Source organism: Pseudarthrobacter sp. NBSH8 (assembly GCF_014217545.1).
Taxonomy (GTDB): domain Bacteria; phylum Actinomycetota; class Actinomycetes; order Actinomycetales; family Micrococcaceae; genus Arthrobacter.
The window spans coordinates 3,143,979-3,593,130 of the sequence record NZ_CP043178.1; the positions used below are offsets into that span (position 1 = coordinate 3,143,979).

Annotated in this window: 439 protein-coding genes, 1 tRNA gene, 7 pseudogenes and 1 riboswitch (2 of these 448 only partly in view); of the genes and pseudogenes, 171 read left to right on the plus strand and 276 right to left on the minus strand. The window is 65.4% G+C overall.

Annotated elements, in window-relative coordinates:
* The 3 genes in view from FYJ92_RS14475 to FYJ92_RS14485 are tightly spaced (each overlapping or abutting the next) and all read right to left on the minus strand, a layout consistent with a single transcriptional unit that may run on beyond the window.
* Positions 1–152, minus strand: the 5' end (the start) of a protein-coding gene (locus tag FYJ92_RS14475) for an ABC transporter permease (RefSeq protein WP_185261311.1). Its footprint begins 622 nt before the window's first position; 152 of the gene's 774 nt are visible here — the first part of the coding sequence; the start codon lies at positions 150–152; its stop codon lies beyond the left edge, outside the window.
* Positions 149–991: an ABC transporter permease gene (locus FYJ92_RS14480; RefSeq protein WP_255482127.1), complete on the minus strand. Its 843-nt coding sequence runs from the start codon at positions 989–991 to the stop codon at positions 149–151. The genes FYJ92_RS14475 and FYJ92_RS14480 overlap by 4 nt, the downstream gene beginning before the upstream one ends.
* A complete protein-coding gene (locus FYJ92_RS14485; RefSeq protein WP_185261312.1) occupies positions 988–1,977 on the minus strand; it encodes an ABC transporter substrate-binding protein in 990 nt (329 codons plus the stop codon). The genes FYJ92_RS14480 and FYJ92_RS14485 overlap by 4 nt, the downstream gene beginning before the upstream one ends.
* Before the next feature lie 263 nt (positions 1,978–2,240).
* Here FYJ92_RS14485 and FYJ92_RS14490 point away from each other — a divergent pair, with 263 nt between their 5' ends.
* On the plus strand, positions 2,241–2,876 hold the full coding sequence (locus FYJ92_RS14490; protein ID WP_185261313.1) for a DUF2461 domain-containing protein: 636 nt from the start codon (positions 2,241–2,243) through the stop codon (positions 2,874–2,876).
* Positions 2,877–3,006: 130 nt separating this feature from the next.
* Here the strand turns inward: FYJ92_RS14490 and FYJ92_RS14495 are convergent, their stop codons facing one another.
* From FYJ92_RS14495 to FYJ92_RS14525, 7 genes are all read right to left on the minus strand, one after another.
* Positions 3,007–4,560, minus strand: coding sequence for an amino acid permease (locus FYJ92_RS14495; protein ID WP_185261314.1), 1,554 nt, complete (start codon positions 4,558–4,560; stop codon positions 3,007–3,009).
* A 176-nt stretch (positions 4,561–4,736) separates the two neighbouring features.
* The gene (locus FYJ92_RS14500) at positions 4,737–5,144 is read right to left on the minus strand and encodes a DUF779 domain-containing protein (RefSeq protein WP_185261315.1); all 408 of its coding nucleotides are present in this window, start codon (positions 5,142–5,144) and stop codon (positions 4,737–4,739) included.
* Positions 5,144–6,166, minus strand: a complete 1,023-nt coding sequence (gene adhP, locus FYJ92_RS14505) for an alcohol dehydrogenase AdhP (RefSeq protein ID WP_185261316.1) — start codon at positions 6,164–6,166, stop codon at positions 5,144–5,146. Before adhP ends, FYJ92_RS14500 begins: the two co-directional genes overlap by 1 nt.
* A 105-nt stretch (positions 6,167–6,271) precedes the next feature.
* Positions 6,272–7,795, minus strand: a complete 1,524-nt coding sequence (locus tag FYJ92_RS14510; RefSeq protein ID WP_185261317.1) for an aldehyde dehydrogenase family protein — start codon at positions 7,793–7,795, stop codon at positions 6,272–6,274.
* A 126-nt stretch (positions 7,796–7,921) separates the two neighbouring features.
* Positions 7,922–9,298, minus strand: a complete 1,377-nt coding sequence (locus tag FYJ92_RS14515) for a GAF domain-containing protein (RefSeq protein ID WP_185261318.1) — start codon at positions 9,296–9,298, stop codon at positions 7,922–7,924.
* Positions 9,299–9,414: 116 nt separating this feature from the next.
* Positions 9,415–10,869: an FAD-dependent oxidoreductase gene (locus tag FYJ92_RS14520; RefSeq protein WP_185261319.1), complete on the minus strand. Its 1,455-nt coding sequence runs from the start codon at positions 10,867–10,869 to the stop codon at positions 9,415–9,417.
* A 90-nt stretch (positions 10,870–10,959) separates the two neighbouring features.
* Positions 10,960–11,955, minus strand: a complete 996-nt coding sequence (locus FYJ92_RS14525) for a DNA topoisomerase IB (protein WP_185261320.1) — start codon at positions 11,953–11,955, stop codon at positions 10,960–10,962.
* A 93-nt stretch (positions 11,956–12,048) separates the two neighbouring features.
* On the opposite strand from FYJ92_RS14525, the gene rarD reads away from it, so the two are divergent.
* Positions 12,049–13,035 carry an EamA family transporter RarD gene (gene rarD, locus FYJ92_RS14530; protein ID WP_185261321.1) on the plus strand — a complete coding sequence of 329 codons (987 nt, stop codon included), beginning with the start codon at positions 12,049–12,051 and terminating at the stop codon, positions 13,033–13,035.
* A 92-nt stretch (positions 13,036–13,127) separates the two neighbouring features.
* Here rarD and gabT read toward each other — a convergent pair whose 3' ends face one another.
* Positions 13,128–14,498, minus strand: a complete 1,371-nt coding sequence (gene gabT / locus FYJ92_RS14535; protein ID WP_185261322.1) for a 4-aminobutyrate--2-oxoglutarate transaminase — start codon at positions 14,496–14,498, stop codon at positions 13,128–13,130.
* Between the two features lie 107 nt (positions 14,499–14,605).
* Complete coding sequence (locus FYJ92_RS14540; RefSeq protein ID WP_185261323.1) at positions 14,606–16,036, minus strand: gamma-aminobutyraldehyde dehydrogenase; 1,431 nt, start codon at positions 16,034–16,036, stop codon at positions 14,606–14,608.
* A 158-nt stretch (positions 16,037–16,194) separates the two neighbouring features.
* Here FYJ92_RS14540 and FYJ92_RS14545 point away from each other — a divergent pair, with 158 nt between their 5' ends.
* Positions 16,195–17,628 carry a PucR family transcriptional regulator gene (locus tag FYJ92_RS14545; RefSeq protein WP_185261324.1) on the plus strand — a complete coding sequence of 478 codons (1,434 nt, stop codon included), beginning with the start codon at positions 16,195–16,197 and terminating at the stop codon, positions 17,626–17,628.
* A 51-nt stretch (positions 17,629–17,679) separates the two neighbouring features.
* Here the strand turns inward: FYJ92_RS14545 and FYJ92_RS14550 are convergent, their stop codons facing one another.
* On the minus strand, positions 17,680–19,311 hold the full coding sequence (locus FYJ92_RS14550) for a CYTH and CHAD domain-containing protein (RefSeq protein WP_185261325.1): 1,632 nt from the start codon (positions 19,309–19,311) through the stop codon (positions 17,680–17,682).
* 167 nt (positions 19,312–19,478) lie between these two features.
* On the opposite strand from FYJ92_RS14550, the gene FYJ92_RS14555 reads away from it, so the two are divergent.
* A complete protein-coding gene (locus FYJ92_RS14555) occupies positions 19,479–20,702 on the plus strand; it encodes an MFS transporter (protein WP_185261326.1) in 1,224 nt (407 codons plus the stop codon).
* Positions 20,703–20,708: 6 nt separating this feature from the next.
* Entirely contained in the window at positions 20,709–21,389 is a 681-nt protein-coding gene (locus tag FYJ92_RS14560; RefSeq protein ID WP_185261327.1) for a FadR/GntR family transcriptional regulator, read from the plus strand.
* A gap of 200 nt (positions 21,390–21,589) precedes the next feature.
* Here FYJ92_RS14560 and FYJ92_RS14565 read toward each other — a convergent pair whose 3' ends face one another.
* Positions 21,590–22,126, minus strand: coding sequence for a hypothetical protein (locus FYJ92_RS14565; RefSeq protein ID WP_185261328.1), 537 nt, complete (start codon positions 22,124–22,126; stop codon positions 21,590–21,592).
* 148 nt (positions 22,127–22,274) lie between these two features.
* Between FYJ92_RS14565 and FYJ92_RS14570 the strand changes: the two genes are divergently transcribed.
* Genes FYJ92_RS14570 through FYJ92_RS14580 form a run of 3 tightly spaced genes read left to right on the plus strand, consistent with a single transcriptional unit; the run spans position 22,275 to position 23,854 of the window.
* Complete coding sequence (locus FYJ92_RS14570; RefSeq protein WP_185261329.1) at positions 22,275–22,562, plus strand: hypothetical protein; 288 nt, start codon at positions 22,275–22,277, stop codon at positions 22,560–22,562.
* 2 nt (positions 22,563–22,564) lie between these two features.
* The gene (locus FYJ92_RS14575) at positions 22,565–23,392 is read left to right on the plus strand and encodes a DUF1206 domain-containing protein (protein ID WP_185261330.1); all 828 of its coding nucleotides are present in this window, start codon (positions 22,565–22,567) and stop codon (positions 23,390–23,392) included.
* Positions 23,393–23,413: 21 nt separating this feature from the next.
* Complete coding sequence (locus FYJ92_RS14580; RefSeq protein ID WP_185261331.1) at positions 23,414–23,854, plus strand: SRPBCC family protein; 441 nt, start codon at positions 23,414–23,416, stop codon at positions 23,852–23,854.
* A gap of 130 nt (positions 23,855–23,984) precedes the next feature.
* Here FYJ92_RS14580 and FYJ92_RS14585 read toward each other — a convergent pair whose 3' ends face one another.
* The 3 genes from FYJ92_RS14585 to FYJ92_RS14595 all read right to left on the minus strand — a co-directional run bounded on the left by FYJ92_RS14585 (position 23,985) and on the right by FYJ92_RS14595 (position 27,566).
* Positions 23,985–25,451, minus strand: coding sequence for an FAD-dependent oxidoreductase (locus FYJ92_RS14585; protein WP_185261332.1), 1,467 nt, complete (start codon positions 25,449–25,451; stop codon positions 23,985–23,987).
* Positions 25,452–25,550: 99 nt separating this feature from the next.
* Entirely contained in the window at positions 25,551–26,819 is a 1,269-nt protein-coding gene (gene cobA / locus FYJ92_RS14590; protein WP_185261333.1) for a uroporphyrinogen-III C-methyltransferase, read from the minus strand.
* Between the two features lie 93 nt (positions 26,820–26,912).
* Complete coding sequence (locus FYJ92_RS14595; protein WP_185261334.1) at positions 26,913–27,566, minus strand: TetR/AcrR family transcriptional regulator; 654 nt, start codon at positions 27,564–27,566, stop codon at positions 26,913–26,915.
* Between the two features lie 75 nt (positions 27,567–27,641).
* On the opposite strand from FYJ92_RS14595, the gene FYJ92_RS14600 reads away from it, so the two are divergent.
* Positions 27,642–28,136, plus strand: coding sequence for a cupin domain-containing protein (locus FYJ92_RS14600; protein WP_185261335.1), 495 nt, complete (start codon positions 27,642–27,644; stop codon positions 28,134–28,136).
* A gap of 12 nt (positions 28,137–28,148) precedes the next feature.
* Here FYJ92_RS14600 and FYJ92_RS14605 read toward each other — a convergent pair whose 3' ends face one another.
* From FYJ92_RS14605 to FYJ92_RS14645, 9 genes are all read right to left on the minus strand, one after another.
* Positions 28,149–28,598 carry an SRPBCC family protein gene (locus tag FYJ92_RS14605; RefSeq protein WP_185261336.1) on the minus strand — a complete coding sequence of 150 codons (450 nt, stop codon included), beginning with the start codon at positions 28,596–28,598 and terminating at the stop codon, positions 28,149–28,151.
* Positions 28,599–28,750: 152 nt separating this feature from the next.
* The gene (locus tag FYJ92_RS14610; RefSeq protein WP_185261337.1) at positions 28,751–29,719 is read right to left on the minus strand and encodes an ABC transporter permease; all 969 of its coding nucleotides are present in this window, start codon (positions 29,717–29,719) and stop codon (positions 28,751–28,753) included.
* Positions 29,709–30,434 (minus strand): ABC transporter ATP-binding protein, encoded by a 726-nt coding sequence (locus FYJ92_RS14615; protein ID WP_185261338.1) that lies wholly within the window; start codon positions 30,432–30,434, stop codon positions 29,709–29,711. Before FYJ92_RS14615 ends, FYJ92_RS14610 begins: the two co-directional genes overlap by 11 nt.
* A gap of 37 nt (positions 30,435–30,471) precedes the next feature.
* Positions 30,472–31,608 carry an ABC transporter substrate-binding protein gene (locus FYJ92_RS14620; protein WP_185263821.1) on the minus strand — a complete coding sequence of 379 codons (1,137 nt, stop codon included), beginning with the start codon at positions 31,606–31,608 and terminating at the stop codon, positions 30,472–30,474.
* 232 nt (positions 31,609–31,840) lie between these two features.
* Positions 31,841–33,268: a sulfate adenylyltransferase subunit 1 gene (locus FYJ92_RS14625; protein ID WP_185261339.1), complete on the minus strand. Its 1,428-nt coding sequence runs from the start codon at positions 33,266–33,268 to the stop codon at positions 31,841–31,843.
* A complete protein-coding gene (gene cysD / locus FYJ92_RS14630; RefSeq protein ID WP_185261340.1) occupies positions 33,269–34,216 on the minus strand; it encodes a sulfate adenylyltransferase subunit CysD in 948 nt (315 codons plus the stop codon).
* On the minus strand, positions 34,213–34,947 hold the full coding sequence (locus tag FYJ92_RS14635; RefSeq protein WP_185261341.1) for a phosphoadenylyl-sulfate reductase: 735 nt from the start codon (positions 34,945–34,947) through the stop codon (positions 34,213–34,215). The genes cysD and FYJ92_RS14635 overlap by 4 nt, the downstream gene beginning before the upstream one ends.
* Positions 34,944–36,689: a nitrite/sulfite reductase gene (locus FYJ92_RS14640; RefSeq protein WP_185261342.1), complete on the minus strand. Its 1,746-nt coding sequence runs from the start codon at positions 36,687–36,689 to the stop codon at positions 34,944–34,946. The genes FYJ92_RS14635 and FYJ92_RS14640 overlap by 4 nt, the downstream gene beginning before the upstream one ends.
* 140 nt (positions 36,690–36,829) lie before the next feature.
* Positions 36,830–37,564, minus strand: coding sequence for a sirohydrochlorin chelatase (locus FYJ92_RS14645; protein ID WP_185261343.1), 735 nt, complete (start codon positions 37,562–37,564; stop codon positions 36,830–36,832).
* Between the two features lie 60 nt (positions 37,565–37,624).
* Here FYJ92_RS14645 and FYJ92_RS14650 point away from each other — a divergent pair, with 60 nt between their 5' ends.
* Both FYJ92_RS14650 and FYJ92_RS14655 read left to right on the plus strand, forming a co-directional pair.
* Complete coding sequence (locus tag FYJ92_RS14650; RefSeq protein WP_185261344.1) at positions 37,625–38,347, plus strand: trimeric intracellular cation channel family protein; 723 nt, start codon at positions 37,625–37,627, stop codon at positions 38,345–38,347.
* 13 nt (positions 38,348–38,360) lie between these two features.
* Positions 38,361–38,789: a hypothetical protein gene (locus FYJ92_RS14655; RefSeq protein ID WP_185261345.1), complete on the plus strand. Its 429-nt coding sequence runs from the start codon at positions 38,361–38,363 to the stop codon at positions 38,787–38,789.
* A gap of 158 nt (positions 38,790–38,947) precedes the next feature.
* Here FYJ92_RS14655 and FYJ92_RS14660 read toward each other — a convergent pair whose 3' ends face one another.
* The 4 genes from FYJ92_RS14660 to FYJ92_RS14675 all read right to left on the minus strand — a co-directional run bounded on the left by FYJ92_RS14660 (position 38,948) and on the right by FYJ92_RS14675 (position 43,407).
* Positions 38,948–39,769: a DUF559 domain-containing protein gene (locus tag FYJ92_RS14660; protein WP_185261346.1), complete on the minus strand. Its 822-nt coding sequence runs from the start codon at positions 39,767–39,769 to the stop codon at positions 38,948–38,950.
* Between the two features lie 427 nt (positions 39,770–40,196).
* Positions 40,197–41,297 carry a polyprenyl synthetase family protein gene (locus tag FYJ92_RS14665; protein WP_185261347.1) on the minus strand — a complete coding sequence of 367 codons (1,101 nt, stop codon included), beginning with the start codon at positions 41,295–41,297 and terminating at the stop codon, positions 40,197–40,199.
* Complete coding sequence (locus FYJ92_RS14670) at positions 41,294–42,625, minus strand: geranylgeranyl reductase family protein (protein WP_185261348.1); 1,332 nt, start codon at positions 42,623–42,625, stop codon at positions 41,294–41,296. The genes FYJ92_RS14665 and FYJ92_RS14670 overlap by 4 nt, the downstream gene beginning before the upstream one ends.
* A gap of 5 nt (positions 42,626–42,630) precedes the next feature.
* A complete protein-coding gene (locus tag FYJ92_RS14675) occupies positions 42,631–43,407 on the minus strand; it encodes a demethylmenaquinone methyltransferase (RefSeq protein ID WP_255482424.1) in 777 nt (258 codons plus the stop codon).
* 120 nt (positions 43,408–43,527) lie between these two features.
* Between FYJ92_RS14675 and FYJ92_RS14680 the strand changes: the two genes are divergently transcribed.
* The 4 genes from FYJ92_RS14680 to FYJ92_RS14695 all read left to right on the plus strand — a co-directional run bounded on the left by FYJ92_RS14680 (position 43,528) and on the right by FYJ92_RS14695 (position 47,568).
* Entirely contained in the window at positions 43,528–44,874 is a 1,347-nt protein-coding gene (locus FYJ92_RS14680; protein WP_185261350.1) for an isochorismate synthase MenF, read from the plus strand.
* Between the two features lie 172 nt (positions 44,875–45,046).
* A complete protein-coding gene (locus FYJ92_RS14685) occupies positions 45,047–45,847 on the plus strand; it encodes an ABC transporter substrate-binding protein (protein ID WP_185261351.1) in 801 nt (266 codons plus the stop codon).
* 114 nt (positions 45,848–45,961) lie between these two features.
* Positions 45,962–46,753: an amino acid ABC transporter permease gene (locus FYJ92_RS14690; protein WP_185261352.1), complete on the plus strand. Its 792-nt coding sequence runs from the start codon at positions 45,962–45,964 to the stop codon at positions 46,751–46,753.
* Positions 46,754–46,764: 11 nt separating this feature from the next.
* Positions 46,765–47,568, plus strand: a complete 804-nt coding sequence (locus tag FYJ92_RS14695) for an amino acid ABC transporter ATP-binding protein (protein ID WP_185261353.1) — start codon at positions 46,765–46,767, stop codon at positions 47,566–47,568.
* A 110-nt stretch (positions 47,569–47,678) separates the two neighbouring features.
* On the opposite strand, the gene menD is transcribed toward FYJ92_RS14695, so the two are convergent.
* The 4 genes from menD to FYJ92_RS14715 form a co-directional block, all read right to left on the minus strand.
* Positions 47,679–49,388, minus strand: a complete 1,710-nt coding sequence (menD, locus tag FYJ92_RS14700) for a 2-succinyl-5-enolpyruvyl-6-hydroxy-3-cyclohexene-1-carboxylic-acid synthase (protein ID WP_185261354.1) — start codon at positions 49,386–49,388, stop codon at positions 47,679–47,681.
* A 149-nt stretch (positions 49,389–49,537) separates the two neighbouring features.
* A complete protein-coding gene (locus FYJ92_RS14705) occupies positions 49,538–51,625 on the minus strand; it encodes a PhoX family phosphatase (protein WP_185261355.1) in 2,088 nt (695 codons plus the stop codon).
* A gap of 184 nt (positions 51,626–51,809) precedes the next feature.
* Positions 51,810–52,802, minus strand: coding sequence for an o-succinylbenzoate synthase (locus FYJ92_RS14710; RefSeq protein ID WP_185261356.1), 993 nt, complete (start codon positions 52,800–52,802; stop codon positions 51,810–51,812).
* A 63-nt stretch (positions 52,803–52,865) separates the two neighbouring features.
* A complete protein-coding gene (locus FYJ92_RS14715) occupies positions 52,866–53,267 on the minus strand; it encodes an Hpt domain-containing protein (protein ID WP_185261357.1) in 402 nt (133 codons plus the stop codon).
* A gap of 224 nt (positions 53,268–53,491) precedes the next feature.
* On the opposite strand from FYJ92_RS14715, the gene FYJ92_RS14720 reads away from it, so the two are divergent.
* Positions 53,492–54,688 carry an MFS transporter gene (locus tag FYJ92_RS14720; RefSeq protein ID WP_185261358.1) on the plus strand — a complete coding sequence of 399 codons (1,197 nt, stop codon included), beginning with the start codon at positions 53,492–53,494 and terminating at the stop codon, positions 54,686–54,688.
* Positions 54,689–54,728: 40 nt separating this feature from the next.
* Positions 54,729–55,811 (plus strand): LacI family DNA-binding transcriptional regulator, encoded by a 1,083-nt coding sequence (locus FYJ92_RS14725; RefSeq protein WP_185261359.1) that lies wholly within the window; start codon positions 54,729–54,731, stop codon positions 55,809–55,811.
* A 91-nt stretch (positions 55,812–55,902) separates the two neighbouring features.
* Here FYJ92_RS14725 and FYJ92_RS14730 read toward each other — a convergent pair whose 3' ends face one another.
* Genes FYJ92_RS14730 through FYJ92_RS14745 form a run of 4 tightly spaced genes read right to left on the minus strand, consistent with a single transcriptional unit; the run spans position 55,903 to position 60,700 of the window.
* Complete coding sequence (locus tag FYJ92_RS14730) at positions 55,903–57,399, minus strand: glycoside hydrolase family 32 protein (protein WP_185261360.1); 1,497 nt, start codon at positions 57,397–57,399, stop codon at positions 55,903–55,905.
* A gap of 27 nt (positions 57,400–57,426) precedes the next feature.
* Positions 57,427–58,308 (minus strand): carbohydrate ABC transporter permease, encoded by an 882-nt coding sequence (locus tag FYJ92_RS14735; RefSeq protein ID WP_185261361.1) that lies wholly within the window; start codon positions 58,306–58,308, stop codon positions 57,427–57,429.
* Positions 58,309–58,316: 8 nt separating this feature from the next.
* Positions 58,317–59,282: a carbohydrate ABC transporter permease gene (locus FYJ92_RS14740; protein WP_185261362.1), complete on the minus strand. Its 966-nt coding sequence runs from the start codon at positions 59,280–59,282 to the stop codon at positions 58,317–58,319.
* Positions 59,279–60,700, minus strand: a complete 1,422-nt coding sequence (locus tag FYJ92_RS14745; RefSeq protein ID WP_185261363.1) for an extracellular solute-binding protein — start codon at positions 60,698–60,700, stop codon at positions 59,279–59,281. The genes FYJ92_RS14740 and FYJ92_RS14745 overlap by 4 nt, the downstream gene beginning before the upstream one ends.
* Before the next feature lie 190 nt (positions 60,701–60,890).
* Between FYJ92_RS14745 and FYJ92_RS14750 the strand changes: the two genes are divergently transcribed.
* Positions 60,891–61,799: a phosphatase PAP2 family protein gene (locus FYJ92_RS14750; protein WP_185261364.1), complete on the plus strand. Its 909-nt coding sequence runs from the start codon at positions 60,891–60,893 to the stop codon at positions 61,797–61,799.
* A 47-nt stretch (positions 61,800–61,846) separates the two neighbouring features.
* Here the strand turns inward: FYJ92_RS14750 and FYJ92_RS14755 are convergent, their stop codons facing one another.
* The 5 genes from FYJ92_RS14755 to FYJ92_RS14775 all read right to left on the minus strand — a co-directional run bounded on the left by FYJ92_RS14755 (position 61,847) and on the right by FYJ92_RS14775 (position 65,526).
* Positions 61,847–62,332, minus strand: a complete 486-nt coding sequence (locus tag FYJ92_RS14755; RefSeq protein WP_185261365.1) for a hypothetical protein — start codon at positions 62,330–62,332, stop codon at positions 61,847–61,849.
* Positions 62,329–62,967, minus strand: a complete 639-nt coding sequence (locus FYJ92_RS14760; RefSeq protein WP_370525999.1) for a signal peptidase I — start codon at positions 62,965–62,967, stop codon at positions 62,329–62,331. Before FYJ92_RS14760 ends, FYJ92_RS14755 begins: the two co-directional genes overlap by 4 nt.
* On the minus strand, positions 62,957–63,565 hold the full coding sequence (locus FYJ92_RS14765) for a SipW-dependent-type signal peptide-containing protein (RefSeq protein ID WP_185261366.1): 609 nt from the start codon (positions 63,563–63,565) through the stop codon (positions 62,957–62,959). The genes FYJ92_RS14760 and FYJ92_RS14765 overlap by 11 nt, the downstream gene beginning before the upstream one ends.
* Positions 63,566–63,636: 71 nt before the next feature.
* On the minus strand, positions 63,637–64,176 hold the full coding sequence (locus tag FYJ92_RS14770; RefSeq protein ID WP_185261367.1) for an alternate-type signal peptide domain-containing protein: 540 nt from the start codon (positions 64,174–64,176) through the stop codon (positions 63,637–63,639).
* Between the two features lie 132 nt (positions 64,177–64,308).
* On the minus strand, positions 64,309–65,526 hold the full coding sequence (locus tag FYJ92_RS14775) for an MFS transporter (protein WP_185261368.1): 1,218 nt from the start codon (positions 65,524–65,526) through the stop codon (positions 64,309–64,311).
* Positions 65,527–65,646: 120 nt separating this feature from the next.
* On the opposite strand from FYJ92_RS14775, the gene FYJ92_RS14780 reads away from it, so the two are divergent.
* A complete protein-coding gene (locus tag FYJ92_RS14780; protein WP_185261369.1) occupies positions 65,647–65,988 on the plus strand; it encodes a hypothetical protein in 342 nt (113 codons plus the stop codon).
* 36 nt (positions 65,989–66,024) lie between these two features.
* Here FYJ92_RS14780 and FYJ92_RS14785 read toward each other — a convergent pair whose 3' ends face one another.
* From FYJ92_RS14785 to FYJ92_RS14800, 4 genes are all read right to left on the minus strand, one after another.
* Positions 66,025–66,363, minus strand: a complete 339-nt coding sequence (locus FYJ92_RS14785) for a hypothetical protein (protein WP_309233267.1) — start codon at positions 66,361–66,363, stop codon at positions 66,025–66,027.
* Between the two features lie 632 nt (positions 66,364–66,995).
* Positions 66,996–68,699: a S8 family peptidase gene (locus tag FYJ92_RS14790; RefSeq protein ID WP_185261370.1), complete on the minus strand. Its 1,704-nt coding sequence runs from the start codon at positions 68,697–68,699 to the stop codon at positions 66,996–66,998.
* A 398-nt stretch (positions 68,700–69,097) separates the two neighbouring features.
* Positions 69,098–69,472 carry a hypothetical protein gene (locus FYJ92_RS14795; RefSeq protein WP_185261371.1) on the minus strand — a complete coding sequence of 125 codons (375 nt, stop codon included), beginning with the start codon at positions 69,470–69,472 and terminating at the stop codon, positions 69,098–69,100.
* Entirely contained in the window at positions 69,472–70,209 is a 738-nt protein-coding gene (locus FYJ92_RS14800) for a radical SAM protein (protein WP_255482130.1), read from the minus strand. The genes FYJ92_RS14795 and FYJ92_RS14800 overlap by 1 nt, the downstream gene beginning before the upstream one ends.
* 289 nt (positions 70,210–70,498) lie before the next feature.
* Here FYJ92_RS14800 and FYJ92_RS14805 point away from each other — a divergent pair, with 289 nt between their 5' ends.
* Both FYJ92_RS14805 and FYJ92_RS14810 read left to right on the plus strand, forming a co-directional pair.
* Positions 70,499–70,903, plus strand: coding sequence for a YidH family protein (locus FYJ92_RS14805; protein WP_185261372.1), 405 nt, complete (start codon positions 70,499–70,501; stop codon positions 70,901–70,903).
* A gap of 9 nt (positions 70,904–70,912) precedes the next feature.
* Positions 70,913–71,224 (plus strand): DUF202 domain-containing protein, encoded by a 312-nt coding sequence (locus tag FYJ92_RS14810; protein ID WP_185261373.1) that lies wholly within the window; start codon positions 70,913–70,915, stop codon positions 71,222–71,224.
* 42 nt (positions 71,225–71,266) lie between these two features.
* On the opposite strand, the gene FYJ92_RS14815 is transcribed toward FYJ92_RS14810, so the two are convergent.
* From FYJ92_RS14815 to FYJ92_RS14830, 4 genes are all read right to left on the minus strand, one after another.
* Positions 71,267–72,673, minus strand: coding sequence for a MinD/ParA family protein (locus tag FYJ92_RS14815; protein WP_370526000.1), 1,407 nt, complete (start codon positions 72,671–72,673; stop codon positions 71,267–71,269).
* Positions 72,674–72,888: 215 nt separating this feature from the next.
* Complete coding sequence (locus FYJ92_RS14820) at positions 72,889–73,026, minus strand: hypothetical protein (RefSeq protein WP_185261375.1); 138 nt, start codon at positions 73,024–73,026, stop codon at positions 72,889–72,891.
* 161 nt (positions 73,027–73,187) lie between these two features.
* Positions 73,188–73,838: a CHRD domain-containing protein gene (locus FYJ92_RS14825; RefSeq protein ID WP_185261376.1), complete on the minus strand. Its 651-nt coding sequence runs from the start codon at positions 73,836–73,838 to the stop codon at positions 73,188–73,190.
* Between the two features lie 228 nt (positions 73,839–74,066).
* Positions 74,067–74,462 (minus strand): DUF1508 domain-containing protein, encoded by a 396-nt coding sequence (locus FYJ92_RS14830; RefSeq protein ID WP_370526001.1) that lies wholly within the window; start codon positions 74,460–74,462, stop codon positions 74,067–74,069.
* Between the two features lie 216 nt (positions 74,463–74,678).
* On the opposite strand from FYJ92_RS14830, the gene FYJ92_RS14835 reads away from it, so the two are divergent.
* Complete coding sequence (locus FYJ92_RS14835) at positions 74,679–75,032, plus strand: helix-turn-helix transcriptional regulator (RefSeq protein WP_185261377.1); 354 nt, start codon at positions 74,679–74,681, stop codon at positions 75,030–75,032.
* A gap of 44 nt (positions 75,033–75,076) precedes the next feature.
* On the opposite strand, the gene FYJ92_RS14840 is transcribed toward FYJ92_RS14835, so the two are convergent.
* Positions 75,077–75,892, minus strand: coding sequence for an MBL fold metallo-hydrolase (locus tag FYJ92_RS14840; protein WP_185261378.1), 816 nt, complete (start codon positions 75,890–75,892; stop codon positions 75,077–75,079).
* Between the two features lie 164 nt (positions 75,893–76,056).
* On the opposite strand from FYJ92_RS14840, the gene FYJ92_RS14845 reads away from it, so the two are divergent.
* Together FYJ92_RS14845 and FYJ92_RS14850 are read left to right on the plus strand one after the other, a co-directional pair.
* A complete protein-coding gene (locus tag FYJ92_RS14845) occupies positions 76,057–76,197 on the plus strand; it encodes a hypothetical protein (RefSeq protein WP_185261379.1) in 141 nt (46 codons plus the stop codon).
* Positions 76,198–76,411: 214 nt separating this feature from the next.
* Positions 76,412–78,496, plus strand: coding sequence for a bifunctional diguanylate cyclase/phosphodiesterase (locus FYJ92_RS14850; protein WP_185261380.1), 2,085 nt, complete (start codon positions 76,412–76,414; stop codon positions 78,494–78,496).
* Here the strand turns inward: FYJ92_RS14850 and FYJ92_RS14855 are convergent.
* From FYJ92_RS14855 to FYJ92_RS14870, 4 genes are all read right to left on the minus strand, one after another.
* A complete protein-coding gene (locus FYJ92_RS14855) occupies positions 78,479–79,687 on the minus strand; it encodes an acyltransferase (RefSeq protein ID WP_255482131.1) in 1,209 nt (402 codons plus the stop codon). The two genes, FYJ92_RS14850 and FYJ92_RS14855, sit on opposite strands and share 18 nt — an antisense overlap.
* 94 nt (positions 79,688–79,781) lie before the next feature.
* Complete coding sequence (locus FYJ92_RS14860; protein WP_185261382.1) at positions 79,782–81,272, minus strand: dihydrolipoamide acetyltransferase family protein; 1,491 nt, start codon at positions 81,270–81,272, stop codon at positions 79,782–79,784.
* A 2-nt stretch (positions 81,273–81,274) separates the two neighbouring features.
* Positions 81,275–82,387, minus strand: a complete 1,113-nt coding sequence (locus FYJ92_RS14865) for an alpha-ketoacid dehydrogenase subunit beta (RefSeq protein ID WP_185261383.1) — start codon at positions 82,385–82,387, stop codon at positions 81,275–81,277.
* The gene (locus FYJ92_RS14870; protein ID WP_185261384.1) at positions 82,384–83,601 is read right to left on the minus strand and encodes a thiamine pyrophosphate-dependent dehydrogenase E1 component subunit alpha; all 1,218 of its coding nucleotides are present in this window, start codon (positions 83,599–83,601) and stop codon (positions 82,384–82,386) included. Before FYJ92_RS14870 ends, FYJ92_RS14865 begins: the two co-directional genes overlap by 4 nt.
* A gap of 608 nt (positions 83,602–84,209) precedes the next feature.
* Between FYJ92_RS14870 and FYJ92_RS14875 the strand changes: the two genes are divergently transcribed.
* From FYJ92_RS14875 to FYJ92_RS14890, 4 genes are all read left to right on the plus strand, one after another.
* The gene (locus FYJ92_RS14875; RefSeq protein ID WP_185261385.1) at positions 84,210–84,794 is read left to right on the plus strand and encodes a hypothetical protein; all 585 of its coding nucleotides are present in this window, start codon (positions 84,210–84,212) and stop codon (positions 84,792–84,794) included.
* On the plus strand, positions 84,794–85,423 hold the full coding sequence (locus FYJ92_RS14880) for an RES family NAD+ phosphorylase (protein ID WP_185261386.1): 630 nt from the start codon (positions 84,794–84,796) through the stop codon (positions 85,421–85,423). Before FYJ92_RS14875 ends, FYJ92_RS14880 begins: the two co-directional genes overlap by 1 nt.
* 142 nt (positions 85,424–85,565) lie before the next feature.
* The gene (locus FYJ92_RS14885) at positions 85,566–86,030 is read left to right on the plus strand and encodes an Lrp/AsnC family transcriptional regulator (protein WP_185261387.1); all 465 of its coding nucleotides are present in this window, start codon (positions 85,566–85,568) and stop codon (positions 86,028–86,030) included.
* 68 nt (positions 86,031–86,098) lie between these two features.
* The gene (locus FYJ92_RS14890) at positions 86,099–86,239 is read left to right on the plus strand and encodes a hypothetical protein (protein WP_185261388.1); all 141 of its coding nucleotides are present in this window, start codon (positions 86,099–86,101) and stop codon (positions 86,237–86,239) included.
* A 2-nt stretch (positions 86,240–86,241) separates the two neighbouring features.
* On the opposite strand, the gene FYJ92_RS14895 is transcribed toward FYJ92_RS14890, so the two are convergent.
* On the minus strand, positions 86,242–87,165 hold the full coding sequence (locus FYJ92_RS14895) for an acyltransferase (RefSeq protein WP_255482132.1): 924 nt from the start codon (positions 87,163–87,165) through the stop codon (positions 86,242–86,244).
* 58 nt (positions 87,166–87,223) lie between these two features.
* Between FYJ92_RS14895 and FYJ92_RS19145 the strand changes: the two genes are divergently transcribed.
* Positions 87,224–87,451, plus strand: coding sequence for a hypothetical protein (locus tag FYJ92_RS19145; protein WP_255482133.1), 228 nt, complete (start codon positions 87,224–87,226; stop codon positions 87,449–87,451).
* 512 nt (positions 87,452–87,963) lie between these two features.
* On the opposite strand, the gene FYJ92_RS14900 is transcribed toward FYJ92_RS19145, so the two are convergent.
* Positions 87,964–89,121 (minus strand): acyltransferase, encoded by a 1,158-nt coding sequence (locus FYJ92_RS14900; protein WP_185261389.1) that lies wholly within the window; start codon positions 89,119–89,121, stop codon positions 87,964–87,966.
* A gap of 835 nt (positions 89,122–89,956) precedes the next feature.
* Between FYJ92_RS14900 and FYJ92_RS14905 the strand changes: the two genes are divergently transcribed.
* From FYJ92_RS14905 to FYJ92_RS14915, 3 genes are all read left to right on the plus strand, one after another.
* Positions 89,957–91,510 (plus strand): polysaccharide biosynthesis tyrosine autokinase, encoded by a 1,554-nt coding sequence (locus FYJ92_RS14905; protein WP_185261390.1) that lies wholly within the window; start codon positions 89,957–89,959, stop codon positions 91,508–91,510.
* 304 nt (positions 91,511–91,814) lie between these two features.
* Entirely contained in the window at positions 91,815–92,675 is an 861-nt protein-coding gene (locus FYJ92_RS14910) for a glycosyltransferase (protein WP_185261391.1), read from the plus strand.
* Positions 92,676–93,681: 1,006 nt separating this feature from the next.
* Complete coding sequence (locus FYJ92_RS14915) at positions 93,682–94,599, plus strand: hypothetical protein (protein ID WP_185261392.1); 918 nt, start codon at positions 93,682–93,684, stop codon at positions 94,597–94,599.
* Positions 94,600–94,926: 327 nt separating this feature from the next.
* On the opposite strand, the pseudogene FYJ92_RS14920 reads toward FYJ92_RS14915, so the two are convergent.
* A pseudogene (locus tag FYJ92_RS14920) lies at positions 94,927–95,094 on the minus strand (transposase); the annotation flags it as partial.
* Between the two features lie 147 nt (positions 95,095–95,241).
* Here FYJ92_RS14920 and FYJ92_RS14925 point away from each other — a divergent pair.
* Positions 95,242–95,481, plus strand: a complete 240-nt coding sequence (locus tag FYJ92_RS14925) for a transposase family protein (RefSeq protein ID WP_185261393.1) — start codon at positions 95,242–95,244, stop codon at positions 95,479–95,481.
* Between the two features lie 111 nt (positions 95,482–95,592).
* On the plus strand, positions 95,593–95,925 hold the full coding sequence (locus tag FYJ92_RS14930; RefSeq protein WP_185261394.1) for a transposase family protein: 333 nt from the start codon (positions 95,593–95,595) through the stop codon (positions 95,923–95,925).
* Here the strand turns inward: FYJ92_RS14930 and FYJ92_RS14935 are convergent.
* On the minus strand, positions 95,922–98,159 hold the full coding sequence (locus FYJ92_RS14935; RefSeq protein ID WP_185261395.1) for a helix-turn-helix domain containing protein: 2,238 nt from the start codon (positions 98,157–98,159) through the stop codon (positions 95,922–95,924). The two genes, FYJ92_RS14930 and FYJ92_RS14935, sit on opposite strands and share 4 nt — an antisense overlap.
* A gap of 135 nt (positions 98,160–98,294) precedes the next feature.
* Here FYJ92_RS14935 and FYJ92_RS14940 point away from each other — a divergent pair, with 135 nt between their 5' ends.
* Positions 98,295–98,852, plus strand: coding sequence for a transposase (locus FYJ92_RS14940; protein WP_255482134.1), 558 nt, complete (start codon positions 98,295–98,297; stop codon positions 98,850–98,852).
* A 4-nt stretch (positions 98,853–98,856) separates the two neighbouring features.
* Here FYJ92_RS14940 and FYJ92_RS14945 read toward each other — a convergent pair whose 3' ends face one another.
* Positions 98,857–101,097: a helix-turn-helix domain-containing protein gene (locus tag FYJ92_RS14945; RefSeq protein WP_185261396.1), complete on the minus strand. Its 2,241-nt coding sequence runs from the start codon at positions 101,095–101,097 to the stop codon at positions 98,857–98,859.
* A 334-nt stretch (positions 101,098–101,431) separates the two neighbouring features.
* On the opposite strand from FYJ92_RS14945, the gene FYJ92_RS14950 reads away from it, so the two are divergent.
* Positions 101,432–103,669: a helix-turn-helix domain containing protein gene (locus FYJ92_RS14950; protein ID WP_185261395.1), complete on the plus strand. Its 2,238-nt coding sequence runs from the start codon at positions 101,432–101,434 to the stop codon at positions 103,667–103,669.
* 59 nt (positions 103,670–103,728) lie between these two features.
* Positions 103,729–104,088 (plus strand): transposase, encoded by a 360-nt coding sequence (locus FYJ92_RS14955; protein ID WP_255482426.1) that lies wholly within the window; start codon positions 103,729–103,731, stop codon positions 104,086–104,088.
* Positions 104,089–104,257: 169 nt separating this feature from the next.
* Here FYJ92_RS14955 and FYJ92_RS14960 read toward each other — a convergent pair whose 3' ends face one another.
* The 4 genes from FYJ92_RS14960 to FYJ92_RS14975 all read right to left on the minus strand — a co-directional run bounded on the left by FYJ92_RS14960 (position 104,258) and on the right by FYJ92_RS14975 (position 108,694).
* Complete coding sequence (locus FYJ92_RS14960; RefSeq protein ID WP_185261397.1) at positions 104,258–105,169, minus strand: glycosyltransferase family 2 protein; 912 nt, start codon at positions 105,167–105,169, stop codon at positions 104,258–104,260.
* Positions 105,170–105,171: 2 nt separating this feature from the next.
* Positions 105,172–106,125, minus strand: a complete 954-nt coding sequence (locus tag FYJ92_RS14965; RefSeq protein WP_185261398.1) for a polysaccharide pyruvyl transferase family protein — start codon at positions 106,123–106,125, stop codon at positions 105,172–105,174.
* Between the two features lie 53 nt (positions 106,126–106,178).
* Positions 106,179–107,435: a lipopolysaccharide biosynthesis protein gene (locus FYJ92_RS14970; RefSeq protein WP_185261399.1), complete on the minus strand. Its 1,257-nt coding sequence runs from the start codon at positions 107,433–107,435 to the stop codon at positions 106,179–106,181.
* Positions 107,436–107,515: 80 nt separating this feature from the next.
* A complete protein-coding gene (locus tag FYJ92_RS14975) occupies positions 107,516–108,694 on the minus strand; it encodes a glycosyltransferase (protein ID WP_185261400.1) in 1,179 nt (392 codons plus the stop codon).
* A 507-nt stretch (positions 108,695–109,201) separates the two neighbouring features.
* Between FYJ92_RS14975 and FYJ92_RS14980 the strand changes: the two genes are divergently transcribed.
* The 4 genes from FYJ92_RS14980 (at position 109,202) to FYJ92_RS14995 (ending at position 114,056) form a co-directional block, all read left to right on the plus strand.
* Positions 109,202–110,632 carry a sugar transferase gene (locus FYJ92_RS14980; protein WP_185261401.1) on the plus strand — a complete coding sequence of 477 codons (1,431 nt, stop codon included), beginning with the start codon at positions 109,202–109,204 and terminating at the stop codon, positions 110,630–110,632.
* A 45-nt stretch (positions 110,633–110,677) separates the two neighbouring features.
* The gene (locus tag FYJ92_RS14985; RefSeq protein WP_185261402.1) at positions 110,678–112,552 is read left to right on the plus strand and encodes a DUF4012 domain-containing protein; all 1,875 of its coding nucleotides are present in this window, start codon (positions 110,678–110,680) and stop codon (positions 112,550–112,552) included.
* 178 nt (positions 112,553–112,730) lie between these two features.
* Positions 112,731–113,342 carry an LPXTG cell wall anchor domain-containing protein gene (locus FYJ92_RS14990; RefSeq protein WP_185261403.1) on the plus strand — a complete coding sequence of 204 codons (612 nt, stop codon included), beginning with the start codon at positions 112,731–112,733 and terminating at the stop codon, positions 113,340–113,342.
* A gap of 267 nt (positions 113,343–113,609) precedes the next feature.
* Positions 113,610–114,056, plus strand: coding sequence for a VanZ family protein (locus FYJ92_RS14995; RefSeq protein ID WP_255482135.1), 447 nt, complete (start codon positions 113,610–113,612; stop codon positions 114,054–114,056).
* A gap of 22 nt (positions 114,057–114,078) precedes the next feature.
* On the opposite strand, the gene galU is transcribed toward FYJ92_RS14995, so the two are convergent.
* The 7 genes from galU to paaA all read right to left on the minus strand — a co-directional run bounded on the left by galU (position 114,079) and on the right by paaA (position 120,009).
* Positions 114,079–114,969 carry a UTP--glucose-1-phosphate uridylyltransferase GalU gene (galU, locus tag FYJ92_RS15000; RefSeq protein ID WP_185261404.1) on the minus strand — a complete coding sequence of 297 codons (891 nt, stop codon included), beginning with the start codon at positions 114,967–114,969 and terminating at the stop codon, positions 114,079–114,081.
* A 111-nt stretch (positions 114,970–115,080) separates the two neighbouring features.
* Positions 115,081–115,860, minus strand: a complete 780-nt coding sequence (locus FYJ92_RS15005) for an enoyl-CoA hydratase/isomerase family protein (protein ID WP_185261405.1) — start codon at positions 115,858–115,860, stop codon at positions 115,081–115,083.
* Between the two features lie 99 nt (positions 115,861–115,959).
* On the minus strand, positions 115,960–117,201 hold the full coding sequence (gene paaE, locus FYJ92_RS15010) for a 1,2-phenylacetyl-CoA epoxidase subunit PaaE (RefSeq protein ID WP_185261406.1): 1,242 nt from the start codon (positions 117,199–117,201) through the stop codon (positions 115,960–115,962).
* Positions 117,202–117,210: 9 nt separating this feature from the next.
* Positions 117,211–117,729, minus strand: a complete 519-nt coding sequence (gene paaD, locus FYJ92_RS15015; RefSeq protein WP_185263826.1) for a 1,2-phenylacetyl-CoA epoxidase subunit PaaD — start codon at positions 117,727–117,729, stop codon at positions 117,211–117,213.
* 5 nt (positions 117,730–117,734) lie between these two features.
* Positions 117,735–118,643 (minus strand): 1,2-phenylacetyl-CoA epoxidase subunit PaaC, encoded by a 909-nt coding sequence (paaC, locus tag FYJ92_RS15020; RefSeq protein ID WP_185261407.1) that lies wholly within the window; start codon positions 118,641–118,643, stop codon positions 117,735–117,737.
* Positions 118,640–119,035, minus strand: a complete 396-nt coding sequence (gene paaB, locus FYJ92_RS15025) for a 1,2-phenylacetyl-CoA epoxidase subunit PaaB (protein WP_255482136.1) — start codon at positions 119,033–119,035, stop codon at positions 118,640–118,642. The genes paaC and paaB overlap by 4 nt, the downstream gene beginning before the upstream one ends.
* On the minus strand, positions 119,032–120,009 hold the full coding sequence (gene paaA / locus FYJ92_RS15030; protein ID WP_185261408.1) for a 1,2-phenylacetyl-CoA epoxidase subunit PaaA: 978 nt from the start codon (positions 120,007–120,009) through the stop codon (positions 119,032–119,034). The genes paaB and paaA overlap by 4 nt, the downstream gene beginning before the upstream one ends.
* Before the next feature lie 283 nt (positions 120,010–120,292).
* Between paaA and FYJ92_RS15035 the strand changes: the two genes are divergently transcribed.
* The gene (locus tag FYJ92_RS15035; RefSeq protein WP_185261409.1) at positions 120,293–121,267 is read left to right on the plus strand and encodes a type IV toxin-antitoxin system AbiEi family antitoxin domain-containing protein; all 975 of its coding nucleotides are present in this window, start codon (positions 120,293–120,295) and stop codon (positions 121,265–121,267) included.
* Between the two features lie 92 nt (positions 121,268–121,359).
* Here FYJ92_RS15035 and FYJ92_RS15040 read toward each other — a convergent pair whose 3' ends face one another.
* The gene (locus FYJ92_RS15040; protein ID WP_185261410.1) at positions 121,360–123,885 is read right to left on the minus strand and encodes an AMP-binding protein; all 2,526 of its coding nucleotides are present in this window, start codon (positions 123,883–123,885) and stop codon (positions 121,360–121,362) included.
* A gap of 179 nt (positions 123,886–124,064) precedes the next feature.
* A complete protein-coding gene (locus FYJ92_RS15045; protein ID WP_185261411.1) occupies positions 124,065–124,883 on the minus strand; it encodes a sigma-70 family RNA polymerase sigma factor in 819 nt (272 codons plus the stop codon).
* Between the two features lie 147 nt (positions 124,884–125,030).
* Between FYJ92_RS15045 and FYJ92_RS15050 the strand changes: the two genes are divergently transcribed.
* Positions 125,031–125,558 carry a flagellar protein FlgN gene (locus FYJ92_RS15050; protein ID WP_185261412.1) on the plus strand — a complete coding sequence of 176 codons (528 nt, stop codon included), beginning with the start codon at positions 125,031–125,033 and terminating at the stop codon, positions 125,556–125,558.
* Here the strand turns inward: FYJ92_RS15050 and FYJ92_RS15055 are convergent.
* From FYJ92_RS15055 to sigK, 31 genes are all read right to left on the minus strand, one after another.
* The gene (locus FYJ92_RS15055) at positions 125,555–125,788 is read right to left on the minus strand and encodes a carbon storage regulator (RefSeq protein WP_185261413.1); all 234 of its coding nucleotides are present in this window, start codon (positions 125,786–125,788) and stop codon (positions 125,555–125,557) included. The genes FYJ92_RS15050 and FYJ92_RS15055 overlap by 4 nt on opposite strands.
* A 4-nt stretch (positions 125,789–125,792) precedes the next feature.
* The gene (locus FYJ92_RS15060) at positions 125,793–126,758 is read right to left on the minus strand and encodes a hypothetical protein (RefSeq protein ID WP_185261414.1); all 966 of its coding nucleotides are present in this window, start codon (positions 126,756–126,758) and stop codon (positions 125,793–125,795) included.
* On the minus strand, positions 126,736–128,784 hold the full coding sequence (locus FYJ92_RS15065; protein ID WP_185261415.1) for a flagellar biosynthesis protein FlhA: 2,049 nt from the start codon (positions 128,782–128,784) through the stop codon (positions 126,736–126,738). The genes FYJ92_RS15060 and FYJ92_RS15065 overlap by 23 nt, the downstream gene beginning before the upstream one ends.
* Positions 128,785–128,848: 64 nt before the next feature.
* Positions 128,849–129,928, minus strand: a complete 1,080-nt coding sequence (locus tag FYJ92_RS15070) for a flagellar biosynthesis protein FlhB (RefSeq protein WP_185261416.1) — start codon at positions 129,926–129,928, stop codon at positions 128,849–128,851.
* The gene (locus tag FYJ92_RS15075; protein WP_185261417.1) at positions 129,929–130,687 is read right to left on the minus strand and encodes a flagellar biosynthetic protein FliR; all 759 of its coding nucleotides are present in this window, start codon (positions 130,685–130,687) and stop codon (positions 129,929–129,931) included.
* A gap of 1 nt (position 130,688) precedes the next feature.
* Entirely contained in the window at positions 130,689–130,964 is a 276-nt protein-coding gene (gene fliQ / locus FYJ92_RS15080) for a flagellar biosynthesis protein FliQ (protein WP_185261418.1), read from the minus strand.
* A complete protein-coding gene (fliP, locus tag FYJ92_RS15085) occupies positions 130,964–131,710 on the minus strand; it encodes a flagellar type III secretion system pore protein FliP (protein WP_185263828.1) in 747 nt (248 codons plus the stop codon). The genes fliQ and fliP overlap by 1 nt, the downstream gene beginning before the upstream one ends.
* A 74-nt stretch (positions 131,711–131,784) precedes the next feature.
* Complete coding sequence (gene fliO, locus FYJ92_RS15090) at positions 131,785–132,189, minus strand: flagellar biosynthetic protein FliO (protein WP_185261419.1); 405 nt, start codon at positions 132,187–132,189, stop codon at positions 131,785–131,787.
* Positions 132,190–132,897, minus strand: a complete 708-nt coding sequence (gene fliN / locus FYJ92_RS15095; protein WP_185261420.1) for a flagellar motor switch protein FliN — start codon at positions 132,895–132,897, stop codon at positions 132,190–132,192. It lies immediately after the preceding gene.
* Positions 132,894–133,790: a flagellar motor switch protein FliM gene (locus FYJ92_RS15100; RefSeq protein ID WP_185261421.1), complete on the minus strand. Its 897-nt coding sequence runs from the start codon at positions 133,788–133,790 to the stop codon at positions 132,894–132,896. Before FYJ92_RS15100 ends, fliN begins: the two co-directional genes overlap by 4 nt.
* Before the next feature lie 40 nt (positions 133,791–133,830).
* Positions 133,831–134,634: a flagellar motor protein MotB gene (locus FYJ92_RS15105; RefSeq protein WP_185261422.1), complete on the minus strand. Its 804-nt coding sequence runs from the start codon at positions 134,632–134,634 to the stop codon at positions 133,831–133,833.
* Positions 134,631–135,455 (minus strand): motility protein A, encoded by an 825-nt coding sequence (locus FYJ92_RS15110; RefSeq protein ID WP_185261423.1) that lies wholly within the window; start codon positions 135,453–135,455, stop codon positions 134,631–134,633. Before FYJ92_RS15110 ends, FYJ92_RS15105 begins: the two co-directional genes overlap by 4 nt.
* A 2-nt stretch (positions 135,456–135,457) precedes the next feature.
* The gene (locus tag FYJ92_RS15115; RefSeq protein WP_185261424.1) at positions 135,458–135,730 is read right to left on the minus strand and encodes a flagellar FlbD family protein; all 273 of its coding nucleotides are present in this window, start codon (positions 135,728–135,730) and stop codon (positions 135,458–135,460) included.
* Positions 135,731–135,912: 182 nt separating this feature from the next.
* On the minus strand, positions 135,913–137,088 hold the full coding sequence (locus tag FYJ92_RS15120) for a flagellar hook protein FlgE (RefSeq protein ID WP_185261425.1): 1,176 nt from the start codon (positions 137,086–137,088) through the stop codon (positions 135,913–135,915).
* A gap of 52 nt (positions 137,089–137,140) precedes the next feature.
* Positions 137,141–137,560, minus strand: coding sequence for a flagellar hook assembly protein FlgD (locus tag FYJ92_RS15125; RefSeq protein WP_185261426.1), 420 nt, complete (start codon positions 137,558–137,560; stop codon positions 137,141–137,143).
* 34 nt (positions 137,561–137,594) lie between these two features.
* On the minus strand, positions 137,595–138,614 hold the full coding sequence (locus FYJ92_RS15130; RefSeq protein WP_185261427.1) for a flagellar hook-length control protein FliK: 1,020 nt from the start codon (positions 138,612–138,614) through the stop codon (positions 137,595–137,597).
* A gap of 95 nt (positions 138,615–138,709) precedes the next feature.
* The gene (locus tag FYJ92_RS15135) at positions 138,710–139,315 is read right to left on the minus strand and encodes a C40 family peptidase (protein WP_185261428.1); all 606 of its coding nucleotides are present in this window, start codon (positions 139,313–139,315) and stop codon (positions 138,710–138,712) included.
* A complete protein-coding gene (locus FYJ92_RS15140; RefSeq protein WP_185261429.1) occupies positions 139,312–139,746 on the minus strand; it encodes a flagellar export protein FliJ in 435 nt (144 codons plus the stop codon). Before FYJ92_RS15140 ends, FYJ92_RS15135 begins: the two co-directional genes overlap by 4 nt.
* Positions 139,743–141,080, minus strand: coding sequence for a FliI/YscN family ATPase (locus tag FYJ92_RS15145; protein WP_185261430.1), 1,338 nt, complete (start codon positions 141,078–141,080; stop codon positions 139,743–139,745). Before FYJ92_RS15145 ends, FYJ92_RS15140 begins: the two co-directional genes overlap by 4 nt.
* Positions 141,077–141,754 carry a hypothetical protein gene (locus FYJ92_RS15150; RefSeq protein ID WP_185261431.1) on the minus strand — a complete coding sequence of 226 codons (678 nt, stop codon included), beginning with the start codon at positions 141,752–141,754 and terminating at the stop codon, positions 141,077–141,079. The genes FYJ92_RS15145 and FYJ92_RS15150 overlap by 4 nt, the downstream gene beginning before the upstream one ends.
* Positions 141,744–142,778 (minus strand): flagellar motor switch protein FliG, encoded by a 1,035-nt coding sequence (fliG, locus tag FYJ92_RS15155; RefSeq protein WP_185261432.1) that lies wholly within the window; start codon positions 142,776–142,778, stop codon positions 141,744–141,746. The genes FYJ92_RS15150 and fliG overlap by 11 nt, the downstream gene beginning before the upstream one ends.
* Positions 142,775–144,385: a flagellar basal-body MS-ring/collar protein FliF gene (gene fliF, locus FYJ92_RS15160; RefSeq protein WP_185261433.1), complete on the minus strand. Its 1,611-nt coding sequence runs from the start codon at positions 144,383–144,385 to the stop codon at positions 142,775–142,777. The genes fliG and fliF overlap by 4 nt, the downstream gene beginning before the upstream one ends.
* The gene (gene fliE, locus FYJ92_RS15165) at positions 144,385–144,744 is read right to left on the minus strand and encodes a flagellar hook-basal body complex protein FliE (RefSeq protein WP_185261434.1); all 360 of its coding nucleotides are present in this window, start codon (positions 144,742–144,744) and stop codon (positions 144,385–144,387) included. The genes fliF and fliE overlap by 1 nt, the downstream gene beginning before the upstream one ends.
* A complete protein-coding gene (locus FYJ92_RS15170; RefSeq protein WP_185261435.1) occupies positions 144,744–145,136 on the minus strand; it encodes a flagellar basal body rod protein FlgC in 393 nt (130 codons plus the stop codon). The genes fliE and FYJ92_RS15170 overlap by 1 nt, the downstream gene beginning before the upstream one ends.
* 1 nt (position 145,137) lies before the next feature.
* Positions 145,138–145,479: a flagellar basal body protein gene (locus FYJ92_RS15175; RefSeq protein ID WP_185261436.1), complete on the minus strand. Its 342-nt coding sequence runs from the start codon at positions 145,477–145,479 to the stop codon at positions 145,138–145,140.
* Positions 145,480–145,671: 192 nt separating this feature from the next.
* Positions 145,672–146,001: a cupredoxin domain-containing protein gene (locus FYJ92_RS15180; RefSeq protein ID WP_185261437.1), complete on the minus strand. Its 330-nt coding sequence runs from the start codon at positions 145,999–146,001 to the stop codon at positions 145,672–145,674.
* Positions 146,002–146,166: 165 nt separating this feature from the next.
* Positions 146,167–146,862, minus strand: coding sequence for a sortase domain-bontaining protein (locus tag FYJ92_RS15185; protein ID WP_185261438.1), 696 nt, complete (start codon positions 146,860–146,862; stop codon positions 146,167–146,169).
* A 24-nt stretch (positions 146,863–146,886) separates the two neighbouring features.
* A complete protein-coding gene (locus FYJ92_RS15190; RefSeq protein WP_185261439.1) occupies positions 146,887–147,657 on the minus strand; it encodes a CHRD domain-containing protein in 771 nt (256 codons plus the stop codon).
* A 183-nt stretch (positions 147,658–147,840) separates the two neighbouring features.
* Positions 147,841–148,317 carry a hypothetical protein gene (locus tag FYJ92_RS15195; RefSeq protein WP_185261440.1) on the minus strand — a complete coding sequence of 159 codons (477 nt, stop codon included), beginning with the start codon at positions 148,315–148,317 and terminating at the stop codon, positions 147,841–147,843.
* Positions 148,314–148,697 (minus strand): cupredoxin domain-containing protein, encoded by a 384-nt coding sequence (locus FYJ92_RS15200; RefSeq protein WP_185261441.1) that lies wholly within the window; start codon positions 148,695–148,697, stop codon positions 148,314–148,316. The genes FYJ92_RS15195 and FYJ92_RS15200 overlap by 4 nt, the downstream gene beginning before the upstream one ends.
* 162 nt (positions 148,698–148,859) lie before the next feature.
* The gene (sigK, locus tag FYJ92_RS15205; protein WP_185261442.1) at positions 148,860–149,450 is read right to left on the minus strand and encodes an ECF RNA polymerase sigma factor SigK; all 591 of its coding nucleotides are present in this window, start codon (positions 149,448–149,450) and stop codon (positions 148,860–148,862) included.
* 281 nt (positions 149,451–149,731) lie between these two features.
* Here sigK and FYJ92_RS15210 point away from each other — a divergent pair, with 281 nt between their 5' ends.
* A complete protein-coding gene (locus FYJ92_RS15210; protein WP_185261443.1) occupies positions 149,732–150,352 on the plus strand; it encodes a TetR/AcrR family transcriptional regulator in 621 nt (206 codons plus the stop codon).
* 116 nt (positions 150,353–150,468) lie between these two features.
* Here FYJ92_RS15210 and FYJ92_RS15215 read toward each other — a convergent pair whose 3' ends face one another.
* From FYJ92_RS15215 to FYJ92_RS15230, 4 genes are all read right to left on the minus strand, one after another.
* Positions 150,469–150,840 carry a hypothetical protein gene (locus FYJ92_RS15215; protein ID WP_185261444.1) on the minus strand — a complete coding sequence of 124 codons (372 nt, stop codon included), beginning with the start codon at positions 150,838–150,840 and terminating at the stop codon, positions 150,469–150,471.
* A complete protein-coding gene (gene fliS, locus FYJ92_RS15220; protein WP_185261445.1) occupies positions 150,833–151,264 on the minus strand; it encodes a flagellar export chaperone FliS in 432 nt (143 codons plus the stop codon). Before fliS ends, FYJ92_RS15215 begins: the two co-directional genes overlap by 8 nt.
* On the minus strand, positions 151,261–152,589 hold the full coding sequence (gene fliD / locus FYJ92_RS15225; RefSeq protein ID WP_185261446.1) for a flagellar filament capping protein FliD: 1,329 nt from the start codon (positions 152,587–152,589) through the stop codon (positions 151,261–151,263). Before fliD ends, fliS begins: the two co-directional genes overlap by 4 nt.
* A 144-nt stretch (positions 152,590–152,733) precedes the next feature.
* Complete coding sequence (locus tag FYJ92_RS15230; protein WP_185261447.1) at positions 152,734–153,846, minus strand: flagellin; 1,113 nt, start codon at positions 153,844–153,846, stop codon at positions 152,734–152,736.
* A gap of 265 nt (positions 153,847–154,111) precedes the next feature.
* Between FYJ92_RS15230 and flgN the strand changes: the two genes are divergently transcribed.
* The 6 genes from flgN (at position 154,112) to FYJ92_RS15260 (ending at position 158,237) form a co-directional block, all read left to right on the plus strand.
* Positions 154,112–154,594 carry a flagellar export chaperone FlgN gene (gene flgN / locus FYJ92_RS15235; RefSeq protein WP_185261448.1) on the plus strand — a complete coding sequence of 161 codons (483 nt, stop codon included), beginning with the start codon at positions 154,112–154,114 and terminating at the stop codon, positions 154,592–154,594.
* 29 nt (positions 154,595–154,623) lie between these two features.
* Positions 154,624–156,042 carry a flagellar hook-associated protein FlgK gene (flgK, locus tag FYJ92_RS15240; protein WP_185261449.1) on the plus strand — a complete coding sequence of 473 codons (1,419 nt, stop codon included), beginning with the start codon at positions 154,624–154,626 and terminating at the stop codon, positions 156,040–156,042.
* Positions 156,043–156,045: 3 nt separating this feature from the next.
* A complete protein-coding gene (gene flgL, locus FYJ92_RS15245) occupies positions 156,046–156,930 on the plus strand; it encodes a flagellar hook-associated protein FlgL (RefSeq protein ID WP_185261450.1) in 885 nt (294 codons plus the stop codon).
* Complete coding sequence (locus tag FYJ92_RS15250; protein WP_185261451.1) at positions 156,927–157,298, plus strand: flagellar assembly protein FliW; 372 nt, start codon at positions 156,927–156,929, stop codon at positions 157,296–157,298. The genes flgL and FYJ92_RS15250 overlap by 4 nt, the downstream gene beginning before the upstream one ends.
* An 89-nt stretch (positions 157,299–157,387) precedes the next feature.
* Entirely contained in the window at positions 157,388–157,813 is a 426-nt protein-coding gene (locus FYJ92_RS15255) for a helix-turn-helix domain-containing protein (RefSeq protein WP_185261452.1), read from the plus strand.
* A 22-nt stretch (positions 157,814–157,835) separates the two neighbouring features.
* The gene (locus tag FYJ92_RS15260; RefSeq protein WP_104063759.1) at positions 157,836–158,237 is read left to right on the plus strand and encodes a VOC family protein; all 402 of its coding nucleotides are present in this window, start codon (positions 157,836–157,838) and stop codon (positions 158,235–158,237) included.
* A 299-nt stretch (positions 158,238–158,536) separates the two neighbouring features.
* Here FYJ92_RS15260 and ppsA read toward each other — a convergent pair whose 3' ends face one another.
* The gene (gene ppsA / locus FYJ92_RS15265) at positions 158,537–160,921 is read right to left on the minus strand and encodes a phosphoenolpyruvate synthase (protein ID WP_185261453.1); all 2,385 of its coding nucleotides are present in this window, start codon (positions 160,919–160,921) and stop codon (positions 158,537–158,539) included.
* Between the two features lie 151 nt (positions 160,922–161,072).
* Positions 161,073–161,891: a pyruvate, water dikinase regulatory protein gene (locus tag FYJ92_RS15270; RefSeq protein ID WP_185261454.1), complete on the minus strand. Its 819-nt coding sequence runs from the start codon at positions 161,889–161,891 to the stop codon at positions 161,073–161,075.
* Between the two features lie 111 nt (positions 161,892–162,002).
* On the opposite strand from FYJ92_RS15270, the gene FYJ92_RS15275 reads away from it, so the two are divergent.
* The 3 genes from FYJ92_RS15275 to FYJ92_RS15285 all read left to right on the plus strand — a co-directional run bounded on the left by FYJ92_RS15275 (position 162,003) and on the right by FYJ92_RS15285 (position 163,982).
* Entirely contained in the window at positions 162,003–162,203 is a 201-nt protein-coding gene (locus FYJ92_RS15275) for a hypothetical protein (RefSeq protein WP_185261455.1), read from the plus strand.
* Positions 162,204–162,342: 139 nt separating this feature from the next.
* Entirely contained in the window at positions 162,343–163,077 is a 735-nt protein-coding gene (locus FYJ92_RS15280; protein ID WP_185261456.1) for a GAF and ANTAR domain-containing protein, read from the plus strand.
* A gap of 164 nt (positions 163,078–163,241) precedes the next feature.
* Positions 163,242–163,982 carry an ANTAR domain-containing protein gene (locus FYJ92_RS15285; RefSeq protein WP_185261457.1) on the plus strand — a complete coding sequence of 247 codons (741 nt, stop codon included), beginning with the start codon at positions 163,242–163,244 and terminating at the stop codon, positions 163,980–163,982.
* A gap of 61 nt (positions 163,983–164,043) precedes the next feature.
* Here FYJ92_RS15285 and purU read toward each other — a convergent pair whose 3' ends face one another.
* From purU to FYJ92_RS19350, 13 genes and pseudogenes are all read right to left on the minus strand, one after another.
* Positions 164,044–164,898, minus strand: a complete 855-nt coding sequence (purU, locus tag FYJ92_RS15290; protein ID WP_185261458.1) for a formyltetrahydrofolate deformylase — start codon at positions 164,896–164,898, stop codon at positions 164,044–164,046.
* Positions 164,899–164,952: 54 nt separating this feature from the next.
* Positions 164,953–165,783: a methylenetetrahydrofolate reductase gene (locus FYJ92_RS15295; protein ID WP_185261459.1), complete on the minus strand. Its 831-nt coding sequence runs from the start codon at positions 165,781–165,783 to the stop codon at positions 164,953–164,955.
* A 27-nt stretch (positions 165,784–165,810) separates the two neighbouring features.
* Positions 165,811–166,821, minus strand: coding sequence for a lipoyl synthase (gene lipA / locus FYJ92_RS15300; protein ID WP_185261460.1), 1,011 nt, complete (start codon positions 166,819–166,821; stop codon positions 165,811–165,813).
* Positions 166,822–166,834: 13 nt separating this feature from the next.
* Positions 166,835–168,232: an L-serine ammonia-lyase gene (locus tag FYJ92_RS15305; RefSeq protein WP_185261461.1), complete on the minus strand. Its 1,398-nt coding sequence runs from the start codon at positions 168,230–168,232 to the stop codon at positions 166,835–166,837.
* Positions 168,233–168,336: 104 nt separating this feature from the next.
* Positions 168,337–169,671 (minus strand): serine hydroxymethyltransferase, encoded by a 1,335-nt coding sequence (gene glyA / locus FYJ92_RS15310; protein ID WP_304632635.1) that lies wholly within the window; start codon positions 169,669–169,671, stop codon positions 168,337–168,339.
* Entirely contained in the window at positions 169,668–170,051 is a 384-nt protein-coding gene (gcvH, locus tag FYJ92_RS15315; protein WP_185261462.1) for a glycine cleavage system protein GcvH, read from the minus strand. The genes glyA and gcvH overlap by 4 nt, the downstream gene beginning before the upstream one ends.
* Positions 170,052–170,165: 114 nt before the next feature.
* Positions 170,166–171,278 carry a glycine cleavage system aminomethyltransferase GcvT gene (gcvT, locus tag FYJ92_RS15320; RefSeq protein ID WP_185261463.1) on the minus strand — a complete coding sequence of 371 codons (1,113 nt, stop codon included), beginning with the start codon at positions 171,276–171,278 and terminating at the stop codon, positions 170,166–170,168.
* A 22-nt stretch (positions 171,279–171,300) separates the two neighbouring features.
* A complete protein-coding gene (gene gcvP, locus FYJ92_RS15325) occupies positions 171,301–174,153 on the minus strand; it encodes an aminomethyl-transferring glycine dehydrogenase (RefSeq protein WP_185261464.1) in 2,853 nt (950 codons plus the stop codon).
* Between the two features lie 159 nt (positions 174,154–174,312).
* Positions 174,313–174,410: riboswitch (glycine riboswitch) on the minus strand.
* A gap of 209 nt (positions 174,411–174,619) precedes the next feature.
* Complete coding sequence (locus FYJ92_RS15330) at positions 174,620–175,288, minus strand: thioredoxin domain-containing protein (RefSeq protein ID WP_185261465.1); 669 nt, start codon at positions 175,286–175,288, stop codon at positions 174,620–174,622.
* A 161-nt stretch (positions 175,289–175,449) separates the two neighbouring features.
* Positions 175,450–175,800: a VOC family protein gene (locus FYJ92_RS15335; RefSeq protein WP_255482143.1), complete on the minus strand. Its 351-nt coding sequence runs from the start codon at positions 175,798–175,800 to the stop codon at positions 175,450–175,452.
* A 30-nt stretch (positions 175,801–175,830) separates the two neighbouring features.
* On the minus strand, positions 175,831–176,364 hold the full coding sequence (locus FYJ92_RS15340; RefSeq protein ID WP_255482144.1) for an SRPBCC domain-containing protein: 534 nt from the start codon (positions 176,362–176,364) through the stop codon (positions 175,831–175,833).
* Positions 176,361–176,711 carry a helix-turn-helix transcriptional regulator gene (locus FYJ92_RS15345; RefSeq protein WP_185261466.1) on the minus strand — a complete coding sequence of 117 codons (351 nt, stop codon included), beginning with the start codon at positions 176,709–176,711 and terminating at the stop codon, positions 176,361–176,363. Before FYJ92_RS15345 ends, FYJ92_RS15340 begins: the two co-directional genes overlap by 4 nt.
* A gap of 156 nt (positions 176,712–176,867) precedes the next feature.
* Positions 176,868–178,174 (minus strand): annotated as a pseudogene (locus tag FYJ92_RS19350) (DUF2254 domain-containing protein).
* 252 nt (positions 178,175–178,426) lie between these two features.
* Between FYJ92_RS19350 and FYJ92_RS15355 the strand changes: the two are divergent.
* On the plus strand, positions 178,427–178,954 hold the full coding sequence (locus tag FYJ92_RS15355; RefSeq protein ID WP_185261467.1) for a DUF421 domain-containing protein: 528 nt from the start codon (positions 178,427–178,429) through the stop codon (positions 178,952–178,954).
* A 95-nt stretch (positions 178,955–179,049) separates the two neighbouring features.
* The gene (locus FYJ92_RS15360; protein WP_185261468.1) at positions 179,050–179,637 is read left to right on the plus strand and encodes a hypothetical protein; all 588 of its coding nucleotides are present in this window, start codon (positions 179,050–179,052) and stop codon (positions 179,635–179,637) included.
* 156 nt (positions 179,638–179,793) lie between these two features.
* On the opposite strand, the gene FYJ92_RS15365 is transcribed toward FYJ92_RS15360, so the two are convergent.
* From FYJ92_RS15365 to FYJ92_RS15380, 4 genes and pseudogenes are all read right to left on the minus strand, one after another.
* Positions 179,794–181,143 carry an APC family permease gene (locus FYJ92_RS15365; protein ID WP_185261469.1) on the minus strand — a complete coding sequence of 450 codons (1,350 nt, stop codon included), beginning with the start codon at positions 181,141–181,143 and terminating at the stop codon, positions 179,794–179,796.
* Between the two features lie 149 nt (positions 181,144–181,292).
* Positions 181,293–181,907, minus strand: a complete 615-nt coding sequence (locus FYJ92_RS15370; protein WP_255482147.1) for a DUF305 domain-containing protein — start codon at positions 181,905–181,907, stop codon at positions 181,293–181,295.
* Between the two features lie 134 nt (positions 181,908–182,041).
* Positions 182,042–182,536, minus strand: a complete 495-nt coding sequence (locus FYJ92_RS15375; protein ID WP_185261471.1) for a hypothetical protein — start codon at positions 182,534–182,536, stop codon at positions 182,042–182,044.
* Positions 182,537–182,724: 188 nt separating this feature from the next.
* A pseudogene (locus FYJ92_RS15380) lies at positions 182,725–183,375 on the minus strand (hypothetical protein); the annotation flags it as partial.
* Here FYJ92_RS15380 and FYJ92_RS15385 point away from each other — a divergent pair.
* From FYJ92_RS15385 to FYJ92_RS15395, 3 genes are all read left to right on the plus strand, one after another.
* Complete coding sequence (locus FYJ92_RS15385; protein WP_185261472.1) at positions 183,374–184,603, plus strand: MFS transporter; 1,230 nt, start codon at positions 183,374–183,376, stop codon at positions 184,601–184,603. The pseudogene FYJ92_RS15380 and the gene FYJ92_RS15385 sit on opposite strands and share 2 nt — an antisense overlap.
* 4 nt (positions 184,604–184,607) lie before the next feature.
* Positions 184,608–184,967, plus strand: coding sequence for a metalloregulator ArsR/SmtB family transcription factor (locus FYJ92_RS15390; RefSeq protein ID WP_185261473.1), 360 nt, complete (start codon positions 184,608–184,610; stop codon positions 184,965–184,967).
* Between the two features lie 201 nt (positions 184,968–185,168).
* A complete protein-coding gene (locus tag FYJ92_RS15395) occupies positions 185,169–185,483 on the plus strand; it encodes a heavy-metal-associated domain-containing protein (RefSeq protein WP_185261474.1) in 315 nt (104 codons plus the stop codon).
* Between the two features lie 37 nt (positions 185,484–185,520).
* Here FYJ92_RS15395 and FYJ92_RS19160 read toward each other — a convergent pair whose 3' ends face one another.
* Positions 185,521–185,730, minus strand: a complete 210-nt coding sequence (locus FYJ92_RS19160; protein ID WP_255482148.1) for a hypothetical protein — start codon at positions 185,728–185,730, stop codon at positions 185,521–185,523.
* An 18-nt stretch (positions 185,731–185,748) separates the two neighbouring features.
* Between FYJ92_RS19160 and FYJ92_RS15400 the strand changes: the two genes are divergently transcribed.
* Positions 185,749–187,707, plus strand: coding sequence for a heavy metal translocating P-type ATPase (locus FYJ92_RS15400; RefSeq protein WP_255482149.1), 1,959 nt, complete (start codon positions 185,749–185,751; stop codon positions 187,705–187,707).
* A gap of 217 nt (positions 187,708–187,924) precedes the next feature.
* Here the strand turns inward: FYJ92_RS15400 and FYJ92_RS15405 are convergent, their stop codons facing one another.
* Entirely contained in the window at positions 187,925–188,623 is a 699-nt protein-coding gene (locus FYJ92_RS15405) for a hypothetical protein (protein WP_219729666.1), read from the minus strand.
* A gap of 181 nt (positions 188,624–188,804) precedes the next feature.
* Here FYJ92_RS15405 and FYJ92_RS15410 point away from each other — a divergent pair, with 181 nt between their 5' ends.
* A complete protein-coding gene (locus tag FYJ92_RS15410; protein ID WP_185261476.1) occupies positions 188,805–189,446 on the plus strand; it encodes a low molecular weight phosphatase family protein in 642 nt (213 codons plus the stop codon).
* Positions 189,447–189,555: 109 nt separating this feature from the next.
* Positions 189,556–190,656: an LCP family protein gene (locus FYJ92_RS15415; protein WP_185261477.1), complete on the plus strand. Its 1,101-nt coding sequence runs from the start codon at positions 189,556–189,558 to the stop codon at positions 190,654–190,656.
* A 456-nt stretch (positions 190,657–191,112) separates the two neighbouring features.
* On the opposite strand, the gene FYJ92_RS15420 is transcribed toward FYJ92_RS15415, so the two are convergent.
* A complete protein-coding gene (locus tag FYJ92_RS15420; RefSeq protein WP_185261478.1) occupies positions 191,113–191,529 on the minus strand; it encodes a hypothetical protein in 417 nt (138 codons plus the stop codon).
* A gap of 174 nt (positions 191,530–191,703) precedes the next feature.
* On the opposite strand from FYJ92_RS15420, the gene FYJ92_RS15425 reads away from it, so the two are divergent.
* Complete coding sequence (locus FYJ92_RS15425; protein WP_185261479.1) at positions 191,704–193,368, plus strand: alkaline phosphatase; 1,665 nt, start codon at positions 191,704–191,706, stop codon at positions 193,366–193,368.
* 382 nt (positions 193,369–193,750) lie between these two features.
* A complete protein-coding gene (locus FYJ92_RS15430; RefSeq protein ID WP_185261480.1) occupies positions 193,751–195,991 on the plus strand; it encodes a S9 family peptidase in 2,241 nt (746 codons plus the stop codon).
* Between the two features lie 89 nt (positions 195,992–196,080).
* On the opposite strand, the gene FYJ92_RS15435 is transcribed toward FYJ92_RS15430, so the two are convergent.
* The 3 genes from FYJ92_RS15435 to FYJ92_RS15445 form a co-directional block, all read right to left on the minus strand.
* Positions 196,081–196,548: an SRPBCC family protein gene (locus FYJ92_RS15435; RefSeq protein ID WP_185261481.1), complete on the minus strand. Its 468-nt coding sequence runs from the start codon at positions 196,546–196,548 to the stop codon at positions 196,081–196,083.
* A 202-nt stretch (positions 196,549–196,750) separates the two neighbouring features.
* Complete coding sequence (locus FYJ92_RS15440) at positions 196,751–197,308, minus strand: GNAT family N-acetyltransferase (protein WP_185261482.1); 558 nt, start codon at positions 197,306–197,308, stop codon at positions 196,751–196,753.
* Positions 197,309–197,317: 9 nt separating this feature from the next.
* Positions 197,318–198,484: an acetate kinase gene (locus FYJ92_RS15445; RefSeq protein WP_185261483.1), complete on the minus strand. Its 1,167-nt coding sequence runs from the start codon at positions 198,482–198,484 to the stop codon at positions 197,318–197,320.
* Positions 198,485–198,631: 147 nt separating this feature from the next.
* Between FYJ92_RS15445 and FYJ92_RS15450 the strand changes: the two genes are divergently transcribed.
* The 3 genes from FYJ92_RS15450 to FYJ92_RS15460 all read left to right on the plus strand — a co-directional run bounded on the left by FYJ92_RS15450 (position 198,632) and on the right by FYJ92_RS15460 (position 200,301).
* Positions 198,632–199,747 (plus strand): GTP-binding protein, encoded by a 1,116-nt coding sequence (locus tag FYJ92_RS15450; RefSeq protein ID WP_185261484.1) that lies wholly within the window; start codon positions 198,632–198,634, stop codon positions 199,745–199,747.
* Between the two features lie 74 nt (positions 199,748–199,821).
* On the plus strand, positions 199,822–199,944 hold the full coding sequence (gene ykgO, locus FYJ92_RS15455; RefSeq protein ID WP_058931424.1) for a type B 50S ribosomal protein L36: 123 nt from the start codon (positions 199,822–199,824) through the stop codon (positions 199,942–199,944).
* Between the two features lie 93 nt (positions 199,945–200,037).
* A complete protein-coding gene (locus FYJ92_RS15460) occupies positions 200,038–200,301 on the plus strand; it encodes a hypothetical protein (RefSeq protein ID WP_185261485.1) in 264 nt (87 codons plus the stop codon).
* 6 nt (positions 200,302–200,307) lie between these two features.
* Here the strand turns inward: FYJ92_RS15460 and FYJ92_RS15465 are convergent, their stop codons facing one another.
* Both FYJ92_RS15465 and pta read right to left on the minus strand, forming a co-directional pair.
* Positions 200,308–200,559 carry a hypothetical protein gene (locus FYJ92_RS15465; protein WP_185261486.1) on the minus strand — a complete coding sequence of 84 codons (252 nt, stop codon included), beginning with the start codon at positions 200,557–200,559 and terminating at the stop codon, positions 200,308–200,310.
* Between the two features lie 145 nt (positions 200,560–200,704).
* Positions 200,705–202,789: a phosphate acetyltransferase gene (gene pta, locus FYJ92_RS15470; protein ID WP_185261487.1), complete on the minus strand. Its 2,085-nt coding sequence runs from the start codon at positions 202,787–202,789 to the stop codon at positions 200,705–200,707.
* A gap of 154 nt (positions 202,790–202,943) precedes the next feature.
* Between pta and FYJ92_RS15475 the strand changes: the two genes are divergently transcribed.
* The 3 genes from FYJ92_RS15475 to FYJ92_RS15485 all read left to right on the plus strand — a co-directional run bounded on the left by FYJ92_RS15475 (position 202,944) and on the right by FYJ92_RS15485 (position 205,497).
* Complete coding sequence (locus FYJ92_RS15475; protein ID WP_185261488.1) at positions 202,944–203,417, plus strand: hotdog fold thioesterase; 474 nt, start codon at positions 202,944–202,946, stop codon at positions 203,415–203,417.
* 7 nt (positions 203,418–203,424) lie between these two features.
* Positions 203,425–204,789 carry an AMP-binding protein gene (locus tag FYJ92_RS15480; RefSeq protein ID WP_185261489.1) on the plus strand — a complete coding sequence of 455 codons (1,365 nt, stop codon included), beginning with the start codon at positions 203,425–203,427 and terminating at the stop codon, positions 204,787–204,789.
* A gap of 102 nt (positions 204,790–204,891) precedes the next feature.
* Positions 204,892–205,497, plus strand: a complete 606-nt coding sequence (locus tag FYJ92_RS15485) for a TetR/AcrR family transcriptional regulator (RefSeq protein ID WP_160673990.1) — start codon at positions 204,892–204,894, stop codon at positions 205,495–205,497.
* A 41-nt stretch (positions 205,498–205,538) separates the two neighbouring features.
* On the opposite strand, the gene FYJ92_RS15490 is transcribed toward FYJ92_RS15485, so the two are convergent.
* Both FYJ92_RS15490 and paaZ read right to left on the minus strand, forming a co-directional pair.
* Positions 205,539–205,946: a VOC family protein gene (locus FYJ92_RS15490; protein WP_185261490.1), complete on the minus strand. Its 408-nt coding sequence runs from the start codon at positions 205,944–205,946 to the stop codon at positions 205,539–205,541.
* Positions 205,947–206,104: 158 nt separating this feature from the next.
* Positions 206,105–208,207, minus strand: a complete 2,103-nt coding sequence (gene paaZ / locus FYJ92_RS15495) for a phenylacetic acid degradation bifunctional protein PaaZ (protein ID WP_185261491.1) — start codon at positions 208,205–208,207, stop codon at positions 206,105–206,107.
* Positions 208,208–208,338: 131 nt separating this feature from the next.
* Here paaZ and FYJ92_RS15500 point away from each other — a divergent pair, with 131 nt between their 5' ends.
* Positions 208,339–208,785, plus strand: a complete 447-nt coding sequence (locus tag FYJ92_RS15500) for a PaaI family thioesterase (protein WP_185261492.1) — start codon at positions 208,339–208,341, stop codon at positions 208,783–208,785.
* A 68-nt stretch (positions 208,786–208,853) separates the two neighbouring features.
* On the opposite strand, the gene FYJ92_RS15505 is transcribed toward FYJ92_RS15500, so the two are convergent.
* The 9 genes from FYJ92_RS15505 to FYJ92_RS15545 form a co-directional block, all read right to left on the minus strand.
* Positions 208,854–211,274 (minus strand): S1 family peptidase, encoded by a 2,421-nt coding sequence (locus FYJ92_RS15505; protein ID WP_185261493.1) that lies wholly within the window; start codon positions 211,272–211,274, stop codon positions 208,854–208,856.
* Positions 211,275–211,557: 283 nt separating this feature from the next.
* Positions 211,558–211,806, minus strand: coding sequence for a hypothetical protein (locus tag FYJ92_RS15510; RefSeq protein WP_185261494.1), 249 nt, complete (start codon positions 211,804–211,806; stop codon positions 211,558–211,560).
* Positions 211,794–212,498: a tyrosine-protein phosphatase gene (locus tag FYJ92_RS15515; RefSeq protein ID WP_255482427.1), complete on the minus strand. Its 705-nt coding sequence runs from the start codon at positions 212,496–212,498 to the stop codon at positions 211,794–211,796. Before FYJ92_RS15515 ends, FYJ92_RS15510 begins: the two co-directional genes overlap by 13 nt.
* Positions 212,499–212,588: 90 nt before the next feature.
* Positions 212,589–213,197 carry a GNAT family N-acetyltransferase gene (locus FYJ92_RS15520; protein ID WP_185261496.1) on the minus strand — a complete coding sequence of 203 codons (609 nt, stop codon included), beginning with the start codon at positions 213,195–213,197 and terminating at the stop codon, positions 212,589–212,591.
* A gap of 9 nt (positions 213,198–213,206) precedes the next feature.
* The gene (locus FYJ92_RS15525) at positions 213,207–214,067 is read right to left on the minus strand and encodes a 3-hydroxyacyl-CoA dehydrogenase family protein (RefSeq protein WP_185261497.1); all 861 of its coding nucleotides are present in this window, start codon (positions 214,065–214,067) and stop codon (positions 213,207–213,209) included.
* Positions 214,064–214,900, minus strand: coding sequence for an enoyl-CoA hydratase/isomerase family protein (locus FYJ92_RS15530; RefSeq protein ID WP_255482150.1), 837 nt, complete (start codon positions 214,898–214,900; stop codon positions 214,064–214,066). The genes FYJ92_RS15525 and FYJ92_RS15530 overlap by 4 nt, the downstream gene beginning before the upstream one ends.
* On the minus strand, positions 214,900–216,111 hold the full coding sequence (locus FYJ92_RS15535) for an acetyl-CoA C-acyltransferase (RefSeq protein ID WP_185261498.1): 1,212 nt from the start codon (positions 216,109–216,111) through the stop codon (positions 214,900–214,902). Before FYJ92_RS15535 ends, FYJ92_RS15530 begins: the two co-directional genes overlap by 1 nt.
* Before the next feature lie 90 nt (positions 216,112–216,201).
* Positions 216,202–216,864 carry a pentapeptide repeat-containing protein gene (locus FYJ92_RS15540; RefSeq protein WP_255482151.1) on the minus strand — a complete coding sequence of 221 codons (663 nt, stop codon included), beginning with the start codon at positions 216,862–216,864 and terminating at the stop codon, positions 216,202–216,204.
* Complete coding sequence (locus FYJ92_RS15545) at positions 216,864–217,322, minus strand: SRPBCC family protein (protein ID WP_185261499.1); 459 nt, start codon at positions 217,320–217,322, stop codon at positions 216,864–216,866. The genes FYJ92_RS15540 and FYJ92_RS15545 overlap by 1 nt, the downstream gene beginning before the upstream one ends.
* Positions 217,323–217,455: 133 nt before the next feature.
* Between FYJ92_RS15545 and FYJ92_RS15550 the strand changes: the two genes are divergently transcribed.
* Together FYJ92_RS15550 and FYJ92_RS15555 are read left to right on the plus strand one after the other, a co-directional pair.
* On the plus strand, positions 217,456–217,629 hold the full coding sequence (locus FYJ92_RS15550) for a CsbD family protein (protein ID WP_185261500.1): 174 nt from the start codon (positions 217,456–217,458) through the stop codon (positions 217,627–217,629).
* A gap of 98 nt (positions 217,630–217,727) precedes the next feature.
* The gene (locus FYJ92_RS15555) at positions 217,728–218,486 is read left to right on the plus strand and encodes a dienelactone hydrolase family protein (RefSeq protein WP_185261501.1); all 759 of its coding nucleotides are present in this window, start codon (positions 217,728–217,730) and stop codon (positions 218,484–218,486) included.
* Between the two features lie 63 nt (positions 218,487–218,549).
* Here FYJ92_RS15555 and FYJ92_RS15560 read toward each other — a convergent pair whose 3' ends face one another.
* From FYJ92_RS15560 to FYJ92_RS15595, 8 genes are all read right to left on the minus strand, one after another.
* Entirely contained in the window at positions 218,550–220,010 is a 1,461-nt protein-coding gene (locus FYJ92_RS15560) for an amino acid permease (RefSeq protein ID WP_185261502.1), read from the minus strand.
* Positions 220,011–220,201: 191 nt separating this feature from the next.
* Complete coding sequence (locus FYJ92_RS15565) at positions 220,202–220,585, minus strand: Rieske (2Fe-2S) protein (protein ID WP_185261503.1); 384 nt, start codon at positions 220,583–220,585, stop codon at positions 220,202–220,204.
* Complete coding sequence (gene nirB, locus FYJ92_RS15570) at positions 220,582–223,098, minus strand: nitrite reductase large subunit NirB (RefSeq protein ID WP_185261504.1); 2,517 nt, start codon at positions 223,096–223,098, stop codon at positions 220,582–220,584. The genes FYJ92_RS15565 and nirB overlap by 4 nt, the downstream gene beginning before the upstream one ends.
* Positions 223,098–223,445 (minus strand): molybdopterin oxidoreductase, encoded by a 348-nt coding sequence (locus FYJ92_RS15575; RefSeq protein ID WP_185261505.1) that lies wholly within the window; start codon positions 223,443–223,445, stop codon positions 223,098–223,100. Before FYJ92_RS15575 ends, nirB begins: the two co-directional genes overlap by 1 nt.
* A gap of 126 nt (positions 223,446–223,571) precedes the next feature.
* Positions 223,572–225,299: an ABC-F family ATP-binding cassette domain-containing protein gene (locus FYJ92_RS15580; protein ID WP_185261506.1), complete on the minus strand. Its 1,728-nt coding sequence runs from the start codon at positions 225,297–225,299 to the stop codon at positions 223,572–223,574.
* Between the two features lie 259 nt (positions 225,300–225,558).
* The gene (locus tag FYJ92_RS15585; RefSeq protein WP_185261507.1) at positions 225,559–226,437 is read right to left on the minus strand and encodes a metal ABC transporter permease; all 879 of its coding nucleotides are present in this window, start codon (positions 226,435–226,437) and stop codon (positions 225,559–225,561) included.
* A 3-nt stretch (positions 226,438–226,440) separates the two neighbouring features.
* Positions 226,441–227,235 (minus strand): metal ABC transporter ATP-binding protein, encoded by a 795-nt coding sequence (locus tag FYJ92_RS15590; RefSeq protein ID WP_185261508.1) that lies wholly within the window; start codon positions 227,233–227,235, stop codon positions 226,441–226,443.
* A complete protein-coding gene (locus FYJ92_RS15595; RefSeq protein WP_185261509.1) occupies positions 227,232–228,230 on the minus strand; it encodes a metal ABC transporter substrate-binding protein in 999 nt (332 codons plus the stop codon). The genes FYJ92_RS15590 and FYJ92_RS15595 overlap by 4 nt, the downstream gene beginning before the upstream one ends.
* 161 nt (positions 228,231–228,391) lie before the next feature.
* Between FYJ92_RS15595 and FYJ92_RS15600 the strand changes: the two genes are divergently transcribed.
* The 4 genes from FYJ92_RS15600 to FYJ92_RS15615 all read left to right on the plus strand — a co-directional run bounded on the left by FYJ92_RS15600 (position 228,392) and on the right by FYJ92_RS15615 (position 232,453).
* Positions 228,392–229,153, plus strand: a complete 762-nt coding sequence (locus FYJ92_RS15600; RefSeq protein ID WP_185261510.1) for a CPBP family intramembrane glutamic endopeptidase — start codon at positions 228,392–228,394, stop codon at positions 229,151–229,153.
* 100 nt (positions 229,154–229,253) lie between these two features.
* The gene (locus tag FYJ92_RS15605; protein ID WP_185261511.1) at positions 229,254–230,207 is read left to right on the plus strand and encodes a 1,4-dihydroxy-2-naphthoyl-CoA synthase; all 954 of its coding nucleotides are present in this window, start codon (positions 229,254–229,256) and stop codon (positions 230,205–230,207) included.
* 95 nt (positions 230,208–230,302) lie between these two features.
* Positions 230,303–231,493 (plus strand): AMP-binding protein, encoded by a 1,191-nt coding sequence (locus FYJ92_RS15610; RefSeq protein WP_185261512.1) that lies wholly within the window; start codon positions 230,303–230,305, stop codon positions 231,491–231,493.
* A 78-nt stretch (positions 231,494–231,571) separates the two neighbouring features.
* Positions 231,572–232,453: a 1,4-dihydroxy-2-naphthoate polyprenyltransferase gene (locus FYJ92_RS15615; protein WP_185261513.1), complete on the plus strand. Its 882-nt coding sequence runs from the start codon at positions 231,572–231,574 to the stop codon at positions 232,451–232,453.
* A 17-nt stretch (positions 232,454–232,470) separates the two neighbouring features.
* Here the strand turns inward: FYJ92_RS15615 and FYJ92_RS15620 are convergent, their stop codons facing one another.
* On the minus strand, positions 232,471–232,797 hold the full coding sequence (locus FYJ92_RS15620; protein ID WP_185261514.1) for a DUF4229 domain-containing protein: 327 nt from the start codon (positions 232,795–232,797) through the stop codon (positions 232,471–232,473).
* A 60-nt stretch (positions 232,798–232,857) separates the two neighbouring features.
* On the opposite strand from FYJ92_RS15620, the gene FYJ92_RS15625 reads away from it, so the two are divergent.
* Both FYJ92_RS15625 and FYJ92_RS15630 read left to right on the plus strand, forming a co-directional pair.
* Complete coding sequence (locus FYJ92_RS15625; protein ID WP_185261515.1) at positions 232,858–233,247, plus strand: PLD nuclease N-terminal domain-containing protein; 390 nt, start codon at positions 232,858–232,860, stop codon at positions 233,245–233,247.
* A 7-nt stretch (positions 233,248–233,254) separates the two neighbouring features.
* The gene (locus FYJ92_RS15630) at positions 233,255–233,845 is read left to right on the plus strand and encodes a hypothetical protein (protein ID WP_255482152.1); all 591 of its coding nucleotides are present in this window, start codon (positions 233,255–233,257) and stop codon (positions 233,843–233,845) included.
* 11 nt (positions 233,846–233,856) lie between these two features.
* Here FYJ92_RS15630 and FYJ92_RS15635 read toward each other — a convergent pair whose 3' ends face one another.
* From FYJ92_RS15635 to FYJ92_RS15680, 10 genes are all read right to left on the minus strand, one after another.
* A complete protein-coding gene (locus FYJ92_RS15635; protein WP_185261516.1) occupies positions 233,857–235,344 on the minus strand; it encodes a dynamin family protein in 1,488 nt (495 codons plus the stop codon).
* Positions 235,341–237,260 (minus strand): dynamin family protein, encoded by a 1,920-nt coding sequence (locus FYJ92_RS15640; protein WP_185261517.1) that lies wholly within the window; start codon positions 237,258–237,260, stop codon positions 235,341–235,343. Before FYJ92_RS15640 ends, FYJ92_RS15635 begins: the two co-directional genes overlap by 4 nt.
* 143 nt (positions 237,261–237,403) lie before the next feature.
* Positions 237,404–238,363, minus strand: coding sequence for an IniB N-terminal domain-containing protein (locus FYJ92_RS15645; RefSeq protein WP_185261518.1), 960 nt, complete (start codon positions 238,361–238,363; stop codon positions 237,404–237,406).
* Positions 238,364–238,469: 106 nt separating this feature from the next.
* Entirely contained in the window at positions 238,470–240,590 is a 2,121-nt protein-coding gene (locus FYJ92_RS15650; protein ID WP_185261519.1) for a LuxR C-terminal-related transcriptional regulator, read from the minus strand.
* 3 nt (positions 240,591–240,593) lie between these two features.
* Positions 240,594–242,609 carry an Hsp70 family protein gene (locus FYJ92_RS15655; protein WP_185261520.1) on the minus strand — a complete coding sequence of 672 codons (2,016 nt, stop codon included), beginning with the start codon at positions 242,607–242,609 and terminating at the stop codon, positions 240,594–240,596.
* Between the two features lie 154 nt (positions 242,610–242,763).
* Positions 242,764–243,900: a c-type cytochrome biogenesis protein CcsB gene (gene ccsB, locus FYJ92_RS15660; protein ID WP_185261521.1), complete on the minus strand. Its 1,137-nt coding sequence runs from the start codon at positions 243,898–243,900 to the stop codon at positions 242,764–242,766.
* Complete coding sequence (locus tag FYJ92_RS15665; RefSeq protein WP_185261522.1) at positions 243,900–245,642, minus strand: cytochrome c biogenesis protein ResB; 1,743 nt, start codon at positions 245,640–245,642, stop codon at positions 243,900–243,902. Before FYJ92_RS15665 ends, ccsB begins: the two co-directional genes overlap by 1 nt.
* A complete protein-coding gene (locus tag FYJ92_RS15670) occupies positions 245,642–246,397 on the minus strand; it encodes a cytochrome c biogenesis CcdA family protein (RefSeq protein ID WP_160674089.1) in 756 nt (251 codons plus the stop codon). The genes FYJ92_RS15665 and FYJ92_RS15670 overlap by 1 nt, the downstream gene beginning before the upstream one ends.
* 15 nt (positions 246,398–246,412) lie before the next feature.
* The gene (locus tag FYJ92_RS15675; protein WP_185261523.1) at positions 246,413–247,045 is read right to left on the minus strand and encodes a TlpA disulfide reductase family protein; all 633 of its coding nucleotides are present in this window, start codon (positions 247,043–247,045) and stop codon (positions 246,413–246,415) included.
* Positions 247,046–247,049: 4 nt separating this feature from the next.
* A complete protein-coding gene (locus FYJ92_RS15680) occupies positions 247,050–247,730 on the minus strand; it encodes a histidine phosphatase family protein (protein ID WP_185261524.1) in 681 nt (226 codons plus the stop codon).
* Between the two features lie 202 nt (positions 247,731–247,932).
* Here FYJ92_RS15680 and FYJ92_RS15685 point away from each other — a divergent pair, with 202 nt between their 5' ends.
* From FYJ92_RS15685 to FYJ92_RS15695, 3 genes are all read left to right on the plus strand, one after another.
* Entirely contained in the window at positions 247,933–248,481 is a 549-nt protein-coding gene (locus FYJ92_RS15685; RefSeq protein WP_185261525.1) for a YceI family protein, read from the plus strand.
* 106 nt (positions 248,482–248,587) lie between these two features.
* Complete coding sequence (locus FYJ92_RS19165) at positions 248,588–249,304, plus strand: hypothetical protein (RefSeq protein ID WP_255482153.1); 717 nt, start codon at positions 248,588–248,590, stop codon at positions 249,302–249,304.
* A 246-nt stretch (positions 249,305–249,550) separates the two neighbouring features.
* On the plus strand, positions 249,551–250,393 hold the full coding sequence (locus tag FYJ92_RS15695) for a hypothetical protein (protein WP_185261526.1): 843 nt from the start codon (positions 249,551–249,553) through the stop codon (positions 250,391–250,393).
* Positions 250,394–250,450: 57 nt separating this feature from the next.
* Here FYJ92_RS15695 and FYJ92_RS15700 read toward each other — a convergent pair whose 3' ends face one another.
* Positions 250,451–251,194, minus strand: coding sequence for a redox-sensing transcriptional repressor Rex (locus tag FYJ92_RS15700; RefSeq protein WP_185261527.1), 744 nt, complete (start codon positions 251,192–251,194; stop codon positions 250,451–250,453).
* Between the two features lie 91 nt (positions 251,195–251,285).
* Positions 251,286–251,540: a glutaredoxin family protein gene (locus FYJ92_RS15705; protein ID WP_185261528.1), complete on the minus strand. Its 255-nt coding sequence runs from the start codon at positions 251,538–251,540 to the stop codon at positions 251,286–251,288.
* Between the two features lie 79 nt (positions 251,541–251,619).
* Here FYJ92_RS15705 and FYJ92_RS15710 point away from each other — a divergent pair, with 79 nt between their 5' ends.
* Positions 251,620–252,438 carry an HAD family phosphatase gene (locus tag FYJ92_RS15710; RefSeq protein WP_185261529.1) on the plus strand — a complete coding sequence of 273 codons (819 nt, stop codon included), beginning with the start codon at positions 251,620–251,622 and terminating at the stop codon, positions 252,436–252,438.
* 115 nt (positions 252,439–252,553) lie between these two features.
* Here the strand turns inward: FYJ92_RS15710 and FYJ92_RS15715 are convergent, their stop codons facing one another.
* The 4 genes from FYJ92_RS15715 to FYJ92_RS15730 form a co-directional block, all read right to left on the minus strand.
* The gene (locus FYJ92_RS15715; RefSeq protein ID WP_003792170.1) at positions 252,554–252,652 is read right to left on the minus strand and encodes a 30S ribosomal protein bS22; all 99 of its coding nucleotides are present in this window, start codon (positions 252,650–252,652) and stop codon (positions 252,554–252,556) included.
* 157 nt (positions 252,653–252,809) lie between these two features.
* Positions 252,810–253,022, minus strand: a complete 213-nt coding sequence (locus FYJ92_RS15720; RefSeq protein ID WP_043452394.1) for a helix-turn-helix domain-containing protein — start codon at positions 253,020–253,022, stop codon at positions 252,810–252,812.
* Between the two features lie 143 nt (positions 253,023–253,165).
* Positions 253,166–254,272 carry a 3-deoxy-7-phosphoheptulonate synthase gene (locus FYJ92_RS15725; protein WP_185261530.1) on the minus strand — a complete coding sequence of 369 codons (1,107 nt, stop codon included), beginning with the start codon at positions 254,270–254,272 and terminating at the stop codon, positions 253,166–253,168.
* Positions 254,273–254,566: 294 nt separating this feature from the next.
* On the minus strand, positions 254,567–255,580 hold the full coding sequence (locus FYJ92_RS15730) for an acetylxylan esterase (RefSeq protein ID WP_185261531.1): 1,014 nt from the start codon (positions 255,578–255,580) through the stop codon (positions 254,567–254,569).
* A 399-nt stretch (positions 255,581–255,979) separates the two neighbouring features.
* Between FYJ92_RS15730 and FYJ92_RS15735 the strand changes: the two genes are divergently transcribed.
* The gene (locus FYJ92_RS15735; RefSeq protein WP_185261532.1) at positions 255,980–257,014 is read left to right on the plus strand and encodes a LacI family DNA-binding transcriptional regulator; all 1,035 of its coding nucleotides are present in this window, start codon (positions 255,980–255,982) and stop codon (positions 257,012–257,014) included.
* A gap of 6 nt (positions 257,015–257,020) precedes the next feature.
* Here the strand turns inward: FYJ92_RS15735 and FYJ92_RS15740 are convergent, their stop codons facing one another.
* A complete protein-coding gene (locus FYJ92_RS15740) occupies positions 257,021–257,728 on the minus strand; it encodes a FadR/GntR family transcriptional regulator (protein ID WP_185261533.1) in 708 nt (235 codons plus the stop codon).
* 95 nt (positions 257,729–257,823) lie between these two features.
* Between FYJ92_RS15740 and FYJ92_RS15745 the strand changes: the two genes are divergently transcribed.
* Positions 257,824–259,161 carry an alpha-hydroxy acid oxidase gene (locus FYJ92_RS15745; protein WP_304632647.1) on the plus strand — a complete coding sequence of 446 codons (1,338 nt, stop codon included), beginning with the start codon at positions 257,824–257,826 and terminating at the stop codon, positions 259,159–259,161.
* 92 nt (positions 259,162–259,253) lie between these two features.
* Here FYJ92_RS15745 and FYJ92_RS15750 read toward each other — a convergent pair whose 3' ends face one another.
* A complete protein-coding gene (locus FYJ92_RS15750; RefSeq protein WP_185261534.1) occupies positions 259,254–259,796 on the minus strand; it encodes a helix-turn-helix transcriptional regulator in 543 nt (180 codons plus the stop codon).
* Positions 259,797–259,875: 79 nt separating this feature from the next.
* Positions 259,876–261,087: an acetoin utilization protein AcuC gene (locus FYJ92_RS15755; protein WP_185261535.1), complete on the minus strand. Its 1,212-nt coding sequence runs from the start codon at positions 261,085–261,087 to the stop codon at positions 259,876–259,878.
* 105 nt (positions 261,088–261,192) lie between these two features.
* Here FYJ92_RS15755 and FYJ92_RS15760 point away from each other — a divergent pair, with 105 nt between their 5' ends.
* Positions 261,193–262,626 (plus strand): TrkH family potassium uptake protein, encoded by a 1,434-nt coding sequence (locus tag FYJ92_RS15760; RefSeq protein WP_185261536.1) that lies wholly within the window; start codon positions 261,193–261,195, stop codon positions 262,624–262,626.
* Positions 262,619–263,305, plus strand: a complete 687-nt coding sequence (locus FYJ92_RS15765; protein WP_058931335.1) for a TrkA family potassium uptake protein — start codon at positions 262,619–262,621, stop codon at positions 263,303–263,305. The genes FYJ92_RS15760 and FYJ92_RS15765 overlap by 8 nt, the downstream gene beginning before the upstream one ends.
* A gap of 30 nt (positions 263,306–263,335) precedes the next feature.
* Here the strand turns inward: FYJ92_RS15765 and proC are convergent, their stop codons facing one another.
* The 6 genes and pseudogenes from proC to FYJ92_RS15795 form a co-directional block, all read right to left on the minus strand.
* Positions 263,336–264,169, minus strand: coding sequence for a pyrroline-5-carboxylate reductase (proC, locus tag FYJ92_RS15770; protein WP_185261537.1), 834 nt, complete (start codon positions 264,167–264,169; stop codon positions 263,336–263,338).
* Positions 264,170–264,434: 265 nt separating this feature from the next.
* Positions 264,435–265,439: a Ppx/GppA phosphatase family protein gene (locus tag FYJ92_RS15775; RefSeq protein WP_185261538.1), complete on the minus strand. Its 1,005-nt coding sequence runs from the start codon at positions 265,437–265,439 to the stop codon at positions 264,435–264,437.
* A 52-nt stretch (positions 265,440–265,491) separates the two neighbouring features.
* Positions 265,492–265,944 carry an SseB family protein gene (locus tag FYJ92_RS15780; RefSeq protein WP_185261539.1) on the minus strand — a complete coding sequence of 151 codons (453 nt, stop codon included), beginning with the start codon at positions 265,942–265,944 and terminating at the stop codon, positions 265,492–265,494.
* A 47-nt stretch (positions 265,945–265,991) separates the two neighbouring features.
* Complete coding sequence (gene topA / locus FYJ92_RS15785) at positions 265,992–268,721, minus strand: type I DNA topoisomerase (RefSeq protein ID WP_185261540.1); 2,730 nt, start codon at positions 268,719–268,721, stop codon at positions 265,992–265,994.
* Between the two features lie 156 nt (positions 268,722–268,877).
* On the minus strand, positions 268,878–270,593 hold the full coding sequence (locus FYJ92_RS15790; RefSeq protein ID WP_185261541.1) for a methyltransferase: 1,716 nt from the start codon (positions 270,591–270,593) through the stop codon (positions 268,878–268,880).
* A gap of 142 nt (positions 270,594–270,735) precedes the next feature.
* A pseudogene (locus tag FYJ92_RS15795) lies at positions 270,736–271,020 on the minus strand (MerR family transcriptional regulator); the annotation flags it as partial.
* Between the two features lie 139 nt (positions 271,021–271,159).
* Between FYJ92_RS15795 and FYJ92_RS15800 the strand changes: the two are divergent.
* Complete coding sequence (locus FYJ92_RS15800; protein WP_185261543.1) at positions 271,160–271,597, plus strand: hypothetical protein; 438 nt, start codon at positions 271,160–271,162, stop codon at positions 271,595–271,597.
* A gap of 85 nt (positions 271,598–271,682) precedes the next feature.
* On the plus strand, positions 271,683–272,279 hold the full coding sequence (locus tag FYJ92_RS15805; RefSeq protein WP_255482154.1) for a hypothetical protein: 597 nt from the start codon (positions 271,683–271,685) through the stop codon (positions 272,277–272,279).
* Positions 272,280–272,331: 52 nt separating this feature from the next.
* Here FYJ92_RS15805 and FYJ92_RS15810 read toward each other — a convergent pair whose 3' ends face one another.
* A complete protein-coding gene (locus FYJ92_RS15810) occupies positions 272,332–273,225 on the minus strand; it encodes a rhodanese-related sulfurtransferase (RefSeq protein ID WP_185261544.1) in 894 nt (297 codons plus the stop codon).
* Between the two features lie 51 nt (positions 273,226–273,276).
* A complete protein-coding gene (locus FYJ92_RS19170) occupies positions 273,277–273,408 on the minus strand; it encodes a hypothetical protein (RefSeq protein ID WP_255482155.1) in 132 nt (43 codons plus the stop codon).
* Positions 273,409–273,502: 94 nt separating this feature from the next.
* Between FYJ92_RS19170 and FYJ92_RS15815 the strand changes: the two genes are divergently transcribed.
* A complete protein-coding gene (locus tag FYJ92_RS15815; RefSeq protein ID WP_185261545.1) occupies positions 273,503–274,195 on the plus strand; it encodes a GNAT family N-acetyltransferase in 693 nt (230 codons plus the stop codon).
* 27 nt (positions 274,196–274,222) lie between these two features.
* Positions 274,223–276,652 carry a DEAD/DEAH box helicase gene (locus FYJ92_RS15820; protein ID WP_255482156.1) on the plus strand — a complete coding sequence of 810 codons (2,430 nt, stop codon included), beginning with the start codon at positions 274,223–274,225 and terminating at the stop codon, positions 276,650–276,652.
* On the opposite strand, the gene FYJ92_RS15825 is transcribed toward FYJ92_RS15820, so the two are convergent.
* From FYJ92_RS15825 to FYJ92_RS15860, 8 genes are all read right to left on the minus strand, one after another.
* Positions 276,625–276,984, minus strand: coding sequence for an Rv3654c family TadE-like protein (locus tag FYJ92_RS15825; protein WP_185261546.1), 360 nt, complete (start codon positions 276,982–276,984; stop codon positions 276,625–276,627). The two genes, FYJ92_RS15820 and FYJ92_RS15825, sit on opposite strands and share 28 nt — an antisense overlap.
* Positions 276,981–277,502: a TadE family type IV pilus minor pilin gene (locus FYJ92_RS15830; RefSeq protein WP_255482157.1), complete on the minus strand. Its 522-nt coding sequence runs from the start codon at positions 277,500–277,502 to the stop codon at positions 276,981–276,983. Before FYJ92_RS15830 ends, FYJ92_RS15825 begins: the two co-directional genes overlap by 4 nt.
* Entirely contained in the window at positions 277,499–277,861 is a 363-nt protein-coding gene (locus FYJ92_RS15835) for a DUF4244 domain-containing protein (protein WP_255482158.1), read from the minus strand. Before FYJ92_RS15835 ends, FYJ92_RS15830 begins: the two co-directional genes overlap by 4 nt.
* A 171-nt stretch (positions 277,862–278,032) precedes the next feature.
* Positions 278,033–278,641 carry a type II secretion system F family protein gene (locus tag FYJ92_RS15840; RefSeq protein WP_185261547.1) on the minus strand — a complete coding sequence of 203 codons (609 nt, stop codon included), beginning with the start codon at positions 278,639–278,641 and terminating at the stop codon, positions 278,033–278,035.
* On the minus strand, positions 278,638–279,519 hold the full coding sequence (locus FYJ92_RS15845; RefSeq protein WP_185261548.1) for a type II secretion system F family protein: 882 nt from the start codon (positions 279,517–279,519) through the stop codon (positions 278,638–278,640). Before FYJ92_RS15845 ends, FYJ92_RS15840 begins: the two co-directional genes overlap by 4 nt.
* Positions 279,516–280,769, minus strand: a complete 1,254-nt coding sequence (locus FYJ92_RS15850; RefSeq protein ID WP_185261549.1) for a TadA family conjugal transfer-associated ATPase — start codon at positions 280,767–280,769, stop codon at positions 279,516–279,518. The genes FYJ92_RS15845 and FYJ92_RS15850 overlap by 4 nt, the downstream gene beginning before the upstream one ends.
* The gene (ssd, locus tag FYJ92_RS15855) at positions 280,766–282,004 is read right to left on the minus strand and encodes a septum site-determining protein Ssd (protein ID WP_370526018.1); all 1,239 of its coding nucleotides are present in this window, start codon (positions 282,002–282,004) and stop codon (positions 280,766–280,768) included. Before ssd ends, FYJ92_RS15850 begins: the two co-directional genes overlap by 4 nt.
* A gap of 136 nt (positions 282,005–282,140) precedes the next feature.
* Complete coding sequence (locus FYJ92_RS15860; RefSeq protein WP_185261550.1) at positions 282,141–282,356, minus strand: AsnC family protein; 216 nt, start codon at positions 282,354–282,356, stop codon at positions 282,141–282,143.
* Between the two features lie 169 nt (positions 282,357–282,525).
* On the opposite strand from FYJ92_RS15860, the gene FYJ92_RS15865 reads away from it, so the two are divergent.
* Both FYJ92_RS15865 and FYJ92_RS15870 read left to right on the plus strand, forming a co-directional pair.
* The gene (locus tag FYJ92_RS15865; RefSeq protein WP_185261551.1) at positions 282,526–284,238 is read left to right on the plus strand and encodes a bifunctional 3'-5' exonuclease/DNA polymerase; all 1,713 of its coding nucleotides are present in this window, start codon (positions 282,526–282,528) and stop codon (positions 284,236–284,238) included.
* Positions 284,239–284,383: 145 nt separating this feature from the next.
* On the plus strand, positions 284,384–284,584 hold the full coding sequence (locus FYJ92_RS15870; protein ID WP_185261552.1) for a DUF1508 domain-containing protein: 201 nt from the start codon (positions 284,384–284,386) through the stop codon (positions 284,582–284,584).
* 92 nt (positions 284,585–284,676) lie between these two features.
* Here FYJ92_RS15870 and FYJ92_RS15875 read toward each other — a convergent pair whose 3' ends face one another.
* Genes FYJ92_RS15875 through FYJ92_RS15885 form a run of 3 tightly spaced genes read right to left on the minus strand, consistent with a single transcriptional unit; the run spans position 284,677 to position 287,461 of the window.
* Positions 284,677–285,354 carry a CoA pyrophosphatase gene (locus FYJ92_RS15875; protein ID WP_185261553.1) on the minus strand — a complete coding sequence of 226 codons (678 nt, stop codon included), beginning with the start codon at positions 285,352–285,354 and terminating at the stop codon, positions 284,677–284,679.
* Positions 285,351–286,175 carry an endonuclease III gene (gene nth, locus FYJ92_RS15880; RefSeq protein ID WP_185261554.1) on the minus strand — a complete coding sequence of 275 codons (825 nt, stop codon included), beginning with the start codon at positions 286,173–286,175 and terminating at the stop codon, positions 285,351–285,353. Before nth ends, FYJ92_RS15875 begins: the two co-directional genes overlap by 4 nt.
* Positions 286,176–286,183: 8 nt before the next feature.
* Positions 286,184–287,461, minus strand: a complete 1,278-nt coding sequence (locus tag FYJ92_RS15885) for a hypothetical protein (protein WP_185261555.1) — start codon at positions 287,459–287,461, stop codon at positions 286,184–286,186.
* Between the two features lie 408 nt (positions 287,462–287,869).
* On the opposite strand from FYJ92_RS15885, the gene acs reads away from it, so the two are divergent.
* Together acs and FYJ92_RS15895 are read left to right on the plus strand one after the other, a co-directional pair.
* Positions 287,870–289,879 carry an acetate--CoA ligase gene (acs, locus tag FYJ92_RS15890; RefSeq protein WP_185261556.1) on the plus strand — a complete coding sequence of 670 codons (2,010 nt, stop codon included), beginning with the start codon at positions 287,870–287,872 and terminating at the stop codon, positions 289,877–289,879.
* A 108-nt stretch (positions 289,880–289,987) separates the two neighbouring features.
* Entirely contained in the window at positions 289,988–290,791 is an 804-nt protein-coding gene (locus FYJ92_RS15895; RefSeq protein WP_185261557.1) for a DeoR/GlpR family DNA-binding transcription regulator, read from the plus strand.
* Between the two features lies 1 nt (position 290,792).
* Here the strand turns inward: FYJ92_RS15895 and FYJ92_RS15900 are convergent, their stop codons facing one another.
* Together FYJ92_RS15900 and FYJ92_RS15905 are read right to left on the minus strand one after the other, a co-directional pair.
* Entirely contained in the window at positions 290,793–291,812 is a 1,020-nt protein-coding gene (locus tag FYJ92_RS15900; RefSeq protein ID WP_185261558.1) for a LacI family DNA-binding transcriptional regulator, read from the minus strand.
* Positions 291,813–291,826: 14 nt separating this feature from the next.
* Positions 291,827–293,029 (minus strand): Gfo/Idh/MocA family protein, encoded by a 1,203-nt coding sequence (locus FYJ92_RS15905; protein WP_185261559.1) that lies wholly within the window; start codon positions 293,027–293,029, stop codon positions 291,827–291,829.
* Positions 293,030–293,242: 213 nt separating this feature from the next.
* Between FYJ92_RS15905 and FYJ92_RS15910 the strand changes: the two genes are divergently transcribed.
* The 5 genes from FYJ92_RS15910 (at position 293,243) to aroQ (ending at position 299,361) form a co-directional block, all read left to right on the plus strand.
* Positions 293,243–294,208, plus strand: coding sequence for a carbohydrate ABC transporter permease (locus FYJ92_RS15910; protein WP_185261560.1), 966 nt, complete (start codon positions 293,243–293,245; stop codon positions 294,206–294,208).
* Positions 294,209–294,220: 12 nt separating this feature from the next.
* Complete coding sequence (locus tag FYJ92_RS15915) at positions 294,221–295,123, plus strand: carbohydrate ABC transporter permease (protein ID WP_185261561.1); 903 nt, start codon at positions 294,221–294,223, stop codon at positions 295,121–295,123.
* 73 nt (positions 295,124–295,196) lie between these two features.
* Positions 295,197–296,537 (plus strand): sugar ABC transporter substrate-binding protein, encoded by a 1,341-nt coding sequence (locus FYJ92_RS15920; protein ID WP_185261562.1) that lies wholly within the window; start codon positions 295,197–295,199, stop codon positions 296,535–296,537.
* 96 nt (positions 296,538–296,633) lie between these two features.
* Entirely contained in the window at positions 296,634–298,826 is a 2,193-nt protein-coding gene (locus FYJ92_RS15925) for an alpha-galactosidase (protein WP_185261563.1), read from the plus strand.
* Positions 298,827–298,902: 76 nt separating this feature from the next.
* Positions 298,903–299,361 (plus strand): type II 3-dehydroquinate dehydratase, encoded by a 459-nt coding sequence (aroQ, locus tag FYJ92_RS15930; RefSeq protein WP_185261564.1) that lies wholly within the window; start codon positions 298,903–298,905, stop codon positions 299,359–299,361.
* Positions 299,362–299,391: 30 nt separating this feature from the next.
* Here aroQ and FYJ92_RS15935 read toward each other — a convergent pair whose 3' ends face one another.
* The gene (locus FYJ92_RS15935; RefSeq protein ID WP_185261565.1) at positions 299,392–300,576 is read right to left on the minus strand and encodes a MarP family serine protease; all 1,185 of its coding nucleotides are present in this window, start codon (positions 300,574–300,576) and stop codon (positions 299,392–299,394) included.
* Between the two features lie 264 nt (positions 300,577–300,840).
* Between FYJ92_RS15935 and FYJ92_RS15940 the strand changes: the two genes are divergently transcribed.
* Entirely contained in the window at positions 300,841–301,518 is a 678-nt protein-coding gene (locus FYJ92_RS15940) for a Crp/Fnr family transcriptional regulator (RefSeq protein ID WP_011693220.1), read from the plus strand.
* A 166-nt stretch (positions 301,519–301,684) separates the two neighbouring features.
* Here FYJ92_RS15940 and FYJ92_RS15945 read toward each other — a convergent pair whose 3' ends face one another.
* Genes FYJ92_RS15945 through FYJ92_RS15955 form a run of 3 tightly spaced genes read right to left on the minus strand, consistent with a single transcriptional unit; the run spans position 301,685 to position 303,329 of the window.
* Positions 301,685–302,596: an NUDIX hydrolase gene (locus tag FYJ92_RS15945; RefSeq protein ID WP_185261566.1), complete on the minus strand. Its 912-nt coding sequence runs from the start codon at positions 302,594–302,596 to the stop codon at positions 301,685–301,687.
* 17 nt (positions 302,597–302,613) lie between these two features.
* Entirely contained in the window at positions 302,614–303,171 is a 558-nt protein-coding gene (locus FYJ92_RS15950; RefSeq protein ID WP_185261567.1) for a RidA family protein, read from the minus strand.
* Between the two features lie 2 nt (positions 303,172–303,173).
* On the minus strand, positions 303,174–303,329 hold the full coding sequence (locus FYJ92_RS15955) for a DUF4177 domain-containing protein (RefSeq protein WP_099093395.1): 156 nt from the start codon (positions 303,327–303,329) through the stop codon (positions 303,174–303,176).
* Between the two features lie 37 nt (positions 303,330–303,366).
* On the opposite strand from FYJ92_RS15955, the gene FYJ92_RS15960 reads away from it, so the two are divergent.
* The 5 genes from FYJ92_RS15960 to FYJ92_RS15980 all read left to right on the plus strand — a co-directional run bounded on the left by FYJ92_RS15960 (position 303,367) and on the right by FYJ92_RS15980 (position 310,584).
* Positions 303,367–305,646, plus strand: a complete 2,280-nt coding sequence (locus FYJ92_RS15960; protein WP_185261568.1) for a transglycosylase domain-containing protein — start codon at positions 303,367–303,369, stop codon at positions 305,644–305,646.
* A gap of 6 nt (positions 305,647–305,652) precedes the next feature.
* The gene (locus FYJ92_RS15965) at positions 305,653–306,600 is read left to right on the plus strand and encodes a metallophosphoesterase (RefSeq protein WP_185261569.1); all 948 of its coding nucleotides are present in this window, start codon (positions 305,653–305,655) and stop codon (positions 306,598–306,600) included.
* Positions 306,601–306,681: 81 nt separating this feature from the next.
* The gene (locus tag FYJ92_RS15970; RefSeq protein ID WP_185261570.1) at positions 306,682–308,490 is read left to right on the plus strand and encodes an ABC transporter ATP-binding protein; all 1,809 of its coding nucleotides are present in this window, start codon (positions 306,682–306,684) and stop codon (positions 308,488–308,490) included.
* A complete protein-coding gene (locus FYJ92_RS15975; RefSeq protein WP_185261571.1) occupies positions 308,487–310,403 on the plus strand; it encodes an ABC transporter ATP-binding protein in 1,917 nt (638 codons plus the stop codon). The genes FYJ92_RS15970 and FYJ92_RS15975 overlap by 4 nt, the downstream gene beginning before the upstream one ends.
* Before the next feature lie 104 nt (positions 310,404–310,507).
* Positions 310,508–310,584, plus strand: a tRNA-Pro gene (locus FYJ92_RS15980).
* A gap of 148 nt (positions 310,585–310,732) precedes the next feature.
* Here FYJ92_RS15980 and FYJ92_RS15985 read toward each other — a convergent pair.
* Positions 310,733–310,876 (minus strand): hypothetical protein, encoded by a 144-nt coding sequence (locus FYJ92_RS15985; protein WP_185263882.1) that lies wholly within the window; start codon positions 310,874–310,876, stop codon positions 310,733–310,735.
* A gap of 132 nt (positions 310,877–311,008) precedes the next feature.
* Between FYJ92_RS15985 and FYJ92_RS15990 the strand changes: the two genes are divergently transcribed.
* Positions 311,009–312,283 carry a helix-turn-helix transcriptional regulator gene (locus FYJ92_RS15990; protein ID WP_185261572.1) on the plus strand — a complete coding sequence of 425 codons (1,275 nt, stop codon included), beginning with the start codon at positions 311,009–311,011 and terminating at the stop codon, positions 312,281–312,283.
* Between the two features lie 38 nt (positions 312,284–312,321).
* Here FYJ92_RS15990 and FYJ92_RS15995 read toward each other — a convergent pair whose 3' ends face one another.
* The gene (locus FYJ92_RS15995; protein ID WP_185261573.1) at positions 312,322–313,275 is read right to left on the minus strand and encodes a phosphoribosylaminoimidazolesuccinocarboxamide synthase; all 954 of its coding nucleotides are present in this window, start codon (positions 313,273–313,275) and stop codon (positions 312,322–312,324) included.
* Positions 313,276–313,277: 2 nt separating this feature from the next.
* A complete protein-coding gene (gene purD, locus FYJ92_RS16000) occupies positions 313,278–314,594 on the minus strand; it encodes a phosphoribosylamine--glycine ligase (RefSeq protein ID WP_185261574.1) in 1,317 nt (438 codons plus the stop codon).
* Between the two features lie 104 nt (positions 314,595–314,698).
* Here purD and FYJ92_RS16005 point away from each other — a divergent pair, with 104 nt between their 5' ends.
* The 3 genes from FYJ92_RS16005 to FYJ92_RS16015 are packed head-to-tail and all read left to right on the plus strand — an operon-like array spanning position 314,699 to position 317,708.
* Positions 314,699–316,276, plus strand: coding sequence for a molybdopterin-dependent oxidoreductase (locus FYJ92_RS16005; RefSeq protein WP_185261575.1), 1,578 nt, complete (start codon positions 314,699–314,701; stop codon positions 316,274–316,276).
* Between the two features lie 36 nt (positions 316,277–316,312).
* On the plus strand, positions 316,313–317,329 hold the full coding sequence (locus FYJ92_RS16010; RefSeq protein ID WP_185261576.1) for an asparaginase: 1,017 nt from the start codon (positions 316,313–316,315) through the stop codon (positions 317,327–317,329).
* Between the two features lies 1 nt (position 317,330).
* Positions 317,331–317,708, plus strand: coding sequence for a sterol carrier family protein (locus FYJ92_RS16015; RefSeq protein ID WP_185261577.1), 378 nt, complete (start codon positions 317,331–317,333; stop codon positions 317,706–317,708).
* A 68-nt stretch (positions 317,709–317,776) separates the two neighbouring features.
* Here the strand turns inward: FYJ92_RS16015 and FYJ92_RS19175 are convergent, their stop codons facing one another.
* The 4 genes from FYJ92_RS19175 to FYJ92_RS16035 form a co-directional block, all read right to left on the minus strand.
* On the minus strand, positions 317,777–318,790 hold the full coding sequence (locus FYJ92_RS19175) for a hypothetical protein (protein WP_255482160.1): 1,014 nt from the start codon (positions 318,788–318,790) through the stop codon (positions 317,777–317,779).
* A gap of 141 nt (positions 318,791–318,931) precedes the next feature.
* The gene (locus FYJ92_RS16025; protein ID WP_185261578.1) at positions 318,932–319,642 is read right to left on the minus strand and encodes an HAD family hydrolase; all 711 of its coding nucleotides are present in this window, start codon (positions 319,640–319,642) and stop codon (positions 318,932–318,934) included.
* Positions 319,642–319,932, minus strand: a complete 291-nt coding sequence (locus FYJ92_RS16030) for a hypothetical protein (RefSeq protein ID WP_185263841.1) — start codon at positions 319,930–319,932, stop codon at positions 319,642–319,644. The genes FYJ92_RS16025 and FYJ92_RS16030 overlap by 1 nt, the downstream gene beginning before the upstream one ends.
* A 113-nt stretch (positions 319,933–320,045) precedes the next feature.
* Positions 320,046–321,857, minus strand: a complete 1,812-nt coding sequence (locus tag FYJ92_RS16035; RefSeq protein WP_185261579.1) for a glycoside hydrolase family 15 protein — start codon at positions 321,855–321,857, stop codon at positions 320,046–320,048.
* 146 nt (positions 321,858–322,003) lie between these two features.
* Between FYJ92_RS16035 and FYJ92_RS16040 the strand changes: the two genes are divergently transcribed.
* Both FYJ92_RS16040 and FYJ92_RS16045 read left to right on the plus strand, forming a co-directional pair.
* A complete protein-coding gene (locus FYJ92_RS16040; RefSeq protein WP_185261580.1) occupies positions 322,004–322,735 on the plus strand; it encodes a DUF72 domain-containing protein in 732 nt (243 codons plus the stop codon).
* Between the two features lie 77 nt (positions 322,736–322,812).
* On the plus strand, positions 322,813–323,907 hold the full coding sequence (locus tag FYJ92_RS16045) for an App1 family protein (protein WP_185261581.1): 1,095 nt from the start codon (positions 322,813–322,815) through the stop codon (positions 323,905–323,907).
* A 58-nt stretch (positions 323,908–323,965) separates the two neighbouring features.
* Here FYJ92_RS16045 and FYJ92_RS16050 read toward each other — a convergent pair whose 3' ends face one another.
* Positions 323,966–325,489 carry a glycoside hydrolase family 1 protein gene (locus tag FYJ92_RS16050; RefSeq protein ID WP_185261582.1) on the minus strand — a complete coding sequence of 508 codons (1,524 nt, stop codon included), beginning with the start codon at positions 325,487–325,489 and terminating at the stop codon, positions 323,966–323,968.
* A gap of 172 nt (positions 325,490–325,661) precedes the next feature.
* Between FYJ92_RS16050 and FYJ92_RS16055 the strand changes: the two genes are divergently transcribed.
* Positions 325,662–326,075, plus strand: coding sequence for a hypothetical protein (locus tag FYJ92_RS16055; protein ID WP_185261583.1), 414 nt, complete (start codon positions 325,662–325,664; stop codon positions 326,073–326,075).
* Here the strand turns inward: FYJ92_RS16055 and FYJ92_RS16060 are convergent.
* From FYJ92_RS16060 to FYJ92_RS16070, 3 genes are all read right to left on the minus strand, one after another.
* A complete protein-coding gene (locus FYJ92_RS16060) occupies positions 326,067–326,444 on the minus strand; it encodes a hypothetical protein (RefSeq protein WP_185261584.1) in 378 nt (125 codons plus the stop codon). The genes FYJ92_RS16055 and FYJ92_RS16060 overlap by 9 nt on opposite strands.
* A gap of 43 nt (positions 326,445–326,487) precedes the next feature.
* The gene (locus tag FYJ92_RS16065; RefSeq protein WP_185261585.1) at positions 326,488–326,841 is read right to left on the minus strand and encodes a J domain-containing protein; all 354 of its coding nucleotides are present in this window, start codon (positions 326,839–326,841) and stop codon (positions 326,488–326,490) included.
* A gap of 75 nt (positions 326,842–326,916) precedes the next feature.
* The gene (locus FYJ92_RS16070; protein WP_185263842.1) at positions 326,917–327,342 is read right to left on the minus strand and encodes an Hsp20/alpha crystallin family protein; all 426 of its coding nucleotides are present in this window, start codon (positions 327,340–327,342) and stop codon (positions 326,917–326,919) included.
* Positions 327,343–327,547: 205 nt separating this feature from the next.
* Between FYJ92_RS16070 and FYJ92_RS16075 the strand changes: the two genes are divergently transcribed.
* Positions 327,548–327,802 carry a MerR family transcriptional regulator gene (locus tag FYJ92_RS16075; protein WP_370526022.1) on the plus strand — a complete coding sequence of 85 codons (255 nt, stop codon included), beginning with the start codon at positions 327,548–327,550 and terminating at the stop codon, positions 327,800–327,802.
* Here the strand turns inward: FYJ92_RS16075 and FYJ92_RS16080 are convergent.
* The gene (locus FYJ92_RS16080; RefSeq protein WP_185261587.1) at positions 327,697–328,128 is read right to left on the minus strand and encodes an MmcQ/YjbR family DNA-binding protein; all 432 of its coding nucleotides are present in this window, start codon (positions 328,126–328,128) and stop codon (positions 327,697–327,699) included. The two genes, FYJ92_RS16075 and FYJ92_RS16080, sit on opposite strands and share 106 nt — an antisense overlap.
* A 5-nt stretch (positions 328,129–328,133) precedes the next feature.
* Complete coding sequence (locus FYJ92_RS16085; protein WP_255482161.1) at positions 328,134–328,913, minus strand: phosphatase PAP2 family protein; 780 nt, start codon at positions 328,911–328,913, stop codon at positions 328,134–328,136.
* A gap of 167 nt (positions 328,914–329,080) precedes the next feature.
* Between FYJ92_RS16085 and FYJ92_RS16090 the strand changes: the two genes are divergently transcribed.
* Together FYJ92_RS16090 and FYJ92_RS16095 are read left to right on the plus strand one after the other, a co-directional pair.
* Positions 329,081–330,166: a DNA alkylation repair protein gene (locus FYJ92_RS16090; RefSeq protein WP_255482162.1), complete on the plus strand. Its 1,086-nt coding sequence runs from the start codon at positions 329,081–329,083 to the stop codon at positions 330,164–330,166.
* A gap of 118 nt (positions 330,167–330,284) precedes the next feature.
* On the plus strand, positions 330,285–331,322 hold the full coding sequence (locus tag FYJ92_RS16095; protein ID WP_185261589.1) for an alcohol dehydrogenase catalytic domain-containing protein: 1,038 nt from the start codon (positions 330,285–330,287) through the stop codon (positions 331,320–331,322).
* A gap of 69 nt (positions 331,323–331,391) precedes the next feature.
* On the opposite strand, the gene FYJ92_RS16100 is transcribed toward FYJ92_RS16095, so the two are convergent.
* The 7 genes from FYJ92_RS16100 to FYJ92_RS16130 form a co-directional block, all read right to left on the minus strand.
* Positions 331,392–332,099: a transcriptional regulator gene (locus tag FYJ92_RS16100; RefSeq protein WP_255482163.1), complete on the minus strand. Its 708-nt coding sequence runs from the start codon at positions 332,097–332,099 to the stop codon at positions 331,392–331,394.
* Between the two features lie 10 nt (positions 332,100–332,109).
* Positions 332,110–333,093 (minus strand): sugar kinase, encoded by a 984-nt coding sequence (locus FYJ92_RS16105; protein WP_255482164.1) that lies wholly within the window; start codon positions 333,091–333,093, stop codon positions 332,110–332,112.
* Complete coding sequence (locus FYJ92_RS16110; RefSeq protein ID WP_185261591.1) at positions 333,090–333,791, minus strand: bifunctional 4-hydroxy-2-oxoglutarate aldolase/2-dehydro-3-deoxy-phosphogluconate aldolase; 702 nt, start codon at positions 333,789–333,791, stop codon at positions 333,090–333,092. Before FYJ92_RS16110 ends, FYJ92_RS16105 begins: the two co-directional genes overlap by 4 nt.
* 5 nt (positions 333,792–333,796) lie before the next feature.
* Positions 333,797–334,945, minus strand: a complete 1,149-nt coding sequence (gene dgoD, locus FYJ92_RS16115) for a galactonate dehydratase (protein ID WP_185261592.1) — start codon at positions 334,943–334,945, stop codon at positions 333,797–333,799.
* Positions 334,946–334,952: 7 nt separating this feature from the next.
* On the minus strand, positions 334,953–335,834 hold the full coding sequence (locus tag FYJ92_RS16120) for a carbohydrate ABC transporter permease (RefSeq protein WP_185261593.1): 882 nt from the start codon (positions 335,832–335,834) through the stop codon (positions 334,953–334,955).
* A complete protein-coding gene (locus FYJ92_RS16125; protein ID WP_185261594.1) occupies positions 335,831–336,772 on the minus strand; it encodes a carbohydrate ABC transporter permease in 942 nt (313 codons plus the stop codon). The genes FYJ92_RS16120 and FYJ92_RS16125 overlap by 4 nt, the downstream gene beginning before the upstream one ends.
* Before the next feature lie 131 nt (positions 336,773–336,903).
* Positions 336,904–338,196: an ABC transporter substrate-binding protein gene (locus FYJ92_RS16130; RefSeq protein ID WP_185261595.1), complete on the minus strand. Its 1,293-nt coding sequence runs from the start codon at positions 338,194–338,196 to the stop codon at positions 336,904–336,906.
* 135 nt (positions 338,197–338,331) lie between these two features.
* On the opposite strand from FYJ92_RS16130, the gene FYJ92_RS16135 reads away from it, so the two are divergent.
* Positions 338,332–339,165 carry a FadR/GntR family transcriptional regulator gene (locus FYJ92_RS16135; protein WP_185261596.1) on the plus strand — a complete coding sequence of 278 codons (834 nt, stop codon included), beginning with the start codon at positions 338,332–338,334 and terminating at the stop codon, positions 339,163–339,165.
* Here FYJ92_RS16135 and FYJ92_RS16140 read toward each other — a convergent pair.
* The 7 genes from FYJ92_RS16140 to FYJ92_RS16170 all read right to left on the minus strand — a co-directional run bounded on the left by FYJ92_RS16140 (position 339,162) and on the right by FYJ92_RS16170 (position 345,974).
* Positions 339,162–341,018 carry a S8 family serine peptidase gene (locus tag FYJ92_RS16140; protein ID WP_255482165.1) on the minus strand — a complete coding sequence of 619 codons (1,857 nt, stop codon included), beginning with the start codon at positions 341,016–341,018 and terminating at the stop codon, positions 339,162–339,164. The two genes, FYJ92_RS16135 and FYJ92_RS16140, sit on opposite strands and share 4 nt — an antisense overlap.
* 187 nt (positions 341,019–341,205) lie before the next feature.
* Positions 341,206–342,078: an NAD(P)-dependent oxidoreductase gene (locus FYJ92_RS16145; RefSeq protein WP_185261597.1), complete on the minus strand. Its 873-nt coding sequence runs from the start codon at positions 342,076–342,078 to the stop codon at positions 341,206–341,208.
* Positions 342,075–342,665, minus strand: coding sequence for an adenylate kinase (locus FYJ92_RS16150; RefSeq protein WP_185261598.1), 591 nt, complete (start codon positions 342,663–342,665; stop codon positions 342,075–342,077). The genes FYJ92_RS16145 and FYJ92_RS16150 overlap by 4 nt, the downstream gene beginning before the upstream one ends.
* Positions 342,666–342,812: 147 nt before the next feature.
* Positions 342,813–344,075: a hypothetical protein gene (locus FYJ92_RS16155; protein WP_185261599.1), complete on the minus strand. Its 1,263-nt coding sequence runs from the start codon at positions 344,073–344,075 to the stop codon at positions 342,813–342,815.
* Positions 344,072–344,584 carry a hypothetical protein gene (locus FYJ92_RS16160; RefSeq protein ID WP_185261600.1) on the minus strand — a complete coding sequence of 171 codons (513 nt, stop codon included), beginning with the start codon at positions 344,582–344,584 and terminating at the stop codon, positions 344,072–344,074. Before FYJ92_RS16160 ends, FYJ92_RS16155 begins: the two co-directional genes overlap by 4 nt.
* Before the next feature lies 1 nt (position 344,585).
* The gene (locus FYJ92_RS16165) at positions 344,586–345,425 is read right to left on the minus strand and encodes a hypothetical protein (protein ID WP_255482166.1); all 840 of its coding nucleotides are present in this window, start codon (positions 345,423–345,425) and stop codon (positions 344,586–344,588) included.
* A 90-nt stretch (positions 345,426–345,515) separates the two neighbouring features.
* Positions 345,516–345,974: a hypothetical protein gene (locus FYJ92_RS16170; protein ID WP_185261601.1), complete on the minus strand. Its 459-nt coding sequence runs from the start codon at positions 345,972–345,974 to the stop codon at positions 345,516–345,518.
* Between the two features lie 478 nt (positions 345,975–346,452).
* Here FYJ92_RS16170 and FYJ92_RS16175 point away from each other — a divergent pair, with 478 nt between their 5' ends.
* Together FYJ92_RS16175 and FYJ92_RS16180 are read left to right on the plus strand one after the other, a co-directional pair.
* Positions 346,453–347,196, plus strand: a complete 744-nt coding sequence (locus tag FYJ92_RS16175) for a GAF and ANTAR domain-containing protein (protein ID WP_185263846.1) — start codon at positions 346,453–346,455, stop codon at positions 347,194–347,196.
* A gap of 133 nt (positions 347,197–347,329) precedes the next feature.
* Positions 347,330–347,737 carry a response regulator transcription factor gene (locus tag FYJ92_RS16180; protein ID WP_185261602.1) on the plus strand — a complete coding sequence of 136 codons (408 nt, stop codon included), beginning with the start codon at positions 347,330–347,332 and terminating at the stop codon, positions 347,735–347,737.
* 59 nt (positions 347,738–347,796) lie between these two features.
* On the opposite strand, the gene FYJ92_RS16185 is transcribed toward FYJ92_RS16180, so the two are convergent.
* Complete coding sequence (locus tag FYJ92_RS16185; protein WP_185261603.1) at positions 347,797–347,946, minus strand: hypothetical protein; 150 nt, start codon at positions 347,944–347,946, stop codon at positions 347,797–347,799.
* Between the two features lie 29 nt (positions 347,947–347,975).
* Positions 347,976–348,728, minus strand: coding sequence for a lytic transglycosylase domain-containing protein (locus FYJ92_RS16190; RefSeq protein ID WP_185261604.1), 753 nt, complete (start codon positions 348,726–348,728; stop codon positions 347,976–347,978).
* A gap of 156 nt (positions 348,729–348,884) precedes the next feature.
* Here FYJ92_RS16190 and FYJ92_RS16195 point away from each other — a divergent pair, with 156 nt between their 5' ends.
* The 3 genes from FYJ92_RS16195 to FYJ92_RS16205 all read left to right on the plus strand — a co-directional run bounded on the left by FYJ92_RS16195 (position 348,885) and on the right by FYJ92_RS16205 (position 350,719).
* The gene (locus FYJ92_RS16195; protein WP_370526275.1) at positions 348,885–349,265 is read left to right on the plus strand and encodes a DUF4956 domain-containing protein; all 381 of its coding nucleotides are present in this window, start codon (positions 348,885–348,887) and stop codon (positions 349,263–349,265) included.
* A gap of 304 nt (positions 349,266–349,569) precedes the next feature.
* Complete coding sequence (locus FYJ92_RS16200; RefSeq protein WP_185261605.1) at positions 349,570–349,767, plus strand: hypothetical protein; 198 nt, start codon at positions 349,570–349,572, stop codon at positions 349,765–349,767.
* A 106-nt stretch (positions 349,768–349,873) separates the two neighbouring features.
* Positions 349,874–350,719, plus strand: coding sequence for an alpha/beta fold hydrolase (locus FYJ92_RS16205; RefSeq protein ID WP_185261606.1), 846 nt, complete (start codon positions 349,874–349,876; stop codon positions 350,717–350,719).
* Positions 350,720–350,780: 61 nt separating this feature from the next.
* Here the strand turns inward: FYJ92_RS16205 and FYJ92_RS16210 are convergent, their stop codons facing one another.
* The 6 genes and pseudogenes from FYJ92_RS16210 to FYJ92_RS16235 form a co-directional block, all read right to left on the minus strand.
* Positions 350,781–351,968, minus strand: coding sequence for an acyl-CoA desaturase (locus tag FYJ92_RS16210; protein WP_185261607.1), 1,188 nt, complete (start codon positions 351,966–351,968; stop codon positions 350,781–350,783).
* Positions 351,969–351,981: 13 nt separating this feature from the next.
* Positions 351,982–353,079: a ferredoxin reductase gene (locus FYJ92_RS16215; protein ID WP_185261608.1), complete on the minus strand. Its 1,098-nt coding sequence runs from the start codon at positions 353,077–353,079 to the stop codon at positions 351,982–351,984.
* 208 nt (positions 353,080–353,287) lie between these two features.
* The gene (locus tag FYJ92_RS16220) at positions 353,288–353,491 is read right to left on the minus strand and encodes a hypothetical protein (protein WP_185261609.1); all 204 of its coding nucleotides are present in this window, start codon (positions 353,489–353,491) and stop codon (positions 353,288–353,290) included.
* Between the two features lie 102 nt (positions 353,492–353,593).
* Positions 353,594–353,776, minus strand: a pseudogene (locus FYJ92_RS16225) (LLM class flavin-dependent oxidoreductase); the annotation flags it as partial.
* A 162-nt stretch (positions 353,777–353,938) separates the two neighbouring features.
* Complete coding sequence (locus FYJ92_RS16230; RefSeq protein WP_185261610.1) at positions 353,939–354,337, minus strand: DUF3592 domain-containing protein; 399 nt, start codon at positions 354,335–354,337, stop codon at positions 353,939–353,941.
* 53 nt (positions 354,338–354,390) lie between these two features.
* Complete coding sequence (locus FYJ92_RS16235) at positions 354,391–355,077, minus strand: DUF2848 domain-containing protein (protein ID WP_185261611.1); 687 nt, start codon at positions 355,075–355,077, stop codon at positions 354,391–354,393.
* Between the two features lie 150 nt (positions 355,078–355,227).
* On the opposite strand from FYJ92_RS16235, the gene FYJ92_RS16240 reads away from it, so the two are divergent.
* The gene (locus FYJ92_RS16240) at positions 355,228–356,607 is read left to right on the plus strand and encodes an MFS transporter (RefSeq protein WP_185261612.1); all 1,380 of its coding nucleotides are present in this window, start codon (positions 355,228–355,230) and stop codon (positions 356,605–356,607) included.
* A 101-nt stretch (positions 356,608–356,708) separates the two neighbouring features.
* Here FYJ92_RS16240 and FYJ92_RS16245 read toward each other — a convergent pair whose 3' ends face one another.
* Positions 356,709–357,365, minus strand: coding sequence for a GntR family transcriptional regulator (locus FYJ92_RS16245; protein ID WP_185261613.1), 657 nt, complete (start codon positions 357,363–357,365; stop codon positions 356,709–356,711).
* Positions 357,366–357,397: 32 nt separating this feature from the next.
* On the opposite strand from FYJ92_RS16245, the gene FYJ92_RS16250 reads away from it, so the two are divergent.
* Together FYJ92_RS16250 and FYJ92_RS16255 are read left to right on the plus strand one after the other, a co-directional pair.
* Entirely contained in the window at positions 357,398–358,192 is a 795-nt protein-coding gene (locus FYJ92_RS16250) for a carbon-nitrogen hydrolase family protein (protein ID WP_185261614.1), read from the plus strand.
* A gap of 370 nt (positions 358,193–358,562) precedes the next feature.
* Complete coding sequence (locus FYJ92_RS16255) at positions 358,563–359,876, plus strand: ammonium transporter (RefSeq protein WP_185261615.1); 1,314 nt, start codon at positions 358,563–358,565, stop codon at positions 359,874–359,876.
* A gap of 67 nt (positions 359,877–359,943) precedes the next feature.
* Here FYJ92_RS16255 and FYJ92_RS16260 read toward each other — a convergent pair whose 3' ends face one another.
* Positions 359,944–360,540, minus strand: a complete 597-nt coding sequence (locus FYJ92_RS16260; protein WP_185261616.1) for a PadR family transcriptional regulator — start codon at positions 360,538–360,540, stop codon at positions 359,944–359,946.
* A gap of 212 nt (positions 360,541–360,752) precedes the next feature.
* Between FYJ92_RS16260 and FYJ92_RS16265 the strand changes: the two genes are divergently transcribed.
* Positions 360,753–363,101 (plus strand): transglycosylase domain-containing protein, encoded by a 2,349-nt coding sequence (locus FYJ92_RS16265; RefSeq protein ID WP_185261617.1) that lies wholly within the window; start codon positions 360,753–360,755, stop codon positions 363,099–363,101.
* A gap of 40 nt (positions 363,102–363,141) precedes the next feature.
* On the opposite strand, the gene FYJ92_RS16270 is transcribed toward FYJ92_RS16265, so the two are convergent.
* The gene (locus tag FYJ92_RS16270) at positions 363,142–363,732 is read right to left on the minus strand and encodes a DUF1992 domain-containing protein (protein ID WP_185261618.1); all 591 of its coding nucleotides are present in this window, start codon (positions 363,730–363,732) and stop codon (positions 363,142–363,144) included.
* 102 nt (positions 363,733–363,834) lie between these two features.
* Complete coding sequence (locus tag FYJ92_RS16275) at positions 363,835–364,872, minus strand: Lrp/AsnC family transcriptional regulator (RefSeq protein ID WP_185261619.1); 1,038 nt, start codon at positions 364,870–364,872, stop codon at positions 363,835–363,837.
* A 145-nt stretch (positions 364,873–365,017) separates the two neighbouring features.
* Between FYJ92_RS16275 and FYJ92_RS16280 the strand changes: the two genes are divergently transcribed.
* Entirely contained in the window at positions 365,018–366,238 is a 1,221-nt protein-coding gene (locus FYJ92_RS16280; RefSeq protein ID WP_185261620.1) for a M20 family metallopeptidase, read from the plus strand.
* Positions 366,239–366,265: 27 nt separating this feature from the next.
* Positions 366,266–367,561 (plus strand): MFS transporter, encoded by a 1,296-nt coding sequence (locus FYJ92_RS16285; protein WP_185261621.1) that lies wholly within the window; start codon positions 366,266–366,268, stop codon positions 367,559–367,561.
* A gap of 89 nt (positions 367,562–367,650) precedes the next feature.
* Here FYJ92_RS16285 and FYJ92_RS16290 read toward each other — a convergent pair whose 3' ends face one another.
* Positions 367,651–368,148, minus strand: coding sequence for an SRPBCC domain-containing protein (locus FYJ92_RS16290; RefSeq protein ID WP_185261622.1), 498 nt, complete (start codon positions 368,146–368,148; stop codon positions 367,651–367,653).
* Positions 368,149–368,160: 12 nt separating this feature from the next.
* Positions 368,161–368,493 carry a metalloregulator ArsR/SmtB family transcription factor gene (locus FYJ92_RS16295; protein ID WP_185261623.1) on the minus strand — a complete coding sequence of 111 codons (333 nt, stop codon included), beginning with the start codon at positions 368,491–368,493 and terminating at the stop codon, positions 368,161–368,163.
* A gap of 95 nt (positions 368,494–368,588) precedes the next feature.
* Here FYJ92_RS16295 and FYJ92_RS16300 point away from each other — a divergent pair, with 95 nt between their 5' ends.
* Positions 368,589–369,131, plus strand: coding sequence for a TspO/MBR family protein (locus FYJ92_RS16300; RefSeq protein ID WP_185261624.1), 543 nt, complete (start codon positions 368,589–368,591; stop codon positions 369,129–369,131).
* A gap of 185 nt (positions 369,132–369,316) precedes the next feature.
* Positions 369,317–369,514, plus strand: coding sequence for a hypothetical protein (locus FYJ92_RS16305; protein WP_185261625.1), 198 nt, complete (start codon positions 369,317–369,319; stop codon positions 369,512–369,514).
* Positions 369,515–369,600: 86 nt separating this feature from the next.
* Here FYJ92_RS16305 and FYJ92_RS16310 read toward each other — a convergent pair whose 3' ends face one another.
* From FYJ92_RS16310 to FYJ92_RS16330, 5 genes are all read right to left on the minus strand, one after another.
* Positions 369,601–370,284, minus strand: coding sequence for a DNA alkylation repair protein (locus FYJ92_RS16310; RefSeq protein ID WP_185261626.1), 684 nt, complete (start codon positions 370,282–370,284; stop codon positions 369,601–369,603).
* Positions 370,285–370,387: 103 nt separating this feature from the next.
* Entirely contained in the window at positions 370,388–370,957 is a 570-nt protein-coding gene (locus tag FYJ92_RS16315) for a GNAT family N-acetyltransferase (protein WP_185261627.1), read from the minus strand.
* A 63-nt stretch (positions 370,958–371,020) separates the two neighbouring features.
* The gene (locus tag FYJ92_RS16320; RefSeq protein ID WP_185261628.1) at positions 371,021–371,200 is read right to left on the minus strand and encodes a hypothetical protein; all 180 of its coding nucleotides are present in this window, start codon (positions 371,198–371,200) and stop codon (positions 371,021–371,023) included.
* Between the two features lie 58 nt (positions 371,201–371,258).
* Positions 371,259–372,305 (minus strand): metallophosphoesterase, encoded by a 1,047-nt coding sequence (locus tag FYJ92_RS16325; RefSeq protein WP_185261629.1) that lies wholly within the window; start codon positions 372,303–372,305, stop codon positions 371,259–371,261.
* 196 nt (positions 372,306–372,501) lie between these two features.
* On the minus strand, positions 372,502–373,275 hold the full coding sequence (locus FYJ92_RS16330; RefSeq protein WP_185261630.1) for an oxygenase MpaB family protein: 774 nt from the start codon (positions 373,273–373,275) through the stop codon (positions 372,502–372,504).
* On the opposite strand from FYJ92_RS16330, the gene FYJ92_RS16335 reads away from it, so the two are divergent.
* The 5 genes from FYJ92_RS16335 (at position 373,274) to nboR (ending at position 378,395) form a co-directional block, all read left to right on the plus strand.
* A complete protein-coding gene (locus tag FYJ92_RS16335; protein ID WP_185261631.1) occupies positions 373,274–373,645 on the plus strand; it encodes a hypothetical protein in 372 nt (123 codons plus the stop codon). The genes FYJ92_RS16330 and FYJ92_RS16335 overlap by 2 nt on opposite strands.
* Before the next feature lie 229 nt (positions 373,646–373,874).
* Positions 373,875–374,372, plus strand: coding sequence for a 2-oxo-4-hydroxy-4-carboxy-5-ureidoimidazoline decarboxylase (gene uraD / locus FYJ92_RS16340; protein ID WP_185261632.1), 498 nt, complete (start codon positions 373,875–373,877; stop codon positions 374,370–374,372).
* Positions 374,369–374,710 carry a hydroxyisourate hydrolase gene (uraH, locus tag FYJ92_RS16345; protein WP_058931217.1) on the plus strand — a complete coding sequence of 114 codons (342 nt, stop codon included), beginning with the start codon at positions 374,369–374,371 and terminating at the stop codon, positions 374,708–374,710. Before uraD ends, uraH begins: the two co-directional genes overlap by 4 nt.
* 173 nt (positions 374,711–374,883) lie before the next feature.
* Positions 374,884–377,649, plus strand: coding sequence for a pyruvate dehydrogenase (acetyl-transferring), homodimeric type (gene aceE, locus FYJ92_RS16350; protein WP_185263848.1), 2,766 nt, complete (start codon positions 374,884–374,886; stop codon positions 377,647–377,649).
* Between the two features lie 83 nt (positions 377,650–377,732).
* Entirely contained in the window at positions 377,733–378,395 is a 663-nt protein-coding gene (gene nboR, locus FYJ92_RS16355; RefSeq protein WP_185261633.1) for a nicotine blue oxidoreductase, read from the plus strand.
* Positions 378,396–378,417: 22 nt separating this feature from the next.
* Here nboR and FYJ92_RS16360 read toward each other — a convergent pair whose 3' ends face one another.
* From FYJ92_RS16360 to FYJ92_RS16395, 8 genes are all read right to left on the minus strand, one after another.
* Positions 378,418–379,197 (minus strand): SDR family oxidoreductase, encoded by a 780-nt coding sequence (locus FYJ92_RS16360; protein ID WP_185261634.1) that lies wholly within the window; start codon positions 379,195–379,197, stop codon positions 378,418–378,420.
* A 43-nt stretch (positions 379,198–379,240) separates the two neighbouring features.
* Complete coding sequence (locus FYJ92_RS16365; RefSeq protein WP_185261635.1) at positions 379,241–379,984, minus strand: aspartate/glutamate racemase family protein; 744 nt, start codon at positions 379,982–379,984, stop codon at positions 379,241–379,243.
* Between the two features lie 28 nt (positions 379,985–380,012).
* The gene (locus FYJ92_RS16370) at positions 380,013–381,581 is read right to left on the minus strand and encodes an NCS1 family nucleobase:cation symporter-1 (protein ID WP_185261636.1); all 1,569 of its coding nucleotides are present in this window, start codon (positions 381,579–381,581) and stop codon (positions 380,013–380,015) included.
* A 262-nt stretch (positions 381,582–381,843) separates the two neighbouring features.
* Positions 381,844–384,678, minus strand: coding sequence for a molybdopterin-dependent oxidoreductase (locus tag FYJ92_RS16375; protein ID WP_185261637.1), 2,835 nt, complete (start codon positions 384,676–384,678; stop codon positions 381,844–381,846).
* Positions 384,679–384,680: 2 nt separating this feature from the next.
* Complete coding sequence (locus FYJ92_RS16380) at positions 384,681–385,640, minus strand: FAD binding domain-containing protein (protein ID WP_185261638.1); 960 nt, start codon at positions 385,638–385,640, stop codon at positions 384,681–384,683.
* Positions 385,631–386,887, minus strand: a complete 1,257-nt coding sequence (locus FYJ92_RS16385; protein WP_185261639.1) for an XdhC family protein — start codon at positions 386,885–386,887, stop codon at positions 385,631–385,633. The genes FYJ92_RS16380 and FYJ92_RS16385 overlap by 10 nt, the downstream gene beginning before the upstream one ends.
* Positions 386,888–387,027: 140 nt before the next feature.
* Positions 387,028–388,554 (minus strand): NCS2 family permease, encoded by a 1,527-nt coding sequence (locus FYJ92_RS16390; RefSeq protein WP_185263849.1) that lies wholly within the window; start codon positions 388,552–388,554, stop codon positions 387,028–387,030.
* Between the two features lie 14 nt (positions 388,555–388,568).
* Positions 388,569–389,063: a nucleoside deaminase gene (locus FYJ92_RS16395; RefSeq protein ID WP_185261640.1), complete on the minus strand. Its 495-nt coding sequence runs from the start codon at positions 389,061–389,063 to the stop codon at positions 388,569–388,571.
* Positions 389,064–389,451: 388 nt separating this feature from the next.
* On the opposite strand from FYJ92_RS16395, the gene FYJ92_RS16400 reads away from it, so the two are divergent.
* Positions 389,452–390,822, plus strand: coding sequence for an 8-oxoguanine deaminase (locus FYJ92_RS16400; RefSeq protein ID WP_185261641.1), 1,371 nt, complete (start codon positions 389,452–389,454; stop codon positions 390,820–390,822).
* A gap of 61 nt (positions 390,823–390,883) precedes the next feature.
* On the plus strand, positions 390,884–392,128 hold the full coding sequence (gene ligD / locus FYJ92_RS16405; protein WP_185261642.1) for a non-homologous end-joining DNA ligase: 1,245 nt from the start codon (positions 390,884–390,886) through the stop codon (positions 392,126–392,128).
* Between the two features lie 2 nt (positions 392,129–392,130).
* Here the strand turns inward: ligD and FYJ92_RS16410 are convergent, their stop codons facing one another.
* Complete coding sequence (locus FYJ92_RS16410; protein WP_185261643.1) at positions 392,131–392,319, minus strand: hypothetical protein; 189 nt, start codon at positions 392,317–392,319, stop codon at positions 392,131–392,133.
* Positions 392,320–392,681: 362 nt separating this feature from the next.
* Here FYJ92_RS16410 and pucL point away from each other — a divergent pair, with 362 nt between their 5' ends.
* Together pucL and FYJ92_RS16420 are read left to right on the plus strand one after the other, a co-directional pair.
* A complete protein-coding gene (gene pucL, locus FYJ92_RS16415) occupies positions 392,682–393,590 on the plus strand; it encodes a factor-independent urate hydroxylase (RefSeq protein WP_185261644.1) in 909 nt (302 codons plus the stop codon).
* A 144-nt stretch (positions 393,591–393,734) separates the two neighbouring features.
* Positions 393,735–395,234 (plus strand): nucleobase:cation symporter-2 family protein, encoded by a 1,500-nt coding sequence (locus FYJ92_RS16420; RefSeq protein WP_185261645.1) that lies wholly within the window; start codon positions 393,735–393,737, stop codon positions 395,232–395,234.
* A gap of 132 nt (positions 395,235–395,366) precedes the next feature.
* Here the strand turns inward: FYJ92_RS16420 and FYJ92_RS16425 are convergent, their stop codons facing one another.
* The gene (locus FYJ92_RS16425; protein WP_185261646.1) at positions 395,367–396,122 is read right to left on the minus strand and encodes an IclR family transcriptional regulator; all 756 of its coding nucleotides are present in this window, start codon (positions 396,120–396,122) and stop codon (positions 395,367–395,369) included.
* A gap of 220 nt (positions 396,123–396,342) precedes the next feature.
* On the opposite strand from FYJ92_RS16425, the gene FYJ92_RS16430 reads away from it, so the two are divergent.
* From FYJ92_RS16430 to FYJ92_RS16470, 9 genes are all read left to right on the plus strand, one after another.
* The gene (locus FYJ92_RS16430) at positions 396,343–397,743 is read left to right on the plus strand and encodes an NAD-dependent malic enzyme (protein ID WP_185261647.1); all 1,401 of its coding nucleotides are present in this window, start codon (positions 396,343–396,345) and stop codon (positions 397,741–397,743) included.
* 16 nt (positions 397,744–397,759) lie between these two features.
* The gene (gene aceB / locus FYJ92_RS16435) at positions 397,760–399,358 is read left to right on the plus strand and encodes a malate synthase A (RefSeq protein WP_185261648.1); all 1,599 of its coding nucleotides are present in this window, start codon (positions 397,760–397,762) and stop codon (positions 399,356–399,358) included.
* Positions 399,359–399,361: 3 nt separating this feature from the next.
* Positions 399,362–400,639 carry an aldolase gene (locus tag FYJ92_RS16440; protein ID WP_185261649.1) on the plus strand — a complete coding sequence of 426 codons (1,278 nt, stop codon included), beginning with the start codon at positions 399,362–399,364 and terminating at the stop codon, positions 400,637–400,639.
* Positions 400,640–400,649: 10 nt separating this feature from the next.
* Positions 400,650–401,462: a bifunctional allantoicase/(S)-ureidoglycine aminohydrolase gene (locus tag FYJ92_RS16445; RefSeq protein WP_185261650.1), complete on the plus strand. Its 813-nt coding sequence runs from the start codon at positions 400,650–400,652 to the stop codon at positions 401,460–401,462.
* Between the two features lie 204 nt (positions 401,463–401,666).
* Positions 401,667–402,419, plus strand: coding sequence for an IclR family transcriptional regulator (locus tag FYJ92_RS16450; protein WP_185261651.1), 753 nt, complete (start codon positions 401,667–401,669; stop codon positions 402,417–402,419).
* Positions 402,419–403,384 carry a formimidoylglutamase gene (gene hutG, locus FYJ92_RS16455; RefSeq protein WP_185261652.1) on the plus strand — a complete coding sequence of 322 codons (966 nt, stop codon included), beginning with the start codon at positions 402,419–402,421 and terminating at the stop codon, positions 403,382–403,384. The genes FYJ92_RS16450 and hutG overlap by 1 nt, the downstream gene beginning before the upstream one ends.
* Positions 403,385–403,418: 34 nt before the next feature.
* A complete protein-coding gene (locus FYJ92_RS16460) occupies positions 403,419–404,924 on the plus strand; it encodes an ABC transporter substrate-binding protein/permease (protein WP_185261653.1) in 1,506 nt (501 codons plus the stop codon).
* On the plus strand, positions 404,924–405,655 hold the full coding sequence (locus FYJ92_RS16465) for an amino acid ABC transporter ATP-binding protein (protein WP_185261654.1): 732 nt from the start codon (positions 404,924–404,926) through the stop codon (positions 405,653–405,655). Before FYJ92_RS16460 ends, FYJ92_RS16465 begins: the two co-directional genes overlap by 1 nt.
* A 186-nt stretch (positions 405,656–405,841) precedes the next feature.
* Positions 405,842–406,618, plus strand: a complete 777-nt coding sequence (locus FYJ92_RS16470) for a carbonic anhydrase (RefSeq protein WP_185261655.1) — start codon at positions 405,842–405,844, stop codon at positions 406,616–406,618.
* Between the two features lie 22 nt (positions 406,619–406,640).
* On the opposite strand, the gene FYJ92_RS16475 is transcribed toward FYJ92_RS16470, so the two are convergent.
* A complete protein-coding gene (locus tag FYJ92_RS16475; protein WP_185261656.1) occupies positions 406,641–407,573 on the minus strand; it encodes a threonine/serine dehydratase in 933 nt (310 codons plus the stop codon).
* Positions 407,574–407,760: 187 nt separating this feature from the next.
* Here FYJ92_RS16475 and FYJ92_RS16480 point away from each other — a divergent pair, with 187 nt between their 5' ends.
* The 8 genes from FYJ92_RS16480 (at position 407,761) to bcp (ending at position 415,654) form a co-directional block, all read left to right on the plus strand.
* Positions 407,761–407,937, plus strand: a complete 177-nt coding sequence (locus FYJ92_RS16480; protein ID WP_185261657.1) for a CsbD family protein — start codon at positions 407,761–407,763, stop codon at positions 407,935–407,937.
* Positions 407,938–408,162: 225 nt separating this feature from the next.
* Positions 408,163–408,963 (plus strand): hydroxypyruvate isomerase family protein, encoded by an 801-nt coding sequence (locus FYJ92_RS16485; RefSeq protein ID WP_185261658.1) that lies wholly within the window; start codon positions 408,163–408,165, stop codon positions 408,961–408,963.
* 32 nt (positions 408,964–408,995) lie between these two features.
* Positions 408,996–409,874, plus strand: coding sequence for a 2-hydroxy-3-oxopropionate reductase (locus tag FYJ92_RS16490; protein ID WP_185261659.1), 879 nt, complete (start codon positions 408,996–408,998; stop codon positions 409,872–409,874).
* A 152-nt stretch (positions 409,875–410,026) separates the two neighbouring features.
* A complete protein-coding gene (gene gcl / locus FYJ92_RS16495) occupies positions 410,027–411,817 on the plus strand; it encodes a glyoxylate carboligase (protein ID WP_185261660.1) in 1,791 nt (596 codons plus the stop codon).
* 25 nt (positions 411,818–411,842) lie between these two features.
* Positions 411,843–413,030 (plus strand): glycerate kinase, encoded by a 1,188-nt coding sequence (locus tag FYJ92_RS16500; RefSeq protein ID WP_185261661.1) that lies wholly within the window; start codon positions 411,843–411,845, stop codon positions 413,028–413,030.
* On the plus strand, positions 413,023–414,384 hold the full coding sequence (gene allB, locus FYJ92_RS16505; RefSeq protein ID WP_185261662.1) for an allantoinase AllB: 1,362 nt from the start codon (positions 413,023–413,025) through the stop codon (positions 414,382–414,384). The genes FYJ92_RS16500 and allB overlap by 8 nt, the downstream gene beginning before the upstream one ends.
* Before the next feature lie 11 nt (positions 414,385–414,395).
* Positions 414,396–415,118 (plus strand): winged helix-turn-helix domain-containing protein, encoded by a 723-nt coding sequence (locus tag FYJ92_RS16510; RefSeq protein ID WP_185261663.1) that lies wholly within the window; start codon positions 414,396–414,398, stop codon positions 415,116–415,118.
* A gap of 68 nt (positions 415,119–415,186) precedes the next feature.
* Complete coding sequence (gene bcp, locus FYJ92_RS16515) at positions 415,187–415,654, plus strand: thioredoxin-dependent thiol peroxidase (protein WP_185261664.1); 468 nt, start codon at positions 415,187–415,189, stop codon at positions 415,652–415,654.
* A gap of 86 nt (positions 415,655–415,740) precedes the next feature.
* Here bcp and FYJ92_RS16520 read toward each other — a convergent pair whose 3' ends face one another.
* Positions 415,741–416,841, minus strand: coding sequence for a D-TA family PLP-dependent enzyme (locus FYJ92_RS16520; protein WP_185261665.1), 1,101 nt, complete (start codon positions 416,839–416,841; stop codon positions 415,741–415,743).
* 333 nt (positions 416,842–417,174) lie between these two features.
* Between FYJ92_RS16520 and FYJ92_RS16525 the strand changes: the two genes are divergently transcribed.
* Positions 417,175–417,447 (plus strand): hypothetical protein, encoded by a 273-nt coding sequence (locus FYJ92_RS16525; protein ID WP_255482168.1) that lies wholly within the window; start codon positions 417,175–417,177, stop codon positions 417,445–417,447.
* A 102-nt stretch (positions 417,448–417,549) separates the two neighbouring features.
* Complete coding sequence (locus FYJ92_RS16530; RefSeq protein WP_185261666.1) at positions 417,550–418,122, plus strand: MOSC domain-containing protein; 573 nt, start codon at positions 417,550–417,552, stop codon at positions 418,120–418,122.
* Between the two features lie 39 nt (positions 418,123–418,161).
* Here the strand turns inward: FYJ92_RS16530 and FYJ92_RS16535 are convergent, their stop codons facing one another.
* The 3 genes from FYJ92_RS16535 to FYJ92_RS16545 form a co-directional block, all read right to left on the minus strand.
* The gene (locus tag FYJ92_RS16535) at positions 418,162–418,533 is read right to left on the minus strand and encodes a VOC family protein (RefSeq protein ID WP_185261667.1); all 372 of its coding nucleotides are present in this window, start codon (positions 418,531–418,533) and stop codon (positions 418,162–418,164) included.
* A 112-nt stretch (positions 418,534–418,645) separates the two neighbouring features.
* Entirely contained in the window at positions 418,646–418,885 is a 240-nt protein-coding gene (locus FYJ92_RS16540; protein WP_185261668.1) for a hypothetical protein, read from the minus strand.
* Positions 418,886–419,112: 227 nt separating this feature from the next.
* The gene (locus tag FYJ92_RS16545; protein ID WP_185261669.1) at positions 419,113–420,600 is read right to left on the minus strand and encodes an HNH endonuclease signature motif containing protein; all 1,488 of its coding nucleotides are present in this window, start codon (positions 420,598–420,600) and stop codon (positions 419,113–419,115) included.
* Positions 420,601–420,836: 236 nt separating this feature from the next.
* Here FYJ92_RS16545 and FYJ92_RS16550 point away from each other — a divergent pair, with 236 nt between their 5' ends.
* Together FYJ92_RS16550 and FYJ92_RS16555 are read left to right on the plus strand one after the other, a co-directional pair.
* Entirely contained in the window at positions 420,837–421,307 is a 471-nt protein-coding gene (locus FYJ92_RS16550; protein ID WP_185261670.1) for a hypothetical protein, read from the plus strand.
* Positions 421,308–421,447: 140 nt separating this feature from the next.
* A complete protein-coding gene (locus tag FYJ92_RS16555; protein WP_185261671.1) occupies positions 421,448–422,554 on the plus strand; it encodes a type I restriction endonuclease in 1,107 nt (368 codons plus the stop codon).
* A 110-nt stretch (positions 422,555–422,664) separates the two neighbouring features.
* Here the strand turns inward: FYJ92_RS16555 and FYJ92_RS16560 are convergent, their stop codons facing one another.
* Together FYJ92_RS16560 and FYJ92_RS19180 are read right to left on the minus strand one after the other, a co-directional pair.
* Positions 422,665–423,009: a hypothetical protein gene (locus FYJ92_RS16560; protein ID WP_185261672.1), complete on the minus strand. Its 345-nt coding sequence runs from the start codon at positions 423,007–423,009 to the stop codon at positions 422,665–422,667.
* Positions 423,010–423,122: 113 nt separating this feature from the next.
* Positions 423,123–423,257, minus strand: coding sequence for a hypothetical protein (locus FYJ92_RS19180; protein ID WP_255482169.1), 135 nt, complete (start codon positions 423,255–423,257; stop codon positions 423,123–423,125).
* A gap of 507 nt (positions 423,258–423,764) precedes the next feature.
* On the opposite strand from FYJ92_RS19180, the gene FYJ92_RS16565 reads away from it, so the two are divergent.
* The 3 genes and pseudogenes from FYJ92_RS16565 to FYJ92_RS16575 all read left to right on the plus strand — a co-directional run bounded on the left by FYJ92_RS16565 (position 423,765) and on the right by FYJ92_RS16575 (position 427,337).
* The gene (locus tag FYJ92_RS16565) at positions 423,765–424,151 is read left to right on the plus strand and encodes a hypothetical protein (protein WP_255482170.1); all 387 of its coding nucleotides are present in this window, start codon (positions 423,765–423,767) and stop codon (positions 424,149–424,151) included.
* Entirely contained in the window at positions 424,148–425,383 is a 1,236-nt protein-coding gene (locus FYJ92_RS16570) for an NYN domain-containing protein (protein ID WP_185261673.1), read from the plus strand. The genes FYJ92_RS16565 and FYJ92_RS16570 overlap by 4 nt, the downstream gene beginning before the upstream one ends.
* Before the next feature lie 71 nt (positions 425,384–425,454).
* Positions 425,455–427,337 (plus strand): annotated as a pseudogene (locus FYJ92_RS16575) (Na+/H+ antiporter).
* A 26-nt stretch (positions 427,338–427,363) separates the two neighbouring features.
* Here FYJ92_RS16575 and FYJ92_RS16580 read toward each other — a convergent pair.
* On the minus strand, positions 427,364–427,789 hold the full coding sequence (locus FYJ92_RS16580; protein ID WP_185261674.1) for an ester cyclase: 426 nt from the start codon (positions 427,787–427,789) through the stop codon (positions 427,364–427,366).
* A 233-nt stretch (positions 427,790–428,022) separates the two neighbouring features.
* Positions 428,023–428,661 (minus strand): GPP34 family phosphoprotein, encoded by a 639-nt coding sequence (locus FYJ92_RS16585; protein ID WP_185261675.1) that lies wholly within the window; start codon positions 428,659–428,661, stop codon positions 428,023–428,025.
* A 144-nt stretch (positions 428,662–428,805) separates the two neighbouring features.
* Here FYJ92_RS16585 and FYJ92_RS16590 point away from each other — a divergent pair, with 144 nt between their 5' ends.
* Genes FYJ92_RS16590 through FYJ92_RS16610 form a run of 5 tightly spaced genes read left to right on the plus strand, consistent with a single transcriptional unit; the run spans position 428,806 to position 434,909 of the window.
* Complete coding sequence (locus FYJ92_RS16590) at positions 428,806–429,705, plus strand: MurR/RpiR family transcriptional regulator (protein WP_185261676.1); 900 nt, start codon at positions 428,806–428,808, stop codon at positions 429,703–429,705.
* 51 nt (positions 429,706–429,756) lie between these two features.
* Complete coding sequence (locus FYJ92_RS16595) at positions 429,757–430,668, plus strand: NAD(P)-dependent oxidoreductase (RefSeq protein ID WP_185261677.1); 912 nt, start codon at positions 429,757–429,759, stop codon at positions 430,666–430,668.
* A 55-nt stretch (positions 430,669–430,723) separates the two neighbouring features.
* Entirely contained in the window at positions 430,724–432,271 is a 1,548-nt protein-coding gene (locus tag FYJ92_RS16600; protein ID WP_185261678.1) for an aldehyde dehydrogenase, read from the plus strand.
* Between the two features lie 41 nt (positions 432,272–432,312).
* The gene (locus FYJ92_RS16605; RefSeq protein ID WP_185261679.1) at positions 432,313–433,539 is read left to right on the plus strand and encodes an amidohydrolase; all 1,227 of its coding nucleotides are present in this window, start codon (positions 432,313–432,315) and stop codon (positions 433,537–433,539) included.
* Positions 433,536–434,909 carry a DUF3100 domain-containing protein gene (locus FYJ92_RS16610; RefSeq protein ID WP_185261680.1) on the plus strand — a complete coding sequence of 458 codons (1,374 nt, stop codon included), beginning with the start codon at positions 433,536–433,538 and terminating at the stop codon, positions 434,907–434,909. The genes FYJ92_RS16605 and FYJ92_RS16610 overlap by 4 nt, the downstream gene beginning before the upstream one ends.
* 132 nt (positions 434,910–435,041) lie before the next feature.
* On the opposite strand, the gene FYJ92_RS16615 is transcribed toward FYJ92_RS16610, so the two are convergent.
* The 4 genes from FYJ92_RS16615 to FYJ92_RS16630 form a co-directional block, all read right to left on the minus strand.
* On the minus strand, positions 435,042–435,710 hold the full coding sequence (locus FYJ92_RS16615; protein WP_185261681.1) for a GntR family transcriptional regulator: 669 nt from the start codon (positions 435,708–435,710) through the stop codon (positions 435,042–435,044).
* Between the two features lie 44 nt (positions 435,711–435,754).
* Entirely contained in the window at positions 435,755–436,741 is a 987-nt protein-coding gene (locus FYJ92_RS16620) for an ornithine cyclodeaminase family protein (protein ID WP_185261682.1), read from the minus strand.
* Between the two features lie 104 nt (positions 436,742–436,845).
* A complete protein-coding gene (locus FYJ92_RS16625; protein ID WP_185261683.1) occupies positions 436,846–438,183 on the minus strand; it encodes an amidohydrolase family protein in 1,338 nt (445 codons plus the stop codon).
* A gap of 189 nt (positions 438,184–438,372) precedes the next feature.
* Complete coding sequence (locus FYJ92_RS16630) at positions 438,373–439,860, minus strand: amidohydrolase family protein (RefSeq protein WP_185261684.1); 1,488 nt, start codon at positions 439,858–439,860, stop codon at positions 438,373–438,375.
* A gap of 145 nt (positions 439,861–440,005) precedes the next feature.
* On the opposite strand from FYJ92_RS16630, the gene FYJ92_RS16635 reads away from it, so the two are divergent.
* Both FYJ92_RS16635 and FYJ92_RS16640 read left to right on the plus strand, forming a co-directional pair.
* Positions 440,006–441,463 (plus strand): DUF3100 domain-containing protein, encoded by a 1,458-nt coding sequence (locus tag FYJ92_RS16635; RefSeq protein ID WP_255482173.1) that lies wholly within the window; start codon positions 440,006–440,008, stop codon positions 441,461–441,463.
* A gap of 106 nt (positions 441,464–441,569) precedes the next feature.
* A complete protein-coding gene (locus tag FYJ92_RS16640; protein WP_185261685.1) occupies positions 441,570–442,802 on the plus strand; it encodes an amidohydrolase family protein in 1,233 nt (410 codons plus the stop codon).
* A gap of 42 nt (positions 442,803–442,844) precedes the next feature.
* Here the strand turns inward: FYJ92_RS16640 and FYJ92_RS16645 are convergent, their stop codons facing one another.
* Together FYJ92_RS16645 and FYJ92_RS16650 are read right to left on the minus strand one after the other, a co-directional pair.
* Positions 442,845–443,603, minus strand: a complete 759-nt coding sequence (locus FYJ92_RS16645; protein WP_185261686.1) for a GPP34 family phosphoprotein — start codon at positions 443,601–443,603, stop codon at positions 442,845–442,847.
* Entirely contained in the window at positions 443,570–444,271 is a 702-nt protein-coding gene (locus FYJ92_RS16650) for an SDR family NAD(P)-dependent oxidoreductase (protein ID WP_370526276.1), read from the minus strand. Before FYJ92_RS16650 ends, FYJ92_RS16645 begins: the two co-directional genes overlap by 34 nt.
* Positions 444,272–444,477: 206 nt before the next feature.
* Here FYJ92_RS16650 and FYJ92_RS16655 point away from each other — a divergent pair, with 206 nt between their 5' ends.
* On the plus strand, positions 444,478–444,801 hold the full coding sequence (locus FYJ92_RS16655; RefSeq protein ID WP_185261687.1) for a hypothetical protein: 324 nt from the start codon (positions 444,478–444,480) through the stop codon (positions 444,799–444,801).
* A 73-nt stretch (positions 444,802–444,874) separates the two neighbouring features.
* Here FYJ92_RS16655 and FYJ92_RS16660 read toward each other — a convergent pair whose 3' ends face one another.
* Entirely contained in the window at positions 444,875–445,315 is a 441-nt protein-coding gene (locus FYJ92_RS16660; protein WP_185261688.1) for a hypothetical protein, read from the minus strand.
* Between the two features lie 179 nt (positions 445,316–445,494).
* Here FYJ92_RS16660 and FYJ92_RS16665 point away from each other — a divergent pair, with 179 nt between their 5' ends.
* Entirely contained in the window at positions 445,495–446,418 is a 924-nt protein-coding gene (locus FYJ92_RS16665) for a LysR family transcriptional regulator (protein ID WP_185261689.1), read from the plus strand.
* 43 nt (positions 446,419–446,461) lie between these two features.
* Here FYJ92_RS16665 and FYJ92_RS16670 read toward each other — a convergent pair.
* The 4 genes and pseudogenes from FYJ92_RS16670 to FYJ92_RS16685 all read right to left on the minus strand — a co-directional run.
* A pseudogene (locus FYJ92_RS16670) lies at positions 446,462–446,984 on the minus strand (alpha-L-arabinofuranosidase C-terminal domain-containing protein); the annotation flags it as partial.
* Positions 446,985–447,145: 161 nt separating this feature from the next.
* The gene (locus FYJ92_RS16675) at positions 447,146–448,096 is read right to left on the minus strand and encodes a carbohydrate ABC transporter permease (protein ID WP_185261690.1); all 951 of its coding nucleotides are present in this window, start codon (positions 448,094–448,096) and stop codon (positions 447,146–447,148) included.
* A complete protein-coding gene (locus FYJ92_RS16680) occupies positions 448,093–448,911 on the minus strand; it encodes a carbohydrate ABC transporter permease (RefSeq protein WP_185261691.1) in 819 nt (272 codons plus the stop codon). The genes FYJ92_RS16675 and FYJ92_RS16680 overlap by 4 nt, the downstream gene beginning before the upstream one ends.
* A gap of 94 nt (positions 448,912–449,005) precedes the next feature.
* Positions 449,006–449,152: the end of an ABC transporter substrate-binding protein gene (locus FYJ92_RS16685; protein ID WP_185261692.1), read on the minus strand. It continues 1,017 nt past the right edge of the window; only the last 147 of its 1,164 coding nucleotides appear in the window; the start codon falls outside the window, past its right edge; it ends in the stop codon at positions 449,006–449,008.

Genomic DNA, 449,152 nt, shown 5'->3' on the forward strand with positions numbered 1-449,152 from the left:
CGTGGGCCGAACCAGACCTCGCCGAACTTCCCGACGAGCGTGGCTGGGGTGGGGACAAAGAAATTGACGGCCCCGAGGGTTGAGGCCCACCAGACCAGGACCAGCAGGATGGGCAGCGCCAGCACGTAGCCGAGCGTTGTCAGGGCTTTCATACGATCACCTCGGAACGGACGGATGAATGCCAGGACAGGGTCTTCTTCTCGATGAAGCGCATGAGGCCGTTGATCAGCACGCCGATCAGGCCGGTGGCCAGCACGAGGGCATACATGCCGGAGATGGCGCCCCCGGACTGGGCCAGTGCGATTTCCCGGCCGAGTCCAGGCGAGCCGATCACCAGTTCGGCTGTGATGGCCAGGACGAGTGCGACCGTAGCGGCAAGCCGGACGCCGGTCATCAGGTAGGGCAGGGCGGTGGGGAAAACGACGTAGCGGATCCGCGCCATCCGGCCCAGGCCGTAGGTTTTCGCGGTGTTGTTGGCCACCATGTCGACGTCGGCCACACCGTAGAGGACCTGGATCAGCACTTGCCAGAAGGCAGCATAGGTGATCAGCATGAGGGAAGATTCAATCTTCACGCCGAAGAGCAGCACCGCCAGTGGGATCAGCGCCACCGAGGGAATGGGCCGCAGGAACTCCACCGTGGAGTTGGTCGCCTTCCTCAGGAAGTCGCTGGAGCCTATGACGAAACCCAGCAGCACCGCTAAGGCTATGGCGATGACGAGGCCCAGGAACCAGGCCGTCATGGTCTCGCCGACCGAGATCCAGAATGCGGTCAAGCCGAAGTCCCGCACCAGCGCCACAATGACCTCGGTGGCCGGCGGCAGGTACCGTTCATCGATGATGCCCAGACGGGGAATGAGTTCCCACGTGGCCAGGAATCCCGCGATTCCGGCCAGGCCGAGCAACTGCTTTAACGGCAGCCGGCGGACGGACCGGCGGTCCCGTCCCACACTGGGGACGGGACCGCCGGAAGCCATTGCGTTTGAACTCACGGGAGGAGGTCGCCTGCGTTCGGGGCCTTGGCCAGCGTGCCGTACTTGGCGGCGGCGTCACCGAGGGTCTTGAAGGCATCCTTATTGAATTCCACCCGGTAGCGCGGAAGGATCATCTTGGCGCGGGTGGCTTCGTCGATCTTGGTGTAGGTGCCCACAATGTCGCGGACCTCCTGCGGGTGCTCCTGGGCGTACTCAAGGGACTTGTTCATTGCACGGGTGAACTTCGCTGTCAGCTCGGCCTTGGACTTGATGGTTTCTGCCTTGGTGAAATAGCCCGCGATGTCCAGTTCCGGGCTCATCTCGACGAAGTTCGAGGAAACGATTGTCCCACCCTCGGCCACAGCCTTGGAAAGGAAGGGCTCCAGGATCCATGCAGCGTCCACCTGCTTATTGGCCAGTGCCGCCGGCGCGTCCGGGAAGGCCACCTCAACAAACTTCACGCTGCCGGGATCGCCGCCGTCCTTTTCAACGACCGACTTGATGGTGGTGTCGCCGATGTTGGAGAGGTTGTTCACTGAAACGGTCTTGCCGGCGAGGTCTTTCGCGGACTGGATACTCGACCCGGCCGGGACGACGACGCCGCCGACGTCGTTCCCTTTTTCACCAGTGGTAGACACTCCATTGGCGACAAACTTCAGGTCGAGACCCTTATCCTTGGCAACCATGACCGAAATCAGGTTGGAGAACGCGAAGTCGAAGCTGCCGCTGACCACGCCCGGGACAATTGCTGCACCGCCAGTGGCTGTCTGGATGTCCAACTCCAGGCCCTCATCCTTGAAGAACCCCTGCTTGCTGCCCAGGTAGATCGGTGCACAGTCCACGATCGGGATGACCCCCACGCTGACCTTGGTCAACTGTCCGCTCCCGGCTCCATCGGCAGGGGCGGTTCCATTGCCGGTAGAACTGGGCGAACCGGACCCACAGGCTGACAAGCCCAGAACGGATGCTGCGGCGAGGGCAGCGATAACAGTACGACGTTTCATGTCACTCCTTTGTGCACGGGCAGGGGCAGCAGCACCCCCAGGCCGACGCTGTTCGCAGTTCGAACAGACGTTCAAAATACAGTCTGAGGCAGCGGACGTTGAAGGGTCAACTAGAATCGCCCATTGTTATCCTCATGATACGTAAGCGACCGTATGGCGGACAGGGGTCGCCCTCTCTGCAGTTTTGACGTCCGGCTGAGACGCTTTCCACATATGCAACTGCCACTCTGGCCGCAGCTACCGGCGGCCCCTAGGATCACTGCATGAGTACATTCGACGGCATCCCCGCGGGAGCATTTGAGTTCTACGCCGAACTTGAGCACAACAACAACCGGGAGTGGTGGCTCGAGCACAAGGACAGTTACAACACCTTGGTGCGGGACCCGTTCACAGCGCTGCTGGCCGCAATGGAACCGCGGTTCGGCCCGGGCAAGATATTCCGGCCCAACCGGGACGTCCGGTTCTCCCAGGACAAGTCGCCGTACAAGACTGCCCAAGGAGCGTTCGCATCGGTCCAGGAGGGCGTGGGATATTACCTCCAGGTGAGCGCCGACGGCCTGTTGGTGGGTGGCGGCTACCATTCCCATACGCCGGCCCAGCTGGCCCGTTTCCGAAACTCCGTGGATGCGTCCGGGACGGGCGAATTGCTGCGGCACATAGTGGATGGCGTGGCAGCTGCGGGATTTGCGGTGGAGGGCGAGAAGCTCAAAACCGTGCCGCGCGGTTTCAACAAGGACCACCCCCGGGCGGAGCTGCTCAAGCACAAGTCGTTGTCCGCCGGCATCGACCTGGGCCAGCCGGAGTGGGTGGACTCACCTGCCGCGGCGCACGAAATCATGACGTTGTGGGACCAGTTGCGGCCCTTAGTGGACTGGGTCAGCCGGCACGCCGCGCCCTGACTCCGGACTTTCCTGTAGATTATCGGCCAGATCACAAGGCGGGTTAAACGGCAGAGGCACCCTGCCACCTACGGGGTGGACGGGTGCCTCTGTGGCGTATTGCAGCCTTGGCAGCTGCGCGGGTACGGGCCTACGCGCGGGTGAGGGCTTCGTCCTCGGCAGCGACATCTGCGGCGTCCGCGCTGGCAGTGGCGTCCACGGCGGACTTTGCCTCAGCGAACCTTTCGTTCAGGCGGGAGTGCCGCTGACCATAGGCGAAATAGATCACAACGCCGAGGACCAGCCAGCCGGCGAAGAAGATCCAGGTCTCCACGGCAAGGTTCGTCATCAGGTACAGGCACAGGACGGCGGAAACCACCGGGAGGATCTTGCCGAACGGGACGCGGAAGGACGGCTTCAGGTCCGGGCGCTTCTTGCGCAGCACCAGGATGCCCAGGCTCACCACCACAAACGCGGACAGCGTGCCGATGTTGATCATTTCCTCCAGCAGGTCCACGTTGGTCAGGCCGGCCACAAGTGCCACTGCGGCGCCGCAGATGATCTGGAGGCGGACCGGCGTCGAACGCTTTTCGCTGGTCTTGGACAGTGCGCGCGGCAGCAGCCCGTCGCGGCTCATGGCCAGCACCACGCGGGACAGTCCCATCAGCAGCACCATGATGACGGTGGTGAGGCCGATCAGGGAGCCGAAGGCGATGACCTTGGCCGCGGTCGTGTTGCCGACGGCCTCGAAGGCGGTGGTGAGGGTGGGCGTTTCAGCTGCCGCGAGGTCCGTGTAGGACACCATGCCGGTGAGCGCGAGGGACACCAGGATGTACAGCAGCGTCACCACGGCAAGGCCGCCGAAGATGCCGCGCGGCAGGGTCTTCTGCGGGTTCTTGACTTCCTCCGCGGACGTGGCCACGACGTCAAAGCCGATGAAGGCGAAGAACACCAGGGCGGCGCCGGCGAAGATCCCAAGGGTGCCGTACTGTGCAGGCGCGGCGCCGGTGAGGAAGCCGAAGAATGACTGCTTCAGGACGTCCGCAGCGCCGCCGGCAGTGGGTTCCGCGGCAGGCACAAACGGCGCGTAGTTCTCGAACTTCACGTACGTGAAGCCCACCACGATCACAAACAGCACCACGGCGATCTTAATCAGGGTGAAGACGTTGCCCACACGGGCGGAGAGCTTGGTGCCCAGAACCAGGAGCACAGTGAAGACGGCAACGATCAGGAACGCGCCCCAGTAGAGGTCCACGCCGCCGAGCGACAGCGCCGGCGGCACGTCGGCGCCCATCAGTGCAAACACCTTGCTGAGGTAGATGCCCCAGTACTTGGCGATCACTGCCGCAGCGGTGAACAGTTCCAGGATCAGGTTCCAGCCGATGATCCACGCGAGCAGTTCGCCCATGGTGGCGTACGTAAAGACGTAGGCCGACCCGGCGACCGGGATGGCGGTGGCAAACTCGGCATAGCACATGATGGCCAGGGCACACGTCACGGCGGCAACGGCGAAGGACAGCGTCACGGCGGGGCCGGAGAAGTTGGCCGCGGCCTTGGCGCCCACCGAGAAGATGCCGGCGCCGACAGCGACGGCGACACCCATGATCATCAGGTCCCAGCTGCTGAGCGACCGCTTGAGCTTGCGTCCGGGTTCATCGGCGTCGGCGATGGACTGCTCGATGGACTTGGTCCGAAGAAGGTTCATAAGGAGTTCCACAATCCTGATTTGTGTTGGAAACAGACCCATCAACGCTACTTGTCCACGCACCGGACGTTCATACCCGTCCCGCATGGTGAGACGCAACTAATACCGAAGATAATTGCGAAAAGGCCCTCGAAGCCCTCCTTTTGAGGACCTCAAGGGCCTTTCGATCGAACCGTTTAGACGGGCCAGTCCATCAGCTTTGACCGGATCAGGAACCGTTTGCCTTCCGGCGACTCAACCGAGAATCCGCTCCCCCGGCCCTGGACCACGTCCACGGTCAGATGGGTGTGGCTCCAGTAGTTGAACTGCTCCTTGGACATCCAGAACTCGAGGGGCTGCGGCTCCAGGCCGTCGGCGATGTCAAACAGCCCCAGGAGGACGTCGGCTTCCGCGGTGATGAACTCCCCGGCCGGATAACACATAGGCGAGGACCCGTCGCAGCAGCCGCCGGACTGGTGGAACATGAGGGGTCCGTGCTGGCCCCATAGTTTCCTGAGCAGTTCCAGGGCCTCGGCCGTGAGCGCCACGCGGGAGATGTCCTCCCCTGGCAGCGTCACTGCCGCGTCAAGCCTCGCCACCATCATCAGTACTTGATGACGACGCGGCCGTCGATCTTGGCGTGTTTCATCTCGTCAAGAACGGCGTTGACCTCGGAGAGTTCCCGGGTGGACACCGTGGGATGGATCTTGCCCTCGGCGTAGAACTCGAGTGCTTCCTCCAGGTCCTGCCGTGTCCCCACGATCGAGCCGCGGACGGTCAGGCCCTTGAGCACAATCTCGAAGATCGGTGCCGGGAAGTCGCCCGGCGGCAGGCCGTTGAACACAATCGTCCCGCCCCGACGGGCCATGCCGATCGCCTGGCCAAAAGCAGACGGGTGTACTGCGGTGACCAGGACTCCATGGCAACCTCCGGTTTCGCGTTGGATGACTTCGGCGGGATCTTCGTGCAGCGCGTTGACGGTCAGCTCCGCACCATGCTTCTTGGCCAGTGCGAGTTTGTCGTCTGCGATATCCACGGCTGCTACCCGCAGGCCCATCGCCACGGCGTACTGGACAGCAATGTGTCCGAGGCCGCCGATGCCGGAAATGGTGACCCACTGTCCGGGCCTGGCTTCGGTCATCTTCAGGCCCTTGTAGACCGTGACTCCGGCGCAAAGCACCGGGGCGATTTCAACGGGGTCCGAGCCCGCCGGGATGCGTGCGGCAAAGCGCGTGTCTACGAGCATGTACTCCCCGAAGGAACCGTCCACACTGTAGCCGGCGTTCTTCTGTACTTCGCACAGCGTCTCCCAGCCGGTACGGCAGTACTGGCAGTCGCCGCAGGCGGACCAGAGCCAGGCGTTGCCGACGAGGTCGCCGACAGCCAGGTCGGTGACACCCTCGCCCAAGGCAACCACTTCCCCTACGCCTTCGTGGCCGGGGATGAACGGTGGTGTCGGCTTGACCGGCCAGTCGCCCGCCGCCGCGTGGAGGTCTGTGTGGCAGACGCCGGTGGTGATGACCTTGACCAGCGCCTCACCCCGGCCCGGGGTTGGAACGGGAAGGGTCTGGATCTGAAGATCCTTGCCGAACTCGGTTACTACTGCTGCTTGCATTGTCGTCGTCATTGGCGAAATCCTTGCGTTGATAAAGCGTTGGAGCGGTGGAGGTGGTGCTGCCTTCCTGAGGGGTGGCCAGGTCGGTGCAGGCGGGGACGGGAGCGCCCCAATCCCTTAGAAGAAGCCGAGCTTGTTCTCGTTGTAGCTGACCAGCAGGTTCTTGGTCTGCTGGTAGTGGTCCAGCATCATGGAGTGGTTTTCACGTCCGATGCCGGAGGACTTGTACCCGCCGAACGCGGCGCCAGCCGGGTAGGCGTGGTAGTTGTTGACCCACACGCGGCCGGCCTGGATTTCGCGTCCCGCACGGTATGCGACGTTGCCGTTACGCGACCAGACGCCGGCGCCAAGCCCGTAGAGGGTGTCGTTGGCGATTTCCATTGCGTCGTCGTAGTTGCTGAACCGGGCGACAGACACAACAGGTCCGAAGATCTCCTCCTGGAAGATCCGCATCTTGTTGTGGCCCTCGAAAACGGTGGGCTGAACGTAATATCCGCCGGCCAGGTCGCCGGGCATTTCGGCGCGGGCGCCGCCGGTAAGCACCTTGGCGCCTTCCTGCTTGCCGATGTCAATGTAGGAGAGGATCTTCTCAAGCTGGTCGTTGGAGGCCTGTGCTCCGAGCTGGGTTTCGGTGTCCAGCGGGTTGCCCTGGATGATTTTCTCCACCCGGGCCACGGCGTCGGCCATGAAGGAATCGTAAATGTCTTCCTGGACCAGGGCGCGGGACGGGCAGGTGCAGACCTCGCCCTGGTTGAAGGCGAAGAGCGCGAAGCCCTCCTGTGCCTTGTCATAGAACGCGTCGTCGGACTCGGCAACATCGTTGAAGAAGATGTTCGGGCTCTTGCCGCCGAGCTCCAGGGTGACGGGGATCAGGTTCTGGCTGGCGTACTGGCTGATCAGGCGTCCCGTGGAGGTTTCTCCGGTGAACGCGATCTTGCGGATCCGCGGGCTGGACGCGAGCGGCTTGCCGGCCTCGACGCCGAAGCCGTTGACCACGTTGAGGACACCGGCGGGCAGCAGGTCACCGATGAGTTCCATCAGGACCAGAATGGACGACGGCGTCTGCTCGGCGGGCTTGAGGACCACGGCGTTGCCGGCCGCGAGGGCGGGGGCAAGCTTCCAAACGGCCATCAGGATGGGGAAGTTCCACGGGATGATCTGGCCCACGACGCCGAGCGGCTCGTGATAGTGGTAGGCGGTGGTGTCGTCGTCGAGCTGTGAAAGCCGGCCCTCTTGGGCGCGGACGGCAGAGGCGAAGTAGCGGAAGTGGTCCGCGGCAAGCGGGATGTCCGCGTTCAGGGTTTCGCGGATGGGCTTGCCGTTGTCCCACGACTCGGCGACGGCGAGCATCTCGAGGTTCTCGTCGATGCGGTCGGCGATCTTGTTCAGGACCGCGGCGCGCTCGGCCACGGAAGTCTTGCCCCAGGACGGTGCGATCTTGTGGGCGGCGTCCAGGGCGAGTTCAATGTCTTCCGCGGTGCCGCGGGCCACTTCGCAGAAGACCTTGCCGGTGACGGGTGTGATGTTCTCGAAGTACTGGCCCTTGACGGGGGCAACCCACTCGCCGCCGATCCAGTTCTCATAGCGGTCCTTGAACGTGACCTTCGAACCCTCGGTACCGGGCTGTGCGTAAACAGTCATTGCTAGCTCCTTTGCTGTGCATGAAAGGTGGCGCCTGATGATGGCGTCCGCCGTTGGTTTCAGCGTAGGAGTGTGAAGGTTGCAGTCAGGTTGCGCGGATGTGAGCCAGCTCACGGCCCCCGGTGGTCAGGCCCTGAGTTCAGCTTCCAGCCGCTCAACGTCGGCGACGACGGCGGCCCGCTTCGGCGAGCGCGGCGGCAGCAGCTTCAGGGCGGCAGTCCGGACGTCGACGTCGTCCCTCGCCTCCGGGAGGGCAGCGTATTTGAGCAGCGTCTCGGCACTGCCGTCCGTCAGGACCGCTTCGCGCATGAGCGAGGAGACCCTGTCGCGGAGGTCGATGATGCCCGGCGCTTCGGAGCGCGGCAGCACGGCGCCGCGGTAGATTTCAAGCGCAATCCGGTGGGCGCCGCGCTGCAGACAGTTCAGCACCTGCCCGCTGTCCGGGACCAGGTCCATGGTGAGTTTGTACGGCCGGGACTCCGGGACGGCGGCCGGGTTGAGCTGCTGGAGGATCTTGCGCAGCCGGACCATTTCCGCGCGGAGCGTCATGGTGGGGCCGTCGCCCGGGTAGAGCAGGAAGCTGAGCTCCTCGGCGCTCAGCCCGGCGGGGTGGGTGCTGAGCAGTGCGAGGATTTCACTGTGGCGGGCGGACAGTGCCACCGTTTTTCCTTCGATGCTGAGCAGCGCCTGGTCGCGGCCCAGAAGCTGCAGGCTGTTGCGGTACAGGCTGCCTTCCTTAGCACCGCCGGCTCCCCCGGCCCGCGCCGAATCCGAACTGGCGTTCCGCCGTCGGGCCGGCCGGCTGGCTAGGGTCGCCGCCAGCTGCAGCCGCTCAACTCGGAGCTGCGCCTGCGCGGCAGCGACGGTCGCCTCGACGAGGGACAGCGTGTGGGCCGCCACTGCACTGGCCTTGCCCGTAATGTCCACAACGCCCAGCAGCGCACCGGAATCCGGATCGTGGAACGGGACGGCGGTGCAGCTCCATGCGTGCACGGATCGCTGGTAATGCTCCGCCCCGGAAATCTGGATCCCGCGGCCCAGGGCCAAGGCAGTTCCGGGCGCACTGGTCCCCACCGTGGCCTCTGACCAGTCGGCGCCCGGGACGAACATCATGCCTTCGGCGCGGCGCTGCAGGGCGGGATCCCCTTCCACCCAGAGCAGCCGGCCAACTTCGTCACCGACAGCAACGAGCAGGCCGCTGTCGTGGCTGGGCTGGACCAGGAGCTTGTGGATCACGGGCATGATGCTGGCCAGGGGGTGCTGCCGGCGGTATTCCTCGAGTTCGTCGGTGTCCAGGGCAAGGGGTGCTTCGGGGTTGTCCGGGTTGGCCTGCAGTTTGACGGACCGCTGCCAGGATTCCCGGATCAGCCTGCGCAGGCCGGGGATTTCCGGCGCGTCCGGAAACGCTTGGGCGCCAAGCTGCTCGTGCGCGGCCAAGGCATCACGCTGGGCCAGCGCTGTCGCTTCGCCGCCGGATGCCGGCGGCAGGATCAGGTTCCTCATCGAACTCCCACTTGCGCTCGGCTTGCAGGCGCGGCACATCGCAGCCAGCCTGGGTTTAGCCCAGTCTAACGCCGCCCCGCACCCGCGCCTAGGGCTGGAGTGAGGGAGGGTGGGGGTCAGGCGCGGGAGATGCTGATCATTTCCTCGCGCGGGACTACCTTGATGCGTTCACGCACGACGGCGGCGGTCCCGTCGGTGCCCGTCTCACCTTCGGTCCACACGGAGCCGAGGGCTGCTTCGTGCGCGTCCAGCCTGATCCAGCCCTCCCACGTGGTGAACTCGATGCCGCGCTCTTCCAGGAGGTCGATGATGGCCTGCGGATCCGGGTTCTCAGCCGGGGGAAGCGTGAGCCGGTCCTCCAGCAGGAAGCCGATGGTTTCCAAGGCGTCCCCCTTGGTGTGCCCGATCAGGCCAACGGGCCCGCGCTTGATCCAGCCGGTGGCGTAGATTCCAGGGACGGGGGTGCCGTCGGCGTCGAGCACGCGGCCGCCCTCGTTGGGGATCACGCCGCGTTTGGCGTTGTATTCCAGCTCGTCCAAGGGCGAGCCGTGGTAGCCGATGGCGCGGTACACGGCCTGGACGGGGTAGTCCACAAACTCGCCCGTGCCCTTGACGTTGCCGGTGCCGTCCAGCTCCATGCGCTCAAACTTGATGCCGGCCACCTGGCCGGACCCGCCGTCGTCGGGGTTTTCGTAGACCTCAACCGGGCTGTGCAGGAAGTGCAGGTGCAGGCGGCGTGAGGACGGTTCTGCCGCTTCGGCGTGCTCTTCCACGAGCCAGTTGGTCAGCGTGTTCACCATGGTTTTGATCTGGTTGTTGCTGCGGATGGCGTCGTCGGAGGCCTCGTCGAACTCGAAGTCCTCCGGGTACAGGACAATGTCCACGTCCTTCATGTGGCTCAGCTCGCGCAACTCCAGCGGCGTGAACTTGACCTGCGCCGGGCCACGACGGCCGAAGACGTGCACGTCCGTGACCGGCGAGTTCTTCAGGCACTGGTAGACGTTGTCCGGGATCTCGGTGGTGAGGAGTTCGTCGGCGTGCTTGACCAACATCCGGGCCACATCTAGGGCCACGTTCCCGTTGCCGATCACCGCGATTTCCTTGGCTTCCAACGGCCAGTCGCGGGGCACATCGGGGTGGCCGTCGTACCAGGACACAAAGTCGGCGCCGCCGAATGATCCCGCCAGGTCGATGCCCGGGATAGGCAGATCGGCGTCCTTGATGGCTCCGGTGGAGAAAATCACGGCATCGTAGAAGGCCCGGAAGTCATGGAGGGTGAGGTCGCGGCCGTACGTGACGTTGCCCAGGAAGCGGATGTCGCCCCGGTCCAGGACCTTGTGCAGCGCGTTCACGATCCCCTTGATGCGGGGGTGGTCCGGCGCGACGCCGTAGCGGATCAGGCCGTACGGGGCGGGGTAGGCCTCGAAAAGGTCGATGCTGACCTCAAAATCGCCGTCCTTCACACCGTTGGACTTGGTCAGGATGTCCGCCGCATAAACACCTGCCGGTCCCGCACCCACAATGGCAACGCGGAGTGGACGCTTGGAGGTGGTTTCGCCTGGGTTGGACACCGGGAGCCCTTCTGGAACGAGGAGATTGCGACGGAGGTGCGCAGTGCAGCGCGCAGTGCAGTGCAGTGCAGTTGCGCACAATGTCCCATTCTAAATGTGTTCCAGCGGCACCACGTCGCCTTCCCGGTACAGCAACGCCCGGAGCTCGGCCTCCGCGGAGTCCAGGCGTTTGGGGTCGATGGTCTCCCCCGCGGCAAAGTGGTCCAGCAGCCGGGGATCAACATAACTTTTGCGCGCGATGGACGGCGTGTTCCCCAGTACCGCGGCAGCCTCCAGCATGGCCACGCTGATGGCGCCCTTCCGCGCCGAAACAGGCTTCTGCGGGCCGCTGCGCGCCAGGCTGACGGCTGCCGCCACGGTCCCGCGCAGCGTCCGGAAGTCCTTGGCGGTGAAGTCCAGGCCCGTCCGCTCCTTGACGTAGGCATTGATGTCCGCGCTGGTGACCGGCCGCCAGGTCCGGCCCTCCTTGTACGCCAGCAGCCTGGCATTTCCACCGCGGCGCTTAAGCGTCCGCACCAGGGCGGCGAGGTCGGCGTCGTGGATTTCCGATTCCCAGTCCTTGCCGCTCTTGGCCGGAAACTTCAGCTCCAGGCACTCCTTGCGGACGTGGACGTGCGCACACAGGAGCGTGGCCAGGCCGCGGCTGCCGTTCTCGTTGGTGTACCGCTCGGATCCCACGCGCAGGGACCCGCTGTCCAGCATCCGGAAAGCCGCCGCGAGTACACGTTCTCGGCTTGGACCGTCGCTGCGCAGGTCCAGGGTGACCAGCCGGCGGGCGGTGGGCAGCGACTCGGCCAGTTGCAGGGCGCGGTCAAACTTCACCCGGTCCTTCCGCTCGCGCCAGGCAGGGTGGTAGATGTACTGCCGCCGGCCCATCGCATCGAGGCCGGTCGCCTGGATGTGGCCGTTGTCGAACGGTGCAATCCAGACGTCGGTCCAGGCCGGTGGGATGCCGATGCTCTCCAGCCGGTCCCGGACCGGCCCCGGCGGCAGCGTGGAGCCGTCCAGGTCCCGGTAGCTGAAGCCCGTGCCGGCGGGCACGCGACGGTAGCCGCGGCCGTTCGCGTTGCTGCGGCGGAGCCTCACGGGACGGCCACCTGGAAGTTCATCGGTTCCATGAAGGACAGCGTACTGACTATTGACTGGAATACGAGTCCAACAACTGGTGTTATTGGTTAGGTGCCTACTCCCCCTGAAACGAACTCCTTGCCCAAGACCGTTGTCGCCGCTCCATCCGGTCTTAAGGCTGTTGACAAGGAGACGACGGCGGGAGTCCTGTTCGGGTTCGGCGCGTACGGGTTGTGGGGGCTGCTTCCCCTGTACTTCTTTGCGCTGATGCCCGCCGGAGCGGTGGAGATCGTGGCCAACCGCGTGGTGTGGTCCCTGTTTTTCTGCATCCTCCTGATCACCGTCACCCGGTCCTGGCGTGCGCTGGCCGGAGCCTTCCGGGACCGCTCGGTGTTTGGTTCACTGGCCCTGGCGGCTGCCCTCATTGCCGTGAACTGGCTGACGTACACCTATGGCGTCACCACCGGCCAGGCCGTCGAAGCCGCGCTGGGCTACTTTATCAATCCGCTGGTCTCGGTCCTCCTGGGTGTGTTCGTCCTGAAGGAGAAGCTGCGCCCCCTCCAGTGGGCCGCCGTCGGAATCGGTTTTGTAGCGGTGGGCGTGCTCACGGTGAGCTACGGCAAACTGCCCTGGATCGCCCTGACGCTGGCCTTCAGCTTCGGCCTGTACGGGTTTGTGAAGAAGCGCGTTGGCCCGAAGGTGGACGCGGTGACCAGCCTCAGCTTGGAGACCATCGTGCTGGCCCCGATCGCCGCCGCCACCATGGTGTTCCTGAGTGTCAGCGGCACGGCCACCCTGACCAGCCAGGGCCCCGGGCACTTCTGGCTCCTGGCGGCCTCCGGGGTGATCACCGCGGTGCCGCTGCTGTTCTTCGGCGCGTCGGCCCGCCGGCTGCCCATGACCACCATCGGGCTGCTGCAGTACGTTGCCCCGCTCCTGCAGTTCATCGTGGCGCTGGTGGTGTTTCAGGAAGCCATGACCACCAGCCGCTGGATCGGCTTCGGGGTGGTGTGGCTGGCCCTGCTGGTGCTGACCGTCGACATGCTCCGCACCACCCGAAAGAACTCGTTGGCAAGGAAGCGGGCCCGCACCACGTGAGACGAGCGCGAACTGGCAGCTAACGACCTCAAATCAGGGATCTGACGTCATCTGCTGCCAGTTCGCGCTGTGTTTGCGTGTGGGGCTGGGTCCTAAGCGTTGGCCTTGATGGCCGCAGCCAGGACGTCCAGGCCGTCGTTCAGAAGGTCGTCGGTGATGACCAGCGGGGGCAGCAGGCGGATGACGTTGCCGTAGGTGCCGCAGGTGAGGATGATGACACCCTCCTTGAGGCAGGCGGCGGCCACGGCCTTGGTCAGCTCGGGATTGGGTTCCTTCGAACCGGCCTGGACCAGTTCGACGGCCAGCATCGCGCCGCGGCCGCGGATGTCGCCGATCACGGACGTCCCGGCAGATGCCAGTTCGGCCTGCAGTTCCTGCAGGCGTCCCGTAGCGAGCTGCTCGATGTGGCGCGCACGTCCGGCGAGGTTGTATTCCTCCATGGACCCGATCGCGGCAAGCGCGGCGGCGCACGCAACCGGGTTGCCGCCGTACGTGCCGCCCAGGCCGCCCGGGTGGACGGCGTCGAGCAGGTCAGCACGGCCGGTGATCGCGGACAGCGGCATGCCGCCCGCGATGCCCTTGGCCATGGTGATGATGTCCGGGACAACGTCCTCGTGGTTGACCGCGAACCATTCGCCGGTGCGGCAGAAACCCGACTGGACCTCGTCGGCGATGAACACCACGCCGTTGGCCTTGGCCCAGGCGGCCAGTGCCGGCAGGAAGCCCTCGGCGGGGACAATGAAGCCGCCCTCGCCCTGGATGGGCTCGATGATGATCGCGGCCACCTGGTCGCCGCCGATCTGCTTCTCGATCATGGTGATGGCCCGCTTGGCGGCCTCGGCACCGGTGATCGAGGCGTTCTCCTCGCGGTACGGGTAGCTCATGGGCATGCGGTAGACCTCGGGCGCGAACGGGCCGAAGTTGGTCTTGTACGGCATGGCCTTCGCGGTCAGCGCCATGGTCAGGTTGGTGCGGCCGTGGTAGGCGTGGTCAAAGGCGACGACGGCGTCACGCCCGGTGGCGAGGCGGGCCACCTTGACGGCGTTCTCCACAGCCTCGGCGCCGGAGTTGAACAGCACGGTCCGCTTCTCGTGGCTGCCCGGGGTCAGGCGGTTGAGCTGCTCCGCGAGGGCAACGTAGCTTTCGTACGGGGTGACCATAAAACAGGTGTGGGTGAAGTGCTCCACCGCTTCCTTCACGGCCCCGACGACGGCGGGATCGGACGCGCCGACGCTGGTCACCGCGATGCCCGAGCCGAGGTCAATGAAGGAGTTACCGTCGACGTCGTGGATGATGCCGCCGTCGGCGTCCGCAACGTAGACCGGAACGGCGGAGGCGACACCAGCGGCGACCACTGCCTTGCGGCGCTCGGTCAGGGCGATGGACTTGGGGCCCGGGAAGTCGGCCTGGACACGGCGCTTCTGTTCCAGGCGGAAGGTGATTTCACTTGCTGTGGTGCTCATGGGGTTTCCTTTCAGGGCCCGGTGATCGAGCCTGTCGAGATCCAGGGTTTCGACAGGCTCAACCACCGGAAAAGCTGGTTTAGACAGGCTCGACCACCGGAGAGCTGCTAGGCGTCGAGTGCGCTCATGACGTGCTTGATGCGGGTGTAGTCCTCGACGCCGTACATGGAGAGGTCCTTGCCGTAGCCGGACTGCTTGAAGCCGCCGTGCGGCATTTCGGCGGTGAGGAGGATGTGGGTGTTGATCCAGACCGCCCCGAAGTCCAGGTCGCGGCTCATCCGCATGGCCGTGCCGTGGTCGGACGTCCAGACGCTGGAGGCGAGGGCGTATTCGACGTCGTTCGCCAGTTCGAGAGCTTCCGCCTCGGAGGAGAACTTCTGTACGGTGATGACCGGGCCGAAGGTTTCCTTCTGGACGATGTCGTCGGTCTGCTTGGCGCCGGTGACGATGGTGGGTTCGAAGAAGAAGCCCTTGTCCCCGGCGCGGTGGCCACCGGTTTCGATGCGGCAGTTCTCCGGGAGGTGCTCCACCACGGAGGTGACGGCGTTGAAGTGGTTCACGTTGTTCAGCGGACCGAAGTAGTTGTCTTCATCGTTCTGCGAGCCGGTGTGCAGCGTCCTGGTGTGCTCCACCATGGCCGCCACGACGTCGTCGTGGACTGAATCCTCAACCAGCACCCGGGTGATGGCGGTGCAGTCCTGGCCGGCATTGAAGAACGCGAACTCGGCGATGGCCGCGGCGCTCTTCTTGATGTCCGCGTCCTTGAACACGATGGCCGGGGCCTTGCCGCCGAGCTCCAGGTGGGCGCGCTTGAGGCCCTTCGCGGCCCCGGAGGCCACGGCGATGCCGGCCCGGACGGAACCCGTGATGGAGACCAGGCCGGGGACCCGATGCTCCACCATCATGGCGCCGGTTGCGGCGGTTCCCAGAACGACGTTCAGGACGCCGGCGGGCAGGATGTCGCCGGCCAGGCGGGCCAGCACCAGGGTGGACTCCGGGGTGGTGTCGGAGGGCTTGAGGACCACGGTGTTGCCGGCGGCGAGCGCCGGGCCGATCTTCCAGATGGCCATCAGGAACGGGTAGTTCCAGGGGGCAACCTGGGCCACGACGCCGATGGGCTCGCGGCGTACATAGGAGGTGTGGCCTTCGAAGTACTCGCCCGCGGACTTGCCTTCGAGGATGCGCGCGGCACCGGCGAAGAAGCGGAGCTGGTCCGCGCCGGCGGCCACTTCCTCGGACGCGATCAGCGAGCGCACCTGCCCGGTGTTGCGGTGCTGGGCCTCCACAAGTTCGTCGCTGTAGGCCTCAACGGCGTCCGCGAGCTTGAGGAGCATCAGCTGGCGCTGCCCGGGGGTGGCGTGCTTCCAGGTCTTGAAGGCGTCCTTGGCCGCGGTCATGGCAGCGTCGACGTCGGCCTGGATGGACACAGGTGATTGCGCCACGACTTCGCCGTTGGTGGGGTTAACGATGTCCAGCAGGTCGGTGCCCGCGGGCGTGACGAACTCACCATTGATGAAGTTCTGCAAGGTTTGAACCACGGTGTACAACCTCTTTCATAAGGGAACATCAGCTGCGAAGCGGATGGTTGCGACTGCCTTGAGCCTATGCCAGCAGCTTCACCCCGGGGAATAGCCACCTGCACACCCTTAGCCGCAGTGTTTAGTGCGGTTGACCAGCATCCGTCTATCCTTGGACCATGGCCATCTCCCTCGCCACCCTGCTCGGCGTGCACTCCCTCCACCTATCCAATGCAGGCCTTGCCGAGACCACCTGGCACGAGGACATCAACTGGGTTGCCGTCACGGAACTGGAAGACCCGCAGCGCTTCCTCAGCGGCGGCGAACTGGTGCTCACCACCGGCATGCGCCTGCGGTCCGCGCCCGAGCAGCGTCGCTTCGTCCGGCAGGTCCAGCGCGCCGGAGCCGTGGGCATCGGCTTCGGGACCGGTCTGACGCACGACGCCGTCCCGCCGGCCCTGATTGCCGAGGCCAACCGCTGGGGGCTGCCGATCGTCCAGGTGCCGTACGAGACGCCGTTCATTGCCATCGGCAAACTGGTGGCGGAAGCGCAGGCCGCCGATCATGTCGCGAAGCTGGAGCGCCTGATCGCGGGCCACCAGGTCCTGGCCCGCGCGCTCCTCACCGGCGGCGGCCTCGCCCAGCTCCTGAAGCAGCTGGGCGGGATGCTGCGGACAGAGATTGCCCTCACCCAGTTCACCGCCCACCTGTACAACAGCAGCTCCGAGCCCCCTTCCGCTGACACGTGGTCCTCCTACCCCATCCCCACCGGCCGCCGCGATGCCTGCACACTCTGGGTCCGCCAGCCGTTCGAGGATTCAGGGATTATCGGCTATGCCCAGAACCTGATCAGCGTGGAGCTGAACAACATGGTCAAGCAGCGCCAGGCCCAGCGCGCCCTGTGCGGCCAGGTGCTCGAGGACGTCATCCACGGCGCCCTGGAGACCAGCGAGGCCCAGCGGCGCCTCGCCGGCGTGGGCCTGAACAGCACACGCAAAAACGTGGTGCTGCTGGCGGTGTCCGCCGCCCATCACAAGGCGCTGGTGAGCACCTCGGTGCCGCAGCCGCTGGAGAACGCGGTGGCCGCCGTCGTCGGGAAGGACCTGGTGGTGGTGATTAACGACGACGGCGGTGCGGCACCTGCGCTGGCCAGGCGCCTCAGCGACCACCTGGCTGAGGCAGGGATCCACGCGACGATCGGGATCGGCGGCGGGTACACCAAGCCGAACGGCCTGCGCTGGAGCTACTTCGAGGCGCGCGATGCGGCCAGCCACGGCCTGCCGGTTAACGAGCCGGAACGCCTGAGCCTGACCTCCCTGTTGCTGGCCAGCGAAGACGTTCCGCTGGCTGACATGGCCCACGAGTCGTTGAACCCACTCCGCGCCTTCGACATTGCCCACGGCGCGGAACTGGTGACCACCCTGGAAAGCTACCTGAACAACAACGGTTCCGTGGCCGCCGTCGCCGAAGCCCTGACCCTGCACCGGAACACGGTGCGGTACCGGCTGGCGCAGATCACCGAACTCACCGGCTACGATCCTTCGGTCACGGCGGACCGCGTGCAGCTGTGGCTCTCGCTCGCCGTGTCGCGGCTCGGAGCGCGGCACCCCTGACGACCGCAACGCGGGGTCACATCGCGCCCATGTTACGGCCCCGGATGGGCGCTAAATGACCCCGCGTTGGAGGCGTTTGCGGGACTTCTTGCGTTCTTTCCGGTAGCCGGCTTCGGCGTCGGCCGCGAGCTGTACCTGCCGCGTATGCAGGGTGACGTAGGCCGACGCGACAGTCTCGGGCAGGTCCGGCGCGGCCGCCAGCTTGGCCAGCAGGTCCCGGGCCACCACGCTGTCGTGAAAGTCTCCGAGGACCTGCTGCTGGCGGTGCGCGGCCTTGGCGATCTTCGCGGCGCGCTTACCGTGCACCGGCGCTACGGACTCCGCCACGTGCCGCAGCCGTTTGGCGTCCTTGCGCACGTCGTGAAGGGCTGTCTCGTGGTCCGCTCCCCGGCGTGCACGTTTGGCCGTACTCGCTGCGCGCTGCAGGCGTTTGGCGGCCTTGGCCACCAGCTTCCCTGCCGCCTTACGGGCCGGGGCTGCACCTTCGGGCCGGACCGGCGGGTGGTCACGGAAGGCTTCCAGGTCATCCAGGAGCCGGAAGTACCGTTCGGAAAGCAGTGCCTTCTGGAGTTTCCGGTAGCCCTTGTTCAATCTGTTGCCGAGTTCATCGTCCAGCCGGCCCTTCACTGCCGAGGCCAGCCCGGGCGGCAGTTCGGCCGTGTGCCCGCGGAGGCGAGCCAGCATCACTTCAGCGTCGCGGGGCGACCCCAGCACGCTGCCGAGCCATTTCAGTTCGTCCCTAAGGCGCCGCCCGGCCACGGGACTGTAGAGCCGGCGGTACGCTGCGAGCGCGGAACGGGCCCGGCGGGTGGCCGAACGCAGATCGTGCACAGCCTCCGGTTCCTCCCGGCGGACGCCGGGATCAAGCGCCAGGATTTCGCGGATCTGCGCACCCAGGTAGGCGGTCAGGAGATCCGACACAGGCCCCTTCTTGCCAGGACTTGTTGGCCCGTCAGCGGCGCCCGGCTCCCCGGCAGGCAGCGCCAGGACTTTAGCCAGCTTGGAGCCGTGTTTCGCCGGGCGCGCTCCGGCGGCGGCCAGGATTTCCGCCGCGGCCGGGAACAGGTCAGGGCTCCCGTGCACCAGCTCGAGTTCCCATTCGCGCCACTGCCGTGTGCGGGTATCGCGGTCAGGCTGTGCTTCCCCGTCGGGCTCTGCCGCGCCGAGCAACTCTGCGCTCACGCGGTCATCGGCCAGGTCCGCTAGGTGGACTCCGTCCGCGCCGTACAACGGATAGGTGGTGCGCCGGGTTTCGAGCCGGACCACCGGGGCGGCATCCTCGCCGCGGAGGTATGCCAGCACGTGCGCCAACAGGCTGTCGGGAACGACGCCGGGCTGGCCCAGCGGGGCGTGCAGCTCGCGGCGCCGCCGGGGTTCGGAGCCGGAGACGCCGGACGCGCCACCGGCCCGGTCGCCGGACCGGGCACCGGAGCGGGCGCCGGACCGGGCGCCCTCCGCGGTCAGTTTCAAATGCCAGCCGGCGTCGACTCCGCCGGTGCGGCGGCGAAGGGTAATGTCGCGGGCGGCGAGCGTATGGCCTGCTGTATCGAAGTACACCGCTTCCAGGGTGTCCACGTGTGGCTCCCCCATGCGGGCCACCCCGGGGATGTCCGCGAGCGCCGGCACCTCGGCGTCCGGGCCGACGTCGTACTTCTTTTCGACCTCAACTGCCTGCGAAGCCATGACCGGCCGTCCTTCCACAATGATGGGCGCAAGATCCAGCTGGACAAGTTCTCACGAGCCCGGGACGGAACTCTTGTGGCCCGAGTCTATGCCCGCATCATTAATAGCCGGGAGAGGTTGGCCACAGAACCCTAGACATCAAACGTCTAACGTCTAACGTTAAAGACATGACTGTAGCCCCTTCCGGTACCCCGACGCTGTCCGACGCGCCGCCCAAGCCGCGTACCGCCGTCGTCTTCGGCGTCATTGCGCTGGTGCTTATTGGGCTGAACCTGCGCGCGGGGATTGCGGCGGCGTCGGCCCTCCTCCACGATTTTCAGCAAGTCCTTGGCTACGGGCCGCTGGTGGCAGCGATCATCCCGTCCATCCCCACGCTCTGTTTTGCGGTGGCGGGGGCCGCGACGTCATGGCTGACCGGACGGCTGGGCGTCGAGAAGGCAATCCTGCTGGCGCTCGGATTCCTGGCCGCCGGGCTGCTGCTCCGGGGGATCCCGGCAACCGGCATGCTGGTGGCGGGCACCGTGGTGGGGATGTCCGGGCTGGCGGTCTGCAATGTGGCCATGCCGTCGTTCATCCGCGAGCACTTTGCCAACCGCACTTCAGCGATGACCGCGCTCTACACCGTCACCATGACCACCGGAGCCACAGTCACCGCGGTCGCCGTCGTCCCGCTGGCGTTGGCGCTTGGCTCACCGTCCGCCGCACTCGGCACCATCGGATTCCTTGCCGTGGCCGCCTTCCTGGGCTTCCTGCCCGTTGTTCTGCATGCGCACCGCAACAGCGTCCGGAACACTGCTGCCCGCATCTCCCCGTGGCCACTGCTCCGCACCCGGAAGGGCCAGCTTCTCACCGCCCTCTTCGCACTCCAGGCGCTGCTCGCGTACTCGCTCATCAGCTGGTTCCCGTCGATGTTGATCAACATGGGCATCAGCTCCGCTGACAGCGGCCTGATGTACGGGCTCATGCAGCTGGTGTCCGTACCGGCCGGCATGGTGCTGCTCGCCATCGGCTCGCGGCCCCGGATGCTCCGGCCGGCGCTGTACCTGGTCAGCACCACCATGGTGGCCGGCCTGGCATCGCTGATGTTCCTGCCGGTGAGCCTGGCCGTCATCCCCACCGTCCTGCTTGGCTTCGGCCTGGGAATTTTCCCGCTGGTGATGGTGATGATCAGCCGGAGCGGGACGAGCACCGCCGAGACCACTGCCCTGTCCACGCTGGCGCAGTCCACCGGCTACCTGCTGGCCACGGCCGGCCCCTTCGGTGCAGGCCTGCTGTTCAGCGGTACTGGCGGCTGGACGCTTCCCCTCGCACTGCTGCTGGGCCTCGCAGTGGTCCAAGTGGTGGTTGCACACCTCATCTCCCGCACCCCCTTGTCCGGCCTGAAGAAGTAGGACGCCATGACCCTGAGCACCTCACACCGCCAGCCCCTCGCCGACGAGGTCACCGCCAAACTCCGGCAGATGGTCCACTCCGGCGAATGGACCCTGGACCAGCGCATCCCGTCCGAGCCGGAGCTGATGCAGGGCCTGGGCGTCTCGCGCGGCACTTTGCGCGAAGCCATCAAAGCCCTGGCGCATAGCGGGATGCTGGAGGTCCGCCGCGGCGACGGCACCTACGTCCGCGCCACCAGCGAGATGTCCGGCGCCGCCCGACGGATGTACCAGGACCACACGGACGAACACATCCTCGAGGTCAGGCTCGGCCTGGACACGCAGGCGGCGCGCCTCGCGGCCCGGAATGCAACGGCCGACGACGTCACTGCCCTGCGTGCCGTGCTCGCCACCCGGGAAGTCGCCTGGACCGCTGGTGACTTCGAGGGGTGGGCCCGCGCGGACTGGGACTTCCACGTGCGCGTTGCCAAGGCCTCCGGGAACCCGCTGCTGCATGAGCTCTACGTCAGTTTCGGCGACGTGTTCCACCAGGACCTACTCAAACAGCAGCGCAAGGGCAGGCTGGACGGTCTCACAAAGGAAGGCCATGGTGCCGTGGTGGACGCCATCGAGGCCCACGACGCCGATTCCGCGGTGGCCAGCGTCAACCAGAACCTGAACACCTGCGCGGAGTGGCTGCGGGCGTAGGTCCTCCCGTTCGACTTCGACGCGGCCAGTTTCGACGCGCAAAGCTAATTTCGAGGCGCAAAATGGCTGGCGCACGGGGAATATCGAGAGCGCCAGCCTTTTTGCGCGTCGCCAGCCAATGTGCATAGCGCCCGACGGCGGTCCGGCACCTGGGTGCCGAACCGCCGTCGGGCGTTACCGCGTCTAAGTGCTGCTGCCGGTCAGGGGCGGAGGCCCTGGAACACGTTCTTAGGCCGCTGCATCTCACCATGCTTGGCACCGAGGATAATCACGGCACCGGCGAAAGCAGGAATGGCCCACTGCAGCATTTTGAGCTGCTGCTGCGCCGACTTCAGCTCATCGGAGGCCCCCGCCCTGGGCTCCGTGGCCCCCTCGCCGCCCTGGTCCGCGAGCTGGTCCACCTTCTTACCGAGGATCCCGGCGTAAAGTGTCACGGCGGCGCCGGCCACGGTCACCGCCGTCTTGATTACGGTGTCCCGAGCAACGCCGTCCTGCTTCGCGATGCGGTCCTTGTTCTCAAAGGCAATGGCGAGGTCAGCCAGCAAATGCGAGGCGAAAGCCGCAGTCTGGACCGGCGCCCACTTCATCCAGCCTGCGCTGGAGAGCCGGGTCCGTTCGGCCGGGTCCTTGGCATCCGCGGCCGCACCGTTCAATCCGATGGCGCCCATGAGTGAACCGCCGAACCAAGCCGCGGCCGTCAGGTCGTGGACGGAGCGGGCAACAAGATTTCCTGCCATGATGTGCTTCCTTACGTTGAGCTGGTTCTGAGGTGCCGCCGGTGCGGTTCTCACTGGTCCATGAAGATCATGCTCACGCCATCGTAAGCACACTTACTAATATTACGGAACCCCGTCTTCAACAGCGGATACGCGTAACATCGTGGCCATGGAAACAGCGACCTTGTTCGGGTGGGCATTTGGCGACCCCGCCCGGGAAAATAATGGCGCATACGTGTCGGGCCTCGAGCATGAAGCGTTGCAGAACGCCACCGCGACGGCCAGGGCCAAGGGGGTCACCGTGGTCAACGGTTCTGAGGTCTTCACCGCACTGAGTGCCAATGACAGCCTCGTGGAACTCGATCATTCTCCAGGCAAGCTGGTGGTCCGCTGTACCGTGCACGTAACCGGACCAGGCGCAGGAAAACTGCACGCCGAAGGACCGATGAACGGCTAACGATGGCAGACGGGGAATCCAGCATCAGCGAAGCGGCAGACGCTGTCGAGGAAGCGTCGGATACCAAGGCGCTGGACATTGTGGCTCGCTCCGGATTTGCCGTGATGGCCCTGTTGCACATCATCGTTGGCGCGATTTCCGTCGCCATAGCCTTCGGGCAGCCGGGTCAGGCAGAAGCCACCGGGGCCATCGAGCAGTTGGGGGCCAACCCGTGGGGACCAGCCGTGCTGTGGTCGTGCGTGGTGGGCTGCACCGGGCTGGCGGCGTGGCAGCTGAGCGAAGCCACGCTCCGATCGCGGCATCTGCCCCGGAAGCAGCGGCTGGGAAAGCTTGTCTCCTCCGGATTTTTGGCAGTTGCTTACGGAAGCGTGGGGCTCAGCTTCGCCGGGTTCGCGGTGGGCGTGCGCGGAGATTCCGGAGACACCACACGCGATTTCAGCACCGCAGTCCTTAAAACCCCACTCGGACTGCCTCTGCTGGTGGCGGTGGGCCTGACCGTCATGGGCGTGGGCGTCTACTTTGTGGTGAAGGGGCTGCGGCGCGGATTCAAACCGGAACTCTTCCGCTTCGAGGGCACCCGCCGCGGCAGGCTGATCGACTCCCTCGGCGTCGCCGGGCACGTGGCCAAGGGAATCGCCCTGAACCTGGCCGGTCTGCTGTTCGTGATCGCCGCGGCAAAGCATAGTCCCGAAGAGTCCACCGGCTTGGACGGCAGCCTGAAGGCACTCCGGGACCATATGTTCGGCCCGTACCTGCTCGTCGCGATTGGGGCGGGCTTCATCTGCTACGGCCTGTTCGCGCTGGTCCGGGCCCGGTTCGGCAGGATGTAGCCACCAAGGGAAGGGAAGCTAATGTCAACCGTGAGCCAACTGTTCAACTCCACGGCCGACGACGTCTGGAAAGTGATCGCCGACGGCTGGCTCTACTCGGGCTGGGTGGTGGGCGCCTCCCGCATCCGGGCCGTCGACGCGCAGTGGCCCGGGGCCGGCTCCCGGCTGCACCACTCCGTGGGCGCCTGGCCACTGGTGATCAATGACAGCACCGGTGTGGCCGCCGTTGAACCCGGCCGCTCCCTGGAGCTAGTGGCGCGTGGCTGGCCGCTGGGTGAAGCCAGAGTGGTGATCACACTGGAGGATCTGGGCACGCAATGCCGGGTTTCCATCGCCGAGGACGCCATCCGTGGACCGGGCAAGATTGTCCCCAAAGTGCTGCGCGACGCACTGATCGGCGCCCGGAACCGCGAAACCCTCAGCCGGCTGGAACTCATGGCGGCCGGAGCGGCGGGACGTTAAAGCAACGGGGCCCACGCCCGCAGGGTTCCCTGGCCGAGCTTGCGAGGCTAGGGCGCGGGTGGGGAGGACCACTTCGCGCCCATCCCAGTGGGAATTTATGGGCGCGAAGTGACCCCGCGTTGGTTGTGTCCTAGACGTTGGCGGCTACGCCATCGCGGGAGATGGCAACCATGTCCTCGCGCGGCACCACCTTGATGCGCTCGCGCTTGACCTCAACGCCGTGGGATCCGCCGGCCTCCGTGGCTGCGGCACCAAGCGCGAGCTCGTGCGCGTCAAGCGCCAGCCAGCCTTCCCAGCTGGTGAACTTCACGCCGCGGGCATCGAGGAGTTCGACGACGGCCTCTGCGTCGGGAACAGCGGCGACCGGAAGGTTTTCGCGGTCTTCCAGCAGATGCGTCACGGTCTCGAGGGCGTCGCCCTTGGTGTGGCCGATGAGGCCCACCGGTCCGCGCTTGATCCAGCCCGTGGCGTAGATGCCAGGCACGTGCGTGCCGGCGGCGTCCAGGACGCGGCCGCCGTCGTTGGGTACCACGCCCTTCTTGTGGTCGAACTCGATCTCCGGCAGCGCCGAACCGAAGTAGCCGATCGAGCGGTAGACGGCCTGGACGGGGTAGTCCACGAAGTCGCCGGTGCCGCGCGCGTTGCCCGTGCCGTCCAGCTCGGTGCGCTCGAACTTCATGCCGGTAACCTTGCCCGGCGTCGCGGCGTCGTCGTAAATTTCAACGGGGCTGTGCAGGAAGTGCAGGTGCAGGCGGCGCGAAGCGGTCAGCTCGGAGAGGTCCTCGGGCTGCTCGGCGATCCAGTTGGTGAGCGTACCCACCATGGTCTTGGTCTGGTTGTTGCTCTGGATCTGGCGGTCCGATTCCTCGTCGAACTCGAAATCCTCGGCGTAGAGGATGATGTCCACGTCCTTGGAGTGGCTGAGCTCGCGGAGTTCCAGCGGGGTGAACTTCACCTGGGCCGGGCCGCGGCGGCCGAAGACGTGCACGTCCGTGACGGGCGAGTCCTTCAGCCCGGCATACACGTTGTCCGGGATTTCGGAGACCAGCAGGTCATCGGCGTGCTTGGACAGCATCCGGGCCACGTCCAGGGCCACGTTGCCGTTGCCGATCACCGCGATCTCCGTGGCGTCCAGCGGCCATTCGCGGGAAACGTCGGGGTGGCCGTCGTACCAGGAGACGAAATCTGCGCCGCCGTAGGAGCCATCCAGCTCGATGCCCGGGATGTTCAGGTCCGCGTCCTTGATGGCGCCGGTGGCGAAGATGACGGCGTCGTAGTGCGTGCGGAGATCCTCGATGGAAATGTCCGTGCCATAGTCCACGTTGCCGAAGAAGCGGATGTCGCCGCGGTCCAGGACCTTGTGCAGGGCGTTGACGATGCCCTTGATGCGCGGGTGGTCCGGGGCGACGCCGTAGCGGATCAGGCCGTAGGGTGCCGGGTAGCGGTCAAAGAGGTCGATGCTCACGGTCAGCGCGCCGCTCTTGACGGCTTCGCTCTTGGTGAGGATGTCCGCGGCGTAGACGCCGGCCGGGCCGGAGCCCACGACGGCAACGCGCAGCGGACGTTCGGCAGATCCTACGGAGGTGCTTGATGACACGGCTGTGTTCCTTTTGTTCGTTCCGGCCCAACTAGGTAGCACTATCTGTCGTTTTGCGGGCTCATAACGACAGTTGGTGCTACCTAGTTGGGAGGGTGGCTAGGTGGTGAGGGCTCTTGCGGTGGTGCGGGGGCGGTTCGGGGTGGTGGTGCTGTAGTCCGCTGTCCTGAAGTGCGACGGCGCGAACGGGCTGACGCGGACAACATCGCCGATCACAATCACGGCAGGATTTGCGACGCCGGTGGCTTCCGCCTGGTCGGCGATGGAACCGAGCGTGCCGATCGTTACGCGCTGATTCGGCAGATAGCCGTTCTCAACGATGCCAACTGGAGTGTCCTGAGGCAAACCGGCGCCGGCCAGGGCAGCGGCGGAGTGGCGAAGTGCGGCCACGCCCATCAGCAGGACGATGGTGTGGTCTGCCCGCGCGGGGACCTCGGACAGCTCCTCATGGCCGGTGACAACACTGAAGCCCTTGGCCAGGCCGCGGTGCGTGACGGGGATGCCGGCAGCGGCCGGGACAGAGATCGCGGACGTGACACCGGAAACCACTTCCACCTCGACGCCGTGCTGCCGGCAGTATTCGGCTTCCTCGCCGCCGCGGCCCAGGACGTAAGGGTCGCCGCCCTTGAGCCGGACCACGCGGTGCCCTTTCAGGGCTTCGTCCACAAGGATCCGGTTGATCTCGGCCTGCGGCACGGGATGGTGGCCGGGGGTCTTGCCCACCTCAATGACGCGGACATCGGGGGCCAGTTCGTTGAGCAGTTCGCGCGGGCCGAGGCGGTCTGCCACTACGACGTCGGCCTGGCCGAGGAGCCGGCGGCCGCGGACGGTGATGAGGCCGGTATCGCCGGGCCCGCCACCCACAAGGGCCACGGAGCCCGCAGAGGCACGACGGCGGCGCAGCGGGAGGTCGCCTGTTTCCAGGGCTGTGGCGACGGCGTCCCGCAGGGCCATGGCGCGGCGCGGGTCTCCCCCGGCATTCACGGCGATCTGGACGTCTTCCACCACGGCGACGGCGGGCGTCCACGCGGCTGAGGCTTCGTGGTCGGAGGCGTTCACGCACCAGATGCGCTGCGCCTCGGCGTCGGCCGACACCTGGGTGTCCACGGCGGGATCGCCGGTGGCCGTCTGGACGAACCAGACGCCGTCGACGTCGGACGGCAGGTAAGTGCGCGGCTCCCAGGCAAGGAGGCCGGCGTCGGACAGTTCGCGGAGCGCGGCGGAGACTACGGGAGCCACGACGGTGACCTGTGCACCGGCGTCGAGCAGCCCTTTGGCCCGGCGGGATGCCACGGGGCCGCCACCCACCACCAACACAGGGCGGCCGAGCAGCCGCAGTGCTGTGGGGTATATATCCTGAATTGCCATGAATCAACGGTAGGGCCGCGCAGTTTCACCACCAACGGCAGCGGAAACACCAGTTCACGTAAGGTAACCGGGCGTAACGCAACGCGGGGTCAGTTACGGCCCAAACCGGGGTGGATCATGGGCCGTAAGAGACCCCGCCCTGGGCGGGGGCCCCTGATGCAAAGCCTGCTGGAGCAGGGCGCGGGCGCTCCATCGCTGGGAGGCAACAGCCTCGTCGCGGCTCAGGCCGGCAATGTCCGTCAGCCAGATCAGCGCCTCAATCCCGGTGGCGCTGCGGATGGCCAGGACGAGCCGGTGGATGTCCTGCTCCGTCATCTGCCCCTGGAGCGGCGACAGTGCTTCGGCAATCCACACGATCGCCCGGCCCTGCCTCAGGGGCAGGCTTCGACGCTCGGCGGCGGTCTGCTCCAGCGAGAGCCTCAGCATGGTTCGTTGCTGCGCTTCGGTTTCGACGATCATCCGGGTGAACTCCACAACGACGGCGTCCAGCCGTTCCGCGACGTCGGCCGGCGGATTTTCGGGCAGCAAAGACGTGGCGGCGGTTTCCGGATGGGCTGCAGCCAGCAGCTCCCGCTGCCCAGGGAAGTACCGGTAGGCGGTGCTGCGGGCCACCCCGGCCAACATCGCGGCCTCGTCCACCGTGGGCGCGGCGCCATCCGCAACAAGCTGGCGCGCCGCAGCGACCAGCGCCTCAAGGGTGCGGCGCTTCTGGCCGGTGCGGCCGACGTCTACGTAGGGTCTTGACATGATCTTTATGGTACTCCAGTCTTGTTATGGGACAACAGTCCCATAAGTCTTCCGACCACTATAGAGGCGACCACCATGAAGACGAAGAACTCAGCATCCGCAGTTGTCCTGCAGCCCGGCGAAGGGGCCAGTCGCTGGTTCTTCGGCGGCGGGGTGCAGACCTGGAAGGCCACGGAGGAAGACACTGCCGGGGCGTTCCTGCTCTTCGAGGATGAGATGGCCCTCAACAAGGTCACTCCCCTGCACACACACCCGGACTCCGACGAAACGCTTTACATCCTGGCCGGCGAGATCCTGATCAACATGGACGGCACGGAGCACCGGGTCGCGGCGGGTGGCGTGGTCATCGCGCCGAGGGGAGTCCCGCACGCGTTCAAAGTCCTCCAGGAGGGGACCCGCATGCTGTGCCTGCACACCCCAGGCGGCGCCCAGGCGTTCTATTTTGGCGCGAGTGAACCGCTGGTTGATGGCGAAAGAACAGGCGTTGTGGATTTCGACCGCATCCGTGAATCAGGGCGGTTGAACGGCGGCATCGAAATCCTGGGACCGCCGCCGTTCCCCCAGGCTTAGCCTCGGGACCCCTTAGTCCTCAAGGCCGGCCACGAACCGGCCGCGGTTGATGATGAGCCGCTGCAGGTAGCGGCGCAGGACCAGTTCCTCGACCAGGCGGCCCAGGACCCCAACCGGTGCTGTGAACTCCACCCGGTCCGTCATGATGCTGCCGGTGGCCGTGGCCTCGAACTCGTGGACGTGCCGGAACCCTTTGAATGGGCCCTTGACCTGTTCGTCCGTGAAACTGTTGGGGAAGTCCAGTGCGGTAATGCGGCTGGTCATCCTCAGCGGGACGCCCAAATGCCGGGCCGCCCACGTCACTTCCTGGCCTTCACCAATCAGGCCCGAGGTGACCCCGCCAACAGCCCGTTCCCCAGCACCTTTCTGGGAATCCAGGTGCGCCTCAATGCTGCGTGCGAGATCGAACAGGCGCTCCCGCGGGAGGGCGGACGCGGTGCGGCATACGAAGCTGACAGTCATGGCGCCAGTCTGCCAGACCTTCCCGCGGACTTTCGGCTACGTGTGGCGACCGGAATGCGTAACTTTTGAGCGGCCGACGGTCAGGGTTCCGCGGAATCCCGGGCCCCGTGCGTTGCGGGGCGGCCAATAGTTACGCAATGTGGTTGGCTGGGCTAGCGCGTACTGCCCGCGAGCAGGCCGCGGCTGCGGAGGAGACGCTTCTCGATCGGCGCGAACACCAACAGTTCGATCAGGATGCCGACGGCCAGGATCAGGAGGATCGCTGACATCACGATGGTCATGTCCGACAGGTCGCGGCCTTGATTCAGCATGGAGCCGAGGCCGAAACCGATTGTGCCGCCAACGGCGATGATTTCCGCCGCCATCAGCGACCGCCACGAGAACGCCCAGCCCTGTTTGAGCCCGCTGAGGTAGCCGGGCAGCGCTGCAGGCAGGATGATCTGCACGGCCATCTGGAAGCGGTTGGCGCCCAGAACCGTGCCGACGCGGCGGTACTGCGGTGGAATTTGGTCCACGCCGGAGATCAGCCCGTTGATGATGGACGGGATAGCACCCATAAAGACGACGAAGTAGACGGTGGCGTCCGTGAGGCCGAACCAGATGATGGCAGCGGGTACCCAGGCCACAGACGGCAGTACCTGGAGGCCCGAAATCAGCGGCCCGAAGGCCCGGCGCAACGGCGCGACCTGGGCTAACAGCAACCCCACAGGGGTGGCGATGGCAACGCTGATCAGGAACCCCACCAGCCCGCGCTGCAGCGAAGTCCACACCGCTTCCTGCAGCTTGGCCTCGCCCCAGAGGGTACCGAACTGGCCGAGGACGTCCAGCGGACCGGGAACCAGGTCGCGGCGCTTGAGGCCAAGGGAAACGTAGAACTGCCAGATCAGTACAAGGGCCACAAGGGCCGCGACGGGCAGGAGCACACGGCCCCAGTCGATCCGGTGCTTGCGCGCGGTGTCGGACTGCAGCGAATCCAGCCCGGCCTCGAGCTCGCGCAGGTCCTCGTTCCCGGTGGAAGATCGCGTCAGGGCGGCGTGGACTTTGCGGGTTTCATGCGTAGCCTCAGCCTCAGCCGCGACCAGCGGGGCGCTCTCGGCGAGGGGCGTGGGGTTATTTGGCATGGCGGCGAATCTCCTCCCGCAACCGGGCGGTGATGACCCCGGTCAGCTGTCCGGCCAAGCTGGCGTCGGTTCGGTGTTCCTCGGTGACGGCCCACTCCTGGACCACGCGGCCGGGGCGGGACGACAGCAGCAGCACGCGCTGGCCCAGCCGCACGGCCTCGCGGACATTGTGGGTGACAAAAACGATGGTGCGCCCGGTTTCCTTCCAGATGCGTTCCAGTTCGTCGTGAAGGAGGTCGCGGGTGATCGCGTCCAGGGCGGCAAACGGCTCATCCATGAGCAGCAGCTGCCGGTCCTGTGACAGCGCCCGGGCCAGAGCCACGCGCTGGCGCATACCGCCGGAAAGCTCGTGCGGACGCTTGTCCCCGGCCCCGCCGAGGTGCACCAGCTCGAGCAGTTCGTCGGCCTTGATCCGGCGTTCAGCTTTCCCCACACGTCGCAGCTTCAGGGCCAGTTCGATGTTCTCCCGGGCGGTCAGCCAGGGGTAGAGGGCGGCGTCCTGGAACATAAAAGCTGCGCCGTCGCTGGGCACTTCAAGGGCGCCCGACGTCGGGACGTCGAGTCCTGCCATGATGTTCAGCAGCGTGGACTTGCCGCAGCCGGACGCACCGAGGAGGGCTACAAATTCGCCCGCGCCGATGGTGGCGTTGACGTCGTCGAGCACCGGGGCGCCGTCGCCGAAGCGCTTGCCCAGGTTTTCCAGTACGACTGGCATGGTCCCGTCCTTAGGTAGGTGGTGCGGTAGGTGGCGGTCAGTCCCGGCCGAGGCCGGCGGCGGAGACACGTTCTGCGGTCCCCATGACGTCGTTCAGGGCCCGGAGGTCGAATAGTCCCGTGATGTCCGCCTGCTTGGTGGTGCCGGCCTGCACCCCGTTTTCCAGGAGCTTGGGGTAGGTTCCCGCGAGCGGATCCACCGTGAACACCACGTTCTTCAGGGCCCGGTCAAGGACATCGGCGGGAAGCGCCGCGCCTGCCGATTCCTGCAGGGCCTCGTTGATGACGGCTGTTTTCTGTGCGTCGGGCGTGTCATTCAGCCAAGCCACCGACTCGACGTGGCCCTTCAGCAGTGCCTTCACGGTCTCCGGATGCGCGGCGGCGAACTTCTTGTTGACGATCAGGACGGTGGTGGGAAACTCGCCGGCCTTGCCGGAAAGCGAGCCGTCCCAGAGGTCTTTTTCGTCCACCAGGACCTTGGCTCCGGCCTGGAGCACCAAACGGGAGGCCCAGGGCTCGGGCAGCCACGCGCCGTCGAGCTTTCCGTCCTGGAACAGTTTCAGCGTCTGGGCGTTTTCGGTGGGGTTGATGGCCACGTCACCGCTGCCGCCCACATTGGTCTTGTAACCCTGCGAGCCGAGCCACGCGCGGAGCGCCACATCCTGCGTCCCGCCCAGCTGCGGCGACGCCAGAGTCTTGCCCAACAGGTCCGCCGCCGACGTGATCCCGGGACGCACCACCAGCTGCGCGCCGCCGGCGGCCGCACCGGCGATGACGCTCACGGACTCCCCCTCGCTCTTGACGAACGAGTTGATGGCCGGGTTCGGGCCGATGTATGCCGCATCGATGGCGCCGGCGTTCAGCGCTTCGATCGCGGCGGGTCCGGCGTTGAAAGTTTCGGTGCTGAGCGTGGTGTCGCCCAGGTTCCGGGCGAAGATCCCCTGCTTCAGGCCTACCAGGGCGGGGGCATGGGTCAGGTTTCCAAAGTAGCCCAGCTTCAGTTCCGCGGCCGGACTGGGCGACGGGATGGCTGCCTCAGCCGCCGTATTGCGGGAAATGGTGGACGCCACCACGGCACCGGCAGCGATCAGGAGGACGAGCCCGATCGCCAGCGCCGCCTCGAGGGCACGCTTGCGCTGGGGTACTGCGTTTTCGCCTGCCACGATGCGGGTCATCCCGGGCCTTGAACTGGTCATTGTTTCACCATAGGGAGAGACATAAACCCATTCAATGAAGCAGAAACGGGGGGTCACGCGGGTTCATGCAGCGTCACATTCCCGGCCCGATTCCGTCCCAGCCCAGACACCGCCGCGGACAGATCCTGGGCGGCCCTAAACGGCTCTGCCCCGCATAACCGGTGCTGGGCAGCAACGTCTATGCGGGGCAGGGCAGCTCAAGCTGAGCGGATCAGATCGAGTAGCGCTCGTCCTCGTGGTCGCCGGGGTGGTCCTTGACCAGGCCCGCGGCGAGCGTGTTGCCGTCCAGCGGGTCGATCACCAGGAACGCGCCCGTGCGGCGGTGGTGCAGGTAGTTTTCCAGCGGCAGCGGCGCCGAGAGCCTCAGCTGCGCGTGGCCGATGTCGTTGAGCTCCAGGCTGGACGCGCCTTCGAGCTTGAACGTGGCCAGGTCAAGCTTGCCACTGACGCTGCGGACCAGCGCCTGGACAGTGCGCGTGCCGTGCTTGACCAGCACCTTGGCACCTTCACGCAGCGGTTTGGGCGAGAGCCAGCACAGGGCGGCGTACAGGTCGGCGGTGGCCTCCGGGAAGGTCCCGGCGGCGGCAATTGTGTCACCGCGGGCGACGTCGAATTCCTCCGCCAGGCGGATCGCCACAGACTGCGGGGCGAACGCTTCCTGCAGGGACTCGCCGGCGAAATCAATGCCGGTAACCGTGGTGGTGCGGGGAGACTGGCCGGGCGTGAGGACTGACACCGAATCCCCCACCTTCACGGAACCCTCGGTGATCTGGCCGGCGTACGCACGGTAGTCACGGAAGGCTTCAACGTCCAGGCCACCGGCAACGGCATCGGGAGCCAGCGCACCCTGCGGCCGGATGACCAGCTGCACGGGGAAGCGGAAGCTCTCCAGCTGCGTGTCGATCTCGTCCGCGGCCGGCAGGGTCTCTAGGACCTCCAGCAGGGCCGGGCCGTCGTACCAGGGGGTGCGCTCGGAACGGTCCACCACGTTGTCTCCGTCCAGGGCGGACACCGGGATCACCAGCAGGTCATCGATATGGTCCGCGCTGCCCAGCTCAGCGGAGCCGATGCCCAGTTCGCGGGCCACCTGCTGCACGTCGGCCTGGATCTCGCGGAACACGGACTCGCTGAAGTCCACCAGGTCGATCTTGTTCACGGCCACAATCACGTGCGCCACGCGCAGCAGCTGCAGCACGGATAGGTGGCGGCGCGTCTGCTCCAGGACACCCTTGCGGGCGTCAATGAGTACGACGACGGCATCCGCCGTGGACGCGCCGGTCACCGTGTTTTTGGTGTACTGGACGTGCCCGGGGCAGTCGGCAAGGATGAAGCTGCGCTGGTCCGTGGCGAAGTAGCGGTAGGCCACGTCGATGGTGATGCCCTGCTCCCGCTCGGCGCGCAGGCCGTCCGTCAGGAGGGCCAGGTCGATCCCGCCCTTCTCGCCGCCAAAGCCGCGGTCGGAGGAGGTGCGGGCCACGGCGTCGAGCGTGTCAGCGAGAATCGCCTTGGAGTCGTGCAGGAGGCGGCCCACCAGAGTGGACTTCCCGTCGTCGACCGATCCGGCGGTGGCGAAGCGGAACAGAGTGGTGGGCAGGGCTGTTTCCAGCTCGGCGGCCAGAAGTGACGTGTCGGTGCTCATTTAGAAGTAACCATCCTTCTTGCGGTCTTCCATGGCGGCCTCGGAGATGCGGTCATCTGCACGGGTGGCGCCACGTTCGGTGATGGTGGAGGCGGCAACTTCGATCACAACGTCGCTCACGGTGGCTGCGTCCGACTCAACGGCACCGGTGCAGGACATGTCGCCCACGGTGCGGTAGCGGACGGTTTTGACGATGACTTGCTCGTGCGGCAGCGGCTGGGAAACCTCGCCCACCGCACGCCACATGCCGTCGCGGGCAAACACTTCGCGGTCATGGGCGTAGTACAGGCCCGGCAGCTCGATGTTCTCGCGTTCGATGTAGCGCCAGATGTCCAGCTCGGTCCAGTTGCTGATGGGGAACGCACGGACGTGCTGACCCACGGTGTGACGGCCGTTGTAGAGGTTCCACAGCTCGGGGCGCTGGTTGCGCGGGTCCCACTGGCCGAACTCGTCACGGAGGCTCAGGATGCGCTCCTTGGCGCGCGCCTTATCCTCGTCACGGCGTCCGCCGCCGAAGACGGCGTCGAACTTGTTCTGCGAGATGGCGTCCAGCAGCGGCACGGTCTGAAGCGGGTTGCGGGTGCCGTCGGCACGCTCGGCGAGTTCGCCGCGGTCGATGAACTCCTGGACACTCCCGACGACGAGCTTGAGTCCCAGCCGCTCCACCGTCCGGTCGCGGAAGTCGATGACCTCGGGGAAGTTGTGACCGGTGTCCACGTGCAGCACGGGGAACGGGACTTTGCCCGGCCAGAACGCCTTGGTGGCCAGGTGCAGCATCACCACGGAGTCCTTGCCGCCGGAGAACAGCAGCGCCGGCTTCTCGAACTCGGCCACAACTTCGCGGATGATGTGGATCGCTTCGGACTCGAGGGTGTCCAGGCTGGAGAGGCGCGTAGATACGGCGGCTTCAGTCACCTGGGTGGTCTCCTCAGTTAGGAAAGTGCTCATACGTGTAGTCCGCATTCTGTCTTGTCGGTGCCTGCCCAGCGGCCGGCGCGGGGGTCGTCTCCGGGCGCCACCTTGCGGGTGCAGGGCTGGCAGCCAATGGAGGGGTAACCCTGGGAAAGCAGCGGGTTGACGGGTAGGAGGTTGTCGTCGGAGTACTGGACCAGCTGGTCGAACGTCCAGGCTGCCACCGGGTTGACCTTGACCAGGCCGTTGACCTCGTCCCAGGTCACCAGCGGGGTGTTGGTCCGGGTGGGGGCCTCATCGCGGCGGACGCCGGTGAACCAGAGTTCGTAGCCGGCCAGGGTGCGGCGCAGCGGGGCCACCTTGCGGAGGGCGCAGCACTGGGCGGCGTCGCGGGCAAAGAGGTCCTTGCCCAGGAGCCGGTCCTGCTGTTCCACGGTGTTCTCAGGCAACACGTCCACAACGTTGACGCGGAGGTTCGCGGCCACCTCGTCACGCGTGGCGTAGGTTTCCGGGAAGTGGTAGCCGGTCTCCAGGAACAGGACGTCGACGCCGGGCAGCTGGTCCGCGACCAGGGCCGGCAGGACGGCGTCGGCCATGGAGCACGCGACCGCAACAGAGGAGAGGTCGAAGTTGCGCTCCACCCAGGCGATGACGTCGCGGGCGGGGGCGTCCCAGCCGAGCTCGGCGGCGCCGGACTCTGCGATGACCTTGAGCTCGTCATGGGTGCGGAGCTTGGCAGGCGATGCCGCCGGCTGAGTGTCGGTCACTGGAGGGCCTCCTCGTCAGCTGCGTGGGCCCACTCGGCGAAGGTCTGGCCTTCGGCGCGCTTGGCCACGAAGGTGCGCACCACGCGTTCCACGTAGTCCGGCAGGTCCTCGACGTACACCTTCAGGCCGCGGACGGTGCGTCCCAAACCTGCCTCTTCGCGGCTGTTGGAAGCCAGCCCGCCGCCCAGGTGGACCTGGAAACCCGGGGAGGGGTCGCCGTCGGGCGTTGGCAGCATCATGCCCTTAAGGCCGATGTCCGCGGTCTGGATGCGGGCGCAGGAGTTGGGGCAGCCGTTGATGTGCAGGGACAGCGCGTGCGGCAGTTCGCCGGACTCCGCGAGGTCGGCCAAGCGGCGTTCCAGGTCAGCGACGGCGGTGGCGGCGGTGACCTTGGTTTCCACGATGGCCAGCTTGCAGTATTCGATGCCGGTGCAGGCGATGGTGCCTCGGCGGAACACGGACGGACGGGCGGAGAGGCCCAGGGCATCCAGCTCGGCAACCAGCGGTTCCACGTGGTCCTTGGCAACGTCCAGCACTACGAGCTTCTGGTGCGGGGTGGTGCGCAGACGGTAGGAGCCGCGGGCCTCAAGGGTGTCCGCGAGCTTGACCAGCTGCGAGCCGGACAGGCGGCCGGCCAGCGGGGTGGCGCCGATGAAGAACTTGCCGTCCTTCTGCTCGTGCACACCGATGTGGTCGCCCGGGGTGGTGGGCTTGGGCGCGGCGGGACCGTCGGCCAGCTTGTAGCCGAGGTATTCGTCCTCGAGGATCTGGCGGAACTTCGCCGGTCCCCAGTCGGCCATCAGGAACTTCAGGCGGGCCTTGGTGCGCATGCGGCGGTAGCCGTAGTCGCGGAAGATGCTCGTGACGCCGAGCCAGACTTCGGCAGCCTCCTCGGGCTTCACGAAGGCGCCCAGGCGCTTGCCGAGCATCGGGTTGGTGGACAGCGCGCCGCCGGCCCAGAGATCGTAGCCGACGCCCAGTTCGGGGTGGCGGACACCCACCAGGGCGAAGTCGTTGATCTCGTGGACCACGTCCTGGCTGGGGTGGCCGGTGATGGCGGTTTTGTACTTACGCGGCAGGTTGGACAGCAGCGGGTTGCCGATGAAACGCTCGCCCAGCTCCGCGATGAGCGGCGTGGGGTCGATGATTTCGTCCTTAGCGATGCCGGCCACCGGCGAGCCCAGGATGACACGGGGCACGTCGCCGCAGGCCTCGGTGGTGGACAGGCCAACGCCCTCAAGCCGCTTCCAGATCTCAGGGATGTCCTCCACCCGGATCCAGTGCAGCTGGATGTTCTGGCGGTCCGTGAGGTCGGCGGAATCCCGGCCGAAATCAACGGAAATCTGGCCGATGACGCGCAGCTGCTCGGTGGTGAGTGCGCCGCCGTCGATCCTGACCCGGAGCATGAAGTACTTGTCTTCGAGCTCGTGCGGCTCGAGCGTGGCGGTCTTGCCGCCGTCGATCCCGGGCTTGCGCTGGGTGTACAGGCCCCACCAGCGGAAGCGGCCGTGCAGGTCCTGGCTGGGGATGGCGTCGAAGCCGTCCTTGGAATAGATGGTCTCGATACGCTCGCGCACGTTGAGGCCGTCGTCTTCCTGTTTCCAGGTTTCGTTGGCGTTCAGCGGGGTTTTGCCGTCCACTTTCCACTGCCCGTGCGGCTTTGCAGCGGGGCGGGAGGCGCGCGCGGGGCGCTTGGCGGCGGCGGGGTCCACGGACGCTCCGGCTAGAGCTGTATCAGTCATGCATCGACTGTAGGTGCCCGTCTGAGCGCGTCACAAAGGTCCGGAAACGGGAGGTCACCTAGGGAAACAATTCGTCACGAACCGCCAGAGAGCCTTGAAGAAGCCCGCCCGCTGTGCTTCGTTGCGGTTCCCGGGGGCGCCTATTGACCGTGTACGACGGCGGCGTCGAACCGTTCCAGCGCAATCTCGGCGAGCACCGGCGAGGGCAGCAGTGGTTCAGTCACGAGGTCAGCACCGGCTTTGGCCAGCTGGTCGTGGAAGAACCCCGGCGCGAGGAGGTAGGAGGCAATCACCACGCGGCCGCCGTCGTCCACGGCCCCCGCGGACTCCCCCGCCCCGGCACCTCCGGCCAGTTCCTGGCGCAGAATGGCGACGGCGTCGCGCACCGACGGCTGGGCAGAGGCACCGTAGGCGGGCAGAATCCGGTTGCGCCGCAGCGCCCTGAGCTGGTCGGCGAGCTCTTCCACGCTGACAGCGGCGTTGGGGTTCGACGAGCCGGCGGCGGCGAGGACGATGGCGTCGCGGTCCGTGACGCCGGCCTCGCGGAGGCGCTGGTCCAGCAGGGCCGCGAGCCGCGGGTCCGGGCCGAGCGGCGCTGCCGCCAGGCTGCCCGGACGGCTTTTAACAGCGCGGGCGATGTCCACCTTGACGTGGTAGCCCACGCTCAGGAGCAGCGGCACAACGACGGCCTGTTGTTCTTCGGGGAGGCCCGCCACCACGTCCACGAGGTCCGGCTCCTGGACGTCCACGTAGGCTTCGCGAACGTCCAGGCCCGGGCGCAGGGCGGCGATGCCTGCGCGCAGCGCGTTGACCTCCGCGGCGCCCTGTGGGCTGGACGTCCCGTGGGCACAGGCGATCATGATCGGGTTGTTCATAAGGGCTAGCGTAACGTTGGAGCCGCCCTGTCCGCCCACCTTAAACCGCCGGGACGCCACATGACATTGCCGTTCGACACATTGCCGTTCGACACATTGCCGTTCGACATCGACCTGGTATGGCTTGACCTGGCCGGCGTCTTCTTCTTCGCCGTCTCCGGGTCCCTGTTGGCGGCACGGAAGCAGTTCGACCTGGTGGGGTCGCTGCTGCTGGCGTCCCTGGTTTCCCTCGGCGGCGGCGTCATCCGGGACATCATCCTCAACACCACGCCGGCAGCCTTCTCCAACCCCGCGTATCTGGTTCCCCCGGTCCTGGCCACCGTCCTGGTGTATTTCCTGTACTCCAGCGTGCAGCGGTATACCTCGCTGCTGGTGCTGTTCGACGCCGGCGGGTTGGCCCTCTTCTGCATCACCGGAACGCTGAAGGCCCTGGCGCTGGGGATGAATCCGGTGGCTGCCGTGCTGCTCGGCGTGACCACGGCGGTGGGCGGCGGCCTGCTGCGGGACATCACCGCCAACGAGGTGCCGCAGCTGTTCAACCCCCGGGACCTTTACGCGCTGCCAGCCTTCAGCGGGTCGGCCTTGACCGCGCTGCTCTGGGTCACCGGCGCCTTCAATGTGCTGACGGCGTGCGCGGTGGCGGCCGTGGTGTTCGCGTTCCGCGTGGCTGCCTGGCGCCGGTCCTGGTATGTCCCGCTCGCTGTACGTGGCTTGCACCGGCGGGGCTCCGGCGGAGGCGGGGCTGATGGGGCTGGCAGCGGCTCGGGAGCAGGCCGCAGTTAGCTAGGATATGAGCATGACTGAAATGTTCCTCGAGAAGTTCCGCGCGCTTGTTCCGACCCATCTCGAGGACGAATGGCAGGAAGAAGACGGCCTGCCTGCCGACGAACTGGACGCGGCCCTCGCCGAACACCAGTTCCAGGTTCCCCTGGTCCTCCGCGAGTTCTACCTGGCGGTGGGCGGCTGCGAGGACATCATGGAGGCGTACCACTACTTCTGGGATCCCGAAGAGCTGGAAGTGGATGACGAAGGCTTCCTGATGTTCCTCGAGGATGAGGAAGAACAGTTCACCTGGGGCTTCCGCGTAGGCGACCTCGGCATCCCGGACCCCATCGTGTACCGCCGCAACAACGCCCGCGGCCAGTGGAAGAGCGAAGAAGGCACGTTCTCCGAATTCGTCTTCGACATGTTCGAGTGGGCCTTCAACGACGAGGAAGAAAACTAGGGTCCTCCTGCCCTGCCCCCTCCTGCCCCGCCCCCTCCTGCCCTGCCCCCTTCGGCGTCCGGCCGCCGCTGGAATTCCCCAGGTTTGGCTGGTCCGCCCGGCGAGCCTCCTCGATCTGCCGGAGTGTCGGCGGGTTCTCGAAGCGAAGCAGGGGAATCTCAGCGCACTACGCGGCCGCGTAGGACCTGCCACACTTCGTCCACGACCTTCTGCGGGTTGTAGACCACCTGCGCGTAGCCGTATCTGAGCACAGCGTAGCCATCCAGGGTGCTCGCATTGTTCCGTAGCCGGTCCTTCTTGACCTGTCTGGGCTGGAGATGCGTTTCGCCGTCGAGCTCCACGATGAGGAATTCCTCCAGCAGGAAGTCCACGATTCCGATCCCGGGAAGATCAACCTGGGTCTGGACGAACATGCCCTCACTCCGGAAGAGGAGCCGGGCCACCACCTCGATGGGTGAACCGGCGGTGCCATCCACCAGGTCCAAGACCCTGCGGGCGGCTCCGTTTCGGTTTCCCGGCAGGTGTCCGCGCAGGTAATCCAGCGTGGTCCTGCCTTGCAGCAACGCGCTCTCCACCATGACGGCGGCCTCGACTTCCGGTAAACACCGCAGGCCATGAAGCAGCACATCGGTCAAGCCGGCAACTGGCCAGGGCACATCCTGGGGCACCACACTCTCACGATGGACCACAACATCCCCGGCAGCCCCGTGCCGGCAGAGCAGGTGAAGGGCCGCAGGTTGGTGCAGCCGCCACAGCCGGTGGTGTGTGCTGGCCGAGCCGCAACTGAGCAGACCGTTGGCCAGGACCGCACCCACGAGCTCGGGAGCGGCTCCGGGCAGTGCCACCACTCCGTGCCGGAGCCGCCGCATCTGGCCTGCCTCAATGGCCACCCGGATGTTACGATCTGAGAATCCGGCCTGACGCAATGTTGCTGTCCTGGCAACGGAGCCTGCGTACTTGAGGTAAGAAGTGACGTCCATGCTCCCAGCAGAGCCGACCATTGCTCCCGCCGGCAGTGTCCAAATCAGCTATGTGCAAAACCGGGCCGCTGGGTCTCCCCTGGTTTGGGCGCCCGTGCCGGCGTGGCGGCAGAACTCACCGGGCTGCCAGCGGCATCTCCAGGCAAACGTGGGGAAATACAGCAGGGCCGCAAGCCCAGAAGCCTGTGACACGCGCAGTAACAGCAGGCTTGCATCCTGTGACAAACCTGTCATACACTGTTCACGGATCCGCTAAACGCCTCCGGCGGGTCTGATGCGAACGGAGATATAGCCCCGGTTCGACGCAACGTGTGATTCGTTTCGTCGCTGAGAACCGGGGCTATTGCATTTAACGAAGTCCGCCAAGCAAACAGCGAGGGCCCCGGCCAGGTTCACCCCGTCGAGGCCCCGCTGGACAACAAGAGAATCAGCTCGCGCGGTCCACCACAGCCAGGGCAAAGTGGGCCAGCGACGACTTGACAACACCCTCGGGAAGCGGTGCCAGCGCGGCGATTGCTTCGTCGGCCCAGCGGCGGGCAATCACCCAGGACTCGGCTGTCACGGGGTGCTCGCGCAGCCCGGCCACGGCGGCAGCCAGGGCAGCGTCGGAGGTCAGGTCCCCATCAATGAGCTTCAAAAGGTCGACGGCGGACTGGTCACCGGCTGCGGCATCGCGCCGCAGGAACAGGACAGGCAGGGTGGGCACACCTTCGCGGAGGTCCGTGCCCGGTGCCTTGCCGGATTTCACCTTGACGCCGGTGACATCAATGACGTCGTCGGCGAGCTGGAAGGCCACGCCCACCTTTTCGCCGTACTCCACCAGGAGCTCCTCGTAGGCCTCGTCGGCACCGGCGAAGATGGCACCGAGCTGGCCGGACGCGGCCACCAGGGAACCGGTCTTGTCCGCGATGACGGACAGGTAGTGCTCCACCGGGTCCTCGTCCGGGCGCGGACCTACCGTTTCGTGCAGCTGGCCCAGGCACAGGCGCTCGAACGTCCGGGCCTGGATTCCCAGCGCGCGTGAGCCCAGCTCGGACACCAGGATGGACGCGCGGGCGAAGATGAGGTCGCCGGTGAGTACAGCCACGGAGTTTCCCCAGACCTCGTGGGCTGTGGGAGCGCCGCGGCGGAACGGGGCCGAGTCCATAACGTCGTCGTGGTACAGCGTTGCCAGGTGGGTCAGCTCCACCACCACTGCAGCCTGCACAACGGCAGGCAGCGAGGCGTCGCCAAGGTGGGCGCACAGCAGCGTCAGCAGCGGCCGGATACGCTTGCCACCGGCTTCCACGAGGTGACGCGACGTTGCATCAGCCAGCGGGTCTGAGTTGGCAATGGCCTCGCGGAGCTTCTTCTCCACGCGGGCCAGGTTGTTGGTGATGGCGGGGCCCAGTTCGGCATCCTCCGCGATGGCCGCAAAGCCGGCGGGCAGCTGCAGTCCCGTGGCAATGGCGGTGGTATTGAGGCTGGGTTCGGAGTCCGGCAGGCCGTGCCCGGCGTGCGTCCAGCTGTGGTCTGCGGAGTTAGTCACTGGTTAACCCTAACTTTTTGTTGCCGATACCGCTGATTCGAGGCCGACGGTGTATTGGATGTGGCCGGAACCAGCGACTCCAGGACGCGGATGGCCCGGTCCTCGAAGCCTTTCGCGGCCGGGTCGGTCAGGTTTGCGAGCAGCCGCACCACAAAGCGCATCAGCACTGGAATGGGCATCCCTGTCCGCAGCGCGAGCTTCATAACGGCGGGTTTTCCGATCAGCGCGGCAAATGCCCGGCCCAGCGTGAAGTGCGATCCCCACTGGCCCCGCACATAGTCCGCGTACCCCGCCAGGTGCGCGTCGGCGTCGTACGTTGCCCCGGCAGCAGAGGAACGAGCGGACGCGTCAATGATGAACTCCGCCGCGAACCGTGCCGATTCCATCGCGTAGGAGATGCCCTCGCCGTTGAATGGCGAGACCATGCCCCCGGCGTCGCCCAGGAGCAGGAGGCCGGGCGAGTAGTGCGGGGTGCGGTTGAAGCCCATGGGCAGCGCGGCGCCGCGGATTTCGCCCACCTGGTTGTCCGGGGTGAATCCCCACTCGGCGGGCATGGCGGCAGTCCATTCGCGCAGGACCTGCTTGTAGTCGAGCTTGCCGAACTCTCTGGACGAATTCAGGATGCCGAGGCCCACGTTGGAGGTTCCGTCGCCCACGCCAAACACCCAGCCGTAGCCGGGGAGCAGTTTTCCGTCGCGTCCGGGGAGCTCCAACCAGCCTTCCATCCAGTCGTCATCGTGCCGGGGCGACGTGAAGTAGGTGCGGACGGCGACGCCGAGGGGGCGGTCGTCGCGCTTGTGGATGCCCAGCGACACGGCGGTTCGGGTGGAGTTGCCGTCTGCGGCGAGTACGACGTCGGCGCTGAAGTGGCGCGTCTCCCCCGTCTTGCGTCCGGACTCGTCCAGGAGCGCTGCGCGAACACCGGTCACGCGGCCGTCTTCAGACCGCAAAGCTTCGGTGACGCTGTGCCGCTCGAGGATTTGGGCGCCGGCGGACTGGGCATGGCGGGCCAGTTCCTCGTCAAAGCCCAGTCGCGTGCGGATCAGGCCGTACTGCGGGAAGTCGGAGACCTCGGGCCAGGGCAGTTCAATGGTGCGGCCGCCGGCAATGAGGCGGAGGCCCTTGTTCCGGCGCCAGCCGTCCGCTTCAGGGTGCGGCAAGCCGAGCTTCTGGATTTCGCGGACCGCCCGCGGGGTGAGGCCGTCGCCGCAGACCTTTTCGCGCGGGAAGCTGGTTTTTTCCAGGACGGTCACGTTGATGCCGGCCTTGGCAAGGTAGTGCGCGGCGGTGGAACCGGCTGGCCCCGCGCCGACAATCAGAACATTCATGCCGTTCAGCGGACGATGTTGCGGCGAAGCTTGGCCACAGGGCCCTTGTGCGCGGCGATGGCTTCCGCGGCGCCCTCGGGCGTGGATTCCGGGGGTTTGGTGGCCCGGTGCACGGCCACGATCCCGCCGGTCAGGTTGCGATACGTGACCTTTTCCCAGCCGGATTCCTGCAGCCAGGCGGCCAGGTGGTCCTGGTCCGGCCAGGCGCGGATGGATTCGGCGAGGTACACGTAGGCGTCCGGGTTGGAGGCCACCTTGACGGCTATGGCCGGCAGGGCACGCATGAGGTATTCGGTGTACATGGTGCGCCACAGCGGAACCACCGGCGCCGAGAACTCGGCGATGACCAGCTTGCCGCCGGGCTTGGTGACGCGGAGCATCTCGGCCAGCGCCTTCTTGGGCTCGTTGACGTTGCGCAGCCCGAACGAGATGGTGCAGGCGTCGAAGCTGTTGTCCGCGAACGGCAGGTTGGTGGCGTCGCCGGCAATGAAGTTGATGTCCGGGCGGCGGCGCTTGCCGACTTTGAGCATGCCGAGGGAGAAATCACAGGCGATGACGTCTATGCCGGCATCGGCATATGGCTCGCTGGAGGTGCCGGTTCCCGCGGCCAGGTCCAAGACCCGCTGGCCGCTCTTCATGTCCATGGCGTCCACCACGATCCTGCGCCAACGGCGCGTCTGCCCCATAGAGAGGACATCGTTGACGACGTCGTACTTAGGTGCGACGTCGTCAAACATCGTGGCTACTTCGTCCGGACGCTTTTCCAAGGATGCTCGGTTCACCATGCAATTGTCTCAGACAAACTCGCGAAGGACTTTCGACGAGCCCGTCCGGGGCCCAAAGCAAGGCACGGGCACGGCCCACGCGGCCGCATGTATGCGCGGGAGTAATGTTGTCTCATCATGACGAGCACGTTCCGCACCCTCACAGTCCCCCTGGATGGCAACGCATCTGCCGGCGGACTGCCGCAGTTTCTGGTCCGGGACGACGTCCTCTGCTGGACCCGCCGCGAAGCCGGCCTGGTGGGCTTCGGCGAAATTGCCCGCTTCATTGCCACCGGCCCTGAGCGGTTCCTCGAGGCCGACATCTGGTGGCGCCACCAGGTCCTCGAGGCCAACATCTGCGACTCCGTGGAGCTGCCCGGCACTGGCCCCGTGGCTTTCGGCTCCTTCGCATTTTCCAAGAAGTCCACCCATGTGTCGCGGCTGATCGTGCCGGAAATCGTGGTGGGCGTCCGGGACGGCCAGTACTGGCTCACCCAGCTGACGTTCGACGACGGCGAACTCACCGAGGAGGGTGCACTCGCCGCCCTGGCGGGCTGGTTAAGTGGCGGCGGCGTTGGTGAGGCCGGCGGCGTTGGTGAGGCCGGCGGCGTCGTGCGTCCTTTACCCTCCGCCGACGGAGCCACCCTGCACACCGGCTCGCTCAGCGAGGAAGACTGGATGGCCGCCGTTGCCGCTGGCGTGGCGGAGATTCGGACCGGTGCGCTGCAGAAACTGGTGCTGGCGCGTGACATCGTGGCCACCGTGCCGTCGGGTGTCAACGCCGCCGAGGTGTTGCGACAGCTGGCCGAGCGATACCGCGAATGCTGGACTTACGGCGTGGACGGGCTGGTAGGCGCTACCCCGGAGATGCTGATCCAGGTGGAGGGCCGCACGGCCCAGGCGCGCGTGCTGGCCGGAACCCTGGACCGTCGCGATGCGCACGGCGAAGCCGGTATTCCCATGGACTATGCCGAGCGGATGCTGGCCGGGTCCGAGAAGCAGCGGCATGAGCACGAGATCGCGATCCAGTCGCTGACGTCGCAGCTTGCGCCGTTTTCCGAGGCCATGAACGCGCACGACGAACCTTTCATTTTGGAGCTCCCGAACGTGTGGCACCTGGCATCGGACGTCAAGGCGGAGCTTGCCGAGGTGGAGGGCCACGTGCCCACGTGCCTGGCGCTGATCAACGCGCTGCACCCCACCGCTGCGGTTTGCGGCACGCCCACACTGGTGGCCGGCGCCCTGATCCGGAAGCTGGAACATCTGGACCGGGGCCCGTATGCGGGTCCTGTGGGCTGGCTCGACGCCGCCGGCAATGGCGAATGGGGCATCGCGCTGCGTGGCGCAGTGATTGAGGATCCCCATACCGTTCGGTTATATGCCGGCTGCGGCATAGTGGATGGCTCTCAGCCTGAGGCCGAGTTGGCGGAGACGTGGGCAAAGTTCCGCCCGATGCTGGAATCGCTGGGCTTCGGCGCCACCTGATTAGGCAGCGTATCCGGAATCCCAGACAGGGGTCCCGTCCCGGGGCTTGATTTTGGTTGTGATTTAGTTATCCAATAGTAAAACTAAGTTTCATGTGATGCACATCTCTCCTTCGGCGATACACTATGAACCGATTTAGTACCGCATACCCCTGCAACAAAAGGTAAAAAATATGCAGCTCAAGTCCCTGGCCCAGGCCAAGATCGCCGCCAAGGCAGCAGCAATCCTGGCCGTCGGCGCCCTCACCCTCACTGCGTGCGGCGGCAGCACCACCCCGGCCGCGTCCGAGGGTGGCATCCAGCTGATTAACGCCGGGAAGCTCACCGTTTGCTCCGACGTCCCCTACGAGCCTTTCGAATTCCAGAAGGACGGCAAGATCGTTGGCTTCGACATCGACATCGCCAATGAAGTAGCCAAGGACCTCGGCGCGGAACTCAGCATCGTGGACAGCTCCTTCGAGGCCATCGAAACCGGAACCGCCCTCACCGGCTGCGACCTCTCCATCTCCTCGGTTTCCATCACTGACGTCCGCAAGTCCGTAATGGACTTCTCCAACCCGTACATGGATGACGACCTCACCCTCGTGGCCACCACCGCATCCGGGATCAAGGACATCAACAGCGCCAAGGGCAAAAAGGTCGGCGTCCAGCAGGCCACAACGGGCGCAAAGTACGCGGCGGAAAACGGCATCGACGCCCAGCAGTTCGAGGACAGCGGCCTCCTGGTCCAGGCCCTCCAGGCCGGCACCATCGACGCCGCCCTGGGCAACCAGTCAATCCTGGCCTACGCCATCAAGGATGACCCCAGGTACAAGCGCGTGGATGACTACGCCACCGGCGAGAAGCTTGGCATCTCCATCAAGAAGGGCAACACCGCCATGGCCGAGAAGGTCAACGGAACCCTGAAGCGCCTGACCGACGACGGCACCCTGAAGAAGTTCCAAACCACATGGTTCGGCGAGACCGCCAAGTAGCCGGCGTTTCGGACTGACCTTTCACAGCCCAGAGAATGACGCCGCTGGGGCCCCGGACAAGCTGCGACGCAGCCCGTCCGGGGCCCCAGCCACGCAAATGAATGTGAGCACCCCATGGCAATGACAGCACGTCAACGGGCCAGAGTGAGCCTGTATGTCCAGATCGGCATCTTCGTTGTGGCCATGGCCGCACTGGTTCTGGCCACCGATTGGAAGACCGTCGGCAACAGCGTCTTCAACTTCGGCAAGATTGGCCCGATGTTCCCGGACATCTTCCTGGTGGGCCTCAAGAACACCCTGATCTACACGTTCCTCGGCTTCGTCGTGGGCCTTTCCGGCGGCCTGCTGCTGGCCCTGATGAAGCTCTCCAGCTTTCCGCTGTACCGCTGGATCGCCACGGGCTACATCGAATTCTTCCGCGGTGTGCCGGCGCTGCTGGTGTTCATCGCCTTCGGCTACGGTGTCCCGCTCGCGTTTGGCGTCCAGTGGAACGTCACCGTGATCGTCATGATCTCGCTTGGCATGGTGGCCTCGGCTTATATTGCCGAAACCCTCCGCGCCGGCCTGCAGGCTGTGCCTAAGGGACAGCTCGAAGCCGCACGTTCGCTGGGCATGCCGCAGTGGCGGGCCATGGTGTCCATCGTCATTCCACAGGCGTTCAAAATTGTGCTCCCACCACTGACCAACGAGGTCATCCTGCTCACCAAGGACTCCTCGCTGATCTACGTCCTGGGCCTCACTGCCTCACAATACGAGCTCACCAAGTTCGGCCGCGACGGCATCTCCAGCCTGGGCGCAGGCCTGACGCCGCTCCTCGTAGCCGGCGCCTTCTACCTGGTCATCACCATCCCGCTGAGCCTCCTGGCCCGGAAGTTCGAAAGCCGCTCCGCGCGGACCAAGCGATAGGCAGGGAAGCCATGAACGACGTCGTAAATTCCTCCGCCGGCAACACCGGCACCATCAATGCGGCCGGGGTCTCCATCAAGGACCTCCGCAAGTCCTACGGGTCCAACGAGGTCCTCAAGGGCATCAGCCTGGACGTGGCGCCCGGCGAAGTGGTGTGCCTGATCGGTCCGTCCGGCTCCGGCAAGTCCACCCTCCTGCGCTGCGTCAATCTCCTCGAGCAGCCCAACGAGGGCGCCATCCACGTGGGCGGCTTCGAAGCTACCCACCCTGACGTGGACATCGATAAGATGCGCCGCAAAGTGGGCATGGTGTTCCAGCAGTTCAACCTGTTCCCGCACCTTGACGCCAAGGGGAACTGCACCATCGCGCAGACGAAGGTCCTGAAGCGTTCCCAGGAAGAAGCCGACAAAGTGGCCCAGCACAACCTTGAGCGCGTCGGTTTGGGGCATCTGTCCGACCGTTTCCCGGACCAGCTTTCCGGCGGCCAGCAGCAGCGCGTGGCCATTGCCCGGGCACTGAGCATGGACCCCGAACTGATGCTCTTTGACGAGCCAACCTCCGCGCTGGACCCCGAGACCGTAGGCGATGTCCTCTCCGTCATGAGAAACCTGGCCAAGGAGGGCATGACCATGCTGGTGGTGACCCACGAAATGGGCTTCGCCCGCGAGGTGGCGGACCGCGTGGTGTTCATGGACGGCGGCGTGGTGGTGGAGGAAGGCGTGGCCGAGCAGGTCATTTCCGCACCCACCCAGGACCGTACCAAGGAGTTCCTGCGCCGCGTCCTGGATCCGACGCACATCGACATCGAAGAGTAGGCCGCCCGCGCGTCCGCTTTTCGACGCGGCTGTTACCTGGCGACTCGCATATGCCCTGCCGCTACCGGAATACCGGCCGCGTAAGTGACTATGCGAGTCGCCAAGTGACTTCAGTACCGGGCGGCTGCTCCTCCGACGGCGGCGGCCACGGCGGTCTTGATGCGGGCATGCAAGTCACGGAGGCCAACACGGTGCGTGCGGACTTCGATGATGCTGCGGCCCTTCAGCGGTGCGGCCAGCGCCTCGGCAAGTCCCGCCGTCGTACTCACCGAGCAATGCCCGACGCCGTACGCTGCGGCGAGTGCCGCGATGTCCACGGTGTGGGGGGTGCCGAACAGCCGTTCGACGGCGTCCGTGTAGCGCCCGGATTCACGCACGGCCCCGTGCTCCAGCAGATCGAAAATGGCACCGCCGGCGTCGTTCAGCACCACGATCCGGAGCCCGGGTTCGGGTTCGCCGGAGCCCAGGAGCAGGCCGCCGGCGTCGTGCAGGAACGTGACGTCACCCAGCAGCAGCGTGGTGTCCTGGCGGCCGCCGAGGGCAATGCCGGTGGCGGTGGAGATGGTGCCGTCGATCCCGGCGAGGCCGCGGTTGGCGTAGACCGTCGCGCCGGGCCCGGCGGCGGGCAGCCCGGCCAGGTCAACGTCGCGGATGCCGTTGGAGGATCCCAGCATCAACTGGCCGCGAGCGTGCCGCCACACCAGGGCGCCCACCGACGGCCCGGTAGCAGCAGGCTCGGCGGCCAGGACGCCGTCGAGCGCATGCTGCGCTGCGGCCCCCGCCAGCAGCCAGGTATCCAGCCAGTCGGACGGGCCACGGCCGGCGAAATCGGCGAGGTCGGCCAGGTTCTCCAGCGGAAGTTCGGTGCGCCGGCCCGTCTGATACCAGGCCACAGGGACCGGCTGGTACAGCGCGGACGGCACGTCGGCACGCTCCAGAAGTGCGGCAACCGGGCGGGACAGTGTGGGCCGGCCGAACATCACCACCCGTTCGATGGGCTGGGCCGCCGTTGGTCCGAAGTGTTCCAGCAGCAGCCGGTACGGGCCCACGGCGTTGGGACCGAACCGTGCATTTGAGGACGGCTCCGCGAGCAGCGGCAGGCCGTGGGAGCGGGCAAACGCCTCGGCGACGGGCCCGGCGTCGTGCCCTGCAAGAACCACGGTGCGCCGCTCCTCCAGCCCCAAGAGGGCGGGCGGCAGGTTCATGGTGAGCGGGTCTGTGCCGATCCGGAACCGGGAGTGCCCGGCCGCCGTCGGAAGTTCCTCGTCCGGTGCGGGAACCAGCGGATCGCGGAACGCCAGGTTCAGCTGGACGGGCCCGGGCGCGAGGTCGGAAAACGCGCCGCTGGCCGCGGCCAGTGCCGTTTCCACCGCGCGCAACGGGCTGCTGCCGGCCGGGACGTCGGCGGCGAACCGCACGTGCTCGCCGAACAGGTCCAGTTGGAGGGTGGTCTGGTTGGCGCCGGTCCCCTGCAGCTCCTCTGGCCGGTCCGCGGAGAGCACCACCAGCGGGACGGCCGCGTGGTTGGCCTCCATCACAGCGGGCATAAGATTCCCGACGGCGGTGCCTGAGGTGGTGAGGACAGCCGCCGGGGAGCCGGTGGACAGGGCCAGGCCAAGGGCCGTGAAGCCGGCGGAACGTTCGTCGATGCGGACCAGGAGGTCCACGCGCCCGGCCGCTTCGGCCTCGGCGAGGGCGTAGGCCATGGGGGCGGAGCGTGATCCGGGCGAGACCACCACATACTGGACGCCGCCGTCGATCAGGGCGTCGACGGCGATCCGCGCGGCGGCGAGGGAGTTCAGGGAAGTCTCAGAAGGCACTGGTCCAGTCTGCCACCCCTGGACGCTCTCTCACTTAACGCGCTCAAATGCCAAACGCTCTCTCACTCCCTGCCGCAGCAGGGCAGGAAGTGATAGAGCGTTGGCGAAAAACCCACCAAAAGTGAGAGAGCGTCCGGGCTGGGAGGGAACTAGCCGCGGAACACCTGGACTACCGCCGGACGGGGCGCACGCACCTGGCCACGGGCCGGCGTCGTGCCTTCTGCAACGTAGTCCGGGAAGAAGGAGTGCTGGTCCGCGAACGAGCCGTCTTCACCCGGGTGCTGCACGGACACGAACACGTTCCGCTCCTCGTCGTGGACGATCGGTCCGCAGGTTTCCGCTTCCTTCGGCACCGCCAGGAACTGCTCCACCTTGCCGCGCTCGGCGCCTTCGAGGGTGACCTTGAAGAGGCCGTCGGCCTTGCCGATGCCGGCGGGGGCGCCGTCCGTGGAGATCCACAGGTTGCCAACGGAGTCGAACGCAAGGTTGTCCGGGCAGGAGATCGGCGAGACTTTGTCCACCGGGAAGCCGGAGAAGTAGGTCACGTCACCGGTGGCGGGGTCGCCGCAGACCATCAGCAGGTTCCAGGTGAACGCGGTGCCGATCTGCCCGGGAGCCTCGGTGATTTCCACGATGTGGCCGTCGCGGTTGGCGTTGCGCGGGTTGATCTCCGTGGCGCCTTCCTTGCCAACCTTGCCGCGGTCCGAGTTGTTGGTGCAGGCCACGTAGACCTTGCCCGTGAGGAGACTCGGTTCCACATCCTCGCAGCGGTCCATCTTGGTGGGGCCCACTTTGTCGGCGGCGAGGCGGGTGTAGACCAGGACCTCTTCCAGGGTCATGCCGGGCACGGCGGAGGCGCCGTCCACCACCAGGGGCAGCCATTCGCCGGTGCCGTCGAAGGAACCGTCGGCGGGCACGTTGCCGGCTCCGGTGATCTCCTCCAACGGTGAGTTGCCCGTGAACCTGGCGACGTAGAGGTTGCCCGCGGAGAGCAGCGTCATGTTGTGCGCTCGGTCGGCAGCCGAAGTACCGGGGCGGTACTTCCCGGCCGAAACGAACTTGTACAGGTAGTCGAAGCGCTCGTCGTCGCCCATGTAGGCCACCACATGCCCTGAATCGGCCACAATCACGTTGGCGCCCTCGTGCTTGAAACGGCCCAGCGAGGAGTGCTTCTTCGGGGTGGACGTGGGATCGAACGGGTCAACTTCCACGATCCAGCCGAAGCGGTTGGTTTCGTTTTCGTAACCGGCGTTGCGGGTGTCGAAGCGGGGATCGTCCAGTTCCCACTTGCGCGCAGTGGCCGACGACGACAGGCCGTAGCGCTTGTCGCTGGCGGACGTTCCCGGGGAGACGAAGTAGCCGTTGAAGTTTTCCTCGCCGGAGAGGATTGTGCCCCACGGGGTGGTGCCGCCGGAGCAGTTGCCCAGGGTGCCCTTGATCTTGCGGCCGCTCGGGTCCTCGACGGTCTTGACCAGCGCGGAACCCGCGGCGGGGCCAGTCAGTTCGTAGACGGTGTTGTTCAGGTAGCGGCGGTTCAGCGGCGCGCCCTTGACGTAGGTCCACGGCTTGGTGGTGTTCTTGCGCTCGAGTTCGACGACGCTCAGCCCGTGCGCAGCGGCCCCCACCGCGCGGACGTCGGCCGCCGGCATGGTGGCCGGGAACATGATGTTCTCGTTCGTGTATTCGTGGTTGGCGAACAGCAGGGCACGTCGGCCCTTGCTGTTCGGGATCTCCAGGATGTCCGTGTAGTCGTTGTTGTAGCCGAACTGCTTCTCCTGCGCGGCGGCCGTCTGGTTGTTCAGATCGAAGTCCGGCGTGCCGTTGAAGATCGGGTCGCCCCAGCGGATCACGGGCTGCCAGGTGAAGCCTTCCGGCACCGTGAAAGCGTCGACGGCGGCGTCCACCGGAGCGATCGGCGTGAACGTCAGCTTCGACTTCGCGAAGCCTTCCTTCGCGGCGGGGGCCAGGCCGGGTCCGCCAGCAACTGCCGGTTCCGCGGCAGTAATGGCGCTGCCGAGTACGACGGCGAGCGCACCGGCGGCGCCGAAGCCCAGGGCGGCGCGGCGGGACATGGTGGCGGCCGCGATGTCCCGGAAGTAGCTGTTGGAGCTGGTATTGCAGACATCGCCGGCGCAGGCGTTATCGCATTTCAAAGCGCACGTGACGGCGCTGCGCTTGCCCTTGGTATGGCCGAGCATGGGCAGCAGGGTGAACTTGCGGGCTGTCGTTTCAGACAAGGGGTGCCTCCAAATTTACGATCGGGTCCCGCCCACCCTCCCAGCCGGTCCCGACCCCAAGCCGTCAGCCAGGTGAAGTTCCGGTGAACCTGCGGTGACCTGCAGGGATGTGAGAGAGCGTTGCCGGAAAAGCCGCAGGATGTGAGAGAGCGTCCGTAAGAAACGTGCAGGATGTGAGAGAGCGTCAGGGAGCCAGGAGGGCGTGGACGCGCCCGAGCCGGGCCAGCCACCAGTCGCGGCGTTCGGCGGAAGCCGCAAACTGCTCCAGCAGCCCGGCGTCGGCGGTGACGTCGCGTAGGCGGATGGCGCCGTCGTCGGCCACTAACGGATCCAGCGTGATATCCGAGGCGAACAGCGACACCGTCCCCAGCCCGCACGCGTACGGCAACCCGGGCAGGGCAGCCGCCAAGGCCAGCCCGGCGCGGATCCCCACGGAGGTGTCCAGCGCAGAACTGACGACGGCGGGGAGCCCGGCCTGCGCCACGATGTCCAGCGCGCGCCGCACTCCCCCTAGCGGCGCGACCTTAACAACCAGCAGATCTGCCGCGCCGGCCCGCGCCACCTTAAGCGGATCGGATTCCTTGCGCACGCTTTCGTCGGCCGCGATCAGCACCGGCGTCCCGGCGGCGCGCAGCTGGCGGCGCACCTCGGCGAGCCCCTCGATGGTGGGCACCGGCTGCTCGGCGTATTCAAGTCCGACGGCGGCGAGCAGGGTGAGTGCCGCCACGGCGGTAGGCACGTCCCAGCCGCCGTTGGCGTCGACGCGGATGGCGGCGTCGGGCAGGGCGGCACGGACAGCGGCGACCCGGGCGGCGTCGTCATCAAGCGTCTGCCCGCGTTCGGCCACCTTGATCTTGACGGCATCCACCCGGCCGAAGCGGGCCAAGACGTCGGCCACGCGGTCCGCGGAAACGGCGGGCACGGTGGCGTTGACGGGGATCACCGAACGGACGGGCGACGGGAAGCCATCCCAGCCGGCCTCGATGCTGGCGGCGAGCCAGCGGGAGGCCTCGGCGTCGGCGTATTCGGGGAACGGGCAAAACTCGCCCCAGCCGTGCGGGCCGCGCAGCAGCAGCGTTTCGCGCTCCATGATGCCGCGGAACTTCACCCGCATGGGCAGGCTCACCACATGGGCAGTGGCGAGCAGCTCGTCCAGGGCGGGGAAGGTGGCAGGCATGGATTCACTGTACAAGCGCGGAAAGGTCCGCGTTGGACTCTGCAGCGTTGGCTGCACACGGCCTCACTCGGAGTGCAGGAATCTCTGCAAGAGATAGGTGGTCTGCCGGGCGCAGCGAATGATCTGCCGAAGGCGGTCTGCTGCCAGCCGGGGCAGGACCCGGTCAGGCTCAGCATCGACGCTCTCTTGGCGAAGGGACCGTTCAAGGTCCATGGCAAGTCCGGCCAGGCGTTCCGCGCCCACCATCTGGCCGGAAGTCTTGAGGCTCAGGACCGCATCCATCGCGCCGGTCAGGTCACCGGTGGTGAGGGTCAGCCGCACCTTTTCAGTCCGGTGGGGCAGGTTCTCGATGAAGTTCTGCACGAACACCTTCCACACGCCGTCATCGTCATCGAGCTCGATGCGGAGCCTGTCCAGCACTGCCTGATCCAGGAGGGGCAGGTCGTTGACGTCTTCCGGCGCCATAACTGTCCTTCCTGCCCCGAGAAGCGGTGTACCCATGGACGTGCCGTAAGTTCCCCCCGTTCGACCGTATGTGGCCGGGATGCCGAAAGCATCAGTAGTCAGTACTCGACTTTCATCTCAGGGGCACTGGGTGCAGACGAGCTGTTGGCGCTAACCAGGTCGGCGATTGTTACGCTTTGCGGTGTGACTTCAATGAAACAGGCGCCCTGTCTCGAAGTACACACGTGAGCGCTCCGGCACCAGTGGTCAACGCCCGGGCGTCAACCACCCCCCTGTACGCGGCCGGGTTCGTTACCGCGTTCGGCGCCCACAGCATCGCAGCAGGCATGGGTGCCCAGAGCGAGAACATCGGCCTGACACTGCTCAACCTGGGCATACTGCTCGCCCTCTATGACATTTCCGAGGTCTTCCTCAAGCCCGTCTTCGGCGCCCTGAGCGACCGGATCGGAACCAAACCCGTCATCGTCGGCGGCCTCCTGGCCTTCGCGGTGCTGTCACTGATCGGCCTCTGGGCGGTGGATCCGCTGATGCTTGGACTCGCGCGGCTGGGGCAGGGCGCTGCGGCTTCGGCCTTCTCGCCGGCATCGTCCGCGATGGTTGCGCGGCTGGCGGCGGGTAAGAAGGCCGGGACCTACTTCGGCCGGTACGGTTCCTGGAAGAGCCTGGGCTACGTCATCGGCCCCCTGCTGGGCGCCGGACTGATCCTCGCGGGCGGGTTTGCCCTGCTGTTCGGGGCCCTGTCGGTACTGGCGGCGGGCACCGCCGTGTGGGTGCTGGTGTCCGTTCCCCACCTGCCGCCGCTCCCCCGGCAGCGCTACACCGTGCTGGACCTTGCCCGCCAGGTCACGGAGCGGCGCTTCCTCGTGCCGACGCTCGTGCTGGCGGCCTCGACGGGAGCGCTCGGCGCGGCGATCGGATTCATCCCCGCGCTCGCCACCCGGCACGGCCTTGGCCCGGTTGCCGGGACAGCCGCGGTCAGTGTCCTGGCCATCACCTCGGTGCTCACCCAGCCCTGGATCGGCAGGATGCGCGACGCGCACCGCGTCAGCGACAACAAAGGTACGACGACGGGGCTCCTCCTTACCGCCGCGGGCGTCGCCCTCATCGCCCTCACCCCGGGTCCGGTCACACTGTTCATTGCCGCGGCGGCCATTGGCGCGGGAGTCGGCCTGGCCACGCCGCTCGGGTTCGCGCATCTGGCCGACACCACGCCGCCGGAGCGCATGGGCCGGACCATGGGTTCGGCGGAGCTCGGCCGTGAACTCGGCGATGCCGGCGGGCCGCTGCTGGTGGGCGGCATCGCCACCCTCACCGCCCTGCCGTTCGGTCTCGGGGCCCTGGCATTGCTGGTCGCGACGGCCAGCATCCCGCGCCTCCCGAAAGCAGCTACCCCGGGTCCGGGCGCACCTCACACGCGTTAGGTAGACTGCAGGAAATACCGCACGCGGGAGGAAACCCAGCATGAACCGCAAAGCCACAGCACTCGACGTCGCCAAGCTCGCCGGAGTGTCCCGCAGCGCGGTGTCGCTGGTCCTGAACGGGCGCGGCGACGGAAATGTGGCCAAGGAAAGCCAGCTCCGGATCCGTGAAGCGGCCGCCACGCTGAACTACACGCCCAACACCATCGCCGTGAGCCTGCGGAACCGCCGGTCGCGGATCATCGGGATCGTCTCGGACCAGGTGGTCACCAGCCCGTTCGACGGCAACATCATCGCCGGCGCGGACGCCGTGGCCAGGTCCCAGGGTTTTGTCACCGTGGTGATGGATACGGAGCTGGACGAGGCCCGCGACGAAAGTGCGGTGGCCACGCTGCTGGACCGCCAGGTGGACGGGCTGATGTACGTCACCGTGGGCCTGCGCCCCCTGCACGTCCCGTTCAACATGCTGCGCGTGCCGTCGGTGCTGGCCAACTGCTTCGATGACCGTCCCGAGGCGGGCGTTCCCGCCGTCATTCCGGATGAGGTCCGCGGCGGCCGGGAGGCTGCAACGCACCTTCTGGGGCTTGGCCACCGGGACATCGCGGTCCTCGCCGGTGACGGCCTCAGGCCCGCCGCGCCGCGCCGAATCCAGGGCCACCGGGACGCCTTTGAGGCCGCCGGGCTGCCGGTGCGGCCGGGCCGGATCCTCGAGGCTGGCTGGGACATCGATGCCGGCTTCCACGGTGCCATGAAACTCCTGGACGGCGTGGCTGCGCCGGACCGCCCCACCGCGATCGTGTGCGCGAACGACCGCCTGGCCATCGGCGTGGTGCTCGCGGCCAATCGCCTGGGCCTGGCTGTGCCTCAAGATGTCTCCGTCATGGGATACGACGACGAATTCCGCATCGCCTCCACCATGGTCCCTGCGCTCACCACCATGGCCCTCCCGCTGCGGGAGATGGGCGCCACGGCCATGACCGGGCTCCTCCAGGAGCTGTCCGAGGAGCCGGAGGATCACGACGGCGGCGGCGCATCCGCCGGACACAGCCGCCCCGGCCAGACGCTGGTTCCGTGCCGGCTCGTGGTGCGCGAGTCAACCGGGCCGGTCCCCCCTAGCCGGGCCTGAGCCGGGTCCCCCAAAAAGCAACGACAACGCGGGGTCACTAAACGCCCGTCCGAGGCCTCCGGATGGGCTTTATGTGACCCCGCGTTGTACGTTATTCGGGCTGTTCCAGCTGCCAGATGTCTGCAGCCGCGCCGTCGGGAAGCCGCAGCACCCACCGCTCGCCGGGCGCCGGATAGGCGCGCAGCGTGGTGGCAACCGAACCGCTCCGGTACACCTCCACCAGCGACGCGTCCACAAACACCCGCAGCTCCTCCCCCGCCGCCAGAGGTCCGCTGAACACCACTTGCCCGGCGTCGGCCGGGGATCCAGCGTCCGTTGATCCACCGCCCACCAGGGAAAGTTCGACGACGGCGTCCGCGGGCAGCGCCGCCGGCCCACCGCCCACAACGGGCCCGCCGCCCACAACGGCCTCGGCATACGGCGGCAGCTCAACGCTCCCGGCAACCTGCAACGCCAGTTGCGTGCCACGGTAGGCATCCACCTCCGGAGCGGGGGCCACGGCCAGGGAACCGTCCACCACGGACAGAAGTCGCGGATGCGTGAGAACGCCGGCCCAGCCCGCGGCGTCGATCTGTTCCTGGCTGCGGCCCCGGCGGCCGTCCCGCCCGGGTCCTTCATTGGCCCAGCCCCACAGCAGTGCTTTCGGCTCCGCGAGGGCAGCACGAGCGGAGGAAGAAGCCGGAACACCGGGAGCACCGCTACCGTCCTGCAGCTGCATGATCTGGGGCGCGTAGAAGTCCCGGCCCAGGTCAGACTTTCCGCCGGTCTCCGGGGAGAACACCGGCAGCCCGGTGGCGGGGTCCTCGGCCAGGGAGCCGATGAGGTGGCCCACGCCGTTGGCGTGCTCGTGGTCATCCCCGGAGAGCCAGAGGGAGAACATCATGACCCACGCGTCGCCGTCGTCCCCGGACGGTACCCGGACCAGCTGCGGGCATTCCCAGATCTCGGCCGGTGTCCAGGCAGCGGCGACCGGGTTCTCGGACGTGAGCCAGATGCCCTGGTACGTCCAGTCGGACAGGTCCTCCACCGTGTACAGCAGGAGCGCGGCGTGGCCGGAGGCCAGCCCGGCGCCCTGCATGGCGTAGCGCTTGCCGTTGAAGCGGAAGATGAACGGATCGCGGACCGCCGTGACCAGGGGGTCGGCCGGCATGGACGCAGCCACGTGGCCGTCCTGCGTCCAGGAAACGAGGTCCGCGGAACCGCGCGAGATGACCACTTGGGAGTGGCCGCCGTCGCCGCGGACGCCGGAGTACGCGGCGGTGGGGACGCCGCCGTCGTCCGTCACCACACCGGTCCAGCAGCCGTACGCGTCCGGCCCGCCGCCCTGCGGCCTCAACGCCACGGGGTGCTCTTCCCAGCGGACCAGGTCCGCGGAGCTGACGTGGCCCCAGGCGATCCTGTGGTGTCTGGCGGACTCGGGGTTGTACTGGAAGAAGACGTGGTAGCGGCCGTTGAGGTGGCTGATGCCGTTGGGATCGTTGATCCAGCCTTGCGCGGGGCGGGGGTGGAAGTGCGGGAACGCGGCGTCGGGGTGGGCGGCGGCAATGCGGGCGAAGTCGGCGGCGGCGGCGGGGTCCGGGGATGACATGGAAGTTAGCCTCTCAGTAGTTGGGGTTTATTTGCCGCTGCCGGCGGTGAGGCCGTCCTGCAGCGCGCGCTGGCCGAAGATGAAGACCACCAGGGCGGGGATCATGGACAGGACTACGCCGGCCAGCACCACGGAGATGCTGCCGGTGCCCAGGTTGCCCTGGAGGGAGACGAGGCCCAGCGGCAGGGTGAAGTTCTGTTCCGAGATGGTCATGATGAGCGGACGGAAGAACTCGTTCCAGTGGAAATTGAAGGCAAGGATGCCCACGATCGCCATCCCCGGGACAGCCAGCGGGGCGTAGACCGAGCGGAAGGTCCGCCAGGGTGAGGCGCCGTCGATCGCCGCCGCTTCCGCGAGGTCGGTGGGCAGTCCCAAGAAGTACTGCCGCATAAGGAAGGTGCCGAACGCCGTCGGGATGGCGGGCAGGATCAGTGCCAGCAGGGTGTCCGAAAGCCCCATGCCGCGGATCAGCATAAACACCGGCACGATGGTCACCTGCACGGGCACCATCATGGTGGCCAGGACGATGGAGAACAGGGCCCCGCGGCCGCGGAACTTCAGGTTGGCGAAAGCGTAGCCGGCCATCGCGGCGGTCACCATCTGGCCCACGGCGATGAGCCCGGTGACCAGCGCACTGTTCAGCACCAGGAGGACGATGTCCAGCTGCCGGAAGACCTGCCCGTAGGACGTGAAGTCCGGATTCCAGGGGAAGAACGACGGCGGCAGCTTGAACGATTCCGACGGCGACCGGAGCGAAGTGGACAGGGTCCACATCACCGGGCCCAGGGTCAGGACCGCCGCGATCATCAGCAGGACAATTCGGAGGACCAGGTTCCAGTTCGGCTTCCGCCGGGACCGGGCAGGCACGGCAGGGGTGCGGGTGGAGACACGCTCTGTAGTGGTAGTCATGGCTGGCCTTACTGGTAGAAGACGAATCGTTTGCTGAGCCGGAACTGCGCGGCGGTGATGGCCATGATGATCAGGGTCAGGATCACGCCAATGGCCGAGGCCTCACCGAACTCGAGGCGCTGGAACGCGGATTCGAAGATCACCATCACGGCGGTGCGGGTGGAGTCTCCGGGCCCGCCGCGGGTCAGGACGTACGGCTGGTCGAACACCTGGAGGGCGCTGATGATGGCCATCACGGACGCCAGCAGTGTGGTGGGGCTGAGCAGCGGCAGGGTGACGTAGACGTGTTTGCGCCAGCCGGTGGCGCCATCCAGCGCGGCAGCTTCATAGGTTTCCACTGGGATCGAGGCCAGCCCGCCGAGGAACAGCAGGAACGAGAACCCGAAGTTCTGCCACACGTAGACAAGGATCACGACGGCGGCCGAGCCGCCCGGGGTGGTCAGCCACGGCACCGCGGGAATGCCGGCGAGGGAGAGGAACCAGTTGACCACGCCGAACTGCTCGTTGAAGAGGTACCGCATGAAAATGGACACCGAGGCCGCGGAGAGGATCAGCGGGAAGAAGAAGGCCGAGCGGAAGAAGGTCCGCAGCCAGGCCGGCATCTTCTCCTGCACCATCACGGCGAGCGCCAGAGCCAGGCCAAGCTGGAGAGCCACCGCCACAATCACAAACGCAATGGTGTTCAGGAAGGACACGCGGACCGTAGGGTCCTGGACCACTTCGGCGAAGTTGTCGAAGCCCACGAATGTGGGGGCGGAGATGATGTCCCAGCGGAAGAACGCCAGGACCACCGACGCCGCGATGGGCACCAGGGTGAACAGGCCCATGCCCAGGATGGTGGGGGCCAGGAAGATCCAGGCGAGCCAGCGCTGGCTGTGCCGGCCGGACTCGGTCCGCGAAGTGGCGGGCGTTGCGGGCTTGATGGCCGTGGCGGCCTGCTTCCGCCGGTCCCGGCGAGGGATGGTGGTGCTCATGACTGCCTCCTCAGGGCCAGTTCAAGATCGCGCTGCATGGACTCGAGAGCCTGCTTGAGCTGGCGCTCATCGCCACTGACGGCCAGCGAGACGTTTTTCATCAGGGCCGTTTCGACGGCGGCCTGCTGGGGCGGCGCGGGGATGGGGCCGGTGGTGGGGTACTTGTCCAGCGTGTCGTAGAAGACCTTCCAGTGCGCCGGGCCTTTGCCCGCGTACAGGGCCTCGTTAACCATGGAGCGGCGGGCCGGGGTGGTGACCGGGTTGGGGAAGATCAGCTCCATGGCCTCGCGGCTGGCGCTGAACTTGATCCATTCCCAGGCGGCGTCCTTGTCCTTGGCGGTTTTCATGATGGCGTAGCCGGCGGTGCCGAACTGGTGCCGCTGGCTTCGCCACTTGGGGAAAAATGCAACGTCGTAGTCGTCCGCCTTCATGCCGGCCTCGTGGAGGCCCTGGACCCAGTAGCCGCCAGCCGGAGTGGCGCCGACCCGGTTGGAGGCGAAAAGCCCCACCAGGGAACTGCCGCCGCCTTCTTCGGGCCGGACGCCGAGGCCGTCCTTGACCAGGCCGCGCAGGTAGTCGAAGGTCTCGAACACGCGGGGGTCGTCGGCGTTGGGTTCGAGCCACTGGTAGCCGCCGGAGCGCAGGTTGCGGGTGGGATCGTTGGTGTAGAAGGAGTCCCAGAGCCAGTCCCCTCCGGTGGAGCGGGTTTCCTTCAGGAAGCTGGTGTCGTTGGCGTAGAGCCAGGGCACCACGCCGCCGAAGAGCCGGTTGGTCCAGTAGTACGGCGTGAAGTCGGACGGGCGGACCCTGCGCATCGCGGCGAGGTTGTTGCGGAAGTCCACGTTGGTCCAGTCGTCGGCCGGGCGCTCCAGCCCTGCCTGCGCGAAGGCGGTGGTGTTGTAGTACATGTTGGCGGCGTTCCAGTCCATGGGGAGCTGGAAGAGGCTGCCCTTGTACATAAAGGCCTCCACCAGGCTGGGGTGGACGTCGTCGAAGAACTCGGCCATGTCCGCGGCGTCGCGGCGCAGGTATTCGTCCAGCGGGTGGGCCAACTTGTCCGCGAAGAGCTGCGCGCCCTCGGTGGCAACATAGACGACGTCGGGCGGGGTGCCGGCGGCCACCATGGTGAGGATCTTGGTGAAGAAGTCTTTCCAGTCCACGGCCTGGATGGCCTGGACCTTGACCCGGATGTCCGGGTGGAGGCGGGTGAACGCGTCGATGGCGCGCTGGCGCGCGGCGGCATCGGCGGCGGTCCCCATGATGGCAATGCTGAGGCTGTTGTCGCCCCGCCCGGGAATGTCGGATCCGGAGAGCCTGGGCCACGATGCCACCGTTGCTCCCACAATTCCTGCTCCCAAAGCACCCAGGGCGGTCCGGCGTGAGAGTTCACGCAGGCGGCCAGTTGTGGCACCGGTCATGTCAATTTCCTTCCTAACACGTGTCAGGTAGCATATGACGCTGACCTAACACGTGTCAAGTGTCACATCCGGCCGGCTGGTAGTCCCTCGGGCCAGCCCTCGGCGCACGCCCAAAAGTTACGCAATTCGGCCAGCCTGGGCCTGAAACAACCGTGCGGTTCCTCCCAGTTTTCTGTGACACCCTTAACCGATGACCATTCCACGCCAGGCACCACCGCGGACCCCTGCCCGCCCCACCCCGGGCTCCGGCTTTATGTTCGCGTTCGCCTGGCTCGCCTGCATTGTGGGCCTGATCGCCACCTACTATTACTTCGTCCAGACCAGCACGGGCCAGTTCATCGATGAATCCGCGCTGGTTGAGGCCGTGGACATCCACGGACCCGCGGGCAAGGCAGCCACCGAGTTCCTGGACTGGCTGCCCACCATCTCACTGGTGGTGGCCGCCGTCGTGGTCCTGTTTGTCACGGTCATCCGACGGCGGTGGACGGCTGCCGGGATTGCCGTCGCCGCGTGCATCGGCGCGAATATCGCCACGCAGGTCCTGAAGGAAGTGCTGCCCGTGCGTCCGGACAAGGGCGTGGTGACGCTGGAACTGAATTCGCTGCCGTCCGGTCACACCACGCTGGCGGCGTCGGCTGCGGCGGCGGTGTTCCTGATGGCTTCGCCGCGCTGGCGTCCCCTGGCCGGTTTTGTGGGCGGCACGTTCGCTATCGCGTCGGGGGTTTCCACACTGATCAACCAGTGGCACCGGCCCGCCGACGTGGTGGCCGCGTTCCTCCTGGTGGGCGCGTTTATGATCCCCGCCGGCTGGCTGATCATCCGCAATGGCGCCGCATGGAACGTGTGGGACGGCTTTGGCACACATGTGGGCTCGGCGAAAATCTGGCTCACGCTGCCGGTGCTGATCGGGCTCGCGTCGGCGGGGGTGGCGGTGTATTCGCTGGCCAAGATCGCCCCGGGCCCGCTCCAGGAGGGGAGCACCACCAACTACTTCTGGGCCGGGATCGCGCTTATCGTGATCGCCGGCTACCTGGCCACCGTCGCCACCACGTCACTGTTCGCGTATGCCGCACGACGGCGGGACGCGCCCAGTCGCTGACGGCACCGCCGCGGCTGCCGCCGCACAGGCCTTCGCAGGCTGGTTGCCTAGCAGTAGACCTTCTGGCTTTTCGAGTCCAGCTTCAGGGTGTAGTTGGCTGAGGCCACGGTCTGATCCAAGGTGTACGTGGCCGTGACGCGCACTGTCAGCAGGGTGGCCGCGCCGCTGTCCACCACGATCTGCGAGGTTCCAGTGAGGGTAATGGTGCCTGGCGTCAGCGTGGACGCGATGGGAGTCGTCACGGAATAGCTGGTCCCGTAAGTCCCATCGGCTTGGACGGCGGCGTAGGTCAGTGTGGCCGGCGCCTGGGGCACGGTAACGCTGAGGGTGGATTCCTTCTGCGAGGGGGTGTTTGAGCAGGTGAGGGACGTGATGGCCGGCCCGGGCCAGCCGTTCGCGGTCACCGTCATCGTGGCTGTGGCTGACTGTTGCCACAGCGCCGCCGCGGGACCGCCACCCAGGCCAAGCAGAACTGTGAGGGCGAAGGCTCCAACGGCCAGGGCCGGCACCTGGAGGCTCCGGAGTTTGCTCACTCCGCCTGCTCCGCCCGGGTGCCCCGCTTACGCATTTTGCGCACTGCTTTGAAGACCACCGTGGCGCCGTACCCGATAAGGCCGGCTGCGGCCAGCCTGGTCCAGAGGTCACGGTCCACATTGCCCAGCGCGTTAGCGGCGAATCCCGCGTAGGGAACCGCATAGAACAGCTTGCCGGTGACCTGGGGGGCGGTGACCGGTTCGGCATCGTTGGCACCGTTGTTGTCGCCCCTGGTCACAAGGGTTCTTTCCCCCGCCTGGGTGGCGCCGAAGCCCACGATCCGGTGCGTTTCGACGTCGGGCCGGCCTGAGTACATCTGGAAGGTGATGACGTCCCCGTAGGAGAGTTCGTCGAAGGCCGCCGGCTTCATCACCAGGAACGTGCCGGGCGGGAACTTGGGCGCCATGGAGTTAGTCAGAACGGTGTACGTCTGGGACCCTGTGGCCCGGGGAACCACAACCAGCACCAGTGCGGCGAACACGGCGATCATCATGACCACCAGGTTCAGCACCCGCCAGGCCGCGGCCCAGAAAACACTGCCGGCAGGCTTGGAGCCGTCACCGCCGGCGGAGCCCGATCGGGTGGAACCGAAGCCTGAACCGCGGTCGCCGGCGAAGTACAGATCAGCAGCCACTGGGCACCCCGCAGAGCTGGCGGGCGGTGATCGGAAGAGTGATGTTCACGGCTTGGCCTTTCACGGTGGACGGGGCGGTGGAACTGAGGCTGACCTGGAAACAGAACACGGTGCTCGTGGACTTGGGGACGGACGCTGACGTCAGCCCGGCTGCGGTCAGCACCGTGTATCCGGTGGTTGTGCCGCACTGTGCGGTCGATGTGACATTTTTGGCGCTGACCGTAAGGTACTGGGCCAGGACGCCGCTGTTGACGTTGGCGAGCGTTGCCTGGCCAACGGTGAGCGCCGCGTTGAAGGTTCCGCCGGCGTTGCTGCCATTGACAATTGCAACGTTGGCGTAGACCGAGTTTCCTGGCGAGACTGTAGCGGTCTGCGTGAGGTTCAGGCTGCCTGCCTGTCCTCCGGCGATGGTCATGTTGGTCACCTGCCCCGAGGGGCTTGCGGTGAGGGCGACATCGAACGAAGCAGCGGAGACGATTCCCGGAGCAGCGGTGGTGCTGGCGTTCCACAAGGCGTAGGTGCCTTGGACTGTCAGCAGTCCGAGCACCACCGCTGCTGCGATGAGTACACCGGTTCGCAGCATCCGCGGGATCCGCATTGTTCCTCCTGGTCCTGATCCTAATCTTTCCAGCCTGGCGGTTGGCCGATTGGCCAACCGCCAATCTCAGACTAGGACAGGCCGGACTGCGTGACCTGCGTCAGCTGGAAGGCAACACTGTTGAAGTTGTACGAAACGCCCACGTCGGTGCGGCCGGCGGTCGTGGACAGGAATTCAAAGGTGATGGTGGCGGTCACTGTCTGGGCGGAGCCGGTGGGCTTCAGCGGGTTGGCTACAGGCAACCCGCCGACGGTCAGGACCGGAGCGGAAACGGTGACGTTGGCCGGCGTGAAACCGTTGGTGGCGCTGATACCGGTGGTGGCGACGTTGGCGGCCATCTTGTCACCCTCGAGGGTGACAGGCAGTGTCTGCGTGAAGGTGAGCTTGTCGCCCGGCACTACCTTGTAGTTGGCGATAGTGACCGCGTCACCGTTGCGGTCCTTCCAGGTGCCTGCAGTGGAGTTCACCAGGTTCAGGTTGCCGGAGACGATGGTGCCCGGGGTGGTTGTGGCTTCTGCGTTCCAGTTGGCCAGTGTGCCGCCGCCGCCCAGCATCAGAGCCCCGCCCAGTGCGATGGCTGCGGATCCGGTGATCAGTGTCATGTTCTTCATGGTGTGTCCCCTCAGACTTTGCTTGCGTGGTTTCCTGCTGAACACCACAATGCACGGCCTCGATCAGGACTGCCGGGGGGAATCCATCAAGGTTTACACAAGAACTTCCAAGCCAAAACCGGTCCATCAAAGTTAGTAATTCCGCCGGTGCTTCAGCCTCGGCAGCACAGCCGCGAACACACCAGCCGCCGCGAACCCCAGGAAGCCCGTGGCCGAGACACCCGCGCCCAGCGTGAAAAGCGCGGTCACCCCGGAGAGGAGGACGGGCCCGCCGGTGGAGCCTGCGTCGGCGATGAAACGCCACAGCCCCAGGAACTGGCCGCGGCCGCGGTCGGGCGAGAAATCGGCGCCGAGCGTCATGATCAGGCCGGAGCTGATGCCGTTGCCTAATCCGATCAGCAGTGAGGCCAGCAGCAGCCCGGCAAAGGATGCAGTCAAAGGAATGAGCAGCATGGCGATGCCCATGATGATGGTGGACGGGATGGCCACGAAGAGCCTGCCGCGGCGGTCCATCACCTTTCCGGCCGGGTAAAACAGCAGCATGTCGATTGCGCCGGACAGCCCGTAAATCACGGAAGCCTGCGCCGGATCCATGCCCAGATGCTCCGCCCACAGCGGGATCACCACCTGGCGGGACGCGCGCAGCGCGCTCAGCAACAGAATCCCTATGCCCAGCGTCAGGAAGACGCGGGCCTGAGATACCGCCACATTCCGCAGGGTCGGCTCCGGACCCTTGTGTCCGCCGTCGGGCGCTGGCGGGACCACCAGATCCGGGATGGTGACAGCCAGAACCGCGGCCGCGGCCATGCCCACCACCCCCACCCAGTACGCTCCGGAGATCCCCGCGAACTGCATCACGCCCGCGCCGATGAACGGTCCGATAAAAACGCCGATCCTGCTGACCCCGCCCAGCGTGGACAGCGCCCGCGCCCGGAACTGGACGGGTACAGCCTCTGTGAGGTACTTCTGCCGCGCCAGGCTGAAGACGCTTGCGGCCATTCCGACGACCACCATGGCCACCGCGAGCAACCACAGTCCGTTGGGGATCAGGGAGGACATCGCGGCGGCCGCGAGTGCGAGGGCTCCCGCCGCGGCGGCGCCCACGATGGACCAGCGTTCGCCGAACTTGAGCGTGATGAGGGACGCGGGCAGGTTGAAGAACCACGAGCCGAGCCCAATCAGTGTGACCACCAAGGCGGACACCGCCACCGATGCGCCGAGGTCGCGGGCGGAGAGGACCACCACAGGGAGAACCGCGCCTTCGCCGATGGAGAACAGCAGCGCAGGACCGAAGGCGGGTATGGCGATACTTCGGAAATTGAACGGCTGTGAGGTACCTGGCGAAGTCATCAGATTTATCTTATGCCGCCGGAAATTCGCCGGCTTTCAGGGGGTCACAAGCGGCGCCGCGAGGACTAACGTTTGCCTTGTGGGGCGCTCCCGCCTGCCCCTCACAGCCAAGGAGGCCTCATGGGTGAAGTGTGGATCCGCACCATCAACAACGGTTTGGTCCGGGCCGACAAGGTCACGGAAATCGCGTCCACCCGGGGGTCCCTTCACGAGGACCAGGGTTTTGCGCTGAAGGTCATTGTGGACGGCAAGGCCCACGTGGTCATTGACGACGGCACTCTTCCGGGCACGCTTCCCGAACGGCTGGAACACGCGCAGCACCTGGAGGACGCGCTGCTGTTCGCCCTCGACGAAGCCCGCGACGCCGAGGCCTCCACGGTGGTCTTCTTCGCTCCGGAGAGCGACCGCTGGGCCCTCGCTGCGGCGGCGGAACTGGCCGGCGGGCTTCCCGCCGTCGGATAACCCCGGACGGCGGCCCTCCACCAAAGAGTGTGTGGGTCAGGCTGCGACGTGGCTGAACTCGGTGGCCTTCGCGGTGACGCGCCGGGGTGCCAGGATGCTGAGCGTGCAGTGGGTCTGCTGCGGGTCAATCCTGGCCGGCAGGTGATGGGCCTCGGAGCATGCCTGAAGCAGCCGCAGGGCTTCGGGATCGACGCGGGCGTTCCGCACGTCCAATTCCAGGTCCAGGTTGTGCTTCAAGGAGTTGGCGCGTTTCACCACAACGTAGAGGGCCTGGATGCTGTGGATGGTGACGTGGCCCTTGGCGAGAACCTGGGCCTTCGCGTGGTCGAGATCTACACGGACAAGAATGCTGAGCTTTTCGGACAAGATAATCATGCCTTCCTTGCGTGGCTGCGACACTGCAGCCGGGGAGGCCGCGACGCTGCGGCCAAATGGCCGCGCCTCTGCAGCCTCACTCAGCGTAGGCAAGGAATGTGATCTGCGCAACACCAGGGTTCATTGTGTCGGAGCCGCCCGCGTCTGGCCAGCCAGCCCCGGGCCAGGCTCCAGGTCTCCTGCAAAGTCGTTGAGGCGATGGTGATGCCGGCGAGGCGTAGGGCTCGGTTGGGGTAGTTGCGTAAGTCTCGGGTTGCCTGGCAGCATCGGTGAAGCCGGTGACGCCCTCGCCGATCCAGAGACCGTGGCGTGGGCATATGACTCGTTCGTGGGTGGTGTAGATCTGCACGTATCGGCCGGCGCCGTGGGCGGGGACAAATGCTCCGCGACTGTTGACATTGGTTTGTCCTAAGTCATCAGCACCACGCGAATCTTGGTCCCGCAGTCGCCTGCCCGCTCGCTCCCGCCTTCAGCTCTCTGTTTCCATGTACTGGTCACGGTTTCGCGGCTGATTTTTGGTCGTGCCTGTCTGTGTGCAGCCGTGTCTGATACCGCAGCGGGCGGCATGGGCGACGAAGTCGCCGGGCCGGCATACTCAAGAGCCTGCTATCGACGGCGTACACCGATGTTTCTCATCCTGATCTTTGGCGTCTTGCGGCTGCCAGTCTCCTAACCATTCCTGTAATGGCCGCTCCACCGATCACGGACATAAATGCCCCGGTCGTGATCGCCCAGACAGGGGTATTCGCTCCGGTGACGGCACGAACTTCCGGAGCGCCTTCATATGTACCGCCAACAGGAGTCATGGAGGTGACTCCACCTGGTGAGGCGGCAGAAGTCGCGCTCACGTGCGGGGTCACCATCGCTGTTGACGACGGCGTTTCCGAGGGTGTCGTTTCAGCTTCTTTCGTGACTTCGTCCGCCATAGCCTCAGGTGAAATCACTTTAGGTTTTGCCGCCGCCGCTTCCTGGGCCGCATTGCCAGCAGCAGACACAAGCCGGGCGAAAGTGGCTGCAACCTCCTCAGATGGAGCATCAGTCCGCACAGGCACCTGTTGTGCAGGTGAGGGTGCGGGAGCCGTGGCATCTTCGGTAGTAGCTGGCGCTGATACTGGGGTGTCTTCAGAAATGGAAGGTGCTGCGTCCGGAGCCGTAACGGGAGCCTCAGGAGCAGGAACTTCAGGAGCCGTTACAGCGGAGGCGGGACCCGGGGCGTCTTCAGTAATAGAGAAAGTAGAAGCTGCCGATCCCTGGAGCCCACAACGTGTACCTACCCCAGCCCATGCATCCCCCGGCTTGAGATTCGAGCAGGAGGGAGGAACAGGAGGCGTGCCGGGGACGAATAGCAACCTATTAGGGGTTGCACCTTTGTTGGCACTAATTACACCTGTTGTAGCGTTATTGATCATTGACTGGTGAACCTGTGCGGGCGACAGTGCGGGGTCTCGGGAGAGCATAATAGCAGCCGCACCAGAAACGTGAGGGGTAGCCATTGACGTGCCGCTCAAGGTGTTGTAGTCGGTAGAAGAATTGTTCCAAGCCGACCTGACAGATACTCCCGGCGCTTGAATGTCCACACATGGACCGTAGTTGGACCATGATGCCTGAGCGTCATTGATGTCTGTCGCTGCAACAGTAATGGCAGACGGAATTCGGGCAGGAGAGGAATTGCAGGCATCCGCACCGTCGTTACCTGCGGCGGCCACAACCGTGATGCCGTCATTTACCGCGCTCTGAACAGCCTGGTCAAAGGAGGAACTGGTGAAACCACCAATGCTGAGGTTCATAACTGCTGGCTGGCCGGCAATGTGGTGTGCAACCGCCCAGTCGACCCCTGCTATGGCTGTCGAGTTCCAGCCGCTTCCATCGCATTCGACCACTCGGACGGGAACGATAGCGGCCTTTTTGGCAACACCGTAGGTTGTTCCGGCGACTGTTCCGGCGACGTGCGTCCCGTGTCCGTTACAGTCGTTGGCCCCATTGCCATCGCTGATACCCGTCCAGCTGGCAGCAACCCTGCCGGTAAATTCTGAGTGCGACATGTAGAGCCCGGTGTCAACAACGTAGACATTTACCCCGGCGCCTTCATTACCGATAGCGAATTGGCCGTCTCTTCCTGTTCGTTGATCTATTCGATCAAGCCCCCAGATGGAGGTGGAGCCGGTGATTGAGACAGGGGTGTCCAGTTCAACCGATGCTACGTGTACTGATTTCTTCAGTGTCTCTATCTCATCGGAGGTCGCTACAACCACTGAAGCTTTCATCGTATGAGAGAGCGTCTCTTTGACTTCGATCCCTCTCTCTTGGAGAGAATTGGACTCCGCTTCTGCATTCACATCGCTGCCATATTGCACAATGTACCGCTGTTCCCCTGCGGGTAGAGCAGAGGAGGACGGATGAGAAGAGAGGACCGGTAAGGGTGGGCTGTCAGTTACAGCATCAGCGTGAGCAGGTGTCAAAGATAGTGCTATCAACGCAAGGAAAACGGATGCTATGGCTTTAAGGGCACGGGGCGGACCGCCATCGGATCTGGCCTCCGCCACGCAGGCACGGGCCTCTTCGGCTGTTTTAGAGAAGCCGGGCGAATTCGGGTTGTTCACGGGCTGCGGGACAAGGGGCACAGCCCCCAAGCTTACGGGCGCGACAGACAACATGAAAGCTCTCGACGAGACTCATCAATAGTGATCGCGAACCGGGATATTCCGTGGGGTATCGGGCCCCACTGTTGTTGGTTCTAAAAGCCGAACACTTGAGCTGCCAGCGAATATATCCCCCATAACCCGGCCGCTAACAGGATGCCGAGGTAGGCCAGGACCAGCCTCGTATCGCGGAGGTAGCACTTCGACCTCGTCAGGCCCCGCCGTCGGGCTTTCCAGTAGCCTGCGAATCCGATGGCGGCGAATACGGACAGTGCCAGCGGACCGGTTGCCCAGCCGAGCAGGGCAATGGTCGCGAAGATGCAGAGCCGCAGCGGATCGAAGGTCGGCGGGGACTGCGGATCCGTTTCAGGGTCAGGACTATGTCCGTGTCGGCCTGCGTGCTTCGAGCGCACGAGCTTGGACGGCGACGGCCCGGCTGCAATACGCCGGGCATCAGAAGCGGAACTCATCATTCCTCCCTGTCGCTGGCTCGGACCTGGCGGACCGGGAGAAGTTCGCAGATGATCTTCCAAAGATCCATTGTCCGCGGGTGGGACAGGGAGGATTGCTCGCTGAGCAGGTCCGGCAGGGAGGACTTCATGAGGTTGCGCAGCTCGAGCGGGATCGCGCTGTCGGCGCCGACCTCACCGTCGTTTACGCCGAGTGTCGCTGTCATCGTCAGGGTGGTGAAAACACCTGCCTCGGACAGGCGCGCGATGGCCATGTCTTTGAAGCGGGTCAGGTCTCCCCCGCGGTGGTGGATGGATGCTTCTTTGGACGGTCCGTCGTATTGGAGGTACACCTCCACGCAGTCCCGGTGCCTGGCCAGCAGTGCAAGCAGTTCATCGTCGGTGGCCATCAGCATCCCGTTGCTGTTCACCATGATCCGGACGATCGGCCGGGCGACGAGCTCATCCAGGAGTTCGGCCAGATGGGGATAAAGCGTCGGCTCGCCGCCGGAGAGCATCAGCACGTCCAGCCGCCCGTTTTCGCGGGCAAGCCGGGTGTCGATATTCGCGAGCACCTCGCTGAGCGGCGCCACTCCCTGCAGCTGGGGGCCGGATGCGGTGAAGCAGGTGGGGCAGCGCAGATTGCAGTGCTCGATGATGTCCTGCAGGAGGATGCACGTGTGCTGCGTCTGCATCGCGGGCAGCCCATAGGCGTAAGCCTCCGGCACCTGGCGGTAATTGGCCGCCAGACGTTCCACGAGTGGCTGGCGGCCAGGCCGCCAGTCGACTAGTGGCTTCGCCTGTGGCGCACGACCGCCGCCGCGAGCCCCATGGCGCCCATCAGGGATCCGAGGATGATTGCCAAGCCTGTGAGGTATTCAAGAATGGTCATTGTTGACGCCCCTTTTCGTATGGCTGATGCGTCGACGCTAGTTATTGATCCTCAGGATCAGCCAAAGATGGCAGGGTGCATTCCCGCAAGATTCCGCACTGTGCCACGGGCCGGAGCTGATCGCAACCGTCCCGCACCATCCCTAGACTAGGAACGTGTCCCCACTACCCGTACCCTCATCCGATGCCACTCCGATACCGCGCGGCTGGCTGGCCCGGAAGCTGTTGCCGGGTGGTACCGAACCGGACCCCCGCTTCACCCTGGCCAACGAGCGCACGTTCCTGGCCTGGATCAGGACGTCGCTGGCGTTCCTGGCCGGCGGTATCGCGATCGAGGCGTTTGCCGGCGGGCTTTTCAGCGGACCCGTCCGGGAAGGGCTGTCCGTCCTGTTGCTTGTCCTCGGCATGCTGATCAGCGCGGGCGCCGCCGCCCGGTGGCTCTCGGTGGAGCGAAGCATGCGGGCTGGAACGCCGCTGCCTTTGCCGCTGCTGGTTCCGCTGCTGGCCCTGGGCGGAGCCACAGCCGCGGGCCTCATCATTTTCCTGATCCTGGCGGGCTGAGCAGTGTCCGTGCATACGGACCCGGGGCTCCAGCCCGAACGAACCGTCATGGCCTGGGGCCGCACACTGCTGGCACTGCTCACCGTCAGCGCCATTTTCCTGCGCTGGTTGCCGACTCACGGGCCGCTGGTTCTAGCCCTCGTAGCCGCGGCAGTGGTCACGGCCGGTGGTATCTTCGCCACCCAACGGATCCGGTACCGGCGAAGCTCCCGAGGCATTAACGCCGAAAATCTCCACGCCGATGCGGGCGGCGTCTTGGCCTTGTCCGCAGGAGTTGTCCTGCTCGGCGCCGCCAGCCTCGTCGCTGCGCTTACGTTCTAGCCCGCCGCCGGCGTATCCCGGCGCGGTGAAGTCCGAAAAACCCTACCGGTACCCGTCCACGATCGACGCCGCGATTTCCTTGTACGCCCGCCGGGTGTCCGGCTTCAGCACGTCCAGGGTGACCAGGTCGCCGTCGGCCACTCCGCGATCGTGCGGGACGGCGATGAGCTGGCGGCAGATCCCGGCGAGGTGTTCCTCGATGGCGTCCTTGTCCACGCGGGAGGAGACCTCGTCCTTGTCCGTGATGACCACAATCGCGTTCCGGGCCAGGTCCTCGTACCCGTGGCTCGCCAGCCAGTGCAGGGTGCTGCGGGCACGCTTGGCCCCGCTCACCGCATACCCGGCGGCGATGATGATGTTGTCCGCCGACTGCAGGATCCCGCTCATGGCATTGTGGGTCACGCCCGTGCCGCAGTCGGTCAGGGCCACGGAGTAGTAGCTGGAGATGAGTTTGCGGATCCGCAGGTACTCGGCGGCCGTGAGCGAGTCCGAGACCTCCGGGTCCTGCTCTCCCGCGATCAGGTGCAGCCGGCCGGCGTGGTGCATGTACCGGGCCAGTGCGGTGAGGGAGTCAACACCTTCGATGTTCGCCAGCAGGTCCGTGATGGTGCGCGGGCTGGCCTGCTGATAGATGCCTTCGCCCAGGGCGCGTTCCACGAGGTCGCCGGAGTCCGGGTTGGCGTCAATGGCGCAGGGCGGGTCGCCACGGAATTCGGCCAGCGTCAGGCCCACGCCCACCGTGGTGGAGGTCTTGCCGATGCCGCCCTTGAGGCTCAGGACCGCGGTGTTGAAACTGCCCTGCAGCTGACGGGAGATGCGGCGGCCCAGTTCGTCTTCCTCGCGCTGCTTGGCGCCGGGGCCCAGGTTCCAGGCCCCGCCCGTGAGCGCGTAGAGGGCGCCGCGGACTCCGCCCACCGGCCGCGGTTTCTGTTCGCGCACAAACAGGCCCGGGGAGCTGATGAAATCGGGCATGGGACTGTCGGCGATGACGTCCGCCGCGGTAGGGCGGACGCGCCGGAACGCCGGCGTCGGTGCTTCCCCTGGAACGTACGACGACGACGGCGCGGCTTCGTCGCCGTCGTACGCCGTTGCGGGGGTGCCTGAGTCCGGCCCGGCAGGCTGCCCGGCCTGCGGTACCACCTGTGGCTGCGCGGTCACGGGCGGCCGCGCGGGCCGGCGGGTGGGCGCAGGAACAGAGGTGATGGGGGCAGAAGATGCGGGTGTGGCTTGGTCGGCGGCGGCCGCCGCCTCGGCCCAGGAACTGCGGCGCGGTACGGGGGTGCCGGCGTCGGGGGTGTTGGAGAGATCTGGCGTTACGGCTGGCATGGTTCCTGTCTGGGCATCCGAAAGGGCGCCGTCGGCGCGACGGAGGTCACGGCGTCGGCGGGGCGGTTGCGGTAGCCCTGCATCTGCGATGGGGCGTGCGTTCTGATCCGCCGGATCGGGCATGTCTGTTCCCCCAGGACTTTCGGCACAAGGTTCTGCGGCACTTTACGGACTGATTCAAACAGTAAGTCTAGGCGCTGGTGCGGAATGGCGAGGTCAGCCGCGGCTGAGCGCGGCAATCACCACGGCGGCGGTGAGAACCAGAAGGACGGCGAGTACGGTGTAGGCCTGCCATTTGGGGCGGCCCTTATGCGGGTTGATGTCGATGTAGGGCATGGCTAGCTGCGGTTACTCCTCGTGGCGGTCACCCGCACGGCGCGTCGCTTCCGGCGCAGTGCGTGGTACGTCACATAGAAGGGAAGTAACAGCGTGCCCAACAGTGCGCACAGCGCCAAGGCATAGTCAATGAGAGCCACAACGGTCTCCGAAGGTTAGAAGTGATCCCCCATGCGATCAGAGGTCACGTTATCGGTTGGTCACGTTGATGACAAGTCACATCGTCCCCAGGTTGTGCGGCTGCGTCCTCCGGGGCAGCCGCGCAACCTGTGGTCGATGGATGTGTTACTGATTGCGTGGATTACCGGCTTTGGCTCAGCTGGCCGCAGGCTACGGGCAGTGTCGCCCAGGCCGGAAGTCCGGGCAGGGACGCAACCGTGGTTGGCAGCGGGTCGGTCGGATTGATGCCGTGGATGACCACGTGCCGGTCCCCCAGCTTCAGTGCCTGCTTGAGTTCTGACTGCAGGTGGGACTTGGCGGCCTCTTCACTGTAGTGATAGCTGCCGGACGCGTCCGCCACCGGGAAATCAAGTGAGGGCGCGAAGCTGTTCAGGTCGCTGTCCAGGGAGATCAGAACCGGCCCATACTTGGGCAGACCTTCGATAACGTCCACGAAGCTGTCGTGATTCACGTCATCGCTGGCATTGGGGCAGGTGGTCCCGGCGTGGATGTGCTGCGGGTGGAGCGTTCCGGCGGTGACCCCTTGGACGTCCACAGTGACGGTTATATCGTCACCGTTGACTGTGATCACAGCGGTCCCGCTCGCTGACGGAATCGTGTAGGTTGTGCCGGCAACAGTGTGCGCGCCCGCGTTCAACGGCGACAACTGAGCTACGAATTCCTTGTTCGGCACCGACTTGGCGCTTGGCCGGGAAGCCGCAGGTGCCCCTGCCGCGGTGAGCAGGACAAGCCCCACCGTCACCGTCCCGCACAATACTGCTGATCTACGCATGATGTCTCCTCAAAAGGATCACCGTCTCGCCACAGCCTCATCCATTGGCGGGTCCGGCTTACAGTCAAGGAACGGCGCGCCGGCCCATGCGGGGAGACGTCCGCCCCCCGGCATGTAGCCTGAAAATACCATACAGTGGGGGTCGCAGGCGATAGCCCCGGCCCGGCACTGACAAAGACGCTAGCCTGCTGGCCACGCGGCATGAGGACGTCCGGGGTGCCGGCGGGGTTAGGCTCCCCCGGCCCACCGGACACCGTTTGCCGCTGCACGGAGCGCCCGGCCACGGGCGTGTAGGTCGGCCGCCACGGGAACGTGCCGGACTTTATGGAGCTGGGCAGCAGGAGTTTCATGGCCCCCCGGCGGCGCTGCCGGGCCGGCCGCCTTGGAGGTGTCGGCGATCAGTCCCATGCCGGCGTACTCCCGCACGGCGGCAATGCCTGCCACGGCTGCTGCCTTGCCGTCAAAGGCCTTGGACACGGCCATCACGGTTCCATCCGGCGCGGTGACCCGGAACCTGAAATTCGACTCAGCATCAACAAACAGCACAAACATCCCAGCCATATCCATCCTCCTGGTCTGCGGATCCTCCGCGGCGTCGTTGCCACTGAGCAAGGAACGCACCATTGCGTTCCTCTCCGCCGATGCGGTCACCACATCGTAATTTATCAATTCATCAAGTGCTCAAGAGTCTGCCGCATGTCCACGAAAAAGGGAACCCTCCGAGCTACCAGGCGTATGCTTTTTGTCAGTGGGACAGACAGGTCTGTCCCACTGCGCTACGCACGGTCCGGCAGGCCCGGCCACGGCAACTAGACCAAGAGGAACGGAAGGGCTGCCCCTGTGAGCAAGATATCCAACGGGCCGGCGTTAGTTGAGGCGAAATCGGACCTGTTCCGATCCCTAAGCCACCCTGTCCGCATCCGGGTGCTGGAGTTGCTGGCAGGCGGGCCGGTGAGAGTGAGCGAGCTGCGTCAAGCCACCGATCTGGAAGCGTCCAACCTGTCCCAGCACCTCGGCGTTCTGCGGAGGCAGCGGTTGATTATTTCCGCGCGCGCGGACGGCCAGATCCACTACCGGCTCAGCAACCGCGAGGTGTTGCCGTTGCTTGCCATGGCCGGCGCGCTGCTGCGAAGCGCACACCAGTCCACCGGGCTTGAACTGGCCGACGCAGAGGCGCCTCACCAACCACTGTAGGGACGGCCGGCCGCGGGGAACGCTTCGTGGTCAGCCCCAGAGCTTCAGTGCAGCGGCCGGGTCTCCTGCAGGCGCTTGATGAACCAGCGTGACTGCTCCGGACCATACGGCAGGATGGGGATGGCCTTGGTGGCGTCCGTGGGGGTTTCGCGGATGGACTGCTGGGCCTGGCGGACGGCCGTGGTCATGGTGTTGGCCATGGTCTTGACGAACTGGTCGCTGCAGGGCAGGCCGTGGCCGGGGATCAGGAACTCGTAGCGGTGGCGCAGGGCGGAGATGTGGCGCAGGCTGTCCGCCCAGTCCTCCGGGTACGAGTCTTCGAAGGACGGGTGGGCTCCCTGCTCCACGAGGTCGCCCACGAAGAGGGTGCTGGCGGTACCCACCAGGAGGTCGCCGTCGGTATGGCCGCGGCCCAGATAGAAGAGCGTGACGTTTGTTCCGCCCAGGTCCACCAGCACGGGCTGGTCCTTGACGATGGCGTTGGGTACCACCAGTTCAACGTTCTCGCCCTCGCCCACGGACATCTCAGGCTCCAGTGTTCCTACGAACCGGCGCTGCAGGTCCCCGTGGTCGTCGATCTCCCGGGCGCAGTTTTCGTGTGCCCAGAACTCTGTGGCGCCGCCGGAGGCGAACACGGCGTTGCCGAAGAAGTGGTCGTAGTGCGCGTGGGTATTGACCACCACCAACGGCAAAGAGGTCTTCTCCCTCACGGCATCCAGGATCTCGCGCCCCTGCCGCGGCCCGCAGCCGGTATCGATCACCATGGCGCGCTCCGAGCCCACAATCAGGCCGGTGTTCAGCAGTGATCCTTCGGTGACCAGCACATAGTTGTCCGCGCCGACGTCGAGCCATTCTGACATTGTTTCTCCGTACCTCCGGAAAGCGACTGCGTTCTTCTTGGCCTCGATTCTACCCATGGGCCCTTGGAGTTCCCGGGAGGCCGCCACGGCCGGGCAGCATGTGGAGATCCACATTCCTGGCCGATTTCCCACCTTAAATCCATCGATCTGCGTAACATCTCGCTATGCAGACAAAACAACACACGTGCTTCTGCGAGGAATGCGGCAGGATCACCACCCATGTGACCCACTACGAAAAGGCCGACGCCGGTGGACCGCTGATTGCGAACGTGCGGTGCACTGAGCACGCAGAGGAAGCCGCCTGAACCACCCTCCACGTCCAAGGACGCGTCAACACTGAACATCGACCAACCGCCAGACATCATCTTTCGGATGGGCATTCGCGTATCCCCCGTACCGGCGCTAATGTGTAGCCTGTTTGAATTGGGGGATTTTATGAAGGCGTTATTGAGCGTGTTGGCGAGGCCCGGGCGGGACTTTTTCCGGCGGGAGCGGTGTTTGACCACGGGCAAGGATGGAGTGAACACGTCTCCGGCCCCGGTTTCCCACGCATTGCTTGCCCGTGCCCTGGACACCGTCTCTGAGAGCTCCCTCATCACCGACGCGGAGCAGCGCATCATCTATGCCAACGGCGCTTTCACAGCCGTCACCGGATACAGCGGGCAGGACGTCATGGGCCGGAACTGCCGTTTCCTCCAAGGCCCCGGTTCGGACACCCTGACCGTCGCCGCCCTGAGGATGACACTCGCCCGCGGGGAAACCTTCAGGGGCGAAATCCTTAACTACCGCATGGACGGAACTCCCTTCTGGAATGCCCTGACGGTTTCCCCGCTGCGGGACGGCGACGGCACAGTCACTCACTTCGTCAGTGTCCAGAGGGACGTCACTGCCCAGAAGTCCCTTCGCGACAGGCTCCGGTTCCTGGCCCTTCACGATCCCGTGACAGGCCTTCCGAACCGCACAGCTCTGGATCGGTACCTGTGCGAACTGGCGCGGCGCCACGCAGGGGGGGCCGGACACGCCGCCGTCGGGGTCATCGACCTTGACGACTTCAAGCCCGTTAACGACACCTACGGGCACGAGGCCGGCGATGCCCTTCTCATGGAATTCGCCCGGCGACTGAGACTTAAAATGCGGGAAACGGACTTCTTGGCACGGCTCGGTGGGGACGAGTTCGTCATTGTGATTGAGGACCTGGACCCGGATGCCGCCCAGGAACAGCTCGGCGGCATCCTGGCCCGCCTTCACGAGGCCGTCGACACGGCCATGAGCCTCTCTCCCACCGTCAGCGTCCAGATAAGAATGAGCCTCGGCTTGGCCCTGTGCTCCGTAGATTCCGGCGACGCAGTGCTTCGCCGGGCGGATGCCGTGCTCTATGACCTCAAATCCCGCAAGGCCAACCGGGATCAGTGGTGGCAGCTGGATGACACGGCTAAGGCGTCAGCACGCGGCAGCGGCGGGCCCGAGACCTTGCAGGCCGGGCCGAATGAACCCGTCCCAGGTACCGGTCTGTCCGCCAAGGCCCTACGGGACCGGCTCTTCACCGGCGGTCTGCAGATGTATTTCCAACCGGTAATGGACCTTCGTAACGAGAAGATTCATCTCTTCGAGGCCCTGGCCCGGCTATGCCTCGAAGACGGAACCGTCCTCCTACCCGGAGCCTTCCTGCCCCAGCTGAACCAAGAAGACATCGACCAACTGTTCCGCGACGGACTCGAACAAACCCTGAAGCAGCTCGCTGACTGGGACCGCCAAGGCAACCGCCTGAGGGCAAGCGTAAACCTTCACCCCTCCACCCTGCTCAATCCGGAGTGCCCTCACTGGGTCGCCTCAGCCTTGGAGCGCCACAACATCGCCCCACACCGGCTGGTTCTCGAACTCCTCGAAGCCCCCGTTGAAGACCGCGAATCCCAGCGCAGGATCTTCGACGAACTGCTCGCCCTCGGGGTGGGAATGGCCCAGGATGACCTTGGCGCGGGGCACAGCAGCATACGCAGACTGACCGCACTGGCCTTCGATACCGTTAAAATCGACCACAAGATAACAGCCCAACTCAGCACGTCGCCGATCACCACCCTGACATTCCTCGCCTCGATGATCACGATGGGTCAGGACATGGGGTGGCAGGTTGTCGCAGAAGGACTCGAGGACTCCGGGGCTACCGAGGCAGCAACCATCCTCGGCGTCCCTTACGGCCAGGGCTACCACCTGGGACGCCCTATGCCCGCAAAACACGTCCTTGCCTGGATCTCCGCTGTCCCATCGACCCGCCGCCAAGACACCATCGGAACTTTTCTGGGCGCTCTCACTTTCCACTGGCAGTTCGTCCGGCTTGGCTCGCCTCACCCGGGCCCGCTGGAAGCCTGCCCGCTAACCGGCTTCCTGGCCGTAACCGGTTCGGCCCAAGAGGCGAAGACCTGGCACCAGCAACAGCATTCATCGGCTGGGCAGCACCTCCCGCCTTCGAGGCAGCTGCTGCAGTGGCTCACGGAGCGCGTTACCGGGAACCGGGGTGTGGCGCCCGGTGCCGCTACGGCCGGGTGTGGCTCCACCAGTATTCATCCAGGGAACCCGGAATTCTTTGTTCTACCGTCGGATCTCTGAAGCAGCCCCGGCCAGCTCCCGCTCCGGAACGGGACGGACGACGGCGGGATCCAGCCTTCTGGAGGCCCAGCGGCGGATGGGTGCTTCCACAAATCGGAATGACCCGTAAGCCGCCAGCACTGTCAGGGCTGCCGTCAGCGGTACGCGGACGGCGAGTGAGGGCACCAGGGGAATCAGCAGGATGAAGACCGGCAGGTGCCAGAGGTACATTCCATAGGACAGGTCCCGGCCCGGGCCGGAAAGCCAGCGGTGGCTCAGGACTCTTGAGATGAGGCCATCCGGCTGAAGGACAAGCCAGCCAATGACCAGCCCGGCCAGTATCGCCAGGGTGGTGGGGCCGGCGGTCCAGAAGACATCAAACCAGGCCCCGGGTGTGGTGGGCTCCTTGAGTGCGAACACGGCGGCCACCAGGGCGAGTGCCGCGAACGGACCGCCCCGGCGCACACCGGCCTGCAGCGAGCCATGGAACCGGGAGCCCGGGCGGATGGAGGACAACACCAGGGCCACGGCGCACCCCAGAAGCAGCTCGTCAGCCCTGGTATCGGGCCCGTTGTACAGCCGGGCCAGTGATGCCCCGCCGGAGACCAGGACGAACCGCGAGACCAGGAACCCGGCCGCCAGGACGGCAGTGACCCAGGCGACCGTGCGGACCCGCCAGAACCGCAGCATCAGCAGCAGGAGCAGCGGCCAGATCAGGTAGAACTGCTCCTCGACAGCGAGGGTCCAGGTGGGGCTCAGCGCGCCGCCGCCGGTCGAGGAACCAAAGGCTCCGAAGTTGGACAGGTTCATCACGTAGCCGGCGGCCGGAATGGCGTCGGCTGCCTGACCGCCCCACCCGGACGACGGAAAGATCAGGCCGCCCGTAACAACAACAGCACACAGAACCAGCAGCGCCGGCCAGAGCCGGGCGAGCCGCTTGGCGTAGAAGACGCGCAAGCGCAGCCGGCCCGTGGCCCGGTACTCCTTCATGATCAGCAAAGTGATCACAAAGCCGCTAAGCGTAAAGAAGACGTCAACACCAATGGATCCACCGGGGGCGAACCCGGCGACGGTGTGGAAGAGGAAGACTCCCGCCACCGCGACGGTGCGCAGGCCATCGAGTGCGTGCTGCCGCCCGGACAGCAGCCCGGATAGGGGCGCCGCCGGGCTTGCCGTTTCTGCCGGGGTTTCCCGGTTTAACAAAAAATTCACCAAGCAAGCATATATAACGTTTTGATAACCCCGCTGGGTGGAGGCTGGGCGCCAGCTGAATGCGATGGATCTTCGGGCCGGCGCCCAGCAGCAACTAAATATCAGCCAGTACCGACCCAGGCTTCTCAATCGCATCGGCAACGAAGCGCAGGAACCCTGCCGCGGTGCCGCCGTCGCACACGCGGTGATCGAAGGTGAGCGTCAGTTCGGTGACCTTGCGCACCGCGAGTTTCCCGTCCACCACCCACGGCTTGTCGATGATGCGTCCCACCCCGAGGATGGCCACCTCGGGGTGGTTGATGATGGCCGCGGAACCGTCCACACCGAAGACACCGTAGTTGTTCAGGGTGAAGGTGCCGCTGCCCAGTTGCTCCGGCGTCGCTTTGCCCTCGCGGACGACGGCGGTGAGCCGGCGGATCTCCACGTCCAGTTCACGGGCACTGAGTTTGTCCGCATCGCGTATCGAGGGGACCATCAGCCCGCGGTCTGTCTGGGCCGCGAAGCCCAGGTTGATGCCGGCGAAGCCAACGATCTCCTGGGCACCGTCGTCGGCCGTTTCGATGCGGGTGTTCAGGTCCGGGAATCGTTTTAACCCAGCAGTGACAAAACGTGCGATGAACGCCAGGAGTCCCGGCGTAGTGTGCGGATCGGAATTCTTGAGGCCTGCGCGGAGTTCCATCAGCGCGGTGGCATCCACGTCCACCCAGACGGTGGCCTCGGGGATCTCCGCACGGCTGCGGGACATGGTGGCGGCCACGGCCTTGCGGACACCCTTGACGGGCGTCCGGGAGGAAATGCCAAGACCTGTGCGGGGATCGGTGGTTGAGCCTGTCGAAACCTCCGGTGATCGAGCCTGTCGAGATTCCGGGCGTTCGGTGGTTGAGCCTGGGGCCACGACCGCAGGGTTCCCTGACCGAGCTTGCGAGGTGAGGGGGCGGGTGGGGAGCGAAACCTCCGCCGCCGGATGGATGACCGCTTCAACGTCCCTACGCATGATCAGTCCGCTGTCACCCGAGCCGTGAACGTTGCCCAGGTCCACGCCGTGTTCCCGGGCCATCCGCCGGACGAGCGGTGAAATCACGGCTCCCAGTTTCCCGGGGACCCTTGCGCGGAGCAGCAGGAGGTCATCGGCCGCCTTCTGGGCGTCGGGCTCAACCGCCGCCCGGGGGACCCTGGTCCGCCGGGCAGCGCCACCGCCGCCAGGCGTCCCGTAGCCGATCAGCACGTTTCCGGAGCCCGATTCCTGGGTTTCGACAGGCTCAACCACCGGACTTTCGTTGGTTGAGCCTGTCGAAACCTCCACCGGAGTGTCGTTGGTTGAGCCTGTCGAAACCTCAGCCCCAACCGGAAGCACCGAGATGAGCGGCTTGCCCACGTCCAGTGTCTGGCCGGGCTCGCCGTGGAGCACCGTCACCGTGCCGGCGTACGGGGACGGGACTTCCACCATGGACTTTGCCGTCTCCACTTCGGCAATGGGCTGGTCCACCCGGATCTCATCGCCCACGGATACCAGCCAGTTGACCAGCTCCGCTTCGGTCAGGCCTTCGCCGAGGTCCGGGAGCAGGAATACTTTCGTTTCACTCATGGTCAGTTCTCCCACTGGAGGTCGTCAACGGCGTCGAGGACACGGTCCACGCCGGGCAGGTAGTAGTGCTCGAGCTTCGGTGCCGGGTACGGGACGTCAAATCCGGTCACGCGGCGGATGGGCGCGGCGAGGTGGTGGAAGCAGCGTTCCTGGACCCGCGCCACGATCTCGGAGGACACGGACGCAAACCCGTGCGCTTCGGCGATCACCACGGCCCGGCCGGTTTTCCGGACGGACGCGCATACGGTCTCGTCGTCGAAGGGCACAATGGAGCGGACGTCGATGACTTCCAGCGAGCGCCCCTCCTCCGCAGCGGCAGCGGCCGCCGCCAGCGCCGTGGGCACCGACGGCCCGTAGGCGATGAGTGTGGCGTCGGTCCCGGGACGGGCGACGGCGGCCCGGCCTTCCGAGGATGTCCCGGCTGCGGCGTTGGTGGCGTGCTGCGCCCGGAGATCGTCAAGGTCCACCAGGTCCTTGGACCAGTAGAGCTTCTTGGGTTCCATAAACATGACGGGGTCATCCGAATCGATGGCTTCGCGGAGCATCCGGTACGAGTCGGCCACGGTGGCGGGCGTGAAGATTTTCAGGCCCGCGGTGTGGGCGTAGTAGGACTCGGAGGAGTCGCAGTGGTGCTCCACTCCCCCGATGCCGCCGGCGTAGGGAACCCGGATCACCATGGGCAGTTTCACGGTGCCCCGGGTGCGGTTGTGCATCTTGGCCACGTGGCTGACGATCTGCTGGAACGCCGGGTACGCGAACGCGTCAAACTGCATCTCCACCACCGGCCGCATCCCGTTCATGGCCATGCCCACGGCCATGCCCACAATGCCGGACTCGGCCAGCGGGGTATCGAAGCAGCGCTGTTCCCCGAAGGTCTTGGTGAGGCCGTCGGTGATGCGGAAGACCCCGCCCAGGAGGCCCACGTCCTCGCCGAAGACCAGCACGGACGGATCGGCGTGCATGGCATCGGCCAATGCCGTGTTGAGGGCCTTGGCCATGGTGACGGCCTGCGGCCCGGACGCTTCAGCCACAGAAGCGGCGGACGCTGCAGCCCGTGCGGTTGCCGCGCTGACGTTGCCGTTCGCCTCAGAGGAGGTGGTGATGGTGGGACTCATTTCGCCGCCTCCTGGGTTGACGCTTCGCGGGCAAGTTCGTCGGCCAGCATGGCGGACTGTTCCTTCAGCTGTGGTGTGGGCACCGAGAACACGTGCCGGAAGAGTTCCTGCGGGTCCACCGGGACATCCTCGCCCAGGCCGTCCCGCAACTGAGTGGCAACTGCTTCCGCCTTTTCCGCGATCCGCGCGGCGCCGTCGTCGTCCAGCAGTCCCCGCCCGGTGAGGTAGGTCTTCATCCGGCTGATGGGATCCTTGGCCAGCCATTCAGCCACCTCGCTGTCCTGCCGGTAGCGGGTGGCGTCGTCGGCGTTGGTGTGTGCCTGCATCCGGTACGTGTGTGCCTCCACCAGGAGCGGACCCGAGCCGCCCCGGGCCAGCGCAACGGCCCGGTCCAGCACGGCGAGGAGGGCCACCACGTCGTTGCCGTCCACCCGTTCGCCGGCCATGCCGTAGCCCACTGCCTTGTGGGCGAGCGACGGCGCCACGGACTGGTGCGCCAGCGGAACCGAGATGGCGTACTTGTTGTTCTGGACGAAAAAGACCACGGGCAGGTGGAACACGGCGGCGAAGTTCAGGGCCTCATGGAAGTCACCCTCGCTGGTGGCGCCGTCCCCGCACATCGCCAGGACCACGGTGTCCTCACCACGGAGCTTTGCCGCATGCGCCACACCTACGCCGTGCAGCAGCTGGGTGGTGAGCGGCGTGCACTGGATGCCCACTTTGTGCCGGGCCGGATCGTAGCCGCTGTGCCAGTCGCCGCGGAAGATGGTCATGGTCTCCACGGGATCAACGCCCCGGGCCATGACCGCCACGGCGTCCCGGTAGGTGGGGAACAGCCAGTCGCCCTCGGAGAGGCACAGTGCCGCCGCCACCTGGCAGGCTTCCTGGCCATGGCTGGACGGGTACACCGCCATGCGGCCCTGCCGGACCAGCGCCGAGTTCTGATCGTTCACGCGGCGGCCGACGACGAGCTGCTCGTACGCGGCCAGCAGTTCCGCATCGGAGGGTAGCGGGTACTCGTGGCCGGGTTCGGTGCCCTGCTCACCTTCTGCCAGGAGCCGTCCGTCGGGGTCCACCATCTGGATCTGGTGGCGGGCGGGCAGCATGTAGTCCTCCACCGTGATGCCGAACTTCCGTACCGCTTCGGATACGGCATCTTCGGCCGGCAAACGCTGGGCCTGGTCCTGCGCAGGGTGGTCCGCGGAGATCGTCATTGGTCCGTCCTTCTATAGCCACTAGTCACTCCCAGTATCGTCCCCATGGAACTTTCGTATCCAGTCCTTCGGTAAATCGTGGAAGGTTCCGCCGTATGGGCCTAGTCTGGGAGACGAATTGAAATGTGATCTGGACAACGGGCAGGAGCGGTGGACGAATTGGCACGACTATCGGTCCGGCGGAGTGGGCATCCCCCAGGGATTAGAGATCGCCCCCGCCCTTTTGGCCGGGGGCGATAATTTCGTATGCCTTGTTCGTCGGAGTCCGTACGAATACCGGCATCCGCAGAGCTTACGTTCGGCGCTCTCAATTGCAGACCGGGCCAATGATCCCTCAGCCATAAACTGCTCCGTGAACACCGCGCCTCTGAGACCAGATTGAAAAGGGTAAAACCGTCTTGGCCCCACGCCTGCCTCACGCGGAGCTGCCCGAACAAACAAACGACCGCTTTCGTGGCAGCCTCTTCAGCCGGTAAACGCTGGGCCTGGTCTGGCGCCTTTCCGAGGAGCTAGCGGCTAAACCTCCCCTTTCCCACAATCATTAGCAATGGCATAGACTGTGGAGGTCGTTAGGAGACGTCATCGCTGTCAAGGACCGCCGCACCAGAATGAAGCTTGGCCACGGGGCCGGCACCCTCAATGCATGGATCAGCTCTGCCCGTCCCTCGTTTTCTGAACAGGACCTGGTCTCAGCCCTGGTAGACATGACCCGCAGCACGACGGCAGCCGACCTGTCTGCACGCGACCGGGACTTCTGGGACAAGAACTCGGGAATCGCAGCCGACCATGCCGCCGTCGCTATCGCCTCCGCGGCGAACGCCGCCGCCCGGATCGTTCTTGACGCTTCTGCCCTCACGGCCGCCGAGGTCGCCGAGCGCATGCGCATGTCCGCGTCCACCATCCGACACTACAAATCGGCACGGAAGCTCTACTCGTACCTGGTCAACGGCAAGTTAGCCTTCCCGCAATGGCAGTTTAACGATACGGGTGACAAGTCGATCCCCTCCTTGGAGGACGTTCTTGGTGCGTTGCCCGACGACCTGCACCCGCAGGCGGTGGCCGGGTTCTTCCTGACGCCCCAACCCGACCTGGTCCTGAACGGAATGCACGTCTCGGCCAAGTCATGGCTGGAGGCCGGCGGCAGCAAGAAGGTCGTCGTCGACCTTGCCGAGGGACTGGCGGCCGGCTACTGATGGTAGACCAGTACCCGCCGGACACGGCTACCCTGCGGGCTCTGGGGTACGAAGCAAAGACGATACCGGCTGGCTCCGTGCTGTGGCGGATCCACTTCACCGCCTCGTGGCATGTGGTGCCGTGGAACCGCCTGCGCACCTGGGGGCCCGTGCCGGGCTCACGCTGGGAACCTCACCCGCTGCCGCCAGGTGATGCCGCGCCGTTGGGTGCCGCCTACCTCGGTGAGGACGTGCTGACGTGCTTGGCGGAGGTATTCCAGCTGACCCGTTTCGTCGACGTCGACCGCGACGACCCTTACGTCACTGCGTTTAGTACCAAGCGTGACCTGGTACTGGCCGACCTCACGGGAGACTGGCTGCTGCCGGCCGGCGGTTCGGCGCAGATCGCTTTCGGCGAGAAGGAGCGAACCCGAGCCTGGGCCCGTGCCATCCATGAGACGTGGCCGGACGTTGATGGCGTGTACTCCCTCTCGGCCATGGCCCTGAGCCGCAAGGTGGTGACACTGTGGACCGAGGACGCCATACCGGCCGCCCCAGAGTTCTCCTCACCCCTGAACGCGCCGGGCATCGTCTCCGATGTGATGGCAGCTGCTGCGAAGATCCGTTACACCAGCAACATCGTCCTCTGAACACGCCCACCACCGCTAACCGTCCCTGAGGGAAGTTTCGTATCCAGTAGTTCAACGAATCGTGGAAGGTTCAGCCGGATGGACCTAGTCTGGAAGACGAATTGAAATGCGATCCGGACAACGAGCGGGAGCGGTGGACGAATTGGCACGACTTGAGGGAGATTCCGGGGAGGTGCCCCTGGACGACGTGGACCGCAGGATCATCGCCGAGCTCACCCGGGACGGGCGGATGTCCGTGACGCAGGTGGCCGAGAACGTCCACATCTCCCGGGCCCACGCCTATACCCGCATCGCCAGGCTGACCGGCGAGGGTGTGCTGACTAAATTCACGGCGCTGGTGGACCCCATCAAGGCCGGGCTGAAGTCCTCCGCCTACGTGACACTCAAGGTAAGCCAACACTCGTGGCGTGAACTGCGCGAACAGCTCAGCTCCATCCCGGAGGTCCACCACATCGCGCTGGTGGGAGGCGATTTTGATGTGATCCTGCTGGTGCGCGCCATCGACAACTCCGACCTGCGCCGGGTGATTTTCGACCAGCTGCAAGCCATGCCGGGGGTCCAGGACACGCAGACTTTTCTGGTGTTTGAGGATGTTGATACGCGGTAGGGCATTCAACCTGCCGCGAAAGGGCAATGTTTACCCATCCGAAACTTTCTCCTGCGTATTATTTCCTCATGGGGACTAAACAACACACGACTTTCTGCGCGCTCTGCGCCAAAGCAACCAACCACGTAACTATCTACCAGAAGGCCGACGACGGCAGCCAGCTCATTGCGACGGTGCGGTGCGCTGAGCACTCGGGTGACGCCGCCTGACGTTACTTCCCGGACGCCCCGGCCATCGCCAGTTCCTGGGCGGGCTCCTGCACGGGCTCCGGAACCGGACGGACGACGGCGGGCTCCAACTTTCTGGAGGCCCAGCGCCGGATAGGTGTTTCCACAAAACGGAACGACCCGTAGGCCATCAGCACGGTCAGGGCTGCCGTCAGAGGCACGCGGACGGCGAGTGATGGAACTAGCGGAATCAGCAGGATAAAGACCGGCAAGTGCCAGAGGTAGATGCCATAGGACAGGTCCCGGCCCGGGCCGGACAGCCAGCGGTGGCCCAGGATCTTTGAAATCAGGCTGTCAGGCTGAAGGACAAGCCATCCGATGACCAGCGCTGCCAGCATTGCCAAAGCAGTCGGACCGGCGGTCCAGATGACATGAAACCAGGCTCCGGGCTCGCTGGGCTCCTTGAGAGCGAACACGGCGACCAGCAGGGCGAGTCCCGCCAGTGGACCGAACCGACGCACCCCGGTCTGTAGCGAGATGTGGAGCCGCGACCCGGGGCTGATGGACGTCAACACCAGGGCCAAGGCGCAGCCCAGCAGCAACTCGTCGGCCCGCGTGTCCGGCCCGTTGTAAATGCGGGCCAGCGGTGCCCCGCCGGAGACCAGGAAGAACCGTGAAACCAGGAACCCGGCCGCCAGGACGGCGGTGATCCACGCGACAGTGCGGACCTTCCAGAACCGCAGCATGACCAGAAGGAGCACTGGCCAGACCAGGTAGAACTGCTCCTCGACGGCGAGGGTCCACGCTGGGCTCAGCGCACCGCCGCCGGTGGAGGAACCGAAGGCTCCGAAGTTGGACAGGTTCATCACATAGCCAGCCGCCGGAATAGCATCGGCTTCCTGGCCACCCCACCCCGATGCCGGAAAGACCAGGCCGACCATGACCACCCCAGCACAAAGAACCAGCAACGCCGGCCAGAGCCGGGCGAGCCGTTTGACGTAGAAGACTCCAAGGCGGAGCCGGCCCGTGGCGGTACTCCTTCATGATCAGCCGGGTGATGACAAAGCCGCTGAGCGAGAAGAAAACGTCCACGCCGATGGACCCACCGGGGGCGAACCCAGTGACGGTGTGGAAGAGAAAAACGCCAGCTACCGCGACGGTACGCAGGCCATCGAGCGCGTGCTGCCGCCCGGACACCAGCCCGGGTTCGGGCGCGGCCGGGCGTTCGCTCATGCTCAGGATTCCGCTACTTGACCTAAAATTCACTCATCAAGCATATATAACGTTTCCATAACCCCGCTGAGTGACGGCTGGGCGCCAGCTGGGTGCGGTGGTAGAACAAAGGCAACCACCGCAACCCCAGGGGCTTAGGGAACGCGGTGATTTGGGCGTTGTCGATGTTGCGGAGGGCGGCATACTAAGTATGTACACGTTCGGGCTGATCGGTGGAGCGGACCCGGAAACAGCCACATCTGGAGGTATTTTCAGACGCTGGCCAGAGCTGCTTTCTGCGCACTGCGGACCTGGAGGATTTAGCAAGGTAGTACCTTGTCTCGGACGTAAATCCTTGCGGACAGCCTCACCCTGGGGTGAGATCGTTATGGCCAGCACTTACACAGTGTGACCGCTTCGCCCTGCCCACAAGATCTCGTTGACGCTGGGCAGGGCAGGAACGAGCCTGGGGTTCGGACCGGACGCACGTGTGCCGCAACAACGAAGCCGATGCCTACGAACGGACTTCGCAGACAATTAGAAGCCAGTCACATCTAGTCGACAGGTGCATAGTCGCGGGCCTGTTCGGCTGGCGGTTGGCTGGCCCGTCGGCGACCGCTGGCCCGAACCATGTACCGCTGGGCGGGTTTCTCGACTAGGTGGTAAGCCGCCGCACCCGCGCTGATAGCAAGCACGATGTGTGCGGCAACGGCGACAATGCGTAGCACAAGGGGCCTGTCCACCCATGAATCAATCTCGAAAACCTTACCGAGTACGATCAGGGCAATCGCATGAGTCATGTACATGCTGAAGGAGATCCGGCCACCGTACTCCAGCACCCTCGAGCCCAGCAAACGCACTGCCGGGCCTCCACCGACAGCAAGGAAGTAGATCGCCGCTGATGCCAGGAGGACACCGACCGAGGCGCGGACAGGCGGCTCCAAAACCAGAGGAGTGATCAGAATCAAGCCCACGAGAAGAAGAAGGCCGAGCCAGCCCGCCGTGTTCGACTGAGGCCGGTCGCGGACCAGACAGTAAATTGCTATCCCGATGGTGAAGCCGATAAGTACACGCACGGCAGGGACTGCCATGTTGTTCAGCGAAGGGATCAGCCCCGCGCCGACACCTTCAAGAACAACCAGTAGGCCAATCAGAGCGATGATGGTGGCACGTCCGCGTCGAGCGATGACGGCAACGGCGCCAGCGATGAGGGGGAAGAGCAAATACGACAGCCACTCGGCGCTTAGCGACCAAGCTGGGTAGTTCCAGCCGATGTCTGCCCCCACCCACACCCGGATCAGCAGGACGTCCTTGATTGCCCCCCACAAGGTGAACTGTGTTGGGTCGCCGACTCCGATACCAGCCATCTTGCCAGCCACCAGCATCACGACGAACACGAACAAGGTGGCTATGTGGACTGGATAAATCCTCGCTAAGCGCTTCCATAGGAAGGATTTGTAATCGCCCCGCCCGCTGTTGAATTTCCCGAGGTACTGGTAGCTGATGATGAATCCGCTTAGCACGAAGAAGAGATCAACAGCCATATACCCAGCATTGAATAACGACCACACAGCGTGCGCCTCGGGAAGAATCCCGAGGATCTGAAACTGGTAGTGGAAAAGCACCACCCAAAGCGCTGCGACGAAACGGATGCCGGTAAGTTGACGAAGTTCACGTTTTTTTGTGGCAGACATCGTCACCAGATCCCCCATATCTGGCACCCCAGCGGCACCACGCACCTCTAATGATAGAGCGTCGCCATGGCACCGGTGGAGAGGCACCACATCCTTGAGCGTCGTGGGCACCGCTCGGCGCTCCCTCTCGTGGTGGAGATGCAGGATGCCACATTTAGACTGATGGCCAGTTTGGTTCTGGTGAGCAGCGGAAGAAGCGAAACTACCTTCCACATTCCGCAACTTGCAGCACGTCGATTCTGCAGTGGAATTTTCAGCCGCCGCGTTTGCCCGCACGAACAGATCGACACTGACCGGTATAAGATCCAGGCCACCGAGTTGGCTTGGGAGCCGTTAGCAAAATTCTAAAGAGGCTTGGTGAAAAGTAGATGATGGCTTCCCCAAGTAAGAAACGTCTTCTTGTGCTCGCACTCTTCCGTCGCGAGGGGCCTGCCCCTCGTCCTGAGGAGCGTGGGTATAGTCGCGTGAGCTCGACCAACGGCAATCAACACCGAAGTGCTGGTACTTCATTCCTCCAGCGTCCAGATCGTGCAAGTCGCGGCCAGTTTTCCGCGGCGCCGCGGAAAACTGGGGCTGGCCGAGCGCGAGCACAGGGACTCAAGCGGCGTCCGTCGGCGCCATCAAAGGCACGAGACTCGTTGCACCTGGAATCTTTCAGGCAAGCCCTAAATCGACCTGGCCAAGAATTTAACGCCTCCACCCATATAGATGATCTCCGCAGTACCTAGACGATTGACCAGCTGAACCGACGTCGATCCAGCGCCGGGTAGAATTACAGTGACCGCACGAATACTGCCGTTCTGGTGGCCCGCCATCTGGCTGCCTCCAGCATTTGACACAGGGGGACCCAGATTTGGATCTACACGATTATCTGCGCGTTTTGCGCCGCAACTGGGCTCTCATTCTGGCAATCACGCTGGCCAGCCTTTTGACGGGCGGCGCGGCCTCAGTGCTAGTTAAGCCAACCTACACGGCAGAAACGCAGTTATTCGTAGCCATTCAGGGCTCCGGAAGCATCACCGAGATGCAGCAGGGAAACACGTTCAGTCAGGCTCGGGTTCAGTCATACGTAAAGACCGTAACCACGCCTGTAGTCCTTCAGCCCGTCATCGACGACTTAGGTCTTACTGACTCCGCAGATGAGCTGGCCAATCGCGTAAAAGCGAGCGCCGATCTCAACACGGTCCTCATCAGCATTGCTGTCGCAGACGAGTCTCCCGTTCAGGCGGCGGCAGCTGCCCAAGCTATTGCGAGTAGCCTCGTGCGAGCAGTGGACAGTCTAGAGAAGCCAAAAAACGGCGGTACGTCACCTGTAAGCCTATCCATCATCACCCCCGCAAAAGCCCCCGTCTCTCCTTCGTCTCCCAACACGCGACTGAATCTTTTCCTAAGCGTTCTAATTGGTCTGGCTGCGGGCGTTGGAGTATCGATGTTGCGCAGCTCGCTCGACAATCGAATTCGCGGAGAAGCGGATTTGCGAAGAGTGACGGACGCACCCCTCCTCGGCGGCATCTCGTTCGATCAAGACGCCACAAAGAAACCCTTGCTGACACAGTCCGCCCCGCAAAGTTCGCGTGCTGAATCGTTTCGTCAGCTTCGCACGAACCTTCAATTCGCGAATGTCTCGGGCACGGCCAAATCTGTCCTGGTCACATCGTCGCTCCCTGGTGAAGGTAAAAGTACAACGGCAACAAACCTGGCAATCGCACTTGCCCAGGCGGGGCAATCAGTATGCCTAGTAGATGCCGATCTGCGTCGTCCAATGATTAATGAATATCTGGGCCTTGAGAGGAACGCAGGTTTAACAACAGCTTTGGTGCGGGCTGCTGACGTGAATGACTTATTGCAGCCCTGGGGGGACGATTCCCTGTATGTATTGACTTCCGGCGAGATTCCACCAAACCCGAGTGAGTTACTCGGGTCCGAAGCGATGGGCCAACTACTGGGACGACTTGAACATGCATTCGACATCGTTGTCGTCGACGCTCCACCGCTGCTGCCCGTAACTGACGCAGCGGTTCTATCGCAACAGGTTGGCGGAGTTGTCGTGGTAATTGGCTCACAGGCAATAAAACAGCCAGAGCTAGAGAAATCGCTAGGTGCACTTCAGATGGTTGGAGCCAACCTCCTGGGGGTCGTCCTGAACCTACTTCCCGTCAAGGGGCCTGACGCCTACGCATACAGTTACAACTCTTACGATTCGCATGGACCTAATCTTCCCTTGAGAAGCAGGAAAAAGAATGCGCCACCGGAGTCCCGAACTTTATTGGAGACGAGACTGTCAGAGGCGTCCGAAGATCGCATACCCTCATCCGTCTCTCCAGTGGATTCATTCAAGTCAGAAATCCTTAGTGGGCAACCGCGCGAGTCAGCCAGCTTCCCCGCACGATTTGGTGAGCGCAAATAGACGCCGACGTCACTTGATTAACCTCACACGTCAACACAGACAGGACGTCATGTCTAATACCAGTGCCTGGACCATCACTCACGACTTCACCCATTCTTGGGGTGGCGCAGAAAAGTGCACCGAAGTACTGGCCTCTCACGTTTTGCCAGACTCTTCTACGTGGGTGATCAGCGGAAACTCTGAAGTAACGACACGAATGCTGCCTGATCAAGCTTCAAGCCCGACGGGAATGCTTTTACCCGTGGATACGGCGTCGGGCCGCACCGTGCGGATGATGACACCACTGCTATACCCGCTTATACGCATGATCCCGTCAACCACCGATAACATTCTTGCGTCATCGTATGCGCTGGCACACCTGCGTCGCACGACGGGCCTGAAAGTAATCTACTGCCACTCACCGTTTAGACAGATTTACAGCGGAGTCAGCGACTACTTCCCGAGCAATCCGTTCGCCCAGAGATTAGTTTCTATACTCTTGGCCTCTTTTCGTTACCTAGACAAAAAGGCAGCGAATGAGGCGGATGTAATAATCGCGACGAACACTATAGTGGCGGATCGAATTAGGGAATTCTGGGGCCTAGATGCGGATGCTGTCATTCCTCCTCCCATTGATACTCAATCGTTTCACCCCGTAGATGCCCCCAAACGCACCTATTTTGTCTGGGTGGGGAGAATTGTGGAACCCTACAAGAGGGTTGGATTATTGATGGACACGCTTAGAGATCGGCCAGACCTTAGCCTACTTGTGGTCGGTGATGGTAGAGATCGACTAGCGCTTGAGGCAACAGCCCCGAGTAACGTCACATTTGTGGGGAATAAGACTGGCGATGAACTGAGTGATCTAATAGCAAATGCTGAAGCACTAATATTCCCCAGCAGTGACGACTTCGGAATGGTCCCCTTGGAAGCGATGGCCGCGGGAACGCCGGTCATCGGCTTCTCCGGCGGGGGCGCCCGTGAAACTGTGATTAATGGGCAAACTGGTGTCCTCTTCAACGAACCGACCATATCCAGTCTCAGCGACGCCATAGATCACTTCCGCACGATCCGGTGGGACTATGAGGCGATTCGCTCATATTCTCTGCAGTATGGTCAGGAAGGTTTTGTCGAAAAAATGCGCGCCATACTCAAAGACGCACTTTTCACCGAAAAAGGAATCTAATCCCGTGATCTTGTGCCACACTTTAGGAACATCGCATGCAATCACCTAAATTTACATCAGCGATTCGGCGGGTACTATCTTCTCTTGAGATCAATACAATCTGGTTTGTTAGCTATTTTCCATCAAACGTGATTCGACAGTTGACGCTTCGCGCCTGGGGAGCAACGATCGGGCAGGGTGTCGCATTACATCGCGGGCTGCAGGTCCGGTGTGCCCGCCGCCTAATCATTGGAGATGATTGCTACGTAGCCGAGGACGTTGTACTCGACGCTCGAGGGGGTTTATCCATTGGTGACAGTGTCAGTATCAACACGGGCGTCCAGATCTGGACAGCCCAGCATGACTGGAAGTCGTCCGATTTCGCGTACACGAGCGAGTCCGTACGGATCGGCCATCACTGCTGGATCAGCGCGCGAACGCTAATCATCCCCGGCAAATCAGTTGGAGTTGGGTCAGTAGTTGCGGCTGGATCGGTCGTCGCCAAAGATATCCCAGAGTGGTCACTCGCAGGAGGCAACCCCGCCCGGGTTCTGGCCGATAGGCCGAAAGTAGATGAATACGTACTAAACGCCAGCAGGAGCAAACTTCTTTGGTGGTAGCAGCAAAGTCTACGCCGAATCCTACTAAGCCGCCCGGGCTCCGAGCAGGTTCATTTCTGACTCGGGGTGCTCATCAGGCTCAGCCTGGAAAGCCAGACCTTCTCACCAGGCGGGTTATTTGTGGCCTCTTGGTGCTATCCATCGTTGGTCAGCAACTTGCGATCCCTGGGGTTGGTGTGCCCCTCGCGCTGGTTCTGTTTTGGGTTTGTATCATCGGTCTCTGGGTCGGGGGAAGAATCCGACTTAGCACGTCGAGACTTACTTTTGGATCTTCCCTGGCCCTGGCCTTAGCGGCCTGTCTTGTTGGTTGGCTTCTGCTTAGTAGTGATCCGCCATCGCTTTTTTCATTTGGGTATATCGCCGCCTGCTGGGTGCCATTCCTGTTCGTGGCGCCAAGAACCCAAGGGTTGGATGATGCGATTACGTCCACCTATTTGTGGACTGTCAGCATTCTGGCATTGATTGCGATTATTCAGTTCGGCGTACAAATCGCCGGCGGCCCATTCTTGGATTTGGTCGCCTTATTGTCGAAGGAATACATAATTCCGGGGTACGTCCACAGGGCCAGTCTTGATATTCCAGGACTAGGCGTTCACCTTATTAGGGCCAATGGCATGGTATTCCTTGAGCCCAGCATGGCATCCCAATTTTTCGCCCTAGGCGCCATTATGTCGCTTCGAAAGAAGCCTCTGCTAGTTCCGCTTTTCATTATTGCTGTTCTATTTACCGGGTCCGGGACTGGGATCATCGCGTTAGCCGTTGGAGTTGTTGGATTCGCTCTCACCGGCAGTTCAAAGGAACGAGTCCTTAGCACTCTTGCGGTCGCACTCGGCTTTATTGTTCTGATGCTGACTGGCCTAATTGAAACCGTCTTCGCCCGGAGTAGTGAATTCCAAACCAACGGTAGTTCTGCCTCTTTTCGATTCATCGACCCGTGGGATCATTTGTGGAGATTTGTTGCCGACGCCCCAGAAGCATTAGTCACAGGTCTGGGTCCCGGCGGCGTAAGCGCGACAGCCGAGGCCTATGGTCAGGGTGTGAATTACACATTCACACCAAAGCTCATCGTCGAGTATGGAATACCAATCGGCCTGGCATGCACTGTGGTCATGGCAATGCTCATTATGAAAAGCACGAATCTCCCGCTGGCAGCCAGGCTAGTCTTGGTGGCAATGACGTTCGCGTTGTCAGGCGCTTTAGGCCAACCGGCCTCCGCAATTCTGCTTTGGTGCCTCTGTCAGGCAGAAGTCAAGAAGACACATGCCACAGCAGCCGACGCGTCGGCGGTCCGACGTCCTTTGGCGTCGGGTTACTTGACGCGCTGACGGAGCCTTAAACTTGGTACTGAGCTGTTCCGGATTTGATGCTACGGAATGACTTCAGCGTGATTCCGGTGTATTTGTTGCGTGGGCAGCTGTTAGTTTGGCTTGTAGCTCGTAAGTACCCCCTGTTGAGGTGGGGTGGTCGTCGTTTACGGTGGCCTTGGGAGGGACCGGGGTGGTTGCGGTTTTCGGCTGGGCATCATGGCCCGTGAAAGAGATCGTCACCCCCGGCCTGTCTTCCAAGCAGACCCGATTGAGGGAATTGGTGGCCGGAAGAGAACGGTGCGCAGCACCGGCTTTCGTCCGGGCAGGCACCGGATAACTGGCTCTTCAGAATGCAGAGTGTAGTTTCGGTCTGAATCCTCCAGATTCCAGCAGTGATCTGGCGACGTAGTTGGTGAGATTGCGGAAGCCGAGGGCAGACCCGCGCAGGTGTTCCAGACGTCCGTTGATTGCCTCCGTTGGGCCGTTGGAGGTGCCTGGTCGGTCAAAGTGGCTCTTCAAGGTTCCCGGGGAAATAGGTTCGTGTTGTAGCTAGCAGAGGACTCGTGGTCCTGCTGGGATGAGTGTTATCTACGCATTCAACCTGAACAGGAACCACGAGCCTTGTTAGAGCCTACTTTGGCGGCCGATGATGCTGCCAGCTTGATCTTCAACCTGCCTGATTACCGTGTCACCGGCACCGTGCTGCTCCCGGACGGGGCACGCCATGTCACGGTGGAGACCACGTTCCCGCCGGGCTGCCCGAGTTGCGGCGTCGTCGCTTTCCGGGTGAAGGAGCGCCGGTGCCAGCGGCTGCGTGACGTCCCGGTCGCCGGCCGGGTGGAGCTCCTGTGGGACAAGCGGGCTCTTCAAGGTTCCCGGGGAAATAGGTTCGTGTTGTAGCTAGCAGAGGACTCGTGGTCCTGCTGGGATGAGTGTTATCTACGCATTCAACCTGAACAGGAACCACGAGCCTTGTTAGAGCCTACTTTGGCGGCCGATGATGCTGCCAGCTTGATCTTCAACCTGCCTGATTACCGTGTCACCGGCACCGTGCTGCTCCCGGACGGGGCACGCCATGTCACGGTGGAGACCACGTTCCCGCCGGGCTGCCCGAGTTGCGGCGTCGTCGCTTTCCGGGTGAAGGAGCGCCGGTGCCAGCGGCTGCGTGACGTCCCGGTCGCCGGCCGGGTGGAGCTCCTGTGGGACAAGCGTCGGTGGTTCTGTGACGAGTACCTGTGCGAGCGGAAATCGTTCTGCGAGGCCACGCCGCAGGTCCCGCGCCGGGCCCGGTCGACTCGGCGGCTGCGGCAGACGGTACTCAGGACTCTGGACTTAGCGATTTAGTTTGTGAGTGTCGTTTCTTTGTTTTTGATCTCGAATCGTAGGATCCGGTCCGTGCCGGGATACCGGGTTTCGGTGGCGGTGAGGTGTATGCAAAGTTCGCTTATCGCGGTGGTTGCCCGTTGGGTGGGGAGCGGGTCGAGGCGGATGGTGAGGTAGCCATCGACGCGGGGGTCGATGTCTCCGCTGCCGGTGAGGGCCTGCCGGATCAGGGCGTGTGCTTCGTCCTCGCCGCGGGCGTAGCCGGTGTTGGTCCGGACCTCTCTGGCCAGCGTTGATGCGGTGTTGAACGCGGCCATCCGGATCGCATGGCTGAGGAGTTTCGTCTCGGTCTCGAGGACCTGCTGGTCCGCGGCGATCTCGCCGAGCGGAACCCGGGCGGGGATCTCCCGGTGCGCTGCCTGCGCGGCCTCGAGAGCGGTTTCGGCGGTCAGCAGGTCCGCGGTGATCTTGTTGTGCATGGTGTTCGTGATCAGGACCGTGGATGTTCCCGGCGGCGGGGTGCGGGCGGCGAGCATCGCCGCGTCGGTGTCCGCCAGGGTCTTCTCATACCGGGTCCTGGCGGCCAGGACCTGCTGGTAGGCCTTGCGTTTGGCGGGGTTCGGCACCGACCGTTCCGGGTCGTCATCACTGGAGGTGTAGGCGTCGTGCGAATCCAGGGCGAAGCGGATCCGGGCGTAGCGGAAATAGTTTTCCTGCCGCCACCTGGCGCCCATCCGGTAGATGATCTCCCCGGCGGGCATGCCGGTGTTGGTGGTGAGGATGTGGATCTGCCGGGACCCGCCGCCGGGGGTGCTGACCCGGCGGCTGATCTGGCGCATCGGAAACACTTCCCCGGTCGTACCGACGGGCACCTCAACCTTGGTGTCCGCGGCATTCCACGCCCGGGTTTGCCCGTGCCCGTCGGTGTGGGTGACCTCGGCAAAGTGGGAGGGCCCGATGTCCTCGGTGATGCCTTTGCGCCAGGTCAGCACGTCGAAGTTCTTCTCTGCCATGTGTTGGAAGAGGGCCGGGGACCAGCCGCCCCGGTCAAAACCGACCAGCACCCTCCGGTCATCGCTGACGATGGTGCGCAGGGTCGGAAGGAGACGGCGCAGTTCTCCGGTCAGCGCGGCCCCGGGCTCGGCCATGACCACCAGCACCGGCGCGCCGGCCGCGTCGGCGACCCAGGTTTCCTCGGTCGCGGGGACCGGGAACTTTAACCGGGTGGAGTGGACTTTCCCGATCTTCCGCGTGCCCTGGTAAGCGCGGACATGTCCGTCAACGTAGAGCACCGCAGCCAGATCCTGCCCCGGCTCAGCACTGCCGTTGAGGTGTCTGGCAGCCATCGCGGTCAGCAGATCCCCGGCCTTGCCTCTGCTGGCCAGGGCCGCGGTTTTCCGGCGGAGGGTCTTCACTTCCGGGGCCCGGTCCATACCGAGGACCCGGCCCAAAGCTGCCGGGTCGATCCGGGTGATCCCCTCGGCGCGTGGTTCCCCGGCCAACGCCTGGAACACGGCACCGGTCAGGATGGTCTCCAACCCGTAGAATCCGTTCGGCAACGCCCCGAAGACCTCTTTCGCGCACTCCAGCAGCCCGGTGTGCTCGAGGGCGGGCAGGGCCAGGAACAGTCCGGCCAGCGGCACCCTTGCCGCCGGGGCGAACACCGGGGACGCGCACCCGAACAACCCGGACCGGGCCCAAGCCCGCTCACCGGACCGGTCCACCGGTGCCGGCAGCACCGGCAACTCCTCCTGCAGGAGCTCCGCTGCCGGCCGGTCCGGGTGCGCAGCAGCCGGCTCGTCCGGGGCAGGGGTTTCCATGGCCAGGGTGCGACGGACACTGAATTCAGAGACGCCCACAGCCGCTCCCACCGCCCGCAAGGACAGTCCCGTCGCACGCAGCGACCGGATCTGGGACATCAAGGCTTCGGTCAGCCGGCTGGGCCCTTTCGGACCGGACTTTTCCGGGGCCAACCCCAGCACCCCGGCCGCGCTCAGGTCCTGGCGCCACCGCCATAACGTGCCCGGATCCACACCGAACGCGGCAGCCACCTCAGCGACCGAACCGGCTCTAATATCCGCGAGTTTCGCCGCTGCGAACCGACGGGACACGGAATCCCCGGCGTCCCACCCGTAGGAGAGCTCGCCATGGACGAAAACCCGGCCGCCTTCCTCGTCTTCGACCAGCGACGCGGCGGCCCCTATCGGGACGGCTCCGGCGTCCATCGAGGCAGGCAGAGGCAGCTGAGCAGTCATCGCACCCATCTTCCCACCCCGCTCATTACGACAAATTATCTTGTCTAGATTTTATCGCAAGCAGGGGAAAATTAACAGCCCATCATGTAACAAAAGCACCGGAATCACGCGGAAGTCACTCCCCAGCATCCTCCTGTGTCAGGAGCCCTGGTACTGGACGCGGTCATCACCTCCGGACGGGCGGTGTCCGAGACGGCCATGGCGTTCGGAATCTCGTGGTGGCTGGTCCAGCAGGTCATCGGCGACGCCGCCCTGCGCCTGCCGGACGTGGACTTGCTGGCGCCCAGGATGCTGGGGATCGATGAGCACAGGTACCGGTCCGTGCGGTTCTTCCAGGACCCCGGAACGAAGGCATGGACCCGGTACGAGCCCTGGATGACAACGATCGTGGACCTGGACACCGGCCAGGTCCTGGGCATTGTGGACGGGCGTGACCACAAGGGCGTTGGGGACTGGCTCTTCGCCCGGCCGCTGGACTGGCGGCTCGGCGTGCAGGTCGTCGCAATCGACCCGTCCGCGGCCTTCCGGAAAGCACTGCGGATGTGGTTGCCGCGCACGGCAGTCTCGGTGGATCTCTTCCACGTGACCATGCTGGCCAACGACATGCTCACCACCGTCCGGCAGGGCCTGTCCCAACAGGTCAGGGGCCGGCGGGGCAGGGCCACGGACCCGGCCTCAGGACTCTGGACATAGCGTTTTAATTGTTGGCTGACGTTTCTTTGTTTTTGATCTCGAATCGCAGAATTCGGTCTGTGCCGGGGTAGCGGGTTTCGGTGGCGGTGAGGTGATTGCAGAGTTCACTGATCGCGGTGGTGGCCCGTTGGGTGGGGAGCGGGTCGAGACGGATGGTGAGGTAGCCGTCGATGCGGGGGTCGATGTCTCCGCTGCCGGTGAGGACCTGACGGATCAGGGTGTGGGCTTCGTCCTCGCCGCGGGCGTAGCCGGTGTTGGTCCGGACCTCCCTCGCCAGCGTTGATGCGGTGTTGAACGCGGCCATCCGGATCGCATGGCTGAGCAGTTTCGTCTCGCTCTCCAGGACCTGCTGGCCCGGGGCGATCTCGCCGAGCGGAACCCGGGCAGGGATCCCCTTGTGGGCTGCCTGCGCGGCCTCGAGGGCGGTTTCGGCGGTGAGCAGGTCCGCGGTGATCTCATTGTGCATGGTGTTGGTGATCAGGACCGTGGATGTTCCCGGCGGCGGTGTCCGGGCGGCGAGCATCGCCGCGTCGGTGTCGGCCAGGGTCTTCTCGTACCGGGTCCGGGCGGCGAGGACCTGCTGGTAGGCGACGCGTTTGGCCGGGTTCGGCACCGACCGTTCCGGATCATCGTCAGTGGAGGTGTAGGCGTCGTGGGAATCGAGGGCGAAGCGGATCCGGGCGTAGCGGAAATAGTTTTCCTGCCGCCACCTGGCGCCCATCCGGTAGATGATTTCCCCGGCGGTCATCTCGGTGTTGGTGGTGAGGATGTGGATCTGCCGCACCCTGCCGCCGGGGGTGTTGACCTGCCGGCTGAGCTGGCGCATCGGAAACACTTCCCCGGGAGTGCCTACCGGCACCTCCACGGCAGTGTCGGCCGCTTCCCAGGCACGGGTTTGTCCGTGCCCGTCGGTGTGGGCGACCTCGGTGAACAGGGATGCCGGAACGTCTTCGGTGGTGCCCTTGCGCCAGGTCAGCACATCAAATTTGTTCTCTGCCATGTGCTTGAACAGGGCCGGGGACCAGCCTCCCCGGTCGAAACCGACCAGGACCCGGCGGTCATCGCCGATGATGGTGCGCAGGGTTGGCAGGAGCCGGCGCAGTTCCCCGGTCAGCGCGGCCCCGGGCTCGGCCATGACCACCAGGACCGGCGCGCCGGCAGCGTCGGCGACCCAGGTCTCCTCGGTCGCCGGGACGGGGAACTTCAACCGGGTCGAATGGACCTTCCCGATCTTCCTGGTGCCCTGGTAGGCGCGGACATGTCCGTCAACGTAGAGCACCGCGGCCAGATCCCCACCTCCTTCGTTGCTGCCGTTGAGGTGCCTGGCAGCCATCGCGGTGAGCAGCTCCCCGGCCTTGCCTCTGCTGGCCAGCGCGGCGGTTTTGCGGCGGAGGGTTTTCACTTCCGGGGCGCGGTCCAGGCCGAGGACCCGGCCCAGGGCTGCCGGGTCGATCCGGGTGATCCCTTCGGCGCGTGGTTCCCCGGCCAGGGCCTGGAACACGGCGCCGGTCAGGATGGTCTCCAACCCGTAAAACCCGTTCGGCAGCGCCCCGAAGGTCTCCTTCGCGCACTCCAAAAGTCCCGTGGTCTGCAGGGCGGGCAGGGCCAGCAACAGCCCGGCCAACGGCACACGGGCCGCGGGGGTGAACACCGGTGCCGCGCACTCCACCAACCCGGCCCGGGCCCAGGCCCGCTCTCCGGACCGGTCCACCGGTGCCGGCAGCACCGGCAACCCGGCTGCCGGTGCTGCTGCTTCAGATGTGGCAAGCGGATCAAGCTTCACCGGTTCCGGACCGGTGGGCACCGGCATGGCCAGTGTCCGTCGCACGCTGAATTCGGAGACGCCCACCTTTGCTCCAATCGCCCGCAGCGACAGTCCGGTCGCCCGCAAGGCACGGATTTCGGACATCTTCGGTTCCGTCAGCCGGCTGGGCCCCTTCGGACCAGGCTTCTCCGGGGCCAGACCCAACACCCCTTCCGCGGCCAGGACCTGACGCCACCGCCACAAGGTGATCGCATCAACACCGAACGCGGCAGCGATCCCGGCGACCGAAGCGGCTTTGATGTCCGCCAGTTTCGCCGCCGCGAACCGGCGGGTCGCGATGTCCTTCTCGTCCCAGGCGTAGGAGAGTTCCCCATGAACGAACACGCGCCCACCCGTGGCATCCTCCAGCAGTGACGCCGCGAGCCCTATCGGCACCGCTCCGGCATCCATTGCTTGAGGAAAAGGCAGTTGGGCAGTCATCACGCTCATCATGCCACCCCTCCAAAACCGAACAATCTATTACTTAGATTCTATCGCAAGAGAAGGAGGATTAACAGCCGTACCCATAACAAAAACACCGGAATCCTGCGGAAGTCAGTCGAACACCATCACCCCATGTCCAGAGTCCTGGGCCTGGGCGAACCGGATGCTGCTGCTGAAGGCCCAGGGCTCCTGACACAGGAGGATGCTGGGGAGTGACTTCCGCGTGATTCCGGTGCTTTTGTTACATGATGGGCTGTTAATTTTCCCCTGCTTGCGATAAAATCTAGACAAGATAATTTGTCGTAATGAGCGGGGTGGGAAGATGGGTGCGATGACTGCTCAGCTGCCTCTGCCTGCCTCGATGGACGCCGGAGCCGTCCCGATAGGGGCCGCCGCGTCGCTGGTCGAAGACGAGGAAGGCGGCCGGGTTTTCGTCCATGGCGAGCTCTCCTACGGGTGGGACGCCGGGGATTCCGTGTCCCGTCGGTTCGCAGCGGCGAAACTCGCGGATATTAGAGCCGGTTCGGTCGCTGAGGTGGCTGCCGCGTTCGGTGTGGATCCGGGCACGTTATGGCGGTGGCGCCAGGACCTGAGCGCGGCCGGGGTGCTGGGGTTGGCCCCGGAAAAGTCCGGTCCGAAAGGGCCCAGCCGGCTGACCGAAGCCTTGATGTCCCAGATCCGGTCGCTGCGTGCGACGGGACTGTCCTTGCGGGCGGTGGGAGCGGCTGTGGGCGTCTCTGAATTCAGTGTCCGTCGCACCCTGGCCATGGAAACCCCTGCCCCGGACGAGCCGGCTGCTGCGCACCCGGACCGGCCGGCAGCGGAGCTCCTGCAGGAGGAGTTGCCGGTGCTGCCGGCACCGGTGGACCGGTCCGGTGAGCGGGCTTGGGCCCGGTCCGGGTTGTTCGGGTGCGCGTCCCCGGTGTTCGCCCCGGCGGCAAGGGTGCCGCTGGCCGGACTGTTCCTGGCCCTGCCCGCCCTCGAGCACACCGGGCTGCTGGAGTGCGCGAAAGAGGTCTTCGGGGCGTTGCCGAACGGATTCTACGGGTTGGAGACCATCCTGACCGGTGCCGTGTTCCAGGCGTTGGCCGGGGAACCACGCGCCGAGGGGATCACCCGGATCGACCCGGCAGCTTTGGGCCGGGTCCTCGGTATGGACCGGGCCCCGGAAGTGAAGACCCTCCGCCGGAAAACCGCGGCCCTGGCCAGCAGAGGCAAGGCCGGGGATCTGCTGACCGCGATGGCTGCCAGACACCTCAACGGCAGTGCTGAGCCGGGGCAGGATCTGGCTGCGGTGCTCTACGTTGACGGACATGTCCGCGCTTACCAGGGCACGCGGAAGATCGGGAAAGTCCACTCCACCCGGTTAAAGTTCCCGGTCCCCGCGACCGAGGAAACCTGGGTCGCCGACGCGGCCGGCGCGCCGGTGCTGGTGGTCATGGCCGAGCCCGGGGCCGCGCTGACCGGAGAACTGCGCCGTCTCCTTCCGACCCTGCGCACCATCGTCAGCGATGACCGGAGGGTGCTGGTCGGTTTTGACCGGGGCGGCTGGTCCCCGGCCCTCTTCCAACACATGGCAGAGAAGAACTTCGACGTGCTGACCTGGCGCAAAGGCATCACCGAGGACATCGGGCCCTCCCACTTTGCCGAGGTCACCCACACCGACGGGCACGGGCAAACCCGGGCGTGGAATGCCGCGGACACCAAGGTTGAGGTGCCCGTCGGTACGACCGGGGAAGTGTTTCCGATGCGCCAGATCAGCCGCCGGGTCAGCACCCCCGGCGGCGGGTCCCGGCAGATCCACATCCTCACCACCAACACCGGCATGCCCGCCGGGGAGATCATCTACCGGATGGGCGCCAGGTGGCGGCAGGAAAACTATTTCCGCTACGCCCGGATCCGCTTCGCCCTGGATTCGCACGACGCCTACACCTCCAGTGATGACGACCCGGAACGGTCGGTGCCGAACCCCGCCAAACGCAAGGCCTACCAGCAGGTCCTGGCCGCCAGGACCCGGTATGAGAAGACCCTGGCGGACACCGACGCGGCGATGCTCGCCGCCCGCACCCCGCCGCCGGGAACATCCACGGTCCTGATCACGAACACCATGCACAACAAGATCACCGCGGACCTGCTGACCGCCGAAACCGCTCTCGAGGCCGCGCAGGCAGCGCACCGGGAGATCCCCGCCCGGGTTCCGCTCGGCGAGATCGCCGCGGACCAGCAGGTCCTCGAGACCGAGACGAAACTCCTCAGCCATGCGATCCGGATGGCCGCGTTCAACACCGCATCAACGCTGGCCAGAGAGGTCCGGACCAACACCGGCTACGCCCGCGGCGAGGACGAAGCACACGCCCTGATCCGGCAGGCCCTCACCGGCAGCGGAGACATCGACCCCCGCGTCGATGGCTACCTCACCATCCGCCTCGACCCGCTCCCCACCCAACGGGCAACCACCGCGATAAGCGAACTTTGCATACACCTCACCGCCACCGAAACCCGGTATCCCGGCACGGACCGGATCCTACGATTCGAGATCAAAAACAAAGAAACGACACTCACAAACTAAATCGCTAAGTCCAGAGTCCTGAGGCCAACGAGAACCTCTCAGAACGCGGCCACCACCGGCTGGCCGGCGTCTTCGCCGCTGACGATCCGACCGGCAGCCTCCAAGCCGCCTGGCACGTCAAGGAACAACTACGCACCCTGCTCTCCACCGGGTCCCTCGAAGCCGCAGCCGCCGCGAAGACGGCCCTCGCGGACCTGGTGGAACGCGCCGCGATGCCCGAGACCAACAGGCTCTACCGGACTGTCTGCCGCTGGTGGGCCGAGATCGAAGTCCTCATCGTCACCGGCGCAACAACCGCCAAGGTAGAAGCCAATAACACCGCAATAAAACACATCAAACGCACCGCGCGGGGCTACCGAAACCCGGACAACTACAAATCGCGTATTCTCTTGAGAAGTGCCGCCCGGACGGCAGCATGAGCAATCATCTCAGCAGACCATTCCCCGGGAACCTTGAAGAGCCCCATAATCCCTATCTTTCTCACAGAAGATAGCGGCATCAAACCCGGGACGGTTCAATCCTTCGTGATTCACTGCCGGTGAACTGCCTTGCGCGCACTAAGAATCGATTGTTTTCGAGCCCCTGGCGCTACAGATAAATGACCCGCTCTTGAATGCTTCCACGGATGCGCCCTAAATGGGCACCTAAACGCTCCACAGCCTTGCGCCTTTCTGGTGATCGTTTCCGAGCCGAGAGCAACACGACGCAGCTGTGGCCGATAACAGCTAAGGAGCGCAGCGGATTAGACCGAGGCATGCCTAGTGTTCTGTACTTCGCGTATAGGCGAACGTGGGACGCACCGTAGTTGAATGCCTGGCGGAACACTTGTTTAAGCTGAGCTCGCACGAAGTACTTCACGATAGCCCCTTCGACGAGGTCCGTTGAGTACCCAGCGAAATGGATGCGCCAGAAGTAGTCCGTTTCATCAGCCCCACCCATTAGTTCCTCGTCAAATTTCCCTACGGCTTCAAAGACGGAGCGCGAAAAACCACAATTTGCACCGGCGGGCCAAGGAATGTCCCAGAACATTGTGTATAGCCGCCGCTCTATTGAAAGCCTTTCACCTCCTGGAAGACGCCTGTCCAAGGTTCCGCCGACGGCGACTGAACCATTGGAGACACTCGACGCCATTTCTTGCAGCCAATCCCTATCTACTTCATCGTCGGAATCGCAAAACAATATGAAGTTTCCACCCGATTCGTCGATTCCACGATTGCGGGCGTGATTTATTCCCTTGCGGCCTCCTGCGTCCACTCTTCGAACCCACGGATAGCGCCGCTCAAAGTCCTCAATAATCGACACGGTTGAGTCGGTCGAACCGTTATCTGCCACAAGGACCTCGTATCGCCCATGGAAGCTCTGACTCACCAATGCCGATAGTTGCCTCCTTAAGGTCGTCTCGCCGTTTAGGCACGGAATGACGATGGAAAAATCAATACCTCCAGCATCGGGGGCAGCGCTCAGTTCAGAGTCGATTGGCCGGGAATCCTTGTTCGCCATGATCAGTTCATTCCTACAACGTCCATGGCATCTTCAAACGACTTGACGAAACGTACATCCGGATTAGCTGCCCCAAACCAAGTGTCTGCGTAACTGGACAGCTTTTGGTTGTTGTTATCGATTGCAATAACTTGACGGCCCATTTGCAGACCAATCAACATTGCATGAAGTCGATCAGTAACGATCGTTTCGCCAGTCGCCAAAATGCCGACGCCTCTGTCCATTCGGCCTTGGGCAATAGCCTCCCAGCGGGCAGGATTCGGATTGAGCCAGTCCCCTACGCGCCCGAGGTAGCGATATTTCCACCTAAGCAACGTCTGGCGGCGCGTCCAGGGGTAGTCTTCAAGCCAGTCGACGCTGCCGAATTTCCGCACTGCCTCGCGATTGGCGGCCGACTCGCCGTCGGTTCTAGCCAGTATGACCGTCGATTGAGTGGGGGACGCAGCCTGAATTTGACCGAGCAAGTGAACCGCGTCGGGAGAAATGATGTGATCAGGCAAAGAGTCTACTATCTTGCTTGATGAGTAATTATCGCGTACTCCCATTCGGAAGTTCCTTCGGTCAGCAAGGTGCGTGATGAAGTTTTGCCTTGATACGTCGTCCACGAAATGAACGGATTGAGGCGCCTGTATCAACGGAGTATCAGCGCTCAAGTTCCGCGCCATGGAGTACCTGTGGTTCTCGACCGCAGGATAGAGACCGCCGAAGTTGCCGCCGCCGTGGATCACCACCGGAATCTCGCTCGCGTACACACCCCTGTAGAGCGTTCCTACACAGTAAATTTTCGTCACTTCTATTGCTCGGGTTCGAAAATACTCCAACTCGCCGAGCGCAATCGCCGAATCCCCAACATTTTCATGATCGGGGAAATCAGTGAGAACAACTTCCTTAATACCATCAAAAATACGATCGAAGGCCGAGACGGCCTCATCCTTCATGAAGTCAATATAATCCATTTATTTTCCCTGTCTTCAGATATTTCACACAAGTGCTCATTACTACAACCGAGCTAAACGTTCCAAACAAGAACGAAAGAAGCCATAACACCAAAGCCACTGGCGCCTATAACCATCCCGAGCAGCGGGATTTGCTTCCGTACTAGCCAGACAAGCCATATCATCACTACAAGTTCACGTGCTACAGCCAGCCAAGCCGCAAATGTGAGTCCCGAGACCGCCGCCAGAGCGATGGGAATCGCAAGCAACAAGCCAAGAATCTTAGGCAGCAGACCTGCTCGCAACTTACCTAAGCGAGTGAGATAAATCGTGGCTGTGTATGAGAATATCTGTGGGTATGTGCAGAGGGCCATGACCGGAACTGCCCGCAACGCATCGGCCCATTCATCACCGAGTACCGGCTTCAAAATAAACTCTGTGCCCGCTATCGTCAGGACGATAGTCACGGTTATCATAAGACAAGCTCGACTAAGCAGACGTCTTACATCTCCCTGAGAATCAACATCATTTGCCTTGTCCAGAATTTGCGGGCGAATGACGTTTACACTTGCATTAACTATCGCGTCTCCCAGGCTTCTCGAGACGGACCACGCCAAGTTGTACTGGCCAAGCTTCGCAGTTCCCACAAGTAGGCCCACCAGAACACGGTCTGCTTGGCCTTGGCCCCATCCCAAAGCCGAATAAGTCGAGGCCGATGAAAACTGAGACACAACCGAAGCGGGGGGAATGCCTAAATATTGCGATGCTGGGATCTGCGTAGCCTTCGCCATTCTCACCACCATGAACGCAAAAATCAATTCAACAATTGACACCTGGAGTACACATCCCGCAATAGATCGCGTCATGAGGACGACCGGGAGACTTATGATGAGCGATATTAGGACTGACAGGGACTGAGCCGACGCCAACGCCTTCCATTTGCCCGCACTCTGCAAAGTGGCCACAGATTTAGTTCCTGATGCCATAGCAATTGGGGCAACTGCAAGCGGGCATAGCATCCAAATGGAGCTATGCAGGTGGTTGGGTTGAGTTAGCAGCAACGATACTATAACAACACCAATAATCAACACACCAACAACCATAAATGTTGTCCTATAATTCACTAAGAAACGTAGTCCACTGCGCGTTCTGAGCGCACCTACCGCAACTTGGCGAACTGCTACATCAAAGACGGATTGTAGAAGTGTGAATCCAAGAATGGCCCACGTGTATATTCCAAGAATTGAAGGAGAAACGTAAATTGCCGCCAGAAACATCAGGAGTGCCGTTGCTGCCCGTGGCATTATCCGCTCAATGAATGACCACAGCAAACTACCTAACATTCAGCACTTCTCAATTTCCAACCCGATTAATAACCTGAAAATGCAAGGCCGCAAACTTGGGTCTTTTGTCATCTTCTGGATATACCGAGGGCTAATTCAGCAAAGGCTCGTCCGGATGCCATCGAAGTGAAGGAACGGATCCCTTGCTGCAGAGATCTAGACTTCTCGATCCAGAGTACGTTGGAGATCAAAAGATCACAGCAAATTTTGGCAAAACCTGATTCAGTGTTAGCGACACTCAAACCGCCTGAAATTGCATCTAGTCCTCGGGCGCCAATTGTTGTCGTCACAACAGGAATGCCGTTTTCACTTGGCGGGCCAACCTTCATGTTCACGCCGCTTCCCCCAAAGACCGGGTTGACAAAAATTCGAACTGATGACATCACCGGTTCGAGATCAGATACTTCCCCGAGGTATTCTACTCCTTCGCTCCTACTCAATTCGCGGACAAGGGTCGGACTGGCCCTTCGGCCGGCGACGATTAGACTCGCTTCTGGGCAGGTTTTCCTAACAAGCGGTAGCACGTCAGCAATGAACCATCGGAGCCCCTGTACAGCCTGAGGCGCGTCCAAGGAACCTACGAAGAGAATCTTCGTGTTATCTGGTGGCGTCCGAATGGGAGATTCGATGTCGTGAGTGACCTCTGTGAGCACGGGAGGAATCAGGCGAGTCGGGACGCCCAAGGCCTCATAGCAACTGGAGTCTGCATCTGACAGAACTGCGGCAAAGTCGACTTTTCGCATAAGCGCTGGCAGCAGCCGCTTGAGCCTAATAGCCTCAGCGCGGTAATACGCACCTCGAATAAGACCTGCATCCCCAGCCAAACTGTTCATGTACGCCACTTCGTCATTGTGGCTACGAAGAATTAATGGTGCGTCCAGCCGTTCCGCCAATTTCGCACCCATATTAAGAGTCCACTCGTGGGAAGCAATTACGGCATTGATCACAGGGCCGGATGTTATCGAAGTCACTTGCGCCCGCCCAATGACTCTACTTGAGAGCTGGTACGGAGACAGCGGGTGCCGGAGCGATGAACTGAGCGCCGAGGCGCGCTTGATGAAGATAGCCTCTGGGTCAATTGCTCGGTGCCGTTCTCGGTCTGCCGGAGGGATATCGAGCCTGTGGGAAACCAGGAGTCGTACTTTAATTCCCGCTTGAATCAGCCCAGTACATTCGCCTAAAGCCTCGGCGCGTCCACCGCTGTTCGTCGGAAAAAGCGAATCATCTGCAATGAATAGAACGCTCACGCTCGCGACCTTTCTGGTGCTCGGTAGCCCGGCCGGTTGATTCGTGTCAGTGCAAGGATATTGAGGAAGGTCTCAAAGGAGTGGCCCGTCGGCGGTCGAGGACGTGCATGTCTCGCTGTGTGTCGATTAGTGAAATTCGAGTCGATGCTGCGCAGCCAATTCAGCGGCTAACGGCGCTGTCAGTCCGCTCCACGGGGCCGCAACTCTGACTGCCTCCCGACCGATATTATGCAAGCCGCCGGGACATGTCCATTTTGTTCGAAACCACCGCGGCTTACCATGCCGAGGAACGTCCTGCTCTCGGCGGTCCCGCACGCCTGCCGCTGCAACAAATAGCGGATCGGGCAAAGGCGCCGGGTTGGCTGCCGACAGCTCAGCATCGCCTGCCACCGTCCCAGGCAAATGCACGGTACGACCGTGGCCCGACGACCGACGGATAGTGCAACATTGCAGTTGGTGTGAGCTCCACATGTAATCTGATTCAAAACAAGGCACTCTGGGGGGCAGATGCGAAATGCGCTCGATTGGCGTATCAAATATTCACGGAGGCTTGCGGTAATCGATGCCGCTGTTGTGATCTGGGCAGTTGCCGGAGCGTACATCGTCCGTTTCGGGTTCGAGGAAACGACCGGCGACCAGGACGCAACTTACGTTTGGCTTTCTATCGTATTAGCCCTTGTTTGGTGGTTCATGCTCGGTGCATGGAGCAGCCGTGCAAGTCGCATATTAGGTACCGGATCAGACGAGTACAAGAGAGTCGCCGCTGCATCGCTCTGGTTGTTTGGACTCGTTGCCATCGTGTCCTACGTGTTTCGATTCGACACAGCACGCGGTTACGTGGGTGTCGCGCTGCCGGCCGGCGTTTTCGGACTGTTGCTCGCTCGCTGGCATCTTCGCCAACACCTAAGCGTGGAGCGCGGACGCGGAAACAGTATGTCGAGACTGTTACTCATGGGCGGCCCGAGTGCTGTTGCCCATCTAGCTTCGTCTCTCGACAAAGCAACGCAGTCTGGGTATCTTCCGGTCGCTGCCTATATCCCGGGTCAGCAGGATCATCCGGAAGTGGAAGCCAAATCTGGTCTGGAAGTCTTAGGCTACAAACCGGATACTGAATCCATCATGGCTGCAATCCGTCGTTGCGGGGCGGATGCCGTCGCGGTCTCCGCTGGCGTGCAGTTACACCCCCAGACTCTCAGGCACCTGGGATGGGAGTTGGCAGCGCGGAACATCGGACTGATCATGGCACCGGCCCTGACCGACATAGCGGGTCCACGCATCCACACTCAGCAGGTCGCGGGATTACCTCTAATTCACGTCACAACACCAACGCTCGAGGGCGGTCAACGAGTTGCCAAGCGACTGTTCGACATTGTCGTCGCGGGATTCCTGATCGTGGTCTTCGCACCCCTTATGGCAATTATTGCGCTCATGGTGAGAATCGACACTCGCGGACCGACACTGTTCCGACAGGAACGCGTCGGCATAGAAGGAACTCACTTTAGGATGTTGAAATTCCGGTCGATGGTAGTTGATGCTGAACTTCAGCTCGCAGAACTGGCACACCGCAATGAAGGTAACGGGATACTCTTCAAAATAAAGGACGATCCACGTATTACTCGAGTCGGGGGATTCCTGCGAAAATACAGCCTGGACGAACTGCCGCAACTCTTCAATATCTTCGCCGGTTCGATGAGCCTCGTTGGACCGAGACCTCCTTTGCCGAGCGAGGTCGAAGTGTACGAGCAAGACGTCCGGCGCCGGCTTTTGGTGAAACCCGGCTTGACCGGACTCTGGCAGGTAAGTGGACGCTCGAATCTCTCTTGGCAGGACTCAGTCAGGCTCGACCTTTACTACGTAGAAAACTGGTCGTTAGCGGGCGATCTGGTGATCCTTCTCAGAACAGTTCGTGCTGTCTTTCACAGCACGGGCGCCTACTGACCCTCCATCTGCCAAATACTCATATCCGGAAGGATGCCGCTCTTCATGACGGATTCCAATGACACGAATCCCGAGCACCGCAAGATTTTGGGGCACTCTGGCCGCGGCTTCAGGACACGTCGCCGCTTTCGCAACCGACTTCTTGTTGCCGGCGCTTGGACACTAGCCGCGGCAGCTGTCTTGATTTTTGCCCTGACCTGGCTGGGCGCGAAAGCCACAACTATAAGCACAGAGTTAGACGCGGCTTCCCAGCTGATACCCCAGCTCAAAGGCAATATCTCTGCTAACGACCCAGAAGGGGCTGCCCTTACCGTCGACGAGCTGAGGTCTCACACCGAGACCGCGCGCGCTGCTGCTGAAGATCCGCTTTGGAGCCTGGCATCCGCGGTGCCCGCATTGGGTAGCAACTTCAGTGCTGTCGCAGAGGTCGCACGTTCGGCGGATGACGTCGCCACCCTGGGTGTAGCACCGCTCGTCAATGTATTCGAATCCCTCAACTGGGACAGCCTTATGCCGAATAGCGCAGGCACGGATTTAGCCGCCCTCCAAAAAGCATCTCCAAGCGTCTCATCCGCAGCTCATGCTGTTCGCGTATCCGCCGATCGTCTGGAGCGAATCGATACCAGCTTTCTCGTACCACAAGTCGCTGAACCTTTAACGCGAGCTCGCGGGCAACTCGAAGAAGTGACCGACGCGTTGGACGCTTCGGCCAACGCCTCGGAGATTGTTCCAAGCATGTTGGGTGGGCAGGGTCCGCGCAGCTACTTGCTGATCATCCAGAACAACTCTGAAGTCCGTGCATCCGGTGGCATCCCGGGAGCTTTAGCCGTGGTAAAGCTCGACCAAGGTAAAATCTCATTGGGCGAGCAAAGCAGCGCTGCGGGTGTCGGTCTCATGTCGCCAATTGTGCCGTTAGACCCAGAACAGCGGCAGATCTACTCCGCGCGCCTAGGCAAGTTCATGCAGGATGTGAACCTGACGCCCGACTTCCCAACGGCAGCCAGCACAGCTCAGGCCATGTGGGAGAGAAAGTCCGGGCAGCGAGTTGATGGTGTGATCTCCGTTGACCCAGTTGCATTGGGCTACATTCTGGATGCCACCGGGCCCGTGGCGATCTCGCATCCGGAGCTGTCGGCACTCGCATCCGTGGGCTTGCCGACAGAGCTAACCGGTAAGAACATTGTCCAAACTCTGCTCTCAGACGTGTATGCACGAATCCAGCAGCCCGCTCTCCAAGACGCCTACTTCGCCGGCGTCGCCCAGGAGATCTTTGCAGCGTTGTCAGACGGCAGGGGCAACGCGAAAAGCCTGATCGACGGGCTCACGCGGGGAACTGCCGAAGGCCGTGTCCTGGTCTGGTCTGGACTCCCGGCGGAACAGTCCGTGATAAGCAAGTACGCCTTGAGCGGATCCATTGCTGGGCCTAGCATTGCCCCGGCCCAGTTTGGTGTTTACTTCAACGACGGTACCGGCGCCAAGATGGATTACTACGTCAAACGTACTGTCCAACTCGTGAAGGAATGCTCGCAAAACGGGTACGAACAAACAACTGTTCGCGTCACGAGCATAAATACTGCACCTGCGGACGCGGCGACTTCCTTGCCGGCCTACGTCACCGGTGGAGGGGTCTTTGGGGTGCCTGCCGGATCAGTACAAACCAACATCGTGGCGTATGGGCCGGTACAGGCGAACATGGAAACGGCTAAATTGGACGGGCAAAGAACCGATTTCGCTGCCCACCGGCACGCCAACAGGCCAGTCGGAGTACTGGCCGTCAAGCTAGCGCCCGGTGAAAGCAAAACCGTGGAGTTTACCTTCGGGGAGATTGTCCAGCACACGGAACCTAACCTGGTTGTCACACCCATGGTGCAAGCTGTCAAAGACGTGATCCTGCCGACACAAACCTTGCCGTGTGGCTAGCGAGGGTGGCGGGCGCGTTAACACTGTGTAAACCGTCCTGATTGACATTGCTCACAGCTCAACACAAGTGGTAACGTCTTTTTGGGATATATATCCGGGATTTTCGCACAGGTCTCGTGCGGAGAGGAACCTCCTCAATCGGGTACACCAAAAACTTTACGTCTCCGGGGGGACACTAATGAAAAAAATACTCGCAGCACTCGCACTTGCCGGCTCCATCGCGTTGATCGGCTCAGCACCGGCCATGGCCACCACGTACCCGGCCCTTCCGCCGCAGGCCGCCGTTTCTGACGGCACCGTTGGCCCGGGTGAGCAGTTCGTCTTCCGTGGCCAGGGCATGTTTGCCGGTGAATCACTCACCATCACCGTGACACCGGGCAACCCGCCCGCAGCCGGCGGTGCCACCATCGGCGCCACCTCGGTTTCGGCAAAGATCCCGGTTTTCTTGGCGCCCCAGACCTTCGCTGCCACCGCTGACGCGCAGGGCGCGTTCGCGTTCCCGCTCACCATTGCCACGTCCGGAACCTACTCCATCACGGCAACGGGTAACACCTCTGGCATCACTGTTGGCCCCGTCACGGTTGTTGTGGACCCGAGCTTCGCCAGCAATGGTGCAGCACTCGCCAACACCGGCGGCGGCGCAGCACTCGCCAACACCGGCGGCCTTGCCAACACCGGCGCCGACTCCGGCCTGATCCTGTGGACCCTAGTGGGCGCAGGCGCACTGGCCGCCGGCGCAGCATCGGTAGTTGTAGTTCGCCGCCGCGCCAAGACCGAGGCAGCAGCGTAACCGCAGCACTTCACAAGCACCAAAGAGGGTGGGTGGTTCTCCGGGAAACCGGAGAACCACCCACCCTCGGCATTTAACTGCTCAGGCTCAGACATGTGGTATCTATAAGAGTTATGGGGAGACATTGGCGCAGTTCACGACCACAGTTCGACTTTTCTGTACCCCTACCCCGCCCCGAGTGGCTCCCTTACATACTCTTGGCGCTCTTGACTGCAGCCGCCCTCGGAACTGCTGCCCTCGCCCTGCTGAAAACCACCTGAGAGCCCTTTGAGAGGCCCAACGAACCCGAGGCTCTGGCGCACCATGCTGGCGGCCATGCTGGTGCCGCTGGCCCTGGTGGCGTTCTGGCCCAGCCCCGTCGATCAGCCTGTGCAGGGCCAACTCGCCAGCGTCCTGAAATTCCTGCACGCCCATGGAGTTCCTGCGTGGTTCAATTACCAATTTGTCGAGGCATCCGCCAATGTGGCGCTCTTCATTCCGCTCGGTTCGGTGGCTGCCATGGCATATCCTCGTATCCCGTGGTGGCAGATCGGAATTTTCGGGCTCGTTGTCTCGGGCTGCATCGAACTGGGCCAGCTGCTGTTTCTTCACAACCGGTTCGCGAGTGCGCTGGATCTTGTCACAAACACCGGAGGGGCCGTCATTGGCGCTCTACTGGTCACTGCGGCCGTTAAAGGACTACAGGCCCGTCGCTGGTCAGCGGCCGGCCTGTAGGGCGTCACAGAAGCATCAGGACTTAGCCAACGAAAGCCTTCAGCCACGTCTTCAAGTCCTCGCCGAACTCCACGCGCTCGGACGCCAACGTGATGACTGCTTTGAGGTAGCTCAGCTTGTCGCCGGTATCGAAGCGCCGGCCCTTGAAGACCACCCCGTACACGCCCGATCCTTCACTTTCGCCGGTGGCCATGGTCTGGAGCGCGTCGGTCAGCTGGATTTCTCCGCCGCGGCCGGGCTCCGTGTTTTCCAGGACGCCGAACACCGAGGGGTGCAGCACGTACCGGCCGATGACAGCCAGGTTGGACGGCGCCTCGCCGACGGCCGGCTTCTCGACCAGTTTGTTGACGCGGACGTAGTCTTCGCCTTCGATGGCCGTGATGTCCGCGCAGCCGTAAGCACTGATCTGCGACGGGTCCACCTCGATGAGGGCGACAACCGATCCACCGGTCTTCTGCTGCACCTCGATCATGGTGGTCAGGAGCGACTCGGCCTCATCGATGAGGTCGTCGCCCAGTAGTACGGCGAAGGGCTCGTTGCCCACATGCTGACGCGCACAGAGCACAGCATGGCCCAACCCCTTGGCTTCGCCCTGGCGGACGTAGTGGATGGGGCCCAGGTCGGACGCCTCGTGCACCAGGTCCAGGCGACCCTGATCGCCCTTCAGCTCCAGCGCACGCTCCAATCCGGGTTCACGGTCGAAGTGGTCCTCAAGGGCACGCTTGCTGCGCCCCGTGATCATCAAAATGTCGTCGAGGCCGGCCTTGACGGCTTCCTCCACGACGTACTGGATAGCCGGGCGGTCAACCACCGGCAACATTTCCTTCGGCATCGCCTTGGTGGCAGGCAGGAAGCGCGTCCCCAGACCGGCAGCAGGAATGACGGCTTTTGTAATAGATTTCCCCATAGTCATAGGTGCACCTTACAAATCGTTGGCAAAAAAGCGCAATTTGATTTCGACAGGCTCAATCACCGGGCCTGGGTTTCGGGCCCGCTCAATCACCGGGCCTGGGTTTCGACAGGCTCAACCAACGAACTTTGGCTCTCGCTTCTCCTGGAACGCCCGGAAGCCCTCGGCGTAGTCCGCGCTCTTGCAGAGGCGTGCCTGCTCGGCGTTTTCCTCGGCCATGGCGTCCCACAGGCCCAGCCGCTGGTCGCGGATGTGCGCCACCAGCTCCTTGCTCGCAGTGAACGCGCCCGTTGCCCCGGCGGCCACCTTCGTCACAATTTCCCTAGTGTTGCCCAGTAATTCATCGGCAGGCATCGCCCGGCTGAACATCCCCTGCGCCACGGCCTCCGTGCCGGACATGAGCTCGGCCGTGTAGATCAGGTCCAGCGTCCGGTGCATCCCCAGACGCTCGGTGAAGTACCAATGCCCGCCCGAATCCAGCGTCGCCCCCAGCTTGGCGAACGGAGAGCCGAACTTCGCATTCTCCGCCACGTACACCACGTCCGTGGCCAGCAGCAGGCCCAGCCCCACACCCAGGCAGGCACCCTGCGCGGCGGCGAACGTCGGCGCGGGGAACTCACTCATCTGCTTCAGCAACGGCTGCACCAGCCCACCCAGGTAGGCCTCGGCGTCGTCCGTTTCCGGCGTCACGCCCGAAATGTCCCGGCCCGCGCAGAAGGCGCGGCCTTCTCCCCTGAGCAGCAGCGCCCGCACCTCACCGCGTGAGGCGGCGGCAGCGGCGTCGTCGTACGCCTGTGCTAAATCCGCAAGCGCCTGCTCGTCGAGGGAGTTCAGCTTGTACGGCGCGTCCAGGACAACTTCGGCGATGTTGTTGGCGATGGAGAGGGAGATCATTGGGCTCCTTGGGTTGGGTTCGGGGGTTTCGACAGGCTCAACCACCGAGGGGTTTCGACGGTTTCGACAAGCTCAACCACCGAGACCACCGGGGCCTCGTTAGACGTCGAAGTCGACTGATACATCTTTGCTGGTGGGGTGGCTCTGGCAGGTCAGGACGTACCCCTTGTCCAGTTCATCCTGCTCCAGCGCGTAGTTCTCGTCCATGGTCACGGTGCCGGTGACCAGTTTGGCGCGGCATGTCCCGCACACTCCCCCGGCGCACGCGAACGGGACATCCGCCCGGACCCGCAACGCGGCGTTCAGGATCGACTCGCGGGCGTGCGTGGGGCTGGCCACCTCGCCCTGCAGGCCGTCCAGCTTAAACGTGATCCTGTACGCCTCCTGAGACTCGTCCACCACCACGGGACGGCCGGCATTGCCCTCCGGCCGGTCCGGCTTCCCGCTCGTAAACAGCTCGAACCGCACGTGCTCCGGCTTCACCCCGCGCTCGGCCAGGGTGTCCCGGCACAGCTGCACCAGCTCGAACGGCCCGCACAGGAACCACTCGTCCACATCGTCCGCGTGGATGGCGGTGCCCAGCAGCTGCCGCAGCTTCCCGGCGTCGATCCGTCCGCTGAGCAGCGGCGCGATCCGCTGCTCGCGGGAGAGCACGTGGTGGATGGCCAGCCGCTGCGGGTACCTGTCCTTCAGGTCCGCCAGCTCCTCCAGGAACATCACGTCCATGGCGGCCTTGTTGGCGTAGATCAGGTCAAAACGCGTCTCCGGGTTGGCCGCCAGCAGCGTGCGGGCGATCGCGATCACCGGGGTGATGCCCGAGCCCGCCGCGATGGCCACGAAACTGCCTCCCCCAATGGAGGCAGTTTCACCCGCCAGGTCTTCCGGGTGGTTCATGGAGTTCATGACGTTCTGCTCCACGGCCTTGCCGTCCCGGCCGTGCTTGGACACAAACGCGCCCATGGGGCTCATGACCTCCAGGGTGTCCCCCGCCTTCAGCTCCGCATTGGCCCACGTGGAAAACAGCCCGCCCAGGTCCTGCTTCACCGCCACCCGGATCTCGCTGCTGCCATCCGGGAAGCTGCGCGGCTCGGCACAGATGGAATAGCTGCGCCGCACCTCATGCGGCTCGCCGTTCTCATCCGCCAGCGTGGTGCGCAGGGCCACATACTGGCCGGGCAGGTAGTCGAACTGGCCGGCGAGCTCTTCGGGGACGCCGAACGTCACCTCGATGGCGTCCTCGGTCAGCCGGCGCACCTCCGCGACGGTGAGGGTGTGGAAGGACGGACGACGGCGGCCGCTGGCTAGCGCCGATTCGGCGGCGGTCTGGCGCACAACAGGCATGGGGCTTCCTTACAGGACTTTGAAGTAGTCGAACGGTTCCAGGCAGTCCTTGCAGACGTACAGCGCCTTGCAGGACGTGGAGCCGAACCGGGTGAGTTCCTTGGTGTTCAGGGACGAGCACTGCGGGCACTTCACGGCCATCTGCAGGCGGATGGGGCCGTGGTGGCCGCCGGCTGCTGCCATGCCCGACGGCGGGGCGATGCCGTACTCCTTGAGCTTCGCCTTCCCGGCGTCCGTCATCCAATCCGTGGTCCAGGCCGGGGCGAGCACCAGGTCCACCTCTGCTGTGTAGCCTTCCTTGGCGAAGGCTGTCTTCAGGTCGTCGCGGATGGCGTCCATGGCCGGGCAGCCCGAGTACGTGGGCGTGATGGTGACCGTGACGTTGTTGTCTTTTATTTCCACGTTGCGCAGGATGCCCAGATCCGCGATGGTGAGCACGGGGATCTCCGGATCGCAGACCGTGGCGGCGATGTCCCGCGCCTTCTGCCGGGGCGTCAGGGTCCGCGTTTCGAAGTCCGAGATGTACATGGCGGTCACCAGCTCGCTCCGGGATACTCGCGCGCCAGCACCTGCATCTCCGCGAGCAGGTAGCCCAGGTGCTCGGAGTGCTGGCCCTGCCGGCCGCCGCCCGGGGCCGCCGCTACGTCCGGCACCTCCAGCTCGGCTTCTTCGAGGACTTCGCCGATGAGGCGATTAAAGTCGGCTTTCAACGCTGAAGGCTCGACGGCGGCGCCCGTTGCAGCCAGGCGGGTGGTCAGCTCGTCGTCCTCGAAGAGCTCGGCGACGTAGGGCCACATCTGCTGCAGGCCCTGGATCATCCGTGCCCGTGATTCGTCGGTGCCGCCGGCCAGGCGCAGGACCCACTGGGCGCTGTGGTCCCGGTGGTAGTCCACTTCCTTCACGGCCTTGGCGGCGATGGCGGCAAGTGTGGCGTCCGTTGATTGCGTGAGCCGGCGGTAGAGCTCGAACTGGTAATAGCTCACCACGAACTGCCGGGCGATCGTCGCCGCGAAGTCGCCGTTGGGCTGCTCAAAGATCGCGGCCGACCGGAACTCATGCTCACGACGGAAGTACGCCAACTCGTCCTCGGTCTTGACTGTGCCGTCCTGCCCCAGGCAGGCGCCCGCGTAGGTGAGGAAGCTTCTTGCGTGGCCCAGCTGGTCCAGGGCGATGTTGCCCAGGGCCACGTCCTCCTCCAACTCGGGGCCGCGGGAGATCCAGTGGCCAAGTCGCTGGGCGAGGATCAGACCGTCGTCCCCCAGGCGCAGCGCGTACTCGGCCACATCCTCGGTGGGCTTGGCCAGGCCGGTGCGGACCTCCAGGGCGATGTCCTCCGGGCGCAGGGCGTTGCCGGGCGTGATGCGGGTGGCGGTCGCGGCAGGGGCCACGCCGGCGAGGGCCCCGCTGCGAGCTTGCGAGCTGTGGGAGTCGGTGGGGATCATAGGTGCTTCACCCCTTCGCTCTTGGTGTAGTACGTGGCGTGCCGGTAGTCCTTGCCCTGCGGGGACTCAAAGAAGGAGCCCTTGGAGTCGGGATCGCTGGCGGCAATGGCGTCGGCCGGGACCACCCAGATGGACACACCCTCATTGCGGCGCGTGTAAAGGTCCCGGGCGTTGCGCAGGGCCATGGCGGCATCTGGCGCGTGCAGGGACCCGGCATGGACGTGGGACAGGCCGCGGCTGGACCGGACAAAGACCTCCCAGAGGCCCCATCCGGTGGTTGAGCTTGTCGAAACCTCCGGGCGCCGGATTTCGACAGGCTCAATCACCGGCTCTCCCCCGTTGGTTGACGGGATTTCGACAGGCTCAATCACCGGATTTTTTGCGTCGCTCATGCTGCGTATTCCTTTGTCTTTGCTGACTGTTTTGCTGCATAAGCGGCCGCTGCGTCGCGGACCCAGGCGCCGTCGTCGTGCGCTTCCCTCCGGCGCTCCAGGCGCTGGGCGTTGCAGGGGCCGCGGCCGGCGAGGACCTCGTGGAACTCTTCCCAGTCCAGCGGGCCATGTTCCCACTTTTTGGCGTCCTCGTTGAAGCGGATCTCGCTGTCCGGGAGAGTGAGGCCCAGCACGCGGACCTGTTCCACCATCATTCCCACGAAGCGGCTGCGGAGTTCGTCGTTGCTGAAACGCTTGATGTTCCAGGCCATGGACTGCTTGGAGTTGGGCGAATCGTCGTCCGGCGGGCCGAACATCATCAGCGCCGGGGCGTACCAGCGGTCCACGGCATCCTGGGCCATCTGCTTCTGCTCCGGGGTGCCGTGGGCGAGCTCCAGCAGGATCTCGAAGCCCTGGCGCTGGTGGAACGATTCCTCCTTGCAGACGCGCACCATGGCGCGGCCGTAGGGGCCGTAGGAGGCGCGGCACAGCGGCACCTGGTTGCAGATGGCGGCGCCGTCCACCAGCCAGCCGATGGCACCCATGTCCGCCCAGGTCCGGGCCGGGTAGTTGAAGATGGACGAGTAGCGTGCCTTGCCGGCGATGAGATCGGCCATCATCTTGTCCCGGCTCTGGCCCAGGGTCTCCGCTGCGGAGTACAGGTAGAGCCCGTGGCCGGCCTCGTCCTGGACCTTCGCCATCAGGATGGCCTTGCGCTTCAGGCTCGGGGCGCGGGAGATCCAGTTGGCTTCCGGCTGCATCCCGATGATCTCCGAGTGGGCATGCTGGGAAATCTGACGCAGAAGGGTCTTGCGGTAGGCGTCCGGCATCCAGTCTTTTGGTTCAATGCGGGAATCCTCGGCCATGACGCGGTCAAAGTTGGCCTGACCGTCTGCTTCTTGGCTGTCCGCGTTGCGCTGGGCGTTGGCTTCCATGGTTGCTCCTATGCACCTGCCTGGATTTGGTCCGATTTATTTACCGACCGTTCGTTCAGGATATGCGGAGGACGCGGAGGGCGTCAAGAAGCGGGCCTGCGGTTGCTGGCGACGCGCATACCCCTTGTCGACGCGCACATACCCTGACGCGGCCCATATTTCGTGCGCGTCAGAGCACATGCGGGTCGAGAGTTGTGGTGCGCGTCGCCCGTAGTGAGGTTGGTTTTCCACATGGCGGCAGCTTGATCTGTCGTACACGGCGCGCAACTGGCATCTTCGGTACATGACCGACCTTCCACCACTTCTCTTGGCCCGCGACCGCATCGAGCACGGACTGACCGCCAAGGACCTCGCCAAGGGCGTAAAGGCCGGTTCGCTTGTCCGGATCCGGCACGGCGTCTACACCGACGGCCCCGCGTGGACACGACTGAAGCCGTGGGAGCAATACAGGCTCCGCATCAGCGCGGCGGCGGAAACCTTCGAGCGTCCCACCGTTTTCGCCCGACATTCCGCAGCTTCTGTCTGGAGCATTCCCACTATTGGCCTGCCCCATGCAGTCCACGCCCTGACGATGAAGAACGACGGCGGCCGGTCCCGCGCCGGAGTTGTCCGCCACTTCGCTGATCCATCGGCTCTGGCAGTGGTCCAGCGGGAGGGCCTGCTCGTCACCGGCCGCATCCGCACCGTCCTCGATCTGGCCGCGTTTACGCCGTTCACGGAGGCGGCGGCGCCGCTGGACCATGTGCTGAAACCGGACCGCGCCCTGCGACTACGGGCCCTCACCAAGGACGAGTTGATGGCGAGCATCGGCACGAACTACTCCGCGGCGGCCGGGCGAAGGATACTGGCCGCCCTGGCCTTCGCGGACCCTTTGTCCGGTTCGGCGGGAGAGTCCTACAGCCGCTCGCTGATCCAGGTGGCCGGTTTCGAAACCCCGGCCCTGCAGCAAGCCATCCACGACAAGGACGGACTTGTTGGCTATGCCGACTTCTACTGGAAGCTGGCCAGGGTGGTTGGCGAATTCGATGGCGTGGAGAAGTACGTCAAACCGGAGTTCCTCAAAGGCAGGACAGCCTCGCAGGCCGTGGTGGAGGAAAAGAAGCGCGAGAACCGGATCCGGGCCACTGGGTTCAACGTGGTGAGGTGGGACTGGGCCGATCTGATGGAACCCGGGAAGCTGGAACGCAAGCTGGTAGCGGCCGGCGTGCCCCGCCGTCGTACGCGTTCTGCGGAATGCGACGCGCTAAAGTCCCCGTGACGCGCCTCTGCCGTGGCGACACCCGTATTCAGGTAGCGACAGCGCGCTTGCGTAGCGCCAGGCCGTTTGCGCGTCGCCGGGCCGTCTGCGCGTCACCGGGCGGACACGACCCACCTTCCAGCGCGGCAGAGGACCTTTGGCGCATGGTTGCAGAGTGCCCAGTACGCCGAGCCTGCGGCCAGTGAGGCCACCACGGCGAGGGCGGGGCTGAGCTCAACCACCAGGGGGTAGACCAGCCAATGCACCAGGTAGATGTGCAGGGACGCGCCGGCCAGCAGAACCGTGAGGCGCCGCAGCCCTGCCGGGACGGGAACGCTGGGCAGCCACAAGAGCAGGAGGATCCCGGCAATGACCGTCAGTTCACGGTAGGGATTATCGAAAAAGCCCGGGATGGTCACAGCGGCCACGAGGCTCAGGCCGCATCGCTGAAGGACGTGGCGGGCCCGGGCAACCGCCCATCCCAAAGCGAAGAGCCAAAGCGCCGGCGTGGTGTGCGGAATTCCCGGCTCAAAAAGCTCATACCGGGTGAGCAGTCCAGCGGCGAGCAGTGCAAGCGGAAAGAGGAAAGGAAGGCGCTTTTCGGCCCGGCTGACCCAGGGCAGGGCGAGTAATGCCGTCATGCTGACCAGCAGGTAGACGAGCACTTCGACGAACCAGAAATGCCACTGCGTGGTCACCTCCTCGGGTCCGATAATCGCGTTGAGCAGGACGATATTCGCGAGGCTGTACTTGTCCGTGACAAGGTAGGCGAAGCCGATGAAGGCCACGCTGGGGATGATGATCTTGGCCAGGCTGGCTGCCTGTTTACGCAGGCGGGGCACACGCTCCCCCGCAAGCTGGAACCGGGCAAAGTTGAACCCCGCCACGGCCATGAGCACGTGCGCGGCACCCTGCCAGTGCAGGAATCCGATATGGGTACTGACAATCAGGAAAATCGCGGCCGCCCGCAACACGATGCTGGTTTCAAGCCGGGCGAACACGCGGCGCCGCTTCCGCGTCCGTGGCTGCTCAAGGCGGGCCCCCAGCACCCCCACCGGAGTGATATGCCAGTCCGGGGGCAAGTGTCCCAAGGCCTGCTCGAGCCGCACCGACGCCGCCACATACGACAGCGAGTCCCCGCCGAGCGAAACGAACGTGTCGCCGTCGGAAATGTCCGTCAGTTCCAGCGTGTCCTCAAAAATCCGCAGCACGCTGTCCTGCGGGCCAGCCCCGGAGTTCGTGCTGGATGCCGCGTCTTGAACGGTGGGCTGGGAGAGGGCCAGGACGGCAGGGTAGTCCGGCTTCCCGGATGTCAGCCGCGGGAGTTCCTGCACCGCGTGGACTTCCAGGGCAGCGCGCGGCAGGCCGATGCCCTGGGCGAGGAGCTTACCCACCAGCGCCGGGTCGTGTTCACCCTCGACGGCCACCACGAGCCCCAGGTCCGTGCCGGCACTCGCCGCCTGAATGCCAAGGTCGGCCAGGATCCGTTCCACCTGGCCAAGGTCGACGCGCAGACCCACGATCTTGACGAACCGGCTGCGCCTCCCCACCACCTCGTACAATCCGTCCGCGTTCAGGCGGGCCAGGTCGCCGGTGCGGAGTTCATCCACCGTCCGCCCGAGGCCCAGGTCCTCCGGCGTCCCGGCGTATCCCAGCATCACGTTGGGCCCGGAATAGACCAGCTCCCCGTCCTCCAGTCCAGGGACCGGGTCGATCCGGAAGGCCCCGCCCGGGACCGGGATTCCGATGGCGCCGGGCGACGCCCCTGCCAGCCGCGGCGGGAGGTAGGCCATGCGCGCGGTGGCCTCCGTCTGGCCGTACATCACAACGAGGTCCCAGCCGCTCCGTGCACCCAGCTCGGCGTATCGCCGGACCAGGTCAGGGCCGAGCCTGCCGCCGGCCTGCGTCACATACCTGAGCGTGGGCAGATCCATCGTGGCGAACCCCACGCGTTCGAGCAGATCGAAAGTATAGGGAACGGCCGCGAATGACGTGGCCCCCTCGCTGCGGAACAGATCCCAGAAGCAGGGGTCCACCACGGACAGATCCGTCAGGACCAGGCTGGCGCCACGCAACAGGTGGCTGTTGATCACTGACAGTCCGTAACAGTAGGACATGGGCAGCGTGGTCATTGCCCGGTCATCTCCGGTGATGCCGAGGTATTCCGCGATGGATTCTGCGTTGGCCTGCAGGTTTTGATAGGACAGCCGCACCAGCTTGGGTGAGCCGGTGGACCCTGAGGTGCTCAGCAGAAGCGCCAGGTCCGGGTGCAGAGTGTGTCCGGTGCCAGGCCGTCGCTCCTCCAGGACCATCTGGCCGCTTGCGGAACGAAGGATGACGTCCGGATCGTAGGCCGCGACGAGGGACTCCAGGGCGGCAGGCTTGTCCGCGGGCAGGAGGATCAGCGGATGACCGGCAGCCATGGCCGCCAGATACCCCACCAGCGATTCGACGTCGTTACCGGCGGTCAGCGCCACCAGCCGGCGTTCGGTACCGAGGCGCCGGCCAAGCTCCCCAACACGGTCAGCCAGTTCCCGGTACGTCAGGACACCATTGCTGATGGCAACGGCAGTCCTGTCACCGTTGTCCGCAAGGTTGGCGGCAAAGTGCAGGCGTTGAAGGTCAAGTTGGATGCTCATAGCGCGCGTGGTCCATAGGGTGTCTTCGGGGAGATTAGGGGAACCTAACTCGAAAACAGTACACCGGGCTTTGGCGAATTAAGAAACCAAAGTGTGCCGTATTTCCACAGTTGCTGGCGTAATGCGGCCGCCTGGGACCGGCGTTGGGGTGCCCGCGACGGCGGCCGGGCGGCGTTGGTTCAGACCGCTTGGTTCAGCGGGCTTTCCTGGGCGTATATCGGACGGGTAATGCCGCCAAGAGTGGCGGTGCCCAGTTGCAACATGTAGTCGTTCCGGCGCTTGGCGTTGATCCGCGATTCCGGCGTGAAGCCCTTTTCAGGTTCGTCCGCGTAGTGGGCCGCAAGGCCGTCCCGCATCAGACGGATGGCTTCGGCCCGCTGCTGGGATACCGCCGCGTGGGTGGAGCCAAGCTCGGCGGCCAGTTCTTTGACGGTACGTCCGGCGAGGTAGACCTCTTCAACGATGTAGCGCATCTTTTCCGGCAGCGCGGTGACGGCGGCTCGAAGGTACTTCACGCGTTCGTCGGCGAGAACTGAACGTTCCGGCGACGCCGTCTCCGCTGCGAAAGTCTCGACGATGACATCATCCAGGGGTGTCAGCGTGCGGGCAGCGTCAGCCAGGGCAGCCTCCACTACGCTGCGCTCCACCCCCAACGCCGATGCAACCTCAGGCACGGTGGGCGTCCGGCCCAGGATGCCCTGCAGTGTCTCCTGGACAGCCATGGTTTCCTTGATGCGTTTGCGGGCCGAGCGGGTAGCCCAGTCGTTGGCGCGCATCTCATCCGCAAAGGCGCCGATGATGCGACGCCGGGCGAAGGCGCCGAAAGGAACACCCAGGGACGCATCAAAGGATTCCGCGGAGGTTATCAGGGCGATGGCGCCCACCGACGCCAAATCATCACGCGACAAATGCGAAGCTTTGGCGCACAACTCCGAGACCAGATAGCCCACCAGCGGCAAATGCTGAAGGACCAACCCGTTACGTTGGTCGCGATTCAAGATTAGCCCCCCGTGAAACCGAATTATGTGATGCTGAGAAGCAGCATCGAAGCGAAGACTATCATCTGGTTGTGGCCCCCACGTGTACGCTCGGTCATACGAACGCGCCGACCTGAACGGCGGGTCCAGGCCAGGGACGGGGGAATCATGGGGGCAGAGGAACTTTCCGCGTCTCTGTGGCGCGAAAGACGGGGCCTGGAACTGCTGCTCTTCCGTTTGGAAACGCAGCTTCTCTACCTGAACGCCGACCAATTTCAGTGGCTCGCCTTCACGTCTGCGGACTTGGAAAGCGCCGTAGAGAATCTGCGCTTCGAGACGCTGGCCCGCAACGTCGAGGCCTCAGCCGTGGCAGCCCAGTGGGGTGCGCCCCCGCAGGCCACCCTCCCCCACCTCGCTGCGACAGCCCCGACGGATGTCTGGGGTGCGCTGCTGCAGGAGCATCACAGCGAACTGAGTGTCCTTGTGGGGCAGGTCAACTCCGCCAGGGAAGCCAACATCGGAGCCCTCCGCGCCGCCTTGGAAGGCTCTGCCCGGGATGCGGAAGCGGCCGGCATGTCACCGGAGCCGGCCGATGAACTGGCAGTCCACGCCCGGCACGTCGCCTCGGAGCGCGCCCTGGCAGTGGTTCAGGAATGTGGCCAGCCGCTGGTGAAGGAGTTCCTGGGACTGGATTAGCTCAGCGGCGGCAGGAAAGCCTTGAGCAGCTCTTCAGCCTCCGGACCGGCCTGCGCTGCGGCGATGTTGGCGGCAGCGATGGCCTCCACCACTTCGCTGCGCTGGATGGTGACCCCACGCGGGGCCTCGATCCCGATCCGCACGCCGTCGCCGCGCCCCTCCATGACCGTGATGACAATGTCCTCGCCGATCATGATTTTCTCGCCCGGTTTACGCGTCAGAACCAACATGTTCTCAATGTACCTTTCTGCCGTCCTGCCAGCCGACCGGCAGGCCCAGGCTGTTCACCGTGCCGGGGCTCAGCGTGTCCGCCGTACCCACCACTGCCAGGGCATCCACACCCAGCTTCTGCGTCAGGACCCCCAGCCAGGCCGCCGTATCCTCCGGTTTCCTGCGGGCATCCGCCACCACCCAGATCTGGTCTGCGGCAAAGCCGGCAATGAGCGCCGCATGGCCGGCGACGTCGCGCGGCCGGCCCAGCCCGAAGGCCAGCAGCACCGTCTGCCCGGTGGCCACCGCCCCGGCGCGGGCCGCCGTGGCACCTTGCCGGTCCGGGATGTGCAGGTGACCGAACGCACTGAGCTTGCCGCCCGTCCGGACGTCGCAGCCGCCGGCGGCCATGGACATTTCCAGGGCGGGGCCCAGGGCGTCGTCGCCGAGCCCGAGCAGCAGCACCAGGTCCCCCGCCCCGGCAAGCAAGGTTGGCGCCTTCCCCGCTTCAGGAACACTGGCCGGCAAGGAACGGCCGACGGCGGGCGCTACAGGCCCGTACTCCTTGCCCAGTTGCTCCAGCAGCCCGGCGAAGTCCGCCCGCGCCGTGGACACCGGCACAGCAGGAGAGACCGGCACCGCAGCGGAACGCGGCACCGCAGTCCCGGTGCCGGCGTGGAGGCGCTGTTCGGTCGCGTCGGCCTGCTCCAGCAGGGCGGCGATGGCCGGCCGGTGCAGCCCGGGGTGGGTCTCCGGAACTGGGCCGGCAGCCGCCGTCGGACGTTCCGGATTGCCTGCCCGCAGGGCCGCGGGCGGCTCCGCCGGCACTTCCACCGTGGCCTCGAAGCGGTTCGCCGCAAAGAGGCCGGCGATGCCCGGGTTGGTGACCTTCTCCGCCGCGACGATCCTCGCCCCGGCACCGTACCGGGTCTCCGCCTTTTTTCGGATGGCTTCCAGGGACGAACCCTTAAGCCTGAATTGCTTCAGCATGGCGAACCACCCCCACCGTTTCGATTCCGACATTCGCGGCAGTCACTTCACGGTAGGAGAGCACCTGCACACCGCCGTCGGGCGATGCCACCAGCCGCCGCACGGCTGGCCGCAGCGCCGGCGCGCACACCAGAACGGCGTGCCGCCCGGCCGCAGCCGCGGACTCGATGGACTGCTTGACCGAGCCCAGCACAGCGTCCAGCCGGGCCTGGCTCATCACGATCTGCGTGCCGCCTTCGCCCGGACGCAGGTCCTCCAGCATGGACTGCTCCAGCAGCGGATCGATCATGATCACGTAAAGAACTCCCCCGTCCAGGAACTTCGCGGCGAGCGCCGGGCCAAGCGACTGCCGGGCCGACTCAATCAGAGCCTCAGGCTCGGCGGATACCTTTGCACGGAGGGCCAGGGCTTCGTAGATGCGCGGGAGGTCGTTGATGGGGATCTGCTCCTCGAGCATACCCTGCAGCACCCGCTGGATTTCCGCCAGGGACAGCAGCGCGGGGGTCAGGTCATCGACGGCAGCGGGGCTCTGCTTCCGGACGCCTTCCGTCAGGATGCGGACGTCCTCGCGGGAGAGCAACCGGGCAGCGTTGGCCGTGACAATCGAGGACAGGTGCGTCACCAGCACCGAGACACGGTCGATCACGGTGGCGCCGGTCATCTCGGCGCTGTGCCGCATTTCGGACGGAATCCACTTGCCCGCGAGCCCGAAGACGGGTTCCACGGTGGACACACCGGGGAGCGCGTCCAGGAAATCGCCCAAGGCCAGCATCCGGCTCGACGGCGCCGTGCCCCGTCCCGCTTCCACCCCGGCGATGCGGATGGCGTACGTAGCCGGCGGCAACTCCACACTGTCCCTGGTGCGGACCGGCGGAATGACCAGCCCCAGTTCCATGGCGATCTTGTGGCGCAGGGAACGGACCCGGGCCAGCAGGTCATCCGAGGCGCCGGAGACGAGGTCCACCAGATCCGGGGCCAGCAGGATCTCCACGGGGTGTACCCGCATGTCCTCCATCAGCCTTTCGTTAGGGTCCTCCACAGGGGTCAGGGCGGCGTGCTCCTCCGCGGCCTGGATGTCCGCCTGACCCTTCTGTTGCGCGGCCATGCGCCGTGAAGCGAACAGCAGCAGGGCACCCACCGCCAGGAAGGGAAGGATGGGCATGCCCGGGATCAGTGCCATGGCTATGGCGGCCAGCCCGGCAATCAGCAGGGCATGGGGTGACTGCATCAGCTGGGAGGACGCCGTGCGGCCCATGTCCTCCTCAGCGTTGGAGCGGGTGACGATCATGCCGGTGGAGACGGCCATAAGCAACGCCGGGATCTGGCTGACCAGCCCGTCACCCATGGTCAGCAGCCCGTAGGTGCTTAGGGCGTCGCCGATGTCCATGCCGCGTTGCAGGACACCGATGGCGATCCCGCCCAGGAAGTTGATGATGACAATGATGATGCCGGCGATGGCATCGCCCTTGACGAACTTGGACGCACCGTCCATGGCCCCGTAGAAATCGGCCTCAGCGGAGACCTCCGCCCGCCGTTTCCGGGCCTGGTCATCGGTGATGAGGCCGGCGTTGAGGTCGGCGTCGATGGCCATCTGCTTGCCGGGCATGGCGTCCAGCGTGAATCTGGCGCCCACCTCGGCCACCCGCTCCGCTCCCTTGGTGACCACCACAAACTGGATGACCACCAGGATCAGGAACACCACGGCACCGATGATCATGGAACCGCCCACTGTGACCTGGCCGAACGCCTCGATCACCTGCCCCGCGTACCCCTGCCCCAGCACCAGCCGGGTGGACGCCACGTTGATGCCCAGCCGGAACAGCGTGGCCACCAGCAGCAGCGAGGGGAACACCGAGAAGTCCAGGGGCTTCTTCACGAACATGCTGGTGAGCAGGACCAACAGCGCAAGCACGATGTTGCAGACAATCAGGAAGTCCAACAGCGGCGCCGGAACCGGGACCACAAGGAGCAGGACGATGCCCACGATCCCCACCGGCACTGCCAGCCTGCCAATTCGGTTGTTCATGCGGTGGTCCTTTCCGGAATGGTCCGGGTGTTGGTGTTCTGGGCGGCTCTGGTCCGGCTTGGTTTCATACGGCATCCGCCATCTGGTGCAGGCCGCGGGCTGCGCCGCGGGATTTGAGCGCCATCACGAACGCCAGCACGCCGGCCACCGCGCGGTACAGCTCCACCGGGATCTCCTGGCCAAGCTCGCAGGCCGAGTGCAGGGCCCGCGCCAACGGAACGTCCTGCACCATGGGCACGTCCTTCGCCTCCGCTTCCTGCCGGATGCGGGCGGCGATGACCCCCGCCCCCTTGGCCACCACGCGCGGGGCCGATTTGCCGGCGTCGTACTTCAGCGCAACCGCCACGTGCGTGGGGTTGACCAGCACGACGTCGGCGTCCGCAATGGCGGCGATCATGCGGTTCCGACTCATGGACAGCTGCCGGGAACGGCGTTGGGCGCGGATGAGAGGATCGCCGTCGGTGTTCTTGTTCTCGTCCGTGACTTCTTTCTTGGACATGCGCGTCTTCTTGCGGTTGCGGCGCATGACCACCAGGACGTCCGCGGCGGCCAGCACCAGGCCCGCGGCCACCGCGAACTGGATCAGCGCGCCGATGCCGTCCGTGGCCGCCTGGATCACGCCGGCCACCGGCAGCCCGCCGGCGGTGAGCAGTACGGGGATCAGGCCCTTCACCACCATGTACAGCACCACCCCGACGACGGTGGCCTTCAGGAGCGCCTTCACGCCGCCCCAGACGGCCTGCGCGCCGAAGAGCCGCTTCATGCCGCTGAGCAGGTTGAAATGCTCGAAGTCGGCGCGGAACTTCTTGAAGTGGACACCGCCCTGCACCGCGGAGCCGCCCAGCACCACCAGGAAAACCACCACGAACATGGGCCCCAGGACCGCTGCCGTTGAACCGAGTCCGGCTTCCATGGCCTGCAGGGCCTTCTCCGGTTCGGGCCCGGCCATGAGGGCGCGGACGCTGAACATCTGGTCCACGGCGGCATTGGATGCCCGCTCAATGGTGGCGGGGAGCATGACGGCACCGGCACCGACGCCGAGCCACGCTGTAAGGTCCTGCGAACGCGTGAGCTGGCCCTTGGACCGGACCTCCCGCATCCGTTTGTCAGTGGCCTGCTCGGTTCTCTCCTGCGAATCGGACACTCAGCCCACCCCCATCAAGGTGCTGACTGCCCGTTCGGACAGGACCACGACGATCCGCGGCAGCCCCAGGAACAGGAAGCCGGCCAAGGTGAGCGTCAGGAGGATCTTGAGCGGGAAACCCAGCGCGAACGCGTTCAGGGCCGGCGCCACGCGCGTCAGCAGGCCGAGGCCGACGTCCGCGAGCAACAGCACCACCAGCAGCGGCCCTGCGATCTGCACGGCGCAGAGGAACATGCCGGTGACAGCCTCGATCATGGCCTCCGCCGGCCGGGCCAGGTCAATGCCGCCGGCCAGCGGGAAGGCCGCGAAACTGCCGGTCAGTCCGCCGATTACCATCTGATAACCGTCCGAGGCGAACAACAGGGCCAGCGCTGCCATCTGCAGCAGCCGGGTGAACTGGGCGCCGTTGATCATCATCTGGGGATCGAACGCCTGGGCCATCTGGAAACCGCTGAAGAGGTCAATCAGGCTGCCGGCCGACTGGACGGCCGCGAAGACCAGGTACACCAGGAACCCCAGCGCCAAACCGGTGACGAGCTCCAGGACTATGGCCGTGACGAAGCCGCCGGTATCGAGCGGGACGTGGCCGTCCGCGAGGCGCCCGGAGACAGCCAGGCCAAGGCCCAGCCCCAACATGGCCTTAACCCGGGCAGGGATGGCGTGGTAGGCGAAGGGCGGGGCCACCACCAGGAACGCGATCATCCTGACCGAGGCCAGCAGGAGAACCTCAAGCCAGGACTGGTCGATCGGTATGTCCACCTCACGCTCCCCCGATCAGCCCAGGGATGCGGGCGAAGAGCTCGTGGGTGAACGCGACCATTTCGGTGATCATCCAGTGCCCACACACCACCAGGGCGAGAGCCACCGCCACCGCCTTGGGCACAAAGGACAGGGTGGCTTCCTGCAGCTGCGTAATGGACTGCAGGAGCGAAATCGCCAGGCCCACCACGAGCGCCGTGACCAGCACAGGCGCGGAGAGCTTCGCGGCGACGATGAGGGCCTGGAGCGTGATGTCCAGGACGGCGTTGGTATCCATCAGCTGCTGTAACTCTGGATGAGGGAGGTGATGACCAGGCCCCAGCCGTCCACCAGGATGAACAGCAGGATCTTGAACGGCAGGGAGATCATCACCGGCGGGAGCATCATCATGCCCATGGACATCAGGGCCGCGGAGACCACAATGTCAATCACCAGGAACGGGATGAAAATGACGAACCCGATGATGAACGCGGCCCGCAGTTCGGAGATCATAAACGCCGGGATGAGGGTCTGCAGCGGCACCGATTCGGGGTTGGCCGGGTTGGCCATCCTGGCAGCCCGGGTCATCAGGGCGATGTCCTCCTCCCGGGTGTGGGCCAGCATGAACCGCTGCAGCGGGCCGGTGCCCGCGGCGACGGCTCCGTTGAAATCGATGCTGCCGTCCAGGTAGGGCTGCACGCCGGTGGTGTTCATCTCGGTGATGACGGGCCACATGACAAACAGCGACAGGAACAGGGCCAGACCCGCCAGCACCTGGTTGGGCGGGATGGACGGCAGGGACAGGGCGTTGCGGGTCATGGCCAGCACCACGAAGATCTTGGTGAAGGACGTCATCATCAGCAGCAGCGCCGGCGCCACGGACAGCAGGGTGATGCCGATCAGGGTCACCACGGCCGTGGAGGGCTGGCCGTCCAGGCCGTTGATCTCGATGCTGACATTGCCGCCCCCGGGAGGGGACGGGTCCGACGGCGGGGTAGGAGGCACCGGCGCCGCGTGACCTGCCGAGGCGCCCAGCCACACCATGGCGACGGCGAGCAGCAGCACGCACAGGGCTACCAGCCACGCCCTGCCCGCGCGGTGCGCCTCAGCGGTTTTGGTCAATTGCGGCGTCTCCCCTGGCCGCGGCGGGGCATGCCGGCCGCCTCCTGGAGGAGGCCAGCGAACCCGGCCCAGGCGGGCTGCTCCGGCATGCCGTCCGCCGCCGGGCCGAACTGGTGCGCCGCCGTCGTCGATTCCACCGCTTCAGCGGGGATGTCCCCCGTATGCAGGACGTTGATGCTGTGTTCGGTGACGCCCAGCAGGAAGCGCCGGTCCCCCGCGTCAATCACCACCACGGAGGCCTTCTGGCCCACGCTCTGTCGGCTCACCAGGTTCAGGGTGCGGCCGGCACTGCGGCGGCCCCTGCCCTTCGCGGCGCCGATGCGGCGCTGCAGGAACCACATAAGGCCCAGCACCGCACCAAGGGCCACGAGAACCCGCAGCCCCAGGATGAGTGAATCCATTTAGTCGAGTCCCTCGGCGGTGTCCAGGATGCGGGTGATGCGGACGGCGTAGTCCTGGTCCACCACCACCACTTCGCCGTGGGCGATCAGGCGGCCGTTGAGCAGCACATCGGCCGGGGCGCCGGCGGACCGGTCGAGCTCGATGACCTTGCCGGGTTCCAGGGCCAGGGCGTCGCGGACGGACATCCTGGTGCGGCCAATCTCCACCGTCAGGGCCATTTCGACGTTGCTGATCAGGCCGAGCCTTGCCGAGGCGGAGCCGCCCGAGGCCTGAGTGCGTCCCCGGCCGGTGCCGTGTTCGCGCACCCGCACCGCGAACCAGCCGGCCGGGCTGGCGCCGTCAGTCAACTCGAACACGGCCGTTTCGGCGTCGGCAAGCAGACTGGCCGCGTCCTCCTCGCGCAACTCACCCAGCACGCCGGCGTTGAACACCGCCGCGGCGGCCTCCATGGCCGGGCGCAGCACGTCCACCACGGACACTACACCGCCGACGGGGCCTCCGGCGGCCGCCAGGAAGGACCGGTCCATCAGCACCAGGGCGAGATCCGCCGTGACGTCTCCCACGAACGTCGCCACCACACCCTGGGCGGCGTATGGCGCGGCGGCGTGCGGTGAGACCAGTCCGGAGACGGTCAGCGCGGCCGGATGCGGCAGGTACAGCGCCAACCGCTCAGCGGCGGACTCGCGCAGGGTCAGGGTTAAGCTCATCGCTGGTACTCCTCGGTGGTGACAATGACGGCGGCCGCACGGGAGCCGCTGCGGGCTGGAGCCGCCGTCGCCAGCCGGGTGCCATTTATCGTGACGTCGAACGGGTTGTTCTCCCGGTGCGGCAACGCCAGGACATCGCCGACGGCGAGGCCCAGGATCTGTGCAGGCGTCACCGGCGTGGAGGCCAACTGCACGGCCACCTCCACGGGCACCTGGCTTACCTGGGCGCGGACCAGGGCGCCGGCGTCGGCCACGGGAACGGTGGGGTTTACGGCACCCAGGCCAGGCAGCAGCACATCGGCCGGAATCGCGAGGGTGGCGGTGCTTCGGAGTTCGCCCACCTTCACGCTGAAGACGGCCACGATCATCAGCTCGCCGGGCGCGGCCGCGTGGGCAAACTGGGAGTTGTACTGCACCACATCCATGGCCAGCGGCGCGGCCAGCAAGGCACCGAGCGAATAGCGCAGGTCCTCCAGGCTGTCCTCCACCATGCGCCGGATCAAGGCGTGCTCGATCTGTGTGAACTTGCGCTCCGGGACCACGGTGTCCGTGGCTCCGCCGAGCATCCTGCTGACCCAGGACAGCGACGCGGTGCCGGGGAACTGCAGGACCAGCCGGGATTCGCAACCCTCGATCCGGCACAGGACCATGGCCGTAACGGCGGGGAGGGACGCCACATACTCGTCGTAGCTCTTCATGCTGAGCTGCTCCAGAATGGCTGAGGATTTGATCCGGACCTTGGCCGTCAGCTGCGTTCCCCACTGCCGGGCGAAAGTTTCGAACGCCACTTCCAGGATGCGGCTGTGCTGCCGGGGCAGCGTAGTGGGCCGGCGAAAGTCGTAGACGTCAACGGTCCGCTGCCGCGTCTTCGGCCGTTCATCCACTTCACTCACGGTGTGCACTATCGGCACCAGCCAGCCGGCCGTATGGCGGCTACCGGGCCGAGTTTGCGGCTCGAAAGTTGAGCGCCTCCGGAATCAGCGCCCGGATGTCCTCCGATTTGTCCGAGAGCACCACCACATCCACCCGCCGGTTCAGTTCCATGAGCGCCGCTGTGGAATCGTCGTTGACCTGGCGGGCGGAGCCGAAGGCCACCGCGCCGATCCGGCCGGGGACCACGTCGCCATGGTCCACCAGGTGGCGCAGCACGTTCACCGACCGGGCGGAGGAGAGCTCCCACGTGGAAGGGTACGCCGTGATGCCGTTGGCGGCATGGCCCTCCACCATGATCTCCATCCCCGCCGGTGCCAAGGTGGGCGCGATGGTGTCCAATACCTGGACGGCCCGCGGTGTCAGCTCCGGACGGTCCGGCAGGAAGAACGCCTGCGAGCCCACAAGTTTCACGATCAGCCCGCGTTCGGTGATCTGGAACTCGACGTTGGGGTCGAGCTGAACGGCCTTCAGCGCTGACTCCATCTGGTCGCGCAGGGCGGTAAGGCGGTCCACCTCCTTCAGCGCCATGTCGATCGCCGCGAAGGCTTCGGCGTCCTGGTCCTTCTGCTCCGTCCGGACTACCGTTCCGCTGGCCGTATCCACGGTTTCCGTGGCTATCGCCCCGAAACCTGTCGCCAACGAATTACGCAGTTTGTCGAACTTGGCCTGGTCCACGGTGGACATGGAGAACAGCACAATGAACATGCACATCAGGACCGTGACCATATCCATGTAGGAGGCCATCCAGCGTTCGTCCGCATGCTCCTCCTCAGGCTCGTGGCCCCGCCGGCGCCGCGCGCTCAAGCGGCGCGGCCCAGGTCCGGGAGCAGGTCCTCGCCGGGCCGGCTCCCTGTGCCTTTGCCTCCAGCCCTGACCTTCCGGTCGGCAGGCACCATGGCTTGAAGCCGTTCAGCCACCAGCAGCGGCTGGGTGCCGTTCTGCACAGCCAGCAGACCCTCCATGAGCAGATTCATCTGTTCCACTTCCAAATCTGAGAGCCGTTTGAGCCGGGAGCTGAACGGCAGCCAGAGGAAGTTCGCGGACACCAGCCCCCAGAGCGTGGCCACGAAAGCCGTGGCGATCATGGGTCCCAGATGGTCCGGGGTGGAAAGGTTTTCCAGGACGTGCGTCAGGGACACCACCGTACCGATAATACCGATGGTGGGCGCATAGCCGCCCAGGCTGGCAAAGAACTTGCTGGCGATGCGGTCGCTGCGAATCTTGGTGTCAATCTCGTCTTCCATCAAGGTGCGCAACTCGTCGGCATCGGTGCCGTCGGCGATGTTCTGCAGCGCCCTGGCCACGAAGGGATTGCTCGCCTTGACAGCTTCGTCTTCCATCGCCAGGAGGCCTTCGCGGCGGGCCTTCTCGGCGAAGCCGACCAACTGCCCGATGCTGGCCGCCGGCTGAGCCGGCTTGGCCGTGAAGGCCCGGGGGAGGGATTTGAAGGCATGCAGGGTGTCCCTCAGAGTGTGGCCTGCGATTCCCACGGCCAGGGTGGCACCGAACACCAGGATCATGGGCGCCGGCAGCAGCAGCGCTTCCACGTGGGCACCCTCAAGCGTGACCATGGCGTAGACGGAGCCAAAGGCCAGGAGCAGGCCGATAATAGTTGCGGGATCCATGTTTACTTTCCGGGCCTGATGGTGGTGGGGCGATCTTCGGGTGGAGGGACCAGACTCAGCAGATGGCCGGTGGCTGCAGGCAGGTCCTGAGCCCGGCGGAGCACGAACGCCCGGTAGTTGGCGATCAGCTCCACGACGTCCGCCAAGCTTTCGCGGACAACGTACACGGCGCCGTCGAGCGTCACCAGGTGCGTGTCCGGGCTTTCGTGGATCCGTTCAATCAGGTCCGGATTAAGCGCGAAGCGGGTGCCGTTGAGGCGGGTGACAACGATCATGGGCCGTTTCTGCTCTGTAGTGAATCCTGAGTCCGTACTCCCTGTACTGTCGGCCACCGGCGCTCAAGCGTTAGGCGGCGAATCCCGCCCCTATTCCCACCGGTTGCCCTGTAAGGGCCCTTCTGAGCGATCATGTGGGCCAGAAGGGCCGTTCCGGAGGATACGGAGGGGAGAATCGGTGCTTAGCGCTTCAGGTTGGCGAGCTCCTGCAGCACTTCGTCGGAGGTGGTGATGATGCGGGCGTTCGCCTGGAAACCGCGCTGGGCCACGATCAGGTTGGTGAATTCCTGGGACAGGTCCACGTTGGACATTTCCAGGGAGCCGGTGGCGAGGGTGCCGATGCCGGCGTCACCCGGTGTGCCCAGTTGCGCGGCACCGGAGTTTCCGGTGGCCACGTAGCTTGACCCGCCGGCCTTCTCCAGGCCGCCCGGGTTGGCGAACTTGGCCAGCGCCACACGCGCCAGGACCTCACGGCTGCCGTTGCTGAAGGAGCCGACCAGTGAACCGTCACTCGCCAGGGTGTAGGACTCGAGCTTGCCGGCCGCGGAGCCGTCCTGCCCTGCCACGGTGAGCGTGCTCATGCCCGCGTAACCGGTCAGGACGTCCAGGTTCACGGCGATGGCACCGACGTTGAGGGTTGCGGGGTTGGTGGTCAGTTTGCCGTCTTGGAAGGCAAGCGCGGTGGTTCCGATGGCACCGTTAGCATCAGTGCCGGCCACGTCCCAGCCGGCCGCCGTCCGGCTGAAGGTCATGTCCAGGCTCCGGGAGACGCCGTCGGCGCCAAAGACCTGGACCTGGCGCTCCACTGCGGTGCCAATCTTCGCGTCCGAGGGCAGGTTTCCCTCCAGTGTGGCGGCGGTGGTGGCCCGGGCTGCCGAGGTGGTGTTGGGCGAGAGGACGATGTTGCCCACGGCGCCGCCGGTGTTGACCACGCCGTCGGCCGCTGCCCAGCCCTGCAGGATGCCGCCGTCCGCGCTGACCAGCCGGCCGGCGCTGTCCAGCTCAAAGGCGCCGGCGCGGGTGTAGAAGTTCTGCCCGCCCTTGCCGGTGATGAAGAAACCGTCGCCGGAGATCATCATGTCCGAGCCCCGGCCGGTGTTCTGCGCCGAACCCTGCCCGAAGTTGGTGCTGATCCCCGCCACGCGCACGCCCAGGCCGATCTGCGCCGGGTTGGAGCCACCGGCGCCGTCCTGCCCTGCCGCGGCGCCCTCCGTCATCTGCGAGAGCGTGTCCTGGAACTGCGTGGCCGAGGCCTTGAAGCCGGTTGTGTTCACGTTGGCGATGTTGTTGCCGGTGACGTCCAGCATGGTCTGGTGGACGCGGAGTCCGGAGATGCCGGAGTACAGGGAGCGCAGCATGGGATGGGCCTTTCGTCGGTGGAGCGGGTCGGTTCTTGGGGATTTGTAGTGTTTAAGGAGCAGCCGGCATGCTGATCCCGGAAATCGAATCCAACGGGATCTTCTGGCCGTTCACTTCAACGAGCGGCACGCCTAAGGCGAAGGAAACGGAGGTGGCTACGCCGGTTCCTGATGTGCCGTCCGGCCGGGCAAAGGTGACCTCGGAGCCAACAATCTGCGCGGCCGCCGTGCGCATCTGCAGGGAGAAACTCTCCTTGGCACCGGTGGAAAGTTCGGTCATCTTTTCCATCATGGACAGCTGTACGGACTGCGCCATCATCTGGTTGGTATCCATGGGAGCGCCCGGGTCCTGGTACTTCAACTGCGTCACCAGCAGCTTCATAAAGACGTCCGAGTCCAGGCTTTGCACCGGCTTGCGGACTGGCGTCCCGGTTTGGATGTTGCTGGTGGAACTGATGGCCTCGACGGTCATGGTTGGCTCACTTTCATGGTTGCGGGGTCCCGGTTCAGACCAGGATGTCCAGGACTGCGGGGGTACTGCCGGGGAGTACGACGGCGGCGCGGAGGCGGCCCCGGCGGGCAGGTTCAGCGGTTGCCGCGGAAGGCAGCTGTGGCTGGTTTCCGTGCGGCGCACGGCGGTCCTGCCCCGGCTCTCCCGCACCGCCGTCAGGTGGGGCGCCGTGATCGGAGAGGTCGAGGCTGGCGCCGAGGCCGGATTCGGCCAGTCCGCGCCGGAGCTCGGGCAGGATGATCCGCAACGCCTCGCGGCCGGCGTCCCCGGGAGCGAACAGTTCGATCCGCACCCCGGTGGCGTCAATGTGGGCACGCACGGTCATGGGGCCAAGGTCCTCGGGCGAAACCTTCAGTGTCATCACATGCTGGCCGGGAGCTGCCGACGCAAGCAAGAACAGCGGCCCGGCCAGCTGGGGCGTGAGCCTGCCAGAATCGGTGAAGGGCAAGGCAGCGGGGGCGCCTGCAGGTGCTGTTGCGTCCTGCGGCACGGTGTGCACGCTGTGCTGCGGGACCGGAAGCATGGCGGCGCAGGCGGTGCCCGTTGGGGCGGGGCTGGCCGCGACAGGCGGGGGGGCTTCAGGGGTGGCGTCGGCTGATGTTGCTGCCGCAGTGGCTGTCGGGTTGGTGGCTGTGACGGCCGGCGCGGTGGCCGTTCCGGGGTTCGCGGCCGGGTTTGCCCCGGTTGCACCGGCCGTTACGGGCATAGCCGAGGTAGCTGCCGGCACCTTTCCTCGCGGCTCCTCGTCTGTGGCGGTCATGCCTGTCGCGCCCACGTCTGCGTCAGCCGGGACCGGCACGGCGACAGGCACCACATGCGGCGCGGACAGCACCATCGGCCCGAAATCAGGAACGTAGTCCGGAACAGCGACCGCAACGTCGGCCGGGGCGGCAGCACCGCCGTCGGGCGTCACGGCACTTTCCGCCGCACCCTCCGCAGCCGGCGCCGAGTCCGCCGCCCCCGCCGTCATGCCCTCCGGACGCGGCGACGCTTCCCCGAGAACCTGCCCCAGCACGGCGCCGAAACCGGAACCGTCGCTCCCCGCAGGAGTCCCAGCAGTGCAAGGAGACTCTGCCGGAGCCGGCCGAGCAGCGAGAAGCGGGAGCAGCATCATAATGTTCCCTGGCCCGCGGGCACGATCCGTCGGATGGCGGTGAGGTTGGACTGCTGTTCCCAGGCGTCGCGGATCTGGATGGTCTGCCCGGGCACGGGGGCGTCGATCGCCTTGCCGTTCCCCAGGTAGATGGATATGTGGTTACCGCCGAAGCTGACCAGCAGGTCTCCTGGTTTCGCCTCGGCGAGCGACGCCACCGGGGTTCCCACTTTCATCTGGTCGCTGACCACGCGCGGGACGTCGACGCCAAGGTCCTTGAAAACCCGCTGGACGAACCCGGAGCAGTCCATGCCCGTAGCGGGGTTGGTGCCGCCCCAGACGTAGGGCACCCCGATGTACTTCTTCGCGGCGGCTACCACGTCGTTGCCGGTGGCCGTCCCGGGAGCGACTGCCACGGCACTGGCGCTGGTGCCCAACAACGAGCTGACGCCGGAGGTGGCTGTGGTGCCCGCGGCCGTCAGCGCGGCGTCGAACGCGGCAGCTCCAGCCGCCCCCGCGTTGGCCGCGGTGGCGGACGTTGTTGTCGTTTGGATCGGCCGGGACAGCTGTTCGATCATGGACTGGATGGTCCCGATCCGGCCGATGATTTCGTTCATGCTCATGAGGAGGCCTGCCCGGCTGTGCGGTGCCAGGAGGTGGACGCGATCTCGTCCAGAACGCCTTGTTCGGTGCGGATGTCGGCGATGGCGAGTTCTGCACTGTGCCGCAGTTCGAGTTTTTCCAGGCCCAAGGCCTGGCGCCGCGCCTCCGTGTACTCGGTGCGGGCGGTGGCGAGCTGGGCGTCCGCCGCGGCGGAGAGGGCGTCCAGGTCAGCGAGCATGCCCTGGGACGAGGCCCGGGCGGCGGCGATCGCCAGCATCGCGGAAGAACTGCCCGCCGCTTCGATGGAATTCCCCAATGCTGTCCGTGCCGCGAGGCGGCGATCCCGCGCGGTCGCCGAGCGCGAATTGGCGCGGGCCAGCCCGGAGGCTGCCTGGTCCTCCTGCATCTTGCGCAGCCTCAGCAGTCCGGCGAGGGGAAATTGACGGTTCATGCGGCTCCTTCGAGGGCTCCGAGGCGTGCGGTGAGGCCGGTCAGCACCGGCCATGATTCGCTGAAAGGGGTGGATTCGTCCATGCGCTGCTGCAGGAAACCGTTGATGGCTGCCTCATGATCCAGGGCGGCGTCCACCAGCGGGTTCGTCCCCCGGTGGTAAGCGCCGACGTCGATCAGGTCCTGGGCGCTGCGCCGCGCGGCCAGCACCTTCCTCAGGGAGGAGGCGACGGCGGTGCGTTCCGGCGGGTTGACCTTGGACGCTACCCGGGAGATGGATCCCAGCACGTCGATGGACGGAAAGTGCCCGGCGACGGCGAGCCCACGGTCCAGGACCACGTGTCCGTCCAGGATGGACCGGGCGGCGTCGGCGATGGGCTCGTTATGGTCATCGCCATCCACCAGCACGGTGTAGATGCCGGTGACGGACCCGGTTTCGGCGGTGCCGGCGCGCTCCAGGAGACGGGCAAGAACGGAAAAGGTCGACGGCGGGTAGCCACGCGTTGCAGGCGGTTCGCCGGCGGACAGGCCGATTTCGCGCTGGGCCATGGCCACGCGCGTGAGCGAATCCATCATCAGGACCACGTCCTTCCCGGCTTCGCGGAAGGACTCGGCGATCCTGGTGGCGGTCACGGCCGAGCGCAGGCGCATCAGGGCGGGTTCGTCCGAGGTGGCCACCACCACCACGGAGCGGGCCAGGCCCTCGGGACCCAGGTCGTCCTCCAGGAATTCGCGGACTTCGCGGCCGCGCTCCCCCACCAGGGCGATCACGGAAACTTCGGCGTCAGTGCCGCGGGCAATCATGGACAGCAGCGAGGACTTACCCACACCGGAGCCGGCAAAAAGGCCCATGCGCTGGCCGCGGCCCAGCGTGGCCATGGTGTCCAGCACGCGGACGCCGGTCTGCAGCGGCATGTCCACCCGGGCCCGGTGCATGGCCGAGGGCGACTCGTTGTCCGAGGGAACCATCGGCCCGCTGGCCAGTGGCCCCTTGCCGTCGATGGGCCGGCCCAAGCCGTCCAGGACGCGGCCGAACAGCCCGGCTCCGGTGGGGACCAGCAGCGGCGTGCCCTTGGACCGGGCCGGATCCCCGGCAGCCACGCCGGTCAGGCGGCCCAGGGGCATGCAGCGGATGGCGCCGCTGACGGAGGCCACCACTTCGGCGTCGAGGCCGGGGTCCGTGCCCACGGTCACGAGGTCCCCGACGGCGCAATCGAGTCCGGTGATCTCCAGGCCAAGGCCCAGCACCGCGGTGACGGTGCCGATCCGTTCGGGCGCGGCGGCTTTGAGCGCTTCCTGGAAACGCGGGCCGTGCGGGCGCCAGGTGATGGTCATGATGGCGTACCGGGTTGTGTCGGCAGGACCGGTCCCAGGAGGGCGGTGCGGGCCCGGGCCAAGGCGGTGCCCAGCCGGGCATCGAGCCAGCCTTCCGGATACTGTGCCATCGCATCCCCGCGTGCCAGGGAGGAATCTGGGACGAGTTCGACGCCGATGCCCTGGGTGATGCCGGACGCCGCCAGGACGACGATGTCGGCCGGATTCAGGCGGACTGCGGCCACCTCAGGGGTGCCGCCCCTGACCCTGCCGCCGACATTTTCGCCGGTAGCGGCTGCGCTGCCGGACAGCGCACGCTGCAGCGCCGCGCGGGCGGTGCGTTCGCCGTCGTCGAGCTCATACCCGAGCACCGCTTCGGCGAGCTCCAGCGCACTGGCGGCCAGCACAGTCTCGGCGTCCTGCAGCACCATGGTGAAGCGCTGCTGGAACGCGGCGGCAGCGGCAGTCAGCAGCACCAGCTTGTGGTTTGCGGCTTCCCGGCCGGCCGCCGTGGCGGCCTCATGCCCGGCGTGCAGCTGCGCGGCCAGGCGCGCCTGCTCCTTGGCAGCCGCCCGCAGGCCGGCAGCATACCCGGCAGCGTGGCCCTGGACGTAGCCGCGGTCCCGGGACTCTGAACGGCCGGAAATCTCCACCGCGGGGAAAGTGACCGTACGGTGGGAACTCTCAGTAGACAAGAGTGTCTTCTTCCCCGCGCCGGACCACGATGGCACCGTTGGCTTCCAGTTCCCGGATAGACCGGACGATATCTGCCCGGGCCTCTTCGATCTGGGAGGCCCGGACAGGGCCGGAGCTGGCCATCTCGGCTTCGAGAATCTCCTGGTTGCGGCCCGAGACGTTGCTGCGGACAGCGTCCAGGACGACGGCCGGGGCGCCCTTCATGGCGATAGCCAATACTTCCGGGGCAACACCGCGCAGGATCTGCTGGATGTCGCGCCGTTCCAGCTTCACGATGTCGCCGAACGTCAGCATCCGTGCGCGGACATCCGCGGCCAACTCGGGGTAGAGGGCCTCCAGACCCTCCAGCACGGAGCGTTCGGTGGTGACGTCAGCACGGTTGATGATGTCTACGAGCGGCTGGATGCCGCCCACCACCTCCGTAGATTTCGCTTGCGTGGCCACCGCGCCGGCCCGCTGCTTGAGCGTCTCGGCCACTATGCTCACGGTCTCCGGTGCCACCGAACCCATCGTGGCAATGCAGCGCGCCACTTCGGTTCGCTGCGCGTCACCGAGGGCGGCCATGAGCGCGGACGCCTTGCTGGGGCGCAGGTGGGCAAGGAGCAGGGCGATGGTCTGCGGCAATTCACCGTCGATCAGCTCAAGCAGCTGCGAGGGGAGCATCATCTCCAGGAACTCGAAGGACTTGCCGGCCATGGTGGATGCGAGCCGGTCCATGAAGCTGGCGGCCTTGTCCGCGCCAAAGGACGCTTCGAGAAGTCCGACGGCGAGTTCCCGGCCGCCGCGGGCCGAGCGGCGTCCGCTCAAGGCGAATTCGTGGAATTCGCTGATCACTTTGTCCGCGACAACTGAGGAGACCCGACGCAGGCGTACAATTTCCGCCGCGATGTCCTCGGCTTCGGTCTCGGAAAATTGCGCCATGACGGCGGCGGCGTTGGTCGGGCTCATCTGCATGAGCACCACGGCAACTTTCTGCGCCCCGGTCAGGGCGGGAGCCTCGGATTCAAGCTGTTCGACGGTCATACGGGCTGCTTTTCGTCCATAAGCCCGCGCAGGTGCTCGGCAGTCCGGGACGGGCTCTCCGCCACCATGGTGTCGAGCTGCGCACGGCGGCGCTCGGCGGCGAGCGCTTCGACGCCCGGAAGCGGCATGGGTGTGAGTGGTGAGACGTCAATGGCCGCGGTGGCCGGCGAGCCTTCAAGCGCAGGGGGTTCGTCGGTACCCGGGAGCGGCTCGTGCTCAAACGCCACTCCGAGATCCACCGGTTCGCGCTGCTGGCGGCGACGCAGCGAGATCAGAACCGTCACGATCAAGGCCAAGGCCCCGAGCAGGATGCTGCCGCCCAAGATCAGCGTGTTCATCAGCTCGGCTTGCTTCGCGGCTTCGGCTTCAGCCTTGGCTGCATCTAGGGAAGCAGCTGCACTGTCTGCTGCCGCGGTGCTGAAGGGCAGCATTTCCACGGTCACCACGTCACCCCGGGCGGGGTCGATACCGGCAGCCGCCGTCACGAGTGCGCGCACTGAGTTCAGGTTGACCCCGCCCGCCGTAGCTTGGTTGATTGCGACGGAAATGGTCTGGCGCTTGACTGCGCCCTGCGGGATGATACGTTCCTCCGTCACCTTGTTGACTGCGTTGTTCTTGGTGGCGTTGGTGGAGTCGAAGCTGCCGTTGCCGTTGGTACCGCCCGGCACCGCGACGTTGTCCGGGCCCAGCACACCGGCCGCCCCCCCGCCGGTTCCGGTGAATTTCTCCGTCTTAGTGGATTCGCTCAGCGCGGGCACATCCGCGGCTGCGGAGAATGTTTCGCTGCGCTGCTGGGCGGATTCGCCGGTCACGTCGGCAGCGACGGCGACTGTGGCGTTGCCGGGCCCGACCACTCTGTCCAGGACCGCCTTGACCGAGTCCGAGGTGCGCTGCTCGTAGTCGGCCGCCTGCTTGGACGAGGATCCGCTGGCCCCGCCGCCCACGCTGGAGAGGACGTTGCCCTGCGAGTCCACCACGGAAACGTTGGTGGGTTTGAGGTTTTCAATGGCGGCCGAGGTCAGGTGCACTACCGCCTGGACCTTGTCCGCGGAGAGCGTGGTCCCCGGCTGGGTTTCCACGAACACGGACGCGGTGGCGTCAGGGGTGGTGTCAACGAAGACGGACTTTTGCGGGATGGCGAGCCTGACGGCGGCGGTCTTCACGCCGTCCATGGCCTGGATGGTGGTGGCCAGCTCGCCTTCGAGGGCACGCTTGTAGGTGACGGACTGCTGAAATTCAGAGGAGGTCACGCCGAGCTCGTCCAGCAGTGAGTATCCCGTGGCTGCGGCAGAGGGCAGGCCAGCCGCGGCAGCTTTGAGCCGTTCGTCGTAGACCTTCTCCTCCGGAACGAGGATGGTGGAGCCGCCGTTGGCGATTTCGTAGGGGACGTTGTCCTTGCGGAGCTGCTCCACGATGCCGTTGGCGTCAGTGTCCTTCAAGCCGGAAAACAGCGGCGAGTAGGCGGGTTTGCCCAACCATGCCGTCAGGGCCACCGTGCCCAATACCAGCACGGCGACGCCAATGATCGCAATGGTCTTCTGGCCGGTGGTGAAGCCCTGGAGCCCGCTGCCCAGCTTGCGGAAGAACTCGGAAATCTGCGGCGGCATCAGGCCTGCATCCTCATGATCTCGTTGAACGCGTCGACGCCCTTGTTGCGGACGGCGGCCACGAGTTCCAGCGTGATCTGGGCCCGGCTGGAGGCGAGGGTGGCCGCGTGGATGTCATCGAGGTTGCCGGTGACCGCGGAGACTGCAAGTTCCTTGGAGGTGGACTGCAGCTGCTGGAGATTGTCAACGGCGCCGGTCAGGGCCGTCGCGAAGTTGCCGCCGGAACTAGCGCCTGTAACGGCGCTTCCCGCCGAGGTGGCGCTGTCCAGGTAACCGGTGCCCTGGACGCCCTGGACACCCAGTCCCGCAACACCGCCCGCCCCGACGCTGCCAATCGAACCTATCGCGTCAAAGGCCATCAGGGCTTTCCAATCTCAAGGGCCGCCAAATACGTTTCACGGGCGCGGTCCACCACTTGGGCGTTGGCCTGGTAGCCGCGCTGGGCAATGATGAGGGCGCCCATCTGCTCCGCGAGGTCAATGTCCGGGTACCGGACGTAGCCAGCAGCATCGGCCAGCGGATGGTCAGGCTGGTACACAACCCGGCCCACTGCGTCGCCCTGGGGTGTGCTCTTAACGTAAACACCGGTTCCGTTGGCGCCTTCCCCGGCCTCAACGTAGCGTGCCCGGAAGGCCTCGCCGTTGGTGCTGGTGGCGGTATTCATGTTGGCCAGGTTGTCCGAGACGGCGTCCAGCCACTTCCGGTGGACGGTCAGGGCGGAGCCGGCGATGCTGATGGCGTCGAACGTCATCTCAGTTGGTCCTCATCGCGGCGCGAAGGGCTGTGAACTGGCCGTTGACTGCGCGGGCGGCGAACTGGTAGCGCAGCACCGTGTCGATGTTGGACAGGGTTTCGGTGTCCAGGTTTACGTTGTTGCCGTTGAGCTGGGTCGGTTCAAGCGACGGCGAGACGGTGGCTGCCGCAGACCCGCTGCCATTGCGCACGGAGGATGCGAGCGCCGCCTCGAAGGAGACCCGCTTGGCCTGGTAGTTCGGCGTGTTGATGTTCGCGATGTTGTTGGCGATGGTGCGCTGGCGCAGCGCCAAGCCGTCCAAGGCGCTGGCAAGCGCCGCGGAGGTCACGGATTCGAGCACGACAATCCTGCCTGAGTGGTATTCAGTGGCCGATCCATGGCCGTGGTGTCGAGCGATCCGTGCTCTATGAGTGATTATCGGCACTGGCCAAGCGTGCGTTAGCAAGAAAGTGGACGTATTTAAACGGGTCACGCCTGGGCACGGAAACCCCCGATGGCAGCGGCCTGGTATCCCTCGGGTTGTGCTGACGTGTCATTTCACGGTGAGAGTGCCCTTCATGTTGCCATGGAAGATGCAGTGGTACGGGTAGGTTCCGGGCTCAGCCGGGGCGGTGAAGCTGCCGTCGCCGGCTTTGATGGTGGCATCGAACGCCGCGCCGGTGTCCGCGGTGATGCTGTGCGCTTCTATGTCTTCGTTGACGACGCTGATCGTCGCTCCGGGGCTTACGGTTTCGGATCCCTGGTATTTGAAGCCCTTGATCAGGATTTTCGCTGCGGCTGCGGCCGGCGGAGTTCCGGGGCTGGAGTTGGAGGGGGCGGGGGCTTGGTTCGTGGGCACCGCTGAGGCTGATTGTTCCGTCATTGTCGGTGCCGCAGTCGTGCCGGACCCGGACATGGCAGGTGTTCCACAACCGGCCAGAGCCAGCAGCGTAGCTGCTGCCGCGGCTCGTCCGAGAAACTTACGCGTGCTGCTGTTTGCCTGCATGGTCAAACCTTTCGTCGGCTGCTGGATCGAACAAGGTCCGTTTCAGGCTTTGAGTTTGGCGTAGATGACGTAGTTGTCGTCGAAGAGCCCGGTGGCGGGGTCGTAGCCGTCGCAGGTGATCAGGCGGAGTTCGGCGCCTGGGGTGTTGCCGTAGACCTCGAGGGTGGGGAACCCGTTTTTGCTGTAGAGGGCTCCGCGGTCAACGGTGAACACGGCTGTGCTGCCGTCGGTTCGGGAGACGTTGATCTCGGTACCGGGTGTGAGTTTGCGGAGGTCCGCGAAAACACCCTGGTTGCCGCCGAGCGCGTTGACGTGGCCCAGCATCACGGAGGGCCCGCGTTCCCCGGGCGTTGGTGAGCCGTTGTACCAGCTCGCTGGTGCGCCGCTGCCGGTGTCCTGCGGGACTTCCAGGGAGCCGTTCTCCCGCAGGCCCAGGTGGAGCAGGTCGGTCCGGACCCCGATCGAGGCAATGCTCAGGGTGACCGGAGCTGAGGCACCCAACACCGGAAGCTGTTGGCCGGCCGTCGCCGGGGCAGCCGCCGACGGCGCGGTGGGTGGGGACGGGGCCGACGGCGGGCTGGCCGGCACCGACGACGAGGCAGAGGCCGAAGGCATGGCGCCGGCGTCGGGAGTTCCCGATGTTCCGGCGGCGCAGCCGGCCAGGGCCAGCAGGAGCAGAACCCCGGCCGCCGCGGGGGCCAGGAAGCCCCCGCGGCGGCCGTGGTTCGTGGTTCTCACAGTATTGATCCGCTCAGCCTGGGCTTAGGCTGCTGCGTTGGCGTTGCGGCGGCGCACTGCGTAGGCTCCGCCGGCAAGAGCGACCAGGACCAGGCCACCGCCCAGGGCGAGGGCTCCGGCGTCGTTCCCTGTCTCCTGGCTGACGCCGGTGTCAGCGCCGCCGGCGGGCATCTTCATCTGCCCGGCCGTCAAGGTCCCGCACAGGGCAGGGGACGTCGCGGCCAGCGGCAGGGTCGGTGCCAGGTCTGACTTGGCGGCCTGGCCGGCCGCGCTGAGGGTGGCGGGGTCAAGGCCGTGGACCACAACAACGGCCGTACCGGCAGCCAGGGCGGCCTTGGTCTCGGCGTTCACCTCAAACGTGCGGTCAACAGTGTAGGAGGCGCCCTGCCCGGCGACCTTAAGATCCAAGCCCGCAGCCGGACTGGTGTCCCCGCTGGTGGAGAGAGTGGTCACGATACCGCCGTAGAACGGGGCACCTTCGGTGGTGGAGATGACCTGGTCGCCGTCCTTATCCGCCGACGGTGCCGGGCAGGTGCCCTGGGCTCCGCCGTGGATATGCTGGACGTGCGGGTACGGTGCGTCCATAAACGTCGAGGCCAGGCCCGAAACGTTCAGGACAACGTGGGCCTGATTGCCGGTGACATCAACCGTGACGGTGCCCGAACCTGTGCTGCCGTTGATCTGGCCCAGGGTCGACTGGTAGGACTGATCCGCTGCCATCGCGGGGGAACTGGAAAGGGCCAGTGCCGCCAAAGCCAGGGTGGGGACAGCCATAAAGCGAAGTGTCTTATTCATTGGAAGATCTCCTCATACACGCGCATGTGATGTTGGCACCCCCCGAAGTAGGGGGCACGGGTACTTCGGAGCCGCAGCGGAAAAGGATGGGAACGGATATGAACCCGGACACACCAGTGTTTGTATCCGCACGGCCCGGCAGGGGACGGCCGGCCTTTCTCAGGGCGTGGGACCCGTCTTGGATCAGCCAGCTGCAGCCCTGCGGCGGCCCCGGGCAGTTAGCGGCTGTTCCGGCCACCACGTCCGGTGTAGGGCGTAACCGGCCACAGCCAAACCGCCCGCAGCTGCTTCGGCGACCGCAGTGAGGACCTTGGCCGCGTACCAGACGGGTTCATACATGGCAGGCAGCGGCCCGAGAGCAGGGACCTGGACGTACCGGTAGAGGATGACCGCGGCCAGGGATGAGAACCCCACCACTGCGGCGGCCGCGAAGGCGGCCGGTGAACCCTTGAGCAGCACAAACGCCGCGGCCGCCACTGAGGCTCCCGCCTGGACCAGGAACAGGGTGCCTTGCCCCAGACCGCCGGGCGCGGCCTGCTGGTAGCCCGGGGCGAGCTGGACATGGACCACGGCACTGATAAGCAGGGCAGCCGCGACAAAGCCACGCAGCACCCAAACGGTGTTCTTCCGTGCGGCGGGGCTTAGTTCCGGCCGGTTCATTTCACGACCAGCGTCCCGGTCATTTGCGGATGAAAAGTACAAATGATCCCGTAGTCACCGGGAACAGCCGGTGCCTGAAAAATCACCGTCGCGCCTGCCGGGACCTCGACGTCGAAACCGCCGTTGTCTTTGGCCGTGAGGGTATGCGGGGCGCTGTCCGCGTTCGTTACCGTGACCGTCGCTCCCGGTTTTACGGATGCCGGAACTTCGTAGGCGAAGTCCCTGATGGTGATGACGGCGTCACCGGACTGTGCCGGCGCATCAGGGGACGGGGCGGAGGTACTGCTGCCGGCCGGGGGTGCGCTCTGCACCCCGCATCCGGTGATGCCGGCGAGCGACACGGCTACAGCTACAGCCAGAACACGATTGATGGTTCTCATGGGAATCTCCTCGACGGGCGTGTTGTTGTTACTCCGCGCACGCCCGGTGGCGAACGTCAGGAAACTACCCCGCGCAGATTATTCGCCGCCGACGGCGCCACGGACTGCCCGGTACGGCATCTCTGCGGTCCGGGCGCCGGCAGCAAGACCTGCCGTGGCGGGCTACGCCGGTTCGAGTTCCGTTCGCAGCCGCGACAGGCCGTCTCTGATGCGGGACTTGATGGTGGGCAGCGGTGTGGAGAGCTGTTCGGCGACCTCACGGTAGGTCAGGCACCCAAGGTAGGCCAGGACGATGGCCTCGCGCTGGAGCGGGGACAGGCAACCCAGGGTCCGGTGAAGGGTTTGGGCGTCCATCCTGTTGATGACCGTCTCGGATACTTCGTCATTAGCCGTGTTCTCGGTGTAGCCAGCCCAGCGCCTGTCCCGGATTTGGCTGCGGTATTGCGAACGGACTCTGTCAACCGCTCTGCGGTGCGCGATCGTCATGAGCCATGCCATGGGGCTTCCCGCGATCGGGCTGTATTGCGACGACTTTTGCCAGACCATGATGAAAACTTCCTGGGTTACGTCCTCGCTTAGCTCGCGATCGATGAGCACGCGGCGGACCAGGCCGAACACCCGCGCCGACGTTTGATCATAAAAATCGCTGAATGCCTGATGATCACCCTGCGCTGTGCGCACAAGGAGTTGCGCCAGGGCATCCCTGGCCGTCTCAGGGGACAAGGGACGTTGTGGCTCGCTCGAACTGTTCATTGTGCCTTCAGCCGTCAGGTGCGACCGCCCCCAGCGGGCAGCCCTGGTCCAGCAGGTATTGCAATCAGGCCAGCCGTCACCGGGGTCTGCAACCGGGCCTTCGGCCAAGTCGAGACAGATCCCACCTTGCACCGTGCGCATCGTGGCCTTCACCGGCCAGAGCCTGCGAAGAGGCGCCAAACGGGTTATTCAGCAAGTTAGAGAACGCATGTTCTCTGCCTTGCCCCTTACACTAGAGAACGATCGTTATCCATGCAAGCGAACAGGAAGAAATACTCTCTGTGGCCCCACACGAGTCAGACGGGAAGGCCCTTGCCCCCGGTAAGCCGGATGATGACACGGCCAGAGAGCTCGTGCTCGCGGCCGCGAGCCAACTCTTTTATGCCCGCGGGTTCACAGCGGTGGGGATGGATGAGTTGCGGGCCGAATCCGGTGTCTCGCTCAAGCGCCTGTACCGTCTGTTCCCGGCCAAGGAGGCCATCGTGGAGGACGTCCTCCACATCTGGAGGGACATCTGGACCACCGGAGTCACCGCCCAGGTCGAGGCAGCACAGGAGCCCCGCGAACAGCTTCTGGCGGTTTACGACTTTCTGGCCAGCTGGTTCACATCAGAGGGATTCCGCGGGTGCGCCTTTATCAATTCCTTTGGTGAGGTCGGAGGGGCATCCGGACGCATCACCGACATCGTCAGGGAACAGAAGAAGCACTTTCAGGACTATCTGGCCCAGCTGGCCGCAGGGGCGGGAGCACCCGCTGCGCTTGCTCCGCAGCTGGCCATACTGGCGGAAGGGGCAATCACAACAGCGGCGATCTCCGCCAGCGCAGAACCGGCCCGCCAAGCCCGCGCAGCAGCGGAAATCCTCATTGACGTCGCCTTCCACAACTCCCGCACCAGCCGTTGATCGCGGCCGGGATGTCCCATTCAGTGTGGTCGGGGGTCCGGTTTTCCCGGGCGGCCGGGCCGCGGGCCGCGGGCCTGGGTTCACCCTCCCCGAAGTTCAGTCAATAGCACTGCCCATCAGCTCTTGACATCGAGGTACACGGCTGCGGCCGGCTCACCGATCCCCGGCACTGAAGAGACCGCCTGCAGCTGGCGTGCGGCATCCAGCCGGGCTTCTTCGAGGCGTCGCGTAACGCTTTCCTGCTTCTCTGCCAGTGCGTTTGCGCGTGCGCTGAGCTCTGGCGGGAAGGGCGTGGTGAGGATGGGCGGCAGCCAGGTTTTTACGCCTGCGCTGCCAGGTCCGGCGGACAGGTGGCCTAGCGGGTCCTGCAGTGTTGACTCGGCTGCGCCGACAGACACTTCCAGACCTTTCAGGACCGCCACCCAGGCGGCCAGGCCTGTGTTGACGGCGTTGTCCTGGGCGTCGTCAAGGTCCGGGTGCCTAGCCAATGCCGAGCGTCCCGCCGCCTGTTCCGGGCGTGGCCGGAATCGCGGCGGCGGCCTCGTGCCAGGTCTGCCGCAACGGTTCCAGCAGGTCGATGGCCTCCCGGGTCAGCCCGGCATCCCGCTGGATGTTCGCGTTGATCAGTGCGGTGGATGCGTAGTTGTAGATGCCCAGCAGGCCGCTGGCCCCGTCCCAGGCATCCACGTTCAGTGACGAGGAGAGCTCCGTCAGGATGGCCTGGGCGTGCAGGAGGTTTTCTGCAGCCACCGGCCAGTTGGCTGCCTGCTGCGCCGTTTCGGCCCTGGCCAGGTCCAGCAGGAGCCGGTCGTAGAGCATGGTGAGCAGGCGCGCCGGCGGGGCCGAAAGCACGGAGTCCGCCAGGTACTGGTTGCGCTGGCCGGCGTTTGCGTAGCCGAAGGAGGTGGTCATGATGAGGAGCTTCCTGAGGAGAGACCGGCAAGTTGAGAGGACAGCCAGGCGGATTGGGCTTTCATGCCGCTGAGGGCAACTTCGAGGGCAGAATAGGTCCGCTGGAGGGTGGTTCGGCGGGTTTGCAGCCGGTCGTCCCAGTTTTCGATCTGGGTGGCGTAATCCTTGGCTGTGCTCTGCTGTCCCTTGATTTTGGTGCTGAGCAATCCGTTGACCGGGTCGGAGGCCTGCTTGGCGGCGTCCGCCAAGCGGCCCGCGATCGTGGCCACAGCTGCCAGGGTCCCGGTGGGGTCCTTGGCCAGGGCGTCGCCGAACTTGGTGGCGTTGAACTCCATAGTTCCGGTTTTGGTGATGCTGATGCCGAGCTCGGAGGGTGATTTTCCGTCGAGGGGCTGGGATGCGGCAGCCAGTATCGCAGCATTGACAGTCCGGATGGTGCTGTCCCCGGTGAACACTCCACCGGACGTGATGGGGGACCCGGTGGCGTTGGTGCTGCTGACCACTGCGGTCTTAGTGGAGATCTGGGCCAGGATTCCGTTGACGCCACTGACCAGGTCCGAGACGGCCTTGCTGATCTGGGCGTTGTCCCGGGCAACGGTGACCCGGGTCGCCGTGCTGGAAACTTCCGACACTGCGGCAGAGACGCCCGGCAGCAGCTCGGCAAAAGTATTGGAGGGCGAGTTGAGCGTCACTTCCGCTGCCGTCCCGGTCCACAGCTTGATCTGTGCGTCCTGGGAGGTCTGAACCGTTGTCAACCCTGCGGTGGGGTTGGGGTCGGAAATGGTGAAGCCACCGGATTCACCGGATTTTGCCGAGGTAAATTGCAGTCGATATTCGCCGCCGCCCACCGACACCTTCGACGCGACGACCCCTGCCGCAGATCCGTTGACGGCGGTGACCACGTCGTCAAGGGAGGTGCCCTGCGGGGTGACCGTTGTGGTCTTGCCGTCCTGACCGACGATAGTGAGGGTGGCCTCCGGCCATGCGGTGAGGTTCCGGGTTACCGAGACCTGGGTCTGAGCGATTTGTGAGACGGTGAAATCCATGGCACCCGGCTTGGCGCCAGCGCCGACTGTCGTCGTCACTTTGGCTGAGCTGCTGGTGGCTGTGTAGAGCTCGAGGCTCTTTGGATCGGCGAGTTTTGTGGCCCTGGTGGCGAGGTCCGCGAGGGCGGAATTGAGGCCCTGCAGCGCGGAAATGCGGGATTGCACCGCGGCGGCTTTGCTCTTGATGAGGTTCTGCGGCGCCGCCTCGAGCGTCATCAGCGATTTGATCAGGGACGTGGTGTCCAGACCACTGGAGAGTCCATCGATGGCTAGGCCCACGCCCACGACTCCTTAAGAACAATTGACCGGCATAGTGACTGGCTTGTGGTGGTATGGCACGGTGCCCGGGAAGAGTGTTCGTTTCCCCGGGCACCGCGTCCACACTGGCTAACTGGCGGAAACCACCGGACTGATCGCTGCGATTTAGCGCAGGAGCTGCAGAACACCCTGGTTGGACTGGTTGGCCTGCGCGAGCATGGCGGTTCCGGCCTGGGACAGGATGTTGTTGCGGGTGAACTTCACCATTTCCTCAGCCATGTCCGTGTCGCGGATACGGGAGTTGGAAGCGGTCAGGTTTTCCTTGGCCACGTTGATGGTCTGCACAGCCGACTCGAGACGGTTTTGGACCGACCCCAATGTCGACCGGGCAGAAGATACCAGTTCGATCTGAGTGTCGATGGCGGCGATAGATGCCGTAGCCTCTGCGGCCGAGTCGAATCCAAGAGATGTGGGGGTGTTCACAGTAGATACTGTGCCACCTTGATCAACAAACACGTCTCCGGCGGCTGTCGACTTTGACGTGATTACCAACGCCCCGTCCTCGGTCGACGCCTTGAAGTTCTGATTGAAGCCCTCGTCGAGGTTCAGTTCCGCGGCCTGTGCACTAGCCGTCGTTCCAGCGAGGGTAACGGACACAGTAGTCGAACCTTGTTTGAACGTGGCGGCCGCAGCGGTCAGAGGCGTGGTGACTGTAGCCGATTTAATGGAGCTGTTCCCGAAATCGAGAGCCTCGGCTACCTTCGAGACGCTTGCGTCCTTAAGGTTTACGGTAATTTGACTGCTTACATCGTCACTTGCACCGACCTGAAACGAAATAACTTTGTTCGTGGCCCGGTCACCATTCAGGAGCTTGGTTCCATTGAAATCAGTCGCATCGGAGATCCTGGTGAGTTCCGCGACCAATTCCTTGGCTTCTGTCGTGATCGCCTTCCGGGAGTTTTCGCTGTTAGTATCGTTCGCTGCCTGAACGCCCAGGTCGCGAAGACGCTGCAGGATGGAATGAGTCTGGCTCAGGCCGCCTTCCGCGGTCTGCACCATGCCGATGCCGTCCTGCGCGTTGCGGGAAGCAACGGTGAGGCCGCCGATCTGGGACTTGAGGCCTTCGGACAGCGCCATGCCAGCCGCGTCGTCGCTGGCACGGTTGATGCGCAGGCCACTGGAAAGCTTCTCCAGCGACTTGGACAGGTCGTTCTGGGTGTTGCTGAGGCTGCGGTACGCGTTGTTCGCAGCCAGGTTGGTGTTGATCTGCATTCCCATGGTGTTTCCTCCGTGATGTGGGACAGGTTGCGAAGGCCCATCCATGGGCCTTCACCCCTAACTATCGGACCAACGACCCGCCCGGTTAGGAAAACGTTGGTTAAGTAGCCATGGACAAATACCGGCTCTGGTGAGCGGGCCGCTCCTAACGCGCCCGCCGCACCGGCCGATAGTTTTCTCCTGACACGGCGCTGCGCAACGGAAAGCGCAGCCGCAGAAACATCCGCACGCTTTATGCCAACCCGGAACTGGAGTTGACCAGCCAATGGCCATCCATGAACTTTCGGCCCTGCTGTGGCGCGAACGCGAGCTCCTGGACCTCCTGACGTTCAAGCTGGAGGAAGAGCAACTCCTGCTCACCGCCGGAAAATCCCGCTGGCTCCCGCACGGCACACGCGAAGTGGAACAGGTCCTGGAGCACCTCTCCAGAGCCGGCATGGCCCGCGCCGTGGAAGTGGCCGCCGTCGCCCAGCAGTGGGGCCTGTCCGCAGACTCGTCCCTGAGCGAACTGGCCACTGCCGCACCCGACGCCGCCTGGGCAGAGGTGCTGTCCTCGCACCTGAAGGCCATGCAGCGCCAGACCGCAGCCATCCAGGAACTCCGCGATTCCAACGAACAGTTCCTGCGCGCCGCGGTGCGTTCCACCCAGGAAACGGCCGCGGACCTGAAACCGGCGGCTGGAACCTATGACGCCCACGGCATGACTGGGGAAACATCCCCGTCCCGCTTCTTCGACCAGAAACTCTGACCGGCAGCCCGGCCCATCAAAGGACAGCAGTGAGCACATTCGGCGGACTCAACACGGCCTACCTGGGCCTCACCGCGGCCCGGCAGGGCATGAACCTTGCGGGGCAGAACATCGCCAACGCTGGCACGGCCGGCTACACCCGGCAGCGGATTGAACAATCGGCGATCGGCGCCCCCGGTCCCACTGGACTGAGCGCGGCCGGAGTCCGGGCCGGCCAGGGCGTGTCCGTGGACGGCATCGCGCGCCTCGGCAGCAGCTTCCTCGACGCCGGGGTCCGTTCCACCGCCGCACAGGCCGGCTACACCGGTTTCCGTTCCGCCGAATTGCAGCGGATCGAGGCAACTCTCCAGGAGCCCGGACCCCACGGGATCTCGACGGCGTTGCAGGGCTTTTGGGCGGCCTGGCAGGGAGTCTCCAACCACCCGGGCGAGGCCGCCCCCGCCGGGGTGCTGCTGCAGGCTGCTTCCACGCTCGCCGGCAGCGTTTCCGCCGGCTATCAGGCCCTGGACGCCCAGTGGACCCAGGTCCGCGCCGAGGCCCAGAGCACCGTCGCTTCCGTCAATGACGCCGCCGCCCGTGTGGCCGGCTTCAACAGCACCATCCGTTCCGTCCTGGCTTCCGGCGGCAACGCGAATGAGCTCATCGACGCCCGCAACAAAGTCACTGAGACCATCGCCGCCCTGGCCGGCGGCACGGTTCGAGAGAATGCGGACGGCACGTCGGACGTCTTCGTCGGCGGCAACGCCCTGGTTTCCGGAACGTCGCACCGGGCATTGGCCCTGACCGGCCAACCCGCCATGCGAGACGACGGCGCTTCGGTACAGCTGGAATGGGCGGACCGTCCCGGAAAATCCGTTGGGCTCGACGGCGGTAAGCTGGCCGGCGCCATCTCCCTCCTTGCTCCCGCGGCCGGTAGCACGGGCGGGGCGATCGCCGAGGCCGCAGCTTCCTACAACGCCTTCACTGAGAAGCTCATGAACGACGTCAACGCCGTGCACCGCACGGGCCAGTCCACCACGGGCACCGGCAACCTGGACTTCTTCGCCACCGGGCCCACCGGCCCGGCCGCCCGGTCGCTGCGGGTGGTCCCCGCCGCAGCCACTGAAATCGCCACTGGCGCTACCGGCTCCGGGGCATTGGACGGCAGTATCGCGGACAAACTCGCCCAGCTCGGCACCGCAGCAAATTCGCCCGACTCCGCCTGGACCGCCGTCGTGACCGTCATCGGCATCCGCTCCCGCTCGGCCCAGCAGCACGAACAGCTGGCGGATGCGGCGAGTATCGCCGCGGCCGGGCAGCGCGACTCCGGCTCCTCGGTCAGCCTCGACGAGGAAAACATCAGCCTGCTCAGCAACCAGCACGCCTACCAGGCGGCCGCACGGGTGATGACCGCCGTCGACGAAGCCCTCGATGTCCTGATCAACCGCACCGGACTGGTGGGAAGGTAACCCATGCTCAACCGCGTCACCAACCAGACCATGGCAGCAGCCGCGCAGCGCAACCTGCAGGCCGGCCAGTCCAGGCTCGCCGCCCTGCAGGAAAAAGGCAGCACCCTCCAGAACATCACCAGGCCCTCGGACGATCCCGCCGCCCTGGCCAGCGCCCTCACCACGCGCGCCAGCATCCGGGCCGCGGACCAGTACTCGAACAATATCAGCGACGGCAACGGCTGGCTGAACACCGCGGACGCAGCACTGGGCCAGGCCACCAACATCCTGAACCGGGTCCGGGACCTCACTCTCCAGGCCTCCAACGCAGCGCTCCACGACGCAGCAAAGGAAGCGATCGCCGTCGAACTCGAAGGGCTCAACAAGGACCTGATGGCCCGCGCCAACACTCAGTACCTGGGCCGGAACATCTTCGCCGGCAACACCGACGCCCCCGGCGCCTTCAGCAACGGGATACCGCCTACCTATAACGGGACACCCGGCACCGTGGAACGGCGCGTCGATGCCGGGCAGACCGTGCGTGTGGACGCCGACGGCGGCGCGATCTTCGGCGACGGCGCCGACTCGGTTTTCGCGCTGGTGAGCAACGTCGTGGCGGACATCCGCGCCGGGTCGAATCCCGTTTCCCGGCTGGGCGCCGTCGATCAGCGGATCAAGACAGTCATCAACGGCCGCGCCGAAGTGGGTATCCGCCAGACGCAACTGCTCCAAGCGCAGGAGGCCTTGGATGGCGCGAAGGTTACGCTGGAAGCCCAGCGCTCCGCCATCGAGGACGCCGACATAGGAAGGGTGGTCCTGGACTTGAAGCTGCAGGAAACCAACTACCAGGTGGCCCTGGCGGTCACGGCCAAGGTGCTGCAGCCAACGCTGATGGACTTCCTGCGATGAGTTCCGTTTCTAGCCTGGCGGTCACTTTCACGGCCCCGATGCCCGGGCTCGAGGGCGCGGATGGCTTTACCCTGCGCAGCGTCGACGGCGCCCCCGGGCTCTTTGCGCTCGAAGCCTCCGCCGGCACGGCCGTACGGCTGTTTCTCGCCGACGCCTCCGTCTACGTCCCCGGGTATTCCCCACCCATACCGGAGCAGGCCTCAGACGCAGGCCAGACCACCACGCTGCTGGTAGTCAACCCCGGCACGGGGAAACCCACCGTCAACCTGGCGGCGCCCCTCGTGCTGAACCCCGAAACCGGCACCTGCACCCAGCTGCTTCTGGAAGGCGACGCCTACTCGCTGCGGGCGGAGCTCGGCGGCGCATAGTCTCTGCAACCTGCCCCGGCACCTTCGGCCTGCCGAGTCCCGAAGACGGGATCCGTGAAGCTGCCGCATGAAACTACTAGAATTGCCCCATGAACCCGCGGGAGCTGGCCAACCTGGCCCACTTGCGCCGGGCCCGTGACCTGATCGACCGCCACTATGCCCGGCCGCTGGACGTGCCCACTATGGCCGCCGGCGCGCTCATGTCGGCGGCGCACTTTTCCCGCCGGTTCAAGGCGGCCTACGGCGAGACGCCTTACAACTACCTCATGACCCGGCGGATCGAGCGCGCCATGGCACTGCTGCGCGCCGGTGCCAGCGTGACCGATGCCTGCATGGAAGTGGGCTCCACCTCCCTAGGTTCGTTCAGCTCGCGGTTCACCGAGATCGTCGGCATGACGCCCAGCGCCTACCGGGCCCGCGAACACCACGCCGTAAAAGCGATGCCCACGTGTATTGCCCGGCAGCACACCCGGCCCGCGCGCAAGCCGAGCAGGATTGAAGAAGCTTCCTCATAGCCACTGCCATAGCGTGTGACCCATGAACATTTCATTGAAGTACGCACACGTCACCGTCAACGATCTCGATGAGTCCCTCGCGTTCTACCGCGACGCCCTTGGCTTGGAAGTCCGGAACGACGTCGGCTCGGACGGCCAGCGCTGGGTCACCCTGGGCAGCGCTGCCCAACCCGATCTTGAGATTGTCCTGTCCCCGCCGCATGCCGGCCGCTCCCAGGCCGACGGGGACGCCATCCAGGAGCTGGTCACCAAGGGCGTTATGCCCATGCTCGTGTTCAGCACGGACGATCTCGACGCCGCCTTCGAGGCCGCCCGGGCCTCCGGCGCCGAGGTCCTCCAGGAACCCATCGTCCAGCCCTGGGGGCCACGCGACTGCGCCTTCCGCGACCCGTCCGGCAACATGATCCGCATCAACCAGGGCTGACGTTCTGTGCGACGCGCAACTTCGCTACCGACGCCCATATTCCAATACGCAGTCCATATTCCGGGTTAGCGCGAGAACCGAATCCGGGCCGCCGGGTTCAACGTGGTGAGGTGGGATTGGGCCGATCTGATGGAGCCCGGGAAGCTGGAACGCATGCTGGCAGCGGCCGGCGTGCCCCGCCGTCGTGCGCGTTCTGCCGTTTTCGACGCGCAAACCCGACCCTGACGCGCATATTCCCTGGCGCCACCGATATTTAGGTGTCGACAAGGAATATGCGCAGCGCCAGGGCCGGCTTAGGTTCAGCTCGTGACTGCTGTGCCGGCGAGCCGGAGCCAGGTATCCACTACGGTGTCGGGGTTCAGGGAGACCGAATCGATGCCTTCCCCGACCAGCCACTCCGCGAAGTCCGCGTGGTCGCTGGGACCCTGGCCGCAGATGCCCACATACTTGCCGCGCTCCTTGCAGGCCTTGATGGCCATGCTCAGGAGCTTCTTGACGGCAGGATCGCGTTCATCGAAGCCGCCCGAGACGATCGCGGAATCCCGGTCCAGGCCAAGGGCCAGCTGGGTCATGTCGTTGGAGCCGATGGAGAAGCCGTCGAAGTAGTCCAGGAAATCGTCCGCCAGCAGCGCGTTGGACGGGATCTCGCACATCATGATCACCTCGAGGCCGTTCTCGCCACGGACCAGGCCGTTCTCCGCCAGCAGGTCGATGACGCCGCGGGCCTCGTCCAGGGTCCGCACGAACGGGATCATCAGCTTGACGTTGGTCAGGCCCATCTCGTTGCGGACGAAGGACAGGGCCTCGCACTCCAGGTCGAAGCAGTCCCGGAAGGACGGCTCCAGGTACCGTGAGGCGCCGCGGAAGCCGAGCATCGGGTTCTCTTCGTGCGGCTCGTAGGCCGGCCCGCCGATGAGGTTGGCGTACTCGTTGGACTTGAAGTCGGACATGCGCACAATCACCGGCTCCGGCGCGAAGGCCGCCGCGATGGTGGACACGCCTTCAGCCAGCCGCTTGATGTAGTACTCGCGAGGACTGTCGTAGGCGGAGATCCGTTCCCGGATTTCCGCGGCCACGTCCGCCGGCTGGCTGTCCAGGTTCAGGAGCGCCTTGGGGTGGATGCCGATCTGGCGGTTGATGATGAATTCCAGCCGGGCCAGGCCCACCCCGTGGTTGGGCAGCTGCGCGAATGTGAACGCCTGCTCCGGGGTACCCACGTTCATCATGACCTTGACCGGGGCCTCGGGCAGCTCGGTGATGGCGGTTTCCTCGATGCTGAAGTCCAGGAGCCCTTCGTAGATGGTGCCGGTCTCGCCGTCGGCGCAGGAAACGGTCACCTCGAGGCCGTCGGTGAGGGAATCCGTGGCACTTCCGGTGCCGACGACGGCGGGAATCCCCAGTTCGCGGGCGATGATGGCCGCGTGGCACGTGCGTCCGCCGCGGTTGGTGACGATGGCGGAGGCCCGCTTCATGATCGGTTCCCAGTCCGGGTCGGTCATGTCCGCGACCAGGACGTCGCCGGTCTTGAAGGCGGCCATCTGGTCGATCGCGGTGAGGATGCGGACGCTGCCGGCACCGATGCGCTGTCCGATCGCGCGGCCCTCGGCCAGCACCCGGCCGGTTCCGTTGAGGCGGAAGCGGCTCAGGCTGCCGGCGGCCCGGCGGGACTGCACGGTCTCCGGGCGTGCCTGCAGGATGTACAGGCCGCCGTCGATCCCGTCCTTGCCCCATTCGATGTCCATGGGGCGGCCGTAGTGGGTCTCGATGGCGACGGCGTGCCGGGCGAGCTGCTCGACGTCGTCGTCGCTGAGGCTGAAGCGGTTCCGGAGCGAGGCCTCCACCGGCACGAAGTCGATGGTGCGGCCGATCTCGCGGCTCTCCGTGTAGGTCATCTGGAGGGCCTTCTCACCCAGGCCGCGCTTGAGGATGGCGGGGCGGCCGGCCTGCAGTGCAGGCTTGTAGACGTAGAACTCATCCGGGTTCACGGCGCCCTGGACCACGGCCTCGCCCAGGCCGTAGGAGGACGTGACGAACACGGCGTCCTGGAAACCGGACTCGGTGTCCATGGTGAACATCACGCCGGAGGCCCCGACGTCGGAGCGCACCATCCGCTGGATGCCGGCGGAGAGTGCCACCTCGGCGTGTTCGAACTTGTGGTGCACGCGGTACGCGATGGCGCGGTCGTTGTAGAGGGACGCGAACACGTCCTTGATGGCGATCAGGATGTTCTCGATGCCGCGGACGTTCAGGAAGGTTTCCTGCTGCCCGGCGAAGGAGGCATCCGGGAGGTCTTCCGCGGTCGCGCTGGAACGGACGGCCCAGGACAGGTCCTCGGAGCCCCCGTGCTTGTCCACCAGCTGCTGGTAGGAGTTCCGGATCTGCGCCTCGAAGTCCGGCCGGAAGGGCGTCTCGCGCATCAGCGTCCGGATTTCCTGGCCCGCCGCGGCGAGGGCCGTTACATCATCGGTGTCCAGGCCAACCAGCCGGTCCACGATCTTCTGGTCCAGGCCCGAATCAGCCAGGAAGCTCCGGTACGCGTCGGCTGTTGTGGCGAAGCCGTCCGGCACCTGCACGCCGGCGGAGGTCAGGTTCTGCACCATCTCCCCGAGGGAGGCATTCTTGCCGCCTACCCGGTCCAGGTCCTTGAGTCCGAGTTCTGAGAACCACAGTATGTCTGTCGTCATGGTTGCTGCTCCTTTGCAGATGCTGGCATGCGGGGGCGCCGCCCCGCTCGCGGCTGTAGCCGGTTGGTGGGCGCGAATCCTGTCTACAGTGACAGGTTCAGAGCGCGCTTCCAACATGATGTGCGCCACACAGGGCTTGTGAAAATTTTCCCTAATGCTTGAGGTTCATGCGCTGCAGGATGGTGGCGGCCATTTCCTCCACGGAGACCGTCGCCGAATTCAGGTACGGGATCCGGTGGGAAACGTATAACTGCTCGGCGCTGCGCAGCTCGAAGCCGCACTGCCGCAGCGACGCGTAGGGTGAGCCGCGGCGCCGTTCGGTGCGGATCTGGCTCAGCCGAAGGGGGTTTGAGGAAAGCCCGAAACACTTCTCAACAAATGGCCGCAGCGGCTTGGGCAGCCCTTCCCGCTGAAAATCCTCGTCCACCAGGGGGAAGTTCGCGGCGAAGATGCCGTGTTGGAGCGCCAGGTACATGGTGGTGGGCGTTTTGCCGCAGCGGGACGGGGCCACCAGGATGACTTGCGCCTTCTCCAGCGCCCGCAGGCTCTGGCCGTCGTCGTGTTCCATGGCGTACTCGACGGCGGCCATCCGGGACTGATACCGCTCCGCGTTGCCCAGTCCGTGGGCCCTGCCGGGTTCATGACTGGCCTGGGACCCGAGGGCCTCCTCCAGCTGTCCCACATGCATCCCGATAAGATCCACGATGATCCCCTGGCACTTTGCAATGGCCTGCCTGATGTCGCTGCTGACGGCCGTGGAAAAAACGATGGGCCGCGGACCGGTGGCGACCAGCTTGTCGATGGTGCCCACCACCGTCCTGGCCTGTTCGACGGTGGTAATGAACGGGACCGTGATGCGGTCAAAGTTATTGGCGGGGAACTGGGTCAACAAGGTGTTGCCGAGCGTTTCCGCGGTGATGCCGGTGCTGTCCGAAAGGAAGTAGACAGGCCGAATCTCGTGATTGGTCATGAACGCATTCTCCACCGGAGAGCCGACACGGAAAAATCATCCGGTTGAAACACCCCCGCAACCTGGGCGGGGCATGCTGGGCAGACGGGGACAACCAGCAGGGGGCACAGCATGATTACTGACCAGGTTCAGACACTAGGAATCCAACCCGGCGACCACATCGAGGCGTGGCACAACGGCAAGCTGTTCCACAAAGGGCAGGTGACCGACGTCGTGCGTTCACTGGAACTGATCTGGATCATGGACGCGAGGACCGGCACCCGGAAGCTGCTGGACCCGGACGCTCTGGAGATCATCCGGGTGCGGGTCTAACGTGGTGCATGGTGGGCCGCCCTGACGCGTTCCTGGGCGGGACGCCGCGGGTTTCGCTCCCCACCCGCCCCCTTACCGAGCGCCGCCACTGCGCTGATTGCCAGCTTGTGGGCACCCTGCGTTCGGCCTAGATTTGGGCATGACCAATTCGCCCGAACACGAACTGCTCCTTGAGCTGCAGGACCTGATCATCGGCACGGGATCGGTGGCCGATTTCCTGGGCGGGCTGTCCATCATCGCCGCATCCGCACTGAGCCGCAGCGCCGGCGCCACGGTGGAATGTGGGGTCACCCTCAAGCTCGCCAGGCGGACGGCAACGGTAGGCGGAAGCACCGAGCGGGCCATCCACCTGGACCGCATCGAACAGGCCGTGGGCGAAGGGCCGTGCCTCGCAGCGTTGAAGGCGGCCACCCCTGTCCTGCTGGCCGATGTCAGCACTGACACGCGCTGGCCCACCTACCAGAAACGCCTGATGGAGGAGGGCATCCACAGCGCCCTGGGTGTCCCCCTTGAACTGGGTCAAAACGCCGCCGCAGTCCTGAACTTCTTCGCGCCGGCCACCGGCGTGTTCACAGAGGACACCATCACCGAGGCAGCCAGCTTCGCCGCCGTCGCCGGCAGCGCCGTCCGCCTGGCCGTCAGGGTGGGAACCGCCGAAAGCGCCGCGGATGACCTCAGCGCGGCGATGGTGAGCCGCACCGCCATCAACCTTGCCAGCGGAATCATCATGGCCCAGAACCGCTGCAGCCAGTCCGAGGCCATGTCCATCCTGATGAACGTCTCCAGCCACCGGAACCAGAAGCTCCGGGACGTGGCCGACGAGATCGTCCGGAAGGTCTCGGGCGAGGAAGCCACCACCTTCTTCGACATGTAGGCGTAGTCAGCCCCGTCCAGCGCTCAGCCTTAAGTTCAGCCGGGCTCAGTGTGCACACGCAACCTGGTCCGGGCCTGGCTGTAAAAAAGCGAGTACTCACTACTCGTGTCCTTGCCCGCCGGGCCTTTTATGATAAGGGCGTACCGACACATGAGGACTGGGGCATGATGATCGATCAACTGGTGGACTGGCGCGTCTCAGGCGTCCTGCTGGACATCCGGGGACACTCGGAAGCGGCATCGGCGTGCACCCTTGCCCGGATTGCGGCTCCCGCGGTGAGCGACATGGCAGGTTCCGGGGTGGAGAGCACTGTGACCATCGTGCGGCCCGACGGAACGCCTTCCACTGCGGCAACCACCGACGGCGCCGGCGGCCTTTCCCGCTGGGACCAGCTCGCCGGACGGGGCCCCACCTCGCGGGCACTCGGCGGCCGCCTGACCATCATTCTCAATGCCCGCGCCCTGGACAAGCGCTGGGATGAGTACCAGGCCACTCTCAGGGCAGCCGGCTTCCGTTCCGCCTTCGCCGTGCCATTGCCGCTGGAACGCGGCTACCGGGCTGCACTGACGTTGTATACGGCGGAAACGAACGTGTTCACCCCGGTTGTGGCCGCCCAGGCGCTGGCTTTCTCCGACGTGGCGGCCAAAAGCCTGGCCCTGGCACTGCAGGTCCGGGCGGGCCTGGCCCAATCCGCGGATCTCCGCGCAGCCATGGCCAGCCGCACCGCGATCAACACCGCCTGCGGCGTGATCATGGGCCAGAACCAGTGCTCCTACGAGGCGGCGTTCCAGATCCTCACCGCTGCCTCGAGCCAGCAGAACCTGACCCTCCGCGACGTCGCCGAAGGGATGCTGCGCGCCCTGCCGGGCGGCGTACCGACCACACACTTCCAGCACCGCACCTAAGCCGGCTCCCGCCGTCGGGCATTGCGCCGTCGGGCATTGCACCGTGGGACGCGCCGAACGGTCAGCGCAGAACGACCGTGCGCCCGCCGTCGAGCATTACCCGGCCTTCACAGTGCCACCGGACCGCGTTGCTGAGCGCTTTGCTCTCAGCGTCGCGGCCCACGCGGACCAGGTCATCGGCCGTGTACGTGTGGTCCACGTCGATGACCTGCTGGGCGATGATCGGTCCCTCATCCAGTTCGGCGTTGACGTAGTGCGCCGTAGCGCCCACGGTCTTCACGCCGCGGTCATAGGCCTGGTGGTACGGCTTGGCGCCCTTGAAGCTGGGCAGGAACGAGTGGTGGATGTTGATGGTTTTGCCCGTCAGCTGGGCCGACAGCTCATCGCTGAGGACCTGCATATACCGGGCCAGGACCACCAGTTCCACCTCGAACCCGTCCACGAGCTCCAGCAGGCGGGCTTCCTGCGCAGGCTTGGTCTCCTGGGTGACCGGGAGGTGGAAGAACGGGATGTTGTGCCACTTGACCAGCTCTTCGTGGTCCGTGTGGTTCGAGACCACGGCCACGATTTCCACCGGAAGATCACCTGTGCGGGCCCGGAACAGCAGGTCGTTGAGGCAGTGCCCGAACTTGGACACCATCACCAGGACCCGGCGCTTGCGGCCGTGCGGTTCCAGCTGCCAGTTCATGGCCCACTCAGCGGCCAGCGGCTCGAAGTCCCGGCGCAGGTCCTCGGTGCTGAAGGCCGTCTTCCCTGCCGCGAAATGCACCCGAATAAAGAATTGCTGGGCCTGGCGGTCTCCGAAGTGATTGGTGTCGATGATGTCGCAGCCGTGATCCAGCAGGTACCCCGTGATCGCGTGGACGATCCCCGGGGACTCGGCGCAGTTGACCGTCAGAACGTGTTCGGTTGTCACTCCCGTGAAGCCTTCGCCTCGGCCAGGTGGGGAGTTTGGGGGGAAACGGTGGTCTTACTGCTCACGTGCTGCTCCTCGAATCAATGCTGGCTGGAGTGCCGTTGGGGATGATGCGTGGCCCGCTTCATTGGGGACCGCATCGAGGTTGTTGAAGCTGTAAAGGTGGATCCCTGCGATGCCGGGCTGGCTTTCGAGCCCGGCCACCAGGGTATGGGGTGAGTAGCGGTCGCCGCTGAGCAGCTTGCGCGCCAGCGTTCCTTTGCTGCTGAGGAACTTCAGGGAACTTCCGACGCCGATCTGCGTGGCAAGTGCCAGCAGTTTGGTCCGCGGGACGGACCCCGCCACACCCGCCCAGACGGGCAGGTTCACGCCTTCACGGCGCAGGAGCGCCGCGAAATCAAGGATTTTGGGCGCATCGAAGCACATCTGGGTGACCACGTGGGTGGCCAGGAGCTGCTTGTCCTGCAGGGCCTCGAGCAGGTCCAGGGCGGCCACGGTCGGGTGGCCTTCCGGGTAGCCTGCCACGCCGGCGCGCATCCGGCCGCCGGTGTACTGGGCGAGGTCTTCAAGCAGCGGCAGGGCGGACCCGTACGGGCCGGCGGGCTGCTTCCGGTCGCCGCCGATCACAAACACCTCGCCGATGCCCGCGCCGTCGCAGTCCCGCATGATCCGGGTCAGTTCGGCCCGGTCATGAATGCTGCGCGCGGCCAGGTGCGGGATAACGGTGTAGCCGAAGTCGCTCAGCTCCACCGACGTGCGCATGGTCCGCTCGACACCGTGGTGCGGCAGGCACGTTATGGTCAGCGTGGTGGTCAGCGGAACCAGCGCCCGGACCTGGTCAACGATCCCGGTTGAGGGGATGATTTCGATTCTTGTAGGGAGCATCTTCGGTCCTTTCCTGATATCGAAGGGTCAGCTGGCGTGGGCTGCCAGCAGTGAGCTGGCTTCCTGGCGGGTGCTGCCGGAGGACTCGATGTGGGCGAGCTGGGCGGGGATTTCCCAGCCCTTCTTGCGCATCGCGGTGGCCCAGAGCCGGCCGGCCCGGTAGGAGGAACGGACCAGGGGTCCGGACATGACGCCGAGGAAGCCGATCTCCTTGGCCTCGTCCTGGAGGTCCACGAACTCCTGCGGCTTGACCCAGCGGTCCACCGGCAGGTGCCGCTCGGACGGGCGCAGGTACTGGGTGATGGTGATCAGGTCACAGCCGGCCTCGTGCAGGTCCCGCAGCGCCGCGGAGATCTCCTCGCGGGTCTCACCCATGCCCAGGATCAGGTTGGACTTGGTCACCATGCCCAGGTTCCGGCCCTGGGTGATGACATCCAGCGACCGGTCATACCGGAACGCGGGCCGGATCCGCTTAAAGATCCGGGGCACGGTTTCGACGTTGTGCGCGAAGACCTCCGGCTTCGAATCGCAGATCGCCTCGATGTGCTCGGGCTTGCCGGAAAAGTCAGGGATCAAAAGTTCGACGCCGGTGCCCGGGTTCAGCTCGTGGATCTTCCGCACCGTCTCGGCATAGAGCCACACACCCTCATCGGCCAGATCATCCCGGGCCACCCCGGTGACGGTGGCGTAGCGCAGCTGCATGGCCAGGACCGAGCGGGCCACCTTCGCGGGCTCAAACATGTCAACCGGGGACGGCTTGCCCGTGTCGATCTGGCAGAAATCACAGCGCCGGGTGCATTCGGAGCCACCGATCAGGAACGTCGCTTCCTTGTCTTCCCAGCACTCAAAAATGTTCGGGCAGCCGGCCTCCTCACACACCGTGTGCAGGCCTTCCTTCTTAACCAGGTTCTTGAGCTGGACATACTCCGGACCCATCTGGACCTTCGCCTTGATCCACTCCGGCTTCCGCTCCACAGGTACTGCAGAGTTACGCTGCTCAACGCGCAGCAGCTTCCGGCCTTCTGGTGCCAGTGTCATTAATACTCTTCCCTTAGCATTCCACTACGTTGACGGCGAGGCCGCCCATGGCTGTTTCCTTGTACTTGGAGCTCATGTCCCTGCCGGTCTCGCGCATGGTCACGATCACCTCGTCCAGCGACACCCGGTGGGTGCCGTCGCCCCAAAGCGCCATCTTCGCGGCGTTGATGGCCTTCGCCGCCGCGATCGCGTTGCGCTCGATGCACGGCACCTGGACCAACCCGCCGATCGGATCGCACGTCAGGCCCAGGTTGTGTTCCATCGCGATCTCCGCGGCGTTCTCCACCTGCTGGGGTGTGCCGCCCATGACCTCGGCGAGGGCACCGGCCGCCATGGACGACGCCGACCCCACCTCGCCCTGGCAGCCCACCTCGGCGCCCGAAATGGACGCCTGTTCCTTGTACAGCACCCCGATGGCACCGGCCGTGAGCAGGAACTTGACCACAACGTCGTCGCGGTCTTCCTGCGTGGCTTTGTCCATCCCGGGTGCGAAATGCAGTGCGTAATACAGGACTGCCGGGATGATCCCCGCGGCACCGTTGGTGGGTGCCGTGACAACCCGGCCGCCCGACGCGTTCTCCTCGTTCACTGCCAGGGCGATGAGGTTCACCCATTCCTGCCAGTACTTCGGGTCCCGGTCCTTGTCCTCCTTTTCGAGGCGCTCACGCCAGTCCGGAGCACGACGGCGGACCTTCAGTCCGCCGGGCAGCAGCCCCTCACGCTTGAGGCTGGTTGCCACACACTCCTCCATGACGGAGTAGATGTGCAGCAGGCCTTCGCGGATTTCCTGTTCGGTGCGGGAGGCGCGCTCGTTGACGAACATGATCTCGCCGATGGACAGGCCTTTGGACTGGCACCGGCCCAGCAGCTCGGCCGCGGTGCGGAACGGCAGCGGCAGTTCCTGCTTGGACTCGTCGAGTTCCTTCAGGGCCGCGTCCTCTTCACCTTCGCGGACAATGAAGCCGCCGCCCACGGAGAAGAACGTGGCCTTGTGCAGGACCTCGCCTTCTTTGTCGCTGACTGTGAAGGTCATGCCGTTGGTGTGCCGCGGCAGGACAGTGAGCGGGCGCAGGACCATGTCCTTGACCCCGTAGGGCAGGGGTACGGAGCCGGCGAGCTGGAGGGTGCCGGTTTCGGCGATCGCGGCGAGCCGCTCCTCTACCTCGGCCGGCAGGATCTTTTCGGGGTGGAAACCCTCCAGGCCCAGCAGGATGGCCGTCATGGTGCCGTGGCCGTGGCCCGTCGCTGCCAAGGACCCGTACAGGTCCACCCGCAGCCCCGCCACCTTGTCCAGGTGGCCGGAACCCTTCAGCTCCTCGGCAAACACCGCGGCAGCCCGCATCGGGCCAACGGTGTGCGAACTCGACGGCCCGATCCCGACGGAGAACAAATCAAAGACTCCAACGGCCATGTGCGTTTCCTAACTAAATAATTCTTCGTGACCAGTCAGGAGTTTTTGTCCAGATAATGGGCCTAAACGAGCTCAAAAGCTGCATTATCTGGACAAAAACTCCATCAGCTGAGGGGAGCGACTGACGGGTACAGCGGGTGGGCGGCGGCGAGTGCCTCTACCCGGTGACGCAGGCCGGAAAGGTCCGCGTCGGCGTCGGCAATCAATGCCTCGGCGATGATGTCCGCAACTTCACGGAAGGCTGCCTCGCCGAAACCACGGGTTGCCAGCGCGGGGGTGCCGATCCGGAGGCCGGAAGTGACCATCGGCGGGCGGGGATCGAAGGGCACAGCGTTGCGGTTGACGGTGATGTCAATCGCGGCCAGGCGGTCCTCGGCCTGCTGGCCGTCCAGCTCGCAGTTGCGCAGGTCAACCAGGACCAGGTGGACGTCGGTGCCGCCGGAGATCACGTTGATGCCCTTGGCGGTGACGTCCGGCTGGACCAGGCGGTCGGCCAGGATGCTGGCGCCGGCCAGGACGCGTTCCTGGCGTTCCTTGAACTCCGGTGTTGCTGCGATCTTGAAGGCCACGGCCTTGCCGGCGATGACGTGCTCCAGCGGGCCGCCCTGCTGTCCGGGGAAGACGGCCGAGTTGATCTTCTTGGCGATCGCGGCGTCGTTGGAGAGGATGATGCCGCCGCGCGGACCGGCGAGGGTCTTGTGCGTGGTGGAGGTGGTGACGTGGGCGTGCGGCACCGGGTTCGGGTGCAGGCCAGCTGCCACCAGTCCGGCGAAGTGCGCCATGTCCACCATCAGGAAGGCGCCCACCAGATCGGCGATCCGGCGGAATTCGGCGAAGTCCAGCTGGCGGGCGTAGGCCGACCAGCCGGCAACGATCAGCTGCGGCTTGTGCTCCAGCGCCAGGCGCTCCACCTCGGCCATGTCAATGGTGTGGGTGTCTTCGCGGACCTGGTAGGGGACCACGTTGTAGAGCTTGCCGGAGAAGTTGATCTTCATGCCGTGGGTGAGGTGGCCGCCGTGGGCCAGGTTCAGGCCCATGATGGTATCGCCCGGCTTGATCAGCGCGTGCATGACCGAGGCGTTGGCCTGGGCGCCGGAGTGCGGCTGCACGTTGGCGAACTCGGCACCGAACAGGGCCTTGACCCGGTCGATGGCCAGCTGCTCGATGACGTCCACGTGCTCGCAGCCACCGTAGTAGCGCTTGCCCGGGTAACCCTCGGCGTACTTGTTGGTCAGGACCGAGCCTTGCGCCTGCATCACGGCAACGGCCGTGTGGTTCTCCGAGGCGATCATTTCCAGGCCATTGCGCTGGCGGCCCAGTTCGTCATCGATCTTGGCAGCGATCTCCGGGTCCAGCACCGACAGGTCGGTGTCCAGGCTCGCGGAAACTACCTGCTCAAAGACTCTGATTGTGCCCGCGGCCGCGGCAGCGGCGCTCACAGTTCGCCACCGTTTACTTCGGCGTATTCCTGCGCGGACAGCAGCGGGCCCTCGGACTCGACGGTCACCTTGAACAGCCAGCCGGCACCGTAGGGATCGGAGTTGATGAGTGCAGGATCGCCGACGGCTTCGTCATTGATCTCCGTGACCTCACCCGTCACCGGGGAGTACAGGTCGGAGACGGACTTGGTGGACTCGATCTCGCCGCAGGTCTCCCCCGCGGTCACCGTGGAGCCAACTTCGGGCAGGTCAACGTAGACGATGTCGCCCAGCGCCTCAGCGGCAACAGCAGACACGCCAACAACGGACGGGCCCGAGCCATGAGTGGAGATCCACTCGTGCTCGGCGGAGTACTTCAGTTCAGCGGCAACCTTAGCCATGTTGTCTATTCCTTAAGTTTAGAGTTCAAGAGTGAGAGAGCGTCCGCCCAAACACCGCATTAAGTGAGAGAGCGTTGGCCTAAAACGTGCGTTAAGTGAGAGAGCGTCTGGAGACTACTTTTGGCGCTTGTAGAACGGCAGGGCGACAACCTCGAAAGGCTCCGCCTTGCCGCGCAGGTCGATGTCCAGGGCTGTGCCGATTTCGGCGTGCTCGACGTCGACATAGGCCATCGCGACCGGGTAGCCAAGAGTGGGGCTGGGCTGGCCGGAGGTGACTTCGCCTACCACGGCGCCGTCCTTGAGTACCGGGTAGTGCCCGCGGCCGGCGCGACGTCCGAGTCCCTTCAAGCCCACAAGCTTACGCTTCGAACCGGCTTCCTTGGCGGCTTCCAGGGCGGAGCGGCCCACGAAGTCGCCTTCCTTGCTCTTGAGTGCCACAACGCCGCCCAGGCCGGCATCGAACGGTGACCGTTCGAGCGAAAGCTCGTTGCCGTAGAGCGGCATGCCGGCTTCGAGGCGGAGCGAATCGCGTGAAGCGAGGCCGCACGGGACGATGCCGAACTCGGCCCCAGCTTCGGCGACGGACGCCCAGAGGGAGGCGGCGGCGTCGTTCTCTACAAAGAGCTCGAAACCGTCTTCGCCGGTGTAGCCGGTGCGGGCCAGGATGACGTTGTGGCCGGCCACGGTGGGCTCGTTGAACGCGTAGTACAACAGGCCCGTGACCAGTTCGTGCTGGGCCTCGTCGGTCAACTTGAGCAGGATGGCCTCGGCCTTGGGGCCCTGGACGGCGATCAGCGACGTGATGGCGGAGGCGTCCTCCACCTTCACGTTGAAAGCCGCGGCGCGTTCGGCCAGGGCGACGGCGACGGTGGGTGCGTTGCCAGCGTTGGGGACCACGAGGTACTTCTCGTCGCCAAAGCGGTAGACGATGAGGTCATCGATGATGCCGCCGTCGGCGTTGCAGATGAGTGAGTACTTGGCTTTGCCGTCCGCGATGGCGGAGAGCTTGCCCACCAGTGCGTAGTCCAGGAACGCGCCGGCTTCCGGGCCGGAAACCCAGACTTCGCCCATGTGAGAGAGGTCGAACAGGCCCGCAGCCTTGCGCACCGCGTGGTGCTCGGCCAACTCCGAGCTGTACTTCAGGGGCATCTGCCAGCCACCGAAATCGGTGAAGGAAGCGCCGAGTTTCTTGTGCTCTTCGTAAAGAGCGGTGTAGTTCTCAGTCATTATGAAAGCCTTTCACACGAAACTAGTTCGCGAATTCCTCGATGGGCGGGCAGGAGCAGATCAGGTTGCGGTCCCCGGCTGCGCCGTCGATGCGGCCTACGGGCGGGAAGTACTTGTCCTGCTTGAGGTGGTGGACCGGGAAGGCAGCCTGCTCGCGCGGGTACGCACGGTTCCAATCGGAACTCACGACGGCGGACGCGGTGTGGGGTGCGTGGCGCAGCGGGCTGTTCTCGACGCTGAAGTCACCACTGGCCACCTGGTCGATTTCCTTCCGGATGGTGATCATCGCGTCGATGAACCGGTCGATCTCCCCAAGGTCCTCGGACTCGGTCGGTTCCACCATCAGCGTGCCCGCCACCGGGAACGCCAGGGTGGGGGCATGGAAGCCGTAGTCGATCAGGCGCTTGGCCACATCCTCAGCCGTCACGCCGGTCTTCGCCGTCAGCTCACGCAGGTCCAGGATGCACTCGTGCGCCACGAGTCCGCCCTCACCGGTGTAAAGGACCGGGAAGTACTCGTTCAGGCGCGCCGCAACGTAGTTCGCCGCAAGCAGCGCCGACTTCGTCGCCTCGGTCAGGCCCTCGGCACCCATCAGCTTCACATACGCCCACGAGATGGGCAGGACACCCGCGGAACCGTAGTTGGATGCGCTGATCGCCACGCCGTGGCCCGCTTCGTGGGCTGACTTGTTGGCGTCACTGGGCATAAACGGTGCCAGGTGGGCCTTGGCTGCGACCGGACCAACGCCGGGGCCGCCGCCGCCGTGCGGGATGCAGAAGGTCTTGTGCAGGTTCAGGTGGCTGACGTCGCCGCCGAACTTGCCCGGCTGCGCCAGGCCCACAAGGGCGTTCAGGTTCGCGCCGTCCACGTAGACCTGGCCGCCCGCCGCGTGCACGGCGTCGCAGATTTCGGTCACGTCCGCGTCATAGACACCGTGCGTGGAGGGGTAGGTGATCATGATGGCCGAAAGGACGTCCCTGTTCGCCCCGATCTTGGCGTTCAGGTCAGCATGATCGATGCTGCCGTCCGCAGCCGTGGCCACCACAACCACCTTCATGCCGGCCAGGACGGCCGAAGCGGCGTTGGTGCCGTGCGCCGAAGCCGGAATCAGGCAGACCGTGCGCTGGTCATCGCCCCGGGACAGGTGGTACCCGCGGATCGCCAGCAGGCCAGCGAGCTCACCCTGGGACCCGGCGTTCGGCTGCAGCGAGACCTGGTCATAGCCGGTGATTTCCGCGAGGTCAGACTCCAGCCCGCCGATCAGTTCGCGCCAGCCCACGGTCTGGGAATCCGGGGCGAACGGGTGGATCGAGGCGAACTCCGGCCAGGAAATGGCTTCCATCTCCGCCGTGGCGTTCAGCTTCATGGTGCAGGAACCCAACGGGATCATGGTCCGGTCCAGGGCCAGGTCCCGGTCGCTCAGCCTGCGGATATAACGCAACAGCTGGGTCTCGGAACGGTGCGTGTTGAACACCGGGTGCAGCAGGTACTCGGAGGTGCGGAGCACCGATTCGGGCAGGTCAAAACCCTTCGCGTCCACCACGGGACCGGCACCGAAGGCGACGGCGATCGCGGAGAGGACATCCGTCGTCGTGGTTTCATCAATGCTGACGCCGATGGTGTCCTCGTCGATGTGGCGCAGGTTGATGCCGCGTGCCTCGGCAGCGGCGATGACCTTGGCCGCCTTACCGGGGACGCGCACGGTGACGGTGTCGAAGAAGGTCTCGGTGACCAGGTCGCGGCCGGCGACCTTCAGCGTGGTGGCCAGGGTGCGGGCGTTGCGGTGGACCTGCTCGGCGATTGCCTTCAGGCCATCGGGGCCGTGGTAAACAGCGTAGAACGAGGAGACAATGGCCAGCAGTGCCTGCGCGGTACAGATGTTGGACGTGGCCTTCTCACGGCGGATGTGCTGCTCACGGGTCTGCAGCGCCAAACGGTACGCCGGGACACCGGCGTCATCCTTGGACACCCCCACCAGGCGGCCGGGCATGGACCGCTCCAGGCCCTTCGCCACCGCCATATACGCCGCGTGCGGGCCGCCGAAGAACAACGGCACCCCGAAACGCTGGGTCGAACCGACAGCAATATCCGCACCCTGCTCCCCGGGAGGGGTGATCAGCGTCAACGCCAACAGGTCAGCAGCGACCGTGACCAGCGCGCCGCGCTCCTTCGCAGCGGCAATCACGGCGGCGTGGTTGAAGACCCGGCCGGACACACCCGGCTGCTGCAGCACGATGCCGTTGATGACGCCCTCGGGCAGGCCCTTGGACAGGTCAGCGACCTCCACCTCAAACCCGAGCGCTTCGGCGCGGCCCTTCACGATGGCGATGGTCTGCGGCAGGCAATCCGCGTCCAGGACGGTCTTGCCGTCGCGGGCTTCTTTGTTCTTGTTCGCCCGGCGCATCATCAGCACAGCCTCGGCCACCGCGGTGGCTTCATCCAGCAGCGACGCGTTCGCGATGGGCAGCCCCACGAGGTCCTGGACCATGGTCTGAAAATTCAGGAGCGCCTCGAGCCGGCCCTGGGAAATCTCGGGCTGGTACGGGGTGTACGCGGTGTACCAGGCCGGGGCCTCAAGGATGTTCCGGCGGATCACCGCAGGCGTCACCGTGTCGTAATAACCCTGCCCGATCATCTGCACAGCAGTCTTATTCTTCGCAGCCAGCTTCCGCAGCTCAGCAAGGACCTCAACCTCACTCAGGGCGTCCTTGAGAGCCAGCGGCTTGGCCTGGCGGATGGAATCCGGGACAGCAACGTCCACAAGGCCGTCAACACTGTCATAGCCGACGGCCTTGAGCATGGTGTCAATATCGGCCTGGCGGCGAGCACCGATATGCCGATCGGCAAAGGTGGAGGGGGACGACTGGATGGTCATGAAGGAACTCCATAATTCAGGTGGCGCGCTGGGTACGCCACATTGATTCGGGTTCCTCCCCGCTCTGTATTGGACCTGAGAGTTTCCGCGCCTACCCGCTTTACAGGGTGACACTTGCACCGTCGGTGAGCCCGTTACCGGACTACTTTCCAGAGTTGCCTAACCGCGGCGGTACGTGGGCCTGAGAGATTCCCGGAGAGGATTTGCTCCTACGGCGCCTGCTGAACGTACCGGCAGGACTCTCCCGCCGCAGATCAAAAGCATGTGCCACTTCGTCAGTGACACGTCTCACAGCTTAGCCGGGTTCCCGGCTGCTAGCAAGATTTCCACGGGCGACGGCGTCGCATCGCCGTAGAAATCGGGCACGTTCCCTACTTTCAATCGATAGCTCACACGTCGCGATGACCCGGGCGACCCGGCAACTCCTCATCCTCACACGCCCGGAAACATAGCCGCCTGCACAGCGCTACTTGGCGGCGTCGTCGAGCAGCTGCCGGAACTGGGCTTCGGTGTTGAGGGTGAGTTTTTCGCCGTTAAGGAAGAACGTCGGGGTGCCGGTGACGCCGAGGGACTTGCCGTCGGCGATGTCCCGGCGGATCCGGTCCTTGGCGTCCTCGGCCGCAACGTCCTGATCGAACCGGGCCATGTCCAGGCCAAGCGCTTCGGCGTATGTCCGGATCAGGGCGCCCTGCGAGTCCTGCTTTCCGCCCCACTCCGGCTGGGCCGCGAATAGCTTCGTGGCCATCGCCTCGTACTTGCCCTGACGTGCGGACGCTTCGACGGCGAGGGCTGCGGCGCCAGAGTTCAGGTGGCCCGGCAGCGGGAAGTAGCGGTGAACGAACGTGATCCGGTCCCCGTAGTCCTTTTTCAGTTCGTTCACCAAGGGTTCGGCAGCGCGGCATGCTTCGCATTCAAAGTCCAAGAATTCGACGAGCTGGGCTTTCTCGGTCGCTGGGGTGGTGAGCCTGTGGCTGTCTTCCCTGACAATCGCGGGATCAGCGGATGCCTGCGGCGCGGGCGCCGCGGGTTTGTTCGCGGTAAACAAGGCAAACCAGATCACGCCGCCAATCACGAGGACCCCCAGCAGGGTCCAGATTGCTACTCGAACGTTGCGCGCAACAGTGACAGCACTCATTGGTTGGTGTCCCCTCAGATCAGAAACCAGGTACCTCGATCATAACCAGAGCTGGCCGCGCCGCCGTCGGACAGCACACCCCGGCCGTAGACGCCCGATGCCGGTCCGGGGGTTGACTTAGCCAGGTCTCTCGTCACGCTGAGCAAGGAGCCGTGCGTCGCTCATGTCGCGGGCTCGTATCCGACGAGCCAGTGAAGTCCGTGACGATCAATGACCTGTCCATCGGACGCGCCCCAGGGCTTTGGCGAGAGCGGATCGAGCACGGACCCGTCAACGGAGAGTTTGTCGAACCATTCATGGAGTACTGCCGGTTCGGCGGTTCCCAGCAGCGAGAGCATGATGCCTTCGAGCCGGACCGTTGTTTGGCCTTCGGTTGCGTCCGATCCTGCCAGAGCAACGACGCCGTTGAGCACACCATGAGCTACGGCTTCTGGCGGGCCGTCGCTCCTGCCGAAGTCCTCGTAGGTGTGTAGGGACAGCTCACCGCCGAAAACATCCGCGTAAAAGTTCAATGCTTCCCGCGCCGTTCCGGGAAAGTAGACTTAGATCTGGGGCCCTTCCACGCGCCCATGGGTTTTGGGCGTTATGGCAGTGCTGTCCTTAACCCGATCGATGGTGGCACCCCAGCCCTCCTGAGTGCCGCCGAGAATAAGCTTTTGCACTTCTTCGATTTCGAGATGCTCAGAGAACCGAACTGTGAGGACGAGCTCTGTTTCGGTGCCCAGCTCGTTGAGCTGCACCGTGACCACAGGAGCGGTAAATTCGTTCTCGCCGTCGAGTTCGGGCCAGCCTCCGACGGCTCCCCAGCGGAAGACGAGTCGTTCGTCGGCAACGATCTCCAGGTAAATCCCCCCGGTGGGGTAGCTGAGGCCCTCATTAACGATCATCTGCTGCTTCCACGTTCCCTCAACCCGGAGGTCCACCTCAATGGGTGTGGTCGGCGTAGGCATGTCAGGGTTATAGAACCAGGCTAGGTGATCAGGGTCAGTCCACGCCCTGAACACCGACTGCCGAGATGCAGCAAGAATTCGGGTAAGGGTGAAGCTTCGATCCTGTGGCTGGTAATCAGTCGTCATCTATCCTCCGGTTCAGTGCGAGCCCCGGGCCGTTCGGGTGTTGTGGCGAGCTGAGCTTCAAGGCGATCCAGGCGGGTGCTCAGGAAATCGCGGTACGGGCCCATCCATTCCTCAACCTTTCGTAGCGGTGCGGGTTGAAGCCGGCAGTTCCTCCACTGCGCAGATCTGGACTTCGTGATCAGCCCGGCCTGCTCGAGCACTTTGAGATGGCGTGATACGGAGGGCACACTAATCGAGTGCGGAGCGGCCAATTCGGTCACCGTCGCCTCGCCCTGCTGCAACTGCGCCAGCAGAGCACGGCGGGTGGGATCCGCCAACGCAAGGAAGATCGTAGTCAATTCGTCCATTTGCGCCCCAGCCTAATTACGTATCAACGCAAATACGAGACTGGATGATCGCTTAGCGGGCCCCGATAATACTGCAATCCCACGGTCAGGTGGGCCCCGATCAGATTGACATTCTCACCCAGGTCTGTTGACACCGTTCCCCGGTGGTGGGCACCGTTATTTGCACCATCCCCGGCAGTGCCGGGTTTTCATGGGTTCAGGTTCCCTCCGGGATGCAGGTTCTTTGTCTGTATGAGGTTTATGGCCTCCGCCCGCTCCAGCAGGGTCCGTCGTTCGCTCGCGGAATAATCGGCGGCTGCGATGGTGTTGCGGAGGAGGCCTAGATGCTCTCGGATCTGCCGCTCCGTATTGCCTGGGCTGGTTCATTGCCATGTCGAGGAGGTCGTGGAGTTCCGGAAGTGAAACCACCACCCGCACCCGCCCGGCATCGTCGGTGAGGTGTTCGGGGCCGGGGCTTCTCCCTGCCAGCCGACATAGGAGAACGGAGAGGTGCCCGATGACGTGCACTGCGGTCGTGGGGTCGTTGATGCCGGGGAGAGTGCATGGGCGGCGACATCCACCAGTTGGCGGAATCCGAATCCGACGTCCTGGACGTTGGTGCGTTCAAAACCGGTGGACACGGCGGCGTTGGCGTCATCAGTCAGCTTTTACCTGACTGAGGTGGTGAGCGCTGCTCCCGGTTTGGCGGGCCAGGCGGTGGCGAAGGGAACGCCCTCCACCAGTGAGCTGCCCGGTTCCCGGTCTATCCCTATCACGGCGCCGGACTCCTCCGCCGCCCTCATCAGTGCGCTCTTGTCAAGGGAGGTCAGGAACCCTGAACTGGTGGAGACGATGAGGAACTTTTCGGACACCGGGACTGGTTCCGGTCCACGGGGAGGACGCCCCTCGGGAAAGACCCGGTCGATGGATTCCTGGGTTTCCACATTGACCCTGCGCATCATGGTTTCCACCCGGATCTCCCGGGTGAGATGCGCCAAAAAGAGCACCAGCCCAATGACACTTGCTATGGCAAGAACGAACGCGACAGTCACGGAAATTTCAGGTACGAACGGGCTAATTCCGCTGCCTTCGCCGCGGACGCTTCGAAGGACGGTCAACGCGAAAGCAAAGGCAGCCAGAAAGAGGGCCAGGGTCCCGTGGACGAACCGATCCGAGGTAAAAGTCCGCAGCAGCCGCGGGGAAAACTGGCTGCTGGCCAGCTGCAACGTGACCACGGTGAGTGAAAACGTCAGGGACGTCACCGTGATCAGGGAACCCGAGATCGCCTGCAAAACAGACCTGGCCGCCTCCGGCCCTCCACTGAAGAGAAACACCGTGATACCTTCGGGCAGTTCGTCGTCCACTGCAGCATCCAGGACGGGCACCGCCGTTCCCAGGACAACGGCCAGGGCGACCGCCAACACCGGAAGCGGCCACAGCCGTGTCCGCAAAGCGTCCATCCAGTGCGCGCCGCGCCCCGTCATCGGCAACGCCCGGTCGGCATTACAGGTGCTTCAGTCATTGACTTCACTCCCGTCAGTGGAGCAGACACCGGGAATCCATTTCCCCGTTATCCGTATCCTAATTACTGGCTCGAAGCTGGCTGAACCGGAATACTAAGCTTACTGTCCAGCACGTCCCGTTGTCCGTAACAGCAGCCCAAACCCCTTCAACATCACAGGGAGTGCCCATGCCAAGAGAAGCCCAAGTCATGTTGGAGACTAGGCAGGAATCCCATGTGGTTTGATTCCTGGTCGGAGATCCTGCGCGTCCTCATCATCGGCACGGTGTCGTATGCGGCCCTGGTGGGGCTCCTGCGGGTCTCGGGCAAAAGGACCCTGGGGCAACTGAACGCTTTCGACTTCATTATCACCGTCGCCCTCGGATCAACGTTGGCGACCATCCTGCTCAGTTCCGACGTCACCTTCTTTGAAGGGTTCGCGGCGCTGGCGCTGCTGGCGGGGCTGCAGTTCCTTATCGCCTGGGCGTCCGCGCACGTGCCCGGAGCCAGGGCCGCTGTCACAGCCCGGCCTGTGGCTTTGGTGGTGTCCGGCCAGATTCAGCATGCCCAGCTGCGCAGGAACCGCCTCAGCGAGTCCGAGGTGCTGCAGGCCGTCCGGTCCACCGGATCCGGGGATCTAACCGACATCGCCGCAGTCGTCCTGGAAACCAACGGGAGCATCCGCGTGATCCCTAAGGACAAACTCGGCAACGGATCAGCCCTCGAAGGTGTCCCAAACGCGCCCGGGTCACACAGCGCATGACGGACTCCGGGCAAAGCCCCGGTCCCGGCGGTAGCTTCCCGGGACGTGACCGGCTTCACACCGCCGAAAGGGTGGCCCGCCGCCTGGATAAGCCCATGGGGATTTTGGGTGTCATTTTCCTTTTTGTGGTGCTTGGCCAGCTCGTTGCAACAGAGCCGGTCATGGCCGGAGTTTTCGCCATTGTGGGCTGGGTGTTCTGGGCCGTGTTCGTGGCGGAATTCCTGTTACGTGCCTCCATCGCAGGCTTCAGCAAGGACTTCTGGAAGAAAAGCTGGTGGCAGGCGATTTTCCTGCTCGTACCGTTCCTCAGGTTCTTCCGTGCCCTGCAGGCACTCAGATTTGTCCGCATCGCCAGGCTGGCCCGCTATGGGTCGATCCTCTCAGCAGGGGTACGCGGTTCCCGCTCGGCCGGGAGGCTTTTGACCGGCCGGATCGGATGGCTCACCGCCATCACCGCGGTGGTCATCCTGGCATCAAGCCAGCTCCTCTACGCGACAGGCGATCACGACTCCTACGCCGAATCCCTCTACGAGTCAGCCATGGCAGCCATCACGGGCAGCGGAATCACCGGCACCAGCTTATTCTCCCGCATCATCCAGGTCCTTCTGGCCATCTACTCCGTGGCCGTCTTCGCCACCCTCGCCGGGACCCTGGGCGCCTACTTCCTGAGAGAGAAAGACTAAGCGTCGCTACGGGCCAACAAGTGCTCAAGCATCGCAGCAGCTATTTCCCGCACCAAACAATGACTTTGATCCGTAAGCCACAGTCACGGACCTGTCACACCCGGACCCGCACGGTAGACGTGGCGCATGAGCAGCAGAAGGACGCGGGGGTACGCGTCAGCTGGGGTGGTCCTGGGGCGAGGCTTCCTGTGAGGGTGCGCCGTCCCGACGCCGGTGGCGCACCACGATCCACTGGGCAAGAGTGATCACTGCGGCCACGACAACGGTGATCACGATGGTGAGCGGATCCGACTGGGCCTTGATGAGCACGAACGGCACGAGCACGGCGGTGTCGAGCACGATGGCCGTCCACGGGATCCAGACCTTGGCCTCGATGTCCCTTCTGAGGTGGCGGATTACACCGACGTGGATGGCGATGTCCATGGCGAGATACAGGATGGCTCCGAGAGAGGCAATCTGGGACAGGTCGAAGAACGCGGCCATCACCATGGCCAGTCCCGCGGTGATGTACAGCGACTGGTGACCCTCCTGCCCGGGCAGCCCGGGGACCTGCCCCATGTCTCGAAGCATGTCATAGAGCTTCGAGACCGAGAACAGACTGGCCACCAGTCCGGAGAGCGTGGCGACCACAGCGATCGCCACGGTCAGCGTCACGCCCCAGGAGCCGAAGGTCGGCACGGCGGCCTCTGCCAGGGCATAGTCCCGGGCCCCGAGGATCTGCTCGACCGTGAGGCTGCCGGTCACCGCTACGGTGATCAGCAGGTAGAGCGCGGTGCAGAGGCCGATGGCAATCATGATGGACCGGCCGATGTTGCGCTCAGGGTTGCGCAGGTCAGCGCCCTGGTTGGTGATCGTGGTAAAGCCCTTGTACGCCAGGATGCACAGCGTGACCCCGGCCAGGTAGCCCAGCCACCCCTGATCCGGCGGCGTGCGGTCCGCTACGGTAAACAACCGGCCCAGGGACGACACGCCGGCCGCGAGGATACCCGCGATGGCCAGCACGGCGATACCAATAATCTTGATCGCCGCCGTTACCGTGGCCGATCCCTCAACCCACCGGTTGCCCACCAGATTCACCAGGGCAGCGACCGCGATCGCGGCCACCGCCAGGACCGGCACCCACAGGACCGAGCTCTGCAAACCAAAGGGCCGCAGCAGATAGGTGGCGAAGGTGCGGCCCAGCAAGGACTCAGCCAGGATCATGGACACATACATGAACAGCGAAAAGGACCCAGCGACCACTCCTGGCCCGTAGGCGGCCTTAAGCAGCATCGCAATCCCGCCCGAGGACGGGTTCGCAGCGGAGTAACGGATGTACGAATAAGAACTGAAAGCCACGATTACGGCACCGGCGAAGAACGCCCACGGCACCCAGCCACCGGCCAGCTCGGCGACCTGCCCCACGAGAGCGAAAATCCCCGCCCCGATCATCACCCCTGTCCCAAGGGCCACGGATCCGGTCAGAGACAGCTTCTGGTTCTTCTGTGAGGTGGAGCCCTTACCCATCAGAGATTCCTTTCCGGAGTCGTTGCGCAGTACCACGGTAACCGACCCTCTCAGGCGCCGTCCGCCGTCACCAGCGGACAGGGTCGATGGTATGCCGCGGGCGGCTGACCGGCCTTGCGGCGCGGTCAGCAGCCCGCTTTGGGAGGGGATTAAAGGGTGTTCAGCAGCTGCTGCATTTCTTTGATCTCCGTTTCCTGGGCGCTCACGATGTCTTTACTGAGCTGGAGTGCCGCGGCATCCTTGCCGTCCGTGGTCTCGGTTTTGGCCATCGTCACGGCACCTTGATGGTGGGCGATCATCTGGGTCAGGAAGAGCCTGGCGGCCTCGACCCCTTGGGCGGTCTCGAGTTTCGCCATGTCTTCGGCGCCCATCATGCCGTCCATGGTGTGCCCGGCATGCATCTGCGTTGACTCTCCCCAAGCCGTCAGCCAACCGGTCATTTTCTCGATTTCCGGGCCCTGGGCTTCCTTGATCCGGGTAGCAAGAGGGGTGACATCGGCAGGGATGTCCTGCTTCTCCAGGATCATCTCGCTCATCTGAACAGCCTGGGAGTGGTGCGGAATCATCGATTGGGCAAACATCACGTCCGCGGCGTAATGGTCCCCGGCCGCCGCGGGGCCCGATGAGGAGCTGCCGTGGTCCATTCCCGGCATGGACGTCCCGGAGGAACCGGAACCAGTGCCGGATGCGCCGCAACCGGCCAGGGCGATCGCCGCCGCGAAGGCAGCAGCTGTAAGGGGCAAAAACTTCTTGGTGATAATCAAGATCAGGTCCTTCGAAAGGGTTCTCGGGGCGCGCAGACGGCCGCGGGAAGGGTGAGTTTGTATCAGCGATAGAGCCCGACGGCTGCTGACCGGCCGGCGGTACGGGAAAAGGCCGGGACCGGAAGAGGAGGCGTCTATGTTCTGCTGATGGACAATTCGGCTGGAGAAGGACTGCCAAGCCTGTATGACCATACCCTCCGGGCGATGATGGTGGAGGTCTGGGACGGCGCCGTTATCGATGGTGTGTCGTTCGGTGCGGGCGCTGAGAGGCCACCTGGTGCGACCGAGGGGATGCAGGAGGCACTCATCGTGTGCTGGTTAGTGCAGTTTCCCGAACAGGAACACTGCGCCGGGGAGGCGGACGTACCCGAAGCTGCCGCGTCCCCTGACGCGGCACGTTCCTGGGAGGCACCCGCATGACCGGAGTGCCCTGTGGATTCACGGTCCGTGGTGGTCGAAACTGAGCCGACAGCGGCAGAGGGCGTACCGGTGACGGCCGTGAAGGCGTGCATCGAATGGGTACCCGTCATAACGTGCATGCCCAGGATCCCGGCGGTCAGCGCCACCACGGCGGACAGCAGGCCCGCTGTGAGCAGGGCGGATCCGGGCATGGTGCGTTGTGTGGCCACGACGGGGCGTCCTCCCTGAGTAGTGGTCTTTCCAGGCTACCGGCACCGGCGCGTCGATCCGTGGGGATGCGTTACGTCGGCCCCGATGGCCTGAGGGTGGTTTAACGAACCTGTGATGGGTTCAGTTTCACCCGCCTCAGCGGCTGGGCGTTGAGGGGCGCAGCAGCGCCAGCCCACCCACCGGGACAGGTGATCATGGACTCGTCGAACTCGGCCTGCCCGTCAACGATGGTCCCGTCGGCTGGCATCCGAGCCCGGACCGAACCAGGCCAACTGCTCCAGTTCCCACCAAAAGTCCAGATCGAAGTTCCGATCCGCAGGCTGGTCGCCCAGGACGCTGCGAACGCGACCGTGATGGCCATGGCTATCAGCAGCATCATGCCCGGCTGCCGGGACTTCAAATCATGCAGGCCGCCCTTAGGAAACGGCAAGCCGCCGTAGACGAAGATGACCGTTCCCAAAACGGGAGGGATCCAGGCCGGCCCCGGGAAGTCCGGCGGCATATATCCCAGAAGGTGTCCGAACATCGGGCTGAAATAGACAACCGGGACCGACAGTGCCAGCGTCAGCCAGAACCTGTCCTTGAACATGGCCGTGCTATGCCCGGCATGCTGGCCATGATTGTGCACCGCATGATCGTCCGGGTGGTGGTGATGCTGATGCGATGGCGCCGGCGTGCCGGGCGGCTCATGCGGCGGAGCCAGCTTCGGGTCGGCGTCGCTGACCGGCGAACGGTGGTGGCCGTGGTGATCGGTGCGCTTAGCGCAGCACGCCGCAGGCGGCAGGTCTAGAATGAGTGCATAAGTACGCACATATTGTTTTGATTGAGGGATCCTCATGCTCGAAGTTCTGGCCATCCGCACCTTTCGAAAGCTCTTCACAGCCCAGATCGTTGCGTTGCTGGGGACCGGCTTGCTGACGGTGGCCCTCGGACTGCTGGCGTTCGACCTTGCCGGAGCGCAGGCCGGGGCCGTGCTGGGGACAGCGTTGACCATAAAGATGCTGGCCTACGTCTTCGTCGCGCCAGTCATGGCGGCACTGGTGGAAAAACTGCCGAAAAAGGCCGTGCTGGTGGGCGCGGACCTGATCCGTGGCGGAATCGCTCTGATCCTGCCCGCTGTGGATCAGGCCTGGCAGATCTATGTGCTGGTCTTTGTGCTCCAGAGTGCTTCGGCGACGTTCACGCCCGCCTTCCAGTCCCTGATCCCGGCGGTGCTTCCCGACGAACGGCAGTACACGCGGGCCCTGTCGCTCTCCCGCCTTGCGTATGACCTGGAATCCCTGGTCAGCCCGGCCCTGGCCGCCGCACTCCTGTCCGTCATGACGTTCCACGAACTTTTCCTCGGCACCGTGGCAGGCTTTATGTTCTCGGCGGCACTGGTAGTGACCACGCAGCTGCCCACGGCCACCGCCGTGAAGCAGGAAGGATCACTCTGGCACCGCACCACCCTCGGCGCAAGGATCTTCGCGAAGACGCCGGAACTGCGCGGCCTCCTCGCATTGAATCTGGCCGTGGCGGCCGCTACTGCCCTGGTGCTGGTCAACACCGTGGTCTATGCCCGGGACCTTTTCGCAGGATCCAACGCCGACGTCGCCATCGCCCTGGCCTGTTTCGGCGCCGGTTCGATGGCTGCAGCGCTCAGCACACCCAGGGCGCTGGACCGAATAGCGGACCGTTCACTGATGATGACCGGTGCTGCGCTTCTTGGCCTTGGCCTCGCCGGCACGTTTGTGCTGCTGGCCACCGCCGGGCCATGGCACATCCTGCTGGGGCTCTGGGTTGCCCTGGGGGCCGGGACCTCGATGATCAGCACCCCTTCGGCGCGGCTACTGCGCCGCTCTGCAACGGAAAGCACACGGACCCGTATCTTCACCGCCCAGTTCTCCCTTTCCCACGCGTGCTTCATCATCACTTACCCCGTAGCCGGCTGGATCGGCGCGTCCGCCGGCCAGCCCGCGGCCGCAGCAGTCCTGGCCCTGGTGGCTATGATCAGTACAGTAGCGGCCCTGAAATTCTGGCCGGCAGCCGCCAGGACCGGCGCAGAACCGGCCAGCAGGAAAGGGTGATCCGGTGGAAGAGGCCCAACGCATCAATACACCGAGCCTTCACCACCCCAGGCTTCCCGATGCCCGCCGGCTCGATGCCGCCACGGCCACGTTCCGGATGCTCTCCGATCCCACCCGGCTGCACCTGCTCTGGCTCCTGACACAGGAACCGGCCGACGTCACCACCCTGGTGGAACGAACCGGAGCCTCCCGTACCTCAGTCAGCCAACACCTGGCCAAGCTCCGCTTCAGCGGCCTCGTCAGCACACAAAAGGTCAGCCGCAGGGTGGTCTACAGCATCGCGGACGGCCATCTGGCCCGGCTTGTCCTGGAAGGCCTGAACCACGCCGACCACACCGTCACCGGGGAACCCGGCCACGGCTGACCGTCCCGGCGGCAAGGCGAGCGCGCGGCAGCCCGCTCCCCCGGAACTGTGGGCAGCGACACCTTGCAAAATATACCCCATGGGGGTATTCTCAGGGTGTTGCCAATGAAGAGGTTTGTCCAGGCCGTGTAAATTCCGGTCCTTACAGCCGTTCATCCCCAGCACCTCATCACACCTCTCTTGCAAAAGGACAGAACTGATATGAGTGCACCCCAGGTCCGAACCGAACTGCCCCTCGTTGCAGCTGAAACCGCAGGGTGCAGTTGCTGCTCCACCCCTTCAGCGAAGCAGCTGTCACCCCAGGCGGAAGGTACGGAGTACTCCGTGACCGGCCTGACGTGCGGTCACTGTGCCCAGACCGTTGAAAAGGCAGTCTCCGCGCTCGACGGCGTGACGTCGGCCGCCGTCGAACTCGTCGCCGGCGGGACCTCCCGACTGAGAGTCTCCGGGCCCCAGACGGAAGCAGCCGTCCGGGACGCCGTCACCGCCGCCGGGTATAGCCTCACCAGCAGGTAGTCCAACTCCCACCCTGAGGACAGCTTTGCTGACGCCGTCAGGGAACACTCCTCTCAACAGGACGACAACAATGGAAAACCACCACGATCACCACGACGGAGAAGACCACTCCGCCCACCAGCTCCCAAAGCCCGTACCGGGCCATGCGACGGCGGTAGCGAGCCCGCCCGCAGATCACGCCGGCCACGCCGGCCAGCAGCATGGTGCTCACGACGACGACCACACGGTCCACAGCCACGGGCAGCACGCCGGGCACAGTACCGCCATGTTCAAGAACAGGTTCTGGCTCACCCTGGTCCTGTCCGTGCCCGTGGTGTACTTCAGCCCGATGGTCGGCCACCTCCTGGGCTACATGCCGCCGGTGTTCCCCGGCTCAACCTGGATCCCGGCCGTGCTGGGAACGGTGATTTTCTTCTACGGGGGCCAACCGTTCCTCAAGGGCGGCCTGCAGGAACTGAAGACCCGGAGTCCCGGGATGATGCTGCTGATCGCCATGGCCATCACTGTTGCGTTCGCAGCGTCCTGGGTCACTAGCCTTGGCCTGGGTGGATTCGATCTGGACTTCTGGTGGGAACTGGCGCTTCTGGTCGCGATCATGCTGCTGGGCCACTGGATTGAAATGCGGGCCCTCGGTTCCGCGCAGGGCGCCCTGGACGCCCTCGCGGCCCTGCTCCCGGATGAAGCAGACCGCATCACCGACGCCGGCACGGAGACCGTACCCGTCTCCGAACTCCGTGAAGGCGACATCGTCCTGGTGCGGTCCGGCGCGCGGCTGCCTGCCGACGGAACCGTCGTCGACGGCCAGGCGGAAGTGGACGAATCCATGATCACCGGCGAGTCCAAGACCGTTCCCCGCGCCCCGGGTGACGCGGTGGTGGCCGGCACAGTCGCGACGGACAACACTATCCGGGTCAGGGTGACTGCCGTCGGCGAAAACACCGCCCTGGCCGGCATCCAGCGCCTGGTTGCCGAGGCGCAGGCATCCTCGTCCAAGGCACAGGCGCTGGCCGACCGTGCCGCGGCCTTCCTGTTCTACTTCGCCGCCGGCGCGGGTGTCATCACGTTCATCGTCTGGGCCCTGTTGGGCAGCGTCCCGGAGGCGGTCACCCGCACCGTCACCGTCCTGGTGATTGCCTGCCCCCACGCCCTCGGCCTGGCCATCCCGCTGGTCATCGCTATTTCCACTGAACAGGCCGCCCGGGCCGGGGTCCTCATTAAGAACCGGATGGCCCTCGAACGCATGCGGACCATCGACGTCGTCCTCTTTGACAAAACCGGCACTCTCACGAAGGGTGAGCCCGACCTGAAGGAAGTCGCCGCCGTAGCGGGCGGGGATACAGACCGCCTGCTGGCGCTGGCCGCAGCTGTGGAATCCGACAGTGAACACCCCGTGGCGCGGGCCATCGTCCGTGCCGCGCGCCAGCGGAACCTGGCTGTTCCCGAAGCCACCGGCTTCTCGTCCCTCACCGGGCGGGGCGTCCGCGCCAGCGTGGACGGGCGCACTGTTCACGTCGGTGGACCGGCGCTCCTGCGCGAGCTCGGCGCCGTCGAGCCTGAAGAGCTGGCTCGCTCCACCCGGGCATGGATGGACCGTGGCGCCGCCGTGCTGCACGTGATCGACGGGAACAGTGTCCTGGGCGCCGTCAGCCTCGAAGACGCCGTCCGCCCGGAATCCCGCCAGGCCGTGGCGGCTCTGCAGAACCGGGGCATCAAGGTGGCCATGATCACCGGCGACGCCCGGCAGGTGGCCCAGGCCGTGGCCGACGAGCTGCACATTGACGAAGTCTTCGCCGAAGTCCTCCCGGCGGACAAGGACAAAAAGGTCGCCGAACTCCAGGCCCGCGGGCTGAAGGTGGCAATGGTAGGCGACGGCGTCAACGATTCCCCGGCCTTGGCCAGGGCTGAAGTAGGCATCGCCATCGGCGCCGGAACCGACGTCGCCATGGAATCGGCCGGCGTGGTCCTGGCCGGCAATGACCCCCGCGCGGTGCTGTCCATGGTTGACCTGTCCCGCGCCAGTTACCGGAAGATGTGGCAGAACCTCATCTGGGCAACCGGCTACAACGTGGTGTCCGTCCCGCTGGCCGCGGGCGTGCTTGCCTTCGCAGGGGTTGTACTGTCCCCCGCGGCCGGCGCCGTGCTGATGTCCGTGTCCACGATCGTGGTGGCGTTGAACGCCCAACTGCTGCGCCGCGTGAAACTCAACCCCGCCGAGGTGCGTTGAACGAGAGAAACCAGCACAGTGCTGTCTGTCTACAAGCCGCGTGGCCTCACCAGCTACGGGCAGGCCCGGACCGTCCTGCCGCCGAACGTCCGGGAGCAGGAAGGGCCGGTCCGCACTCGGCGGACCGGCCCTTCGAAGACATCTTCATTGCCCTCTCCCGGCCCAGCACGGCACTGGGGCTTCAGCCTTACTGGGGCCAGAAGAGCACAACGCGTGCTTAGCGCAGAACGCCGCAGGCCGCAGGGTCGGTAGCCTCGGCCGGGAGGTTCGGGTTAAGCTCGCTGGCACCTTCAGGATCGCTGAAATTGTAGGTTCCGTTGCCGTCGTAATCCAGCCCGTGGATCACCAGGACACCCTCGCCATCGCGGATGGAGTCCGCGATCTGCTTCGCGGTGCCAAGCCCGCCGGCTCCCGGGTAGCCGGTACCGGCCACGTCCGTGAACTCGATATTGTCCCGGCTGTAGTCATAGCTGCCACCATGCGAGACGGGGAACCGGGAAACGTCCAGGAAGCTGGCGGGGGTTGTATCGCCGGTGGTGTTCAGCGACACCACCACGGGGCCGTAGGCCGGAACACCCTCCAGTGTGTTAATGCGTCCGTCACCGTTGCTGTCCTGCGCCAGTGTGGGGCACTCGTTCAGGGCCTGGTTGCCGTAGTGGATGTGCTGGGCGTGCGGGGCGTCGGGGGTCAAGCCAGTAGCGTGAACCTCGATGTGCCGGATTTTCTGGTTGCGGACAACCGCGGTGGCGGTGCCCGAAGCGCCTGAGCCGTTAAGCTGCGTGAGGGTGGCTGTCAGCGTCACGGTTTTCTCCGCCGCTTTGGCGTTCTGGGCCATGACTGGCCCGGCACCCAACGACACAGCAGCCAGCATTGCCACACCGGTACCACCCAATACCAATTTTGTATTCCGCTTCACGATTTACTCCTTGGTCAACGATCGCAGGGGAAGTCCCGCGGTCATGTGTGATTCGTAACACAGGGCGTTACGGATGGGTCACCGCTTGAAGCCACTGCGCACACCCTGCCCGCACATGTTAAGTTGAGAGCCACGACGGGCCGCACCGGCCCTCGCGCATCGGCTGGAAAAGAGAAGTTCCGTGGAATCCCCCGCATCTGCCCCCGCACCCGTGAGGATCCTGACGGTCTGTACCGGAAACATCTGCCGCTCCCCCGTGGCCGAACGGCTGCTGCAGGCCGGTCTGGACCAGGTGATGCCGGGCGGGTTTGAGGTCACCAGCGCAGGAACCCGTGCCATGGTGGGCGACCCCATGCAGCCGTTGTCCGGTGACATCGTGCGCACCTTTGGCGGAAACCCGGACGGTTTCGTCTCGCGGCAGCTGACCAGCAAGATCCTGCGCGGCGTGGACCTGGTGCTCACCATGACCTCCGGCCACCGCGGTGAAGTGCTCCAGCTGGACGCCTCCCTGCTCAAGCGCACCTTCACCATCCGCGAGTTCGCCCGGATGCTCGACGTCCTGGACGAGCGTGCGGACAGTGCCGCAATCGTTCCGGTAACTGCCGACGGCGGCACTCCCCTCAGTGCCAACACCGCCTTCTGGCGGGGGCTGCCCGCGCGGGCCGCGTCCGTCCGGCACCTGTCGCTGCCAGCGGATTCCTCGGAGAACGACATCATTGACCCCTACCGGCGCAGCCCCGAGGTCTACCGCCAGATGGAGGACGAGCTGGCCCCCGCCATCGTTTCCGTCCTGCGGCACGCCCGCCTGAACGTTCCCGCCTGAGCAAGCGCGCTTTCCACCGAACCCGGCGCGCCGCCGTCGTACATCACAGCACGGAAACGACACGCTCCGCGTTATAGCCGTAACCGGGCACGAGGGCGGACACTAAGTCATGGTAAGCACCCCAAGCGGTTCTGATCCGATCGGCCCGACCCCGTCCGGCCCCGAAGCTGCCGCGCCTGCCGCGCTGAAACGGCGGCGCGTGATCGCGGCGGTGCTGTCGCTCGTGCTGGTGGCCGTCGTCGTCGTGTCCGCCCTGGTATTCACCCGGCCAGCCGCGGATGTTGCGGCCCCGGCGCCCATCATCGCTGACTCCGCCACCCCCACTCCTTCAGAGACGCCGCCGCCGGCGCCGGCCCTTCCCCCGCCGCCCGAACCCATCGCGGAGCTCCCGGCAGCGCCCATGAACATCCTGGTGATCGGCAGCGACAGCCGCGCCAACGCCCGGGAGCAGGCGGCCATCACCCAGTCCACTGGCGAGTACCAGGACCAGCGGGCGGACTCCATGATGCTGGTCCACGTCCCCGCAGACCGGCGGAGCGTGCACGTGGTCTCCATAATGCGTGACCTCTACGTGAACATCCCGGGCTACGGCGCCTCCAAGATCAACGACAGTCTTTCGGTGGGCGGCACCCCGCTGGCGGCACAGACCGTGAGCCAACTGATGGGCACTCCCATAGACCACACTGTCATGCTGGACTTCAACGGGTTCAAGACGCTCACGGATGGGCTGGGCGGAATCGACGTGAACGTCACAGTGCCGTTCCAGTCCACGCACGAAACCCAGCACGTCTTCCCGGCGGGGGTGAACCACCTCGACGGCCAGGCGGCACTGGAGTTCGTCCGCGAGCGCTACGCGTTCCTCGACGGCGACTTCCAGCGGGTCCGGAACCAACAGACGTTCCTCCGCGCCATCCTCGCCCGGCTGACCAGTGACGGCGCCCTGCACGATGTGACCGCCGTGCGGGCCCTGGTGAATTTCGCCGGGAGCTACCTCACCGTGGACCAGGGCTTTGACCCTGTGGGCGTGGCCGTCCTGGCCTACGCGATGCGCGGCATCGACCCGAACAGCTTCGTCTCCATGACGCTGCCCACCGCCGGCACGGGCATAGCCGCCGGCGGAGCCTCGGTGGTGTTCCCTGACTACAACGGGATCGCCCAGATGTCCGCCGCCATGCGCGAAGGCCGGCTGCCCGAGTACGCCGGCGGATAGTACGCAGGCTTGCTGTACAGCGGGCGCTGAGCGCCTGGACTTGAGCGCGGCCCCAGGGGGCGTGCAGCGGAACGGCCCTGGCTATGCCGCTGCCGGGGCCGTTCCATTGGTGACTTAGCTCCGGGTGGGGTCCGGGCGCAACGGTGCTGGCCCCGGGTCCGGAACGGGCAGCGGGCCGGGAGGTTCCGGCGTCGGGATGGGGCTCGGCCTCTCCGGCCCCGGGTGGCCGGGATAGGTGGGCTCCGGATTGAAGGGGTCCGGGCCTGGTTCGGGCGGGAACGGCTCTGGTTCGTGCACTGGCGGGATGGTCATGAAACTTCCCCTCTGACTCTGGGCGCGTGCGCCTTTGCGTGATCAGGATACTCCCGCCCGCCATCAACGCTCTCTCACATCCTGCAGAAATTTCCCGAACGCTCTCTCACATCGGCTGTGAGTGCGTTCTAGTCCGACCTGCTTCTAGGCCGGACGGCGCAGTCGGACCGGGCGGGAAACCGGCGCCTTGGCTGCTTGGCCGGCTTCCCGCATCAACGGGACGGCGAAGGTCACCACGAGGCGCGGGTCGGCGTCATCGTCCGTGGACCTGATGGTCAGGCTCCGGGTGCCGGGCGGCAGGGACGGAGTGAAAACCTGCAGGTTCCGGGTGCCCACACTGGCTGAATCCCGGAGCGTGTATGGGGTACCCCAATGATCCTCGATGGCAATCTCAGGGGCGGCTCTCCCAGCAGCGGATTCCACGTGGATGTTGACCACCAGGCACGTGCTCCAGACTTCGACGGAGAGTACCGTGAACTCAGCGCCGGGTGTCAGGTGCAGGCCGTACGTGGGCGGCAGGAGCATCTTCCGGAGGATGCCTTTCGGTATTAGGTTTCGCATCGTCGCCCCCAAAAATTACTGAGAATGCTTCCAATTACCCCGCGATAATGACGCATTGTCAAGGTCCTGGCCAGGGTCCTGTGGCAAGCCACACCGGCATGAGTTAACCCGCGCCACGCTCGGCGTTCATCCGGGGGAAACGGGCTGTGTATTCGCCCCCGGCAGGGTGGGGTCATGACTGATATCTCACGCCGCACCATCGTCAAAGGTTCCGTCCTCGCAGCAGCGCTGGCGGCCGCGCCCGCCGCCGCGAACGCCAGCAGCTTCCCGGCCGGCCGGACCGGGATCCCGCTGGTCCGGAACCGCCTTACCCTGCCCAGCGGCATCGCCACCGGTGACGTCACTTCCGATTCCGCCGTGCTCTGGTCCCGCTCCTCCGCCGCGGGCCGGATGACCGCCACCCTCCGCTCGGTGGGAGCCGGCGGCGAAATCCTGCGCGGCCGCGGAGCCTTCGAACGCACCCTCCGCGGTCCCCGGGCCACCCAGGCCTCCGACTTCACGGCCAAAATCCATGCCGGCAACCTGCCATCCAACACCCGCTTCGCGCTGGATATCAGCTTCGAGGACGACGGCGGCGCGGCCGGCGAGACCGTTAAGGGAACCTTCCGCACGGCACCCGACGCCGGGACCTTCCACGGGGAGGGACGCACCGGCGGCGACACCACGCCGTCGTCCGCCCAAAGCTTTGTCTGGACCGGCGACACCGCCGGCCAGGGCTGGGGCATCAACGAGGAGATCGGCGGCATGCGCGGCTACCGGGCCATGCACAACACCCGGCCCGACTTCTTCATCCACTCCGGCGACACCGTCTACGCCGACGGCCCCATCGCCGAAACCGTGGTGGAGCGGGACGGGCAGGTGTGGCGCAACCTTGTCACGGAGGAGGTCTCCAAGGTGGCCGAAACGCTCACCGAGTTCCGCGGCCGGCACCGCTACAACTCCCTGGACGCCAACATGCGCGCCATGTTCGCCGACGTCCCCGTGATCGCCAACTGGGACGACCACGAAACCACCAACAACTGGTACCCGGGCGAAACCATCGACGACCCCCGCTACACCGTGCGCGACGTCAACACCCTCGCAGCGCGTGGCCGGCAGGCGTGGCAGGAGAACATGCCCATCGCTGACGGCTCCGCGCTGTGGCGCCCGGGAACGTTCGACGACGGTGGGCACTACCAGCCGGCCCGCATCTACCGGAAGATCCCCCGCGGTCCGCAGCTGGACGTGTTTTGCCTGGACATGCGCACCTTCAAGTCGCCCAACACGGACGGCAAGGAGGCCCACGCCACCTCCATCATGGGCCAGGAGCAGGTGGACTGGCTGATCCGCGAAGTTTCCAAGTCCAAGGCGACCTGGAAGGTGATCGCCGCGGACCTGCCCCTGGGCATCATCGTCCCGGACGGTGCCGTGAACCAGGAAAGCGTGGCCAACCGCGACCCCGGTGCGCCGCTGGGCCGCGAGCTCGAGATCGCCGGGGTGCTGAGCGCGTTCAAGCGGAACCGGGTGAAGAACGTGGTGTGGCTGACGGCCGACGTCCACTACTGCGCCGCCCACCATTACTCCCCCGAGCGCGCAGCCTTCACGGACTTCGACCCGTTCTGGGAGTTCGTGGCCGGCCCCATCGCAGCCGGATCCTTCGGGCCCAACCCGATGGACGGGACATTCGGACCCGAGGTGGTATTCGCCAAGGCCGGACGGTTCCCTGGCGAATCACCGCGCGACGGCGAGAACCAGTTCTTCGGCCACGTCCAGCTGGGCGAGGATGACAGCTTCACCGCAAGCCTGCGGAACGCCAACGGCGCCGTTGTGTTTTCCAGGGTCCTCACCCCCGAACGGTGAGGGATGGCCCCCGGCGATGCCGAGGGCCACCGTATCGGGAGGGTCACCCGCAGACTGCCGATGCGCTATCTGGCGCTGTGGCGTGCCCAAACGGCTAATCGCCCTCTAGAGGCAGATGAAAAAGAGACGCGTCCGGATCCTCCCGGTAATGCTGTTCTAGCACCAGGCGGAGGACGGTTCAAGTGGTTCCGGCGAGTAACTTAGCTGCTTGTCCAAACGCTCTCTCACTTGATGCAGGTTTTCCAGCGACGCTCTCTCACTTTCCTCAGGAAAGTGAGAGAGCATCGGCCATTTAAGCCCGATTAGTGAGAGAGCGTTTGAGGGGGCTACCCCGGTAGCGAACGGCGGCCTTTTTGTCCGCCCGGCTCTATATATTGAAGGCATGACCCAGACTCCGCTGCAGGATTCCGCCAACCCTTCCGTCGCTGCCTCCCCCGCGCCCCCCGTGGCCAAGAAGGTCCCGCACGAGCGGACGCACCACGGCGACACTTTCGTGGACAACTACGAGTGGATGCGCGAGAAGGAATCCGCCGAGGTGGTTGAGCACCTCAAGGCCGAGAACGCCTACCAGGAGGCGGTCACCGTCCACCAGGAGCCGCTGCGCGAGGCCATCTTCCAGGAAATCAAGGGCCGCACGCAGGAGACAGACCTGTCTGTCCCGAACCGCAAGGACGGCTGGTGGTACTTCAGCCGCTCGGTTGAGGGCAAGGAGTACGGCATCCAGTGCCGCGTCCGCGCCCAGGACTCCGGCAACCCCGTGGCCGACTGGACTCCCCCCGCGGTGGAGGCCGGCGTCGAGATCCCGGGCGAGGAAGTGCTGCTGGACGGCAACGTCGAAGCCGAAGGCAAGCCGTTCTTCTCGGTGGGCGGCTCGGCCGTCACGGTGGACGGGAACCTTTACGCCTACGCCGTGGACAACGCCGGCGACGAACGATTCACCCTTCACATCAAGGACCTCCGCACGGGCGAACTCCTGCCGGACCTCATCGAGAACATCTTCTACGGCGTCAGCTTCTCCCCCGACGGCAGCCGCATCTTCTACACCGTGGTGGACGATTCGTGGCGCCCGTACCAGGTCAAGTCCCACGTCCTCGGCACCCCCGTCACCGACGATGAGGTGATTTACCAGGAGGACGACGTCGCCATGTGGCTGGGCTTTGAGCTCTCCTCTGACAGGCGCCACCTCGTGCTGGGCATCGGCTGCTCCGAGTACAGCGAGACCCGCCTGCTGCGTTTCGATGACCCGACGGCGGCCCTCACCACCGTGATTTCGCGGGACGAGCGCGTCCTCTATGAGGCCGAACCGTTCCTGCTCACCGGTCCTGACGGCGCAGTATCGGAACGCATCATCATCACGCACAACCGCAATGCCGTGAACTCCATGGTCTCCCTGATCGACCCCGCTGAGCTCACCAAGCCGCTGGCCGAGCAGCACTGGAGCACCGTCGTCGAGCATTCCGACGACGTCCGCGTCAACGGTGCCGGCGTCACTTCCACGCACCTGATTGTGTCCGTCCGCAAGGACACCATCGAACGCGTCCAGGTGATGGGGCTGGCTGGCCTCGGCACGCCCGCGCAGGAAGCCCCGGTGGAACCCGCATTCGACGAGGAGCTGTACACGGCCGGCGTGGGCGGATCTGACCACGAGGCGCCGGTGATCCGGCTGGGCTACACATCCTATTTCACGCCGTCGCGCGTGTACGACTTTGTGCTGCCCACCCCGGCGCAGCCCGCCGGCGAACTGCTGCTGCGCAAGGAAAGCCCGGTACTGGGCGGCTACTCCGCCAGCGACTACGTGGCCACCCGCGAATGGGCCAAGGCCGCTGACGGCACGCGGATCCCCCTGTCGGTGCTGCGGCACAAGGGCGTCAAACAGGATTCGACGGCGGCCGGCCTGGTCTACGGGTACGGCTCCTACGAGCTGAGCATGGATCCGGGCTTCGGCATCGCGCGGCTGTCGCTGCTGGACCGCGGTGTGGTGTTTGTGATCGCGCACATCCGCGGCGGCGGCGAACTGGGCCGGCACTGGTATGAGGACGGCAAGAAGCTCACCAAGAAGAACACGTTCACCGACTTTGTGGACGCCACCGACTGGCTGGCCAGCTCCGGGTGGGTTGAGCCGTCCCGGATTGCAGCCATGGGCGGTTCCGCGGGCGGTCTGCTGATGGGCGCCGTGGCCAACCTGGCACCGGAAAAGTACGCCGCGGTGGTGGCGCAGGTTCCGTTTGTGGATGCGCTCACCACCATCCTGGATCCGGAGCTTCCGCTCTCCGCGCTGGAGTGGGAGGAGTGGGGCAACCCCATCACGGACCCTGACGTGTACGCCTACATGAAGTCCTATTCGCCGTACGAGAATGTGCGTGCCGTTGCGTACCCCAAGGTGGCCGCGGTGACCTCCTTCAACGACACCCGCGTCCTGTATGTTGAGCCGGCCAAGTGGGTCCAGGAACTGCGGAACAGGACCACCGGCACGGAGCCTGTGGTGATGAAGATCGAGATGGACGGCGGCCACGGCGGCGCGTCCGGGCGTTATGTCCAGTGGCGCGAGCGCGCGTGGGACTACGCGTTCATCGCCGATTCGCTGGGTGCGGTTGAGCTGCTTCCGGGGGCTGGGCTCAAGTAGCCCATCGGACCCCTGGATCTCGCTCCCCACCCGCTCCCTCACCGGGCCGAATCCGGTGGTTGAGCTTGTCGAAACCCGGATCTCGCGGCTCAGCTGTCATCCCTGCCGTATTCCGGGTGCACAGTGAGCAACTCGGCGAGGGTCTCGAGATTGGCGCGGACAGTCCGGGCCTGGGCTTGTTCCACGAACCGGTCGGCCAGCTTGCCGAACACCCCGCCCAGGCCAGATGCCGCATCGATCCGGAAGTTCAGGCGGGTCCCGTCACCTTCAGGTTCCAGGACATTGGTTACAGTGAATTCCAGCTTTCCTTCCACCGAGCGGGATACAAAGCGGGTTGGAGGCTGGAATTCGATGACCTCCGTTGTCCAGTCGAATTTCCTGCCCACCACCTTGCTGGCGCCCTTGACCCGGGTGCCGACTGCAACAGGCTCGGTCCCGACTGTTTCGGCATGGACGGCCGAGGAGTCCCAGACTGGAATGTTTTCGCCCTTTGACAGGAAATTAAAGACTTCCTGTGGCGGGCGGGCAATGTAGACGTTTTCTTCCACGGTGGGCATTGGATCCTCCTTGGACAAGCCTGTTGCCAGCGCGGCATGGCCGGCAGCTAGGCACAGCGCCAGTTTGGCCTTGGCCCAGCAGGCAGTCAATGGCCTGAGACTAACCCATCCATTTGCACCATTGCTGGCGTCTTCAGCGCTCAAAGGGCCGCTACGGAGCAATCGATCGGGTCTCGACGGGCTCGATCACCGGGACGCTCGATCACCGGGAGCGGGAGCGCCATTCGCCCTCGAGGATCGCGTAGACCAGCTCGGTGGCCCACTGGCCCTTGTAATGCCATTTGTCCACCAGCCGGGCTTCCAACCGCATGCCGAGCCGTTCGCACAGAGCCGCGGAGGCGGTGTTCAGGGCGTCGAGCTTGGCCTCGATCCGGTGCATCCCCAGCTCCTCGAACCCCAGCTTCAGCACCGCATCCGCGGCCTCGGCCCCGTAGCCCTTGCCCCGCGCGGCCGGCGCCAGGGTCCATCCGACTTCGCCCTGCCCGCGCCCCGGAAGCCATTTCAGCACCACTTCGCCCAGCAGCCCCGGCGATTCCTTCGCCTCGATGGCCAGGCAAACCCAGTCGTTCTCCTTCTCTAAGACGAAATTGGCGTACTTGCCCACGGACTCCATGGCCCTGGTGTAGCTCTTGGCCTCCCCGGGCAGGAATCGGGCGGTGTCGGGCAGCGAGTGGTAGGCATAAAAGGCGTCCAGGTCCGCACCGTCGAACCGGCGCAGGATCAGGCGCTCGGTGCGGAGGGGCAAAGTAATCTCAGGCATGGACTGAGGCTATGCCATGGACCCAGGGTGGACGACGGCGGCAGTCGCCTCTGCGATGGCGCGCTCCTCGTCGGTGGGCACCACCAACACCGGGATGACGGACGCAGCCGTGGAAATCACCCGCGGTTCCTTGGACCGCTGACTGTTCAGGCCGGCGTCGAGCTCTATCCCCAACGCACGCAGCCTTTCAGTCACCAGTGCGCGGAACTGGTGCGAGTTCTCGCCGATCCCCGCAGTGAACACAAGTGCCTTGGCTCCGCCGACGGCCACATGGTAGCCGCCGATGTACTTTGCCAGCCGGTAGGACGTGACCGCGAGAGCCATCGACGCCTTGGCGTCACCGGCCTCTGACGCCTCCACGACCGAGCGCATGTCGTTGTTCCCAGCGAGCCCCTTCAGCCCTGATTCGCGGTTGAGCATGGTGTCGATGTCCTCCGGCGTCCAGCCGTTCCGGCCGAGGAACACCAGAATGGAGGGGTCGAGGTCGCCCGAGCGGGTGCCCATCACCAGGCCCTCCAGCGGGGTGAAGCCCATGGATGTGTCCACCGACTGACCGCGGCGGATGGCCGTGACGGAGGCGCCGTTCCCCAGGTGGGCGATCACGCCGTCGAACTCGTCCACGGGCAGATCCAGCAGCGCGGCGGCGCGCTGCGTGACGTACTCGTGCGAGGTGCCGTGGAAGCCATAGCGGCGGATGCCGTGGTTCGTGTAGAGCTCGTCCGGGACGGCGTAGCGCCAGGCATGCTCGGGCAGGGTGCGGTGGAAAGCGGTGTCGAACACGGCCACCTGCGGCAGGTCCGGCCACTTCTTGCCGATGGCGCGGATGCCTAGGACGTTGGCGGGATTGTGCAGCGGTGCGAGGGGGTTGAGGCGCTCGATGGCGCGGGTGATTTCGTTGTCGATCAGCACCGGCTCGGCGAACCGCTCGCCGCCATGCACCACGCGGTGGCCCACCGCCGTCAGCTTGAGGTCACCGAACTCGGCATGGATCGCGGCATCAACCTGCTCCAGCGCCTCCGCGTGGTCCCGGGGGCCCTCGATTTCGCCGTCGCCGTCACCGCCGTTGCCCATGCCGATCTCCTCGATCAGCCCCTCCGTCAGCACAATGCCGGCGGCCACGTCACGGACCTGGTACTTGAGCGAGGACGAACCGGAGTTGATGACGAGCACAAGCATGGGGCCTCCTGGAGCCTTGGTACCGCGGGCACAGCTGACGAGGGATGGTGCTGGAGCCTGGCGCAGCGCTCCCCGGAATCCACTCTATAAGTTGCCCCTTGGATACTTGGGTTGTAAACGATAATGATTCTCATTAGAGTGATGAGTATGCATATCACTGTGATCAGCTCCCTGGACGGCCTGTGCCGCCAGCAAGCCTGCCAAGACGCGGCCGCGGCCAATCCCGGCGCCGCGGTGGTCCTGCACGACCTGTTGGAGAACGGCGTGGTCCTCCGCAGGATCTCCAGCCAGTCCGGGCTTGTGGAGCGCGCCGAGACGCAGCTGGAACACGGCTGCCTGAGCTGCACCGTGCGGCTGGACCTCGTGCCCACCATCGAGCGGCTGCTGGAACGCTGGGAGACCCAGGCCATCATCGGGCTCCCTCCCGCCGTGTCTGCGGAGGCCGCGATCGGAGCCCTGCGACGTGGCCTTTCCCGCCCGGTGACGATTGATTCCGCTGTCCTTGCCTGCGCCCCTGACACGCTGGAGGACCACATTTGGGACCACCACACCCTGTTTGAGTCCGGGTTCACGCCGGTCCCGGAGGACCAGCGCACTGCTGGTGAATTCCTTATCGGCGAGCTGTCGTTCAATGACACCGTCCTGCTGGCGGAGGTGGACCTGTTTCCGGCCGACCCTGCCCTGCGGGTTCGCGGCGTGCAACTGGTCAGGGAACTGGCTCCTCACGCTGACGTGGCGGAAAACGCCCGCCTCATCCGCCCAGGCCGCCACAACTACCACGACGCCCTGAGCCGGACGGTCCCCGGTTCGGTGCGGATCCCGGCGCCGTCCTCAACGTCACCGTTCACTACCGTCACCCACCGGGCCCAACGGCCGCTGCACCCTGAGCGGTTCCGGCACGCCCTGGCGTCCCTCGCGGAAGGATGCTGCTGGTTGCGGGGACGCCTATGGATCGCCGCCGCACCGCAGTGCCGGATCGCCATCCAGGGCATCGGCCCGCGTGTCTGGCTCGAAAATACCGGACCGTGGCTGGCAGACCAGGACGCCGGTGCGGCGCCCGATCCCCTCAACCATGTGGACGCCCACCTGGACTGGCATCCGGAACACGGGGACCGCGGAAGCGTGCTGGCCGCGACCGGAGAGGGCATGGACCCGGGGGAAATTGCGCAGCTGCTCTCCGCCTGCGAACTCACCGACTCGGAAATGGAGGCAGGGTTCGCCGGTCTGACCGACCCGTTCCAGCTCGACCCCGCCCCGTCCTGAACGGTCCCGGCTTCACACTGCGCCACCGGTCAAAACGCCACCCACCAACCGCCACCGAAACAAGGAGCAAGACCATGAAAGTCAGAAATTCCCTCCGCGCCCTGAAGAAGGTTCCCGGCGCACAGATCGTCCGACGCCGGGGCCGCACCTTTGTGATCAACAAGAAGAATCCGAGGATGAAGGCCCGTCAGGGCTGATGCTGCGGGGCGCCTGCTGCGCCTGCCGTTGCGTCAGCCGCGGCAGGGGCTTAGAGTCGGCGGACACGTTGCACTACGCAGAGAGGGACTTCCATGCCGAACGACACCACTCAGCCCGACAACACCGAACCTGAGACCGCAGAACCCGCCTCCGGCACCGGCACGAAGGATCCCACCGTCGTCGAGGGCGCCAACCCGGCCCTGGACGATACCGGAAAGCCCAAATCCCCGGAAGTGGGCGAGGCACCTGAGCAACCCAAGGATCCACAAAACCTGGACCTTACGCCCGAAGGACTCTCCGATGAGCCGGCCAAGGAAGAAGACCCGGACAGCTTGGCCAAGCCGGAAAACAGCTAACCTGGCTTACCGTCCTCGACCTGTTTCGGCCGGGTCGACTGCCTCCACGGAGATGAGAACCACCCCGAGGGCCCGGACCTTCAACAGCAGCCCATGCAGGCCTGACTGATCTGCGACGAAACCGCAAAGACTTGTGGTGCCGTCGCTTTCGTGGGTCAGGGTGAGGTCATCGAACCAGGCAGACCAGTGCTGGTCCAGGTGCCCGCCGATACGAATCCGGTATTGGGTGGGCACCTGGTGTTCTGGGGACGCAGTCATGAGTTTCTCACCGGGCCACGGTAGGTCCGGTCCTCCGGCCGCCGGCCCGGCGGATGAAGAACTCCGCCACTGCAAGATTGATGACCCATCCCGCCCCCAGCATCAGGTCGGTGCTGAGCTCACCCCGGGGTGCCGCCGTCGGACGTTAACCCTGGGGCGTGGGCACCTGCGCCTGGATGGCCGTGATGGCCACTGTGTTTACGATGTCCTCCACGGTGCAGCCGCGTGAGAGGTCGTTGACCGGCTTGCGCAGGCCCTGCAGGACGGGCCCGACGGCGACCGCCCCGGAGCTCTGTTGCACCGCCTTGTACGTGTTGTTGCCGGTGTTCAGATCGGGGAAGATGAACACGGTCGCCTGCCCTGCCACCGACGAGCCGGGCATTTTGGAGGCCGCGATGGAGGCGTCCACGGCGGCGTCGTACTGGATGGGGCCCTCGACGGCGAGATCCGGGCGGCGTGCACGCACCAGTTCGGTGGCCTGCCGGACTTCGTCCACGGCCTCGCCGGAGCCCGAGCCGCCGGTGGAGTAGGACAGCATGGCCACCCGCGGCTCCACCCCGAACTGCACCGCGGTTTCGGCCGAAGCGAGTGCAATGTCCGCGAGCTGCTCCACGTTGGGATCAGGGTTCACGGCACAGTCGCCGTAGACCAGCACCCGGTCCGGCATCAGCATCAGGAACACGGAGGACACGATCTTTACGCCGTCACGCGTTTTGACGAACTCCAGCGCGGGGCGGATGGTGTGCGCCGTGGTGTGCGCGGCGCCGGACACCATGCCGTCCACCACGCCCAGCTGGACCATCATGGTGCCGAAGTAGCTGCCGTCCTGCATGATTTCCAGTGCCTTTGGCAGGTCCACGCCCTTGTGCGCGCGCAGCTCGGCGTACTTCTCCGCGAACCCCTGCCGCAGTTCCGAGGTGGCCGGGTCCACGATGTTGATCCCGGCGAGGTCGATGCCGTTGGCCGCCGCCAGCTCGCGGACCTGCGAATCCGGTCCCAAAAGGGTGAGGTCGCAGACGTCGCGGCGGTGCAGGATTTCGGCGGCCTGCAGGATCCGGACGTCCGTTCCCTCCGGCAGCACAACGTGCCGGCGCTGCCCCCTGGCCCGTTCGATGAGGTCATGCAGGAACCGCAGCGGAGTCATCCGTTCCAGGCGCGGCAGGTGGAGGCGCTCCACGAGCTCAGCCTCATCCACCCGCCTGGACCACAGGCCCAGCGCGGAAGCCACCTTGCGCCGGTGCCCGGACCAGATCTCGCTGCGGACCTCGGAGACCCGCTTGGCCGTGGTGTAGGTGTCCTCGCTCGCCGCAAACACAGGGAACGGCGCCTGAGCCAGGAGCGGGTAGATGTTGGCGTCCGGGGACAGGCCGCCCGTCAGGATCAGCGCCGACGGCACCGGGAATTCCGGCGAGAACGACGACGCCAGGCACGCCACCATTACGTCTGCGCGGTCGCCGGGAACGATCACCAGGGCGCCCTCATCCAGCACGTTCAGGAAGTTGCCCACGTTCATGGCGGCCACCTTGATGTCCCGGACGTCGCGTTCCATGTCCGCGAGGCCGGCGATCTGCCGCACGCCAAGGGCCGCAGCAACTTCGCCGGTGGTGGGCCGGGCGATCTCCTCAAGCTCCGGCAGGACGTACACGGGCCGGTTGGATGCCCCGGGCCTGATCTCCGCGGCGATCTCCGCCACCAATTCAGGGTCGGCGCGGTTCACCATGATGGCCAGCAGCGTGCACTTTTCGGCCGCCAACTCCTTGCGGGCAACCTCGACGGCGGCCGCAGCCTCCTCGACGCTGAGCCCCTTGGCGCCCACCACGGCAACCACCGGCGCGGCGAGGTTGTTGGCCAGCCGGGCGTTGAGGTCAAACTCCACGGCGGCGTCCTGGCCGGTGAGGTCCGTCCCCTCCACGATCACCACATCGCAGTGCTTGGCGATCTCGGCGAAGATCTCCACACAGCGCGCGTCGATGTCGGCGCGTTTTCCGTCGGCCAGGAGGGCCCGCACCTCGGCAGACGTCAGCCCGCCCCGGCACCGTTCGTCGTCAAGCGCGAAGCGTGATTTCACCAGGGCAACCATGGGGTCGTCTGCGGCATCCGGGCCGTGGACCACCGGTTTGAAGAACCCGATCCGGTCCGCGTGCCGGTGGAGTGTGTCCGCGAGGCCCAGAGCCACGAGCGATTTGCCCGATCCCGGGGTGGTCGCGCTGACGTAGATGCCTTTGGCCATGGTCCGCCCTTTGCTGTGCGTGGTGCCGGTCCCTCCATCCTTGCACTTCCCGGGCCCGTCACAGGGCACCTGAAACCGCCGCGCCCTTGACATCGGACCTGCATCTGGGATTACCTAATGAACATTCGGTAAATAAAGCTGGAGGCAATGACGCATGGTTGAAGCAGCACTCTCCGGGGCCACCCACCCCATCCTTGAAAACGACTATGCCTCCGAATGGATGGGCGTTGAAGTCCTCGCCGTCAGCGACGGGCACGCCACTATCCGCATGACACTCCGGCAGGAAATGCTCAACGGCTTCGGCATGGCGCACGGCGGAATGATCTTCGCCTTCGCCGATTCCGCCTTCGCCCTGGCCTGCAATCCGGTCAACCCGACGCCGGAAGAGATCAACAACATCACCGTGGCCGCCGGCGTGGACATCAACTTCCTGAAGCCCGCCTACCGCGGCCAGGTGATCACCGCCGTCGCGGACCGCCGGTCCAGCTCGGGCCGCAGCGGCCTGTACGACATCCAGATTTTCGCGGCCGACGCCGGTGCGAAGCGCGATTCGCTACCCAGTTCCGGCACGCCCGGGGAACTCATTGCCGAGTTCCGCGGACGCAGCCGCACCATCCCCAAGAAGTAGGAAAATCATGACCCTCCACGCCCCCGAAACCCCCGCTCCGCAGCCGACCTCCCCGCGAACAGATCCCGTCCTGGACCGCGAGGAAACCATCTCTCGCGACGAACTCGAGGCCCTCCAGCTCACCCGCCTGCAGCACACGGTGGCCTACGCCTACAGCCGGGTGCCCCTGTACAAACGCAAGTACGACGACGCCGGCATCCACCCCACGGACCTGCGCGAACTCAGCGACCTCGGCAACTTCCCGTTCACCACGAAAGAAGACCTGCGCGCTGAGTACCCGTTCGGCATGTTCGCCGTCCCGCAGAGCGAAGTAGCCCGCGTGCACGCGAGCTCGGGCACCACGGGCCGGCCCACCGTCGTCGGGTACACCAAACAGGACCTGGCCGACTGGGCCAAACTGGTGGCGCGCTGCTTGCGCGCATCCGGCGTCCGGCCCGGCATGAAGGTCCACAACGCCTACGGTTACGGCCTGTTCACCGGCGGGCTGGGCGCGCACGCCGGCGCCGAAGCGCTGGGCTGCACCGTGATCCCGATGTCCGGCGGGCAGACCGAACGCCAGATCCAGCTCATCCAGGACTTCGCGCCGGACGCCATCCTGGCCACGCCCACCTACCTGCTCACCATCGCCGACGCCATGGCGCACATGGGGATCGACCCGACGTCGACCTCCCTTAAGTACGCGGTTCTGGGCGCCGAGCCGTGGACGCAGGAGATGCGGCACGAACTCGAAGTGACCATGAACATCAAGGCGTGCGACATCTACGGACTGTCCGAGGTGATGGGCCCGGGCGTCGCCGGGGAGGCAGTGGAAACCCAGGACGGCAGCCACATCTGGGAGGACCACTTCCGCCCCGAAATCATTGACGCGTTCAACCCCACGGTGGGCAAGGAAAACGTGCTGCGCGACGGCGAACACGGCGAACTGGTATTCACCTCGCTCACCAAGGAAGCCCTGCCCATCATCCGCTACCGCACCAAGGACCTCACCCGCCTCCTGCCCGGCACCGCCCGCCCCGCGCACCGCCGGATGGGCCGCATCACCGGCCGCAGCGACGACATGATCATCCTGCGCGGCGTGAACCTCTTCCCGTCCCAGATCGAGGAAATCGCGCTGCGCATCCCCGAACTCAGCCCGCACTTCCAGCTCGAACTCGCCCGCCCCGAAGGCCAGCGGATGGACCAGCTCACAGTCAGGATCGAACGCCGGGACGCCGTCACCCCCGAGCAGAGCACGACGGCGGCGCGCGCCCTGCAGGAGCAGATCAAGATCCACGTGGGTTCTTCGTGCGCCGTTGACGTGGTGGACCCCGGCTCGCTGGAACGGTCAAACGGGAAGTTGCGCCGGATCTACGACCTCCGGCCCAAGGCATAGGCGCCCACCACCTTCCCGCGCGAGGGGTCACTTGGGCCTCCTGCCTGCGGGTCCGCTGCGCCGCTACCGGGATTACTGAACGTTCGTGGGAAAATAGCCGGTATGCCCACTACAGCAGCCCCCAACAAGCGCGGACGTCCCGGTTACGACCAGCAGTCGGTGCTGCTCATCGCCGTCGACGTCTTCAACCGGCACGGCTATGACGCCACGTCCATGGGAATCCTCGCCGAGAACCTGGGCATCTCGAAATCAGCCATCTACCACCACGTGCCGTCCAAGGGCGACCTACTGAAACTCGCGCTCGACCATGCGCTGGGCGGCCTGGAATCAATCCTCGAACAGCCCGGGGCGCAAAGCGGCGCGGCGGACGCGCGGCTGGAATTTGTCCTGCGGCAGACCGTGGCGGTACTCGTGGAGCGGCTGCCGTTCGTCACTCTGCTCCTGCGGTTGCGGGGCAATACAGACATTGAGCGCGACGCCCTGGAACGGCGTCGTGCGTTTGATCACGAGGTGGCCGCCCTCATTTCCGCAGCCCGCGACGAAGGATCGCTGCGCCAGGACATCGATCCGCGCACCGTCACGCGCCTGCTGTTCGGGACCATCAACTCAATCGTCGAATGGTACAAACCGGGCGGCTCCCTCACACCGGAAAAACTGGCCGACGACGTCATCACCATCGCGTTCGACGGGCTCCACGCGCAGCACTAGGGAGTGCTGCGCGACTGCCTGCTGCGAGCCTGCCGAGGGGGTCAGAGCTGGTATTCGGCCTGCATGCCCAACGTCTCGTGAACGCACAGGATGTTGTGCTCCGTGTCCATAAACCAGGCGCACTTCTCGGACTCCGTGGTGCAGATGTGGTTCTCGGTCTTCAGGGTGGGCAGGTCGTAATCCTGGAACCGGACGCCCTTGGCCTCCATGTCCTGCACGATCCGCTCAATGTCACGCACCTCGAAACTGAGGGCCGTGTGCTCGGAGTGTTTCCCGTCCGAGACCGGCAACAACTGCAGCATCGGGCCGCCGTCGTTACCGAGCAATTCGCTTCCATCGTCTGTCATTCCGCGGTGCGGGAGGCCCAGTTTTTCGGTGTAAAAACTGCGGGCGCGCGCTGCGTCATCGACGGGCAGGATGGTTGTGGCTGTGTTCAGGGCTAGGTTCATTTGGCCACCTCCTACGGTGGAAATTTTACGCCGAGGGAACCCGGAAAGATCCCCACACCCTCTCTCACTTAATGCGGGAAAACCCCCGACGCTCTCTCACCAGTGCGAGAGCGTCGCCGGAAAACGTGCAGGAAGTGAGAGAGCGTCCGGGGGTGGGGCTACTTTTCGACGAGGGTGAGGACGTCGTAGGTGGCTACGATCTCGTCGTTCTGGTTGGTCAGGAGCGCGTCCCAGGCCACCTCGCCGTATTCGTCGGTTTCGCGCGGTGTGATCTTCTTGGCCGTGAGGGTGACCCGGATGGAATCGCCGGCGGCCACGGGCGTGATGAAGCGGAGGTTCTCCAGGCCGTAGTTGGCCAGGACCGGGCCCGGCGCCGGTTCCACGAACAGTCCGGCGGCCCAGCTCAGCAGCAGGTATCCGTGCGCCACGATGCCCGGGAAGAACGGGTTGGCTTCGGCCGCTTCCTGGTTGGTGTGGGCATAGAAGGTATCGCCGGTGGAGTTGGCGAACGCCGTGATGTCCGCCAAGGCCACTTCCCGAAGCCCGGACCGGACGGCGTCGCCAATCCGCAACGAGGCCAGGGACTTCCGGAACGGGTGCGTCCCCTCGGTCTCCACAGTGAAGTTCCGGTCCGCCCCGGTGTGCCAGAGACCGGTGACGGCCGTGAGCATGTTGGGTGAACCCTGGATGGCCGTGCGCTGCATGTGGTGCATGACAGAGCGGATGCCACCGAGTTCCTCGCCGCCGCCGGCCCGGCCGGGGCCGCCGTGGACCAGATGCGGGACGGGTGACCCGTGGCCGGTGGAACTGCGGGCGTCCTCGCGGTTGAGCATCAGGACACGGCCGTGGTGGGCGGCGATCCCGGTGACCAGTTCGCGTGCTACGGCAGGATCGTTGGTGCACACCGATGCCACGAGGGAGCCGCCGCCCCGGGCGGCGAGCCGGACGGCGTCGGGCAGGTCCTTGTATCCGATCACGGAGGCTACCGGGCCGAACGCCTCCAGCGAGTGGATCGCGTCAGTCTCTGCGTCAGCCCAGCTCAGCACCACCGGCGACATAAAGGCGCCAGCCTCCACCACACCCGTGGCACCGTTGGCAGCCGTGGACGACGGCGAATCGAGCGTTCCGTACGCAAGCTCACCGCCGGCGTCGAGCATTGACTGCACCGCGGCGCGGACGTCGGCGAGCTGCTCGAGCGACGCCAACGCGCCCATGGTGACACCGTCGGCGCGGGGATCCCCCAGCACAACCCGCTCATCCACCCGCTTTCCGATCGCGGCGATCACCGCCGGCACCAGCTCCTGCGGCACGATGGCGCGGCGGATGGACGTGCACTTCTGGCCGGCCTTGACCGTCATTTCGGTGACCACGGACTTAATGAAGGCATCGAATTCCGGCGTGCCCTCCACCGCGTCGGGCCCAAGGATGGCGGCGTTGAGGGAGTCCGTTTCGGACGTGAACCGGACGCCGCCCTGCACCACGTTGGGATGCGATTTCAGGGACAGCGCGGTGGACGCGGAGCCGGTGAAGGCCACCAGGTCGCGGTAGTCCAGCACGTCCAGGAGGCCGCGGACCGAACCCGAGATGAGCTGCAGCGAGCCCTTCGGCAGGATGTTGGATTCGATGATGGCTTTCACCACGGCCGCGGCCACGTACCCGGTGGGGGTGGCCGGTTTGACGATGGTGGGGACGCCGGCAAGGAACGCGGGCGCGAGTTTCTCCAGCATGCCCCAGACCGGGAAGTTGAACGCGTTGATCTGCACCGCAACACCGGGAATGCGCGTGTAGATGTGCTCGGCCACGAACGAACCGTCCTTGGACAGCACCTCCATGGGCCCGTCCACCACCACCTGCGAATTGGGCAGCTCGCGCCGGCCCTTGGAGCCGAACGTGAAGAGGACGCCGATGCCGCCGTCGATGTCGATCATCGAGTCGATCTTGGTGGCACCGGTCTGGGCCGAAAACGTGTAGAAATGCTCGCGCCGGGCGTTCAGGTACTGCGCCAGCTCCTTGAGCTTGAGCGCGCGCTGGTGGAAGGTCAGCTTGCCCAGTTCCGCCTGTCCCGTGGTGCGGCCGTAATCCACGACGGCGGCCAGGTCCAGACCGTCGGTGCTCACCTTGGCCAGGACTTCCCCGGTGCTCGCATCCCGTACGGGGACAGCCGAAGCTGCCGCACCGGCGTCGGGAGTCCACCAGGAATCCTGGATGAAACTGGGAACGGTCTGGGCTGTGTCGACTGTGGCTTCGGCAGTGGTGGTCATCGTTGACGGGTCCTTCCAACACGGGGACAAACGGGGTCAAGGCTTTACTGACCGTCCGTTCGGTAATATGTCTACAGTACATGACTGTGCCGTACTGCACACTGGAAGTTCAGCCTCGACAAAGGAGACCCATGAGCGCTCTATCCCCCGACGCCGCTGCGCCGGACGCCACCGCCCATGGCGCTACCCCGTGGAAGATCGTCCTCGGCGAGCTCGACGAGAAGATGGGTGTGAAGATCATCGAGGAATCGGTCGAGCGCGTGGTGGCGACGATGCCTGTGGAGGGCAACAGGCAGTCATTCGGGTTGCTCCACGGCGGCGCGTCCTTGGCGGTAGGCGAGGCCGTAGGCTCCTGGGCGGCCGTGATCCACGCCAGCACATTGGGGAAAACTGCCGTGGGCGTGGACGTCTCAGCGACGCATCACCGCTCGGCGCGCGAGGGGCAGATCACCATCACCGCGACGCCCATCCACCTCGGCGGCACCCTGACCACGCACGAGGTCCTGATCACCAACGACGCCGGCCAGCGCCTCTGCACGCTACGCATCACCAACCTGCTGATGAAACGGAAGAAGTAGCCCTCCGCCCCAGTTGCCCTGTCACGTAGCGTCGCCTGTCGTCACGGATGACGACGCTACGTGATAGATCAACTGCGGGTGGGGCGCTGCCGCTTCCGCCGCTTCACCAAGACCAGGAACACACCGCCGACGGCAAGCGCACCGGCCGCGAGCCCGGCGAACAGGACCAGCCCGGACGCTCCAGTATTGGCCAGGCTTGCCGCCCGGCTGTCACCCAGCGGACGTACGACGGCGGCGCTGTCAGCTGCCGGAGGCACCGCACCGTTCGCGGCTGGTACCTCAGCCGGCCCGGCGGCAGCAGGGATTACTACGGGGGCCGGGGCGTCAATGACGAACGTCGCAACAGCCGGGGCAGAAGCGATCCCATCAACAGCCTCCGTCACAGACAACGTATGCGTACCAAGGGCCAACCCGGCGGGGAACGGTACGCTCCAGGCTCCGTCAACTACCAGCAACAGCGGAGCTACTGTACGGGCCACAGACCTCGACCCGGTTTTGCCCCCCGCTGTTGCACCGGACAGGGGAATGCCGTCAATGGACACCGTCACCTCTGCGCCGTTAACGCCGCTTCCTGAAATGCTTTCCGGCAGAGCGTCTTGCCGGAGGTGTAGCCCGTCAGAGATGCTGGAAATGATTGGAGCCGGCGGAGTTACAGTAAACGTTCCAGTTGCGGGCGGGCTGTCAGCTATTCCGGTGTATGACAGCACTGCCGTCACGTTCACCCTCCCGAAGACGGCCGGGCCTGTCAGGGGAACTGACCAACGGCCCTCCGGTCCGACAAATGCAGACCCTGTCACGTCGCCTGTGAGAGACACGGTGGCCCCGGGCGCTCCCGTGCCCGCAAGACTCTTCAGTTCTGGCAGCGGGGCGGCTGCCGGCGTCGTGATTGTGGGCGTGGAAAGGGAGGACGGAGCGACGATGGCAGTCAGAGCTGCGGCGCCCGAGCGGCTGAAACCGTTGACGGTTTCAGCCGCGAATGTAAATGTTCCAGGGGCCTCGGGCGCTGTGAAGGACCAGTTGCCTGCGGCGTCCACGGGCACCTCGAGTGGTTGTTGGCCAGCCACCGTGATAAGGACTTTCGAATTGGCGGCCACGGTTGAAGCAGGCGCGGCTCCAACACGTCCTGTGACATCTGCCCCGGCAGCGAATGTCAGGTTGGCGGGTGCAACGAGTTCAGGCTTGTTGAGGAACAGCTGGACCTGCACTCCACCAGGAATCGTGGCGATGGAGTCCTCGAGGGTGGCGGCAATCGCCAGGGTCTGCGTCCCGTTCAGTATTTCGGCTCCGGTATGGGTGCCTACAGCAAAATTGCCACTGATCCATGGGCCGCCGGAATCGCCGCCTGCTGACTTTACTGACGTTGAATCAAAGGCGCGGACGGCGCGAAGGTCGTTGTCGTAATTCGGCGGGGCGCTCTTAGGGCCAGGCATCATCCAGATACCGACTGCATCAACGGTGCCGCACTTCCAACCTGATGTTCGCCCGGACCTGCATACGTCCTGGCCTTGGAAGGGCGCCGTAGTTCCGATGATCTTGACGGGATCCGGGGTACCGGCGTTTCCCCACGTGGTGGCGGCCGGCTGAAGGCTAAGCCCGGGCGTGATGGCCTGGATGACGGCGATATCGGTGCCGACACTGGATCCGTCCGATGCTGCTGTCGAGTTGTTTGGGCCACCGAACTGGCTGAACCCGAAGCTGCCGAGCGAGGCAAGCGGCCCCGTCAGCGGGGTAGTGGACCCGCCAGCCGGCGCCGAGCTGAGCGGCTCGATCCCGGCAGCCTTAGCCAAGCCGTCAGCGGCGCAGTGTCCAGCGGTCAGGACCAGCGGCAGTCCGGCGGGGCTGAACGCGCTAAAGCCCGCCGAGCAGATGGCCTGGTTGTCAGCAAAGTATCCCTGTCCGCCGAAGATGTCGTCCTCGGTTTTGACGGCGGCGCCTTTTTCCAGCTGAACATTCGCGTAGCGCGCCACGAACTGCGCGGGGGTCAACTTCCCGGGTTCGGCCGACGCCGGTGCCGACGCCCCCGCGGCGGGCTGGCTGTCATGGGTTGTCGGGACCTCTGATTCCGGGGTGTTAACAGAACCTGTGCGGATGACAAAGTGCCCGTCCGTGTAGGCGACTGCCTGGAGCCCTTTAGTCCCCACATCGCGAACGTAGGCCTGGAACAGCTGATCAATACTCCCCGCGACCAACTCGGGCTCTGCTATAGCGGGAACCGACGGGACTGCGGTGGGTACAGGAGGCGTGGCCGCCGTTTCAGGAACCGGCGTTGCCGCAACTGAAGTTGGAGGGGACACCAAAACGAAGTCGGCGAGGCCGGGCTGGTTCAGCTCATCCACCCTGGCCTGCAGGGCGGAGCCTGCCCCTTCAACCATGATTTCGCCGGCCTGCAGGCGGATGCCCAGATAGCCAGGGAGCGCACGCAAGGAATCCGCAGCGTCAGCTGCCCGCCGGCCAAGCTCCCCGGCCGCATTAAATTCCGCCAAGCTCATGCCGAGATCCCGACGGACCGCTTCGGAGAGGCCTGCGGCGGAGGGGCCCCCTGCCAGAACGCCTCCCGCCGGATCTCCAGAATCCAAAACTCCGGCACCGCTGAGGTGAGTGTCACCAACTCCGGAACCACCCGCCGTCGGGCTTTCCACAACCGACGGCGGCTCAACCGCCGGCTGCTCTACAGCCCAGGCCGGCACGGCCCCGAGCCCCACGGAAAGTGCCACTCCGGCAGCCGCTGCTGCTGCAATTACGCGTTTCAAACTGTGTGCCGTCGCTTTCGTTCTATTCATCTGTATCGCTCCGCCGTGCCGTGTACGCGGCGACCACCGCGGCCAGGCACAAAGCTGCCCCGCCCACCATGAGGAAGATCTGGCCCGGGAGCCACTCGCCGCCGACGGTCCCGTCGCCGAGCCCGAAGTTATCCTCCGTAGTCCCGAAATCTGAAGCGCGGACGGCCCAGAACGGCCCAGCCACCAGCATCACCCCTCCGGCCACCGCGAGCGACGCCGCCACATACTTCATGGAATCCATGGCGCCACCCGGCTGCCGAGCAGGCTTGTGACCGCTTCCAGCTCGGCCTCGGACAGGCCGTTGCGCAGCAGGAATCCACGCGTGTCCAGCTCCCGGACAAAGTCCACCACGGCCCGGCTGCGCCGCTCCAGCAGGGGTGTGAGTTCATCGTCATCGATGTAGCGTTCGCCGGCGTGGGGCGGGCCGTGCGTCCGGAAGCGTTCGTTGATGCCACGGGCAGCTTTGGCGTAGCCGTCCGCCAGGAGCTGGTCCGGGTCGCCGGCCAGGTCCTGCAGCATTGCCGCGACCATGCCGCTGCGGTCCCGGCCCGCCGCGCAGTGAACCACAACGGCGCCGGCTTCGGCTGCCGCGACAGCGCGGAACACCGCCACGAACTTCTCCGGGTAGAGCCGGACATTGTGCAGGTAGTGGGCGGGGTCGTTGAGGTACGGCCCGCAGACGGCGGTTAACCGCGGATCATCGGGTTCTTCGGTGGGGGCCGAGACGATCGTGATGCCGGACCAGGCCGCTTCAGCCACGGCGGGGTCGGTGTCTCGGCGCCGCGCTTCCCGGGAGTTACGGAGATCAATCACGGTGCGGACGCCGTCGTCGTACGCCTGCCGCCAACCCGCTTTGGTGAGCCATTCGCGGCGGCCCATCCGGTAAACGCGGCCGCCAACATGCCAGGCATTCACAGCCCCGTCCCAGCCCACGGCTCCGCCTGTCGTCTCCACCCGGACAGCTAACCACAAAGCCGCACTGCCTGCACGCGATAGGCGCGTCATCGGGCAAAGCCGTACCAGTCAGGCGTCCTTGCCGAGCCTGTACTCCAGACCGTTCCGGACCATGGGCCATTCGTGCTCAAGGATGGAGAACACCACGGTGTCCCGCAGCACACCATCCGCGGTCCGGGAGTGGTTGCGCAGCACGCCGTCCTGCTTCGCACCAAGCCTGGAAATTGCTTCGCGTGACTGGTGGTTGAGCCAGTGCGTCCGGAACTCGACCGCCGGGCAGCCAAGGGTCTCGAACGCGTGGCGCAGGAGCAGCAGCTTGGAGTCCGGGTTGGTGCCGGTGCCCTGTACTGACGCCGCATTCCAGGTGGAGCCGATCTCCACGCGGGGAGTGCCGGCGTCGATATTCATGTACGTGGTCATTCCGATGATCCGCCCCGGGCCGCCGGACACTGGATCGATCAGCCTGGTGGTGAACGGCAGCATGGAACCCTGCTCCTGCAGAGCCAGCCTGCGGTCGATCTCTGCGGCCATCCCCCGCGGCGTGGGGACGGACGTGTACCAGAGGCCCCACAGTTCGCCATCCTGCGTGGCCGTCACCAGGCCATCGTGGTGGTCGCGGCGCAGCGGCTCGAGGATGACGTGTTTGCCGGTCAGGGTGAGGGGTTCAAAGTGGGTCACCCGGAAATCCTACTCAGCCCAGTCGAAGAATCCCTTCCCGGTCTTCCGTCCAAGCTCTCCGCGGGCCACCTTGTCCTTGAGGATCTGCGGCGGCGCGAACCGCTCCCCCAGCGTTGAATGCAGGTACTCGGCGATGCCCAGCCGCACGTCCAGGCCCACAATATCCGTGGTTCTCAGCGGGCCCGTGGGGTGTTTGTAGCCCAGGACCATGGCGGCGTCGATGTCCGCCGGCGATGCCACGCCCTCCTCCAGCATGCGCATCGCCTCCAGCGCGATGGCCACGCCCAGCCGTGAGGAGGCAAATCCCGGTGCGTCATTGACGACGACGGCGGTTTTGCCGAGTGCATCGACCCACCTTTTCGCCGCTGCAGCCAGGTCCCGGGACGTCTGCTCGCCGAGCACCACTTCAATAAGGGTGGAGGCGGGGACAGGGTTGAAGAAGTGCAGGCCAAGGAAGTTCTGCGGGCGCTTGAGTTCGCGGGCCAGGCCGTTCACGGACAGGGACGAGGTGTTGGAGGCCAGGAACGCGTCATTGGTCAGACGCTCCTCGATGCCGCGGAGTGAGGTGATCTTCAGGTCCCACTCTTCGGGCACGGCTTCGACCACCAGCTGGCGGTCCTTGAAGTCGTCGTAATCCACCGTGACATTGAGCCGGGACACCATCTCATCCAAATTTCCGTCAACTGCCCCACGCTCGATGCTCTTGGCGGCCGCGGCTTCCACCCGCTCACGGGCGGCCTCGGCGGACGCTTCATCCCGCTCCACCACCAGGACGTTGGCCCCGTTGATCAGGAACGCGTGGGCAATTCCCGCGCCCATGCGGCCGCCGCCCAGGACGCCGACTGTGGAGGGAAGGTTCGGGTTCGTCATGATTGCTTCTTCTCTGATTTCTTGTCGAGGAACGCCTGCATGCGGTCAAACTTGGCCTGGGATTCGAAGAGGATCCCCTGCGCCAGCTGGTCAATCAGCGGGTGGGCTTCGGCCGGGGCGTGGAACACCGACTTCGTGATCCGGACGGCCAGCGGGTCCTGGCGGCCGATCCTGCCCGCCAGGTTGTGCGCGGCATCCATCAGGTCCGGTGCCTCATGGATTTCGGTGATGAGGCCGGCAGCCAGGGCCGCCTCAGCCCCGAGCACCAGGCCCGCGAGCAGAATCTGCTTGGCCAGCGGCTCACCCACCAGCTCCTTCAGCCGCCAGCTGGCCCCGGCCGCGGCCAGGATCCCGAGCCCTGTTTCAGGGTTGCCGATGCGGACGCTGGGCGTTCCGATCCGGAAATCCGCAGCATAGGCGAGCTCCGCGCCGCCACCGAGGCAGTAGCCGTCCAGGGCGGCAATGACGGGCATGGGCAGCTTGGCGATCCGCACGAAGATGGTGGAGTTGATGCCCTGCAGCGCATCATCGCGGCGCCGTTCGCGCAGCTGGGCGATGTCCGCGCCCGAGGCAAAGACGCCGTCGACCCCTGAGATGATCAGGACTTTGGGATTCTGCTCCAGCGCGGCGCAGACCACATGCAGTTCATCCACCATCTGCTGGTCGATGGCGTTCCGGACCTCCGGGCGGTTGAGCAGGACCACCACGCGGTCCTCCCGCTCCTCGACCAGGAGGGCGCCGAATTCAACGGCGCTTAAGTGTCCGTTCGCGCTGTGTCCGTTCGCGCTTTGTCCGTTGGCGCTTTGTCCGTTGGCGCTTTCCGGGGCGGGCATCAGACGCGCTCCAGCAGCATCGCGGTGCCCTGGCCCACGCCGATGCACATCGTTGCCAGGCCGATCCTGGCGTCCTCGCGTTCCATCCGGCCCAGCAGGGTGATGGCGAGCCGTGAGCCGCTGGAGCCGAGCGGATGCCCCAGGCTGATGGCGCCGCCGTCGTTATTTACCGTGTCCGGGTCCAGCCCGAGCCGGCGCATGCTCGCGAGTGACTGCGTGGCGAACGCTTCGTTAAGCTCGACGGCGCCCAGGTCACCGACGCTGAGGCCGCTCCGGGCGAGCACTTTCTGCGTCGCCGGGACCGGGCCGATGCCCATAATTTCGGGTTCGCAACCGGCGGAGGCGCCGTCGATGATCCGGGCCCGCGGCGTCAGGCCAAGCCGAGCGATGGCGGCCTCCGACGCGACGATGATGGCCGAAGCGCCGTCATTCAGCGTGGACGAGTTCCCGGCCGTGACCACGGAACCGCCCGGAACCACCGGGCGCAACCCTGCAAGGACCTCCAGGGTGGTGCCGGCACGGGGGCCCTCATCGGTGTCCACCACCGTTTCGGACTTTCGGGACTTGACCGTTACCGGGACGATCTCGTCCCTGAACCGGCCCGCGGCGATGGCGGCGAGGGAACGCTCGTGGGAGCGGACGGCGAAGGCGTCGGCGTCCTCACGGCTGATGCCGTCCACGCGGGCCACTTCCTCGGCGGTCTCCGGCATGGAATAGGTCATCTTCCCGCCCCGGGCGAGCCCGCCCTTCTGGAAGAGCGGGTTGACGAAGCGCCAGCCGATAGAGGTATCGAAGATCTGGCCCGGCTTCGCGAACGCCGCGGCCGGCTTCTCCTGGGCCCACGGCGCACGGCTCATGGACTCCACGCCGCCGGCAATCACCACATCCGCGGCGCCGGACTTGATCATGTGGCTGGCCTGGATGATGGCGCTCAGCCCCGACGCGCACAGCCGGTTGACCGTGATGCCGGGGATGTGGAGGGGAAGCCCGGCCAGGAGGGTGGCCATCCGGGCGACGTTGCGGTTTTCCTCACCTGCGCCGTTGGCGTTGCCGAGGATGACTTCCTCGATGCTGTCCGGGTCAAGGCCCGCACGGGACACGGCCTCGCGGATCACCAGTGCAGCCAGATCATCCGGGCGGACCGCCGACAACGCACCGCCGTACCTGCCCACGGGAGTGCGGACACCGCCAACAAGAAAAGCCTCGACCATCAGAACATCCTTTACGCCAGGGAGCCGGAATATTCGGGACCGTCCAGTGACCGCCCTATTTACCGACCGTTCGTTCTATAAAGAGTACACTCACAGAACCACGACGCCGAGGTGCCCGGCCAGAAGCGGCGCCAGCAGGCTCAGCTGATAATCGTCGATCACTACACCGGTCAGGTTCCCGAGGCCGCTGATGGTCCGGAAATCCGTGCCACGAAGGTCAAAGTCCTTCAGCCGCGCGCCGGTGAGATCCAGGGTTCCGATGGTGCAGTTCTTCAGCGCCACGCGCGTCCCGGAGGCGGAGCCGAGGTCCAGTTCGTTGATGATGCAGTCGCTGATGAGGACGTCGGTCAGTTTGGACCCGCGCAAATTGAGGAAGTCCAGCTTGCCGCCGTCGATCCGAACGGACTGCCAGCCGGCTTCATACAGTTCAGCCGAGCCCAGCCGCGGATTGTTCAGCTGCACGTCCCGCCACGCGGAGCGGGCGGCCCGGAACACCGGCGCGTACAGCTCGGACAGGATGCAGTCCCGGAAAGTGGACCCACGGAGCTGGGTGTCATTGAAAGAGACGCCCTGGAACTCACACTCGGCGAAATCCGTGCCGCTCAGCTCCAGACCGTCAGCCGCCGCACGGCTGTACCGGACGCCGTCGTACCTTTCACCACGCTGGAAGTGCGGGGCTGGATCATCCGTGACATCCTCCAGGCTGACCGGCGAGAGCCGGGGAGCCGTTACCTTGGGGGCCTTTGCCGCCACTAGAGCGATTCCGCTTTGGCCGCGATTTCCGCCAGGTCCTTGGCGAGGGCCTTGCGCGTCATGCTCATGCCCAACTTGCCGAAGAGGGCCATGGTCACCTTGCTGACGAACGTGGGTTTGACGACGTCGGCGCCGAAGGTCAGCGTCAGGTCCGTCCCGCCGTCGCGCTCGGACAGGCTGAAGCGCGACGTGTAATCGGCCCCGCCCTGCAGTGCCTTGACCATGGTGCTGCGGGGAGGATCGGCCTGCGCCACCCACATCTCCATAGTCTCCGAGCGGCCCATCATTGTGCGCGTTTCCTTCCAGCGCATCCCTTCGCCGTAGGGCCCGTCACTGAGCATCTGCACAGCATCGATGCCGGAGAGGGTGGCTGCGGAGCCCGGGATGTCCGAGATGACCGCCCAGACCTTTTCCGGCGTGGCATGGATGTGCTGGGTCAGGCTTGTGCTGTGTTCCATGCTTCGAGCCTAGTCGGGGGCACTGACATCCGACAGGCAACCCGTCTCCGGATCCCTTGAAATAGTAAGCATGCTTTGTGTTATTCTGAAAAGGCATTGTCAGTTCAACGGGAAACGAAAGGCGGCCAGACACATGGGCCTCGGAGACAAGATCGGTAACGAAGCAGAGCACCTGGGCGGCAAGGCCAAGGAAGCGGCCGGCAACGCCACGGACAACGACAAACTCAAAGCCGAAGGCCAGGCGGACCAGGTCAAGGCTGACGCCAAGAAGGTCGGCGAAAACGTCAAGGACACCTTCAAGGACTAGTCCTCCACATTCGAACGGCGGCGGATTCCCATGGGGATCCGCCGCCGTTCCTGTGTCTGCCCATCCGGGCGATCAAGATCGGCGGCTACCCTTGGCCCATGACTTATGTGGACCTGAGTGCCCAGAGTGCCGCTGCCGGAGGTTCGCCTTCGCTCGGCGGATATCTCGCCACGCCTGCCGGGCCAGGTCCGTTTCCCGCGGTCCTGATGATCCACGAAGCCTTCGGCCTGAACGACCTCGTTCGCGGCCACGCAGACCGGATGGCCCGCGCCGGGTACCTGACACTCGCGGTGGACCTGTTCAGCGACGGCGGCCCGCGCCGCTGCCTGGTCAGCACCATGAGGAGCATGGTCAGGGGAAGCGGCCGGGCGTTCACCGACCTTGCCACCGCCCGCATCTGGCTGGCCAGTTCGCCGCTGTCCACCGGCAAAACCGGGGTGATCGGCTTCTGCATGGGCGGCGGATTCGCGCTGCTGGTGGCCCGCGACGGCTTCGACGTGGCCTCGGTCAACTACGGCCGCCTGCCCGGCAATCTCGAGGAAGCCCTCCAGGGCGCCTGCCCCATCGTGGCCAACTTCGGCGGCCGGGACCGCACACTCAAGGGCGCGGCCGGCAAGCTTGAGACCGCCCTGGACAACCTCGGCATCGAAAACAGCGTCAAGGAATTCCCCACCGCCGGCCACGCCTTCCTCAACGAAACCGACCTGGGCCCGTCAGTTTTCCGGCCGCTGATGCGGGTCATGGGCATCGGCCCGGACCCGGAATCCTCCCCCGAAGCCTGGCAGCGGATCGAAGACCACTTCGCCCGGCACCTCAAGAGCGCGGACGACGACGGCGGGCCGCCCCCGAAAGGGTGACCCGCCGACGTCGGACTTCTTAGCGTCCGTCCGCAGAGCGTCCGGCTGCTGAGGCGAAAAGACCTAGCAGAAGAGCTCGCTCTTGGGCTCGTTGTTCCGGACCTTCTGCCAGCCGAGCCACAGGACCAGGGCGAAGAACGGGATGGTCGCCAGGGTCCAGAGGCCAAGGTGGAAGACCTCGCCGGACTTGCTGGTCATGGTGTCGAAGCCGATGAGCACCGTGATGGCCAGCAGGGCAATCAGGCCGGCCCAGCTGCTCCAGGTTCCGCCGGGCGCGGGCAGGGAGGAAACCTTGCCCTTCTTCTTGCGCAGCGCGATCTGGCTGGCGAAGATGGCTCCCCAGGTGAAGATCACGCCGATCGAAGCGGAGTTGAGCGCCAGGTCGAAGGCGTGTGAGCCGCCGAGCCAGATGTTGAGCAGAATGCCTACGAGGTACACGGCGCCAATGGCCAGGATGGCGGCGTAAGGCACGTGGCTCTTGGACATCCTGGTCAGCCACTCCGGAGCGTGTCCGTTGTTGGCCATGGTCCGGAAGATCCGGCCGATCGAGTACAGGCCCGAGTTGCAGGAGGACAGCGCGGCCGTGATGACGATCATGTTCATCACATCGCCCATCCAGCCGAGGCCCATCTGCCCGAACACGGTGACGAACGGCGAGGTACCGGCCACGTACTGGTCCGAGGGCAACAGCATGGCCAGGAGCGTCACGGAACCGACGTAGAACACCACGATGCGGAAGACGACGGCGCGGATCGCCTTGGGCACTTCCTTGGCGGGGTCCTGCATTTCACCGGCCGTGATGCCCACGAGTTCAATGCCGTTGTAGGCGAAAATCACGGCGTTCAGGACGAGGATCATCACCAGCGCACCCTTGGGGAACATTCCGCCTTCGGCTGCAAAGAGGTTGTTCACCGAGGCGTTGCCGTCGCCCACCTGGGCGTTGGTGACCACCATGAAAGTGCCCACGGCCAGGAAGATCACGATGGCGCCGACCTTGAGGCAGGAGGCCCAGAACTCGAATTCGCCGAACACCTTGACGCTCAGGAGGTTGACGCCCACAAGCAGCAGCAGCGCTGCAATGGCGGACAGTTCAACAGGCACGTTGGGGAAGAAGAACTGGAAGTACAGTCCGATCGCAATGAGTTCGGCGATGCCGGTCATGGCCCAGTTAATGAAGTACATCCAACCGGACAGGTACGCGCCCTTCTTGCCGAACATTTCACCGGCGTAGCTGACGAAGGAACCCGACGTCTGGCGGTACATGATCAGCTCGCCCAGGGCCCGCATCAGCAGATAGGCGATAACGCCGGCAATGGCGTAGGAGAAAATGAGCGCAGGGCCGGTGGAGGCCAGGCGGCCGCCTGCACCCATAAAGAGGCCGACGCCGATGGCGCCGCCCATGGCAATCATGGTGACCTGGCGGCCGGTCAGGGATTTTTTGTAGCCCTCGGCGCTGAGGGTGGAGTCGACGACGGCGGATTGCGCCGTGGGGCTCTCGAGTTCTGTGGGGGTACTTTGAGGCACAACAATTCCTTGTGAGTTCGGGGGGATGGCCGGCACCGGAAACACCAAGTTTTTGTCCAGATAATTCGGGCTTTGGGCCCTCTAAGGGGCATTATCTGGACAAAAACTCTCAGGCGTCGAAGGTTCGCACGGCCTGTTCATCCTACAAGATCCGAACCGCAGCAAGTGACGAGGGCTACACTCGCACCCGGTTAAGCCAAACTATTGCCACTAATGTGGGGATACGCCAGAACAATATTCTGTTCAGCATCCTCTTGGACACCGTATGTGCGCAGAGGTTCGGCGCCGGTGCTGGAGCAGCCCGATTCCAGGCTGAACGCGTGCTGGTGCAGCGGGCATATCACCACCTGCAGGTCGATGGTTCCGTCCGCAATGGGACCGCCCCGGTGGGGACAGACGGCGGACAGTGCGCGCAGGGATCCATCCCTCAGCCGGAAGACCGCCACCTGCTCACCGTCGACTCCGAAGGCACGCCCTTCGCCAAACGGGATCTGGTCCACCGGGCCCAGGACGTGGCTTTTGGTGCTGACGGGCTCGGTGCCGACGTGGTTTGCGCCCGTCGTGTCGGCGCTCATCGGACCGGCACCTGGGGCAGGACGGTGAGCGGAAGCGACGTCCGGAACTGGCCCGGCGTGAGCGGATCGTCGCGTTCGCTCCACGGGTCCACGTAGCTGTCCACGGCGGCCTGCATCGCGGCGTCCAGTTGCGCGGCGATGCCTTCGGAATCTTCCACGATCACCGCGCGGAGATGCTCAATGCCCACCCGCGGCACAAAGGCGTACGTCCGTTCCAGCCAGTTGGCCTGCTCGCGGTAGTACTGCATAAAGCGCCCGGTGAGCAGCTTAACCTCTTCCGGATCGTCCACTGTGGCCAGCAGGTCGCCTTTGCGGATATGGGCTCCGGCCGCTCCCCCGACGTACAGCTCCCAGCGGCCGCCCTCCACAGCCACCACACCCACATCCTTGACCAGCGATTCAGCGCAGTTCCGCGGACAGCCGGACACAGCCAGCTTAAGCTTGGCCGGCGACTCGATCCCCTGGAACCGGGACTCTATCTCGATGCCCAACTTGGTGGAATCGCCTGTGCCGTAACGGCAGAAGTCCTTCCCCACGCAGGTCTTCACCGTGCGGAAGCTCTTGCCGTAGGCGTACCCCGAGGGCATGTCCAGGTCCGCCCACACCTGCGGCAGGTCCTCCTTCGGGATCCCCAGCAGGTCGATCCGCTGCCCGCCGGTCAGCTTGATCAGGGGTACCTTGTGCTTTTCGGCGACGTCGGCGATCCGGCGCAGCTGCTGCACGGACGTCACTCCACCCTTCATCTGCGGGACCACGGAGAACGTGCCGTCGCGCTGGATGTTGGCGTGGACCCTGTCGTTGATGAAGCGGGCATCGCGTTCGTCGATGTACCGGTCCGCGAGCATCATCTTCAGCAGCGAGGCCAGGCCCATCTTGGACTTCGCGTCCTCGGCGCTGCCGGGGGCCAACGCCGTGAACACCTGGGACACGGAGCGCAGGCCCAGCTTCTGGATGGCGGCCATCAGTGACGGCTTGTCCAGCGGGATACCGGGAACGTAGTAGCTGGCGGCCGGATCCTCTTCAACTGCGCCGTCCGCCGCCCACTCCACCACCTGCCTGACCAGGAGCTTGCAGGAACCGCAGCCCTTGCCTGCCCGGGTGGCGTCCATCGCGCCGGAAACGGAGGTGCAGCCACCTTTCACGGCGTCCACCAGGGCCTTCTTGCTGACGCCGTTGCAGTTGCAGACCTGGGCGCCGTCGTCGAGCTCCGCCACGCCCACGTCCTCCCCTGGCCCGCCGACGTCGAACATCAGCGCGATCCGCTCCTCCGGCAGCGGCAGCCCGCGGTCGTAGGCCTGCGTCAGGTAGGCGACCTTCCGGCTGTCCCCCAGGAGCGTGGCGCCCACCATTTTATTGTCGCGGACCACGATGGACTTGAACACGCCGCGGCTGGGCTCCGAGAAGACGATGTGCTCGTCCGTGTCGAGCTCGGGGCCGTGCAGTCCCATGGACGCCACGTCGACACCGGCCACCTTCAGCTTCGTAGCGGTCCGCGAGCCAAGGTAGGCCGCGGACGTATCGGCACCGGTCACGTGGTTGGCGAGCACCACGGCCTGTTCCCACAGCGGCGCCACCAGGCCGTAGACCTCGCCGCGGTGCTGGACGCACTCCCCCACGGCATAGATCTCGTCTTCGTCCTGGACCATGAGCCTGTCATCCACCACGATGGCCCGCTCCACCGGCAGCCCGCTCAGCACCGCCACGTCCACGTTCGGCCGGATCCCCGCAGCCACCACCACCATGTCGCACGCGATGTCGTCCCGGTCGCGGAGGCTGACTCCGCTGACCCGGTCCGTACCGAGGACAGCAGTGGTCCGGCTGGACGTGTGCACCCGGATACCCAGTGCCTCCACGCTCCTGCGCAGCACCGCGCCGCCGTCGGGCCCCATCTGAGCATTCATGAGGTGCCCGCCCGAGTGCACCACCTCCACCTCGATCCCGTGGCTTTTCAGGCCGTAGGCCGCCTCGAGGCCCAACAGGCCACCACCGATCACCACCGCCCTCCGGTGGTGCTCCTGCTGGGCGTGCTGGACCATCCTGCGGGTGTCGTCGATGGTGCGGAACCCGAAGACACCGTTCTTCACGGACCCGCCAGGTGTGTAGAGCCCGTCCATCGGCGGCATGTGGGAGCGGCTGCCGGTGGCGATAATGAGGGTGTCGTAGGGGGTCACCCTGCCGTCGTCGGAAAAGACGTGCTTGGTGAACTTGTCGATCCGGTCAACGCGGACACCGGCATGCAGGGTGATGCTGTTCTCTCGGTACCAGGACAAAGCGTTCAGGAAGATGTCGGCGTCGCTTTCCTCGCCGGAGAGGACGTGGCTAAGCATGATCCGGTTGTAGTTTCCGTACGGCTCGTCCCCGAACATGGTGATGGCGAACTGGTCCGCGCCGCCGCGGGCCAGGACCTCCTCCACAGCCCGGGCGCCGGCCATGCCGTTGCCCACTACCACCAGCCGACGGCGCGGCGCGGCGCCTGAGTGCCTGCCCTGCGGCCGGTCCAGCACGCTGGTCATCAGTGCTCCACCATGCCCAGGTCCACTACCACGGATCCCCCAACACCATCCGGGGCGGCGAGATAGAGCTCCACCACCGAGCCGCCGTCGATGTCCTCCACCACCCGCAGCGGCACATGGACTTCGCTCTTGGCGCCGATGGGGAAATAGCGCATGGGCACGCCGTTGCGCATCAGGACCACCGTGATGAGTTCACTGCTGGAATTACCGCCCCGGAAGTAGAGCGTCTGGTTGATGACACCGTCCGGAACGTAGTGCGAGAGTTCACTGTGGATGGGGACGGGCTTTTCCAGCCCGGTGCCCTCAAACGGAAAAATGCCCTGCAGGAAAAGGTTCTTGGTGATCACGGACAGATCCTTTCGGCCGGCGGACGTCTGGCATAGGCCTATCTTCCGCCGCCCATGTTTCCGCCTGCCGGTCTGTGCGTAACGATCCTTTTACACAAAACTCACCATTTTTCCGGCATGGCGGAATCAGGCCGGGGCCAGCACGCCCTTGTCCATCGAGTACCGGATCCAGCGCCCGGATTCGTCGGTGCGCGAGGTGTCGCTCTTTTTCGCGCACCGGGCAAACCAGTCCCGGAGAGCGCGGTCGTGGCTGACCATAACCAGGGTCCCGGTGAAGCCGGCGAGAGCCTCTTCGAGCTGCTCCACGAGAACCGGCGCCAGGTGGTTGGTGGGTTCATCCACAATCAGCGTGCCGTAGCCGCCCAGCAGCAGCCTGGCCAGGGCGAGCCTGCGCTGCTGGCCCGCGGACAGGCTGCCCACCGGGACGTGGAACTCGCTGGTCCGGAACAGCCCCAGTCGCAGGAGAGCCTCGGCGTGCTCATCAATGTTGCCGCCGAGGCCCGCCGCGAAGGCCGGCAGCAGGCGGAGCGCGGGCCGCTGCGGCAATTCGAGTTCCTGCTGCAGGTAGCCGATCCGGGCAGGCCGCTGAACCAACCCTTCAACGGGCTCCAGGGTTCCCGCCAGCACCGAGAGCAGGGTGGATTTTCCCGCGCCGTTCGGCCCGGTGATGAGGATCTTCTCGCCGGCGCGGGCCGCGAAATCAGTGACGCCCAGACGGCTCGGAACCGCGACGCCGCGGGCCACGAGGACCGCCGACGCCGGCAAGAGGGAGTCCCCGGCCAGGGCAGCTGCCCCGGACCTCACAGGCGCAACAGGCGCCGCAGACAGAGCCTCAGGATCCACCGCCAGCTCCGCCGCAAGGCGCAGCGGTACCGGCGGCCGGTCAATGGGGCTCGCCTCCAGCCGCCGGAGCCGTTCCTGTGCGTTGCGGACCTTGCTGCTCGCCGCCTTCTGCCAGGTGCCGGCCTTGAAATCGAAGCCCACCTTGTCATTGTCGCGCTGACGGGCGTAGCCCATCTTCCCTGCCACTGTGTCCGCCTGCCGCTGCTCGGCATCCATCGCATCGATCCACTCGTGGTACTGCTGGACCCAGCGCTGGCGTTCGGCGGCCTTCTCACGGAGGTAGCCGTCGTAGCCGTTGCCGTAACGGGTCACGGCCAGGCGCTCGGCATCAACCTCAATCACCGTGCTGGCCACTTTGCGGAGCAGCACGCGGTCGTGGGACACCACCACCACCGTCCCGCGATGGGCGGCCAGCCGGTCCTCCAGCCAGGCGGTTCCGCGCGCATCCAGGTGGTTGGTGGGCTCGTCCAGGAGCAGGATGTCCGCCGGGTCGGCCAGGACACAGGCCAGCGCCACGCGTTCCTGCTCGCCGCCGGAGAGCGATCCCAGCGTCCGCTTCCGGTCCAGGCCACCCAGGCCCAGCCGGTCCAGCGCAGCCTCAACACGGGATTCCGCGGCATAGCCCTCGCGCAGCTGATACTCGGTCTGCAGCCGGCCGTACGTTTCCAGCTCGTCGTCCTCGGCATCGGCGAGGCCGGCCTCCAGCCGGTCAAGCTCGGCTTCGAGGGCGCGCAGCGAGGCCAGGGAAGAGTCGACGGCGGCCCCCACGGTGAAGGATTCCGGCAGGCCATGCGTCTGGGCGAGGTAGCCCACGCGGCCGTGGCTGACAGCAGTTCCCTCGTCGGGCGCTTCCAGCCCGGCCAGGATCCGGAGCAGCGTGGATTTACCGGCGCCGTTTTCGCCGACGATGGCGACATGCTCGCCGGCCGTGATGACCAGGCCGATTCCGTCCAGCAGCTGCCGGTCGCCATAGCCATGGGAGACGCCGGAAAGGTTCAGGTGTTCAGTCAAGACAAGTCCTCGCAAGATTCCGCAGTGTGGCCGCCGGAACCGGTGCTCGACGGCGGCCCTGGATTCGGGGAAACAGCCCGGCATGGCCGGACTGTTGCTCAGGACTTCATCGCTCCAGCTTCCCCGCCGGAAGCCGCAGCGTCAAGCCGGGACACCACCGGCGACACCATAATCTGCCAGCAACGCGGGGTCACTTAACGCCCATGTTTCCCCTCGGGATGGGCAGGAAGTGACCCCGCGTTGCTGTGGAGTCCTGGGTCTACGCGACCAGGACCGCGGCGGCTTTCCTGCGGCGGGCCTTCGCCAGCCGGGTGCCGATCAGTCCCTGCCGGGGGCTGAACAGATAGACGGCGGCGAACACCACACCCTGGGTAAGCACCACCATGGCGCCCGAAGCCGTGTCCAGGTAATAGCTGAAATAAATGCCCCCGATGGAGCAGACGGCTGAAATTACCGGGGCGATGACCAGCATCCGGTTGAAGCGGTCCGTAAGCAGGTAGGCGGTGGCGCCGGGGATGATGAGCATGGCCACCACCAGCACAACACCCACTGTCTGCAGTGCAACCACCGACGTCAGGGCCAGCAACCCCATGAGTAGCGCCCCCAGCCGTTTCGGCGAGAGCCCGATCGCGTGGGCGTGGGTGGGATCGAACGCGTAGAGCGTCAGGTCGCGGCGCTTCAGGATCAGGATAACGAAGGCGACGACGCCGAGCACCAGCACCTGGATCAGGTCCGGGATGCTGACACCCAGGAGGTTGCCGAAGATGATGTGGTTCAGGTCCGTCTGGCTGGGCGTGACGGAAATGAGCACCAGGCCCAGGGCAAACAGCGAGCTGAACACAATGCCGATCGCGGCGTCTTCCTTGACGCGGCTCGTGTTGCGGACGACGCCGATCAGGGTCACCGCGATCAGCGCGAACACCAGCGCACCGAGCGCAAACGGGGCGCCCACGATGTAGGCCAGCACAACGCCGGGCAGCACGGCGTGGGAGACGGCGTCGCCCATCAGGGACCAGCCGATCAGCACCAGCCAGCAGCTGAGGACTGCGCAGACGACGGCGGCGAGCGCGGTGGTGATGATGGCGCGGACCATAAAGTCGTAGCTGAGCGGTTCAAGCAGGATGTCGAGGAATTCCATGGGTCAGCCCCTGCTCTCGGTGGTGGCCGGATGGGCGACGGCGGCGGGGTGGGCAGGTTCCGGGAGGTCGCGGTTCAGCACGTCCAGGCCGAACGCCATGGCCAGGTTTTCCGGCTGCAGCACCTGCTCAGGGGCGCCATGCATCAGAACCCGACGCATGAGGAGCACGGCTTCGTCGCAGAGACCCGGGAGCGCGTGCAGGTCATGGGTGGAGATCAGGATGGTGCAGCCGTCGGAGGCAAGCTCGCGCAGCAGCCGGGTGATGGTGGCTTCGGAGCGCTTGTCCACGCCGGCGAACGGCTCGTCCAGGAGCATCATGGTGGCGCCCTGGGCGATGCCGCGGGCCACAAAAGCACGCTTCTTCTGCCCGCCGGACAGCTGCCCGATCTGCCGCTCCGCGTACTCGCCCAGTTCCACGCGGTCCAGCGCCTGGTCGACGGCGGAACGGTCGGCTTTGGAGGGGCGCCGGGTGAAGCCCTGGTGCCCGTAGCGTCCCATCATCACCACATCGCGGACGGACAGCGGGAACTGCCAGTCCACATCCTCGCTCTGCGGCACGTAGCCGATCCCGCCCTCCTTGCGCGCCTTGGCAGGTGACTGTCCGCCGATCAGTACGCGGCCGGCGTCGGGCTTGATCATTCCCATGATCACCTTGAAGAGGGTGGACTTCCCGGACCCGTTCATGCCTATCAGTCCGCAGATCCGGGCGGCGTCCACGGTGACGGAGGCGGAATCGAGCGCCAGGACCTCGCCGTAGTGGACGGTGACGTTTTCAACGAGGATGGCCGGGGTGCTCATGATTTCGCTCCTGGGGAGGCGGTGGACGTGCCGGCCAGCGCCTTGGTGATGAGCTCGGCGTCGTGCCTGATCAGGTCCAGGTAGGTGGGTACGGGACCGTCAGCTTCGGACAGCGAATCCACGTAAAGTGTGCCGCCGAACTTGGCTCCGGTGGCGCCCACCACCTGCTGCATGGGGGCATCGGACACCGTGGATTCACAGAAAACGGCCGGGACCTGGTTGGCCTTGACGTACTCGATGGCGCGGGTGATCTGCTGCGGCGTGGCCTGCTGTTCGGCGTTGACCGCCCAGATGTAGACCTCTTTGAGCCCTGCGTCGCGGGCAAGGTAGGAGAAGGCGCCTTCGCAGGTCACCAGGGCACGCTGGCTCTCCGGGAGGCTGGCGAGGCTTGCTTTCATCTCGTCCTGCACGCCCTGCAGTTTGGCCTTGTAGGCGTCACCGTTGGCCTTGAATACTGCAGCGTTCTCAGGATCAAGCTCACCGAAAGCCTTCACCATGTTGTCCACGTAGATCTGTACGTTTACCGGCGACATCCACGCATGCGGGTTCGGCTTGCCCTGGTATGAGTCCTCGCCGATGGACACGACCTCCACACCGTCACTGACCACCACATGCGGCACATCCAGGCCCTCCACGAACTGCCCGAACCAGGCCTCGAGGTTCAGCCCGTTGTCCAGGATGAGGTCCGCCTTCGCTGCCTTGCGGATGTCGCCGGGGGTGGGTTCGTAGCCATGGATCTCCGCACCCGCCTTGGTGATGGACTCAACGGTGAGCTTGTCCCCCGCAACGTTTCGGGCGACGTCGGCCAGTACCGTGAATGTGGTCAGGACCACGGGCTTGTCACTGTCACTCGTGCCGGACGCATTACCCCCGCAGGCGGTCAGGGAGAGGGACAACAGCACGACGGCGGCGGCACCGGCAGCGCGGAACTTCGCCGCTCGCAGGGCGAGGGTTCGGGCGGCTACTTTGGCGCGCCGAAACAAAAAGTTAGGCATACCGAATATTCTACGGGACGCCGATCCGGCCCCGCAATGTGACGCCCGCCCGCGTCGCCTTCCACCCCTGGTTGCTCTATCACTTTTGGTCCCCAAAAGTCCGGTTTGGGGACCAAAAGTGATAGGGCAACAGGCGGGAAATGGGGAGCTAGGCTGAAGACATGGCCACCACACACCGGAAACCACCCGCGCCGCAGCCCGACCTGTACCGGTTTTCCAGCCTTGATCTCACCACCGTGGGCCTCTACGTGGCCGTGGCTGGACTCTTCGCCGTCGCCGGGGAACTGCTGGTCCCGTTCATCCGCCAGCTTGCCCCCACTCCGGCCGCGGCATCGTACGCCGTGAACCTCATCTTCTATGGCTCCATCGGGATCCTGGCCCTGGCCGCCGCCCGCCGGGTGGTAGCCCGGGACCTGCGTGTGCTGGCCACCCGTCCGTGGTTCACCGTGCTGATGGTGCCCGCCGCGGTGGTGGCCATGATGATCCTCACGGCCGTTGTGGTGGCGGCCGGCGGCGGAGTGGAGACGTCGGCAAACCAAGCCGGGCTGCAGGCATTGATGCAGCAGGTGCCCGCCTGGCTGATGGTGCCTGTCCTGGTGGTGGTGGGCCCGTTTGTGGAGGAGTACATCTTCAGGCACCTGCTGATCGGCAAGCTAGGCCGCCGGCTCAACATCTGGTTCTGCTGCGCCCTGTCTGTGGTCCTCTTTGCCGGCATCCACATTGCGGGCCAGGAAACCATCACCCTCAGTGCATTGCTCCCCTATCTGGCCATGGGCGCCACGCTGGTCTTTGTCTACGTATGGACCGGGAAGAACCTGATGTTCTCCTACTTTGTGCACGCGGCCAAGAACCTGCTGGCGGTCATCTTCATCTATGCCATCCCGCCCGAACTCTTTGAGCAGCTACAGCAGGTCCAGCCCTAACCCAACCAACGCGGGGTCAGATTCCGCCCATTAACCGCTCCTGGAGGGGCGTTAAGTGACCCCGCGTTGCTTCAGCTGAGCCGATTACTAGACTTGTCCGGTGAGCAACCAACTTCCCGCCAAGGTGTCCGATGTCTTTGACCCCACCCGCTGGCGCACTGTGTCCGGTTTCGATGACTTCCAGGACATGACGTACCACCGGCAGGTTGAGCGCGACGCCGAAGGCGCGATAACCAGGGACCTGCCCACCGTCCGGATCGCCTTCAACCGCCCGGAAGTCCGCAACGCCTTCCGCCCCGGCACCGTGGACGAGCTCTACCGCGCGATGGACCACGCCCGCATGACCCCTGATGTCGCCACCGTCCTGCTCACCGGCAACGGCCCCTCCCCCAAGGACGGCGGACACAGTTTCTGCTCCGGCGGGGACCAGCGGATCCGCGGCCGCGACGGGTACAGGTATGCCGACGGCGAAACGCAGGAAACCATCGACCCCGCCCGCGCCGGCCGCCTCCACATCCTCGAGGTCCAGCGGCTGATGCGGACCATGCCCAAGGTGGTCATCGCCGTGGTGAACGGCTGGGCTGCCGGCGGCGGGCACTCCCTGCATGTCGTCTCGGACCTCACCATCGCCTCCCGCGAGCACGGCAAGTTCAAGCAGACGGACGCCACCGTGGGAAGCTTCGACGCCGGGTACGGCTCTGCCCTGCTGGCCCGCCAGATCGGCCAGAAGTCCGCCCGCGAGATATTCTTTCTGGCCCGGGAGTACTCCGCGGACGACATGGTCCGTATGGGCGCCGTCAACGAGGCCGTGGACCACGAGCGCCTCGAAGAGGTGGCCCTGGAATACGCCGCGGACATCGCACGCCAGTCACCCCAGGCCATCCGTATGCTGAAATTCGCGTTCAACCTTGCCGACGACGGCCTGGCCGGCCAGCAGGTCTTCGCCGGCGAAGCCACCCGCCTGGCCTACATGACGGATGAGGCGGTGGAGGGCAAGGAAGCCTTCCTCGAGAAACGGGATCCGGACTGGTCCCGCTTCCCGCACTACTTCTAGGCACCTTCGAGGCACCTTCGAGGCACCTCCGAGGCACAAAACTTCCAAGCCGGCCGGCCTCCAGGCCCCGGCTGACTTCAAAGGCAGGACGGCACATGAATCTCGGAACCCAGACCATCGGTCCCACGGACATCGACCCGGTGCTCAAAGCCCTGGCCGCCGCCCTCCACGGCGAGGGACCCGCCGTCGAACTTTCCATGGGCCCCAACGGCGAACTGGTGGTGGGACACACCGAGACGCCCGGCTGCGACGACGCCGTGGCGGTGGTCCGCACGTCCGGCTCGACGGGCGCACCGAAGGCCACCATCCTGAACGTCGAGGCGCTGGCGGCCTCATCCATGGCCACCGCCCTGGCGCTCAAGGGCGAGGGCCAGTGGCTCCTGGCGCTGCCGGTGCAGTACGTGGCCGGCGTGCAGGTCCTGGTGCGGTCGCTGTTCGCCGGCACCCGGCCGTGGGTCATGGACATGTCCGGCGGCTTCACCCCCGAGGCCTTCACGGCCGGCGCCCTGGAGCTGACCGACAAGTTCCGCTTCACCTCGCTGGTGCCCACTCAGCTCCAACGCCTCCTGGAGGCGCCGTCGCCGGAGACCCTGGCCGTCCTGCGCCGCTTCAACGGCATCCTGCTGGGCGGCGCACCGGCGTCGGCCGGACTGCTGGACGCAGCCCGCGAGGCGGGCGTCAGGGTGGTCACCACGTACGGGTCCGCGGAAACCTGCGGCGGCTGCGTGTACGACGGCGTGCCGCTGGAAGGCGTCCAGGTCCGGGTGGCCGAGGACGGCCGCATCCTGCTCGGCGGCGACACCGTGGCCGCCGGGTACGTGGATGCGCCCGAAGCGACGGACACGTTCTTCGAGGAGGACGGCGTCCGCTGGTACCGCACCAATGACCTCGGAACGCTGGACGCGGACGGCCGCCTCACCGTGCTGGGCCGCGCCGACGATGTCATCATCACCGGCGGGGTCAAGGTCTCGGCCGCGCATGTGCAGGAAGAGCTGGAAAAGTCCGACGGCGTCGCGGCGGCTTTTGTGGCGGGCGTCCCGTCCACGGAATGGGGCCAGGCCGTGGCCGCCTTTGTTGCCCTCGACCGCGGTGGCTCTGGCGCAGGTGCCACGGGCACCCCTACCGGGGATCACGCCGTCGTACTCAAAGAGGAATGGCACCGGCGGCTGGGCCTACTGGCACCGAAAACCGTGCTGGCCGGCCCGGAGCTGCTGATGCTTCCCAACGGCAAGCCGGACCGCCTGGCGATGATCGACCGGCTCAACGCGCTGCATCAGGGAAAGTAGAGTAGAGCTGCACCGGCGGCCCGTTCGCGGCCGCCACCACCGTTTCACCGTTCTCCCGACCCAACAGAGGTACTGACCGTGGCCACAGCCGCACAATGGATCCAAGGCGCCCGCCTCCGCACTTTGCCGGCCGCCATCGCCCCGGTGCTGATCGGCACCGCCGCGGCCTACGAGCTGGATTCGTTCCGCCCCGTTAATGCCGTGCTGGCCGCCCTGGTGGCGCTGCTGCTGCAGATCGGCGTGAACTACGCCAATGATTATTCGGACGGAATCCGCGGCACCGACGAGGACAGGGTGGGGCCGCTGCGGCTGGTCGGATCCGGGACGGCCCGCCCGGAGCACGTCAAATATGCGGCCTTCGGAACGTTCGCGCTGGCCATGATGTTGGGCCTGGTCCTGGTAATCATCACCCAGAGCTGGTGGCTGATCCTGGTGGGTATCGGCTGCGTCATGGCCGCCTGGGGCTATACCGGCGGCAAGAACCCCTATGGCTACATGGGCCTGGGCGACGTTTTTGTGTTTGTCTTCTTCGGCCTGGTGGCAACCCTCGGTACCACCTACACCCAGGCCGGCCAGGTCAGTCTGCCTTCCGTGGTCGGTGCGATCGGCACCGGCCTGATCGCCTCTGCCCTGCTGATGGCCAACAACGTCCGCGACATCCCCACCGACATCCAAGCAGGCAAAAAGACCCTGGCCGTGCGCCTGGGTGACAAGCACGCCCGCGAAAGCTACGTGCTGATGCTGGCCGTGGCCATCCTCCTGGTGGTCATCCTGGCTCCCGGACGGCCGTGGATGCTGATTGTGCTGCTGCTCATCCCGGCCTGCCTGATGCCCGCCTGGCTGATGATCAACGGCCGCAAGCGCAAGAGCCTCATCCCCGTCCTCAAGCAGACAGGCCTGATCAACCTGGGCTACAGCCTGCTGTTCTCACTGGGACTGGTGCTCAGCCACGGATTCTAAGCCGACTCCAGGCCGGGCTAGGCCTCGGGGGCCTTCGTTTCGGAGGCCTTCGGGCCGCTGTTCCGGATGGTGATGTCCGGGTTGGCGTCCAGGAGGCTGTCCTCGGCTTCGGCGTCGGCCACCTCGCTTTCACTGCGCAGCGGCTTGGCCTTGCCGGCGAGCCGGCCGTGAATGGCCGCGGCGGCGGCGTCGCGCTGTTTCTGGAAGAAAAGGTAGCTGACCGCAAACGCGATCAGCGCTGCGCAGATGACTGACAGCACCGCCCCCAGCTTCAGGAACATAAAGAGAACAAAGAGCGGCGCAAACAGCGCCAGCCGGATCAGGGAGTATTTCAGAAAAGCCACGTTTCAAGTTTAGCCGCCCTGCCTGAACGCCCCCCGCCTGCGGACGATAGACTTAATGGCATGCTCTTCCGTGTGGTTCTCGCCGTTGCCGTTCTCGTCATCTTTGTGTATGGCCTGGTGGATGTGATCCGCACTGACGGCCGCCTCACCCGCGGGATCTCCAAGCCTGCCTGGATTGTGGTGATGATCGTCCTTCCGGTGCTCGGCGCCATCCTGTGGCTGCTGATCGGCCGTCCGCGCGACTCCGCACCGGTCCGCCAACCACGCAGCCACCCCACCGCGCCGGATGATGATCCCGATTTCCTCCGCAACCTGGAAATGCGCCGCCGCAACCAGACCGAGGCTGCCCGCCTCAAGAAGCTCAAGGATGATCTTGCGGCCAAGGCCAAGGCCGACGGCGATGCCAGCACGGGAGACGCGGACACCCACGATACCGGCGACATAAAGTAACAAAACAATGGCCCAGCATCCTGACGGAGATTCCCAACGGCCAGCTGCACCCGACAGGGCTGCCACACCTCCTCCGCCGCGGCCCGGGCTGTCCTACGCCGCTCCTGCGCCCATTGTGGTTGTTCCGCCGACACCGCGGAGCGTCCGCCTGGCGCGGTCAGCCTGGCTGATCAGCTTCGTCGCCGGCCTCGCCGTTCTCATCGGCTCCTTCCTCACCCGCACCCCCCACCTGGAACGCCTCCGCACCGTAGTGGAGGAAATGGCCCCAGGCGGTGATGCCAACGCGGTGACCACATCGGCAGCCATAGTTTTCTGGGGCAGTCTCAGCGGGTTGCTTCTTGTGATCCTGCTTCAGACGGCCATGCTGGCGGTTGTCTCTGCGCGCCACGGCTGGGCCCGCTGGCTGATGATTCTCCTGCTGGCCGGCCAGATCCTGGTCATGGCAGTGGCTTCCGCATTCCTGGTGCCGGAGGGCGACGCAGGCCGTAACGTCGTTCTCCTGTGGGGATCCCAACTGCTCCTGGCCTTCGTCGGCCTGGTGGCACTGTTTATGCCGCCGGCCGGCAGGTGGCTCAAAGCGAAACGGAATGGGCCGTAACAGCACAGCTGTCAGGCGCCCTGCCGCTGGAGGGCGGCGAACTCCGCCAGAACCCCCTCGCAGCTGCGCACCACTATGCGGCATGCATCCAGCCCTGAACGGTCCATCAAGGGGCTCTCGGCCACCAGCCGCCAACGGTGAAGGACCTGTCTGGCCACTCCCATGATCTCCTCCGGCGATACTTCCGGCTCCATTCCCAACCGAAGGTGCGCCGCCGTGCCAGCACCGCCGATGAGCCTCTCTGCTTCCTCCGCCAGATTTTCGTTCAGACCTGTTCCTGCGGTACGCAGCGTGGCCAGCAGGCGCAGTTCGCGGAACTCATGGGCGTTGACCTGGAGCCGTTCCAGGGCCGCTGCGAGGTGCCCGGAGCCTTCCCGCGGTGTAGTTCGGAGCAGGGTTTCCACGCCGACCAAGGCGGTGCGGGCCTTCAGGGCGTCGGCGCGGGCATGGAACTGGCCGGTCACCATGGCCAATAACGGGTCCAGCCCGCTGCGTCGGGCAAGCTCATGCGCCAGCGGCGTCGGGTCCGTGAATCCGGCCCTGATCAGGACCACTCCCAGCCGGATCCCGAACAGCCCGAAACGCTCCAGCAGCGATGCCCGCGCGTCGGCACCAAGGCCTTCCGGGACACTGGCCCGCAGGAACCTGTCCGCGGAGAGCAGCAGCCGTTCCCGGTCCGACCTGTCCATGGCGGCGAGAAGGGCCAGCGACTCGTAGTCTGACTGGCGCATGCTCCGGGCGCTTTGGGCCAGCAGACCGGCCACCGGGACCACCCCCAATGCCAGCTTTCGCAGGCTGGGGTCCCGGCGGTACCGCTCTGCGATCTCCCCCGCGGAAATCAGGGAATCAATCCGACCCGCGCCGATCTCGTCGGCCCTGGACAACACGGCCAAGGCGTTAACGGTCCCCGACCGTCCTGTCTCGGTGTCCCTGAACGACTCCAGGAACCGGATATCGGAGGCGTGCATGTGGCGCATGAGGTAGAGGACAGCATCGGCCTCTGACGGCGCGTCGGCCGGTGTGAGGAAGCTGACGGACCTGGCGGAGACGCCCTCGGACAGCGAGGCAATTCCCGGGGTATCGATAAGCGTGACCTCCCGCAGGCTCTCCGCCGGCCATTCCACTACCAGCCGTTCCACGTCATCCGGCCGGTCCTGGCCAAGAACGAAAACCAGCCGCCCGTTCTCCCGCTTGAGCGGCAGCGTGCGAGGTTCACCGGCCACCGGATGGAGAGTGATCCGCGGCGTGTGGTTGTAGCGGTACCAGGTGACGATCCGAGTGCATTCACCGGTGTCGGTCGGAGCGATCTCTTCGCCGATGATGGCGTTGAGCAGGGTTGATTTTCCCGCCTTCACCATGCCCGCAACGGCGATCCGGAGGGGTTCGGCCAGCCTAACGGCGTAGCTTTCCAGGGCCGCCGCAGCCGCAGGATCATCATGGTAGACGGCCAGGGCATCCTGGATCAGGTCCGACACCCCCGCGATCGTTGATTCCCTCATTCGGCCGCCACCACGGGTGGGCGACGGGGCGTGGAACCGGCACCGTGCGCAGGAGTGGCACCCGGTTCCGTGACCGCCGCACTCTCAGCGGCCTGTCGGAGGGTGTCCACGCGATTGAGCCCTGCCTTGATATCCCGGATGCGCATCTCTTTTTCGAGGTTGTATGTGGTGGCTGCCTTTTGCGCGGCCGCCACGGAATCCGAGAGTGACCGGTGGTGCTCTTCGGCAATTTCGGTGAAGTGGTCACGGGTGGATCGCTGGACCAGCCGGAGCCGGTCCTTAAGTTGCTTCCCTACTTGGAACACCACATCGTCCACCTGTCGGCGGACCAGTGCCTTGGCCTCCGCCTGCCGGCGCTTGAGCCTGCCTTCCTTGTCCTCCCGGTAGGCTTTACGCCCCAGGAGGAGGCCGGCACCGACGGACAGTGGATTGATCAGGGCCATACCGAAGATGCCTGTCAACAGGCCGAACATCAGCACGCCGCCGTAGGAACCCCGCATGCCGATGAGGACTTTTTGCATCGGGTTGATCCGCCCGTCATCCAGGCCGGGCATGTCGTCCACCGGGTCCAGGGCGTCCCCTGTGTCGGAGACACGAAGGACCGGAAGAGCCACCTCATCCTCGGAGAAGTGTTCAGCCACCAGGGCTGCCAGCCATACGGCCCGCTCGCTGGTCCACACAAACGTGTCGGAAATCGCGGCCGCAGTGCACTCTTCGAGCCATGCCGTGAACGCAGTCCACGTAGGGCCTGGATCCCCCTGGTCTATGGCCGTCTCGGCGTCTCGTTGGATCCGCCGCAGGCGGTCCCGCAGGTCGTACTCCATGTCTGCAATCAGATCGCCGATGCCGTCGTTGAGTGTGATCTGCCAGCGGGCAGAACGTTTGCGGAGATCGTCGGCTTCCAGCTTCGCCGATTCAAGGCCTGCGATCATCGCGGGCGTCCCCTCAGGGTCCTCCAGGGCAGCCAATTCCGACTGCAGGGAAAGCCGAAGATTGTCCGTGACGGAGAGCAGATCCTGGCTCACCGAGCGCCGCTGGATCCGTTGGGACTTACCCACGATTTCATTCCGAAGATGGACGATCAGGTCAGGGAAGCCCGATTCGTTGTTTAGTTCCCCGTCCTGGAGCCGCATGGCTTCCAGCCGAAGATCCGAGGACACGGGGATCAGCGGGATCTCTGGCGAGACCTGGGAGAGGTGTCCGCGGTCCAGTTCAGCCACCCGGCGCCATTCCGCATACAGGTCCGTCTTAGACAGGACTCCCACCACGCTCGGGGTGATCCGCATGGCCTGGCGCAGGAACCTGATCTCCGGCTCGGTGTATTCCTGGGAGGCATCCGAAACGAGCAGCATGGCGTCGGCCGTTGGCAACGCCGTCAGGGTGGAAAGTGTATGGGTGGACCCCAGACCGCCGACGCCTGGCGAATCAACAAGGGCCAGGCCGCCGGCCAGGACTTTCCGGGGCAGGAACACTTCCGCGGCCACCAATTTCTTGGCGTTGCCTGGATTACCGCGTTCGGAAACGTAGGCGGCCAGGTCAGCGATGTTGATGGGCTGGCGGTCGAGTTCCGCTTCTTCGCCGGGCTCAGCATCTGCGCGAGGCAAAAGGACACATGCCGACGCCGGCTCACCGTGCCGGACGATGGTTGGCACCGACGTGGCAATGTCGTCGTCGACGGGGCAGACCGGTGCGTTGAGCAGGGCGTTGATGAGCTTGCTTTTGCCTTGCTTGAATTCGCCCACCACAATTACTCGGATGCTGGGATCCTTCAGCCGCCGCAGGGTCTGATCCAAACGCTTCCGCAAATCGGCGCGGTCTCCCTCGCTGACGATTTCGATGCCCTGTTCCACCAGTTTGACCAGTTGCACCGAGGTCGCCGACGCTGACGGTCCCGCCGGTTCTGAGGAGTCTGCCATCGTTGCCAGAAGCCCCGGTCGCTGCGTTTGAACCACTGCCGGTCCTTTGGTCAGGTCCCGTAACGGGACGTTGCTTTGGGCCGGGAAACGCCCGGCAGGAGATTGGACTCCCGCCGGGCACTGCCTCGATACCCGGGGCTTGACTAGAGGGTGATGTCATCACCTGCCTCGACATGCGTATTACCGACGTCCTCGACCTCGATGTTGGTGTAAGTGGAGCTGTCCTCGATGTTTCCGGAGCCCGAGTTGTCTTGGAACGAGTCCTCGATTTCCACGTCCACGTTGGTGTAGGTGGAGTTGTCGGAGTTGTCGGTGAGTTCAACAGAGTTGTCGGAGTTGTCCGTCAGCACAACGGAGTTGTCGTTGAAGGAATCCTCGATGTTCGTGTCGGTTTGTTCAGAGTTGTCGACACGGTTGTCCGAGTTGTCGTTGAAGGAATCCTCGATGTCGACGTCAAGGTCGGTGTTGAAAGAATCCTCTATGTCCGTATGGGTGTTGCCGACGCTGGCGTCACGGCCGGCGTTGACCGAGCTGTCCGTCGAGCTGTCGTTCGAATTGTCCGTGTTGTAGGAGTCCTGAATGTTGTTGGAGTCCCTCATGTCGACGTCATCGCCGGCAGCCACCGCACGGTCACCGGAGGCGACAACAGCATGATTGTCGAACCACTGCGTGACGTCGCCGTTGGCCCAGATGTTCTGGTTGACGGACTGGTCAGTGATGGTGTCCCGATCATCCACCGTTGAGGTGTACGAGTAGTTGTTTACCACATTCTGCAACTGCTGGACAGCGTGGGCGTGGTCATCGTGGCCATGGCCGGCCGGAGGCGGGGTGACCGCAACAGCGCCGCCGCTGCCAGCGCCACCCCCGCCGGTTGCGGCGCCGTTGCCGCCGGTGCTGTAGGACCGGTCGAAAGACCCATGGACCGTAATGGGCGCGTAGTCCAGGACAACCGGCAATGCTGCGTCAACATCCGCGGAGCAAACGCCTCCAAGGCCGGCGCTTTCCAGGGCCCGCTCGGGATCGTCCAGGAATTTCTGTGCCGCCTGCTGGTTTCCGAAAAGGCTCATCAGGAACAGGACGAGGTCGTTTGCAAGTGTAGGCATTTGGTGGTCCTCAAATCTTCTCTGAGTTGTGGGTGGCCCAGCGACATTGCTGGGTTTGAGTCAAACGTACGGTTCGGTCCTCGGAGCGGCATCGGGTCGGTTCCCTCTACCGGCGGGCGCCCTGCTGGGGGTCCGCCGACCGTCCTGTTAGGGGTACTAGGGGATCACTCCCTTTGGGGTTTTCGGATCCCAGGGCAAGCCGCAGCCGGACCAGCAGATCGGAGCGGTTTTCAGCGCCCAGGCGACGGCGCATCCGGGCAATATGATGCTCAGCGGTCCTCGGAGAAATGTAGATTGCTTCCCCGATTTCCCGGTATGTTTTTCCTTCCAACACCAGCCTCGCCACGTCTTTTTCCCGTTCACTCAGCATCGAGCCGTCCGACTGGGCGCTGCTGTTGCCCTGGTCCGCGGCAGCCGCGCTGGTTGCTTCGGATTGCCTGGCCGTGTTCGCTCCGGTTGCGCTCCCTTGCGGATGAAGGTCCCGGGCGCAGGACAGCAGACGCACCATGTCCTTGCGCTCACTTGCGCGGGCGGCGGCGTGGCCAGCGAGCCGTGCACCTTCCCAGGGCATCCCGACGGCGTTGAGTCCACGGGCGGCCGCCTCAACGTCCGCTGCCCGGACCTTACCGGCAAGGACCGACACCCAAACTTTGCCGGCCGCTGCCAGTACGGACGCGAGGTGGCTGCGGTCCGCCGCCCGTGCCAGTGCCGCTGCATGGGGGGCCAGGTCGGCCGGACTGTCACTCAGCAATGCTGCCTGCACTGCGGCCCAATGCATGGGCACAGCCCATAACGGCGGCTCCCCAAGGTCCTGCAGGAGCTTCCACGCCCCGTCAAGGTACAGCGAGATCCGCCGCGTCTCCCGCAGCCGGGCGGCCGTGATCATCAGCTCCCCCCACGGCAGGAGGCTGTAAAGGTCAACCGATGTGTGCAGCATGGCTTCCCGTGCCCGTTCCCACGCCAGGAGCAGGTCGTGAACTTCGCCGCTGCGGCGTGCCAGGCCGACTTCCAACGCGGCACAAAGGAATTCGTCCCGGGGAACCAACGGCCAGTGGTTGGCCTTGCAGGCCTCGTTGATGGCCAGCCGCGCATCGTCCGGGTTGTCCTGCTGCATTGCGCACCATGCTTGGATCAGGAACAGACGTGGCTTGGCGGCGTCGCCACCCTGGACGGCAGTTGTGGCCGCCCGCACGATGGTTTCCGCCAGATAGGGCTCGCCGCTGTGCAATGCCACCAACGCAGCCAGGGCACCGGGAGTGTCCGGCACCGGGACTGCCGCCCCTGACGCGTTCATCATGTCGGATGCGTGGATCAGGATCGGAAGGACCTGATGTGGATCCATCGCCAGCGACGCAAGGATGCCCTGGCCCGTTTGTGCCTGGGCGACGGCCAGGAGAGTGGGCGATTCCGGAACGGAGCCGGCCGGAAACATCGTTTCGGCCCCGGCCCGATTGCCGCAGCCGATCATGGCCACGGCGGCGGATGGCGCAGACGGCCCTACACGTTCCGGACCCAGCCAGGTGTAAACGTCCGCGCAGCGGGCCAGCAAACCCCGCTGCGCCCATACGGCGGCCGCAACATCCACGCCGAGACGGAGGTCCGGCGGGTCAGCGCACACGAGCAGCACATCGACGATCCGTCCGGCGGAATCCAGATCGCCCGTGGCCGAAGCAGCCAGGGCCCGGCGGGACGCGGTGCCCAGCTCATCGGCACCCGCCAGCAGGGCCTCCTCATACAACTGGGCGGCCAGGCCCGGATCACGTTCCAGTGCCCTGTCCCCGGCTTTTTCGAGTTCCGCCGCCACGCGATGGTCAGCGAGCCCGCTGCGTGCCAGTTCACGGGCAAGGTCGCCCAATGGAAGACCATCCGCAACGAAGCACCCCACCAGTTCGCGCTGGAGCGCATGGATGCGGGGCGTCGACGTGGTGGTCAGGAGCGCATGCCGGGCGGTGCCCGCCACGGCTCCGTCGGACTGGAGAAACCCTGATAATTCCGCCCGTGCCACCAGGGAGTCGAGGCCGTCCGCGCCATCACCGGCCACCTTGCGCAGGAGTTCCCGCGGCAAGGGCCCGGGAATGGTGAAGCCCACCGATAAGGCCAGCAGGAGTTCGCGGACAGCGGCATTCGCACCGCGAAGCTGCTGGGCGACGAGCTGAGGGCCTCCGGTTGCGGACGGCTCCGGTTCTGCCACGGCATGGGGCGTGACGTGCGGCTGTCCGGTCACCATGGGTCAGGCCGCCGGCTCTGTCACGGTAGGTGCCGAGGCTGGCGGTTCGGTGGTCGGCTCGGGCGCTGGCAGGGTGGTCGGATCGGGCTCGACGCTCGGCTCCTGCGTCGTGGACGGATCCCTCGTCGCCAGCGGATCTGTTGTTGTGGGCGGATCTGTTGTCGGGTCCGCAGTTGGATCCGTCGTCGTAGGCGGAGGGATCGTTGGATCCGTCGTCGTAGGCGGAGGGATCGTCGGGTCCGTCGTCGTAGGCATCGCAGGCGGGTTAGTTGTAGGGTCCGGTGTTGGTGTCCCGGCCGTCGTTCCGGCCGCGGCCAATCCGGTGGGACCGCTCGTCGCCCCCGCGCCGGATGTGGAACCCGGGGCCGCACCACCTGCCGCCGGTGACGCCGGCGGCAGGGCGGTGGGCGACGCCGCAGCTTCTATCCCCGCCCCGCTGGCGGGTGCCGTGGGCTTCTTCGAACTGGCCTCAATGCCCACGCTCGGTTTCTGGGCGGCGCCGGCTTTACCAGCAGCGGCTCCCGCACCGCCGCCGGCCGCACCTCCGGGCGTTGACCGGTGGGCATCCGCGCTACCCGCCGCGTCAGCCTTGGCAGCCCCTGCGGCCGGCGGCGCCAACATGGCTGTGAGGCTTTCCAGCCCGCCAGGACTTTGGGCCGCGGTGGCGCTGAGCACTGTGAACAACGCCGCCGCAGCGGCCACCGCAGTCAGCCTAGCCGTGGGCCGCGAACTGTGCGCTCCCGTGCGTGCCCGAGGTGCGTGTGCACCCACGTGTCTCGTGGCTCCGGCACCCGTTCCAGCGCCAGCTGTGCCGCCGATGGAGCCAACAGCGGCTCCCGGCTTCCGGGACCAGCTGGCCGGACGGCGGGCATCGCGGGCCGCGGCCTGCACGGCGTTGTCCGGCTGTGCGGTGACATCCGCCTTCGCCGTCAGCTCCGGCCGCGAGCGAAGGGCAGCTATGGTGGCGCCGAGGCAGATGGATGATTTGGGATCAGCGTCCACGGCGATTGGCCGGTCCAGCTCTTCAGAAATCAGCTGTGCCACCAGCGGAATTCGCGACGAGCCTCCGATCAGCAGCACGGCAGACAGGTCCTCCGGGGTGAGACCAAGGTCCTGCAGGTAACGCCCCAGGGCATCCAGCGTCTCCCGGATCAGCTCACTGATCATTGCCTCAAACTCGGCACGGACCAGCCGCACCTGCTGCTGGATCCCAGGAAGTAGCACCGGGATGCTGGCCTCGCAGTCGGCGGATAACGCCTCTTTGGCCTCCACACATTCCCGCCGCAGCCGCGCCAGTGCTGCAAGGGCGCCGGGCTCCGCAGGGTCAAGGCCGGCAAGTCCCTGCCCGGCGTGTGCGGCTACGTGCTGCATGACGGATGCGTCGAAATCGGCCCCGCCCAGGCCCTCGATACCCACGGGACGGCCCAGGAGCTCGAACTGGCCGGAATCGGCTTTTCTCAGGACTGCGGTATCGAAAGTTCCGCCACCGAGGTCGTAGACGGCGATGGTGCTGCCGTCCTCCACCCGCACTTGGGCGGCATAGTGCAGCGCTGCAGCTTCCGGCTCGCTGACCAGCATGACGTGCTCCAGGCCCTTTGCGGCCAAGGCAGCAAGAATAAGCTGCGTCCGGTGTGCCCCCCACGAGGCAGGGTGAGAGAGGATAATGGCCGACGGCGGTGCGCCCTCGCGCTCTTCAGCGCGGTCTGCGACCCAGCGCGCCATAGTGGCAAAAACGTCTTGGGCGGGAAGCTGCAGGGTGCCCACCGCGATTGGCACCTCATCGCCCACCCGGCGTTTGAACTCACGCACCACCCGTTCAGGGAAATCAAGGCCGCGACGTTCGGCTGCCTCGCCCACCAGAACGGGGCCTTCCTCTGGAAAGTAGACCACAGAGGGCACCGCACTTCCGCGAAGCCCCAGCGGGAGGGTCTCCGGAACACGCGGGGCATTCTGGTCAAGCCGAAGGAGGGCAGCAGCTGTGAAACTGGTCCCTACGTCTATGGCGAGAACGTAGTTCATGGGTACCTCTGAAAACGCAGCGAGCTGTCCGCGAGCTTCATCACAGACGCGCTGCAACCAAGGTAGCATCACAGCCTGCCCGGAAACACCCTTATTCGTACATCGATTGGTGTATTAGGGCCGCGCTGAGGCGGTTCGCCGGAGAAACGCCTGTTCAGAGGCCCGAGTAGGAATGCAGGCCATTAAAGAACTGGTTCACGATGGTGAAATTGAAGACAACGCACAGGTATCCGACGATCGACAGCCAGGCGGCACGGGTGCCGGTCCAGCCACGCGTGGCGCGCGCGTGGAGGTAGCCGGCATAAACCACCCAGATCACAAATGTCCAGACTTCCTTGGTGTCCCAGCCCCAGAACCGGCCCCACGCTTTTTCGGCCCAGATGGCGCCGAACATAAGGGTGAACGTCCAGCCAATGAAGGCGATGGCATTGATCCGGTAGGACAGGTTTTCCAGGCTCAGCGCCGAGGGAACCAGACGCATAAAACCAAGCTTGTCCGCACCGCCGGCAGCCACCGTCTTTTGCCGGTGGGACTGCACCAGCTGCAGGGCTGACATGGCAAATGTGAGGGTGAAGAGCGCGGAGGAGAGCACGGCGATGGAGACATGGATGATCAGCCAGTAGCTCTGCAGTGCCGGAACCAGATGGCCCACCGGAGTCCAGTAGGCCACTGAGGCGGCCACCAGCATGATGATGGCCAGGCCCACCACAAACGTGCCGAGGAACCGCAGGTCACGGCGGATAAGTACCAGCAGGAAAACAGCCACAGCCACAAAAGCGCCCGTAGTCAGGAACTCGTACATGTTTCCCCACGGCACGCGGCCGGACCCGATGGCACGCGTGAGAACGCCGGCGGCGTGGATCAGGACGCCGAGAATGGTGAGGGCAACGGCGACCCGCGCCGGAACGCGCCGTTCCGCCGCGTAGCGCATATCGGCGTCGGCGGTCTGCCCGGCCCCGGAAGCGTCGCCGCCCCGCTTGGCAACGGACGACGACGGGCGCTCGGCCCGTCCCACGGGTCCGGCCAGGTGCGAGTCCACCCTGTCCACTGCCACACTGTCCGCTACCGCGGCTGAGCCAGGCGACGCTCCAACAGACGCACCGGCGCCAGCCATCGCGGGCACCCTGGCCCCGGCAGCCTCGGCCGCTTTCAGGTCAATGGCGCGCAGCGCTTTGCTGCTCTTCGCGAGGTCCCAGGCGAAGGCGATGAAGGCCACGGTGTAGGTGCCGGCGGCGAGCAGCATAAACAGCTCGCTGTACTGGCCCATGGTTTCGTTGATGGCGAACGGCATTACTGGTCCTTTTTCGGCCCGTTGGGGCCAGCTGGGGAGGTGAGCGAGACTGCGCCATTATCGCCCTGGCGGCTGGGAGTTTGCTGGGTGACGCTGGAATCAGCGTGGGAATCGGGATCCTCGAGCTGCCACTCCTCAGATAACAGCTTCCGGATGACAGCCGCCTCCGCGGCGAGCCGGTGGTCCTCACCGCGGGCAAGCAGGCCATACTCCACCATGGTCCGGCCATCCTCGTGGGTTCCGGTCCGGACCCAGACGCGGCGCCGGTTGACGTAGAGCGAGACGATCAGGCCGCCCACGGCCAGCAGCGCGAATATGAGGGCGTACAGCTGGCCCGGGTTGTGGTGGATGTCCACGCCCACATACCGCTTCACGCTGTCAAAGCTGATGCTGCCCTTGCCGTCCGGCAGGTTATAGGTGCTGCCCGGCGCCAGGGTAATGCCGCCGGCGTCCAGGTTGCGGGCGTTCAGCGGCGTGAGGTCACTGACGTCCAGTTCGAAGACGTTCTGTGGGGAGCCGGCGTCCAGGCCGAGGTCACCGAAGTAGGAGTTGAGAGTCAGCCGCGGATTGAACAGGTCCGGATCGCCGCTGAAGGACACGCCTTCGTCGGTGACAAACGCGGTGGGCAGGAAGAACCCCAAGAAGCCAAGCTGTTCGGGCCGGGCGTCCGGGACCTTGATCACCAGGGACGAGTAGTAGTTGTCACCCTGGAGTTTGGCCACCACGGGACCCTGCATGGCCACGTTGCCGGCGCCGTCGCGGATGGTCACCACCGGCGCGTAGCCGTTGCCGGTGAGGTAGATGCTGGTGCCGCCCAGGGTCACGGGATCGTTGACCTTCAGGACTTCCTGCTTGGCAGGCGAGTCCGGGGTTTCCCGCGTGGTGACTTCGGCGTTGAAGTCGATGGGCTGACCGATTTTGCCTGGTGATTCGCGGTCAAACAAGACGTCGAATTTGTCCAGCTGGATGGAGTACGGCTGCAGCTGGCTGGACTGGAAGTTGGTGCCGGGGGTGAACTGGTCGTAGCCCACCAGGGTGTTCACGAAGGTGTCGCCCTCCACCAGGATGCGCTGGCCGCTGTAGCCGAACAGGCCGCCCACGGCCACGGACACCAGCACTCCGATCAGCGACGTGTGGAACACCAGGTTCCCCACTTCCTTGGCGAAGCCGCGCTCGGCGCCCAACGACGGCCGCGCGCCGTCGTCGTCCCTCACGTCAACGCGGTAGCCGCGCTTCTTCAGTACTCCGGCGGCGCTGCGGATGGCGTCCGACGCCGGGAGGCCGGCGTCGGCGGGAACCACCAGGGTGCCGTACTCGGGGAGGCGGGAGAGACGCTTGGGGGTCCGCGGCGGCTGGGAGCGCATGGCCCTGTAGTGGGCGATGGCGCGCGGGACCACGCAGCCGATCAGCGAGATGAACAGCAGGATGTAGATGGCCGAGAACCAGGCCGAGGAGTAGACGTCGTAGAGCTGCAGGGTGTCCAGCAGCTTCCCGTAGTCCGGGTTGCCCTTGATGTACTGCGTCACGATGGACGGGTTGGCCGGGCGCTGCGGGAACAGGGACCCGGGCACCGCGGCAACGGCCAGGAGGAGCAACAGGAACAGCGCCGTGCGCATGCTGGTCAGCTGGGTCCAGGCCCATCTCAGCATCTCCACCGGCCCCAGGACCGGCAGCGCCGCCTCAGTTTTGGCGGCGTCAACGGGGGCCGCGGACTCTTTGTTTGCTTTCACGCGCTCGCTCATCAGATCGGCAACTTCACATCGGTTTGGAACCAGTACTGCAATTCGGTGACCCAGGCGCCCCAGACGCCGCTGGCCATCAGCAGGCCCAGCACCACCAGGATCCCGCCGCCGATCCGCTGGATGGCCAGGCGGTGTGTGCGGAAGAAGGACATCACGCCCATGCCGCGCCGGACCGCCAGTGCGATCAGCAGGAACGGGATGCCCAGGCCCAGGCTGTAGACAAATGCCAGGAAGGCACCCTTGGCTGCGGATGAACCGCCGGACAGGCTCAGGAGCTGGACGGCGGAGTAGGTGGGCCCGATGCACGGGGCCCAGCCGAGTCCAAACGTGAGGCCCAGCAACGGTGCGCCCCACAGGCCGGCCGGCGGCTTGGCGTGGATCTTCGCATCGCGCTGCAGCCAGCCGAACCCGCCCATAAACACCACGCCCATGAGGATGACGAGGACCCCCAGCAGTTGGGTGATCCAGGCATTCTGCGAGCCGGTGATCAGCGTGCCCAGCTGGCCGAACGCGCCGCCCAGCAGGACGAAAATCACCGAGAATCCAAGCACAAAAAGCCCGATGCCCGCAAGCATCCGGCCACGTTTCTGCTTCTCCAGGTCCACGCCGCTCAGGCCGGTGACGTAGCCCAGGTAGCCGGGCACCAGGGGCAGCACGCACGGCGACAGGAAGGACACCAGGCCGGCGAGCAGCGCCACCGGGATGGCAAGCAGGAGCGAGCCGTTCAGGATGGTTTCGGCGAAGGGGCTGTTCACGGTCCGGGGCCGCCGCTACTCTGCCACGGCAGCGGTGATGAGGGCTTTGAGGGTGCCCTTCTGGATTTCGCCCAGCACGCGCGAGGCCACGCGGCCCTGCTTGTCCAGGACCAGCGTTGTGGGTACCGCTCCCGGCGGGACAAGGCCGGAGACGGCCAGGAGCACGCCGCCGTTCTTATCGTCGAAGCTCGGGTAGGTCAGGTTGAAAGTCTTGTCAAAGGCCTCTGCGGTGCCTTTTTCGTCGCGGAGGTTGACGCCGAAGAACTGCACGCCCTGGTCCTTGAACTCCTGGTGCAGCTCTTCCAGGATGGGTGCCTCCACCCGGCAGGGTGCGCAGGCGGCGAACCAGAAGTTCAGGACCGTCACCTTGCCCTGGAAGTCCGCGGACGCTACTTGGGTGCCGTTGAACAGCGTGCCGTTAATGGTGACGGCGGCCTTGCGGTCCGCCGCCGTGAACTCGGTCACCGAGCCGTCCCCGGCAACGTAGTTCTTGTTGTCGCCGGCTTTGGCCTGCTTGGCAAGGGCGTCCTCCTGCGCACAGGCGGACAGCCCCAGGGTCAGGGCGGCAAGGGCGGCGCCGCCGGCAGCGAGCACGACGCGGCGGGATGCGGTGCTGGCCGTTGAACGGGATGTTGTCCGGTTGCCCATCACGTCAGGCTCCGGGGGTGCTGGCGGCGCCGGGAAGGAGCGCGGCAGCGGGCTCACTGTACTCAACACGCAGGAGCGAGCCGTCGTCGTCGAACATCAGGGAGGTTATGGACGTCAGAGTGCACTCGCGTTTGCGCGGGTCATGCCACAGCGGCTTGCCCTCGGCGCTGAGACGGGTGGCCCAGATGGGGAGCTGGTGGCTGACCATGATGGCTTCGGGGCCGTTGGTGCCGTAGTCCCCGGCGGCCAGTTCGATGGCTCGGAGCCGGGCGTCCTCAACGGCTGCCCTGACGCGCGCGGCCTGTGCCTTATACGGTTCGCCCCAGGACGGCCGGAACGGGTTGATCAGGTGCGGCCAGTGCTTGGGCTTCCGGAGCTCGGCCTTGGTGACCTTCATGCCCTGGAAGTAGTTTTCCGCTTCGATGATGCGGCCGTCCGTGTTGATGTCCAGGCCAAGCGCCTCAGCCGTGGGAGCGGCTGTTTCCTGCGCCCTGACCAGCGGCGACGCCGCGAGATAGACGATCCTGGCCCCTCGCGCGGCACGTTCGGCGAAGTGGTCGGCGAGCATCTGCGCCATTTCCCGGCCCAGCTCGGAGAGGTGGAATTCGGGCAGCCTGCCATACAGAACGCGGTCAGGATTGTGGACCTCGCCGTGGCGGAGCAGATGGACAGTGGATTGGGGCATGTTTACCAGTTTCTCAAAGATGGCGTGCGAACCGAAATCTTCTACATCCAGTAGAACTCATTTTTTTGGAAAAATGTTCCGGAACCGGGAACAAAACATGCAAATGCATGTTTATACTGGATGCAGCGGATAGTTGAGGATTCAACAGATGAAGCGTCAAGCTATCCGGAAGTACCACCCGACAAACCCAAGGAGAAACACCATGACTCTTCCCGCAGACGTCACCACCGGCACCTGGACCCTCGACAACTCGCACAGCGAGATCGCCTTCACCGTCCGGCACGCAGGCATCAGCAAGGTCCGCGGCCAGTTCAAGGACGCCGCGGCAACCCTGGACCTCGCCGACAACGTGGCCGATTCCAAGGTCAGCGCCACCATCCAGACCGCCAGCTTCGACTCCGGCGATGTCAACCGCGACGGCCACGTCCGCGGCGAAGACTTCTTCGACGTTGAGACCTTCCCGGAAATCTCCTTCGTTTCCAACGGCCTCGTGGCCAAGGGCAACAGCTACGAGCTGACCGGGGACCTCACCATCAAGGGCGTCACCCGCCCCGTTGCCCTCGAGACCGAGTTCAACGGCGTGGCTGTGGACCCGTTCGGCATGACCCGCGCGGGCGTCTCCGCTGAAACCACCATCAGCCGCAAGGACTTTGGCCTGACCTGGAATGCCGTACTGGAAGCCGGCGGCGTGCTGGTCAGCGACAAGGTTGCCATCAACCTGGAGCTCGCGTTCATCGCACCCGCAGCATAGTTTTTCATCCTGAAGCACCCCGGCCGCCCTTCCCCGGAATCTGGCGGCCGGGGTGCTTTGTTTTATCCCCTGGATACCGGCGGACCTGCGGTCTACAGTGAGACCCATGAGCAACAATGACGTACCACAGCCCCAGCAGCCCCAGCAGCCCGGCTCTGAGCAGCCCGGTGCCCAGCCGCCTGTCACGCCGCCGCCTGCCGGCAGCGCTCCTCCGGCCGGCAACGTTCCGCCCGCCGGCTACCAGCCGCCGCAGGGTTACCCGCAGCCGGGCCAGCCGGGCCCGGCCTACAACCAGCCGGGCCAGCCGTACAACCAGACGGGCCAACCGGGCGGCTTCCAATTTGCGATGCCCACCGACGGCCCCCACAGCTTCAAAGACGTTATGCCCAAGGGCGGTTTCTCCGGCATGTTCAGCGTGACCGGGCTGCCCACCGAACTGAAGGTCTCGTACTGGATCTGGCTCATCGGCGGCATGCTGGGAGTCCTTGGCGGCCTGTTGGGCGTGCTGGGCACGCTGGCGTTGTTCGTTGTGGCACCCGGGCTGGCTGCTGTGCTCCTCCTTCTCGTCCTGGTGGCCCTCGCCCTGGCCGCGGCCCAGATTGTCCTGGTCCTGAAGATGAAGGAGGGCAAGGAGTGGGCCCGACTGGCCCTCACGATCGTCGCCGGCGTTTCACTGGTGCTCGCCGTGATCGGCGGCAGTGTGGGCGGCGGCAGCGGGATCGGCAACAACTGGCTGGGCTTCCTCATCTCCGCCGCGGCAACCGTCCTGATGTGGCTGCCGAACTCGCAGGCCTGGTTCAACTCCGTCAAGGGACGCGCGTAGACGCATCTCACCCGGCGGCACGGGCTGTTATGGGCGTTGAGGAACGTGGATAGACAGCCGCGCGCACGAATATCCCCTGAAAACAGGGTCCTGAACGAAGCAGGCTGACTTCCGCCCGAATACCTCTCTGGAATGATCCCCCGCGGCATTCGCCGGGGGTACGGTGGGAACTAAGCCGTACTGGGGGCAGGCCAGTTGGACTGCACCCAGCAGCCGAACTGACATCCGACCTGCAAAGGACCGCTCATGAGCACGCCTGTCCCGCCTCCCGTCCCAAACGAGCCCGAGCCCGGCAACCAGCCGCCAGCGCCCCGATACGGCGAGAACGCCCCGCAGTATGGCCAGCAGACTCCCCCGGCGCCGCAGTACGGTCAGAACGCCCCGCAGTATGGCCAGCAGACTCCCCCGGCGCCGCAGTACGGTCAGAACGCCCCGCAGTTTGGGCAGAACACCCCGCCGCAGTACGGTCAGAACGCCCCGCAGTTTGGGCAGAACACCCCGCCGCAGTTCGGCCAGCCCACACCTCCGCCCTATGGCCAGCAGCCGTACGGACAGTCCCCCTACGCGCAGTACCCGTCCGAACAGCCGCAGGCCACCGGATCCAACGGGGTTCCCCGGCTGGTCAATATCTCGTTCTGGCTGCTGATCGGCGCGGGTGTTGTGTACGTCATCAGCCTGCTGATGGGCATCGGCATGCTTGACGATCCTCAGATCCGGAACGCGTTCGACGACGCCATGCGCAGCAACGGCGCCACTCCTGCTGACTTCAGCTACGAAGACTTTAAGGGCATCCTTGCCGGATCGCTCGTAGTCTTCGCGATTATCGGTGCGGGGTTGTACGCACTCGTGGCGTTCTTCGTCCGGAAAGGCAAGAACTGGGCCCGCATCCTCGGCACCGTTTTCGCAGCGCTGTCCGTTGTCGGCCTCTTCGGCGCACCGAGCATCGGAACTCTGGGGACGCTGGCGGGGATCGCGGCCATCGTGCTGCTCTACCTGCCGGCGGCGGCGCCCTATTTCCGCAAGCAGCAGGCATTCGGCAGCCCGTACGGCGCCCCGGGCAGCACGCCTGGCAACCCCTACGGCCAGTAGCACCGCAAGTCGAATCCACACCCTAATGGGCGTGGACCCCACCAACCGCCAACGAAACTAGGCGGACTGGTCCGGGGTCTGCGCCCGTTGTGCGTGATAGGCGAGGATCTGTAGCTCGGTGGCCATGTCCACCTTGCGGAGGTTCACGCCCTCGGGGACCTGGAGCATGACGGGGGCGAAGCTGAGGATGCTGTGGACGCCGGCGGCCACCACGCGGTCGCACACGGCCTGCGCCACGGTGGCCGGAAGCGCCAGGACCACCATATTGGCGCCCGTCCGCTGCAGCACCGCCTCCATGTCCGCGGCGTCGCTGACCCGCAGCCAGCCCACCTCGTTGCCCACCACCATCTGGTCGGCGTCGAAAATGGCCACCACGTCAAAACCGCGGGACTCGAAGCCGCCATAGCGGGCCAGGGCTTTGCCGAGGTTACCCGCGCCAACAATGGCGACCTTCCAGTCGTGGGTCAGCCCCAGGGCCGCGGAGATGTGGCGGCTCAGGTACTGCACTTCGTAGCCCACGCCACGCGTGCCGTAGGAGCCCACATAAGAGAGGTCCTTGCGGAGAGTTGACGAGCTCACGCCCGATGCTTCCGCCAGGGATTCCGAAGATACCCGTTCGACGCCGTCGGACAACAGCGTGTTAAGGGCGCGCAGGTAGATGGTCAGCCGAGCCACGGCTGCGGGCGGGATCTGTTTGGCGGCCTCTGTGCTCGGGGTAGGCTGTGCCCCGTGGACAGGCTGCGTCCTGTGGTCAGGCCCTGCACCTTGGACAGCCTGGGGAGATGAATCCAGTGATGTCACTATCCCCTCCGTCCCATCGCGTCGTGACTCCACTCTAGAGCCCCGCCGCTGGTGCCAACAAAGCCTGTGTCATTCTGCGAGGCCCGCTTTCCTATTGGGCCATGGCGCGTTGAAGGACGCGCTCCAGCCGGGCTTCGTCGATCTTCCAGAAATCGCGCTGGATTCCATCCACCAAAACCACGGGAATTTCCTCCGCATACTGCTCACGCAGTTCCGGCAGTTCGTCCACCTGCTGTTCCGTCCACCCGAGTCCCAGCAACGCAGTAACGCGTCCGACGGCGTCGCGCGCGGCTGCGCACAGGTGACAGTCTGCTTTGGTGATGAGGACTACCTCGGGTTTTGCCATGCATTAACCGTAACGCCCTTCGCGGCAGAGGCACTGGCACTGAAATCCTGGCCGCTGACTATTGACTAGACTCGTGGACATGCCCGAGGAGAAATACGTCGCTGTGGTGACCCAGCCGGATGCGTTGATGCAGACCGGCGAAGCCGCCTTTTTCGACGTCGATAACACCCTCATGAAGGGCGCCAGCCTTTTCCACGTTGCCCGCAAGATGCACCAGCGCGGCGCCTTTACGCTGACGCAGGCTGCAGGGTTCGCGTGGAAGCAGTTTAAATTTGTGACGCGTGGCGAGAACATGGACGACGTCCACGCTGTCCGCGATTCTGCCCTCACCCTCGTTGCCGGCATCACGGTGGAAGACGTCAAGGCCTTGGGCGAAGAGGTCTACGACGAAATGATCGCGTCCAGGATCTGGCCCGGCGCCAAGGCACTGGCGCAGCAACACCTCCGCGTGGGCCGGCGGGTCTGGCTGGTCACCGGCACCCCCATTGAGGTCGCCACGGTCATTTCCACCAGGCTGGGCCTGACAGGAGCCTTGGGAACGGTTGGCGAGGTTTCCGACGGCATGTACACCGGCCGCCTGGTGGGCGACATCCTGCACGGTGCAGCGAAGGCTGTGGCCGTCCGGGAACTGGCAGACGCCGAAGGCCTGGACCTGAAGCGATGCTGGGCCTACAGCGACTCATACAACGACATCCCGCTGCTGACCCTGGTAGGGCACCCGGTAGCCATCAACCCTGATGCCAAGCTCCGCCGCCACGCACGGGACAACAACTGGCCGGTCTACGACTTCCGTTCCGGTCGACGCGCAGCCACCTTGGGCCTCAAGGCAGCAACGGCCGGTGGCGCCGTGTACGGGCTCTGGCGCGGATACTCCCGGATGCGCGGCCCCCGCATTTAGGAACCGGGCCGCCAGCTGCTGTGCCTCGCGTACGAGCGCATCGCTGCCGCTCACACGCAAAAAAATGCCCGCTGCCGGGAAGGCAACGGGCATTTTCACGCTTGTTGAAGTATCTCTACTTCTTATTACGGCGCTGGTGACGGGTCTTACGAAGCAACTTGCGGTGCTTCTTCTTGGCCATACGCTTGCGACGCTTCTTAATAACTGAACCCACGAAAGTTCCTCACAAACTAGATGCAGTACCTGTCTGATGGAAAAGGTCCGTGGACAGAGCTACAGAACTGAAACAACTGACAGATTCTTACAATGACGTAAAACGTTCCTTAACAGGGTACCGCTTCTTGGCGATGCCCACTGACCGCAGGTAATGCTCAGGCGGTTTCGGTGTGTCCGTCCACCACAGCACCCTTAAGGTACTGCTCGACGGCGTTTTCCGGCACCCGGTACGACCGGCCGAAACGCACCGCGGGCATTTCGCCTGAATGGACCAACCGGTAAACGGTCATCTTGGAGACGCGCATGACCTCGGCCACTTCGGCGACGGTCAGGAACTTCGCGTTCGAGAAGTTCTGTTCTGCGGACATTTCGCTATTCCTTTGCTGATGGATGACGACAGTAACCCCAGCTGTGTTTCATTTGCGGTGTGCCGATGCTGAGCCATCCACCAACCATGTGTTAGATACTCTAGAGGTTCATGGGGCTGTAGTGAAAGTCATCCGGGCAATCATTAAGCGGTCCGCCGCTTCCGGGCGGACGCCGCGAGCTGATCGAGGACCGAAACGGATACGTCCCAATCCATGCACGCGTCCGTGACGCTCTGGCCGTAGACCAGCTCCGCCCGGCCCGCAGCGTGCTCGGTGACATCCAGGTTCTGGGCACCGCCCACCAGGAAGCTCTCCAGCATGACGCCCGCGATGGCCTGTGCCGCCTGGCCGCCGTCCTCCAGCTGCGCACCGATTTCCAATGCCACTTCCGCCTGCCGGTGGTGGCTCTTGCCGCTGTTGGCGTGGCTGGCGTCCACGATCAGCCGGGGGTTGAGCCCCTTCCCGGCGAGCTTGGCGGAGGCGCTTTCGACGTCGGCCGCTGAGTAGTTGGGTCCCTTACGTCCGCCGCGGAGGATGACGTGGGTGTCCGGGTTCCCGGCGGTGGCCACCAGCGCGGCCCGGCCGTCACCATCGATCCCCAGGAATGCCTGGGCGGCAGCGGCGGCGCCGCACGCGTCGAGCGCGACCTGGAGGTCGCCGTCGGTCCCGTTCTTGAATCCGATGGGCATGGAGAGCCCGGAGGCCAGCTGGCGGTGGATCTGGCTTTCGGTGGTGCGGGCCCCGATGGCTCCCCAGGAGATCAGGTCCGCCATGTACTGGGGGCTGATCGGCTCCAGGAATTCGGTGGCGGTGGGCAGTCCCAGCGCGGTGACCTGCTGCAGGAACTCCCTGGCGGTCCGGAGCCCCGTGACCATGTCGTGGCTGCCGTCCAGGCGCGGATCGTTGATCAGGCCCTTCCAGCCCACCGTTGTGCGGGGCTTCTCGAAGTAGGTGCGCATCACGATCAGGAGGTCGTCACGGTGCTTTTCTGCCTGACTGACCAGCCGGCGGGCGTATTCCAGTCCAGCCTTGGGGTCGTGGATGGAGCAGGGGCCTACGATGACCAGCAGCCTGTCGTCCACACCGTCCATGATGGCCCGGACTTCGTCGCGGCCACGCTCGACGACGTCCGTCACCCGGGCGTCCATGGGCAGCTCGGCGATGAGCTCCTGGGGCGTGGGCAGCGGCGTGAATTCGCTGACACGCAGATTGGACGTGGATTTTGCGGGAGTGGCTGTCGCGGTGCTCATGTTCGGGTCCTGTTCCAGATAGGAAAGCGGGCCCAGATCAGAACCCGCCGGAGAAATGGCGAAGGGCAGAGAATGATCTCTGCCCTGTTGGCTCTGAAGGAAGATGGATGCGTGTCAGTTAGACGCGGGCTCCTCCAGAGCCAACGAAAAATACGCATACCAACGGTTTGTCATAGGCACACCATAACCGTGTGCTGCGACGGCCGCAAAATCGCGGCCGTCACGTTGCGCCAATTGGCAGCTACCGCCCCCAAATCCCTCTGGAAACGTCCATATCTGCCAGCTCGCACGGCGTCAGCCCAGGAGCCTGCGGAGGTACTGCAGCTGCCTGATCCAGTGGTGCTCCTGGCCGCCCTCGTGGTTGTTGAACCGGTAGACCTCGATCTGCTTTTGCGCCGAGGATAGTGCCGCGGAGTCGCTGGCGTAGGCATTGAAGCTGGCGAACACCGTGGACGGCGGGCACACATCGTCCATCTGCGCCACCGAGTACAGGGCAGGCACGGTAGCTGCCCTGGCCAGGTTAACGCCGTCAAAATAGTTCAGGACCGCGAGCATCGGCTCATACCGGTCCCGGTGTCTGCCCAGGAAAGCCGCAATTTCCGGATAGGGGCCGCGGGCCGCGATATCGATGGACCTGGGAAAGTCCTGCAAAAAGGGGACGTCGGGCAGCGCGGCGATGACGCCGTCGAGCCTTCCCGCCACCAGCCCGGCAACCGCCACCGCGATGCCGCCGCCCTGGCTGACGCCGGCCAGGACCACGCGCGACGAATCCACCTCCGGGTGGGACTGCGCCGCTTCCACCGCACGGAACGCGTCCACGTACACGCGGCGGTAGTAGTAGTCCTCGCGGCTGCCTGCACCCCTGGTCATGAGGCCCGCGTAGGCCACTTCGCCTGCTGACGGGTGCGGATCCGCCGTCTCGCCGAGGATGCCGCCGTAGCCCTGGCCTCGGGTGTCCATGATGAAATGCGCATAGCCGGCCTGCGCCCATTTGGTGTCCTGATTGACCAGGCCGCGGCCGCCCGAGTAGCCGATGTACTGCACAACGACGGGCAGCGGAGTTCCGGCGCTACGGTTCGCCGGGAGGTGCAGCCAGCCCTTGATCGGCGAGCCGCCGTAGCCATTGAACGTGACGTCGAACGTGTCGATGACCGCCAAATGGTTCTCCACCAGCTCGAATGTTGCGTTGAGCGGGAACGTCCGGGCCTCGTCGAGCGTGGCGTCCCAGAAGTCCTGCAGGTCCGCGGGCGGAGTGACCTTCGAGGTGTAGCCGCGGAGCTGGTCAAGGGGAAGGTCGAAGAGGGGCATGCTGCCGTCCGGTCCTGTCTCGTCGGGTTGCTATCGGAGATCCTACGTCACACAATACGTCCGGAGTTCCGCCGTTGACGCGAAAGGACACGCGCGTCCTGCCTCCGCGGGCGAGCGGTTACAGGCGGGTGCTGCTATGGACCGTGGTCCGGAAGTCGCCGCGGCAAGCGAGAAAGCGTTTTCTCAGTGCCGCTACATGATTTCTACCAATAGACGCGCGGTCCCGTCAACCCTCGTCCTCTCTGAGAGAAAGCGCTTTCTGTATGTAAGGCCCTGTTTCTGCGGCGGCGCAGCCAACACTCTGCGCGCCGAACGAATGGAAATCGGTTTCCCGGGGCGTTGTATGCTGTCCCACGGGCGCCGGTACTCACGGGACCGGGACTTACGAAAGGCAGGGCCATGGCCAGGAAATCGGCAACCGGAAGGATCGGCATTGCAGATGTTGCTGTGAAGGCAGGGGTATCACACGCCACTGTTTCCCGCGTCATGAACGGCAACTTCACCGTGGACCCGGACATCGCGGCACGGGTACGGGCGGCCGCCGTCGAGCTCAAATACCAGCCCAATCCCGTGGGGCGAAGCCTCGCGCTGGGAAAGACGGACACCATCGGCATTGTGGTGCCGGACCTCGCCAACCCCACCTTCCAGGCGATCCTGCGCGGATTGAGCCGGGCTGCGGCGGAGGATGGCTACCGCGTCCTGATTGCCGATTCCTTCGAGGTCTCCAGCGAGGAAGCCATCCTGGCCGGCGAGGCCCGCCGGCGCTGCGACGGTCTGGTGCTCTGCGCCCCGCGCATGAGCGACGCCGAGCTCGAGGAAATCGCACCATCGCTGCACCCGCTGGTCCTGATCAACCGGAGGACGGCGGCTGCCGGAATTCCGAGCCTCGTGGTGGACTACGGGCAGGGAGTCCAGGACCTGGCCGAGTACCTGGTGGGCCTCGGCCATACGCGTCTGGCCTTCCTGGCCGGCCCGGCAGGCAGCGCCTCCAATGGCCTCCGGCTCGAGGGCCTCGAAGCGTTCAAGACCAGGCACCCGCAGGTGGATGTCACCATGCTCGACGGCGGCTCGGACTTCGATACCGGCCACGGGGCAGTGGACTCGGTCCTTGCCAGCGGCGCCACGGGTATCCTGGCCTTCAACGACCTCGTGGCCATGGGCCTGATGAGCGGCCTGCACGAACGCGGCGTGGACGTTCCGGGCGACATCTCCGTCACCGGCTTCGACGACATCCCGTTCGCCCGCTACACCACGCCCACCCTGACCACTGCGGCAGTCCCCATTGCCGAGCTCGGCGGCCAGGCCTGGCGTGAATTGCGGGCACTCATCCGCAAGGAAGACCACGACGCCCCGGGCGGCCGGTACCAGCCGCGCCTGGAAATCCGGGCCAGCAGTGGCCCGGCCAAGGCGCGCCGTACTGCAGCCCACGGCTGACCCGCACTATTCCTCCGCCGCGGGCCCAAACCCGCCCTCGCGGTAGTAGCCCTCGATGTGGGCAGCCACCAGCGTGGCCGCGCGCGCGCCGTCGTCGTTCCTGATGGCGGCCAGAATGTCACGGTGCTCCGCCTGCAGGCGCGACGCCGTGGCATCCCAGTCCGGGAGATTGGCCGTAAACCGGGCGGTGTACCCCTGGATGGATTCGCGCAGCGAGCCCATCATCGCGCTGACCACGGCATTGCCGGCGGCGTCCGCGAGGGCCAGATGGAACCGGATATCCAGCGCCAGGAAGTCATCCGCCGTCCGGGCAACACGTTCGACGGCGTCCATCTCGCCCAGGAGCGTGGCGGCCAGTTCGAGCTCCGGAGCATCGGGCTTTGCCCGGGCAGCCGCCCAGGTCTCCAGCAGGATGCGCGTTTCCACGATGTCGGACACGGGCAGACGCTGGGTGGCAACGTGAAGCCGAAGCGCCGAGCCGAGCGCTGCCGTCGGATCCGAAATCACCACAGTCCCTGCTTCCGGGCCGGAGCCAACCCCGGCGCGGACCACCCCCATGGCTTCCAGTATCCGGATGGCCTCTCGTACCGAGGTTCTTGACACGGCCAGCTGCTCGGCGAGTGCCCGCTCCGCAGGCAGGCGTCCGCCCACGCTCAGCTGCCCGTCGGAGAGCTGCTGTTCGATCCACGTCAGGACAAGTTGGTGCGTACGCATGGCACCATCCTAGTTGATGTGGTTGGACCACATGGCTTAGAGTGTGGTTAGACCACAGCTCCAACCCTGCGCCAGGCCCACCAACGGAGGCAGCCATGACCCACACCATCCAGCCGAACAATCCCGAGGTCACGCCAGCCCCGGATGCCACGGACGTCCCGGCGTTCACCGCCAGCGCGCCGAAGCCGGCCGCCGCCGCAGTCCCGGCCGCGCTTAAGCGCCGGATCCCCAAGTATTCGGACCTGGCCCCGCTGATGCAGTTCAAGAAGCCCGAATTCAGTAAGGAAGCCCGGCTGAAGCGGGCCAGCACCATCTGGGACCTTCGCGACATGGCCAAGCGCCGCACGCCGCAGGCCCCGTTCGACTACACCGACGGCGCCGCCGAAGGCGAGATCACCCTGCGCCGCGCCCGCGAGGCCTTCCTGGACATCGAGTTCCGGCCCGGCATCCTGCGCAACGTCTCCAGCATCGACCTCAGCACCGACATCCTGGACAAGCCTTCCCGGCTCCCCGTGGGCATCGCCCCCACCGGCTTCACGCGCATGATGCAGTCCGAGGGTGAGTACGCCGGATCGCAGGCTGCGGAAGCCGCCGGCATTCCATACACCCTCTCCACCATGGGCACTGCCTCCATCGAGGACGTTGCAGCCGCCGCCCCGAACGGCCGCAACTGGTTCCAGTTGTACCTGTGGACGGACCGCGACCGGTCGCTGGAGCTGATCGAGCGCGCGGCCAAGGCCGGCAACGACACCCTGATGGTCACAGTGGACACCGCCGTCGCCGGCGCCCGCCTCCGCGACGTCCGCAACGGCATGACCATCCCGCCGGCACTGACCGTCAAGACCGTCCTCGATGCGTCCTACCGCCCGGCCTGGTGGTTCAACTTCCTCACGCACGAGCCGCTGACCTTCGCCTCGCTGTCCCGCTACACCGGAACCGTGGCCGACCTCATCAACTCGATGTTCGACCCCACGCTGACGTTCGAGGACCTGGACTGGCTGCGTGAAACCTGGAAGGGCAAGCTCGTGGTCAAGGGCATCCAGACCGTGGACGACGCCCGCAAGGTGGTAGCCCATGGCGCCGACGGGGTGGTGCTCTCCAACCACGGCGGCCGCCAACTGGACCGCGCACCCATCCCGTTCCATCTGCTGCCGGGCGTCAAGGAAGCCTTCACCAAGGACAACTCGGACGCGGCCATCATGCTGGACACGGGCATCATGAGCGGCGCGGACATCATCGCGGCCCTGGCCCTGGGCGCCGACTTCACGCTGATCGGCCGCGCCTACCTGTATGGCCTCATGGCCGGCGGCCGGGCGGGCGTGGACCGCACCCTGCAGATCCTCGAGAAGGACATGGCCCGCACCATGGCGCTGCTCGGTGTCAGCAAAATCTCCGAGCTGACCCCGGACCACGTTCGCCTGCTCACCAAGTAGCGGCCCCGCCCGCCCCCGAGTTTTTGTCCAGATAATGGCACCAAAAGTCGATATTCCGGCCATTATCTGGACAAAAACTCAGAGTATTGGGGTTACTTTTTGCGGCCGAACTTGGGGAGGTTCGGGAGGTTGGCCAGCAGGTCCGCGGCCTTTGTGGCGGCACGGCCCACAGTGCGGCCGATCTGCTGCGGCACCGTGTCGTCGCTGAGCGGGGCAACGGTGCCGCCCGGAATCACGACGGCGGGGCTCAACTCGGCGCCCGGACGCTCCAGGACGGCGGCGATGGCGGCGTTATCCGGCAGTGCAGTAGCCACGGTTTGCCCGGTGCCGGCTTCCGCCGCAGCACGGGGTGACTTGGCGACGGCGGCCGCCGGGCCGACGTCGAACGTCTCCAGCCAGCTGACGATCCCCTCAAGCGGCTTGGGGTTCAGCGCGTAATAGCGCTTCTGGCCCTGCGCCCGCATGCTGACCAGCTGGGCCTCGCGGAGGACTTTCAGGTGCTTGGAAATGGTGGGCTGGCTCGCGGACAGTTCTTCCACCAGCTCGCCCACTGCCTTGTCCCCGGCGCGCAGGGAAACCAAAATGTCACGCCGGGTTGCTTCCGCAATGACGGCAAATACGTCGTCTGTCACCATGACTCCCACCCTAGCGACATATACGCCGTCAGGCATCAACTATTTCGCCCGTGACCGGCCCTCGTGGGGTGAAGAAGGATCAGTCGAACCAGGGATCCAGGCCGTGCAGCGGGAAAACGGCTTTGCGGGTGGCCATGACGGTGCGGTCCACAGCATCGTTGGGGTCAAAGCCCACTTCCCAGGACCGCCACCAAAGGTCCACGTCGTCACCCATCAGGCCCGGGGCGTCTCTGCCGAACTTGTCCGCAACATAGGCTCGCCAATCCTCCGGCACCGGGGTCCGGAGCGGAACGGGACGCCCGGCAGCGATGGCGATCAGGTGGCTCCAGGACCGCGGCACAACGTCGGTGACGCTGTATCCGCCGCCGCCAGTGGCGATCCAGCGGCCCTCGCAGTGCCGGGCAGCGAGATTCCCGACGGCGGTGGCCACCTCACGCTGGCCGTCCACGCTGATGTTCAGGTGGGCCAGCGGGTCAAGGCGGTGCGAATCGCAGCCGTGCTGGCTGACGATGACTTCCGGCTGGAACGCGCCCACGAGCTGGGGCACCACCGCGTGGAAGGCCCGCAGCCAGCCGGCATCGCCGGTGCCGGACGGCAGGGCGACGTTGACGGCGCTGCCTTCAGCCCCGGGACCGCCGATTTCGTTGGCGTAGCCGGTCCCGGGGAAAAGTGTGAGTCCGCTCTCATGCAGGGAAATGGTCAAGACCCGGGGGTCGTCCCAGAAGATGCTTTCCGTCCCGTCGCCGTGGTGCGCATCGACGTCGATGTACGCCACGCGGCGGATGCCGCCGTCGAGCAGTCTCCGGACGGCAAGGGCGGAGTCGTTGTAGATGCAGAAGCCGCTGGCGCGGTCACGGGCAGCGTGGTGCATACCTCCGCCGAAGTTCACGGCGTGGAGCGCGGACCCGTCCAGGATGGCGGACGCAGCGGCCAGCGATCCACCGGCAAGCCTTGCAGCGGCGTCGTGCATACCGGCGAAGACTGGATCGTCGTCGGTGCCCAGTCCGCGGGCTTCATCCGGCGAGGTCGGGTCGTCACTGACCCGGCGGACAGCAGCCACAAACTCAGGCGAGTGTACGGTTTCCAGTTCGGCATCGGACGCAACCTCCGGGGCCTCCACGGACACATGTGCAAAGTCCAGCAGGCCGAGGCTGCTTGCAAGCCTCGCCGTCAGGTCCAGCCGCGCGGGAGCCATCGGGTGGCCCGGGCCGAAATTGTAGGCCGTCATGGCGGAATTCCACACCACCATTGTCGGCGGCGCGGGCTGGCTGAGACCGGGCAGGAATGTCATCAATGACAGGCTACCGGAGGCCGCACCCGGCCCCGGCCCGGCCATAACGCGGGCATTAGTGGTTTACTACTGGAGGAAACAGTTTCAACCGAGGAAAAGCCCCCCATGACGCAACGCCAGTCGAGGCCCCGGAACCCGGCCAGCTGGCACCCGGCCGCACCGGGGCGCGAAGGCCTATGGATCTTCACCCGCATACGCGACTTCGTTGACGATATTGCCAACACGTCGCCCGCACGGCTTGCCTTGAGCGCCTTCGGGACGGTCTGCCTGGTCTTCACTTTCCTCCTGTCGCTGCCCATCTCCTCCGCCACCGGTCTGGCCACTCCGATCCACCAGGCACTGTTCACGGCGGTGTCCGCCGTCTGCGTGACCGGCCTGACGGTTGTTTCGACGGCGGTGCACTGGTCATTTTTCGGCCAGCTGGTCATCCTGATCGGCATCTTTGTCGGCGGACTGGGAACGCTGACGCTCGCCTCCCTGCTGGCCCTCATGGTGAGCAAGAAGCTTGGCGTCCGCGGCAAACTCATTGCGCAGGAGGCCATGAACAACGCCGGCCGGCTCGGTGAAGTGGGTACGCTGCTGCGAATCGTCATCACCACGTCCGTGGTGATCGAAGGTGTCCTGGCGCTTGCCCTGGTCCCCCGGTTCCTGACCCTCGGCGAGCCGTTCTGGCAGTCCGTGTGGCACGGCGTCTTTTACGCCATTTCTTCGTTCAACAACGCCGGCTTCACCCCGCATTCAGACGGCATCGTGCCGTATGAGACCGATCTCTGGATCCTCATCCCGCTGATGCTCGGCGTGTTCCTCGGCAGCCTGGGTTTTCCCGTTGTTATGGTCCTGCAGCAGAACGGGCTCAACTGGAAGAAATGGAACCTGCACACCAAGCTGACCATCCAGGTGTCCTTCATCCTGCTGGCCGCCGGCGCGGTGCTTTGGGGGCTGATGGAGTGGGACAACGTGCGGACCATTGCCCGCATGGACCTCGGGGACAAGATCACGCACTCGCTTTTTGCGTCCGTCATGACCAGGTCTGGTGGGTTCAACCTGGTGGAGCAGAACCATATGGAGTCCACCACCATGCTCCTGACGGACGCGCTCATGTTCGCCGGCGGCGGCTCGGCCTCCACAGCGGGCGGCATCAAGGTCACCACAATCGCCGTGATGTTCCTGGCCATCGTGGCCGAGGCCCGCGGCGACGCGGACGTCAAGGTTTACGGCCGGACCATCCCGCAGGGCACCATGCGGGTGGCCATCTCAGTGATCGTCGCCGGCGCAACCTTGGTTTCGGTTTCCGCCCTCATTCTCCTGCACATCAGCAACGCGCCCTTGGACCGGGTCCTGTTCGAGACGATCTCAGCCTTCGCAACCTGCGGCCTCAGCACGAACCTGAGTGCAGAGCTGCCACCGTCGGGCGTTTATGTCCTCACCGCCCTGATGTTCGCGGGCCGCGTCGGCACCGTCACCCTTGCCGCTGGGCTGGCACTGCGCCAACGCAGCCAGCTGTTCCACTACCCGGAAGAGAGGCCCATCATTGGCTAATTCCTCAGGCGCCCCCAACCGCCCCGCCCACAACGCGCCGGTCCTGGTGATCGGGCTCGGCCGCTTCGGCTCCTCCACCGCCGAGCAGCTTGTGAAACAGGGGCGTGAGGTGCTGGCGATCGAACGCGACCGGAACCTGGTCCAGAAATGGGCGCCACTCCTCACCCACGTGGTGGAGGCTGACGCCACCAACATCGATGCGCTGCGCCAACTCGGCGCCCAGGAGTTCAGCTCCGCAGTTTGTGGCGTGGGCACCTCGATCGAGTCCTCCGTGCTGATCACCGTAAACCTGGTGGATCTCGGCATCGAGCACCTCTGGGTCAAGGCCATCACGCCATCACACGGCAAGATCCTCACCCGGATCGGCGCGAACCACGTAATCTACCCCGAGGCCGACGCCGGCGTCCGCGCCGCGCACCTGGTCTCCGGCCGCATGCTGGACTTCATCGAATTCGACGACGACTTCGCCATCGTGAAAATGTATCCGCCGCGCGAGACCGTGGGCTTCACGCTGGATGAGTCCAAGGTGCGCTCCAAGTACGGCGTGACGATCGTGGGCGTGAAGTCGCCCGGTGAGGACTTCACCTACGCCCGCCCTGAAACCAAGGTGTCCGCCCGCGACATGCTGATCGTGTCCGGTCACGTGGACCTGCTGGAACGGTTCGCCGCGCGGCCGTAAGTAGAGCCCAAACTCCCGAGGCGGTGGGGATTAGCCGAGCTGCCTGGTGATCTCTGCGGAGCGGTCCGCTGCGGCGCGGGCGCCGGCGGCGATGATGGACGGAATGCCGCGGTCGTCGAAAGTGGCGATGGCCCGTTCGGTGGTGCCGTTGGGGCTGGTCACTCCCCTGCGCAGGGCCGAAGGGTCGGCGCCGGGCTCAGCCAGCATAAAGCCCGCGCCTGCGACTGTCTCCCGGGCCAGGAGCAGCGACAGCTCGGGATCCAGACCCAGTTCGACGCCGGCAGCGGCCATGGCTTCGGCAAGGTAGAACGCGTAGGCGGGACCCGAGCCGCTGATGGCTGACACCGCATCCACCTGCTCCTCCGGCACCTCCACCACGGTGCCTGAGGCCCGCAGGATGTCCTTGACGGTCTGGAGCTGTTCCGGCGTGCAGTTGGTACCGGGTGAAACGGAGACGACGCCGCGGCCCAGTTTCGCAGGGGTGTTCGGCATGGTCCGGATCACCGGTTGTCCGGGAGGCAGTGCCGCTTCGAGCTGCGCCAGCGATACGGCTGCGGCGACGCTGACAACTACGGCTTTCGGGGACAGGGAGCCGCTGATTTCGCGGGCCAGGTCGACGATGCCCACCGGCTTTACACCAAGGATTACGACGGCGGATCCCTTGGCGGCGTCCTTGTTATTGTCCGGTTCCTCTTCGCCAGCGACAGCGGTAATGCCGTGGTGGCGCAGCGCCAGCTCCTCGGCCCGTTCGGCACGCCTGACTGTAGCTATGACGTCGGCGGGGTTGGTCCCGGCGGCCAGAAGGCCCGAGAGGATGGCTTCGTTCATGGATCCACAGCCCAGAAAGGCGATTCGGTTACTCATGGCTCCATCATTGCAGTTCGGCTGGGTGGCTGCAGAAATGGAACGAATCGGACAACGCGGGAACCCGCCGACACTGGTTCACAGCGGACTCCCATGTTCGCTGCAGCTTGCACACAACTTCGCCGCCTAACGTAGTTATTACCTCATTGAGGGTGCGAGTGATGCGGCAAGCATGGGGATGTTTGCCCGAGGCGCCGGTGGTTTGCAGCAGGTTTTCCCCCATTTTCCTGCTGCGGACGCCGGCGCTTTCGCGTTACCGCTGTTTTCAGGCGGGGGTGGCCTCGATCGCCTGACGCGCCGGGGCGGGCTCCACGATGTGCGGGGCCGGATCCAGCGGACCGGCAAAGACCAGCTGGTCGAGCCGGCGCAGGATCAGCCCTTCACGCAGCGCCCAGGGGCAGATTCTGATCTTTTTGAACTTGAACATTTCCAGGGCGGCTTCGGCCACCAGGGCCCCGGCGAGGAGCTGGTGCGCGCGGGCCTCGGACACCCCCGGCAGAAAGAGCCGGTCCTCGGCCTTCATGGCTGAAATGCGCTGCGCCCAGACGCCCAGATCCGTCGCGTTGAGTGTGCGCTTCACGTAGGGGCCTGCGGCGCTGGGGGCGGCCCCTGCGACCCTGGCGAGCGACCTGAAGGTCTTAGAGGTGCCGGCCACAACATTGGCGCGTCCCAGGCCGTCGAACTGCTTCACCGCGGGGGCCAGTGTGGCCCGGATATAACGGCGCAGCTCCTTGACACTCTTGGCGGAGGGCGGGTCCTCGGCCAGCCAGTCGCGGGTCAGGCGGCTGGCGCCCAGCGGGACGGAGGTGGCCACTTCGGGCAGTTCGTCCTGGCCGAAGGCCATTTCGAAGGAGCCGCCGCCGATGTCCAGGTTCAGGATGGGCCCGGCGCCCCAGCCGTACCAGCGGCGGACGGCGAAGAACGTCATGGAGGCTTCTTCGCTGCCCGTCAGTTCCTGCAGGGTGACAGTGGTTTCGTCCTTGACCCGGGCCAGCACCGCGGCGCCGTTGGCGGCTTCGCGGATGGCGGACGTACAGAACGCCAGCAGGTCGTCCGCTTTGTGCCTGGCCGCAAACTCCCAGGCTTCAAGGACAAATTCGGTCAGCTCGTGCTGGCCGGCGTCCGTGATATTACCGCCGGCATCCAGGTACTGGACCAGGGACAACGGCCGCTTGTGCGACGCGAAAGGCACCGGACGCGCGCCAGGGTGGGCATCCACCAGGAGAAGGTGGACAGTGTTTGACCCGATATCGAGGACGCCTAGCCGCATCCTGCCATTATTCCCCCGCCCGGGCCCTCACTCACAACCTGCGCAGAAGATGTCAGTTTGCGGAGGCGTCCTCTGGTGCACCATCCGGGAGTTCATCGGCGCGCTTGAAGTCGCGCTTGATGTTGGCGACGCCCTCCGGGTTGATCTCGAAGCCGTAGGCAGCTCCGGGGTTGATCACCATGCCCAGTTCCTCGCCGATGTTGGCGATAATGGCCGCACCCTGGGTCCCCAGGACGTTCGGGGCAGCCTCAAGGTACTGCTCATCAACCCTGCTGGGGTGCGAGAACACCGCAAGGACGGGCTCGCCGTCGGCGTTCGCCAATACCAGCGGCTCCACCTGGGAATCCTCCCCCTCGATCCCGTCGGTGCTGATGACGAAGACCTCGCTGTTGAGGAAGGACAGGATGACATCCACCGGGCTGCCCTCGGGCTGGCCGCCCTGGGCGAGCTTCTCTTCGAGGTCATTGAGCGGCGTGAGATCGGCTGTGCCGGGCTGTTCAGTCATGTATCTACTCGACCACGTTGGAGAGCCCGGCGCAATTCCGCCCACACTTACTTCTTGGCTGGAGCCTTCTTCTTGGCCGGGGCCTTGCGGGCCGTGGTGGTGCGTTTGACCGGCCCCTTGGCCCTCTTCTCGGCGAGGAGTTCAACGGCTTGTTCCCGGGTCAGTTCCTCCAGGGACGTGGACCGCGGGACGGTGATGTTGGTGACGCCGTCCGTGATGTAAGGGCCGAAGCGGCCTTCCTTCACCACGATGTTCTTCTCGGAAACGGGGTCCGGTCCGAACTCGGCCAGCGGGGCTACCGCGGCACGGGCGCCGCGCTGCTTGGGCTGGGAGTAGATTTCCAGCGCCTGCTCCAGTGTGATGGTGAAGATTTCCTCTTCGGTGCCGATGGAGCGGGAGTCCGTGCCCTTCTTCAGGTACGGGCCGAAGCGGCCGTTCTGCACCGTGATGAGGTTGCCTTCGGCGTCCTCGCCCAGGGCGCGGGGCAGGCTCATCAGCTGCATCGCTTCATCCAGAGTGACGGAGTCCACCGTCATGGACGCAAACAGCGAACCGGTGCGCGGCTTAGCCTTAACAGGCTTCTTCGGCGGCTTCGGCTTGCCGTTTTTGTAATACTCCACGGGCTGGTTGGCCAGCTGTTCCTCGGTCATCTCCGGGATGACTTCGGTGACGTAGGCGCCGTAGCGGCCGTTCTTCGCCACCACGGTGTGCCCGGTGTGCGGGTCAGCACCGAGGACGCGTTCTTCCGGCGCAGCCGTCTCCATCAGTTCGATGGCCTTGGCCGCGGTGAGCTCGTCCGGTGCCAGGTCCTCCGGGACGTTGGCTCGGGAGTTTTCCACGATTTCGCCGGTCTTCGGATCAACCGTGGCGGCGGAGCTTTCCAGGTACGGACCGAACTTGCCCACCCGCAACGTGATCTCGTCCGTGATGGGAATGGAGTTGATTTCCCGGGCGTCAATATCGCCCAGGTTGTTCACGATGCTCAGCAGCCCCGGATCTGCGTCTTCACCAAAGTAGAAGTGCTTGAGCCACGCGGACCCCACAGCCTGGCCGTTGGCGATCTTGTCCAGGTCGCCTTCCATGTCCGCCGTGAATTCGTAGTCCACGTAGTCGGTGAAGTGCTGCTCCAGCAGGCGGATCACCGAGAACGCGATCCAGCTGGGCACCAGCGCGGAGCCCTGCTTCCGGACGTAGCCGCGGTCCTGGATGGTGGAGATGGTGGAGGCGTAGGTCGACGGGCGGCCGATGCCCTTCTTTTCCAGCTCGGCGGTCAGCGACGCTTCGGTGAAGCGCGGCGGCGGCGAGGTCTCGTGGCCCACAGCCAGAATGTCCGACGCCGTGAGGGCATCGTCCTTGGCCACGTTCGGCAACCGTCGGGCTTCGTCGGAGTCGTCGTCCCCGCGGCTTTCGTCCTTACCTTCTTCGTAGGCGGCCAGGAAGCCGGGGAAGGTGATGACGGTGCCGGAGGCGGAGAACTCAGCGTCCCGGCCGTCGGTTGCAACGGCTCCAAGGCGGATGGTCGCCGTCGAGCCCTTGGCGTCACCCATCTGGGAGGCGACGGTGCGCTTCCAGATCAGCTCGTACAGGCGGAACTCGTCGCCGGAGAGCTGCTTGGCAACCTGCGCCGGCGTGCGGAACGAGTCACCGGCGGGGCGGATGGCCTCGTGGGCTTCCTGCGCGTTCGCGGCCTTGCTGGTGTAGACGCGGGGCGACGCCGGGATGTACTCCGGGCCGTACAGTTCGGACGCCTGGCGGCGGGCGGCCGTGACGGCTTCGTCGCTCAGCGCCGAGGAGTCGGTACGCATATAGGTGATGTAGCCGTTTTCGTACAGCCGCTGGGCCACCTGCATTGTGCTCTTGGAGGTGAAGCGCAGCTTGCGGCCGGCCTCCTGCTGCAGCGTGGAGGTGGTGAACGGCGCTGCGGGACGGCGGGTGTACGGCTTGGTGTCCACGGACCGGACGCGGAAGTCCGCATCCTGGAGTCCTGCAGCCAGCGACGTGGCCAGTTCCTCGTTGAGGTGCGCCGCGTTGCGCGAAGTGAGGACGCCGTCGTCGTTAAAGTCCCGGCCCGAAGCCACCTTGGCGCCGTCAACGGAGGCGAGCTTCGCCTTGAACGAAGCGGAACCGGCACCAAACTGGCCCGTGAGGTCCCAGTAGGAAGCAGCCTTGAAAGCCATGCGTTCGCGTTCACGGTCCACCACCATGCGGGTGACCACGGACTGCACGCGGCCGGCGGACAGGCCGCGGGCCACCTTGCGCCACAGCACGGGGGAAATCTCGTACCCGTAGAGGCGGTCCAGGACACGGCGGGTTTCCTGCGCGTCCACCAGTGCCGTATCAACATCGCGCAGGTTGCCCATGGCGCGCTGGATGGCTTCCTTGGTGATTTCGCCGAACGTCATCCGGTAGACGGGCACCTTGGGCTTGAGCACTTCCAGCAGGTGCCACGCGATGGCCTCGCCCTCGCGGTCCCCATCGGTTGCGAGATAGAGGGCGTCGGCATCTTTCAGCGCGGCCTTCAGTTCGGTGACCTTTTTCCGCTTGTCCGCGGACACCACGTAATAGGGTTTGAAGTCGTTTTCGATATCGACGGCGAACTTGCCCACCGAGGTTTTCTTCAGTTCTGCGGGAAGCTCGGACGGCTGCGGCAGGTCGCGGATGTGACCAACGGAGGCCTCTACGATGAAGCCCTCGCCGAGGTACTTGGCGATGGTCTTGCTCTTGGCCGGAGACTCCACAATCACGAGTTTCTTGCCTGTTTTGGCCTTGCTTGGCACGGTGCTCCTACAGAAAAGGGTTGCGTGGGCAGATGAGCCCATATTGGCCTAGTTCACCATATTTTGGACAATCGTGCGCATTCATGTGGAAAACCCGGCGACTCATCCGGCACGTCAAGGACCCCGTTTTGGGGTGTTCCGGACGCCGCCAAACCGCTATGCGGCTGGCTCGGCGGGAACCAGGAAACCGTCGCTGACCAGGTTCGCGGCGTCGTCGAGCAGCCTGGTCCGGAACGCCTCGCCGTCGAACCCGTCCTCTCCGGCGAGGCTCACGCCGAGCAGCGCCGCTAGGGCCCCGATGATTTGGCCGACGGAGAGGTCGCCGTCGCAGGCGGAGACCAATCCGGCGAGTTCGGTGCTGAGCAGATTGGTCCGGCGCAGGCCGGCACCCTGGCGCAGCAGGATCACGCCCGGGTGCTCGGCGCCGGGACGCTGATGGCGTTCCTCCGTGACGTCGTCCGCCACGAGCAGATGCGCGTCCGCCAGGCTGTTGGCGGCCAGCCAGCCGGAACGCTCGACTGCGGCGCCCAAGTGGGGCCCGATGGGCTGCTCAATGGGGTACGTAATTTCCTCGAACCGGCTGATGGCGGGGGCGCCGGATTCCGCCGGCGGCCGGCGCAGCCAGATCATGCCGAAGCCGATCCCCGCCACGTTCCGGGACGCGAAGTCAGCCAGGTACGCGGCATAGGCGTCCCGGTAATGCTTGCGGTCGCGGGATTCTGATGCGTCCTGCAGCCACGTTTCGGCGTACTGTTCCGGGCCCACCTGCTCGCGCTGGATGAACCAGGCGTCCGCATCCGGACCGATCCAGCTCTTGGGCCGCTCGTGCCACTCGGCCCCGACGGGAATTTCCCAGTTGCCCAGCAGTTGCGCGGTGCCGCCGGGGGCCAGGGCGCCGGGCAATGCCGCCACGAGCGAGGCCACGATGTCGTCGCCCGGCAGCCCGCCGTCGCGGTAGGTGAACTGCCCTGACGCGTGTTCGCCTACCGTCCGCGGCGTGATGACGAACGGCGGGTTGGACACCACAAGCTCGAATTCCTCACCGGCGACGGGCTGCAGGAGCGACCCCAGCCGAAGGCTGACCCGGTCCGCCAGGTGTTGCGGGTCCACGTGCAGGGCCTCGGCGTTCAGGAGCAGGTTGAACCGGGTGAAGGCCAGAGCCCGCTCCGAGATGTCCGTCGCGGTGACGTGCTCGGCATGGTGCAGGAGGTGGAAGGACTGGATGCCGCAGCCCGTGCCGAGATCCAGGGCCTTGGCGACGTGGCGCCGGACGGTGGTCTGCACCAGCGTGGTGGATGCCTGCCCGATCCCGAGCACGTGATCGTGCCGCAGCACGCCGTCCTGCTGGTGCGCGGCGAGGTCACTGGCCACCCACAGCTCGGCGCCGCCGCTGCCGTCCTCATTGGAATCCCAGCCGTACGGCCGCAGATCCGCTTTTGCCTGCAGCAGATCCGGCGCCGACTGAACGGCGCCGGGCAGATCAGAGCCGGGCACGGGCTCAAGCAGCCCCAGCTCGATCAGGCCGTCGGACCGGATTCCCGGCAGGGCGGCGTCGAGCGTTTCCCGCGTTTGCGGTTCCGCCAGGAGCCAGAGACGTACAACGGCGGCGAGCGCCGACGTCGTATTCTCATCGTTCGCAGGCCCACCCTTCGCCGCATCATTCTGGAGGGCGCTTTCGGTGGCCAGCAGAGCCGGGATGATCTGGTCCCGGTTCAGCGCGCGGTAGGCGGACTCGCCCAGGAGCCCGGCCACGCCGTCGAGCGTGTAGTCCACCCGGCGCAGGTCCGCGGCGAGCGCCGTCAGCAGTTCGGGGAGGTCGCTGCGCGGGGCATCGGGGGTGTTGCCGGCCAGGAATAGCGTGGAATCAGTCACCGCCCAAGTCTATTGGCGGGCAGGCTTCCCCCTGACGGGCTACAGGTTCTCCGCCGCGTAGATCTTCAGGGCATCCCGGACGAAGCCGGCACCCTCCGCCCCGCCGTAGTTCTTCCACGCCGCCTTTTCGTCGGTGCTCATGCCGCGCCAGCCTGTCCTGTTCCTGCTTGAGCCATGCCAAATGCCCGGTGAGGGCGTTGGCCGCGTCCGTTTCGTCGTCGAGCACCTGGCTGATGACCGGCAGGCCCAGCCCCAGGCCGCGAAGGAGCAGGATGCGCTGGAGCTGCACCGGTGCCGCCTGGTTGTAGTAGCGGTAGCCGTTGTGGCCGGTGCGGCCGGGCTTGAGCAGCCCGATGCCGTCATAGTGGCGCAGCGTCCTGCTGGTAGTCCCTGCGATCCGGGCAATGTCCTGGATGGACCAGTCCATATGTTCCTCCTTCCCGGTCTGTTGGCGGGGTAGGTCCGGGGTTGTGCTCCGGCTGATGGTTCAACGATAAATGTTGACGTAGCGTCAAGATCAAGGGCCTGAATCACGGAGCGCAGGTGTGGCCGGGTAAGTTGGAAGCATGGTTCTGTTTCCTTCCTCCCTGCCGCGCGCCCTCTCCGCCGTGGCGGCAGCAGCTGTCCTCCTGGGCGTCTCCGGCTGCGCGCAGCAGCTTTCGGTGGAGAACGCCGATGTGCCTGCCTGGAAGGCCACGGCGATGCCATCGGCCAGCGGCATTGTTGCCCAGGACTCTGGCAGGATTCTCAACGCCCAGCCCATTGACCATACGGAGACTGTGCCGGCAGGCAAGTACACGCTGACACTTGTCTGCGAAGGCGGCGGCAAGGCCTTCCTCGCAGTGCGGTCCGGCGGCAAAGCGCTCGCCGACCTCGGAGCGGCCTGCTACGGCACGCCGGAGTCCCGCAAAATCACTCTGCCGGAATCCGGTCCATTGGAGCTCAGTGCCTCCAGTGTTGACGCGCCGGTGATCTACGCCTACCAACTGGTAACCGCGGGGTAGTAGCCGGCCGCTCCCGCACGACCGGCCTTCCTGTCACCTACTCGAGGCTCTGGATTGGCGTCCGTGCCGGGCATAGAGTCGGAGTATGCCCGCATCGCAGGGGGCGCCGCCGCCCCGCAGGGCGGTACTTCGTCCGGGCACTTGCCCGTCCCGGTCAGTCCCGGCGCGCACCCGGATAAGGACCGCCGTCGTATTCTGGACGGCGGGCGCCTTGGTGGCCGGATCTGCGCTCACCGGATGTGAATACACGTACGACGAAGGATGGCGGCCCGCCGAGAACGCCCCGGCCGCGACGGCAGTGACCGAGCCGGGGCCACGCACTGAACTGTGGCGGAACGATCCCGTCAGCGAGGCCGAAATGGAGGGCTGGCTGACTGAGTCCCAGGTGGGGACCGGGCTGCAGGTGGCGCACAGGGAATTCGGCCTGTTGCGGGCCGAAGAAATCCGGACCGGCGCCACAGCGCCCCTCCCGGCCGGAACCTACGTCCTGGTGCTGGTGTGCCGGAGCCAACGGCGCGTCGACTTCGAAGTCCGCCATGACGAATTCACCATGGTGGACCTCAGCCTGCGCTGCGGATCCCGGCACGATAGCGTGATCTACCTGTCCACGGAAACGGTGCTGCATTTCCAGGTCGAAGCGCAGTCCGCCGCCAATTTCGCCTACCGGCTGTCCCGGCTGTGAACTTTTCTGCCTGCCGGATCCAGGCCGGCCGGACCCTTCGGCCACGCGCGTTTCAGGCCGCGCAGCCTTCGGGGCAGCGAAGCGTCTCCGGGCTGGCGGCACACTCGGCGCAGTACAGCGTCAGAGTGCGGCAGCTCGGGTTGGAGCAGTTCTCGAACTTGTTGGTGGGCGAGGCGCAGCGGACACACGCACCGATCGTTTTGGCATCCTCGCTGAATTCCAGGTGCATGCGCTTGTCGAATACGTAGAGCGAGCCTTCCCAGAGGCCCTGGTCCTTGAACGTTTCGCCGTAGCGGACGATGCCGCCGTCTAGCTGGTACACCTGCTTGAAACCGCGGTTCACCATCAGGCTGGAGAGCACCTCGCAGCGGATGCCGCCGGTGCAGTAGGTGACAACGGGTTTGTCCTTGAGGGCGTCGTACTTGCCGGAGTCGAGCTCCTTGATGAAATCGTGCGTGGTGGCCACGTCGGGGACGACCGCGTCCTTGAACTTGCCGATCTGGGCTTCGAAGGCATTGCGGCCGTCGAAAAACACGACGTCCTCGCCGGCCTGTTTCGTGGCCTCCACCAGTTCGTGCAGTTCCTCGGGCTTGAGATGGGTGCCGCCGCCCACCACGCCGTGCTCATCCACCTTGAGTTCGCCGGGCGCGCCGAAGGAGACGATCTCGTCCCGGACCTTAACGCTCAGCCGCGGGAAGTCCTCCGCGCCGCCGTCGGACCATTTCACGTCGATGCCGTGGAAGCCCTTGTATTCGCGGGTGGTCTTGACGTACTGCTTGACCGCGCCGATCTCGCCGCCCACCGTGGCGTTGATGCCGTCCTTGGAAATGAGGATGCGTCCGGTCAGCCCGAGTTTTTCGCACAGGGCACGCTGCCAGAGCCGCACCGCGTCCGGATCTGCGATGGGGGTAAAGCCGTAAAAGAGCACAATTCGGTTCAAAGCCACGTATTTAAGGGTACTGGGTTACCGGGCACCGGGCCCGCCTGGCGGCCGGGGCTAAGGTTGGCCCGCTGCGATGGCGTCGTCGCGCCTGTTCAGGGCGCCGCCCACCGTGGCCACCAGTGCTGCACCACAGACCGGCAGGGGCACCGCCAAGGTGTTCCTGTATGGATCCTTCGCGGCGTTCATGCCGTCAGTCTTGTCCGGTCACGATTGCATAAGCAAGTCGCATCGGGGCACCCTACCCCTGTTGCTTGTGTCGGGGCTGGAATACTCTCATGACATGAGTCCGGACGCCTTGGTTGAAGACATCACACGCCTTCTTGAAGTCTGGGTAGCTGGCTGGGCCGGCTGCCGCGGTTACCAGACATCAGTTGAGGGCCGCTTCCCCGCTGCACTGCGGGCCGGCACCACCGGGGAGTGGGAGTACTTCGCCCATAACCCCTCCGCTGACGAGTTCACTGCCCTGGCTGCGAAGACCGTCGAGGCGCCGGCCAGGGTCCTGACCATCCTCACCAATGACGTTGCCCGCTTCACGGCGCTGGCCCAGCAGAACGGTCTGAACGTCACGTCCGCCTCGCAGGCCATGATGATCGTGGACATGTCCACCCAGGATACGGAAGATCCGTGGCTCTCCGACGATGATCTGAACCTGGTCACCTCCGAACTCGACGGCGTCCACCACGCGGTGGTCCGTTCGGGTGACTCGGTGGCGGCGAGCGGCAGGGTTTTTGTGGTGGACGAGACCGCTGTATTCGACAAGATTGTTGTCCAACCGACGTTCCAGCGCCGCGGCCTGGGCAGCTTCATCATGAAGGCCCTGGCCGCGCAGGCCATCGGACCGGATGTGGAAAACGGCCTGCTCCTGGCCTCCCTCGACGGACAGAAGCTGTACTCCCACCTGGGCTGGTCCACTGTTTGCCGCGTGCTGATGCTGTCCACGTCCGACGAAGGCGCAGACCTTTCCGTGGGGTGATTTTTTCCCGGGTGAAAGAATGTTGGGGTGAACCCCCATGACTCCCTGATTCCTTTGCTGGGCCGGGGCCTGGACCCGGAGCAGCTGCGTCACGTCCGCATCATCCCTGCCCGCCAGGCGGTCCACGAACCGTGGCCGGAGTGGGCGCACCCCGATCTCGTGGCCGCTTATGGTTCGCTCGGCATCCACGAGCCGTACCGGCACCAGATCCAGGCCGCCAACCTGGCCCACGGCGGCGAGCATGTGGTCATTGCTACCGGCACCGCCTCCGGCAAGTCCCTGGCCTACCAACTGCCGGCGATTGACGCCATCCACCGCTCCGAACTGCGCGTGCTGTCCGAACCGGGAAAGATCCACGACGACGGCGCCGTGACCCTTTATCTCTCGCCCACGAAGGCGCTGGCCGCTGACCAGCTGGCAGCCATCCGTTCGTTGAAACTGCCCACCGTGCGGGCCGAGACTTACGACGGCGATACGGACCCCACGGCCCGCCGGTGGATCCGGGACCACGCCAATTTCATCCTCGCCAATCCCGACATGCTCCACTTCGGCATCCTGCCCAATCACGCATGGTGGGCCAGCTTCTTCCGGCGGCTGCGATACGTGATTGTGGATGAGGCTCACAGCTACCGCGGCGTGTTCGGCTCGCATGTGGCCAACCTGATGCGCCGGCTGCGCCGCATCTGCGCGTACTACGGCGCAGGGACCGCCCATCCCGGTCCGGTGTTCATCGCCGCCTCTGCCACGGCGTCGGAGCCGGGCACATCGTTCGGACGCCTGATCGGGGCGCCGGTCCGGGCCGTTGCCGAGGACTGCTCACCGCACGGCTCCACCACGGTGGCTTTCTGGGAACCCGCATTGACCGAGCTCAAGGGCGAGAACGGCGCCAACGAACGACGCACCGCCGTTGCCGAAACGGCCGACCTGCTGGCGAACCTGGTCTCGTCCCGGATCCGGACCATTGCCTTCATTAAGTCCCGTCGCGGTGCGGAAACGATCGCTTCGATCACCAAGCGCCTTCTGGACGAAGTGGATCCCAGCCTGCCGCAACGCGTGGCCGCCTACCGCTCCGGGTACCTTCCAGAAGAACGCCGGGCCCTGGAAAAGGCCCTCCGCTCCGGTGAACTGCTGGGTGTCTCAAGCACGTCCGCCCTCGAACTGGGAATCGACATTTCCGGGCTGGATGCCGTCCTGGTGGCGGGCTGGCCAGGCACCCGGGCGTCACTCTTCCAGCAGATCGGCCGCGCAGGGCGCGCGGGCCAGGATGCCATCGCCGCCTTTGTGGCCAGTGATGATCCGCTCGATACCTACCTGGTGAACCATCCGGAGGCGATTTTCGACGTGTCGGTGGAGGCCACCGTCTTTGACCCGTCCAATCCGTACGTGCTGGGGCCCCATCTCTGCGCCGCCGCCGCGGAGCTTCCGCTGGGCGTAGCTGAACTGGGCCTGTTCGGCAGCACGGCAGAGAAGCTGCTGGGCCAGCTTGTGGCGCAGGGGTATCTGCGGCGCCGGCCGGCGGGCTGGTTCTGGACGCACTCCCAGAGCGCTGCGGCCTTGGTGAACCTCCGCGCCGACGGCGGCGGGCCGGTGAGCATCGTCGACGCCGACACCGGCTCCCTGCTCGGGACGATGGACTCGCCCCAGACCCACTACCAGGCGCACACGGGGGCCATCTACGTACACCAGGGCGACAGCTATGTGGTGGAGGACCTGAACGAAGACGACCATTGCGTGGTGGTCCGGCGCGCCAACCCCGACTACTACACAACGGCCCGGGACGTGACCCAGATCGAAGTGCTCGAGACACTCCGTACTGAGCACTGGGGCGATGTTGCCGTGCACTTCGGCGATGTGAAGGTGACAACGCAGGTGGTTTCCTTTCAGCGCAAGGCCCTGATTTCAAATGAAATCCTGGGTGAAGAGCCGCTGGAGCTGGGCGCCCGGGACCTGTTCACTAAGGCGGTCTGGTTTGTGGTGGAGAACCGTTCGCTGACGGGTGCCGGGCTCATCGAGGCGCAGTTCCCGGGGGCCCTGCACGCCGCCGAGCACGCAGCGATCGGCCTCCTGCCCCTGGTGGCTTCCAGCGACCGCTGGGACATCGGCGGGGTGTCCACCGCCATCCACGCCGACACAGGCGTGCCCACCATCTTTGTGTATGACGGACACCCTGGCGGTGCCGGCTTTGCCGAACGCGGCTTCGATAAGGCCAAGGTGTGGCTCTCGGCGACACGCGACGCCATTAAGGCGTGCGAGTGCGAGTCGGGCTGCCCCTCCTGCGTCCAGTCCCCCAAATGCGGGAACAAGAACAATCCGCTGGACAAGGCTGCCGCCGTCACCCTCATCGATGTCCTCCTCAAGGACGCCCGTGAAATGCCTCCCCGCGGCGCGGAAATCCCGGCCAGCACGGAGCCGTTCAGCACCACAGCCGCTCAGGGCGGCGGCCCGGCCCGCGCCTGACCGGTGGCGGCGCCAACCAGAGTCCCTGCATTCAGCTCCGTTCGTACCATGACGGTCTGACCGGCCCCTTCCGTGCAGCTGACCAGTGCTGCAGCATGGCGGGCCGCCACCTCTGCGGCCACCGTGCAGGGGTCGCCGGACGTGATCCCGCGCAGGGCATCGGCCGCTGCAAGGGCGGCGAGGTCCGCCGCCGCCGCTGCCCTGCTGGCCATCACCGCCGACTGCGCGAACAACAGCATCAGGGCCATCGCCATGATGACAACCAATGCCAGTCCCGCGGCCAGGACTGTTCCCGAGCCGCGCTCCGGGTTGTCCCCGGACTGCCTCTTCACGACGACTCCACATCGGGGGCCCGGATGTGTTCCGTCCGTTCGTCCGCAGACTGTGCCAGCCTGAAAAGGTACCCGTGCATCGTGGCCGGCATTGGCAGTACCAGCGGCTGAGGATCGCCGCTGGCCGCCGGCGTTTCGCTCCGCGTAGTGGCCGTGGCTGTAAGCGTCCAGGGCACTGTTGCCCCCAGGGGTCCGCCCACACCGTCAGCCACCGTGACGCTGATCCATTCGCCGTCAGCCGCAACGGACGCCGTTGCCGACGTCCCCGCCCATGTCCTGACGATCCCCTGCACTGCGGAAGGGTCCTCACCGCGGGCCAGCGCCCGGGCGCCGGCCCGCGCCGCTTCCTCGAGCCTGAGCTGGGTGACGCCTGCGGAGGCTCCGGCCAAAAGCAGGGCAAGGAGCAACAGTACCGCTGGCAGCGCTACCGCGAACTCCGCAGTCACGGCGCCGTGGGCATTCCCGCGGCGGCTGCTCCGGTCATCAGGACGTTGCAGCGCTGCCGGCGACAGAATCACGGCAAGGCCAGCGCCGTGCGGATGAGGTTCAACAGGAATCCGCGTACTTCGTCGCTACGGAGAATGAAGACGAGAAGTCCTGCGAAGCCCACAGCGGCCAGGGTGGCGATGGCGTATTCAGCCGTTGCCATTCCGGCTTCTGAAGCTGAAAGCCAGCCGTGGCGCTCCTTCCGCTCGCTGGCACCAGGGTAAAGCTCCACAACGTTGCCAGCGGGCTCTGTGGATTCCTGTCGTTGGCAGGTACACGCCCCCAATGCCGCATCGGAGCGTGTTCCCGGGTCCCATGGTGCTGTGCCCGTAGGAGCGGCGCTGGACTCCGGTGCAGGTGCTGCGGAAAGGCTGTTTTCGATGATGGTCATAGTGACATTTCCCTTCTGTGCTCCGGCCGAGTTGCCGGCTGATTCGACTCTTCCCTGCTGCGGAAGTCTCGGTAAGAGCCAACAACCCGTAAGTGGATAAGCGCGGCTTTAAGCGGATTGTGGAGGACAGGACGGGGTGTGGAGGAATGGACCGTAGCTGAAATCCCGCGCTCAGGACCCGGACGGGACCAATGCCAGCAGGACCGGAACAACGCCCAGGCAGATGAACGCCGGGAGCGAGCACAGGCCCAGCGGAATGACCAGCTTCACGCCGAGGGAGGCCGCCCGTTTCTCCGCAGCACGGAATCTTTCCCGTCGCAGCCTCGCGGCCTGCGCGTAAAGGATGGCCGACGACGGCGCTCCGGTCAGGGCGGCGAATCCCAGTGCGTCACGCAGTTCCAGGATTTCGGGAAGCCGGACTTCGGAACTGCGCCAGGCTGTCTCCCAGTCGGCCCCGATGGCGAGCGCAGACACCACGGGACGCAGCGCCTTGCCGTAGTCCGTCGAGGCCGAGGCAGCGACGAGTTCCAGCGACCGCCCGATGCCTGACCCCGCGTCCAGCATCGCCGCCACGAGCTCAAGCATCATGGCCGGGTCCCGCAATCCGTGCAGACGGCCACGATGTGTGAAGGCTTCATCGGCCCCCGGCGACCCTGCACCCACTTCACCTCGGAGCCGGACCAGCCGTTTTCGGACCCGGCTTGGCTGCGAAAGGGCCAGGCAAGCGGCCGCAGCCAGAACAACTGCCACAGCAAGCCCCGGCACAAGACCGTCCGTCATGGCACACCTGCCCCGGCAGCAGCACCGACCAGGCGGGCAGACCAGATTCTTCCGGCGATGGTGAGGCCCACTCCCGCTGCCAGCGCCGCCAGTCCCAGCGGGGTCCCGATCAGGATGGCCAACGGGTCCACGCCCAACGCTATTCCCAGGCCCAGCCCCATCAGCGGGAGCCACGTCAGGAGACCCACCGTGGCTTTCGGTCCGGCGAGGGCCGTCTGCCGTGCGGCCTCGGCATCGTCTTCCACTTCGAGTTGCGCGGCAAACCGCGCCAGCACATCAGCCAGCGGACAGCCACTGGCTTCGGCGATATCAAAGCAGGCGGCCAGCTCGCACCAGATTCGTAGCTCCCCGCCGTCGGCGCGCGAATACTCCGCCTGCGCGGCCTTCCTGATCGCTTCAGACACGGGTGCACCCCGGAACGCTGCTGCCCGGACGGCGCCAAGCATCACCAGGGAACCTGCGCTGAGGCTCGGACCGCTGCGACTGGACGCTGGCCCGCGTGATGGTTCCGCCCTTCCTACAGGGTCCTGCGATGCGCGTAAACCTGCGTCCGTAGTTGCTGAGACTGGGTCCGGACGGCCACCGTGGACCAGCCACAGTTCATCCCAGAGCCGTGCCGGAGTGCGGCCGCCCTTAAGCAGCGCAGCAAGCTGCTGGACCACAAGGGTCAAGGACAGGTCATTGCTTTTCGGTCGTGCGCGGAGGACGTTGCGCCACGTGCCGCCCGTTCTGCTGCCACCGGCCCCGGCGTGAACTCGAGAGGCAAGGCCTGGTCCTACACTCGCCAAGGCCCGCCGGCAACGGCCGGTGGCACCGCCGGGCGGGCTGAAGAGGAGCACGACCGCCAGCCCCAGGACCACGGCCAGCAGAAGTGTCATGCGGCGACACCCGCTGCGGGGGACAGTCCCAACCTCGAGCTCAGCGTCTCCCAGGCAGGACCGGTGCCGAGCTGGCCGCGTGTGGTCTCCAACGCCGGAACCACGGTAAGCCCGCCAGGACCGTCGTGCACCACACCCACGCAGGCAACATGCCGCCCGCGGCTGGACCGCTCCACGTGGACCACGACGTCCAAGGCACTGGCTGCCTGCAGCCGGACGGCGTCCTGGCCCATGCCGGCCAGTGCGCCCAAAGCTGTCAGGCGGGCCGGGACGGCGGTGGCAGTGTTGGCATGGATGGTTCCTCCCCCGCCGGTGTGGCCGGTGTTCATGGCGGTCAGGAGCTCCCGGACCTCGGCACCGCGGCATTCGCCCACCACTAGCCGGTCCGGCCGCATCCGCAGTGCCTGCCGGACGAGTTCGCCCAGGTCCACTTCGCCGCCGCCTTCGAGGTTTCCGTGCCGGGACTCGAGCGAAACAATGTGCGGATGGACGGGGTTCAGCTCGGACGCGTCCTCGATCAGAACCAGCCGTTCGGCCGGGGAGCACAGCCCCAGCAGGGTGGAGAGCAGAGTGGTCTTCCCGGAACCCGTGGCCCCGCTGATCAGGAAACTCAGCCGCTGTTCAACCACGCCTTCAAGGACCTCCCGGACCACGCCGCCGAACATGCCGCCGGCACGGAGTTCGTCCATCGAGAAGACCTGCTCCCGCCGGATGCGGACACTCAGCAGAGTGCCGGCCGTCGAAATCGGCGGCAGGACGGCGTGGACGCGGTAGCCGCCGTCGAGCCTGACATCGACACACGGGGACCCGTCGTCCAGCCGCCGTCCGCCGGCGGCCACCAGCCGTGATGCCAAGGCCCGCACCTGCGCCTCACCGGAAAACGAAACCCCGGCCGGTTCGAGGCCCCTACCCCGGTCGATCCAGACCGAGTCCGGGGCGTTGACGAAGATGTCGGTGACATGGACGTCCCGCGTCAGTTCCTGGAGTGGGCCAAGCCCGTTCAGCTCGGCGCTGATCCGTTCCACAGCCGCGAGGGATCCGGCAGTCCCGAGCAGCCGCCCGGTAGCCTGGACGGCGGCGGCGACCCGGGACGGCGTGACAGGTCCGGCGTCGGCCATGACTGATTCACGGACGGTCTCCAACAGTGACGAATCCAAAAATCGCGGATCCAGGACCCGGGCCTGCCGACGGCGTGCCCCCGTCCGGTGCTCCTGGGGCGACGGCAGCGGGACTGGCTGCCGCTCGCTCACGGCAGGTCTCCGACGGGGATGTCGCCGTCCAGCAGATCGAGCACTGAGGCGGCGAAATGCCTGACGCTCCGCCGTTTGCCCACGTCCAGGAGCCGTCCGTTTTCCCCGGCCGCCGTAACGCCACGCAGCTCCGGAACCCGGCCGTGAACCGGCAGTCCGACGGCGTCCGCAATCAGTCCGCCGTCCAGCGCGGCGCCCGCCTTTCCCCGAACCAGGAGGGCCGCCTCGACCGGCGGAAGTTCGTGCAGCAGCCGGGCCGTGGCCACCGCGGCCTTCAGCTGCGCCGGCACAACCACCAGCATGCGGTCACAGTCCCAGGCAAACATCCGCACGGTTTCGGCGCTGCGACCGATGTCCACCACCACCAGTTCATAGCCCCGCCGGGCCGCATCCAGGACGCCACCTGTGGTGGCGGCATCCACCGGCGTCTGGCGGTCGCGGCTGCCTGGCCAGGACAGGAAGGAAAACCCGCCGGCGACCGGCAGTGAATCGGCCAGCTGTTCGGGATCTATGCTTCCGCTCGCCTCGGACAGATCAGGCCAGCGCAGCCCCGGCGCCTCCTCAGCCGCCAGCGCCAGTTCCAGGCCACCGCCCCACGGATCTCCGTCAACGAGCAATACACGCACACCCAGCCCGGCCGCCGCCTGGGCGATCCAGATTGCCGCGGTGGTGGCCCCGGCACCGCCGCAGCCCCCTGTTAACCCGAGGACGAGTCCTCCCGCTTCGGGCGACCGAGACCGGCTCAGGTACTCGGCCAGCCAGGCCGAGGCATCCGGCAGTACCGCCACCCGCTCCGCTCCGAGGGCTGTAGCCAGGTGCCAGAGACTGTCCCCCTCCCCGTTCAGGCCCACCAACACGGCAGGGGCACGTCGCCGCGGCGGCAGCTCACGGACATCGCTCCCGACCAACACGGCGGCCGCGGCGTCCCAGTACTTGGCGGCGTCAGCCACGTCCGCCACCACCCGCAACTGGCCGCCGGCGGCAGCCACGATCCGTTCCACTTCGCCCTGCAGGAAGTCGTAGCTGGTGACCAGGAGAACCTCGGCACCAGCGGGGTCCGGCAGCCAGGCTGCCGCGGCCCGTCCCGAGGTAGGCGCACGGGACGTGGAAGCACCGGACCTGGAATCACGGGGCTGGGAACCAACGGAGTCAGATCCGGGGGAAGGGGGCCGGGTGCGGGACAGCTGGGTGGAAGACCGCTCGGAAGGGGGTGGAGATAGCTGGTGCCTGCTCATGCAGCCACTCTCCACCGCACTCAGGGGCGGGAAACAGGGGCATGCCACCGTATGTGGACAACTCCCCCGAACACCCCGGGCGGAACGGCCGGACGGAACGGCCGGACCGAACAACGCGGCCGAACTGCCGGGCCGGTTACTGCTTCCCGTATTTGCGGTGGACGGCCTGCTTGCTCACCCCAAGGCACAGGGCAATGGCTTCCCAAGACAGACCGGCCTGCCTCGCCTTGCGGACCAGTGCCGCTTCGGTGCGGCCAACTTCCTTCTGCAGCTCCGCCACTGCGTATAGAGCCTCAGCGGGGCCCTTCCCGTCCATTGATGCGACCAGCATTTTCATCCGCCCTACCTCCATTCGTCAACTTTAGTTGACGAATGGAGGGGCGTCAGCATAAGTTGACACCCCTGAGGTCGATGGCACGCACACCACAGCCCGCGTCCCGGCCCCCTACCCCGGCCCACACAGGCACACGACCCGGCCCGCTGGTGCGCCTGAACCTCCGCCACAGGGCAGAATTGGACCTATGTATCTGCTGCTCGCCGCCCACGCCCACGGCGCAGCCCTCCAGCAGGTCACCCAGGCGGGCGATCCGCACCCAGACCGTCCCGAACCGCGCCTGATCAGCGCAAGCGAGCTGGCCGGCGTCGTACGCCAACTGGAAAACCGTCCCCGCGAGGCGCCGCCCCGCTGGATCTGGAAGCGGACCCAGGACTGGTACCCTGCGCTGCTGGCGTCCGGCGTGGAGCTGGAGCGCTGCTATGACTTAGGTTTGTGCGGCAATATCCTGGCGTATTCGCAGTTCACGGCCCACACGGAGTACGCCCGGAACGCCGAAAAGGAACCGCTCGACGATCACGAGGCGCTGCCCCGCGCCCTCCAGCCGCCGCCCCCGCCGTCGGACCAAGGCGCCCTCTTTGACGACGTCCGCCACCGCGCCCCACGGCAAGGACTGGCGGAGCTCCGCGCGGAATACGCCGCGCAGCAGGCAGCCCTGGCCGATGCGGCTCCGGACGAAAACAAGCGGAAGCGGCTCCAGCTGCTGCTGGCCGCCGAATCCGCTGGCGCCATGATCGCCGCCGAGATGCAGCACACCGGTGTTCCCTGGCGGGAGGACCTGCACGAGCAGATCCTGGCCGATCACCTCGGGCCGCGCCCTCCGTCCGGTCACCGCCCCGCGAAGCTGGAGGCCCTGAACACCGAGCTGCGGGGACTGCTCAACTCGCCCGGACTGAACTTGGACTCGCCGCAGGAGCTGATGCGCGCCCTGCACCGCAACGGCATCGAGGTGAAAAGCACCCGGCAGTGGGAGCTGATGGAGTCCAGCCACCCCGCCATTGAACCGCTCCTCGCCTACAAGAAACTGTCCCGCCTGCATACTGCCAACGGCTGGGCCTGGCTGGACGCGTGGGTGGCCAACGGCCGTTTCCAGCCCGAGTATGTGGTGGGCGGCGTGGTGTCCGGCCGCTGGGCGTCCCGGGGCGGCGGGGCCTTGCAGATCCCGCGCCAGATCCGTGGCGCGGTCCATGCGAATCCCGGCCACAAACTCATCGTCGCGGACGCCTCCCAGCTGGAACCCCGGGTGCTGGTGGCGCTGGCGCAGGACGCCAAAATGGCTGAAGCGGCGCGCGACAAGGACCTGTACGCCGGCATCGCCGCCCAGGGTTTCGGCGGCGACCGCGCCAATGCGAAGATCGCCCTCCTGGGCGCCATCTATGGCGCCACCACCGGCGAGTCCGGGCGCCTGATGCCACAGCTGGCACGGACCTACCCGCGCGCCGTCGGCTTTGTGGAGCAGGCGGCGCGGGAGGGCGAGGCCGGCGGCACAGTGACCACCAGGCTTGGCCGGAGCAGCCCGCCGCCGTCGGAAGGGTGGTTGCGGAGCCAGCAGTCGGCCACTGCCGAGGAGCAGCGCCGCGCGGAATCGATTGCCCGTTCCCGCGGCCGCTTCACGCGCAACTTTGTGGTGCAGGGATCCGCCGCTGACTGGGCGGCGTGCTGGCTGGCGGAATTACGACGGCGGCTGCGGGCCCTGCGTGCCGACGGTTCCGTTCAGGCGGAGCTGGTGTTTTTCCTGCATGACGAGGTGATGGTCCACGCCCCCGAGGCTGGCGTCCAGGCCTGCATCCGGGCCATCGAGGAAGCTGCCGCCGCCGCGAAGGAACTGCTGTTCGGCCCCATCCCGGTGGAATTCCCCGTCAGCGTGGCCGTGGTGGACTCATACGACAACGCAAAGTAGCAATTGGCCCCACTGCGTAGCCCAACGAAACCTACCCGGGAGTAGCTGGTCGGAACTTCTGTGACCATGGTTACATCAGAGCAGCGACTGAAGCAGACGGTCCAGCTATTCATGCAAAAGTCGCATATCAGGGGAGGTCCGGCCTATGGCGGGCAGGTTTGAAATACATCGGGTAAGTGACGAGTGCTATCGGCTCAGGCTCACCGACTCAAACGGCAATATTGTGGCAGTTTCGCCCGACTTCAAGCATCTCGGTGCCTTGAAGGACGGCATCAAAGCCCTGCGTGAAAACGCGGCCACGGGCATTGTTGTTGATCTTCGGCAGCAACCAGTCACCACCGGCTAAGCCCCGGTGAGCTCCAGCTAAGCCGCCACCCGCGGTGCACGCCCGGCGGACTCAGTCCCGCCGGGCCACCCACGCTACGCACCACGCCGAGGCTAGAAGACCACCTCGTGCAGCATGGTCCGGTCCCACGGCACCGCCCAGCCCAGCTGCTCAAAGAGGCCATCCAGAATGATCCCGGTGAAGCCCCAGACCAGCACACCGCTGACCGCGAACGCGGGGCTGCTGAAGGTCCTTCCATCGCGGCTGACCGTGGCTGTCATCCGGTTGGCCGGGTCCAGAAGGTCCCGGACGGGGATCCGGAAAACCTGGGCGGATTCGGCGTAGTCCACCACCTGCACCGGCGACGGCGCCGCCCACCAGCCGAGCACCGGCGTCACCAGAAAGTTGCTGCGGGCCAGCCCAAGCTCCTGCAACGTTCCCAGAACCTCCACCCCTGCGGAGTCCAGCCCGGTCTCCTCTTCGGCTTCGCGCAGGGCTGCGGCTACGGGGGTTTCGTCGGCGTCAATGGTGCCACCGGGAAAGGCGACCTGGCCGGGATGGGAATCCAGGGTGTGCGCCCGTTCCAGCAGCAGGACATCAAGATCCGCCGCGGCCAGGGGTTTTCCGGAGACGGCCGGAACGTCGTCCAGTACACCGAAAAGCATCAGGACTGCCGCCTTGCGGGCTATGGTTTCATCCACGGTCAGGGCCGCCCAGGCAGTGTTCGGCGCTGTGACGTCGCCGCTGTCCGATCTGCGCACCAGGTCGATCAGGTCCTGGCGTGCGCTCATGGGAGCCGCCTCTGTGATTCCATCCGGATTTCAGCGGCGCGGTGCTTTTCGGCCAGCAACCGGTCCAGGAGAGTTTCGCTCCCGGGCGCCAGCTCGTATTTAAGGAGCTTGGCGGCCTTGGCGGGATCAGTCTCGCCCAACCCGTAGCTGGGGCACCAGTTCGCTACCGGACATGCGCCGCAGGCAGGCTTCCGTGAGTGGCACACCCGCCGCCCGTGGAACACCACACGGTGCGAGAGCATGGTCCAGTCCTTGGGCTCAAACAGCCCAGCAACGTCGAATTCGATTCGCACCGGGTCTTCGGAGGTGGTCCAGCCGAAGCGCCGTGCGAGCCGGCCGAAGTGCGTATCCACGGTGATCCCGGGGATCCCGAAGGCATTGCCCAGCACCACGTTGGCGGTTTTGCGCCCCACTCCCGGCAGCGTCACGAGGTCCTCCAGCCGGCCGGGGACCACGCCGTCGTACTCGTCCACCAGGCGCGTGCTCAGCGCCATCACGTTCTTCGTTTTGGCCCGGAAGAAGCCGGTGGGCTGCAGGATCGCTTCCAGCTCGTTGGGATCGGCCTCGGACATTGCCCGGGCGTCCGGGTACCGCGCAAACAGGATCCTGGTGACCTGGTTGACCAGCACATCGGTGGTCTGGGCCGACAGGACCGTGGCCACCACCAGCTCGAACGGGTTGCGGAAATCCAGCTCAGCATGGGCATACGGGTACTTCTCTGCCAAGGCCTTGTTGATCCGTCGCGCCCGGCGCTTCAACGCCAGCAAAGACTCCGGGGCTGCTGCGGCCGGGCCGGATCCGGGTCTACGGGAGGGGGCCACGGGCCTGGTTAGCCGCGCTCGATGTTGCTGAGGTCGCGCAGCACGCCCAGGCGTCCGTCGGTGTGCTGGACCAGGAATTCGTGGCCGCGGTCTTCCAGGGCCAGTACCCAGCCGCCCGGTTCAATCACAAAGGCGGGGGCGCCGGTCTGGGGGTCCACCGCTGTACGGTGCTGCGCCACGGCAAACCAGAATGCCTCCTGCGCAGGCTCTTCGTCCGATTCTTCCGGCCTGGAAGCCGGATCCACGGTGGCGCCGATGGGCTCCACGCTGCGCACCTGCTGATGGACGGCCGTCGCCGCAGGTTCCGCGGCAGACTGGCGAGCCGGTGCAGGGACACCCGCGCCGGCGTCGTGAACTGCCGCTTCAGGGGCAGCGGCGGCGGAAGCGGCCGTAGCAGTCGGCGCAGATTCAACTGGAGCCGCAGCCGCCGTCGGGGTGTCACCCGCAGTGGTCTCCTCAACGGCGGGCGTCACGGAGGCGTTCGTCGCTGTTGGGGAAGGCACGACGTCGGCGGCCTGGGTTGCGGGGCCCGGGTCGCCGACGGCGGTCCACTCGTTGACCTCCGGGGCGGGCGAGACGGCTGCTGCCGCAGCCGGGGAGGAGAAGGCCCCAGCTGAAGCGGCGGGGGTGGCGGAAGCCGCGGAAGCTGCGGAAGCTGCGGGGACGGGCGAGGCCTCAGGCTTGGGTTCCTTGGGCGTGTGCGGCTTGGGCAGCGGGACAGCCGACTCGCGGGCCATCACGTGGGCCGGTGATTCGTCGCGGCCCAGAAAGTCGCCGGCGAAGTAAGGGATATACCGGCTCAGCACGGTCCCCGCGAACAGCACCACCGAACCGACCAAGCCCACCAACAGGCTGGGAACATAGGCCGCGGCCGCAGAGACGAAGAAGAACGCCAGCGCAAAGGAAGCCACCACAGACGCGAACTGGTCAACGGACAGCGAGCCGATGCGGACTCTTGTCGCGGGAGCGAGCCGGCGTCCAACAAAGAGTGCCGAGACAATCAGCGGCAACACAATGCCGAGGCCCAGGAAGAACAGGCTGCCTGCATTCCAGAGATTAAACCGGCCGAAGAAGATAGGCAGCAGCGAGGCCACCAGCAGAATGAGGGTCGCGGCGAAAACGGCCAGGTCCCGCAGCGTGAAGGGACCCAGCACGGCCTGGTTGGTGGTGCCCGGCTTGGCGCTGGCCGGCTTCTGCGCGCCCTTCGTTGAGCCCTCCTCCGGGGTGGTCCCAGCCTGTGCCCCGGTTGCGCGGCCAAATTTCTGGCCGAAGCGTTGCTGGTTCATTCTGTACTCCTTAGCGTGGCGGCACCGGGACGGTTCTGTCCCAAAACTGTGCCGTCCGAAACGGCGGCAACGGCCAGGCCCGGCAGTGAAGCACCGGATCCGACAACTCCGTGGAAACTCACAATTCCATCTCAGCCTAGCCAACCGCATGGCCGATCACTAGCTGATCCGCAGCGGCGGGACGCCGATTCGCAGGGTCCATTAACCATTCACCGCTAAATAAATGCCGTTCATGGGCGCCTTTGTGACAGCGAACACATCGTGGCCCCGGCACGTATTAGGCTTGATTCCGGAACAGCTCTTTGCGGAATGTCCGTGATCGGCCGCTGCCCAATGCCGCGCAAAGCGGAGGAGCACGGCCGGGCGACGGCCAGCCGCTGAAAAGACCGATGAATGATGAGGTTCACCATGTCTCAGGACACTCCCGGCTCCACGGCCACCGCCCCCGCGGCTTCCGTGAAGGCCGACCAGCAGGGCGACGCCTTTGAAAACCTGCTGCACGAAAACCGCACTTTCGCCCCCAGCCCCGAATTCGCTGCCGACGCCGTTGTCACCGCGGCTGATTACGCAGAGGCCGACGCCGGCCGCCCGGCTTTCTGGGCGAAGCAGGCCCGCGAGCTGCTCACCTGGAGCAAAGATTTCGACCAGGCACTGGACTGGTCCAACCCGCCGTTCGCCAAATGGTTCGTCGGTGGCGAGGTCAACGCCGCGTACAACGCCCTTGACCGCCATGTGGAGAACGGCCTCGGCGACCGGGTGGCCATCTACTTCGAAGGCGAACCCGGGGATACCCGCACCTACACGTACGCCCAGCTCACCGAAGAGGTCAAGAAGGCCGCGAACGCCTTCGAGTCCCTCGGCGTTGGCAAGGGTGACCGGGTGGCTGTCTACCTGCCCATGATCCCGGAGGCCGTCATCACGCTGCTGGCCTGCGCCCGCATCGGCGCAGTGCACTCCGTGGTGTTCGGCGGGTTCTCCGCAGACGCCCTGCGCTCCCGGATCGAGGACGCCGAAGCCAAGCTGGTTGTCACCGCGGACGGCACCTACCGCCGCGGCAAGCCCAGCGCGCTCAAGACCGCCGTGGACGAGGCCCTCGCCGCCGACGGGCACACGGTCCAGAACGTTGTGGTGGTCAAGCGCAACGGCCAGAACGTGGACTGGCACGAAGGCCGGGACCACTGGTGGGCGGACACCGTGGAGCTGGCCTCCACGGAGCACAAGGCCGTAGGCCACGACTCCGAGCACCCGCTGTTCATCCTGTACACCTCCGGCACCACGGGCAAGCCCAAGGGCATCCTGCACACCACCGGCGGCTACCTCACCCAGGGCGCCTACACCCATAAGGCTGTCTTCGACCTGCACCCTGAAACGGATGTGTACTGGTGCACGGCCGACGTCGGCTGGGTCACCGGCCACTCGTACGTCGCCTACGCGCCGCTCATCAACGGCGCCACCCAGGTGATGTACGAAGGCACCCCGGATTCCCCGCACCAGGGCCGCTGGTGGGAGATCATCGAGAAGTACAAGGTCTCCATCCTGTACACCGCCCCCACGGCCATCCGTACGTTCATGAAGTGGGGCCGGGAGATCCCGGACAAGTACGACCTGTCCTCGATCCGGGTCCTCGGGTCCGTGGGCGAATCCATCAACCCCGAAGCCTGGATGTGGTACCGGGACGTCATCGGCGGCAACAAGGCACCGATCGTTGACACCTGGTGGCAGACCGAAACCGGCGCCCAGATGATCGCTCCGCTGCCCGGCGTGACCGCCACAAAGCCCGGCTCCGCCCAGGTCCCGCTGCCCGGCATCGCCGTGGACGTCGTCGATGAGCAGGGCGAATCCGTGCCGGACGGCCATGGCGGCTTCCTGGTGATCCGGGAACCCTGGCCCGCGATGCTCCGCGGCATCTGGGGCGACCCCGAACGTTTCAAGGAGACCTACTGGTCCCGCTTCGAAGGCATGTACTTCGCCGGCGACGGCGCCAAGAAGGACGAGGACGGCGACATCTGGCTCCTGGGCCGCGTGGATGACGTTATGAACATCTCCGGGCACCGGCTCTCCACCACCGAGATCGAATCCGCCCTGGTGTCCCACCCCTCCGTGGCCGAAGCCGCCGTTGTGGGCGCCGCGGACGAAACCACCGGCCAGGCCGTCGTCGCGTTTGTTATCCTGCGCGGCGACGCCGTGGACAAGGGCGACGCCACCATCGCCGAACTCCGCAACCACGTGGGCAAGGAAATCGGGCCCATCGCCAAACCCAAAACCATCCTCGTGGTCCCGGAACTGCCCAAAACCCGCTCCGGCAAGATCGTCCGCCGCCTCCTCAAGGACATCGCCGAGGGCCGCGAATCCGGTGACGCCACCACCCTGGCCGACGCCACAGTGATGCAGCAGATCGCGGCGTCCCTCCGAAAATAACGCTTCGCAGCCAAGAAAGCCCGACGACGGCGCTTCCCACCACGGTGGGTGGCGCCGTCGCCCTATGCTGGGAGCAGCCCTGTCGCCTGAATTAAGGATTGCTTTCACATGCTCCCCGCTGCACGACACCAGGCCATTGTGGACGCCGTCCAGCGCGAGCGTGTGGTGCGGGTTTCGGACCTCGCCCAACAACTCGGTGTTTCGCTGATGACTGTCCGCCGGGATATCGAGCTTCTGGAGACAGGAGGCAAGCTGGAGCGCATCCACGGCGGCGCAAAGCTTCCCGGCGATGTCAGCACCCACGAACCTGGTTTCGAGCTCAAGTCCACCCAGCTGACAGCGGAGAAGCGGGCCATCGCGCTGGAGGCTGCCGGCCTGGTGTATGAGGGCATGGCCGTCGGTCTGAGCGCCGGCACCACCACCTGGGCCCTCGCCAAGGAGCTGGTGAACGGTCCGCGGATCACGGTGGTCACCAATTCCGTGCGCATCGCTGACCTCTTCCACCTCGCTGCCTCCGGCGGCGCTGCCCGCTTCCCATCAACCGTAATCCTGATCGGCGGCGAGCGGACGCCGTCGGACGCTTTGGTGGGTCCCATCGCGACGGCCGCGTTGAAGCAGCTGCACCTGGACGTGCTGTTCATGGGTGTGCACGGTATGGACGCCGACGCCGGCTTCACCACGCCCAACCTGTTGGAGGCGGAGACTGACCGGGCCTTCGTCGCCGCCACCCGGAAAACCGTGGTCCTGGCCGATCACACCAAGTGGGGGCTGCTGGGCATCAGCACCATCGCCCCCTTGGACGCGGCAGATGAGGTCATCAGCGACGCCGGGCTGGGCCCAGAAGCCCAGCGCGTCCTCGGCCAGCGCGTGGGCAAGGTCCGGATCGCGGGGCTGCGAACCAAAAGCCCTTGATTCAGGGGCAGCCGCAGGACTGGCGGACGTGGAGCTTCGTGGGGAACATCTGCTGCTGCGGCGCGGCCTTGCGCCGCGCAGCCAGGATGCCTTCGACGGCGGCCGCGGCCATCTCCCGGACCGGCTGATCCACGGTGGTCAGCGCTGGCCACGTGTACTCCGCCTCGGCGGAGCCGTCGAAGGAGGTCACCGCGATGTCTCCGGGGACTGAGACACCTGCCTCATGGAGCGCGCGGAGGATGCCGACCGCCTGCATGTCCGAGCTCGCGAAAATCGCCGTGGGCCGATTCGAAGAGGCCAGGAGCCGCTTGCCCGCTTCGTAGCCACCGGACCGGGTGAAGGGGCTGCGCGCGATCGGCCCCTCAGGGAGGCCGGCCTCCGCAAGCGCCTTCAGCCAGCCAAGTTCGCGACCGTCGACGTCGTTCCCCACGTTGGTGCCCATGGCCAGGCCGACGTTGGTATGCCCGTGCCCCAGGAGGTGCTCCACGGCGATCTGTGCCCCGGCCAGGAGGTCCACACCGATGCTGTTGACGCCCGCCACCTCACGGTCCTGGTTGAGCAGGACCCACGGAATGTCGGCCTTCTCGAGGTCTTCCAGGTCCGGCTGGAACAGGACGCTGGCGAGCAGTACGCCGTCCACCTGCCGCGCTGCCAGGTTCCGGACGTTCCGGCGTTCCTTGGCTATGTTGCCGTCGGAGTTGGTCAGCAGCAGGGCGTAGCCCCGCTCGGCCGCCGCGTCCTCCACAGCATGCGCGAGGAGCGAGAAGAAAGGGTTCGAGTTGTCGGGCACGATCAGCCCAAGTGTCTCGCTGGATCCCAGCTTGAGGGCCCTGGCCGCCGCGTTAGGGCGGTAATCCAGGACACGGATCGCATCCTGGACCTTCGCCTCCGTGGCCGGAGCCACCTTCTTGGGCCCGCCATTCACTACGTAACTGACGACGGCGGTGCTGACGCCCGCGTACCGGGCAACGTCCTTGCGGGTCACCGGGCCACGCGGGGCCTGCACTATGGGAGTCGTCATGTTGTACATGCTAGCTATCGGATTCCCGGGGCGTCGCCAAAGTCGCGGATGGGCAACCGGGCCCCGCCACGGAGGGCGGACTGGTGCGCCACAATGCCGGGCAGCGTGAACCGGGCGGCAACCCAGGCGTTGACCGGCGGCAGCGTGCCGCTGTTGACCGCCGTGACGAAGTCGTCCACCAAGAAGTGGTGGCTTCCCTCGTGGCCGTTCGGCGCGCCACGGAACTCCTCCGGAAGCCGGTCAGCGTCATGGACCGGCGAGAGTCCGGAGACGAAGGCGTCTCTCAGTTCCGGCGCAACGTTGGCCAGCGACGGGTCATCCAGGGACATGCTGGGGCGTGATTCCAGCTGCTCGGAAATGTCGTGGACGTTTTCCTTGTCCTGCCAGACGGAGACTTTTGCGAGCTGTTCAAAGCTGGCCTCCGTTCCGAAGAACCGGAACCGGGATTCCCTGATATGTGAGGGATAGCCCACGCGGCGCATCTCGTTGGTGCGCATAACGCCGCCGTCATTGAGTTCAAAGAGGGCGGTGGCGTTGGAGAAGTCGTTGCCGAACATGCTGACTTCCTTGTCGAAGACACCATCATTGCGGTCATCCTTGACTCCGACGCAACTGACGCTGACCGCGTGGGCCGGGACGGCGCCGAGCACGCCGCCCACCGCGTGCGTCGGGTACAGCATCGGCGGGTAGCTGGCGGTCTCCTTCCAGCGGTCACCGCCGCTGTACTGGTAGGCGTCGTAGAAGCCCAGGTCCATGTCGTGGACGTAGTCGCCTTCGGTGTAGAAGATCCGGCCGAACCTGCCCGCCGCATGCTGCTTGCGCGCATAGACGGTGGCAGGGTTGTAGTAGCTGGTCTCACCCATCATGTAGACCAGGCCGGTTTCGCGGACGGCGTCGATGACCCGGGCAATTTCGTCCTCGGAGATGGCCATGGGGACGGCTGAGTAGACGTGCTTGCCGGCGCGGAGCGCCTGCTCCACCAGCGGTCCGTGCGTCCAGCGCTGGGTGAAGATGGCCACGGCGTCGACGTCGGAGGCAAGTAGGTCGTCGAAGCTCGCCTCCGACCCCGCCAAGTGGTATCGGTCCACTGCCTCGGCCGCACGCTCCGGCAGCTCGTCCACCACATAGACGTCACTGACGCCCGGGTGGAGATTGAAGAGGTGCGCGAACTGGCCGCCGAACTGGCCAACTCCTACTACGCCGATTGAGAACGTCATTGCCTGCCTTCCGTGGGTGCCGTGACGGAGCGCGGGGCAAGCGCTGTCCATCAGGATTCCCAGTGTTTCACCCGAATCTACTCGAGTCAATACCCTAGCGACTGGATAAATCCTTGCAGATACAACGGGAAAATTAACACTTGCCACCATTAATCTACTCGTGTAGATTGCTCATCAGTTGTTACCCACATCACAGTCAGGAAAGGGTCGAAGATGACCACCCTTACCAAGCAGCAGCGGGACCCGGCAGGCCGGGCGGCACGGTCCAAGGCAGGAAATACCGGGAGTACCCCGAAGAAGAGCCGCACGCACCGGATGGGCGATCTGAGGATCGCGATGGTGTTTATCTTCCCGGCGATGATCGGGTTCGTGGCGTTTTTCCTGATCCCCACGATCCGGGGTGTTTACCTCAGCTTTACCGAATACAGCATCCTGGGTGATCCCACCTGGATCGGAGTCAAGAACTACACCGCGATTTTCGCTGATGAACTGTTCTGGAACGCCATGAGCGTGACCCTGCAGTACGTGGCCCTGAACATCGGTTTCCAGACCGTCATTGCCCTGGGCCTGGCGCTGCTGATGCACCGGGTCGCGAAGTCCACGTTCATCCGGGGAGCGCTGCTGCTGCCGTTCCTGGTGGCCAACGTGATTGTCGCCCTCCTCTGGTTCTGGATGCTCGACTACCAGCTGGGCATCGTCAACGAAATCATCAGCTGGCTAGGCGGTCCTCGGATCGCGTTCTTCGGAAGCGAGCAGTGGGCCATTCCCACCATCGCATTCGTCAACGTCTGGCGCCATATGGGCTACACCGCTCTGCTGATCTTCGCCGGCCTCCAGTCCATCCCCCACCACGTCTACGAGGTCGCCTCACTCGACGGGGCTTCCCCAACCAGGACGTTCTGGTCCATCACGATGCCGCTCCTTCGTCCGGTCCTGGCACTGGTCCTGGTGGTCACCGTCATCGGATCTTTCCAGGTCTTCGACACCGTCGCAGTCACCACCGGCGGCGGTCCGGTCAACGCCACCCGCGTCATCCAGATGTACATCTACCAAAAAGCCTTCGGCGAATCGGACTTCGGCTACGCCTCCGCCCTGTCCGTCATTCTCTTCGTGATCCTTGCACTCGTGGCCTTCCTCCAGATGAAGTTCCTCAAAGGCAACGAATCGGATCTGGACTAAGGAACCCCAGCCATGACCACTCAAACACTCACCACACGAAAAGCCCTCGACTGGCACCGCATCGGTGCGTGGGCCGTCATCGCCCTCGCACTGGCCCTCACCATTTTCCCGTTCCTCTGGATGCTCCGAACGGCCCTCTCCAGCAACCACTCGCTGGCCTCCAACTCGGCTAATCTCCTGCCGGCCGACTTCTCCTGGGGCGCCTTCAAGCGTGTCTTTGGAATGCAGACCACAGAAGAGGCCATCGCCGAAGGAGGTTCCGGGGCAGCGATCGACTTCTGGCTGTACCTGCGCAACTCGATACTTTTTTCCACAGTGACTACCGCAGGCCAGGTCTTTTTCAGCGCACTTGCCGCCTACGCCTTCGCCCGGCTCCGCTGGCCCGGGCGTGACGTGGTCTTCTCCGTGTTCCTGGCCACCATGATGATTCCGGGGATCTTCACCGCGCTGCCCAACTTCCTCATGATCAAGAACCTGGGTCTGCTGAACACGTTCGCCGGCTTGACACTGCCCTTCCTGTTCATGTCCGCGTTCGCCATCTTCTTCCTGCGGCAGTTCTTCCTGAGCATGTCCCGCGAAGTGGAAGAGGCAGCCATGCTCGACGGGGCCAAGAGCCTGCGTATCTTCTTCCAGATCGTCTTGCCCAACGCCGCCGCGCCCATGGCAACGCTCGCGCTGCTGACGTTCATCGGCCAGTGGAACGAATACTTCTGGCCCCTGCTGGTCGGCAACGACGAGAGCATCCGCGTCCTCACCGTGGGCCTTAGCGTCTTCAAGTCCCAGTCCCCCCAGGGCGCCCCGGACTGGTCCGGACTCATGGCCGCCACCATCGTTGCGGCAGTGCCCATCCTCATCCTGTTCATCGCGTTCGGCAAGAAGGTGGTCAACTCCATCGGATTCTCCGGCATCAAATAAACCGCCAACCCCAACCACTCACCCTTACCAACTCCCCTCCGGGCAACCTCATGCCCTGTTCGAAAGGTCCAACATGAAAAAATCCCTCGGCGCAGTCGCTGCCGCCGCAGCCATCGCCATCTCCCTCTCCGCCTGCGGCGGCGGATCCACCACCGCCGGTGACGCCAAAGGCGAAATCGACTATTGGCTGTGGGATTCCAATCAGCTGCCCGCCTACGAGCAGTGCGCGGAAGACTTCACCAAGGCCAACCCGGACATCAAGGTCAAGATCACCCAGCGCGGCTGGGGTGACTACTGGACCACCCTGACCAACGGATTCGTCGCCGGAAACGCCCCTGATGTCTTCACGAACCACCTCTCCAAGTACCCCGAGCACGCCGACAAGAAGCAGCTCCTCGCCCTCGACGACGCCGTCAAGAACGACAAGATCGACGTGGACATCTATAACAAGGGCCTCGCCGATCTGTGGGTGGGCCAGGACGGTAAGCGCTACGGCCTGCCCAAGGACTGGGACACCGTGGGCCTGTTCTACAACAAGGCCATGACCGACGCCGCCGGCATCACGGCCGAACAGATGGCCACCCTGAACTGGAACCCCACGGATGGTGGCAGCTACGAAAAGGCCATCGCCCACCTGACCGTTGACAAGAACGGTAAACGCGGAGACGAAGCCGGCTTCGACAAAAACCAAGTGGCCGTCTACGGCCTGGGTTTGGAGTCCTCGGGCTCGGGCCAGGGCCAGACACAGTGGAGCTTCCTGACGGCCACCACCGGCTGGACCCACACGGACAAAAACCCCTGGGGCACAAAGTTCAACTACGACGACCCCAAGTTCCAGGAAACCATCGCCTGGTGGGCCGGGCTGGCGGACAAGGGCTACATGCCCAAACTTGAAACAACGGTAGGCGCCAGCATGCAGGACAACTTTGGCGCAGGAAAGGCCGCCATCAACACGTCGGGCGACTGGACGACCGGCCAGTACACCAGCTACAAGGGAGTGGACACAGGCATCGCCCCCACCCCGACGGGACCGGACGGCAAACGCGCGTCCATGTTCAACGGCCTGGCCGACTCCATCTACGCCGGCACCAAGAACCCGGCCGCATCCGTCAAATGGGTCGAGTACCTCGCCTCGACTGACTGCCAGGACGTCGTGGCCTCCAAGGCCGTCGTCTTCCCCGCCATCACTTCCTCGTCCGAAAAGGCCGCCGCGGCCTTCAAGGAAAAGGGCATCGACGTCAGCGCCTTCACAACGCATGTCAAGGACGGCACGACGTTCCTGTTCCCGATCGCGGACAATGCTGCCAAAGTTGACGGCATCATGAACCCCGCCATGGACGCAGTGATCTCCGGCAAGGCCCCGGCCAGTTCCCTCACCCAGGCCAACGAAAAGGTCAACGCCCTCTTCAAGTAGGCCACCCGCGTGACCGGCTGTGCGCCGCGGGCATCGTCTTGCCCGCGGCGCACAGCCTAGTTTTTATTACTCCCACCCTTTAGAAGGACTGTATTTATGGACCCCCTGCATCTCCGTTCCGCCGGCACCAGCCTGGTGATCAGCTTCGACAGCCGGGAGGCCGAGGTCATCCACTGGGGCGCGGATCTTGGCAGCACGCTGCCGGACCTCGCTATCCTCACGGCCGCTATCCCGCCGTCATCCATCGACGCCAATGTGCCTGCCGGCCTCCTGCCGCAGGCATCGTCCAGTTGGCGCGGCCGTCCCGCCCTCCGCGGCCACCGCATCACCGACGGCGTCTCCGGCCTCGATTTCTCAGCCCGCCTCCGCGTCGTGAGCGCCGGTGCCCAGGGGACTTCCGCCATCATCGTCCAGACCGATGCCGACGCCGGCCTCACCGTCTCGTCCGCACTGACACTGCACGACGGCGGCCTGCTGGAGCTGCGCCACACCCTCACCAACGACGGCGCCACACCCTATCAACTCGACGAACTGGCCACCGTCCTCCCGGTGGCGCCCGACGCCGTCGAACTCCTTGACCTGACCGGGCGCTGGTGCCGGGAACGCCACCCGCAGCGCCGCCCCATCCAGCAGGGCACCTGGGTCCGCACCGGCCGGCACGGCCGCACCGGACACGATTCCTCACTGCTCTTCGCCGCCGGCACCGCAGGGTTCGGCAACCGCCACGGGAAAGTCTGGGCCACGCACCTGGCCTGGAGCGGCAACCACGAACAGTTCGCGGACAGCATTGGCGATGGCCGCACCATGATCGGCGGCTCCGAACTCCTGGGCCCGGCCGAGGTCATCCTCGCACCCGGTGCCAGCTACACCACACCGGCGCTCTTTGCCGCGTACTCGGACCACGGCCTGGACGGCATCAGCGAGGCGTTCTACACCTGGTTCCGATCCCGCCCCCACCACGTGCTCCCCGCAGCCACCACCGGCCTGCCCGCCGGCAAGCCCCGCCCCGCAGTGCTCAATGTCTGGGAAGCGGTCTACTTCGACCACAACCTGTCCACCCTGATCGAACTGGCCGACTCCGCCGCCGAACTCGGCGTCGAGCGCTTTGTCCTCGACGACGGCTGGTTCCGCGGCCGCCGCGACGACCACGCCGGCCTCGGCGACTGGTACGTCGACGAAACCCTCTGGCCCGACGGCCTCACGCCCCTGATCGACGCCGTAACCTCGCGCGGAATGGAATTCGGGCTCTGGGTGGAACCCGAAATGGTCAACCTGGACTCCGATATTGCCCGCGCACACCCCGAATGGATCGTTGGTCCATCCGTCCACAGCTACAAGGACGGCGGCCGCCTGCCCCTTGAATGGCGGAACCAGCATGTGATCGACCTCGTGAACCCGGACGCATGGCAGTACATTTACGACCGTGTCGACGCCCTGCTGCGCGAGAACAACATCAGCTACCTCAAATGGGACCAGAACCGGGACCTCCTCGAACACGGCCACGGCGGCCGCTCCTCCGTCCACGAACAGACCCTTGCCGCCTACCGGCTCTTCGACGAACTCCGCAAGGCGCATCCCGGCGTCGAGATTGAAAGCTGCTCCTCCGGCGGCGCCCGGGTGGACCTCGGCATCCTGGAACGCACCGACCGCATCTGGGCCTCGGACTGCAACGACGCCCTGGAACGCCAGACCATCCAGCGCTGGACCGGCGTCGTGGTTCCGCCTGAGCTGGTGGGCGGACACATCGGCCCCACCACCTCGCACACCACGGCCCGTACCCACGACCTGTCCTTCCGCGCCATCACCGCCCTGTTCGGCCACTTCGGCATGGAATGGGACGTCCGCAGCGTCCAGGGCGCCGAGCGCGAGGAACTCAAACGCTTCATCGCCCTCTACAAGGAACACCGCGCCCTGATCCACTCCGGGCGCATGGTCCGCGCGGACATGTCCGACGATTCCCTGATGCTGCACGGTGTGGTGGCCCCCAGTGGTGCCACACAGGGAACGACGGCGGCCCTGTTCGCCCTGGTCAGCACCGGCACCGCCTTCGCAGAACAGCCGGGACGGATCGCCATCCCCGGCCTGGAACCTGACCGGGACTACCGGGTGGAAGCCATCTTCCCAGCCCCGGCAGATGCAGACTACGCCCACACCTTCACCCAGGTCCAGCCCCCGGCCTGGCTAGCGGACGGCGCAGTAGCCCGCGGCCGATTCCTGGCCGAAGTGGGCCTGCCCATGCCCGTACTCAACCCGGAACATGCCCTCGTCCTGAGGTTCACAGCCCTGTAACCGCCAGATGGCCTGCCGTGCAAGCACTGATCGTAAGAATGCGCGGCGGGCCGTCCCAGGCGCTAGATTTGCATCCATGACTGAAGCCACCACCGCTGCCGGACGCGGCACCATCCTTGTGATCAACGGCCCCAACCTCAATCTGTTGGGCACCCGTGAGCCGGAGAAGTACGGTACCTCCACCCTCGCGGACGTGGAGCAGCTGGCCGCCACCACGGCGCAGTCCCACGGTTTCACCGTGGAATGCGTCCAGTCCAACCATGAGGGTGTGCTCCTGGACGTCATCCACGCTGCCCGTGGCACCGCCGTCGGGATTGTGCTAAACGCCGGCGCCTTCACCCACACTTCCGTGGCCCTGCGCGACGCCCTGGCGGCAGTGCAGCTGCCCGCAGTCGAGGTCCACATCACCAACGTGCACCAGCGTGAGGAATTCAGGCACCACTCGTTCCTGTCCCCGGTCTGCGCCGCGGTGATCGTGGGCGCCGGGGTCTTCGGCTACAAGCTGGCCATCGACTACCTCGCCGAAACGCTGTAGCCCGGCGCCGGCTGGCGCAGGCCGCCATGGCTACTTCTGGATGCACTGCCCGGAGGAGACGGGAGCGCTGAGGCTTGCGGCCTGGGACGCGACCGGGAACAGGTCATCCATGGTGATGGCGAATCCCATTTCGGTGTCCGAGGTTGCCTTGGCGAAAATGACGCCGGCCACCAGTCCCTCCATGGTCAGCAGCGGCCCGCCCGAGTTACCGGGCTGGACGTCACCGGCCAGCCGGTAGATCTCCTCGGGGGCCGGGTTTTCGCCGTAGATATCGGGAACCAGAACTGACGTAATGTCCTGAACCGTGGCGGGTTTGGACTTGAACGGACCGCCGTGCGGATACCCCGCGAAGGCGGCCGGGCTGCCGTTCGGAAGGTCCGACGTCAATGTGAGCGGCTTCGAAGGCAACCCGTCCACGGCCAGGACGGCGAGGTCGTGCCGGGTGTCGAAGTACACCACCCGCCCGGGCATCGCACCGCCGTCGGGAATTTCAACCACCGGCTGCGACACGCCCGCCACAACATGGGCGTTGGTCACAACCCGGCCCGGGGAAACCACAAAACCGGTGCCGGTCTGGTTCTGGCCGCATTGGTAGGCGGTTCCGGCAATTTTCAGGACTGACCGCGCGGCCAGGTTCAGCGCCGGCGTATCGGTACTGGCATTGGGCGCCGCTACTGGCTGCCCCTGGTCCAGGCCTTCAAGCAGCGTGGGAATTCCGTTGCCGATTACCGTGGACCGCAGCTGCGCCATGGTGGTCTTCAACGGAACAGGCGTCAGCCCGTCGATGTACCGGATGACTTTGGACTCGGCCAGTTGCTGCGACACTAACGGAACGCCCAGGGCGCTGACGCTGAAGGCGAGCATGGACATCACCAGGGCCGAAACCACCACGTTGACGGCCCCGCCCACCAGCCGGTCCACCGCACGCAGCGGCTTGATCCGCACGGCGCCGCGGATTGTGCGCCCGATCATGGTCCCGAGGCCATGGCCCAGAGCCATGAGTACAACGGCGGCGGCCACGATGGCGGTCAGCCTCCAGCCGGAGTCATCCACGAAGCCGCTGACCAGTGGAACGGCAAAGAATGCGGCCACCGCGCCGGCGGCGAAGCCTGCGATACCGCCGAGCGTGACCAGGAAGCCGTTGCGCAGGCCATAGATCAGGTAAGACAGCAGGGCCAGGATCAGCGCCAGGTCCAGAACGGTCAAACCAAACACTGACGCTCCTCTAATACGGTTGAGCTCCAATTCTAGTGGCGCAAGCTGACATTGTTCTGTGGGCGCCAGTCCCCCGCCCCTGCGGGCCGGGTTCGCCCCACGTTCGGACGTAAAAATCACACCCGCGGCGGGGCCGGACACCGGATCGTGCCCGCATTAGTCACTGTCAGCGGCGTTTCCGCTGCCAAGTACGTCACAGAACCTTGAAAATTCTGAAACAATGGCAAAAGCGCCACAGCCGACACTTTTTATTCAGGAGATTTCATGGACATCGAGGTACTGCGCCGAGCACCCCTATTTGCCACGCTCGACGACGAAGCATTCCGCCTGCTGACGGACGAGCTGACCGAGGTGGACCTCTCCCGCGGTGCATCGGTATTCCGCGAGGGCGACCAGGGCGACCAGCTCTACTTCATCGTCTCCGGCAAGGTGAAGCTGGGCCGCACGTCCCCCGATGGCAGGGAGTCCCTGCTCGCCATCCTGGGCCCGGGCGAATTGTTCGGCGAAATGGCACTCTTTGACCCCAGCCCGCGCACGGCCACGGCAACGGCAGTCTCCGAAACCCGCCTGGCGGGCCTGAAGAACGAAAGCCTCAACGCCCTGCTGCGGACGCGCCCCGAGGTTTCGGCGCAGCTGCTGCAGGCTCTGGCCCGCCGCCTGCGCCGCACCAACGATTCGCTCTCGGATCTGGTGTTCTCCGACGTCCCCGGCCGCGTGGCCAAGGCCCTGCTGGATCTGGCCGATCGCTTCGGCCGCCCGGCAACGGACGGCGTCCTGGTAGCCCACGAGCTCACACAGGAAGAACTGGCCCAGCTGGTCGGCGCTTCCCGCGAGACTGTCAACAAGGCCCTGGCAGAGTTCGTCCAGCGTGGCTGGCTCCGCCTTGAAGCCCGCGCCGTAGTGATCCTGGACATGCAGCGCCTGCGCCAGCGCTCCCGCTAAGTCCCAGTTGCGTCCGGCCCGCTGCCAACGCTCTCTCACGTCCTGCACCTTTTCGCCCGACGCTCTCTCACTTTCCTAAGGAAAGTGAGAGAGCGTCGCCGAGAAACCGGTGATAAGTGAGAGAGCGTTCGAGCTGGGCGGCGGTCTCTACCTGCCGCACGCCGAGCTACCGCTCGCGCTGCGGGTCTCCGGCTACGGTTTTGGCGGCCTCGACTTCGAGCATCAGCGTGCCCTCTTCGTCGACGAGCCGCGCCTGATACACATGGGGTTTGCGCTTGTAGCTAAGGTAGGCGATGCAGCCGTTCGCGGCGGCCATCTTCTCGAGCATGATCTCCGAGCCCGGCACCAGGAGCTGGCCCAGCGTGAGGCCCACGGTGTTCTCCTGGCCCACTTCATCGCCCAAGGCGGTGGTGCTGCGCGGGGCGATGGCCTGGGTGGCGCACACCCAGCGGCCCCAGACGCCTTTGCTCTGCAGCAGGCTGGGCTGCTGGTTCATGGGGACTGTGGCGGCGAAATAGCGGGTGTCGAAGCGGCGGTGCGCGAAGTCGGGGCTGCGCCAGTTGACGAGCGGCTTCAGGAGGTCGGTCCGCAGCGAGAGTCCCCGCTTGGCGAGCAGCTCCGTGAAGGTCTTTTCCTGGTCGGCGACCGCCACGCGTGCACGCATCCAGTCGTGGGTTGACGTGCCTTCAACCGTGGTGGACATGTCCGGCCCGGCGAGGAGCACGCCGGTTTCCTCAAACAGTTCGCGGATGGCGCCCACCACGTGGCGGCGCGCCAGCCCGACGTCGTCCGTCCCCATCTGCTCGGCCCAATGCTGGGGCGAGGGGCCCAGCCAGCCGACGGCGTCGTCATCGGACGCTTCCAGGGAACCTCCGGGGAAGGCGAGGACGCCCAACGGCGAGGAGCCGGGCCGGTAACCCAGCCACGTCTCCAGGCCGGTGGGCGAGTCCCGCAGCAGCACCACGGACGATGCGTAGCGGGCGGCACGCGGGGTCCGCTCGCCGTGTTCGAGCCAGCTTTGGGCAGCCCCTTCAAGATCCGGAGGAAGGGCAAACAAGCGTCGGGCGAGCTGAGGCAATTGAGTGAACCGGGTCCTTAGCTGAATTCAGCGATCAGTTCGACCTCTACGGGAGAGTCGAGCGGAAGGACCGACACGCCGACGGCGGAGCGGGCGTGCTTGCCTGCGTCACCAAAGACCTGGCCGAGGAGCTCGGACGCACCGTTGATGACGCCAGGCTGTCCCGTGAAGGCCGGATCGGAGGACACGAAGCCCACCACCTTGACGATGCGGGTGATGCGGTCCAGATCGCCGATGACGCTCTTGATGGCCGCCAGCGCGTTGATGGCGCAGACAGCGGCGTAGGCCTTGGCGTCCTCAGGGGACACGGTGGGCTCGTCCGAGTAGCCTTCAGTGCCGGTGGAGACCTTGCCTGTTGCTTCGAGTTTGCCACTAATAAACGGCAGCTGGCCGGAGGTGTAAACATGGCTGCCGGTGATGACGGCCGGGACGTAGGCGGCTACGGGCGCGGCCACCTCGGGGAGGGTCAGTCCCAGCTCGGCGAGGCGCTGCTCGACGGCGGAAACCGGGGCTGATTCAGACGCGTTTTCCGGCGTGGATACAGGGCCGGACGTGGTCTCTGCGGGGGTGCTCATGGCTACTGCTTCTCCCTCTTGAGGTAGGCAACCAGGCCATTGCCGTCCGGGCCGGTGATTACCTGGACGAGCTCCCAGCCGTCCTCTCCCCACTGATCCAGGATCTGCTTGGTGGCGTGAATAATGAGCGGAATCGTGGCGTACTCCCATTTGGTCATGAGAGAAAGACTAGTCGTTGCCGGTAAAGTGGAAAACATGGTGACTCGTAAGAACCCCATTTTCGACACGGCCACTACCCTCGGAAAGATCTTTGGCTTCCTTGGTGTGAGCGCTATTTGTGGTGTCCTGGTGGCGGGCCTGCTTGTCCCGGCGGCCGCTGTTTCCGGCAGCGCGGCAAGCGGCTCCATCGAGTTCTTCGATACCCTCCCGGCAGAGCTGCAGGTGGACCCGCCCAGCCAGTCCACCCGGATCCTCGCCGCGGACGGCAGCCTGATCGCGAACCTGTATGAGGAAAACCGGACCAAGGTTGCCCTCGACCAGATCTCGCCTTTTATGAAAAATGCCATCATCGCTGTCGAGGACAGCCGCTTCTACGAGCATGGCGGCGTGGACACCACCGGCATTCTCCGCGCCGTGGTCAGCACAGCCCGTGGCAACAAGCAGGGTGCCTCCACCATCACCCAGCAGTATGTGAACAACGTGCTCAACGCCAACCTCGCCGCCGAGGGAAACACCGCGGACATCAAGCTCAACGGTGTTAACAAGGGCGTCGGAGACAAGCTTCGCGAAATGAAGCTCGCGATCGCCTTGGAGAAGGAATTCTCCAAGGAGCAGATCCTGGAGGGTTACCTCAACATTGTCTTCTTCAACCGTGACGCCTACGGCATCGAGGCCGCGTCCAAATTCTTCTTCAGCACCACGGCCAAGGATCTGACCCTCCCGCAGGCAGCACTCCTTGCAGGCCTTGTGAACAGCCCGTCGGCCTTCGACCCGATCACCAACCCGGAGAACGCCAAGGAGCGTCGCGACCTGGTGCTGGGCCTGATGCTCAACCAGGAAAAGATCACCCAGGCCGACCACGACGCCGCCGTGGCCACACCGGTTGAGCCGAAGGTCACGCCGTCGCGCCAGGGCTGCGCCTACGCCACCACGGCGCCCTATTTCTGCGACTATGTGCTTCACCTGCTGCTGAACAACCCGGCCTACGGTGCGGACGTCAAAGAGCGCGAACAAAAGATCTTCCGCGGCGGCCTGACCATCACCACCACGCTGGACGTCAACGCGCAAAACGTTGCCCAAGCTGAGTCAGACGCGGCCGCCGGCGCCAACCCGGACAACTGGGGCGCGTCCATAGTCTCTGTGCAGCCCAACACCGGCAAGATCCTGAACATGGCGCAGAACACCTCGTTCCTGCCAACTGAGGGCAAGTTCAACCAGACGCAGAACTTCAACGTGGACAAGCTGGACAAGGACGGCAACGACCTCAACGGCCTGGGCGGATTCCAGCCCGGTTCCACCATGAAGCCCTTCACGTTCGCTGAATGGCTGAACGAGGGCAAGTCCATGAACACCAACGTCAACGCCGCCACCCGCACGTACCCGCAGAACTTCCCCTGGAAGAACACCTGCCCGGAACCCACAGTGGGCTGGTACGACGCCAGGATTCCCGGCAGCTTTGACCTGCAGAACTCCGACGACGGCTACTACCGGAACATGACCGTCCTGTACGGCCTGCAGAACTCGATCAACACGGCCACCTTCGCCTCGGCGGCGCAGGTTGACCTCTGCGGCATCCAGAAGATCGTGGATGCGGTCGGAATCCACGGTGGCCTGCCGGTGGGTGACAACTTCAATCCGCCGGTCAAGATGACGACTTTGGCCAACCTGATCGGCTCAACGCAGACGGCCCCGCTGACGATGGCCTCCGCGTTTGCCACATTCGCCAACGACGGCAAGTACTGCGAGCCTATCGCCATCACCTCTGTCTCGGACCAGACTGGCGCGCAGCTCCCGGCCCAGGCCACGAGCTGCCGCGATGCCGTCAAACCGGAGGTCGCCCGGGGCGTGGCATATGCCATGCAGAAGGTCCTTGATGAGGGTTCAGGATCGCTCATCAAGCCGCGGCTCTCCACCAAAACCAACTTCCCGGTGGCTGCCAAGACCGGCACCAATGACACCAACGGCTCCACCTGGGTGGTCGGTTACACCACCGGTGTGGCCACCGCGGCGTGGTTCGGTGACCCGCTGGGTGACCAGCTCCGGCCCGGCCGGAACCTGACGGTCAACGGAGAGTTCTACAAGGCGATCGACGGTTACATGATCGCCGGGCCCATGTTCTCCAAGTACATGGCCCAGGTCGCTCCGGCGTACGGCACCAATGCGTTCACGGCGCCGCCCACCAACATGGTGAACGGAACGCCTGCCCGGACCACTCCGTCAACGCAGGCCACCGCGCCTGCTACGGCCCCGGCCACGGAGCCGTCTGCCCCGCCGACACCGAATCCCGCACCTAGCAATACCGAGAAGAAGAACTAGACTCCCATGGCAGTCAGCCCAGCATTGGCCAGCCGCGTCCGGAACATCGGACGCGGCTTTGCCGTCACCGCCGGCACGGGCGCTGCGGCGGGTCTCGCAGCCTTCGGATACGGGCTGTGGGAGAAGAACCAGTTCGTCCTGCGCGAGGAGACGCTGCCCATCCTGCCCGCAGGCCACGAGCCCTTCCGCGTCCTGCACCTGAGTGACATCCACTTCGTGCCGGGCCAGGACACCAAGGCACGCTGGCTTGAGTCGCTGGCGTCGCTGGAACCGGACCTGGTGGTCAACACCGGGGACAACCTCAGCCATGTCAAAGCCGTGGAGCCCCTGCTCAAGGCCCTGCGCCCGCTCCTGGAATTTCCCGGCGTTTTCGTCCCCGGGTCCAACGACTACTTCGGTCCGAGCTTCAAAAACCCCGCGTCCTACCTGCTGGGCCCATCCAAAGCCAAGCCCAAACCCATCGAACTGGATTGGCCGCGGCTGCGGTCCGGCTTCGGCATGGGCGGCTGGGTGGATCTCACCAACAGGCACCAATCGGTGGTGTTGAAGCGGATCCGGTTCGACTTTTCCGGTGTGGACGATCCGCACCTTGGCCGGGAACGCTACGCGGGCTGGCCCCGCGGCACCCGGGATCAGGACCAGAACGCGCACCTCCGGGTTGCGGTCATCCATGCCCCCTACCAGCGGGTCCTGGACCACTTCACGCAGGACGGCGCTGACCTGCTGCTGGCGGGCCACACCCATGGCGGGCAGCTCTGCATCCCCGGCTACGGCGCCCTGGTAGCCAACTGCGACCTCCCCACGTGGCGGGCAAAGGGACTCAACAACTGGGAAAGCAACGGACGCACGACGCCGGTCAACGTCTCCGGCGGCATCGGCACCTCCCGGTTCGCTCCCATCCGCATCGCCTGCAAACCCGAGGCTGTCCTGCTGACGCTGACCTCCCCCGAATAAGTACATGTGAACCAGCTCACGCCATGGCATAGGGTAGTTGCTAAGGGAAACTACATTCGATTTAGAGCTTGAGAAGCGGGCATGGCCAAGCAGACCTCATTTTTCAGATCCATCAGCCGCCTTTATCCTCACGTGAGGCCGATCATCCCCCGGCTGGTGTTGGGGCTCCTCTGCGCGCTCCTGGCCAGCCTTGTGGCGTTGACCATCCCGCAGGTGCTGCGGGTCCTCGTGAACGAGTCCCTTACCCCCGGCGGCGCGTCGGACGCCGTCTGGACTGCCGCCGTCGTCATCCTTGTCCTGGGCATCGCGGAAGCGGGACTCGTGGCCCTCCGCCGGCAGTTTGTGATTAACCCGGCCACCACCGTTGAAACCCGGATGCGGGTCTCGATGTACGGGCACCTGCAGGACCTGACCGTGTCCTTCCACGACCGCTGGGGCTCCGGCCAACTGCTGTCGCGCGCCATGACGGACCTGAACTTCCTGCGCCGCTGGATGGCGTTCGGTGCCATCATGCTGGTGGTCACCACGCTCACGGTGGTCATCGGCATTGTGGTCATGTTCTCCATGAGCTGGCAGCTGGCCCTGATCTTCCTGGCCGCGGCGGTGCCAATCATGGCCTACGGTTTCCGGTTCCGGACCCGCTTCAGCAAGGTGGCGCGCCGGAGCCAGGACCAGGCCGGCGACCTCGCCACCACGGTGGAGGAATCCGTCCACGGCATCCGTGTCCTGAAGGCCTTCGGCCGCAGCCGCGAGGCCCTGGAGAACTTCAACGAGCAGGCCCAGGAACTCCGCCAGACCGAGATCGTGAAGGCGAAGCACCAGGCGACGTTCACCCTGGTAGTCACCCTGCTGCCGGAACTCGCGCTCGGCTCCGGGCTGGTGGTGGGCGTGATGCTCTGCGCCAGTGGCCAGCTGAGCATCGGCGCGCTGGTGGCGTTCTTCGCCACCGCCGCCGTCATCGCGGCTCCCGTTGAATTCTCCGGCATGCTGCTGGCCATGGCACTCACCGCCAAATCCGCCGTCGACCGCCACTTCGAGGTCATGGATTCGGTCAACACCATCACCAGTCCCCCGGAGCCGCGCACCCCCTCGCTGCTGTTGGGCGCACTCAGCTTCAACAATGCCACGTTCGCGTTCGAGGACGCACCGGACAAACCGATCCTCACGAACATCAACCTGGACGTCCGGCCGGGCGAAACCATGGCACTGGTGGGCATCACGGGCAGCGGCAAGAGCGCTCTGATCCAGCTGGTCCCGCGCCTCTACGACGTTACCGACGGCTCCATCACCATTGACCGCGTGGACCTGCGCAAGTTCGACGTCGATGACCTCCGGCGCGTGGTGGGCGTCGCGTTCGAGGACACCACGCTGTTCTCCAATTCGGTCCGCGACAATGTGCTCCTCGGGGCACCGGACCGCAGCGAGGAAGCCCTGGACGAAGCCCTGGATGTGGCGCAGGCCCACTTCGCATACTCGCTGCCGGAGGGCGTGGACACACTCATCGGCGAGGAGGGCCTGAGCCTCTCCGGCGGGCAGCGGCAGCGGATTGCCCTGGCGCGGGCCATCGCGGCGCGGCCCCGGGTCCTGGTGCTGGACGACCCCCTGTCCGCCCTGGACGTGCACACCGAGGAGCTTGTGGAAACCCGGCTCCGCGCGGTCCTGAAGGACACCACCACGCTGATCGTCGCGCACCGCCCGTCCACCGTGGCGCTGGCGGACCGGGTGGCGCTGCTCGAGGACGGCCGGATTGCCGCCGTCGGAACCCACACGGAACTGCTGGCGCACAACCCCCATTACCGCTACGTCATCGCCAGCCTGGACCAGGAACCCCGGGACCTGGACTCGGAACTGTCCGAGCTTGAGGACGAGACAAAGGACAGCATCCTTTGAGCAACGCAACCTTCGGCACCGCCAATGAGGACAACACGCACCTCAGCAAGGCGGACAGCAAAACAGTACGACGGCGGTCGCTCGCCCTTTTGGCCACACTGATCCGTCCGGTGCGGCTCAGGTTCTGGCTGACCATCGCCACAGTGGTCCTGTCCCAGGCCGCGCGCGTGGCCGGGCCGGCCCTGATCGCTTTCGGCATCGACCACGCGCTCCCGGCACTGCAGGCAGGCAACAACCTCCCACTGGTGTTCACCGGCGTCGCCTATCTGCTCGCGGCTATCGCGACGGCGGGACTCACCGCCCTCTACGTCACCTCCACTGCGCGGCTCAGCCAGGCCATGCTGCTGGACCTGCGGGTCCGGGTCTTCCGGCACACCCAGCGCCTGAGCCTGGAGTTCCACGAAAAGTACACGTCCGGCCGGATCATCGCCCGTCAGACCTCGGACCTGGAGGCGCTGCGGGAACTCCTCGATTCCGGTGTCAGCTCCCTCGCCTCGGGCCTGCTGTTTATGGTCTTCACGGCGGTTACGGTATTTGCCCTGGACTGGCGCAGTGGGCTGATTGTGCTGGCGGCGGGCGTCCCCATGTACTTCCTGTCGCGCTGGTACCAGAAGCACTCCCAGATCGTGTTTCGCGAGTCCCGGGTGGTCTCCGCCCGGCTGATTGTGCACTTTGTGGAAACCATGACCGGGATCCGCGCGGTGAAGGCCTTCCGCAAGGAGACCGAGAACGCCCGGAAGTACGGCCAGCTGTCCGAGGACTACCGGCTGGTTACCGTGCGCTCCATCAACCTCAACGGCATATTCCAGCCCGGCCTGGTGCTGATCGGCAACGTCTGCGTGGCCGTGGTGCTGTTGTTCGGCGGGTTCCGTGTCCTTGGCGGGGACCTCGCCGTGGGCGTGCTGCTGGCGCTGATGCTTTCCACCAAGCGCTTTTTCCAGCCGGTGGACCAGATGGCCATGTTCTACAACTCGTTCCAGAGTGCCCAGGCGGCCTTGGAGAAGGTCTCCGGCCTGCTGGAAGAGGTTCCCACGGTCCGGCCGCCCAAGAACCCCGTGGCGCTCCGCGATGCCCGTGGCACCATCGACTTCATGGGTGTGGAGTTCGGCTACGGCGACGGCCCGGTCATCATTCCCACCATGGACCTGCACATCCCCGCCGGCCAGACGGTGGCCCTGGTGGGGCAGACCGGTGCTGGAAAATCCACGCTGGCCAAGCTGATCGCCCGATTCTACGACGTCTCCTCCGGTTCCCTGACCCTGGACGGCGTGGACCTGCGCAGCCTGACCACCACGGACCTGCGCCGGAACATCGTGATGGTCACCCAGGAGGCGTTCCTGTTCAGCGGCTCCGTGGCGGACAACATTGCCCTGGGCCGGCCGGAGGCAACCCGGGCGGAAATCGAGGACGCTGCCCGGGCCGTGGGCGCCCATGATTTCATTACCGAGCTCCCCGAAGGCTATGACACGGATGTCAACAAGCGCGGCGGCCGGGTGTCCTCCGGCCAACGGCAGCTGATCAGCTTCGCCCGGGCGTTCCTTGCCCGGCCGGCGGTGCTGATCCTGGACGAGGCCACCTCGTCCCTGGACATCCCCTCCGAGCGGCTCGTCCAGCGCGGCCTGGCTCGCCTCCTGCGGGCGACGTCCGACGCCGGCACTTCCGCAGGTGCGCCGGGCTCAGCTGCTGCGGGTGGCTCAGTGGGTGCCGGCTCAGCCGCAGCCGGGTCTGCTGCTGCCGGCGGCGGCCGGACAGCACTGATCATCGCGCACCGCCTCTCCACCGTTGAAACAGCCGACCGCGTCCTGGTGGTCCACGACGGCCGCGTGGTCGAGGACGGGACTCCTGCAGAACTCATTGGCGGCGGCGGACGCTTCGCAGACCTCCACGGCGCCTGGAAGGACTCCCTGGTCTGATCCGCGCTGTCGGGCTTTTCCAGCGTCGGGATCTCCCAGCGGCCGCCGATTTCGCATCCGGGCCTGGCGTCGGCTATCCTTGTAAAGTTGCTTTTGCAGCGGATCGGGATGTGGCGCAGCTTGGTAGCGCGCGTCGTTCGGGACGACGAGGTCGCAGGTTCAAATCCTGTCATCCCGACCAATTGAAAGAGGGTCTCCCCCAGGGGAGGCCCTCTTTTGCATCTCCCGGCTGTCACGTACCGGACAGCGAGCGGTCAAGTGCCAGGACAAAGAAATAGCCCCGAGGCATGATGACCATGCCCCGGGGCCGCGCCTCCTGAGAGGATTTCTTACATCGGATCGGGCCAGTTGCCAACGGCTACAGATACGCCAGTGGTATCGGCGATGGAACCTGCCGACAGGACAGCCGGGGCCGCCGCAGAAAATGCCAAGGCCGCAGCGAGTACGCCAGCGGCCGCAATCTTCTTCAACATATAAGTTCCTCAATACGAGTCGGATTCGTTACAAATTCAGCACAGTCCTTGTTGACATACATTGTAAAATGTTTTCCACAGGGACTGTCAAGCATTGCGTACAAAGTCTGTCCAGAATTAGGAGGAAAACCCGTGGGCAACGGATTCGGGGAGAAGCTCCGCGCGGAGCGTCTCGAACGTGGGCTGACACAGGCTGAACTGGGCAAGGACCTGTATTCCCCCAGTTATATCTCCCTCCTCGAAACCGGCCGCCGTGAGCCGACGGCCGAAGTGATCGAAGAACTCGCCCGCAGGCTGGAGCTTGCGCCCAAGGCGCTGGAAGCCTGGAGCCAGCCCATCACCGTCAGCGACGCCGAGTACGTCCTGGCCGGCCTCTACGCGCGCCAGGCCTGGGATCTCAGGGACTACCCGTTGGCTGCCACCCACGCAGCCAACGCAGCCCAGATAGCCCTGGAGGGCAGGAATACCAGCGCGTGGTGGAACATGACCTACATGCAGGCCGAATGCCTGATCAAACAGGGCAACTGGCAGGAATGCCAAAAGATCATGCAGCACCTCCTGGAGCACCCGATGGCCACCGAGTCTGCCGGCCTGGCCGTCCGTGCCCGCCAGATGCTCGCCGCTATCTGCCAGGGACAGGGCCAGCTGAGCACCGCCGTGGAGCATGCACTGGCGGCCGTCCAACTTTGTGGCCAACTGCCCAACGGTGCCACCCTGATCATCGGCGCCTACCGTGCGCTGATCGGTGCACTGGCGGAAAGCGGCCGCCTGGACGAGGCCTGGAAGTACTGCCAGGCCATGAATGACGAGATGGACGAGCACTCAATGTCCCAGCTCGCCGGCGAGGTTGCCTGGGTGATCGGCAACGTGGCCTTTATGCGGCACGATTATCCAGAGGGCATCAAGTACCACGAGCGCGCCGCCCGGATGCTGTCGCCCGCCAATGACATCGATCTCTGGGCCCGTTTCAACAAGGCTTCTGCCGCCGTCCGGCTGTCCTCCGGAATCGTTGAACCGGAAACACTTTCCAGCATCGAGCGCGCCGAGCTGGCCCTGTCCATTGTGGGCGGCAACAAGAGCGACCAGCTCGAAGTTGCGTTCATCCGCGCCCGCTGGCTGTATCTCACCGGTGACATCGTGGCTGCTATCAACAAACTCCGGGAAATACACGAGGAATCCGGTGCGCTGGCCAAGCACACGGCCGGGGAAGTTTCACTCCTGCTGGGCAAGTCGCTAAAGGCTGCCGGCGAGTCCGACGAAGCACTGGTCTACCTCGAAGAGGCACAGAAGGCCTTCAGTGCCGCGGGAGCCTCGGACCGAGTCCAGCAGTCACTGGACGCGGTCCTCGAAATCAGGCTCGCCCAGCAGAGAGCCGCAGCAGCGGCGAAAGCCGTCAAAGCAAGCTAGGACGGGCCCGGCGCGAGACCGGGCCCGGTAAAAGTGTTCTAGGAGAACGTCCTGCCCGTGATCTTTTCGTAGGCCTCGATGTAGCGGCTGCGCGTGCGGGCCACAACGTCTGCCGGCAGGGCGGGCGGTGCCGCGTCGGAGTTCTTGTCCCAGCCTGATTCGGCCGACGTCAGCCAGTCGCGCACATACTGCTTGTCGTACGAGGGCTGCGCCTTCCCCGGCTCATAAGTGGCTGCATCCCAGAAACGCGAGGAATCCGGTGTCAGGACCTCGTCACCCAGGGTGATGGTCCCGGACACGGCGTCGTAGCCGAACTCCACCTTGGTATCGGCCAGGATGATGCCGCGTTCGCGGGCGATCTTCTCGGCGCCGGTGTAGATCTTCAGGGTCAGCTCGCTGAGGCGTGCGGCGATGTCATCCCCCACCATGGCCACAACATCGTTGTAGGAGATGTTCTCGTCGTGCTCGCCCACCTCGGCCTTCGCGGACGGTGTGAAGATGGCCTGTTCCAGTCGGGATCCGTCCACCAGGCCCGGCGGCAGCGGAATCTCGCAGACCGTCCCCTTGGCCTTATACTCCAGCAGTCCGGTGCCGGTGAGGTAGCCGCGGGCGATGCATTCCACCGGGAACATGTCCAGCTTCCGGCAGATCATCGCGCGGCCTTCCACGGCCGCCGGGACGCCGTCTTCCACCGTGGATGCCAGCACATGGTGGACCACGTCAAGCTGGTCGAACCACCACAGGCTCAACTGCGTGAGGATGCGGCCCTTGTCCGGGATTTCGCTGGCCAGCACGTGGTCGTAGGCGCTGATGCGGTCGCTTGCCACCACCAGGACACAGTCCTGGCCCACCTGCTGGCGGATGGCTTCGTCCGCCGGTTCGTAGAGGTCGCGGACCTTGCCGGAGTAAACGTGCGTCCAGCCCGGCAGGTCCAAGGTTTCGGTGCTGAAGCCGCGCGGCTTCTGTGCTTCCTGGGCGGAGTTCTCAGTCATGTTTATACCTTCGACTTCGTGACGGGGAGCGCTCCGGTGGCGTTGGACGCAACCTTTATCTCGCCGCGTGCAGCCTTGCGGCCGATGTCCGTCCGGAACTGGGAGCCTTCCAGCTGAACCAGCTCCACGCCGTCGTACGCCCGTTCCCGGGCCTCCACCAGGTCGCTGCCGAGGGCAACAACGGCGAGCACCCGGCCGCCGGCCGAGATCACCTTGCCGTCGTCGTCGAGCGCGGTGCCCGCGTGGATCACGTGCACGCCGTCGAGCTCATCCACTTTCTTGAGTCCGCGGATACGGTCACCGGTGCGCGGGGAGTCCGGGTAGTTTTCGGACGCGACGACGACGGCGACGGCCGTCTCCTTGGACCAGCGCAGCTCCTCTGCCTTGTCCAGTCCGCCCTTGGCGGCTGCCAGCAGCAGCGCACCGAGGGGGGTTTTGAGCCGGGCCAGCACGGCCTGCGTCTCGGGGTCGCCGAAACGGACGTTGAATTCAATGACGCGGGTGCCGCGCGTGGTTAGCGCGAGGCCAACAAACAGCACACCCACGAACGGCGTGCCGCGGTTCGCCATCTCATTGACCGTGGGCTGGGCCACCCGGTCGATGACCTCCTGGACCAGTCCGGCGGGGGCCCATTCCAGCGGGGTGTATGCGCCCATGCCGCCGGTATTGGGGCCTTCATCGTTGTCGAAGATGCGCTTGAAGTCCTGGGCCGGGGACAGGGCGACTGTGTTGCGGCCGTCGCACAGGACAAAGACAGAGACCTCGGGGCCGTCGAGAAATTCCTCGATCACCACGGTGCCGGCGGCATCGAAGCACGTCTGCGCATGGGCCAAGGCTTCGTCGCGGTTGTTGGTTACCACGACGCCCTTGCCGGCTGCGAGGCCGTCGTCCTTGACCACGTAGGGTGCGCCGAAGGTGTCCAGGGCCGCGGCCGCTTCCCCGGAGTTGGTGGCCACCATCGCCATGGCTGTGGGCACTCCGGCTTCGGCCATGACCTCCTTGGCGAATGCCTTGGAGGCTTCCAGCTGGGCCGCGGCCTTGCTGGGTCCAAAGACCGGAATGCCGGCGTCGCGGACGGCGTCGGATACCCCAGCCGCCAGCGGTGCCTCGGGGCCAACCACCACGAGGTCCACGCCTAGCTTGGTGGCAAGCGCCGCTACGGCGTCGGGATCATTCCCGTCAATGTTGTGGGTGGGGACCAGCTTGCTGATGCCGGCGTTGCCGGGAGCTGCATGGACCTCGGAAACGTTGGGGTCAGCGAGCAGGGAGCGGACAATGGCGTGTTCGCGGCCTCCAGGGCCAATAACGAGTACCTTCACAGTCCCCAAGGGTACTTTGTGCACCCTGCCCTTTCCTAAGGGGGTGTTCCTAAGCTGTGTCCCCGCCCGGCCATCCGCGCGGCCCGGCGCAACGAATGCAAGGCATGAAGAAACTTCTGAAGTGGCTCAAGGGTCCCGCCGCACTGGCTGCGCTGGCAGGAGTAGCGGCTGCCGCCGTAGTACTTTCCGTTGCGGAGCTGATCGGAGCGTTCTTTACGGCCCGGGCAACCCCGGTGATCGCGCTGGGGTCCACTTTCATCGACTTCACACCGCCATGGATGAAGGACTTTGCCATTGCCACGTTCGGCACGAACGACAAGGCCGCGCTGTTCGTGGGGATGGGCCTGACCATATTCCTGTTGGCCTGCGTGCTGGGCGTTGTGGCCTACCGCAAGTGGGCGCTGGGTGTTGCCGGTGTGCTGCTGATGGGCGCGGTGATCGTGGTCAGCGTGGTGACGCGGGCCAGCGTGAAGCCGCTGGATGCCATCCCCACAGTGCTGGGCACGGTTGCCGGACTGATAGTGCTGCGGTTGCTGATCGCCCCCCTCTGGCGCCTGAAGTCCTGGCCTGAGGCACCTGCCGACACAGGCGCCGAGGAGCCTGACCGTCCTGCCACCAGCCGCCGCCGCTTCTTCGCCGCCGCCGGGATCACTGTGGTCGGCGCCGGCATCGCGGCCACAGGCGGACGCCTGCTCAGTGCCGCCCGCAGCAACATCTCCAAGGCCCGCGAGGCCCTGCAGCTGCCCACACCGGCAAAAGCCGCCGCGGCTGTGCCCGCCGGAGTCCAGTCCCCCGCTGCCGGCGTCACACCCTGGGTCACACCCAACGGGGACTTCTACCGGATCGATACCGCCCTCAGTGTCCCCGAAATCAACGCCGATGATTGGGAGCTCCGCGTGCATGGGCTGGTGGAGCAAGAGGTCCGCCTCACGTTCCAGGACCTGCTCGACGCCGACCTCATCGAATCGCATGTGACCCTCACGTGTGTGTCCAATCCCGTGGGCGGAAACCTCGCCGGGAACGCGCGCTGGCTAGGCCTTCCGATTCGCGAGGTCCTCAAACGGGCACGGCCCAAGGACGGCGCGGACATGGTGCTGTCGACGTCAATCGATGGCTTCAGCGCGTCCACGCCGCTGGAGGTCCTGCAGGATGACCGCGACGCCATGTTGGCGATCGGCATGAACGGCGAGCCGCTGCCGCTGGAGCACGGCTATCCGGTGCGTATGGTGGTGCCGGGGCTGTACGGCTTTGTCTCCGCCACGAAGTGGGTGGTGGACCTGGAAGTGACGCGTTTCGCGGACAGCAAGGCCTACTGGACCCAGCGCGGCTGGTCCGAGCGAGGCCCCATCAAGACCATGGCCCGGGTGGAAGTCCCGAAGTCCTTCGCCAAGGTGCCAGCCGGCCGCTTGGCGATCGGCGGCACGGCCTGGGCGCAGACCCGCGGCATCACCAAGGTGGAAGTCCAGATCGACAACAACCCCTGGGCCGAGGCCATCCTGTCCACCGAGGCGTCCCTCATCACGTGGCGCCAGTGGTCCTTCGACTGGGAAGCCACACCCGGACCGCACTACATCAAGGTCCGCGCCACCGACGGAACGGGCGAGGTCCAGACCGATCAGCGCGCCGATCCGGTACCAGACGGCGCCTCCGGCTGGCAGTCCGTCATGGTCACCGTGGAGTAGCCCGGCATTCGACGATTCCGCCCCTAGACTGGCAATATGCCGCACAACCCGCATGCCACGTTCACCGTGGACTCCGCCGTCGAACTCGCTGTTGTTGAACGAAGCGGTTTTGTGGAGTCCCGGCACATCGGCTCCGCCGTCGTGCTGTCCGCCGACGGGTCCGTCGTCACCGAACTCGGCGACATACTGACTCCCCTGTACGCACGGTCCGCGCTCAAACCACTGCAGGCCCTGGCATCCATGCAGTCCGGAGTCCCGTTGCGCGGCGCGCAGGTGGCGCTGGCCTGCGGCAGCCACGTGGGCTCCCTGGACCATATGGATGTGGTGGAGGGCATGCTCAAGGCCGCCGGCGTCCGGGAGGACCAACTCCAGTGCCCCGCCGCCTGGCCCCAGGACGAGACAGCCCGCAACTGGCTGGTGCGTTCCGAGCGGGGTAAGTCCAGGCTCGCCTTCAACTGCTCCGGAAAACACGCCGCCTTCCTGTGGGCCTGCACGGAAAACGGCTGGGACACCCACAGCTACCTCGAGCCGAACCATCCCCTGCAGCAACGCGTCCGCAGCGTGATCGAGGAATACAGCGGCGAGCGCATCGCCCACCTGGGCATTGACGGGTGCGGCGCCCCCGTTGCCGCTATTTCGCTGACCGGACTGGCCCGCGCATTCTCGATGCTGGCCAAGGCCCCGGGCGACAAGAACTCCAACGCCCGCGCCGCCACCATCGCCACGTCCATGCTCGACTACCCGTGGGCCGTCCAGGGCCGCGGCCAGGCCAACACCATCGTGATGGACGAACTCGGCATCATCGCCAAGATCGGCGCAGAGGGAGTCCTGGCCATGGCCACACCCCAGGGAGTGTCCGTGGCCATCAAGATGCTCGACGGGAACCTGCGCGCCACGTCGCTGGTGGGCCTGACCCTCCTCGCCGCGGTTGGCGCCGTGGATATCCCCGGAGTCTCCAGCGTTCTGGAGAAAGTGGTGGATCCGGTGATGGGCGGCGGCCACCCGGTGGGCAAGATCCGGCTGGGTCCGGCCGTCTCCGCGCTCTTGGACTGACATGGCCGTAGCACGCCGTCGGATCGGCATTGAAGAAGGCACTGCGGCACTGGCCGCGTGGCAGGAAGCCGCCGCGTCGCCGTCGGACGTTCCACTCCCCCGCAACGTCACGGCCACGGCCGTGCGGTACACGCTGGAGGAGGTGACCGCGCGGGCCCCAGGGAATTCGGTGGAGGTGCGGGTGCCGCCGTTCGGAGTCACCCAGTGCGTCGAGGGGCCTAGGCACACCCGCGGAACCCCGCCCAACGTGATCGAGTGCGACGCCGCTACCTGGCTGGGCATGGTGACCGGCCGGTTGAGCTGGACGGACGCTGTCGCGGCCAGCAGGGTGTCCGCCTCCGGTCTGCGCGCGGACCTCTCAGCGCTGCTGCCCCTTTAGCCCTCAAGTTTTTGTCCACTTATTTGCCGGTCCAGCCGATTTTGAGCGGGTTATCTGCCCAAAAACTCTCAACGCAGCCAGCCCTGTTTGCGGAGCGCCTGCTTCACTCGGGATACCACCCAACCCGCGCCGTGGGACATGTCAATTCTGTTGATCTTCACCTGCCGCCACCCGGAGTCGGCCACCCGCTGGTCGCGGTAGGCATCCAATGCCTGCTGTTCTGGCTTCAAATGGTGCATGCCCTCGTACTCGATGCACGTCCTGAACCGGGCGCAGCCTAGATCCGTCCACACTGGCCGGCCAAGGATGTCGTCAACGGGGAAGTTCGGCAGGAACTCCGGCAGCCCGGCGTCGTCCAGCATCAGGCGGAGCACAGTTTCCGGGGGCGAATCGACGCCGACGCGCAGGTATTCGAGCGCAATCCTGGCCTTGCGTACACCATGGACGCCGTTGGCATTGGCTACGAATACCCGGAGCTCGGGCAGGGGAAACATAGCCACCTTTGGCGCCCTAAACGTCCTGGTGTGCTCGCTGACGATCGCATCGCCGGCCACAATGAGGTCCTCCAGAGGCAGGACCGACCCCAGGTCCACCCAGGTCCTCGCGGGTGAGGTCAACAACAGTCCGTCGACGCTGATGAGGTCCCCGTCGCGGATCCGGAGCCGGTGCCCGGCAACGCCCCTCCGCCGAGGCAGCGTCCCAGCGTTACGGCGCGAAAGGTGAAGGAAGCGGCCGGGCTCCCGAAAATGAGGACCGCTTTTCTTACCCCAAGGAACAGGTTCGACGACGGCGGTCACCGGACCGCCGTCGTCGGGCCTGAACTGGGCCCAAAGCGGGAGGGGAACGCCGAGGACCTCCGCTGCCGTCAGCAGGCTTGCGAAGGTGTCCCCATCCAACTGGGTGTGGGACCTTGCCAGTGCATGGAGACTGTGCGCACCGGATTTAGGAACGCGGATCCCGCGGCTTGGCAGGTGCAGGTCGTCTCCGAGCAGGCGGTTCGCGGGAATGCCAGCCAAGACGGCCTCGGTCAGGGTAAACGGCCTCGCGCCGATCTCTCCCGGTAGGGGCCGCCGTCTGCTCATAGTCCCATTGAGACACCGATGGTGCAGCAGTATTGAGTTATCCACAGGGCAACCTCCCCACCTCGGAGTTTTTGTCCAGATAATCGGCCGCAAGGGTCAGATTTGGGGATTATCTGAACAAAAACTCGGGCGGCGGGTCAGTCAGTCCGACAGCGTCAGCAGCCTGCCAAGGGCGCTTGCCTGCAGGTTGTCCAGGATGTCCCGGGGCCCGGCATAGACCTCGGCCGCACCGGCCGCCCGCAACTCAGCGGCGCTGGTCCCCCCGCAGGTGACGCCGATGGCGGGGATACCCAACGCTGCGGCGGCCTGCATGTCCCAGACCGCGTCACCTACGTAGACGGCGTCTGCCGCAGCCACACCAACAGCTTCCAGTGCTGCCACCAGGATGTCCGGCGCCGGCTTGCTTGCCTTCGCATCGTCGGCGCTGGTGGCGGCATGGATGAACGAGTCCGCACCGAGGGTCCTGCGGTTGGCCGCCAGATCCTGCGTTCGGGCCGATGATGCCAGGGCGACGGCGAGTCCCCCGGCGTGGCACTGGGCCAGCAACTCCTTGGCGCCGTCCAATGGACGCAGCGACGGCCAGCTCTGTGCGAACACCGCCGCATGGCTGGCCAGGATGTCGTCATCTGCCTCCCGGTCCCGGCCAGCAGGAAGGAGGGTGTCTACCAGTCGCGCTCCGCCCATCCCTACACAGCGGTGAATGGCGGCCATGGGGACATCATGCTGGTGCTGGCGGAAGGCCTGCCACCACGCAAGCGTGTGGATATACGCAGAGTCCACCAAGGTCCCGTCCACGTCAAAAAGGACACCCCGCTCTCTGCCGCGGACCAGGGCATGGCTCTGGGTGATCATCACCCAGCCACAGCGCGAGCGGCCCCGGACAGCTTCCTGCCGCGGGCAGCGCTATCCTTCGACGCCGACGCGGCGCCAGTCCGGACCCGGATGACTGCTCCGGCACCGTTGCCGCTGCGGTCCCTGATCAGGCCGGTGCCGGCAATCTCGCGGGCCATCCCAATGCCGGCCACCGCGGCATTCTTGGTGGGAAAGGTCACGGAGATTGCCATCAGGTTCCCGGAACCGTCCAGCATCCGTACCCTGTAGCCGCCGTCGGGCGCATCCACCAGCTCAAAATGTCCGGCCATTACAACCACCCCTCGTTCAGTCACGGCGCTGTGCCTTTTGGGAGCGTTCCGCGATTCTAGTAAGTATACTTACCTTCCTTCCGGAGGTGAAGACCGGGCCGGGCGTCAACCCGTCATTGCCCCGGTTTTTCGGCCTCCGGTGGAATAGGTGCGTCACTGCGGCGAACTGTACCCTGATGAAGCTCAAGAGCGCTTGTCACAAGCGCGAAGTGACTGAAGGCCTGGGGCGTATTGCCCAACTGCCGGCCGGCCCGGACACCCCATTCCTCGCTGAGAAGACCCACATCGTTGCGCAGTTCCAGGAGGCGTTCGAAGAGTTCGGTGGACTCCTCGGTGCGTCCCGCGCCCAGCAGGGCCTCCACCAACCAGAACGAGCACGCCAGGAACACTCCCTCGCCTCCCGGGAGGCCGTCGTCGCTGTCGGCGGGACGGTAGCGCAACACAAAACCGTCTTCGGTCAGCTCCCGCTGGATGGCGTCAATGGTCCCCAGCACGCGGGGATCATCCGGCGGCAGGAAGCCCACCCGGGGGATCAGCAGGAGGCTGGCGTCAAGTTCAGGCCTCCCGTACGACTGCACGAAGGTGTTGCGGGCAGGGTCGAAGCCGTTGGCCATGACGTCCCGGTGGATGTTGCCGCGCAGTGCCTCCCAGCGTTCCACGGGGCCGGGCAGACCGAAATCACGGACGCCCTTGACCATCCGGTCCGCGGCCACCCAGGCCATCACCTTCGAATGCGTGAAATGGCGCCGCGGCCCGCGCATCTCCCAGAGTCCGTTGTCCGGCTGGTCCCAGATGGTCTCCAGATGCTGCATCAGGGCCACCTGAACGTCCCAGGATTCATCCGCGTGTTTGAGCAGGGAGGTCCTGGTCAGCGCAAGGCAATCGAGCACCTCCCCCCAGACGTCCAGCTGAAGCTGCTCCGCGGCGCCGTTCCCGGTCCGTACCGGTTTCGAATTCTCGTACCCGGCAAGCCATGGCAGTTCTATCTCCGGAAGCCTGCGTTCGCCGTGGATGCCGTACATGATCTGCAGGTCGGCCGGATCGCCTGCCACAGCGCGGAGCAGCCAATCGCGCCAAGCAGCGGCCTCGCCGGTGTAGCCGGCGGCGAGCAGGGCCTGCAAGGTCATAGCGGCGTCCCGCAGCCAACAATAGCGGTAGTCCCAGTTGCGGGGGCCGCCGAGCTGTTCCGGCAGGGACGTGGTGACGGCGGCCACGATGCCTCCGGTGGGGGCGTAAGTCAGCGCTTTCAGTGTCACCAGCGAACGGACCACGGCGTCCTGGTACTTTCCTTGCACTGTGCACTGGGACGCCCAGCCGCGCCAGTAGGCCAAAGTGGTGCGCAGCACTTTCTCGGCATCTACGTTGTGCGGGCGGGGAACATGGCTGGGCGCCCACGTCAGGACAAAGGGAACGCGCTGCCCCGCGTGGACGGTGAAGTCGCTGACGGAGTGCATATTCTCGCCGAGAAGGGGGGCCTCGGTGACAAAGTAGACGGAGTCGGGCCCGGCGACAGCATGCAGGCCGTGCTTGTCGCGGCGCACCCAGGGGATGATGTGCCCGTAATCGAACCTCAGCGCCAGTTCGCCATGCATTCTCACGCTTCCGCTTACGCCCTCCACGATCCGCACGATGTCCGCCACTTCATCGCGCGGCGGCATGAAGTCAATAACCCTGACAGTGCCGTCTGCGGTCTCCCATTCCGTTTCCAGGACCAGGGTCCCCTCCCGGTAACTTCGCCTGGTGCACGTGCCGCCGCCCGCCGGCGCCAGAAGCCAGCGTCCTGCCTCCGGCGTATCCAGGAGGGCGTTAAAACATGCCGGGGAGTCGAAGCGCGGCAGGCAAAGCCAGTCGATGGAGCCCTCGGTGCTGACGAGGGCGCCGGTGTGGAGATCGCCAACAACTGCATAGTCTTCGATGAGCGCCATTCCCATACCCTGCCACAAGGACGGTCCCCTCCCGGGAAAGCGGTCAATGAAAGCGCAAAGTACAGCGGTGTAGCCTGAAGCGACGGCCGGTCCACACACACCGGAGGCATCATGGATCATCCTTCATCCCTGCGGGTCAGCTGACGGTGGCTGTACATATCGGCACGTCCGGCTGGAGCTACGACCACTGGGAGAACGTGCTCTACCCGCCTGGCCCCCCGGCCCGCGACAGGCTGCAGCACTACGTTTCCCGGTTCGGCACCGTTGAGTTGAACGCCAGCTTTTACCGGTGGCCCCGGGAAACCTCCTTCGCCAGCTGGCGGCGCAGGCTCCCGGAAGGGTTCGCGATGTCCGTCAAAGCTCCGCGCGGCCTGACGCACGGCAAAAGACTTTACGGACCTGAAGTCTGGACGGAGCGTATTGCCCGCTGCTGGCACGAGCTGGGCGGCAAACGGGCTGTCCTGTTGGTTCAACTGCCTCCACAGCTGGAACGCGATGATGCCCGGCTGGATTACTTTCTCGCCGCCCTCCCGTGGTGGATCCGGGTGACCGTGGAATTCCGGCATCCCAGCTGGGACCATCCGGCGGTGTACGCCCTGCTGGAACGGCACCAGGCCGCTTACTGCATCATGAGCGGCGCCGATCTGCCGTGTATCCTCCGCGCCACAGCGCCCTTCGTCTACCTCCGTCTTCACGGCCCTGACCATCAGTACCTGTACGGCGGTTCCTACTCCGATACGGACCTGCAGTGGTGGGCGGACCGGATCCGCGAATGGTCCGCGGCCGGCAAGGACGTTTATGCCTATTTCAATAACGACGGCGGCGGGAACGCCGTGCGGAACGCCGGCACCCTCCGCCGACTCCTTGGTGAGGGCTGAGTGAGGCTGACGTCACGCACGACGGCGGGACCGCCCAACGTGCCCGGCGCGTGGCTGCGCTGTGGCAGAGTGGAGGCATGGACAGGGCTCCTCAGAATTCACCGCAGAACACTCCGCAGAACACTCCGCATTCCGCACCACTGTCCGGCACCCAGCTTTTCCGCCTGGCGCACCGGATCTCAGACGTCGTCAACGGCGTCCGCGTCCGGCTCGCCAAGCGCTGGAATTTCACGCCACAGACCATTGCGTACCAGGGCTACGGTTCTTCCGGATGGGTACGCGTGCTGGGCCGCGTCATGCTCACCAGCATTCCTGTACCAGGCAGCAAGGCCGAGCACGCAGCCCGAAACGGCACGCAAAACGTCCGCGGCTGGCGGGCCTTCACCAGCGTCCCGGTGCAGTTGGTCGAGGTGGAAATCACCATCGGCGGGGTCACCACCCGGGTCCGGGCAGACCGGGGCGGCCTCGTCGACACAGTGGTGGACGTGCAGCTCCCGCCCGGCTGGCACACCGCCATCCTGCGGGCCGACGGGACCGAACCCGTGGAGACGCTGATCCAAGTGATTGATGCCGAGGCCAAGTTCGGCATTGTGTCGGACATCGACGACACCGTCATGGTCACCGCCCTGCCCCGGCCGTTCCTGGCACTGTGGAACACGTTTGTCCTCAGCGAACGGGCCCGGATGGCCACGCCGGGGATGGCCGTCCTGCTGGACCGCCTCACACTTGAACACCCGGACGCGCCGGTCATCTATCTGTCCACGGGTCCGTGGAATGCCGCCCCCACCCTGGCCCGGTTCCTGAGCCGGAACATGTATCCCTCCGGCGCCCTCCTGCTCACCGACTGGGGCCTGACCCAGGACCGCTGGTTCCGCAGCGGGCAGGAGCACAAGCACCGCAACCTGGAGCGGCTCGCGAAGGAATTTCCGGATATGCGCTGGCTCCTGATCGGCGACAACGGCCAGCACGACGAGCAGATTTATTCAGGCTTTGCCCAGGAAAACGCCGACAAAGTAGCCGCCATCGCCATCCGGCAGCTCTCCGTCAGCGAGTCCGTCTTCGCCGGCGGGCACTCCGAGGACGGCGACCACACCACCTCGGTGGTGCCCTGGATCTATTCGCCGGACGGCGCCGGGATGGCCAAACAGCTCAAGGTCCTGGACCTTCTCTAGGCCCGCCACCCCGCCGGTCTGAGCGGCGCACCCGAGGTGGTCACACCGTCGTCGGAAATTACCGCTGTTCGGGAAGTACGGCGGTGTCCGTTTCCTCACTGGCCGCCTGCGCGACGGCGGTGCCGGCCGCCGCGGCAAGGTTCCGCTCCTCGATGAGCTCCTGAAGCCAGAAGTAGGACGCCTTCGGCGTGCGCTCAAGGGTCTCGAAATCAACATGCAGCAGGCCGAACGGCTGTTTGTAGCCTGCCGACCATTCAAAATTGTCCATGAGTGACCACACGTAGTAGCCGCGGAGGTCTATGCCCTCCGCTTCGCCGCCGGGAGCCGTGGCCTTCAGCGCCGACTCGATGTGGTCCGACAGGTATTTCAGCCGCCGCTCATCCGGAATGAAGGTGGTGTTGGTGGACTTGTCGCGGACGATGATGTCCTCAAAACTGGCCCCGCCCTCGGTGATGATCACCGGTGGCAGATGCGGGTAACGCTCCGCCATTTCCCTCAGAGCCACCCCCATGTACTCGGGCTTCACCGGCCAGCCGTAGGCGGTGACATCCGCTTCGGGCCAGGCCTCCACGTGGAACGGCGTGGAGCCGTTTCCGGCCGAACTCAGGTCGCTGCCCATGGCCTCCGCCATGGTGGCCGGCACCGCCCCGTCGCCGGGACCGACGGCTACCTTGGTGGGCATGTAGTAATTCAGTCCGTAGAAATCCAGCGGCTGCGAGATGATCTCCATGTCCTCGTCCGGATGCTCGAAGGAGCCGAAGAACTTCGCGGCGCGGATGATATCCGGATATTGGCCCGTGAGAACTGGGTCCGCGTACAGCCGGTTCTGTGCAATGTCCATCAGGCCGGCGCTGATCCGGTCCAGGGGGTTGATGGAGTTCGGGACCATGGGCGAGTACACGTTGGTCATCCCGATCTCGCCCGGGACCCCCGCCGCCCGCAATGCCTGCAGCGCGAGCCCATGGCCCAGAAGCTGGTGGTGCACGGTGGGCAACGCCTTGAGCATAAGGGCTTCGCCCGGCGAGTGCAGGCCCATGGTGTAGCCGTTGGTGCTGACTGTGGCGGGCTCGTTGATGGTGACCCAACGGGCAACACGGTCGCCGTACGCAGCAGCGGCAATCGCGGCGAACTCGCCGAGACGATGGGCGGTATCGCGATTCATCCAGCCGCCGGCGTCGTCCAATGCCAGCGGAGTGTCCCAGTGATAGAGGGTGACCATGGGCGAAATACCGTTGGCCAGGAGCTCGTCCAGGAGCCGGTCGTAGAAGTCCAGCCCGGCAGAGTTCACCGGGCCGCTGCCGTTGGGCTGGATCCGCGGCCAGGACAGCGAGAACCGGTACGAGTCGACGCCCAGCTGCTTCATGAGGGCAACATCGCCGGGCATGCGGTGATAGTGGTCGCAGGCCACAGCCGGGCTGTGGCCATCCACGATGGCGCCTTCCTTGGCCGAAAACACGTCCCAGCCCGCCGGGCCCCTGCCATCCTCGGTGAGCGCGCCCTCGATCTGGAAGGCCGCCGAGGCCACTCCCAACGTGAAGTCCGCCGGGATGATGGCGGCCAGGTCCCTAGCGGAAATGTGCATGGATTCAGTCCTTCGTGACCGAGAAAGCGTGGAACGGGTACGTCCCAGAATGACATACGGCCGGGCTGCTGACGAGCGTCACTGCTAGGGACTGTTCCCCAGTTTCCACTGACCCAGCCCGACGACACCAAACGTTGCCGTAGGACCTGATACGCAGCGCCAGGCGGTGGCCATGGGGCTCTGGCTCTTCAGCTTCGAAGGACACAGGCTGGCGGTCTTCCAGCGCGACGCGGACCCGCGGACCGGGCGTCAAACGGCCACCTTGGAAGTGCTGGCCACCGGTCCGGGAACAGCCAACGAGTTCCTGGCCGACTTCCGTGTCCGGATGGACAACCACAGCGTCCTCAAGGGCCAGGTCATCTCCCTGGTCATGTCCGAATATGGGCCGAACACGGCCGGAGTGACGTTCCTCCACCGCCCCAGCCTCCCGGCGTCGGACGTCATCAGGCCCGACGGCCTGCTGCCGAAGGTCGCGCCGGTGTCCGATTCACATCTGGCTGCAGCCGTGGAGGACCTGATGGCCGACGCCGAAACCCTCACCCGCAGCCTGCTGGGCAGCGGCACGGACGCGGCCGGCTCATTGTGAGCCGAAGAGGAACTCCTTGGCGTGCGCCACGGCCTTCCGGAAGGCATCGTTCCGGAGCGTGACGAGCTGCTCCGCGTCGCCTTCTGCCGGCTCCAGATAGCCGGTGTATCCGGGCCGCAGCACCCAGACGTCGCCGGCGGGCGGAAGATAGAACACCCCAAACGACCGCTGCTGCCCGTCCTCGGCGGTCCATACGGGAACCACTGCCAAGGCCGCGCCGGTGGCAGGGTTGATCCATTGGGCCCGGGGCACCGGTTCTTCGTGGGCTTCGGGGTCCAGGAACGGCGCAGTGCCCTTGCCCCAGCGCTGTTCGAAGCGTTCGTGGAAGGCAGGAATCAGGTGGGAGTCGTAGCGGCGCCAGTCGCTCATTGGTTTGTCCGCCTCCTCGCGGTGATGGCTGTCGTCTTAGGTTTTATGCCCACGGCCCGCTTTCCCAGCGCACCGGCGTGATCCTGATGGTGTTGCCGGCCGGGACGAACCGGTTGCTGACCTTCCGGACCGGGATGACGGTCGGGGTGCCACCCGGCGCACTTGTTCTGTTGCGGCTCCGGCCGAAGGCCGCGCGCCGCGCCGGGTCTCCGAGCACAGCGTAGGCCTGCATGATCCGCAGCAGCTCTCCATCATCGACGTCGCGGTCACCCGCTGGGCTGCCGTCGATGTCGGGGTGGTGGGTGCGCATCAGCGCCCGGTAGGCACGGGAAATCTCCTGCTGGCTGGCATCGGGTTTCACCCTCAGGGCGGCGTAGTAGTCCGGCTGGCTGGTCATTGCGGTACTTCCCGGGCGATCTTACGGCGACGGCGCCGGGGTACCGGCTGCAACCGGTGCCCCGGCGGTCCGGGCCTACTTACCGATCTCGTGCAGGGACCCCTGCTTGTTTTCGATCTCGATCCTGCGCGGCTTAGCCTGCTCCGACACCGGGATGCGCAGCGTTAGAACACCTTGGTCGTAGCTGGCCGTGATGTTGTCCGCATCAAGGGTGTCACCCAGGATCAGCTGGCGGCTGAACACTCCGCGCGGCCGCTCTGAGGCCACCAGTTCCACATTGGGCTGCGTGGGATCCTGGCGCTCCGCCCGGACAGTCAGTACGTTGCGTTCAACGTTGAGGTCCACAGAATCGATCTTGACGCCCGGGAGGTCGAACGCCACCACGAACTCGCCGTCTTCCTGCCAGGCGTCCATAGGCATGGCCGCCGGCCGGGCGGCGGTTCCGAGGACCTGCTGGGCGAGCCGGTCCAGCTCACGGAACGGGTCCGTACGCATCAACATCATTTCTCACTCCTTCAGTTTGAGATGTTGAATCCAGTTCATCTACCCACCCTCAGTTATCTGTGTTGGTGGATATAGATTTTTTATAGCACTCGTGCGAGACTGATGCAACATCACGGGAGGGAATTTTGGAGTGGACGCGGTCGGTGGAACACCAGGACGGAAACCGGGTCCTCGGGCCGGGCAGGCACTGTATGCCATCTCTGTGGCGGCAAAGCTGGCAGGGACCGGGCAGCAGAACATCAGACTCTACGAGACCAAAGGCCTGATCCTGCCGGAGCGAACGGCCGGGGGCACGCGTCAGTACAGTGATGCGGATGTCGCCCTGCTCCTGCACATCGGGGAACTCCTGCATCAGGGGCTCAATCTTGCCGGCATCGCCAAAGTATTGGAGCTCGAGGTAGCGAACGCCGAACTACGCCTCGCCCTCAGACGGGCCGGGTCGCGACCGGACGCGTAGCGGCTACGGTCCCGGCGTCGCTCAGGCCCTGCTCCCGCCAGCCGGTAGGACTCCGCCAGCAGTTCGCCGAGTTCCTCGGTGCCGATACGGGCCAGCCGGACCAGCACCAGCTGCGGCGACCGCTCGTGGTGCCGGGTCCAGAAGTACGTCTCGGGTTCCGTGCCGGCCAGCGCCTCCCGCTCGGTGGTCTTCACCGTCAGCACCCCGTCTTCCCACATGCGTGCCATCAGCGTCTTCGCGAACCAGGCGGGCTGGTCCCAGCTGCTGCGCTCGGTGACACCGGGCAGTGCCAGGCAGATGCTCCGCACATCATCCTCGGTTGCCATCGCGGCTAATCTCCCGGTGTGTCCGCTTTGGAGAGCTCGCCCGTGATCCGTTCGCCGGGGATTCGGGCGGTCCGCCACGTATCCAGGGCGATGACGGCACCGAGGATCAGGAGCGAGAGCGTAATCGAGGCAAGGGCGTCGCTGAACCAGTGGTAGCCGAGGTACAGGCGGCTCACAGCGGCGAGAACTATGCCGATGCCCGCACCAACGAAGCCGAGGGCTGCCGACGTCGGGTTTTCCCGCCGCGAGAAGACGAGGAACGTGGTCACCAGCAGGAAGTCGCAGGCACCCAGGACGTGGCCGGACGGGAACGAGAAGGTGTGGTCGGCGCCGAACAGCATCAGGTCCACGGGCGGCCGCGAGCGCTGGACGATCGCCAGGATGATCTGCGATATCACGACGCCGGTGAGCATGGCGGCGGCGAGCATAATGGGCCGCCAGGCGTGCTTCGCCGCGAACCCCCAGACCACCGTCACCACCAGCACGATGACGGGCAGGGCGACGGGACCGAAGACTACGGCGAGGAAAATCATCACGGCAGTGAGGGCCTCGGACCGGAGCGAGAGCAGCCAGTTGCGGATGGATTCGTCGGGACCCCACGGGCCGGTATTGCTCTGCAGGACGCCCATCAGCGTAACGACGAACAGCAGGGCCCCCACGGCCATAAGGACCACCGCAGTCCGGTACAGAGCCATGCGCGCGGCCGGTTCCATAAAGCGTTCCTCCACCACGAACTTGTCATGGAAGGTTCGCCAAAGACTGTTCTTGCGTGCCTGTTCTGCCACTGTGTTTCCGTCCGTGCGCCGTTGAGGAGTCCTGAGGTGAAGATTATCCCTTCTGCCCGGCGTTGGGCCCACTCAGCCCGGCCGTTTGCCGTGCCGCCGGGCATGTCAGCCTGCCGGGGTAGCCTGACTCAGTGGGTGTGATGAATGAGTTGATCAACAGGCAGTGCGTGGATACACTCGCCGGAATCCTGGCCGTGGCCGCTCCGGGAACGGATTGGCCGCACGTTGCTGCCGCCGCTGCGCACTTGGACGGGTTGAGCCTTCGCGGCCGTACGGATGCGGTCAGCAGGGCGCTGCTGGCGGACGTGCGGGAGCTTCCAGATCCGGGATATCCGACGGCGGCGCGCACCTTCCGGAGCGCCCTTTCCAAGGCCGGTTTCTCGGGGTGGATCCTCTGGCCAGTGTCCGAGGCCGCCGTCACGCTGGCGCTTGAAACACGTGACGGGTTGAAATCCCGCCACGACTTTGACGACTGCCTGGCCCTCTTGGCCGAACTGACCCCGAGGCTCACCGGCGAGTTCGCCATCCGCCGGCTGCTGGCCGCTGACCTGGAGCGTTCCATGCAGATTATCCAGGGCTGGACCGGGCATCCGGACGAGCATGTCCGGCGGCTGGCCAGCGAGGGGACGCGGCCGTACCTCCCCTGGGCGGTGCGGGTACCCGCCGTCGTGCTCCATCCGGAGGCGTCCCTCCCGATTCTGGACGCCCTGTACCGGGACCCTTCGGAGTACGTGCGGCGGTCGGTGGCGAACCACCTCAACGATGTGGCGCGGCACGCGCCAGCCCTGGTAGTGGCGACGGCGGCTCGCTGGCTATCCGCGCCGGACGCCAACACCGCATGGGTGGTCAGGCATGGCCTGCGGACTTTGATCAAGAAGGCCCACCCCGGTGCGCTCGCGCTGCAGGGGTTCGCGCCGGCGTCGGTGGCTGTCTCGGGTCCCCGGCTGGACCGGGACTCGGTGGCCATGCCGGGTGAACTGGCTTTCGACTTCGCAATCGCCAACACCGGTAACTGCGATGCCCGGCTAGCCATTGACTATGTGGTCCATTACGTCAAAGCCAACGGCACGCAATCGGCCAAGGTCTTCAAGCTTGCGGCGCTCACCCTCGCCGCCGGTGAGACCCGCACACTCTCGAAGCGTCACGCCTTCCGGCAGATGACCACCCGCGTGCACCACGCGGGGGTCCATGCCCTTGAGTTGCAAATCAACGGGATCCGGCACGGACATACGGAGTTCGAGCTGCACCTCTGAGGTGGGAGGCACTGCGGGTACCTGTATCAACAGCCACTCCCACGCATGCGGAATGTGCGGTTGGCTAGTAAGGGAACACCCGGGCTCCGGCCCCTGACGAAGTGCTGAGGAAACGAAAATGCGAGCAACCATCATGTATGGCGCCGGCGACGTGCGCGTGGAGAACGTGCCTGACCCCGTCATCCAGAATCCGACCGACGCCATCGTGCGGATCGTCAATTCCTGTATCTGCGGCTCCGACCTGCACCCTTACCACGGCATGCCCGCGTCCAGGCAGGGCAGCCCCATGGGCCACGAGTTCATCGGCGTTGTCGAGGAAACGGGCAAGGACGTCTCCACCCTGGAGAAGGGGGACTTCGTCATCGCCCCGTTCGCCTGGTCCGACGGGACCTGCGATTTCTGCCGTGAAGGCCTACAGACCTCCTGCCGCCACGGCGGGTTCTGGGCCGCCGGCGGGATCGGCGGCGCCCAGGCCGAGGCCGTCCGCGTGCCTTTCGCCGATGGCACCCTGGTCAAGGCCCCGGTGGGCGAGGACAGCGAGCTGCTTCCGTCCCTACTGACCCTTTCCGACGTCTACGGCACCGGCTACCACGCCGCCATCAAGGCGGGCGTCAACGCCCGGACCACTGTCACGGTCATCGGTGACGGCGCCGTCGGGCTGATGGCGGTGCTGTCCGCCAAGCAGCTCGGCGCCGAACAGATCATCCTGATGGGCCGGCATAAGGCCCGCACTGACCTGGGCCTCGAATACGGCGCCACTGACGTGGTCGCCGAACGTGGTGAGGCCGGCATCGAGAGGGTGCGCGAGCTCAGCGGCGGCGACGGAACCCACACCGTTCTTGAGTGCGTGGGGCACCGCCCGGCGTACGACCAGGCCCTCGGCGTCATCCGCCCGGGCGGCGTCATCAGCCGCGTGGGAGTGCCCCAGTACGAGGACGCCCCGATCGGTTTCGGCTCCATGTTCGGCCCGAACATCACGCTCACCGGCGGCCCCGCCCCGGTCCGCGCCTACATCGAGACGCTCCTGCCCGGCGTCCTTGACGGCACCGTCAACCCGGGCAAGGTGTTCGACCGGACCATCAATCTGAACGAGGTCCCCGACGGCTACCGCGCAATGGATTCCCGCGAGGCCCTGAAGGTCCTGGTCCGTCCGTAGCGCCACCCTCGAAAGCAAAACAACCATGGCTACCTGGACAGGCATCCGCAGTAAGGCCGCAGCGCGGCGTTACTGCGGGTGTTTGGCTGTTGCTCCTGGTTCGGCCACCACATCATCGTGCGTGGCAGCCCAGGAGGCCAAAAGCTGCAACGCATCAGCCGTCGGCGAACCCGCAGGTGCCGTGTAAACATTCAGCACCAGGCCCGGCTCACTGGGCAGCTCCATGGACTGGTAGTTCAGGTCAAGGTCACCCACTACCGGGTGATGCAACCGCTTGAGCCCGCTGCGGTGGAAGACAACATCCCGGGAAGCCCAACGATCTCTGAACAGCTCGCTCTGCGTCGACAGCTCGCCGACGAGACGGATCAGCTCGGGGTCGTGCGGATGGCGGCCTGCTTCTAGCCGGAGCATGGCCGCGGCATCGTTGACGATCTGATCGTAGTCACGCCAGAACTCCCGGGCCGCCGGGTCAAGGTAGGTAAAGCGGGTGGTGTTCACAGGCCGGTGCGCGCTTTGGAAAACGGGCGAGTAAAGGGCCCGCCCCATCCGGTTGGCAGCCAGGATGTCGTGGCGGCCGTTGCGAACCCACGCCGGCGCGTCAGCCATCGCGTCGAGCACCTGCTGGACCTCGGGCCGGACCGTACTGGAAGGTTTACTGCCGCTCCTGCGGACCGGACCGGCGGCGCGGGCGAGGTCAAAAAGATGCTCCCGCTCGGCTTCGTCCAGCTTCAGCGTGCGCGCGAGAGCATCCAGAACGCTTTCCGGCGCCCCGGCCAAGCCCCGGCTGCTACCGCTGGGTGGTTCCGCTGGCGGTGGCGCCCAGCATGGCGAGCTCGGCCCGGCTGGGCAGGCCCTCCCAGTCGCCGGCAGTGCTGACGGCGAAGGCTCCCATAACGGAGCCGCGTTGCAGGCGGCCGGCAACGTCCTCGCCATCGAGCAGGGCAGAGAGGTAGCCGGCGGTGAACGCGTCCCCCGCGCCCACGGTATCGATGCTGGTCACTGCTACGGCGGGAGCCTCGAACCGTCCGGAGGCGGTGTGGACGCCGGCGCCGGCGGCACCCCGCTTGACCACCACTTCCCCGACCCCCTGCTCCAGCAACGAGGCAGCGAGGACTGTTTCGGCGTCGTCGTTCGCCGAAGAATCGGAGCCGCTCAAGGCGGCGGAGGCAACCAGGTCCAGTTCGTCGTCGGACGCTATCAGGATGCTGGCGTGCCGTGCGATGGGTCCCAGCACGGCGCGGGCTTCGTTCCGGGTCCAGAGCCGGCCGCGGTAGTTGACGTCGAGAGAGACCACCACGCCGTCGGCTGCGGCGCGCTCGGCGGCGTATTCAAACGCCTTCCGGGCTTCCGGGCTGAGGGCGGCGGTGATGCCTGTCAGGTGCAGGACGCGCGGGCCGGCCGCGAGGGCACTGTCCACGTCGTCCCGGCTGACGGTGGAACCGGCCGAACCGGCGCGGTAGTAGAAGGCCCGGGTGACGTCGGCGGTCCGCTGTTCGAGGAACATCACGCCCGTGCTGCGGGACGGATCCACCCGGCACTCGGTCCCGATGCCCTCGGAGCGCAGTTGCCGCAGGATGTATTCGCCGTGCGGATCGGCGCCAACTGCACCGGCCCACGTGACGCTGTGGCCCAGCCGGGCGACCCCTACAGCGACGTTCGATTCGGCGCCGGCCACGTGCATGGCCAGGCTGCCGCCGGCGGACAGCGGCCCGGCGGACCGCAGCGACACCATGGATTCGCCGAACGTCAGAAGGTCGACGGCGGCACTCACCGCACGCCCGCTGCGGCGGTCGCTGCGGCAGCCCGGCGGGCAAAGGAGTCCGCCAGGTCCACAAACGCTCGGGCACGCCCGCGCATCGGGGCGAGGTCGCCGCCGGAGCCGGCGTCGCCAAACAGCGGCCCGCCGAGCCCGACAGCGATCGCGCCGGCTTCCCAGTACCCCGCGGCCTCGTCCAGGCCTACTCCGCCCACCGCGATGAACGGGATACCGGGGAAGGGATCGCGCAGCGCCTTGAGGTAACCCGGGCCACCGATGGAGGCGGGGAACAGCTTGATGGCCGTGGCACCGCGGTTCATCGCTTCGTAGGCCTCGCTGGGCGTCAGGGCCCCGGCCAGGACCGGGATTCCCTGCCGCGCCGATTCTGCGATCGAGTCGGCCAGCGACGGTGTGACCATAAACTGGCCGCCCGCCTCGGCGACGTTGTCCACGTCCTGCACGGTCAGGACGGTTCCGCCGCCGACGTAGCAGCCGGCCGGTGCGGCAGCGCGGACTTCGCGGATGGCCTCCAGCGCGCCCGGTGTGGTCAGGGCGATTTCGACGAAGCGGAACCCTTCCGCCATGGCGGCGAGGGCGGCCTGCGCCGCGGCCGGCCCGTCGGTGCCGCGCACGATTCCCACGAGCCTTGACTCCCGGATTCCGGCCAGCAGGCCTGTGGCAGTGCTGTCAGAAATGTCCGTGCTGTCAGTCATGTTGTTTACCATTCTGCGAATGCTCCGTCCGAGTGGCGCCAGACCGGCCCGCGCCACGCGTGGCCGCGCTTGTCCGCGGCGCGGACCACGGCCTCGTCGATTTCAATGCCGAGGCCGGGGCCGGTCAGACGTTCGATATGGCCGTCCACGAACTTCAGCGGGGACTTGTCCACCACGTAGTCCAGGACTTCGGCCCCCTTGTTGTAGTGGATTCCGATGCTTTGTTCCTGGATCAGGAAGTTGGGCGTCGCGAAGCCCACCTGCAGGCACGCTGCCAGGGCCAGCGGCCCCAGCGGGCAGTGCGGGGCCAGCTGCACGTCGTAGATTTCGGCGAGCGAGGCGATCTTGCGGACCTCGGTGATGCCGCCGGCGTGCGACAGGTCCGGCTGGGCCACGGCGATCCCGGCCTGCAGGGCCGGAAGGAACTCCTGCCGGCTGTAGAGCCGCTCACCGGTGGAAACCGGCGTCGTGGTCGAAGAGGTGAATTCGCGCAGCAGGTGCGTGTTTTCCGGGACCACGGGTTCCTCGAGGAAGAACGGCCGGTACGGTTCCAGCAGCGGCGCCACCCGGCGGGCGTTGGCCAGGCTGAAGCGGCCATGGAAGTCCACCGCGACGTCCCGGTGGTCCCCCAGCACTTCGCGGGCCGCGGCAACACGACGGACGACGCCGTCGATCTCGGCCACCGAGGCGACGGGGCTCATCCGGCCGCTGGCATTCATCTTGACGGCGGTCAGGCCCACTTCCAGCTGGGCGCTGATCTGGTCCGCCACCTCGTTGGGCTCGTCCCCGCCCACCCAGCCGTACATCCGGATCCTGTCGCGGACGTGGCCGCCCAGGAGCTGGTGCACCGGGGTGTTGAAGTGCTTGCCCGCGATATCCCACAGTGCCTGATCCAGCCCGGAGACTGCACTGGCCAGGATGGGTCCGCCGCGATAGAAGGAGCCCTTGGTCATGACCTGCCAGTGGTCTTCAATGCGGAGGGCGTCGTTGCCGATCAGCAGCTCCGAGAGCTGCTCGACGGCGGTGCGGACCGTTTCGCTGCGCCCCTCGCAGGTTGCCTCGCCCCAGCCGACAATCCCGCTCCCGGTCTCGATGCGGACAAACAGCCACCGTGGCGCGACGAGGAAGGTTTCAATTCTGCTGATGAGTGTCATGCCGGACCTAGCCCTTGGTAGCTCCGGCGGTCATGCCGGAGACGATGTACTTCTGCGTGAAGAGCGCAATGATCATGATGGGGATGGTCACCACTGTGGCGGCCGCCATCAGCCCGCCCCAGTCGATGCTGGCGTAGGAGACGAAGTCGAAGATGGCCACAGGAAGCGTCTTGGTCTTGGACCCGGAGAGCACCAGGGCGAACATGAAGTTGTTCCACGAGAAGATGAAGGACAGGATGCCGGCAGTGGCCATGCCTGCCACGGACAACGGCAGCGTAATGCGCTGGAACGCGCCGATGGGGGTCAGCCCGTCCACCTGGGCAGATTCTTCCAGTTCCAGTGGGAGCGAATCGAAGTAGCTCATCATGATGTAGACGATCAGCGGCAGGGCAACGAACATGTGGCTGAGGATCAGCACCTCGAACCCGCCAACCATTTTCAGGTTGGAGAACACGTAGTACCAGGGCACCAGCAGCGAAACACCCGGGATGACGCGGGCCATGAGCACCACCAGCGCCGAGCGGTGCATGGTGAACCGGCTCATGGCGTACGCGGCCGGGACGCCCAGCACCAGGGACAGTGCCGTGGAGACAAAGGCCACCCAGAAGCTGTTGAAGATGAAGACGAAGTAGTTGTTGCGCTGCAGCACGTTTGCGTAGTTCTCGAACGTAGGTCTGAAGATGAACGACTTGGCCGTGTCGTAGATGTCCACGTTCGTCTTCAGCGATGCCAACAGCATCCAGAACAGCGGCGCGACCAGGAACAGCACCACGGCGATGAGGGCGGCAACACGGAAAACCTTGTAGGCACGGGTTCCGAGGGGCTTCTTTGCGCGCCGGACCAGCAGGGGCTGCAGCTCGGATGTTTGGTTTTCGGTCAGGACGGTCATTTGCTTACCGCTTTCTTGCGCATGGTCAGCAGCCACATGGAGCCGATGATGATCATGAAGAACAGGATCAGCACCGCGGAGGACAGCCCGTACTGGTTGTAGTCGAAGCTCAGCCCGTAGGCGTAGACGTTAAGGGTCTCCACCTCGTGGAAGGACCCGCCGCCCTTGCCCTTGGTGGCGTACAGAATGTCGAAGGTCTTCAGGGCGTCGATGCCCCGGAGCAGGATGGCCACGATCACGGTGGGCATCATGAGCGGCAGAGTGATGAAGAAGAAGCGCTGGAACGCGTTGGCGCCGTCCATGCGGGCTGCTTCGTCGGGCTCCTCGGAGAGGGAGGTCAGGCCAGCGAGCAGGATCAGCACCACCATGGGGGTCCACTGCCACACGTCCATGAAGATGGTAGTGCCGAGCGCGGTGTCCTGGCCGGAGAGCCAGGGCTGTGCCGGGATGCCCACAGCGGCCAGCAACTGGTTCGCGAACCCGATGTTGGGGTCGAAGATCAGCCGCCACATCATACCGACGGCTACCGGGGTGGCCACGAGCGGCAGCAGGATGGCCACGCGGACCCACTTTTCACCGCGGAAGGGACGCCAGAGCAGCAGGGCGATGCCCATGCCGAGCGCAACTTCACAGACCAGGGCAACGCCGGTGAAGGTGAGTGTGCGGCCCACCGCAGGCCAGAAACGTTCGACGTCGGACAGGACCGTCATGTAGTTTTCCAGCCCGATGAACTCGGTGGCTGCGCGGACGGAGCCCTGCGAATCGGTGAGGCTCAGGTACAGCGTCCAGGCCAGCGGGAAGATGATCAGGACGCCTACGAAGGCCATCGCCGGGGCTGCGAAGAGCCATTTGCGGTGCCGGTTGGCCCAGTCAGAGAATTTGTCGCGGCCGCTGGGGGCACGCCCTGATTTCCGGGCTGCGCTGCGGGGAGAAGTCATTACAGACATGGTTCACCTAAGGAGTTGGGGGGTGAAGAGCGGCCTGGGCGGGACGGCAGCGTTACTGCCGTCCCACCGGGGCTTTTGGGTGCACCGGGCCTTATTGGCTGGGGCCCGGTGCACCGCGTGCGTTACTTCTTTTCGCTGTCCAGGAACTTCTGGAAGGCCTCATGGGCCGAGTCCGCCGCGGCAGAGGCGTCGGCGCCGGTGATGCTGGCGACGATCGGCTCGCCCACGATTTCGCGGGCCTTGCCGACCGTGACTACCTCGGGACGGTCGTGGCCAACACCGTTTTTGGCGCTAACGGCAATTGCTTCAGCAAGGTCCTTCGGGTACGTGGAAGTTCCCGCGGAGTCAGCCCAGACGGAGGCGCGGGGTCCCGGGACGCCGGCTTTCTGTGCGGCCAGGGTGCGTTCCTTGCTGGTGGCCCACTGGATGAATTTCCAGGCATTGTCCTGGTTGCCGGAAGCCTCGTTCACGGCCAGGCCCCACGACGGGATGTTGTACGGCTTGGAACCGGCGGGACCGGCGGGCAGTGCGGCGAACCCGACGGTGTCGGAAACTTTGGACTTGGCCGGATCGGTGGCGTTCTTGTAGAGCGAGTCTGCCTCGGTGTAGAAGGCGGCCTTGCCCTGCGTGAAGATTGCCATCGCCTCGGGCCAGCTCATGTCCGTGCTGACGTTGGCGGGGCCGTAGTTCCTGATCAGGCCGCCGTAGTAGGCGTAGGCCTCTTTGGCAGCGGCCGAGTTGACCGTGGACTTGCCGCTGGAATCGGTGAAGTCGCCGCCGAAGCTGTAGAGGAAGCTGGAGAACTGGGTGACGGCAGCGGACTTGCCGGTGCGGGCCACAAAGCCGGCGGTGTCCGGGTTGGCTTCCTTGATGGCCTTGGCGGCCGCTTCCAGCTCCTCCATGGTCTTGGGGACCTCAAGGCCAGCGGCCTTGAGCAGGTCCTTGCGGTAGTAAAGGACTTCGCGCTCGGTGATGATGGGGACGCCCACCACCTTGCCGTCAGCCGTGGTGGCCTTGACCGGGCCCTCCTGGTAGTCCTTCCAGTCCCAGCCGGAATCCGAGGAGACCTTGCTGGTCAGGTCCGCGAGGTAGCCGTTCTTCGCGAATGCTTTGCCTTCCTGGAGCGGGCGGTACATCATCACGTCGATCTCGTCGCTGCCTGCGTTGAGCTTGACGTTGTACTGGTCCGAGAGCTGGTCTTCGCCGAGCTGGGTCAGCTCCACCTTGAGCCCGGAGGACTTTTCAAATTCCGGGATGGCGGCCTTGATGCCTTCGGTCCACACGTGGTTTGCGAGGGTTACCCGGACGATGCCGGATTCCTTTGCGTCGCTGCTGCCGCTGCCGCCGCAGGCGGTCAGCCCCATTGAAAGTGCCGCGGCGACTGCCGCGTATTTCATTACTGAACGTCGCTTCATGACGACTCCCTTGGTTCGAGGCTGACGTCACTGTCCAGCCATCTACAAATGCATCTTTACATCTGCTCTGGAAGAGAGCATAGGCAAATAAGGCAGACTTAAACAACCCCTTTCAGCAACCAGTATGATTTATCTATGAAAACCCCAAAGGCGGAGTCCCCTACTGACCGGCATACTTCGTTGGTTCAGAGCCTGGGGCTCGCCATTGCAGAGGGGTTCCTTGCGCCGAATTCGGTAGTGCGGCTGGACGAGCTGGAGGCGCAGCACAAGGTGTCCCGCTCCGTGGTCCGGGAGGCCGCCCGGGTTCTGTCATCCAAAGGCATGCTGGCGTCCCGCAGGCGGTTTGGCACTGTTGTGCAGCCCGAAGAGGCCTGGAACCTTTACGATCCCCAGGTGATCCGCTGGCGGCTGGCCTCGTCCCGGCGGTTGGAACAGCTGCAGGCGCTGAACGAGCTTCGCGGCGCGATCGAACCGCAGGCCGCCCGGCTAGCGGCCGGACGGGCGTCCTGGGACGCCGGCAGCGATCTGGTCTCCCTGGCAGCTCGATTGTGGTCGGCCGGCCAGCGCGGCGACAGCGACGGTTTCCTCCGCCTGGACGTGGAATTCCATGCCGCCGTCCTCAAGGCATCCGGCAACGCCATGTTTGCCCAGTTCCAGACACTTGTGGCCGAGGTCCTCACCGGCCGGACGGAGCACGGGCTGATGCCCCACCTGCCGCATCACGAAGCGCTGCAGCTGCACGTTGACGTGGCCAGCGCCATCCAGCGGGGAGAAGCCGCCGCCGCGCATGCCGCCATGAGCAGGATCGTGGAACAGTTCGCCGAAGAAGTTGGCCATATCTGGTCCGAGCACCACCAGGGCGAGGCGCCCGACGCGCCCCGGCAGCAAACAACCCCTCAGCACACAACAGAGGCCGACGGCGCCCCCCAATTGCCGCCGTCGGCCTCCTCTTCCCTCGCGGACAGCTAGATCGAACCCGTGGTGAACTGCCATGTCCGGGTGGCCAGCTGGTTGCCTGCGAGGTCGCGGATGGACGCCCCGCCACCGGTGACTGTCACCGTGTATTTCGTCTTGGCCGTCAGGGCGTTCTGCGGGTCCAGAATCCATTGGTTGCTGGTTCCGTTGCGGTAGACGACGGCCGGGACCAGGGCCCCGGTGGCGGCGTTCTTCACCGTGAATGTGGCCGTGCTGACACCTTGGACCGGCTCGCTGAAGGTCACCGAAAGGTTGTTGTTCCGCCTGACCAGGATGGAGTTACTGCCCGGCGTGAAACCCGTGACCGTGGGCGCCGGGCCGGTGGTGAACGTCCAGCTCGTGGTGGCCAACGGCGTGCCCGCGGTGTCCCGGATAGCGGTGGTGCCGCCCACCAGCGTGGCCGTGTAGGTGACATCCGCGGCCAGGTTCGCGGACGGATCGAGGGTGGCCGTTGTGGTTGTGGCGTTATAGCTCACCGTTGCGGGGATGGCCGTGCCGGCGGCATTCCGGAGCACAAATGTTCCGGCACTGACCCCTTGGACCGCCTTGTTGAAGGTGGCCGTCACGTTGCTGCCCACGGGCACCGCCGTCGACTGTGCGCCGGGTGATTGTGCCGTGACAGTGGGGGCCGGCGCGGGCGCAGGTGCCGGCGCAGGTGCGGGTGCCGGTGCCGCAGCGGCCCCAACATACAGCAGGCGGTTCGGCGTGCCGGTTCCGGCGCCCGTGATGGTGCCGGCAGTGGCGTTCGACGTCAATGCAGACGCGACCTGGGCGGGCGTAAGCGCCGGGTTCTGGGACAGCAGCACCGCCGCCGCGCCGGCCGCATGGGGTGCCGCCATGGACGTGCCGGACATTGAGGCGGTTGCCGTAGTGGAAGTGTACGACGCTGAGACAATGCCGACGCCGGGTGCATACAGGTCCACGCAGGAACCGAAGTTGGAGAAGGAAGCCTGGCGGTCGGCGGAATCGCTGGCTGCCACCGTGACCGCAGCCGGGAGCCGCGCCGGCGAGCCCCCGCAGGCGTCCGCGGCGGAGTTTCCGGCGGCAACAACTGCAGTGACGCCGTCGGTAATGACACCCTGGAGCGCGGAATCCACGGCCGCGCTGGCCGCCCCGCCCAGGCTCATGTTCACCACGGCGGGCGTTCCTGCCGAGTGGTTGGCGGCGATCCAGTCCAGGCCGGCCACGACGTCGGAGTTGAAGCCGGATCCTGTGCAGTCCAGGACCCTGACGGGGACGATCGTCGCCGCCTTGGCCACGCCGTAGGTGGTTCCGGCCACCGTCCCGGCCACGTGGGTGCCGTGGCCGTTGCAGTCGCTGGTGCCGCGGCCATCGGCCACGGCCGTCCAGCCTGTTGCCACCCGGCCGGCAAACTCCGTGTGGGCGGCGAGCACGCCCGTGTCCACCACATATGCGCTGACTCCGGCGCCGGCTGCGGTCCAGGAGTAGGAACCCGAGAGCGGCAGTGCCCGCTGGTCCACACGGTCCAACCCCCATGGCGCGGGCTGCTGCGTCGCAGAAACGGTGATGGGCGCATCAACTTCAACTGAAGCGACGCGCGCCGAGCGGGCTAACGCCGCGGCTTGCGCAGGCGTCGCGGTGACCACGGCGCCTCGCAGGGCGTGCGAAAAGGAGCGCCCGACGCCGATGCCCTGCGTTTTCAGGCGTGCCACCTCCGCGGCGACGTCCGTTTCCGCGGCGTAGCGGACCAGGTAGCGGACGCTTGCGGCGGTGCCGGCGGGGGCAGGGGCCGGCTCAACGGCCCCTGCGGGAAGGCCCGTGGCAGACAGTGTCACGGCAGAAATCAGCAGGGCGGCAGCGGGCAGCACAAAACGGAGGGTGCGCATGGTGGGGTCCTAGCGTGGCGGTCTGGATTGATGTTGGCGGCAACAAATCCCCGCCTATCACCAGATTAGGAGCCCGGCACACACCGATGCGGCGAATTGAGCCGATCCTGCGCCAACCCTTCGGCACCTGCGGAATTCTTGAGGAACCCGTCTTCCTCAGGGGCGTGATTTTTCAGTCTTCCCCGCTTCAGTCCTCCGTGGGCGTGGTCCTGTTGGAGTGGTAGGTCCGCCACGTATGTTCAGGCTCGAAGCCCAGCAGGCGCCGGGCCTTGTCGATCGAGAGCATGGTCTCGTGTTCGCCCAACTCCCTGGTCACCGTGACGTCGGGGAACACCTCCGCGGCAAGGCTGGCGCTGGAACGCGTCATCACGGTGTCCGCGTTCGCGACGATGAAAGCCTCGAATCCAGGCTGCCCGTTTTCCAGCGCACGCGCCACAGCCTGCGCGCCGTCGCGCCCGTCAATATAGCCCCAGAGGTTCCACTTGCGCAGCGCGGCGTCGGCATCGAACGACGGGAACCGTTCATAGTCCTCAGGATCCATCACGTTCGAGAACCGCAGGCCCGTAATACTCAACTCCGGATCCCAGCGCGTCAGCTGGATCGCCATCTGCTCCTCAAGGTGCTTCACCAGGGAGTACGTGCTTTCGGGCCGGGCCGGATAATCCTCATCCACCGGAATGTAAGGCGGATCGACGTCAAACGGCAGTCCCAGCACCGTCTCGCTGGAGGCATAAACCACCTTCTTGATCCCGGCCCGCCGGCACGCCTGGAAGACGTTGTACGTGGAGAGCATGTTGTTCTCGAACGTGGCGGCATCCGGAATGATGCCGGGCGCCGGAACAGCACCGAGATGGACGACCGCGTCAAACCCCGAGTGCCGGTCGTCGAGACCCAGAAACACGTCAAGGACCTCGCCATAGTTGCGCAGATCCACGATCGCCAACCCGTGGTCCCGCTCCCCCGCACGATCAAGGTTCAACACCTGGTGGCCATCGCCGGTCAGCCTGCGGACCACATGCCGCCCCAATTTTCCGCTTCCGCCGGTCACTGCAATTCTCATGGGGTTACCCGGGCGGCCAGGAACTTTTCGAGGGCGGCAATGGCACGAGTGGTGATGTCGCCCGGGTCACCGCTGCCGTCCACCGAAACCACCATTCCCCGGCCGGCGTAGACCGCCACGACCTCGTGGGTTTCGCGATTGTAGAGGTCCAGCCGGTGCCGGAACACCTCGATGGTGTCGTCCTTCCGGCCCTGTTCCTTGGCCCGCTGAAGCATCCGTTGCTCAAGTTCGGAATCCGGTGCGCGGAGTTCCACCACGGCGTCGAGGCGGTGGCCCTGGGAAGCCAGTATGTTGTCCAGTTCCATGACCTGGGGAGCTGTCCGGGGGTAGCCGTCCAACAGGAAACCGGGTTGCAGATCGGCGTCGAGAAGCCGGTCCTTGACCAGGGCGTTGGTGAGCTGGTCCGGGACAAAAGCACCGTCGTCGAGATATTTGGCGGCCTCCACACCCAGCTGCGTCTCCTGGCTGACATTGGTTCGGAAAATCTCGCCCGTGGATACCGTCGGGATGCTGAAGTGCCTGGCGATGTGCTCCGCCTGCGTGCCTTTGCCCGAGCCGGGCGGCCCGATGATGAGCATTCTGGTCATGTTCTTGTCCCTCCGCGGCGTCCTTGCCGGCTGGTCCTGGGTCCATCGTCGGCAGCGCCAACGTGAGCTTCATTCTGCCCACAAGTCGCAGCACAACGCCAGCCTCCGGGAAGGGATCCGGAGGCTGGCGTTGTAGTGCAGAGAGGCTTAGAACCTCGAGGTGGACGTTGAAGCGGGCGAAACGCCTACGGCTTGGTTACCCGAGTTATCGGTCACGCCGGCCGGCGGCGCCACCGTGGGGGAAGACGTTGCCACCCCGGTACTGGCGGATCCGCTACGGGCGCCCAAAGTGATGGTCAGTGTTTGCGTGTCACTATTCCAGGCTACCTTTGACGCGTTGCCACCGCTTCCGCTCCCGGTGAAGGTCAGGGATCCAGAGCTCACATAATTGGCACTAAGTGTCACGGGGCCGATGTTTGGCGTACAAGCTGCTCCGGCAGTGGTGACCGTGAGAATGTTCGTGCTACTAATGGTCACCGTGACCACGTTATTGCCGGCTATGTCCGGGGGCTGCACGCCATTGACCCATGAGCTGCAGATGGACGCGCTGTTGATGTCAGCGGAGTACTTAATGCTGACAGTGTCCCCCTTTTCGGCGGTTCCTGCGGTGTTTCCGGTGGCATTGTTCAAGGAGACCACTGCGGTAGGTGCCACCGTGTCCTTGGCCGACGTGGCCGTTGTCGCAGCGCTGGCGCTGCCGGCCGCATTGGTGGCCACCGCCGTGTAGGTGATAGTGCCGTCCTTGAACGCTGAGAGATTGAAGTTCGTGCTTTGGACGGAGCCGTTTGCAGTCAGCGTTTGGGTGGCCGTCTGTTGCTGCGTCCCGGCAGGCGGGGTGTCGGTAACTGTAATTGTTACCGAAGATCCAGACTCGGCGGTAACGCTGACTGGGACACCGGCAGCGTTACCGATGTTGACGATGGCGGGAACACTTAGCGTTGGTGCCGCTGGCGGAGTGGCGGCCGCGATGGTTACTCCTATGCTGCGTGCGCTTTCCGGTCCCGCCCAGGATCCGAGGACCGGGGTGACGGTGTAATACCAGGTACCGCTCGGCAATGCAGCCTCGCTGCAGGTCCGCGCTGTGACAGTCCCCGAGCAGCCTCCCCCGGCGGCAACTTTGGTGCCCCCGGTCGCTGACGAGTACCGGGCAACGGTGTAGCTGGAGACCTGCCTGCCCGCCGCCGTCGCGCCTTGCGCCCAACTGACGGTGGCGGCACCTGCCGAAGCGGACGCCGTCGGAGCCACCACGGCGAGGATGGAATCAGCTTTGGCCCTGCCGTCATTGCTGCTGAGGGTCTGCCAGTAGGCGCTGGCAGCCGGGCCGCCCCACGAGATGACGAGGGCAGCCGCGACGATCCCGGCCACGCGGACCTGCCTGCGCGGCCGCGGGGTCTGGATGGGGCGGGTCATTTCCGTGCCTCCAAAGTGACGGGCAAACTGAACGTGGCGCCCTGGCAGCCTGACAGCGATGCAGTAGACATGGTGGCGGCGCCCGGCAGTGTGATCAGCACCGACGAGTTCGCGGGAATAGTGATTATTGGGGCCAACGGAGCGGCAGGTTCAGCGAACGTCACTCCGGTGCCGGGGGTGGTGCAGCCGGGGTGGTTGGTGTCCGCCGTCGCGGCCCCATTGCCGCGGATGGCATAGACACGCACCGCGTGGCCGTTGGGGTTGTACGCCCGGACAGCAACATCCGCGGTGCCGCCCGGGACGAGGGTGGTCTGCGGGGTGTCTCCCGCAACAAGGGCTTCTACGGTCACGGTTGCCATGGTGCCGTTGGTGGCGGCTCCCGATCCGGCACCCACTGTGACCCAGTAGGCATAGGCTCCGCCCACACCGGTGACTAGGCAGAGTGTGACGGTTGCTGCCGCAGTCCTGGCAACCAACCGCGCGGAGGTCTTTCCTGGCGTCCGTGTCATCTCAGTTCCCCTCTCCTGCTCCGGAGTAGGAGAGCTGGAGCGTTGCACCCTTGCAGCCGTCCTGGTTCGAGGTAGTGTCCAGCATGGCGATTTTGGGCCAGAGTGCCGGCGGTATACCCAGCGATTGGAGCGAGCTGGACCCCTCGGGGACCGCGAGCGGGAAGGGGCCGCTGTAGTTGGTCACCACGTAGTCGTCCTTGGTGCAGGGAAGCGCCGCCGCCACTGCAGACTGAATCCGGGTGACACCTGTGATGGAGACCGACAGGCTGTTCAACGCCAGGGACTTGTTGTTCGGATTGGCAAAGGCAAGATTGAGCGGAACTCTTGCTCCCGGAGTGAGCTGCGCGCCCAGGTTCCCGGAGATGCTGAAGGTCTTTTTGGACGATTGGACGTAGAGCTGGACCACAACGGCGGCAGCTTGGCTTGCCCCGGCCGCTGTGGCGATCGTCAGGTCTGCTTTGCCGTCCGGAGTGGAGGCCGAGGTCGCCACCGTCAGCGTGACCGTGGCCGTTTTGCCCGAGGTGAGCGAGACGGACGAGGGTGCGAAGGCCGCAGACGTGCTGGCTGGCAAACCCGAGACCGAGGGAGTGACGCTGCCGCTGAACCCGTTCGTGGACGTCAGGGACACTGAATAGTTGACCGGGTCGCCCCGGTCAATCGTCCGGCTGGAGGGGTTTACCTGGATGGTGACGCCCGTCTTATTTCCCTGGCTCCCGCCCTGGCTGGCCGCGAAGATGGTGCCCGCAGAAACAAGCATCACCACAAGACCCACCAGCAGCACCTTCGCTGCAGTGGTGGTTCTTCGCATGACTGTGCGGAAGTACCCAGAATCATTCTGCACGTTCAGCCCTTCTGGCCTGTTCTGCATTGAGTGGGAGGAGGTGGAATTCGCCAGCGGGGAGGTTCTGCTCCTCCCCGCCGGCGAAGACTGTTAGACGCTGCCGACAGTGATGGTGACGATGGCGCCCTTGCAGGCGCCCTGGTCGGCCGTTGCGCTGTCATTGAACGTCAGGGTTCCGCTGCCCACAGAGGTTCCGCTTGCGCCGGCGGCGACCGTGGTGCTGCTGGTCACGGCAGTGACTCCGAACCACGATGCCAGGCAGTTTGCCGGATCGCTCGTGGACACCGTGGCCGTCAAGGCACCCACCTTGGTGCTGCTGGTTGTTCCATTGTCAGCCGTGTATGCCACCGGGACGCTATTTCCCGGCGCAAGTCCGTCTGCGAATGTCGCGTGCAGGGTCACGGTGCCGCCGCCTGTCGAGTTGGTCGCGGTACCCGCACCTGAGCCGGTGGTGGTCCAGTAGGCGTAGGCAGCGCCGCCGCCGCCTGCCACCAGTGCCAGTGCACCGGCTGCTGCGAGGACCCGATTCTTCTTTGTCATTTTGCGCATGGTAGAGACTCCTTTGGCTGGGGGTAGAAACAGATGCTGAGACGCACAGCCATCGGGAACCACTAAGGCACCTTGCTTCCGGCTGATCGATGACGCCCATACTTCCCGGCCTCGGTGGTCCCAACAACACGTAGGAGTACTGAACTTTTGCGGACCTCCCCCGAAACGACCTCTTAGATCAGGGGCCTGGTACTCAGTTTTCGCCGCCAAGGCGGGACGTTTCAAGCCCGGATGCCACGCTGCCGGACCCGCGTGCGGTACCGCCCGCACGGCAACCGGTAGTACATGAATCCTCCACAGCCTGGCCCGCCATATGGCGCCCCCAAGGCTCTGACCTGTATATACTTCTGGTTATCGGTTTAGCAGCAGGCCGTTGGACAGTTCGTCGATCCAGCGACCGTCGCCACCGTTTGCCACGACGGCAGGTAGAGCGGGAGTTGCCGGCTCGTTTTGACCTGAGCGAATGGCATTAAGAACCGTGGCCAGCGAGTCAACAGCAAAATCAGCTACATCAATCACCGAGCACCTGCACGAAGAACTCCTCAACAGCTCCGACGTAGAGGAGTTCCTGGATGAGCTCGCCCGGGTGACGGCCCGCAACCTTTCCGAACCCGGCGACGAAGTGCTGTGCGGCATCACTCTTCTGCGCCCGCGCAAGTCGGCCACCATCGCCAGCAGCGGCACCGCTGCCCGCGCTATCAGCCAGATTGAATACCAGTCCGAGCAGAGCCCAGGCATGGCTGCCTCGCTGGAGCAGGTGACGGTGGGCGTTCCCGATGTCAAAGACGAATCACGCTGGCCCGAATACTGCGAGGCCGTCCTCGCCCAAGGCATCCGTTCAGTGCTCGCCATCCCGTTCCGGCTGGAGGGGGAAACCAAAGCCACGCTCCTCCTCTACTCCCACCGGACCTCCCGCTTCGAAGGCGGCGTGCTGAAGGCTGCGGAGGACTTCGTCCGCCAGACGTCGCTGGCCCTGCGGCTTGCGGTGCGTTTCGCGCATTACAGCGAGACGGCGGCGCACCTGCGTGCCACCCTCGAATCACGCACGGTGATCGACATGGCGGTGGGCATCATCATGGCCCAGAACCGGTGCAGCCAGCAGGAGGCTTTTGAACTGCTCAGAGCGGCGTCCAGCACCCGCAATTCCAAGCTGCATACCGTCGCGGCGGCCGTGGTGAATGCACTTGGCCAAGGGCCGGCCCAGACGCACTACGACGGCTGAGTTCCGCCCCGCAACCGGCTGCCAGCGACGTAACCGCCGAGATGACCCTAGGACGGTTGCGGAAAGCGTCGCTTTGACGGTTTTACAGCCCCACCAGCCCGTACACTGGTGGACAAGCTGGCTGAGGGGCTTCATGGAAACAAAACGCATCTGCCTTGTCATCGAGGACAACGATGACATCCGCGGTCTGATCACGGTGGTCATGACCCGCGCAGGCTTTTCCGTACGTTCGGTCGCCAACGGCGCCGAAGGAATTGCCGCGGCCGCTGAACCATCGGTCGCTCTGATCACCCTTGACCTTGGCCTGCCGGACATGGACGGGCACGTCGTAGCCCGGGCAATCCGGGCCTTAAGCACCGCTCCCATGCTGTTCCTCACCGCGCGGTCCGAGGAAGACGACATACTGGCCGGAATGGCCTCCGGCGCTGCCGCCTACCTAACCAAGCCGTTCCACCCCAAAGAACTGCAGGAGCTCGCGCTGCGGCTCTGCCCGGCAAACGTCCCCGCCCGCCCGGAAACCACGCCACAACGGCAGCTTTAGGCGGCCCTTTCTCGCCTGCCCACCCTTTTTCCACTGGCTTGGCCACCAACAGACGCAACCTACGCAGTCAGGGACACCACCCAGGCCATGGTGAGCGCCTGCGGAATGCCCAGCCGAAGTCCCAGCCCCTCTGCGCGAATTCGACGCCTGCCGCCGCACCTGATGTCCGCCGGGAGAATCATTGTCTGGATCTGGGCCGCGGCCACCACCCCGGGACGTTACGCCGGTAGTCAAGGTTTTATCCTGTGGTGCCCGTCTTCTCGGCGTAGAAGGTGGCCTGTTCGCGCACCTGGTCCACGTAGGAGTCGGACTGGTTGTAGGAGTAGATGGCCTCAGCCCATCCGTTCGCGGCGGCGAGGTCGCGGCCGCGGTCGCATAAGTAACCGGCCGCGCTGAGGGCGGCATCGTCGATGTTGAAAGGATCCGCTTCGCCGTCACCGTTCCCGTCCCGTCCCGCTAGCTCCCAGGTGGACGGAATGAACTGCATGGGTCCGACGGCGCGGTCCCATCGAGCGTCGCCATCCAGGACGCCGGCGTCGGTATCAGCAATGGCGGCAAATCCGTTGCCGTCCAGGCTCGGGCCGACCATTGGCCCGCTCGCCTGCCCCGCGGCATTCAGTTTTCCGCCGCCGTATTCTCCGTGGTGGGATTCGACGAAGCCGACTGCCGCCACCGTATTCCAGCCGATCCCACACCCCGGAGCGAAATGATTGGCCGCGCTGGCCGCACCCACGTAAGCCCGAAGCGCACGGGCTGGTATTCCCGTTTGCGCGGCAGCCTGGATGAGCCACTCTGCGTCAGCGTTCCGGGTGATATTGACGGCAGTGGTAAGGCCGGTGGAGGACGTTTCGAGTTTCGCCTCAGCCCGTGGCGGAGGGGGAAGTACCCCGCGGGAGTCCACACCCGACTGTCCGAGTGCCCAGAATGCCACCGCGGTAATGACGCAGATCGCGAACACGCAGAAAACCGCAAGGCGTTTAAGTCGGAGCACGGACTTGATCCTATCTACCGAAGTCCGCCAGCAGGAACGGCGGCTCTATTACTCACGGGAAACAGCAGCCGGGCGCCCAGCCGGCACTCATATACCGGCCTAGGTTCCGCTGCGGGAAGCGGCCCGGGACGTGGCCTCTTCGGCGTCCTGTCCATCATCCGGCTCCGTTCCACCGAGCTGGCCCAGAACGAGGTGGCCTGCTACTTCTCGGCTCTGGAGCTGGGCCTGATCCTGCTGGTGATGTTCGTTGGCGACCACCCCCGCGTCCTGCCCGCCCACCGGCACCAGACCGTTATCCTGAACCGGGCCCTGGCAGAGGACGGCGAACTGTACGCACGGCTCGAGGAAGCCCTGCATGGCCAGGTCCACTCCGCGACAGTCCAGGAACTTGACCTGGTCAACGACAAAACCATCGTCGACGTCCGCTACGCCTACACCCCCCGCATCCACCGGCCGGCAGCTCAGGCCACCATCTCAGCCATCACGACGGCGGCACGCCGCACGCTGAGCCGGCACCTTCCCTGCATCATGCCGTAGTTCCCTCCGCGCCAGTAGCCGCCCCCATAGCGACGCCCTACGCAGAACTGAACACGGAAGCCGCGCTCCAGACCAGGGTGGACCGCAAGTACGTTGTCCCCGAGGACCTATCGTGGGCACCGTGACGGCGGGTGAGTACACCGCGGCCCAGGGCCCGGGCGGCGGCGGCTTCGGCGCCCGCCCCTGACCCCTACCAAAAGGCCCGTTACCAACGAAAAGGTAACGGGCGTCTTGGGTCCTGTGAGCTTTCCGGATATCGGCGCATACTTGAACACACAAACAGCCACGGCCTTGGGAGGACACCATGAAGTTTCTCGGAGCACTGATTGTCATCTGGCTGATCATCGGAGGAATCGCTGCCTGGCAGCGCGGCTACTTCGGCGGGGCTCCGGGGTCCTGCGCCCAAGCGGGAACGGTGGCCGTGACCATCGTCGCCGGGCCGTTGAACTATATGGGCGTCAACCCGCAGATCGCGTGCGAACTGCCCCAACCCTCCCAGTAGCCACATCCTTGGTGCCGCGGCCGGCGGTCCCTAGTGTAGGGAATGCCGGGCGCCTGCTTTTGCTTGCGCCCGAAACTGATCCCGAAGCTTCGAAAGGACCGCCGAGATGGCATTCGTCACCGTTGGAACCGAGAACAGCACCGATACCGAGCTCTACTACGAAGACCACGGGAGCGGCCAGCCCGTTGTCCTGATCCATGGCTACCCGCTGGACGGATCCTCCTGGGAAAAGCAGACCACCGCCCTTTTGGCGGCAGGATACCGCGTGATCACGTACGACCGCCGCGGCTTCGGCAAGTCAACCAAAGCCACCAGCGGCTACGACTATGACACGTTCGCCGCCGACCTCAATACGCTCCTGAACCGTCTGGAACTCAACAACGCCGTGCTGGTGGGATTCTCCATGGGCACCGGTGAAGTTGCCCGCTACCTGAGCACGTACGGTTCGGCCCGGGTGGCCCGCGCAGCCTTCCTTGGATCGCTGGAGCCGTTCCTCCTTAAAACAGACGACAACCCGGACGGCGTTCCCCAGGAAGTCTTCGACGGTCTCACCGAAGCGGTCACATCGGACCGGTATGCGTTCTTCACGGAATTCTTCAAAAACTTCTACAACACCGACACGTTCCTGGGCACCCCGCGGCTCAGCCAGGAAGTCCTGGACGCCAGCTGGAGAATCGCCGCCGGTGCAGGCGCCACCGCATCAGTGGCCGCGCAGCCCCCATGGCTGACCGACTTCCGCGGGGACATCCCCAGGATTGATGTCCCCGCGCTGATTGTCCACGGGACGGCGGACAACATCCTGCCCATCGATGCCACCGGCCGCCGGTTTGCCAAGGCCCTGCCCAGCGCCCACTACGTGGAGATCGACGGCGCCCCGCACGGCCTGCTGTGGACGCACGCCGCGGAAGTCAACGAAGCCCTGCTCGCCTTCCTGAAAAAGCAGGCCGGATAACAAAAGAGTGGAGGGGCCAGGCGATGCGCCTGATCCCTCCACTCTTTAAAGCTTAGTCAGCTCAAGCCCTGGCAGCCTTGCCCGGCAGTGCCAGCTTGAAGACCTTCGCCCAGGACGATCCCACCTGCTTCAGCAGCGGACCCGTGGTGTACTTCAGGCCGTAGCGCTGGCAGATCTCGCGTACCCGCGGCGCGACCTCTGCGTACCGGTTGGACGGCAGGTCCGGGAACAGGTGGTGCTCGATCTGGTGCGACAGGTTGCCTGTCATCAGGTGCATGAACTTGGAACCGGAGATGTTGGCGGAACCGATCATCTGCCGGACGTACCAGTCACCGCGGGTTTCGCCTTCCACCATTTCCTCTGTAAAGGTGTCAGTGCCTTCCGGGAAGTGACCGCAGAAGATCACGGCGTGCGCCCACACGTTGCGGACGGCGTTGGCGGTCAGGGTGCCGTAGAGCGCCTGCTTGCCGGAGCCGGTGAGCATGGCGACGGCAGGAGTGGCGGCGTAGTCCTTGGTGAACTGGGTGACCACCTTGCGGCCCAGGGCCTTAAGGTCCTTGACGAGCGCTTCCTTGGACTTCTTGCCTGCCTGGTACTCAGCAAGCTCGAGGTCGTAGATGGCGATGCCCCATTCGAACAGCGGGGAAAGGATGGCGTTGTACAGCGGGTTGCCCAGGTTGTGGGGCTGCCACGGCTGGTCCTCGTCCATGCGCAGGAGGTTGTACCCGACGTCGTTGTCCTTGCCCACCACGTTGGTCCAGCGGTGGTGGAGGTCATTGTGTGTGTGCTGCCAGGCGCGTGAGGGGGTGACGAAGTCCCACTCCCACGTGGTGGAGTGGATGTCCGGGTCCCGCATCCAGTCCCACTGCCCGTGGAGGATGTTGTGGCCGAGTTCCATGTTTTCCAGGATCTTGGCGAAACTGAGCAGCGTGGTGCCGGTGACCCAGGCTGCCTTGTTCTTGCTGACCAGCAGTGCCGCGCGGCCGGAGATCTCCAGCCCGCGCTGGATCTTGATCATGCGCCGGATGTAGGCGGCGTCGGTGGCACCGCGCTTGGCCAGGATTTCGTCGCGGATCGCGTCGAGTTCACGGCCCAGCTCAGCTACCTGTTCGTCCGTAAGGTGCGCTGCGGCAGGAGGACGGACCAGCGGGCTGCCGGACTCGGCCAGCGCGCCGGGGCGCGTCTTTGCCGCTCCGGTGGGGGCGGTCTTGCCTTCGGAAACTTTCTTGCTTTCTGAAACTACTGACATGCGGTATTGCTCCTCAGAGTTCGAGGTTGACGGGTCCGGCGGCTGCCGAGACACACGTTTGGATCAGTTGGCCGGGTTCACCGTGGACCTCGTTGGTGCGAAGGTCACGGACCTGTCCGGCCAGGAGCGGGGTCAGGCAACTGTGGCAGATTCCCATCCGGCAGCCGCTGGGCATTAGCACCCCGGCGTCCTCGCCGACGTCGAGCAGCGGAGTATCGCCGTCGGCGTCAATCTCCCGGTCCGACGCCTCAAAGGTGACCAGGCCGCCGTCGTGCCCCACACCCCCGGCGAAGGTGGTGTTGAACCGTTCAATCATCAGGTTGCCGGGATCGCCGGCGAGGGCAACATCGGAACCGGGGGCGCCGGCTGTGAGGGACGCCTGCTTCCACAGGGCCTCGGCGTCGTCCAGGAAACTGTCCGGCCCGCACGCGTACGCGGCCCGTTCCTTCCAGTCCGGGCAGATCTCATCGAGCTCGGCCGTGTTGGTCAGGTCCATCCGGCCCTGTTCGCCGGTGTACCAGTGGGCCAGCCGGAAGTTGGGGAACTGGTCAGCCAGTTCGGCGAGTTCCTCGCGGAAGAGGCTGTCGCCGGGCGTGCGGGCCGAGTGCACCAGCACGACGTCGGCATCCGGGCGGCGCGGAACAAGGGTGCGGATCATAGACATCACCGGAGTGATGCCGCTGCCGGCGGTGATCATCAGCAGCGGCCGGGGGTGCTCGGGAAGGACGAAGTCGCCCTGCGGGGGTGCCAGGAAAAGGACATCACCAGGTTTGGTGGTCCGGACCAGGGTTCCGGAGACTGCGCCGACGTCGGTGACAGTGATGGCGGGGTCCTTGCCGGCGGGGGCGCTCAGCGAATAGGAGCGCCAGTGGCGGACGCCGTCGAGCTCAACGCCGATGCGCGCCCACTGGCCGGCCAGGTGCGAATGCCAGCCGCGGCCGGGACGAAAGAAAATGGTGGCCGACTGCGCCGTTTCCTGGACCACGCGGGTCACCACTCCGCGGAGTTGGCGCGCGGAGAAGACAGGGTTGAAGAGCGCCAGAATATCTTCCGGTGCCAATGGCGTGGTCAGTACGGAAGCCGCCTGTGCCAGCTGACGTAGCCGGATCATGCAGTAAAACCTAAAGCGGCGCGAGCCATATTTCTCTCTCCTGACCGTTCCGCAGTCACGCAGTAAAATGGGGCGCTTAGCCCCCTAAGCCCGCTACAAGCCTAACGGCTGTGGCTTATGGATGGTTCCTTGAGCAATATTAATAAGGATACTGACTAATTTCCACTGCAGGTCACGCGAATGGCCAGACCGACGGCGGGGACGGTTGTCAGCGGCTCTCCCGGTCCTCGAATTCCTCGTCGAGGTCATGGTGCCTGAACTCCGTCTCCGGATTCGGTTCGCCCTCGGCCACGTACTCATAGTCCAATTGACGCTGCACCTGGCTGTCCAGAACCTGCAGTTCCCGGTCCGGGATGCTGGAAAGATCATCCGGGAACTCGTCTTCCGGTGTCAGGTGTAGTTTTTCGGACATGGTGAGCCTCTCTGGGCCGTCAGGGATAACTGGGCCTCAATGGCCCGCACCTTCTTAGGATATTCCCTTCCGGGCGGATCACCCAGCGGAATCGGCGCCGGATCAGGAACGTGCCGGGCTCCAGCCGACGGCGGGCGCAATGTACCGGGCGATGTTTCCCAGCATTTTGGCATTGCAGTCAACACCCAACTGGTTGGGCACCGTCACCAGCAGCGTGTCCGCGGCCTGCACCGCGGCGTCGGCGGCCAGCTGTTCGGCCAGCACATCCGGGGCGCCGGCATAGGCAGGATGCTCCGGCTGACGGAGACACGCGGCCGGTGGCCGTGCCCAGCCATGGCCCCAGTGGCCGAACGAAAGGAATCCGATGCGTTGCATGTATGGCCCAACCTCCCCACGGCTGGCAGCATTCCCGGCTGGCCTTGACTGCCGGCGTTCAGCCCCCGAACGTCAGACCATCGGCAGCAGGAAGCCCGCGATAAGCGCCACGGCACCGATCCCGGTGAGCACCCGGCCAAGCAAGACGGCGGTCCGCCCCGCCGCTTCGGGCGCTGCGGTCTGCCACTGCGTGGGGCGCTTGGGGTGGTAGTAGATCGGCAGGGTGTCGCCCACGGCCAGTTCTTTGATGTCGTGGGGCGACATCGGGGCGTGGTGAACCTGGTACTTGCGGTCAAACCAGCGGAAGCCCGTTCCGGTAGCGTCCGCATAGACCACTGCTTCCGCAATGTTCCAAGGGTGCACAAACCGCCGGAGGATGCCCGAGTAGAACAGCAGGGCAAGCCCCGGCGGAAGGCACAGCCAGGTCATCATTTCCAGAATGGGACCTGCCATTTCAAGCGCAGTGGGCATAGCAATGATGCTACCGGGAGTTCCGACCCCCAGCGTGAGCCTGCCCGGCGGAATCAGCCGATGGGCTCGGCCATCTGCTCCACCATGTACTGGGCATCCACGGTGGATCCGGTCACAGGGTCTGTCATCTCCACTTTCCAGCTGCGGGCGAACTGGTTCACGCCGCTGGTCATGGCTACCGTGCCGGAAATAAGGACCGTCCCCGGCTCATTCAGGCCGCGCTCGGTCAGCACGTCCAGCCAGTAGTCCGGGGTCAGCAGGGCTTCCAGCGAACTGTCCTGGATCAGGGTGTCCGGGGTTTCGCCCTCCCCCACCCAGCCCTTCAGCGTGATCTGGTCCAGGTGACCGCGTACGTCGTCCAGCCGCCACGCCTTGCGGCCCAGGACGTCCGGGCTGGCATTCTTGCTCCAGGCCACCCCATGGACCTCGAGCTCGCGGTCCGTGTGGTCGCACGCGACGGTCAGCAGCACGCCGTCGTCCGTGATGGCAAGCGCCCATTCGGCTTCCCCGGAGGTCCGGGCATGCTGCACGCGGACTTCGGAAACCTGCTGCGCCAGGTACGGCGAGACCGGATACAGCGCCGGCGTGGTGGTGGGGCCCGGAACGCCGAGTTCGGCCAGTTCGGCAATGTGGGCCTGCACTTCCTCCTTTTCCCGCCCTGCGTAACCGGCGTTCAGGAGGTGCTTGACCTGGACTGTGCGGGTGCTGCCGTCGGGAAGTTCGAAGCTCAGAGTCGTCATGTTCTGTCCATCCTTTGCGTGTCCTGCTGGAGAAATTTACACACTGGAAACCGGAGATGGTGGCCAATGTACATCCAGTATGCGTAATGTATACATTTAACGCCAGCGTGACAGGCGTCACCCGTAAACATCTCCTGGAGGTCAACACCCATGGCTAACGTCCCAGTTCCGGCTTCCGGCGCAGCGCCGCGTCCGGACAAGCCGATTCACCCCAAGGGCCTGTATAAGGCCTTCGCCGCCAGCCTCACCGGCACCGCCCTTGAGTGGTACGACTTCGCCGTCTACTCGGCCGCGGCCGCCGTCGTATTTCCCCTGGTCTTCTTCCCGTCATCCGATCCCCTGACCGGCACCATCCTGGCCTTCTCCACATATGCGGTGGGCTACGTGTCCCGGCCTATCGGCGGCATCATCTTCGGCCGGCTCGGTGACCGGATCGGCCGCAAGAAGGTCCTGGTGACCACCCTGATGATCATCGGCGTGGCCACCGTCCTGATCGGCGTGCTGCCAGGCTACGCAACTATCGGCATCGCGGCCCCGATCATCCTGGTGCTGCTGCGCTTCGCCCAGGGCGTGGGCGTCGGCGGCGAATGGGGCGGCGCCGTGCTGCTCTCCAGTGAATACGGCGATCCCCACCGGCGCGGTTTCTGGGCCTCTGCAGCCCAGGTGGGCCCGCCCGCCGGCAACCTCATGGCCAACGGCGCCCTGGCTGTCCTGACCCTCACTCTCACCGAGGAGCAGTTCATCGGTTTCGGCTGGCGCATCGCGTTCCTGGTCTCGGCCCTGCTGGTCGGTTTCGGCCTCTGGATCCGCCTGAAGCTGGAAGACACCCCCATCTTCAAGGCCATCGAAGCCCACGGAGAACAGCCCAGCGCCCCTGTCCGCGAGGTCTTCAGCAAGGAACTCCGGCCCCTCATCGCCGCCACGCTGTGCCGGGTGGGCCCGGACGTGCTCTACGCCCTGTTCACCGTTTTCACCCTCACCTACGGCATCCAGGCCCTCGGCTATGAACGCAGCCAGGTGCTGACGGCAGTCCTGATCGGCTCCGCATTCCAGCTGTTTATGATCCCGCTGGCCGGCGCTGTGTCCGACCGGTTTAACCGCCGCCTGGTCTACGGCACCGCAGCGGTGGTGGGCGCTGTGTGGACCTTCGTCTTCTTCGGCGTCCTGGGCGCCGACAACGAGCCGATGCTCATCATCGGCATTGTGCTCGGCCTTATGGCGCACTCATTTATGTACGGCCCGCAGGCTGCCTTCATCGTGGAACAGTTCTCACCCCGGCTCCGCTCCACCGGCAGCTCACTGGCCTACACCTTCGCCGGTGTGATCGGCGGCGCCATCGCTCCCCTGATGTTCACTCTGCTCCTGGCCCAGTTCGGCACCTGGATTCCGGTGGCGATCTACGTGACCGTGGCCGCGGCCGTCACAGCCGTGGGCCTGGCCCTCGGCCGCGACTCCAACGTTGTGGAGGACGAAGACTTCCGCTTGCTGCTGGAAGGATCCGCGGCAGCGCGCCAGCAGTACGCCAACTAGCAAGCTCAACTGACGAAGCCAGCTATGCCGGCCGGAGTTTTTGTCCACATAATGCACACAAAACGCCTTTTACCTCGCGTTATGTGGACAAAAACTCTCCATCAGGCGCGGAGCAGGATATCCCGGGTGACGGCCAGGTGATGGTCAATGGCCTCCTGCGCCTTGGCGGCATCGCCGGACACCAGGGCATCGAGGATGTCCTGGTGTTCGGCGCACACCTGTCCGCGCCGGTCACCGGTGCGGAACAGGGCAGCGACGCCCACCAGGATCTGCCGGACATGCAGCTTGCTGTACGTTCGGGAGATGAGCTCATTGCCCGCGGCGTCGATCAGCAGCTGATGGAAGAGGGTGTCCAGTCGGATGAACTCCTGCGCAGCGTCCGCATTCAGCTCATGTGGAAGCTGGGCCTGCTGGTCGAGGGTGTCCTGCATGGTTTCCGCAGGAACGCGGCGCTGTTCGATCACCAGGCGGGCGGCATGGCTTTCCAGCACACCCCGGAGCTCCATAAGTTCCGACATTTCGCGGCCCGTTACCGGCGGAACATAGGCACCGCGCTGCGGAATCAGTTCCACCAGGCCGTCGGAGACGAGCAGCAGGAGCGCCTCCCGGACCGGAGTTCGCGAGACGCCGATCTCCGCGGCCAGCTCCTGCTCGTTCAGGAACTTCCCCTGGACCTCCGGGTCAATCAGGATGTTTTCCCGCAGGTACGCGTACGCCTTCTCGCGGCCGGACGCCGACGTCGCCGAACTTTTTCGCATACATTATGTATACAACAGACTGGAGTAATTTCATGCGTTTAGCAGTGGCCCAAATCATCTCCGGCGCCGATCTGGCCGCCAACCTGGAGCTAATCCGAGACTACGCCACGCGGGCCAAAGCCGCCGGAGCCGAGCTCGTGGTGTTCCCGGAAGCCGCCATGCGCGCCTTCGGCAACAGCCTGACGGACATTGCCGAGCCACTGGACGGGCCATGGGCCGCCGCCGTCCGCGGCATTGCCCACGAGCTGGACATCACTGTGGTGGCGGGCATGTTCACCCCGGGCGGGGGCGGCCGGGTGCGGAATACCTTGCTGGTCACCGGCCCGGGCGCCGAGACCTCCTACGACAAGATCCACCTCTTTGATGCGTTTGGTTTCGCCGAGTCCGATACCGTCGACGCCGGAACAGCCCCCGTGACCTTCGAGGTGGGCGGCACCACTTTCGGTTTGGCCACCTGCTACGACGTGCGATTCCCGGCACTGTTCACGGCCAACGCCAAAGCCGGCGCCCAGGTCAACATTGTCTGCGCCTCGTGGGGGGCCGGCGAGGGCAAAGCTGAACAGTGGGACCTCCTGGTCCGCGCCCGTGCCCTGGACAGCACCACCTTCGTAGTGGCCAGCGGTCAGGGAGATCCGGCGAGCGTCGGCATCGCCTCCGCCGGCAAGGCTCCCACCGGCGTGGGCCACAGCGCCGTCATCTCTCCCCTGGGTTCTGCCCTGGTGGCCCTCGGCGGCAAACCGGAACTCGCCGTCGTCGACATTGACCAGTCCGTCGTAGCAGAGGTCCGCGGCAAACTGCCTGTCCTGGCTAACGCCCGGACCTTCTGACCCCGCGGGCCGGCCCGGCGAATTCTCCCCGCGAGGGCCGGCCGCAAGAGCGGTGAGTCGCCGTTCATTTTCAGGAAACGTTGCCCTTTTCAGCGCCCGACGGCGACTTCTCACCACGTGCGCGCACCGCCGCCCGCCGTCGCTGGCACCAAGGGCGCAAGGCTTCCTGCCGGAGCGTCATTCAACAGGTTCTGTTTACACGCCGGAAACATCACGGTCATGCGATCTTCACGAAAGACGCCGGTCCGTAACCTGTCCGCAACTTAGCGAAGTGCAAACGGAAACACGCGGCGGCAAATATTGATCGGAGGGATACGCGGGACACCTATGAGAAGTCCCCGTATTCAGGATCAATGAAAGGGACCCACCGGTGGAGATCACTGCGCAACACGTCTGGATGATGATCGCGGCGGCAATGGTGCTGCTTATGACACCCGGACTCGGTCTTTTCTATGGCGGCATGACGCGTGCCAAGGCAGCACTGAACATGATCATGATGAGCTTCATCTCTGCCGGCATCGTGGGAGTTGTGTGGGTCCTGTGGGGTTATTCCATGACCACCGGCGACGGAATCCTCGGCATTTTTGGCGACCCTTTCGCCAACTTCGGGCTGCAGAACCTCATGGGCTCCCCTGACCTCATCAAAGCCGGTTTCAGCGCCACCTTCGCCATCATCACCGTGGCCCTCATCAGCGGCGCCATCGCGGACCGTGCCAAGTTCAGCGCGTGGGCAGTGTTTGTGCCACTGTGGGTCACGCTGGTCTATTGCCCCCTGGCCTACATGATCTGGGGCGGCGGGCTCATGAGCGCCGGCGGAGCCATCACCGAGGTCTTCGGCCAGGTCATCGACTTCGCCGGCGGTGCAGTGGTGGAGATCAGCTCGGGCACGGCGGCCCTGGTCCTTGCCCTGGTGGTTGGCCAGCGCCACGGCTTCGCCAAGGATCCCAGCCACCGCCCGCACAATGTCCCCTTCATCATGCTCGGCGCGGCCATCCTGTGGTTCGGCTGGTTCGGGTTCAATGGCGGCGCCGCCACCACCGCGGAGCAGGCCGGCCTGATCTGGATCAACACGCTGGTTACCCCGGCCGCGGCCATGCTCAGCTGGCTGCTGACGGAGAAGATCCGCCACGGCCACCCCACGTCCCTGGGCGCAGCCTCCGGTGTTGTGGCCGGCCTGGTGGCCATCACACCGTCCTGCGCCAACATCAGCCCAGTGGCCGCCATCGGTTTGGGCCTGGTGGCCGGTGCAGCCAGCTGCGTGTTTGTTGACCTGAAGTACCGGTTCGGCCTTGACGACTCCCTGGACGTGGTGGGAGTACACCTCGGCGCCGGGCTCATCGGCACACTCGCCCTGGGCTTCATCGCCCTCCCCGTGGACGGCCAGGGCGGCGGCCTCTTCTACGGCGGCGGACTCCAGCAGCTGACGGCTCAGGCCGTAGCGGTACTGGTCACCGTTGCCCTCTCCGGTGGTGTGACCCTGGTGATCGGCCGGGCCATCAACAAGACCATCGGGTTCCGGGTGAGCCACGAAGCCGAGATGGTAGGCGTGGATCTTTCCGAGCATGCCGAGAGCGCCTACGCCTTCGGTGGGCTTGGCAGCCACTTCAACCCGCTGGTCCGCCGGACCTCGGAACCTGCTGCGGCTCCCGCTCCCGCGCCCGCAAAGGAAGACACCTTCGCCTAAGGACTAGGGGCTACTAAACGCCTTCTGACGCCTCCGGCCGGGCCCGCTCAGTATGACCTGGGCGGGCTCAGTCGGCCAGGATCTGGTAGAGCGCGCGGCGGGTTTCGTCGAGCTTTTCCACCGCGGCATTGCGCTGTTCTTCCGTGGCGGCCGTGCGGAACTGATGAATGACCCCCATCAGCTTGCCCACACTCTGGTGGAAGGCCGGCCCGGATCCTTCCGCATCGCTGTTCCACGCATTCTCCAGCTCTTCCGCATGCTCGGCCACATAGGCCTTGCCCGCATCGGTGAGGGTGAAGTCGGTCCGCCGGCCCTCGCTGAGGGGCTCAATCAGGTCCTCGTCCACCAGCTGCTGCAGCGTCGGGTAGATCGACCCCGGGCTGGGCCGCCATGCCCCTGACGTTTTCTCCGCGATGGTCTTGATCAGGCCATATCCGTTGGAGGGGGCCTCGGCCAGGAGCGACAGGATGGCCCACCGGACATCACCCCTGCTTGCCCGCCGGGGACCCGGCCCGAAACCGTGACCAAACCCGCCCCGCGGCCCAAAGCCCGGGCCGAATCCTCCCCCGCGGTGCCCGTGTGGTCCGCGCCTGCCCCTGCCGCGCTCAAACCGTCCCCGCCCGAACGGCGGTTCCAAAAACTTGTCGTCGTGAATGCCTTTCATGGCGGCATCGTCCCTTCCTATTTCTTGTTGAATGGTTATCGGTCAATCACTCACCGACACTTAACGATATATCGGTATGTATCGCGAAACGAGGCCCGGAACGAAAGTACAGGGCGTAAAATACCGGCTTGGCATCAGTTGATCCCATATCTGGATGCAACAGGTCCCGGCGGCGTATCCTGTTCACACGTCGCGAGCTTGAGGGCTGAACAATGGCGCAGCAAAAGAAACGCAGGCACCGGTTGGCCGCCACCCTGGGAGGGGTCATCGGATTCTTCGCGGCGAGCGCCATGTGCGGCGTCCTGGCCGCAAGCCTGGTGGTCCCTGCGGTTGCGACGGTGGGCTTCGGCGTCAGCACCTCCATCAGCTACTTTGAAAATCTCCCCACGGAACTGATCGTTGCGCCGCCGTCGCAATCCACCAAAGTCCTCACCTCAGACGGCCAGCCAATCGCCACGTTTTATACCGAGAACCGGATCAAGATCCCCCTGGACCGGATATCCCCCTATGTCCGGGACGCCATCGTGGCCATCGAGGACAGCAGATTTTATGAGCACCCGGGCATAGACGCGCAAGGGATCCTCCGTGCCGCGATCTTCAACCTGACGCAGAAGGGCAAGCAGGGCGCCTCCACGATCACCCAGCAGTACGTCACCAACGTGATCAATGAGTCCTTTGTGTCCCAGGACAAGACCGACGAGGTGATCCTCAGCGGCCAGAAGAGCGTCGGGGACAAGCTCCGCGAGATGAAGCTGGCCATCGCACTGGAGAAGAAATTCAGCAAGGACCAGATCCTCGAGGGCTACCTGAACATCGTGTTCTTCAACCGCGAGGCCTACGGAATCGAGGCGGCGGCACGGTACTTCTTCAGCACCACGGCGGCCGATCTCACGCTGCCGCAGGCCGCCCTGCTGGCCGGGTTGGTCAACAGCCCCAGCTACTACAACCCCGCGGTCAATCCGGAGCAGGCCGCGAGCCGCCGGAACCAGGTACTTTCCGAAATGCTGGCCAAGAACAAAATCACCCTGGCGGACCACGACGCCGCCACGGCGACGCCCATCGAGCTGAAGCTCAGTCCGGGGAAGCAGGGCTGCGCTCACGCCCTGATGGCGCCGTACTTCTGCGACTACATTTCGCATCTGATCCTGAACAACCCGGCCTACGGCACCACCTTGATCGAGCGCGAGCGGAAGCTGTACCGCGGCGGGCTCACCATCGTCACCACGCTGGACAGCCGGCTTCAGGCGGCGGCCCAGGCGCAGGTGGACGCCACCGCCGGGGCGAATCCTGACCGCTGGGGCGCGTCCCTGGTGACGGTCCAGCCGGGCACCGGGAAAATCCTGGCAATGGCGCAGAACACGGTGTTCCTGCCTGCCGAGGGCAGGTTCGACACGCAACTGAACTTCAACGTGGACTCCCGCGATCCGCAAGGCAATGACCTCAACGGGGCGGGCGGTTTCCAGCCAGGCTCCACCATGAAGCCCTTCACGTTCGCAGAGTGGCTGAACGAGGGTAAGCCGCTGACAGGGATGGTGGACGCCTCCCGGCGGGTGTATCCGCTGGGCTTCCCGTGGCGCTCCAGCTGCGGAAAGGTGCTGGGCGCCTACAGCACAGCGCAGAACAACCCTGAGCTGGGCGCCGCCGATGACCTGCAGAATTCGGACGAGGGCTACTACCGCTCCATGCCCGTGAACTACGGGTTGTACAACTCGATCAACACGGCTACCTTCGCCTCGGCCACCCAGCTCGATTTCTGCGGCATCCAAAAGATGGTGGACGCCGTGGGGCTGCACAGCGGACTCGATGGCGCCCAGATCAACATGCATCAGCTGGGCAATCTGCTCGGCGCCATCGGCGTCGCCCCGGTCCACTTGGCCAATGGTTTCGCCACCTTCGCCAATGACGGCCGGTACTGCTCCCCCATTGCCGTGCTTGAGGTCACGGAAGTGTCGGGTGGGAAGCTCCCGGGCCAGACCAGCGAGTGCCGTGACGCCGTCAAACCGGAGGTTGCCCGAGGCGTCAATGCCGTGCTCCAGGACGTGCTGAAGGTTGGCTCCGGCGTGTGGATCAACCCCAAGATCCACACACTGATGCCCGTTGCCGCCAAGACCGGCACCTCGAACAACAACGGCTCCACCTGGGTGGTGGGCTACACCTCGGGCCTGGCTACAGCCTCCTTCTTCGGCGATGCACTGGAAGGCCAAAACCGCCCCGGCCAGAACGTCACCATCAACGGCCAGTTCTACCCCCGCCTTGACGGCTACATGATCGCCGGGCCGCAGTGGGTCAACTACATGCTCCAGGCCGCCCCGCTCTACCCGGCAAACCCGTTCCCCGCGCCACCGGCTTCCATGGTGGCCCCGCCGAAACCGACTCCCGCTCCGGCCGCGCCGAGGCCTGCTCCCGCACCAGCCCCAGCACCGGCCCCCGCGCCGGTTCCCGTGCCAGAGCCACCTCCTGCACCTGAACCCGCGCCGGTCCCGCCCGCGGCTGCCCTACCGCCGCTGCGCGAGATTCCGGGCCTTCCGCCTGCGAACGGTCTCCCGGGAGGCAGACCCTGAGAACCGACGACGGCGGGTGGCGCCGCCGTCGTGCGTTCTCCTAAGTGGTACCGCGCCGGAGCCGCTGCCACCACGGACGCTTCGGTTCCGGTTCGGGCGGTGCGTCTTGTGCGGGGGCGGAACGGCGTTCGCGCCAGCGCGCCACCTCCGTTTCGACGTCGCGTGTTTTGGTGATGACGGGCGGACCGCCCTGGAGCTGGCGCCGGGCGTCGACCACCCGGGCGTTGAAGTGGGCGAGGATGTCCCGGACCTGTTTTTCGGTGAACTGGGCATCCAACCGCCCATCCAGTTCGGCGTCTTCAGTGCGGAGCATGATGGCTTTAGGCCCCAGCCCGCTGATGTTCTCGCGCTGGATGAGGCCCTTGACCCACCAGTCGGGATCGTAGGCCTCCCCCAGCCCGGGGATCGGCTTGCCGGCGTATTTGAGGTTGTCGAATTTGCCCTGCGCCATGGCGTCCCGGATCAGGTACTCCGCCCGGCGGGCATCGTCCACCTTTTTGCGAATATCCCGGTCCTTGGCCTCGGCGGCCTCGAGTTCGGCCTCTTCCTCGGCGCTGATCCCGGCTCCGCGGTAGGACCGGAGCTCGGCAGCCCGTTCCATCCGGCGCCTGAAGGCACTCTCGCCGCCCATGATCAGTCACCGCCTCCTCGCTCGTCCCGTTCCTCTCAGACTTCCAGTATTCAGAAGGCCGGTGCAGGTTTCAACGAGGGCCACTCGCGGCGGGCACCAAGCTTATTGGAGCCCCAGGGCCGGCAGCTCCGTGCCCGAGACCACAACGGCGCCGCTCGCGGTCGAATCCGGGTTCAGCATCCAGCCCACCCGCTTGGCGGTGTTCAGGATCACGACGCTCTCCACGAGCTCGATCTGCGGGATGCGTTGCTGGAGGGCCAATTCAGCGTTCATCACATCGGCCAGCGAATGCAGCCACATGAGGATGACAAAATTTGTGCTCCCTGTGGTGGACGCGCTGAGCCGGACAGTGCGGAGGCTGCGGAGTTCGGCAGCAGCGGCCTCGTGCTGGCCCGCCGGCACTTTGACGAACCACTGGCAGCTCACTGGATAGCCGGAGAGCTTCTGGGCAATTTCACAACGGAAGGAAAGCAGCCCGCTTGCCAGCACCCTGTTGAGCTGCCGCTGAACTGTCGCCGGGCTCCTGCCCAGGCTCCGGGCGAGCTCCGCGGCGCCCGCGCGCCCGTCCCGGGCAAGGAACGGGATCAGATCCAGGTGGCTGGGCGGCAGCGGAGCTCCGGTCATCGGGGCCGCCGAAGCGGTGGCCGCCGGACCGGCCAAGGCCTTAAGCGCATTTTGCTTCGTCTTGTCCAAAATGTTGAGCCGCCACGCATAGCCACTGGAATGCAGTCGGGTGCACAGCGAGGTCCGGTACTTCAGCAGTCCGGGGATCTCCTTGAACCGAGGAAGCACCTCCTCCGTGAACCGGGCCAAGGTCGGCGCTATGACCGTCAGCATAAGATCCCGGTTGCTTCCAGCTTCCTCCACCGTGACCACTTCGGGGATTGCCGCAAGCGCCGCGGTCACCTCGTCCCGCTGCCGCATTTCGCAGTCCACGTCCACCAACGCCAGGCACATCTGTTTGGGATCGCCAATCAGGTGGGCCGTCGTCCAGGCCGCCCCGGCCAACTTCAGCCTGTCCCAGCGTGCGGCCAGCGTTGTGGCGTGCACTCCCAGCACCGTGGCAGCATCCGACCAGCTGATCCGCGGTGCAATCTGCAGCGCGTTGATCAGCGCCAGGTCTTCCTCGCTTAGCACCATTTCGCCAACCTCCACGCTTCAGTGAATGAATCCTGCCATTTCAATCATACTTTTGCTTTTTTCCAGCTATTTCGGCACTTGTGAACCTCATCACTTCACAATGGAAGCGGGTTACTGACCAAACGTTCAGAAATTAGGAGAGCATATGTCGATCACCACCGACGCCAGGGAACTCCAGGACGAGATCGCCCGGTTCCGCCACGAGCTGCATCAGGAACCGGAGATCGGACTGCACGTCCCCCGGACCCAGGAAAAGGTCCTGAAAGCCCTGGACGGCCTGCCGTTCGAGATCACCCTGGGCGAGAGCACGACGTCGGTCACCGCGGTTCTGCGCGGCACCGCAACGCACGCATCGGCAACAAAACCGACGGTCCTCCTGCGTGCCGACATGGACGGCCTCCCCGTCCAGGAACGGACCGGCGTCCAGTTCGCGTCCAAGATCGACGGCGCCATGCACGCGTGCGGCCACGACCTCCACACCGCCATGCTCGCCGGCGCAGCCACGCTCCTGGCCGAGCGCCGGGATCAGCTGGCCGGCGACGTCGTGCTGATGTTCCAGCCGGGCGAGGAAGGCTTTGACGGGGCGGGCCACATGATCCGCGAAGGCGTGCTGGACGCGGCCGGGCGCCGGGTTGACGCCGCCTATGGGATGCACGTGTTTTCCGCTTTGGAACCGCATGGCCGGTTCTGCACCAAACCCGGCGTGATGCTGAGCGCCTCGGACGCCCTCACCGTCACGGTTCTGGGCGCCGGCGGCCATGGTTCGGCCCCTCACACAGCCAAGGACCCCGTCACGGCGGCCGCCGAAATGGTGACCGCCCTGCAGGTCATGATCACCCGCCAGTTCAACATGTTCGATCCCGTGGTCCTGACGGTGGGTGTCCTCCACGCAGGCACGAAACGAAACATCATTCCGGAATCGGCGCGCATCGAAGCCACCATCCGAACCTTCTCGGATGCCTCCCGGGAGCGGATGATGTCCGCCGTTCCCACCCTGTTGAAAGGCATCGCCGCAGCCCACGGCCTCGAAGTGGACGTTGACTACCGCCACGAGTACCCGCTCACCGTCAACGACGACGACGAAACACGCACCGCGGAAAAGACCATTGAAGACCTCTTTGGACACTCGCGCCTCACCCGCTGGGCCACTCCACTCAGCGGATCCGAGGATTTTTCGAGGGTGCTGGCGGAGGTGCCCGGGACGTTTATCGGGCTCAGCGCCGTCGCCCCTGGCGCCGACCACAACGAAACCGCGTTCAATCACTCCCCCTACGCCGCCTTCGACGACGGCGTGCTGTCCGACGGAACCGCGCTCTACGCCGAGCTGGCCGTCGCCCGCATCGCGGCACTTGCCGTCGCCAACTGACCCTTCCCTCACCCTTTGGAGCATGAAATGACCACAACTGCAGGCGTCCCAGCAGACGTCCAGGTTCACAAGTCCCACCTTCGCACGCTCATCGGCACAGGCATCGGCAACGCCGTCGAATGGTACGACTGGGCCATCTACGCCACCTTCTCGCCGTTCATCGCGAGCGCACTGTTCAGCAAGGCGGATCCGACGTCGGCCTTCCTCGCCACCCTGGCGATCTTCGCCGTCGGCTTCGTCGCCCGTCCGTTCGGCGGCTTCGTTTTCGGCTGGATCGGTGACCGGATCGGCCGCAAGACGTCCATGACGTTCGCAGTGGGCCTCGCCGCCCTGGGCAGCCTGCTGATCGGTATCGCACCGACCTTCGAAGCCGTGGGGGCCTTTGCCTCGGTCCTGCTGCTGGTGGCCCGGCTCATCCAGGGCCTTGCCCACGGCGGCGAGCTGCCGTCGTCGCAGACGTACCTCTCGGAGATGGCGCCCAAGGAAAAGCGCGGCTTCTGGGCAACGCTCATTTACGTCTCCGGCACGGTGGGCATCCTGGCCGGAACCATGCTCGGCGCCACCCTGACCAATGTCCTGAGCATGACTGACATGAACGCCTGGGGCTGGCGGATTCCTTTCATCGTTGGCGGCATCATGGGCCTGTACGCCTTGATCATGAGGGCGCGCCTGAAGGAAACGGCAGCGTTCGAGGCGGAATCACCCAAGGAAAAGCACGAGCCGATGTGGCCGCAGATCTACCGGCACCGCAAGCAGGCCCTGCAGGTCATCGGCCTGACCGTTGGCCTGACCGTGTCCTACTACATCTGGGGTATCGTGACGCCCAGCTATGCAGCGTCAGTTCTGAAGATGGACCGCGGAGAGACCCTCTGGGCCAGCGTTATAGCCAATGTATTGTTCATCGTCGCCCTGCCTTTCTGGGGCAGGCTGTCGGATCGCATCGGCCGCAAGCCCGTCATGATCATGAGCGCCGCCGGCGCCGCGCTGTTCCATTTCCCGATGACATGGCTGCTGAAAGACTCCCCGTGGCAGCTCACGGTCACCATGTCCGTCATGCTGTTCTTCATCGCGGGCAGTGCCGCAATCGTCCCGGCCGTCTACGCCGAACTGTTTCCCACCAGCATCCGCACGGTGGGCGTGGGCGTCCCCTACTCGATCTGCGTCGCGGCCTTCGGGGGTACCGCACCGTACCTGCAGGCTTGGCTCGGCAGCATCGGACAAGGCAACCTATTCAACGTCTACGCCGTGGTCCTGCTGGCCATCAGCATCGCGTTTGTGTTCAGCATCCCTGAAACGAAGGGCAAGGACCTGACGCACGCCTAGGCGTCGGTACCCACAACAAAGGGGAGAGTACGACGGCGGGACGTCCCGCCGTCGTACTCTCCCCTTTTGCGTGAAGTGCGCCAGTCCGGTCAGGCGCGGGCGTGTTGGGCGAGCAGGGCGTCGATCTGCCCTGCCGCCTCCCGCATACCCTCATCCATGCCCATCTGGACCATCTGTTCCATCTGCTCTTCCGACTCGAAGGTGGACCGAACGGTCATCCGGGTGCGGCCGCCCAGGTCCTCGAGGTCAACGGCGGCATGGGTGATTCCCATGGCCTCGTTCGGGGCGCCGGCTTCATCGGCGAAGCCGTCGTCGAACTCCAGCTTGCGCGGCGCCTCGATGGCGGTGAAGCGCCACCAGCCGCCGGCTTTCTCCCCGTCGGGGCCGGTCATGTAGTAGCCGGCCTTGCCGCCGGGCTGGAAATCGAACTCCTCGAATGTGGCCGGCCAGGTGGGCGGACCCCACCAGCGCTCCAACTGGCGGGGGTCTTCCCAGATCTGCCAGACACGGTCGACGCCGGCGTCGAACTCGGCCACGAGGGTGAAGCTGAGTGCTTCGAGGTTCTTGGTGGAACTGATAACAGGCATTGCAAAACCTTCCTATCCTTCAGCCAGAATGTCTGCGATCCGCTGGGCGCGCTGCCGCCAGATCGCCTCATACTCGTCAAGCAGCCGGCGGGCCTTCTGCAGTCCTTCGTGGTCACCCCGCACAATCTGCTCCCTTCCGCGCTTCTCCTTCGTTACCAGGGAAGCCCGCTCCAGCACCGCCACATGCTTTTGGACGGCGGCGAAACTCATGGCGTAGAGGGCGGCGAGGCCGGAGACGGAATACTCCCCCGCCGTCACCCGCCGGACAATGTCCCGCCGGGTGGCGTCCGCGAGCGCCTGGAACAGGCGGTCAACGTCCGAATCTCTGAGCTGATCTACAACCATTTGGTTGTACGATATGCCCGCGGCGGCAGGGTGTCAAGACACCCCGGCCGCATCCCGGTTTGACGCGGGTGCCCGCCATTGCCCACAGTGGGTCAGTGCCTGCCACTATCCCCACCGAAGCGCAAGGTCCGGCAGCCCCGGACGTGCCGTCCCGACGGCGGCAGATCGCTGCCCTGATCGGCTTCCTCGCGCTCTCCTGGTCCGTGTCGTTCCTGGGATCCGTCCCGGTCCGCGCGGCTACAGGCGGCTGGTATGCCCTGGCCGACAAAGCCCCCTGGACGCCTCCCGGGCTGATGTTCACGTCCGTCTGGCTGGTCCTGTACGCGGCCATGGCCGTGGCGGCCTGGCTGGTGTGGCGGCAGCGGCGCCTCCCCCGCCGCCGCGCACTCACGCTGTACGGGCTCCAGCTGGCCCTGAACCTGCTCTGGCCCCTGACGTTCTTCGGCCTGTATCCCACACTGGGGACCGCGGCGCTCTGGCTGGCACTGGCCGTCCTCGCCGCCCTCATGCTCACGGCGGTCCTGACAGTTCTGCGCTTCGGACCCATCAGCCAGACTGCCGGCGTCCTGATGCTGCCGAACGTATCGTGGCTGGTGTTTTCGGCGTCCCTGAACCTTTACGCGGCCGTCAGTAACTAAGGCCGGTGCGGGCGTGTAATCGCTCACACTTTGGCCGTTTCTGTTGCAAATGCGGGCGGCGACCATGAAGCATGAGATTGGGACCTCGTTCCCGCATTACCAAGATCAGCAATCCTCACCGACGAGGATGCGGCACCCTCAAGGACGACGCGGAGCCGTTAACTGCATGAGCGAAAGTACTGACAATGACGTTTGAGAACACTGACTCCATCACGCTGAAAATCTGGGACCGGTTTGCCATTGAGCACACCCTTGAGAGCGTTGTGCACGATCTTTCGGTCAAGGCGAACACCACCAAATGCCGCATCGCGGTCCAGTGCAGCGGCCCCAACACTTTCACGGTCAGCGTCCGTGGCCAGGAACGCCAGCTCGCCACCGTCTGATCGGTTCACAGCCAAAAAACTGAAGCGGACGACGGCGGGAGGTTCCCGGCGTCGTCCGCTTCCGTTTTGCGTCCGGGCGAACAGCCTTACGCCCGGGCCTGGCGGCTCACCATCTCGTTGATCCAGCTCGGCGCGAACGGCGAGGTGCAGTTCGGCGGCGTCGGATAGTCCTTGAGTACCTCGAGCCGTTCGCCGATATCGAGCGCGCGGGACCGGAGCTCCGCGTGCTCGATGCCAATGAAGGCCAGCGTGTGGTTCATCGCCCACTGCAGCCGGTCCGGGGCGTCCTTCATCTCCGCCTCGATGGTGTCCAGCAGCCCCGGGAGGTCGAGCCCCGCAGGCTTCTTCGCCACGCGTTCGCTGGTCAGGGCCCAACCGGCGCTTGCCACGACCGGATCCGGATCCGCCTTCCAAGCCACGCGCAGGCCCTCCGCGTGCGGGCTTTTCTTCACCACGTAGTTCACCAGCCAGTCGTGCACCTTGGGGGCACGCGCCTCGCGCAGCATGGTCTCCAGCTCGTCGCGTTCGAAGGCCTTCGGCCGGCAGATCAGCAGCGCCACAAGCCGCGCCGGAGTGTCGTTCGTGGCCCAGAGTGCGCGCGCGAGTTCATGCTGCGTCTTCAGCCGCTTGGCGACAGCGCGCAGCTTGGACAGGTTCACGCCATGGTCATCGCCGCGCTTCTCGTTCGCCTCGCGCACCTTCGGGTCCTCAAGCACGGCCAGTTCGGCCATCACGTCGCCCAGCAGCCCCGCCGCTATCGTCTCCGACATTGTCACCCTTTCGGTCACCGTCTTGTCGGTTCCAGCCTACGGCTGACAGGGCGGAAGCGGACGACGGCGGGAGGCTTGGTGGCTGCCAGCTAGCCGGGACCGCTCATCGACCGCCGGTGGCCACCCAGGAACCGAGCGGCTCGGCCGCCACTTCTGTGTCCTCTTCCTCGGTCCCGCACGGCACAAAGCCGCGCGCCTGGTAATTCGCCAAGGCCGCGGGACCATCGAGGGTGCAGGTGTGGACCCAGATGCGGGACACCTGTGGCAGGTCGACGCGTTGTGTCAGCGACCAGGCCGCCGTGATGCCGTGCTCCAGCAGCAGGCCGCCGAGGCCCCGGCCGATCGCCTGCTCGGAAAGGCCGAAGTACCTGACCTCCACGTGCGTGCCATCTTCGGCGACGACGGGTTGCAGGTGGACATACCCCCACGGCACGCCCTCACCATAGAGGACCCGGAATTCCGTCCCGGGCACCGCGAGTTCCTCGGCCCACTGCTGCCGCGTCCACTCGAGCCGGTCCGTCCAGTGCCACGGTCCGCCGACCAGGCCATAGAGGAAGCGGGCGAACTCCGGAGTGACCCCATCAGCCCGGTCCAGCCGTGCCACATCCGGTATAGGGCGTGCCGTCCAGGCGGGCGGCTGGAGCATCTGGAGCGTTGTGGTGGTGACCTTCATAGACAGCTCAAACTTTCGATCTCGATCATCCGTTAATCCTATTTGCGACCGAGAGTAGGGCGTTTACTCTTCGCCGGTGTCCCGCGCTTCCAGGTGCTTCGCCATGGCCTCGCAGGCCTGGTTCCAGCGCGCCGTGAGGGCCTGCCGGTTCAACGGTTCGAACATGCTGTTGAGGACTTTCTCCACTGCGTCGTATGCGGCGTCCCGAACCCGTTCCTGCGCTGCTTGGCTGTAGTAGTTCATGACAGGAATTCGTTACGGCAACGCCGAAAGATGCCTTTGGTGCCAGCCTTTTTTGGTGCTAGCCGCCGAAGGCGACCTTTTCCCAGGAGAGAATGTCAGCACCCTTGGCGCCGTTTCCGGCCACCGTGAACCTGACGTAGTTGGTGGCGTTGTGGGAGCCGTCGACGGTGATTCGCTGCAGGTCATCAGCGGAATCCTGGCCGTAGACCGCCAGCCACGGTGAACCCTCGGCCAGCGGCTGATTTTCGGCGTAGACGTGGCTGTCGCCGTTGATCAGGTAGACCGGGCCGTCGAAGCGGTTCGATTCCTCGATGATGGTCCGGACGATTTCACGGAAGCCGGAGACCGTGTCCGGGTTCGCCTGGGCGGTGTCGAGCAGGGCCGGATCGAACATGTCAGCCTGGGTCATCAGCACCACGGCCCGGTCGCTGCGGCGGCTGGCGTCACTGAAGGTCTCCCGCAGCTGCGCCAGGACGGCCTGGGTCCGGTGCGCCACTTCAGCCAGCTGCTCGGACGTGGCGGCCGTTTCGCCAAGGCCGGTCCACGGCTGGAGCGAGTTGTTGCTGCCCTGGACGTTGACCACGGAAAAGGCCACACGGTTCTGTGTGAAGCGGACGTCTTCGGGCAGGCCCAACTTCTCCTGCGTCTTGACGGGCATGGTGGCACCGAGGGTCTTGCCGGGTTCGTTGAAGAAGACCTCGCGCAGCTTGTCCAGCCTCTCCAACGGGTTGTACGCACCGTTGTTGGCGCGGTGGCAGTCAACCCATTCGTTGTCGCCGGGCGTGAAGATCAACGGATGCTCGAACGTATCGAACTCGGCGCGGATGTGCTGGAAGTATTCATCCGAACAGACGGACGAGCCGTTTTTGATGTCCCCCACGTGGGTGACAAACTTCAGCGCGCTGTCGGCATTGATGTCCTGGATCCGCGCAGGGAACTTCGCGATTTCGGCGGCGCCGTAGGGGATGTCGCCAATGACGCCGAAGCTGAACCCCTGCTGGTTGTCGGCCGCATTGTCGGCGGCCACGGCGGGCTGGATCAGGGTGCCGGCACTGGCTGCGATGAGGGCCACAACGGCTGCGGTCTTGACTTTGTTCAGGCGCATGGGGAAGTCCTTACTCGGGCTCTGCGGTGATCCCGCCCGCGAGGGGCGTGAGCGGGTGCGTCAAAAGCATCCCCGCTGCGGAATAACAGCCAGGGACCCCTCGGTTTCGGGGCAATGAACAGCGAGCAACCCCGAAGGCAAACGGACGACGGCGGGAACCTCCCGCCGTCGCCCGTTTTCCCGGCGCGGTGGTTTCCTACGAGGTACGGAGCCGGCCGAGGCAGTAGTTTTTGACGCAGTGCCGGACCGGCCGCGGCAGCCGCGGATACACCAGGGCTGACCACCGGGTGGTGCGGTGGAACAGGCGGCTGTGGCGGTCGCTCCACGGCAGCCCGAAACCGGCGCGCAAGTGGTCCGGCAGCAGGCCGGCGGTGATGAACCGGATCAGCGGCATGCTCATCCGAAGCCAGAGCGGACCGGCCAGTGGGTACAGGAGGTCGCGTCCGACGCCGGCGGTCACGGCGTCCAGTTCCAGACTCCGAAGGGACGCTTCCCAGTATGTCCTGAAGGCCGCGCGGTCGGCGGGCCACAGGTCCGCCGGCAATTGCAGGACTGTGCCGATTCTTGCGTAGTCGCTGTACATGAGGTCGGCTGCGTCGTCGTCCAGCGGGCCGTAGATTTTCTCGTAGACGGTGATGGCAGTGTCGTACAAGGTGGCCACCACCCATAATTGCGCCTGGGCATCGAACGCGCTGTACCCGTGGGAGCCGGCCTCGGGCTTGCGGCGGACCGCAGAGTGGGCGCGATTGACTTTGCGCCGCACGGCCGCGACCTGGTCCTCGGTGCCGTAAACCACGGCGTAGACGTAAGTGACAGTGGCCCGGAAGCGGTCCAGCGGCCGGGCAATAAAGTCACTGTGCTCGGCGACCCCATGGCCAACCGCGGGGTTGGCGATCTGCAGCAGGATGGCGCGGCCCGCCCCGGCGAGCAATACGCCTTCAGCACCGATATCGGCCAGGTTCCGCACCATGGACCCACGATACCGGAGAAGGCCACCGCGCCCGGAGGAAGCACCCAAGCTGGCGGGGAAGGTTGCCGGGACCGGCGGCAGCGCCTACGCCCATATTCCCGGCGAGCCCTATGTGTACGTCGCCGGCCAGATGACCCTCGATGCACCGGGCCTTGCGGACACACTGGCCTGGCCGGAGGGGCCGGCCCACATCCGTGCGATCATCATGCACGAGCTGGGGCCCGTCCTGGGGCTGGACCGCGTGGATGATCCCACGCAGCTCATGTATGCGGAAAACAGCGGGCAGTTCGGCTTTGGCGATGGCGACCGTGCGGGGCTGGCGTTGCTGGGAAACTGGGGAATGCGTGCCGCGGCTGTAACCGCGCGGTAACCACGGCGGGGCGGCTGACCGTTTGCCCGTCAGCGGACGACGGCGGGGACCTCCCGCCGTCGTCCGCTTTCCGTTTTGGCACTTCCCGGCATCGTCCCGGAAGTTGACACCCGCAGGTGCGTGCGGTTGACTTTTGCATATGCTGAAATAACAGTTCCATGATGCGGAATAAAATATCCGCATAGCCTTACACCGTGGATGCCAGCATCGAAACACGAGGACTTGCCTCATGCATCTTGAACAGTTCAACGCGGCCGGCCGCGCCGAGGCTGCCGATTTCCTGCGCCCCTGCCTGGACATCCAACGCTGGATCGACGAGCTCGCCGATGCGCGGCCCTATTCCAGTCACGACGCACTCTTGGCGGCCGGCCGGGGCGCAGCCAGTCCCTTCACCCCGGCAGAGATCGACGCAGCCCTCGCCCACCATCCGCGGATCGGCGAGCGGGCGCAGGGCGACAGTGCGGAAGCCAGGCTGTCCCAGTCGGAACAGGCCGGACTGGGCGTGGCCGACGCGGCCATCGCCGAGGCCCTGGCTGAAGGCAACCGGGCCTACGAGGAGAAGTTCGGGCAGGTGTTCCTGATCCGCGCCGCCGGCCGCAGCCGGGAGGAGATCCTGGCCGCCCTCAACATCAGGCTCACCCACACCCCCGAAGCAGAGCAATCAATCATTGGCCAGCAGTTGCGGGAAATCGCGGTGCTCCGACTCGAAGGACTGATGGGCAAATGAGCATTTCCCACGTCACCACCCATGTACTCGATACCGGTTCCGGAAAACCGGCGGCCGAGGTCCCGGTTACCCTCCACGTGCTCGACGGCGAGCGTTGGGTCCGGATCGCAGACGGCGCCACCGACGCGGACGGACGCATCAAGGAGCTGGGACCAGAGCGGCTGCCCTCGGGAACCTACCGCCTGGCGTTCGACACAGGCAAGTACTTCGCCGCCAGCGGCACCGAGACGTTCTTCCCGGAGGTGACCCTCACGTTTGGCGTGGTGGAGTCGGAGCCGCACTACCACGTGCCGCTCCTGCTGAGCCCGTTCGCGTATTCCACCTACCGGGGCAGCTGAGCCTTCAGGCAGCACCCCCTTGGCGGCCGCGCGTCGGAGCCCTTCGCCGCCGATTGTGACCGTCCGCTCGCCTTGACGCGCGGATCGTCGCCTAGATAATCTCGAGATGCAATAAAGTTTTCTCACAGAACGAAAACTTGAGCCAACTATTCAACGATGAAAAGAGGCTGGACGTGGCTGCAGGAGAAGAGACCTCCCATATCCTCAGCGGGTTGACCAACCAGCTGCCTGATCGTGATCCGGAAGAGACCGCCGAATGGGTTGAGTCCCTGGATGCGCTGATCAGGGAACAGGGCACGGAACGTGCCCAATACATCATGCGCAGCCTGCTGCAGCGCGCCGGCGCCCAGAGCGTGGGCGTGCCGATGGTGACCACCACGGACTACGTGAACACCATCCCGGCGGACCAGGAAACGGCGTTCCCGGGGGACGAAGAGATCGAGCGGAAGTACCGCTCCTGGCTGCGCTGGAATGCCGCCATCATGGTGCACCGGGCGCAACGGGCCGATATCGGCGTGGGCGGACACATCTCCACCTACGCCGGCGCCGCCACCCTGTACGAAGTAGGGTTCAACCACTTCTTCCGTGGCAAGGACCACCCCGGCGGCGGCGACCAGGTCTTCTTCCAGGGCCATGCCTCCCCCGGCATGTACGCCCGCGCCTTTATGGAAGGCCGGCTCTCCGAAGAGGACATGGACGGATTCCGGCAGGAAAAGTCCAAGGAAGGCCACGCGCTCTCCTCCTACCCGCACCCGCGCCTCATGCCGGACTTCTGGGAATTCCCCACCGTGTCCATGGGCATCGGCCCGATGAACGCGATCTACCAGGCCCAGTCCAACCGGTACCTGCACAACCGCGGCCTCAAAGACACCTCGGACCAGCAGGTCTGGGCGTTCCTGGGCGACGGCGAAATGGACGAGCCCGAGTCCCGCGGCCTGCTCCAGCTCGCCGCGAACGACAAGCTCGACAACCTGAACTTTGTGATCAACTGCAACCTCCAGCGCCTCGACGGACCCGTCCGCGGCAACGGCAAGATCATGCAGGAACTCGAAGCGTTCTTCCGCGGCGCGGGCTGGAACGTCATCAAGGTCGTCTGGGGCCGGGAGTGGGATGACCTGCTCACCAAGGACTCCGACGGCTCCCTGGTGAAGATCATGAACGAAACCCCGGACGGTGACTACCAGACCTACAAGGCAGAATCCGGCGGATTCGTCCGCGAGCACTTCTTCGGCAAGACCCCGCAGACCAAGGACATGGTCGCGGACCTCTCCGATGACGAGATCTGGAACCTCAAGCGCGGCGGCCACGACTACCACAAGGTCTACGCCGCGTATAAGGCAGCCACCGAATTCAAGGGCAAGCCCACCGTCATCCTGGCCAAAACGGTCAAGGGCTACGGACTCGGACCCCACTTCGAGGGCCGCAACGCGACCCACCAGATGAAAAAGCTCACCCTCGATGACCTGAAGAAGTTCCGCGACTACCTCCGCATCCCCATCACGGACGAACAGCTCGACGCGGACCTCTACCGCCCCCCGTACTACCACCCCGGCATGGACTCCCCCGAAATCCAGTACCTCATGGAACGCCGCCGCACCCTGGGCGGTTTCGTCCCCGAGCGCCGGCCGGACCACGCTCCGGTGGAGCTGCCGGACGCCAAAACCTATGAGGTTGCAAAGCGCGGTTCCGGCAAGCAGCAGGCTGCCACCACCATGACCTTCGTGCGCCTGCTTAAGGACCTGCTCAGGGATAAGAAGTTCGGGCACCGTATTGTCCCGATCGTTCCGGATGAGTCCCGGACCTTCGGCATGGACGCGTTCTTCCCCACGGCGAAGATCTACAATCCGGACGGCCAGGCGTATCTGTCCGTGGACCGGGACCTGGTCCTGGCCTACAAGGAATCCGCCCAGGGCCAGCTGATCCACCCCGGCATCAACGAAGCCGGCGCGGTCGCAGCCTTCACGGCCGCCGGCACCGCCTACGCCACCCACGGCGTACCGCTGATCCCGGTCTACGTGTTCTACTCCATGTTCGGCTTCCAGCGCACCGGTGACGCCTTCTGGGCCGCCGCGGACCAGATGACCCGCGGCTTCATCATCGGCGCCACCGCCGGCCGGACCACCCTGACCGGTGAAGGCCTTCAGCACGCCGACGGCCACTCCCCGATCCTTGCCTCCACCAACCCAGCGGTCCTCACCTACGACCCGGCCTACGGGTACGAGATGGGCCACATCATCCGTGACGGCATCGAGCGCATGTACGGACCAGCCGCAAGCGGCGATGGAACCGGACCTGCAGCCGATAAGAACCTCATGTACTACATCACGGTCTACAACGAGCCCATCTCCCAGCCGGCCGAACCTGAGAACCTCGACGTCAACGGAGTGCTGAAAGGCATCTACCGGGTGTCGGCGTCGGGTCTTGAAGGGCCCAAGAGCCAGATCCTGGCCTCCGGGGTCTCCGTCCCCTGGGCTCTCGACGCCCAGCGGCTGCTCGCCGAGGACTGGGGCGTATCCGCCGACGTCTGGTCCGTGACGTCCTGGAACGAACTGCGCCGCGACGGGCTCGCCGCCGAGGAAGAGGCGTTCCTGAACCCGGGCAAGCCCGCCCGCATCCCGTTCGTCGCGCAGCAGCTCGCCGATTCCCAGGGGCCAGTGGTGGCGGTGACCGACTACATGAAGGCTGTCCCGGACCAGATCCGACAGTTCCTCCCGCACCAGTTCGCGTCGCTCGGAGCTGACGGCTTCGGCTTCTCCGATACCCGTGCAGCTGCCCGCCGCTTCTTCAAGAACGACACCCACTCGATTGTGGTGAAGACCCTGCAGCTGCTGGCTTCCCGCGGCGAGGTGGACGGCGGCGTGCCCGCCTACGCGATGGACCGCTACAAGCTCCTGGACGTCAACGCCGGGACCACCGGCGGCACCGGCGGCGACTCCTGACTCACTCGTCGAGACAACCGTTGACGGCAGTGTTCCCCAGGAACACTGCCGTCATTTGTCATGTGGCTGGATAGGCTGGGGCGATGGCTGACCTGGACAAACCACGAACGACGGCGGTGCTGCTTGCCGCCGGCGCCGGGACGCGGCTGGGGCTCGGGCCCAAGGCGCTGCTCCGGTTCCGCGGCAGCACTCTCGTTGAAGTCCTGGCAGACGTGCTGCTCGCGGGCGGCTGCCGGGAAGTGGTGACGGTGCTCGGCGCGGACGCGGTAACGGTCCGTGCCGCCACCGATCTGAGCCGGCACCGTGTCATCGACAACCCGGATTGGGCCGGCGGAATGGGAAGTTCGTTCCGGGCGGGAGTCGCCGCGGCAGCCCCGGAGGACCATGTGCTTATTGCGCTGGTGGACCAGCCCGGCCTGACCGCAGAAACCGTCGCCAGATTGCTGGCATCCCATCAGCCCGGCCGGGTCACGGCGGCCGCCTACCGTGGCCCGGATGGAAATCTCCGGCGGGGACATCCGCTGCTCCTGGATTCCAGCCTCCGCACTGAGGCCGCCGACACTGCAACGGGCGACGCCGGGGCACGCCATTTCCTCCAGGCCCACCCGGAACTGATAGACCTCGTGGACTGCAGCGACCTCTGCGGCGGCGAAGACCTCGATACCCCCGGGCAGCTGCACCTGCTCGAAACAACAACGCGGGGTCAGATACGGCCCAAAAAACCTCGCAACATGGGCCGTATCTGACCCCGCGTTGGTTTCATCGCGCTTAGCCCCGGCCGACGAACGGCATGCCGGCGGCGGTAATGACCACCGAGCCCACACTGGCCGACGGCGGCATGCCAGCCATCAGGAGCACGGCACGCGCGGCGTCCTGCACCGGGAAGGTGGGCTCCACCCTGCGGCTGCCGTCAGCCTGCAGGGCTCCGGAGTCCACGCCGATGGTGGCCATGATGTCAGTGGCTGTGTTGCCGATGTCTATCTGGCCGCAGGTGATGCCGAAGCCCCTGCCGTCCAGCTCGATGCTCTTGGTCAGGCCCGTCATGGCGTGCTTGGTGACCGTATAGGCCACTGTGCGCGGCCGCGGCGAATGCGCTGAAATGGACCCGTTGTTGATGATCCGGCCGCCTGGCGGGTTCTGGGATTTCATGGCCCGGACGGCAGCGGCGGCGCACAGCATCGAGCCGGTCAGGTTCACCGCCACCACCGCGTCCCAGTCGGCAACGCTGATTTCATCCACCGACGCGGCCGGACCGAACACGCCGGCGTTGTTAAACAGGAGGTCAACCCTCCCCCACTTCACGACGGCAGCAGCGAAAAGGCGCTCGACGTCGTCGGGCACTGTTACGTCGCAGGGCACCGTGAGCGCCTGACGGTGGCCGGCCGCGGACTCCAGCAGCGGAGCCTCACGGCGGCCGGCCAACACCACGCGGTACCCGTCGGCCAGCAGGAGCCGCGCCACCGCCCTGCCAATCCCGGAACCGGCACCGGTCACGACGGCGACCGGTGCCGGCCGGTGGGGTTGTACGGGCCGGTGGGTTGCAGTCATGGGGTCGCTCCTTGTGTTGATGGCCGGGCTGTTGATCGCCGGCCTAAGGTGCGGCGGGTACTTCCGCCGCCGTTATGGGCCAGCCTATGACTGTCTTGGGCCGCGGGGTGGCGTACGTCCGGACCTTTGAGGTGCTCAGCCGCAGCCGGACCAGCGATTCCGCAATCGTGACAGCAGCCGCCACGCCGTCCACCACGGGGACGCCCGCCCGCTTGCGGATCTCCTCGTCCAGGCCGGCCATACCGCCGCAACCAAGCACAATGACTTCCGCTTTGTCCTCGCGGACGGCCAGCAGCGCCTGTTCGATGATGGCTTCCACAGCGCGCTCCGGCTCCTCCTCCAGTTCCAGGACGGCCATGCCGCTGGCCCGGACCGAGGCGCACCGGGCGTCGAGGCCGGCCAGCTTCAGCCGGTCCTCGATCAGCGGAACGGCACGGTCCAGGGTGGTGATCACGGAGTACTTGTGGCCCAGGAACATCGCCGTGCTCGCGGCCGCTTCGGTGATGTCCACGACCGGAACGTCGAGTAGCTCCTGGAGCCCTTCGCGGCCGTGTTCGCCGTAGCCGGCCTGAATGACAGCGTCGAAGGGTTCCGGGTAGCTGACCACGGCGTCCATCACCGCGATCGCGGCGAGGTAACTCTCAAAGTTTCCCTCGCAGGAATCGGCACCAAAGCGGGGCGTGATTCCAATGATTTCCGTTCCGAGTGCCGCCACGCTGCGGGCCGAGGCGGCGATGGAGTCGGTCATGGACTGTGTGGTGTTGACATTGGCCACAAGGATGCGCATGGTGCTTTCCCCTTTCGGGACGGGTTGGTTAGTGGGTGCTGACGATGGCGATGGGCTCGCCGTCGACGTCGTCGAACTGCTGCTTGCGATCCGCAATCAGGTAGTACACCACTGCCGCGATGCCGGCTGCGAAGAACCAGGAGAACGGGGCGGCTCCTTCGAAGGCCGGGACAAAAGCGATCACGAGGGCGACGGTGGCAGACGGTATCAGTGCCATGATCGCCTTAGGGTTGTAACCCTTTTTGTAGAAGTAGGCTCCCGTGGGCGACTCGATGTAGAGCTCCGGCACGTTGACCTTGCCGCGGCGCAGCAGCCAGTAGTCTGCCATGACCACGCCGAACAGGGGCCCCAGCAGCGCGCCCAGTCCGCCGAGGAAGTACACAATGACCAAGGGGTTGTTGTAGAGGTTCCAGGGAAGGATGATGAGGCCGATCGTACCGCTGACCCAGGCCGCCTTGCGGAAGTTCAGGTGCTTCGGGAACAGGTTCGTCAGTGCATAGACGGGGGCCACAAAATTGGCCATCAGGTTCACGGCGATGGTCAGGATCAGCAGGGCCAGGCAGGCCAGGACAAGAAAGAGCGTGTTCGGGATGGTCTGGACGATGTCCGAGGGGCTCTCGATGATCTTGCCGCTGATTTTGAACTGGCCGCCTGCCATGACGACCACGATGGCACCGAAGACGAGCATGTTGATGGGGATGCCCCAGAAGTTTCCGCGGACCACGGCCTTCTTGGAGACCGCCGAGCGTGTGAAGTCGCAGAAGTTCAGGACGAAGGTTCCGTAAATTGCCACCCACAGGGCACCGCCGGCAAAGATGGTGCGCCACATTTCGGCGCCTTCGAGCGCGTTGTCTCCGGCCCAGGCGATGGAGCCGCCGGCTTCCGCGAAGATCCAGATGGCGATGGCAGCCATGGTCACCAGGATGATGGGCCCGGCGAAGGCCTCATACTTGCGGATCATTTCCATGCCGAAACTGACGATGACCAGCTGGACGATCCACAGTGCAACGAAGGCAATCCAGCCGAGTGTGGACAGGCCCATGATGGAGTTGCCATCCAGCTCCTTGAGGGAGGGCACCATGGCCACGAGCATTACGCGGAGGACCACCGAGGCCAGGTACGTCTGGATCCCAAACCAGGCGATGGCGACGGCGCCGCGGAGCAGGCTGGAGATCTGGGCACCGCGGATACCGAAGCTGATCCGGCTCATGACCGGGAACGGTACACCGGTCTTGACCCCCATGAAGCCGGAGAAGTTGAGCAGGGCAAAGAGCAACACGGCTCCGATGCCCAAGGCAAGGAGGATCTGCCAGCCGCCCAGCCCAAGGGCGAAGAGGCCGATGGCGAAGGCATAGTTGCCGAGGCTGTGGACGTCGTTGGCCCAGAGCGTGAAGATGCTGTAGCCGGTCCATCGGCGGCCTTCACGCTTGGTGGGGGCAAGGTCTACGTTGTACAAGGTGGGGCTGATGGCCTGGCCTGAGGCGGCGCTGGCTGCATCGCAAAGCGCGTCGACACCCACGGAGGGTTGGGCTGCTTTGCCCAAGTCAACTGCTGTCTCGGGTGGCGGTTCAACGCCGGTCAACGGGGTTGTCTGCATCGTGATCTCACTTCTTGAAGATGTCTTCCATGTGTTCCGCAGTGGGATTAATGCCGGAAACGACCGGCAGGAGCGTCATCGCAATTTCCACAATGCGGAAAATGGGTATCGAGTAGTGAAATAAAGATATGACCTGGATCACGCATCAGTCAAGGATCGCCGGAACAGGGCCGGTCACAAACGGTTGCTTCGACAGCAACGCGGGGTCAGATCTGGCCCACTAAACCCCGCGCCATGGGCCGTATCTGACCCCGCGTTGGTCTTAGTGGGAGGGGACTGACCTTTCTTCCTTCAAACCCAGGTAGATCTTGTCCCGTCCGATCGGCAGCTCCGCAAACCGGACCCCAGTAGCGTTCCGGATGGCGTTGGCCAGCGCCGGCGCCACCGGATTGAACGGGCTCTCGCTCATGGACTTTGCGCCGAGCGGGCCCATTTGGTCGTTGGTGGACGCGAAGTAGACCTCGCTGCGCGGCACGTCCGCGAAAGACGGGATGTGGTACTGCCGCAGGATATCCGTGGTGACCCGGCCGGCGTCGTCCACCCGGACCTCCTCATACAGTGCAGCGCCCAGCGCCTGCGCGATGCCGCCTTCGATCTGGCCACGGCACTGCCGCGGATTGACCACCACCCCGGCGTCGGCGGCCTGCACGCTCTGCAGGATCCGCAGCTCGCCCGTGCCGGTATTGACGGCGACGCGGAAGCCGTGGACGTTGAACGCCACTGATCGTGGGGTCCCGTCCCAGTTCCCCTCGACGGCAAGCTGCACGCCCTGGTGCTGCGCCGCGTCATGGATGTCCGCGAGCGGAACCTGCCGCCCGGCACAGTCCACGCCGCCGTCGTCGATCGCACATTCGGCCTCCGGAACCCCGGTCAGCGCCGCCGCAACGGTGATGATCCGGGATGCGAGCCCGGTGGCCGCCAGGAGTGTGGCCTTGCCGGCCACCACGGTCCCGGCCGAGCCGAATGCGCCGGTGTCGTGCTCCACGAGATCGGTATCAGACTGCCGCACGGCCACCTTGGCTGCCGTGGTGGAGAGCGCCGTCGCGGCCAGCTGCGCGTGCACGGTGGTGGTGCCGTTGCCGAATTCGGCGGTCCCGACGTCGGCCGCGAACGTGCCGTCGGGGAGCAGGCTCACGCGGGTGTGGGCGAAGTGGCCGCGGGGCGGGACCGTGTCGATCATGGAAAGCGCGGATCCTTCCCCGATGACCCATTCCGGGCCGAGGTCATCGAGGCCGGCGTCACGGTAGCGCTGCTTGCCGCGGTCCAGGGCGTCCCGCACCAGGGAGATGCACTGCTCCAGTCCGTAGCTGCCGTAGTGGACGTCCTCCTCCGGCTCAGGGTTGGTGGAGAGCATGTCATCGCCCTCGCGCACCATGTTCCGGCGCCGGAATTCCAGCGGATCCATGCCGACGCCAACAGCCAGCTCATCGATGGCCGACTCGATCGCGAAGATCATCTGGCTCAGCCCGTAGCCGCGGAAGGCCCCCGCCGACACGGTGTTGGTGTAGACGGCATGCGCGTCCACTTTCTTGTTGGCGCACTTGTACACGGCCAGCGATTCGCCGCAGCCGTGGAACATCACGCCGGGCGCGTGGTTGCCGTACGCGCCGGTGTTGGTGACCACGTCCAGCTGCAGCGCGGTGAGGAGCCCGTCCTTGCCGGCGCCTGCCTTGAGCTTGATGCTGAAGGGGTGCCGCGTGGTGGTGGCGGTGAACTGCTCCGTGCGGGTGAACTCCACCTGCACGGGCCGGCGAAGGGTGAGCGCGGCGAGGGCAACGAGGTCCTCGGTGAGCACTTCCTGCTTGCCGCCGAAGCCGCCGCCCACGCGCCCGGCCACCACGCGGATGCGGTCCTCCGGCAGGTCGAAGACCCGGCCCAGCGTGCGCCGGACCAGGAACGGGACCTGGCTGGAGGTCCGGACCACGAGGCGGTCTTCGGCGTCGAGCCAGGCGATGGAGGAATGCGTTTCCAGGGCGACGTGCTGCACGCGCTGGGTCCGGTATGTGTGCTCGTGGATGAAGTCGGCCGCGGCGAACCCGTCCGCCACGCTGCCCAGCTCCGAATGCAGCTCGGCCACCACGTTCTGCCGCGGACGCGAGATCCTGGCCTTCACGGCGTCCTTGTCCCCGTGCAGGGCCGGAGCGCCGGGAAGCATGGCGTCCTGCGCGCTAAAGACGGTGTCCAGCAGCTCGTATTCCACGTGAAGGGCCCGGGCCCCGGCCTCGGCGGCACCCACGGATTCGGCCACAACGGCGGCCACCCGCTGGCCGATGAACCGCACCACGTCATCGAGGACGCGGGTGTCGTCGGGGTCGTCGGTGTAGAGCTCGTGCTGGGCGGTGGAAAAGTGCTGCGCCGGGGCGTCCTCATGGGTGAAGACCGCCACGACGCCGGGCACCTGGAGTGCGGCCGTCCTGTCGATGGAGACGATCCGCGCGTGCGCGTGGGGTGAGCGCAGCAGCTTCAGGTGCAGCAGGCCTTCGAGCTCCTCCGCCGGGACGTCGAGGGTGTAGCGGGCCGTACCGGTGACGACGGCGGCGCCTGCCGGGGCGGGCACATTGTCGCCGATCTGCCCGGTCCGGGATGTTGTGGTTGCGGCCGCGGCGGTGCCATCCGTGGAAGCCGGACGGGCCGCAGGATCCGCCGCGCCGCCGTCGTGATTGTGCGTGTTGTGGGTCCCGCAGACGGCGTCCGCGATGGAGCGGTAGCCCGTGCAGCGGCAGAGGTTGCCCTTGAGGCTGCGGGGCAGGTTGGCCTTCTGTTCGGCATCGAAGGTAGCGGCGGTCATCATCATGCCGGCGGTGCAGAAGCCGCATTGGAAGCCCTGTTCGGCCAGGAACTGTTCCTGCACGGGGTGCAGCGCTCCGCCCTGGGCGAGGCCTTCGATGGTGGTGACGGCCTTGCCCTCGGCGCGGACGGCCGGGTAGATGCAGCTGTGCACGGGGGTGCCGTCCACGTGGACGGTGCAGGCACCGCAGTCGCCGCCGTCGCAGCCCTTCTTCACGCCGAAGTTGCCCTGTTCGCGCAGGAAGGTGCGCAGGCACTGGCCGGGGCGGGGTGTGGCCGGGGTCGCGGTTCCGTTGATTTCGATTGCCATGCTCAGGCCTCCTTCTGCTGTTTCGGGGTTGATGCGGGTGCGGGTTTTGCGCTTGGTTGCGCACTCGGTTGCGGCGATGTGGCGTGCGGCCGGCCGGACGGTCCGGTCCAGAAATCGCCCGACACGGTGAGCCGTTCTTCCAGCAGTTCCGCACGGATTTCCTCCGCGAGCCGGAGGGTCATGTCCCGGCGCCATTCGGGCAGGCCGTGGATGTCGTTGTGGTACAGCTCCGCCGGGATGGCCTTCCCGGCGGCGGCCGCCAGGGCCGCGGGGCCCGCCATCTTGGCTGCGGCGAACCGCAGCTGCACGGGGCGCTTCGTGGCGGCCGTGACGGTGATGGCGAGGCCGCCGTCGGCGTCGCGCCGTCCGATCAGCAGCACCCCTGAACGGCCGAGGTTGCTGAGCGAGAGCCGCCGGAAAGCCACCGTCGCGGACAGGGCCGACGCCGGGATGTGGATGCTGCGCAGGAGTTCCCCGGGTGCCAGGCTGTTTTGCCCGTCCCCGGTGATGAATGTGGCCACCGGGACCGTGCGGCTGGTGCCGCCGGGGCCGAGGATGGTGGCGGTGGCGTCCAGCCCGGCGCAGAGCGAGATCATGGGTCCCGCCGGCAGCGAGGTGCACAGGTTGCCGCCCACGGTGGACATGTTCCAGATCTTGAAGGATGCCACGAAGGAGTCGCAGCACGGCCGGAACAAGTCCAGGCCAGGCCAATTCCTGCCGGCAACGGACTCCGAAGCCGGCAGGGCGTAGAGCTCCGCGACGGTACACGTCGCGGCCAGTTCAATCCCGGCGTCGCTCACGGTCACCGCCGGCCAGCCCGCTTCACCCAGATCCAGGAGCCGTTTCAGGACAGTACTGCCGTACGAGAAGAGCACCGTGCCGCCGGCGAGCCAGGCATCGCCGTCGCGCCAGTCGGTGGGGTCCGTCGTTGGGACGACTTCCTCGATGGTGTTCATGTCCATGGGTCCTCCTGGCGGGGTTCGTGCGTGCGGGGTTCGTGCGTGCGGGGCTCGTCGGTAAAGCTGGGTTCTGAGTGGTGAAGGGGGCCGCTGCCATCCTTGAGCGAAGCTGCCGTGGGCGTTTCCTTTGATGCCGCCACACGGGACGCGAGGATCTCGGCGGTGATGGAAACAGCCACCTCGGCCGGGGTGACTGCGCCCAGATCCAGGCCGATGGGTGAATGGAGCCGCTCCAGCGCTTCAGCTGGCGTCCCGTCCGCCAGCAGCGCGTCGATGCGCTGGCGGTGGCTGCGCCGCGACCCCATGGCGCCCACATAGGCGAGGCCCAGGCCGAGCGCGGTTTCCAGCAGCGGGATGTCGAACTTGGGGTCGTGGGTCAGCACGCACACCACGCTCCGGCCGTCCAGGCGTCCTGCGGCTGCTTCGGCGGCAAGGTAGCGGTGCGGCCAGTCCGTGACCACCTGGTCGGCGGCGAGGAAACGGCCCTGGCTGGAAAAAGCCGGACGGGCGTCGCACAAGGTGACGTCATAGCCCAGCAGTTTCCCGGCCGGCACCAGTGCGGCGCCGAAGTCGTTGGCGCCGAAGATCAGCATCCTGGCTGGCGGCAGCCGGCTTTCCACAAACAGGGTGATGGGCTCCGGCACAGGCACCGTGGTCCCGCAGCCTTCGGCCGGGGCCAGCCGGACCAGGCCGGCCCGGCCGCCGCGCAGCAGGGGTTCGAGCTGCACGGCTGCCGCCCGGATCACGGAGGCATCGCCGCCCAGCAGGGCTGCCAGTGCGGCCGATCCCGATGCCGTGAAGCGAACGGGATCGGCCACCAGCACGGGTCCTCCCCCGGCCCCGCCGCCGGCGTCCAGCCGGCGGATGATGGCGAGGGAGGACGGCGCGTCTGCGTGGGCAAAGCCGCGCAGGGCGGCCAGGTCCAGGCCGGCGGTTCCGGTCGGCTGGATGTGGACTTCCAGCTGCCCACCGCAGGTCAGCCCGACGGCGAATGCGTCCTCGGCGCTGTAGCCGAACGACTCCAGGCGGCTGCCGCCGTCGCGCATTGCCGCAAGCGCAGCCTCCACCACGGCGCCCTCCACGCATCCGCCGGACAGGCTGCCAAGGACGTCCCCGTGTTCGGAGACCACCATTGAGGTGCCGAGCGGCCGGGGCACGGAACCGCCGGCGGCCACGATGGTGGCGACGGCGCAACGCTGGCCGGAGACCGCGGGCTGCCACCTTCCCAGTGAGGGGATCAGATCCAGCATGGCAACACGTCCTTTACCACTGGGGTTCCGGACGGAAAGTGTGTCCGGAACAGAGCGCGGTCTTGCCTCATAGTCTCATTCCTTGCCGGTGTAGAGGGAGGGTCACGGTGGTTGGTTTGAGAGGACGGGGCGGGGCCGGTTTACGCGCCCAGCAGGACGTTGATGGGCCCGCGGGCGAAGTAGATCAGGAAGCCCACGCTCACCACCCACATGAGCGGATGGACTTTCCTTGCCCTCCCGGATGCCGCGCTGATGACCGCGAAGGAGATGAAGCCGACGCCGATGCCGTTGGCGATCGAGTAGGTCAGCGGCATGGTGACGATGGTCAGGAAGGCCGGCAGTGCGATCGCGAACTTGCTGAACTTGATCTCGCGGATCTGCGCCATCATCATGGCGCCCACCACCACAAGGGCGGCGGCTGCCACCTCGAGCGGAACCACAGAGGTGAGCGGTGTGAAGAACATCGATCCGAGGAACAACAGGCCCGTGACCACTGAGGCCAGGCCGGTGCGGGCGCCTTCGCCAATCCCGGCCGCGGAATCGATGTAGACGGTGTTGGAGGAACCGGACGTTCCGCCGCCCACCACTGCGCCCATGCCTTCGACGATGAAGGCGGACTTGAGCCGGGGAAACGTGCCGTCCTTGTGCGCCACGCCGGCGCTCTTGGCAAGCCCGGTCATGGTGCCCATGGCGTCGAAGAAGTTGGTGAACACCAGGGTGAAGACCAGCATGGTGGCCGCCAGGCCGCCGATCCTTGAGAACGAGCCGAAGAGATCGAACTGGCCCACCAGGCTGAAGTCCGGGGCGGACACGAGGTGGCCGGACAGCACCGGTGTGTTGAGGTGCCAGCCACCGGGGTTGTCTGCGCTGCCGGGACCGATATGCATGGTGGCCTCGACGACGGCGGCGAGAGCAGTTGTGGCGACGATTCCGATCAGGAGGCCGCCTTGGATCTTGCGGGCAACGAGGATGCCCATGACCAGCAGCCCGACGATGAACACGAGGGTGGGGATGGAGGTGATGGAGCCGTCGTTGCCGAGCTGGACCGGCGGGCCGCCCTTGGTGGGGCGGACGAACCCGGAATCCACAAAGCCGATGAAGGCGATGAACAGGCCGATGCCCACGGTGATGGCGGCCTTGAGTTCCTTGGGGACTGCCTTGAAGATCGCCGTCCGGGCACCCGTGGCGCCGAAGAGGACAATGAGGACGCCGTTGATGACCACCAGGCCCATGGCTTCTGGCCAGGTGACTTCCTGAATGACCGCGACGGCGAGGAAGGAGTTGATGCCCAGGCCGGCCGCGAGCCCGAAGGGCAGGTTTGCGACGAGGCCGAACACGATGGTCATCACGCCGGCGGTGAGGCCGGTAACGGCTCCCACCTGCGCTGCTGAGAGCCAGCCGCCGGCGACGTCGGTGGGGGCGTTCTCGGCCGAGAAGCCGCCCAGGATCAGGGGGTTGAGGATCACGATGTAGGCCATCGTGAAGAACGTGACGATGCCGCCGCGGAATTCGCGGGCCAGCGTGGAGCCACGCTTGGTGATCTGGAAGAAGCTGTCCAGGAAGGATTTTGACGCCGGGGGGCGGGGTGCCGCTGTGTGCCCTGCGCCTGCGGGCGCAGCCTGCTCTTCAGCTGCCGATCGCATTTCTGCGGGGTCCAGGATTGTCATGTCAGCCACCGGCCCTAGTAGTCAATCCTGGAATCGAGCGTGTTCCAGGTGTTGAACGGTTCCAGGATGGCCGGGGCCTGGGGGTGACCCAGTTCCAGCTTGGCGACCGGCATCAGTGCGTCCCGGTCCTCGTTCTCGAAGTACTCGTAGAAGACGGCGTCGTCAAAGCCCACTGAGGCGGCGTCGTGCCGGTCTGCGGCGAAGACCACGTTGCCGATCCGGGCCCACAGGGCTGAAGCCAGGCACATGGGGCAGGGTTCGCAGCTGGTGTAGAGGGTGGCTCCGCTGAGATCGAACGTGCCGAGTTCGCGGCAGGCATTGCGGATGGCGGTGACCTCGGCGTGGGCTGTGGGGTCGTTCGTGGCGGTGACCCGGTTGACGCCTTCGAAGGCGCGGCCATCCGCGGTGACAATGACGGCGCCGAACGGGCCGCCGCTGTTCAGGACGTTGGCTGTTGCCAGTTTTATGGAGATGGCCAGGAAATGTTCGGCCGTGACGGTGGTACTCATTTTGCGACTTCCTTAGTGGCAAGGAAGCCCAGTAACCCTGAGACGGGGGACGCGCCAGTGAGATGGCTACCAGGCTTCAGCATGTGCTTTTGAAGGTTCGCCTGGTAGATAGCTTCCCGGGGTCCGGGTGCCCGCCTTTGGCAAGATCGAGACTAGCACCGGATGTGTGAGTGACGCCATAGTTCTGGAAACTTAATTTCGTGATGTGAAATTGCGTAGCAACGCAGGGTCACATATGGCCCATCCGGAGGCGCGGAATGGGCCGTATGTGACCCCGCGTTGCATTGACTTCCGTCGCGGCAGCACCCTAGGCTGGCGCCACCTGGATCAGCAGACAGGGCCTAACTGAGCTGGAACGCACTCACGCCGACCAGACAAGGAGCCATCCATGGCCCACCCGCACTCCCCGTCCCCGCCCAGGCTCTGGATCAGGAACCCGCTCGCCGTTTTCACCGCCAACGGGCTCGACGCCGGCGGCGGCATTGTGGTCAGCGGCGGTGTCATCACCGAGCTTGTTCCGGCCGGCGGGCAGCCGTCCGCACCCTGCGATGAGACCTTCGACGCCGGCAGCCACGTGCTGCTGCCCGGCCTGATCAACACGCACCACCACTTCTACCAGACACTCACCCGCGCCTGGGGTCCGGTGGCCAACGCCCCGCTGTTCCCCTGGCTGCAGAACCTCTATCCGGTCTGGGCGCGGCTGACTCCTCGAAGCCTGGAACTCGCGGGGAAAGTGGCCCTGGCCGAGCTGCTGCTCTCCGGCTGCACCACGTCCGCCGACCACCACTACCTGTTCCCCGCGGGACTGGAGAACGCGATCGACGTGGAGGTCGGCGTCGTACGCGAACTGGGCATGCGGGCCACCCTCACGCGCGGCTCCATGTCGTTGGGAACGGACGACGGCGGCCTGCCGCCGCAGTCAACGGTGCAGCGGCCGGAGATCATCCTGGCGGACAGCGAACGCCTCATCTCGCAGTACCACGAGCGCGGCGACGGCGCCGTCATCCAGATTGCCCTGGCCCCGTGCTCGCCGTTCTCGGTGACCAAGGAGATCATGGCGGAGAGTGCAGCCATGGCCGAACGGCTGGACGTCCGGCTGCACACGCACCTCGCCGAAACCATTGACGAGGAAGACTTCTGCCACTCGATGTTTGGCTTGCGGACTGTGGACTACCTGGAAAGCGTCGGCTGGCTGGGCAACCGCACGTGGCTGGGCCATGGCATCCACTTCAACGACGACGAGATCGCCCGGCTGGGAGCCGCCGGCACCGCCGTCGCGCACTGCCCGACGTCGAACATGCGGCTCGCGTCGGGCACCGCCCGCGTGCTGGAACTTGAGGCGGCCGGGGTTCCGGTGGGGCTGGGTGTGGACGGATCGGCGTCGAACGATACCTCCAACATGATGCTCGAGGCCCGGCAGGCGCTGTACTTGCAACGGCTGCGCTACGGGGCATCCGTTCCCGTGGAGCGGGCCCTTGGCTGGGCGACGCGGGGCTCGGCTGCGGTCCTGGGGCGCTCCGATATCGGTCAACTGGCACCGGGGATGCAGGCCGACCTGGCGCTCTTCCGCCTCGACGACCTGCGGTTCTCCGGCAGCCACGATCCTGTTGCGGCGCTGTTGCTGTGCGGCGCGGACCGCGCGGACCGCGTCATGGTAGGCGGGAAATGGCGCGTGGTGGACGGACAGATTCCGGGGCTGGACGTCGCGGGGCTCATTGCGGAGCACTCGGCCGCAGCGAGGAAGCTTGTGGCGGGGTAACTCATTGCTGACCGCCGCACCAACTCTGGCCGCAACATCCGATCGTTGCTAGCGTGGCGGCATGAGCCCGTCGAAGACCCCGGCCGAGATCCTCACCATCGGCGGCACCGAGGTGCGCATCTCGAGTCCGGACAAGGTGGTGTTCCCCGAACCCGGACTGACAAAGCTCGATCTGGTGCGCTACTACCTCGCCGTGGCGGATGGTGCGTTGCGCGGTGCGGGCGGCCGGCCCATGGTGCTCAAGCGCTTCCCGAAAGGCATCGACGCTGAGCCGTTTTTCCAGAAGCGCGTGCCCGAAAACCACCCCGACTTCATCGATACAACCACGCTGCACTACGCATCGGGGACGTCGGCCGAGGAGGCCGTCATCCGGGATGCTGCGGGCCTGGCGTGGGTGGTGAATCTTGGCTGCCTGGACCTCAACCCGCATCCCGTGCGCGCCGAGGACCTTGATCACCCCGACGAACTCCGCGTCGACCTCGATCCGATGCCGGGAGTCAGCTGGTCCCAGATCGTCGACGTTGCGTATGTCGCGCGGGAGGTGCTCGACGACGTCGGACTGGTGGGGTGGCCGAAGACGAGCGGGTCGCGCGGACTCCACATTCTGGTGCGGATCGCGCCGCAGTGGTCCTACCGCGACGTGCGGCTCGCCGCCGAGACCCTCGCCCGCGAGATCGAAAACCGCGCTCCGGGTCTTGCCACCGCGCGCTGGTGGAAGGAGGAGCGCGGCGAGAGCGTCTTTGTCGATTTCAACCAGAACGCCAAAGACCGCACCGTGGCATCCGCGTACTCGATCCGGCCCCTACCGGACGCCCGGGTGTCGACGCCGCTCACCTGGGACGAGGTGCGCTTCATCCGTCCGGAACAATTCACGGTGCGCACGGTGCCCGAGCGCTTCGCCGACGCGGGCGACCCGCACGCCGGGATCGACGGCGCGGTGGGTGCACTCGACGGGCTCCTGGCGCTGGCGGCCAAGCTTGGCCCCGCGGAGAAAGCGCCCCGCAGCGGAGACGGCTCCGGCCGCCGGCAGTCGGTAATGCCGCTCATCGAGGTGGCCCGGACCAAGTCCAAAGCCAAGGCGGTCGTGGCGCTCGACGAGTGGAAGACCCGGCATGCGGACATCGTCCCGGCCCTGCGTCCGGCCGACGTGCTCGTCGATGGAATGCGCGGGTCCAGCTCGCTCTGGTACCGGGTGCGGGTGAACCTGCAGCACGTCCCCGAAGCGGAGCGCCCGCTGCAGGAGGAGCTCATCTCCGACTACGACCCCTGGGCCGGCAAGCAGTGGCCGGGGCGCCCGGGTCAATAGACCTAGCGGCGCCGGCTGCCGAAGCCCGGCAGGCCCTGGACCCAGCGGGAGAAGCGGCCCGGAATATGCTCCCGGTCTGCGGGCAGATAGAAGTCCGGATCCGTCCCGCCTCCGAGGGGAAGGTAGAACTCCTGGACGGCGGGTGCCGCCGTGTTTTCCGGTGCGACCGGCGTTGTGTCCTGCTGGTACATCTGATCCTCCTCCGAGGCGGTTGGTACTACTGCGAACATTCCACAAAGCGGAAAATAACTTTTGCTATATGAAATATAGTAATCTGCCAGGTCTCGGTACGTCAACGGTCCGCGAGCCCCTCAGTCACAAAGTGATTTTTCAGATTGTGATGTACACCACCGCAAAGCTGGGCTATTCTGGTGTTCAACTCGTGGCGCAAGTCACGTAACCTGGGAGCAGCAGGCAGGGTCGTAATGAGCTGACATCAATTGATGTCGGCTCATTTTTTGTTGGGCCGACGGCACTGGAAACGCGCGGTAAATGCGCGCTTAATTTCTATGTGGAACCTTGGTCCCACGTACCTGAAGTTGGGAATCTGACCATGAGCAGCAACATCATCCTCGGCCACAACCAGTACGGAAAGGCTGAAGTCCGGGTTGTCAAAATCACCCGCGACACAGACCGCCACGAGATAGAGGACTTGAACGTCACCTCGCAACTGCGCGGAGACTTCGAGGCCGCCCACCGCGAGGGCGACAACGCCCACGTGGTGGCAACGGACACCCAGAAGAACACCATCTACGCCTTCGCCCGCGAAGGCGTCGGCTCCCCCGAAGCGTTCCTCCTGCGCCTCGGCGAGCACTTCACGTCCAGCTTCGACTGGGTCACTGGTGGCCGCTGGGAAGCCGAGTCCTACAGCTGGGACCGCATCCAGGCTCACGGCAGCGAACACGACCACTCCTTCGTGCGCAACGGCCAGGAAGTCCGCACCGCCGTCCTGGTCCGCGACGGCGCCGCAACGCACCTGATCTCCGGGCTCATGGACCTGACCGTCCTGAAGACCACACAGTCCGGCTTTGTGGGCTACCCCAAGGACAAATACACCACCCTCCCGGAAACCACAGACCGCATCCTGGCCACCGACGTTTCCGCCCGCTGGCGGTTCAAGTCCGGAACGGACCTGAACACCCTGGACTTCAACAAGAGCTACGAGGACGTCAAGGGCCTCCTGCTCGAGGGGTTCACGGAGAGGTACTCCCACGCCCTGCAGCAGACGCTGTTCGACATGGGCACCAAAGTCCTGGAAGCCCACAGCGAAATCGACGAGATCAAGTTCTCCATGCCCAACAAGCACCACTTCCTGGTGGACCTCTCGCCGTTCGGACTCGACAACCCCAACGAGGTCTTCTTCGCAGCCGACCGGCCATACGGCCTGATCGAGGCCACGGTCCTGCGCGACGACGCCACACCGGCGGACCTCGCCTGGTCCGGCATCGCCGGGTTCTGCTGACCCATCCGCTGAGATCGAGCCTGTCGAAATCCACCGGGCTTCGACCGGCTCGACCACAGAGAAATCCACCGGGCCAGTGCCCACATTTTTAGCCAGACCACGTTAGCCAGACGAAGACGTCTGCCATGAACCCGAAAGTCTGCCATGAACCTCAAGAAAAAGTCCGTCGGCCCCATCAAGACCGGCCGCCAGCGTACTGACCGACCCGAAGACCAGCGCCTGTCCCTCGGGAGCAGCTTCGCCTACGGCTTCCAGCACGTGCTGACTATGTACGGCGGCATCGTTGCCGTTCCGCTCATCGTCGGCCAGGCCGCAGGGTTGCCCCCTGCCGACATCGGCATCCTGATCGCCGCCGCACTTTTCATGGGCGGGCTTGCCACCATCCTCCAGACCATTGGTATTCCGTTCTTCGGCTCCCAGCTGCCGCTGGTCCAGGGCGTCTCCTTCGCCGGCGTGGCAACGATGGTCGCCATCGTCACCACCGGCGGAGGGATCCAGTCCGTCTTCGGCGCAGTTATCGTGTCGGCAGCCATCGGCTTGCTGATCGCCCCTGTCTTCTCGAAAATCGTTCGTTTCTTCCCACCGGTGGTCACCGGAACTGTCATCACGACCATCGGCCTGACCCTGATGCCGGTTGCAGCCAACTGGGCCATGGGCGGTAACAAGAAAGCCGAAAACTACGGCAGCATCGAAAACATCGGCCTCGCCGCTGTCACCCTGGCCCTCGTTCTCCTCCTGAGCAAGCTCGGCAACGCAACCATCTCCCGGCTCTCGATCCTGCTGGCCATGGTCATCGGAACCCTGATCGCCGTCGCCACCGGCATGGCCAACTTCGCCAAGGTCGGGGACGGCCCGATCGTCGCCTTCCCGGCACCGTTCCACCTCGGAGCCCCCACCTTTGAGATCGCCGCGATCATCTCCATGCTGATCGTCGTCCTGGTCATCCTGACCGAAACCATGGCGGACATCCTGGCCGTCGGTGAAATCATCGGTACCAAGGTCGACTCCAAACGCATCGCAGCAGGCCTCCGCGCAGACATGGGCTCCAGCCTCATCGCCCCGGTCTTCGGATCATTCACCCAGAGCGCCTTCGCCCAGAACGTCGGCCTGGTCGCCGTCACCAAGATCAAGAGCCGCTACGTGGTGGCAGCCGGCGGCGTGATCCTGGTCCTGCTGGGACTGCTGCCTATCCTCGGCCGCGTGGTGGCCGCCGTTCCCACAGCGGTTCTGGGCGGGGCAGGCATCGTCCTGTTCGGCACCGTCGCCGCCAGCGGCATCCGCACCCTGGCCAAGGTCGAATACCGCAACAATATGAACCTCATCATCGTGGCCACCTCCATCGGCTTCGGCATGATCCCGATCGCCGCCCCGGCCTTCTACGACAAATTCCCCAACTGGTTCGCCACGATCTTCCACTCCGGCATCAGCTCCGCGGCCGTGATGGCCATCCTGCTGAACCTGCTCTTTAACCATCTCAAGGCCGGCAACTCCGAAAACCAGTCCGTATTCGTGGCGGGCACCGGCCGGGTAGTCCGGGAAGAAGACCTCAAATGCCTTACCGACGGCGACCGCTACGAAGGCGGCAAGCTGATCGACGCTGAGGGCAAGGAAGTTCCGGTGGAGTCGTCAAAGTCTGAGCACTAGCGTCACAGCCACCACGCCAAGCGCGAACTGGCAGGAAATGCCCTCAAATGTGGAATCTGAGGGCATTACCTGCCAGTTCGCGCTGTTGTGATTGGACGCTGTTGTGATCGGACGCTGTTGTAGTTGGGCGGGTCAGTTCTGGTTGAGCTCCGCCGAGATGGCCATCGCGGCCTGGCGCAGCAGCGGCACGGCGCGGTCGGCGAAGCTCTGGTCCACGCGGCTGATCGGCCCGGAGACCGAGATGGCGGCAGGGGTGGGCGCGTTGGGCACGGCCATCGCGAAGCAGCGCACGCCGAGCTCCTGCTCTTCCTCGTCGATGGAGTAGCCGCGTTCACGGATCAGCTTGAGATCGGCGAGGAGGGCATCAATGTCGCCGATGCTTTTGGCCGTGGGGGTGGGCATGCCGGTGCGGGCCACGATGCCACGCACCACCTCGTCGTCGAGCTGGGCCAGGATCGCCTTGCCCACGCCGGTGTCGTGCGTGTGGGCACGGCGGCCCACCTCGGTGAACATGCGCATGGAGTGCATGGACGGCACCTGGGCCACATAGATGACCATGTCCGAGTCCAGGACGGCCATGTTGGAGGTTTCGCCGAGGCGGTCCACGAGGTTCTTCAGCTGCGGGCGGGCCACGGCTCCAAGCTGCTTGCTGGCGCCTTCGCCAAGCCGGATCAGCCGGGGGCCCAGTGCGTAACGGCGGTTGGGCAGCTGGCGGATATAGCCAAGCGAGACCAACGTGCGCAGCAGACGGTGGATGGTGGGCAGGGGCAGATCCGTGGAGGAGGAGAGCTCGCTGAGCGTCACGTCACCGCCCGCGTCTGTGATGAGTTCCAGCAGTTCGAAGACGCGCTCGACGGACTGCACGCCTCCGGAGGCTTTTTCAGCCATTCCGTTGTCTCCTATGGCTCAGATTCTGACATCTCTTATCCACATCGTGAAAAGAGTTGCTTAGAACACTCAACATACAGCACAAGCAGGCCCCAGGCGATGTCCCCAAACATGACCATCAGGGGGTTGCATTTCCACTTTGTAGATAATAATATCCATAATACGAAAACATTTGGTTGCACGAGTGGTCCGGCAACGGACCCAACGAGGAGGAAATTCAATGGCGAACCCGAGCCCCGGAAATTCGATCACCCTGCGCGTCGCGGCGCCGTCGAGCTTCACCGCCACGAGTGAGCTCGCTGCCGCCGTTGGCGCAGCCGGCGCAGCCATCACGGCGCTTGACGTCACGGAATCCCACCACGACACCCTCGTTGTGGACGTCACCTGCAACACCACCGACGACGACCACGCCGCCCGCGTCAAGGATGCCCTGAACGCGCTCGACGGCGTCACGGTCCAGCACGTCTCGGACCGCACCTTCCTGATGCACCTCGGTGGCAAGCTCGAGGTGGTCCCCAAGGTGGCCCTGCGCAACCGTGACGACCTGTCCCGTGCCTACACGCCCGGCGTCGCCCGCGTCTGCCTCGCCATCGCGGAGGACCCGTCGGCGGCCCGCAACCTGACCGTCAAGCGCAACACCATCGCCGTCCTCACCGACGGTTCGGCCGTCCTGGGCCTGGGAAACATCGGCCCCGCCGCGGCCCTGCCCGTCATGGAAGGCAAGGCCGCACTGTTCAAGCAGTTCGCCAATGTCGACGCCTGGCCGGTCTGCCTGGACACCCAGGACACCGAAGAAATCATCATGATCGCCAAGGCCATGGCCCCCGTCTACGGCGGCATCAACCTTGAGGACATCGCGGCGCCGCGCTGCTTTGAAATTGAGAAGCGCCTGCGCGACGAACTCGACATCCCCGTCTTCCACGACGACCAGCACGGCACCGCCATCGTCACCCTGGCAGCCCTCCACAACGCCCTGCGCGTGGTGGACAAGAAGCTCTCCGAGGTCCGCATTGTTGTCTCCGGCGTCGGCGCCGCAGGCTCGGCCATCATCCAGCTCCTCAAGGCCCAGGGCGCGCAGCACATCGTTGCCGCCGGCCGCTCCGGAGCCATCCACTCGGGCAAGGAGTACGACGACGAGCACCGCGCCTGGATTGCCGCGAACACCAACGAGGAAGGCTTCTCCGGAACCCTGCACGAGGCCATGACCGGCGCCGACGTCTTCATCGGTGTCAGTGCCCCGCACGTGATCGGCGAAGAGCAGGTTGCCGCCATGGCCGAGAACGCGATCGTCTTCGCCATGGCCAACCCGACGCCGGAGATCGACCCCGTCATCGCGTCCAGGCACGCCGCCGTGGTGGCCACGGGCCGCAGCGATTTCCCCAACCAGATCAACAACGTGCTGGCCTTCCCGGGCTTCTTCCGGGGACTGCTCGACGCCGGTGCCAGCGATATCACGCCGGAGATGCTGGTAGCCGCCGCAGACGCGATTGCCAACCGGGTAGCTGACGACGAGCTCAATGCCAGCTACATTATCCCCAGCGTCTTCGATCCTCATGTCGCCGCCGATGTGGCTGCTGCGGTTGCGGCAGCTGCGCACGCAAACGCAGCCCGCGCTCTCTAGATAAGGACTTACGAATATGGCTATCACTGTCACCGACCGCCAGCCGGTCGACCGCGCGGAACAGATCCTCACCCCGAAGGCCCTGGCCTTCCTGGAGGAGCTGCACCGGCGCTTCGCCGGCACGCGCAACGGGCTGCTCGAGGCCCGCCAGGTCAAGCGCGACGGCGTCGCCCGCACCAGCCGCCTGGACTTCCTCCCGGAGACGCAGGAAATCCGCGACGGCGACTGGAAGGTCGCCGAGGCACCCGCCGCGCTGCGGGACCGCCGCGTCGAGATGACCGGCCCGGCCACTCCGGCCAAAATGGCCATCAACGCCCTGAACTCCGGCGCCAAGGTATGGCTGGCGGACCTTGAGGACGCCAGCACGCCCACATGGGCCAACGTCATCGACGCCATCCTGAACCTGCGTGACGCCGCAACGGGTACCCTGGCCTTCACGTCGCCCGACGGCAAGGAGTACAAGCTCCGCACTGACGCCCCGCTCGCCGTTGTGGTGGCACGTCCGCGCGGCTGGCACATGCCGGAAAAGCACCTGCTGATCGACGGCGAACCCGCCGTGGGTGCGCTGGTGGACTTCGGCCTGCACTTCTTCCATACGGCCAAGCAGCTGCTGCTCAATGGCCACGGCCCGTACTACTACCTGCCCAAGATGGAATCGCACCTCGAGGCCCGCCTCTGGAACGAAGTGTTCGTCTTCGCCCAGGACTTCCTCGGCATCCCGCAGGGCAGCGTCCGCGCCACCATGCTGATCGAAACCATCCCGGCCGCCTTCGAAATGGACGAGTTCCTCTACGAACTCCGGGACCACGCCTCGGGCCTGAACGCCGGTCGCTGGGACTACCTGTTCAGCATCATCAAGTACTTCCGCGACGCCGGCGAGGAGTTTGTGCTCCCGGACCGCGCCTCGGTGGTTATGACCGCACCGTTTATGCGCGCCTACACCGAGCTCTTGGTGAAGACCTGCCACAAACGCGGTGCCTTCGCCATGGGCGGCATGGCCGCCGTCATCCCCAACCGCCGCCACCCGGAGGTCACCGAGGCCGCCTTCGCCAAGGTCCGCGCGGACAAGACCCGTGAGGCTAACGACGGGTTCGACGGTTCCTGGGTGGCCCACCCGGACCTGGTCCCCACCTGCCGCGAGGTGTTCGACGGCGTGCTCGGCGAGCGCGCCAACCAGCTGGACAAGCAGCGCCCCGAAGTTTCGGTCACGGCGGACCAGCTGCTGGACATCGCCTCGGCCGACGGCCAGGTCACCGAAGGCGGGCTGCGCCTGAACCTGTATGTCGCCGTGGCCTACACCGCGGTCTGGCTCTCCGGAAACGGTGCCGTAGCCATCCACAACCTGATGGAGGACGCCGCCACCGCCGAGATCTCCCGCTCGCAGGTATGGCAGCAGATCCGCAACAAGTCCGTTCTGGCGGACACCGGAAACACCGTCACCCGGGAACTGGTGGAAAAGATCCTGGGCGAGGAAACGGAGCGGCTCCGGACCGAATTCGGGGACGAGGCGTTCCGCCGGTACTACCAGCCCGCCAGCAAGCTGATCGCCGAGATCTGCCTGTCCGAGGACTACACGGATTTCCTCACCACCCCGGCCTACGAACTGGTGGGCTGAGGCATGGCGGTCTCCCCCACACCGTCGCTCTCCGCGGCGGACCTCGCCGCCATCGACGCGCAGCTGGCCGCCACCGACCAGCTGCTGGAACGCAATTACCCGGGCGACGACGGCACCCGCCAGCCCGTGCACACCGTGTACGTGCCGGCGGACCGTTTCACGCCGTCGTTCGCTGCCGACTGGGGTGCCCAGGCGCTCACGACGGCGGAGGCGCACGGCGGGCTCGAGAAGCTCGGCGCGCTGCTGGGCCAGGACGCCGAACTCGCCGGGGCCGTAGCGTCGCGGGTCCGGGCGAAGCTCGAAAGCGAACCGATCGAGGACCTGCGCCTCGACTTCGAGGATGGCTACGGCGACCGCGGCGACGAAGCGGAGGACGCGGCAGCGGTCGCGGCGGCCCGGGCTGTCAGCGAAGCAGTTGCCGCCGGCACCGCGCCCCCGTTCATCGGCATCCGGTTCAAGTGCTTCGAGGCGCCCACCAGGGCCCGCGGCCTGAAGACCCTTGACCTGTTCGTCTCCACACTCGCGCAGGCCGGCGAACTGCCTGCCGGGCTCATCCTGACCCTGCCCAAGGTCACCACCGTGGCCCAGGTCCAGGCGATGGACTTTGCGGTGTCCCGGCTGGAGGAAGTCCATGGACTTCCCGCCGGCCGGCTCCGCTTCGAGGTACAGGTGGAAACGCCGCAGCTGATCCTCGGGCCGGACGGCACCTCCCCCGTGGCGCAGTTGCCGCACGTGGTTCCGGGACGCATCAGCGCCCTGCACTACGGCACCTACGACTACTCCGCGTCGCTGCAGATCTCAGCCGAGTACCAGTCCATGGAGCACCCGGTGGCGGATTTCGCCAAGGAAGTCATGCAGCTGGCCGTCGCCGGAACGGGCATCAGGCTCTCCGACGGTTCCACCAACATCATCCCGGTGGGCGACGCCGTCGAGGATGCCTGGAAGCTGCACGGACGGCTCGTCCGCCGTTCGCTGGAGCGGGGCTACTACCAGGGCTGGGACCTGCACGCCGCCCAGCTGCCCAGCCGGTTCGCAGCCACGTATGCGTTCTACCGCGAGGGCCTCCCGGCCGCCGCGGCACGCCTCCGCAACTATGTCGACCACACGGAAGGCGGGGTCATGGACGAACCCGCCACCGCCCGGGCCCTGGCCGCCTTTGTCCTGCGCGGCGTCCAGTGCGGCGCGGTGGGGACCGAAGAGGTCCAGGCGCTCGCCGGCGTCGAACTTTCCCAGCTGACCGCACTGGCGCACCCGCGGCTGGCACACTCCACTTCGAAGTAAGGATCCCTTGATGGGCAAGTACTACACCCCGCAGGGCGGACTGCCGCCGCAGACGCACCTGACCACGGAACGGGCAATCGTCACGGAGGCCTACACGGTCATCCCCAAGGGCGTCATGACGGACATCGTGACCAGCACCCTGCCTGGTTTCAGCAACACCCGGTCCTGGATCATCGCCCGCCCGATTTCCGGCTTCTCCACCACCTTCTCGCAGCTGATCGTTGAGATCGGCCCCGGCGGCGGCGCCCCCAAGGCCGAGTTCGAGGCAGGCGTCGAAGGTGTCGTCTTTGTCACCAAAGGCAAGGTCAACCTGACGCTCGACGGCGAACTGCACCAGCTTGAGGAAGGCGGCTACGCCTACCTGGCCGCCGGTGCCACCTGGGGCCTGGAAAACGTCTCAGACGACGTCGTTTCCTTCCAATGGATCCGCAAGGCCTATGAGCGGCTCGAGGGTTACGAGGCAAAGTCCTTCGTCACCAGTGATGCCGAGGTGGAACCCACCGCGATGCCGGATACCGACGGCGCCTGGAAGACCACCCGCTTCACGGATTCCAGCGACCTGGCCCACGACATGCAGGTGAACATCGTGACGTTCCAGCCGGGCGGCGTCATCCCGTTCCCGGAGACCCACGTCATGGAACACGGCCTGTACGTGCTGGAGGGCAAGGCCATGTACCTGCTCAACAACGACTGGGTCGAGGTGGAGGCCGGCGACTTTATGTGGCTGCGCGCCTTCTGCCCGCAGGCCTGCTACGCCGGTGGCCCCGGCCAGTTCCGCTACCTGCTGTACAAGGACATGAACCGCCAGATCAAGCTCACCTAGGCCGTCCCTTACGGGCCCGCCTCCTTACCGGCTGGCCGCCGAAATCGCCGGAACCATGCCGGGTCGCTGCAAATTTGCGGCGACCCGGACACGGTTCCGGCGATTTCGCGTTTAAGGGCCAATTCCCACCCGGCGGAAAATAGATTCCCACTCTATGGGAACTTTTTAAGGCCGTCTGTGATGCCAGCCACTAACGTCGCTTTTATGCACACAGATCCAAGCCATTCCGTGATATTGGAAGGCAACGCCTCACGGTTCGTCGACATCCTGCTCGAATTCGCGCGGCACCGGACCCTGACTGCAGCCCAGATCACCAAAACGACGGGCATCCCCACCAGCGCCGTATACCGGCACCTGGCACTCCTGATGCAGTCCGGGCTGGTAGCGCAGACCCGGCGCCGCGGCCAGTACAGCGCCGGCCCGGAAACGCTCCGCCTCGCCGCCAACTTCCACCAGGAAGCCATGGTCAAGGGCCGCATCTCGGAGCATCTACAGCTGCTCTCCGATGAGACCCAGGAACTGGCCGCCTACCTGGTGGTCCGCGGTGCTGAAGCACTCTGCGTGGATGCCATCGAGGGCCCGCAGATGCTGCGCTGCAGCTACTCTCCGGGCCGCTCACTTCCCCTGCTCAGGGGCGCCAGCGCGCTGGCCCTGCTCGCACATCTGGACCCCCAGGAACAGGGCAGGATCGTGGCTGGCCTTGGACTGAGCCAGGAGGACGCAGAGAACCTGAACCACGAGCTCCAGATCGTCCAGGACCGCGGCTTCGGCCTCAGCTACGGGGCGGTGGATGCCGGCGTCTGGGGCGTCAGTTTCCCCGTGCTCGACGACGGCGGCCGGCTTTTGGGTGCCGTCAGCACCATGGCTCCCGCGGACCGGGCGATCCGGCGCGAAAAGCAACTCATAGCAAGCACCCGTGACGCCGCATTGGCGCTCGGACATGGAGAAGGATCCTGATGACCAACCCCACCATCCAGCACACGTGGACGGGCCGCGACGACGGCCCCGGCCCGGAACACCGGCGCTGGCACCACGCAGTGAACACGGTCCAGGCCGGCGCTGCCCAGGCCGGCGCTGCCGGGATTGCACTCCTGGGATTCCGCAGCGATGAAGGCGTCCGCCGGAACAAAGGCCGGGTCGGCGCCGTCGACGGTCCTGCAAGCATCCGCTCCGCCCTCGCCCCCATGGCGGCACCGGCGGACCTCCTGGTCCATGACCTTGGCGACACCAGCGTTGTGGACGGAAACCTCGAGGACGGCCAGAAGCGCCTCGGCGCGGCCGTCTGCCAGGCCCTGGAGGCAGGCCACCTGCCTGTCATCCTGGGCGGCGGCCACGAAACCGCCTTCGGCACCTACACGGGCCTGCGCGCAAGCCAGGTCACCGATGGACGCCGCGTCGGCATCATCAACCTGGACGCGCACTTCGACCTGCGCGCCGAGGAAGTCCCGTCGTCGGGCACCCCGTTCCGGCAAGTGGCCGCGGCCGAGCAAGCCCGAGGCCACGGGTTCAACTACACGGTGCTGGGCATCAGCCAGCCCGGCAACACCGAGGCACTGTTCCAGACAGCCCGGGACCTCGGCGTCAAGTACCTCCTGGATGAGGAATGCACCGAGTCCAGGGCTGAGCAGGTCCGGCAGTTCACGCAGGACTTCATCGACTCCGTGGACGTCCTCTACCTGACGATCGACCTCGATGTCCTTCCCGCGTACGTCGCCCCCGGTGTCAGCGCACCGGCGTCGTACGGGGTTCCCCTCTCCGTCGTCCTGGACGTATGCCGTCACCTGGCCCGCTCCCCCAAGCTCACCGTCGTCGACGTCGTCGAACTGAACCCCAGGTTCGACGTCGACTCCCGCACCGCCCGCACGGCCGCACGCCTCATCCACACCATCGCCACCGAGCGATCCGGACACCGGCATGCGTAGCCGGACGTCCGCTTCCCCCCAGAAACGAGCACACATGAAGAACCGATTCCCGCGATCCGGATGGGCTGCCACGACGGCCGCCCTTCTGGCCGCGCTCCTCGGGCTGGCCGCACCGGCAGCCCAGGCCGAGACCACCCCGGCAACCCCGTCCGCCGGCAAGATGGCAGACCTGCGCTCGGGCAAGACCACCCTTAAGGTCGGCACCGACGCCTCCTTCCCGCCGTTCGAATTCACCGATGCCAACGGCACCAAGATCGGCTTCGACATCGATGTTGTGCGGGACCTCGCCGCCAAGTCCGGCATCAGGAACGTCGAGTTTGTGCAGATGCCGTTCGGCAACATCGTCCCGGCGCTGCAGGCAAACCAGATCGATGTCGGCGCTTCCGCCATCTACATCAGCCCCGAACGCGCCAAGGTGGTGGACTTCTCCGAGATCTACTACCCCGGCGGCCTGGGCATGTTCGTGTCCACGTCCAACGACACCGTCAAGACGCTCGCGGACCTCGCCGGCAAGAAGGTTGCCGTGCAGGTAGGCACCAAGTCCGTGGAGTGGCTGCGCCAGAACCAGCCGCAGGCCGAACTGGTCCAGGTCCAGACCAACGACCAGATGTTTTCCTCGGTCAAACTCGGCCAGGCCGACGCCGTGGTCACCGGGCAACCCGGCGGCCGATACTTCATCCACGAGCAGGGCGGCCTTAAGCAGGTCGGTGACCGCCTGACGAATGAAAACTACGGTTTCGCGTTCCAGAAAAGCGACTCGGACATCCGCGAGGCCTTTAACACGGCGCTGAAGGGCATGCAGGACTCGGGCGACTTCACCAAGGCCTCTTCCAAGTGGTTCGGCGACGAATCCAGCACCGCCACCGGGCCCACCAAGGAACGCGGCATCTTTAACGTCTCCTCGATCACCAATTCCTGGGGCCCGCTGATGCAGGGCCTGGGAACCACACTGCAGATCATCGCCCTCTCACTGGCCCTGAGCCTGCTGTTCGGCATGCTGGGCGGCTTCGCCAAGCTCTCGCATATACGGCCTATCAGCTGGATCGGCAAGGTCTACGTCTCAGTGGTCCGCGGCACCCCGTTCATCGTCCAGCTGTTCTTCATCTACTTCGGCCTGCCGCAGCTGGGCATCCAGCTCTCGCCGATGGTGGCCGGCATCCTGGCCCTGGGCCTCTACAGCGGCTCCTACGTCACGGAAATCGTCCGCGGCGCTATCCAGTCCGTGGACAAGGGCCAGATGGAAGCAGCCCGGTCCTGCGGCATGAGTTCAGCCTCCGCCCTGCGCCACGTGATCATCCCGCAGGCCTTCCTGAGAATGCTCCCGCCGCTCGGGAACGAGTTCGTCTCCCTGACCAAGAACTCCGCGCTGGTGTCCTTCGTGACCATCAGCGAACTGTTCCTGGTGGGTCAGACCATTATTTCCCGCACCTTCGATGCACTGACCGTGTACGTCTTCATCGGCTTGGTGTACTACGTCCTCACAAACATCATCGGCCTGGCCGCAAACGCAATCGAAAAGAAGATGGCGGTTTACATCTAATGGCACTCCTGGAAACGAAAGACATCACCAAGTCCTACGGTGACCACCACGTCCTCAAAGGCATCGACTTCACCATCGAGCCCGGCGAAGTTGTCGCCGTCATCGGCCCCAGCGGCGGCGGCAAGTCCACCTTCCTGCGCTGCCTGAACCTACTCGAGACGCCCACGTCCGGACACGTTGTATTCGACGGCGAGGACCTCCTGGCGCCCAAGGTGGATCTGGACCGCCTGCGCTCCCGCATGGGCATGGTGTTCCAGCAGTTCAACCTGTTCCCCAACATGACAGCCCTGAAGAACGTCATGCTTCCGCAGATGGATGTCCTGAAGATCAGCAAAAAGGACGCGGAAGCACGCTCCATGGAACTCCTCGAAAAGGTCAACATGACCCACCGGGCGCACGTCTACCCGAACCGGCTCTCCGGCGGCCAGAAGCAACGCATCGCCATCGCCCGCGCCGTCGCCATGAATCCCAAGGTGATGCTCTTCGACGAGCCCACCAGCGCCCTGGACCCCGAAGTGGTCCATGACGTCCTGGATGTCATGGCCGGCCTCGCCGCCGACGGCATGACCATGGTGGTGGTCACCCACGAAATGGGCTTTGCCCGCAAAGTGGCGGACCGTGTGGTGTTCATCGATGGCGGCAAGATCGCCGCCGACCTCCCGCCGGAAGAGTTCTTCTCCGAAAGCAACACCAACCCGCGTATCCGGTCATTCCTGGAGAAGGTTCTGTAACCCGGACCGCTTCGGGAACCTGCACCCCGGCAACGCCGTCGGTCACATCCTGCGGTGAGGCACTGTGACAAGACCTGCCACCGGCCCCCGTGATAGTCGTCGTAGGTCCGGCCGGGCTCACCGGTACGGACCTACACGACCCGAAGGATGGAAATGCGCAGCGCCACAATAATGACCAGGAAGTCTTTGCTAGTTGGATCCGGCCTGGGGCTGCTGGCACTGATCACCGGCTGCGGCAAGTCCGCCGCCGTGGCCCCTGTTCCCTCGCCGTCCACCCCCGCAGCGCCCCACGCCTGGTCCTACGACGGCGCCGAAGGCCCCGGGCAGTGGGGCGCGTTGGGCTCCGATTTCGGCTCCTGCTCTTCCGGCACCGCCCAGTCCCCCATCGACGTCGGCGGTGCTTCCGGCCTTACCCCGGCGCCGCTCACGCTGGCCTATTCGGCTTCCGAAGGCGAGCTGACCGACAATGGCCACACCACCGAGCTGCGCGCCCTCACGGCCCAGGGCATCACGGTGGGCGGCAAGCAGTATGCCTTCAAGCAGATGCACTTCCACGCGCCGTCCGAGCACACGCTGGAGGGCGTCCAGTACGAGACCGAGTTCCATTTCGTCCACCAGGCCGACGACGGCGGGCTTGCCGTTGTCGGGATCCTCGCCACTGTTGGGGCTACCAATGCGGCGTGGGCGCCGTTCACGGACGGTGTGCCCGCCGCAGCCGATGGGCAGAAGGTGGCGGCCGGCGTCGTGGACTTCCCGGCACTGTTCCCGGCGTCACTGGACCATTTCGCGTATGACGGCAGCCTGACCACTCCGCCCTGCTCGGAAGGCGTGCGCTGGCTGCTCCTCGAGACCCCCGTCGAACTGGGAGCCGGGCAGCTTGCCGCACTGCGCGCCGCGCACGCGGGCAACAATCGGCCGGTCCAGCAGCTCAACGGCAGGGACGTGGTTGTGGTCGATCAGTAGGGCCTCAGGGCACGCGCCGGCCTCAGACCGTGGCGGGATCCGTGTTGGCCCCGCAGAGGATCACGGCAACACGTTCCCCGTCCGCCGGGACGTAGGCGCCGGAGTGCAGGGCGGCGAAGGCCGTGGCCGCGCCGTGCTCCACGATGATGCGGTTCTGCTCCCACAGCAGCGAGCGGGCGGCAACGATTTCCGCGTCGGAGACCAGCACGGCGCGGACGCCGGTACGGACGGCCACTTCGAAGCCGATCCGGCCGATCTGCCGGGCACCCAGGGAGTCAGCGGCGATCCCGGAGACGGCGACGTCCACGGGTGCCCCGGCCGCGAGCGCGGCATGGAGGGTGGGCGTGGATTCGGACTCGACGCCCACCACTTTGGCCAGGCCCTCCACGGCGGCCGCGACACCCGCCATGAGCCCGCCACCGCCCACGGCCACCACCACTGTGTCCACGTGGCCCAGCTGCTCCAGCAGCTCGGTTCCGATAGTGCCGGCGCCGGCAGCGATCTCGGGCTGGTCGTAGGCATGGCAGTAGACCGCGCCGGTCTCGGCTGCGTAGGCCATCGCGGCGTTGTACGCCTCGGAGTATTCGGCCCCGCCCTGGACCACGTTGGCGCCGATGGCCCAGAGCTTCTTGACCTTCACAGCCGGGGCGTTCTCGGGCAGGAATACGGTGGCCGGGACCCCGGCTTCCGCGGCGGCGTAGGCGTTGGCGAGGCCGGCGTTGCCGCCGGAGGCCACCACAATGCCTACGTCGTCCTTCAGCTCGCCGCGCTCCCGGCAGGCAAGAACACGGTTGAGCGCGCCCCGGGCCTTGAACGTGCCGGTGTGCTGCATAAACTCGCACTTGAACCACACCTCGCCGGGGAACTGGCCGCGGTCTGCCGCCAGCACGGGCGTGACGCGGACCCTCCCGGCAATCCGGGCAGCGGCCTCGTCGATGTCGGTGCGTGTGATCATAGGGTAATCCTCGTTCCGGGTGGGGCTGGGCTCAGCGTTTCAGGCTATCGGCCGCCTGGACATCCGCTGGCATTCCCGCGGATGATTTGGGTTGCCCACCGGTCCACGGGGGCCATTTCTTTCTACAATATAAGTGGCGGCAAGTGCGGCAACCAGCTGGACGGGCCGCACCACAAGGAGGACCGCAATGGGTTTGGGTGACAAGATCCACAACGCCGCGGAGAGGCTGCACGGCAAGGGAACAAAGGCCACCGGTGAGGTCAGCGGCAACGACCGCATGAGGGCCGAAGGCAAGGCACGCGCAGTTCGGGCCGACCTCAAACAAGCCGGCGAAAAAATCAGGCACGCGTTCAAGCGGCACTGAAAACGATTGATCGAACGGGCGGCTCCACCAGGAGCCGCCCGTTTTTCCGTTCCCGGGGGCGGTGGTTTGGTATCCCAAACCACCGCCCTCCGCGACCCCCTTGACTACACTCCCCTCATTCTCTAAACTTTTCATAAAGCAGAATCTAAATTCCACAAAGCGGAAACCAGCATAGGGCCAAGCAAGCGGACGATAGATCAAAGCCCCTCCTCGGAAGGACCTACGATGACGTACACAGTGAACTGCTCCATCCTCTTGACGGAGCTTCCCCTGCTCGAACGCCCCGCAGCCGCAAAGGCTGCCGGCTTTGACGCCGTCGAGTTCTGGTGGCCCTTCGAGGCCTCCGTCCCCACGGACGCCCAGGTCACCGGGTTTGAAAACGCCATCAAGGATGCAGGCGTCCAGCTCACGGGCCTGAACTTCAACGCCGGCAACATGCCCGGCGGCGACCGCGGCCTGGTTTCCTGGCCCGTCCGCTCCACCGAATTCCTGGACAACATCGACGTCGTCGCCGGCATCGGCGAGCGCCTCGGCTGCAAGGCCTTCAACGCCCTCTATGGCAACCGCATCGACGGCGAATCGGCCGAGAAGCAGGACGCCATCGGCGCCGAGAACCTCGCCGCCGCAGCTGCCGGCGTCGCGGGCATCGGCGGCACCGTCCTCCTCGAACCCGTCAGCGGCGCCCCCAAGTACCCGCTCCTCACGGCCGAAGACGCGCTCAAGGTCATCGCCCGCGTCAAAGCGGAATCCGGCGCCGAGAACATCAAGCTCCTCGCGGATTTCTACCACCTGGCAGTCAATGGCGACGACGTCGCAGCCGTCATCGAAAAGCACGCAAAGGACTTCGGCCACATCCAGATTGCCGACAACCCCGGCCGCGGGGCTCCCGGAACCGGTGAGCTTCCCCTCGGCGAATGGATCGCCCGCAGCCGCGAACTCGGCTACGACGGCTACATCGGCCTCGAATACAAGGAACCGGCGGAAACCGCGTTCGCCTGGGCCATCCGCCAGCGCGTCGCCCGCTAATCCTCCATCAGACTTTCAGTAAAGGAACCACAATGAGCAACGTTGCAGTCATCGGACTCGGAATCATGGGCCTGCCCATGGCCATCAACCTGGTCAAGGCCGGCCACACCGTCACCGGCTTCAACCGCAGCCAGGACAAGATCGACAAGCTCGTCTCCGAAGGCGGCCAGGGTGCCACGAGCATCGCGGACGCCGTCAAGGACGCCGACGTCGTCATCACCATGGTGCCGGACTCCCCCGACGTTGAGGGCGTAGTCAGCGGCAAGGACGGCGTCTTCGCCAACGCGAAAAAGGGCACCCTCTGGATCGACGCCAGCAGCATCCGCCCGGACGTTGCCAAGCGCCTCTCCGACGACGCCCAGGAAGCCGGCATCCGCCCCCTCGACGCCCCGGTATCCGGCGGCGAACAGGGCGCCATCAACGCCGCACTCTCCATCATGGTGGGCGGCGAGGCAGCTGACTTCGAGGCAGCGCAGGACGTCCTCAACGCCGTCGGCAAGACCATTGTCCATGTCGGCCCGTCCGGCTCCGGCCAGACCGTCAAGGCAGCCAACCAGCTGATCGTCGCCGTCAACATACAGGTCCTGGGCGAAGCGATCGCCTTCCTCGAGGCCTACGGCGTGGACACGGACGCGGCCCTCAAGGTCCTCGGCGGCGGCCTGGCCGGCTCCAAGGTCCTCGACCAGAAGGGCCAGAAGATGCTCGACCGCAACTTCGACCCCGGCTTCCGCCTCGCCCTCCACCACAAGGACCTCGGCATCGTCACCTCGGCAGCCCGCGAAGCCAATGTCGCCGTCCCCCTCGGCGCCGTCGTCGCACAGCTCGTCGCCGCAACCGTGAACCAAGGCGATGGCGGGCTCGACCACTCCGGCCTCTTCAAGCAGGTCCTGCAGCTCAGCGGCCGCAAGTAGGTTTCGCGCCCCACCGATAGTTTTTGTCCAGATAACGCCCTCAATTCCCCTTCCACGCGGCGTTATCTGGACAAAAACTTCCTTCAGCACACCCAAAATCGGGCTTCACCAAGCTCAGCCACCGAAAAACACAGACTTTCAAGGAGTACACAATGACGAAGATGCGCACCGTTGACGCTGCCGTCGCGATCCTGGTAAAGGAAGGCGCCATCGAGGCCTTCGGCCTGCCAGGCGCGGCAATCAACCCGTTCTACTCGGCCATGCGTAAGAACGGCGGTGTCCGCCACACGCTGGCCCGCCACGTTGAGGGCGCCAGCCACATGGCCGACGGGTACTCCCGGGCCCAGGACGGCAACATCGGCATCTGTATCGGCACCTCCGGCCCTGCCGGCACGGACATGATCACCGGCCTGTACGCGGCCTGGGCGGATTCCATCCCCATGCTCTGCATCACCGGCCAGGCCCCCGTGGCCAAGCTGCACAAGGAAGACTTCCAGGCCGTGGATATCCAGACCATCGCCGCCCCCGTCACCAAGATGTCCATGACCATCATGGAACCGGGCCAGGTTCCGGGCGCCTTCCAGAAGGCCTTCCAGCTGATGCGCTCCGGCCGGCCGGGCCCGGTCCTGCTGGACCTGCCGTTCGACGTGCAGATGGCCGAGATCGAATTCGACATTGACGCCTACGAGCCCATCGTGGTCCAGAAGCCCACGGCCTCCCGCAAGCAGCTGGAGAAGGCCCTGGACATGCTGACCGCAGCCGAGCGCCCGCTGATCGTGGCCGGTGGCGGCATCATCAACGCCGGCGCCTCCGCGCAGCTGGTGGAACTGGCCGAACTGCTGAATGTTCCGGTCATCCCCACCCTGATGGGCTGGGGCACCATCCCGGACGACCACGTCCTGATGGCCGGCATGGTGGGCCTGCAGACCAGCCACCGCTACGGCAACGAGACCATGCTGGCCTCCGACTTCGTGATCGGCATCGGCAACCGCTGGGCCAACCGCCACACTGGCGGCCTGGACACCTACACGGCTGGCCGCAAGTTTGTGCACATCGACATCGAGCCCACCCAGATCGGCCGTGTGTTTTCGCCGGACCTGGGCATCGCGTCCGACGCCGGTGCGGCGCTGGACGGGCTGATTGAGCTGGCACGCGAGCGCCAGGCAGCGCAGTCCCTGCCGGACTACTCCGGCTGGGTTGCCGAGTGCACTGCACGCAAGGGTTCCCTGCAGCGCAAGACGCACTTCGAGAACGTGCCGATCAAGCCGCAGCGCGTGTACGAGGAAATGAACAAGGCGTTCGGCAAGGACACCACCTATGTGTCCACCATCGGCCTCTCGCAGATCGCCGGCGCACAGATGCTGCACGTCTTCGGCCCGCGCAAGTGGATCAACGCCGGCCAGGCAGGCCCCCTGGGCTGGACCGCCCCGGCCGCCCTGGGCGTGGTCCGCGGCAAGCCGGACGAGACCGTGGTTGCCCTGTCCGGTGACTACGACTTCCAGTTCATGATCGAAGAGCTGGCCGTGGGCGCGCAGTTCAACCTGCCGTACATCCACGTGGTGGTGAACAACTCGTACCTGGGCCTGATCCGCCAGTCGCAGCGCGGCTTCGAGATGGAACAGAACGTGTCCCTGGCGTTCGAGAACATCAACTCCACTGATCTCTCCGCAACCGCAGCGGGGTACGGCGTGGACCACATCAAGGTGGCCGAAGGCCTGGGCTGCAAGGCCATCCGCGTGGAAAACCCGGCGGACCTGCCGGCCGCGTTCGACAAGGCCAAGGCCCTGATGGGCGAGTTCAAGGTTCCCGTGGTGGTTGAAGTGATCCTGGAAAAGATCACCAACATCTCCATGGGTGTGGAAATCAACGCTGTGAACGAGTTCGAGGACCTGGCCGAACGCGGCGAGGACGCCCCCACCGCGATCATCGCCCTGCTGGACTAGTAAGAAACCGATAGGAGGTACCGGAATGCGTGTGGTCATCGCCCCGGACAAGTTCAAGGGCTCGCTGTCCGCCCCCGACGTCGCCAGCCGCCTGAGCGCGGGACTGCAGTCAGTTGTGGCGGACCTTGAGACCACACTCATTCCGGTGGCCGACGGCGGCGAGGGCACCCTCGACGCCGCCGTCGGCTCCGGCTTCACCCGCCGGAGCGCCACCGTCACCGGCCCCACGGGCCAGCCGGTCCGGGCCGACTTCGCGGTCCGCGGCCGGGAGGCCGTGATCGAAATGGCCGCAGCTTCCGGGCTCGCGCTGCTGCCCTCCGTCATCCAGGGCGGCGGCCCGGACTCCGCAACGGCTACTATCGCAACGAGCCTGGGCACCGGCGAACTGATCCGGGCCGCCCTGGACCTGGGCTGCCGCAAGTTCATCCTGGGTGTGGGCGGCAGCGCCAACACCGACGGCGGCGCCGGCGTACTTCAGGGCCTCGGGGCAGTGCTCCTGGACGCCGAGGACAACGAGCTCCCCGGCGGCGGGGCCGCGCTGGCCCGCCTGGACCGGATCGATTTCTCCGGCCTGGACGTCCGGCTGGAGGATTCCCGCTTCACCCTGGCATCCGACGTCGACAATCCCCTTCTGGGGCCCAGCGGCGCCGCCGCGATCTTCGCACCGCAGAAGGGCGCGGCACCGAGTGACGTCGTCGCGCTGGACGCGGCGCTGACGAACTTTGTCTCGGTCCTTGCCGGCGAGATCGGCGTCCGCGCCGAGCATGCCGCCGTCGCACCCGGCGCAGGTGCAGCCGGCGGTGTCGGCTACATTGCCATCGCGGCGCTGGCCGCGGCACGCAGGCCGGGCATCGACGTCGTACTCGAATTCACTGAACTGGAGCAGCGGCTGGCCGGCGCGGACCTGGTGATCACCGGCGAAGGCAGCCTGGACGAGCAGAGCCTGCTCGGCAAGACCCCCATGGGGGTGGCCCGCGCCGCGGCGCGCGCCGGAATCCCCGTGATTGCCGTCTGCGGCCGCAGTACGCTGAGCCCGGAACAGCTTGCGGAAGCCGGGTTCAGGGCAGTTCACGCCCTGACCGATTTTGAGTCCAATGTAGAGAAATGTATGGCCGAAGCAGGCCCGCTGCTTGAAGAATTAGGTAAGCACATCGGAGTGCACCTGCCCGCGAGTGCAGCGCGTACCGACACCAAGGAGAACGTCCATGTCTGAAGAAACCACCCCGGCGGCCGGCTCGTTTGACCTCGTCATCCGCGGCCAGCGCATCCTCACCACCGCAGGCATCACCGCCCGCGAAGTAGGCATCCGCGACGGCGTGATCGTCGCCATCGAACCGTTCGGCAACGGCCTCACCGGCGCGCAGGTCATCGACCTGGCCGACGACGAAACCCTCATCCCCGGCCTCGTGGACACACACGTCCACGTCAACGAGCCCGGCCGCACCGAGTGGGAGGGCTTCGCCTCCGCCACCCGCGCAGCCGCCGCCGGCGGTGTCACCACCATCATCGACATGCCGCTGAACTCCATCCCGCCCACCACCACCGTGGAAGGCCTCAAGCTCAAGCGCGAAGTGGCCGAGGACCAGGCGTTTGTGGACGTCGGCTTCTGGGGCGGTGCCGTACCGGGCAACAAGAAGGACCTCCGCGGCCTGCATGACGAGGGCGTCTTCGGCTTCAAGTGCTTCCTGCTGCACTCCGGCGTGGACGAATTCCCGCACCTCGAAGCGGACGAGATGGAGGAGGACATGGCCGAGCTCAAGTCCTTCGACTCCCTGATGATCGTCCACGCCGAGGACTCCCACGCGATCGACCGCGCCCCGCACCCCGGCGGCGACCACTACGAAACGTTCCTGGCCTCCCGCCCGCGCGGCGCCGAGAACAAGGCCATCGCCGAGGTCATCGAGCGCGCCCGCTGGACCGGCGCCCGCGCCCACATCCTGCACCTCTCGTCCTCCGACGCGCTGCCCATGATCGCGAGTGCAAAGCGCGACGGCGTCCACCTCACCGTGGAGACGTGCCCGCACTACCTCACCCTGATGGCCGAGGAAATCCCCGACGGCGCCACCGCCTACAAGTGCTGCCCGCCAATCCGTGAGGCCTCCAACCGCGAGCTGCTCTGGAAGGGCCTGCAGGACGGCACCATCGACTGCATCGTCTCGGACCACTCCCCCTCCACCCTGGACCTGAAAGACCTGGAAAACGGCGACTTCGCCGTGGCCTGGGGCGGCGTCTCATCACTGCAGCTGGGGCTGTCCCTGATCTGGACCGAGGCCCGGCACCGCGGCATCACCCTGGAACAGGTGGTGTCCTGGATGGCGGAGAAGCCGGCCGCACTGGCCCGCCTGCACAACAAGGGCCAGCTTGCCCTCGGTTACGACGCGGACTTCTCCATCTTCGCGCCGGACGACGCTTTCGTCGTCGACGTCACCAAGCTCAAGCACAAGAACCCCATCACGCCCTACGACGGCAAGGCGCTCTCCGGCGTCGTCCGCAAAACGTTCCTTCGCGGCAACGAGATCGACGGCCGCACGCCCAGCGGCAAGCTGATCCGCCGCGGCGGCGTCTGAGGCGCAGCGCGATGGCCGTAAACGTCCACGCCCCCTACCCGCGGCCGCGCGCCGGCGTTGGCTTCAGCCCGGGAGCTCGTCCCGGCCCTCAGCCAGGGCTTCAGCCGCGCGGCCTGGCGGTGTGGCTCCAGCCGTGTGAAGGCCAGGAGATCGACCCAGCGGTCTGGGCCCAGGCTGCCCAAGCGGTCCTGGCACGTGCCCGGCAGCTCGCTCCGGAAGCCGGAATCCACCTGTGGACCGCGGCCGGAACCGGAACTCCCGGCGTCGAAGGTTCGGACGCTGCAGCCGCTGCCGACCGTTCAGCCGTTTTCGACGGCGCTGACGTTTCGGGAACGGCGTCCGGCGCCGGAAACGGTCCTGCCGCCGTCGCCGCACCGCTGGTCTCCCCGCCGGTCTCCCTGGCCGGGAGGCGCAGCGTCGTATCTGTGGATCTGGCTGCGGACACCGTCCTGCTGGACGGTGTTCCGGTCAGCCTGACCTTCATGGAATTCAGCCTCCTGCGGTACCTCGTGGAGAACCAGTCGCGTCCGATTAAACGTGAAGAACTGCAACGCGTTCTCGAGTCGCTGGACTGCCCCGGCGCCGCATTCCGCTCCATCGACGTGTATGTTGGCCGCGTCCGGCGCAAGCTGGGCTCCGCCCGCCACGCCATCGCCACGGTGCGCGGTGGCGGCTACCAGTTTGTGCCCGGACCGGGCAGCACTGTCCGCGGACCCGCGGAATACTGCATCTAGGCAGTGCGTTGCACCCATAGATTTGATCGTCGGCCACGGCGGTTGCCCCACAAGTCAAGGATCCTCACATGACCCAGAAACTCCTCGCCGGAACCCAGGCCCCCGATTTCGCACTGCTCAACGCAGACGGCCACAAGGTCTCCCTCTCCGATTACCGCGGACGCAACGTCATTGTGTACTTCTACCCGGAAGCCGCCACCCCCGGCTGCACCACGGAGGCCTGCGACTTCCGCGACAACCTCGCCAGCCTGCAGTCCTCCGGCTACGAGGTCCTGGGCATCTCCCCGGACGCGCCTGAGAAGCTGGCGGCCTTCACCGGCGACTTCGCCCTGACGTTCCCGCTGCTCTCCGACCAGGACCACGCCGTGGCGCTCGCCTACGGCGCCTGGGGCGAGAAGCTCGTGAACGGCGAAGTGGTTGACGGGCTGGTCCGTTCCACAGTGGTGCTTGACGCCGAAGGCAAGGTCACGCTCACCCAGTACCAGATCCAGGCGCAGGGCCACGTCGCAGCGCTCAAGGCAGAGCTCGGCCTCTAAGCTTCGCCGGCCTGACACGCGCAAGGCCCCAGCCGAGCGGACGCACGACGGCGGGACCTCCCGCCGTCGTAGCTGCTTGTTGCGGGTTATTTATTTCGTCCGCGTGCGGCCACGTGCCAGCGGTCCACGATTTTGCCGCCGCTGACCACGGTGACGTCGTCGACGAGGTTCATGGCGATGCAGACGTGATTGGGGACCACACGCAGCCGGTCTCCGAGAGCCGGCAGCGTTGCCTCTTCCGGCCATACAACGGTGGCGTGGTGTTCTGACAGTGCGGTGATCCGGGCTTCCGGATGGTCCAGGAGCCGCCCGAATCCGGTGGTCCAGCCGGGCCGGTCCCCGCCGAGGATCTTGCTGCCGGAGTCCAGGATGACCCTCCGCGGCATGAGGTCAGTGCCTTCATGGCGGCTGACGACTGTTGCCGCGATGGTCAGTGCGATGTCTTCGGCCGCACAGCGTTCCAGTTCCAGTTGTTGGGCGTCTCCGAAAACGTATACGCCGGGCCGGACTTCCGTGGCTCCGGAGTCGCCGGCGGTGAGTGTGGCGGTGGGTGTGGATCCGCCGCTGCGTTGGGCGATGGGGAAACCTGCCGCGGTAAGCAGGCCTGCGGCTTCGCCGAGGGCCAGCCGTTCCTCGTCCATAGCCTTCAACGGCATGCCCGGAGCATAGCTGTGCCCTGGAAACGTGAAAATCCCCGTGACGCGCAGCCCACCCCGCGCTGCGGCCTGGGCGACGCCGACGACGGCGTCGGGTGCTATCCCGCTGCGGTGATGGCCGCTGTCGATCTCCAGCACCACTTCAATCTCCCCGACGGCACCGCCCAGTGACGCGGCCATGGTTTCGGCTGCTTCCCGTGAGTCCAGTCCAACTGCGATCCTGGCTTTTGCTGCAAGACGCCGGAGCCGTTCAGCCTGCCGGGGACCGACCCAGAGAGGATACGCAATGAAGATATCTTTGGCCCCGTGCTCTGCAAAGACTTCGGCCTCTCCGAGGGTGGCCACTGTCAGCCCGACGGCTCCGGCTGCCAGCTGCATTTCAGCGATTTCGGGGACTTTGTGCGTCTTGACATGCGGCCGAAGGTGCAGGCCCTTTGCACGGACGGCGGCTGCCATGCGGTCGATATTTCGCTGGAGCACGTCCCGGTCAATGATGATCTCAGGTGTGTCGATTTCGGCTGGGATGGTCATCTTGACACTCTACGTGGAAAGAGTCATCGCATACTCTCTGTATACACACTGACCGTCGATCCGGACTGCAGAAGTTGTAATGCGCAAACCAGAGCTGGAGTTCCTCCCGCCGCCGTCAGCTGACGTTTAGCTGGGCCCCGGATTTTTCGGCGTACCTATTGCCTCGGGGCAGGGGCTTCAGGCACACTGACTACAGATCCGCAGGAACAAATGCTTCCGCAGATCCAGCCCGCCGGACAATTCGGCCGGCCACCGCCCCATCAGAGATGCCGGGCAACCCCTCCTGGAACCACCGCTTTCCGCTACCCCGGGTGCACCCGGCCCCGGAAGCCTGTGCGAACCCCAGAGTCCCGGGATCCCGCCGAGAAAGAGACCACCATGATCAAGCGCCACTCTGACCTTGTCCTGGCAATCACAGCCCACGATCCTGACACCGTCGAAAACGACCTCAACACCGCCGTGGAAATGGCCCGCGAACACGCCATGACGGAAAGCCGCCACGGCATCCTGGTCACACAGCACAGTTTCACCAGCTACACCGTCGCCGTCAGCCGCGATGTCCCGTACGGGCAGACACACGAAAGGCGCGAACAGGCCCGGCAATAAGGCGAGCGGACGACGGCGGAACCTCCCGCCGTCGTCCGTTTGCGTTTAGGGCCGTTCCTCCGGTGCCGACCGGCCGGCCTCGGAGGGCGGTAGTTTGGTGGCATGACGGAAAGCTACCGCTACGACGTGGAGGTCCTGCATCTGCTGGTTTCTCCGGCGCATGCGTACTTCGGCCGGGCCCGCGAGGGTGCCGCGGAGGTCCCCACCACGGATGCCGCGCGAGCCGAACTAGTGGCGGGCAAGGGCATCGTGGGTGACCGGTTCTTCGGCAAGGCCGCGCACATGGACGCGGCAGTCACGCTGTTTGCCATTGAGTCCCTTGAGGCCATCGCCGCAGAGCTGGGAACGGGGCCGTTTGACCCGCTCCTGACGCGGCGCAACGTTGTGCTCCGAGGGGCCCATCTGGCCCCGTTGCTGGGACACGATTTCACCCTGGAATCCCAGGGTGACCTGGTGCGCCTGACGGCCGGGCGGCCCGCACACCCTTGCGTCTGGATGGATGAGATGCTCGCCGCGGGCGCGCACAAAGCAATGCGCGGGCGCGGCGGCGTGCGGTGCCGGGTAATTTCCGACGGCGTCCTGCACCGCGGGCCGGCGGTGCTGGTCAGCCCCGTGCCGCTCGAGCCCAGGCGCGCCGGCGAGGCCACGGTTTTGCGGGCGTCGCGGCTGCCCTAGCTTAACGGCACCCTGGTGAGAGAGTGGGCCGCCTGCAGGTCAGACGTGCTGATCCACGAGCACCGGATTACCGTCGGGATCCACAACGATGAAACTGCCCGGCCCGGTTGTAGCTTCATCGGCCTCAGAAACGAACTCCGCGCCCTGTGCCTTGAGTTCCCGCTGGAGGTCGCGCACATCAGTGAAGGAATCCAGTGCTTCCGCGTTCTGGCTCCAGCCCGGGTTGAACGTCAGCATATTCTTCTCAAACATCCCCTGGAAGAGGCCAATGACGGTCTCGCCGTTCTTGAGGATCAGCCAGTTCTGCGTGATGTCGCCGCCAAAACTCGTGAAGCCGAGTTTCTCGTAGAACGCAGCCGACGCCGCGATGTCCTTAACGGTGAGGCTGATCGAAGAGGCGCCGAGCTGCATGGGTAACTCCACTCATAGTGGGACGGATGCTCCGATGATACCGACAGGCGCACGCGGACGACGGCGGGCGGTCCCGCCGTCGTCCGCGTACGTTAAGCAGCGCTCCCCCGCATTATTTCTCCTCTGTGGGTCCTTCGCCCTCGGTGGTCAGTGGACCCGCCTCCTCGGACTCAGGCACCGCATCGTGGTGCGGATCTTCTCTGTGGCGGGCTTGCTCGAGGTGCTGCTCTAATTTTTCCTCCGACTGCCGGCGGCGTTGACCTACGGTCCGCATTTGTTGCGTTGTCGGCGCGGCGTGGGCGTGCTGGTGCGGGCCGTGCTCCTGCGGGCCGTCAGCGATTTTTTCACTCATACTGAAATCGTCCCACCGCGAGTCAGTGTCGGGAAGACGCCACTTCATGTCCAACCCAACGACATGTCCAACCGAATGACGGCGGGAGGTCCCGCCTGCGTCCGCTTGTCACTGGCGCACCGCGGATTGCCGGGCTCCGGGGTTGCGATCACCGGCGGCAGAACCCGGAGGCAGACTGAGGCCAGCACTGCGCAGGGTGCAGGCGAACGCTGGTCATGGGCACCCCGTCAGGCGGTGGAGTGGAGGAGCCGTTCCACCCCGTCCTCTCCCAGAGACAGCCCGGTGTGAACAAAATCCGGATCGCCGCTACCTTCACGCCGCGCTGGGAGCTGGCGCCCGTTCCCGCACGCTCCCGGGTTTGGTTCCGTAGGCCAATGTGGCGGTTCCCAGTCCTGGTGTTCACTCTTGTAGTGCCGGCCAGTGGGTGATATCCAGCCAGGCGGTTCGTTCTTGGTGCCTGGCGTGGGTTTCCAGGCGCTCGTGTGTCTCAAGCGGTGATGTTTGGGGCAGGGCTGACCCAAATTCGACACGCCGGTGGTTCCGCCCTTGGCCCAGGCAAGGAGGTGATCTGCTTCGTTGTCCAGTGAATGGTTGGAACATCCAGGGAAGGGGCACTTGCCGTCACGTAGCCGGAGCCAGTTCCGCATGGCCTTGGTGGGACGGTAGTTGGCGCGGCCGATCTCGAGTGGCGCCCCGTCGCGCGGGTCAACAAGGACCCGGTAGAACGAATCGGCCCCGTTCGCCACGAGGGCCCTGGCCATCGACGCCGGGATAGGACCGTAGCCGTCAAGCATCGCCGGTTCCTCGGTGGCGCCGAGCAGGGAAAACACAGGGACCGTCACGAGGACGTGAGCCCGCGGTGGCGGAACCTGCCCGGGTTCATGTCCTGCCGGGTTCCCGCTGCCGAGGATGGCCGCGGCGAAGACGTCGGCCCGGAGTTGCGTGAGGGTGCGGGGCTCGTCCGGCCCCTGCAAACCCCGGGCGATCGCAGTGCTCCGGTTCCAGATCCCGGCCGCCTGGTCCGCGGGGAGGTAGGCCGAGAGCCAGGCCATCCCGTCCTGATCCGGGGCGTACTCGACCCGACGGTCCAGGACACCCTTTGCGTGCCGCTTCTCGATACTCTCCGTATGGTGGCGTTCGCGCCAGGTACGGGCCCTGTGACGGAACCGGGACGCTGGCATTTCCCCTGCGGGACAACCAGCGGCCGCGTTCGGCGCATCCGGGTCCAGAAAGTGGGCTTCCAAGGCCGCGGCACCGGCCGGGTCAAGGGTTGCGGCTTCATCCACCATGGCCCGCGCGTGCTGCCACGAAATATTGCCCGCCTGCAGCGCGGACAGGGTCAGCGGCAAAGCAGTAGTGAGCATTTGTGACTGGTACAGCAACGCACCCGCAGCCCGGTCGCCGATGGTCAGCGCGCACGCGACCTCCGCGGTCACCGCCATCTCCTGCGCCTGCACCGGCGCACCCGGCGAAGCGACAGCTTGGACGGTGTCCGCATATTTCACAGCGGCCCGGGCCTTCAGGGCAGCCATCCGCGCCTCCACTCCCGCGGCGCCGGAGAGGACGTCCAGGCACCTATCGCCCAATCCACCCAAAAGTTCAGCCTCCGATGACACTTCAGAACCAGACCCGCCAGCCCCGTTCAGGACGGAATTCAGCACAGCAATGGCGGCAATGATGTCCGCATATGCCTTCACCACCGCCGCGTTTCCCATGTCTCCATCATCTAGTGAGGGTCTGACATTTAAGCGAGAACGGATTTGGGGCGTGTGGCCAAAATGGGAGCCGGTCCTTGGCGATCGATGCAACCGCCCGGACCATTTCTCTGTTGTGAAACCATCGTCCCCGCCGGCCCTGGCCTCCCCGGACTGAGATACGAGTCGTGTCGGGATGGCGCCACGAACGACGGCGCGAGGCCCCGCCGTCGCACGACACGTGGAAGTATTCAGGTATGACTACCGATAATGATGCTGCCAACACTCCGGCGCCAATGGACTCACACGGCACCGACGCCTCGACCGAAGCCAGCCGCGGTTGGGACCACGTCGGCGCCATCATTGTCGATTCCACGCTCCAGCGCCGGCAGAACTACAACGAAACCGTCAAGCCTCGCGTCGAAGCCCTGGTCGCGGAATGGCCGGATGCCGCCACGACGAGCGGGTTCCGGCAGCACCTGAATACGGGGAAGCTCTCGGAAGTCATCGACTGGCCGTCGCCTGGCCGCCTGGCCCAAGTAGAGGACATCACGCGCGTGTTCGAGCGTCTCGGCATCGAAACGGTAGCGGAACTCCGCGGCGCGCTCAGTGATCAGACCAAGGGTGCCGTCCTTCGGGAAGCCTTAGCGGAGGTGCGGCACGTCAGTCCCAAAACGCTGGATTACATTGGCACGCTGAGCGGGATCTCAACGGCTGCGCCCGAGTAGAAGCCCCCTGCACCTCCCGGCGAACTGAAGCCTGTGAACGCGAGGAACAGCCTGGTTGGCAAGCGGTGGACCCGAATCCATTGAGTTCTGAGATTGGTGCGTTACGGTGAGCAGCACCATCAGTTTTTCAAGGGGGAAAAATGGAGTTTCCAGAAAAGCTCTCGGCTTTGGCAGCAAAGGTGCGCCAGCAGCGAGAAGTAATCCAGAGCGAAGAGGCAACAAAGAACGCGTTTGTGATGCCCTTCATTTCAACGATTCTTGGCTATGACGTCTTCAATCCAATGGAAGTGGTGCCGGAGTTCACCGCCGATGTCGGCCTGAAAAAGGGCGAGAAGATCGATTACGCGATCGTCAAAGACGGCGAAGTCCAGATCCTCATCGAGTGCAAGAAGTCCACCGAGCCGGTGAAAATCGAGCACGCGTCACAGCTCTTCCGCTACTTCGCCGTGACGAACGCGCGCATTGCGATCCTTACCAATGGCGAGGTGTACCAATTCTTCACGGATCTCGATGCTCCGAACCGGATGGACGCGAAGCCCTTCCTGGTCCTGGACCTCACTGATATCGATGAGTCCCTGATCCCGGAGCTGCAGAAGCTGTCCAAGGACGTCTTTGACCTCGACTCGATCATCAATGCCGCCGGTGAACTGAAGTACATCGGCGAGTTGAAACGGACATTGGCGGCGCAGTTCAAGGAACCGGAGGACGAATGGATCAAGTTCCTCACCGGCCGCGTCTACCCCGGCGCGTACACGCAGAAAGTGCGTGAGCAGTTCACGGCGCTAGTGACCAAAGCGTCCAAGCAGTTCCTCAACGACCAGGTGAACGAGCGTCTGAAGAAAGCCCTCGGCGCCCCGGGCTTCCCGCAGGCTGAGGACGCGGCCGCAAGTGTCACGAGCGCGCCGGTGGCGGAAGCCGACCTGGCAAACGCTGACTCCCTGGAGACCACCCTTGAGGAGATCGAAGGCTACCAGATCGTCCGCGCCATCGTCTGCAGCGAGGTCAAGCCCGCCCGCGTGGTCCAGCGCGATGCCAAGTCCTACTTCGCCGTGCTGCTGGACGATAACAACCGCAAACCGATCGCACGCCTGCACTTCAACCGGACGCAGAAATACATCGGGATCTTCGACGACAACAAGGAAGAAACGCGCGTCCCTATTTCCTCCCTCGAGGAGATCTACGAACACACCGAAGCCCTCCGCGCCAGCGTAAAGAGTTACCTCAGCGCGTCTCCCTCAATCAACTGAGCGGCCACGCGAGGCTTCGTGAAACTGGACAGGCGGACGACGGCGGGAAGTGCCGCCGTCGTCCGCTTGCGTTTGGTGCCGTTCCCTATGTAATGCCGCGCCGTTCGAGGTCAGGCCGCCAGTGGCACGTCGAAAAGCTGCTCGGCAAGCCGGATGAGGTGCCGGGGAGCGTCTGATTCATCCCCGCGGCGTCCGTTCCCGAGGAACACCGCCGTGCCGTTGAGGGTGTCGTCGAGAAAGACGCCCGCTTCGCGGATGAGCACTTCGGCCCGCGCGTTCTGGGGGAGGCGGGGCCCCGCGTCGTTCAAGTAGACATGCCAGTCTCTGCTGGTGATGGATTCGACGTTTCCTGCAACCAGTTTTTGCAGTGCCGCCATGACCGTGTCCACGGTTTCGATGCGCACCGGTTGAGTGAGGTGCGCCGGGACGATCAGGGCGTTGTATGTGGTGTTCATGGTCTTGTCCTTGCGACTGAAACGATGTTCTCAGCTGCGGCCTCAGGCCGGCAAAAAGTGGTGGCGGGCAGCCGAACGGGGCTAGGAGTCTCGCATCCGGCTGCCCGAGTTTATTAGCGCTGGTTTTTGCGCGGCTTTGCGAACAGAGTTTCACTGGTTTCGTTTTTAGCTTTTTTGTCGGCTCTTTTTTCGAGAATAGACTTTCCCGGCTTTTTGGCACTGACGCTCTTGGGCGATTTTCCTGACATTGGAATTACACCTTTCTTTGTTTGTATCTACCAGATACCATACACACTTATATTTTTTATGCTAGTTTCCCGAAAAAAGCACCACAAGGCGGTGAGAGAGGACTCCCTCGGGGCATACGCGCCGGCAGCGGGGCCCCGCAGGCGCGCTTTGCTGCCCCCACTGGCTGCCGTCGCGGCTTTTCGGATTTCCGGATTAAAAACTCCGTTAGGAAATGTAGATTTGCCCATCTGGCCGGGCGTCGACCTCTTGAGTTGACCGTCCAGAGTTTCGCTCCATAAATGCGTAGAGCACTCGCATGCTGATCAGGATATTTCGTGCTGCTATTCAGAACATTAATTCCCGGATGCGAAATTTCACCCCGCACAAGTGCGCATCCGTCGGCCGGCAGGGTTTTGTTACGAGGCCTACGCGGCACCCGCCAACCGCACCCTGCGGAGGGGTGAGTGGATTCGGATGCGGCCACCGTCTTGCGTGAGTTTTATTTCAGGGTCCGCGAGCACACCGGAATGCCCATGTCGACAGTGCAGCGTCTGGTCACGAACCTGACCTCCCAGGGATTCCTTGACCGCGAGGACGACTCCTACCGCATCGGACTGAGGATGGCCTTCTGGGCGGCCCCGGCGACCCGTGGAATGGAAGTTGTGGACGTCCTGAGCCCCTTGCTCAAGACCTTGCGGGACACCCCGGGTGAGACCTCGCGTTTCTTCAAATCGGAACAGCATAGCCGCGGGTGTGTGGCCATGCCGGTAACTAACCGTGTGCTTCGCCGCGAGATGCAGCTGGGCAAGATTGCCCCGCTTTATGCAGGTTCGGCCGGGCTGGACAATACGAGTGGCGTGGCGCAGCCGGAACGGTCGCCAGTTGGCGCCGATACTGCCAAACTGAGCCAATGAATGACGCCCTCTCACCCTCCCGCAGGCCAGGCATCCGGGCTGCGATGTTTGTTGATTTCGACAATGTCTTCACCGGCCTGCAGGCGCTGGATCCACTGGCGGCGAAGCGCTTTGCCGAAGACCCGAAGCACTGGGCAGACGCGTTGTCAGCAGGCGGTTCCGGGGAGGACGCCCGCAGGTTCCTGATCCGCAACTGCTACCTGAATCCGGTGGTGTACTCGAAATACAGAACATACTGGACCCGCGCCGGCTTCCGCGTGATCGACTGTCCGTCGCTGACGCAGCGGGGCAAGAGCAGCACGGACATCAATCTGGTGCTTGACGCAATGGATGCACTGTCCGGCAACGTTGGCATCGAAGAGTTCTTCATCGCCTCCGCTGACGCCGATTTCACGTCCCTGATCCAGCGGTTCCGGGCCGCTGACCGGATGACCACAGTCATCGCGGCCGGCGCCGTGGCTTTCGCCTACCGGGAGATGGCGGATAACGTAGTGGAATCGCACGACTTCGTCGCCATCCTCAACGGCTCAACCGTGGAACCGGTCCATACAGTGGCGTCCGGGAAACAGCCGGCTGTCCCGCCGGCGGGGAAGGCGAAAGCCAAGTCCGCCTCGCCCGCCATCCGTGAGGTCCTCGGGTTTGTCCGCGCCGCCCCGGGTCCGGTGAACGGCGCGATGGTGGCCCACCGGGCCCTCACGGCGGAGCCCTCCCTGAAGACAGACTGGGGCGGCTGGGGAAAGTTCGGGACCTGGGTGTCCCAGATCGGCCAGGGCGTCGAATACTCCCCGGCACAGGGTGGCTGGGTCTGGGACGCGAAGCGGTTTGCGAGCGAGGATCTCCCTGCGCCCGCTGACCTCCAGCCCGGCATCGAGGAGCAGGTCACCAGGGTCACGGATGTGCCCGCACTTTCAGCAGCCCAGTTCCGGCAGATGTTCCAGGCCATGGCAGCCAGGCTTCGCGAGCATCCCCTCAACCGCACCGAACTGTCCCGGCTGGTGCGGGATGACTGCGTCACCGCGGACCAGCCGGTCTCCCGCAACGCCGTGAGCTTTGTCCTTCAAGGCCTGGCCTACGTCAATTTCCCGCTCACCGACGAAGCGACGGCCGAAGGCCTGGCCGCAGCCTGGACCGCGAACGTGGAGGAACTCTGCCGGGTGGCGCTGCTGGAGTTCGACGCCGCCGAGAAACTCGCCGTCCGGCGCTGGGCCAGCGGCGGACTACTGGACGCTTAACAGCAGCTAAGGCGGGCGAAGTTTCTTGGTTGGCCCGGACAGCTTTTCGTGCAGCCTGAGAGAATGGCCCAATGGAGATCGCACTGGGACTTCTGGTACTTGTCGCAGTGGTCTGTGCCGGGAGTGCACTGGGCCGTAAGCTCAACATTTCCGTTCCGCTGCTGCTGGTCCTGGCCGGCGTCGCCGGTTCCTTCCTCCCCTTCGTTCCGCACATTGAGCTGAATCCGGAACTGGTCCTCGTGGGCCTGTTACCGCCGCTGCTTTACGCCGCGGCGCTGCGGACTTCCCTCTTCGATTTCGGCTCCAACCGCCGCGCCATCGGGCTGCTCTCGGTGGGCTATGTCATCTTCGGCACCATCGCCGTGGGCTTTGTGGTCTGGTGGCTGTTCCCGGAGATCCCGCTGGCCGCCGCGATCGCCCTCGGTGCAGTCCTGGCGCCGCCGGATGCGGTGGCCGCCACCGCCATCGCGAGGAAGGTGGGGATGCCGCGCAGGATCGTCACCATCCTTGAGGGTGAATCCCTGGTCAACGACGCCACCGCACTGATCTGCCTCCGTGCCGCAATCGCCGCCATCTCGGGGTCCGTGTCCGCAGCGGGGATCGCCGGGAACTTCCTGCTCGCGGCCGGCGGCGGGCTGGTGGTGGGCATGGCCGTCGCCTACGTGCTGACCGCGCTTCGCAAACGGATCCGGAACGTCGCGATCAACACCTCGACGTCGTTGATGGCCCCGTTCGTCGCGTACCTCCCTGCGGAAGCGATTCACGCCTCCGGTGTCCTCGCCGTCGTCGTTACCGGGCTGGTGATGGGCACCAAGGCGCCATCCATGCCCAACGGTGCCGCCCGGCTGAGCCAGCGCAGCAACTGGAACACGGTGCAGTTCCTTCTGGAAAACGCGGTGTTCCTGCTGATCGGGCTGCAGGTGCGGACCATCATCGAGGGCGTCCAGGACGACTCCCTTGGCGCTGGCCGGATCTGGGCCGGCTGCGCTCTGATCCTACTGGCGGTGCTGCTGCTCCGGCCGGTGTGGGTATTCCCGGCGACGTACCTGCCGCGGCTGATTCCGGCCGTGCAGTGGGACGACCCGGCACCGCCATGGCAGTTCGCGGCGATTGTCTCCTGGGCCGGGATGCGCGGGGTGGTCACCCTGGCCGCGGTCCTGGTGCTGCCTGCGGATCTGGAACACCGTCCGGTGCTGATCCTGGCTGCCCTGGTGGTGGTCGGCGGCACGCTGACGCTGCAGGGCTTCACTCTTCCGGCGTTGGTCCGGCTCCTGCGGGTCCAGGGCCCGGACCAGCGCGAGGACGCACTGAACCAGGCTTCACTGATGCAGCTGGCCACCGCTGCCGGCGTGGCCCGTCTGCAGGAACTGCGTACGGACGACGATCCGCCGGAGGTCGTAGCCATGCTGAAACGGCGCACCCAGGAGCGCGGGTTGGCTGCCTGGGAACGGCTCCGCCGGCCGTCGGCGGAAACGGCGACCCCCAGCGAGCGCTACGCCCGGCTGCGGCTTGCCATGCTGGAAGCAGAACGGGCCACGGTGCTGGAGCTGCGGCGCGGCGGCGCGGCGGCGCCTACGCCCGGGAGGTCCTGAGTGACGTCCTCGAGCGGCTGGACGTTGAGGAATCCATGCTGGACGTGGCGCTGGACGAGGTGGACACCTCCGGCGAGGGCGGCGGCGAAGGGGTCGCGAGGCCGGGCGGGGTGTGCGGCCACCTGGAGTCGGCCCGGTCCCTGGAGGTGCCCCTCGGCGCCTACTGCGCGGACTGCCTGCGGGAAAGCACGACGACGGTTCATTTGCGGATGTGCCTGGCCTGCGGCAACGTGGGGTGCTGTGATTCCTCGCCCGGAACCCACGCTTCCAAGCACTTCGACGGGACCCGGCACCCGGTCATGCGGAGCATCGAGCCGGGAGAAGACTGGCGCTGGTGCTACCAGGACGACCTGCTGGGGTGACGGCGGGAGGTCCGTTGCGGGGGGAGCTAACCTTCGGGCATCTGGATCACACCGAGCTGCTGCATCAGCCCGAGGTCGTCGCGGTCCGACCAGTGCTCGACGATCTTTCCGTTGTGGACCCGATGGATCGCCACCGCGGTCTCTCGTAGTTCGGCGCCTGTGGGAGGCAGCGGTCCGGGGAGGTCGCCCTCATGTCGACCGGTCGCCGTCAGCCTGGTGACCACTTTGTCCCCTTCGGCGACCTGGTCGTGAATCTCGTGTGTGCCCGGCGTCGCCGTCCAGAATATGCGGAAGGCCTGTTTCAGGCCTTCGCGTCCTGCCGGCAGCCCGGGGAAGGGCGGATTATGGTCAAGGTAGTCTTCAGCGACCAAATCATCCATCGCATCGATATTCCCGGCGTCGATCTCGGCGTAGAAGCGCCGCACGAGCGTTTTGTTGTCCTCAGATTCCACGGCCGTCCTTCCGTTTGTACACGGGGTTCGTACTCGGACCGGCTCATCTGTGCAGGCAGTCAAGTGTCCCGTGGCAGGCCAGTCTAAACCCGCGGGGCTGGCCATGGTAGGTGAAGCCGGCCGAGCTTCAACAGAGATCTCCCTGCAGCCGGGAAGCAGCCGAGCTGAAGCCCAAAGCGGTCGAGCTCTGGACAGGCGGACGACGGCGGGACCTCCCGCCGTCGTTCGTTTGCCTACGTGGCGGCTTCCGCGTCCGCCAGCCTGATCATGCGGAGCTCGCCAGCCACCCCGCGTGACGGCCAATAGTCATTTGCCATTTCCCTCACATGGCTTTGATCCGCCGCCGGGAAGATCTTCCCGAGCATCTCCGCCGAGTGGAGCAGCGCGATCAGTGCGGCGGTACGCGGATCGGAGGATCCGCCGCCGAGTGCGGCTTCGATCCTTTTCAGCAGCGCCGCCTCCGGAGCGTGGTCCTTCTCCGGGTAGCGTGTGGTCCTGAACAGGCCAAGGTGCCGTTCGCCCACACGTTCCACGATGCCCAGCGACGCCATGCCCTCATAGATGCGGTGCAGCTCAGCGCGGCTCTCCAGCATCGAGACCCACCGCTTGGGAGTGTGCGGGCGCGACTTGTCCCGGATGAGCTCCAGCTGGTGCTGGAAGTCCGTGTGCGGGGTGGCGCCGGTAGCCCTGACATGCTTCCCCTGTAGCTCGATTGCACCGAGCAGGTCCAGCTCGGCCAGGACCGCACCGGCCAATGCGGCCCTCAGGACGACCGCCGGCACGTCGGTCTGGCCGTCCTTGTCATTGGTGGCCAGGAGGAGCAGGGCCTGGGGAAGGCTTAGCTCCCCGCCGTTCTGAATGTTGGCATCCATATGATCATGGTCGCGCAGCGGGGCGCCCACCACAACGATGATTTACAAGCCGGAAACCAAAAACCCTATCCGCAATCGAAATTGCAGAGTACATTTAATGCAATCAGCCTTGCAGAGTGATGCACGTTACAGAGGAGGTCCGGTTTGGACACCAATGCGGTCGGTCTTGAAGACGGTACGGCAGGCGACAGCACGCCCGGAAACCTTACACATGCCTGGCTCGGCGACGTATTCCCCGACGTTCCGCTGTCCAAGGCCCAGAGCCGGGTGGTGGATGTCATCGGCCGCAATCCGCAGCTTTCCTCCTACGCCGACATCGCCGAAATTGCCCAGCGCGCCGATGTCAACAATTCCACGGTGGTCCGCGCCGCCCAGCATCTGGGCTACCGCGGCTGGCCCGACCTCCAGCGGGAACTGCGCTCCCGGTACCTCGTGATGATCTCCACCGAGGACACCCTGACCGAGCACGGCGAACACCGCAGCCCCCTGCACGACGCGATCAACCACGACATCGAGAACCTGCGCCTGACGCTGGACTCCAACACGGCCGACGACGCCGAGGCCGCCATTGCTGCCATGGCAGCCGCGAAGTCCATCACCGTCGTCGGGCTTGGCTCGTTTGCTGGGCCCGCCAGCGTCATGGCACACCTGGGTTCCACTATGGGCTACCCCATCACCTTGGAGAACCGCGGCGGCGTCCACCTCGCCTCCAGCACCAACACCCTTGGCCCCGGGGATGTACTGGTGGTCATCAACATGTGGCGCTCCATCCGGCAGATCATTGTCACCGCCGAGGCCGCGAAGCAGGCGGGCGCCACGGTCATTGCCATCAGCGACATGCGCCGCGGCCGCCTCGCAGCAGCGGCCGACCACCTCCTGGTGGTGGCCTCGGAAGGGATCTCCTTCTTCCAGTCCGTCACCGGCGCAAACTCCCTGGTCTATGGCCTGCTCGCGGGCATGGAGGCGGCGCACCCCGAACGCAGCCGCACCGCCATCCGCCGCACCCAGCAGCTCTGGAAAGACCTGGACATCTATCTCGACTGACCCCGGCACCACTGACAGGCCCCACACCGCATACCTTTCCCAGGAGTTTTTATGAACACCAGCACCCACCGCCGCGTCGCCGTCATAGGCCTCGGCGCCATGGGCGGAGCGATGGCCGCCACCCTCCACCGCGCCGGGTGGGACGTCACCGGTTTCGACCCGTCAGACTCCGCCCGGGCTGCCGCTTCCGAAGCAGGAATCGCCACCACCGCCGACCTCGCGGACGTCGCCGGAACCGCCTACGCGGTCCTCTCCCTCCCCGCGGCCAGCATGGTGGAAACCACTGTGCCCCAACTCCTGGCAGCACCCGGAACCGTCGCAATCATCGACACCACCACCTCCGAACCGGGCACCAGCAAGCACATGGCAGAGCTGGCGGAAGCACAGGGGGCAGCCTTCGTGGACGCGCCGGTGTCCGGCGGCCGCGACGGCGCCGCAACCGGATCCCTGAGCGCCTTCGTCGGCGCAACCGACGGCGCCCTCAAAGCGGCCGAACCTGTCCTGCTCGCCCTCACCGGCGGCAAGTACAGCCACATCGGCGGCCCCGGCAGCGGCAACGTGGTCAAACTCCTCAACAACGTCCTGGCCGCGGCCAACCTGGTCTCCGTGGGCGAGGCCCTCGGCGTCGCCAAGGCCTACGGCATCGATCCCGCCACGGCCGCCGCCAGCATCAGCGAAGCCTCCGGCGGCAGCAAAGTCTCCGCGAACATGTATCCGAACTGGGTCCTCAGCGGCACCCACAATTCGGGCTTCTCGCTGGGCCTGATGGCACGCGATGCCGCCCTCGCCGTGGAGGTCGCCGCGCAGATCGGCGAAAAGCCGGCACTGCTCGCCGCCGTCGCAGGCCAGTGGCAGGAGGCCTTGGCCGCCCTCGGGCCGCGGGCCGACTTCACCGAAATCGCCAGGACCGTCGCCCCGGCCATCACGCCCGCCGGCGCCCCCAGCACCAGCCCGGACAACTAAGCACCGCTCCCGTCGCTTAAGCAGCCACTCCCCCCAGCCCCGAAGGACCACCACCTTGAGCATCACCACAGCACCCGCCTCCTCCTCGGCAGCCACCGCCCGGGCCGTCCTGGACGCAGCCTTCCCAACCGGCCTCGGCTCCTTCGTTGACGGCAAAGTAGTCTCGGGCAGCGGCGAAAGCATCACGCTCACCGCGGCCGCCACCGGCGAACCCTTCGCCACCTACTCGGACCCCGGCGCCGAGGGTGCCAACGCCATCCTGGAAAGCTCGACGGCGGGCGCGGCGGCCTGGGCCGCGCTGAACGGCTTCGAACGGGCAGCCATCCTCCGCAACGTCAGCCGCGTCGTCGAGGCGCACGGCGAGGAACTCGCCATCCTCGAGTCGGCCACCACCGGAAAGCCCATCCGTGACGCCCGCGTCGAAGCCGCCAAGGTGGCCGAAATGTTCGGCTACTACGCCGGCTGGGCAGACAAGCTGACCGGCCAGACCATCCCCGTCCCCGGCAACTGGCACACCTACACCGAGCGTGTGCCGTGGGGCGTCGTCGTCGCCATCACCCCGTGGAACGCCCCCCTGTTCACCGCCGGCTGGAATTCCGCCGCCCCGCTGGCGGCCGGCAACGCCGTGATCGTCAAGCCCAGCGAATTCACCCCGGCCTCCTCGGTCCGTCTCGCCCAGCTGGCCCACGAAGCAGGGCTCCCCGCCGGCGTCTTCAACGTCGCCGCAGGGCTGGGCCAGACCGTGGGCGCCACCCTCACCACTGACCGCCGCGTCGGCAAGATCAGCTTCATCGGCTCCGTCCCCACCGGCCGCAGGGTGGCCGTCGCGGCAGCGCAGGCCGGCATCCCCGCCTTGTTGGAACTCGGCGGCAAGAGCGCCAACATCGTGTTTGCCGACGCCGACCTGGACCGGGCCGCGGACGGCGCCGTCTCGGCGATCTTCTCCGGTGCCGGTCAGTCCTGCGTCGCCGGATCACGGCTCCTCGTGGAGCGCAGCGTCCACGCCCAGTTCGTTGAAATGGTCGCCGAGAAGGCTGCCCGGCTGCGGCTCGGCGACCCGCTGAGCGCGGACACCGAGGTGGGCCCCATCATCACGGCCCAGCAGTTCGCCACCGTCAACTCCCTCATCGCGGCAGGAATCAACGACGGCGGCCGCCGGGTCACGGGGGCCGCGCTTCCGGACGCGCTGGCCGGGTCAGCGCTGGCCGGCGGGCACTGGGTCATGCCGACGCTGCTGGACGGCGTCACGCCGTCGAACCGGCTCGAAACCACAGAGGTCTTCGGCCCCGTGGTGGGTGCGGATGCGTTCGACACCGAGGCTGAGGCCATCGCGCGCGCTAACAACACCAATTTCGGCCTGGCCGGTGCGGTGTGGACCTCCGACGTTTCCCGGGCGCACCACGTTGCCCGCGCGGTGAAGGCCGGTACGTTCTGGATCAACTCCTACAAAACCATCCACGTGGCGGTCCCGTTCGGCGGCTTCGGCGATTCCGGCCACGGCCGTTCCTCCGGCCCCGGGGTCCTGGACGAGTACACCCAGACGAAGGCCATCTGGGTTCCCACGTGCGCGGCAGGTTCCCCCTTCCCCTCGCTGTCCTACTAAAGCGTCCTCCTCATGCGTCCAACTGAAGCAGGCAGGTACTTATGGAACTGACAGACACCACCCCCGCGATGGCTACTCTCCGCGGGGCCCTCGCGGACGGCGTCGAACGCTGGAAGCCCCGGGTCCAGGCCCTGGCGCGGGAAATCCACGCCCACAAGGAGATCTCGTTCGAGGAGGTCCGCTCGGCCGAGGCCATTGCGGCCCTGCTGGCAGAGGGCGGTTTCGCGGTGGAGCGCGGCACAGGGGGCCTGCCCACCGCGTTCACGGCGAGCGCCGGCAGCGGTGAACTGACCGTCGCGCTGTGCGTGGAATACGACGCACTCCCGGACATCGGCCACGCCTGCGGGCACAACCTGATCGCGGGCGCCTCCGTCGCAGCGGCCCTTGCGCTGCAACCCTACGTCGACGTACTGGGCATCACACTGAAGGCCATCGGAACGCCCGCCGAGGAACACGGCGGCGGCAAGGTGCTCATGCTGGAACAGGGGGGGTTCGACGGCGTCGGGCTGGCTTTGATGGTCCACCCCGTTCAGGACGGCCTGACGTACAACCCGGCCGGTACCAGCGCCCAGGCCGTGGGCCGGTACAAGGCGACGTTCACCGGGAAGGCCGCGCACGCTGCGGCAGCGCCGCACCAGGCCGTCAACGCCGCCGATGCAACCGTCCTGAGCCAGGTGGCCATTGGTCTGCTCCGCCAGCAGATCCCCGGCGACCACCGCATCGCGCTGTACGTTGCCGAGGCCGGCCACGTCACCAACATCATTCCGGACCGGGCGGTGATCCAGTTTGAGTGCCGCGCCTTCACCCTGCCGGAATACGAGGCGCTGCTTGAGCGGGTCCGCCGCTGCTTCGAAGGGGCCGCGCTGGCCACCGGAACCACACTGGACATCGAGGCAACGGAGCCCCTCTACGAACCGCTGCTCCAGGACAACGCCCTGGCTGCGCACTGGACGGCGGCGATGGACGCGTTCGGCAAGGACACCTCGCCCTCGGCCGGCCTCAGCGGCGGGTCAACCGACATGGGCAACATCTCCCAGGTCATCCCGTCCCTGCATCCCTGGCTCAGCATTCCCGGGGCCAACGTACCCATTCACTCGCACGCGTTCGCCGCGCTGGCCGACACCGCCGGGGCGTACGGCGTGATGTTCGAGGCAGCCACCGCGCTGGCCTGGACCGTCGCCGCCGCGGCCTCAACCCCCACCGAACGGGAACGCTTCACCAAAGCGGCATACCGCCGTCGTACTCTCACTCAGGAAGGCACATCATGAGTACCAGCACCAAAACCACACGGATCGACAAAGCTGGTGCCCGGCTGACGCTTCCGGTCGCCGCCCTGGCCTTTGTCATCGCGCTGGCCGTCCAGTTCATCGGCCAGGCCAAGATCGATATCGGAATCGGCGCAATCGTCATCTTCCCCATGGTCTGGGGCCTCATCCTGGGGCTCCTGGTCTCCATCCAGAAGTTCAAGCCCCTGGGCCTGGACCTGCAGCGGATCGCCGCCGCCCTGGTGGGCGTGGCCGTGCTGCTGCTGGTGGCCAGGCTGGCGTTCAACATCGGGCCCAGCCTCCCCAGCCTGATCAAAGCAGGGCCGGCCCTGCTGCTGCAGGAAGTGGGGCACCTGCTGGGCACCATCATGCTGGCGCTCCCCCTGGCCGTCCTGCTCCGGATGGGCAAGGCAACGGTGGGCGCTACGTTCTCCCTTGACCGGGAGCCGTCCTTCGCCATGGTCTCCGAAAAGTACGGCCCCGACTCGGACCAGTACCGCGGAGTGCTGGCCATGTATGTCTTCGGAACGCTGTTCGGCGCCGTGTACATTACGCTGCTCACTTCACTGGTGGCCAACTGGAAGATCTTCGATCCGCTGGCCCTGGCGATGGGCGCCGGCGTGGGATCCGGCTCCATGATGGCGGCGTCCTCGGCGAGTATCATCGCGGCCTACCCGGCGGACCAGGAAGCCATCCTGGGCATGGCGGCGGTGTCCAACCTGATCACCACCATCCTGGGCGTCTACGTAGGCATCTACATCGCGCTGCCGCTTGCGGACCGTTTCTACAAGCTCCTCACCCGCAGGCAGACCCGTGAAGCTGCGGCGGTCACAGCAGGGGCCCCCGCCGAGCGCGGCCTGGCCGACATTGAGCGGGAAGAGGTCCAGGCCGAAGAAAACCGCCGGTTCCGCGAGCGGGTTGCCGAATCCTCCGCAGCCATCAAGCTCCCGCTGTGGCTGTCCCTGTCCGTCCTGACGGTCCTGGGCATCGGCACGGCGTCGGTGGCGGCCAAGGGCTTCAGCCTGACGATCGTCGCCGGGTACGGAATCATGCTGGCACTGGTCCTGGTGAGCGTTGCCCTGGCGAAGGTTACCAAGAAGATTTCGGCGATCGTCTACATCACCACGATCGGCGCCTACATCTCCAGCCCGTGGTTCTTCGGGGCGGAGTCGCTCACAACGGTCATCAAGACGGTCGACTTCCTGTCCATCGCCACGGTGATGCTGACGCTCGCGGGCCTGTCTTTGGGCAAGGACATCCCCTTGCTGAAGAACATCGGCTGGAAGATCATCCCGGTGGGCCTGGTGGCCATCACCGCGTCCTTCCTGCTCTCCACCGTGATAGCGGAGTTCGCCCTCGGGCTCTGGCACTAACATGCAACGCGGGGTCACTTACGGCCCAATAATAGGCACTTATTGGGCCAAAAGTGACCCCGCATTGGGCCACCCCTCCCCACTGCTTTCGCGGCGAAGGTGAACGGTCGACGGCGGGACCTCCCGCCGTCGTCAGCTTTCGGGGAGGCGCCCGGCCAGTCCTTGGAGCGACGGTTCACGGCCCAGCTCCACGTGTGCGAAGGCCAGCGCCGCCGCCAGGTCCGGCTTGCCGTCATAAATGGCCTGGCACAGGCTCAGGTGCTCCGCACACTGAACCTGGGGGTCACGGTGCCCGGTCAAAGTGAAGAGCCACTGCATCCTGCCCAGCAGGGGCTTCATGGAGGACTCCAGCAGCGAGTTGCCCCCCATCGCCACGATCTCTGCGTGCAGGGCCGTATTGCTGAGCGGTATCTGCGCATGGTCGTGGCGCAGGGTTGCTTCTTCTGCCTGGTCCATCATTTGCTGCAGCCGCGACGACGGCTGGCCTCTTGCCGCGGCCTGGGCCGCGAGGCGTGCGGCGAGGACTTCCAGGCTGAGCCGCACCTCAAAGAGCTCGTTGACGTCGCGCAGGGTGATCTGCTTGACGGTGGCACCACGCCGGGGGGAGGCGTCAATGAAGCCTTCGGCTTCGAGCTGCTGGAGGGCTTCCCGGACGGGCACCCGGGAAACAGCCAGAGTCTGGGACAGCTCACGTTCCCTGAGCCGGGACCCCGGCGCGAAGTCACCGGAGATGATCAACTCCCGGATCCGGGCCCGGGCAGTATCAGCCGAGGACGCCGGGGCTTCCGCTTGGACGGCCATTCATTCCTCCCGTTATTGCTGCGAAACCATACTTCCGCGCTTACTCAGTTATTCAGCTCCACGCGGGTGCCAACCCCCTGATGGAGCGCAGCGTCGTACAGGAGCCGCCCGATGGCAAGATCCTGCAGACCTATACCAACCGAGTTGAACAAGGTTACGTCCTCATCACCCAGGCGACCTGCTTTTGTCCCCGCCGCCACGTCACCGAGCTCGGCTTCCACATCCTCAAAGCTCATCACACCTTCGGCCACCGGGATGATCAGCCCGCCTGATTTGGCCCTGGCCGTGGCCAGACTGTCCACGAAGACCCTGGCCCTCACCATGCCCGCCGAATCAATCTCCCGGTGGTCCGCCCGCGGACGGGATCCGACGGCGTTCACGTGCAGCCCGGGCTGGAACCACTCGCCCCTAACCACCGGCTCAACGGCCGGCGTGAGGGTGCACAGCACATCGGCAGCCGCCACCACTTCCCGGACGCTGGCCGCCCGCGTGACGTTCAGGCCGTAGTGGGAAATCTCGTCACAGAAGGCGGCGACCGTGTCCGCGGAACGGGACCACACCACGACGTTTTCAATCGGGAGGACGGCCAGCATGGCTTCCACGTGGGCAACGGCCAGGGCGCCTGCACCGACCAGTCCCAGGGTGGTGCTGCCGGGCCTCGCGAGGAGCTTCGTCGCCACCGCACTGGCAGCGGCAGTGCGGACCCGTGTGGGGACTTTGCCGTCCAGGATGGCCAGGGTTTCGCCGGTTAGCTGGGAGACAAGCATGATCGTGGACCGCTGCGTGGGCAGGCCGGACTCCCGGTTTGCCGGGATGTCCGCCAGTAGTTTGACGGACGCGAGCTCCTCGGCGCTGGACAGCGCTGCCATCGGCAGGAACCTCGCGTCCGAGGACGGCAGGAGGAGCGAGTCCGGCGCCGGCTGAAAGGCGGTGCCCCGGCTGAGGCCGGCAAAGACGCGTTCGACGGCGGCAATGGTCCCCGGCATATCGGCCAGGGTCTGGAGCTCGGAGGCTTTAAGAATCAAGGTCATGGGTGGCTTTCTGGGTTGGGAGGGCGCGTTTGCCGGGTAGCTCAGACGGCTCGGGCAGGAGGAAGGTGGTCGGGGACAGCGTCGCGTTTGTCCTTACCGACCGATCAGAGGTCATTCCGTACAAGGACTCCCTGCGCCACCACTGCCCTTATTTCTTCCAGGGCCGAGGCACTGTTCAAGGGATCAGAATCCACGATGATCGCGTCTGCAAAGGAACCGCGTACCAGGCGTCCTGCACTCTCACTCCAGCCGAGCAGGGCGGCGGCGTTGACTGTCGCGGCCCGTAGCGCGTCCAGTGGTGAAAGCCCGGCCTCAGCAAGCAGACGCGCTTCTGTGCCTATGGGGGTCACATCGGATCCGAAGGAATCCGTCCCTGCCACCACCGTCACACCGGCTTCATGGGCAGCCCTCACGGCTGCTTTGATGATGGGCGTGTACTCCGTGCCGCGAGCGGCAAGAATCGGGTTGGAAGAACCAGCCATGCTCGTGATGGCGTCCAATGTGGGTGTGAAGTAAGTGCCACGGCGGGCCATCAGCGAGATGGTCTCCTCGCTGACGAAGACGCCGTGCTCGATGCTGCGCACACCGGCCCGGACGGCACCGCCTATCCCCTCTGCGCTGTAGGCGTGGCAAAGCACGCCTGCTTTGCCTGCGGCCTTAACCACTGCAGAGAGCTGTTCGTAGGTGTAGACCAGTTCGCGGGGGTCCTGTTCCGCCAGGCCTGCCCGGGGATTGGCCCGGGTCTTGATCACCTGTGCACCGCGTTTCAGGTTGACGCGGGTGAGGTAGGCAAGGTCCGTCGGTGCGGTGACTCCCCCGGCCAGGGATGCAAGCGGTGCAAGGTCCGGGTCAGCGAGGAGCGAGGCCCCAAGATCGGGTGAGATGAACAGCCCGGCGGGGCTCATCCGGGGTGAGGCGCCGGCGGCCCAGGCAGGCAGGGCAGCGAGGGCCACGTCCTGGTAGAAGCTGCTTGAACCACTTCTGACGCTGGTCGCTCCGCCCTGCAGGATGGCCCGCGCATCCGAAAGAGCGTTCGCATGGACATGCACGTCGATAAGGCCGGGAAGCACCCACCGCCCGGAGGCATCCACGATGCGGGCACGGCCTGCAAGGGCGGCTACCGCACGCCGTGTTTCGTCCCGGGTGCCGGCCGCGGTGACCTTGCCTCCTTCCAGCACAAGGACCCCGTCCTGCACTGCGTTGCCCGTTTTGGGGTCCACTATGGTGCCGCCCTCGATGATCATCGGCGGGGGCGAAGCGGGGCGGTCAGGATAGACGGGGCCTGATGTGTTGCCCGCTGCCCTCGCCGCCGGGGCACTTCCGAGCTGGGCAGCCAGGCTTGCCACCGAGATTCCCGCCAGGGCGGCCGCTCCGGCCAGGATGCCGCGGCGGGGAACAGCAGTTGGTGGCAGGACAGCGGAGGTGTGATCGTGCAGGCACATTGTTCTCTCCAATGAGAAAGGCCCTGACGCAGGCGCGCGGGTCCGGTGTCGGTAGGTCAAAGTGGTGGTTCCACCGAGGGCGGATCGGCTTGCACCGCAGTGTGCTGGAATCCCTCGAGTAACTTCATTCTATCGCTCTTGGTATACCAAGCCAAGAGCGAGCGAATGAAGAGCCGAAGGTTGCGGCCGTTACGGGGCAGCGATCGGCTGAGCGATTTCCGCGCGTGGATAGGTGGGCGGAAACAGCTCGTCAGGCTCCCGGAGCCGGGCGTCCCGTACCGAGTAGGCCGCCCGCATCGCGTCGAACAGCCGCTGCCCCTCAACCCGCAGCGCGTCAAGGTCTATGCCGGGAAGGGCGCCGCCAACCACGACCGGGCGCCCTGCAACGAAGGTGTCGGTCACCTGGCGCGCCGTCCCGTTGAGCACCAGCGTCCGTAGCGGGTCTTCGACGACGCCGTCGCCGAAGTCGGCCAGGGAGACCACCGTGATGTCGGCCTGCATGCCGGGGGCAAGCCTCCCCAGGTCAGCGCGCCCAAGGGCCCGGGCGCCGCCGAGGGTGGCGGCGTCGAAATAGTCGGCCAGGGTCCCGGCGTCAGGCCTTCCCTCGACCAGCCGGGTCAGGTGCATGCCGGCGTCCATGCCGCGCACAAGATCCGGCGGGAAGGAGTCAGTGCCCAGGCAAATGTTGATGCCTGCTTCGCGGAAACGGTCGAATGAAACAAGCTGCTTCTGGTAGCGGAACGATGTCAGCGGGCAATGGACAATGCTGACGCCGTGGCGGGCCAGCGTGTCAAGCGGGCCGCCCGGCGCTGACGCGGCAGGGTCCTTGCCGTCGATCACCACACCATGCGGGATCAGAAGCCTCGTGCCGAACAGGCCGGTGGATTCGAGCAGTTCCAGGACGCCGCGTCCGGCGGATTGCTGCAGGAGCCCGTCCTCGAGCGGGGACTGAAGGCAGTGCAGCCGGACCAGCGAGTCCCGCTCCCTGGCGATTTGCGCCGTCTGCCGCATCAGGTCTTCGGACAGCGTCTCAATGCGGCACGGCAGCAGGGCCCCGGTGACGAGCGGGTCCGCGAGACCCGCGGCGTAGTCCATGAAGCGCTCTGCGTCGCGCAGGCCTGCAAGCCCCCGGGCCTCGTCGAAGTGGACCTCGCGGTCGCCTGCTGCGGTGATGACATGGACCCCGGAACGGTAGGCCGGCCCCAGGTAGCCGCGCAGTCCGATCCGGCGGCTTGTCTCCGCCATGTCCACAAGCTCATCGAGGCCTTCGGCCCAGGAACTGTGGATTTCCGAGGCGATCGGCATGTAGGTCGTAATGCCGTGCAGGGCGAGCTGCGCCAAGGCGAACTCGCGGATCGTGGCGCGCTCCGAGGGCGTGAACACGTCCCGGCGACGGTTGGCGAAGTAGTCCTCCGACCACAGGTGGCCGGCGGCGGCATCGGGCGAAGGCCACGAGTCCAGGATGAGGTGATCGATGTCGGCGAGGGCGTCGAGGTCTATCAAGCCAGGCATGACCAAACTCTGGCCATAGTGGTGCTCCTCATCGACTGGGCCCACATAGTCGCGCCCCACGAAAACGATGGCATCCCCCTCGTAGACAACTTCGCCGTCCTCGATGAGCGTGTGCCCTGTTCCGTCGAACCCCAGAACGTACCGGGCCGAGATTTTCTTGTACAACGTGCCTCCTTGGCGAACAGCGGATAAATGTGACTTGCCTCTCAATGAGTACGAGTATACAGTCACTTGGTATACCAAGAACCAGGTTCCGCAATGCGGGATGTTTTAGTTCTGATTCCTGATCCCCCCTCGAAAGGCCTGCGTCATGCGCAATGAAGCGAAGACCACAGGCGGCTCCGTGTCCGCCCTTGTGGACGCGCCGCCGTCCCGTTCTTTCCGCGCCCGCCCCGCCCTGTGGCTGGTGATGATCGCACTCTCCACCGCCATCTGTGCCGCAGCCATCTTGATCGGCACTCACAAGTTCCAGCTCGGACCGGCCGCAATCGTCCTGATGCCCATCCTGTGGACCGTGCTCATCGGCGGATTCCTCGGTGTCCAGAAATGGAAACCCATCGGCGGGCGTGCCCGTGCGGTGTCCACCCACCTGATGGACGTATCCATAGTTTTCTTCCTGGCAGGTCTGGGCACTCAGATAGGTCCGTCGCTGACGAAGTTCACCGGCCTCGGCCCTGCAATACTCCTGCAAGAGGTGGGGCACGTGCTCGGCACGGTGATCCTGGCCCTGCCGGTCGCGGTGGCCCTTGGCCTGGGCCGCACTGCGATCGGCGCCACCTGGTCGATCGACCGTGAGTCCTACCTTGCCTTCGCCATCCAGCGCTTTGGTGTCCGCTCCCCCGAGTACCGCGGCGTGTTCGCAGTGTGGGTGCTGGGCAGCGTCTTTGGCGCCGTGTTTATCTCCCTCCTGGCCGGCCTGCTCGGCGGAATGGACTTCTTTGATCCCCGGGCCCTCGCGTTGGGCCTGGGACTGGGGTCCGCCTCCATGATGCTCGGGGGCGTGGGCGCCCTGTCCATCCTGTATCCGGAGATGGCCGGGGAGATCATGGCCCTCGCTGCACTGTCCAACCTCGTCACCAACATCGTCGGGTTCTACGCAGGTGTCTTTATTGCGCTGCCGATGTGCCAGAAGCTTTACAAGATGTGGTCCCGCATTTTCGGGCGGGACGACCTTGGCCGCCGTGTCCCCCGCGGCGCCCTCATAGGCGCTGCGGCTGGAACCCAATCGGGCAGCTCAGGTCAGGCACACCTGGGCGCCGCAGCGCTCGAGTCCCGTGGGGCCTCGGGCATCGACACCGTGGACGTCAACAGCATCGAAGAGGATCCCGTTGTTGTCCGGACACCCAGGACGTGGCTGATCGCGTTCGCCGCGACCGGGGTGGCCGGCTTCCTGCTCAACGCCCTCGGTACAGGTTCACTGCTGCCACTGGATGCCGTCGGCATCCTCATCCTGCTGGCCCTCACCGCCATCGCCCTTGTGCTCGCCAAGCTCGTCCCGGTGGTTCCGTCCAGCATCTGGGTCCTGGCTCTGGCAACCATCGCCTCCGCGACGTTCCTGCCCATGGGCCCCTTCGTTGCCTCCGCTACGCAGCACATCAGCGTCCTCTTCGCCGGCCTGCCCATGATTGCCCTGATCGGCATGTCGCTTGGCCGTGACGTCAAGGCCCTGCGCTCACTGAGCTGGAAGATCGTCATCGTCGCCCTCATGACGTTCACCGCGAGCTTCGTCGCCGCAGCAGCCATCGCGCAGGCTGCCTTCCACTTCTAGCTAGTACATGCTTCTTCCAGTACATGCTGCGGTAGGGGAGGCACCGGTCCCGCGGGATCGGTGCCTCCCCAGCCGTCATTCATAGCCCAGCCGAAAGGAATGAACAATGCTCATTACCAACGTCCGCCCCTGGGGCGGGGACGCCGTAGACCTTGAAGTTCGCCAAGGGCGGATCGCGGCCCTTCACCCCGCGGGGACCGCCGTCGTAGCAGCAGACGCCGACGGCGGGGCGGTCGACGGACGGGGCCGGATCGCCGTGCCCGCGTTCACCGACGTGCACGTCCATCTCGACTCGACCAGGATCGGGCTGCCGTTCCGGGAGCACACCGCCTCGCCCGGCGTGTGGAACATGATGTGCAACGACCGGGAAAACTGGCGCGACACCCCCGTCCCCTACGGCGATGTAGTGCGGGGAACGCTGGAACGGATGATTGCGCGGGGCACCACTCGCGTCCGTTCCTACGCCCAGATCGACGTGGACTGCAAGCTTGAGCGCTTCGAGGCAGTCATGGCCGCGAAACAGCACTTCGCCTACGCCGCCGATGTGGAAGTCATGGCCTTCCCGCAGGCAGGCCTGCTGCTCGAGGACGGCACTGTCCCGCTCCTTGAGGAGGCCCTCCGCGCAGGTGCGACAACCATCGGCGGCATTGATCCCTGCCAGCTGGAGCGTGACCCGGTCCGCCATCTGGACATTGTCTTCGGTCTGGCGGAGAAGTACGGCGTCGACGTCGACATTCATCTGCACGAGCCTGGCCACCTGGGGGTCTTCAGCGCGGAACTTATCTTCGAACGCACCCGCGTGCTGGGGATGGAGGGTCGCGTCTCGCTGTCCCACGCTTACGATCTCGCCAATGTCCACCCCGATGTGACCGCTCGGCTGGTGGAGCAGATGGCCGATCTCGACATTGCCTGGGCGACGGTCGCCCCGGCAAGCGGCGGGTCGCAATTCGACCTCGCCCGGATGACCGAGGCGGGGATCCGTGTCGGTTTGGGCGAGGACGGGCAGAGGGACTACTGGAGTCCCTACGGCAATTGCGACATGCTCGACCGCACGTGGCAGTTGGCCTTCACACACCGGCTGCGCAAGGACCGGCTGATCGAGCACTGCGCGGCGATCGCCACCATCGGAGGCGCATCAATCATGGACCGAAGCGTCCAGCGCCTCACCAGCCCCGACGACCGGCCGGGCCTGGCTCTCGGAGATCGGGCGGACATCGTCCTGGTTGATGGCGAGACCATCACGAGCACCGTCATGGACCGCGGCACCGACCGCACCGTCATCCACGATGGCCGGCTCGTCGCCGACGGCATGGTGGTTCTTCCGAACCCGGCCGCATAAGGAAGCCCGGCGGCTCCCGTGCCTAGCGGTCTGCGGGCAGCTTCACAGGTTTGCCGCTTCTTGCTCCGCCAGCCTGATCATCCGAAGTTCGTCCTCCACCGCACGGGACGGCCAATAGTCCTTCGACAGCTCATTTGCCCGGGTCAGATCCGCTGCCGGGAAGAGCTTGCCGAGCAGTCCGGCCGCCTGCAGCAGGGCGATCAGCACGATGGTCCTGGCCTCGGGTGCCTTGGAATCAGGCTTGGCAGCGGGCTCCGGGGAATCGGTCGCCACGGCGTCAGCCGTCCCGGCATCAGTGGTCCCTGAATCAGGCGCCGTAGTTTCGGGCGCCTCAAGATCGGACGGCGCACCGCTGAGTGCGGCCTGGATCTTTTCGAGGAGGGCCGCCTCCGGAGCGTGGTCCTTCTCCGGGTACCGCACAGCCCGGAACCGCCCCAGGTGCTTTTCGCCGACATGTTCCACGATGCCCAGTGACGCCATCGCTTCGTAGACACGCTGCACTACGGCGCGGCCCTCCAGCATGCCCACCCACCCCTTGGGGGTGTAGGGCCGGGATTTGCCACGGATGACTTCGAGCTCGCGCTGGAATTCTGTTTCCGGGGCCTCGCCGGTGGCCCTGACGCGCTTCCCCTGCAGCTCGATCGCACCGATCAGATCCAGCTCGGCCAATATTGCCCCTGCCACAGTGGTCCTGAGTGCGAACACCGGCACTTCGGGCTTTCCGTTCACGTCGTTCGTTGCCAGAAGGAGGAAGGCCTGGGGAAGGTTCAGCTCCGTCGCCTTCGGGGTTTCAACGTCCATACGAACATGGTGGCCCTGTTGGGCGCCCACCACAATGACGAATTAGCGGAGGCGAGGATGGCGCCGTTGATGTTGGTGCCGTCGTCGCTGAGCAGGAACGTGATGGACGCGGCGAGCTGCGCGGCGATGGCGGGCGTGGGGACGGTGGCCTGCATCAGCGGGCCGAGGCGTTCGGCCGCGAGCTGGGATCCCCAGTTGGCCACGATGCCGGTGATGGTGGGGCCTGGTGCCACGGCGTTGAAGCGCAGTCCCTTGGGCCCGTACATCACGGCGGAGTTTTTGGTCAGGCCGACGACGGCGTGCTTGGACGCGGTGTAGGCGGCGCCGGCGGCGGACCCGCGCAGGCCGGCCTCGGAGGCGACGTTGACCACGGCCCCGGTGCCGGCGTCGAGCATCAGGGGCACCACGGCGCGGGTGAGGCGCATGAGGGCGGTGACGTTGATCCGGAAGACGCGGTCCCAGAGCTCGTCGTCCACTTCGTGGATGGGTGCGAAGTTGTCCATGATGCCTGCGACGTTCGCCAGGGCATCGACGCGTCCGCCGGCGGCAGCGACGAGGGCGGCCACGGTCTCTTCGGTGGAGATCTCGCCCGCGACGGGGACCAGGTCCAGTCCGGCGTTCTCAAGAATCAGGTCGTCGAGCCGTTCCTTGCTGATGTCGGCGGCGATGACGCGGCCGCCTTCCTTCCGCGTGTTCGCCGAGCGCGGCTACGAGCAGACGTCCGTGACCTATCGTCCCACGGACCACGCTGGCGGGGATCGAACGACCAGCCGCCATCGGACGCAAGGATGGCGCGCCAATTCCAAGGCGCCCGTGCGGATCAGCAGGCATAAGCTGATATCAGCACGTCTCTTCCAGCGCCGGGGAGGTCATCATGGACACTGAATCCGCCGAAGTGATCGGCCATGATGTCACCACCATCGTCTGCGTGTGCGGGAACACTGTCAGCAAGGACGGGTTGATTCAGGCCAACTCAGACGGCGTCCCCGTCTACATCGGGGAGAACATCCCGGTCCCCGCGGAGCTGGCGGAATGGCCTGCGGATGAGGATCTCTATACCCTGTGTCCCTCCTGCGGCCGCGTGTACAGTGACTCGGTCATCGAAGAGACGGGGACCGCGCCTGTTGCTTTCCGGGTGGACGTCACGGCCGGCCCCATGGCCGAGGCCATCCGGGTGCACTGGGACCTCAGCTCCTGACGACGGTGGTGTCCCCGTCAGACCCGTGGCCGCTGGTGTAGACCGCGCTTCGGCGTTTTGTGACTCTCTGCCGTCAGCGCTTCACCGCGGCGCTACTGTGGATCGCTGAATCCGTTGCCCGCCCGTCGCGCAGGCTGGCCTGGCACTCTGCCGCGCGTGCGGCGACGTCGCCATGAACGGCAAAAGTAATTGCCTCGACAACAGCGATTTGGCCGGTTGTGTCAGGAACACCCGGAAATTGCACCTGCGACGCCTCAACTGGGGCCACCGGCGACTCTTGCGTGGACCGCATGCGAAGAATCGCGATGGCGGAAATAAGGCACCAGGCAACGTTCGTGACCACTGAGGGCCACGCTTCGTGGACCGCACCATTGATGATGAAGGCACATGCGCCGATGAGGTTGGCTACTTGGAAGTGCTTGCCGGCCTTCAACCAACCCATGGAGACAGACAGGTATGCCGACAGGATCAGAACTGCCCCTGACCAACCTGCAATTTCCCACAGCAGTTCCATGATGTCCTTCAGAGGTGTTGCCCGGCTGCCGTAGCTGGGCGGATCGTAAATGGCCGGCTATGCGTGTGTTTGCAAGGCCCGGATGCTCCCCCAGACCTGTGCTTTAACAGCAATTATGAGGACGACGCACCTTTAGGGCAATTGCATTCCACTGAAGACATGGTTTAGAACTACTTAACATGGACATCGATCCGCGCAGGCTGCGCGTGCTTCTCGCGATTGCCCGCACGGGCGGGGTGCTGGCTGCCGCCGACGAGCTGGGAATCAGCCCCTCGGCCGTCTCACAGCAGCTCACCAAATTGGAAGACGAAACCGGGCATGCCTTGGTGGTGCGCACGCCCAAAGGCTCAGTTTTGACACCCGCCGGCCTGGCAGTAGCGGAAGCCGGCGAGGAGATTGAACGTGCTCTCAGCGTTGCCCGCGCCCGGATCGAAGGCGGGGCCACGGTGGCTGGCGTTGTGCGCGTGGGCGGATTCACCAGCTTTGTCCGGACGGTGGTGATCCCGCGCCTGCCCGAGTGGCGCACACAGTACCCGCAATTGCAGATCCGGATCGTCGAGGATGACTTTCCGGACCTGATGCGGCTGCTCCGCCAGCGCCAGCTCGACGCCGTGGTGGTGGAGCTCGATTCGACCACCGCCGAGCAGCGTTCGCTCTCCGCCGGGATCATCGAGGAGCCCTTGCTGGACGAGCCGTGGAAGCTGGTGGTCCCCTCGGGCGCCCTGCTCACCACCGAGAACATCGACCTGGCCCGGCTGCCCCTTCCGTGGCTCGGCGTCGACCCAACAGCCGCGAACGCTGCGGTGCTCGGCCGGCTCCGTCAGTCAACGGGCGCTCAGATGGAGAGTGCGCACCAGTACCAGGAAACGCTGACCGCACTCGCACTCGTGGCCGCCGGCGAAGGAATTGCGATTGTGCCCACCCTGGCATTAAGTGGCGTCGCCCACGACGGAGTGGACGTCCTGGACGTCCCCGGACTCGGAACCCGTCGCATCGTTCTGCGACGGTTCGACCGGCGGCGATCAGCCAGCACGCCGGTGGACACCGTCGCACGCCTGCTGCGGGAATCGGCTGCGGCGTTCGACACACGGTCGTCATCTTGAACCACCGCGTGGCGGTGAGCGGACGACGGCGGGACCTCCCGCCGTCGGCGGCTTCCTCCAGGCCGCGGTTCGCGAAGAACAGTGCCACGCGGCCCGTTTCCTCGTTCCATTTTGCGCTGACGTCCACCAGGTCGGTGCCGCCGAAGCGGGTATCCTCGTACTTGTCCGAGTCAACGGACAGGCGCAGAATCTGGCCCTTGGCTAGCTCCGCCATGCGGGCGAACGGGTGGAAGATGGTCTGCTTCCACGCAGGACCGTTTTCCTCGCTGAGGATCGGTGCAATGACGTTGACCAGCTGCGCCTGGTTGGCGATCTTGACGCGGTCGCCGTGGCGGAGCAGCGAGTTCAGCAGGGTGCCCACCACCACCGCGTCCGTCACGTTGCACTTGTCCTCGATGACCCGGGGGGTGCTCGCGCCAGCCCGCCTTGGCGACGTTGTGCGGCTGGTCCTCGGTGTCCAGGCCGCGCTGGTACCAGACGTTCCACACGTCGAAGGACAGGTTGATGTGCTTTTTGTGTTTGCCCTTGGCACGCACGGCGTCAGCGGTGGCGATCACGGACTCGATGGTGCCGGACCCGGGCCAGGCGCCCGGCCGGGAAGATTGGGTCCAAGTGGACCGGTTCATGGTGGCATGAACAGCGATTGGGTCGTGTGGTGGAAAGAGCCGCCTCACGACCCAAACGCCTAGTCACAAATAGTCACGGCACGGACCCGTGTGTCATTGGTTTAGCCCTTGATCGCTCCGCCTGTCAGCCCAGTGACCAGGAACTTTTGGGCTAGGAAGGCCAGAGCAATGATCGGGAGAGCCAGCAGAATACTGGCGGCGGCGATCAGCTGGTAGAGGGCGGTGTCTTCAGCAATTCCGAACGATGCGATGAACACCGACAGTGTGGTCGCATGCTGTTGTGTCAACACGACCGGAATCAGGTATTCCTGGATGGCCAGCAGGAACGTGAAGATGCCTGCGGTGACCAGCCCGGGGCCGGCGAGGGGCATGATGACCCGACGGAATGCCCCGAAGCGGCTGCAGCCGTCGATCTGGGCCGCTTCTTCCAGTTCCCGTGGCAGCTCTGCGAAGAAGTTCCGCAACAGCCAGATCGTGAACGGCTGGTTCACCGCGACCAGGGCGATGATCAGCATCAGCTGGGTGTCGTAGATGTTGAGGGCCTGTGCGATGGAGTAGAAGGGCAGGACAACGACGAAGCGCGGCAGTGAGCGGAAGACGAGGGCGAGAACGAGGAGCCATAGTGAGATCCGGGAGTCAAAACGGGACAGCGCATAAGCCGCAGGAGCCCCCACAATCAGGGAAATGATGACCGTGACCACGCCGACCACGATGGTGTTCATACCGAATGAGGCGAATTCGGTGGCGTACCAGAGCTGTTCGTAGGCCGCGATCTGGGGGGTGAAGCTCCAGACGGGGGGCGAGATGAACGCGTCCGTGTAGGGCTTGATGGAAGTCAGGAAAGCCCAAACGAACGGGAATACTGCCACAAACGCCGCCACCGACAGCCCTGTGTACGCCATGGCGGTCCGCCACCGGGGGCGGCGTCCTATGGTGGTGTTGCTCAGGGCCCCGCGGGTCCGACGTGGCGGACGGTCGTTGACCGACCTGTCCGGGACAGGTACCGGCGGCGAAGCCGGGGTGAGCATGCTGACGTTATTGGGTGCACTCACGCTGTTTTCATCTCCCGCCAGGTTTGGCGTATGAAGGGTACGAGGAAGGTCAGAATGATGATGATCGTGATGACGTTAATCGCGCTGGCGAGTCCAAGTTGTTGGGTTTCGCCTAGGGCGACGTTGTAAACATAGGTCATGAGGGACTCGGTGCCGACCGTTGAGGCGGCCGGGGTAATCATCCGGATGCTGTCGAAGACCCGGAAACCGTCCATGATTGAGATCAGGGCGATGAAGCCGATAAATCCCCGGATGGAGGGCATCACGATGCGCCATTGGGTCTGCCACCAACTGGCCCCGTCGAGGGCGGCCGCCTCGATCCGTTCGCGGGGGACGGACTGCAGGGCCGCCACCAGGACGAGGATGCCGAACGCCGACTCGTGCCAGATGCTGTGGGAAATGAGTAGGAACTTTGCCGCCGTCGGATCGGTGAACCAGTCCGGTGCGATACCCAGGGGTGCCAGCAGGACATTGACGAGGCCGCCGAATGTGCTGTTGAACAACCAGGAGAAAACGAGTGCACCGATTACTGTCGGCACGACATAGGGCACCAGAAGCAGCCCAAGGAAGAAGGCCCGGGCCTTGGCGCGGACGGCGTTGAGCATGAGGCCAACAACGTACCCGCCAACGATCTTTCCTGCCGTCATCGCGGCGGTGTAAGCGGTTGTGAACCCGGCGGCGGCCCAGAAACGCTGGTCACCCAACGTGGCCGCATAGTTGGCGAACCCGACGAACAGACCAGGGTCGCCATAGCTGACCTTCCTGAAGCTGTCGAAGGCCGTGATGAATAAGGGCCCGGCCATAAGCAAAGTCATGACCAAAATACTGGGGCCGACGAAGATGAAGAATTCGCGTCGTCTCAGTGGACCCACCTCCTAAATCTGTTGTGGCGGATACGCCGCGGAAAAGCTACTTGAGGTACCCGGCGGACTTCAGCGCGGAGTTCGCCGCTGCGTCTGCCTTTCCGAGTGCTTCCATCGGGTCCCCGGCGCCGTTGACTGCCTCGACAATGAAGGACCGGGTGCTCTGCTGGATGGTGGGCATGAACGGCTTCAG

What these genes read in the sequence shown, in the direction of transcription:
- FYJ92_RS14485 (WP_185261312.1), bottom strand. Translation starts at nt 1,977, where the DNA reads ATGAAACGTCGTACTGTTATCGCTGCCCTCGCCGCAGCATCCGTTCTG.
- FYJ92_RS14490 (WP_185261313.1), top strand. Translation starts at nt 2,241, where the DNA reads ATGAGTACATTCGACGGCATCCCCGCGGGAGCATTTGAGTTCTACGCC.
- FYJ92_RS14495 (WP_185261314.1), bottom strand. Translation starts at nt 4,560, where the DNA reads ATGAACCTTCTTCGGACCAAGTCCATCGAGCAGTCCATCGCCGACGCC.
- FYJ92_RS14500 (WP_185261315.1), bottom strand. Translation starts at nt 5,144, where the DNA reads ATGATGGTGGCGAGGCTTGACGCGGCAGTGACGCTGCCAGGGGAGGAC.
- adhP (WP_185261316.1), bottom strand. Translation starts at nt 6,166, where the DNA reads ATGACGACGACAATGCAAGCAGCAGTAGTAACCGAGTTCGGCAAGGAT.
- FYJ92_RS14510 (WP_185261317.1), bottom strand. Translation starts at nt 7,795, where the DNA reads ATGACTGTTTACGCACAGCCCGGTACCGAGGGTTCGAAGGTCACGTTC.
- FYJ92_RS14515 (WP_185261318.1), bottom strand. Translation starts at nt 9,298, where the DNA reads ATGAGGAACCTGATCCTGCCGCCGGCATCCGGCGGCGAAGCGACAGCG.
- gabT (WP_185261322.1), bottom strand. Translation starts at nt 14,498, where the DNA reads ATGAGCACCACAGCAAGTGAAATCACCTTCCGCCTGGAACAGAAGCGC.
- FYJ92_RS14545 (WP_185261324.1), top strand. Translation starts at nt 16,195, where the DNA reads ATGGCCATCTCCCTCGCCACCCTGCTCGGCGTGCACTCCCTCCACCTA.
- FYJ92_RS14550 (WP_185261325.1), bottom strand. Translation starts at nt 19,311, where the DNA reads ATGGCTTCGCAGGCAGTTGAGGTCGAAAAGAAGTACGACGTCGGCCCG.
- FYJ92_RS14555 (WP_185261326.1), top strand. Translation starts at nt 19,479, where the DNA reads ATGACTGTAGCCCCTTCCGGTACCCCGACGCTGTCCGACGCGCCGCCC.
- FYJ92_RS14560 (WP_185261327.1), top strand. Translation starts at nt 20,709, where the DNA reads ATGACCCTGAGCACCTCACACCGCCAGCCCCTCGCCGACGAGGTCACC.
- FYJ92_RS14565 (WP_185261328.1), bottom strand. Translation starts at nt 22,126, where the DNA reads ATGGCAGGAAATCTTGTTGCCCGCTCCGTCCACGACCTGACGGCCGCG.
- FYJ92_RS14570 (WP_185261329.1), top strand. Translation starts at nt 22,275, where the DNA reads ATGGAAACAGCGACCTTGTTCGGGTGGGCATTTGGCGACCCCGCCCGG.
- FYJ92_RS14575 (WP_185261330.1), top strand. Translation starts at nt 22,565, where the DNA reads ATGGCAGACGGGGAATCCAGCATCAGCGAAGCGGCAGACGCTGTCGAG.
- FYJ92_RS14580 (WP_185261331.1), top strand. Translation starts at nt 23,414, where the DNA reads ATGTCAACCGTGAGCCAACTGTTCAACTCCACGGCCGACGACGTCTGG.
- cobA (WP_185261333.1), bottom strand. Translation starts at nt 26,819, where the DNA reads ATGGCAATTCAGGATATATACCCCACAGCACTGCGGCTGCTCGGCCGC.
- FYJ92_RS14595 (WP_185261334.1), bottom strand. Translation starts at nt 27,566, where the DNA reads ATGTCAAGACCCTACGTAGACGTCGGCCGCACCGGCCAGAAGCGCCGC.
- FYJ92_RS14600 (WP_185261335.1), top strand. Translation starts at nt 27,642, where the DNA reads ATGAAGACGAAGAACTCAGCATCCGCAGTTGTCCTGCAGCCCGGCGAA.
- FYJ92_RS14605 (WP_185261336.1), bottom strand. Translation starts at nt 28,598, where the DNA reads ATGACTGTCAGCTTCGTATGCCGCACCGCGTCCGCCCTCCCGCGGGAG.
- FYJ92_RS14610 (WP_185261337.1), bottom strand. Translation starts at nt 29,719, where the DNA reads ATGCCAAATAACCCCACGCCCCTCGCCGAGAGCGCCCCGCTGGTCGCG.
- FYJ92_RS14615 (WP_185261338.1), bottom strand. Translation starts at nt 30,434, where the DNA reads ATGCCAGTCGTACTGGAAAACCTGGGCAAGCGCTTCGGCGACGGCGCC.
- FYJ92_RS14620 (WP_185263821.1), bottom strand. Translation starts at nt 31,608, where the DNA reads ATGACCCGCATCGTGGCAGGCGAAAACGCAGTACCCCAGCGCAAGCGT.
- FYJ92_RS14625 (WP_185261339.1), bottom strand. Translation starts at nt 33,268, where the DNA reads ATGAGCACCGACACGTCACTTCTGGCCGCCGAGCTGGAAACAGCCCTG.
- cysD (WP_185261340.1), bottom strand. Translation starts at nt 34,216, where the DNA reads ATGAGCACTTTCCTAACTGAGGAGACCACCCAGGTGACTGAAGCCGCC.
- FYJ92_RS14640 (WP_185261342.1), bottom strand. Translation starts at nt 36,689, where the DNA reads ATGACTGATACAGCTCTAGCCGGAGCGTCCGTGGACCCCGCCGCCGCC.
- FYJ92_RS14645 (WP_185261343.1), bottom strand. Translation starts at nt 37,564, where the DNA reads ATGAACAACCCGATCATGATCGCCTGTGCCCACGGGACGTCCAGCCCA.
- FYJ92_RS14650 (WP_185261344.1), top strand. Translation starts at nt 37,625, where the DNA reads ATGACATTGCCGTTCGACACATTGCCGTTCGACACATTGCCGTTCGAC.
- FYJ92_RS14655 (WP_185261345.1), top strand. Translation starts at nt 38,361, where the DNA reads ATGACTGAAATGTTCCTCGAGAAGTTCCGCGCGCTTGTTCCGACCCAT.
- FYJ92_RS14660 (WP_185261346.1), bottom strand. Translation starts at nt 39,769, where the DNA reads ATGGACGTCACTTCTTACCTCAAGTACGCAGGCTCCGTTGCCAGGACA.
- FYJ92_RS14670 (WP_185261348.1), bottom strand. Translation starts at nt 42,625, where the DNA reads ATGAATGTTCTGATTGTCGGCGCGGGGCCAGCCGGTTCCACCGCCGCG.
- FYJ92_RS14680 (WP_185261350.1), top strand. Translation starts at nt 43,528, where the DNA reads ATGACGAGCACGTTCCGCACCCTCACAGTCCCCCTGGATGGCAACGCA.
- FYJ92_RS14685 (WP_185261351.1), top strand. Translation starts at nt 45,047, where the DNA reads ATGCAGCTCAAGTCCCTGGCCCAGGCCAAGATCGCCGCCAAGGCAGCA.
- FYJ92_RS14690 (WP_185261352.1), top strand. Translation starts at nt 45,962, where the DNA reads ATGGCAATGACAGCACGTCAACGGGCCAGAGTGAGCCTGTATGTCCAG.
- FYJ92_RS14695 (WP_185261353.1), top strand. Translation starts at nt 46,765, where the DNA reads ATGAACGACGTCGTAAATTCCTCCGCCGGCAACACCGGCACCATCAAT.
- FYJ92_RS14710 (WP_185261356.1), bottom strand. Translation starts at nt 52,802, where the DNA reads ATGCCTGCCACCTTCCCCGCCCTGGACGAGCTGCTCGCCACTGCCCAT.
- FYJ92_RS14715 (WP_185261357.1), bottom strand. Translation starts at nt 53,267, where the DNA reads ATGGCGCCGGAAGACGTCAACGACCTGCCCCTCCTGGATCAGGCAGTG.
- FYJ92_RS14725 (WP_185261359.1), top strand. Translation starts at nt 54,729, where the DNA reads ATGAACCGCAAAGCCACAGCACTCGACGTCGCCAAGCTCGCCGGAGTG.
- FYJ92_RS14730 (WP_185261360.1), bottom strand. Translation starts at nt 57,399, where the DNA reads ATGTCATCCCCGGACCCCGCCGCCGCCGCCGACTTCGCCCGCATTGCC.
- FYJ92_RS14735 (WP_185261361.1), bottom strand. Translation starts at nt 58,308, where the DNA reads ATGACTACCACTACAGAGCGTGTCTCCACCCGCACCCCTGCCGTGCCT.
- FYJ92_RS14740 (WP_185261362.1), bottom strand. Translation starts at nt 59,282, where the DNA reads ATGAGCACCACCATCCCTCGCCGGGACCGGCGGAAGCAGGCCGCCACG.
- FYJ92_RS14745 (WP_185261363.1), bottom strand. Translation starts at nt 60,700, where the DNA reads ATGACCGGTGCCACAACTGGCCGCCTGCGTGAACTCTCACGCCGGACC.
- FYJ92_RS14750 (WP_185261364.1), top strand. Translation starts at nt 60,891, where the DNA reads ATGACCATTCCACGCCAGGCACCACCGCGGACCCCTGCCCGCCCCACC.
- FYJ92_RS14765 (WP_185261366.1), bottom strand. Translation starts at nt 63,565, where the DNA reads ATGCGGATCCCGCGGATGCTGCGAACCGGTGTACTCATCGCAGCAGCG.
- FYJ92_RS14770 (WP_185261367.1), bottom strand. Translation starts at nt 64,176, where the DNA reads ATGAAGAACATGACACTGATCACCGGATCCGCAGCCATCGCACTGGGC.
- FYJ92_RS14775 (WP_185261368.1), bottom strand. Translation starts at nt 65,526, where the DNA reads ATGACTTCGCCAGGTACCTCACAGCCGTTCAATTTCCGAAGTATCGCC.
- FYJ92_RS14780 (WP_185261369.1), top strand. Translation starts at nt 65,647, where the DNA reads ATGGGTGAAGTGTGGATCCGCACCATCAACAACGGTTTGGTCCGGGCC.
- FYJ92_RS14785 (WP_309233267.1), bottom strand. Translation starts at nt 66,363, where the DNA reads ATGATTATCTTGTCCGAAAAGCTCAGCATTCTTGTCCGTGTAGATCTC.
- FYJ92_RS14795 (WP_185261371.1), bottom strand. Translation starts at nt 69,472, where the DNA reads ATGAGTTCCGCTTCTGATGCCCGGCGTATTGCAGCCGGGCCGTCGCCG.
- FYJ92_RS14815 (WP_370526000.1), bottom strand. Translation starts at nt 72,673, where the DNA reads ATGCCCGATCCGGCGGATCAGAACGCACGCCCCATCGCAGATGCAGGG.
- FYJ92_RS14825 (WP_185261376.1), bottom strand. Translation starts at nt 73,838, where the DNA reads ATGCGTAGATCAGCAGTATTGTGCGGGACGGTGACGGTGGGGCTTGTC.
- FYJ92_RS14830 (WP_370526001.1), bottom strand. Translation starts at nt 74,462, where the DNA reads ATGGTGCGTTCCTTGCTCAGTGGCAACGACGCCGCGGAGGATCCGCAG.
- FYJ92_RS14840 (WP_185261378.1), bottom strand. Translation starts at nt 75,892, where the DNA reads ATGTCAGAATGGCTCGACGTCGGCGCGGACAACTATGTGCTGGTCACC.
- FYJ92_RS14845 (WP_185261379.1), top strand. Translation starts at nt 76,057, where the DNA reads ATGCAGACAAAACAACACACGTGCTTCTGCGAGGAATGCGGCAGGATC.
- FYJ92_RS14860 (WP_185261382.1), bottom strand. Translation starts at nt 81,272, where the DNA reads ATGAGTGAAACGAAAGTATTCCTGCTCCCGGACCTCGGCGAAGGCCTG.
- FYJ92_RS14865 (WP_185261383.1), bottom strand. Translation starts at nt 82,387, where the DNA reads ATGAGTCCCACCATCACCACCTCCTCTGAGGCGAACGGCAACGTCAGC.
- FYJ92_RS14870 (WP_185261384.1), bottom strand. Translation starts at nt 83,601, where the DNA reads ATGACGATCTCCGCGGACCACCCTGCGCAGGACCAGGCCCAGCGTTTG.
- FYJ92_RS14875 (WP_185261385.1), top strand. Translation starts at nt 84,210, where the DNA reads ATGAAGCTTGGCCACGGGGCCGGCACCCTCAATGCATGGATCAGCTCT.
- FYJ92_RS14880 (WP_185261386.1), top strand. Translation starts at nt 84,794, where the DNA reads ATGGTAGACCAGTACCCGCCGGACACGGCTACCCTGCGGGCTCTGGGG.
- FYJ92_RS14890 (WP_185261388.1), top strand. Translation starts at nt 86,099, where the DNA reads ATGGGGACTAAACAACACACGACTTTCTGCGCGCTCTGCGCCAAAGCA.
- FYJ92_RS14900 (WP_185261389.1), bottom strand. Translation starts at nt 89,121, where the DNA reads ATGGGGGATCTGGTGACGATGTCTGCCACAAAAAAACGTGAACTTCGT.
- FYJ92_RS14910 (WP_185261391.1), top strand. Translation starts at nt 91,815, where the DNA reads ATGATCCCGTCAACCACCGATAACATTCTTGCGTCATCGTATGCGCTG.
- FYJ92_RS14935 (WP_185261395.1), bottom strand. Translation starts at nt 98,159, where the DNA reads ATGACTGCTCAGCTGCCTCTGCCTGCCTCGATGGACGCCGGAGCCGTC.
- FYJ92_RS14945 (WP_185261396.1), bottom strand. Translation starts at nt 101,097, where the DNA reads ATGACTGCCCAACTGCCTTTTCCTCAAGCAATGGATGCCGGAGCGGTG.
- FYJ92_RS14950 (WP_185261395.1), top strand. Translation starts at nt 101,432, where the DNA reads ATGACTGCTCAGCTGCCTCTGCCTGCCTCGATGGACGCCGGAGCCGTC.
- FYJ92_RS14960 (WP_185261397.1), bottom strand. Translation starts at nt 105,169, where the DNA reads ATGGCGAACAAGGATTCCCGGCCAATCGACTCTGAACTGAGCGCTGCC.
- FYJ92_RS14965 (WP_185261398.1), bottom strand. Translation starts at nt 106,125, where the DNA reads ATGGATTATATTGACTTCATGAAGGATGAGGCCGTCTCGGCCTTCGAT.
- FYJ92_RS14980 (WP_185261401.1), top strand. Translation starts at nt 109,202, where the DNA reads ATGCGAAATGCGCTCGATTGGCGTATCAAATATTCACGGAGGCTTGCG.
- FYJ92_RS14985 (WP_185261402.1), top strand. Translation starts at nt 110,678, where the DNA reads ATGACGGATTCCAATGACACGAATCCCGAGCACCGCAAGATTTTGGGG.
- FYJ92_RS14990 (WP_185261403.1), top strand. Translation starts at nt 112,731, where the DNA reads ATGAAAAAAATACTCGCAGCACTCGCACTTGCCGGCTCCATCGCGTTG.
- galU (WP_185261404.1), bottom strand. Translation starts at nt 114,969, where the DNA reads ATGACTATGGGGAAATCTATTACAAAAGCCGTCATTCCTGCTGCCGGT.
- FYJ92_RS15005 (WP_185261405.1), bottom strand. Translation starts at nt 115,860, where the DNA reads ATGATCTCCCTCTCCATCGCCAACAACATCGCCGAAGTTGTCCTGGAC.
- paaE (WP_185261406.1), bottom strand. Translation starts at nt 117,201, where the DNA reads ATGCCTGTTGTGCGCCAGACCGCCGCCGAATCGGCGCTAGCCAGCGGC.
- paaD (WP_185263826.1), bottom strand. Translation starts at nt 117,729, where the DNA reads ATGTACATCTCGGACTTCGAAACGCGGACCCTGACGCCCCGGCAGAAG.
- paaC (WP_185261407.1), bottom strand. Translation starts at nt 118,643, where the DNA reads ATGATCCCCACCGACTCCCACAGCTCGCAAGCTCGCAGCGGGGCCCTC.
- paaB (WP_255482136.1), bottom strand. Translation starts at nt 119,035, where the DNA reads ATGAGCGACGCAAAAAATCCGGTGATTGAGCCTGTCGAAATCCCGTCA.
- paaA (WP_185261408.1), bottom strand. Translation starts at nt 120,009, where the DNA reads ATGGAAGCCAACGCCCAGCGCAACGCGGACAGCCAAGAAGCAGACGGT.
- FYJ92_RS15035 (WP_185261409.1), top strand. Translation starts at nt 120,293, where the DNA reads ATGACCGACCTTCCACCACTTCTCTTGGCCCGCGACCGCATCGAGCAC.
- FYJ92_RS15040 (WP_185261410.1), bottom strand. Translation starts at nt 123,885, where the DNA reads ATGAGCATCCAACTTGACCTTCAACGCCTGCACTTTGCCGCCAACCTT.
- FYJ92_RS15050 (WP_185261412.1), top strand. Translation starts at nt 125,031, where the DNA reads ATGGGGGCAGAGGAACTTTCCGCGTCTCTGTGGCGCGAAAGACGGGGC.
- FYJ92_RS15055 (WP_185261413.1), bottom strand. Translation starts at nt 125,788, where the DNA reads ATGTTGGTTCTGACGCGTAAACCGGGCGAGAAAATCATGATCGGCGAG.
- FYJ92_RS15060 (WP_185261414.1), bottom strand. Translation starts at nt 126,758, where the DNA reads ATGCTGAAGCAATTCAGGCTTAAGGGTTCGTCCCTGGAAGCCATCCGA.
- FYJ92_RS15065 (WP_185261415.1), bottom strand. Translation starts at nt 128,784, where the DNA reads ATGAACAACCGAATTGGCAGGCTGGCAGTGCCGGTGGGGATCGTGGGC.
- fliQ (WP_185261418.1), bottom strand. Translation starts at nt 130,964, where the DNA reads ATGGATACCAACGCCGTCCTGGACATCACGCTCCAGGCCCTCATCGTC.
- fliP (WP_185263828.1), bottom strand. Translation starts at nt 131,710, where the DNA reads ATGGTGTGGCTGGGCGCCTCGGCAGGTCACGCGGCGCCGGTGCCTCCT.
- fliO (WP_185261419.1), bottom strand. Translation starts at nt 132,189, where the DNA reads ATGGATTCACTCATCCTGGGGCTGCGGGTTCTCGTGGCCCTTGGTGCG.
- fliN (WP_185261420.1), bottom strand. Translation starts at nt 132,897, where the DNA reads ATGAGCTTAACCCTGACCCTGCGCGAGTCCGCCGCTGAGCGGTTGGCG.
- FYJ92_RS15110 (WP_185261423.1), bottom strand. Translation starts at nt 135,455, where the DNA reads ATGGATCCCGCAACTATTATCGGCCTGCTCCTGGCCTTTGGCTCCGTC.
- FYJ92_RS15115 (WP_185261424.1), bottom strand. Translation starts at nt 135,730, where the DNA reads ATGATCGTTGTCACCCGCCTCAACGGCACCCGCTTCGCGCTTAATCCG.
- FYJ92_RS15120 (WP_185261425.1), bottom strand. Translation starts at nt 137,088, where the DNA reads ATGCTGCGCTCCCTGTACTCCGGCATCTCCGGACTCCGCGTCCACCAG.
- FYJ92_RS15125 (WP_185261426.1), bottom strand. Translation starts at nt 137,560, where the DNA reads ATGACCGTCGAGGCCATCAGTTCCACCAGCAACATCCAAACCGGGACG.
- FYJ92_RS15135 (WP_185261428.1), bottom strand. Translation starts at nt 139,315, where the DNA reads ATGAGCATGAACGAAATCATCGGCCGGATCGGGACCATCCAGTCCATG.
- FYJ92_RS15140 (WP_185261429.1), bottom strand. Translation starts at nt 139,746, where the DNA reads ATGAACCGTCAATTTCCCCTCGCCGGACTGCTGAGGCTGCGCAAGATG.
- FYJ92_RS15145 (WP_185261430.1), bottom strand. Translation starts at nt 141,080, where the DNA reads ATGACCATCACCTGGCGCCCGCACGGCCCGCGTTTCCAGGAAGCGCTC.
- fliG (WP_185261432.1), bottom strand. Translation starts at nt 142,778, where the DNA reads ATGACCGTCGAACAGCTTGAATCCGAGGCTCCCGCCCTGACCGGGGCG.
- fliF (WP_185261433.1), bottom strand. Translation starts at nt 144,385, where the DNA reads ATGCCGCCGCAGATTTCCGAGTTCTTCCGCAAGCTGGGCAGCGGGCTC.
- fliE (WP_185261434.1), bottom strand. Translation starts at nt 144,744, where the DNA reads ATGGCCTTTGACGCGATAGGTTCGATTGGCAGCGTCGGGGCGGGCGGT.
- FYJ92_RS15170 (WP_185261435.1), bottom strand. Translation starts at nt 145,136, where the DNA reads ATGACGTTCGACGCCATCAGCATCGCCGGCTCCGCCCTGACCGTCCAC.
- FYJ92_RS15180 (WP_185261437.1), bottom strand. Translation starts at nt 146,001, where the DNA reads ATGACGGAACAATCAGCCTCAGCGGTGCCCACGAACCAAGCCCCCGCC.
- FYJ92_RS15190 (WP_185261439.1), bottom strand. Translation starts at nt 147,657, where the DNA reads ATGAATAAGACACTTCGCTTTATGGCTGTCCCCACCCTGGCTTTGGCG.
- FYJ92_RS15195 (WP_185261440.1), bottom strand. Translation starts at nt 148,317, where the DNA reads ATGAACCGGCCGGAACTAAGCCCCGCCGCACGGAAGAACACCGTTTGG.
- FYJ92_RS15200 (WP_185261441.1), bottom strand. Translation starts at nt 148,697, where the DNA reads ATGAGAACCATCAATCGTGTTCTGGCTGTAGCTGTAGCCGTGTCGCTC.
- sigK (WP_185261442.1), bottom strand. Translation starts at nt 149,450, where the DNA reads ATGAACAGTTCGAGCGAGCCACAACGTCCCTTGTCCCCTGAGACGGCC.
- fliS (WP_185261445.1), bottom strand. Translation starts at nt 151,264, where the DNA reads ATGACCACCTCCTTCGGCTACGCAAACGCCGGCCAGCGCAACCAGTAC.
- FYJ92_RS15230 (WP_185261447.1), bottom strand. Translation starts at nt 153,846, where the DNA reads ATGGGAATGCAGATCAACACCAACCTGGCTGCGAACAACGCGTACCGC.
- flgN (WP_185261448.1), top strand. Translation starts at nt 154,112, where the DNA reads ATGGCCATCCATGAACTTTCGGCCCTGCTGTGGCGCGAACGCGAGCTC.
- flgL (WP_185261450.1), top strand. Translation starts at nt 156,046, where the DNA reads ATGCTCAACCGCGTCACCAACCAGACCATGGCAGCAGCCGCGCAGCGC.
- FYJ92_RS15250 (WP_185261451.1), top strand. Translation starts at nt 156,927, where the DNA reads ATGAGTTCCGTTTCTAGCCTGGCGGTCACTTTCACGGCCCCGATGCCC.
- FYJ92_RS15255 (WP_185261452.1), top strand. Translation starts at nt 157,388, where the DNA reads ATGAACCCGCGGGAGCTGGCCAACCTGGCCCACTTGCGCCGGGCCCGT.
- FYJ92_RS15260 (WP_104063759.1), top strand. Translation starts at nt 157,836, where the DNA reads ATGAACATTTCATTGAAGTACGCACACGTCACCGTCAACGATCTCGAT.
- ppsA (WP_185261453.1), bottom strand. Translation starts at nt 160,921, where the DNA reads ATGACGACAGACATACTGTGGTTCTCAGAACTCGGACTCAAGGACCTG.
- FYJ92_RS15270 (WP_185261454.1), bottom strand. Translation starts at nt 161,891, where the DNA reads ATGACCAATCACGAGATTCGGCCTGTCTACTTCCTTTCGGACAGCACC.
- FYJ92_RS15275 (WP_185261455.1), top strand. Translation starts at nt 162,003, where the DNA reads ATGATTACTGACCAGGTTCAGACACTAGGAATCCAACCCGGCGACCAC.
- FYJ92_RS15280 (WP_185261456.1), top strand. Translation starts at nt 162,343, where the DNA reads ATGACCAATTCGCCCGAACACGAACTGCTCCTTGAGCTGCAGGACCTG.
- FYJ92_RS15285 (WP_185261457.1), top strand. Translation starts at nt 163,242, where the DNA reads ATGATGATCGATCAACTGGTGGACTGGCGCGTCTCAGGCGTCCTGCTG.
- FYJ92_RS15295 (WP_185261459.1), bottom strand. Translation starts at nt 165,783, where the DNA reads ATGCTCCCTACAAGAATCGAAATCATCCCCTCAACCGGGATCGTTGAC.
- lipA (WP_185261460.1), bottom strand. Translation starts at nt 166,821, where the DNA reads ATGACACTGGCACCAGAAGGCCGGAAGCTGCTGCGCGTTGAGCAGCGT.
- FYJ92_RS15305 (WP_185261461.1), bottom strand. Translation starts at nt 168,232, where the DNA reads ATGGCCGTTGGAGTCTTTGATTTGTTCTCCGTCGGGATCGGGCCGTCG.
- gcvH (WP_185261462.1), bottom strand. Translation starts at nt 170,051, where the DNA reads ATGGCTAAGGTTGCCGCTGAACTGAAGTACTCCGCCGAGCACGAGTGG.
- gcvT (WP_185261463.1), bottom strand. Translation starts at nt 171,278, where the DNA reads ATGACTGAGAACTACACCGCTCTTTACGAAGAGCACAAGAAACTCGGC.
- gcvP (WP_185261464.1), bottom strand. Translation starts at nt 174,153, where the DNA reads ATGACCATCCAGTCGTCCCCCTCCACCTTTGCCGATCGGCATATCGGT.
- FYJ92_RS15330 (WP_185261465.1), bottom strand. Translation starts at nt 175,288, where the DNA reads ATGAGTGCTGTCACTGTTGCGCGCAACGTTCGAGTAGCAATCTGGACC.
- FYJ92_RS15340 (WP_255482144.1), bottom strand. Translation starts at nt 176,364, where the DNA reads ATGACGACTGATTACCAGCCACAGGATCGAAGCTTCACCCTTACCCGA.
- FYJ92_RS15345 (WP_185261466.1), bottom strand. Translation starts at nt 176,711, where the DNA reads ATGGACGAATTGACTACGATCTTCCTTGCGTTGGCGGATCCCACCCGC.
- FYJ92_RS15355 (WP_185261467.1), top strand. Translation starts at nt 178,427, where the DNA reads ATGTGGTTTGATTCCTGGTCGGAGATCCTGCGCGTCCTCATCATCGGC.
- FYJ92_RS15360 (WP_185261468.1), top strand. Translation starts at nt 179,050, where the DNA reads ATGGGGATTTTGGGTGTCATTTTCCTTTTTGTGGTGCTTGGCCAGCTC.
- FYJ92_RS15365 (WP_185261469.1), bottom strand. Translation starts at nt 181,143, where the DNA reads ATGGGTAAGGGCTCCACCTCACAGAAGAACCAGAAGCTGTCTCTGACC.
- FYJ92_RS15385 (WP_185261472.1), top strand. Translation starts at nt 183,374, where the DNA reads ATGCTCGAAGTTCTGGCCATCCGCACCTTTCGAAAGCTCTTCACAGCC.
- FYJ92_RS15395 (WP_185261474.1), top strand. Translation starts at nt 185,169, where the DNA reads ATGAGTGCACCCCAGGTCCGAACCGAACTGCCCCTCGTTGCAGCTGAA.
- FYJ92_RS15400 (WP_255482149.1), top strand. Translation starts at nt 185,749, where the DNA reads ATGTTCAAGAACAGGTTCTGGCTCACCCTGGTCCTGTCCGTGCCCGTG.
- FYJ92_RS15415 (WP_185261477.1), top strand. Translation starts at nt 189,556, where the DNA reads ATGGTAAGCACCCCAAGCGGTTCTGATCCGATCGGCCCGACCCCGTCC.
- FYJ92_RS15420 (WP_185261478.1), bottom strand. Translation starts at nt 191,529, where the DNA reads ATGCGAAACCTAATACCGAAAGGCATCCTCCGGAAGATGCTCCTGCCG.
- FYJ92_RS15425 (WP_185261479.1), top strand. Translation starts at nt 191,704, where the DNA reads ATGACTGATATCTCACGCCGCACCATCGTCAAAGGTTCCGTCCTCGCA.
- FYJ92_RS15430 (WP_185261480.1), top strand. Translation starts at nt 193,751, where the DNA reads ATGACCCAGACTCCGCTGCAGGATTCCGCCAACCCTTCCGTCGCTGCC.
- FYJ92_RS15435 (WP_185261481.1), bottom strand. Translation starts at nt 196,548, where the DNA reads ATGCCCACCGTGGAAGAAAACGTCTACATTGCCCGCCCGCCACAGGAA.
- FYJ92_RS15440 (WP_185261482.1), bottom strand. Translation starts at nt 197,308, where the DNA reads ATGCCTGAGATTACTTTGCCCCTCCGCACCGAGCGCCTGATCCTGCGC.
- FYJ92_RS15445 (WP_185261483.1), bottom strand. Translation starts at nt 198,484, where the DNA reads ATGCTTGTGCTCGTCATCAACTCCGGTTCGTCCTCGCTCAAGTACCAG.
- FYJ92_RS15450 (WP_185261484.1), top strand. Translation starts at nt 198,632, where the DNA reads ATGCATATCACTGTGATCAGCTCCCTGGACGGCCTGTGCCGCCAGCAA.
- ykgO (WP_058931424.1), top strand. Translation starts at nt 199,822, where the DNA reads ATGAAAGTCAGAAATTCCCTCCGCGCCCTGAAGAAGGTTCCCGGCGCA.
- FYJ92_RS15460 (WP_185261485.1), top strand. Translation starts at nt 200,038, where the DNA reads ATGCCGAACGACACCACTCAGCCCGACAACACCGAACCTGAGACCGCA.
- FYJ92_RS15465 (WP_185261486.1), bottom strand. Translation starts at nt 200,559, where the DNA reads ATGACTGCGTCCCCAGAACACCAGGTGCCCACCCAATACCGGATTCGT.
- pta (WP_185261487.1), bottom strand. Translation starts at nt 202,789, where the DNA reads ATGGCCAAAGGCATCTACGTCAGCGCGACCACCCCGGGATCGGGCAAA.
- FYJ92_RS15475 (WP_185261488.1), top strand. Translation starts at nt 202,944, where the DNA reads ATGGTTGAAGCAGCACTCTCCGGGGCCACCCACCCCATCCTTGAAAAC.
- FYJ92_RS15480 (WP_185261489.1), top strand. Translation starts at nt 203,425, where the DNA reads ATGACCCTCCACGCCCCCGAAACCCCCGCTCCGCAGCCGACCTCCCCG.
- FYJ92_RS15485 (WP_160673990.1), top strand. Translation starts at nt 204,892, where the DNA reads ATGCCCACTACAGCAGCCCCCAACAAGCGCGGACGTCCCGGTTACGAC.
- FYJ92_RS15490 (WP_185261490.1), bottom strand. Translation starts at nt 205,946, where the DNA reads ATGAACCTAGCCCTGAACACAGCCACAACCATCCTGCCCGTCGATGAC.
- paaZ (WP_185261491.1), bottom strand. Translation starts at nt 208,207, where the DNA reads ATGACCACCACTGCCGAAGCCACAGTCGACACAGCCCAGACCGTTCCC.
- FYJ92_RS15500 (WP_185261492.1), top strand. Translation starts at nt 208,339, where the DNA reads ATGAGCGCTCTATCCCCCGACGCCGCTGCGCCGGACGCCACCGCCCAT.
- FYJ92_RS15505 (WP_185261493.1), bottom strand. Translation starts at nt 211,274, where the DNA reads ATGAGCTTGGCGGAATTTAATGCGGCCGGGGAGCTTGGCCGGCGGGCA.
- FYJ92_RS15510 (WP_185261494.1), bottom strand. Translation starts at nt 211,806, where the DNA reads ATGGATTCCATGAAGTATGTGGCGGCGTCGCTCGCGGTGGCCGGAGGG.
- FYJ92_RS15525 (WP_185261497.1), bottom strand. Translation starts at nt 214,067, where the DNA reads ATGACGAACCCGAACCTTCCCTCCACAGTCGGCGTCCTGGGCGGCGGC.
- FYJ92_RS15530 (WP_255482150.1), bottom strand. Translation starts at nt 214,900, where the DNA reads ATGCCCGCCCCGGAAAGCGCCAACGGACAAAGCGCCAACGGACAAAGC.
- FYJ92_RS15535 (WP_185261498.1), bottom strand. Translation starts at nt 216,111, where the DNA reads ATGGTCGAGGCTTTTCTTGTTGGCGGTGTCCGCACTCCCGTGGGCAGG.
- FYJ92_RS15545 (WP_185261499.1), bottom strand. Translation starts at nt 217,322, where the DNA reads ATGGAACACAGCACAAGCCTGACCCAGCACATCCATGCCACGCCGGAA.
- FYJ92_RS15550 (WP_185261500.1), top strand. Translation starts at nt 217,456, where the DNA reads ATGGGCCTCGGAGACAAGATCGGTAACGAAGCAGAGCACCTGGGCGGC.
- FYJ92_RS15555 (WP_185261501.1), top strand. Translation starts at nt 217,728, where the DNA reads ATGACTTATGTGGACCTGAGTGCCCAGAGTGCCGCTGCCGGAGGTTCG.
- FYJ92_RS15565 (WP_185261503.1), bottom strand. Translation starts at nt 220,585, where the DNA reads ATGAGCGCCGACACGACGGGCGCAAACCACGTCGGCACCGAGCCCGTC.
- nirB (WP_185261504.1), bottom strand. Translation starts at nt 223,098, where the DNA reads ATGACCAGCGTGCTGGACCGGCCGCAGGGCAGGCACTCAGGCGCCGCG.
- FYJ92_RS15585 (WP_185261507.1), bottom strand. Translation starts at nt 226,437, where the DNA reads ATGGAATTCCTCGACATCCTGCTTGAACCGCTCAGCTACGACTTTATG.
- FYJ92_RS15590 (WP_185261508.1), bottom strand. Translation starts at nt 227,235, where the DNA reads ATGAGCACCCCGGCCATCCTCGTTGAAAACGTCACCGTCCACTACGGC.
- FYJ92_RS15595 (WP_185261509.1), bottom strand. Translation starts at nt 228,230, where the DNA reads ATGCCTAACTTTTTGTTTCGGCGCGCCAAAGTAGCCGCCCGAACCCTC.
- FYJ92_RS15600 (WP_185261510.1), top strand. Translation starts at nt 228,392, where the DNA reads ATGGCCACCACACACCGGAAACCACCCGCGCCGCAGCCCGACCTGTAC.
- FYJ92_RS15610 (WP_185261512.1), top strand. Translation starts at nt 230,303, where the DNA reads ATGAATCTCGGAACCCAGACCATCGGTCCCACGGACATCGACCCGGTG.
- FYJ92_RS15625 (WP_185261515.1), top strand. Translation starts at nt 232,858, where the DNA reads ATGCTCTTCCGTGTGGTTCTCGCCGTTGCCGTTCTCGTCATCTTTGTG.
- FYJ92_RS15630 (WP_255482152.1), top strand. Translation starts at nt 233,255, where the DNA reads ATGGCCCAGCATCCTGACGGAGATTCCCAACGGCCAGCTGCACCCGAC.
- FYJ92_RS15635 (WP_185261516.1), bottom strand. Translation starts at nt 235,344, where the DNA reads ATGAGGGAATCAACGATCGCGGGGGTGTCGGACCTGATCCAGGATGCC.
- FYJ92_RS15640 (WP_185261517.1), bottom strand. Translation starts at nt 237,260, where the DNA reads ATGGCAGACTCCTCAGAACCGGCGGGACCGTCAGCGTCGGCGACCTCG.
- FYJ92_RS15645 (WP_185261518.1), bottom strand. Translation starts at nt 238,363, where the DNA reads ATGCCTACACTTGCAAACGACCTCGTCCTGTTCCTGATGAGCCTTTTC.
- FYJ92_RS15650 (WP_185261519.1), bottom strand. Translation starts at nt 240,590, where the DNA reads ATGGTGACCGGACAGCCGCACGTCACGCCCCATGCCGTGGCAGAACCG.
- FYJ92_RS15655 (WP_185261520.1), bottom strand. Translation starts at nt 242,609, where the DNA reads ATGAACTACGTTCTCGCCATAGACGTAGGGACCAGTTTCACAGCTGCT.
- ccsB (WP_185261521.1), bottom strand. Translation starts at nt 243,900, where the DNA reads ATGCCGTTCGCCATCAACGAAACCATGGGCCAGTACAGCGAGCTGTTT.
- FYJ92_RS15665 (WP_185261522.1), bottom strand. Translation starts at nt 245,642, where the DNA reads ATGAGCGAGCGCGTGAAAGCAAACAAAGAGTCCGCGGCCCCCGTTGAC.
- FYJ92_RS15675 (WP_185261523.1), bottom strand. Translation starts at nt 247,045, where the DNA reads ATGGGCAACCGGACAACATCCCGTTCAACGGCCAGCACCGCATCCCGC.
- FYJ92_RS15680 (WP_185261524.1), bottom strand. Translation starts at nt 247,730, where the DNA reads ATGCCCCAATCCACTGTCCATCTGCTCCGCCACGGCGAGGTCCACAAT.
- FYJ92_RS15685 (WP_185261525.1), top strand. Translation starts at nt 247,933, where the DNA reads ATGACTCTTCCCGCAGACGTCACCACCGGCACCTGGACCCTCGACAAC.
- FYJ92_RS19165 (WP_255482153.1), top strand. Translation starts at nt 248,588, where the DNA reads ATGAGCAACAATGACGTACCACAGCCCCAGCAGCCCCAGCAGCCCGGC.
- FYJ92_RS15695 (WP_185261526.1), top strand. Translation starts at nt 249,551, where the DNA reads ATGAGCACGCCTGTCCCGCCTCCCGTCCCAAACGAGCCCGAGCCCGGC.
- FYJ92_RS15705 (WP_185261528.1), bottom strand. Translation starts at nt 251,540, where the DNA reads ATGGCAAAACCCGAGGTAGTCCTCATCACCAAAGCAGACTGTCACCTG.
- FYJ92_RS15710 (WP_185261529.1), top strand. Translation starts at nt 251,620, where the DNA reads ATGCCCGAGGAGAAATACGTCGCTGTGGTGACCCAGCCGGATGCGTTG.
- FYJ92_RS15720 (WP_043452394.1), bottom strand. Translation starts at nt 253,022, where the DNA reads ATGTCCGCAGAACAGAACTTCTCGAACGCGAAGTTCCTGACCGTCGCC.
- FYJ92_RS15725 (WP_185261530.1), bottom strand. Translation starts at nt 254,272, where the DNA reads ATGAGCACCGCGACAGCCACTCCCGCAAAATCCACGTCCAATCTGCGT.
- FYJ92_RS15730 (WP_185261531.1), bottom strand. Translation starts at nt 255,580, where the DNA reads ATGCCCCTCTTCGACCTTCCCCTTGACCAGCTCCGCGGCTACACCTCG.
- FYJ92_RS15735 (WP_185261532.1), top strand. Translation starts at nt 255,980, where the DNA reads ATGGCCAGGAAATCGGCAACCGGAAGGATCGGCATTGCAGATGTTGCT.
- FYJ92_RS15740 (WP_185261533.1), bottom strand. Translation starts at nt 257,728, where the DNA reads ATGCGTACGCACCAACTTGTCCTGACGTGGATCGAACAGCAGCTCTCC.
- FYJ92_RS15745 (WP_304632647.1), top strand. Translation starts at nt 257,824, where the DNA reads ATGACCCACACCATCCAGCCGAACAATCCCGAGGTCACGCCAGCCCCG.
- FYJ92_RS15750 (WP_185261534.1), bottom strand. Translation starts at nt 259,796, where the DNA reads ATGGTGACAGACGACGTATTTGCCGTCATTGCGGAAGCAACCCGGCGT.
- FYJ92_RS15755 (WP_185261535.1), bottom strand. Translation starts at nt 261,087, where the DNA reads ATGACATTCCTGCCCGGTCTCAGCCAGCCCGCGCCGCCGACAATGGTG.
- FYJ92_RS15760 (WP_185261536.1), top strand. Translation starts at nt 261,193, where the DNA reads ATGACGCAACGCCAGTCGAGGCCCCGGAACCCGGCCAGCTGGCACCCG.
- proC (WP_185261537.1), bottom strand. Translation starts at nt 264,169, where the DNA reads ATGAGTAACCGAATCGCCTTTCTGGGCTGTGGATCCATGAACGAAGCC.
- FYJ92_RS15775 (WP_185261538.1), bottom strand. Translation starts at nt 265,439, where the DNA reads ATGCGGCTAGGCGTCCTCGATATCGGGTCAAACACTGTCCACCTTCTC.
- FYJ92_RS15780 (WP_185261539.1), bottom strand. Translation starts at nt 265,944, where the DNA reads ATGACTGAACAGCCCGGCACAGCCGATCTCACGCCGCTCAATGACCTC.
- FYJ92_RS15800 (WP_185261543.1), top strand. Translation starts at nt 271,160, where the DNA reads ATGGTTCTGTTTCCTTCCTCCCTGCCGCGCGCCCTCTCCGCCGTGGCG.
- FYJ92_RS15805 (WP_255482154.1), top strand. Translation starts at nt 271,683, where the DNA reads ATGCCCGCATCGCAGGGGGCGCCGCCGCCCCGCAGGGCGGTACTTCGT.
- FYJ92_RS19170 (WP_255482155.1), bottom strand. Translation starts at nt 273,408, where the DNA reads ATGAACGCCGCGAAGGATCCATACAGGAACACCTTGGCGGTGCCCCTG.
- FYJ92_RS15815 (WP_185261545.1), top strand. Translation starts at nt 273,503, where the DNA reads ATGAGTCCGGACGCCTTGGTTGAAGACATCACACGCCTTCTTGAAGTC.
- FYJ92_RS15835 (WP_255482158.1), bottom strand. Translation starts at nt 277,861, where the DNA reads ATGACCATCATCGAAAACAGCCTTTCCGCAGCACCTGCACCGGAGTCC.
- FYJ92_RS15840 (WP_185261547.1), bottom strand. Translation starts at nt 278,641, where the DNA reads ATGACGGACGGTCTTGTGCCGGGGCTTGCTGTGGCAGTTGTTCTGGCT.
- FYJ92_RS15845 (WP_185261548.1), bottom strand. Translation starts at nt 279,519, where the DNA reads ATGACACTTCTGCTGGCCGTGGTCCTGGGGCTGGCGGTCGTGCTCCTC.
- ssd (WP_370526018.1), bottom strand. Translation starts at nt 282,004, where the DNA reads ATGAGCAGGCACCAGCTATCTCCACCCCCTTCCGAGCGGTCTTCCACC.
- FYJ92_RS15860 (WP_185261550.1), bottom strand. Translation starts at nt 282,356, where the DNA reads ATGGAGGTAGGGCGGATGAAAATGCTGGTCGCATCAATGGACGGGAAG.
- FYJ92_RS15865 (WP_185261551.1), top strand. Translation starts at nt 282,526, where the DNA reads ATGTATCTGCTGCTCGCCGCCCACGCCCACGGCGCAGCCCTCCAGCAG.
- FYJ92_RS15870 (WP_185261552.1), top strand. Translation starts at nt 284,384, where the DNA reads ATGGCGGGCAGGTTTGAAATACATCGGGTAAGTGACGAGTGCTATCGG.
- FYJ92_RS15875 (WP_185261553.1), bottom strand. Translation starts at nt 285,354, where the DNA reads ATGAGCGCACGCCAGGACCTGATCGACCTGGTGCGCAGATCGGACAGC.
- FYJ92_RS15885 (WP_185261555.1), bottom strand. Translation starts at nt 287,461, where the DNA reads ATGAACCAGCAACGCTTCGGCCAGAAATTTGGCCGCGCAACCGGGGCA.
- acs (WP_185261556.1), top strand. Translation starts at nt 287,870, where the DNA reads ATGTCTCAGGACACTCCCGGCTCCACGGCCACCGCCCCCGCGGCTTCC.
- FYJ92_RS15895 (WP_185261557.1), top strand. Translation starts at nt 289,988, where the DNA reads ATGCTCCCCGCTGCACGACACCAGGCCATTGTGGACGCCGTCCAGCGC.
- FYJ92_RS15900 (WP_185261558.1), bottom strand. Translation starts at nt 291,812, where the DNA reads ATGACGACTCCCATAGTGCAGGCCCCGCGTGGCCCGGTGACCCGCAAG.
- FYJ92_RS15905 (WP_185261559.1), bottom strand. Translation starts at nt 293,029, where the DNA reads ATGACGTTCTCAATCGGCGTAGTAGGAGTTGGCCAGTTCGGCGGCCAG.
- FYJ92_RS15910 (WP_185261560.1), top strand. Translation starts at nt 293,243, where the DNA reads ATGACCACCCTTACCAAGCAGCAGCGGGACCCGGCAGGCCGGGCGGCA.
- FYJ92_RS15915 (WP_185261561.1), top strand. Translation starts at nt 294,221, where the DNA reads ATGACCACTCAAACACTCACCACACGAAAAGCCCTCGACTGGCACCGC.
- FYJ92_RS15920 (WP_185261562.1), top strand. Translation starts at nt 295,197, where the DNA reads ATGAAAAAATCCCTCGGCGCAGTCGCTGCCGCCGCAGCCATCGCCATC.
- FYJ92_RS15925 (WP_185261563.1), top strand. Translation starts at nt 296,634, where the DNA reads ATGGACCCCCTGCATCTCCGTTCCGCCGGCACCAGCCTGGTGATCAGC.
- aroQ (WP_185261564.1), top strand. Translation starts at nt 298,903, where the DNA reads ATGACTGAAGCCACCACCGCTGCCGGACGCGGCACCATCCTTGTGATC.
- FYJ92_RS15940 (WP_011693220.1), top strand. Translation starts at nt 300,841, where the DNA reads ATGGACATCGAGGTACTGCGCCGAGCACCCCTATTTGCCACGCTCGAC.
- FYJ92_RS15950 (WP_185261567.1), bottom strand. Translation starts at nt 303,171, where the DNA reads ATGAGCACCCCCGCAGAGACCACGTCCGGCCCTGTATCCACGCCGGAA.
- FYJ92_RS15955 (WP_099093395.1), bottom strand. Translation starts at nt 303,329, where the DNA reads ATGACCAAATGGGAGTACGCCACGATTCCGCTCATTATTCACGCCACC.
- FYJ92_RS15960 (WP_185261568.1), top strand. Translation starts at nt 303,367, where the DNA reads ATGGTGACTCGTAAGAACCCCATTTTCGACACGGCCACTACCCTCGGA.
- FYJ92_RS15965 (WP_185261569.1), top strand. Translation starts at nt 305,653, where the DNA reads ATGGCAGTCAGCCCAGCATTGGCCAGCCGCGTCCGGAACATCGGACGC.
- FYJ92_RS15970 (WP_185261570.1), top strand. Translation starts at nt 306,682, where the DNA reads ATGGCCAAGCAGACCTCATTTTTCAGATCCATCAGCCGCCTTTATCCT.
- FYJ92_RS15985 (WP_185263882.1), bottom strand. Translation starts at nt 310,876, where the DNA reads ATGTTGAAGAAGATTGCGGCCGCTGGCGTACTCGCTGCGGCCTTGGCA.
- FYJ92_RS15995 (WP_185261573.1), bottom strand. Translation starts at nt 313,275, where the DNA reads ATGACTGAGAACTCCGCCCAGGAAGCACAGAAGCCGCGCGGCTTCAGC.
- FYJ92_RS16005 (WP_185261575.1), top strand. Translation starts at nt 314,699, where the DNA reads ATGAAGAAACTTCTGAAGTGGCTCAAGGGTCCCGCCGCACTGGCTGCG.
- FYJ92_RS16010 (WP_185261576.1), top strand. Translation starts at nt 316,313, where the DNA reads ATGCCGCACAACCCGCATGCCACGTTCACCGTGGACTCCGCCGTCGAA.
- FYJ92_RS16015 (WP_185261577.1), top strand. Translation starts at nt 317,331, where the DNA reads ATGGCCGTAGCACGCCGTCGGATCGGCATTGAAGAAGGCACTGCGGCA.
- FYJ92_RS19175 (WP_255482160.1), bottom strand. Translation starts at nt 318,790, where the DNA reads ATGAGCAGACGGCGGCCCCTACCGGGAGAGATCGGCGCGAGGCCGTTT.
- FYJ92_RS16025 (WP_185261578.1), bottom strand. Translation starts at nt 319,642, where the DNA reads ATGATCACCCAGAGCCATGCCCTGGTCCGCGGCAGAGAGCGGGGTGTC.
- FYJ92_RS16030 (WP_185263841.1), bottom strand. Translation starts at nt 319,932, where the DNA reads ATGGCCGGACATTTTGAGCTGGTGGATGCGCCCGACGGCGGCTACAGG.
- FYJ92_RS16035 (WP_185261579.1), bottom strand. Translation starts at nt 321,857, where the DNA reads ATGGCGCTCATCGAAGACTATGCAGTTGTTGGCGATCTCCACACCGGC.
- FYJ92_RS16045 (WP_185261581.1), top strand. Translation starts at nt 322,813, where the DNA reads ATGGACAGGGCTCCTCAGAATTCACCGCAGAACACTCCGCAGAACACT.
- FYJ92_RS16050 (WP_185261582.1), bottom strand. Translation starts at nt 325,489, where the DNA reads ATGCACATTTCCGCTAGGGACCTGGCCGCCATCATCCCGGCGGACTTC.
- FYJ92_RS16055 (WP_185261583.1), top strand. Translation starts at nt 325,662, where the DNA reads ATGGGGCTCTGGCTCTTCAGCTTCGAAGGACACAGGCTGGCGGTCTTC.
- FYJ92_RS16060 (WP_185261584.1), bottom strand. Translation starts at nt 326,444, where the DNA reads ATGAGCGACTGGCGCCGCTACGACTCCCACCTGATTCCTGCCTTCCAC.
- FYJ92_RS16065 (WP_185261585.1), bottom strand. Translation starts at nt 326,841, where the DNA reads ATGACCAGCCAGCCGGACTACTACGCCGCCCTGAGGGTGAAACCCGAT.
- FYJ92_RS16070 (WP_185263842.1), bottom strand. Translation starts at nt 327,342, where the DNA reads ATGTTGATGCGTACGGACCCGTTCCGTGAGCTGGACCGGCTCGCCCAG.
- FYJ92_RS16080 (WP_185261587.1), bottom strand. Translation starts at nt 328,128, where the DNA reads ATGGCAACCGAGGATGATGTGCGGAGCATCTGCCTGGCACTGCCCGGT.
- FYJ92_RS16095 (WP_185261589.1), top strand. Translation starts at nt 330,285, where the DNA reads ATGCGAGCAACCATCATGTATGGCGCCGGCGACGTGCGCGTGGAGAAC.
- FYJ92_RS16110 (WP_185261591.1), bottom strand. Translation starts at nt 333,791, where the DNA reads ATGACTGACAGCACGGACATTTCTGACAGCACTGCCACAGGCCTGCTG.
- dgoD (WP_185261592.1), bottom strand. Translation starts at nt 334,945, where the DNA reads ATGACACTCATCAGCAGAATTGAAACCTTCCTCGTCGCGCCACGGTGG.
- FYJ92_RS16120 (WP_185261593.1), bottom strand. Translation starts at nt 335,834, where the DNA reads ATGACCGTCCTGACCGAAAACCAAACATCCGAGCTGCAGCCCCTGCTG.
- FYJ92_RS16125 (WP_185261594.1), bottom strand. Translation starts at nt 336,772, where the DNA reads ATGACTTCTCCCCGCAGCGCAGCCCGGAAATCAGGGCGTGCCCCCAGC.
- FYJ92_RS16130 (WP_185261595.1), bottom strand. Translation starts at nt 338,196, where the DNA reads ATGAAGCGACGTTCAGTAATGAAATACGCGGCAGTCGCCGCGGCACTT.
- FYJ92_RS16135 (WP_185261596.1), top strand. Translation starts at nt 338,332, where the DNA reads ATGAAAACCCCAAAGGCGGAGTCCCCTACTGACCGGCATACTTCGTTG.
- FYJ92_RS16140 (WP_255482165.1), bottom strand. Translation starts at nt 341,018, where the DNA reads ATGCGCACCCTCCGTTTTGTGCTGCCCGCTGCCGCCCTGCTGATTTCT.
- FYJ92_RS16145 (WP_185261597.1), bottom strand. Translation starts at nt 342,078, where the DNA reads ATGAGAATTGCAGTGACCGGCGGAAGCGGAAAATTGGGGCGGCATGTG.
- FYJ92_RS16150 (WP_185261598.1), bottom strand. Translation starts at nt 342,665, where the DNA reads ATGACCAGAATGCTCATCATCGGGCCGCCCGGCTCGGGCAAAGGCACG.
- FYJ92_RS16155 (WP_185261599.1), bottom strand. Translation starts at nt 344,075, where the DNA reads ATGACCCGCCCCATCCAGACCCCGCGGCCGCGCAGGCAGGTCCGCGTG.
- FYJ92_RS16160 (WP_185261600.1), bottom strand. Translation starts at nt 344,584, where the DNA reads ATGACACGGACGCCAGGAAAGACCTCCGCGCGGTTGGTTGCCAGGACT.
- FYJ92_RS16170 (WP_185261601.1), bottom strand. Translation starts at nt 345,974, where the DNA reads ATGCGCAAAATGACAAAGAAGAATCGGGTCCTCGCAGCAGCCGGTGCA.
- FYJ92_RS16180 (WP_185261602.1), top strand. Translation starts at nt 347,330, where the DNA reads ATGGAAACAAAACGCATCTGCCTTGTCATCGAGGACAACGATGACATC.
- FYJ92_RS16200 (WP_185261605.1), top strand. Translation starts at nt 349,570, where the DNA reads ATGAAGTTTCTCGGAGCACTGATTGTCATCTGGCTGATCATCGGAGGA.
- FYJ92_RS16205 (WP_185261606.1), top strand. Translation starts at nt 349,874, where the DNA reads ATGGCATTCGTCACCGTTGGAACCGAGAACAGCACCGATACCGAGCTC.
- FYJ92_RS16210 (WP_185261607.1), bottom strand. Translation starts at nt 351,968, where the DNA reads ATGTCAGTAGTTTCAGAAAGCAAGAAAGTTTCCGAAGGCAAGACCGCC.
- FYJ92_RS16215 (WP_185261608.1), bottom strand. Translation starts at nt 353,079, where the DNA reads ATGATCCGGCTACGTCAGCTGGCACAGGCGGCTTCCGTACTGACCACG.
- FYJ92_RS16220 (WP_185261609.1), bottom strand. Translation starts at nt 353,491, where the DNA reads ATGTCCGAAAAACTACACCTGACACCGGAAGACGAGTTCCCGGATGAT.
- FYJ92_RS16230 (WP_185261610.1), bottom strand. Translation starts at nt 354,337, where the DNA reads ATGCCCACTGCGCTTGAAATGGCAGGTCCCATTCTGGAAATGATGACC.
- FYJ92_RS16235 (WP_185261611.1), bottom strand. Translation starts at nt 355,077, where the DNA reads ATGACGACTCTGAGCTTCGAACTTCCCGACGGCAGCACCCGCACAGTC.
- FYJ92_RS16240 (WP_185261612.1), top strand. Translation starts at nt 355,228, where the DNA reads ATGGCTAACGTCCCAGTTCCGGCTTCCGGCGCAGCGCCGCGTCCGGAC.
- FYJ92_RS16245 (WP_185261613.1), bottom strand. Translation starts at nt 357,365, where the DNA reads ATGCGAAAAAGTTCGGCGACGTCGGCGTCCGGCCGCGAGAAGGCGTAC.
- FYJ92_RS16250 (WP_185261614.1), top strand. Translation starts at nt 357,398, where the DNA reads ATGCGTTTAGCAGTGGCCCAAATCATCTCCGGCGCCGATCTGGCCGCC.
- FYJ92_RS16260 (WP_185261616.1), bottom strand. Translation starts at nt 360,540, where the DNA reads ATGAAAGGCATTCACGACGACAAGTTTTTGGAACCGCCGTTCGGGCGG.
- FYJ92_RS16265 (WP_185261617.1), top strand. Translation starts at nt 360,753, where the DNA reads ATGGCGCAGCAAAAGAAACGCAGGCACCGGTTGGCCGCCACCCTGGGA.
- FYJ92_RS16270 (WP_185261618.1), bottom strand. Translation starts at nt 363,732, where the DNA reads ATGGGCGGCGAGAGTGCCTTCAGGCGCCGGATGGAACGGGCTGCCGAG.
- FYJ92_RS16275 (WP_185261619.1), bottom strand. Translation starts at nt 364,872, where the DNA reads ATGGTGCTAAGCGAGGAAGACCTGGCGCTGATCAACGCGCTGCAGATT.
- FYJ92_RS16280 (WP_185261620.1), top strand. Translation starts at nt 365,018, where the DNA reads ATGTCGATCACCACCGACGCCAGGGAACTCCAGGACGAGATCGCCCGG.
- FYJ92_RS16285 (WP_185261621.1), top strand. Translation starts at nt 366,266, where the DNA reads ATGACCACAACTGCAGGCGTCCCAGCAGACGTCCAGGTTCACAAGTCC.
- FYJ92_RS16290 (WP_185261622.1), bottom strand. Translation starts at nt 368,148, where the DNA reads ATGCCTGTTATCAGTTCCACCAAGAACCTCGAAGCACTCAGCTTCACC.
- FYJ92_RS16295 (WP_185261623.1), bottom strand. Translation starts at nt 368,493, where the DNA reads ATGGTTGTAGATCAGCTCAGAGATTCGGACGTTGACCGCCTGTTCCAG.
- FYJ92_RS16305 (WP_185261625.1), top strand. Translation starts at nt 369,317, where the DNA reads ATGACGTTTGAGAACACTGACTCCATCACGCTGAAAATCTGGGACCGG.
- FYJ92_RS16310 (WP_185261626.1), bottom strand. Translation starts at nt 370,284, where the DNA reads ATGTCGGAGACGATAGCGGCGGGGCTGCTGGGCGACGTGATGGCCGAA.
- FYJ92_RS16315 (WP_185261627.1), bottom strand. Translation starts at nt 370,957, where the DNA reads ATGAAGGTCACCACCACAACGCTCCAGATGCTCCAGCCGCCCGCCTGG.
- FYJ92_RS16320 (WP_185261628.1), bottom strand. Translation starts at nt 371,200, where the DNA reads ATGAACTACTACAGCCAAGCAGCGCAGGAACGGGTTCGGGACGCCGCA.
- FYJ92_RS16325 (WP_185261629.1), bottom strand. Translation starts at nt 372,305, where the DNA reads ATGCGCCTGAACAAAGTCAAGACCGCAGCCGTTGTGGCCCTCATCGCA.
- FYJ92_RS16335 (WP_185261631.1), top strand. Translation starts at nt 373,274, where the DNA reads ATGGACCCACGATACCGGAGAAGGCCACCGCGCCCGGAGGAAGCACCC.
- FYJ92_RS16330 (WP_185261630.1), bottom strand. Translation starts at nt 373,275, where the DNA reads ATGGTGCGGAACCTGGCCGATATCGGTGCTGAAGGCGTATTGCTCGCC.
- uraD (WP_185261632.1), top strand. Translation starts at nt 373,875, where the DNA reads ATGCATCTTGAACAGTTCAACGCGGCCGGCCGCGCCGAGGCTGCCGAT.
- uraH (WP_058931217.1), top strand. Translation starts at nt 374,369, where the DNA reads ATGAGCATTTCCCACGTCACCACCCATGTACTCGATACCGGTTCCGGA.
- nboR (WP_185261633.1), top strand. Translation starts at nt 377,733, where the DNA reads ATGGCTGACCTGGACAAACCACGAACGACGGCGGTGCTGCTTGCCGCC.
- FYJ92_RS16360 (WP_185261634.1), bottom strand. Translation starts at nt 379,197, where the DNA reads ATGACTGCAACCCACCGGCCCGTACAACCCCACCGGCCGGCACCGGTC.
- FYJ92_RS16365 (WP_185261635.1), bottom strand. Translation starts at nt 379,984, where the DNA reads ATGCGCATCCTTGTGGCCAATGTCAACACCACACAGTCCATGACCGAC.
- FYJ92_RS16370 (WP_185261636.1), bottom strand. Translation starts at nt 381,581, where the DNA reads ATGCAGACAACCCCGTTGACCGGCGTTGAACCGCCACCCGAGACAGCA.
- FYJ92_RS16375 (WP_185261637.1), bottom strand. Translation starts at nt 384,678, where the DNA reads ATGGCAATCGAAATCAACGGAACCGCGACCCCGGCCACACCCCGCCCC.
- FYJ92_RS16380 (WP_185261638.1), bottom strand. Translation starts at nt 385,640, where the DNA reads ATGGACATGAACACCATCGAGGAAGTCGTCCCAACGACGGACCCCACC.
- FYJ92_RS16385 (WP_185261639.1), bottom strand. Translation starts at nt 386,887, where the DNA reads ATGCTGGATCTGATCCCCTCACTGGGAAGGTGGCAGCCCGCGGTCTCC.
- FYJ92_RS16390 (WP_185263849.1), bottom strand. Translation starts at nt 388,554, where the DNA reads ATGACAATCCTGGACCCCGCAGAAATGCGATCGGCAGCTGAAGAGCAG.
- FYJ92_RS16395 (WP_185261640.1), bottom strand. Translation starts at nt 389,063, where the DNA reads ATGAGTACCACCGTCACGGCCGAACATTTCCTGGCCATCTCCATAAAA.
- FYJ92_RS16400 (WP_185261641.1), top strand. Translation starts at nt 389,452, where the DNA reads ATGGCCCACCCGCACTCCCCGTCCCCGCCCAGGCTCTGGATCAGGAAC.
- ligD (WP_185261642.1), top strand. Translation starts at nt 390,884, where the DNA reads ATGAGCCCGTCGAAGACCCCGGCCGAGATCCTCACCATCGGCGGCACC.
- FYJ92_RS16410 (WP_185261643.1), bottom strand. Translation starts at nt 392,319, where the DNA reads ATGTACCAGCAGGACACAACGCCGGTCGCACCGGAAAACACGGCGGCA.
- pucL (WP_185261644.1), top strand. Translation starts at nt 392,682, where the DNA reads ATGAGCAGCAACATCATCCTCGGCCACAACCAGTACGGAAAGGCTGAA.
- FYJ92_RS16420 (WP_185261645.1), top strand. Translation starts at nt 393,735, where the DNA reads ATGAACCTCAAGAAAAAGTCCGTCGGCCCCATCAAGACCGGCCGCCAG.
- FYJ92_RS16425 (WP_185261646.1), bottom strand. Translation starts at nt 396,122, where the DNA reads ATGGCTGAAAAAGCCTCCGGAGGCGTGCAGTCCGTCGAGCGCGTCTTC.
- FYJ92_RS16430 (WP_185261647.1), top strand. Translation starts at nt 396,343, where the DNA reads ATGGCGAACCCGAGCCCCGGAAATTCGATCACCCTGCGCGTCGCGGCG.
- aceB (WP_185261648.1), top strand. Translation starts at nt 397,760, where the DNA reads ATGGCTATCACTGTCACCGACCGCCAGCCGGTCGACCGCGCGGAACAG.
- FYJ92_RS16440 (WP_185261649.1), top strand. Translation starts at nt 399,362, where the DNA reads ATGGCGGTCTCCCCCACACCGTCGCTCTCCGCGGCGGACCTCGCCGCC.
- FYJ92_RS16445 (WP_185261650.1), top strand. Translation starts at nt 400,650, where the DNA reads ATGGGCAAGTACTACACCCCGCAGGGCGGACTGCCGCCGCAGACGCAC.
- FYJ92_RS16450 (WP_185261651.1), top strand. Translation starts at nt 401,667, where the DNA reads ATGCACACAGATCCAAGCCATTCCGTGATATTGGAAGGCAACGCCTCA.
- hutG (WP_185261652.1), top strand. Translation starts at nt 402,419, where the DNA reads ATGACCAACCCCACCATCCAGCACACGTGGACGGGCCGCGACGACGGC.
- FYJ92_RS16460 (WP_185261653.1), top strand. Translation starts at nt 403,419, where the DNA reads ATGAAGAACCGATTCCCGCGATCCGGATGGGCTGCCACGACGGCCGCC.
- FYJ92_RS16465 (WP_185261654.1), top strand. Translation starts at nt 404,924, where the DNA reads ATGGCACTCCTGGAAACGAAAGACATCACCAAGTCCTACGGTGACCAC.
- FYJ92_RS16475 (WP_185261656.1), bottom strand. Translation starts at nt 407,573, where the DNA reads ATGATCACACGCACCGACATCGACGAGGCCGCTGCCCGGATTGCCGGG.
- FYJ92_RS16480 (WP_185261657.1), top strand. Translation starts at nt 407,761, where the DNA reads ATGGGTTTGGGTGACAAGATCCACAACGCCGCGGAGAGGCTGCACGGC.
- FYJ92_RS16485 (WP_185261658.1), top strand. Translation starts at nt 408,163, where the DNA reads ATGACGTACACAGTGAACTGCTCCATCCTCTTGACGGAGCTTCCCCTG.
- FYJ92_RS16490 (WP_185261659.1), top strand. Translation starts at nt 408,996, where the DNA reads ATGAGCAACGTTGCAGTCATCGGACTCGGAATCATGGGCCTGCCCATG.
- gcl (WP_185261660.1), top strand. Translation starts at nt 410,027, where the DNA reads ATGACGAAGATGCGCACCGTTGACGCTGCCGTCGCGATCCTGGTAAAG.
- FYJ92_RS16500 (WP_185261661.1), top strand. Translation starts at nt 411,843, where the DNA reads ATGCGTGTGGTCATCGCCCCGGACAAGTTCAAGGGCTCGCTGTCCGCC.
- allB (WP_185261662.1), top strand. Translation starts at nt 413,023, where the DNA reads ATGTCTGAAGAAACCACCCCGGCGGCCGGCTCGTTTGACCTCGTCATC.
- FYJ92_RS16510 (WP_185261663.1), top strand. Translation starts at nt 414,396, where the DNA reads ATGGCCGTAAACGTCCACGCCCCCTACCCGCGGCCGCGCGCCGGCGTT.
- bcp (WP_185261664.1), top strand. Translation starts at nt 415,187, where the DNA reads ATGACCCAGAAACTCCTCGCCGGAACCCAGGCCCCCGATTTCGCACTG.
- FYJ92_RS16520 (WP_185261665.1), bottom strand. Translation starts at nt 416,841, where the DNA reads ATGACCATCCCAGCCGAAATCGACACACCTGAGATCATCATTGACCGG.
- FYJ92_RS16530 (WP_185261666.1), top strand. Translation starts at nt 417,550, where the DNA reads ATGACGGAAAGCTACCGCTACGACGTGGAGGTCCTGCATCTGCTGGTT.
- FYJ92_RS16535 (WP_185261667.1), bottom strand. Translation starts at nt 418,533, where the DNA reads ATGCAGCTCGGCGCCTCTTCGATCAGCCTCACCGTTAAGGACATCGCG.
- FYJ92_RS16540 (WP_185261668.1), bottom strand. Translation starts at nt 418,885, where the DNA reads ATGAGTGAAAAAATCGCTGACGGCCCGCAGGAGCACGGCCCGCACCAG.
- FYJ92_RS16545 (WP_185261669.1), bottom strand. Translation starts at nt 420,600, where the DNA reads ATGGGAAACGCGGCGGTGGTGAAGGCATATGCGGACATCATTGCCGCC.
- FYJ92_RS16550 (WP_185261670.1), top strand. Translation starts at nt 420,837, where the DNA reads ATGACTACCGATAATGATGCTGCCAACACTCCGGCGCCAATGGACTCA.
- FYJ92_RS16555 (WP_185261671.1), top strand. Translation starts at nt 421,448, where the DNA reads ATGGAGTTTCCAGAAAAGCTCTCGGCTTTGGCAGCAAAGGTGCGCCAG.
- FYJ92_RS16560 (WP_185261672.1), bottom strand. Translation starts at nt 423,009, where the DNA reads ATGAACACCACATACAACGCCCTGATCGTCCCGGCGCACCTCACTCAA.
- FYJ92_RS19180 (WP_255482169.1), bottom strand. Translation starts at nt 423,257, where the DNA reads ATGTCAGGAAAATCGCCCAAGAGCGTCAGTGCCAAAAAGCCGGGAAAG.
- FYJ92_RS16565 (WP_255482170.1), top strand. Translation starts at nt 423,765, where the DNA reads ATGCCCATGTCGACAGTGCAGCGTCTGGTCACGAACCTGACCTCCCAG.
- FYJ92_RS16570 (WP_185261673.1), top strand. Translation starts at nt 424,148, where the DNA reads ATGAATGACGCCCTCTCACCCTCCCGCAGGCCAGGCATCCGGGCTGCG.
- FYJ92_RS16585 (WP_185261675.1), bottom strand. Translation starts at nt 428,661, where the DNA reads ATGGATGCCAACATTCAGAACGGCGGGGAGCTAAGCCTTCCCCAGGCC.
- FYJ92_RS16595 (WP_185261677.1), top strand. Translation starts at nt 429,757, where the DNA reads ATGAACACCAGCACCCACCGCCGCGTCGCCGTCATAGGCCTCGGCGCC.
- FYJ92_RS16605 (WP_185261679.1), top strand. Translation starts at nt 432,313, where the DNA reads ATGGAACTGACAGACACCACCCCCGCGATGGCTACTCTCCGCGGGGCC.
- FYJ92_RS16610 (WP_185261680.1), top strand. Translation starts at nt 433,536, where the DNA reads ATGAGTACCAGCACCAAAACCACACGGATCGACAAAGCTGGTGCCCGG.
- FYJ92_RS16615 (WP_185261681.1), bottom strand. Translation starts at nt 435,710, where the DNA reads ATGGCCGTCCAAGCGGAAGCCCCGGCGTCCTCGGCTGATACTGCCCGG.
- FYJ92_RS16620 (WP_185261682.1), bottom strand. Translation starts at nt 436,741, where the DNA reads ATGACCTTGATTCTTAAAGCCTCCGAGCTCCAGACCCTGGCCGATATG.
- FYJ92_RS16625 (WP_185261683.1), bottom strand. Translation starts at nt 438,183, where the DNA reads ATGTGCCTGCACGATCACACCTCCGCTGTCCTGCCACCAACTGCTGTT.
- FYJ92_RS16635 (WP_255482173.1), top strand. Translation starts at nt 440,006, where the DNA reads ATGCGCAATGAAGCGAAGACCACAGGCGGCTCCGTGTCCGCCCTTGTG.
- FYJ92_RS16640 (WP_185261685.1), top strand. Translation starts at nt 441,570, where the DNA reads ATGCTCATTACCAACGTCCGCCCCTGGGGCGGGGACGCCGTAGACCTT.
- FYJ92_RS16645 (WP_185261686.1), bottom strand. Translation starts at nt 443,603, where the DNA reads ATGGACGTTGAAACCCCGAAGGCGACGGAGCTGAACCTTCCCCAGGCC.
- FYJ92_RS16655 (WP_185261687.1), top strand. Translation starts at nt 444,478, where the DNA reads ATGGACACTGAATCCGCCGAAGTGATCGGCCATGATGTCACCACCATC.
- FYJ92_RS16660 (WP_185261688.1), bottom strand. Translation starts at nt 445,315, where the DNA reads ATGGAACTGCTGTGGGAAATTGCAGGTTGGTCAGGGGCAGTTCTGATC.
- FYJ92_RS16665 (WP_185261689.1), top strand. Translation starts at nt 445,495, where the DNA reads ATGGACATCGATCCGCGCAGGCTGCGCGTGCTTCTCGCGATTGCCCGC.
- FYJ92_RS16680 (WP_185261691.1), bottom strand. Translation starts at nt 448,911, where the DNA reads ATGACTTTGCTTATGGCCGGGCCCTTATTCATCACGGCCTTCGACAGC.